311 protein-coding genes, 1 other RNA gene, 6 pseudogenes and 2 riboswitches are annotated in these 327,324 nt (G+C 32.4%); of the genes and pseudogenes, 48 read left to right on the forward strand and 270 right to left on the reverse strand.

All coding sequences use genetic code 11. From position 1 onward, the window contains the following. The 4 genes from N4T77_RS05150 to glyA form a co-directional block, all read right to left on the reverse strand. Window positions 1–828, reverse strand: an 828-nt coding sequence (locus tag N4T77_RS05150) for a hypothetical protein (RefSeq protein WP_261670681.1), incomplete at its 3' end; no start/stop codon positions are given. A gap of 263 nt (window positions 829–1,091) precedes the next feature. Beyond that, complete coding sequence (locus tag N4T77_RS05155) at window positions 1,092–4,934, reverse strand: phosphoribosylformylglycinamidine synthase (protein WP_261670682.1); 3,843 nt, start codon at window positions 4,932–4,934, stop codon at window positions 1,092–1,094. A gap of 222 nt (window positions 4,935–5,156) precedes the next feature. Continuing rightward, window positions 5,157–5,396 carry a hypothetical protein gene (locus N4T77_RS05160; protein ID WP_261670683.1) on the reverse strand — a complete coding sequence of 80 codons (240 nt, stop codon included), beginning with the start codon at window positions 5,394–5,396 and terminating at the stop codon, window positions 5,157–5,159. Window positions 5,397–5,554: 158 nt separating this feature from the next. Next, complete coding sequence (gene glyA, locus N4T77_RS05165) at window positions 5,555–6,790, reverse strand: serine hydroxymethyltransferase (RefSeq protein ID WP_261670684.1); 1,236 nt, start codon at window positions 6,788–6,790, stop codon at window positions 5,555–5,557. A gap of 268 nt (window positions 6,791–7,058) precedes the next feature. Between glyA and N4T77_RS05170 the strand changes: the two genes are divergently transcribed. Next, window positions 7,059–7,823, forward strand: a complete 765-nt coding sequence (locus N4T77_RS05170; protein ID WP_261670685.1) for a threonine/serine exporter family protein — start codon at window positions 7,059–7,061, stop codon at window positions 7,821–7,823. Between the two features lie 3 nt (window positions 7,824–7,826). Continuing rightward, window positions 7,827–8,291: a threonine/serine exporter family protein gene (locus N4T77_RS05175; RefSeq protein WP_261670686.1), complete on the forward strand. Its 465-nt coding sequence runs from the start codon at window positions 7,827–7,829 to the stop codon at window positions 8,289–8,291. Window positions 8,292–8,352: 61 nt separating this feature from the next. Here N4T77_RS05175 and N4T77_RS05180 read toward each other — a convergent pair whose 3' ends face one another. Both N4T77_RS05180 and N4T77_RS05185 read right to left on the reverse strand, forming a co-directional pair. Further along, window positions 8,353–8,628 carry a metal-sensitive transcriptional regulator gene (locus N4T77_RS05180; protein WP_261670687.1) on the reverse strand — a complete coding sequence of 92 codons (276 nt, stop codon included), beginning with the start codon at window positions 8,626–8,628 and terminating at the stop codon, window positions 8,353–8,355. Window positions 8,629–8,649: 21 nt separating this feature from the next. Beyond that, the gene (locus N4T77_RS05185; protein WP_261670688.1) at window positions 8,650–9,486 is read right to left on the reverse strand and encodes a Cof-type HAD-IIB family hydrolase; all 837 of its coding nucleotides are present in this window, start codon (window positions 9,484–9,486) and stop codon (window positions 8,650–8,652) included. 117 nt (window positions 9,487–9,603) lie between these two features. On the opposite strand from N4T77_RS05185, the gene N4T77_RS05190 reads away from it, so the two are divergent. Both N4T77_RS05190 and N4T77_RS05195 read left to right on the forward strand, forming a co-directional pair. Continuing rightward, window positions 9,604–10,077 carry a DUF4883 family protein gene (locus N4T77_RS05190; protein ID WP_261670689.1) on the forward strand — a complete coding sequence of 158 codons (474 nt, stop codon included), beginning with the start codon at window positions 9,604–9,606 and terminating at the stop codon, window positions 10,075–10,077. Between the two features lie 116 nt (window positions 10,078–10,193). Next, window positions 10,194–10,850 carry a DUF4397 domain-containing protein gene (locus tag N4T77_RS05195; protein ID WP_261670690.1) on the forward strand — a complete coding sequence of 219 codons (657 nt, stop codon included), beginning with the start codon at window positions 10,194–10,196 and terminating at the stop codon, window positions 10,848–10,850. A gap of 73 nt (window positions 10,851–10,923) precedes the next feature. Here the strand turns inward: N4T77_RS05195 and N4T77_RS05200 are convergent, their stop codons facing one another. From N4T77_RS05200 to cax, 3 genes are all read right to left on the reverse strand, one after another. Beyond that, on the reverse strand, window positions 10,924–11,565 hold the full coding sequence (locus N4T77_RS05200; protein WP_261670691.1) for a lactate utilization protein: 642 nt from the start codon (window positions 11,563–11,565) through the stop codon (window positions 10,924–10,926). A gap of 192 nt (window positions 11,566–11,757) precedes the next feature. Continuing rightward, window positions 11,758–11,961, reverse strand: a complete 204-nt coding sequence (locus tag N4T77_RS05205) for a cold-shock protein (RefSeq protein ID WP_261670692.1) — start codon at window positions 11,959–11,961, stop codon at window positions 11,758–11,760. Between the two features lie 130 nt (window positions 11,962–12,091). Beyond that, entirely contained in the window at window positions 12,092–13,132 is a 1,041-nt protein-coding gene (gene cax / locus N4T77_RS05210) for a calcium/proton exchanger (RefSeq protein WP_261670693.1), read from the reverse strand. A gap of 206 nt (window positions 13,133–13,338) precedes the next feature. Between cax and N4T77_RS05215 the strand changes: the two genes are divergently transcribed. After that, window positions 13,339–13,722, forward strand: a complete 384-nt coding sequence (locus tag N4T77_RS05215; RefSeq protein WP_261670694.1) for a NusG domain II-containing protein — start codon at window positions 13,339–13,341, stop codon at window positions 13,720–13,722. A gap of 40 nt (window positions 13,723–13,762) precedes the next feature. Beyond that, window positions 13,763–14,281: a Gx transporter family protein gene (locus N4T77_RS05220; protein ID WP_261670695.1), complete on the forward strand. Its 519-nt coding sequence runs from the start codon at window positions 13,763–13,765 to the stop codon at window positions 14,279–14,281. A gap of 245 nt (window positions 14,282–14,526) precedes the next feature. Here N4T77_RS05220 and N4T77_RS05225 read toward each other — a convergent pair whose 3' ends face one another. From N4T77_RS05225 to N4T77_RS05290, 14 genes are all read right to left on the reverse strand, one after another. Further along, the gene (locus tag N4T77_RS05225) at window positions 14,527–15,798 is read right to left on the reverse strand and encodes a sodium:proton antiporter (RefSeq protein WP_261670696.1); all 1,272 of its coding nucleotides are present in this window, start codon (window positions 15,796–15,798) and stop codon (window positions 14,527–14,529) included. A gap of 137 nt (window positions 15,799–15,935) precedes the next feature. Beyond that, window positions 15,936–16,766, reverse strand: a complete 831-nt coding sequence (locus N4T77_RS05230; RefSeq protein ID WP_261670697.1) for an RnfABCDGE type electron transport complex subunit B — start codon at window positions 16,764–16,766, stop codon at window positions 15,936–15,938. Between the two features lie 12 nt (window positions 16,767–16,778). After that, on the reverse strand, window positions 16,779–17,357 hold the full coding sequence (gene rsxA / locus N4T77_RS05235) for an electron transport complex subunit RsxA (RefSeq protein ID WP_261670698.1): 579 nt from the start codon (window positions 17,355–17,357) through the stop codon (window positions 16,779–16,781). A gap of 48 nt (window positions 17,358–17,405) precedes the next feature. Next, window positions 17,406–18,023 carry an RnfABCDGE type electron transport complex subunit E gene (locus tag N4T77_RS05240; RefSeq protein ID WP_261670699.1) on the reverse strand — a complete coding sequence of 206 codons (618 nt, stop codon included), beginning with the start codon at window positions 18,021–18,023 and terminating at the stop codon, window positions 17,406–17,408. Beyond that, complete coding sequence (locus N4T77_RS05245) at window positions 18,023–18,586, reverse strand: RnfABCDGE type electron transport complex subunit G (protein ID WP_261670700.1); 564 nt, start codon at window positions 18,584–18,586, stop codon at window positions 18,023–18,025. The genes N4T77_RS05240 and N4T77_RS05245 overlap by 1 nt, the downstream gene beginning before the upstream one ends. Then, entirely contained in the window at window positions 18,586–19,587 is a 1,002-nt protein-coding gene (locus N4T77_RS05250) for an RnfABCDGE type electron transport complex subunit D (protein ID WP_261670701.1), read from the reverse strand. Before N4T77_RS05250 ends, N4T77_RS05245 begins: the two co-directional genes overlap by 1 nt. A gap of 18 nt (window positions 19,588–19,605) precedes the next feature. Next, window positions 19,606–20,931 carry an electron transport complex subunit RsxC gene (gene rsxC / locus N4T77_RS05255; protein ID WP_261670702.1) on the reverse strand — a complete coding sequence of 442 codons (1,326 nt, stop codon included), beginning with the start codon at window positions 20,929–20,931 and terminating at the stop codon, window positions 19,606–19,608. A 642-nt stretch (window positions 20,932–21,573) separates the two neighbouring features. Then, window positions 21,574–22,434: an RnfABCDGE type electron transport complex subunit B gene (gene rnfB / locus N4T77_RS05260; RefSeq protein WP_261670703.1), complete on the reverse strand. Its 861-nt coding sequence runs from the start codon at window positions 22,432–22,434 to the stop codon at window positions 21,574–21,576. Between the two features lie 15 nt (window positions 22,435–22,449). Then, window positions 22,450–23,031: an electron transport complex protein RnfA gene (locus tag N4T77_RS05265; protein WP_261670704.1), complete on the reverse strand. Its 582-nt coding sequence runs from the start codon at window positions 23,029–23,031 to the stop codon at window positions 22,450–22,452. Next, window positions 23,031–23,654 carry an electron transport complex subunit RsxE gene (gene rsxE / locus N4T77_RS05270; protein WP_261670706.1) on the reverse strand — a complete coding sequence of 208 codons (624 nt, stop codon included), beginning with the start codon at window positions 23,652–23,654 and terminating at the stop codon, window positions 23,031–23,033. The genes N4T77_RS05265 and rsxE overlap by 1 nt, the downstream gene beginning before the upstream one ends. Window position 23,655: 1 nt before the next feature. Continuing rightward, on the reverse strand, window positions 23,656–24,219 hold the full coding sequence (locus N4T77_RS05275) for an RnfABCDGE type electron transport complex subunit G (protein ID WP_261670707.1): 564 nt from the start codon (window positions 24,217–24,219) through the stop codon (window positions 23,656–23,658). A gap of 5 nt (window positions 24,220–24,224) precedes the next feature. Further along, entirely contained in the window at window positions 24,225–25,214 is a 990-nt protein-coding gene (locus N4T77_RS05280) for an RnfABCDGE type electron transport complex subunit D (RefSeq protein WP_261670708.1), read from the reverse strand. A gap of 13 nt (window positions 25,215–25,227) precedes the next feature. Then, complete coding sequence (gene rsxC, locus N4T77_RS05285; RefSeq protein WP_261670709.1) at window positions 25,228–26,550, reverse strand: electron transport complex subunit RsxC; 1,323 nt, start codon at window positions 26,548–26,550, stop codon at window positions 25,228–25,230. 54 nt (window positions 26,551–26,604) lie between these two features. Then, window positions 26,605–27,018 (reverse strand): SoxR reducing system RseC family protein, encoded by a 414-nt coding sequence (locus N4T77_RS05290; protein WP_261670710.1) that lies wholly within the window; start codon window positions 27,016–27,018, stop codon window positions 26,605–26,607. 1,195 nt (window positions 27,019–28,213) lie between these two features. Here N4T77_RS05290 and N4T77_RS05295 point away from each other — a divergent pair. Next, the gene (locus tag N4T77_RS05295) at window positions 28,214–30,331 is read left to right on the forward strand and encodes a sodium-translocating pyrophosphatase (protein ID WP_315903159.1); all 2,118 of its coding nucleotides are present in this window, start codon (window positions 28,214–28,216) and stop codon (window positions 30,329–30,331) included. 99 nt (window positions 30,332–30,430) lie between these two features. On the opposite strand, the gene N4T77_RS05300 is transcribed toward N4T77_RS05295, so the two are convergent. Then, window positions 30,431–31,564, reverse strand: a complete 1,134-nt coding sequence (locus N4T77_RS05300) for a D-alanyl-D-alanine carboxypeptidase family protein (protein WP_261670712.1) — start codon at window positions 31,562–31,564, stop codon at window positions 30,431–30,433. A gap of 245 nt (window positions 31,565–31,809) precedes the next feature. Here N4T77_RS05300 and N4T77_RS05305 point away from each other — a divergent pair, with 245 nt between their 5' ends. Further along, window positions 31,810–32,346, forward strand: coding sequence for a DUF2953 domain-containing protein (locus N4T77_RS05305; RefSeq protein ID WP_261670713.1), 537 nt, complete (start codon window positions 31,810–31,812; stop codon window positions 32,344–32,346). 20 nt (window positions 32,347–32,366) lie between these two features. Next, window positions 32,367–32,852 (forward strand): GerW family sporulation protein, encoded by a 486-nt coding sequence (ytfJ, locus tag N4T77_RS05310; protein WP_261670714.1) that lies wholly within the window; start codon window positions 32,367–32,369, stop codon window positions 32,850–32,852. Between the two features lie 135 nt (window positions 32,853–32,987). On the opposite strand, the gene scpB is transcribed toward ytfJ, so the two are convergent. The 43 genes from scpB to dapF form a co-directional block, all read right to left on the reverse strand. After that, window positions 32,988–33,584 (reverse strand): SMC-Scp complex subunit ScpB, encoded by a 597-nt coding sequence (scpB, locus tag N4T77_RS05315; RefSeq protein WP_261670715.1) that lies wholly within the window; start codon window positions 33,582–33,584, stop codon window positions 32,988–32,990. Further along, window positions 33,574–34,332: a segregation/condensation protein A gene (locus tag N4T77_RS05320; RefSeq protein WP_261670716.1), complete on the reverse strand. Its 759-nt coding sequence runs from the start codon at window positions 34,330–34,332 to the stop codon at window positions 33,574–33,576. The genes scpB and N4T77_RS05320 overlap by 11 nt, the downstream gene beginning before the upstream one ends. A gap of 948 nt (window positions 34,333–35,280) precedes the next feature. Then, on the reverse strand, window positions 35,281–36,471 hold the full coding sequence (locus tag N4T77_RS05325; RefSeq protein WP_261670717.1) for a D-alanyl-D-alanine carboxypeptidase family protein: 1,191 nt from the start codon (window positions 36,469–36,471) through the stop codon (window positions 35,281–35,283). A gap of 195 nt (window positions 36,472–36,666) precedes the next feature. Next, entirely contained in the window at window positions 36,667–37,839 is a 1,173-nt protein-coding gene (locus N4T77_RS05330) for a phosphopentomutase (protein WP_261670718.1), read from the reverse strand. Window positions 37,840–38,005: 166 nt separating this feature from the next. Continuing rightward, window positions 38,006–38,884: a site-specific tyrosine recombinase XerD gene (gene xerD / locus N4T77_RS05335; protein ID WP_261670719.1), complete on the reverse strand. Its 879-nt coding sequence runs from the start codon at window positions 38,882–38,884 to the stop codon at window positions 38,006–38,008. A 257-nt stretch (window positions 38,885–39,141) separates the two neighbouring features. Beyond that, window positions 39,142–39,792 (reverse strand): stage II sporulation protein M, encoded by a 651-nt coding sequence (gene spoIIM, locus N4T77_RS05340; RefSeq protein WP_261670720.1) that lies wholly within the window; start codon window positions 39,790–39,792, stop codon window positions 39,142–39,144. A gap of 67 nt (window positions 39,793–39,859) precedes the next feature. Then, window positions 39,860–40,381, reverse strand: a complete 522-nt coding sequence (locus N4T77_RS05345) for an NUDIX hydrolase (protein ID WP_261670721.1) — start codon at window positions 40,379–40,381, stop codon at window positions 39,860–39,862. Window positions 40,382–40,596: 215 nt separating this feature from the next. After that, entirely contained in the window at window positions 40,597–40,779 is a 183-nt protein-coding gene (locus N4T77_RS05350) for a hypothetical protein (protein WP_261670722.1), read from the reverse strand. 195 nt (window positions 40,780–40,974) lie between these two features. Beyond that, window positions 40,975–41,790 (reverse strand): sporulation transcription factor Spo0A, encoded by an 816-nt coding sequence (gene spo0A, locus N4T77_RS05355; protein ID WP_261670723.1) that lies wholly within the window; start codon window positions 41,788–41,790, stop codon window positions 40,975–40,977. Window positions 41,791–42,025: 235 nt separating this feature from the next. Next, a complete protein-coding gene (gene spoIVB, locus N4T77_RS05360) occupies window positions 42,026–43,240 on the reverse strand; it encodes a SpoIVB peptidase (protein WP_261670724.1) in 1,215 nt (404 codons plus the stop codon). Window positions 43,241–43,454: 214 nt separating this feature from the next. Next, window positions 43,455–45,161: a DNA repair protein RecN gene (gene recN / locus N4T77_RS05365; RefSeq protein ID WP_261670725.1), complete on the reverse strand. Its 1,707-nt coding sequence runs from the start codon at window positions 45,159–45,161 to the stop codon at window positions 43,455–43,457. Window positions 45,162–45,174: 13 nt separating this feature from the next. Further along, complete coding sequence (locus N4T77_RS05370; protein ID WP_261670726.1) at window positions 45,175–45,627, reverse strand: arginine repressor; 453 nt, start codon at window positions 45,625–45,627, stop codon at window positions 45,175–45,177. Next, window positions 45,605–46,477, reverse strand: coding sequence for an NAD(+)/NADH kinase (locus N4T77_RS05375; RefSeq protein ID WP_261670727.1), 873 nt, complete (start codon window positions 46,475–46,477; stop codon window positions 45,605–45,607). The genes N4T77_RS05370 and N4T77_RS05375 overlap by 23 nt, the downstream gene beginning before the upstream one ends. Next, window positions 46,474–47,298 (reverse strand): TlyA family RNA methyltransferase, encoded by an 825-nt coding sequence (locus N4T77_RS05380; protein WP_261670728.1) that lies wholly within the window; start codon window positions 47,296–47,298, stop codon window positions 46,474–46,476. The genes N4T77_RS05375 and N4T77_RS05380 overlap by 4 nt, the downstream gene beginning before the upstream one ends. Window positions 47,299–47,316: 18 nt before the next feature. Further along, window positions 47,317–49,179, reverse strand: coding sequence for a 1-deoxy-D-xylulose-5-phosphate synthase (gene dxs, locus N4T77_RS05385; RefSeq protein WP_261670729.1), 1,863 nt, complete (start codon window positions 49,177–49,179; stop codon window positions 47,317–47,319). A 31-nt stretch (window positions 49,180–49,210) separates the two neighbouring features. Beyond that, window positions 49,211–50,098: a polyprenyl synthetase family protein gene (locus tag N4T77_RS05390; RefSeq protein ID WP_261670731.1), complete on the reverse strand. Its 888-nt coding sequence runs from the start codon at window positions 50,096–50,098 to the stop codon at window positions 49,211–49,213. A gap of 20 nt (window positions 50,099–50,118) precedes the next feature. After that, a complete protein-coding gene (locus tag N4T77_RS05395) occupies window positions 50,119–50,337 on the reverse strand; it encodes an exodeoxyribonuclease VII small subunit (RefSeq protein WP_261670732.1) in 219 nt (72 codons plus the stop codon). A gap of 12 nt (window positions 50,338–50,349) precedes the next feature. Beyond that, on the reverse strand, window positions 50,350–51,558 hold the full coding sequence (gene xseA, locus N4T77_RS05400; protein WP_261670733.1) for an exodeoxyribonuclease VII large subunit: 1,209 nt from the start codon (window positions 51,556–51,558) through the stop codon (window positions 50,350–50,352). A 34-nt stretch (window positions 51,559–51,592) separates the two neighbouring features. Next, the gene (nusB, locus tag N4T77_RS05405) at window positions 51,593–52,063 is read right to left on the reverse strand and encodes a transcription antitermination factor NusB (protein WP_261670734.1); all 471 of its coding nucleotides are present in this window, start codon (window positions 52,061–52,063) and stop codon (window positions 51,593–51,595) included. Between the two features lie 138 nt (window positions 52,064–52,201). Then, window positions 52,202–52,594 carry an Asp23/Gls24 family envelope stress response protein gene (locus N4T77_RS05410; protein WP_261670735.1) on the reverse strand — a complete coding sequence of 131 codons (393 nt, stop codon included), beginning with the start codon at window positions 52,592–52,594 and terminating at the stop codon, window positions 52,202–52,204. A 262-nt stretch (window positions 52,595–52,856) separates the two neighbouring features. After that, the gene (locus N4T77_RS05415; protein WP_261670736.1) at window positions 52,857–53,366 is read right to left on the reverse strand and encodes a SpoIIIAH-like family protein; all 510 of its coding nucleotides are present in this window, start codon (window positions 53,364–53,366) and stop codon (window positions 52,857–52,859) included. Between the two features lie 58 nt (window positions 53,367–53,424). Next, window positions 53,425–54,060 (reverse strand): stage III sporulation protein AG, encoded by a 636-nt coding sequence (gene spoIIIAG, locus N4T77_RS05420; RefSeq protein ID WP_261670737.1) that lies wholly within the window; start codon window positions 54,058–54,060, stop codon window positions 53,425–53,427. A 164-nt stretch (window positions 54,061–54,224) separates the two neighbouring features. Next, window positions 54,225–54,812, reverse strand: coding sequence for a stage III sporulation protein AF (gene spoIIIAF, locus N4T77_RS05425; RefSeq protein WP_261670738.1), 588 nt, complete (start codon window positions 54,810–54,812; stop codon window positions 54,225–54,227). Between the two features lie 39 nt (window positions 54,813–54,851). Next, entirely contained in the window at window positions 54,852–56,015 is a 1,164-nt protein-coding gene (gene spoIIIAE / locus N4T77_RS05430; protein ID WP_261670739.1) for a stage III sporulation protein AE, read from the reverse strand. 8 nt (window positions 56,016–56,023) lie between these two features. Then, a complete protein-coding gene (gene spoIIIAD, locus N4T77_RS05435) occupies window positions 56,024–56,407 on the reverse strand; it encodes a stage III sporulation protein AD (RefSeq protein WP_261670740.1) in 384 nt (127 codons plus the stop codon). Window positions 56,408–56,416: 9 nt separating this feature from the next. Continuing rightward, window positions 56,417–56,614 (reverse strand): stage III sporulation protein AC, encoded by a 198-nt coding sequence (gene spoIIIAC / locus N4T77_RS05440; RefSeq protein WP_261670741.1) that lies wholly within the window; start codon window positions 56,612–56,614, stop codon window positions 56,417–56,419. A 64-nt stretch (window positions 56,615–56,678) separates the two neighbouring features. Continuing rightward, a complete protein-coding gene (spoIIIAB, locus tag N4T77_RS05445; protein ID WP_261670742.1) occupies window positions 56,679–57,197 on the reverse strand; it encodes a stage III sporulation protein SpoIIIAB in 519 nt (172 codons plus the stop codon). 1 nt (window position 57,198) lies between these two features. Further along, entirely contained in the window at window positions 57,199–58,116 is a 918-nt protein-coding gene (gene spoIIIAA / locus N4T77_RS05450) for a stage III sporulation protein AA (protein WP_261670983.1), read from the reverse strand. Between the two features lie 157 nt (window positions 58,117–58,273). Then, entirely contained in the window at window positions 58,274–58,672 is a 399-nt protein-coding gene (locus N4T77_RS05455) for a CD1247 N-terminal domain-containing protein (protein WP_261670743.1), read from the reverse strand. A 39-nt stretch (window positions 58,673–58,711) separates the two neighbouring features. Then, the gene (gene efp / locus N4T77_RS05460; RefSeq protein WP_261670744.1) at window positions 58,712–59,269 is read right to left on the reverse strand and encodes an elongation factor P; all 558 of its coding nucleotides are present in this window, start codon (window positions 59,267–59,269) and stop codon (window positions 58,712–58,714) included. Window positions 59,270–59,397: 128 nt separating this feature from the next. Then, on the reverse strand, window positions 59,398–60,474 hold the full coding sequence (locus N4T77_RS05465) for a Xaa-Pro peptidase family protein (protein WP_261670745.1): 1,077 nt from the start codon (window positions 60,472–60,474) through the stop codon (window positions 59,398–59,400). Window positions 60,475–60,653: 179 nt separating this feature from the next. Continuing rightward, window positions 60,654–61,058 carry a hypothetical protein gene (locus N4T77_RS05470; protein WP_261670746.1) on the reverse strand — a complete coding sequence of 135 codons (405 nt, stop codon included), beginning with the start codon at window positions 61,056–61,058 and terminating at the stop codon, window positions 60,654–60,656. Window positions 61,059–61,070: 12 nt separating this feature from the next. Continuing rightward, window positions 61,071–61,532: a hypothetical protein gene (locus N4T77_RS05475; protein WP_261670747.1), complete on the reverse strand. Its 462-nt coding sequence runs from the start codon at window positions 61,530–61,532 to the stop codon at window positions 61,071–61,073. Window positions 61,533–61,618: 86 nt separating this feature from the next. Further along, on the reverse strand, window positions 61,619–62,386 hold the full coding sequence (locus tag N4T77_RS05480) for a hypothetical protein (RefSeq protein WP_261670748.1): 768 nt from the start codon (window positions 62,384–62,386) through the stop codon (window positions 61,619–61,621). Beyond that, window positions 62,383–62,736, reverse strand: coding sequence for a hypothetical protein (locus N4T77_RS05485; protein WP_261670749.1), 354 nt, complete (start codon window positions 62,734–62,736; stop codon window positions 62,383–62,385). The genes N4T77_RS05480 and N4T77_RS05485 overlap by 4 nt, the downstream gene beginning before the upstream one ends. Window positions 62,737–62,792: 56 nt before the next feature. Continuing rightward, window positions 62,793–63,281 carry a type II secretion system protein gene (locus tag N4T77_RS05490; RefSeq protein ID WP_261670750.1) on the reverse strand — a complete coding sequence of 163 codons (489 nt, stop codon included), beginning with the start codon at window positions 63,279–63,281 and terminating at the stop codon, window positions 62,793–62,795. Beyond that, entirely contained in the window at window positions 63,250–63,696 is a 447-nt protein-coding gene (locus N4T77_RS05495) for a type II secretion system protein (RefSeq protein ID WP_261670751.1), read from the reverse strand. Before N4T77_RS05495 ends, N4T77_RS05490 begins: the two co-directional genes overlap by 32 nt. Next, window positions 63,677–64,141, reverse strand: a complete 465-nt coding sequence (locus N4T77_RS05500) for a type II secretion system protein (protein ID WP_261670752.1) — start codon at window positions 64,139–64,141, stop codon at window positions 63,677–63,679. The genes N4T77_RS05495 and N4T77_RS05500 overlap by 20 nt, the downstream gene beginning before the upstream one ends. Window positions 64,142–64,150: 9 nt before the next feature. Further along, window positions 64,151–64,546 carry a type II secretion system protein gene (locus N4T77_RS05505; protein WP_261670753.1) on the reverse strand — a complete coding sequence of 132 codons (396 nt, stop codon included), beginning with the start codon at window positions 64,544–64,546 and terminating at the stop codon, window positions 64,151–64,153. Window positions 64,547–64,588: 42 nt separating this feature from the next. Further along, window positions 64,589–65,788 carry a type II secretion system F family protein gene (locus tag N4T77_RS05510; protein ID WP_261670754.1) on the reverse strand — a complete coding sequence of 400 codons (1,200 nt, stop codon included), beginning with the start codon at window positions 65,786–65,788 and terminating at the stop codon, window positions 64,589–64,591. An 11-nt stretch (window positions 65,789–65,799) separates the two neighbouring features. Then, entirely contained in the window at window positions 65,800–67,308 is a 1,509-nt protein-coding gene (locus N4T77_RS05515) for a GspE/PulE family protein (RefSeq protein ID WP_261670755.1), read from the reverse strand. A gap of 199 nt (window positions 67,309–67,507) precedes the next feature. Continuing rightward, complete coding sequence (locus N4T77_RS05520; RefSeq protein WP_261670757.1) at window positions 67,508–68,587, reverse strand: hypothetical protein; 1,080 nt, start codon at window positions 68,585–68,587, stop codon at window positions 67,508–67,510. A gap of 19 nt (window positions 68,588–68,606) precedes the next feature. After that, entirely contained in the window at window positions 68,607–69,428 is an 822-nt protein-coding gene (gene dapF / locus N4T77_RS05525; protein ID WP_261670758.1) for a diaminopimelate epimerase, read from the reverse strand. A gap of 215 nt (window positions 69,429–69,643) precedes the next feature. Here dapF and N4T77_RS05530 point away from each other — a divergent pair, with 215 nt between their 5' ends. Both N4T77_RS05530 and brnQ read left to right on the forward strand, forming a co-directional pair. Next, the gene (locus tag N4T77_RS05530) at window positions 69,644–71,374 is read left to right on the forward strand and encodes an NFACT family protein (protein ID WP_261670759.1); all 1,731 of its coding nucleotides are present in this window, start codon (window positions 69,644–69,646) and stop codon (window positions 71,372–71,374) included. Between the two features lie 543 nt (window positions 71,375–71,917). Next, entirely contained in the window at window positions 71,918–73,228 is a 1,311-nt protein-coding gene (gene brnQ / locus N4T77_RS05535; protein WP_261670760.1) for a branched-chain amino acid transport system II carrier protein, read from the forward strand. 54 nt (window positions 73,229–73,282) lie between these two features. Here the strand turns inward: brnQ and N4T77_RS05540 are convergent, their stop codons facing one another. The 25 genes from N4T77_RS05540 to mraZ all read right to left on the reverse strand — a co-directional run bounded on the left by N4T77_RS05540 (window position 73,283) and on the right by mraZ (window position 96,168). After that, window positions 73,283–74,422: a class I SAM-dependent RNA methyltransferase gene (locus tag N4T77_RS05540; RefSeq protein WP_261670761.1), complete on the reverse strand. Its 1,140-nt coding sequence runs from the start codon at window positions 74,420–74,422 to the stop codon at window positions 73,283–73,285. A 228-nt stretch (window positions 74,423–74,650) separates the two neighbouring features. Next, window positions 74,651–75,985, reverse strand: coding sequence for a uracil permease (gene uraA / locus N4T77_RS05545; protein WP_261670762.1), 1,335 nt, complete (start codon window positions 75,983–75,985; stop codon window positions 74,651–74,653). Window positions 75,986–76,060: 75 nt separating this feature from the next. Then, window positions 76,061–76,597 carry a bifunctional pyr operon transcriptional regulator/uracil phosphoribosyltransferase PyrR gene (pyrR, locus tag N4T77_RS05550; RefSeq protein ID WP_261670763.1) on the reverse strand — a complete coding sequence of 179 codons (537 nt, stop codon included), beginning with the start codon at window positions 76,595–76,597 and terminating at the stop codon, window positions 76,061–76,063. 231 nt (window positions 76,598–76,828) lie between these two features. Then, window positions 76,829–77,746 carry an RluA family pseudouridine synthase gene (locus tag N4T77_RS05555; protein WP_261670764.1) on the reverse strand — a complete coding sequence of 306 codons (918 nt, stop codon included), beginning with the start codon at window positions 77,744–77,746 and terminating at the stop codon, window positions 76,829–76,831. Beyond that, the gene (lspA, locus tag N4T77_RS05560) at window positions 77,736–78,191 is read right to left on the reverse strand and encodes a signal peptidase II (RefSeq protein ID WP_261670765.1); all 456 of its coding nucleotides are present in this window, start codon (window positions 78,189–78,191) and stop codon (window positions 77,736–77,738) included. Before lspA ends, N4T77_RS05555 begins: the two co-directional genes overlap by 11 nt. An 88-nt stretch (window positions 78,192–78,279) precedes the next feature. Beyond that, window positions 78,280–78,894 carry a TraR/DksA C4-type zinc finger protein gene (locus N4T77_RS05565; RefSeq protein WP_261670766.1) on the reverse strand — a complete coding sequence of 205 codons (615 nt, stop codon included), beginning with the start codon at window positions 78,892–78,894 and terminating at the stop codon, window positions 78,280–78,282. 176 nt (window positions 78,895–79,070) lie between these two features. Continuing rightward, window positions 79,071–79,871 carry a 3-deoxy-7-phosphoheptulonate synthase gene (gene aroF / locus N4T77_RS05570; RefSeq protein WP_261670767.1) on the reverse strand — a complete coding sequence of 267 codons (801 nt, stop codon included), beginning with the start codon at window positions 79,869–79,871 and terminating at the stop codon, window positions 79,071–79,073. Window positions 79,872–79,916: 45 nt separating this feature from the next. Further along, window positions 79,917–80,609 (reverse strand): 5'-methylthioadenosine/adenosylhomocysteine nucleosidase, encoded by a 693-nt coding sequence (locus N4T77_RS05575; RefSeq protein WP_261670768.1) that lies wholly within the window; start codon window positions 80,607–80,609, stop codon window positions 79,917–79,919. A 226-nt stretch (window positions 80,610–80,835) separates the two neighbouring features. Beyond that, the gene (locus N4T77_RS05580; RefSeq protein WP_261670769.1) at window positions 80,836–81,495 is read right to left on the reverse strand and encodes a DivIVA domain-containing protein; all 660 of its coding nucleotides are present in this window, start codon (window positions 81,493–81,495) and stop codon (window positions 80,836–80,838) included. Window positions 81,496–81,510: 15 nt separating this feature from the next. Further along, window positions 81,511–82,281 carry an RNA-binding protein gene (locus N4T77_RS05585; RefSeq protein WP_261670770.1) on the reverse strand — a complete coding sequence of 257 codons (771 nt, stop codon included), beginning with the start codon at window positions 82,279–82,281 and terminating at the stop codon, window positions 81,511–81,513. A gap of 9 nt (window positions 82,282–82,290) precedes the next feature. Next, the gene (locus N4T77_RS05590; RefSeq protein ID WP_261670771.1) at window positions 82,291–82,557 is read right to left on the reverse strand and encodes a YggT family protein; all 267 of its coding nucleotides are present in this window, start codon (window positions 82,555–82,557) and stop codon (window positions 82,291–82,293) included. A gap of 15 nt (window positions 82,558–82,572) precedes the next feature. Beyond that, window positions 82,573–83,034 carry a cell division protein SepF gene (locus N4T77_RS05595; RefSeq protein WP_261670772.1) on the reverse strand — a complete coding sequence of 154 codons (462 nt, stop codon included), beginning with the start codon at window positions 83,032–83,034 and terminating at the stop codon, window positions 82,573–82,575. 12 nt (window positions 83,035–83,046) lie between these two features. After that, window positions 83,047–83,712 (reverse strand): YggS family pyridoxal phosphate-dependent enzyme, encoded by a 666-nt coding sequence (locus N4T77_RS05600; RefSeq protein ID WP_261670773.1) that lies wholly within the window; start codon window positions 83,710–83,712, stop codon window positions 83,047–83,049. Between the two features lie 140 nt (window positions 83,713–83,852). Then, a complete protein-coding gene (locus N4T77_RS05605; RefSeq protein ID WP_261670774.1) occupies window positions 83,853–84,569 on the reverse strand; it encodes a DUF881 domain-containing protein in 717 nt (238 codons plus the stop codon). Between the two features lie 10 nt (window positions 84,570–84,579). After that, window positions 84,580–84,921: a small basic family protein gene (locus tag N4T77_RS05610; RefSeq protein ID WP_261670775.1), complete on the reverse strand. Its 342-nt coding sequence runs from the start codon at window positions 84,919–84,921 to the stop codon at window positions 84,580–84,582. A 26-nt stretch (window positions 84,922–84,947) separates the two neighbouring features. After that, a complete protein-coding gene (locus tag N4T77_RS05615) occupies window positions 84,948–85,658 on the reverse strand; it encodes a DUF881 domain-containing protein (RefSeq protein ID WP_261670776.1) in 711 nt (236 codons plus the stop codon). A 12-nt stretch (window positions 85,659–85,670) separates the two neighbouring features. Next, window positions 85,671–86,438, reverse strand: coding sequence for a cell division protein FtsQ/DivIB (locus N4T77_RS05620; RefSeq protein WP_261670777.1), 768 nt, complete (start codon window positions 86,436–86,438; stop codon window positions 85,671–85,673). A gap of 249 nt (window positions 86,439–86,687) precedes the next feature. Continuing rightward, the gene (spoVE, locus tag N4T77_RS05625) at window positions 86,688–87,797 is read right to left on the reverse strand and encodes a stage V sporulation protein E (RefSeq protein WP_261670778.1); all 1,110 of its coding nucleotides are present in this window, start codon (window positions 87,795–87,797) and stop codon (window positions 86,688–86,690) included. A gap of 54 nt (window positions 87,798–87,851) precedes the next feature. Continuing rightward, window positions 87,852–88,805 (reverse strand): phospho-N-acetylmuramoyl-pentapeptide-transferase, encoded by a 954-nt coding sequence (mraY, locus tag N4T77_RS05630; RefSeq protein WP_261670779.1) that lies wholly within the window; start codon window positions 88,803–88,805, stop codon window positions 87,852–87,854. 42 nt (window positions 88,806–88,847) lie between these two features. Then, window positions 88,848–90,242 carry a UDP-N-acetylmuramoyl-tripeptide--D-alanyl-D-alanine ligase gene (gene murF, locus N4T77_RS05635; RefSeq protein WP_261670780.1) on the reverse strand — a complete coding sequence of 465 codons (1,395 nt, stop codon included), beginning with the start codon at window positions 90,240–90,242 and terminating at the stop codon, window positions 88,848–88,850. A gap of 6 nt (window positions 90,243–90,248) precedes the next feature. Continuing rightward, window positions 90,249–91,706, reverse strand: coding sequence for a UDP-N-acetylmuramoyl-L-alanyl-D-glutamate--2,6-diaminopimelate ligase (locus tag N4T77_RS05640; protein WP_261670781.1), 1,458 nt, complete (start codon window positions 91,704–91,706; stop codon window positions 90,249–90,251). Between the two features lie 128 nt (window positions 91,707–91,834). Further along, window positions 91,835–93,979 (reverse strand): stage V sporulation protein D, encoded by a 2,145-nt coding sequence (locus N4T77_RS05645; RefSeq protein ID WP_396125094.1) that lies wholly within the window; start codon window positions 93,977–93,979, stop codon window positions 91,835–91,837. A gap of 230 nt (window positions 93,980–94,209) precedes the next feature. Further along, window positions 94,210–94,707 carry a septum formation initiator family protein gene (locus N4T77_RS05650; protein ID WP_261670783.1) on the reverse strand — a complete coding sequence of 166 codons (498 nt, stop codon included), beginning with the start codon at window positions 94,705–94,707 and terminating at the stop codon, window positions 94,210–94,212. A gap of 18 nt (window positions 94,708–94,725) precedes the next feature. Continuing rightward, the gene (gene rsmH / locus N4T77_RS05655) at window positions 94,726–95,655 is read right to left on the reverse strand and encodes a 16S rRNA (cytosine(1402)-N(4))-methyltransferase RsmH (protein WP_261670784.1); all 930 of its coding nucleotides are present in this window, start codon (window positions 95,653–95,655) and stop codon (window positions 94,726–94,728) included. 84 nt (window positions 95,656–95,739) lie between these two features. Next, window positions 95,740–96,168, reverse strand: coding sequence for a division/cell wall cluster transcriptional repressor MraZ (gene mraZ, locus N4T77_RS05660; protein WP_261670785.1), 429 nt, complete (start codon window positions 96,166–96,168; stop codon window positions 95,740–95,742). 439 nt (window positions 96,169–96,607) lie between these two features. Here mraZ and N4T77_RS05665 point away from each other — a divergent pair, with 439 nt between their 5' ends. Continuing rightward, window positions 96,608–97,033, forward strand: a complete 426-nt coding sequence (locus N4T77_RS05665) for a DUF2892 domain-containing protein (protein WP_261670786.1) — start codon at window positions 96,608–96,610, stop codon at window positions 97,031–97,033. A gap of 96 nt (window positions 97,034–97,129) precedes the next feature. Further along, window positions 97,130–98,227 carry a redox-regulated ATPase YchF gene (gene ychF, locus N4T77_RS05670; protein ID WP_261670787.1) on the forward strand — a complete coding sequence of 366 codons (1,098 nt, stop codon included), beginning with the start codon at window positions 97,130–97,132 and terminating at the stop codon, window positions 98,225–98,227. A 59-nt stretch (window positions 98,228–98,286) separates the two neighbouring features. On the opposite strand, the gene N4T77_RS05675 is transcribed toward ychF, so the two are convergent. Further along, window positions 98,287–100,629: an AAA family ATPase gene (locus N4T77_RS05675; protein WP_261670788.1), complete on the reverse strand. Its 2,343-nt coding sequence runs from the start codon at window positions 100,627–100,629 to the stop codon at window positions 98,287–98,289. 549 nt (window positions 100,630–101,178) lie between these two features. Here N4T77_RS05675 and N4T77_RS05680 point away from each other — a divergent pair. Then, entirely contained in the window at window positions 101,179–101,583 is a 405-nt protein-coding gene (locus N4T77_RS05680; RefSeq protein WP_261670789.1) for a hypothetical protein, read from the forward strand. 42 nt (window positions 101,584–101,625) lie between these two features. Here the strand turns inward: N4T77_RS05680 and N4T77_RS05685 are convergent, their stop codons facing one another. Further along, entirely contained in the window at window positions 101,626–104,172 is a 2,547-nt protein-coding gene (locus N4T77_RS05685) for a calcium-translocating P-type ATPase, PMCA-type (RefSeq protein WP_396125089.1), read from the reverse strand. Window positions 104,173–104,567: 395 nt separating this feature from the next. Between N4T77_RS05685 and N4T77_RS05690 the strand changes: the two genes are divergently transcribed. Further along, window positions 104,568–106,208: a putative manganese-dependent inorganic diphosphatase gene (locus N4T77_RS05690; RefSeq protein WP_261670790.1), complete on the forward strand. Its 1,641-nt coding sequence runs from the start codon at window positions 104,568–104,570 to the stop codon at window positions 106,206–106,208. A 38-nt stretch (window positions 106,209–106,246) separates the two neighbouring features. Here the strand turns inward: N4T77_RS05690 and N4T77_RS05695 are convergent, their stop codons facing one another. From N4T77_RS05695 to N4T77_RS05870, 36 genes are all read right to left on the reverse strand, one after another. Beyond that, a complete protein-coding gene (locus N4T77_RS05695) occupies window positions 106,247–106,960 on the reverse strand; it encodes a hypothetical protein (protein WP_261670791.1) in 714 nt (237 codons plus the stop codon). A gap of 202 nt (window positions 106,961–107,162) precedes the next feature. Beyond that, window positions 107,163–107,966 (reverse strand): flagellar hook-basal body complex protein, encoded by an 804-nt coding sequence (locus N4T77_RS05700; protein WP_261670792.1) that lies wholly within the window; start codon window positions 107,964–107,966, stop codon window positions 107,163–107,165. An 88-nt stretch (window positions 107,967–108,054) separates the two neighbouring features. Continuing rightward, window positions 108,055–108,834, reverse strand: coding sequence for a flagellar hook-basal body complex protein (locus tag N4T77_RS05705; RefSeq protein ID WP_261670793.1), 780 nt, complete (start codon window positions 108,832–108,834; stop codon window positions 108,055–108,057). Next, window positions 108,831–108,992, reverse strand: a complete 162-nt coding sequence (locus tag N4T77_RS05710) for a hypothetical protein (protein WP_261670794.1) — start codon at window positions 108,990–108,992, stop codon at window positions 108,831–108,833. The genes N4T77_RS05705 and N4T77_RS05710 overlap by 4 nt, the downstream gene beginning before the upstream one ends. Window positions 108,993–109,030: 38 nt before the next feature. After that, complete coding sequence (locus tag N4T77_RS05715) at window positions 109,031–109,639, reverse strand: hypothetical protein (RefSeq protein WP_261670795.1); 609 nt, start codon at window positions 109,637–109,639, stop codon at window positions 109,031–109,033. 44 nt (window positions 109,640–109,683) lie between these two features. Further along, window positions 109,684–110,415, reverse strand: coding sequence for a FliA/WhiG family RNA polymerase sigma factor (locus tag N4T77_RS05720; protein ID WP_261670796.1), 732 nt, complete (start codon window positions 110,413–110,415; stop codon window positions 109,684–109,686). A gap of 3 nt (window positions 110,416–110,418) precedes the next feature. Continuing rightward, window positions 110,419–111,093 (reverse strand): flagellar brake protein, encoded by a 675-nt coding sequence (locus tag N4T77_RS05725; protein WP_261670797.1) that lies wholly within the window; start codon window positions 111,091–111,093, stop codon window positions 110,419–110,421. A gap of 13 nt (window positions 111,094–111,106) precedes the next feature. Then, on the reverse strand, window positions 111,107–111,985 hold the full coding sequence (locus tag N4T77_RS05730) for a MinD/ParA family protein (protein ID WP_261670798.1): 879 nt from the start codon (window positions 111,983–111,985) through the stop codon (window positions 111,107–111,109). Further along, window positions 111,979–113,178: a flagellar biosynthesis protein FlhF gene (gene flhF / locus N4T77_RS05735; protein ID WP_261670799.1), complete on the reverse strand. Its 1,200-nt coding sequence runs from the start codon at window positions 113,176–113,178 to the stop codon at window positions 111,979–111,981. The genes N4T77_RS05730 and flhF overlap by 7 nt, the downstream gene beginning before the upstream one ends. Continuing rightward, window positions 113,178–115,244, reverse strand: a complete 2,067-nt coding sequence (gene flhA / locus N4T77_RS05740) for a flagellar biosynthesis protein FlhA (protein WP_261670800.1) — start codon at window positions 115,242–115,244, stop codon at window positions 113,178–113,180. Before flhA ends, flhF begins: the two co-directional genes overlap by 1 nt. 27 nt (window positions 115,245–115,271) lie before the next feature. Next, a complete protein-coding gene (locus tag N4T77_RS05745; RefSeq protein ID WP_261670801.1) occupies window positions 115,272–117,098 on the reverse strand; it encodes a fused FliR family export protein/FlhB family type III secretion system protein in 1,827 nt (608 codons plus the stop codon). A gap of 37 nt (window positions 117,099–117,135) precedes the next feature. Next, window positions 117,136–117,405, reverse strand: coding sequence for a flagellar biosynthesis protein FliQ (gene fliQ, locus N4T77_RS05750; protein ID WP_261670802.1), 270 nt, complete (start codon window positions 117,403–117,405; stop codon window positions 117,136–117,138). Between the two features lie 10 nt (window positions 117,406–117,415). Further along, window positions 117,416–118,192 carry a flagellar type III secretion system pore protein FliP gene (gene fliP, locus N4T77_RS05755; RefSeq protein WP_261670803.1) on the reverse strand — a complete coding sequence of 259 codons (777 nt, stop codon included), beginning with the start codon at window positions 118,190–118,192 and terminating at the stop codon, window positions 117,416–117,418. After that, the gene (fliO, locus tag N4T77_RS05760; protein WP_261670804.1) at window positions 118,185–118,595 is read right to left on the reverse strand and encodes a flagellar biosynthetic protein FliO; all 411 of its coding nucleotides are present in this window, start codon (window positions 118,593–118,595) and stop codon (window positions 118,185–118,187) included. The genes fliP and fliO overlap by 8 nt, the downstream gene beginning before the upstream one ends. A 23-nt stretch (window positions 118,596–118,618) precedes the next feature. After that, a complete protein-coding gene (gene fliL, locus N4T77_RS05765; RefSeq protein ID WP_261670805.1) occupies window positions 118,619–119,143 on the reverse strand; it encodes a flagellar basal body-associated protein FliL in 525 nt (174 codons plus the stop codon). A 115-nt stretch (window positions 119,144–119,258) separates the two neighbouring features. Continuing rightward, window positions 119,259–119,447, reverse strand: a complete 189-nt coding sequence (locus N4T77_RS05770) for a flagellar FlbD family protein (protein WP_261670806.1) — start codon at window positions 119,445–119,447, stop codon at window positions 119,259–119,261. A gap of 128 nt (window positions 119,448–119,575) precedes the next feature. Continuing rightward, the gene (locus N4T77_RS05775; RefSeq protein ID WP_261670807.1) at window positions 119,576–120,592 is read right to left on the reverse strand and encodes a flagellar hook-basal body complex protein; all 1,017 of its coding nucleotides are present in this window, start codon (window positions 120,590–120,592) and stop codon (window positions 119,576–119,578) included. Between the two features lie 94 nt (window positions 120,593–120,686). Next, window positions 120,687–121,076 carry a TIGR02530 family flagellar biosynthesis protein gene (locus N4T77_RS05780; protein ID WP_261670808.1) on the reverse strand — a complete coding sequence of 130 codons (390 nt, stop codon included), beginning with the start codon at window positions 121,074–121,076 and terminating at the stop codon, window positions 120,687–120,689. A gap of 20 nt (window positions 121,077–121,096) precedes the next feature. Beyond that, window positions 121,097–121,798: a flagellar hook assembly protein FlgD gene (locus N4T77_RS05785; protein ID WP_261670809.1), complete on the reverse strand. Its 702-nt coding sequence runs from the start codon at window positions 121,796–121,798 to the stop codon at window positions 121,097–121,099. A 17-nt stretch (window positions 121,799–121,815) separates the two neighbouring features. Further along, a complete protein-coding gene (locus N4T77_RS05790; protein ID WP_261670810.1) occupies window positions 121,816–123,171 on the reverse strand; it encodes a flagellar hook-length control protein FliK in 1,356 nt (451 codons plus the stop codon). Between the two features lie 77 nt (window positions 123,172–123,248). After that, the gene (gene fliJ, locus N4T77_RS05795; protein ID WP_261670811.1) at window positions 123,249–123,686 is read right to left on the reverse strand and encodes a flagellar export protein FliJ; all 438 of its coding nucleotides are present in this window, start codon (window positions 123,684–123,686) and stop codon (window positions 123,249–123,251) included. 22 nt (window positions 123,687–123,708) lie between these two features. Then, a complete protein-coding gene (gene fliI, locus N4T77_RS05800) occupies window positions 123,709–125,016 on the reverse strand; it encodes a flagellar protein export ATPase FliI (RefSeq protein ID WP_261670812.1) in 1,308 nt (435 codons plus the stop codon). A 26-nt stretch (window positions 125,017–125,042) separates the two neighbouring features. Further along, window positions 125,043–125,822: a flagellar assembly protein FliH gene (locus N4T77_RS05805; RefSeq protein WP_261670813.1), complete on the reverse strand. Its 780-nt coding sequence runs from the start codon at window positions 125,820–125,822 to the stop codon at window positions 125,043–125,045. Continuing rightward, the gene (gene fliG / locus N4T77_RS05810; RefSeq protein WP_261670814.1) at window positions 125,806–126,822 is read right to left on the reverse strand and encodes a flagellar motor switch protein FliG; all 1,017 of its coding nucleotides are present in this window, start codon (window positions 126,820–126,822) and stop codon (window positions 125,806–125,808) included. The genes N4T77_RS05805 and fliG overlap by 17 nt, the downstream gene beginning before the upstream one ends. A gap of 6 nt (window positions 126,823–126,828) precedes the next feature. Beyond that, on the reverse strand, window positions 126,829–128,421 hold the full coding sequence (gene fliF / locus N4T77_RS05815) for a flagellar basal-body MS-ring/collar protein FliF (RefSeq protein ID WP_261670815.1): 1,593 nt from the start codon (window positions 128,419–128,421) through the stop codon (window positions 126,829–126,831). A gap of 18 nt (window positions 128,422–128,439) precedes the next feature. Next, complete coding sequence (gene fliE / locus N4T77_RS05820; RefSeq protein WP_261670985.1) at window positions 128,440–128,706, reverse strand: flagellar hook-basal body complex protein FliE; 267 nt, start codon at window positions 128,704–128,706, stop codon at window positions 128,440–128,442. Window positions 128,707–128,751: 45 nt separating this feature from the next. After that, window positions 128,752–129,186, reverse strand: a complete 435-nt coding sequence (gene flgC, locus N4T77_RS05825) for a flagellar basal body rod protein FlgC (RefSeq protein WP_261670816.1) — start codon at window positions 129,184–129,186, stop codon at window positions 128,752–128,754. A 23-nt stretch (window positions 129,187–129,209) separates the two neighbouring features. Beyond that, window positions 129,210–129,611 (reverse strand): flagellar basal body rod protein FlgB, encoded by a 402-nt coding sequence (gene flgB, locus N4T77_RS05830; RefSeq protein WP_315903157.1) that lies wholly within the window; start codon window positions 129,609–129,611, stop codon window positions 129,210–129,212. A gap of 729 nt (window positions 129,612–130,340) precedes the next feature. Continuing rightward, window positions 130,341–131,231 carry a flagellin gene (locus N4T77_RS05835; protein ID WP_261670817.1) on the reverse strand — a complete coding sequence of 297 codons (891 nt, stop codon included), beginning with the start codon at window positions 131,229–131,231 and terminating at the stop codon, window positions 130,341–130,343. A gap of 126 nt (window positions 131,232–131,357) precedes the next feature. After that, a complete protein-coding gene (locus N4T77_RS05840; RefSeq protein WP_261670818.1) occupies window positions 131,358–132,065 on the reverse strand; it encodes an Ig-like domain-containing protein in 708 nt (235 codons plus the stop codon). A gap of 20 nt (window positions 132,066–132,085) precedes the next feature. Further along, window positions 132,086–135,043, reverse strand: a complete 2,958-nt coding sequence (locus N4T77_RS05845; RefSeq protein WP_261670819.1) for a DUF5050 domain-containing protein — start codon at window positions 135,041–135,043, stop codon at window positions 132,086–132,088. Between the two features lie 22 nt (window positions 135,044–135,065). After that, complete coding sequence (locus tag N4T77_RS05850) at window positions 135,066–136,964, reverse strand: cell wall-binding repeat-containing protein (protein WP_261670820.1); 1,899 nt, start codon at window positions 136,962–136,964, stop codon at window positions 135,066–135,068. A 359-nt stretch (window positions 136,965–137,323) separates the two neighbouring features. Further along, entirely contained in the window at window positions 137,324–137,659 is a 336-nt protein-coding gene (locus N4T77_RS05855; protein WP_261670821.1) for a hypothetical protein, read from the reverse strand. A gap of 246 nt (window positions 137,660–137,905) precedes the next feature. Beyond that, a complete protein-coding gene (locus N4T77_RS05860) occupies window positions 137,906–138,241 on the reverse strand; it encodes a single-stranded DNA-binding protein (RefSeq protein WP_261670822.1) in 336 nt (111 codons plus the stop codon). Window positions 138,242–138,297: 56 nt separating this feature from the next. Beyond that, window positions 138,298–138,672 (reverse strand): hypothetical protein, encoded by a 375-nt coding sequence (locus N4T77_RS05865; RefSeq protein WP_261670823.1) that lies wholly within the window; start codon window positions 138,670–138,672, stop codon window positions 138,298–138,300. 172 nt (window positions 138,673–138,844) lie between these two features. Beyond that, window positions 138,845–139,222, reverse strand: coding sequence for a VOC family protein (locus N4T77_RS05870; RefSeq protein ID WP_261670824.1), 378 nt, complete (start codon window positions 139,220–139,222; stop codon window positions 138,845–138,847). 261 nt (window positions 139,223–139,483) lie between these two features. Here N4T77_RS05870 and N4T77_RS05875 point away from each other — a divergent pair, with 261 nt between their 5' ends. Further along, complete coding sequence (locus N4T77_RS05875; protein WP_261670825.1) at window positions 139,484–140,272, forward strand: MBL fold metallo-hydrolase; 789 nt, start codon at window positions 139,484–139,486, stop codon at window positions 140,270–140,272. 335 nt (window positions 140,273–140,607) lie between these two features. Here N4T77_RS05875 and N4T77_RS05880 read toward each other — a convergent pair whose 3' ends face one another. From N4T77_RS05880 to N4T77_RS05890, 3 genes and pseudogenes are all read right to left on the reverse strand, one after another. Next, the gene (locus tag N4T77_RS05880; RefSeq protein ID WP_261670826.1) at window positions 140,608–140,895 is read right to left on the reverse strand and encodes an HD-GYP domain-containing protein; all 288 of its coding nucleotides are present in this window, start codon (window positions 140,893–140,895) and stop codon (window positions 140,608–140,610) included. A 52-nt stretch (window positions 140,896–140,947) separates the two neighbouring features. After that, window positions 140,948–141,373, reverse strand: a complete 426-nt coding sequence (locus tag N4T77_RS05885) for a hypothetical protein (protein WP_261670827.1) — start codon at window positions 141,371–141,373, stop codon at window positions 140,948–140,950. A gap of 403 nt (window positions 141,374–141,776) precedes the next feature. Continuing rightward, a pseudogene (locus tag N4T77_RS05890) lies at window positions 141,777–142,893 on the reverse strand (IS3 family transposase). 368 nt (window positions 142,894–143,261) lie between these two features. Here N4T77_RS05890 and tnpC point away from each other — a divergent pair. Next, a pseudogene (gene tnpC / locus N4T77_RS05895) lies at window positions 143,262–144,082 on the forward strand (IS66 family transposase); the annotation flags it as partial. 291 nt (window positions 144,083–144,373) lie between these two features. Here tnpC and wecB read toward each other — a convergent pair. From wecB to N4T77_RS06075, 36 genes are all read right to left on the reverse strand, one after another. After that, window positions 144,374–145,429 carry a non-hydrolyzing UDP-N-acetylglucosamine 2-epimerase gene (gene wecB, locus N4T77_RS05900; protein WP_261670828.1) on the reverse strand — a complete coding sequence of 352 codons (1,056 nt, stop codon included), beginning with the start codon at window positions 145,427–145,429 and terminating at the stop codon, window positions 144,374–144,376. A 307-nt stretch (window positions 145,430–145,736) separates the two neighbouring features. Then, complete coding sequence (locus tag N4T77_RS05905) at window positions 145,737–147,245, reverse strand: B12-binding domain-containing radical SAM protein (protein ID WP_261670829.1); 1,509 nt, start codon at window positions 147,243–147,245, stop codon at window positions 145,737–145,739. Between the two features lie 48 nt (window positions 147,246–147,293). Continuing rightward, window positions 147,294–148,184, reverse strand: coding sequence for an NAD(P)-dependent oxidoreductase (locus N4T77_RS05910; RefSeq protein WP_261670830.1), 891 nt, complete (start codon window positions 148,182–148,184; stop codon window positions 147,294–147,296). Between the two features lie 2 nt (window positions 148,185–148,186). After that, window positions 148,187–150,565: a glycosyltransferase gene (locus N4T77_RS05915; RefSeq protein ID WP_261670831.1), complete on the reverse strand. Its 2,379-nt coding sequence runs from the start codon at window positions 150,563–150,565 to the stop codon at window positions 148,187–148,189. 226 nt (window positions 150,566–150,791) lie between these two features. Then, window positions 150,792–152,858, reverse strand: a complete 2,067-nt coding sequence (locus N4T77_RS05920) for a glycosyltransferase family 2 protein (RefSeq protein WP_261670832.1) — start codon at window positions 152,856–152,858, stop codon at window positions 150,792–150,794. 153 nt (window positions 152,859–153,011) lie between these two features. Next, complete coding sequence (locus tag N4T77_RS05925; protein ID WP_261670833.1) at window positions 153,012–153,830, reverse strand: flagellin; 819 nt, start codon at window positions 153,828–153,830, stop codon at window positions 153,012–153,014. Window positions 153,831–153,921: 91 nt separating this feature from the next. Continuing rightward, window positions 153,922–154,734, reverse strand: a complete 813-nt coding sequence (hag, locus tag N4T77_RS05930; RefSeq protein WP_261670834.1) for a flagellin Hag — start codon at window positions 154,732–154,734, stop codon at window positions 153,922–153,924. Window positions 154,735–154,833: 99 nt separating this feature from the next. Beyond that, the gene (locus N4T77_RS05935; protein WP_261670835.1) at window positions 154,834–155,172 is read right to left on the reverse strand and encodes a flagellar protein FliT; all 339 of its coding nucleotides are present in this window, start codon (window positions 155,170–155,172) and stop codon (window positions 154,834–154,836) included. Window positions 155,173–155,200: 28 nt separating this feature from the next. Beyond that, window positions 155,201–157,747, reverse strand: coding sequence for a flagellar filament capping protein FliD (fliD, locus tag N4T77_RS05940; protein ID WP_261670836.1), 2,547 nt, complete (start codon window positions 157,745–157,747; stop codon window positions 155,201–155,203). 34 nt (window positions 157,748–157,781) lie between these two features. Further along, complete coding sequence (gene fliS / locus N4T77_RS05945) at window positions 157,782–158,168, reverse strand: flagellar export chaperone FliS (protein ID WP_261670837.1); 387 nt, start codon at window positions 158,166–158,168, stop codon at window positions 157,782–157,784. A 36-nt stretch (window positions 158,169–158,204) separates the two neighbouring features. Then, a complete protein-coding gene (locus N4T77_RS05950; RefSeq protein ID WP_261670838.1) occupies window positions 158,205–158,507 on the reverse strand; it encodes a hypothetical protein in 303 nt (100 codons plus the stop codon). A 72-nt stretch (window positions 158,508–158,579) separates the two neighbouring features. Beyond that, the gene (locus N4T77_RS05955) at window positions 158,580–158,975 is read right to left on the reverse strand and encodes a flagellar protein FlaG (protein WP_261670839.1); all 396 of its coding nucleotides are present in this window, start codon (window positions 158,973–158,975) and stop codon (window positions 158,580–158,582) included. A 46-nt stretch (window positions 158,976–159,021) separates the two neighbouring features. After that, the gene (gene csrA, locus N4T77_RS05960; protein ID WP_261670840.1) at window positions 159,022–159,237 is read right to left on the reverse strand and encodes a carbon storage regulator CsrA; all 216 of its coding nucleotides are present in this window, start codon (window positions 159,235–159,237) and stop codon (window positions 159,022–159,024) included. A gap of 103 nt (window positions 159,238–159,340) precedes the next feature. Then, window positions 159,341–159,766, reverse strand: coding sequence for a flagellar assembly protein FliW (gene fliW / locus N4T77_RS05965; protein ID WP_261670841.1), 426 nt, complete (start codon window positions 159,764–159,766; stop codon window positions 159,341–159,343). A 66-nt stretch (window positions 159,767–159,832) separates the two neighbouring features. Next, the gene (gene flgL / locus N4T77_RS05970; protein ID WP_261670842.1) at window positions 159,833–161,155 is read right to left on the reverse strand and encodes a flagellar hook-associated protein FlgL; all 1,323 of its coding nucleotides are present in this window, start codon (window positions 161,153–161,155) and stop codon (window positions 159,833–159,835) included. Between the two features lie 91 nt (window positions 161,156–161,246). Then, window positions 161,247–163,175, reverse strand: a complete 1,929-nt coding sequence (gene flgK / locus N4T77_RS05975; protein WP_261670843.1) for a flagellar hook-associated protein FlgK — start codon at window positions 163,173–163,175, stop codon at window positions 161,247–161,249. Between the two features lie 14 nt (window positions 163,176–163,189). Continuing rightward, the gene (locus N4T77_RS05980) at window positions 163,190–163,597 is read right to left on the reverse strand and encodes a flagellar protein FlgN (RefSeq protein ID WP_261670844.1); all 408 of its coding nucleotides are present in this window, start codon (window positions 163,595–163,597) and stop codon (window positions 163,190–163,192) included. 53 nt (window positions 163,598–163,650) lie between these two features. Then, window positions 163,651–163,920 (reverse strand): flagellar biosynthesis anti-sigma factor FlgM, encoded by a 270-nt coding sequence (locus N4T77_RS05985; RefSeq protein WP_261670845.1) that lies wholly within the window; start codon window positions 163,918–163,920, stop codon window positions 163,651–163,653. Between the two features lie 209 nt (window positions 163,921–164,129). After that, on the reverse strand, window positions 164,130–165,347 hold the full coding sequence (gene fliY, locus N4T77_RS05990) for a flagellar motor switch phosphatase FliY (protein ID WP_261670846.1): 1,218 nt from the start codon (window positions 165,345–165,347) through the stop codon (window positions 164,130–164,132). Next, window positions 165,340–166,335 carry a flagellar motor switch protein FliM gene (gene fliM / locus N4T77_RS05995; protein WP_261670847.1) on the reverse strand — a complete coding sequence of 332 codons (996 nt, stop codon included), beginning with the start codon at window positions 166,333–166,335 and terminating at the stop codon, window positions 165,340–165,342. The genes fliY and fliM overlap by 8 nt, the downstream gene beginning before the upstream one ends. Before the next feature lie 34 nt (window positions 166,336–166,369). Continuing rightward, window positions 166,370–166,771 (reverse strand): chemotaxis protein CheW, encoded by a 402-nt coding sequence (locus tag N4T77_RS06000; protein ID WP_261670848.1) that lies wholly within the window; start codon window positions 166,769–166,771, stop codon window positions 166,370–166,372. Between the two features lie 508 nt (window positions 166,772–167,279). Beyond that, entirely contained in the window at window positions 167,280–167,639 is a 360-nt protein-coding gene (locus tag N4T77_RS06005; protein ID WP_261670849.1) for a response regulator, read from the reverse strand. A 35-nt stretch (window positions 167,640–167,674) separates the two neighbouring features. Further along, window positions 167,675–168,274, reverse strand: coding sequence for a chemotaxis protein CheC (locus tag N4T77_RS06010; protein ID WP_261670850.1), 600 nt, complete (start codon window positions 168,272–168,274; stop codon window positions 167,675–167,677). Between the two features lie 17 nt (window positions 168,275–168,291). After that, entirely contained in the window at window positions 168,292–170,313 is a 2,022-nt protein-coding gene (locus N4T77_RS06015; RefSeq protein ID WP_261670851.1) for a chemotaxis protein CheA, read from the reverse strand. A gap of 12 nt (window positions 170,314–170,325) precedes the next feature. Continuing rightward, a complete protein-coding gene (locus tag N4T77_RS06020) occupies window positions 170,326–171,093 on the reverse strand; it encodes a protein-glutamate O-methyltransferase CheR (protein WP_261670852.1) in 768 nt (255 codons plus the stop codon). A gap of 5 nt (window positions 171,094–171,098) precedes the next feature. Continuing rightward, window positions 171,099–172,151, reverse strand: coding sequence for a chemotaxis response regulator protein-glutamate methylesterase (locus N4T77_RS06025; RefSeq protein WP_261670853.1), 1,053 nt, complete (start codon window positions 172,149–172,151; stop codon window positions 171,099–171,101). Window positions 172,152–172,189: 38 nt separating this feature from the next. Then, the gene (locus tag N4T77_RS06030) at window positions 172,190–172,678 is read right to left on the reverse strand and encodes a chemotaxis protein CheD (RefSeq protein WP_261670854.1); all 489 of its coding nucleotides are present in this window, start codon (window positions 172,676–172,678) and stop codon (window positions 172,190–172,192) included. A gap of 23 nt (window positions 172,679–172,701) precedes the next feature. Next, on the reverse strand, window positions 172,702–173,148 hold the full coding sequence (locus N4T77_RS06035) for a chemotaxis protein CheW (protein WP_261670855.1): 447 nt from the start codon (window positions 173,146–173,148) through the stop codon (window positions 172,702–172,704). 125 nt (window positions 173,149–173,273) lie between these two features. Then, window positions 173,274–175,247, reverse strand: a complete 1,974-nt coding sequence (locus tag N4T77_RS06040; protein WP_261670856.1) for a flagellar assembly protein A — start codon at window positions 175,245–175,247, stop codon at window positions 173,274–173,276. A gap of 248 nt (window positions 175,248–175,495) precedes the next feature. Continuing rightward, window positions 175,496–177,415, reverse strand: coding sequence for a glucose PTS transporter subunit IIA (locus N4T77_RS06045; RefSeq protein ID WP_261670857.1), 1,920 nt, complete (start codon window positions 177,413–177,415; stop codon window positions 175,496–175,498). Between the two features lie 13 nt (window positions 177,416–177,428). Continuing rightward, entirely contained in the window at window positions 177,429–178,253 is an 825-nt protein-coding gene (locus tag N4T77_RS06050; protein ID WP_261670858.1) for a PRD domain-containing protein, read from the reverse strand. An 18-nt stretch (window positions 178,254–178,271) separates the two neighbouring features. Further along, window positions 178,272–179,090 (reverse strand): aminotransferase class IV, encoded by an 819-nt coding sequence (locus tag N4T77_RS06055; protein WP_261670859.1) that lies wholly within the window; start codon window positions 179,088–179,090, stop codon window positions 178,272–178,274. A 20-nt stretch (window positions 179,091–179,110) separates the two neighbouring features. After that, window positions 179,111–179,752, reverse strand: coding sequence for an HAD-IB family hydrolase (locus N4T77_RS06060; RefSeq protein ID WP_261670860.1), 642 nt, complete (start codon window positions 179,750–179,752; stop codon window positions 179,111–179,113). 104 nt (window positions 179,753–179,856) lie between these two features. Continuing rightward, on the reverse strand, window positions 179,857–180,222 hold the full coding sequence (locus N4T77_RS06065; protein WP_261670861.1) for a DUF1292 domain-containing protein: 366 nt from the start codon (window positions 180,220–180,222) through the stop codon (window positions 179,857–179,859). A gap of 411 nt (window positions 180,223–180,633) precedes the next feature. Next, window positions 180,634–184,137 carry a pyruvate:ferredoxin (flavodoxin) oxidoreductase gene (gene nifJ, locus N4T77_RS06070; RefSeq protein WP_261670862.1) on the reverse strand — a complete coding sequence of 1,168 codons (3,504 nt, stop codon included), beginning with the start codon at window positions 184,135–184,137 and terminating at the stop codon, window positions 180,634–180,636. Between the two features lie 705 nt (window positions 184,138–184,842). Further along, window positions 184,843–185,907 carry an undecaprenyldiphospho-muramoylpentapeptide beta-N-acetylglucosaminyltransferase gene (locus N4T77_RS06075; protein WP_261670863.1) on the reverse strand — a complete coding sequence of 355 codons (1,065 nt, stop codon included), beginning with the start codon at window positions 185,905–185,907 and terminating at the stop codon, window positions 184,843–184,845. Between the two features lie 214 nt (window positions 185,908–186,121). On the opposite strand from N4T77_RS06075, the gene N4T77_RS06080 reads away from it, so the two are divergent. Continuing rightward, window positions 186,122–186,292 (forward strand): hypothetical protein, encoded by a 171-nt coding sequence (locus N4T77_RS06080; RefSeq protein ID WP_261670864.1) that lies wholly within the window; start codon window positions 186,122–186,124, stop codon window positions 186,290–186,292. A 56-nt stretch (window positions 186,293–186,348) separates the two neighbouring features. Here N4T77_RS06080 and N4T77_RS06085 read toward each other — a convergent pair whose 3' ends face one another. Further along, the gene (locus tag N4T77_RS06085; protein WP_261670865.1) at window positions 186,349–188,409 is read right to left on the reverse strand and encodes an ATP-binding protein; all 2,061 of its coding nucleotides are present in this window, start codon (window positions 188,407–188,409) and stop codon (window positions 186,349–186,351) included. Between the two features lie 291 nt (window positions 188,410–188,700). Here N4T77_RS06085 and N4T77_RS06090 point away from each other — a divergent pair, with 291 nt between their 5' ends. Next, the gene (locus N4T77_RS06090; protein ID WP_261670866.1) at window positions 188,701–189,324 is read left to right on the forward strand and encodes a TrkA C-terminal domain-containing protein; all 624 of its coding nucleotides are present in this window, start codon (window positions 188,701–188,703) and stop codon (window positions 189,322–189,324) included. A gap of 68 nt (window positions 189,325–189,392) precedes the next feature. Here N4T77_RS06090 and recJ read toward each other — a convergent pair whose 3' ends face one another. Next, window positions 189,393–191,171, reverse strand: coding sequence for a single-stranded-DNA-specific exonuclease RecJ (recJ, locus tag N4T77_RS06095; RefSeq protein ID WP_261670867.1), 1,779 nt, complete (start codon window positions 191,169–191,171; stop codon window positions 189,393–189,395). Between the two features lie 168 nt (window positions 191,172–191,339). Here recJ and N4T77_RS06100 point away from each other — a divergent pair, with 168 nt between their 5' ends. Continuing rightward, window positions 191,340–192,089, forward strand: a complete 750-nt coding sequence (locus N4T77_RS06100; RefSeq protein ID WP_261670868.1) for a SagB/ThcOx family dehydrogenase — start codon at window positions 191,340–191,342, stop codon at window positions 192,087–192,089. Between the two features lie 73 nt (window positions 192,090–192,162). Here the strand turns inward: N4T77_RS06100 and N4T77_RS06105 are convergent, their stop codons facing one another. From N4T77_RS06105 to N4T77_RS06215, 23 genes and pseudogenes are all read right to left on the reverse strand, one after another. After that, window positions 192,163–192,378: a heavy-metal-associated domain-containing protein gene (locus N4T77_RS06105; protein ID WP_261670869.1), complete on the reverse strand. Its 216-nt coding sequence runs from the start codon at window positions 192,376–192,378 to the stop codon at window positions 192,163–192,165. Between the two features lie 141 nt (window positions 192,379–192,519). After that, entirely contained in the window at window positions 192,520–193,767 is a 1,248-nt protein-coding gene (locus N4T77_RS06110) for a pitrilysin family protein (RefSeq protein WP_261670870.1), read from the reverse strand. A 197-nt stretch (window positions 193,768–193,964) separates the two neighbouring features. Further along, complete coding sequence (locus N4T77_RS06115) at window positions 193,965–195,803, reverse strand: APC family permease (protein ID WP_261670871.1); 1,839 nt, start codon at window positions 195,801–195,803, stop codon at window positions 193,965–193,967. 224 nt (window positions 195,804–196,027) lie between these two features. Beyond that, window positions 196,028–196,603 (reverse strand): DJ-1 family glyoxalase III, encoded by a 576-nt coding sequence (locus N4T77_RS06120; RefSeq protein ID WP_261670872.1) that lies wholly within the window; start codon window positions 196,601–196,603, stop codon window positions 196,028–196,030. 20 nt (window positions 196,604–196,623) lie between these two features. Next, window positions 196,624–196,800 carry a DUF4083 family protein gene (locus tag N4T77_RS06125; RefSeq protein ID WP_261670873.1) on the reverse strand — a complete coding sequence of 59 codons (177 nt, stop codon included), beginning with the start codon at window positions 196,798–196,800 and terminating at the stop codon, window positions 196,624–196,626. Window positions 196,801–196,945: 145 nt separating this feature from the next. Then, window positions 196,946–198,436, reverse strand: a complete 1,491-nt coding sequence (glpK, locus tag N4T77_RS06130) for a glycerol kinase GlpK (protein WP_261670874.1) — start codon at window positions 198,434–198,436, stop codon at window positions 196,946–196,948. 152 nt (window positions 198,437–198,588) lie between these two features. Further along, the gene (locus N4T77_RS06135; protein WP_261670875.1) at window positions 198,589–199,152 is read right to left on the reverse strand and encodes a glycerol-3-phosphate responsive antiterminator; all 564 of its coding nucleotides are present in this window, start codon (window positions 199,150–199,152) and stop codon (window positions 198,589–198,591) included. Window positions 199,153–199,267: 115 nt separating this feature from the next. Next, window positions 199,268–199,972 carry an MIP/aquaporin family protein gene (locus N4T77_RS06140; RefSeq protein WP_261670876.1) on the reverse strand — a complete coding sequence of 235 codons (705 nt, stop codon included), beginning with the start codon at window positions 199,970–199,972 and terminating at the stop codon, window positions 199,268–199,270. A gap of 258 nt (window positions 199,973–200,230) precedes the next feature. Next, entirely contained in the window at window positions 200,231–203,110 is a 2,880-nt protein-coding gene (locus N4T77_RS06145) for a DNA topoisomerase IV subunit A (RefSeq protein ID WP_261670877.1), read from the reverse strand. Between the two features lie 17 nt (window positions 203,111–203,127). Further along, window positions 203,128–203,523: pseudogene (locus N4T77_RS06150) on the reverse strand (DNA topoisomerase IV subunit B); the annotation flags it as partial. Between the two features lie 11 nt (window positions 203,524–203,534). Next, entirely contained in the window at window positions 203,535–204,368 is an 834-nt protein-coding gene (locus tag N4T77_RS06155) for an LAGLIDADG family homing endonuclease (RefSeq protein ID WP_261670878.1), read from the reverse strand. Between the two features lie 342 nt (window positions 204,369–204,710). Continuing rightward, window positions 204,711–206,270: pseudogene (locus N4T77_RS06160) on the reverse strand (type IIA DNA topoisomerase subunit B); the annotation flags it as partial. Between the two features lie 355 nt (window positions 206,271–206,625). Then, window positions 206,626–207,000 carry a hypothetical protein gene (locus N4T77_RS06165; protein ID WP_261670879.1) on the reverse strand — a complete coding sequence of 125 codons (375 nt, stop codon included), beginning with the start codon at window positions 206,998–207,000 and terminating at the stop codon, window positions 206,626–206,628. A gap of 134 nt (window positions 207,001–207,134) precedes the next feature. Continuing rightward, window positions 207,135–208,196 carry a tRNA 2-selenouridine(34) synthase MnmH gene (gene mnmH / locus N4T77_RS06170; protein WP_261670880.1) on the reverse strand — a complete coding sequence of 354 codons (1,062 nt, stop codon included), beginning with the start codon at window positions 208,194–208,196 and terminating at the stop codon, window positions 207,135–207,137. Between the two features lie 355 nt (window positions 208,197–208,551). After that, a complete protein-coding gene (locus N4T77_RS06175; RefSeq protein ID WP_261670881.1) occupies window positions 208,552–209,904 on the reverse strand; it encodes an APC family permease in 1,353 nt (450 codons plus the stop codon). Between the two features lie 229 nt (window positions 209,905–210,133). Further along, a complete protein-coding gene (locus N4T77_RS06180; protein WP_261670882.1) occupies window positions 210,134–211,495 on the reverse strand; it encodes a sigma-54 dependent transcriptional regulator in 1,362 nt (453 codons plus the stop codon). Between the two features lie 245 nt (window positions 211,496–211,740). Beyond that, window positions 211,741–213,612 (reverse strand): molecular chaperone HtpG, encoded by a 1,872-nt coding sequence (gene htpG / locus N4T77_RS06185; RefSeq protein WP_261670883.1) that lies wholly within the window; start codon window positions 213,610–213,612, stop codon window positions 211,741–211,743. A 215-nt stretch (window positions 213,613–213,827) separates the two neighbouring features. Continuing rightward, window positions 213,828–215,843 (reverse strand): methyl-accepting chemotaxis protein, encoded by a 2,016-nt coding sequence (locus tag N4T77_RS06190; RefSeq protein ID WP_261670884.1) that lies wholly within the window; start codon window positions 215,841–215,843, stop codon window positions 213,828–213,830. Between the two features lie 213 nt (window positions 215,844–216,056). After that, the gene (locus N4T77_RS06195) at window positions 216,057–216,731 is read right to left on the reverse strand and encodes a Crp/Fnr family transcriptional regulator (RefSeq protein WP_261670885.1); all 675 of its coding nucleotides are present in this window, start codon (window positions 216,729–216,731) and stop codon (window positions 216,057–216,059) included. Between the two features lie 136 nt (window positions 216,732–216,867). After that, on the reverse strand, window positions 216,868–217,806 hold the full coding sequence (gene hpdA / locus N4T77_RS06200) for a 4-hydroxyphenylacetate decarboxylase activase (RefSeq protein ID WP_396125090.1): 939 nt from the start codon (window positions 217,804–217,806) through the stop codon (window positions 216,868–216,870). Between the two features lie 4 nt (window positions 217,807–217,810). After that, window positions 217,811–218,077: a 4-hydroxyphenylacetate decarboxylase small subunit gene (gene hpdC / locus N4T77_RS06205; protein ID WP_261670887.1), complete on the reverse strand. Its 267-nt coding sequence runs from the start codon at window positions 218,075–218,077 to the stop codon at window positions 217,811–217,813. A 4-nt stretch (window positions 218,078–218,081) separates the two neighbouring features. After that, window positions 218,082–220,793, reverse strand: a complete 2,712-nt coding sequence (gene hpdB, locus N4T77_RS06210) for a 4-hydroxyphenylacetate decarboxylase large subunit (RefSeq protein ID WP_261670888.1) — start codon at window positions 220,791–220,793, stop codon at window positions 218,082–218,084. 229 nt (window positions 220,794–221,022) lie between these two features. Continuing rightward, complete coding sequence (locus N4T77_RS06215; RefSeq protein WP_261670889.1) at window positions 221,023–222,384, reverse strand: peptide MFS transporter; 1,362 nt, start codon at window positions 222,382–222,384, stop codon at window positions 221,023–221,025. A 294-nt stretch (window positions 222,385–222,678) separates the two neighbouring features. Here N4T77_RS06215 and N4T77_RS06220 point away from each other — a divergent pair, with 294 nt between their 5' ends. The 4 genes from N4T77_RS06220 (at window position 222,679) to N4T77_RS06235 (ending at window position 226,067) form a co-directional block, all read left to right on the forward strand. After that, window positions 222,679–223,767 (forward strand): Xaa-Pro peptidase family protein, encoded by a 1,089-nt coding sequence (locus N4T77_RS06220; protein ID WP_261670890.1) that lies wholly within the window; start codon window positions 222,679–222,681, stop codon window positions 223,765–223,767. A gap of 18 nt (window positions 223,768–223,785) precedes the next feature. Continuing rightward, window positions 223,786–224,667 carry a proline iminopeptidase gene (gene pepI / locus N4T77_RS06225; RefSeq protein WP_261670891.1) on the forward strand — a complete coding sequence of 294 codons (882 nt, stop codon included), beginning with the start codon at window positions 223,786–223,788 and terminating at the stop codon, window positions 224,665–224,667. 298 nt (window positions 224,668–224,965) lie between these two features. Next, window positions 224,966–225,298, forward strand: coding sequence for a PadR family transcriptional regulator (locus tag N4T77_RS06230; RefSeq protein WP_261670892.1), 333 nt, complete (start codon window positions 224,966–224,968; stop codon window positions 225,296–225,298). 1 nt (window position 225,299) lies between these two features. Beyond that, on the forward strand, window positions 225,300–226,067 hold the full coding sequence (locus N4T77_RS06235) for an NfeD family protein (RefSeq protein ID WP_261670893.1): 768 nt from the start codon (window positions 225,300–225,302) through the stop codon (window positions 226,065–226,067). Between the two features lie 162 nt (window positions 226,068–226,229). On the opposite strand, the gene rlmD is transcribed toward N4T77_RS06235, so the two are convergent. Both rlmD and N4T77_RS06245 read right to left on the reverse strand, forming a co-directional pair. Next, entirely contained in the window at window positions 226,230–227,582 is a 1,353-nt protein-coding gene (gene rlmD / locus N4T77_RS06240; protein WP_261670894.1) for a 23S rRNA (uracil(1939)-C(5))-methyltransferase RlmD, read from the reverse strand. A gap of 18 nt (window positions 227,583–227,600) precedes the next feature. Then, window positions 227,601–228,089, reverse strand: a complete 489-nt coding sequence (locus tag N4T77_RS06245; protein ID WP_261670895.1) for a hypothetical protein — start codon at window positions 228,087–228,089, stop codon at window positions 227,601–227,603. A 278-nt stretch (window positions 228,090–228,367) separates the two neighbouring features. On the opposite strand from N4T77_RS06245, the gene N4T77_RS06250 reads away from it, so the two are divergent. The 6 genes from N4T77_RS06250 to N4T77_RS06275 all read left to right on the forward strand — a co-directional run bounded on the left by N4T77_RS06250 (window position 228,368) and on the right by N4T77_RS06275 (window position 233,563). Continuing rightward, window positions 228,368–230,230, forward strand: coding sequence for an LTA synthase family protein (locus N4T77_RS06250; protein WP_261670896.1), 1,863 nt, complete (start codon window positions 228,368–228,370; stop codon window positions 230,228–230,230). A 151-nt stretch (window positions 230,231–230,381) separates the two neighbouring features. Next, window positions 230,382–231,137 (forward strand): TSUP family transporter, encoded by a 756-nt coding sequence (locus N4T77_RS06255; protein ID WP_261670897.1) that lies wholly within the window; start codon window positions 230,382–230,384, stop codon window positions 231,135–231,137. A gap of 181 nt (window positions 231,138–231,318) precedes the next feature. Next, a complete protein-coding gene (locus N4T77_RS06260) occupies window positions 231,319–231,852 on the forward strand; it encodes a hypothetical protein (RefSeq protein WP_261670898.1) in 534 nt (177 codons plus the stop codon). 187 nt (window positions 231,853–232,039) lie between these two features. Continuing rightward, on the forward strand, window positions 232,040–232,675 hold the full coding sequence (locus N4T77_RS06265; protein ID WP_261670899.1) for a 5-methyltetrahydrofolate--homocysteine methyltransferase: 636 nt from the start codon (window positions 232,040–232,042) through the stop codon (window positions 232,673–232,675). A gap of 14 nt (window positions 232,676–232,689) precedes the next feature. Beyond that, the gene (locus N4T77_RS06270; protein WP_261670900.1) at window positions 232,690–232,974 is read left to right on the forward strand and encodes a LysO family transporter; all 285 of its coding nucleotides are present in this window, start codon (window positions 232,690–232,692) and stop codon (window positions 232,972–232,974) included. Next, window positions 232,967–233,563, forward strand: coding sequence for a lysine exporter LysO family protein (locus N4T77_RS06275; protein ID WP_261670901.1), 597 nt, complete (start codon window positions 232,967–232,969; stop codon window positions 233,561–233,563). The genes N4T77_RS06270 and N4T77_RS06275 overlap by 8 nt, the downstream gene beginning before the upstream one ends. Before the next feature lie 46 nt (window positions 233,564–233,609). Here the strand turns inward: N4T77_RS06275 and yjeM are convergent, their stop codons facing one another. Together yjeM and N4T77_RS06285 are read right to left on the reverse strand one after the other, a co-directional pair. After that, window positions 233,610–235,127 carry a glutamate/gamma-aminobutyrate family transporter YjeM gene (gene yjeM, locus N4T77_RS06280; RefSeq protein WP_261670902.1) on the reverse strand — a complete coding sequence of 506 codons (1,518 nt, stop codon included), beginning with the start codon at window positions 235,125–235,127 and terminating at the stop codon, window positions 233,610–233,612. Window positions 235,128–235,442: 315 nt separating this feature from the next. Continuing rightward, entirely contained in the window at window positions 235,443–235,757 is a 315-nt protein-coding gene (locus N4T77_RS06285; protein ID WP_261670903.1) for a hypothetical protein, read from the reverse strand. A 216-nt stretch (window positions 235,758–235,973) separates the two neighbouring features. Here N4T77_RS06285 and N4T77_RS06290 point away from each other — a divergent pair, with 216 nt between their 5' ends. Further along, window positions 235,974–236,870, forward strand: coding sequence for an MBL fold metallo-hydrolase (locus N4T77_RS06290; RefSeq protein ID WP_261670904.1), 897 nt, complete (start codon window positions 235,974–235,976; stop codon window positions 236,868–236,870). A gap of 107 nt (window positions 236,871–236,977) precedes the next feature. Here the strand turns inward: N4T77_RS06290 and N4T77_RS06295 are convergent, their stop codons facing one another. The 10 genes from N4T77_RS06295 to purE form a co-directional block, all read right to left on the reverse strand. Beyond that, window positions 236,978–238,402, reverse strand: a complete 1,425-nt coding sequence (locus N4T77_RS06295; RefSeq protein ID WP_261670905.1) for an amino acid permease — start codon at window positions 238,400–238,402, stop codon at window positions 236,978–236,980. A gap of 452 nt (window positions 238,403–238,854) precedes the next feature. Next, window positions 238,855–239,904 carry a hypothetical protein gene (locus N4T77_RS06300; protein ID WP_261670906.1) on the reverse strand — a complete coding sequence of 350 codons (1,050 nt, stop codon included), beginning with the start codon at window positions 239,902–239,904 and terminating at the stop codon, window positions 238,855–238,857. 14 nt (window positions 239,905–239,918) lie between these two features. Further along, window positions 239,919–240,938, reverse strand: a complete 1,020-nt coding sequence (locus tag N4T77_RS06305) for a phosphodiester glycosidase family protein (RefSeq protein ID WP_261670907.1) — start codon at window positions 240,936–240,938, stop codon at window positions 239,919–239,921. Window positions 240,939–241,138: 200 nt separating this feature from the next. Further along, entirely contained in the window at window positions 241,139–242,386 is a 1,248-nt protein-coding gene (gene purD, locus N4T77_RS06310; RefSeq protein WP_261670908.1) for a phosphoribosylamine--glycine ligase, read from the reverse strand. A 63-nt stretch (window positions 242,387–242,449) separates the two neighbouring features. Further along, the gene (gene purH / locus N4T77_RS06315) at window positions 242,450–243,949 is read right to left on the reverse strand and encodes a bifunctional phosphoribosylaminoimidazolecarboxamide formyltransferase/IMP cyclohydrolase (RefSeq protein ID WP_261670909.1); all 1,500 of its coding nucleotides are present in this window, start codon (window positions 243,947–243,949) and stop codon (window positions 242,450–242,452) included. Between the two features lie 60 nt (window positions 243,950–244,009). Continuing rightward, a complete protein-coding gene (purN, locus tag N4T77_RS06320; protein WP_261670910.1) occupies window positions 244,010–244,624 on the reverse strand; it encodes a phosphoribosylglycinamide formyltransferase in 615 nt (204 codons plus the stop codon). 80 nt (window positions 244,625–244,704) lie between these two features. Then, a complete protein-coding gene (purM, locus tag N4T77_RS06325) occupies window positions 244,705–245,700 on the reverse strand; it encodes a phosphoribosylformylglycinamidine cyclo-ligase (RefSeq protein WP_261670911.1) in 996 nt (331 codons plus the stop codon). 32 nt (window positions 245,701–245,732) lie between these two features. Then, window positions 245,733–247,160 carry an amidophosphoribosyltransferase gene (gene purF, locus N4T77_RS06330; RefSeq protein WP_396125091.1) on the reverse strand — a complete coding sequence of 476 codons (1,428 nt, stop codon included), beginning with the start codon at window positions 247,158–247,160 and terminating at the stop codon, window positions 245,733–245,735. Window positions 247,161–247,270: 110 nt separating this feature from the next. Then, window positions 247,271–247,972, reverse strand: a complete 702-nt coding sequence (gene purC / locus N4T77_RS06335; RefSeq protein WP_261670987.1) for a phosphoribosylaminoimidazolesuccinocarboxamide synthase — start codon at window positions 247,970–247,972, stop codon at window positions 247,271–247,273. A 1-nt stretch (window position 247,973) separates the two neighbouring features. After that, window positions 247,974–248,453 carry a 5-(carboxyamino)imidazole ribonucleotide mutase gene (gene purE / locus N4T77_RS06340; RefSeq protein WP_261670913.1) on the reverse strand — a complete coding sequence of 160 codons (480 nt, stop codon included), beginning with the start codon at window positions 248,451–248,453 and terminating at the stop codon, window positions 247,974–247,976. 142 nt (window positions 248,454–248,595) lie between these two features. After that, a riboswitch (purine riboswitch) is annotated at window positions 248,596–248,697 on the reverse strand. A gap of 338 nt (window positions 248,698–249,035) precedes the next feature. Between purE and N4T77_RS06345 the strand changes: the two genes are divergently transcribed. Together N4T77_RS06345 and N4T77_RS06350 are read left to right on the forward strand one after the other, a co-directional pair. Further along, window positions 249,036–249,353: a hypothetical protein gene (locus N4T77_RS06345; RefSeq protein ID WP_261670914.1), complete on the forward strand. Its 318-nt coding sequence runs from the start codon at window positions 249,036–249,038 to the stop codon at window positions 249,351–249,353. Further along, entirely contained in the window at window positions 249,350–249,940 is a 591-nt protein-coding gene (locus tag N4T77_RS06350) for a GDSL-type esterase/lipase family protein (protein WP_261670915.1), read from the forward strand. The genes N4T77_RS06345 and N4T77_RS06350 overlap by 4 nt, the downstream gene beginning before the upstream one ends. Here the strand turns inward: N4T77_RS06350 and N4T77_RS06355 are convergent. Next, window positions 249,906–250,736 (reverse strand): S9 family peptidase, encoded by an 831-nt coding sequence (locus tag N4T77_RS06355; RefSeq protein WP_261670916.1) that lies wholly within the window; start codon window positions 250,734–250,736, stop codon window positions 249,906–249,908. The two genes, N4T77_RS06350 and N4T77_RS06355, sit on opposite strands and share 35 nt — an antisense overlap. Window positions 250,737–250,923: 187 nt before the next feature. Here N4T77_RS06355 and N4T77_RS06360 point away from each other — a divergent pair, with 187 nt between their 5' ends. After that, entirely contained in the window at window positions 250,924–251,118 is a 195-nt protein-coding gene (locus N4T77_RS06360) for a hydrolase (RefSeq protein WP_261670917.1), read from the forward strand. A 65-nt stretch (window positions 251,119–251,183) separates the two neighbouring features. Here the strand turns inward: N4T77_RS06360 and N4T77_RS06365 are convergent, their stop codons facing one another. From N4T77_RS06365 to N4T77_RS06385, 5 genes are all read right to left on the reverse strand, one after another. Next, window positions 251,184–251,429 (reverse strand): hypothetical protein, encoded by a 246-nt coding sequence (locus tag N4T77_RS06365; protein WP_261670918.1) that lies wholly within the window; start codon window positions 251,427–251,429, stop codon window positions 251,184–251,186. Between the two features lie 103 nt (window positions 251,430–251,532). Next, window positions 251,533–252,105 (reverse strand): YdcF family protein, encoded by a 573-nt coding sequence (locus N4T77_RS06370; protein ID WP_261670988.1) that lies wholly within the window; start codon window positions 252,103–252,105, stop codon window positions 251,533–251,535. Window positions 252,106–252,238: 133 nt separating this feature from the next. Continuing rightward, entirely contained in the window at window positions 252,239–253,675 is a 1,437-nt protein-coding gene (locus N4T77_RS06375) for an NCS2 family permease (RefSeq protein WP_261670919.1), read from the reverse strand. A gap of 82 nt (window positions 253,676–253,757) precedes the next feature. Beyond that, window positions 253,758–253,858: riboswitch (purine riboswitch) on the reverse strand. Between the two features lie 701 nt (window positions 253,859–254,559). Continuing rightward, window positions 254,560–256,365, reverse strand: a complete 1,806-nt coding sequence (locus tag N4T77_RS06380; protein WP_261670920.1) for a TaqI-like C-terminal specificity domain-containing protein — start codon at window positions 256,363–256,365, stop codon at window positions 254,560–254,562. A 36-nt stretch (window positions 256,366–256,401) separates the two neighbouring features. Beyond that, window positions 256,402–257,553 (reverse strand): metallophosphoesterase, encoded by a 1,152-nt coding sequence (locus N4T77_RS06385; protein WP_261670921.1) that lies wholly within the window; start codon window positions 257,551–257,553, stop codon window positions 256,402–256,404. A 178-nt stretch (window positions 257,554–257,731) separates the two neighbouring features. On the opposite strand from N4T77_RS06385, the gene N4T77_RS06390 reads away from it, so the two are divergent. Continuing rightward, entirely contained in the window at window positions 257,732–257,872 is a 141-nt protein-coding gene (locus N4T77_RS06390; protein ID WP_261670922.1) for a hypothetical protein, read from the forward strand. A gap of 86 nt (window positions 257,873–257,958) precedes the next feature. On the opposite strand, the gene ltrA is transcribed toward N4T77_RS06390, so the two are convergent. The 3 genes from ltrA to N4T77_RS06405 all read right to left on the reverse strand — a co-directional run bounded on the left by ltrA (window position 257,959) and on the right by N4T77_RS06405 (window position 261,802). Further along, window positions 257,959–259,380, reverse strand: a complete 1,422-nt coding sequence (gene ltrA, locus N4T77_RS06395) for a group II intron reverse transcriptase/maturase (RefSeq protein ID WP_261670989.1) — start codon at window positions 259,378–259,380, stop codon at window positions 257,959–257,961. A gap of 457 nt (window positions 259,381–259,837) precedes the next feature. Further along, the gene (locus N4T77_RS06400) at window positions 259,838–261,223 is read right to left on the reverse strand and encodes an MATE family efflux transporter (RefSeq protein WP_261670923.1); all 1,386 of its coding nucleotides are present in this window, start codon (window positions 261,221–261,223) and stop codon (window positions 259,838–259,840) included. Between the two features lie 135 nt (window positions 261,224–261,358). Beyond that, window positions 261,359–261,802 (reverse strand): MarR family winged helix-turn-helix transcriptional regulator, encoded by a 444-nt coding sequence (locus N4T77_RS06405; protein WP_261670924.1) that lies wholly within the window; start codon window positions 261,800–261,802, stop codon window positions 261,359–261,361. Between the two features lie 201 nt (window positions 261,803–262,003). On the opposite strand from N4T77_RS06405, the gene N4T77_RS06410 reads away from it, so the two are divergent. Further along, complete coding sequence (locus N4T77_RS06410; protein WP_396125092.1) at window positions 262,004–263,239, forward strand: S1C family serine protease; 1,236 nt, start codon at window positions 262,004–262,006, stop codon at window positions 263,237–263,239. Between the two features lie 157 nt (window positions 263,240–263,396). On the opposite strand, the gene N4T77_RS06415 is transcribed toward N4T77_RS06410, so the two are convergent. From N4T77_RS06415 to N4T77_RS06425, 3 genes are all read right to left on the reverse strand, one after another. Continuing rightward, window positions 263,397–265,700, reverse strand: a complete 2,304-nt coding sequence (locus N4T77_RS06415; protein ID WP_261670925.1) for an Eco57I restriction-modification methylase domain-containing protein — start codon at window positions 265,698–265,700, stop codon at window positions 263,397–263,399. Window positions 265,701–265,787: 87 nt separating this feature from the next. Beyond that, window positions 265,788–266,573 (reverse strand): prolipoprotein diacylglyceryl transferase, encoded by a 786-nt coding sequence (lgt, locus tag N4T77_RS06420; protein ID WP_261670926.1) that lies wholly within the window; start codon window positions 266,571–266,573, stop codon window positions 265,788–265,790. 179 nt (window positions 266,574–266,752) lie between these two features. Beyond that, window positions 266,753–267,646, reverse strand: coding sequence for a sulfite exporter TauE/SafE family protein (locus N4T77_RS06425; RefSeq protein ID WP_261670927.1), 894 nt, complete (start codon window positions 267,644–267,646; stop codon window positions 266,753–266,755). Window positions 267,647–268,157: 511 nt separating this feature from the next. Here N4T77_RS06425 and N4T77_RS06430 point away from each other — a divergent pair. Next, the gene (locus tag N4T77_RS06430; protein ID WP_261670928.1) at window positions 268,158–268,739 is read left to right on the forward strand and encodes a GNAT family N-acetyltransferase; all 582 of its coding nucleotides are present in this window, start codon (window positions 268,158–268,160) and stop codon (window positions 268,737–268,739) included. Between the two features lie 62 nt (window positions 268,740–268,801). On the opposite strand, the gene rnpB is transcribed toward N4T77_RS06430, so the two are convergent. The 7 genes from rnpB to N4T77_RS06465 all read right to left on the reverse strand — a co-directional run bounded on the left by rnpB (window position 268,802) and on the right by N4T77_RS06465 (window position 275,985). Continuing rightward, window positions 268,802–269,146: RNase P RNA component class A (gene rnpB, locus N4T77_RS06435), an RNA gene on the reverse strand. Between the two features lie 152 nt (window positions 269,147–269,298). Beyond that, on the reverse strand, window positions 269,299–270,114 hold the full coding sequence (locus N4T77_RS06440; RefSeq protein ID WP_261670929.1) for a Nif3-like dinuclear metal center hexameric protein: 816 nt from the start codon (window positions 270,112–270,114) through the stop codon (window positions 269,299–269,301). Continuing rightward, window positions 270,114–270,794: a class I SAM-dependent methyltransferase gene (locus N4T77_RS06445; protein ID WP_261670930.1), complete on the reverse strand. Its 681-nt coding sequence runs from the start codon at window positions 270,792–270,794 to the stop codon at window positions 270,114–270,116. Before N4T77_RS06445 ends, N4T77_RS06440 begins: the two co-directional genes overlap by 1 nt. A gap of 17 nt (window positions 270,795–270,811) precedes the next feature. Further along, the gene (locus N4T77_RS06450; RefSeq protein ID WP_261670931.1) at window positions 270,812–271,699 is read right to left on the reverse strand and encodes a PH domain-containing protein; all 888 of its coding nucleotides are present in this window, start codon (window positions 271,697–271,699) and stop codon (window positions 270,812–270,814) included. A gap of 111 nt (window positions 271,700–271,810) precedes the next feature. Next, entirely contained in the window at window positions 271,811–272,896 is a 1,086-nt protein-coding gene (gene rpoD / locus N4T77_RS06455; protein WP_261670932.1) for an RNA polymerase sigma factor RpoD, read from the reverse strand. After that, complete coding sequence (gene dnaG, locus N4T77_RS06460; RefSeq protein WP_261670933.1) at window positions 272,896–274,665, reverse strand: DNA primase; 1,770 nt, start codon at window positions 274,663–274,665, stop codon at window positions 272,896–272,898. Before dnaG ends, rpoD begins: the two co-directional genes overlap by 1 nt. Window positions 274,666–274,956: 291 nt before the next feature. Beyond that, window positions 274,957–275,985 carry a deoxyguanosinetriphosphate triphosphohydrolase gene (locus tag N4T77_RS06465; RefSeq protein WP_261670934.1) on the reverse strand — a complete coding sequence of 343 codons (1,029 nt, stop codon included), beginning with the start codon at window positions 275,983–275,985 and terminating at the stop codon, window positions 274,957–274,959. A gap of 123 nt (window positions 275,986–276,108) precedes the next feature. Here N4T77_RS06465 and N4T77_RS06470 point away from each other — a divergent pair, with 123 nt between their 5' ends. Next, window positions 276,109–277,176, forward strand: a complete 1,068-nt coding sequence (locus N4T77_RS06470; RefSeq protein WP_261670935.1) for a CotS family spore coat protein — start codon at window positions 276,109–276,111, stop codon at window positions 277,174–277,176. 96 nt (window positions 277,177–277,272) lie between these two features. On the opposite strand, the gene ppdK is transcribed toward N4T77_RS06470, so the two are convergent. The 25 genes and pseudogenes from ppdK to gpr form a co-directional block, all read right to left on the reverse strand. After that, on the reverse strand, window positions 277,273–279,903 hold the full coding sequence (gene ppdK, locus N4T77_RS06475; protein ID WP_261670936.1) for a pyruvate, phosphate dikinase: 2,631 nt from the start codon (window positions 279,901–279,903) through the stop codon (window positions 277,273–277,275). A 70-nt stretch (window positions 279,904–279,973) separates the two neighbouring features. Continuing rightward, window positions 279,974–280,615 (reverse strand): helix-turn-helix transcriptional regulator, encoded by a 642-nt coding sequence (locus N4T77_RS06480; RefSeq protein ID WP_261670937.1) that lies wholly within the window; start codon window positions 280,613–280,615, stop codon window positions 279,974–279,976. A 412-nt stretch (window positions 280,616–281,027) separates the two neighbouring features. Beyond that, window positions 281,028–281,651: a DUF4342 domain-containing protein gene (locus tag N4T77_RS06485; protein ID WP_261670938.1), complete on the reverse strand. Its 624-nt coding sequence runs from the start codon at window positions 281,649–281,651 to the stop codon at window positions 281,028–281,030. A gap of 111 nt (window positions 281,652–281,762) precedes the next feature. Then, a complete protein-coding gene (gene recO / locus N4T77_RS06490) occupies window positions 281,763–282,542 on the reverse strand; it encodes a DNA repair protein RecO (RefSeq protein ID WP_261670991.1) in 780 nt (259 codons plus the stop codon). Between the two features lie 103 nt (window positions 282,543–282,645). Further along, window positions 282,646–283,527, reverse strand: coding sequence for a GTPase Era (gene era / locus N4T77_RS06495; RefSeq protein ID WP_261670939.1), 882 nt, complete (start codon window positions 283,525–283,527; stop codon window positions 282,646–282,648). A gap of 135 nt (window positions 283,528–283,662) precedes the next feature. Next, on the reverse strand, window positions 283,663–284,361 hold the full coding sequence (locus N4T77_RS06500) for a diacylglycerol kinase (RefSeq protein ID WP_261670940.1): 699 nt from the start codon (window positions 284,359–284,361) through the stop codon (window positions 283,663–283,665). Window positions 284,362–284,469: 108 nt separating this feature from the next. Next, window positions 284,470–284,970: an rRNA maturation RNase YbeY gene (gene ybeY / locus N4T77_RS06505; protein WP_261670941.1), complete on the reverse strand. Its 501-nt coding sequence runs from the start codon at window positions 284,968–284,970 to the stop codon at window positions 284,470–284,472. A 16-nt stretch (window positions 284,971–284,986) separates the two neighbouring features. Further along, on the reverse strand, window positions 284,987–287,068 hold the full coding sequence (locus N4T77_RS06510) for an HD family phosphohydrolase (RefSeq protein ID WP_261670942.1): 2,082 nt from the start codon (window positions 287,066–287,068) through the stop codon (window positions 284,987–284,989). A gap of 52 nt (window positions 287,069–287,120) precedes the next feature. Further along, window positions 287,121–288,311: a sporulation protein YqfD gene (gene yqfD / locus N4T77_RS06515; RefSeq protein WP_261670943.1), complete on the reverse strand. Its 1,191-nt coding sequence runs from the start codon at window positions 288,309–288,311 to the stop codon at window positions 287,121–287,123. Continuing rightward, window positions 288,304–288,594: a sporulation protein YqfC gene (yqfC, locus tag N4T77_RS06520; protein WP_261670944.1), complete on the reverse strand. Its 291-nt coding sequence runs from the start codon at window positions 288,592–288,594 to the stop codon at window positions 288,304–288,306. The genes yqfD and yqfC overlap by 8 nt, the downstream gene beginning before the upstream one ends. Window positions 288,595–288,685: 91 nt before the next feature. Continuing rightward, a pseudogene (locus N4T77_RS06525) lies at window positions 288,686–289,108 on the reverse strand (GatB/YqeY domain-containing protein); the annotation flags it as partial. A gap of 50 nt (window positions 289,109–289,158) precedes the next feature. Further along, window positions 289,159–289,335 carry a 30S ribosomal protein S21 gene (gene rpsU, locus N4T77_RS06530; protein WP_066618478.1) on the reverse strand — a complete coding sequence of 59 codons (177 nt, stop codon included), beginning with the start codon at window positions 289,333–289,335 and terminating at the stop codon, window positions 289,159–289,161. Window positions 289,336–289,459: 124 nt separating this feature from the next. Continuing rightward, the gene (locus N4T77_RS06535) at window positions 289,460–289,804 is read right to left on the reverse strand and encodes a histidine triad nucleotide-binding protein (RefSeq protein ID WP_261670945.1); all 345 of its coding nucleotides are present in this window, start codon (window positions 289,802–289,804) and stop codon (window positions 289,460–289,462) included. Between the two features lie 167 nt (window positions 289,805–289,971). Then, window positions 289,972–291,273 carry a tRNA (N(6)-L-threonylcarbamoyladenosine(37)-C(2))-methylthiotransferase MtaB gene (gene mtaB, locus N4T77_RS06540; protein WP_261670946.1) on the reverse strand — a complete coding sequence of 434 codons (1,302 nt, stop codon included), beginning with the start codon at window positions 291,271–291,273 and terminating at the stop codon, window positions 289,972–289,974. Further along, window positions 291,273–292,025, reverse strand: coding sequence for a 16S rRNA (uracil(1498)-N(3))-methyltransferase (locus N4T77_RS06545; protein ID WP_261670947.1), 753 nt, complete (start codon window positions 292,023–292,025; stop codon window positions 291,273–291,275). The genes mtaB and N4T77_RS06545 overlap by 1 nt, the downstream gene beginning before the upstream one ends. Before the next feature lie 31 nt (window positions 292,026–292,056). Beyond that, entirely contained in the window at window positions 292,057–292,992 is a 936-nt protein-coding gene (gene prmA, locus N4T77_RS06550) for a 50S ribosomal protein L11 methyltransferase (RefSeq protein ID WP_261670948.1), read from the reverse strand. Between the two features lie 137 nt (window positions 292,993–293,129). Next, complete coding sequence (gene dnaJ, locus N4T77_RS06555) at window positions 293,130–294,272, reverse strand: molecular chaperone DnaJ (RefSeq protein ID WP_261670949.1); 1,143 nt, start codon at window positions 294,270–294,272, stop codon at window positions 293,130–293,132. 231 nt (window positions 294,273–294,503) lie between these two features. After that, a complete protein-coding gene (gene dnaK, locus N4T77_RS06560) occupies window positions 294,504–296,357 on the reverse strand; it encodes a molecular chaperone DnaK (RefSeq protein WP_261670950.1) in 1,854 nt (617 codons plus the stop codon). A 109-nt stretch (window positions 296,358–296,466) separates the two neighbouring features. Beyond that, a complete protein-coding gene (gene grpE / locus N4T77_RS06565) occupies window positions 296,467–297,108 on the reverse strand; it encodes a nucleotide exchange factor GrpE (RefSeq protein WP_261670951.1) in 642 nt (213 codons plus the stop codon). A 44-nt stretch (window positions 297,109–297,152) separates the two neighbouring features. Then, window positions 297,153–298,190 (reverse strand): heat-inducible transcriptional repressor HrcA, encoded by a 1,038-nt coding sequence (gene hrcA / locus N4T77_RS06570; protein ID WP_261670952.1) that lies wholly within the window; start codon window positions 298,188–298,190, stop codon window positions 297,153–297,155. Between the two features lie 189 nt (window positions 298,191–298,379). Continuing rightward, window positions 298,380–299,537: a radical SAM family heme chaperone HemW gene (hemW, locus tag N4T77_RS06575; protein WP_261670953.1), complete on the reverse strand. Its 1,158-nt coding sequence runs from the start codon at window positions 299,535–299,537 to the stop codon at window positions 298,380–298,382. Between the two features lie 28 nt (window positions 299,538–299,565). Continuing rightward, a complete protein-coding gene (gene lepA, locus N4T77_RS06580) occupies window positions 299,566–301,374 on the reverse strand; it encodes a translation elongation factor 4 (protein ID WP_261670954.1) in 1,809 nt (602 codons plus the stop codon). Window positions 301,375–301,545: 171 nt separating this feature from the next. Further along, the gene (locus N4T77_RS06585) at window positions 301,546–301,890 is read right to left on the reverse strand and encodes a hypothetical protein (protein ID WP_261670955.1); all 345 of its coding nucleotides are present in this window, start codon (window positions 301,888–301,890) and stop codon (window positions 301,546–301,548) included. Window positions 301,891–301,953: 63 nt separating this feature from the next. Further along, the gene (locus tag N4T77_RS06590) at window positions 301,954–303,033 is read right to left on the reverse strand and encodes a stage II sporulation protein P (protein WP_396125093.1); all 1,080 of its coding nucleotides are present in this window, start codon (window positions 303,031–303,033) and stop codon (window positions 301,954–301,956) included. A gap of 119 nt (window positions 303,034–303,152) precedes the next feature. Next, entirely contained in the window at window positions 303,153–304,124 is a 972-nt protein-coding gene (gpr, locus tag N4T77_RS06595) for a GPR endopeptidase (RefSeq protein ID WP_261670956.1), read from the reverse strand. 215 nt (window positions 304,125–304,339) lie between these two features. On the opposite strand from gpr, the gene rpsT reads away from it, so the two are divergent. Next, a complete protein-coding gene (gene rpsT / locus N4T77_RS06600; RefSeq protein ID WP_261670957.1) occupies window positions 304,340–304,606 on the forward strand; it encodes a 30S ribosomal protein S20 in 267 nt (88 codons plus the stop codon). 38 nt (window positions 304,607–304,644) lie between these two features. Here rpsT and holA read toward each other — a convergent pair whose 3' ends face one another. From holA to N4T77_RS06620, 4 genes are read right to left on the reverse strand one after another with little or no spacing between them, the layout of a single operon-like run. Further along, a complete protein-coding gene (holA, locus tag N4T77_RS06605; RefSeq protein ID WP_261670958.1) occupies window positions 304,645–305,688 on the reverse strand; it encodes a DNA polymerase III subunit delta in 1,044 nt (347 codons plus the stop codon). 41 nt (window positions 305,689–305,729) lie between these two features. Continuing rightward, window positions 305,730–307,505: a ComEC/Rec2 family competence protein gene (locus tag N4T77_RS06610; protein ID WP_261670959.1), complete on the reverse strand. Its 1,776-nt coding sequence runs from the start codon at window positions 307,503–307,505 to the stop codon at window positions 305,730–305,732. Further along, window positions 307,502–307,762, reverse strand: coding sequence for a hypothetical protein (locus N4T77_RS06615; protein WP_261670960.1), 261 nt, complete (start codon window positions 307,760–307,762; stop codon window positions 307,502–307,504). The genes N4T77_RS06610 and N4T77_RS06615 overlap by 4 nt, the downstream gene beginning before the upstream one ends. A gap of 45 nt (window positions 307,763–307,807) precedes the next feature. Next, entirely contained in the window at window positions 307,808–310,402 is a 2,595-nt protein-coding gene (locus tag N4T77_RS06620; RefSeq protein WP_261670961.1) for an HAD-IC family P-type ATPase, read from the reverse strand. Between the two features lie 321 nt (window positions 310,403–310,723). Between N4T77_RS06620 and N4T77_RS06625 the strand changes: the two genes are divergently transcribed. The 5 genes from N4T77_RS06625 (at window position 310,724) to N4T77_RS06645 (ending at window position 316,415) form a co-directional block, all read left to right on the forward strand. Continuing rightward, the gene (locus N4T77_RS06625; RefSeq protein ID WP_261670962.1) at window positions 310,724–311,647 is read left to right on the forward strand and encodes an ABC transporter permease; all 924 of its coding nucleotides are present in this window, start codon (window positions 310,724–310,726) and stop codon (window positions 311,645–311,647) included. A 102-nt stretch (window positions 311,648–311,749) separates the two neighbouring features. Continuing rightward, window positions 311,750–312,646, forward strand: a complete 897-nt coding sequence (locus N4T77_RS06630) for an ABC transporter permease (protein ID WP_261670993.1) — start codon at window positions 311,750–311,752, stop codon at window positions 312,644–312,646. A gap of 15 nt (window positions 312,647–312,661) precedes the next feature. Continuing rightward, the gene (locus tag N4T77_RS06635; protein WP_261670963.1) at window positions 312,662–313,681 is read left to right on the forward strand and encodes an ABC transporter ATP-binding protein; all 1,020 of its coding nucleotides are present in this window, start codon (window positions 312,662–312,664) and stop codon (window positions 313,679–313,681) included. After that, window positions 313,671–314,648 (forward strand): ABC transporter ATP-binding protein, encoded by a 978-nt coding sequence (locus N4T77_RS06640; protein WP_261670964.1) that lies wholly within the window; start codon window positions 313,671–313,673, stop codon window positions 314,646–314,648. Before N4T77_RS06635 ends, N4T77_RS06640 begins: the two co-directional genes overlap by 11 nt. A 90-nt stretch (window positions 314,649–314,738) precedes the next feature. Then, window positions 314,739–316,415 carry a peptide ABC transporter substrate-binding protein gene (locus N4T77_RS06645; protein ID WP_261670965.1) on the forward strand — a complete coding sequence of 559 codons (1,677 nt, stop codon included), beginning with the start codon at window positions 314,739–314,741 and terminating at the stop codon, window positions 316,413–316,415. Between the two features lie 70 nt (window positions 316,416–316,485). Here N4T77_RS06645 and N4T77_RS06650 read toward each other — a convergent pair whose 3' ends face one another. The 10 genes from N4T77_RS06650 to N4T77_RS06695 all read right to left on the reverse strand — a co-directional run bounded on the left by N4T77_RS06650 (window position 316,486) and on the right by N4T77_RS06695 (window position 322,693). Further along, window positions 316,486–316,794: a hypothetical protein gene (locus N4T77_RS06650; RefSeq protein WP_261670966.1), complete on the reverse strand. Its 309-nt coding sequence runs from the start codon at window positions 316,792–316,794 to the stop codon at window positions 316,486–316,488. A 38-nt stretch (window positions 316,795–316,832) separates the two neighbouring features. After that, on the reverse strand, window positions 316,833–317,027 hold the full coding sequence (locus N4T77_RS06655; protein WP_261670967.1) for an asparagine synthase: 195 nt from the start codon (window positions 317,025–317,027) through the stop codon (window positions 316,833–316,835). Window positions 317,028–317,174: 147 nt separating this feature from the next. Beyond that, window positions 317,175–318,521, reverse strand: a complete 1,347-nt coding sequence (locus N4T77_RS06660; RefSeq protein WP_261670968.1) for an MFS transporter — start codon at window positions 318,519–318,521, stop codon at window positions 317,175–317,177. Between the two features lie 722 nt (window positions 318,522–319,243). Further along, entirely contained in the window at window positions 319,244–319,762 is a 519-nt protein-coding gene (locus N4T77_RS06665; protein ID WP_261670969.1) for a hypothetical protein, read from the reverse strand. A gap of 74 nt (window positions 319,763–319,836) precedes the next feature. After that, entirely contained in the window at window positions 319,837–321,099 is a 1,263-nt protein-coding gene (locus N4T77_RS06670) for an FtsK/SpoIIIE domain-containing protein (RefSeq protein ID WP_261670970.1), read from the reverse strand. Beyond that, complete coding sequence (locus N4T77_RS06675) at window positions 321,099–321,305, reverse strand: hypothetical protein (protein ID WP_261670971.1); 207 nt, start codon at window positions 321,303–321,305, stop codon at window positions 321,099–321,101. Before N4T77_RS06675 ends, N4T77_RS06670 begins: the two co-directional genes overlap by 1 nt. Window positions 321,306–321,457: 152 nt before the next feature. Beyond that, on the reverse strand, window positions 321,458–321,841 hold the full coding sequence (locus N4T77_RS06680) for a hypothetical protein (RefSeq protein WP_261670972.1): 384 nt from the start codon (window positions 321,839–321,841) through the stop codon (window positions 321,458–321,460). A gap of 16 nt (window positions 321,842–321,857) precedes the next feature. Further along, complete coding sequence (locus N4T77_RS06685; protein ID WP_261670973.1) at window positions 321,858–322,052, reverse strand: DUF2624 domain-containing protein; 195 nt, start codon at window positions 322,050–322,052, stop codon at window positions 321,858–321,860. Between the two features lie 67 nt (window positions 322,053–322,119). Next, window positions 322,120–322,335 (reverse strand): hypothetical protein, encoded by a 216-nt coding sequence (locus N4T77_RS06690; RefSeq protein WP_261670974.1) that lies wholly within the window; start codon window positions 322,333–322,335, stop codon window positions 322,120–322,122. Window positions 322,336–322,483: 148 nt separating this feature from the next. Continuing rightward, complete coding sequence (locus N4T77_RS06695) at window positions 322,484–322,693, reverse strand: helix-turn-helix transcriptional regulator (RefSeq protein WP_261670975.1); 210 nt, start codon at window positions 322,691–322,693, stop codon at window positions 322,484–322,486. Window positions 322,694–322,808: 115 nt separating this feature from the next. Here N4T77_RS06695 and N4T77_RS06700 point away from each other — a divergent pair, with 115 nt between their 5' ends. Genes N4T77_RS06700 through N4T77_RS06710 form a run of 3 tightly spaced genes read left to right on the forward strand, consistent with a single transcriptional unit; the run spans window position 322,809 to window position 324,261 of the window. Beyond that, window positions 322,809–323,372, forward strand: a complete 564-nt coding sequence (locus N4T77_RS06700) for a restriction endonuclease (protein WP_261670976.1) — start codon at window positions 322,809–322,811, stop codon at window positions 323,370–323,372. Between the two features lie 15 nt (window positions 323,373–323,387). Continuing rightward, window positions 323,388–323,942, forward strand: coding sequence for a restriction endonuclease (locus N4T77_RS06705; RefSeq protein ID WP_261670977.1), 555 nt, complete (start codon window positions 323,388–323,390; stop codon window positions 323,940–323,942). Window positions 323,943–323,964: 22 nt separating this feature from the next. Beyond that, complete coding sequence (locus N4T77_RS06710; protein ID WP_261670978.1) at window positions 323,965–324,261, forward strand: hypothetical protein; 297 nt, start codon at window positions 323,965–323,967, stop codon at window positions 324,259–324,261. A 25-nt stretch (window positions 324,262–324,286) separates the two neighbouring features. Here the strand turns inward: N4T77_RS06710 and N4T77_RS06715 are convergent, their stop codons facing one another. The 4 genes and pseudogenes from N4T77_RS06715 to N4T77_RS06730 all read right to left on the reverse strand — a co-directional run bounded on the left by N4T77_RS06715 (window position 324,287) and on the right by N4T77_RS06730 (window position 326,278). Continuing rightward, window positions 324,287–324,463, reverse strand: coding sequence for a hypothetical protein (locus N4T77_RS06715; protein WP_261670979.1), 177 nt, complete (start codon window positions 324,461–324,463; stop codon window positions 324,287–324,289). A 279-nt stretch (window positions 324,464–324,742) separates the two neighbouring features. Further along, window positions 324,743–325,201 (reverse strand): annotated as a pseudogene (locus N4T77_RS06720) (lysozyme); the annotation flags it as partial. 7 nt (window positions 325,202–325,208) lie between these two features. Further along, the gene (locus N4T77_RS06725) at window positions 325,209–325,631 is read right to left on the reverse strand and encodes a holin family protein (protein WP_261670980.1); all 423 of its coding nucleotides are present in this window, start codon (window positions 325,629–325,631) and stop codon (window positions 325,209–325,211) included. Window positions 325,632–326,122: 491 nt separating this feature from the next. Beyond that, window positions 326,123–326,278: a hypothetical protein gene (locus N4T77_RS06730; RefSeq protein WP_261670981.1), complete on the reverse strand. Its 156-nt coding sequence runs from the start codon at window positions 326,276–326,278 to the stop codon at window positions 326,123–326,125. A gap of 99 nt (window positions 326,279–326,377) precedes the next feature. Here N4T77_RS06730 and N4T77_RS06735 point away from each other — a divergent pair, with 99 nt between their 5' ends. Beyond that, window positions 326,378–327,196, forward strand: coding sequence for a DUF4393 domain-containing protein (locus N4T77_RS06735; protein ID WP_261670982.1), 819 nt, complete (start codon window positions 326,378–326,380; stop codon window positions 327,194–327,196). Window positions 327,197–327,324 lie beyond the last annotated feature (128 nt).

Genomic DNA, 327,324 nt, shown 5'->3' on the forward strand with positions numbered 1-327,324 from the left:
CTTAATATCCTCACTTGTTTCTCCAGTTCCATCATACATAAAGGGTGGATCAATTTTAAATACAACTATTGATGTGTCTTTGTCATCATAAAATATTATTGAATAATCCTGTTGAAGTTTTGGCACCAAATTTTTTACATTCAAATTGAAAGTAAATACAGGGTTATCTACTTTACTTTTAATAATTATACTTTCTTTCAAATTACTTGAAATTATTGTGTATTGTAAATCTATATTGGGATACACATTTTGGAATTCTACTGTAGATGAGATGTTTTTTAGAGTTTGTTTATTTAGATTTTCAGCTTCAATGATTTTGCCTTCATCTTGCTGTTGTCTATATTTGACTTTTTTATCTCTACTTCTATTTCTAGATTGATGCTCGTTTTTAGATCTCAACTTTTCTTTACCTTTTACTTTACCATTAGAATTTGAAGCTTTATCAATACCCCAAGATATTTCATATTTATCTTTTCTAATAGTCACTAATTTCTTATTCTTAACCTTTTTAGCAATCTTGATTTTAATGTCATTTTCTTTATTTTCAAATACATCATTATTTTCTTCATCTTTACCATCTATTATTGAGTTATCTATGTCTTTCCACTGACCATCACTATAGTAATGAACATCCTCATTATAGATAGCTGCTTCAAAAGTTAAGTCTTCTTTCAAAAAGTGTTTAACATTCTTTTGTCTTTTTTCTTTAACTTCTCCTATAATCCTTTTCTTTTTCCTTTTAGGATTGGTTACTTCAGGCTTTACAGTTGATTGTGATAGATTAGAATTATTCTGTCTAACTAGATTAGTCTTTTTATGTTTTCCCATAAAATCCTCCTAAATCAGCAATATTATATTATCCTATGCTTCTTTTAGAGAAGTGGTTACCGATATTAGTTAAAACTTTCTCCATGAATAAAAACACTAATAATCCTCAAACAAATAAGACTATTAGTGCTTTTATCACAATAACTACAAAGTAACTCATATAACTATTTAAATGTTCTTCTTTACAGTACTTTATAGGAAATGTTAAGTGTTATGTTTTCGTACCTTAGCGGTTTACTTTAAAAATTATTTTTATAAAAACTCTACTTAAAGTATTCCACTCCAGCTTCAAATATCCTTTGTTCCTTACTACCTGTAATATTCTTAAACACATTTTCCCCTATTCTTTCCGAATGTGCCATCTTCCCAAGAACTCTTCCATCCGGACTTGTTATTCCTTCAATTGCTAAAACAGATCCATTAGGATTAAATCTAACCTCATTAGTAGGATTACCATTAAAATCCACGTATTGAGTAGCTATTTGTCCCTTCTTTATAAGATTATCTAAAACCTCCTTATTAGCTACAAATCTTCCTTCTCCATGAGATACAGCCACAGTATGAATATCTCCAACCCTTACCTTATTAAACCAAGGTGAAATAGTAGATACTATTTTAGTATTTACCATAGTTGAAACGTGTCTTCCTATCTTATTATAGGTAAGAGTTGGGCAGTCTTCCTCTATATCTCTTATTTCCCCAAAAGGAACTAGGCCTAGTTTAATAAGTGCTTGGAAGCCATTACATATGCCAAGCATTAATCCATCTCTATTTTTCAAAAGCTCCATAACCGCTTCCTTTACTTTCGGATTTCTAAACACAGTAGCTATAAACTTACCAGAGCCATCTGGTTCATCTCCAGCACTAAAGCCTCCTGGCAACATTACTATTTGAGAGGAATTTATAATACTTACCATTCTATCTATAGATTCTTCTATATCCTTTGCCCTTAAGTTTTTAAATATCATAATCTCTACCTCTGCTCCAGCTTTTAGAAAGGCTCTTTCTGAATCATATTCACAATTTGTACCTGGAAAAACTGGTATAAATACTTTCGGTTTAGCTAATTTAATTGCTGGAGAGTTTACCTTTTCTCTATTACTGCTGTTTACCGATTGTGCTTTTTCAAGGTCATAAAATTCCATATTTGTATCTATAAAAGTACTTTTCTCTCCTTGAGACTTAACTTTTGTCCCAAAAACATTTTCTAAAGTATCTTGCCAAGCTTCAATGTTCTCATCTATATCTATTGTCAGTTCCATTATATCTATAGAAGACTTTTCTTGAGTTTCTCCTAAAACCTTAAATTCTATATTATTTAATCTTTCTTTCAAATCTAAATCACTAGCTATCTCTAGTATAAGGGAGCCATATTTAGGGGCAAATAATTCTCTCTCTTCTATATAATCTGCAAACTTCATTCCTATCTTATTTCCGAAGCTCATTTTACTTATAGCTTCGCAGATACCGCCTCTTCTAACAGTGGAAGCTGATAAAACTTCTCCTCTGCCAATCATTGAAGTTATCTTAGATAAATTCTTCTTTAAAACTTCAAAGTTTGGTAGCTGATATTCATCTACAGGAACTGGAAGGATTACAACTCTGCTACCTGCTTTTTTAAATTCTGGAGAAACTACTTTATCTACGTTAACTGGATTAACAGCAAAGGAAACTAATGTAGGTGGTACATCTAAATCTTTAAAAGTTCCACTCATACTGTCCTTTCCTCCAATTGCTGCAATACCTAACTCTCTCTGAGCATACAAAGCACCTAATAGTGCTGAGAAAGGTTTTCCCCATTTAACAGGGTCTTTTCCTAATTTCTCAAAATACTCTTGGAAGGTAAGTCGTACTGCCCCCGCATCTCCACCACAAGCGACAATCTTTGCTACAGACTCTACTACTGCATATACTGCTCCATGAAATGGACTCCATTTTGCTATGTCCGGATTATAACCATAAGTCATAATAGTTCCTGTTTTAGTTTCTCCATTTAGAACAGGAAGCTTAGCTACCATTCCTTCCGCTGGTGTTAACTGATATTTTCCACCAAAGGGCATTAATACAGTTCCAGCTCCAATTGTACTATCAAATCTTTCTACTAACCCTTTTTGACTGCATATATTTAATTGACTCAAAGTATTAAGCCACTTTTCCTTTAAATTTTTCGATTCCCTACCTTCAACATCAGAACCTAATCTGCCTTTTAAGATCTCGAAGAAGTTATTACTCTCTTCTGGTGCTTTAACCAACACATCAGCCTTTCCTCTTACGCCATTAGTATCTAGAAAGTCTCTGCTCAAATTTACAACATCGCTTCCTCTCCAATTCATTCTTAACCTTCTGTCATTGGTTATTACTGCTACAGTTGTAGCCTCAAGATTTTCTTCTTTAGCGTACTCTATAAACTTCTCTTCATCTTCCTTTGCTACCACCACTGCCATACGCTCCTGTGATTCTGATATGGCAAGCTCTGTACCATCTAGTCCTTCATACTTCTTAGGTATTAGATCTAAATTTATGTTTAAACTCTCTGCAAGCTCTCCTATTGCTACAGACACTCCACCAGCTCCAAAATCATTGCATCTTTTAATTAATCTACTTACCTTTTCTTTTCTAAAAAGTCTCTGTATTTTTCTTTCTATAACTGGATTTCCCTTTTGAACTTCCGCACCACAGCTCAGTATTGAATTTTCTGTATGCTTTTTAGATGAGCCTGTTGCTCCACCACAACCGTCTCTTCCAGTCCTTCCTCCTACCAGTAACACTGTATCTCCTGCTATAGGTCTTTTCCTTATAACGTTCTTCATAGGAGCAGCTGCAATAACTGCACCTACTTCCATTCTTTTAGCCACATATCCTTCATCATATATTTCTGCAACCTGTCCAGTAGCTAATCCTATTTGATTTCCATAAGAACTGTATCCATGAGCTGCCTCTGTAGTTATTTTCTTTTGTGGTAATTTGCCTTGAAGCGTATTTTCAACATTTGTCCTAGGATCACCGCTTCCTGTAACCCTCATAGCTTGATATACGTATGCTCTTCCTGAAAGAGGGTCCCTTATTGCACCTCCCAGGCAAGTAGCAGCACCTCCAAAGGGTTCAATTTCTGTTGGGTGATTATGAGTTTCATTTTTAAACATTACAAGCCACTTTTCTATGCTGCCATCAATTTCCGCATCTACAACAATACTACAAGCATTTATTTCTTCAGACTGATCTAAATCCTCAAGTAATCCTTTTCCCCTTAACTCTTTCATAGCTATGGTAGCCATATCCATAAGTGTCTTTGGTTTTTCTTTCTCTTTATATAAGCTTCTTCTGATACTTAGATATTCCTCATAGGCCTTTTTTATTGGAATGGCTAACTTTCCTTGTTCTATATCTATATTATCTAATTCTGTCATAAAGGTTGTATGCCTGCAGTGATCGGACCAATAGGTATCAATTACCTTAATTTCCGTAATAGTTGGGTTTCTTTTTTCTATGTCTTTAAAATACTTCTGACATAATTTAATATCTTCAAAGCTCATAGCTAACTGTCTATTTTCCATGAAATCTTCAAGTTGTTCATCACTAAATATTATAAAATCCTTTAAAACCTCTACTGAATCTGGTGTTTGTAATTGTAGTTCTAAGTCTTCTATTTTTTCTAAAAGAGCTTCTCTGGAATCTACTGTGTTTATACAATAGTCTTTTATCCTGATAAAGTCTTCTTCAGATATATTGCCTTTTATTATGTATAATTTTGATGTTAGAACTTGGGGTTTGTCCCCTTGGGCAAGAATTTGGATACACTGAGATGCAGAGTCTGCCCTTTGATCATATTGGCCTGGAAGGTATTCCACTGCAAAGACTCTCTCATTTTTTTCTATACTAATTTCTTCTTCATGTATGTTATCTACTGTCTTTTCAGAAAAAATTATATGTTTTGCACTTTCATACTCCTCATCCTCTATACCTGATATATCGTATCTGTTAATTATCCTTATGGATTCTAGTTCTTTAATAGATAAACTTTCTTTAAGGTCCCTAAGAATGTTTTCAGCTTCTGCATTCATTCCTTCCTTTTTTTCTACTAGTAGTCTCCTTACAGCTTTTTTCATTAAAACTTCCCCCCATACTAGAATTTACGAACATTTTTAAATAAACCCTTTGTTTCATTCGTATATATTATAACATAGAAGGATATTTTTAAAAATAGCAAATATATATATTTAAAAAAATATACACACAAACCATAAACTCCGAACATTAATTTCAGAACCAAAATAATATTAGCCCAAAATTTCCACATGACAGAAATTTTGAGCTAATATTATTTTCTTCTAAGTACTTATCATTAGAACTTCCCTTGTGTCCTTACCTAATTTAGAAATAGAGTTATAAAGAGGCCTATCTTTGGAAACGTTTCCCTTGGCCACATGACCTGTAATAATTTTCACCTCTACCATCTCTCCAATATCACAATCACTTAGACAACATCCTCTAGTAAAAATTTTAACGGTCAAACCTTTAGAAAGATGCACTAGGTCTTCAACTTCAATCCAGCTACCCCTTTTTATCATTTACTAATCCCCGCCTTTTTCTAATCTTTAGAAAATAACTTTTGTAAATTATATGTGATATATTTAAAAACTATTACAAAGGCAAATAATATTCAGGTACGCTTTTTTATTTAGTAACTTACATAGTCTTTTGAAGTAAAGATTTATTAAGCTGAATTTTATTTGTAAATTGGGAATTTACTGCAAAGTTCCTTCACCTCTTTTTTCACATCTGATAAGTTCCCATTTTTATTTTCTATTACATAATTTATAAAATGGGCTATTTTTTTCATTTCCTCTTCCCTAAATCCTCTAGTAGTGACAGCAGCAGTACCAACTCTTATTCCGCTAGTGACATTTGCTCCAAGTTTATCAAAAGGAACTGCATTTTTATTCACAGTAATTCCTACTGAATCTAGCAATTCTTCAGCATCCTTACCAGTTATATTTTTATTAGTTAAATCTAATAATATTAGGTGGTTATCTGTGCCACCTGTAACTAACCTAAATCCATAGTTTAATAATTCCTCTGCTAAAATCTTGCAATTCTTAACTACTTGGTTTATATATTCTTTGTAATCATCAGTTAAAGCCTCTCCAAAACATACAGCTTTAGCAGCAACTATATGCATTAGAGGTCCCCCCTGAGTTCCTGGAAAAATAGTTTTATCTAAATCTTTTCCATACTTTTCTTTGCAAAGAATTGCTCCTCCTCTTGGACCACGAAGAGTTTTGTGCGTTGTTGTAGTAACAAAATCTGCATAAGGTACAGGAGACATATGTTTTCCTGCAGCAACTAATCCTGCTATATGTGCCATATCAACCATCATATAAGCTCCTACCTCATCACATATGTCCTTTATTCTCTTAAAATCTATTTCTCTAGGATAAGCACTAGCGCCAGATACTATCATTTTAGGTTTATTCTCTAAAGCTAATCTTCTCATTTCATCGTAATCTATTCTCTCTGTCTCTTCACTAACTCCGTAAGAGATAAAATTGTACAGCTTTCCAGAAAAACTTACGCTACTTCCATGGGTTAAGTGACCACCGTGAGCTAAATTCATACCTAAAACTGTATCTCCTGGCTTTAGTACAGTCATATATACCGCCATGTTAGCACCAGAACCTGAATGAGGTTGAACATTTGCATACTCTGCATTAAATAGTTTTTTCATCCTATCCCTTGCTAGATCTTCTGCAATATCTACTATATGGCATCCACCATAATATCGTTTTGCAGGATACCCTTCTGCATACTTATTTGTTAAATAGGAGCCCATAGCCTCCATTACAGCCTTACTAGTAAAGTTTTCTGAAGCAATTAATTCTATACCTTCTTCCTGTCTTAACCTTTCCTTCTCAATTACTTCAAAAATATCCTTATCAATAATTTCTAAATTCTCAAAATTCACTATCTACACCCCTTTTTACTAAATGTATTTTCAGCTATTTATTAAGCTTAAAAATATTTTATTCCATATTAAATTATAGAGTTTTTCCTGCAATTTATGCAGGTAATGCCTAAATATTTTCTTTATAAATAATAACAAATATTATAGTTTAAAAAGTTAAGTTTAAAAGTAATCAATTCATATTTTATTATGAATTTTTTATGTTATAATACTTGATGAGTAATTTGATGAAAGTAAGTTTTAGACTAAATATAAAGGAGAATATAGTATGGATATTAGTAGAGTTTTAAATATAGCTACTTATGCTGGTAAGATTATATTAGAAAACGGTGGAGAGATTTATAGAGTTGAAGAAACCATTATAAGAATATGTAATGCTTATAATATTAAAATTGTAGAGCCCTTTGCCACTCCTACAGCTATAATCGTATCTGCTTCTAGCGAGTATGGTCAAAATATATCTATCATTAAAAGAATAAAAAAACGAAGCCTAAATTTAGAGAAAATCTCTCAAGTTAACGATATATCTAGAAATATAAAAAATAAAGGCTTTACCTTAGAATATATTGAGAGTGAGCTTCATAAAGTCGAAAACTCCAAATCCTATAGTATAAAGGTAAATATACTGTTCTCAGGGATAACTGCCGCTTTCTTTGCCTTAGTTTTTGGAGGAAATTTAAGAGATTTTTTTGTATCCTTTATTATAGGTTGTTTAATTAAATCAACATCTACATTATTAGGTTTTTTACAAACCAACGATTTTTTCGTCAACACCTTATGTGGTGCATTGGCAGCCTTAGTTGCTTTATTAAGTGTTCATCTTGGTATTGGTGCTCATGCAGATAAGATTATTATTGGATCAATTATGCTTCTTGTTCCTGGACTTGCTATAACAAACGCTATCAGAGATACAATAGCCGGTGATTTAATTGCTGGCATTTCTAGAGGTGTTGAAGCCTTTTTGATAGCTATTGCCATTGCCGTAGGAACAGGAGCTACAATGAAGATTTGGTTTCTTTTATTGGAGGGTTAAAATATGATATTAAGTTCTATATACACATTCATTGCTACGCTATCTTTTAGCATTTTAGCTAATATAAGAGGTAAAAACTTGATCTTTGCATCTTTAGGCGGCGGTATTACCTGGTTTCTCTATTTATTTACTTCTTCTTATTTGCATATTCCCAATACTTTTTGTTTTTTTATTGCTTCCATTTTTGCCTCAGCCTATTCCGAAATTATGGCTAGGGTTCTTAAAGCTCCTGTAACTACCTTTATTATATCCTCAATTATCCCTTTAGTTCCAGGAGGTGGCATGTATTATACCATGTATGAAACAGTACAAGGTAATATAAATTCATCCTTAGCCTTAGGTATTCAAACTATTGCCATTGCAGGTACTGTAGCAGTAACAGTTTTCTTGGTATCTTCAATATCTAAAACTATGGTTTTATTTAGGGTTAAATTAAAATCAAAATTTAATAAATCAAGAAGTAACTAGTCAATAAAGACGACGTAAGTTAAGAAATGTTATACTAACTTGCGTCGTCTCTTGTCTTCATTTACTTTAAGAACATAGTAAGAGTTGATACTAATTCTTCTATTTTTTCCTCTGGTGTCTTCTCACCATCTCCACAAATTAAACAGGTCTTTGCATAGTTCTCTAGAACTAATGCTCCTACCTTATTAATGGCTGCTCTTACTGCTGCAACCTGAATTAGGACATCTTTACAACAAACATCCCCCTCAACCATCTTCTCAATACCTTTAATCTGTCCCTCTATTCTTCTTAGCCTAGTTTGAATATCTTTTTTTGATACTACTTTTACTTCTTCCATAAGTTATCACTCCTAATCTTGCTATTCTTCACCACTTAATATAAACCTCTCTATAACCTCTGCTATCGCTCCATTATTGTTATCTCTTTCAGTAATAAAATCTGCTGTTTCTTTCACATATTCTGTAGCATTTTGTACCGCAATCCCTAAGCCAGCACATTTAATCATGCTGATATCATTTTCATCGTTACCAATTGCTATGCATTCTTCTATAGAAACTCCATAATGGTCTGCTAAAAGCTTAAGAGCAGTACCTTTGGTTACTCCTTTACTATTTATTTCTATATTATCTATACCTGACTTTGTAGTTTCTATTCCTTCAATGTTATCTAATCTCTCTCTTAACTTAGACAGATACTCCAAATCATTATCCATAACTACAATTTTATTAATCTCTAATTCCTTTTCATTAACATATTCTTTTGCATCACCTATTATCCTAATCTCAATTCTATGCTCTCTATCTACAGTCCTATTAAACTTATAGAATTTTTCTATTGCATGACCAAACTGTTCACTGTATATAATATCCTCACTATAAAAGTGATAGTAGGTATCCTTACTTTCTCTTAAAACATCTATAATCTTTAAAAGCTCTTCTTTATTCAGTTTATTTGAATAAATAGCAGCCTTATGTTCATCTAGTATAATAGCTCCATTACAGCAAATCATCGGCTGATTCTTTGCTACTGTAGCTTCATAAAACTTTAGTCCACCAGGTATTCTTCCTGATGCTATTACAAACTTTACTCCCTTTTCAACAGCTTTACTAATCATATCTAAGTTATATTCAGATATATGTTTATTGTCATTTAAAAGTGTCCCATCCATATCTACTGCTATAATTTTATATTTCAAACCTATACCTCCTGAGCATCAAATACTTTATATACTAAGTTACCTTCATTTTAGTAATAAAATTCAGCCTAACTTCATAATGTTATTTATGAATAATTTATATTAGGGTGATATGTATTGAAAAAAATATTGCTTTTTCTAGGTACTTTAACTATTATAACTACCCTATTTATTGGGTGTAATTATAATTTAAACAGTATTAGTTTTAACAAAACTAAACCAAATAATTTCTACTACACAAATATTTTAGCTAAAAATCTAACTTTAGAATCAACCTGCAAAGCAATAATCTTAAACACAAACTTTTATAGAGAAAAAGAACTTGAAAAGGAAAGCATAGACAGTATTAGAAATTTACTAAAATCCTTTAATAAGAATAATTTTATACCTAAGCCAAAGGATCTTCCAGATAAACCTTCTTACAAAATCTATCTTACCTTTAGTAAAGAGAAACTTATAATTAATGTATACAGCGAAAAATACATATCAATCTATCCTTGGGATGGTAGTTATCCAATGGACTACATTGATATGAGCAGCACACCAGTTTCTTTAAACCTATTTAGTCTGTGCAAATATATTTTCAACTAAAACAAATGTATATCTACTTAACAAATATTTTTTTATTTTAATATTAAATTGTGTCATAGGTTAAATAGTAACATATATTAATATTATTAGAATTATTTTTAAAGGGTGATATATTAATGTTTAATTGTCCATACTTACCAAGACTTAAGAAGCAATACAGAAATCCAGACCCGGATACCTATGTAAGAGTACTTCATGCAAGTCCAAATGCTCCAGCAGTGGACGTATATGTAAATAATTCTCCAGTATTCCGAAATCTAAGCTATAGAGGATTTTCTCAGTATATACCATTACCTGGCGGTGGATTATATAACATAAAAGTCTTTCCTGCAGGAACTACAGTAAACCCTGTTATTAATACTAATATATTTATACCTAACGGAAGAATTTATACTGTTGCTGTTATAGGAGAACTTTCGGATATCAGTTTACTGCCAATAGAGGATCCACGTATACCAATAACCCCTGGAAAAGCTTCTATAAGATTCGTTCATTTATCACCAGATGCCCCAAATGTAGATATAACTCTTCCAAATGGTACAAAACTATTTAGCGACGTAGCTTATAAAGAAATTGAGCGATATATAAATGTTAATGCAAGCACATATACTCTACAAATGAGAATAGCTGGCACTAATAACATAGTATTGACGGTACCTAATATTAGGCTAGTTCCAAATAGATTTTACACTATATATGCCGTTGGTTTTGCATCTAAATCACCTGGTTTACAATTTTTAATTCCTCTTGACGGAAACAGTTACCTGCATTAACCTGCAGTATTAAAGGGAACTATCCACTACTTTGCTCGGTAGTTCCCTTTAATACAACACTACAATTTTAAAATTAATATCCTAATTCTTTTCCTACTATTATAACTTTTACTCTTCCCTTTTGAGTTTGTCTTCTCATTAATACGTAATCATTACAAATTCTTTCATCACTACTGCACTCTACGCAATAACCAACTTTTGTACAAGGTGTATTCCTATTTAGACGCTTAGTATTAGCTGGTGCGGCACAGCCTTTTGTTCTTTTAATAGCTTCATCCACATCTTTAACTATTTTATTCACACCTACAATTACTATTACCTTATCAGGACCATACAGCATAGCTGCAACTCTATTCCCATTTCCATCTACATTATATAATTCACCTTTTTCTGTTACAGCATTGCTGCTTACAAAATAGGCATCTGCTAAAAAACTTTTTCTGAAAATATCTTTAGTATCTGCAGCAGTTAACCCTTCCTTATACCTATCTAAGAAATTAAATTTCCCTTTTCTTAAAAATTCAATAACTCCTGTTTCAAAAAGAGTCATTGAACCTCCTACGGATACTGTATCTCCATCTGTAACAAATTCAGATATTTTTTCTACTAGTGCTTTTTCATCTTGAACAAAGTAGGCGTCCATGTTGTTTTTCTCTAAATTTTCTATAGTTCTTTTGACTTTTTGCTCCATTACCCATTCAGTATTTTTGTCCATACTAATTCCCCCTTAGTTTTTATACCTATATATAGTATAAAAAATTAAATGGATATTTTCAATCATTGAAAAAATAAAGGTGTTTTTAGAAGTGAAACTTCTAAAAACACCTTTATTCAATGAATTGTCTCTTAATTTAGTTAACTAATCTATAGAATAAGCATAGAATTAGTACTCATTTACTAATTCCCCTTATATTTTCTGAACGTTTGAGGCTTGAAGGCCCTTATCTCCCTGAACTACATCATACTTAACAGATTCTCCTTCATTTAAGTTCTTTCTTTTTCCCTCTTCTTTTATAGCAGAGTAATGAACAAATACATCATTACCATCCTCTCCAGATATAAATCCATATCCTTTTTCATCATTAAACCATTTTACTACACCTGTTAACATTAAAACAAACCTCCAAATATGTTATTTATGTCATTGTCTAAAAATCAATCTTGAAATAGCAGTCATTTAATAAACTTTTAAATAATGACAGTAGTATTATTTACAAAACCTTTTAAATAATACATATTAATTATATCAAGAAGGAAATGGCTATTATAATATATACTGCTATAAGCTGAATTCCTTCAAGCCAATTAGATTCTCCATCGCTAGCTACCCTATTTGCTATTAGAACAGAAACTATTAGGGCCACTAGCTCAAACTCATTAAATACTATACTCATAGGTTTGAATAAAAGACTTAAAAATACTAGTATTGGTGCAACAAATAGAATTATTTGCAGACTTGATCCAATAGCTATTTCAATAGCTACATCCATCTTATTCTTCATCGCCATAATAATTGCGGTACTATGCTCTGCAGCATTACCTATAATAGGTATAAGTATTATCCCTACAAAAAATTCACTTAACCCTATAGCCTCAGTCATAGGTTCTACAGAACTAACTAAAATTTCACTTTCAAAGGCAATTGCAACTGTTGCTAATATAAGAACTATAACTGATTTTTTTAAACTCCATTTAGCCTCACCTTCTTCTGTATGCTCTGAGCCATATAAATCTTTATGTGTATAAAAAGAAAAGAAAAGACCTAATATATAAATTATAAACATAGCAATAGCTACTCCAACACTTAACCATTCGTACTTCTGAGTGAGCAGATCATTTTTTATTGTATGTGTGAAAATTGCTGGAATACTGAGACCTATAACTGCAAAAAGCAGCATACTAGAGGATGTCTCTACTACATTTTTATTAAACTTTTGAATTTTGTATTTACAACCTCCTAAAAACATACTAGCCCCAAGTACAAGAAGTATATTTCCTATTACAGAACCAGCTATGGAAGCCTTAACCACATCAAAAAGTCCAGCCTTCAGTGCAAAAAAGGCTATTATTAGTTCTGTGGCATTACCAAAGGTAGCATTTAAAAAGCCTCCTATTCTAGGACCGGAGTAGGCAGAAATCTCCTCTGTAGCCTCGCCCATAACTCCAGCAAGAGGTATTATTGCCAGAGATGAAATAACAAAAAGCATTATAGGGCTGAGATGAATTAACTCAGCAATTATACTAATTGGAATAAAAATTAAAAAGTACCTTAAAAATTTCATTTTGTAACTCCTTTCAATTACAGTAAGCCTTATTGTTATATTTTATCACTACTTCCATTAAAAAATAAATAATTTATCGCAAATTCGGTAAACTTCTTTAATATAAACCTTTTCTAAAGTAATTATTAAATGGTATAATTAATAATGTCGATTTTTATCTTAATATAATAAAAACCTTTTATTATTTATTTAGAGGGAGTAAAAATATGAAAAAAGGAGATAAAATAGCAGCAGTATTAATCGCAGCTTTAATCATGATAAGTATTGTGGGGGTCTTTAGTTATAAACAATATGTGAAAAGTTCTCATCCTGTAGCAGTAATAAAACAAGATGGTAAAGTTATTAAAACTATAGATTTAAGTTCTTCAAAAGGAAAGCAACAATTCAAAATTCCTTATGACGAAAACAATTATAATATTGTGGAAGTTGAATCAGGAAAAATCCGATTTATTGATGCAGATTGTCCTGATAAGGTTTGCATTAAAACCGGATGGATTTCAAAACCTGGTGAAAGTGCAGTTTGTCTTCCACATAAAACTATTATTACTATCGAAGGAAATAATGAAAATTATGACCAAATATCTAGTTAAAAATTCACCTTAGTTTTTAACTCTTTGTGAGGTGCCTTTTATGAATAAGACAAAGAAAATGGTTTTTTTAAGCTTTCTAGTTAGTATTGCTTTAGTTATCTATGTGATAGAAGCACAAATTCCTGTTTTGTTTCCTGGAATTAAATTAGGCCTTGCAAATATAATTTCTCTTGCAACACTAATATTAATTGGTTGGAAAGAAGCTCTCCTAATTATGTTTCTGAGGACTATATTAGGCTCAATCTTTGGTGGAAGTATGTCAGCCTTTATGTTTAGTATAGCTGGAGGACTTTTAAGCAATATAATTATGATTGTTCTCTATAAATCCTTTAAAGAATCTATGAGCTTATGGACAGTAAGCATCTGTGGTGCAATATTTCATAACATAGGACAACTACTTGTAGCTTCCTTTGTAGTTCAAGACTTTAGAATTTACGTATATCTTCCTATACTACTAGTATCTGCAGTAATTACAGGATATTTTATAGGTCTTTGTACTAAATTTTTGAACGTCCATCTAAATAAACTTTCAATGTTTAAAGATGTTATTTCTAAGTAATACTACTTTAAAATAGGAATTAGTTTTAGATTTGATTCAGCAAATTTTTTTGATCGGAGGTAGTCTATGCCATCTTATATAACAGATGCCATGCTTGTAGTTGGTATCATATTAATAGTTTATACATTTCTTCCAAAAAGAAAAAGAAAGTAGATTTCAACATAGCAAATTTATGCGACACAAAAACTTACGTGTACTGAACACTGGTGCTCAATACACGTAAGTTTTTGTGTCGCATCTATTTATTAAGCAGCTATCTTATCAGACTGCTCTTTATTTTCACCAGAGTCAATGTCGAGCTTTAATATCTTTGCAAAATATTTAGCTGTACTTGCCTGGAAAGTTAACGTAATAATTATAGCCATAGAAGTTACTGCGGATATTATATCTGCATTTTGTATCTTCATAGATATAAGCATACCAGCTAAGGCAGCAGGTATAACACCTGTTTCCCTTGTCCACATAAGATATGCTATTTCCCTTATATTCCACTTTGCCTTTCTATCAAATATTACTGAAAACAACACTGATACTGGTCTTGCTATAAACACAAATCCAAGAACTATAATTAAAGCCTTTCCCCAGTATTTCGATAGTATCGCAAAGTTCATTTGAACACCTAAAAGAACAAATATCATTATTCTAAGCATAGAAATTGTTACTTCTTTAAACTTAGAATGAAGTTCATATGATTCTTCATCTACAGAAGCTAATCCAAACATCTTTTTGTTACCACAAACCATTCCAACTATAAATACTGCCATGAACCCGCTAAAACCAAAATGCACTGCAGTAACATAGGATGCAAGCACTAAAGCTACCGCTACTTCTCCAGCATAGCCTCTTAATACTCCCACTTTAGCTTCGGATACAAGTGCTGTACCTAAAAAGCCGAATATAGCTCCTACTACAGTTCCTCCACCTGCTTCTTTTAGTAATTCAATAATGCTATGACCTAAAGAAAAAGATCCTCCTGAAATAATACCTATAATTGCAAAAGTCATTATTGCACCTACTGCATCATTAAAAGCTGACTCTGAGATTATAGTTTGCTTAAGCTTTGGACTTATATTCATATTCTTAAATAATGGAACAAGCACTGACGGATCTGTAGATGCTATTACTGATCCTAAAAGCAACGCATAGATAAAATCAATGTGAAGCACTTTATAAGCAAAAAATCCTGTTATAAAGGCAGATATTATTACACCTGCTGTAGCAAGCACTGCTACAGAACCTTTTACTTCGTTTAATACCTTTAACTGTATTTCCCTACCACCATCGTATAAAATATAAGCTGCTCCAAAGGTAAGTATAAGCTGATTTTCTATTGGATAGCTACTAAAATCTACAAGATTCAGAACTGATGGACCTACGATTATACCAGCTATTATGAATAATACTACATCTGGCATTTTAATCCTTTTACCTATTTTGGCGAATACCACTCCTGAAATTATAATAATAAATAAAAGTTTCATCAAATTTTCCGCTAATAATACTGTATTGCCTTCCATTCTAATACATCTCCTAAAATATTGATTTTTAACTATATTGATTAGTAGTAGTAACACAGCAATAATGCAAGACTACTTTATTGCAGTCTTGCATTATTACCTAGATTTCTATACAAATTAAACTTTAATAGAATAAATTACTGAGCTTTTTCGTATTTTACTTCCTTGCCATAAGCTATTAGAGCCTTTGTAGGACATTTCAACACACAAGCAAAGCACTGATCACATTTTGATTTGTCAACTACCGGTAAATTGTTCTCAAAAGTAATAGCACCATGTGGACAAGCTTTTTCGCATAGTCTACAAGTTATACAGCCAGTCTGACAGACATCTTTAACTTCTTTTAACTTATTTTTTGAATTACATGCTACACGAACAACTGCTGATAGAGGCTTCAATTCAATTAATGCTTTTGGACACGCCTTAACACAAGCTCCACAAGCAACACAATTGTCTTTATTTACTACTGCTATTCCATCTACTATATCAATAGCATCAAACTGACAAGCCTTAATACAGCTTCCGTACCCCATGCATCCAAACTCACAGGACTTAGCTCCTGTACCTGGTACCACCATAGCATCTCTACAATCTATAGTACCATAGTAGTTCCCTTTTTGTTTTGCCTGACTGTTACAGCCTCCGCACTTGATAAAGGCTTTTAGTGGTTCTGAATCACTACTAACTTCAACACCCATTATTTGAGCTATTTGTTCAGTAACTTTAGCGCCTCCAACTGTACAAGCATTTGCAGGTGCACCTTCTTCAACAACCGCTGAAGCGTAAGCGTCACAACCTGCATATCCGCAGCCTCCACAGTTTGCACTTGGAAGACACTCTCTTATTAATGGAACTCTTTCATCAACTTCTACCGCAAATTTCTTGGATGCATATCCTAAAACCACACCGAATGTAACTCCAAGTCCTCCTATACTAGCTAAAGGAAGAACTAATTGACTTATTTCCATTTATTGTACCTCCTACTTTATTAATCCTGAGAAGCCTAAGAATGCTATTGACATTATTCCCGCAGTAATTAATGTTATTGGCAATCCCTCCATTGATTTTGGCATACTCTCGTTTGCATCTAATCTCTCTCTTATGCCTGCAAGTAAAACTATAGCAAGCATATATCCAAGGCCTGCACTTATTCCGAAAACTAAAGATTCAATTAAAGTATATTTTTCCTGCATGTTTAGTATAACTGCACCTAAAACTGCACAGTTCGTCGTTATTAGTGGAAGGAAAATTCCTAATGATTTATAAAGTGCTGGACTTTTCTTTTTTATAACCATTTCAACAAATTGTACTAAAGATGCAATAACTAATATAAAGGCTATATTATATAAATAAGTAATGTGCAAAGGTACAAGTATAGCATTATATACCACATATGATATTAAAGAGGATAGCGCCATAACGAACGTAACCGCAAATCCCATACCTGTTGCAGTCTCAACTTTTTTAGAAACTCCTAAAAATGAACATATTCCTAAGAATCTAGATAGTAGAAAGTTGTTAACTAGGAGTCCCGAAAGTACTAACATGAATAATTTCATCGCTTTTCCACCCTTCTTTCTGAGTTGTAATCAAAATAATTTAATATTCTAAGCAGTTACTCCTTTATTTGCTTTTTTCTTAAGCTTACGATTATTTAAAAGAGCCATTAATATTCCTAGTGTGAAGAAGGCACCTGGAGCTAGTATCATTATAAGCGCTGGCTGGAATGATGCTGGCATCACATGAGCACCAAATAATTTTCCTGTACCAAATAATTCTCTAATCATACCTATTATAACTAGTGAAGCTGTAAAGCCTAATCCTTGTCCAAGACCATCAAATAATGATGGAACTGGGCTGTTTTTACTTGCATAGGCTTCTGCTCTTCCTAATATAACACAGTTAACAACTATTAGAGGAATAAAAATTCCAAGTGATTTGTATAGTGCTGGAACAAATCCCTGCATTAAGAAATCAATTAAAGTAACGAATCCTGCAATAACAACTATAAAAGCTGGTAGTCTAACTTCATCTGGAATAAACTTTCTAAGTAGTGATATAGCTAAGTTTGAACCCATTAAAACAACAGTACTTGCAAGTCCCATACCTATACCATTTATAGCACTTGTTGTTACTGCTAGAGTAGGACACATAGCAAGAACCTGAACGAATATTACATTCTCGGTTATTATTCCATTTTTCAATCTTTCCCATAAAACGCCCATTATTTTTGTCCTCCCTTCAACTCGCTCTTATAATACTCAACAGCTTCATTAACTCCCTTTGTTACAGCCTTTGAAGTGATTGTTGAACCAGTAATTGCTTGAATTTCATTTTCACTAGCTACCGGTCTCTTTACAACTTCGAGAGCTTTGTCTGTAGCTTTGTCCTTATACTGGTCTGAAAATGCTGGTTCAGTAGCATTAGCTCCAAGGCCTGGAGTTTCTGAGTGAGATAAAATCTTTATTCCCTGAACCTTTCCATCTGTAGATACACCAACCATCATCGTAATGGCTCCAGCATATCCCTTTGGAGTTACTTTTATAGCATATCCTTCTGTTTTTTCAGAACTTTTTCCTTCATTTACTTCTATAACATCACCTTTTGGTGAAATTTCTAATTTATTAAACTGCTCTGCCTTTGGCAAAATTAACTTCATAGCTTCAGAGTTAGCTTTTTTTTGCTGTTCAGCGATTGGTTTTTCTGTTACCGCGTGAGCTGCACCAAGTATAGCTCCTGCCATTCCAGCTACTATAAATAATCTTAATGCTAATTTAAATATTTTCATTATTTCACCCCCTGAGTACCAAACACACGTGGAGCTGTATATTTATCAATTAGTGGTACTGCTAAGTTCATTATTAATATTGAGTAAGATACTCCCTCTGGATATCCTCCAAATATACGAATTACAGTTGATAAAAGTCCACATCCAAATCCAAATATAATTTGTCCCTTTGTAGTCATAGGTGAGGTAGTATAATCTGTAGCCATAAAGAAGGCTCCAAGCATTAGTCCACCAGTAAATATTTCATATAATCCATTACCTGTCATAAATCCTTGTCTTCCTATTACTGTAGTTAAAACTAAAACTGTACCTATATAAGTTACTGGTATATGCCATGTAATTATGCGTTTATAGAGCAAATATGCCGCTCCTATAATTAGTGCAATTGCTGACGTTTCTCCTATAGAACCACCTATATGTCCTAAAAATACTGATGAAAGGCTTGGTAGTGCTCCTGGTTCATTTTTAAGTATTCCAAGTGGAGTAGCTCCAGTTATTCCATCTATAGTCCATGTAGTCATCGCTACAGGCCAAGATGCAAGTAGAAAAGCTCTTGCAGCAAGTGCTGGGTTTACGATATTTTGCCCAAGTCCACCAAATAGCTGTTTAACTACTATAACTGCAAATACTCCACCTATAGCAACCATCCATAATGGAAGTGATGGCGGTACGTTAAAAGCCAATAATAAACCAGTTACTACTGCACTGTAATCTCCTACAGTTACCTTTCTGCCTGTATACTTTTGCCACACAAATTCTGATGCCACACAGGATAAAACTGAAACCAATATTACTAAAAATGCTTGAATTTTAAAGAAGTATATTCCTGCTAATGTAGCCGGAACTAATGCTATTGTTACATCTCTCATAATAGATTGTATCGTTGAATTCGAACGAATATGAGGCGATGATGATAGTGTAAATATGCTATTCTTTTTTACAGAAGTATCCGCTTCTTTATTTTTAATTTCCGCAGCTTCTACCTTTGTTACTTGAGTCATTAAAGTCACACTCCTTATTTATTTTCTCTTACTGGCTAAGACTGTTCTTTTTGTATTACGTATAGTCTGAATTAAATGACGTTTTGCTGGACAAGAGAATGTACAACATCCACATTCTATACAGTCTAATCCATGATCTGCTTCAAAAGCATCTAAATTATTTCTTCTAGAGGATGAGTCAAGGAAAGATGGAATTAGATTCATCGGGCACGCTTGTACACATTTTCCACATCTTATACATGGTGATTCCTCTGGAAGTACTGCTTGCTTATCTGTAAGACATAATATTCCTGATGTCCCCTTAACTACTGGTAAATCAAGCATTGAAACGGTCATTCCCATCATTGGTCCACCAGCTATAACCTTAGTAGGTTCTTCTTTAAAACCACCACAGGCTTCTATAAGTTCCATCCAGTTAGTTCCAAGTTTAACTCTTAGATTTTTAGGTTCCTTTACAGCTTCTCCAGTTACTGTAACAACTCTTGTCATAAGAGGTCTTCCAAGAACTACAGCATTATAAATTTCTCTAACTGTATCTACGTTTTGTACAATACATCCAGCATCTGCCGGTAACTTTCCTGAAGGCACCTCCCTGCTAGTAACAGCATAAATTAACTGTTTTTCAGCACCTTGAGGGTATTTAGTCTTTAATACCTTTACTTCTATATTAGATGCATCCTTTGCATTCTTTACAGCTTTTTCCATAACTTCTACTGCATCCATCTTATTATTTTCAATGGCAATATAACCTTTTGCTTCAGGGAAAAGCTTTAGGATTATCTTTAATCCTTCAACTATATACTCACTTTCCTCCAGCATCATTCTATGGTCACAAGTTAGATAAGGCTCACATTCTGCTCCATTTACAATTATACTGTCAATTTTCTTATCTGGCGGAGGTGATAACTTAACATGAGTAGGAAAACCTGCTCCACCCATACCAACTATTCCTGCTTCTTGTATCAATTTTATTATTTCTTCCTTAGAAAGGTCCTTGTAACTCCCTGGCTTAGCAAATTCAACTTCTTCATAGTTACCATCATTTTCAACTATAATTGCATTTACTTTTGTTCCAGCAGATGTAAATACAGGAGAAACATTTTTAACAGTTCCTGAGATACTGCTGAAAATTGGTGATGAAACAAAGCCCTTAGCCTCTCCTATTTTTTGGCCTACTAGAACTTTATCCCCTTTTTTTACCAAAGGATCACAAGGGGCACCTATATGCTGAGACATTGGAAATACTAAGTCTCCCTTTGGTAATAGCTCTTCAATCTGTTTGTTTTCTGTAAAATGCTTACCATGAGGTGGATGTACACCCTTTTTAAAAGTCAGTAAATTCATTTTAATCCTCCTATCTTTATTGTTGACACTTTTTTAACAATTGCAAGATTTTTCAACAATTTTTTTAAAATTTATGCAGTATTTTCTTATTATTTTTATTTTTTTATGAAACTTTTGTCTCAATTTAGTCTTTTTTTACTGCATTTGGTGTTGTCTATCAAGTAAAATATAAAAATATAGACTTGCTTTGCATGCGCTGTAACTAACTGTAGTACTAATTAAATACATATTCAGAATTGATAAAAGGTTGAGCATTAAAGAAACTTAGAGCTTATAATATGACTATAGCATATGTGTTTTTAAGCTGTACTATCTAGGATACTTGCTGCTGTATCAATCATATTAGCATAAATTTCATTAATGCATTATAAAAAGCTTTTTGTCGATATACTGTTCTCACTTGTAATTATACTTGTTAAAAATTTAATTACAATAGCTTTTCGCAAACGTTTTCTATGCAATAATCCAAAATCATTCAAATTTTATTACCAATGAAGTAAAATATATGAACAAAAGCCAACTTTCTTTAATTGTACTTAAATTTATTAAACTTCATTAGTACTAATAGAAAACAAACATAATAAAAAACCTTCAGAAGGTTAACAGATTAAAATCTGTTGAACTCCTGAAGGTTTTTTAAATTTAATTGGAATTATTAGAAGCAATCTCTTGTTGACTCTCTACTATGGTTTTAACTCCTTCTGCTGCTTTAATAGCTCCCGTTGGACACTTAAGTATACAGGTAGGGTTATCGCATTTTTCAATACATATATGAGAGTCTACCACTGCTAGGTTATTTTCCACCTTTACAGCACCATGAGGACAATTTTTTGCACAAATTCCACAGCCAAGGCAAGAAATATCACAAAGTTTTCTCGCTACAGCTCCTTTGTCTTTTGAATTACAGTTAATACTCACTGGTGATCCTATAGGCACCATATGCATAACTTTTTTAGGACAAACTGTTTCGCATTTTCCACAGCCAGTACATTTTTTTTCGTTAACTATAGGCAATCCTTCTTCGCTCATTGTCATTGCACCAAAAGGACAGTTTTTAACACAAGTTCCAAAACCTAAGCAACCATACTGACAGCCTTTAGGACCCCCTTGAAGTAAGCCTGCTGCAACACAATCTTCTATTCCTTGGTACTTATAATTTCTAACTGCTTTGCTATGACTGCCACCACATCTTACTTGAGCAACCCTTGGCTCAACCTCCGGAGCAACTTTTCCTGTAAGTTCAGCAACCATATTGGCTACTGGCTTTTTACCAGGTATACAAAGATTAGGAGGTACATCAGCGTCTAAGACTACTGCCTCAGCATAGCCTGCACAACCAGCATAACCACAGGCACCACACTGCCCCTTTGGCAGTATGTCTTCTACCATGTGAATAAGTGGGTTTACTTCCACAGCAAACTTTTTGTTAACATAGGCTAGAACAAAACCAAATATTAGACCTACAATAGTCATTACAATTAAAACTAAAATTGGAGTACTCATTTCCTCAGCTCCTTTCTAAATTGCGATCATGCCGGAAAAACCAAGGAAGGCTAATGCCAGCATTCCAGCTAAGATAAACGCAATTCCTAATCCTTCTAGAGGTTTAGGCACATCTGCCAGTCTTAACTTTTCTCTTAAACTTGCCATAAGAATTATTGCTAGTGCAAATCCTAGTCCTGAGCCTATAGCATGAACTACGCTCTTTAAAAAGGAATAGTTAGACTCTGCATTTAATAGTGGTACTCCAAGAACAACACAGTTTGTAGCTATTAATAGCAAATAGATTCCCCACATATTATATAAGGCTGGTGCTTGCTTTTTTATAATCGTTTCCAAAAGCTGAACAAAGCTTGCAATTAATAGAACAAATACCACAGTGGTTAAAAAAGTTAGATTATATGGCAGCAGTACAAAATGGTATACAACCCAAGCAAGCATTGAACTCAAGGTCATTACTGAGGTAACTGCCATACCCATACCAATAGAAGCATTTAAGTTTTTAGAAACTCCAAAGAAAATACATAGTCCTAAAAATCTCGTTAAAACAAAGTTATTTACAACTACAGCACTTATAAAAATAGTCAAATATTCACCCATTAAGCTTCACCCCTCTCAGCTTGAAGTCTTGCAGAACGTTCTAGCATCATCTTATAGCCAGCTACCAAATATCCAATTAGTATGAAACCTCCAGGAGGAAGTATCATAATTAGAGCTGGATTATACCATGAACCTAATATGTGAATTCCGAATATAGTACCTGCTCCAAAAAGCTCTCGAATTATCCCTACTGAAACCATAGCTAATGCAAAGCCACATCCCATTCCTAAACCATCGAAGAAGGAAGGTATTACAGAATTCTTTGAAGCGAAAACTTCCGCACGAGCTAGAATAATAGCAAAAACAACTATAAGTGATAAATAAATACCTAATGCTTTATAAAGATGTGGGAAGTAAGCCTGTAGTACTAATTGAACTACAGTAACTATAGTTGCTATTGATGTAATGTAAACCGGCACTCTAACTTTAGGATTTACTAACTTTCTAGTAAAGGATACCACAGTATTGTTTGCAGTTATAACAAATAACACTGATAGACCCATGGTTAGAGCATTTGTTGCCGTTGAAGTTACCGCTAATGCCGGACATAAACTAAGTGCAAGAACGAAAATAGGATTTTCTGCAATTATGCCTTTTTTAAATATATTCCATAATTCTTTCATACTACTTACCTCCTGCAAATTCTACAACTTGCTCTACAGCTTCTTTGACAGCCTTAGTTACTGCTCTTGATGAAATAGTAGCTCCTGTCATAGCTTGTATATTATCAGTATTAGATTTATCCTTTGTAACTTCTAATGCTTTAGCTTCTTTATCTTTAAACTGATTCTTAAAAGGATCTTTACTTGCATTGTCACCTAAACCCGGTGTCTCGTTATGAGATATAATCTCATAACCTATAACTTTTCCTTGTGGTGTAACAGCCACAAGCATTTTTATTGCTCCACCATAACCTTTACTTTCTGATGGAACTACGTAGGCAATGGTTTTTCCACCCTGCTGTGCTTCAAACCACTCCTTTTTACCATCTATAGCCTTAAAGTTTTCTGCATCCTTAACTAAGGATTTCATTGATTGATTTTTCATCACAACCGCTTTTTCTTTGGCAATAGGATTAGTTACAAAGTAAACTGCTGCAATTATTGCCCCAGATATAAAACAGGCCGCAGCTAAATTCATTGTAATTTGGAAAATACTATACTTCTTTTCTATATGTTCAGCTGACATTTCAATTACCTCCTTATCCCAAATTTAACTGGAGGACATAGACGATCAATTAAAGGTGTAACACTGTTCATTAATAGTATTGAGTAACATACTCCTTCAGGATAACCACCCTTTAGTCTAATTAACACAGTAAGAGCTCCAGCACCTACAGCAAAAATAATTTGTCCCTTTTTTGTAATTGGAATAGTAACCATATCTGTAGCCATAAAGAAAGCTCCTATTATCAATCCTCCAGCCATTACATGGAATATAGGGTCTCCTGTAAATAGCCCTGCTGGTCCGAATATCCATGTCAAAATAGCCACTGTACCAATCATAAAAACTGGCACTTGCCAATTGATGTATTTCTTATATATTAGATAAAGTCCACCAATAATTAATAATATTGTAGAAGTTTCCCCAATACTTCCATTACGAGTTCCAATGAATAATGCCTTGTATAATTCTGAAGTTCCCCCAAAGGTCTCTAATAATTTTCCATACCCCTGCTGTTTCAATATATTTAATGGCGTAGCAGAAGTTACTACATCGACACTAGTAGTAATTTTACTCCAGGTAGTCATAGCAATAGGCCATGAAACCATTAAAGCTGCTCTTCCTATATGAGCTGGGTTAAAAATGTTATATCCTAGTCCTCCCATTGAATGTTTACAAATAACAATGGCTATGAAAGAACCAATGGCCATCATATAAGGTGGTAATGTAGGTGGTACACACATTGCCAATAACAAGCCAGTTAAAAAAGCACTTCCATCATTAATAGTTATTTCCTTACCCCTAACCTTTTGTACAAAATATTCACAGGCTACAGCAGCTAAAATACCTACTACCATTATAGTTAGAGCTGGTATTCCAAAATTATACACACCAAAAATAGCTGCAGGCGCTAGTGACGCACTGACACTCCACATTATCTTAGAAATAGATTCCTCTGCACGAATATGCGGTGATGTGGACACTGTTAATAGATTATCGTTAACTTTAATTTCAGCCATTTTAAATCACCTCCTACTTTTTAGCAGCCTGTGCTGCTGCGTTTTGAGCCTTACAGTACTTAATGTATTGAACAATGTTTCGCTTAGCTGGACATCCGTAAACACAACTTCCACATTCTACGCAATCTAATAAGTTGAAATCTTCTTTAGCTTCTTGGTAAAGATTACGTTCTCCTAATATACTAAGCATACTTGGATTCAACCCCATAGGACAGGCATCTACGCATCGTCCACATCTTATACATGGTTTTTCCTTTCCAGAGTTAACATCTTCTTTGCTCAAAGCTAAAATTCCTGATACTCCTTTAATTACAGGAAGGTCTAAATTTGATTGTGCAAATCCCATCATTGGCCCACCCATAATAATTTTTTCTGGCGATTTTACAAGCCCTCCACAAAATTCTATAGCTTGGGCAAAAGTGGTGCCAATTCTTAGTACAAGATTCTTTGGTTCCTTTAAAGCTCCTCCACTAACTGTTGTAACTCTTTGAATTAGTGGAATTCCTTTTGTTACTGCATCACTTATAGCTATTACTGTACCAACATTTTGAACTACTACTCCTACCTCCATAGGCAGTCCTCCAGATGGAACTTCCCTATCAGTCAATATCTTTATAAGCATTTTTTCAGCACCTTGAGGATATTTAGTAGGAAGAGCAACTACCTTAACACTAGTCCCTTGAAAAGCTTTTTCCATAGTGCTAATTGCATCGGGCTTGTTATCTTCAATTCCAACAAAGCCCCTGTCAACCCCAAGAATTTTCATTACTATCAAAACTCCAGTTACTATCCGATCTGTATATTCAAGCATTGCTCTGTGGTCAGAGGTTAAATATGGCTCACATTCTGCTGCATTTAATATGAAGGTATCGATTTTTTTATCTTTTGGCGGAGCAAGTTTTACATGAGTAGGAAAGGTAGCTCCTCCCATACCAACTATACCTGCTTCCCTAATAATGCTGCGTAATTCATCTTCATTTAAGCCTTTCCACTCCCGTTCTATTGGTATTCCCTCTACCCATTGATCCATTCCATCGTTTTCAATGACAATAGAAAGGCACTTCCCAAACACTGGATGCGGATACTCTGATACATCAGTAACTTTACCGGAAATAGATGCATGTACATTACTTGACACAAAGGCATCATTTTTGGCAATAACCTGTCCCTTTTTAACTTCATCTCCTTTATTAACTATTGGTGTACAGGGTGCTCCAATATGTTGTCTTACCGGAATGATAACTTTGCTTGGCAGAGGAGCTATTTCAATGCTTTTCCCAGCTGTGTAATTTTTACGACCATTTGGGTGCACTCCACCACGAAAACTTCTTACCATTTACAAATCCCCCTCTTGAAATGTTTTATGAAAATAATTTTAAACTTTGTTTTGTTATAGAATTCGAGTAATGACTGGCTTCATTTTCTCATTATTATGAGCTAATTTATCAAAAACCTTTATATATATAAATGCTAAAATAAAGGCTATTATACCTCCTCCGATTTGAAACAACCTTAAGGATCCTCCTGTTTCTTCTGATATCCATCCTCCAAGCAAAACACCTAAAAAAATTGCAATTAGTGGCAGTATATAAACAACAAATGCTGCCTTAAGCATATTCTCCTCTTTTATTTCAAATAAGACCCGTTGTCCAGGTTTAGCTCCAAGAGAATTTTCTACATCTAATACTGCAGCATTATCACCTGGACAAGCACCACAGTTTTTACAATCACCATGTCTACTAGACTTTACCTTTGCTATTTTACCACTAACCTCAATGACTATTCCTTCAGATTCCTTTTTCATATTTTCTCACATCCTTGATATCTTAATTATTATGTATAAAATATTTATATTCCGTAACTTGCATTTCAAGTTTGGAAAGTCATTACTTTTAAGTTTGTGTTTTCTAGAAATTGTTCTCTTTGTTCTGTGTTATTAATACGAAATGATCTGTATTAATTTTTTACTATAAGAAATTATTTGCTGTTATAGTATTTTAATTTTTATATTCATTATTTTTTATAAATCTATAGTTCTTAATTTTTGCAAATGTAAAATACCATTCCTTCATTTTATTTGCATAAAGCCTAATTAATGAATACCTTATAAATATTTTCCTTATTAACTGTAATTATACATGTTAAAAATTTAATTACAATACATTCCAAAAAACCATTACTATAAAAATATATATTATAACTTTTTTATTTTATTCAAAAACTTAACAGTTGGAAAAAATTACAGTTTAATACTTTTATTGATTATCTGCCCATTTACCCATGAAAATTTATTTTTTTGAAATTCAAACTATTCATTTATTCATTTCTAAAAACACCTTTTCTTACCAAATGCTTATTCGTCCATATATTTTGCAAATAACAAAGGAACAAATATGAATCTTAACGAGAATAACATTTCATATTTGTTCCTTTATAATTATTTATCAAGTTCTAACTTGTTAATAATAAGTCAATTTCTACTTATTTTTGTTAATTATTTGTTAAGTATCATAAAGTTTTTTCTACAATCTGCATTAAGATAAAAATTATGTATATATTTTAACAATAAGTAATAAAATGAATTTTCTCAATTTAAAAATTTCATTTTATTGTTAGTATGTACATAGAAATTTAGTTATAAATATATTCTATATAGTTATTTGTAAATTTGTTATATAAGAATTATGCAAATTCTTGCAATTACAATAGCTATTTTTTTTACTTATTATACTAATCACTGTGCTGTTGTTATAGTATATTTTCTACCTTTTGAACTTTTTTACTAATATGATTTATAATATGTGTTAATTTAAATCAACTTGTTAGTTATTTTTTTGTTTATAGTATATTACATTACCCATTTAGCATATTATTAGAATTTTATGCATATTTATATATAGCACTATTTTATACTTTTAGAGCATAATTTCTATTTTCTCAAATCCAAAACTATTTTCCTATTAAGAAAGGGGTTGTTGGTCTTGAGTTTTTATCTCACTATTATCTTCTCATCAATTGCTACTGCTTTATTAGTAATTCTGTTTCTCATCAAATTCATATTCTCTCAGGAAAAGGGTTCTAGCCAAATGCAAAACATTTCAAATGCCATCAAGGAAGGTGCTATGGCTTTTATGAAAAGGCAGTATAAAACTATAGTATGCCTTGCCCTAATAACTGCAATATTGATCATAGCTGCCAACTATTTTGGCAATCTTTCAAAGGGATCCGATATAGCTGTTAAATATGCATGGCATATAGGAATTGCCTTTATAACCGGTGCTCTATGCTCTGGAATATCTGGCTATATAGGAATGTATATGGCTGTTAACTCCAACATAAGAGCAGCTGCCGGTGCAAAAAAAGGGCTTAATTCAGCCTTGACTATTGCTCTTAGAGGCGGCGCTGTTACTGGTCTTGCCGTTACCTCTCTATCCCTTCTAGGCGTAACCTTGTTGTTCTTGTTTTTTGGTGGAATATCTAACAACGATGCTGTGGTAAAAGAAGCTCCTTCTTTACTGGTAGGTTTCGGCTTTGGTGCATCCTTTGTAGCCCTTTTTGCTCAACTAGGTGGTGGAATTTACACAAAAGCAGCTGATGTAGGGGCTGACTTAGTTGGAAAGGTGGAAGCTGGAATACCTGAAGATGATCCTAGAAATCCTGCAGTTATAGCCGATCTCGTTGGTGATAATGTAGGCGATTGTGCCGGAAGAGGTGCTGATCTTTTTGAGTCCACTGCTGCAGAAAATATTGCAGCAATGATTTTAGGAGTAGCATTATATCCAATATTCGGTTGGAAAGGAATCCTATTCCCATTAGTTACAGGTGCTCTCGGTATACTTTCTTCGATAGTAGGTATATTTTTTGTGAAAGCTGATGATAAAACAGATAATCCTATGTCTGCATTATATCGAGGTTATTTTGTTACAACTGTATTAAATTTAATATTTTTATTTTTTGTAACTAAATCAATGTTTTCAGGACAATTACCAAAAGGGGGAAATATAAATTATATTAGTTTATATCTATGTGCAGTTGTGGGCATAGCATTAAGTTATGTCTTCGTGGTAGTAACAGACTATTATACCTCCTATAAATATAGGCCGGTAAAGTCTATTGCTGAATCATCTAAAACTGGTGCTGCAACTAATATAATTACTGGTATATCTGTTGGAATGGAATCAACAGCTCTTCCTGTATTATTTGTCTCAGCAGCTATATTTACATCTTTCAAATTAGGTCAAATTGCTCTTCCAGGAGTATCTAACGGAGGTCTTTATGGTATTGCTATAGCTACAATAGGAATGCTTTCTACTTGTGCTTATATATTAGCTATGGATACCTTTGGTCCTATTACTGACAATGCTGGCGGTATAGTAGAAATGTCTGGAGCTCCAGAAGAAATAAGGTTAATAACAGATAAATTAGACGCATGTGGCAATACCACTAAGGCTTTAACTAAGGGATATGCCATTGGTTCTGCAGCACTAGCTACTTTTCTTTTATTCTTCGCCTACCTAGAACAAGTGAAAAAATTATTGGGAAGGCCTTTAGACTCATGGTTTGCTGTTGATATTGGAAAAATAGAAGTATTTATAGGTGCTTTTCTTGGTGCAATGGTAGTATATCTTTTCGCCTCCACTGCTATACGTTCAGTAGGAAAAGCTGCTCAGTATGTTATATTAGAAGTTAGAAGACAACTAAAGGAAATACCTGGTATATTAGAAGGTACTTCTAAACCTGATTATGCAAATTGCGTTGATATTGTTACAAAAGGGGCCCTAAAGGAAATGATTCTTCCTGGAATTATACCTATTGCAGCTCCAATTATAGTAGGCGTATTATTAGGAAAGGAAGCTGCTGCAGGCTTCTTAATGATATGTACCATAGCTGGTGTAGTAGTAGCTCTTTTCTTAAACAACGGCGGTGGTGCTTGGGATAATGCGAAAAAATATATTGAACTTGGAAATCTAGGCGGCAAGAAATCAGATACACATAAAGGTGCCGTTGTAGGTGATACTGTAGGTGATCCATTTAAAGACACCGCAGGTCCATCACTGCACGTTTTAATTAAGCTTATTAGCACACTTACTCTAGTATTGGTAGCATTATTTAGATAATAAATCACATATAATTGATAGTTGACAGCTTCTACTGACTGCCAACTATCAGTTACTATTATATAAGGAAGCAGAAATAATACAAATGCATATAAGCTTTTATCTCATAAAAAACAACTTAGGAAACCTTCTAACTTTATAATTATTTCCTGCCTCTAGTGAATTACTATATATCTTCTGCCCATCAGCATATATAGATATTGTTCCTACTTTATCTCCTTTATAAATAGATGAAGTTACTTTCTCAGGTTTTATCACCTTAACATTATACCCTACTTCATTTTTAGTAGGTATTGTTATATCATCCGGACACTGAAGTTTTATTGTCCCCTTATCTAGAGCTACTTCCCCAACAGTATCACCTTTTGAAAACATTTTTTTAAATTGATAATTTTTATTTACATATTCATATATTCTCTTTGTTTCCTTCCATCTTGGAGTACAATTCAACACAACAACAATAACATCATTATTTTGAACTTTAGCAGAAGTAACTAAGCACTTTCCAGCCTTTCCTGTAAAACCAGTCTTTACCCCAGTAGCTTCTGGCATTTCCCATAATATTTTATTTATATTGTGGAAACTTCTTGTAAAACCATAAGCTTTACCATCTACATCTCTTGAACTTACAATTTCATTAAATAACTTATTTTCCTGAGCTTTAGCAGTAACTATTGCTAAATCATAAGCAGTTGTATAATGCTCATCTTTATCAAGTCCATGAGGTGTTTGGAAATGGGTATTTATAACTCCTATTTCTCCGGCATATTCATTCATAAGTTTTGCAAATTCTTCTACGCTTCCGCTTATTCCTTCAGCTATAGCAATAGCTGCATCGTTTCCTGATCTTAACATAAGACCAAATAACAATTCCTTTAAGGATATTTTTTCTCCTTTTTTATATCCCACGATGGAGCCTCGTATGCCGGCAGCCTTCTCAGAAATCTCTATTTTTTTATCTAAATCTCCATATTTTAGGGCTACTAAAGCAGTCATTATTTTAGTTGTACTAGCCATAGGAACCAACTCATAAGAATTTTTTTCATAAAGCACAATTTTAGATTTACTATCAAGAGCTATAGCACATCTCGCATCTACTACTAAGCTTTTACTTGTATTTTCATTACTAGGCTTATTATATATGTTTAAAGCATTTACCCTATGTGGTATACAGCATACTACTGACAATATAAATAATATAGTTGTACATAACCATTTGCTGCTTTTTTTCATCTGTACTGCCTCCTTCAAAGAATATTATAAAGTCAGTTAAATATAAGAACTGATTTTTAACTTTACTCTTGGCAAATTCTTTCATTAATTTTTAATCACTGTAATTATTTTGGCTAACTTTCTATAATCCTATAATATATTTTTTCTATAAATGATTAAATTACTCTTTAAACTTATTCCATTAAGTTATATAAATTCCTTATATGGTTATAATTATTAATGTATATAAATTGGGAGGATGTATCATGATCTTTATTTTAGTTTTGTGCTTTTTTATTATAGTGCTTTTTATTCCAATTCCCATAAAAACTACTATTAACTATACTGATAACCATATAAGATTTTATCTATATAAGATAAATGTAACTGATAAAATGAACTTTATTAAAAGAAAAGCAGAAAAGGATATTGAAAAAAAACCAGACCGAATTCCTAGATTTAAAAGTATTTTCAGAACTACTCTACGTATTATAAAAGATATTAAATATAAACCTTCATTAAAAATAAAGACAGCAATTATTCTAGGACTTGACGATGCTGCCTATACAGCTTTACTCTGTGGGTTAGTTAAATCTTTTTACCCCATGATAACTCAGTATATAAGCTTATTATTTAATGTAAAGAAAAATACTTTGAAAACTATACCGGAATTTAACAAAACTATATTAACCTTACAGATTAATAGTATAATTTTTATCAGTTTAGCTAAAGTTATCTATATAACCTTTATAGTACTTAAAAATCTTCGTAAAAATAAAAAATTAAATTTTTGCAATACATAATTATAAGGAGGAATTTTCTCATGGATAACCATCCTATAGACAATTTATTAAAAAATACTATGGAAAATCTTAAAGATATGATAGATGTTAACACCATAGTTGGCGATGCAGTAGAATCGAAAGATGGATCTTTAATTATTCCTATATCAAAGGTTTCCTTTGGATTTGTTTCTGGTGGAAGTGAATTTAGTACCTGTGATGTAGATAATCCCGATTCAAAATTTCCCTTTGGTGGAGGATCCGGTGCTGGAATAACTGTGAGACCAGTAGCCTTTTTGGTTACAAAAGGCGATTCTGTTCGACTTTTATCTTTAGATCATCAAAATACTTATGATAAAATAGTAGATTCTATCCCTCAAATGATGGATTATGTTAAAGGAATGGTGACAGCTAAGGATAAAAAAGAAAATAAAGATACTGCAGATAATCAAGTGAATAAAGAAAATTCTACTGACTGCGGCTGTAATGAAGAAGGAGATCAAAACATATCAACAGATGCACAATAAAATATCTTATTCTACTTATAGCCATAGGCTTAATACATTCCATTTAAAGAAATTGTTAACTATAAAAGGATGTGTATTATATTGTAAATTATTACACTATAATACACATCCTTTTCAGCTAATAGTTCTTTAAACTTAATCGCTAAACTCCTCTTCCTCATCTAAATTAAATTCTCCTATAAGCTCCTCAATTCCTGGCATTTGACCTATACTTTGCAAGCCAAAATATTTTAAAAATTCATCTGTAGTTCCATATAATATAGGTCTTCCTGGCACTTCCAACCTACCGCTTTCTTTGACTAATCCTTTCTCTACAAGAGTTGCAATTGCTCTCTCGCTTTTTACTCCCCTAATTTCATCTATTTCTACTCTAGTAATAGGCTGTTTATAAGCTATAATTGCTAATGTTTCTAAAGCCGCTTGAGATAGAGATTGTCTTGAATTAGTTCCTAGAAGCTTCTCTATGTAGCTGCTATTCTCAGGATTAGTAACAAGACTATAACTATCATTTGTATTTATCAACTTGATTCCTCTTCCTTCCGAGTTATAGGAATTTATCATTTCATCTAGCAAGTCTTTTGCGAAACTCACACTGCACTCTATAATTGAAGCAATATGATTAATATGAATTGGTTCTCCTGATACAAATAATAGGGATTCTATTATTGAAAAATAAATATTCTTAGAAGAGGTCTCCTCTATTTCAATTTGGTTAATATCTCTATCCTTCAACTTCGCTCATCCTTTCAATATAAATTTCTTTAAAATTCCGTTCTTGAACCACTGTTACAGCCTTTATTTTTATAAGTTCTAATAAGGCAAGAAAGGTCACAACTACTTCTATCTTTGAAGAACACTTATATATAATACTAGAAAATGGAACCTTCTTTTCAAATTGAATACTCTCCCTCAAGTAATTCATCTTATCTTCAATTTTAAATTTTTCAATGGGGATTTCTCTATTAATTATATTACTAGTATTCATCTTGCTTTTGTATTTAGATATAAGACTATTATATAGTTCGTATAAATGCAGCATTGTAACTGCTTTAAGAAACTCACTAGGTTCTACACTTTTTTTCTTGTCTTCTATTATTTCAGGCTTCTTACCAAACATTCGTCCAGTTCCCTGTTCTCTTTCCTTTAAAAACATTGCTGCCGCCTTGAACCTTCTATATTGTATAAGCTTGTCTATTAATTCCTTTCTAGGATCTTGTTCCTCTGCATCCGCGGCACTTTCATCATTGTTAGTTTTAGGCAGCAATAGCTTGGACTTTATTTCAATCAAAGTTGCTGCAATGACTATAAATTCTGAAGTTATCTCAAGATCTAGTTCTTCCATAGCATGTATATACTCTAAATATTGATTTGTAATTTCATATATTCGTATATCATATATGTCCATCTTATTTTTCTTTATAAGATGAAGAAGTAAATCGAAAGGTCCTTCAAAGTTTTCTATTTTTATATTTAAAGACATTTATGGTACTCTCCTAAAAATTTCGTTTTTAAAATCTAATTCATCTAATAATTATCCATGGTATTAATAATAAAGTCAACTATTAAGTATGATGGTATACAAAAGAAAAGCTTAGAAATTAGACTTGGTGGCCTGTGTATGTAGGCAGATATGTAGTGCTCTGTTAGCCCTCACATCGACAACAGCCTCTAATGCTGGCTCGATTTTTAAAAAGATCAAATTTTTCAATGCATCTCTTCGAGAGCTGAAAAATTTGAATCCTTTTTAAACTCGCCAACATAAGAGGCTGTAGTCTTGTTCGAAGCTAACTGTCACACTACATATCTACCAACACACAGGCTACAAAGTTTTAATTCTTATTCTAAGTTTTCTTATTTTGTTGTAATAATATAAAAATAAGCTTATAATATAGGGCGACAAGCCCTTACGGTATAACACTTACAAAGAGTTCTGATGATATTTTTAACTAATATAAACAGTCAAATTATAATGTCCGTAAGGACTCTTTAGAATTTGATAAAGTATTTAGTTTAGAAAATTTCATAATTACATAAATATCATTCACTCATGCTCCGCATTCTTATCTAGAATTTTTAATAATTAATGTATAACATACCTTATATACATTTCGCTCTGCTAATTACGCTGCCGCATATTTTTATTGGCTGTATTATTCACATAACAAAAATTTTGAAAGTACTAAAAACAGGTGTGTAGGTAGAGGTGTACTGCGTAGAAAGCTTCGAATGAGGCTTAGAAGGTCTTATGCTGGTGATTTTGAAAATGTTAACAGAAACTCAGCTTTCGAAGAAAGCATTGAGTTGTAGTTCATTTTCAAAGATGAGCCAGCATTAGACCTTCTTGCCGAAATGAGGGCTTTCAAGCAGTATACCTCAACTTAACACACCGATGTTTAGTGCTCCAAACTTTTGTTACGCAATAAGATGCTTATACTCCTCTATCAAGGATTTTTACAAAATTACCTTTAAGATTGCCAAAGATACCTGGTTTTTTAACATCTCTATCGCTGTATAGCTTAACTTTACCAACTAGTTCTCCGTTTACATATACTTCACAGTATCCAACGGTTTCGTTAGCTTTGTATTCCTTTTTATTTTTATCTATAATTGACTTCTTACTTATTTTAACATCCTGACCTTTTTCCATTACTACATTTAAATCTTCCTGTGCCTTAGCTATAAAGAATCTATCTCCTTGTTTATTTAAAGCTATTTTTTCTACTTCCGCTCCCTTAGTAAATACCTTCTTAGCTTCAAACTTTGAGAACCCATAATTCATTAACATACTTGCATCTTTATTTCTTACTTTATAACTAGGTGAACCCATTATTACTGCAAGCATTCTGACTCCATCTCTTGTTGCAGTTGCAGATATACAGTATTTTGCTTCATCAGTAAATCCTGTCTTTAAACCATCACAGCCCTTAAAAAATCTTACTAATTTATTATGATTTACTAATCCAATGGGACTTTTTCTTCCTTCAGATATAGTTTCCATATATGTTCCCGTATATTTTAATATCGCAGGATGTTTTAACAATTCCCTTGACATTAATGCTATGTCATAAGCTGTGGTTAAATGATCTGGTTCACTTAATCCAGTGCAGTTCTTAAAGGTTGTGTCTTTCATTCCAAGTTTTGCTGCTCTTTCATTCATTAATTTTACAAAAGCTTCTTGACTTCCAGATAAATACTCAGCCATAGCCACTGCTGCATCATTTCCTGAAGCTATTCCTATACCTTTAATTAATTCTTCTACAGTCCTTACTTCTCCTGTGTCTAGAAGCATAGAGCTACCACCCATTTTTTTTGCATTTTCACTAACAGTAACCTTGTCATTCATTTTTATTTTACCAGAATCAACTGCTTCCATAGTTAATAACATAGTCATAATTTTGGTTACAGATGCTGGGGGTAGTTTTTCATGTGAGCCCTTATCAACTATTATTTTTCCACTAACAGGCTCCATAAGTAATGCAGACCTGGCATCAACAGTTAAATTATCTTCCTGAACCTTAGTTTCCTGAGTGGGTGCTCCTTTAACTGGTCTTACAAAAACCCCCATAACAAAAATTAAAGTTAATAACAAGCTTATTAGAGCCTTGCTTTCCTTTTTCATTTATTCTTCCTCCTTCCTTCGATTGTATTTTCTCCCGAATTCAATAATATTATCAAAAAATATTTAAAAGGGCAAAAGCCCTTTTAAACATTTACACTAATTTTGAAAGATAGTCTTTTATAGGGATGCCTGCTATACTATAGCTTTTCCCAGTATTCTCTCGATTAGCTTACTAATTTAATTATTTATAAAGTTCTACTTAATTATTTCCTTTGCAAAACTCTCACCGTATAACTCATTTTTAATTTCTAATAAATCTAATACAGTTTTTCCAATGTCAGAAAAGGACTTTCTTATACCTATATTTGCACCACTTTTTACCTGCATTCCATAGATAAGCACTGGAACATATTCTCTTGAGTGATCTGTACTTTCTGTAGTAGGATCGCAGCCATGATCTGCAGTTAAAATTAAAATATCTTCCTCCCTCATACTAGAAATAATTTCAGGAACTCTGTTATCAAAATCTATTAATGCTTTAGCATACCCCTTAAAATCATTTCTATGTCCATAAAGCATATCAAAATCAACTAAATTAGTAAATATGATGCCTTTAGCAGTTCCCTTCATATACTCTATGGTTTTGTCTACACCATCCATGTTGCCCTTTATATGAACAGCATCTGTTATTCCCCTTTTATTATATATATCTTCTATCTTTCCTACGGCCATTACATTAAGACCCTTTTCTTTTATATAATCTAGCATAGTTTTATCAAAAGGGTCTAGAGCAAAGTCTCTTCTATTTGCTGTTCTTGTAAAATCACCATCTTTACCAACAAATGGCCTTGCAATTATTCTTCCTACTGCCTTTTCTCCTACGAACATTTCTCTAGCTATTTTACACATTTTGTATAATTCATCTAGGGAAATGACTTCTTCATGAGCAGCTATTTGAAATACGCTATCCGCAGAAGTATAAACTATAGGAAAGCCTGTTCTTACGTGTTCTTCCCCTAACTCTTTTATAATTTCTGTTCCCGATGCTACTTTGTTTCCAATAATTTTTCTTCCAATTTTTTCTTCAAATTCTTGTATAATTTCCTTAGGAAATCCATTTGGATAGGTGTTAAGAGGTTCTTTAAGAACTACTCCTGCAATTTCCCAGTGACCTGTTACTGTGTCCTTACCTCGAGAGAGCTCAGCGCATTTACCAAAAGAACCGGTAGGACTATCAACTTTATTTACACCTTTTATGCCTGTTATATGTCCTAGCCCTATTTTCTCCATATTAGGAAGGCTGATACCACCAACAGCTTTGGAGATATTACCTAATGTGTCGCTTCCTATATCTCCATAATCTCCTGCATCAACCATTTCTCCTATACCCACACTATCAAGAACAATTAATATTACTCTTCTAGTCATATCTATCTTCCTTTCCTGTATTATTAAGATATTTTTATTGTTAGTATTAGCCTATACTTCAATCTTTATTTCATAATTGCCATAGTACTAAAATAAGGCTCAGCTAGGCTGAACCCTTTATTAACATTACATATTTGAAAAAATCTATTCAACTGTTTCTATTCAATTAAGCCCTAGGATGGGTATTTTTATATACCTCTGCTATCTTGTTTTTTCTAGAAATAGTCGAGTATATTTGTGTTGCTGATAAATCCTTATGACCTAAAAGCTCCTGAACAGATTTTATATCTGCTCCATTTTGAAGAAGATGAACAGCGAAGGAATGTCTAAGGGTAAATGAATTTATAGTCTTATCTATTCCCGCTTCTTCAGCATAATATTTAATTATTTTCCAAAAACCCTGTCTTGTCATTTGCACACCTTTTAAATTTAAAAACAGTAAGTCTAAATTATAAATATTTAACTCAGTCCTTATTCTTAAATATTCTTGAAGGCAATTTACTGCAAAAGAACCTATAGGTATTATTCTCTCTTGTCTTTTACCATCCTTACATTTAATATAACATAATTTTAAGTTTATATCATAAGTAGTTAAATTTAAAAGCTCTGATACCTTCATTCCTGTAGCATACATTACTTCAAGCATAGCCTTATCCCTTATTCCTTTATTTACGCTAAGGTCTGGAAATGAAAGTAACTTGTCTACTTCTTCTATACTTAATATCTTAGGTATATTATGCTTAATTTTAGGTATTTCATAATCCATTACTGGATTTTCACTTATGATTCCCTTTTTCATTAGATACTTATAAAAGTTTCTTAAGGAAACAATATTTCTTACTATAGAAGAAACTGCCTTTCTTTCTTTTTGCAAATACTGTATATATGCCATTATAGTTACCGTTTCAATTTCCCTTATGTCTTCTTCTCTATTCTTTACAAAATCAATAAATCTACTTACATCTCTTACATAGGCATCTAAAGTATTTTTACTAAACTGTTTTTTCTCTAAATCTTCTATGTATTTTAACAAAAGATTATTCATAGTATTCTCCTACTCTTTGAAGCTTTTATTTTAATATCTTAAAAAATCTTTAAAAACAGTAACATAGTTGTTGATCAAATCTATATTTTTATTAACAATATTATGAACAAGTATGCTGTTATCATAAATGTTAGGTTTACATATATAATAATATAAAATAAAATCTAAAAACTTAGGTAAAAAGAAACCAAAAAAGATTAAAATTAAAAAGCATTTCAGAAATATTATTATAAAATCTGTAATGTTGCTTTTTATAGTCATAGTATAACACTTCCTATACTTGCTATAATAAATTTAATCATGTTAGGGGTAATATATGTCTCCATAAAGAAACCTAAAAACATAACAATACTTACTAGTACAAAGGAAAGAGAATAAGATGTAACTTTAACCCAAATACTAGAAGTCCACTGTCTATTATTCCTATCTTTAAATATCATCAACGAAAACTCCATTGCAAGTACAGAAGTGAATATTATACAGGGCACATATATAATATTTTGAGGTAACACCCCTAATAAGGAAAACCACATACCTTTTATACCCATGCCACTTATTACAAAACTCATCGTAAAGCCTATAGTAAACCCTTTTATAATATCAATAATTAGTATAACAGGTATCCCAATCATTGTTAGTCCCAGAAACCATACAGCTGCTAAAATAGGTATATTACTTTTTACTGTTTCTATAAATACACTCTGATAATTTACTCCCTGTGAATTAATAGTAGTACTAAAGTTGTTTAGGTAGCTCAAAAGATCATTTTTTTCAAAGCCCCCCATATACCTGACACTATATATACCCAGTACTATTCCTGTACATACACATAGGAGACTTACAACGTAAAGCCAAAAATTATTTTGCACATGTTTATTTACAACACCTAATATTTTGTTTTCTGACATTTTTTATCCCCCTTTTGTTTAATCATCTTTTTTATATTTATGACTAACAAGGGAGTTATATGACAAGCTATAAAAACATAAGTGCACTTATTGTTTTAGCATCTGTTATTTCACCGCTCTTTATCATTTCTTTTACCTTATCTATCTTTAATTCCTTTACACTAATAAACTCATCCTCATCTCCTAGGCCATCTTTACCTTTATAGAGATTTTCAGCTTTATATATGTAGATATACTCATCGCAAAAACCTGGACTTGTAACTACTTTCCCTAAGTATTTGAAGTCTTTAGCCTTATATCCTGTTTCTTCTTCAAGTTCTCTTATACCGCAAACTTCAATATCTTCACCCTTTTCGATTTTTCCTGCAGGAAGTTCTAAAAGAGTTCCCTCTATTGGTTTTCTAAATTGTTCTACTAGGAGTACTGTATCTTTATCTTTAAAAGCAATTATTGCTACACCACCACTGTGATTTACAATTTCCCTCTTTGATATTTTTCCATTTGGAAGCTCTACTGTATGGACATTTACATCTATTATTTTACCTTTATATATATTTTTACTTTCTATAGTGTTTTCAAAAAAATCCACTTTTACACCTCCCACATGATATAGTCCTATAACTAAATCTTAATTTATATTAATTCTATACTTTCAAAGTATAATTGTCAATTAAAGGAACATTAATATAACTCTGTTTTAAACTAAACCCAACTATAATACCCTTAGGCTTTTTACCTAAGGGTATGCTAAAAATTCATCCTATAACACCTAATTTCTCATGAATATAACAATTGATATTTCTATCAATGCTTTAGATCTCTTTGATCATTTATTTTCTCTATCAACTTTTTATAATATCTTATAATTTCCCTTAATTCCTCTTCTTTATCAGCATCGTCTACAATTTTATCTCTAAGTTCATTAATTCTGCTTACAATTAAATTTTCTATATTCTTAATTTCCTCCATATCTAATTCTACTTTCATTTTATCACCTTCCTTGTTAAATACTATGTGAATATAAATAATTTTAGAATTTTATATTTTAAAAATTTAAATTCATAATAATACTACTATTATTAATCTAATACCTTTTACTAATACAACTATATGATAGTATGTAACAAAAAATCTTCTTATTATGTTTTTACCTTTTCACATCAATAAGAAGATTTTTTTATGTTAACTAACTTTATTTTTTAATCTTAATTTATCTGCAACCATGGCAATAAACTCTGAGTTTGTTGGCTTGCCTTTGTCGTTATGTATTGTATATCCAAATATCTTATTTATTGTTTCCACTTGACCTCTTGACCATGCTACTTCAATTGCATGTCTTATAGCTCTTTCTACCCTACTTGCTGTAGTGTTGTACTTTTTAGCTATATTAGGATATAACTCCTTTGTAACTGCTGATAAAAGTTCCATATTATTCACTACCATAGTTATTGCTTCTCTTAGGTACATATATCCTTTAATATGGGCTGGCACTCCTATTTCATGTATAATATTGGTTATTTCCTGTTCTAAGTTAGTAGGTTCATTCTTAGCAAATTTTATTTCTGTAGTATCTATTATTGAAATACTCTTTTTTGCTTCTCCTCCACTACTTATAGTATTATTAAACATCTCTCTAATTCTTTTAGTAAATACATCCATGTCAAAAGGTTTAACTACATAATAATCTGCCCCAAGTGTAATAGCTCTTTGTGTAATTTTGTCTTGTCCAACAGCTGAAAGCACTATTATTCTCGGAATAGGATTTATATCCATACTATTCAATCTTTCTAAAACACCAAGTCCGTCTAGGTGAGGCATAATAATATCTAATACCACTAAATCCGGCTTCTTTTCTTCGATAAGTTTTAGAGCTTCTACTCCATCTTTAGCTATTCCTGTAACAACAATATCTCGCTGATTTAAAAGATAATCATTGAGAATATTACAAAACTCTTTGTTATCATCTGCAATAATTACACTTATTTTTGATTCTTCCATATTTATTACTCCCCTTTATTTTATTAATTCCCATATCTTTACAATAATACATTCGACAAAAGAATTTCAAATCCTTTTTTCAAACAAAAATTTTTAATAAAATCTCAAATAGAAGACAGCATATCTTTATGCTATCTTCTATTATACAATGATTTACCTGTATTTTACCATAGTTTTTACTTATATTTTAACTTTTTATAATTTTTTGTTTTTTTATTCCTATTTTTTTGTTATCTTATTTTGCTAAAATATTAGCATCTTTAAGCATCCATTCTATATAAATACCATATCCCACATCCGGTTTGTTAATTAAAACGTGGGTTACAGCTCCTACTATTTTGTTATCCTGTATTATAGGACTTCCACTCATTCCTTGAACAATTCCACCTGTTTTTTCAATAAGCTTTGAATCTGTAACTCTTATCACCATACTCTTTGGACCTGGCGTATCTTGGGACAGTAACTTCTCTATTTGTATATCGTAATATTTTGGCTCTTCACCATCTACAGTTGTTAATATCTTAGCAGGCCCTTCCTTTATTTCATCTCTAAGTGCTACTTTCATAGGCTTATAATGTTTATTTGATAATTTACTATTACTTTTACCAAAAACACCACACTCTGTATTTTTATATATTTTACCTAAAACTGAGTCTTCATCAATAAATATTCCTTTTAATTCTCCTGGATTTCCTCTTAGTCCTTTTTTAACTGATATTATTGAAGACGGTACTATTTCTCCAGAATCAATATTAAGAATAGTTCCTGTGTCTACATCAGTAATAGGATGGCCTAGAGCAGCAAACATCCCACTTTTTTCATCATAAAAAGTTAAGGTTCCAACTCCAGCAGTGGAATCTCTTACCCATAATCCTACTTTGTAGTTTTTATCTTCCTCATTCTTAACAGGCTTAACAATTTTTTCTGACTGCTGTCCTTTTCTTTCAACTGTAATTTTCAATTCTTTTCCTTCTGAATTATTAATCTCACTTTGGGTTTGTTCTGCATTTTTGATATTTACCCCATTTATTTTTACTATATTATCACCTATTTGTATTCCAGCTAATGCTGCCGGACTTGTTATTTTTCCTTTATCAGTTTTAATATCTGATAGGGCTACTACCAAAACTCCTTTTGTAGTTAACTTTACTCCTACTGGCTGCCCTCCTGGATATAAAACAATATCATTGCTAACAGCTTTAATTGATACAGATTTTACTGGAAAGACGCCAAGTACGTTAACACTTGCTTTTGTATCTTTTTCTATTATGTTTCTAAATCCCTTATTATTTTTTTCACATACCTTTACTAATGTATCAGACTTTAAATTTTGACCTTCTCGAATAAAAATAGTGGTAGGTATATTTTGAATTTTATAATAGGCAACTAATGTTATTAACAGGATAGGAATAGTTATCCAGCATAGAATGTTTCTGATTTTTTTGCCCATACTTTTACCTCCTGTTCTTATAGCATTTTTATGTTTTTAAGTTGCCCCTTTAGATATTTTATTATGCTATCATAAAGTTTCATTTAAAGTTAATACTTTGTTTTTAGCACCAAAATTTTGTTAAACTTTAATTATTAACATAAATATAGTTTTCTTTTAAATTATAAAAATTATTTATTATAAAACAAAAAAAGACTGCAAATAATTACAGTCTTTAGGAAATATCCTGTTTTAATTGAATTTTTTTTGTATCAGCCATTTTTATAAGTTCTTTAGCATGTTCAAGGGTAAGCTTTGTAACTTGAGAACCTCCAATCATTCTAGCTATCTCATATTCCTTTTCCTCTTCATTCATTTTTCTTACTCTAGTGTAGGTTTTTTCATCCTTTATCTCTTTTGAAACCCAATAATGCATGTCAGATATACATGCAATTTGTGGAAGATGTGTAACACAAAATACCTGATGCTTTTTCGATATAGAGTACATTTTCTCTGCCACACATTGTGCAATTCTTCCGCTTATTCCAGTATCTATTTCGTCAAATATGACAGAAGGAATCTGATCCTTGTCTACGAAGACAGTTTTTAGTGCCAGCATTATTCTAGATAGCTCTCCACCAGATACAACCTTTTCAAGAGACTTTAATGGTTCACCAGGGTTTGTAGATATTGTAAACTGTACCTTATCCATACCATTAGTGTTAAACTTATCCTCCATATCTACAAGAATTTTAAATATACTTTTTTCTAACCCTACAAAATCCAATTCGTGCTTTATTTTTACTTCTAAGTTTTCTGCTATGCAGCTTCTCTCTTTATGGAGCTCATAACCTATAACCTTTAAATCGTCTTTCAGCCTATTCTGCTCTCTTTTTAGTTCTTCGATAATTTCACTGCTATTTATTAATTCTTCATATTGATTCTTAATATTATCTCTATATTGAAGAATTTCCCGTACATTCTTTCCATATTTCTTTTTAAACCCATTTATTTGATATATTCTACTATTTATATATTCTAACTCATTCTCATCATAGTATATATTTTCTTTTATACTTCTGATCTGCTCTATACTTCCCTCTATATTATAATAAGCATCTTGAAGAGAATTGCATATATCTTTAACCTTTGGAAAACTACTTTCTAATGAAGAAAGTTCCTTAATAACAGTTCCCAAACTGTCATATATAGATTGAGAATTATCAGTACCATTATATAAAGCTGAATAGCACACATTTAGTGTTTTATTTATCCTTTCTGCATTAGAAAGGACTTTATATTTTTCTTCTAACTCTTCCTCTTCATTTGCTTTTAAGTTGGCAGCATTTATTTCATCTATTTGATATTTGAGAAAGTCTATAAGTTTTTCTCTTTCTCCATCTTTACCATTCAGTTCAAAAATCTTATTTTTTACTGTATTCAGCTTATTATATATTTCTCTATAATTTTCTAATATGCTTTTAATTCTGTTTTCTCCATAATTATCAATGTAGGAAATATGATTTTCAGGAGCTAATAAGTTCTGATTTTCATGCTGACCATGGATGTCTAATAAAGTACCACTTATTGTCTTAAGAGCTGATAACAAAATAGATTTTCCGTTAACCTTTGTTATACTCTTACCAGTTTGAAAGGTTTCTCTGCTTATTATAACCAAATCCTCTGCCTCTATATCTAATTCCTTAAGCATTTCATAAGTTTTAGAGTTTTCTAGTGAAAAAATAGCTTCAACGAAAGTTTTATTCTCTCCCGTTCTAATTAAATCTTTATTGAACTTGCTGCCAAGCACATAATTTACAGCATCTATTAATATCGACTTACCAGAGCCGGTTTCACCAGAAAGCACATTAAAGCCATCTTCAAAAGATATAGTTAAATTCTCTATCAACGCAAAGTTTTTTATGTTTAATTGAAGAAGCATGAATAAAAGCCTCCTACTGTGCAATCATTTTTTTCATCTTTTGACTTATTGTTTGAGCCTTTTCGTTGTCCCTTGCAAGTACAAAAATAGTATTATCTCCTGCTATAGTACCTGCTATTCCTTCAAAGTTTAAAGAATCAATAGCCTCTGCTGCTGCAGAAGCGGAACCAGATATAGTTTTTAAAATGACGAACTTATCAACACTCTCAACAGCAATAACTGTTTGAGAGAAAATGTTTACTAGCTTGTTTGACAAAAAGTTTTCAGTATGCATAATAGTTGCATATTTATATTTACCGCTATCCGACAAAACCTTTATAAGTTTTAATTCTTTTATGTCCCTAGATACAGTGGCTTGAGTAACATTCATACCGCTGCTTCTCAATTCTTCTGCAAGTTCCTCCTGAGTTTCTATATCCTTGGAATTTATTAATTCAAGTATTTTAGCGTGTCTTGTTACTTTCATATATTTCACCTTCACATTCCTTTGCTCTATAGGTAATTTTCTTTCTTAAAGTAGTAAAGTAATCATTACTTTCAAACTTTACTAATTTACATGTATAATTGGATCTACATATATCAATTGTTTTTGTGCTATCAGTTTCTATCCACTCTTGACCATCTACAGATAAAAAAACACTTTCGTTATCTCTTCTAACTCTAACAGATATCTTGCTGTTACCGCCAAGTACTATAGTTCTTGATGCCAGAGATTGGGAGTACATTGGTGTTAAAGCAATTGTATCCAATTCTGGATGTATTATTGGCCCTCCAGCAGCTAAATTATATGCAGTAGATCCTGTAGATGTACATACAATAATTCCATCTGCATTAAAAGTATTATAATACTTGTCATTAACAAAGACTTCATATTTTTGTATTCTAGAAGAAAGGGCTTTATATAGCACTACATCATTTAGTCCGCTATAAGTTTTTAATTTTCCATCTTCCTTATAGCTACATTCTAACATTGTTCTCTCTTCAATTACATAATCATTTTCAAAGAGACTTTTAATAGCAGAACCAATATCTAAACCATCAACCTGAGCTAAAAAACCTAAATGACCTATATTTATTCCTAAAATCGGAATACCTATCTTGTAGATATGTTTTAAAGTACTTAAAATAGTTCCATCCCCACCAAGTACAATGATTACGTCTAAACTTTTTTCTTCTAACTCTTCTAATCCATTACCATCCTCATAAACCCTGATACTAATATTCTTATTTTGATTTATAATAGCTTCTTTTATTAAATGCAACATTTCCCTATTAGGGTCTTTTGTTGTATTTACATTAATACCTATATTTCTCATAGTGCCTCCCCATTAAGCTCCTTATGCGCTAAGTTAACTATATCATCAATATATTTATCATCTACTGTTTCCTTATAGTCTCTTTCCTTAGTAAAGTAAATTAGGTATTCCATGTTTCCTTCTGGTCCTTTTATAGGTGAATAGTCTAAATCAATTATTCTTAAACCACTTTCTCTAATAAAATCTACAATTCCGCATATTACCTCTTTGTGAGTAGATTTTTCTCTCACAACACCCTTTTTCCCCACTTTTTCTCTTCCTGCTTCAAATTGAGGTTTAATTAAAGCCATTATTCTTCCCTCTTCATTAAGCAAGTTAATAACAGCAGGAACCACTTTTTTTAAGGATATAAAAGATACATCTATACTTGCAAAATCCGCCGCTTCTCCTATATCCTCTGGTGTCACATATCTTATATTTGTTCTTTCCATACATACTACTCGAGGATCTATTCTAAGCTTCCATGCAAACTGACCATATCCAACATCTATAGAAAAAACCTTTTTGGCACCATTTTGCAACATGCAGTCTGTAAATCCTCCTGTAGATGCGCCTATATCCATACAAGTTTTATTCTGCAAATCTATATCAAAATTTTTTACAGCTTTTTCAAGCTTTAATCCTCCCCTGCTTACGAAGGGCAGTTCCTCACCTCTGAATTCAATATTAGCACTTTCTTTTACCTTTTCCCCACATTTATCAAATCTTTGCCCATCAATGAATATCTCACCGGCCATAATACTTGCTCGAGCTCTTTCTCGGGAAGTAAATATGCCCTTTTTAACTAATAAAATATCCAGTCTTTCTTTTATTTCTGACATAGTAAACTCCTTCACACCCTAAACTATTTTCAATATACTTTTTACAATTCCTTCAGTATCCAATCCATGTAACTTATACAAGATATCCGGTTTTCCATGAGGTATAAATTCATCTCTAAATCCAAGATTTAAAACTTTAACCTTGCTATTTAAAGTATTTACAAACTCAAGTACGTAAGAACCTAACCCACCTCTAATTACGTTATCCTCTATAGTTACTATGTTAACGCCTTCTTCTACCAAATCTTCTAGTAATCTTTTATCCAAAGGTTTTACAAAACAAGCGTTTATAACTCTAACACTTATTCCTTCCTTCTCAAGCCTTTCTTTAACTAAAACTGCATGTTGAACCATCTTCCCCTGTGCAACTAAAGCTATCTGTCCCTTATTATACAACGTTTCCCAGGTACCTAATTTAAAGTTCTCTAATGGTTCTAAAGAAGCCCCTAAGTTATCTCCACCTCTTGGATATCTTATAGCTATAGGATAGTTTTGTTCAATTGACCATCTTAGCATAGTTTTAAGCTCTGGAATACACTTTGGAGACATAACAGTCATATTAGGCATATGTGTTAAATATGACAGGTCAAAGACTCCTTGATGTGTTTCACCATCATCTCCAACAATACCAGCTCTATCAATAGCAAATATAACCGGTAACTTTTGTATACAAATATCATGTAAAATTTGATCATAAGCCCTTTGAAGAAAAGTAGAGTATACTGCAAATACAGGTTTTAGTCCTTCTCGCGACATACCTGCTGCTAAAGTTACAGCATGCTGTTCTGCAATTCCAACATCGAAAAATCTATCAGGATATTTTTGTGAAAAGTTCTTAAGACCAGTACCATCTCTCATAGCTGCTGTTATAGCTACTACATTTTTTTTATTCTCCGAAATACTAACCAGTTCGTCTCCAAATGCCTTTGAATAAGTATCACTGGAGGTAACACATAATTCTCCACTATTACAATGAAAAGGTCCTATGCCGTGAAACTTTCCTGGATTTTTTTCTGCAAATTCATAACCTTTTCCTTTTCTCGTTATTACATGTATAATAACAGGCTCATTAATATTTTTAGCCTTAGATAGTACTTCTGTTACCTCTTTTATATTATGTCCGTCGATTGGTCCAAGATATTTTAGTCCCATATCTTCAAAAAACATGCCTGGTACTACCATCTGCTTTATACCATTCTTTATTCTTTCAAGATATTTCGCTACACCTTTACCAATGTTAGGAATTTTTTTCAAAGCATACTCTATCTCTTCTTTTAACCTATTGTATTTAGGATCTACCCTTAACTTGCTTAAGTAACTAGATACTCCTCCAACATTTTTACCAATAGACATCTGGTTATCATTTAATATTATTATCAGTTTTGTCTTTCTATATCCTACATCATTTAATGCCTCTAAAGCCATGCCTCCTGTTAGAGCTCCATCTCCTATTACTGCTACTACATCGTAGTTTTCATTCTTTAAGTCTCTAGCTCTTGCCATACCAAGGGCTGCAGAAATAGAAGTACTGCTGTGACCGGTTTCAAAAAAATCGTAAACACTTTCACATCTTTTAGGAAATCCACTAATACCGCCAAATTGTCTTAAGCCTTCAAACTTATCCTTTCTCCCTGTAAGTATTTTATGAATATAAGCTTGATGACCTACATCCCATATAAGTTTATCCTTGTTTAAATCAAAAACATTAAATAAGCTTAAGGTAAGTTCCACTACCCCAAGGTTAGAAGCTAGGTGTCCTCCTGTTCTAGAAACCTTGTCTATTAAAAATGATCTTATTTCGTCCGCTAACTGCTTCTGCTCATCTAATGACATGCTCTTTATATCATTAATATCCTTATAATTATCTAGTAAATTAGACATTTTCATCTATCCTTTTTTAAATAAAATTCAACTACTTTTCTCTATTTAATAAAAAAAGTGTTAAGTCTTTTAGTTTGACAGTATCACCACTTAATTTATCTAACACCTCTAAGCATTCTCCTGTAAGGGAATTACACATTTCTATACACTTATTTAAGCCGTAAACAGTTATAAATGTAGTTTTGTTGTTATCTATGTCACTTTTAGCCTTTTTGCCTAGAATCTCTGTTTCCCCGACAATATCTAAAATATCATCTTTTATCTGAAAAGCCAAACCAAGTTTTTGGCCAAAATAGTCTAAATCCTTTAATTCTCTTTTACTTGCTCCACCTAATATTGCGCCAGCTAATATGGAAGCCTTTATCAAAGCCCCTGTCTTTTTACTATGCATGTAGTAAAGCTGATCTACTGGTATTTTTGTATTCTCACTTAGGATATCAACTACTTGACCTCCTATCATTCCCTCTACTCCAGCACTTTCTGAAATTATTCTACACATATCAATTTCTCTCCTGCCTTTATCTAGACAGTACGTAAACATAATATTCATTGCCTCATTTAGAAGACCATCTCCTGCAAGAACCGCTATAGCATCACCAAAAACCTTATGATTAGTAGGCCTTCCTCTTCTTAAATCATCATTATCCATACAAGGTAAATCATCATGTATCAGCGAATAGGTATGAATCATCTCAATTGCCCCTGCTATCGGTAGAACTTCTCTATAATCTTCTTTATATAACATGTATGTTAACATAAAAAGTAACGGTCTTATTCTTTTTCCACCAGCATTTATACTGTACGCCATAGATTCATAGAGTTTTTTATTATAAGAGCCCTTCTCTTCGAAGTATTTTCCAAGCCAGTTATCAATTTCACTTCTTAAGGTTTCAACTGTGATTTGATTTTCTATACCCATATTATATTTCTCCATTCTTACTAGCTTTCTAACTGAAAATCCTTTTGTCCTTCTTCAGTGAGCAATTTTATCTTTCCTTCAGCCTCATTTAAAGTCTTGTAAAGCTTATTGCATAGCTTTATACCTTCTTCATATTTCTTCATACTCTCCTCTAAAGAAAGTTCCTTACTATCCATAACAGCTACAATTTCCTCAAGCTTTTCCATCATACTTTCGTAAGACTCGCTTTTTCTGGCCAAAATATCACTCCTTTATATCACTTCATTAATCTCTTCTAACCTTAATTCTGCCTTTCCGTCCTTTAATATTATTTTAATACTATCAGCTTCTTTTAGGGCATGAATTTCACTTATAATATTTTTATGCTTATCCTCAATTATTGCATATCCTTTATTTAAAATATTTAAGGGATTATGTGCTGAAAGTAATGCGTTAACTTTGATAAGTCTTTCTTTCTCTTTTTCCAACTTGCCTCTTGTTTTTAAATTTATTAACTCTCTAAGTCTATCAATACTGCTATACTGATTTGCAATATATGCAGTAGGATTGTTTATCTCTAGGTTATGTCTTAACATGTCAATTTCAGCTTTTTTTTCTGCTAGCTTTCTACTTACATAACCACTCATGTTGTTTTTACAAAATAGGATTTTATCCTTTAACTGACTGAGGCTGAACACTGCAATTTCTGCAGCCTGAGAAGGAGTCGCTGCTCTTCTGTCACTTACAAAATCTACTATTGTATAATCAATTTCATGTCCGACTCCTGTTATTATTGGCTTTTTAGAATTATAAACAGCATATGCCAACTCTTCATCATTGAAACACCAAAGTTCCTCAATTGAACCTCCGCCTCTTGCCAATATAATAAGATCTACGTCTTCTATCTTATTTAATACTTCTATACCCTTTATTATATCTTTACTAGCGTTAATTCCTTGAACTAATGCTGGATACACCACCATCTCCACACTTTTGTTTCTTGTTTTTGTAACATTAATTATATCTTTGATTGCTGCACCAGTTGGTGATGTTATAACTCCTATTTTTTGTACATATTTAGGTATAGCCTTCTTATGTTCATCTTTGAATAAACCTTCCAATTCAAGTCGATTTTTCAGTTTTTCAAAGGCTATATAAAGCTCTCCTATACCTTCTAATTCCATTTTGTCGCAATAGAATTGATAGGCTCCTTCTTTCTCATAAAGAGAAATTCGTCCTTTAACTATAACCTTCATTCCATTCTCTGGAAGGAAGGTTAAGTTTCTAGAATTTCCTTTAAACATTATGCAATTTATCTTGCTATTTTCATCTTTTAATGAAAAATACATATGTCCACTACTATGAAGTTTAAAATTTGATATTTCGCCTTTTATACTAGAATTAGATAATATGAAATCATTATCTAATACTTTTTTTATGTACTTATTTATTTCAGATACGGTTAAAGTTTTAATATACATATCATTTCTACCTTCTTAAGATTTATGTATAACTTTACTTATTCTTTATCATACTTCCTAAAACTCCGTTTATAAAAGAAGCTGACTTATCTGCAGAATACTTCTTTGCTAACTCAATAGCCTCATTTATAGATACATTTTCCGGAATAGTTTCTTCATATATAAATTCATATGTACATACTCTTAATATAGTAAGATCAACCTTAGATATTCTATTTAATTTCCAATTTTTAAGATGGTTTTCTATTTGCTTATCTATGGCTTCTCTATTTTCCTGAACTCCCTTAAGAACTCTTACGACGTATTCCATATCTACCTCTGCCAAATCAATATCTTCAGGGTTAGATTCTTTCTTTAAAGGTAGTCCAGTCTCTTCATCGAACTCTTCTCTATCTGCTTCGATATTTTCCTTTAAGTTAGATATAGCATCCTTAAAGTCTTCCTTATTTATTGTCATTTGAAATAACAGTTTCATAGCTAATTCTCTTGATTTTCTTCTGTTCATTTTTTCCTCCTACTTGGCTAAGTATTCTTCTATAATTAATTATTGTCATTTTAGATATAATTATACTTTAAACTATTACACTAGTTCAAGTTTAACTGTGGACAAGGAAACACCCTCTGAATACAGAGGGTGTAAATATTACTCTTCAATATCTTCCATAGTACCATCCGCTTTAGGAATCATAACATTTTGCACATGTATGTTTACTGCTGAAACGTTAAGTCCTGTCATTGATTCAACAGCTTTCTTTACGTTTTCCTGCACCTCTACGGCTACTTCAGGAATCCTTACTCCATAATCTACAACAACATATAAATCAATAGCAGCACTATTTTCTCCTACGCTTACCTTAACTCCTTTTGATAAGTTTTTCTTGCCAGTGAGTATCTGAGTTATGCCGCCAACTAAGCTAGCACTCATTCCAACTATACCTTTAACTTCTGTAGTAGCAAGACCTGCAATCACTCCCACTACTTCGTCGGATATCTTTACAATACCCATGTCAATTTCATTCCTAATATTTTCTTCCATTTTTATACCCCCTAGGTTTTGACATTATTCAAAAGGTAATCTTGTCTATATTATACCAAATAGATATTTCTTTTACAAACAAAATGTCCTTATTATTAATCTTATTATAGAATATTGCCCTGTTTTTATTGTAATATACATTTTCTAAACTTTTCAATATTTAAATTCTCCTATACAAAATAACAAGTTGTCCCTATCCTAATTCATTAATATGCTTTAAGATAGGGAGAACTTGTACATATGTTCAATCTAATTATTTATTTTACTGTTTTGTTTCAATCTCAACTTCCTGTGTCTTAGCTATTCCCATAACTACATTTTTTATTTCTCTTGTTTCTTTGTCTGTAAGCTTGTCTTTACCTTTAACTATCACTCTTACTTTATTATCTTCTATAGAACAAATAGCATCTTCATATCCTTTACTCTTTAAAGTTGCTTCTATCTTTGATTCATAGTTAGTATTCATTGCCAATTCAGTATACTTTTTAGCAGCTTCATCTCTGTTTTCTTTAGAAACATTTTTATCATCAATCAAAGTTTTTAGAGTTTGTAATGTTTGTGCACTTTTCTGGTCACGTGTTAACTTAGCTTCATCAAAGAACTGAGACTTACTGCTTTTCTTATCGTTGTTGTTAAAAGATACAGTACTATTTCCTGTTCCTGTTTCTCCTCCATTTACATACAATGGACTATTTAATTTTGTTGCAAGCACCCCCGCACAAACAATAAGAGCTAATAGTGTACAAATAATCACAGCTTGTTTCTTATTCATTTTAATTCCCCCTATCTACCTTTCTAAAAAATTATATGCTTAAAAATTTATTTATATACTACTTTTTCATAGGATAAACATTAACTTTATTTTCAGGAATATTAAATAAATTTATTACAGCTCTTGAAATTCTAATTTCTGTAACCTTGTTTTCAGCTCCTTCTGCTACAACGCAAACCCCTGAAACCTTTGGCTTATATGTTTTTACTATAAGAGGCTGAGATTTATCTCCTTCATTAGTGATAACTACAGTACTTCCATTATTTTTTTGGGTTGTATTTCTAGTACCACCCTCAGTATCCTTCTCTTCTGTTGTGCTAGTAGAATCATTTATATTAACAGCGGGCACCTGTTCCTCTCCAGTCTCAAAGCTAACCATTACTTCTACTTTTCCAACTCCGTCAATTTGCTCTAAAGTATCTTTCAATTTTTCTTGAACTTCATTCTCGTAATCACTAGGATTCTTTTCTGTTGAACTAGTTTTATCTGTTTTATTTTCCTTGCCGTCCCCAGAAGCGTTTAAGGTTTGCATATTAGGTACTGATGCTGTTTTAAAGGTACTATAGGTCAAAACTACTAAGACACCTAATAAAACAACTATAGCTAAGTTGGCCATAATCTTCTTGTCAGAAGAATTTTTAGCAGTATCACTATCTTTTTTAGTGAGCTTTTCCAGTAACTTTTTCAAATCCATACATTTCCTCTCCTTTTTATCTTTTTTATCCTACTTTATATGTTTTGTTTTATATTAGGTCCAAAATTTTGCACAGGTTAACTGTTTGTCTATAATTATCTATGTTTTATAATGCTTTCAATTTTAAAACGTTATATGCCTACTGCAACATTAACTACTGCTATTTAAAGCTTTGATACCTGGATGATGTCCTTAGATACCTTTAACTCATCACTTAAATATTTCTTTATTTCTGTACTTTTTTCAGCATCTATGTTCTCCGTACTGTTTACAGACTTACTATCTCCTCCTATCTGGATTCTTTTAACTTTTTCAACAGCTCCATCTTTAACTCCCACCTTAACATCTTTTATTGTAAGCTTATCATTTTCGCTATCATAAGCAGCTTCTACATCTACTTTATAATTTCCCTCAGGATACTTTTCTTTCAACTTTTTTTCACAGTTAGATTGCAAATTTAGCTTAAACACCTCTAAGGTTGTGCTTATGTTTTTTTCCTTATATTGCTTAAAGTCATTTTCAGTTTTCTTTTCATCAAAATTTTCTATTACATTAGCTGTATAAGTATTGATATCAAAGTTTCTATCAAAAATTTTAATTATTGGATTTATAAAAACTGTAATTAAGATTAATCCTAGTACAAATTTTGCATACTTTTTCATACTGTTATCCGGTAGTATCATTTCTACAGCTGTAATAAAGAATACAGCTGTACAAATACCTATAAGCCATTCTCTAAGTGTTTGTATCAATGTTCACCACACTCCTTCATATGTTTGCTTATTTCCTTTTTATGTTCCTATCATTACCTTACCAGCAGTGGATATTATAGCTATCATTATGAAAAACATAACTGATACACATATAAGGCAGGATGTCACTAAAACAATTGAACTACCTGCAGAATTTATGCAATTTACTAACCTACTGTCACTAATTGGTTCTATGAGAGCTGCTGTTAATTTAAATAAAAAGGACATAATAAATAATTTGATTATAGGAAAAAGCATAATGACTATAAGTACTACTAATCCAAAACTACTCAAAGCATTTTTAAGTAAAATTGAATACCCTGCCACTGTAGATATAGCATCTGAAAGACTCTTTCCCACTATTGGTATAAAGTTATCTACCGCGAACTTAGCAGTCTTAGCAGTAACTTCGTCTATAGTCTTGGCGCTGATGCCTCTTATAGTGATTATCCCAATAAAGATAGTCATTATAATTCCTTGCATCCACATAGCTACTTGATTTAATAACTTTGTAAGCTTGTCAATTTTATACTCTGAAGATAAATTGTTTACAAATTGGAGCACGAAGGTCATACATATTATAGGGATTATAACATCTATAAATATTTTTGCACTTATAGTTATTGCTCCTATGATGATAGGATCCATTATAGCAGCCTCCACAAATCCGCCTACACTGGCAACAAGCATTATTAGGATTGGTACTAAAGCTGTCATAAATTCTGACATCTCTTTTATAGTTGTTCTTGCAGTATCTACACCTATATAGAAACTTTTAGCCATTATTATTATCAAAAGAGAGTAACAGGCGAAGTATGCTATATTCGATAGACTCTCACTGGTGAAAGCCTTTTGTAAGTTAGTTAAAAGTGCACAAATAAGTGCAATGACAACTAAAAGAGCTAATAATTTCAATGAAGCTGCTAGCTCTCTAAATGCATATACACTTAAATCTCTAGCTAACTTTTTAGTTGATATTTTGCCATCCCCAGTTTTTATAAAGTCCTTTACATATGTCTTGGCATCAATTCCATCTAGAAGTTCGTACTTAGTTTTCATGTTTGTAATATAATCGTAAAAGCGTTCCACCTGCTCGTTTTCAGTACTCTGTTGAGTACTTACTGCACTATTATTAATTTCCGAAGCTTGGACATTAAAGCATGTCATAAGAATCATAAGTAAAACCAATATTATTCTCTTCATGTTAACACCTACATAATCTTTAGAATTGACTGCAGTACAGCCATAAGTATAGGAATTGCCAGTACTAAGATAAGAATTTTTCCAGCAAACTCAACCTTAGCACCTATGTTTCCCTGTCCAGCATCCCTACATATTTCACTGCAGAAAGATGCCAAATAGGCTATTGCAAGTATTTTAAAAACAGTTGTTAAGTATATAAAATCAATGTTAGCCTTGGTAGCTAACTGTTGAATAAACTGAAGTATTGCCGTAATCTTAGTTATCATAAATATAAAAATAACTACTCCTACTGCTATACTTACATGGGCCGCCAAATCATCCCTTCGACCTTTAAAAAGCAAGACTATAAATAATGCCATAAAGCCAAAAGCAACAATTTTTATTATTTCCATAATTTCCTCCTAAAGTTGAAACATTGTTCTTACTGTAGTAAATAACTTATTCACTAAATTTATCACCATCATGAGCACTATCAAAATACCAGCCAAATTTGTTACCACGGCATAGTCTCCTTTTCCACTGGCCTCTAAGACTTTGTTTATGAGTATTACTATGATACCTACCCCTGCAATTTTAAATATTAAACTTATATCCAACATTATACGTGCCCCCTTTTTTTATAATATTCAAAGTTATTTTCAGAAAATATTTATTTCTGTGAGTTTAAATTAAAATTATAACCAGCATGGCACCAAAGGAAAATCCAAGATACCTATACATTTTTAAATTCTTACTCATCAACTCTTCTGAAATTTTAAGCTGTTTCTTTATATTCTCAAGAGTCAGTGCAAACATCTTCTGTTGCCCTTCTATATCTGATTCTCCAAGGGTCTTGGACAAATCTAATATTACATTTATATCCTCTCTTTTTAAATTGAGATCTTCTCTTTTTTTTATAAATACATTTCTAAAAGCTTCATATACATCATCTACTTCTCCATCAAATAGCAAATTAGATATATCTTCAAAAATATCTTTTATAGGATAGTTGCTTTTTTTTGATATATCCATAATAGCCTCTGGAAGGGGAGTATGAGTATACACTATTTCATTTTGAAGCTGATGTATGCATCTACGAAGTTCATTCAACTGGTTTGTTCTTTTCTTAAATCTTTCACCATATATAAATCCAATTCCAGTGGAAGCAAGTAAAATCATCATGCAACCAATAACTTTTAGCATTCTACCCCCTCCATATTACTGACTTATTGTCAAAATCATACACATATTCTACCGTACCTACACCTTTTTTATTACTAAGCACAATAGCTCTTTTAAAAACGTTATTTTCTATAATTTCCTTAAACACTGGCCTATTGTATAAATCCTCTATGTCATATCCATGTATCGTAGTGATTAGGTTTACTCCGGAATTTAAAGCTGTTAAAACACTATCCATATCCTTGTATGTGCCGATTTCATCACAGACTATTACATCCGGCGACATACTTCTTATTGCCATTATTATTCCTTCACTTTTAGGGCATCCATCTAAAATGTCTGTTCTAATGCCAATATTAAGCTGTGGTGAGCCGCTGTAACAGGCACCAAGCTCACTTCTTTCATCAATTACACAAACTTTTCTCCCAATGAGACCTATCTTATCTATACCGTCAGATATATTACGAACTATATCTCTAAGTAATGTAGTTTTTCCACACTTAGGTGGCGAAATAATTATTGTGTTAATTACCTGATTGTTACTTAAAATGAATTTCATAATTGAGTCTGAACAAAATAAAATTTCCCTGCAAATTCTTATATTTACTGATGCAATATTCCTTATGGTTTTTACCTGGTTTCCTTCCACTACACACCTTCCACATATTCCCACTCTATGTCCACCTTTAATAGTTATATATCCTTGTTTTATCTCTTCTTCAAAGGCATAAATGGAATAGCTACTCATTCTCTGAATAATACTTTTCAAATCCTCTGCCCTAGGAATATATTTATGAATAATTTCCCTATTGCCAGCCTGTAGTACCAATGGCTTGTCTGCTCTTATTCTTATCTCTTCTAAATCCTTTAAATTAATATAATCATCTAGAGCAGTTTTTATGTTTTGTGGTAAAATATTTAATATCTCTTTTGTATCTATCTTTCTCATCTCCTTTCTTTATATTAATTTCTATTTTCATTTCTCTAAAATTATTCCAATTAAAATAAAAAAAGTTAAAGTATTAAAATAAAAAATACCACACCAATGAATTTCTCCATTAGTGTGGTATTTCTATTTTATATAGATTTATTAGGTGTTACTTGTCGCCTTGGCATTGACAATTGGTAATAGGCGTCTTATTATGGCAATTTGGACATGTTATCTCTTCCCTCTGACTTAGTAGTTCCTTATCAACATATATATCATCTTTACAAACAGGACAACTTAATTGGATGAAGTTATTTCCTTCGTCTTCATAGGCCTCATATTCGTTGTCATAAATGCCATCTTGCAATTCTGCTAAATCTTCATCAATAGCATCGATATACTGTTCCATATCTATTTGTGCTTCAGATATATCTGACATTTCTTCTGCCATATCCTTAAGTACGTTGACAATCTCAACTAAGACTCTTCCTTCCTTAGTGTTTTTGTCAATATCTAATCCATCCACTAACCCGCTAAGGTAGGAAACCTTTGAGATAATAGAATTCATCAAATCACATCCTTAAACTTATTTTGCCATTAGTATACCTTAAACTCTCTCCATATATTCTCCAGTTCTTGTATCTATTCTTATAACTTCACCTTCATTTACGAATATTGGAACTGGAACAACTGCACCAGTTTCAACAGTAGCTGGTTTTAGTACATTTGTAGCAGTGTTTCCCTTAACTCCTGGATCTGTCTGAGTTACCATTAATTCAACAAAGTTTGGAGCTTCAACTGAGAAAGCTTCTCCTTTGTAGAATTTAATTACAGCAAACATATTTTCTTTTAAGAACTTTATAGCTCCTTCAACCTTTTCATAGTTTAATGGAATTTGCTCAAAAGTTTCTTGATCCATGAAATAGTATAACTCACCATCTGAATACAAGTATTGCATTTCTTTTCTTTCTATAACTGCTTCTTGAAGTTTTGCAGTTGGGTTAAAAGTTGTATCAGTAACTCCTCCTGTTATAACATTTCTAAGCTTTGTTCTAACAAAAGCAGCTCCTTTACCAGGTTTAACATGAAGGAAGTCTATTACAACATACACTTGTCCATTATCTTCAAAAGTAGTTCCTTTTCTTAATTCTCCTGCTGATATCATTAATGTATCCCTCCAAAATATATTTCATTTTTATATTTTAACCTTTACAGGTAATTATATACAATTATTTAATTTAAATTTCAAAAAACTGATATATCAGTATAATTCATTAAAAATGTACTAATGTATTATTTTATACATATAAGTTCTTTAGGTGATTTAGACAAAATCTCTATTCCATCTTCTTTAATAATTAATAAATCTTCTATTCTAACTCCGCCAAAACCTGGTATATAAATTCCTGGTTCGTCAGTAACTACCATACCAGCTTGTAACTCCTTAGCATTTCTATATCCCACCATTGGAGCTTCGTGAATTTGTCTTCCAACACCGTGACCTAGGCCATGTCCAAAGTAGTCTCCATATCCTTTTTCCTTGATATAGTCCCTTGCAACCTTATCTACATCTATTGCTGGCGTTCCTGGCTTAAAAGCTTTTAATGCTCTTTCCTGAGCTTCTAGAACTACATTATAGATTTCAACCATTTTTTCTGAAGGTTCTCCTATAACAAGAGTTCTTGTCATATCTGAACAGTATCCCTCGTAAACACATCCGTAGTCAAGGGTTAAAAATTCTCCTTTATTTACTACTTTATCGGTAGCTACTCCATGAGGTAAACTGGATCTAACGCCTGACGCAACAATGGAAGGGAAGGATAATGCAGTGGCTCCTAGCTTTTTCATGAAGAATTCTAGCTCTAACCCTATTTCCCTTTCTGTCATTCCTGGTTTAATAAATTTAACGATATAGTCAAAAGCCTTATCAGCAATTTCTGCAGCTTTTCTTATAATGTCTAATTCACTTTCGTCCTTTATTATTCTTATTTCTTCAACTATTCCTTCCATAGGAATTAGTTCACAGCTTACTTTACTTTTATAGACACTGTAAGTACTGAAGGAAACTACATCTTCTTCAAAGCCTAATTTCTTTATATCATTTTTTTCAACTAACTCTGCCAAAAATTCTGCAAAAGTACTATTTTTGCTATACTCTAGAACTTCATAATCCTTAACCTGTTGTCTAGCTTGCTCTGTAAATCTAGAGTCCGTAATAAAAAACGCCTTATCTAATGTTATTACTGAAAAACTCTCATCTCCAGTAAATCCACTTAAGTAATTTCTATTGGCATCTCCAACTAAAAGTACTCCTTGGAGATCTTTGCCTTTCATTTTCTCTCTCAATTTTTCTATTCTTTTTTTAAACATATTTAATTCCCCCAATGTAATATAGGTATAATTTTGATATTAATTTTTCCTATTTCTATAAGGATTATTCCTAGTTTATTTATTCTTTAATTTCTAACTTAGAAGTATACTATATTACTACATTTCTAGATTAACAATGTTATTTTATCAAAACTTGTGATTATTTGCAAATATTAATATTACCTATTCTTAATAAAAGTCACATTTACTACAGTACTCACTTCACTGTCATGTTTTTCTATTCTAATATCTTCAATGCTATGAAAATATTCTAAGTTCTTAAGTTCCTTTAATGTTTTCTCTTCATCATATATGTTACCTAAAAGTTCAATTTCTACTGATACTGTGTTATCCTTAGGCTCGTTGAAATTTTTAATTTTTATATTGGAATACTGTCCTAGCCCCTGCAATATATCACTATATCCATACTTTTTTGACACTAGATGCTGATTATTTTGTTGTTCTATAATACGCTCTTTCCCTTCACTTTCCAATAATTGCTGATGAACTTTGTAATTTCCAAGAACCATCACTATACTAAAAATTATACACAAGAACAGCATTATTCTATAATTCTTATACATTTATATTTTCCTTCACTTTAATTCTATAGAAATTCTAATCTCCTTATCATTTTGTTCTTCCGGAAGAACTAAGTTTTTTATAATAAATTCATTCTCTTCTTCTATGTTTTTTATTAAGGATATATAATTAAAGTCTTCGCTGCTTATTTGAATATCCGCTTTTTTGTTTTTTATGTAGATGTTTTTAAAAGGAATACCTGTCTCTATTATTTTATTTACCTGAGATAAAGTATCTAATGTTTTGTATTCCTTCATATCACCTTTATTTTTATCTGAATAGTTACCCTTGTTATAAATTTTTGTTTCATTGATTCTGTTATCTAAATTTTTTACTTTGTTTAGTTTAATAATTAAAAAATCTGCAAGAACTATGTTTACAATAATAATACCCATAATAGATAATCTCATGACTTTTCTTTTCCTGTTTGTTTTACCTTCTAAATACCATTGTGGTAGAAAAAAATCATTCTTCATTTAACATGGCTCCCATTGTCTTATATGATTATTAGCTTAATACTAAATTAGTATATAGCTTAAATATTTTTTATTAAATAAATCTTTTATTTTAAAATTTGATTAATGCTATATTCTTTATCAAGTTCCCCCAAATCCTCACAGATATAATCTTTACTCAAGGATTGGATTAGCTCTTTATTAAAAAAGTTTAAGAAGAATATAGCAGGCATCTCTTTAGCTTTACTTAAAATATTACATTTCACTATAAAAATATCTAATTCCTCTTTAAGACCTTCTAAATTGAAGTTTTTTAGAACAGTATTACCTACTATTCTATCCTTGTAATATCCTACTAGGTAAACATTACCTTCTAGTGAGAAAACTAGTACATAATTTTCTGATTTAATCTGATTCCTATAGCTGTTCAATATACAAAACTGTATAGGATATATTCCTTTTACTTCTCCGCCGGCCTCTATACACTTTTCTACTAAATTTACCCCATTCCAATTTAAGCAAAATATAATAATATCTAAACTATTTCCATTATCTTTTAGAATTTCATAAGTAAACATTATACTATCTAAATTTTCAAACCTAACCCTTAGTTCCTGTTTAATAATAAAATACAGCTTTTCTTTTGACACCTTTGGCAACGTTATAAGTTTTACATATACTTCTTCACCATGAACAACTATGAATAAGTTTTTGTTTCTCACATGAATTTTAATGTCTTGTATGCTATCTGCCTCTATTTTTAGACTTTCCTTTTTTCTTCTTTTATTTATTCTATGCAAAAGGCTTATGCTAAATAAATCTCTATAACTCATATGATTTTCGAATATCTCTAATATACCTTTTTTAGCAATCATTTTAATTCTCCTTTCAGAAAAGAATAATCTATACACCCATAAACAACAGATGATCCATCAACTCTGTATTCATAAAGTTCTTCCTTATAAAATTTACCTTTCAAATAATATTGGACTAAGAAACAATCCTTGTCTTTATTATACTGCACAGTGGATTCTTCATAACTTAATGAAAAGTTGTCTAAAGAATTAAAAAACCTTTTTATTTCTTCTTCACTTATGTTTTTAATATTTTCATATATATGCTGATCTAGTGCTGTAAGAATATATTCTCTGTGCTTTTGTTCCTTATCCACCTTAAGTATATTTTTCTCCGTTCTTTCAACATTTTGTTTTATCAATATCTCCATTTTATAGCACCCTAATGCTATAAAAAGACATAAGCTGCAAATAGTTAAAGTGTATATTAAGATGTAGCCCTTACTTTTAATCTCTCTAACCCTAAACATCTCCTGTAAATCCTACCTTTATCCATCTCAATAGATATATATATGACCCCGCCAGCTTTCTCTACTTTAAAATCCTTAGTTTTTTTAAGTATATTATTAGTAGTTGAAGAGTAAGCAGAGCCATAAGAAATAATAATATCTGACTGTCTATCTTTCCTAATGTAGTCATATCCTGACCCATTAAATCTTTTCAGTTTGATTTTATTTTCATCGACCTCTACGTACTCAGCACTGTTAACGTGATATTCAATTAGCATTAGTGCCTCATTTACATAAAAGCTTTCTCTACTCTTTTCTATTTCCTGCCTATGAACTCTCATATATTTAGATATAACAATAATCTCCATAGAAATAAGGATTCCAATTAGAGAAAAAACCAACATTATTTCTACTAATATAAAACCTTTAGTTGTATTACCTCTTATATTTTCCTTTATAAAATTCACACTCCATAATCCTTAAACGGTTAAATTGCTTGATGTAAAGCTTTAGGTTTACTTTTAATACATTACCCTCTTCTATTCTAAGGACTAGATAGGGTTCCTTTAACGGACGACTGTTAGTAAACATATTCTTAATTGAAGTTTCTTTAATATTTCCTTTATCTATTTTCTCTTCAGTTACGTAATATTTTCCCTCTCCATTAAGACTTTGCAAATCTTTATAAGAAGTATTATAGATCATATTATTTTTAAGTTCCTCCATAAACATAGAATACTGTTCTGTCTTAGAGCTGTACTTTTTTAGTTTTAATGAATCTAATACAATTGTAAGGGATGTCATGAATAAAATTGAGAATATTGTTATACTACATAGTACCTCTACAATGGTGAATCCTTTCTTAGTTTTTAATGTCCACATATTCCGTTCCTACACACATGCTTATTTCATGTATTTTTCCTTCTCTATCGCTAAATTTTATAGTACAAGAGCTAGCTGTTATACCTCTGCTGTCAATCAGTATTTCTTCTGGCATTCTTTCTTTTTCAAGCACAAAACCTTCCGGAAACAACAGTTTGTTTACCTGTTCAGAACCACAATTTAGAGTCATAGAATTATTTAGTGAATTATTATCAGAATTGAAATAGATATGCCCTCTAATCTCGTTATCTCTGCAATACTCTTTAGAATTATTAATAAAATTTAATATACTGTTGCTTAGTATTTCTGAATCTATTTTACTTGTTATTTTTCTATATCCTCCTAGGTTAACTAGACTGAAAGTAAATAATAAAGATATTATCCCTGTTACTAAAACTAATTCGATTAAGGTAAACCCTTTATTTTTCTGTTTAAGAATATACATAGCATCCTCCTACTCTGAAAATACTGTGTTACCTCCACGTTTCACTATACAAGTATTTTGTGCAGCATCAATTGTTAAAGTATATTCAGTTTCATCACTGACATAGTTAACATTTACGCTCTGCCCATCTTCATTCACTTGCACGTCATCCACACCAACTTCCTTCAGAGAAGTTAGTGTGGTTATATTGCCTGTTATATCTGTTTTTATAAATTTGCCATCATTATATCCATAGCTTGCCATAGCAGCTGTTTGAATTTGTTTTGCAATATTAACTGCCTTTGTTTCTTTTACCTTATTGTGATAAGCTGAAAACTTAGGAATCATAAACCCCATTAGCACTAGCATAATTGAGACTACCAGCATAAGCTCTATTAGTGTAAATCCCTTTTTCTTATTCTTCATCTTAGTTCCTCCTCTTATAATTTTTATCACTAAAAGATTCCTTTAACCCATTCCATCCATAATACTAAATACCGGCGATAGTGCTGTAATAATGAAGGTTCCTATAACCATAGTTAAAATTAGAATTGCCACCGGTTCTATAAAAATTATTATTTTTTTCATGCTTTGTTCAACATCCTGCGCCAGCAACTCTCCTATCTTCAAAAACATATAGTCTAAATTGCCAATCTCCTCTCCCGTATAGACTAAAGATAAGAACAAATTATTGCCTACTTTTGCCTTTACAAAGGAACTATGAATACCATCTCCTTTATTTATTTGTTCAATGGTATTCTGTATTCTCTGCTCTATAATTCTATTTTCCAAGATGCTAGTAGTTATCTCTAAAGATTTAACTACATTAATACCAGATCTTAAGAGCATACCCATTGCCATAGAAAATCTCGCTAACATGGCTTTATTATAAATTCTATCCACCAAAGGAGTTGTAAGTTTAACTTTAGCAATAAAGCCTTTCCCTGTAGATGTTTTGCTAAACCTCAATATTAAAATAATAATTATAAGATTGGTAAAACTTATAACTAAAAAATTCCTCTTAAAAAAACTACAAACAGACAGAACTACCTTAGTTATGAAAGGAACTTCTCCACCAGTTAAATTTAATATATCTATAAATTGAGGTACTATTTTAACCATTAAAAATACAGAAACAAAGATAGAAAGGATTAAAACAATTAAAGGATAAGTAAGTGCCGTTTTAATTTTAGTAAATATTTTATGTTCATTTTCGTAATATTCCGATAATTGTTTTAATATTAAATCTAATCTGCCGCTTTCCTCACCTATCCTAATCATTTCTAATAAAAATATCGGATATATATTTCCAAAAGTTTTCATACTTTCATAGATAGACTGACCTTTACTTACATATCTCCCAATTTCCTTTAAGCTTCTTTTTAATAAGACATTACCGCTTAACTCCTCCGTTATGCTTAATACTTTAGGAATAGGGATTCCAACCGTTATCATAGAACCCAAAATTCTACATAAATTACTAAAATCACGGGAACTAGGCTTTTTTAGCCCTATTTCTTTTAAATCTTTTTTTCTTTTTTCCACGCTGCAAAGGAAATATCCCCTTTTCTTTAATAGCAAATTTAGTTCTTCGATACTATAATCATAATGTCCCTTTATTTTTTCTCCCCGAAGGTTTACTGCTTCGTACCTAAAGATTTTTTTCATCTCCTTAATATTTATAAGTTTATCCTAAGAAGTTCATCGAAGGTGGTTATCCCTTCTTTTACAAGCATTTCACAATTTTCTCTTATGGAGCCTATACCTTCTTTGAAACTAAACTTTCTTAACTCTTCTGCTGAATCCTTAAGCTTAAAGCCTTTTTTTCTCAATTCTCTAAAATCTATTAATTCATAAATTATAGTTCTCCCATTATATCCTGTACCGCTGCAATTATTACAGCCTTCCCCCTTAAATAACTTATTTTCAGTATCTAGGTTTAGATATTCTTTTTCATTCTCTGTGGGAGAGTATTCTTTTTTGCAAAATGTACATATTTTTCTTACTAGCCTCTGGGCTATAATTCCTATTACAGCATCCTCGATAAAATATGATGGCACTCCCATATCTTTAAGCCTAAGCACCGCTGCAGCTGCATCATTTGTATGGATTGTACTAATAACAAGATGCCCTGTTACTGCTGCCCTAATGGCTATCTGTGCTGTTTCCTCATCCCTAATTTCTCCTATCATTATTATGTCCGGGTCCTGTCTCAAAATGCTCCTTAACCCCTCTGGAAAGCTAAAGCCTATTTTATTGTTAACATTTACTTGATTTACATTGTCTACAGTATATTCCACTGGATCTTCTATACTTGTAATGTTCTTTTCCTTCTTATTAAAAGTTTGAAGCATTGAATATAAAGTAGTAGTTTTCCCACTACCTGTAGGACCACTAACAAGCAATATTCCATGAGGATTTGTTAGCATAAATTTGATATCTTTTTCATCCCTATCAGAAAACCCAAGAGAACTTAAGGAATTTAGCCCTTCAGATTTATATAGGATTCTCACAACTATCTTTTCCCCATATACAGTTGGAAGAGTTGAAATTCTTAAATCATAATTTGCATTATCATAAACAAACTCTATCTTTCCATCCTGAGGAACTCTTTTTTCTGCGATATTTAGGGAAGCCATAATTTTTAGTCTAGTGCAAATATGTGGATATATGTCCAATGGAATTGACAAAAACTCCATCATAATGCCATCAACTCTAAACCTTACTAAAAGCTGATCCTGAAAAGGTTCTAAATGTATGTCGCTGGCATTCTTACATATAGCGCTATTAACTAAATGATTAGTAAGTTTTACTATAGGAAACTGCTGTAAACTTTCTTCTTCCTTGAAGGAGAATTTTTTTTCCTTTGTATTAGCGTCCTTTTCTTCTTCAATTGCTCTTACAACACTTTGTACACTGTTTTTGCAGTAATAGGAATTTACCGCATTTACTATACAGTGCTTTGGTGAGTAAAAAAATTCAATGCTTTTCCCAGTAATAAACTTTAATTCTTCATATAAAAATATATCTAGATTTCTATTAACAGCAATGAACAAGTTGTCTTTGTTTTGTTTAAAAGCTATTAAACAATTACTTACAGCTATATCCTCTGGTATAAGTTTTACTGCTTCAACATCAATAGCTGTTTCCTCTAAATTTATTGTCTGCAAATTCCGAACCTTTAACATACTCACCTAATCTCCTATCTATATTTATCCTGAATTATATCCATTATTTTCTCTTATAAACAAAATACATAGGAATTTCAAAAATATCCTGTTAATAACACAATATTAATTTTATAAACTAGTAAAGCAATCAAAGGTTAGTATAAATATCAAAGAAAAAAGCTTATAAAGTTACTAAATGTAACCTCATAAGCTATCGTTACCATCTATCGCTGCTATAAACATTATATTTACCTTCATGGGTTGATATTAGATTTATAGCCCTTTCCTTCTTATCATACATAAAAACGTCTTTTTTATCCTGCACTTCTTCATTTTCTATACCAGAGAAATAGATATTTCCCTGGTCATCTAAGGCCAGCTCTGATTGTAAGTCTAACCTTTTAGGAAAATCGTAGGTTAGCCTATCTATTTTAAGGCTTTTAGATGAGAATCTATATAATGCCAGCTGTCTATCCTCTTCAGCTCCCAGGAAAAATATATCACCACTTTCTAAATCTGCTGTTGCCTTATATATCTCTTCTACATTGCTATCTATACTCCTTGTTTCTTTACTTTGAATATTATAATAGTATATCCTAGATTCATCTCCTTCTCTCCCGAGAAAAAACACACTATTGTTTATAGATGTTAAAAACATACAATATCCTTTAGTATCTTCTAAGTAAATTTCTTCTTTGTTTTTTGTAAAATCATATACATAAATATTATCTGAATTTTTCTTTCCTTCAACAGCACCATAGTACATAATCCTATCTGAATCTAACCACCAATATAAATTTCCTGATACCATTACCTTGGAGTTTAAGACCATTTGCTTTTTGTCTTTTATATTATATATTTTTAATCCCTCTGCACTATCTAAAGAGTCTTTTTTAAATGTTCTATAGGCTAACTTATCCCCAGAAGGGCTTAATCTTAAATCTAATGCAGAATAAAAACCCTTCAATTCCTTCTTTTTTCCATCCTTGATAATTATAATGCTGTTATTATTAAAATTTTCCCCTTTAGACTTATTAACTGAATAAGCATAGACTGAATTTTTAATGCTGTATACCATCTCATTTAAGTCTTCTACAACTCCTATTTTATATAAGCCTCTATTTTCTATTTTAAAAACATTAGCACTACTATCTAAATTTTCTATAGCAGTAACCTTAGAGTACCGTGGAATATCAACCACCATGGAGGTCTCACTCTCTTTTTCACTGCAAGCAGTGAGAACTAAGGACATTAAAAAAAAGGTTATAAAAAATGTGGTTTTTATAAAAGTCTTCATTTAACCTTAATATTCCCCTTTATAGATTATATTCACCCTTAAAAGAAACTACTGCTGGTCCCGTCATATACACTCCCTCTTCTTCTATTTCTATTACAAGCCTTCCTCCAGGAACCTCAACTTCTACTTTTTCATCTGTAAATCCTAATCTATTGGAAGCTACTGCAGCAGCACAACTTCCAGTGCCACAAGCTAATGTAGGTCCTGCTCCTCTTTCCCATGTTTTAACTTTGACTTTACTTTTGCTTACAACTTCACAAAAGTTAACATTTGTTCCTTCAGGGAAGATATCATATTTTTCAATACTTTTACCTTCATTTACATCATAGTTATCAAGGCTTCCAAATATAACTGTATGAGGCACACCCATAAGCATACTTGTTATATTATATTCTCTACCATTTATTTTTATTTGTTTATTTATTAGCTCTTCCTCAAATTTTGCAGGTATATCCTCTATTTTAAGAGAAGCCTTACCCATATATATTTTAACTTCTTTCACTTTATCATCTTCTACCTTTAAAAAGGCTTCTTTTATTCCATCGCCAGTTTGAATTTTTATACGATTATTCCTTACTATATTCTCATCCCATACATATTTTGCAAAACATCTTATTCCGTTTCCACACATGGCAGCATAAGATCCATCAGCGTTAATTATGATCATTTGAATTTCAGCAGTGTCACTTTCTCTAACTATTAGTATTCCATCTCCACCAATTGCAAAATTCCTATTACATAGTTCCTTAGCCAACTCTCTTTCTTTTCCTAGGAATTCCTTTTTTCTATCATCTATAACAATAAAATCATTTCCATTGCCATGCATTTTAGTAAATTTCATTAAAATTCTCCACCCTTCCCATGATAAGTTTTACAATTTTATAAACTTCAAAATAAGTGTACTACTATGATAAAGTTTAATCAATAAATTATTTAACTTTATTTTAAAAATTTAAAATGATATAATTTTTACTAGATTTATATATTTTATTTTTTAGTTTAAACTATATAAATAAACTAGATTAAACTGAACAGACGTAAGAAAGGATGATATCCATGGCCTTAGATGGAATTTTTATACATAGCATTATAGAAGAGTTGAAAAGATGCCTGATAAATGGTAGAGTTGATAAAATAAATCAGCCAGAAAAAGATGAAATAATTTTATCTATTAAGAATGAAAGAAAAACCTATAAGTTGTTAATTAGCTCAAGTTCTGTTTATCCTAAAATACATCTTACAAAAATAGCCAAACAAAATCCTATGCAGCCTCCTATGTTTTGCATGGTTTTAAGAAAGCATCTTAACACCGGTAGAATTGTAAACATAAGGCAATTAGGTACAGATAGAGTGGTTTTTATAGACTTTGAAAGTTCTGATGAGTTAGGTTTTAATAGCATATATACATTAATAATAGAAATTATGGGGAAACATAGTAATATTTCTCTGGTTCGTGAAAGAGATAATGTTACCATGGACAGTATAAAACATATAACACCAGAAATAAATACTGTAAGAAGCCTTTATCCCGGGATAAAATATACCTTTCCCCCTAGTTCACCAAAATTAAACCCTTTTAATTATACAAAAGAAGATTTTATATCTTATATTAAGGAAAATAATCTTAGACTGGATAACAACTTTTTTTCCAAAATATTCACAGGAGTAAGTTCCCAGTTTTCCAAGGAAATTTTATATAGATTAAATACTGTAGACGCTTTTACAGAAGAAAATCTTGATTTTATATTTGAGTTTTCCAAGGAAATCTTCAACAAAATTGAAAGTAACCAGTTTTTCTTTGGATCTTATTCTATAGAGGGTATTATAAAGGATTTCTACTGCGAGAAACTTAATTACCTAAAGGATTATACTGTGAAGGTTTTTAGTTCTCCTTCAGAGCTTCTAGAAGATTTTTATTATGAAAAAGATAAGGCAGATCGACTTAATAATAAAAGTGCCGACTTACAAAAGCTGGTAAATATTAATTTAGATAGATGCTATAAAAAAGTACATATTTTAGAGGATACTTTGAAAGACTGTCAAAATAAAGATAAGTATAAGCTATATGGAGAACTTTTAACAGCTAATATATACAGCTTAAAAAAAGGTGATACTTCTGCCTCTGTCCAAAACTACTATAGTGAAGATTTAGAGTGCATAACTATTAAACTTGATAAAGATAAAACGCCAACAGATAACATTCAGCACTACTTTAAAAAGTACAATAAATTTAAAAAGGCGGAAGAATCTGCAAAAGTTCAGTTAGAGTTAACAGAGCAAGAGATAGACTATTTAAGTTCCGTATTAACGAATATAAAAAACGCAGAGGATTATGAAAGCATAGAAGAGATTAAAAGAGAATTAATGGAAACTAGCTACATCAAGTTTAAAAAAACCTCTAATAAAAAACCTAAACCATCAAAGCCTATGAAATTCATATCTAGTGATGGTATAGAGATCTATGTAGGAAAAAATAATTTTCAAAATGACTATTTAACCCTAAAGTTTGCCGATAAAAGAGATCTATGGATGCATACTAAAAACATACCTGGTTCCCATGTTATAGTAAAGAACTTTGGCAATATACCAGATAAAACTTTAGAAGAAGCGGCGTTATTAGCTGCCTTCTATAGTAAAGCTAAGGATTCTACTAAAGTTCCTGTAGACTACACTGAGATTAAAAATGTACATAAGCCAAGTGGCTCAAAGCCAGGAATGGTAATCTACTATACAAATAAAACTATCTACGTAAATCCAGAAAAACCACAATTAGAACAAATAAACTAAAATAGGAGGAGACTCTACAGGAAAAGAGTCCCCTCCTATTTTTTTCATTTTAATATTACTAACATAACAATTTCATATCCATATACGGTTAACATTGTATCTTAATTTTCCTGCTCTCCATCATTTGCCTTTATTAATATTATTTATACATTGCAATTTTCTCTCATTCTAGATACAATTAATTCAAATATTTATAAATGACTGAATATTCAACACCATAATTTATGAAATTTGTCATTGTGTTAAATTTTTAACGACACTCAATTCTTAATAATCTATTAATTTTGAATGTTTTTAATTTAGATTTCCACAAAAAATTACAAATTATTTAAAATTACCACTAAATATTATTAATCTATTTACGAATACTATAAATATATATTTTTTTTAAAATTTTTATTAATTTAGAAGGATTTTATTCATATTTACAGAATATTATATAAAGACAATAAATTAAATAATTCATAATCCTTAATTTCTTATTCACTCTTTATTAGTTAAATTTTTTACTAAATAATTTTATTTAATTGGAGGTAACCAAACATGAAAAATTCAACAAAAAATGCACTAGTCATTGGTTTCGCACTCTTCGCAATGTTCTTTGGAGCAGGAAACCTCATTTTCCCACCATATCTAGGTAAAGCCGTTGGCGCTAGCTATGGTACAGCTATTATAGGTTTTTTAATAACAGGGGTTGGTTTACCACTTAGTGGTGTAATTGCCTGTGCAATGATCAACGGTTCTTTTGAAGACATGGCAAATAGAGTTGGTAAGACCTTTTCAGTACTTGCTACTATAGGTTTAATACTAGCAATAGGTCCAATGCTAGCAATACCTAGAACTGCTGCAACAACTTTTGAATTAGGGGTACATCCTATATTCCCTTCAGTGTCACCAGTTGTATCCGTTATAGTTTATTTTGGTATTACATTAGTTTTCGTTCTTAGACCTTCATCACTTATTGATAATATAGGTAAAATTCTTACACCAGCACTTTTAGTTATGCTAGCTATTATAATAGTTAAGGGAATTATAAATCCTATTGGACCAGTTGTAGCTACAGATTATAAAAACGTTTTCTCGAGCTCACTATTAGAAGGTTATCAAACAATGGATGCCATGGCATCAGTTATATTTGCATCTATGATTCTTACATCAGTAAGATCAAAGGGATACAGCACTCCTAAAGATGTCATGATGATGACAATAAAGTCAGCTGGTGTTGCTGTAGCTGGTCTTGCATTTGTATATGGTGGACTTACTTACCTTGGAAGCCAAACAACTACTCTATTCCCAGCAGATATAGCTAGAACTACACTAGTTACTGAAATAGTTAGACTAGACTTAGGTAGCATAGGAAGTGTAATACTTGGTCTTGCAGTTGGACTTGCCTGCTTAACTACAGCAATAGGTTTAGTTTCAACAGGTGCAGAGTTCTTCTCAAAGCTTACTAAAGGCAAGGTTTCTTACAATGTTTTTGCAATAGTTATAGCTTTAGTCAGTGGTGTAATAGCTACACAAAACGTTGATAAAATAGTTGCTCTTGCAGTACCTGTTTTACAAATACTATATCCTATAGTAATCGTTCTAATAATCATGACATTATTAGGAAAGAAAGTTAAAAGTGATAAAGTTGTTGCAATTACAACTTATATAACTTTAGTAGTAAGTGTTCTTGACACTATCAATCTTTTAACTGCCAATAAGATAGGATTTATAAGCGGTATAGTCAACGCTATTCCTTTAGCAAAGGCAGGTTTCTCTTGGCTTATACCAGCTGTAGCTGCATTTATTATAGCTTCAGTAGTAGTAAAATCTGATTCTGGTAAAAATATAAAAGAAAATATTGCTTAAAAAAATAGACTGTATGGATTATCCATACAGTCTATCTATTTTATATAAACTATATTATTCATAAAACTTTTTCTCCGGCTTTGGTCCTAGATATTGATAATAGTAGCACTTTAACCTTCCATTATAAAGCTTTCTATTTTTATCAGCATCCTTTCCAAAATGTTTCTGAAATTCTGGATGGGCGGTAATTACAAAGTAAGACCAATCCTTTAATCTACCAAAAACTTCTCCCATATCCTTATACAAAGCTTCTACCTGCTTAACCTCTCCAAGTCTCTCACCGTAAGGAGGATTAGTTATTATAAAACCATATCTTTTTTTAGAGCTAAAGTCTTGCATAGGCATCTTTTGAAAGCTTATATATTCATCTACACCTGCTTTTTTAGCATTTTCCATAGCGGTTCTTATAACTCTTCCATCCATATCTGATGCCATTATTTTAAATTCCTTATTGTTTACAGCATTCTTAGCAAATCTTCTACTTTCCTCCCATATACTTTTGGGAATAATGTCCCATTGTTCTGATATAAAGCTTCTATTTAACCCCGGTGCAATATTTTTGCCTATGAGAGCAGCCTCAATAGGTATAGTTCCTGAACCGCACATAGGGTCTGCAAGTAACCTGGATGGCTCCCACTTGCTTAAAAGCACTAATGCAGCGGCTAAGGTTTCCTTTATAGGTGCTCCGCCGGCATTCTCTCTATATCCTCTTTTGTGAAGTCCTGTGCCAGAAGTATCTAAAGTTAAAGTTACTATATCCTTTAACAGTGCTACTTCTACCCTATATCTAGGTCCCTCTTCGCTAAACCAATCTCTTTTATATCTTCTTTTCATTCCTTCTATAATGGCCTTTTTAACTATAGATTGGCAATCTGGCACACTGAATAAAGTAGACTTTACTGATTTACCTTCTACATGCATAAAAGCATCTACTGGCATTATACTTCCCCAATCTACAGCTAAAGTTCCCTGAAATAATTCTTCAAAGGTTACAGCTTTAAATTCCGCCATTTTTATTAGTATTCTATCTGCAGTTCTAAGCCACATATTACAGGTTACTATGTCCCTTTCATCTCCTTGAAAGGTTACCTTCCCATTTTCTATTTTCAAATCATCATAACCAAGTTCTTTCAACTCACTTGCTACTATAGATTCTAATCCAAAAGTTGCTGTTGCAATTAGTGTGTATTCCATTTATTTATCTCCCTTTTTCATTTAATTAAGAGTTGCTTTATATACCTTTACTCTCATGTTTTTTCCATTTTAATATATACTAAACTTATTATACCCATAACTTTGTTTTTTTCAAATATAAAATTCTCATTTTTTTGCTAGAGCTAAAACCTTATCTAACTAAAATTAGTGATAAATATAAAAGTCCCTAAAACTCCCAAATGAAGTTTTAGAGACTTTTTAGCAAAATTATGCTACTTTTTCTTCTGAATCGCTAATAGATGTATCTTCTTCACCAGCAAACTGATCTTCTGTAGTACTCTTCTCTGGAAGAATTAAATTCAGTACAATTCCAACTATAGTAGCTAGTGCAACTCCAGCAATTTCTACTTCTGAACCATTAACAGTGAACTTTATTGCAGCACCGCCAATTCCCACTACTATTATTACTGAGGCTAATATCAGACTTTTTTTCTTTCCAAAATCAATTTTATCCTCTACAAATATTCTAAATCCAGATGAAGCTATTATGCCGAAAAGCAGTATACTAACCCCACCCATGACAGGCATTGGCATATTTTCAATTATAGCTGCTATAGGACCTATGAAGGAAAGTAAAATTGCTATAATTCCTGCTCCACCTATTACCCATACACTATATACCCTGGTTATTGCCATAACTCCTATGTTTTCTCCATAAGTTGTATTGGGAGGTCCTCCAACCAGTCCTGCAAATATAGTAGCTACACCATCTCCTAATATAGATCTGTGAAGTCCTGGTTCTTTAGTAAAGTCTCTTCCTACTATATTATTTGTAACATAAACATGTCCAATATGTTCTGCTAACGTTACAAAGGATATTGGTGCCATAAGCATTACAGCGTTTAGATTAAACTCAGGCGCTGTAAAGGCTGGAAGTCTTAGTAACTCTGCATTTATAATAGAATGTATAGCGCTTTCAGGTATAACTCCAAGAACTAGCGCAGTCATATATCCAGTTAGCATTGATATTAATATTGGTATTACTCCTAAAAAACCCTTAAAATACATAGTTCCTAGTATACCTACACCTAGGGTAACCATAGATACTGTTATCCAAGCCCACCTTGGTACACTATCCATTGCCGTTGTTGTATATGAGGAATTTAGGCCTGACCAATTTACTGCAACAGCTGCTAGTCCTAGTCCAATAACTATAACAATGGAACCGACTACTACCGGTGGTAATGCCTTTCTTAGCCAACTAATACCACAAAACTTAATAATAATAGCCACTAATATATATACCATACCGGCAGCGATGACTCCTGAAAACATAGCTCCTGAACCATAATTTTTAGAAGCTACTAGCATTGGTCCTATAAATGCAAAGGATGATCCTATAAATGCTGGAAGCTTGGCCTTAGTACACAATATATAGAGCAGAGTTCCTACACCACTGCAGAAAAGTGCAATAGACGGACTCATACCAGTAATGATAGGCACAAGGATAGTTGCCCCCACCATGGCAAAGAGATGCTGTAAGCTCAAGGGAATAGTAACTCCTATAGGTAATCTTTCTTCGACGTTTACAAAATTTTTCACTTTTTCTTCCTCCTTTTATAGTCTCTCAGGACTATTTTAAAAGTTTGCTATTTAATACTTATAGCAGCCTTAAAACTATAATTCATAGATTTTTACTGAATCACAATCATCAAATTCCTTAATTTCTACTGATACAATCTCCCCTTTTGATGTAGGAATGTTTTTCCCTACATAGTCTGATCTTATAGGAAGCTCTCTATGTCCTCTATCAACTAAAACTGCTAATTGTATCATTTTAGGTCGTCCTGAATGTATAACTGCATCAATTGCTGCTCTAACTGTTCTTCCAGTATAAATCACATCATCCACTAATATAACCTTCTTGTCTTTTACATTAATTAGGTTTCCATCCTTAACTATAGGATGCTCTCCTAACTTGCTCAAGTCATCTCTGTAAAGAGTTATATCTACACTTTCTACTGGAACCTTAGTACCCTCAATTTGCTCTATTATTTTAGCAATTCTCTGAGCTAGAGGATACCCTCTTCTCTTTATTCCTACTAGTATTACATCCTCAATACCCTTGTTTTTCTCAATTATTTCGTGAGAAATTCTAGTGAGGGTTCTTTGAATGCCTTTTTCATCTAGTATAGTGGCTTTAAGATTCTGCATATATACTTCCTCCCTTTTCCTGTAAATTATTTTTAAAGCCTATATTTTGCTATAAAATTTACCTTTATTGCAAAATTAAACCCATGCTCAGTGAGCATGGGCGTAATAAGCCTATTTAGCCTTAATCAACCGCCTTATGACCTCACTGGATCATTTAAAGGATTTTTCCATTAAAAACTAATTCATATTTTAACACAACAATATTTCTATAATTGTATCACAGACTTTTAGCTATTTCAATTCTTTTCTCAATATATCTAATACTCTTTTAAAATGTTCTGGTATATCACAGTGGAACTCTATGTATTTTCCCGTAGTTGGGTGTATAAAGCCTAGCTTTTTAGCATGGAGCATTTGTCCTTCAAGATTAAATCTCTGCTTTTTATGTCCATATACCGGATCACCTACTAAAGGATGACTAATATAGGCCATATGAACTCTTATTTGGTGAGTTCTTCCAGTCTCTAACCTACATTCTATAAGTGTATTATTTTTTAGTGTTTCTAATACCCTATAGTGGGTAACAGCTCTCCTGCCGTCCTTTACTACGGCAATTTTTATCCTATCTACAGGATGTCTTCCTAAGGGAGCATCTACAGTGCCCTCCTCCTTCTTTATTATACCTTCTACTAAAGCTACATACGTTCTTGTCATAGAATGATCCTTTAACTGCTCTGCAAGTTTATTATGAGAATTGTCGTTTTTAGCTACTACCAGTATTCCTGAAGTATCCTTGTCTATTCTATGAACTATTCCTGGCCTAGCCACACCATTTATTCCCGACAAGTCTTTGCAATGATATAAAAGAGCATTTACCAATGTACCACTATACACTCCAGGAGCAGGGTGAACAACCATCCCCTGAGGCTTATTCACCACAATTACATCACTATCTTCATAAACTATGTCTAAGGGTATATCTTCCGGTTCTACGTTAAGGCCAATCGGTTCTGGTATATTAACATCTACCATATCACCTGTCCTTAGTTTATAGTTGCTCTTCTTTGAACTACCATTTATTCTTACACTACCTTCTTCAATTAAGTTTTGAAGATAGGATCTAGATTTATCCTCAAAGAACTTAGATAAAAACACATCCAATCTTACATTCTTATAACTATCGTCTACTATAAACTGCTTACTTTCCATCATTCTCTTCCTTTATTAAATAAATTGCAAGTAGTGCTGTACCAGTTACTACTAAAATATCAGCTATATTAAAGGTAGGAAAATAATATACATCCTTGTAATGAAGCATAATAAAATCAACTACATATCTATAGACTAATCTATCCACTAGGTTTCCTATAGCACCACTTACTATAAGTGATAAACTTATTCTCATCAATCTAGATAGAGGTTTGTACCTAAATAAATAATAAATAATAGCTAGCATTATAATCAAAGTAACTAGGGATAAAAAGCTAACTTTATTTTGTAAAATTCCAAAAGCCGCCCCTCTATTCTCTAAATAAGAAAAGCTAAAAAAATCTCTTATTACTACTATCTCTGAAATCCTAGATAGATTATTAAGTGCCCATATTTTTGTAAATCTATCCAAGATTACGCCCAGGATTATTATTAATATTTCCAATTCCATCCCCCCAGTTTTAATTTGGAACGGGGAATTAGGAGTGCAAAGAATTAACTGATATTCCTAACTCCCAACTCCCCATTTCTTTTTAGTCTGGTAATTGACTCTTATACTGCTGGTTACTTATTCTTTCTATAGGGTCAACAAAAGCATCGTCGGTATCTGTATACCATTCTAACTGATTTTCTAATCTTTCAAATCTCCAAACAGCTTGATAACTATCTTCTGCATCAAAAATGACCTTCTCATCCTTGTCATAGTCATTAAACCCATACCCAAAAGGGTAATCAATAACATATTCTTCTATAGGTCTATTATGCTTCTCCAAAGGTCTTGAATCATTGGTTTCATTTTGACACCCTACACAAAACTGAGCATAGGGTATAAATTCCAATCTTTCCTCATTAATATCCTTACCGCACATTTTACATCTTCCATAATTACCTTTGTCAATGCTAGCCAAAGCATCATCTATCTTCTTTATTATAGATATTTCATTTTCTTTGAAGGCCAAACCTCTCTCCTTATCAAACATTTCAGTCGCAGTATCTGATGGATGATTATCGTAGGCTGATAACTCTCTAGACATGGCAGAATTAGAGTTTATAGTTTCATTTTCTTCCATTTGATCTAATAATTCATAGACCCTATCTTTCTCTTTTTTAAGCACTCCTCTAAAATATTCCATTCTTTCCTTATCCATAACTACAGAAGCTCCTTTCGCAACCTTTTAACAAATCATTGGATGTTTAAAAGATTTTAAAGATAATTTAAACTATAGTTCTCCATTATAGTTTTACTTTTTACTTCATGGTTATACTTATTTTAACTAGAATTTTTATATTTATTCTGTAATTATGGAATCGCATTCTCAGTTACTTATAGTACAGTTTCTAACTTTCTTACAGTATCCATTATTCTTCCTAAGGTTTCCATAGACACCGTTTGCCTTGCATCTGATACTGAATTGTCAGGACTTATATGACTTTCTATCATAAGTCCATCAGCACCAGCTGCAATTGAAGCAACACTCATTGTAGAAACAAGCTCTCTAAGTCCAGTTCCATGACTTGGATCTACTATAACAGGTATCCTGTATTTTTGTTTTGCTACTGCAACACTATTTAAATCTAAAGTATTTCTTGTATAGCTTTCAAAGGTTCTTATTCCTCTTTCGCAAAGTACTACGTTCTCATTTCCCGCTGCCATAATATACTCTGCCGCATATAGCCACTCACTTATAGTTGCACTAAGACCTCTTTTTAGAAGTATCGGTGCCTTTGTTTTTCCTACTTCTTTTAACAAGGTATAATTATACATATTTCTTGAACCTATCTGAAGCATATCTGCATATTTAAGAACATCCTCTATATCCCTAGCATCCATAACCTCTGTAACTATTGGTAAATTCATTTCCTTTCCAACAGTACTTAAAATTCTTAATCCATCATCTCTAAGTCCTTGAAAATCATAGGGTGAGGTTCTAGGTTTAAAGGCTCCTCCTCTTAATATATGAACTCCTAATGCTTTAAGCTCCCTTCCTATCTTCATCATAGTATCCAAGCTTTCCACAGAACATGGTCCAGATATTATAGTCTTTTCTTGGGCTCCAATGATAACATCTCTAACCTTTACTTGTATATTATCCCCACTATTTTTGTCTACCAATAAATTTTTCATTTAATACCCACCTATATAAATTAACTTTTAGAATATTACTAGTTATTATATACTCATAAGCATGTTTTTAAGTATTTCAGTAGAATTTTTTATTGCTATCGGTGCGAACTTTTCATAATCCATATGTGCGCCATTGTTTGCATTATCTGAAATAGATCTTATAACAACAAAAGGTATCTTATTTAGGTAACATACTTGTGCAATACTTCCGCCTTCCATTTCACAGGCAAGTGCCTCAAACTCTTCACTTAACCACTTTATTTTCTCAGTATTTGAAATAAATTGATCCCCTGTTACTATTCTCCCTATAAAGCTTTTATGCTCTTTAATATTGTCACAAGCTGCTTTAGCCTTATCTACTAGCTCTTTATCACACTTAAAATCGTAGGTATCTAATCTTGGAATTTGACCAATTTTATCACCAAAGGCAGATGTATCCACATCATGTTGCACAAGATTGTTAGCTATAACCACGTCTCCAGGATAAACCTCTTTGCCTATTCCTCCAGCAATCCCTACATTAATTACCTTATCTACTTTAAAATCATCAATTAAGATTTGAGTACAAATAGAAGAATTTACTTTTCCTATTCCACTTCTTACTACTACCAATTCTTTATCATATAACTTTCCAAAATTAAAGTTCATATTGGCCTTTACTTCTGTTCTTTCAAGGCTCATTTCCTTTAATAATATTTCTAATTCTTCATCCATAGCTCCTATAATTCCAGTTATCATTTTATATTACCCCCTAGCAATACTTTTTCAGTGTATTTAAAATTTTTTCCTTAGAAACTTCTACTTTCGCTCTTCATTGAGTAAAACTTTCTAATAACACAAATCTCGGTTTATCACTATTTTTTTATCATGATTAATAGCATACATAAATGCTGAATAATTGTCAACTTTATCATAGACTGGTTTTAATTCAAATAAAAAATCTCACTCTATTGAGTGGGATTTTTTAGTCATTTACAAAAAAATTCTTAATTTCTTCCAATTCGTTGCTATTGGTGAAAATTTCTTCCTTTATATCGTATTCACCCTTCTTTTCCTCCTGTAAACTTACAGTGTCAGGAGCATCTGAGGTAATTACTTCAATCTCTTTCCCTTTAAGTCTTGTGTCTTTGTTAATAATTTCATTGACTTCAAAGCCTATATTATAATGCTTAACAAAGTCTTTCTCCATATCATCAAACATTTCTAGTTGAGACTCCATAAAGCTTCTAAACTTAGTTCTAAATTTACAGAACTCCTGCTTCATTCTTTCAAATTCATCATTAATTTGAATAACATCTCCATGAGCCTTATCAATTATTTTTTGAGCTGTTTCATTGGCATTTTTAATAATTAACTCACTTTCCTTTTTAGCATTTTCTCTTGCCTGATCAGAAGCATTCTGTGCTAGCAGAAGTGTGTTTTGTATAGTATTTTCCATCTTATTATAGTGGTTTATTTTTTCTTCAATATTTAAAAGCTTTTCCTTTACAGAGGAATTCTCTTTATAAAGAGCCTCGTAACTTTCAGCTATTCTATCTAAAAATTCATCAACTTCCTCAGGGCTGTAACCTCTAATAACCTTTTTAAATTCCTTATTTGTTATTTCCATAGCCGTAATTCTCACTAAGAACACCTCAAATCAAATAAATTTTTTTACAAGAATTTTTATTCTTCCACTTCCTGTCCATCCAGCTTCTTCTATAACTTTGAACTTTCCGTATCCTCTTATGGTTATAATGCAGTCATTCTTTAACAATTTGTCTTTTCTTGAAACTTCAGAATAATCTACAAGTACTTTGCCCTGTTTAATTAATTCTTCTGCCTTCCCCCTTGCTATGTTGCACAAAGATGCAACAACACCGTCAATTCTAAGAGAAGCAACATTTACTACCATAGTTTGAAAATCATATGCAGGAACCTCTGTGATACTTGTATCTGCAACCTCTACAGTACAAGCACACCTACCTACGCTGGTTAAATTGATCTTTATATAATCACTTATTTCTTCGTTAGCAGCCACATAGCATTGGTCATCCTTCAAAATCAAATCCCCAAATTTTTCTCTCTTAATCCCAAGTGCCATTAAAGCCCCTAAATAATCCTTATGTTCCACCTTATTAAACTTAGAGTTACAAGTAATTTTAATTAGGCTAACGGGATAATGCCAAGGCTCCTCATTGGAAAATGCTATCATTTTTCTTTCAGCATCCTCAAAGATACCATAGGTATAAACCCCTATAGAAAAGCCCGTTTCAACTTTCTCTATGGTTTTCCATACATTTGGTGTATAAAATTCTCCTGTGTATATAGTTCCGTTAATTTTTTCCGCCAGCATTATTTTTTCATATAGTTTAGAAGAAATACTTGCCTCTACTAAACCCATACTATTTAAAAAAGTCTTTTTATCCATAACTTCCTACTATAGAATGCTGTAAATAATTCTCTGCAAAATATCTAGTATGAATAAAGCAATTATAGGCGAAAAATCAATCATAAAACCAGGCATAAGCTTTTCTTGAATTTTTCTTCCAGGTATCATAAAAGGACCTGTAAATATACTCAAGATATCTGTAAGTTTATTACTTCTCCCTGGCATAATCCAAGATAAAATAACTTCTAATAATATAGCTCCTTCAAGAAACCTAAATAACAAAGATACTGCAACTGCTAAAGTATTACCTATCATTACTACCCTCCGTTGTTACTTATTCCAGCTAAAAATCCCTTTACCTGACAACTCATTCTTTAAGTCGTTGCTTACCTCTACTGAAGCTGGTGACAATATGTACACGTTTTTCTCCACCTCTTCTAAATCACCGCCTAGAGCATAGCTTGCGCCGCCCATAAAGTCTAGAAGTTTCTGAGCAGTTCTTGGGTCTAAACCAGTAGTATTAATAACTACAATTTTTCTATTTTTTAATTCATCACAAATATCTACTGCGTCATCATATGTAGTAGGTTTAACTATTTTTATTTTCGCTGAAATATTATTATGTATACTTACAATCTTATTTTGTCTCTTTGTGTTTGATATAACAGGCTCCATTTCTACAGAATCATTAACTGCTTTCTTATCTTCTCTCTCTTCACTTTCTTCTAATTCTTCTAAATCATCTTCTAATCCAAGAAACCCCATCATTCTATTCATAACTTTACCAGCCATTGAATCTACCTCCTATTTATTATTATAATTTCTTTTTCCAAATATACCTTCTCCTACTCTAACCATATTAGAGCCTTCCTGTATTGCAATTTCATAATCTCCAGTCATACCCATAGACAATATATCCATATGAATGTTGTTAAATTTCCTCAACTTTAACTGTTCAAATATGGCTTTTGTCTCTTTAAAGTAATTCCTGCAACTTTCTTCATCACCCTGTGGAATTATAGTCATAAGTCCTTTTATCTTCACATTATTACACCGCTCACAAGCCTCTAGAAATTCCTCAATATCTTCTTGATAAATACCGGTTTTACTTTCTTCTTTACCTATATTTATCTGAATCAAAGCCTGTGCCATCATTTCCCCAGCTTTATAATGCTTCTCTAATTCTTCAAGAAGCCTTATGCTATCTAGTGAGTGTATAAGATGTACCTTACCAACTATATATTTAACCTTATTCCTTTGAAGATGACCAATTAAATGCCATTTTATATCTTTAGGAAGCTTATCATATTTATCAAGAAACTCCTGAACCTTGTTTTCTCCAAAGTCTCGAATCCCCTGGTTATAAGCTGCCGTCAAATCCTCTACTGGCTTTGTTTTTGAAACTGCTATTAAAGTAACCTCTTCTGGAATACTGTTTTTTATTTTTCTTATATTCTCTTCAATTGACAAGATTATCGTCTCCTTCAATTTACCATTCACTAATATTACTATTCTTCATAAAAATAAAAATTCCTTCAAAAATTAATTATTTTTTTAATTTATTTAAATATAACCACCGATTATAATGGAGTAAAATGTAAAAACAGTTACTAATTCACTTTTATGAATTCTTTTTTATATTCTCCTACATAAGCAGGTATTTTTATACTGTCAGCTTTTTCCACATCTACTCTAACCTTTCTAATCATTAAGGTTTTTAAGTAGTTTTCATTTGACATCATATAATTATACAATACCTCCTTATTTCCAATGGCTTGAATATTAAAAACGGCAGCTATTTTTACACCATTTACCCTTATGAAAGGGCCACTGCAATATATTTCCGTTGTATCAACTATCCTCTGACCATTTATAGAAATTGCTTCTGCACCGGCATTTATCAAATCATTTATTACTTGTATGATATCAGTATTATGAACAAGCCTTAATTGATAGTCAAAAGAGTTCTCTATATCTTCAATACTAGCATCATTAAGATTAATTATAATTCCTTGCCCACTTACCGGGACTTTTCCAAGTATAATATTATTTGCATTTAACTCTTCTTCAATTTCTTCAGTAACATGTTCATCGTTTAATTCGTTATTTCTAAAGTTCTCTACCTTTAGGTTGTATTTATCATATTGCTCCATAAGGGTAGCTATATCACTATACAGCTTATTTTTGTAATTGTACGCATCTTGATACTGCTTTGCACTTAGAAAAACTGTTCCATTTTCTTTTTTAAAACTGATATTCATAGATATTAGTATTCCTATTATTATAGAAGCTATGAATACGAAAATATTAGCCTCATTATTTTTCATTTAATTCACCTCATTGACGAGATCTTGCTTTTTCTATTAATATTCTTCTTATAGTTGCAAAGTTATCAAATATTCTGCCACCAAATACTATTACTGCTGCTAAATAAATAGGAACTCCTAATTTATCTCCTAAATAGGCAAGACCTGCTGCAAGAACAGCATTTCCGAAAAAACCTGATATAAATATGTCTGGCTGAAACTTATTGCTAAGGCTTCCTTTGATAGCTCCGAATACTGAGTCTAAACAAGCCAATATAGCTACAGACATATAGGGAGAAAACTTATCTGGGATATTTATATTCCAAACGATTCCTATTATAATACCTATTATGAGTCCAAAAAAACCTATCATTTGACCTAACACTCCTTAATTATAAATTATTCTTTTATCGGTTTAGCATACTCAAATTTATAAGCCTTGTTATATTTTTTTATAACAATATCATCAACTTTATCAAACTTTACATCACATAACCCTTTAAAATCAGTAAAAACTTCCGGAAAGCTCATGGCACTATACAATAGATTTTTATCACCTATAGCCTGTATTACTATTCTCCTTGAAGGAGATATCTTTTCGTCATTTATTAATATATAACTCCCTGCATTCCTTATCCCTGTTTTAGAAACTACTCTTATATCATTTATAGCTATAGCCTCAGCCCCTGCAAACCTTAGTTCATTGACCAAATATACCAAATGTTTATCTGTAATTTGTTCTCCTGTTGTACCAAATATTTTACTATCAGGAGTGAGATATATAGTAATGCCTTGTCCTTTTACATCAGTAATTCCCGTTAACAATCTAGTATCATCTAGCTCTTTAAGCAAATTCTTTGTAGCATCACTTTTCCCTGCTGCCGCCTTCTCATAACTTTTAATTTGGTCTTGAAGTTCTTGAACCTTTTTTTCTAATTCGCTCTTTTGTTTCTTATACTGCTCTATTTCTACAGTAACATCTGTACTGCTCTTATTAGTAAAGTTCAAGGTTTTATCCTGCTTCATAAGTACTTTGAACTGATAAGCCAACATAAATCCCAATATAGCACATACTATTGCAACACTAACCTGCGCTTTAATTTTCCCCATTTTTACATCCTCCTATTTTTCGATAAAAAACACAGGATTACCATCAAAACTTACATCGATGTATCCCTTAGCTCCTTGTAGTTCTTTCCTTGCTAATATATTTACAGCCTTATTTAGTTTCTTGTCAATATTGTCTGGACTTCCAATTTTGATTAGAATATTTCCACTGTATAACTTAATGTCAACAGAATTGCTTACATCTACCGATGTTATACTTGTAATTTTATTATTCTGTATCACATTTCCCATATTTCTTATTACATCAATCTTTCTCTTATCCTTATCCTCTGACACCTTACCAATATCCGTCTTTTCATAATCTATTCCATCTAGCTTAATAAGCTTCATTTCCTTGACATCTGCTCTCTGCTGAAGCAATACACCATCTTTATCTATTACAAAGTATTTATTATTCTTATTGTTGTAAAATACCGCTTCTCTTTCCTTAACAATAATCTGTATGGTAGAAGGCAGCTTCCTCTCTATTTTAATACTAGCTATATACGGATTACTTAGAATATTGCTTTCAATATATTTTAAATTAATATAAAATATATTGTTATCTAAAGTAACCTTTGAAAGTGAAATAATTTCCTTTTGAGGAATATTTTTATTGCCACTTACCTTGATTGTCTTTATATTAAAATAAGGTAGCTTTAGGCAAAGAGTAACAAATAGTGATGTCATAAGCATGAACAGTAAAATTGCTCTTTTGATTCTTATTTTTTTTCTTCTTTGTAAAATTAGCTCGTTGTCTGTTTTTTTTATAACTTGACCCATATTTCACCAACCCGCCTTAGTAAAACTCTATAAGATATATATATAATAACACTTCACGTAATTAATTTCATTAAATTATAGATTAAATTTTCATAAATTCTTTCTACATCAAATTTAGTTATCTAAACCTATTGACTGAAATAAAAATTGAGAGTTAAGATCTAAAGTATGATTTTAGTTCCTCTAAAATACAAGAAGAAAATCTTCATAAACTTTCAAATCTCAACTCTCAACTAATAGTTTTTAATATTAGGTGTGCTCCCTTTGCCTTGATATATTCAGGAGCACGCCCATGGCCATCAGATTAAATACCAAGGATGACCCTCCATAGCTTATAAATGGCAGCGGTACCCCTGTTACCGGCATTGAACCTGTTACAACTGCAATATTAATTATTGCCTGTATTGCAACAACAGATGTAATACCTGTAGCTAATAGAGTTCCGTAAGTATCTTTGGCCCTTATAGCGGTAACAATTCCTCTCCATATAAATATAACAAATAATAAGATGATTAAAGTACACCCTATAAGACCTAATTCTTCTCCAATTATTGAAAAGATAAAATCATTATGAGGTTCTGGTATGTAGTAACACTTTTGTCGTGACTTTCCTAAACCCATACCCCATATTCCACCAGAGCCTAAGGCTAATAAGGATTGAATTAACTGATATCCGTCTCCCTTTGGGTCTGCCCAAGGATTTAAGAAACTGGTAAATCTAGCCATTCTATATGGTTCTAATATTATACCTGCTACTCCTGCCAAACCTACTAATCCAATTAGTCCAGCCATATGAGATATCTTCGCACCAGCTACAAAAAGAACAATTAGAGTAACCATCATTATTACAGTGGCAATACTTAAGTTTTTCTCTGCTAGTACCAGCCCTGCATAAAAACCAGAAACTAATAAATATGGTATGACTCCATAAATTAAACTCTTAATTTTTTCGCCCTTCACATCTATACTTTTTGCCATATATAATACTACCATATACTTAGCCATGTCTGAAGGCTGAAATGAAGCAGGCCCTAGCCTTATCCATCTTCTCGCACCATTTACTGCTGGAAATGCAAATACTGCTAATAAAAGTATTATAGCAATTATCATAAGTATCTTTGTATACTTTTTTATCTTGTGGTAATCAACTTTTATTGCGAAAAACATAAAAATTGTTCCTATAAGTGCCCAAAGTCCCTGTTTCTTTAAGAAGTACATACTATCCTTTATATCCGGATTAAAGAATGCACTATAGGAACTGGCACTATAAACCATAACTACTCCGATGGCTACTAAAAGCATTATAGTTGAAAACAGCAAAAAATCTATAGGCCCAATTTTATTACCAGGTTTATTCATTACTATATCCTCCTACCTGATTACTCCTATCAAACTAACAACTCCAACTAAATACTACAGTGATAAAAAGGCAACTAAACATAATACTACTGTAACAATACAAAATATAGATACAACCTTTGTTTCATGCCAGCCTGATAGCTCAAAATGATGATGTAACGGACTCATCTTAAATATCCTCTTTCCTGTAGTTTTAAAGGATATTACCTGAAGTATCACAGATAATGTTTCCGCTACATAAATTCCACCTACTATTATAACCAATAATGGTAATTTTAGTATCATAGCTACAGCTGCAACTGCTCCGCCTAAGGCCAATGAACCTGTGTCTCCCATAAATATTCTTGCTGGAAAAGCATTATATCTTAAGAATCCTAAAAGAGCTCCTGCTACAACTCCACAAAAGATTGATAGAGTATAATGTCCTGTAGCTAAACTCACCAGTGCAAAGAAAGTCATAACTAATAAGGTAACGGAAGTCGCTAGTCCATCAAGGCCATCTGTTAAGTTAACTGCATTAGTTGTAGCTGCAAAATAAATTATAATAAAAGGAATATAAAAGCTGCCTAGATTCCATGTCTTATGTCCAAAAGGTAATATAATAGATGTACCTATATTAGGATTGTATGCTGCATAATAAGCAAAACTTCCTGATACAACTAGCAATAATATCATCTTCTGATATGCTCTAAGACCTAGGTTCTTCTTACGTATAATTTTCAATCCGTCATCTAATGCTCCAATTATCCCAAAAGCTATAAAGGCATACAGTGCAACCATAGCTTCGTCCCCAGGCTTCCTTATTAAAAGGGCCATTGTTATAAAAGAAGAAACTATAAATATTATTCCTCCCATTGTAGGGGTACCGGCCTTCTTTTGGTGACTTTTAGGTCCTTCTTCCCTTATACTTTGACCAAATTTCAACTTATGTAGTATAGGAATTATTATAGGTCCTGCTAATATTGATATAAAAAATGCAACTAGTACTGAGTAAATTAATCTATCCATTTGCTATTGTCGCTCTAAAATTTAGAGCGTCTTCACCTCCTTCTATGAGTTACTCTTCTTTAGTTTTTCTACAATTGTTTCAAATTTTGCAGCTCTTGAAGCCTTTACTAATACTGTATCTCCTGTTTTTAAATACTGATCTATAAGATACTCCACCACTTTATCATAATCCTGAAAAGCAATATGTCTTCTAGTGTCATTATCTATTGCCTTAACTCCTTCTTCATAAGCATCGCTGAACTCTCCAAGGGTTATTAGTAAGTCAACTCCATTTTTTGCTGCATATTCCCCTATTATCCTGTGACTGTCATAGGCTCTTTCCCCTAGTTCTCCCATAGTGCCTAGTATTGCTATCCTTCTATTAGAATTAAAATTCTTAAGTACATCTATGGCCACTTTCATAGCCTCAGAATTAGCATTATAGCAGTCATTTATTATATTAAATTTAGTCCCCTTAGTTATCTCCATTCTATTTGCAGTAGTCTGAAGGTTTTTTAACCCTTGTCTTATTTCATCGTAACTCATTTTAAACAGCCTGCCACAAGCTACTGCTAATAATGTATTGGATATAGTATGCCTTCCTGGAACATCTACATGGAGCTTTTCTTCTTTGCTTTCGGAAGATTCTTTCACAGCAAATTCCACATAGTCTTCCCCAAGTATTACATTCTCTGCTTTAAAATCAGCGTTAGTATCTATACCAGTGTTAACTATTCTAAATTTGTCTTCTTTAACCTTTGCTAGTAAATCATTGTCTCTATTTATGATTAAAGTATTATTCTTATCGAAAAAATCAGTTATTTCAAGCTTAGCCTTTAGTATGTTCTCTCTGCTTCCAAGCATTCCTATGTGGGCCGTTCCTACATTAGTAATCAAGGCTATGTCCGGTCTTGCAGCCTTTGCCATAGAACTTATTTCTCCTAAGCTATTCATTCCCATCTCTAGAACTGCAATATCATAGCTATTATCTAATTTGAATATCATTAGCGGAAGTCCTATTTGGTTATTAAAATTACCTTCTGTTTTAAAAACCTTATACTTAGAGCTTAATGTTGCTGCCACTAAGTCCTTAGTGGAGGTTTTTCCTGCAGAACCAGTGATTCCAACTACCTTTAAAGTTAATTTACTTCTATAGAATTCAGCCAAATCTAAAAGGGCCTTTCCCGTATCCTTAACTTTAATAATTGTTGTGTAGTTTTGTATATCTTCCTTTTTGTACTTAATCTCATCAATTATGCAGATGACTGCTCCCTTTTCACTAGCTTCTTTTATATATTCGTTAGCATTAAAATTGCCTCCCTTTAATGCAATGAATATATTTCCTTTTTCTATTTTTCTTGTATCGGTATTTATGGAGTTAAATCCACTATAGTTTCCTTGTAAAACAATTTCCCCCTGCACTGCAGTAACTATTTCTTCAAAAGTCATCTGTTCCACCCTTAATCAACTCCTTTCTTTTAACGCTTCCACAATTTCTCCAATAATTTCTCTTTCATCAAAATGTATTGTCTTATCTTTTAATATCTGATAGTCCTCATGTCCTTTTCCAGCTACTACTATAACATCGTCTTTTTCAGCCATTTCCATAGCCTTCTTAATAGCTTCTCTTCTATTTTCTACAATAATATAGTTATCCTTCTTTATTCCTTCAGTTATTTCCTTTATTATAGCCATAGGCTCCTCTGTTCTAGGGTTATCTGATGTAATAACTGCTAAATCACTTAACTCTGAACCTATTCTTCCCATAATAGGTCTCTTCTTGTTATCCCTATCTCCTCCACAGCCAAATACGCTGATAAGTCTACCTTTGGTGAACTCTCTAGCAGTTTTCAATATATTCTCTAAACCGTCTGGTGTATGTGCATAATCAACTATAACTTCGTAGCCTAAATTATAATCCTTAGTTACTATTTCGCATCTTCCTGGAACAGCAATCATAGCCTCCAAGCCTTTTTTTACAAGGCTTAATGATATTCCCTCTTTTAAACAAGCTCCTGCACTTCCAAGAGCGTTCATCACATTATATTTACCTGGTATATTTAAATTTATATGCTCTTTTTCACTACCATATGTTATATTAAAATCTACACCTCTAGAATGCATATGTATCTCACTTGCTTTGACATCAGAATTTTTATCTATAGCATAAGTAATTTTATTTTCTGTTGTATCATTATAAACTCTTTCTCCGTACTCATCATCTAAATTTATAACTGAGTTAACTGCATTTTTAAATAATATAAGCTTTGCATTGTAGTAATTTTCAAAAGTCTTATGAAAATCTAAATGATCCTGGGTAAGGTTTGTAAATATTGCCTGGGAAAACTTCACGCCATAGACTCTATCTAAATATAAAGAATGAGAAGATACTTCCATAACACAATACTGAACTCCGTCATCTACCATATCCTTAAACAGCTTTTGAAGCTCCAAGGATTCTGGAGTAGTTCTCTCTGTATGAAGCTTTTTGCTTCCAATATAATTAGCGATAGTTCCTACAATACCTACTTTATATCCTGCTGCTTCTAATATAGATTTCATCATAAAAGTAGAAGTAGTTTTTCCATTGGTGCCAGTAACGCCTATTATCTTTAATTTATCTGCAGGATGGTCATAAAAATTAGCCCCTGCTAGAGCTAATGCCTTTCTGCTATCTTTAACTCTTATAACTGTACAATCTGGTATGTCTTCCACATCTTTTCCTATGATTATTGCAGCAGCTCCACTTTTATAAGCATTATCTATATACTTATGCCCATCTGTAGCATATCCCTCAATACAGACAAATAAATCTCCATCTTTAACTGCTCTTGAATCATACTGAATTTTTCCAATCTCTAAATCCTCAGAACCTCTAACTACCTTATAATCTATACCTTGTAAAATCTCTTTTAGTTTCATAATAACAACCCCTTATAATTACATTCTCTTTCAATTCTTTACATAAAGTATCCAACTTAAACATAGCATTAGCATGCAGTCATGTAGATAATTCTCTTCTATACACGTACTGCATGCTTAATATTAATTTAATCTCCCAACGGCTCTGTATGAAGATTTACAAGAGTTCCCTTTTGTACTTCCTGTCCCGGTTCAATACTTTGTTCGGACACCATGCCAACTTCATTAAAGTCTGCCCTTAGTCCAACACTATTAAATACAGCCACAGCTTTTTCGGTACTTAATCCCTTAACATCTGGAACTGACACTACTTTATTATAGTTTGGCGTTGCTCCAGTGTAAAGTATAACTTTTGTTCCTTCTTTAACTGTATAGCCTGGCTTTGGGTTCATATCTACAATATACTCCCCATTTGAGTCTGGCTCACCATCTAGATGAAGATCCTGTAGAGCTTTTTCTGCCTCAGCTTTTTTCATACCCCTTACATCTGGTACAACTATATCCTTTAACATACTCTTAGCTATGTCTTCACTGCTTGCATCACTCTTCATAGCTAGGTAATTGAATATATCATTGAATATCTGCTGAGCTACCGGTGCTGCTATTTGTCCCGCATAGTAGTTAGATGGATCTGGCTCATCTATAGATACAAATACTGTTACTCTTGGATCATTTGCTGGTGCCATTCCCGCAAAAGAGGCTATATACTTACCTGGTTGATACCCTCCTGGTCCAGCTTTTTGAGCTGTTCCTGTTTTTCCAGCTATATGGTATCCTTCTATAAAGGCTTTCTTTCCACCGCCCTCAGAAATAACTTTTTCAAGATATCCTCTAAGCTCAGCCATCTTATTAGCATCTAAAATTTGCTTGCTGTTAGTTCCTGAGACTTCAAATTTTTTATCTGTTATTTCCACATTTTTCTCTTCGTCGTAATGGGCTATCTCTCTCATCACATGTGGCTTCACTAACATTCCACCATTAGCTATTGCATTAAAAGCTGTAAGATATTGAATTGAGGACACTGTATTAGTTTGACCAAAGGATATAGTAGCTAAATCTATTTCACTAATATTTTCCGGCTTTTTAATAATTCCATTAGCTTCTCCTGGTAAATCTATTCCTGTTTTTTGTCCTAGACCAAACTTTTGCTCATATTTATAAAGGTTTTCTTTACCTACCTTTTTTCCTACTGCCGCAAATCCAGGATTACAAGAATTCTTAAGTATTTCTACAAAAGTCTGTTCTCCATGTCCTGAAGTTTTCCAACAATGTATTACTTTTTTACCTACTGTAAAGCTTCCTGTACAGGTATACTTATCACTTGTACTTACTGCATTTTCTTCAAGAGCTGCTGAAGCTGTTATTACCTTGAATATGGATCCAGGTTCAAAGGTATCACTAACTGCTCTATTTCTCCACATTTTTTGCAGTTCATCAAAGGACTTATCCTTAACCCATGGATCATTTGGGTTATAGTCAGGTTTGTTTGCCATTGCAAGAATTTCTCCAGTCTTGGGGTCCATAACTATAATGCTAACAGCGTTTGCTTTATTGTCCTTCATGGCTTGATCTGCTGCTTTCTCTGCAAAATGCTGTATCATCTCATCTATTGTCAGTATAACATCCTTTCCATCTACCGGCTTTGAATATTCCGATATAGTATAAGGAAGCTCCTTACTCTTTCTATCCGTTTCTGCAATTCTAACTCCTGGAGTACCAGACAATTCCTTATTATAATATAGTTCCACCCCAGTAAGTCCATTTCCATCTGAATTAGTATGTCCAAGTACATGAGCTAAAAAGTTATTGTTAGGGTAATATCTTTTGGTATCCGCCGATACTAAGACCCCTCTTAAATTTAAGTTTCTAACATTATCTGCCTCTGCTTTTTCAATTCTTCTCTTTAAAGTAGCAGATGCTAAAGGTAGTCCCCCTGGCAATTTCTTTCCCAGTATCTTAGAAACCTCTGTCCTTTCCATTCCCAAAGCCTCTGATAGTTTTCCTGCTACCTGATCTTCAGTTAAACTCTTCTCCTTCATTGTATCCCTTAAGGTGTTCATGTCTAAATCTACTCTGTATACATTTGCACTTACTGCCAACTCATGACCGTTTCTATCAAGAACTCTTCCTCTTTTTGCAGCAATCTTAACTTCGCTTGTCCATTGATCAACTGCTAAAGATTTGAGCTTGTTTGATTGATACACCATTATGTACATCATTCTGACAACTAATAATGTAAACAACAGGAAAAGAAAACTAAAAATAACTACCATTCTTTTTCTAATGATAACTTTATCTCTATATTCTTTTTTTGCCAACCTATTTCCCTCCGTTAAACATTGCTATAGATAATTTAATAAAAGCTAGTTCATTATATATCTTATCTTTATATGTGTATAATTGGCAACAAAGATTAGTTTCTCTTTTTAAAAACTTCTTTGCTGCCAATGTAGGCTATAATAATTTATGGATTATAGGATTAATATTAGTTTTTAGTATTATTTTAAAACAATACTCTCTTAATCCTGCTCCAAATACTTTTCTCCTCTTCAACCTGCTTTTTCTTCTCTGATGATTGTACGATCTCTTTACTTATATTGGTATATACAGCCATGCTTTTGTCTGGTTTTACCATATGAAGCTTGCTTACTGCTGTTTCCTCTATTTGCTGTATATTGTTGAATTTAACTAACTCTACTCTTAAGTTCTCATTTTCCTTATTAATAGTATTTATATTTGATTTTATAGAATTTAATTCCATTTGCATGTCATAAATAATGCAGTATCTTCCTACAAGTGTTAGTCCTACTATAAATATTAAAGCGATATTTCTTATAATTTTCATCTTATTTTTTACTCGTCTATTTACTTGTTTGCGCCTTCTTTTCCTATCTGCTTTTTCTTTATCAACCTCATTGCCTCTAGTTGGACTATATTTAGGCTTAAGAACCGTATTCCCCTGTATAATGTTATCTTCATTTACCACTATCACTTTATTCACCCCACACAAATTTTAGAACTAAATTCTCTCAGCTACCCTAAGCTTTGCACTTTTGCTTCTGGAGTTTACCTCCATCTCTTCTTTACTTGGTTCGATAGGTTTTCTACTGATAACTTTTAATATAGATTGTTTGCCGCATGCACAAATAGGAAAATCCGGTGGACAAGTACATGGATTCTCTAATTGTCTAAATTTGCTTTTAATCTTTCTATCTTCTAATGAATGGAAAGTTATGATCGCTATCCTTCCACCATTTTCCAAACGATTGATACTATCTTCCACAGCTTTATCTAATATTTCAAGCTCTTTGTTAACCTCTATTCTTATAGCTTGAAAAGTTCTTTTGGCAGGATGGCCATCCTTTTGAAATTTTGCTGGGATGGCAGCTCTTATTATATCCACTAACTTAGATGTAGTTTTTATGCTTTCCTTTTCTCTTCTATCTACTATAAACTTAGCTATTCTCTTAGCAAAGTTATCTTCTCCATATTCCTTGATTATTCTAAAGAGTTGCTCCTCACTATAACCATTTACTATATCATAAGCAGTGAGGTCATCTTCTCTATTCATTCTCATATCAAGCGGTGCGTCCTTCATGTAGCTAAAACCTCTTTCGGCAGTATCCAGTTGGTAGGAAGATACTCCTAAGTCCATCAGTATTCCATCTACTTTTTCAATATCCAATTCTGTTAAAATAGAATCTATATTATAAAAATTATTATGAACATAGGTAACATTGTTAAATTCCTTTAACCTTTCCTTTGCAGCACTTAGTGCAGATGTATCTTGGTCTATTCCAATTAATCTTCCTTTTTCCGATAGCCTCTTAGCTATTTCATAGGAATGACCTCCTCCACCAAGGGTACAATCTACATATATTCCATCTTCTTTTATATTTAAGGCTTCTATACATTCATTTAATAGAACTGATACATGTTTAAACTCCATCTTTTGCTTCCTCCAAACCTTTTTCCATTATTAATTAAATTTTTAACGTAATATTCATCTGTGTTTAAGTTCTTCATTTTCCTATTATATTCCTAACTCACTCATCTGCTCTGCTATATCGTCATAGTCTATATTGGAATTATTATATTCTTCCCAACTTTCCTTACTCCATATCTCTACCCTATTAGATACACCTATGCTTACTATTTCCTTTTTTATCTTTCCATATTCTAAAAGACTCTGGGGAATCAAAGCTCTGCTCTGTTTGTCCAATTCCATTTCATTTGCACCGGAAAAAAAGAATCTAGCAAAGGCTCTGGCATTTTTGTTAGTTAGTGGAAGTCTCTTTAGCTTTTCCTCTAATATCGACCACTCGCTTAAGGGGTAGGCATACAAACAACCGTCTAGTCCTTTAGTAAGGATGAATTTAGTGCCTAGTTCTTCTCTAAATTTAGAAGGAACTATCATTCTATTTTTGCTATCCAAGGCATGTTCATATTCCCCTATAAACATATTTACACCCCAATTTTGTTATTTCACTCCACTTTACCCCACTTTTTCCCACTGACCTTACATATTCTATATTAACATAAAAATTCCTCTTTTAAAAAACTTTTTTAATATTTTTTTAAAGTATATTAAAAAAGTTTTTTCTACTTATATCGACTTTATACTTTTTAACTTTACTGACATGCTCTTTAAAGATTATCGCATAATGTAAAACTCACTCTAAAATTTTAGCTAGTACTTTAAATTAACTAATGATATGGTAGGAACTTCGCAGTAGATAATATAGCTCATTCAAGGTTTTATAGGTGTAAATTTTATTTTAAAAGGGAATACTTAACTCATATAATTCCATGACTAGGAAATGATACTTGTGCGAATCTTAAATCAATGTGAATTTGAACAATTAATAGTAGCTTTCACAATAGGAGGGGATTAGTCTAATATGCTTAATAACTTACTACCACCAACAACACATAAAGTAAAAATGCATACGAGCAAAAGGGTTAATAATATAATTAAAGAGAAAACCTTAAATAATATGAATTTATACGGTGAAAAAAATCCAGAAGGTGTGTCTGCTAGGATTAACAGTCTTAATAGAGAATGGGACACAGAAAGAGTATTAGAAGCTAATGCAGGAGCTCTAATGCTTGTAGGTTCCGCTTTAGCTTTAATCACTGAAAAAAAACGCTGGTCTGTACTTACTGCTGCTGTAGGAGGTTTCTTACTTCAACATGCATTACAGGGTTGGTGTCCTCCCCTTCCAATTATAAGAAGATTAGGAGTTAGAACTTCTAGTGAAATTCATGGTGAAAAATACTATCTTAAATATGTAAGAGGTGATTTTGATAAGTGGAGACATAAGTAGTTGTCAACTGTCAATTATCTTGAAATGCCTTTCTTTGTAGAGTATAATTTAATAGATTTAAATAGTTAATACAAAGATGAGAAAGGATGTACATAAATGAAACTTGGAATTGTCGGTTTACCTAATGTTGGTAAAAGCACTTTATTTAATGCTATAACTCAGGCAGGAGCAGAATCTGCTAATTATCCCTTCTGTACAATTGAACCAAACGTAGGTGTAGTTAGTGTTCCAGATAAAAGATTAGATGTGCTTGCAGAAATGTATGGCTCTAAAAAGAAAATACACACAGCTATAGAATTTTATGATATAGCTGGATTAGTTAGAGGTGCAAGTAAGGGAGAAGGTCTTGGAAACAAATTCTTATCACATATAAGAGAGGTTGAGTCTATAGTTCATGTAGTAAGATGCTTTGATGACCCTAACATAGTTCACGTAGACGCATCTATTGACCCAATTCGTGATATAGAAACTATAGGACTTGAGCTTATCTTCTCCGACATAGAGGTTATGGATAGAAGAATAGAAAAAGTAGTTAAGCTTGCTAGAAGTGGAAATAAAGAAGCAAAGGCTGAATATGATTTAATGATAAGAATTAAGGAGCATCTTGAGGCAGGAAAACCGGTTAGAACTTTAGATTTAACTGAAGATGAATCAGAAGTGGTAAACGGCTTCTTCTTACTTACAACAAAACCGGTATTATATGCAGCAAATATTTCTGAAGATGATTTAGTATCTGGCAGATTAGAAAATGACTATGTAAAGAGAGTTAAAGAATTTGCCGCTGGTGAAAATTCAGGAGTTGTAGTTATTTCTGCTAAAATCGAAGAAGAGCTGTCTACTTTAGATGAAGAAGAAAAGAAAGAAATGCTTGAAGAATACGGCTTAGAAGAATCCGGTCTTGATAAACTAATACATGCTAGCTATAAACTTCTTGGCCTTATGAGCTTTTTAACTGTAGGTCCTCAAGAAGCAAGAGCTTGGACTATAAAAATAGGCACAAAGGCTCCTCAAGCTGCAGGTAAAATCCACTCTGATATTGAAAAAGGCTTTATTAGAGCTGAAGTAATTTCCTATGATAAACTAGTGGAATCCGGCTCAGAAGCTGCCGCTAAAGAAAAAGGATATTTTAGACTTGAAGGTAAAGAATATGTTATGCAAGACGGAGATGTTGTACATTTTAGATTCAATGTTTAAATAGCAGGCTTTATAAATGGACAGTGTAAGTAGAGATTTCTTCACTGTCCACTAATAACTTACTCTTCCTTCTTCTTTCTTCTAGTAGTAGAGCTTTTTCTGGTACTTCTCTTACCAAAATACTTTTTACTTTCTTTCTCTAATTCCTCCATAACTTCTCTATAACCTATATTTTTATCTCCTATTAGCACTTCCACTGCATCTTTGATATGAGACATGGAGTATATATGAAAGTTTCCCTTCTTAATTTCTTCTTCAACTTCCCTATTCAGAACTAGGCTGTTTACATTTGATTCTGGTATTAGTACTCCTTTTCCCTTTATTGTATCTACTAACTTGCATATCTTGAAGAAGCCTTCTATTTTTTCATTTACACCGCCAATTGGCTGCACTTCCCCAAATTGGTTTATAGAACCTGTGACTGCTACATTTTGTTTTACTGGTATTTTGCTAAAGGCGGATATCATAGATATTATTTCAGCCACAGAAGCACTATCTCCATCTATCTTTCCGTATAGCTGCTCAAAGCTTAGATGAAAGTCTACAGGAAGCTTTTCATATCCACCCATTAATGTATTCATAAATCCCTTTAAGGTATTTATAGCTTTATTATGAATTTTTCCACTTAAATCACTCTCTTTTTGTACATCTACTATATTTCCTGTTCCTTTATAACAGGAACAGGTTATTCTTATTGGTTTGCCAAAACTAAAATATCCTGTATCTATAACAGATAGTCCATTTACTTGACCTATTAACTTTCCTTTTACATTGATAAATATTTTATTATCTTTATAACTTTCATCTATTTCCCTCTCAATTAGCTCTTCTTCATAAACTGTATCAATTATATCATAGTCCTCTATAAATGCTCTTTGCTCCCTTTCCACCTTGTTATTTGCAAGCATTAGTACCCTTCCTAATTCATATTCATCAATATATAATTTATTTTTATTTTCCGCTTTTCTTGATGAGAATTTTGCTAACTCCTTCACCGCTTCATCTGTAAGCCCATGAAGGTTATTGCTTTGGCATATATCTGATAGTTTCTCAAAAAAAGCTTGCTTTGTATCATTATTAATATCCAAGGTAGAATTGTGCTCTGCTCGTATCTTAAATATTTTTTTAAAATCTTCATCATAGGAATAAAGTAAATCATAAGTGTTATAGTCTCCTATAAGTATTATTTTCACATTAAAGTTTACAGGTTCTGGTTTTAATCCACTAAGAGATAAAAGTTCTAAATATCCCCTGTTATAATCTAAATCTACCTTTCCACTTATTAATGACTTTTTAAAATAGTAGTAAGCTGAGGAATTAGTTAAAAGACTACTTAACCTTAATATTAGACAGCCACCGTTAGCTTTCAAAAATGAGCCTGCCTTAATTAAACTTACATCTGTAATATAAGTTCCATTTTTATTTTCATATTCTATACTTCCAAGTAGGTTGTTAATGTTAGGATCTTCTTCAAAAATTACTGGCGGAGTATCATTTTCACTATTATCTACTAAAACATTAACCACATATCTGTAGATTACCCCATTTATCTCCTCTTCATCATCTTCATAGCTTATAGAATATATCTCTACTATCTCTTTTTCTATATCGTCACAGATATCATTTAAAAGTTCTACAATATGTTGATTTTCTGAAAACTCCTCTAAAAACTCTTTTCTTTGTTCTTTTGCCTTTGTTTTATAATACTCTTCCATTATCTTTTTTATTTTTTCAACTTCCAGTAATTCAATATCTCTTAACTCATCTAATACTTCCTGAGCATTACTTTTCAAGCTGTTTACCTTAGTTAGTATGTCTTCCTTTTCTTCAGATTTTAAGGTGTCATAATCTTCTTCCCCCATTAACTCCCCTTCTTCCTTAAGGGGAATAAATGTAAATCCGTTTTGAGTAGCTTTCATAGTAAAACCATCATCTTCTGCCATTTTAACAAGCTTACTTATCAAGTTTCCTCTTGTTTTTTGAAGATTGTCAACTATAGTTTCCTTTTCCTTGTTTGAAGAGCTATTATAAAAGTCGTAGGTTGTTTCCAAATAAAACTTCTGTATATTCTCAACAGTTTCCTTTAATTTCATGCCTTTTCCACCGGGTAAAAATATGGCTTCTGGAACCTTTTCATCATTATGAACAACATAGCATATATCCTGAGGTTTATCCTTTGTTTTAAGATTTTTCTTTACAAATTCTATTATTTTTTCTAATTTGTCCTTTGAAAAATCATCTATAAGATAAATATTATATCCTTCCTTATCTATTTCCAAAGCAGTTTTTATTTTTTCATATACTTGATCATACTCAGGCATACTATTAAAATCCCCTCTTAAGCCTATAGTATCAACCTTAAAGTCGTAGATGACCTCCTGAGGTATTAATTCTCTGTTCATATCTCATCCCCCTTTTTACCGCTTACTATAATAATATTCTTTAAAATAATATTTAGGTACAAAAAATATAAAAAAATAGAGTTTAACTTTAAATTTCTTTTTAAACTTAAAGTTAAACCCTATTATCCCACTGTTCTCCCATAATTACTTTCCTCTATCCTAAACTAATATGGTTATTATCTTTTTATTAATATTACATAAAGCTCTAGGATAGACATCTATATACTATATAAACATTCAACATTATTTTAAAAATTCCTTTTTCAATTTACATGGTAAATAAAATATTTATATTCTATACATCTATCAATAAGTTAATGGTAAAACTATAACAAAAGTAATCCATTATATTTTAAAAAGGTCAATACTGTGTTATAATATACATAAAATTCTACTGGGACTTTCAAAGTATAGCAAATAAGGTATAATTTAATCATGGAAAATGCCTTTAGCTTAAATGGTTATCAAGTTCTCGGTAACAAAGACAAAGGCGTAATTATTGGAGGCGCTTAGCTATCAGATAAATTTTAACGTAAAGGAGTCAAAAACATGAGTTTAAAAGAAAAAATTGCTCAATATTACACAAAATCTTATTTAAAAAAGTATGGTGATAGACTTACTCAAGTGCAAGGTACTGTTGTGTCTGTTAAAGTTACTGAAAAAACAATATTATGGGTATTCAATAAGCTTACTGTCACACTTCTAGTAAGACCTGAGAGAAGTAAGAACATAACCAAATGTATATATATGAGAAATAGATGGTTTAAAAAACCTGAATTTATACCAGTAAATCAAGGAAATCTTGTGTTAGTTCAGGGTCTAAAAGGCAAAAAAGGCAAACAAAATAGTGAGCAGATAGAAATGATTAATATTAGAAATATGACAACTAAGAAAGACTTGGTTCCTATGGAAGGAAAAATGCAAAAGGTTCAGAGAGTACAGAGAATAAAATAAAAAAGATTAGAATTGCCTAGCAATTCTAATCTTTTTTATTCTTTATTTAAAGTATAAATACAAACTATTAACCAGTGCTATTATTCCAGAGAAGAATAGTACTATTCCCCACTGTCCAATATGAAGCGCTGATGTGTGGAATACCGCTTGCATAAATGGAATATAAAGCACGCAAAGTATCATGGTTATAGATATAGCTACCGCTCCTACCAGGTATGGGTTAGTAAATAATTTTATTTCAAATATAGAATGTCGCTCTGACCTGCACTCGAAAACATGTATAAGCTGAGACATTACTAGAGTGGTAAGTGCAAGGGTTCTACAGGTCCTTAAGTCATATCCATAGTATTTTCCAGCCAAGAATGCAAGGACGGTACAAACACCAATTAGAGAACCTCTTACTATTATTTTTTCACTTAATCCTCTAGCAAATATACTCTCATTTTTAGGCCTAGGCTTCCCACTCATTATATCTCCATCCGGTGGGTCTACTCCTAATGCCATAGCTGGAAGTCCATCAGTGGCAAGGTTTACCAATAAGATTTGTATTGGTAAAAGCGGTGTATCTAAATAAAAGAGTGATGCTAAGAACATAGTTAACACTTCGCCTAGGTTACAGGAAAGAAGATATCTTATAAATTTCCTTATGTTATCGTAGATTACTCTTCCCTCTTCCACTGCTGATACTATTGTAGCAAAGTTGTCATCCAGTAGTATCATTGAGGAGGCTTCCTTAGTTACGTCTGTACCAGATATACCCATTGAAATCCCTATGTCAGCTTCCTTAACTGCTGGTGCATCATTTACACCATCTCCAGTCATTGCCACTATTTTATTTTTAGACTTAAAAGCCTTCACAATTCTTAATTTGTGATTTGGACTTACTCTAGCAAAGATAGATATGTTGTCAACCTTCGCTGCCAATTGTTTGTCGCTTAGACTGTCTAACTCCTCTCCTGTAATAACCTGTGATTGGTCTTTACATATATCCAGCTGTTTACCTATAGCAAAAGCTGTATTCCTATGGTCTCCTGTTATCATTACAGCCCTAATACCTGCCATTTTACACTTTAAAACTGCTTCCTTTGCTTCTCTTCTTGGCGGATCAATAATTCCTGCGATACCTACAAAAACTAAATTTTCCTCTAAACCTTTACCTTTTATAATACCTTCATCCTTGTAGGCTCCTGCTATACATCTTAAAGCGTCGAAAGACATACTTTCCACTGCCTTTAGTACTCTTTGTCTTTGATCTGATGTAAATAGCTTTACTTCTCCTCTATCCAATATATATTTACATCTATTTATTATTCTTTCTGGTGCTCCTTTTACGTAGCAAGTTTCCTTATTTCCTTCTTTCATTATTACAGACATCATTTTCCTATCAGAGTCAAAGGGAATATCGTATACTCTCTTAGCCCTATCTAAGAAAACCTTCAAATCCTTGGTGGCTGCAAAAAAACCCTTAATTAAAGCAGTTTCTGTAGGATCACCAAATAAGCTTTTCGTAATGCTGCTTTCTTTAAAATCAAAGTTACAATCATTACAGTATGTAAAAGCTTTTTTTAACAATAAATTTTCTGGAACTGACTCTTTGTCCACTTTGTAAACTTTCCCATCAAAATAAAGAGCTTTTACCGTCATTTTATTTTCTGTTAAAGTACCAGTTTTATCGCTACATATTATAGATGTACAGCCTAAGGTTTCTACTGCTGGTAGTTTTCTAACTAAAGCATTTCTTTTTAACATCCTAGAAACACCAAGTGCTAAGGCTACAGTAACTATAGCTGCAAGTCCTTCTGGAATAGCAGCAACTGCCAAGCTAACACCTAGAAGGAACATTTCATACATATCCTGCCCTCTCCATATGCCGGTTAGTGTCACAATAGCACATATAACTAAACAAAGCACTACAAGTATTTTTCCTAAAGAATCAAGTCTCTTTTTAAGAGGGGATTTTTCTCCTTCAATACTATTTAACATTCCAGCTATTTTACCCATTTCTGTCTTCATGCCTGTTTGTATGATTCTAGCTTTGCCTTTTCCAGTAAGAACTATAGTACCCATGTATATTGAACTGTTATTACCTCTTGAACTTTTTTCAACACCTATTGATTCACCGGTTAAAAGAGATTCATCTGTCATAAAGTTACTGTCTTCTACCATCATACAGTCTGCTGGTATTCTGTCACCACTTTCTAATACAACTAAGTCCCCTACAACTAAATCCTCTGCATTTATTACTTTTATATTTCCATCCCTTATTACCTTAGCTGTAGGTGCAGCTAATTCTTTCAAGGCCTCTAAAGACTTTTCTGTTTTATACTCTTGTATGAAGCCTAATACTGCATTCATTATAATTATTATTAATATGGTAACAGCATCAGCCTTCTCTCCCATTATTCCAGATATAACAGTAGCTACAATAAGTACCCATACTATAAAATCATTAAATTGAGAGAAAAATATCTTAGCAGGAGATATTTTTTTCTTTTTTTCTAATCTGTTTGGTCCATACTTTTTAAGCCTTCTTGCGGCTTCAGCTTGTGTTAGCCCGCTTTGTAAGTCCCTTTCATTTATCAATTTCATCCCTCCAAGCAATGTATTTTTTAGCTCTGTTTAATTAGGTTAACACTTCCTTCATTTACTCACAGAACTATAGTGTTAAAGCTTTCCTCCTTATCCTTCATTAATTAAATATATGAGACTCTATGTTAAAATATTATGCTTTATAATTAGGAAATTGCACTTTCCTAAAAGCAAAAACTAAGAGATATCATTAATTCATATATATAAGAAATTTAAAAATAGCAACTGTAAATTCAAATTTTTTGTTAAAATATGTTTGATAAAATTTTGTGATTGTATATAATATATATGTACTTTATTTATGATAATGATTATTGTCTGTTGCTAATATTATTATAAATATGCAAAGAGGTTTTTTATGATGAATTACATATATGATTAGGAGGAACTGATAAATGAACGATGTAGTATACATAACAGGACATAGAAATCCAGATACAGATTCTATTTGTTCTGCTGTATCTTATGCTGAATTTAAAAACAAGATGGGAGTAAATGCTATTCCTATAAGATTAGGAGAGGTTAGCAGAGAAACTCAATTTGTACTTGATTACTTTGGAGTTAAAGCGCCTAAACTAGTTGAAACAGTTAAGACACAAATAGCTGACCTAGATATTGATGGTGTTACACCTATTGCACCTGAAACTTCACTAAAAACAGCTTGGTCAATGATAAGAAAAAACAATGTTAAAACTGTTCCTGTGGTAGATGATGAAGATAAACTTGTTGGTCTTGCTTCTCAATCAAACTTAACTTCATCTTACATGGATATATGGGATACTAATGTAATAGAAAAAAGCGGTACAAAACTTGAAAACATAGTAGATACGCTTTCTGCTAAGTGTCTATATGCTTCAGAGAAGAATCCTAAATTTACGGGAAAAGTAGTAGTTGCTGCAATGGATGCAGAAAGTGCTGGAGAATTTATAGATAAAGGTGATATGGTAATCTGTGGCAATAGAGAAGATGCTCAAAATGTTGCTCTTAAATGTGGTGCTTCTTTAATAGTAGTAACAGGTAACCATCTGGTAAATGATGAGATACTTCAAAAGGCTAAAGATTGCCACTGCTCAGTGATAATTACACCTTATGATACTTTTACTTCTGCAAGATTAATTCCTCAAAGTATACCTGTAAGCCACGTAATGACTAAGGATAATCTTGTATCTTTTAAAACTGATGATTTAATCGATGATGTAAGAGAGGTTATGCTTCAAACTAGATACAGAAGTTATCCAGTAGTAAATTCTGAAAATAAAATAGTAGGAAGCATTTCAAGATATCATTTAATATCTGAAAGCAAAAAGAAGGTTATTCTTGTAGATCACAATGAAAAGGCTCAATCTGTTCACGGCCTTGAGGACGCTGAAATACTAGAAATAATAGATCACCATAAAATAGGTGGAGTTCAAACCGGTTCCCCTATATACTTTAGAAACGAACCAGTAGGATGTACTGCAACAATAGTTGCTTCTAGATTCTTTGAAAATGGCATAAGACCATCTAAAAAAATTGCTGGACTTTTATGCGCTGCTATTATTTCAGATACATTACTGTTTAAATCACCTACTGCAACTAACACAGATAAGCTTATTCTAGAAAGACTTGCTAGTATAGCTGATATAAATCCTGAAAAGTTTGCTACTGAAATGTTTATAGCTGGTTCATCTCTAGAAGGAAAAACACCAGCACAAATACTTAACCAAGACTTCAAGCCATTTACTATGGGTGATGTTAAGGTTGGTGTAGGACAAATTTCAACTATGGATACAGAGGGTTTTGAAAAAGTAAGAAAAGATGTTATTGAGTTAATGGAGAAAACAGCCTCAAGTGATGGATATGGATTAGTTCTATTACTTGTAACAGACATATTAAAGGGCGGTTCAGAATTAATAGCTGTTGGAGATCATAAGGATGCAGTTTCAAGAGCCTTTAACGTCACTCTTGAAGGCACTAGTGCTTATGCACCAGGAGTTCTTTCAAGAAAGAAACAGGTTATACCACCATTAACTGCAGCAATGACTGCACAAAAATAAAAGCTCAGGTGCCTCTAATGGGGCACCTTTCTTTCTATTTAATCTTCTATTTCACTAACATCTATTTCTTGCATCTTTATGTCTCCCATTCCTAGCTTAGGTAAGTCTTCTAGCATATTTGTTTCCTCTATTCCCTCTAACTCTTCATATAATGGGTTTAACTTTTCCATTTGAACATCTGGATATATAGGTTGCTGCTGCGTCCCCATTCCTATCGGTGGACATGGCATCTCCATAGATGTATGTTCTGTTTCCATCATTGGCTGATGCATTCCCATAGGCGAATATTCTGTTCCCATCATCGGCTGCTGCATTCCCATAGGTGAGTATTCTGTTCCCATCATTGGCTGCTGTATTTCCATAGGTGAATATTCTGTTCCCATCGTTGGCTGCTGCATTCCCATAGGTGGATACTGGGCTCCCATGGTTTGATATGGCATTCCCATCATTGGGCACTGCATCTCCATTGGTGAATAGGACATTCCCATCATCGGACACTGAACCCCCATAGATGGGCAGAACATTGCCATCATTGGGCACTGCATTTCCATTGGTGAGTAGGACATTCCCATCGCCGGGCACTGTCCTCCCCATTCTAATGGTGGATATGGCATTCTCATCATTGACGGATCTACTCCCATATCATCCATATACTGCATACCACAATTACAATTATAACCCATATGTTCATCCATCATTGGACAGCCATCCACAGCCATACTGTAATCACTTTCATAATATTTATTTCTCATTAAATAATCCTCCTAAAACTTAACATCATTATATTATATGTACCACGTTGTCATATATTTACAAAAATAAAAAACAGTATAATGATAATATAGGACTATTTAAAAAGCCTATACTTCATTTAAAGTACAGGCTTCGCTATATTTTCAATTTTATCTAATTTTTAAGTAACTTTAAATATGGAATATTATAAATAATTTTTTGCTATCTTCCCTTCATGCTGTTAATAAGTCCCCACATTTCATCTGCAGTCTTAAGTCCCCTTGAACCAAGCTCAAAGGATCTTTGGGCTACTATCATATCCGTTAACTCTTTAGCAACATCTACATTGGACTCCTCTAAAAATCCCTGCCTTATATCTGAATCCAGAGCTCCGTTCATCTGAGTGCCTGCATTAGGTACATATAGGTTTTCCCCTATGGAACTTAAAGAATTTTGTCCAATTGGGCTGTATATATTTATTTTTCCGTAAAGAACGCTTCTTTCCTCTGTGTTATTTTGTATATTTACAAAAACATCTCCATTCTTTTCAACTATGAGATTGTTTTCTGAGAAAGTTGCTCCGGAATTAAATAGCTCTGCTCCCTCCTCAGTAAAATCTATATCTAACCTATTTCCATTTTTATCTACAATATCACCATTTGAATCTACATTAAAGCTTCCTGATCTTTCATAGGCTTTATTACCATTTGGTAAAGTAACTCTAAAAAGTCCCTCTCCATCAATAGCAAGGTCTGTTTTAACGCCTGTCTCTCTTAGAACCCCCTGACTATTGTCTCTAATCCACTCAGTTGCTCTTACACCACTGCCATTTAATGGCTCATTAGGATTATTCCCATTATTAGGATAGCCCTTTCTGTTTAAAGTCTCATAAACTAAATCCTGAAAACTTACATCTTCTCTCTTATATCCTACTGTATTAACATTAGCAAGATTATTAGAAATGCTGTCCAACTTTTCCTGTTGTGCACTCATAGCACTTCTGCTGTTCCATAAAGCCCTTATCATATTGTTCACCTCTTTTTTAGTCATATAAGCACAGAGTTAAAAGCTAGTAAGTGCATAATAATCACTTATGAGCTAACTATTCACTGTTCTATCTAACACTTCCTACCTCGTTTACTAACTTTGATAAAGTTTCATCTAATGATTGAATAATTTTTTGATTAGTTTCAAAGGATCTCATAGTAGTTATCATATTAGTCATTTCATTTATGACATTTACATTAGATCTTTCTAAGGAGTTTTGTTTAACTAATGCATTATTTTCTGTTGGATTATTTCCTTGATAAAGATTGTCCCCTGCCTTTGTCAACTGACCATAATTTGCAAAGTCTACAGTATACAACTTATATAGTCTAGTTCCATCGATGCTCATATTGCCATAGACATCCGTTGCCATTTTTCCATTACCTACATTAATTGATCCAAGCTCTCCTGTCTGCAAATTTCTAGCCATCACAGTGTCTCCCGAATCATTTACAAGGATACCCTGAGAATTCACATGAAAGTGTCCATCCCTTGTATAATACTGACCATTACCAGTTCCATCATTCCTCTGTACCACAAAGAAACCGTTTCCCTCTATTGCAAAATCCGTAGGTTTTTCAGTGGTTTGAATCATTCCCTGGGTGAAATTTGTGTTAACAGAATCTATTTTACTGCCTTGACTTAAGGAGCCTATTACATTTTTCACATTTTTATCTCCTACTTTTTTATCATAATTTTCTATTAACACATCATTAAATCTTCTTATTGATAAATTATCACTTTTAAAGCCTACAGTATTTGCATTTGCTAAATTATTTGTTATTACATCCTGTTTTGCTTCTTGAGTTATCATTCCTGATATGGAAGTATAAAGACTTCTTATCATTTGCTCACACCCTTATCATTTATTACTTTAACCTCTTCTGGATAGACCATGCCCATACCCCTGGCTTTATCCTCAATTTGACTTTTGCTCATCTGATAATTAACTTTTACACCGGTCATAATAAGGGTAGATAATACCATTCCTATTCCTATTCCCACTAGTATCTTCCTATCACTTAAAAAATCAAATAAGGTTTTTATTTTATATATAACTCTTTTATTAATAGTACTTCCCCCTTACCTACACCGATCTTTTCAGCGATTTCTTCAACATTATAACCGGCCCCTAGCAATTCTCTAATTTCATTAACCCTAACTGTATTATGTTTTTCACTATTATTTTCGTCTATTATACCTGATTTATTTAGTTCATTATGTAAATTTTTATCTTCTGATTTTTCCTCATATTGCGAAGAACTTTCTTTAATTCTATTATTAACCTTAATAGTATACAGGTCGTCCGTTTCCTCTGTTTGTGTTATATTGGCACTCTTATGTATAAGCTCTACCAGTTCTTCGTTACCCCAAGTATCATTTTTACTGCTTTTTTCTATTCCTATACTTACCTTTTCACTATTATCATTAACACTTTCATTTTTATCTTTTAAATTCTGAATTTCCTTCTGAAGCTCTAATACAGTTTCGGAAAACTCTCTTCTAATTTTACCTATCTCAATTTCATATTCTCTTATGTCATCTTCTTCATTATTTAGCACGGCCTTAAAGGATTTCTTATCTTTTCTAATTGCATTAATATTTAACACTATTAATAATGTTCCGATAATAATAAGGACAATTACTGTCATACTATTTCTCCTCTTTTAATTATTATACTGAGAGCAGTAGGTAATCACTGCTCTATATACTTCAGCTTTATCATAGCCTTTCTCAAATTCACAATAGCTCTACTGTGAAGCTGACATACTCTAGATTCAGATACAGTTAACACCTTTCCTATTTCCTTTAAAGTTAAACCCTCATAATAGTATAAAGATAGAACAGTCTTATCCTTCTCATTTAGCAAGTCTAAAGCCTTAGCTAGATACTCTAGTTCTTCCTTTTCCTCTAAGGTTTTTTCAGGGCTTGGACTTTTATCATCCTCTATGGTTCCCATTAAAGGAATATCATCATCATCGGAGAATATTAAATCCTCTAAAGAAACTATAGATATATAATTTATATAGTTCTCTATCTCCATTATTTCCTTCAAGGATATCTGAAGTAACTGTGATATTTCTTCATCCTCAGGTTCTCTTCCAAGCTTCTTTTGCAGCTTATCTACTGCATCATTATATCTATTAAGCTTATCCATAGCACCTTTGGAAATAGGACTATTTTTTCTTAATTCATCAATCATGGAACCTTTTATTCTTATGGAAGCATAAGTTGAAAACTTCATTCCTCTAGTATCATCAAACTTATTAATAGCATCCATAAGTCCAACCATTCCATAGCTTACTAAGTCCTCATATTCAATATATTTCGTTTTGCCTATTATAACTCTAGAGGCTATATACTTCACTAATGGTATATATTTTTTTACCAACTCCTCTTTTATATTAAGCCCATCTGCTAATGCCATAAGCTAGTCCCCCTTTGCACCCTTTCTCATTTGTTTTCTCATAATTTCAAATACTAATTTCACTATAGTCTCTCTTGTTTTTCTATCTAAATCTAGGAATATTAAACCACAAATGATTTTAGGGTTCTTTCTATCATTTTCAACTCTTATGATTTTAGCTTCTAAAGTTAAGTTTTCGTTATCTATAGGGATTGTTAACATTAGAATATTTCCCTTTTGTATTTTGTGTTCTAGTTTTCTATCAACTGCGATTCTTAATCCTCCGCCACTTATATCCAATGTATATGCATCAAAAAAGTCAATTTGGTTATCGTTAATAGTATTTATACTCTTTTCAGTACGTATTAGTGCACAATAAACATTTAACATAAAAGGTACTCTTGCAAAATTTCTTCTTTGTATAATTGTTACAGTATCTGGTTTTTTAAGCATTATCAATAATATTCTATCTATCTTTCTCCCTATTACTACTGTGTTAAATTTGTAGATATCTTTCCCATAATAATATAAGCCTGTAACCTTTTCCCCTTTAGCCAAAGGCAGATACTTTCCGTCATGTACTGGTATACTTATTGCAATATATTCATCGGTTACATCTTGAATGTTACTCTTATAGGCCTCATCATTATAGTCTATTTCTATTTTATTATTAACTAAAAACTGTATCTTAACATCCATATGCCATTACTCCTTACGAAAAAATATTAAAAATTTTTTTAAATAAGTCCTGTACAGAACTTCCCTTTTTATTTGATTGTAGACCTAAAATAGTATCTGCTATAGAAATTATGTCTCTAGCTGCCTCTGAATTTGGATATCCTACTATAAAGGGCTGCTGCTTTCTCACAGCTTGAACCAATTTTTTATCCTCTGCAATATTGCCCAAATACTCCAACTTAATGTTTAAAAACTTCTTTACCGCGTTATCAAACTTATTAAAGGTTTGTCTTCCTTCATCATTATCTATGGTTCTATTAACTACTACTTTTGCTGCATCTTTTATCTTAAAGTAGTTTACAGCTTTAAGAAGACTATATGCATCTGTAAGTGATGTAGGCTCTGGAGTGGTGATAACCACTAATTCCTCACAACAAGCAATGAATCCTAATACAGTTTTACTTATACCTGCCCCAGTGTCCATGATTATATAGTCTAAATTATCTAAAGAGGATAGTTTATCTAAAAATTCATCTCTTTGTCTCTGTGTAATTTCCTCCAATCTTGTTATTCCAGTTCCCCCTGGAAGAAGTTTCACTCCCTGTGGACCTTCTATCACTACATCCTCTATTTTTTTATCTCCAAAAATTACGTCGTAGACATTATACTTAGGCAAAAACCCCATTAATACATCATCATTTCCCATTCCCATATCTGCATCAAATATGAACACCCTTTTATTCATTTTTTGAAGAGCTATAGCTAAATTTACTACAAAGTTGCTTTTCCCTACGCCACCTTTTCCGGAAGTAACGGTAATGATTCTGGGCTTTGACTTCTCCCCACTAGGACTTTTTTTCTTTATATTTTCTTTTTCTGCCAATTGTCTTAATCTTTGTGCTTGATCTAGCATATAACATCCTCTCCTAGTATAAGATTGGTTATCTCCTTTGAAGTCATAACCTTTATATCATCTGGAACATTCTGACCTGTAGTAACAAAGCTTATAGGTTTTTCTGCACATTCTAGTATATTTAATATAGAACCATAGGTTGAAGTTTCATCAAGTTTTGTAATAATTATACCATTATAATTTAATGCTTTATAACCATTAACTATTACTTCAATATCCTTATTTTTTGTAGTAGAGCTTATAACTAGATTAATGTTATCTGTATTAACTTTATCTATAAAGGCCCTAAGCTCAGAAATTTGCATTGTATTTTTACTGCTTCTTCCTGTGGTATCTATTAGAATTACATCACAGTCATCCATTGCTTCCACTGCAGCTTCCATGTCTTTCATAGTGAATACTACCCTAAAAGGTATATTCATAATATCAGCATAAGTTCTTAACTGTTCTACTGCCCCTATTCTATAGGTATCAATTGTAATAAGACCTACTTTCTTTTTTTCAATAAGAGCAAATCTTCCAGCTAGTTTTGCAATAGTAGTAGTTTTCCCAACGCCAGTAGGCCCTACAAGAACTACTACATTATCTAACTTATTTGGTGATACTTCTATCATGTTTTCTACAATATCTCTAAGTTTTTCCTCTTCTGTCCTATCATCTTCCATATTTTTTATCTTTGCCGTTATCTTTTTTATAACTCTATGATCTAAGTCGCAATTTTCTAATCTTAACTCCATTTTACTTTTACTAATACTTCCTGATGCAGACATATTAATCATTTCGCTTAACATAGTTCTCATTTCCTGCATTTCTTTCATTACTGCCTCACTGTTACTATTATCTGCAGCCTTGTATTCTTTAATTTCCTCTTCCTTCTTTTCTTCAATCTGTATCTTAGACTTATACTTGCTTTCTATTTCATTGAAGGTTTTGCTTCCTTTTAATTCTTCATCTAGTTTATCTGTCATCAATCTTTTTATTGCTTCAATACTTTCCTGCATATCTTCTGAATTGTCATCTTTACTGTTATCTACTGCCGCTGTGACCTCTAACATCTTCTTTGAAAAAATTCCTAAAAAGCCGCCTTTTTTTATTTTTCTCTGACTTACTATAACTGCATCTTTTCCAAGTTCATATCTAATCCGGGTCATAGCTTCATTCATGTTATTGACTACATACTTTTTTATAATCATTATATGGAAATCACCCCTTCCGTTCTTATCTCTATATCATTTGGGATTTCATTTAGCGATAATACATTTATTGCTGGGAATACCATTTCTATAAGCTTTCTAAAAGCCGGTCTTACCTTAGGCGATACCAAAACTACTGGCTGATTTTCATAAAAGTATACAGAATCAAGAGTATTCTTTATAGAGTTTAATATCCTTCCTGTAGTGTCAGGGTCTATTGCTGGGAATGACCCCTGCATAGATTTCTGTATATTATTAGCAATCAAATCCTCTATTTGTGGATCTAAGGTAACTACAGTTACACTTCTATTTTCATCTACAAGAGGATTGCATATGCTTCTTCCCAAGGCGAATCTAACATATTCTGTAAGAACTTCAATATCCTTTGTGGTTCTTGAGTTATCTGCTAAAGACTCCATTATAGTTACCATATCCTTGACAGGCACTCTTTCCTTCAGAAGATTTTGAAGTACCTTTTGAAGTTCTCCTATAGTTAAAAGGTCTGGTATCAGCTCCTCAACTACAGCACTGTATTTTTCCTTAACAGAGTCTACGATAAGCTTAACTTCCTGTCTTCCAAGCAATTCGTAAGAGTGATTCTTAATTGTTTCTGTTAAATGAGTAACCATAACAGTGGTAGGATCAACTACTGTTAACCCTTTAATTTCAGCCTCTTCCCTTTGATCTTTATTTATCCACAATGCTGGAAGATTAAAGGATGGTTCTATTGTTCTGATTCCTTGAATTTCCGCTTCACTATTTGTAGGATCCATACACAGCAGCATATTTGGCATTAATTCTGACCTTGCCATCACTGTTCCCCTTATCTTTAAAACATACTCATTAGTCTTTAACTGCAAGTTATCTCTTATTCTAATAGGTTGTACTACTATTCCCATCTCAATAGCACATTGACGTCTAACAGAGGTTATTCTCTGTAACAAGTCTCCACCAGAGCTTTCATCTGCTAGCGGAATAAGTCCATAACCAATCTCAACCTCCATAGGCTCTACAGATATAAGACTCATTACATTTTCCGGCTCTTTACTCTCTATTTCTGTTATCTCCTGCTGTTCTATTTCTATCTGTTCAATAATCTTTTCTTTTTCTTCTTTATATAGAAGGTATGCTGCAACTCCACAAGCCAATGAAAGGATAAAAAAAGCTAAATGTGGTAATCCTGGTATCATAGCCATGAATAAAAGTACCACTGAAGCCATTGCTATAACCTTAGGAAAACCAGTAAGCTGTCTAATTGTAAGACTTCCAAAGCTTTCATCATTACCAGAACGGGTAACCAATATACCAGATGCTGTAGATATTAAAAGAGCAGGCACCTGGGTTACAAGACCGTCTCCTATTGTAAGTCTTGTGTAGGTTTGAGCAGCAGTAGCTGCATCCATATTCAGCATTACTACACCTAATATAATACCTGCTAATATATTTATTGCTGTGATTATAAGCCCTGCTATGGCATCACCTTTTATAAACTTAGAAGCACCATCCATAGCTCCATAGAAGTCTGCTTCCTGTTGAAGCTTCTTTCTTCTCTCTCTTGCCCCAGCTTCATCAATCATACCTGCATTTAAATCTGCATCTATACTCATCTGCTTTCCAGGCATAGCGTCTAGCGTAAATCTTGCTGATACCTCTGATACTCTACCAGCACCGTTTGTGATAACTATAAATTGTATTATTACTATTATTAAGAAAATAATTATTCCAACTATATAGTTTCCACCAACAACGAAGCTACCAAAAGCCTCGATTACTTCCCCTGCAAAACCATCCTTAAGTATAAGCCTTGAAGATGATATATTAAGTGCTAGTCTAAATAGAGTTGTAATTAAGAGTAAGGTTGGAAATACTGAAAATTGTAGTACTTCTGTAGTAAATAAGGTTAAAAGTATAATAACTACAGATATTGTTATATTAAAGGCTAGTAATACGTCTAATAATGCTGAAGGTAGTGGTATTATAATCATAAGAACTATAGCTATAACCACAAAAGCCATTACTATATCCACATTATTTTTTATGCTAAACTTGTTTCTGCTGCCTTCCAAAATATCACCCCTTAGTTCGATTAGCCATTACTTTTTCTTAAGTTTATAAACAAGTGCTAGTATCTCGGCCACCGCCTGATACATTTCCATTGGAATTTCTTCATTTATATCAACCTCTGCATAGATAAGTCTTGCTAAAGGTTTATTCTCCATAATTGGAATGTCATTTTCCTTAGCTAATTCCTTTATTTTAATAGCTATGCTATCTGCTCCTTTAGCTACTACCACTGGCGCTTCCTGTCCTTCCTCATACTTAAGTGCTACAGAAATATGAGTCGGGTTTGTAACAACTACCGTTGCCTTAGGAACCTCCTGCATCATTCTTTTCATAGCCATTTCCCTCTGTCTTTGTTTTATCTTCCCTTTAATTTGAGGATCTCCTTCCTGTTGTTTAAACTCCTCTTTTACTTCCTGTTTGGACATCTTTAAATCCTTATTGTGTTGATATCTTTGATAAATATAATCTGTTAATGCAATAATAATCATTACTATAGTTATCTTGAAGAAAATGTCTACTGTAAGCTTACCTACTGCAGATATTACCGCTACAGGTTTTAAGTTTCCTAAGGTAAGTATATATAAATAATTATCCCTTACAAACTTATAACCTACAAACCCTACTACAGATACTATAGCTATATCCTTTAAGAGTTCCACCACTGTTCTTACGGAAAACATCCTCTTCAAACCGTTTATAGGGTTTAATTTTGATAAATCCGGTTTTAATGGTTCTGATGTAAGGAGTGCTCCCGTTTGTAGGAAGTTAGCTAATATACCCATAACCATTATCGGAATCACTATAGGTAAAAATATTATCATTAACCTCCATACAACTATAAAGGATATTTTCTCCACGCTGCTGTAGTCTAAAGAGGTAGTTAAATAGTTGTTTAGAAAGGTAATTAGTGTTCCCTTTAATGCATTTCCTGCATAACCTCCTAAAGTTAACAAAACAACAGTCGATGATAATAGTGTTAAGGCTAAACCTACTTCCTTACTCTTAGCTATCTGACCCTTTTTTCTAGCATCACTCTTTTTCTTCGGTGTAGCTTCTTCCGTTTTATCATCAGAAGCAAATATTATTAGTAAGGGTATGGTTTTGTAAAAACCTTTTATAGCATCTGGTATCTCCTGAAAGGAATTTTCTATAACCTTCAGGAATATAGGGAGTGCAAAGGCAATGGCAGTCAATCCTACAAGTAGTTTTACAGGAAGTCCAAGTATCATTACATTTAACTGTGGCACTGTTCTTGCAATAAGCCCCATTGTTAAGTCTGTTATAAAGATTATCAATACTATAGGTATTGCTATTTTCAATGCTATGCCAAAATATTCCACAAAAACTTTTAATATAAGGTCTATAGAACTCTGGCTTAAAAAAAAGTTTCCTAGTTTTATAACATTAAAGCTTTCCATCAGTGCTTTAATAAGCATATGATGTCCATCTACGATAAAGAAAACTATAATGCTGAACCAATAAAGTAAATGCTCAATTAATGTAGAGTTACTATTTGAAGTTGGATCAAACATTGTCATCATGGCAAATCCAACCTGCATATCTATAAGGTTACCTGCTATTTTTACTGCAGTAAAGCACAGATTAACTATAAAGCCTAAAGTCAATCCTGCTACTACCTCATTCATAACATTTATGAAAAAAGGCAGATTATTATTTATGGTATTTATCGTTGAATAATCTATCCCCGGTATTAGCATATAGCCCATGATAAGAGTCAAGCCTAACTTCACTACATTGGGAGTGCCATTAGGGAAAAATACTGGAACCACTACAAAGAAGGCAAATATTCTTATAGTTATTAGTATTAATGCTGTAAAAAATAGTGTATCTATCAATACTTAATTACCTCCTCTGTGATTATATCAAATTCTTCTACTGAGTTATATGTGATATATAGGTGAAAATTCTCTCTGTAAAACTTACTAGCTGGTGAAGCATCCAGCTTCCTGTTATAAGTCCTACTACAGCTATTGCTATAAGCTTAGGTACAAAGGTTAAAGTCTGTTCCTGTATTTGAGTAGTAGCCTGAAATATACTTATAGCAAGTCCAATAATTATTGAAACCAAAAGTATAGGTGCTGATACTATTATTCCTGTCTGTATTGCGTCCTTTATAATGCCAATTACTAAATTTTCGCTCATTTAATTCACCTCACGAAAAACTCATAATTAATGACTTCACCATTAAGTACCAGCCATCTACCATTACAAATAATAATAATTTAAAAGGCAATGATACCATAACTGGAGGAAGCATAAACATACCCATTGACATAAGTACACTTCCAACTACTAAGTCTATTATTAAAAATGGTATATATATTAAAAATCCTATTTGAAAGGCTGTTTTTAATTCACTAATCATATAGGATGGTACTACTACGTAAAGAGGTGCATTGTCTTTTGTCACCTTATAGTCCAATTTTGCAGCATCTATAAATAGCTTAAAGTCCTTCTGCCTTGTTTGCTTTAGCATAAATTCCCTAAGCGGCTTTGCCCCTTCTTCAATAGCTTGTTCCTGAGTTATGCTGTTTTGAATATAAGGCTGTATAGCATTGGTATTTATCCTACTATAAACAGGCTGCATAATAAATACTGTTAAAAACAGTGCCAGTCCAATTAAAACCTGATTAGGAGGTGACTGGTTTGTACCCATAGCGGTCCTTAGAAAACCAAAGACTACTACAATTCTCACAAAGCTAGTCATCATCATAATAAAGGATGGAAGCAATGATAAAATTGTAAGCATTATAAGCAGCTTTATATTTCCTACATATTGCTGTGGTGTTTCAGCATTATCTACTGAAATATTAATTTTAGGAATAGGAAAGGCTTCTGGCGCTGCGTGAACTTTTACAGTGGTAAAAATTATGGATATAAATAATAAAGCAAAAACACTTATTATGATTGTACTGTTTTTTCTACTCATCTCTACCTTCCTTTTTAAATTTAAGTTTTGTATAAAGGTTCCTAAGGTGAGGACTGTCAGAAACTTTTTTTAATCCTGACTTTTCATAAAAATCCTTTAAACTATTATACTGAGGTATAGTTCTCAAAGCCTCGATTTTTACTATTTCTTCCCTGTCCAATTCAGAAATTATTTCAAGCTTACCATTAGTAGAAGCCATTACGTATCCCTTATCCCCTATTTTAACTACTACAAGACTGTTTTCCTTTGAAATTGCTGCTCTTTCTAGTATTTTTATATATCTTCCATTCTGTATATCCTGAAGTTTATTCCCGCCAAATTTCATAGATGCATATATTAGAAGAAGTATAAAAGGCAAAAATATTAATATTTTTAAAAGCATCCACCAAAATTGTAAGTCCATCTACACTCTCCTTTTTTAAATGATTATTGAACTAAAATATCATTGAAGTATATATTGTTTAACTGGTCTTCTTTAAGCATTGTATTTATCCTTTGAATAATTTCCATTTTGATATTGTTTATATTCTTAGGACCTATATCAGCTGCCTTCTTAGTTCTTAATATAGATATAATTGCATCCCTAAGTACTGGTTTCTTTTCTTCTAATTCTTTATCTAATTTCTTATTGTTATAACCAAGAGATACCTTTGCTTTTAAATATCTCTTTCCATCTTCATCTGCAAGGTTAACCAAGAATTCATCAAGTTCAAAGGTTTTTTCTGAAACTACCTGATCTAAATAACTTGTAGCTGCCGACCCAGTCTGCTGCTGAACTTGTTGAACTGGAATTTGATGAGCCGCTGTTATCTTTTCCTCTTTTTCTGACTTATCCTTTAAAAACATATTATACCCAAAAAAACTTCCAACTCCAACTACAAGCAAAACAACTACTACAATTATAATAACTTTGACTTTGCTGCCGCCTTTTTTTTCTTTTTTGTTCTCCATATTGCCGCTCTCCTTTTACTACTAGAATTAAATAACTTCACCTCTGTCATACTGTTTTCTCTATACAATATGAGATCAATTATCATAAGGTTAAAACTTTATTTTTAAAATTTAACTAAGGTCCAGTGTAGATTTTTCTTTTATACTCTATTACTCTTCTGATTATTTCTTCATTAGATTCTTTTACAAGATACTTTTTTCCATTAGTCAATGTAATTACACTTTCCGGAATTTGCTCCAGCTTTTCTATGTGATCTGCATTAAGGATATACTCTTTACTATCTAAACCTGTTAGTTTAATCATAATACCACCCTTTTTATTTCATGGACAATTATATATTTATAATGGACAATGAAGGTTGGTTTTTCTTAGCTTCAGCTAGAAAACACCTTCATTGTCTATTTTCAATTGTCCATTATTAGTTATTTAAACTATCTCTTCAAGTTAACTAAATCCTGTAGTATTTCATCTCCAGTTGTTATTATCTTACCATTTGCCTGGAAAGCTCTGCTTGCTACTATCATGTCTGTAAACTGCTCCGCTAAATCTACATTTGACATTTCAAGCATACCCTGAAGCATATCCCCGTAGCCCTTAGCATTATATCCTTCATCCTCTGGTTTGATATCTGAACTGGATCTTACAACTGCCTCACCTGAGTTTGCTGAATTTTGGTATAAATTCTTACCTAGTTTCGTAAGTCCCGCATCATTTTTAAAAGATGCCATAGCAATTTGACCTAGAACAGATACTTTTCCATTATCCAGAACTGCCTTAACCATTCCGTCCTTTTCTATTGAAAAAGATTGAATTCTTCTAACACCATCATCGGTAGTTATTGTATCTGGAATTACCAATGTTTGAAGTGGTCCTGCCTCTGGAAGAGCAGCATTAGCATCTACAAAGGTTACTGCCCCTTTAGTCACTGCTGATTCAGCATCATCTTCTGCTGGAGCTATGGCTCCAAACCCATAACCTAGAACTCTGTAACCATCTGAAGTTAATAGATTGCCATCACTATCTAAAGTGAAAGATCCATCTCTAGTGTAAAATAAGCTTAAACCTTTAGTATCATCAGGAAGTGTATTTCCCTCCTCTAGTTCTATACCTTCTTCAAAGACAGATGGTCCTTTAGCAACCATAAAATATCCTGGTCCATCAATAGCTGCATCTAGATTTCTGCTAGTAGGCTGCATATTTCCTGTAGCTGTGTTAGTATCTATTCCTGCTATTTGAACTCCCAATCCTATTTGTCTTCCATTAACACCACCATTATTAGTTCCTGGTCCTAACGCTTGTGAAATATTTTGGCTTACCATGTCTTGAAACCTTATTCTTTGAGATTTATAAGCTGTAGTACTTGAGTTTGCTATATTATTTCCGATTACATCCAATTTCTTTTGATTTGCCTTTAGTCCACTAATTCCTGAGTACATTGATGGTAACATATTTTTACCTCCAAAATTTATTTTTAAATCCCCTTATTACGCTTTACTTCGATCAGTCCGTAAAGCACAGCATCCATTCTTTTGGTCCTGCTGTTTATAACATTACTACACTATCTATATTGGTAAATATATTTCCTTTGCTGTCATTCTTATCCATAGCAGTAATTATAGTTCTGTTTCTCACTGATGCCACTAGTGCAGTATCTTTATACAGTATTAAGGATTCCTTGCAACCTTTTTCCTCTGCCCTATTTATACCGTCATTTATATTTTTCATGTCTTCTTCGTTAAAGGTTATATCCCTTTGCTTAAGTCTTTCTGCAGCATGATTGGATATAATAAAACTTTCTTTTTTATCAATCTTACTGCTTAAAACATCTTTAAAAGATGTTTCAGGTTTTTGCGGTTCATTTTTGCCTCTTTTTATATAAGGTTGAAAGTCCTCGATGAGATGGAGCTTTCCATTGATAACTCTATATCCCATATTATCACTTCTTTCTAAGGCTAGCTTTCCTTAATTTTAATAACCTTATCAAAAGGGAATTCCTTAACTTCATTTTCTCCAGTTTGGATACTTATCTTTAGCACCCCACTAGAATCCCTTGAAATTTCCTTTACAATGCCCTTGTAATTATTGCCACTGCTATCTTTTTCATCAATCTCTACTGACTTTCCTATTAAAGCTGCTCCATTTAATAAATTCATCCCGTTGTCTGCAGGCGAATTATAGAACTCTTCTATGCTAACAACATCATCCATACTGAATTGTCTTATGTCCTCTAGAAGGTTTCCATCGCTATCTTTGCCATACCCAACTAATACACTAAGCTTCACATCATCTCCGCTTTTAATTACGTTTCTTACCTGACCTGCATATAAGTTACCATATTCATCATACTTTCTAAGCACTACTCCCTTTCCTATTAGGGAATTTGCCCCTGAAAGCTTCATGCTGCCATTCAAATTAGCCATCTGTTCAAGTCCTGCAAACTGTGCCATCTGAGCTACATATTCAGTACCATCCTTAGCATTTGTAGGGTCTTGATTTGAAAGTTCTGCAGAAAGTATTTTTAAAAAGGCATTTTTGTCCATATCCTGTCCTGGCTTTACTATTCTAGTTCCTCTTGAGGTCTTAGTTGAATTAAGTTCATTAATTAAGTCAGTCATTGATTTGTTATTTGAATCATTACTAACAGTCCCTGCCAATTATCTCATCTCCTTTGTTAAGCTAGCATATCTACATTACTATCAACTTCACTTAGGTTATCATTTTCACTTATATCCTCGCCTATGGCTCCTATAGCATTAGTTCTTCTTCCTTTTTGCTCATTACTGCCATTTTCATTGCTTCCATTACCATCTTTAAAGAAAGTAGTATCTTCATTATAGATATTTAGTGCAAGGTTTTGGATTTTGATATCATTATTTTGAAGCTTATTGGTTATATCCATTAAATTTGAATTCAATAGGTTGTATGCTTCTTTATTTGCGGCAGTTATTGTAGCCTTCATGACTCCTGCTTCCACGGTAAGACTTATTACCACTTCCCCTAATTCTTTAGGCATTATCTTAACGGTTAAATCTTTCATACTATTGGTCTGCATAAATTTAAGGGTTTTAATTATATCTGTATTAATAGTATTTTTATTGATGACTAATTTCTCAGCTTCTGTTCCATTAAGGTTGTCCACTTTAATGTTGTTAAACTGAGACATAAAGTTTGTAACCTTTGTTATTTTGTCACTGTTATCAGATAAAAGATTCTTCAGGAAAGTATCATCTCCTTTAGAACTGCTGTTGAATGGTGATTCCTCTGAAGCTTTATCTCCCTGTTGAATAGTATTAGTCACTTCATTTTCACTGTATAAATTAAAGTTTTTAGATATAAGCTTTAAATCTGCAGCTCCATCCTTTACATCTTTCTCATTTGCCTTCAGCTCATCTAAGCTATTCTTAAGCGCCGCTGATAGCTCTTGTTGTATTTTCATCATTAAATCATCGTTTTTGCTGCTACTTGATAAAGAAGTTAACGCTTCTTCCCCTGTTACCTTTGAAAACAATCCATCAATAACTTTGTTTTTTAATTGTAACTCATCTATACTAGCTCCATACTGATCGATGTTTGAGTTCACTACTCCTTTTATCTGTTCCTCTATTTTCCCCTTTAAACCAGTCATATCTAAGCTGTCAAGGTTAAGATTCATAAAGGATAGCAGCATACCTATAAGCTTATCTGGTTCTACCATTTTCTTCAAATCTTCTAAGGAGTTTATTTTATCAACTTCTTCTTCAGACATTCCAGATTCTCTTAACTTTTCCTTTATTTCCTTTGGTACTGGCTTTGAATCAATGTCATCAATTTTCTTGCTGTCAGCAATATTTTTGTCTTTGTAATCCAATCTTTTACTAGAAGAACTTTCCCATTGTTTAGAATTACTACTTAAATTTTTAACGTTATTTCCATAGGTCATTCTGGTAAATATTCTGTCAAAGGAGTTATCCTCCTTTTGGGTCTGAGATTTTACTCTTTCACTGCTACTTACTATACTGTTAATATTAATGCTATTATCTATTTTCACTATTTCACCTCCTTTCAAGTGTAACTATTTAAAAATATTTAAATCCAAGTTTATCACTCATTTCTTTATTAAATACTTTACTTTTCCTCATGATTTCTTATAAAAGCATATAGTGCAAATTCATCATTCATTCTCTGTTCTATTAACTCTTGTTCCTTCATAAACTCTGCTTTTTGTTTTTCCTTTAGAGATTCTACTGTTTTTCTATCAATTTGTTTTTCACTGAGTTCCTGTCTCCTAGCTTCTAAAGCTTTTTCTTTTCTTTTAAGCTCCTCTGAAGTTTCAGAAATGCTATAGTTTACAGCATTTAGGTAAATGTGTTTTATTTTTCGCTGTACAGGAGACTCTGAACCAGTAATTTCTCTATATTTATTGTAATTCTCTTTAAGAGCATTAAGCTTTTCTTCTACTTTTAATTTTTCGCTCTGAGCTTCTTTAAAGTTTCTCTTACTTTCTTCTTCTTTATCTATTCTTATATCGAGAAGCTTTTGAAGTCTAAACTGATATTGTTCCATCTTTTAACCTCCAGTTTTTCAACTACATAAATATAGCCTGCAGCTTCTGAATACTGTCATCAAACTTAGAATGCTCCTTCATGCCCTGTTTCAAATAACTTATTATCTGTTCATTGTACTCTATGGAAAGATCAATCTTCTTATTACTACCTCTTACATAAGCACCTATATTTATTAAATCTTCTGAGTTTTTATAGGTAGCCATTAAATCTCTTGCAAAGGATGCTGCACTTTTATGATTATCATCGGCTATTTCTGACATAAGTCTACTTATACTATTAAGGACATCTATTGCTGGATAATGATTTTTAGCTGCTAAAGCACGGGATAATACTATGTGACCATCTAGTATACCTCTTACAGCATCTGCAATAGGTTCATTAAAATCATCACCATCAACTAAAACAGTGTAAAAAGCTGTAATAGAACCTTTATCAGACATACCCGCTCTCTCCATCAGTCTTGGTAGCTTTGCAAAAACGGAAGGGGTATATCCTTTAGTTGCTGGTGGCTCTCCTATAGCTAGTCCAATTTCCCTTTGGGCCATAGCAAATCTAGTAACTGAGTCCATCATTAAAATTACTTTCTTACCCTTATCTCTAAAATATTCTGCAATAGCGGTAGCGGTAAAGGCTCCTTTAAGTCTTACTAATGCTGGTTTATCTGAGGTAGCACAAACGATTATAGACTTTTTCATTCCATCGATGCCTAAATCCTTTTCTAGAAAGTCTCTAACCTCTCTTCCTCTTTCTCCAATAAGAGCAATTACGTTAACATCAGCCTCAGCATATCTTGCAATCATACCTAAAGTTGTACTTTTACCAACACCACTGCCTGCAAAAATTCCTATTCTTTGCCCTTCTCCACAGGTAATAAAACCATCTATAGCCCGAATGCCTGTAGGTATAATATCTTTTATTCTCCTTCTCTTCATTGGATCTGGTGGTTCTGTATCTAAAGGATATAATACTCCTGTCAATAATTCCTCTCCATCTAAAGGATTTCCAAGACCATCAAGTACCTTGCCAAATAAATCTTCAGAACACCTTACACTCATAGGCTTTCCTTCGGGAACTACTCTGCACCCCGGAGCAATACCAATAAGTTCTCCAAGGGGCATAAGTATAACATTGTCTTCCCTAAATCCAACTACTTCACAGGTTATAGGATCATTCTTTTCATTATATATAGTACATACTTCTCCAACAAAGGATTTTATTCCTTCTACCTCCACGGTAAGTCCTATAACTTTTTTTACAATTCCCTCAGAGTAGATAAAGTTGGCTTCTTCTACTTTTTTATTTAATATATCAAAGTTTAAATTGATCATAAAACACCTCTCAATGGTTAGTTATACTACTCCACAGTATTGAATATCTCTCTGATCTTTTCTAGTGCAATATCTACACTAATAACAGCCTTACCATTATCTCTCTCTACAATTGCACTTCCCTCTTCTATAGATTCATCCGGTATTATAAATATATCTCCTCTAAAAGGAAGTTGTTCCTTCCACAGATCTATTTGTTTTTTAAATTCCTCACAATAAATGGATTTACTTTTTACTATAATAGTCTTAGTGTTTTTTATCTTTGACAAAGCATCAAACACAATGCTGTTAAGTCCGTCATTATCCTTTATTTCTCTTTTTAAAATGCTTTCTACACAATTAATTATTAGTTCCTTTATTTCCTTTTCCTTATCAGTTATATATTTTTCTTTTTCTGCTATACAGGCTCTTAGTACGTTATCCGCATTGAATTTAATACTGTCACCTTCCTGTATAGCTTTATCTATATTAGCCTGGTAGCCTTCCTGATAAGCCTTATTGAATCCGTCATTATAGCCCTTTTCACTACCTTCACTGTAGCCTCTTTCATAGGCACTTGCATAGGCTTCCTCTTCAATCTTTTCCGCCTCAGCATAAGCGGCAGAGAGTATAGCATCTCTTTGTTTTCGAGCGTCTTCCACCATAGTTCTTGCTAAGTTTTCATAACTATCTATAAAGGTTCTCGCATTAACTTCTCCAAGTTCTTTTTGCTGAACTTCTGTTTTAGTTTCAAAATCTGTAATTATAGATTTCTTACCTTCTTTTACTACGCTGGAATTTTTAATAACTCTATACGATGATTGCATCTTCTCCACCTCTTGATAGTACAATTTCTCCAGCCTCGTCCAATCTTCTTATGACACTGACAATTCTCTGCTGAGATTTCTCCACATCCATAAGTCTTACTGGACCTAAGAACTCTATATCTTCCTTTAGTGCTGCAGCAGCTCTCTTTGATTGATTTCTGAAAATGCAGTTTGCAACATCCTCTGAACAACCTTTAAGAGCAAGGGCAAGTTCCTTAGTTTCAACTTCTCTAAGCACTCTTTGAATAGAAACATCATCAAGAGTAACAATGTCTTCGAATACAAACATAGACTCTTTTACTTTTTCTGCTAACTCTGCATCTTCCTTCTCTAAGCCCTCTGTAATATTCTTCTCGGTAGTTCTGTCTACTTGGTTTAAGATATCAACAATGGTTTGAACTCCACCAATTACCTTCATGTCAGACTTAACTACTGATGATAGCTTTTCATCTAATACCTTTTCTATTTCTTTAACCACCAACGGTGAAGTATTACTCATATTAGCAATTCTGTAGGCAACTTCTGTTTGAGTATCCTCTGGAAGAGCTGATAATATTTGACCAGCTTTGTCCGTTTGAAGATAACATAGTATTAAAGCTATAGTTTGAGGATGCTCATTAGATATGATATTTAAAAGCTGATGAGCATCCGCTTTTCTAGCTATAGCAAAAGGTCTGAACTGCTGTGTAGCCTCAGTAACCTTATCTAGTATCTCCATTGCCCTTTGGTTTCCTAAAGCTTTTCCTAGAAGATTTCTAGCATAGTCTAATCCACCTTCAGTCAAATAGTCCTTAGCCTTATTCATCTCCATAAATTCTGCTAATATCTCTTGTTTTTGTTCTGGCTTTACAGCGGATATATTTGCTATCTCATAGGTTATTTTCTGTATTTCAGAATCCGGTAATTTTTTTATTATCCCTGCAGAAGCTTCCGGTCCTAGCGTTATAAACAATATGGCTGCCTTTTGCACTCCTGTTAACTTTTGATTTTCCTTACTCAAACTTTATCACCTCTCATCCTCGGCAAGCCATGATTTGATAATGTCTGCCACCTGATCTGGTTTTTCCTTGGCATATTTCTTTATTTCATTCTCAACATGAGTTCTTTCATTTTCCTCATCAAGTTCTATTGGCTTAAACTTAGACGGCCCTTTCGCTCCTTGAACTCCATCGTCACCAATAATCACATCAATACCCTGAGGAGTTATTTGCTCTTGCATTAATTCTTCTTCCTCTGCCTTCTTCTTTCTTCTCCACAATATAAGAGCTACTACTAATCCTAGAAGAACAGCAACTCCCGCTCCAATGGCTGCATAAGTTTTAACCTTTTTGGCTTGCTCAGCTGCCTTATTCATTGAATCTAAATCCTTCTTAACATCATCAGTTATTGAAGTATCAAAAGGTATGCCCTCTACACTTATAGTATCTCCTCTTTTATCATCATAACCTATAGCTGATACCGCAAGATTTCTTATAGAAACTTTAGTAGCATCATCCACATTTCCATCTAAAGCTACTGATGCTGTCATTCTCTTAACAGCTCCTGGGGCTTTTATTGTTTTCTGTTCAACCTTTGAAACATCATAATTTTTTGTAGTTTCTTCATGAGTTGAAGCACCATTATTAGTATTAGTTCCTGCAGCATTTGTCATATTATTATCTACAGGACTGCTTGATGAATTAGTACCTGGAACTGTAGAACTATCCTTAACCCCATGTTCACTGACCACAACACTCTTAGGATCGTAAGTTACAGAATCCTGTTGTACCGCATCGAAATCTAAATCTGCATTAACCTTTACTTTAACTTTATTTTTCCCATAAATTGCCTCCAGCATGCTTAAAAGCCTTTTTTCCATGTCTTTTTCATACTGCTGTTTTAATTGCTGCTGTTTTTCCGCTGGAGTAGTAGAATCAGATATATCCTTGTTTTCATTAAACAGATCCTTAGATAATAAAGTCATCTTATCATCTATAACCTGTACATTTTCTTTAGGTATATTCTTAACAGACCCTGTTACTAGCGCAACTATAGCTTTTACCTGATCACTACTTATTTTTTCACCTTGTTTTAGCTTAAGGGTTACGGAAGCACTTCCTGGCTCAGTATCTTTAACAAAAGCTGTATCTTCTGGAAGTACAAGATGCACTCTAGCATTCTCCACTTCTGGAAAACTCTTAATTGTTCTTTCTAACTCTCCCTGAAGAGCTCTTTGGTAATTTATTTTCATTTCCGTATCTGTTGATCCGAATTTGCTTTTATCCAAAATTTCAAAGCCTTGGCTCCCATTAGTCATAGGAACTTCAGCAAGCATTTGCATTCTAAGTGTATCTACCTGATCCTTAGGAACCAGTATAGAATTTCCCTCTACCTTTGCAGCTATTTTTTGGTCTTGGAGTTTCTTATAGACTGCAGCTGAGTCAGCAGGATCCATGTTAGAAAAAAGCACATCATACTTTGTTGAACCTAAAGATACGCCTAAAAATACTAAAGATGCTATAATTCCCGCAAAAATCACACCAAAAGCTATCTTTCTGGTTTTACTTAAACCCTTTAATTTCTCTATTAGCTTCTTAAAGCATTCTGATAGCTTACCCATTTAATCTAGCACTCCTCACTATAACTGCGTTCTACTTAATTCCTGATACGCTTCAATAAACTTGTTTCTAATTTGAACTGCAAGCTCCAGCGACATTTTAGCTTCTTCCGAATCCAGCATAACCTTGTGTATATCAACTTCATCACCTTTGATAAATTTCTCCGTTATGTTTTCAGCATTAATCTGCTTTTCATTAACATTAGCTAGCTTTTCTTTCAAAAAATCACCAAAGCCTGCGGAAGCTTTTTCGCCTTTAACTTCCTTTTCTTCCACTTTTTCAAACATTCTACTATCTGGAACAAATTCGTTTACTCTCATCTTCTAGTCTACCTACCTTCCTAGTTCTAAAGCTTTTAAAAACATGCTTTTTTCTGAATTTACTGCATTAATATTTGCTTCATAGGCTCTTGTGGCAACTATCATGTCAGCCATCTCATTTAATATATTTACATTAGGCATAGAAACGTACCCTTCTTCGTCTGCATCTGGATTAGATGGGTCGTAGACTCTTCTAAGTGGAGAGTTATCTTCTTCAATTCCTACTGCTTTAACCCCCATAAACTTATTCTCATATTGTCCTGTTTCTTTATTTAATTCTTTATTTAGATTTTCTTGAAAAACTGCAACCTTTCTTCTGTAAGGCTGTCCATCTGCTCCTCTTGTAGTATTGACATTTGCAATGTTCGATGCTATAGTATCCATTCGAAGCCTTTCTGCTGAAAGACCACTGGCACTTATTCTTAACGTGTTAAAGGTCTTGATCATAAACTTTCCTCCCCGTTCAAATTTTATCTACCGTTAATTACGTATCTTTCCATAGCTATTCTATTGTTAACCTGACTAATTAGTGCATTATACATCATAGTATTTGCCGCTTGATTTACCATTTCATTGTCTATATCTACATTGTTTCCATCTTCCCTCATGCTAGAAGAAGTGTCAGTTTCCATCTTTGCTTCCTCAAGGTTATTACTAATTGTAATATGCTTTTCTTCCGTAGTCTTTAAAGGGAATTTGTCCATACTTTCCTTTAAGTTTTCTTCAAAGGTCACATACTGTCTTTTATAGCCTTTAGTATTTATATTTGCAATATTATTTGCTGTAGCTTTACCTCTAAGGGAAGACGCGTCTAATCCTTTCTTTAACAAATCATAAACCGCTTGGTCTTTCGACATACTTTTTATACTCAAAGTTATTCACCTCCGTATTTTATGTATTTTTAGACATTCAGCACATCTAAATAAATCGTTAATATTCATTTTAATATAACTATAATTACAATTAAAAAATATTCCATTAACTATTTTACCATAAAAAAGTATATATTTACTACACTTTTATACATTTTCTTATCTATAATACTATTTTATGTTATACTAAATTTCTTGTTTTTTTCTAATTTTATGTAAATTTTTCTATTTTTTTACGTAGTAGCATTTTGTCCTTATTATTATACAATAGAGAGGTATATTTTGCTACTTTTTTAGGTATATTTTGCTAATTAAAATTGAATATGATTTTTATTTTAATTTAAAGAAATAAAAAACAGGCGTATCATTATAATTTAATTTTATATTCTCATATAAATAACATATCATCAATGCAAACCCCTTGTAAATAAGAAACTACTGCCACTTCACCGCATTATTATTTCGGTTTTAATAGAAGCCTTGAATTTCAATACTCCTAACCCTTTTACTAACTTTAGGGAAAATTAAGGGAGACTTTATTTAATAATGTCTATTTTTGAATAATCTCTAGTATCTGTTAAAATACTAGTAAATCTTTTCTAATTCGACAATGCACTGTATTTTTTAATGTACAAAAATTAAAAGCGATACTTACACTTTATGTAAATATCGCTTTTAACGCTTAAAAAGTTAACTACACCTAAGTATTAAAACCTTAAACTTTTAATACTACCTACTTCTTACATTTTCTAGTATTCTCAATACATCCTGAGGGAACTTATTTGTCTGAACCATCATTGCATTACCTGCTTCTGCAAGTAAGTTATTTTTTGTTAATGCTATCATTTCTTGTGCAATATCTGCATCTCTTATATTACTGTCTGCTCCTTCTAATCTGTCTGAAATCTCGCCTATATTACCAAGACTATCTTCAAAGCGATTTTCTAAAGCACCATACTTGCTTCGTATTGTAGTAACAGTATTTAAAGCAGCATCTACAATAGTCAAGGCTCTATCTATTGAATTATCTTTAGTTATACTATAATCATTTTTTAACTTTTCTAAAGTTAACTCTTCAGATGTATTTTTATCAATAGTAGAAAGGCTTTCCGGCATAAGTGATATGCGTGGTATTTTCACACTCTCATCAGCATTTGCTCCTATTGCCATGGTCAATTGAACTACATTACCGTCCTTATCCTTTTCTGGGTTCAACATTTTTACACCATTAAGCTCAGTATTATTAGCTATGTCTTTTATACCATCTACCATCTGAATTATTTCATTTTGAATAGTCTGCTTGTCCTCACTATTATTTATTCCACTTCCAGACTGAACTACAAGTTCTCTAATTCTCTGGAGCATCGAAGTTATACTATCTAATCCTCCTTCGGCAGTTTGAAGCATACTTACACCATCCTGTGCGTTTCTTCCTGCCATTTGAAGACCTCTTATCTGCATTCTCATTCTTTCGCTTTGTGCTATAACATTAGGATCATCCTTTGCAGTATTTACTTTATACCCTGATGAAATTTTTCCTAGTGCATCACTCTGTTTATCCAATACTTTAGAATAGGTTCTATATACATTTAGCGATGCTATGTTGTGACTTAACCTCATAAATCTTCACTCCATTTTATATCATATAAATTCTCTATATATTATTATCGTCTAAACCAAAGTATAATTTATAGAATTTATAATGTTTACGCTAAAGATTTGTAAATTAATTTCTTTGTTTCATACTTATTGTATTTGAAGTATCTTGTCACTTATCTGTCTACCTACATCTAATGAAGTTTTTCCTAATAACGTAGTTCCATCATTTCCGTAAAGATAAACTTGTACACTGCTTTTATTTTCTATTATATTTATAGAAGCTTCTCCTATATTAAATAGGTTATCATTGCCTTCTATTTTATATTTTTTTATATCCGGTCTTGTAGTTGCATTTATAGTTACGACTTTAAACATTGATAGCACCGGTGATATTTCAACTTTGCCTATTGCCGTATTTTCTCCGTTAACTGAAAATTTCATAACATTGTTTTTTATCATAGTTTTGCCTTTTTTAGACTTAACACCCTTTTTTACAGTTATCTGATAAAACTGCCCTTTTTTATATCCTCCAGATGGTGGAATTATCTTCATTGAAGAATTAGTTAACGGAAGAATGGTTACAGGAACAACGCTTCCTAATTGGCCATTATTTACTTCGTTAACCTGAAGTACATTTTTTATTTCGTTATAGTCTACCTCTGAATTAAAGGTTACGGTCCAAGCTTTATTTGTATTTGTAGTTGCCTTTTGTACAATTACTTTTTCATCGGTATTTGTCTGTATTGCTGCTATACTGTCTGTTGCTGCATGAACTTTAGTAAAGCTTATCGGACTTATGTTCACCGCTGCCATTATAGCTAAGACTACACTAACTTTTTTATATTTTAGCTTCAAAGTTTCTTCCTCCTTCCTATTTATTGAACATCATAACTTCCATATTTCACCGCTCTTACTACATTGCTAGTGTCTTTATAAGCTTCAACGATGTGCACTTTATTACCTTGCACAGCATTAATTTCCGCATGTCCAGATACAAGGTTATCTATTTTCACCCAGCCGCTTGATGTATCTATTACGTCTCCTAGCTTTGGTATTTCTAAAGTATTTGCTACCTTATAGTAAACCTCATATTCTAGTTCGTTGTCTAAGAATAATTGATTAATAGTAGATTTACCATCTCCATTGTCAAAAATAGTAATAGTCGTTCCTAATGGCAATGCAATTCCTTTAGTAATATCCTTAGTTACTGTATCAGTACTTTCTGCATATGGTGTCTGTCTTTTAATATATACTTTGTTATTATCAGCCACACTTTCATCAAAAGCAAGAGCTTTAGGCTCCAATTGAACAACCGCTCTGCACTTACTTTCTTCAAAAGGATTAGAGTTTGGTACAACTTCCACAGCTTTAGTACCTAATAATATTTCTTCACCATTTATCCTCCTGTAGACCTTCACCATATCTCCAGGTTTTAGTTGATCTGTTGGTTCTATTTCTACTACATCTCTCGGTGGTATTAGGTAACTTAGTTCATTCTTAGGAACGCCATAGTTAGTTAACTTAACCTTGCTTGAATCTATATTGAAGGAAGGTACTTGTCCTACTTTCTCATCAAAGGTTACCTCTGTAACTTCACTTTCTGCCAATCCCTGAGAAATTCTTGATACATAAAGTCTATAAGCATTATCAGGAAGTACATTTTTTCCTGTTAAAGTTATTACAACGCTAAGACCATTGCTAGTTACAGATGGCAGAACTACTCCTTGTCCAATAAATTCACTCTTTAATGCATCTCTATATATCTTAATAGTATCACCAACCTGTAAGTTAGCCTTTTGGGCTAAAGGAGCTCCCTTTGCATCTATATTTATATATACTTTATCTTCCATTGTACCTGCATTGTTTACAACCTTTACTGCTGCAGCTGGTATTTGTTCACTTCCAAGAGTTAACTTTAGTGAAACCTTTGCTCCATATCCCACTATAACACCAGTATAATTAATGGCATCACCTTTTCCTTGTTTCGGATTTAAGTCCCAGTTAACTAAAAGTTCACGAACACTATTATCACTCATTACTGCTGTAACCTTTTCTGGTAAGTAATTTTCTAATTTATTGATATCTGAACCCAATCCACTTTTTGTTGGAGAGACCTCTTTATCGTAAGATACAATTTTTAAATTTTGTTTTGGTTTTATTATAGCTGTAGAGCTGTATGAATACATCGGCTTTGTAGAATTACCACTATTAGGCAAAGGCTTAGGTTCATTGCCCATAAAGAGGCTAGTTCCTTTAGTATAGTATACCTCGCCATTTACTATATTAATAAAGTTAGCAGTATCATCGACATATTTTTCCCCTGTTACCCTCAAATAATCTACTAAAGGAGCTCTGTAAATTTTATTTCCATCAGATACCTCTGTATAGTATATAGTATAATTTGAGTTAGAATCCTGTTTAATGTTCATAGTACTTAGGGTAGCTCTCTTTCCAGATGTTCCACTAGTAATAATGATTTCTCCTTTAGAGCCGCCTCCCTTAGGAGTATACTTTAACTCACCTGAATCTGTTATGTAATATATTCTATCCTGTAAAAGCGTAATAAATTTAGCACTATCATCTACAAGCTTACTTCTATAAGTTCCATCTGTATGAACAGAATATATAGAGTTTCTTTCATTTTTATTTACAAAGTATATAACGTCTTTATCTACAATTAAATATTCAGCCTCGTCATTTGTTATATTTGTTCCTATGGACTTATTTGCATCTCTATTTACTTTTCTTATATTGCCAACACCTTTTCCAGAGTGGTAACTATAGTAAATATATTCCCCATAAACAGTAACATAGGAAGCTTGGTCTGTAGACACTATTCTTCTTCCTGTGCCATCTTTTCTTATTCTATATATTTTTTGACCATCAGAATAATTGCTGTAGTATATATAATCTCCAACTACATTTATAAATTTAGCATTATCCTCGGAAATTTTATAGTTTTCTACTCCATTTGTTTTGTAGATTCCGCCGCCGTCTGCAGCGTTGCTGTAGTAGTTCCAATCTCCACTCCTTGCAAATAACCCATTGTTATTTATATTTCCTAAACCATTATAATCACTTGAATAGATTGGCTGACTAACTCCACTATTTATTAACTTAAGTCTATATACCACAGTACCATCATCCTTTGTGGTATATTTATAACTATCTAAATTATCTAACGATATCTCTTCTGTTTTAGCTATAGCAACTTTATCATTAGATAAAACACCTATGCTTATATATTTATCTGTAGTCACCATATTTAATATATAATCATCGCTATTTTCTCCCATTAGAGAATTATAAGTACCTATCTTTTTTACTAAATCACTATTATTATCATTATAAACCTTAAAATACTCTGGTGTTAAAGTAAATGGTTTCATGTTTATTTTTGATTTATCTGGGATTTTAATACTAATAAATCTAGTATTACTAGCATCAAACTTAGTCATCTTTATTTCCAATTCCACCGTTGAACTTGATTGATCTACAGAGAAATCACTGCCATTTCGTGTATAGATAGTTTTATTTCCATATTTATCATAGTAAGTTAACTCACTTTGCAAGTCTGAAGGACTTACAATGTTACCAGTAAACAATGATTTAATAGTATCTTTGTTATCTTGTTTGTATGTATAGTATATATCTGTATACTGTTTAGCATTATTTAGTATATCATTTAATTGGCTAACATTTGCAGTGATATAATCTAAACTATATGCCTTATCCCCAACTATAATAGTTCCACTTGGAATAGCTGCAAATGCAGTGGTAGAAAGCATAATAGTCATGATGGCTGAAGCCACTAATATTTTTATTTTTTTCATAAAAGTTCACCTCATTTTAAATTTAGTTAGATACAACCTTAAGCACTAATGTTACTGGATCTTTATAATGTTTTATAGTACCCTTTATATAATAAGTTTGAGGAGTTCCTAAGTCTATATATGGAGCATTCCAAGTAACATCAACATAAATTGTTCTATCATCTGATGTCTTTACAGCAATCTCTGATGGCAGTGTATAATAGGTACCTTGGACTACCGTTTCTGTAATTTGTGGTACTTCTACAATCTTTGGAGTTACTATTAAAGTTAGATACGCCTTATAAGCTGATCCTGTTACTGTTCCTTCCAGTCTTACAATACCAGTTTTATCTGTATCAATACTTTTTGTATTCCAAACTACTGGTAGCTTTTTATTTGTAACTTTATCTAATACTGTTTTAGGTAAGGTATATGCTTCCCCCTGTACTATCTCTATAGTGTTTTCCTCGAATTGATTACTAGGGTTACTTCCCGTTCCCTCATCCCTTACTACTAATGTAAGCTTCACCTTTTTACTATACTTTTCTACGTTTCCATAAAAGGTGTACACTCCTGGGGTATTGGTCTGTTGGTTTCCATATTCCCAGCTGACATCTAGATCATCTACAGTTCCATCTGACATTTTCCCCTTTACAGTATCAGGTAATGAATACTCTCTCCCACTTCTTGTTTCCTCTGTTATGTCTGCAATACTAACTGGCAGTGGTCTTACTATGAGCGTTGTTTCTACCTCTCTACCTGTACCATTAATTTTTCCGTATAATTCATACATACCTGGCTTTGATGTTGTAACTGAGGATAAATTCCAGGTTACAGGCATTTCTTTTATAGTGCCATCAGTAGCAGTGACTAATACTGTAGGTCTTGGAGTATACTTTTGATTCTGCCATATGATATCTGTAAAGTTATCTACATAAGCAATATCTAGAGGAATATATCCTATAGTATATTCAATATCATAACCTACTGCACCATAGCCTCCTAAGATCTTAATATCATTAACAATATGAGATCTTAACAAGTCTATAGTACTTTCTGAAAGCTGATCACTGACATACAAAATTGGCGATCCAGTCTTTGGTGCTATGGAGGCAGCTACCAGTGAATCAGGAAAATCCTTTGAAGAGGCTACATATATCGTTCCTGTACTTATTTCATTTTGGAAGGCATTTATTATTCCTACGTTTCTTTCATAGAGATCTCCCTCAGCTATTCTTTTAGCCTTTGGAATAAGCGCTGTAACCCCATCGCTTATCTGTGCCTTGCCACCTATCACATAAATCTGATCTGCGTTTTTGTTAGATTGAAGATATTTCTTTACAGACTCTGGCATATAATCTCTTCCTGTTAAAATAATAGGCATTCCCTTATAAGCTGCTATAGACGCTATAGACATTCCATCATGAAAGTTGTCCCCATTTACTACTGCAATTTCAGAGGTTTTTCCAAGCTTCTTAGCTACTTCTATACCGGTCTCATACCTATCTGCTCCACCAAATCTTGTGATTTTCATGCCTCTAGCCTTAAGTGCATCTTCTATACTTTGAGATATAACTCCTTTTCCCCCTATTATAAAAACATTTTTTACATTTAGCCTGTTAAGCTCTACAGAAGTATAAGGATTTAATATATCTTTATTAGTAAGTAGAATTGGCGCATTATATTTTTTTGCCAAAGGCGCTGCTGTCATTGCATCAGGGAAGTTATCCCCATTAACTATCACTGCATAGTCCGTATCCTCTTTCCAACCATCCTGACAAACCTTTGCCGCTGTTTCATATCTGTCAATACCATTATACCTATTTGATATATTTGCAGCATGTACCTTGGTAAAGCTAAAGGTAGCTGTGAGAACTACAGATGCTACTAAAGCTGCTATCTTTTTACTTTTTAGTACATGTCCAAAATTACTGCTTATCATCTAAAACTAACAACTCCTTTCCTACATCCTCTAACCACTTCAATACCTGTAAATATATTGTTCCTTCTCTATATATGTCCATACTTTCATTATCGGGTATATATCTACAATATTTAACCTGTTATGTAGATTCTATTAAATTTAATAACTAAAAGACTTACAGTATAAATTCATTAAATATGGAATAGTTCTAAAATATACTTACAATTTCACATTACAGTAATATTATACAATAAATAACTAAAAAATAAAAATAAACCTTCAAGTTAGAACCCATGTAATGTTTTCCAACCTAAAGGTTGTTCTTATGCTTATAAATACTTTTTTAAATTGTTATAGAACCCCTTGGCATAATTGCTTTAAAATAATCCATTAAAGCGATCTGTTTTAACATACATTTCGAATAACTCCAATGCTTGCTGTTCTCCTATCTGTCCATTAACAAGCTTACGATGTAGTATATAAAGGTTGGCATTCATTTCAGGATCTACACTTTTTGTTTCCTTCATCTTTTTAAGTATCCTTTCTTCTAGGGATAAGTTGTCTAAATTAATTTCATCCTCTAAAAGCTTTATAAGAGCTTCTACTTCCTTTTTAATGCTCTTTTCCTTAGTAGTTAATCTTATAGTATGCATTCCTGCTTTAATTTTATCTATACACTCTTTATTAATTAGTATCTTTTCATTACTACTCAAAACCTATTCCCACCTTTTGTGATTAAATATATTTAACAACTATTTAAGTTTAACTTAATAACATACTTACTATTACTATATAGGTCTATTCTACCAATGAAGTTATTAGTGTGTCAATTAAGTATGAATAATTTTCTAAAGAGAAAGATTATCCTAACAATACATAATAAAAAGAACCTAAAAGATAAATGCTACATCATCTATCTCCTAAGCTCTTTTTACCAATACCAATTTAGTTTCCCTGCGCTATATAATATCTTCTTTCTTCTTTTCTAAGAACTGAATATTATCTGCTTCAATTTCAGTAATATATCTTTTAGCACCCTCGTCTGTGGTGTAGCTCCTTGTGCTTACCTTCCCACTTACACCTATAAGTTTACCTTTTAGCAAATAAGGCTGAATTTTATGTCCAAAATCACTCCAATATCTTACCGGAATAAAATCTGCCTCTCTTTCACCACCATTGGTTGAAAATCTCCTGTTCACTGCAAGGGTAAGTCTTAATACCCCTCTTTCTCTACCTTCTAATTGCATAAGTTCTGCATCTTTTGTAAGCCGCCCAATTAAAACTACTTTGTTCAATGCCTTGTCCTCCTAATTACATTTTCTGTAATTATGTCCAAGTTAACAAAGTTTAATCACTGCTTGCACCCACACCTATCACAGAATTGAGCCTTTTTTTCTATAAGCCTGCCGCAGCTTCTGCATTCCTTCTTATTCTTCAGCTTCAACATTTTCCTCTTCAGCTTTTTCAATTCTCTGTCTAAATCATTTATCTCAGTACAGTATTCTAATATTTCCTTGATATTTGAAATATTTAAGTCTCCTTCTCTAAAATCTCTATATATTCTTTCGCCTATTTTTAAATATATTTCATCTATTTTTTTCTTACAGGATGCCATGGAAAGCGATAATTCTGAGTATTCAACAAGATTTTGCGATTTTTTAGCTGCAGCTTCTGCACCATCTTCCAAGGAAATTTTTAAAGTCTTTAATTTATCTCCTATTGACATATCCCTCTCTCCTATTTTTGCTTATATTAAAATATATTCTATTAGTCAGTAAAATGTTATAAAAAACTTAAAGAGATCTATTTTAACTTATGAACAGGACTACTCAAATTGAAATAAGCTATTTCATAATGCAGATTTATACATTACAAAACAGCTCATTTCAAAATTAATATTAAACTACATTCTTATTAGGTAAAATTTCAGTCCAGTATCCATCTGGATCTGCTATAAAATAAAGTCCCATTCCTTTGTTTTCATAGCAGATGCAGCCCATTTTTTTATGATGTTCATAGGCACCTTCAAAATCATCAGTATTTACTGCCATATGTATTTCGTTGTCGCCTAAATTATAAGGTTCTTTTCTATCACAAAGCCATGTTAGTTCTAACTGATAATCTTTAACCCCATCTCCCATAAATACAAGAGTAAAGCTTTTATCTTCCGGTTGATATCTTCTAATTTCTTGAAAACCTAAGGCTTCCTTATAGAATGCCACGCTTTTTTCAAGATCTAATACGTTTATATTGTTATGTCCAAATGTAAATTTCATAATTTATTTCCCCTTTCATCCAATTTCGTCCTTTTATTATATACTAAATTTTAATATTTTAAAACTATTATGTATAAGTATAGCTCGCTAATAATCTTATTATTTAATATAAAACTACTGGTTTTCAATCCTCAGTTAATATTTTTACAAACATTTATATAGAAAGCTCTGTGTGTTGTCGGTAGTAAAATAGTATATAATAATTATAAGTAAAATCAATAGTGTGTAGAAACATACACCAAGTGCAGAAGGAGAATTACTATGAATAAATCAAAAATAAAAATATATTATATATTCCACAGTGGATTTGCTGTAGAAACTGAAAATCATTTTTTAGTACTTGATTACTATATGAGCCCCAAAGAATTAGGTAATAATGGCCCAAGTAAATTTTCACTACAGGACAGTATAAAAAATAAAAATAATGTTTTGGTTTTTTCTTCTCATAGCCACGAGGATCATTTTAATACTGAAATCTTAGATTGGGAAAAAATTAATCCTAGTATTAAATATCTACTGGGTAGTGATATACCTGTGGACTTTAAAAAAAGTAACTACTATAAGCTTTCAAAATACGAAGAAATAATTTTCAAGTTTAAAGATGATTTACCACATGATCATAAGAATAATGGTAAAATTCATAACTCCTCAGAAGTTTATGTAAAAGCCTACGGTTCTACAGATATAGGTATATCTTTTTTGATTAGGGTAGATGGTTTAACACTTTTTCATGCTGGCGATTTAAACTGGTGGCATTGGAAGGATGATTCTCTTGAGGAAAGGAGCTTAGCAGAGAAAAACTTTAAATTAGAAATAGAAAAAATTAAGGATGAAAATATAGATATAGCTTTTTTCCCTGTAGACCCTAGACTTGAAGAGCACTACAGTTCAGGTGGCGAGTATTTTATTAAAGAGTTAAAACCTAAATTTTTCATTCCTATGCATTTTGGTGATAACTGCAATATTACAAAGACATTTGCAGAAAAGGTTAAAGAACTTCCTACAAAGGTAGTAATAATTAATAGCAGTGGAGAGGAACTGTCACTCTAGACTAATAATCCTTATTTGTAATTTAAATAACAATGTTGAAAAAACTCCATAATTATAGTCTTAGGATAATCCTATCCTAAGACTATAATTGTATACTACTATTTAAAGTATATCATACGTTTATCTTACTTTTATTTAAGTCTTAGGAGACACCCTGTACCTTTGTCAGAGCATTCATACTATCTAATCTTATAAATAGCCAGCCTACAGCATTAATTTTTCTATAGATACTTCTTTTTCATTTTTAAAATTTATAAATCCTGAATCTGAAAGTAGTAAATGCTTTGAAAGATTTTTGAAATCTACCTGAACTATTTTGCAGACCTTATTGTTGCTTAGTAAAACTTTTCACCAATGTAGTAATTTGCAACACGCTCTATGAACATTTTACAGCATTTATAATCTAACCTTCCTAAGCTTTCTCTACGAATTGATTCTAGCGCACTAAAAAGATCCATCTTTTTTCTATAAGGTCTGTCTGAATTTATAGTATCAAAAACATCACTAATTGCTATTATTCTTGCAAAAAGGTGAATTTCATTTCCTTTCAATCTTAAAGGATATCCCGAACCATCTAACCGTTCATGATACATAACTATACCATAGCCCACTGTTTGATACAAATAAGATATGCTTTTAGCAAATTCATATCCAATAATAGGGTGTTTTTTTAGTTCATACTCCCCTCTTGTCCAGTATATCTAATTTTCTAAGTATTCTCTTGTCTGCTTTTGTTTTTCCAAAGTCGTAAAGGATAGCTGCATAAGTTAATAAATTCACCTCTTTTTCGTCAAGGCCCATCCAATTACCTATCATTGAACTTAATGCTGCAACATTTACAGAATGTCTGTAAATGCAATCATCACCACTTCCATGAAGTGCTATATTTTTAACGACCAAACTAGGTGGATCTAATCCATCTTGAATCTTCTTTCCAAAAAGTTTAACTTCATCCACATTTGCTTTATTCGTGTTTTCAATAGTAGAAAACATATCGTCCACTATATCTGAAAACTCCTGAAAACTTTTCTCTATCTCGTCTACAGTTTTTTGTTTTGGTAAGTCAGATTCCTCTACCTCTTGGTCACCATAGATAAGCACTTTATCAAATAGATACTTTCCCTTGAGTTTTCCGATTATTGATTCGGTAAATACTGATCCTGGACTAATTAATATTAGATTATTAAACATTAGTTTTTATGCAGAAATCATTCCAGCTTTAAGTTCTTGTACTGATACATATATTTTAGTTTTTCCCATAGTGTTTCCATTCCCCTTATCTATTATCTTTAATATTTACACTAAAATTTATTTATAAATTACAATTTTCTCTATTCTTTCAATAAAAATTTTATTATATAATATGATACTATTTTATGCTACTTTCTTCCACAAAAGCACCAAACCTTAGAAATTTCTCTCCTTGCTATTGCTGTATACGAATGGGTTTACTAGTAAAAACTTGGATCTATGTCAATATCTTAGACACAAAAAGTTGAACCTTTTATGCAATTCTTCTAACTAAATCTTCACATTTTTGTGGTGAGATATAACCAATGCTGCTATGTATTCTTTTTCTGTTATATCAAGCTTCTATATATTCAAATATTGCTAAACTAGCAGTATTAAAATCAAAATACCTAACAAGATGGACTTCCTCCTTTTTTAAAGAAGCATGAAAAGATTCAATACAAGCATTATCGTAGGGGCAACCTTTTGAACTGAAAGAATGGGTAATTAATTTAGTGCTGTCTATGTACTCCTTAAAAGCGGAGCTTGTGTATTGACATCCCAAATCACTATGCAAAATTAAAGCCTTAGTTGGTTTTTGAAGCCTTACGGCGTTTTTTACAGCCTTTAGAGCTAATGAAGTGTCAGTAAACTTAGACATAGAATATCCAATTATCTTTCTACTATATAAATCCATAACTGAAGCTAAATAACACCAACCGTCTTTGACTGTATGGATATAAGTGATGTCTGTTACCCACTTTTCATTGATAGTAGTTGCTTCAAAGTTTCTTTTTAAAACGTTTTCTTGATCTGCTATTTTCCTTTTGGATGGTGATGGTTTAAATTTTTTTATTATTATAGATTTTATCCCAAGTTTCTTCATTAAGCGTTGAGTTCTCTTTAAACTAATAGTTATCCCTAATGCTTTTAGTGATTTATTTATTTTTGGTGCTCCATAACGATTCTTACTCACTTTGTAGATATTTATGATTTCTTTTTCTATCTTTTTATTTTCTAATTCTCGATTGCTTGGCCTCTTATTTAAATACCTATAATAAGAGCTCCTAGACACCTTTAAAACTTTACAAATTAGCTTAATATCATGATATTTCTTGTTGTTAGTAATAAAATCAAATACAGTAGTTATTTCCTTGCGAATATGCCCATAGCTTTTTTTAATATTTCGATTTTTTCTTCAAGCTTTGCATTTTTCTTTAATAGGTTCTTATATTCTGCTGCTGTTATGGTTGTATCTTTATCCAGCCAATTATTGTTGATTTTGATACGGCATATTCACTACTTAACTCTGCTAGGCTTTTTCCAGAGTTATAAAGCTCTACTATTGTACTTTTGAATTCTTCTGTATATTGTTTTTGACCTCTTGCCATTATAAACACTCCTTCTTTTTCTTATATTTTAAAGTGTTCGGTTTTCTGTATCTACAATATTATACTAGCACCACATTTGCTCGAAAATAATGTTAACCCAATATATATTCGTGACTTCTTGGGGCATTCATCGGTAACCACAACAGAAATTTACGCTAGATGTAATCCCGAATTGAAACGAAAGTATATAGAAGAAGCCAGCAGTTTTATAACAGAAACCATTCCAGATTATTCAAAAACAGAAAAGAATGATTTACTGGCATGGCTTCGTAAAAATATTTAAATATTATGTAAAGTGGTTATAGTTAAATAGACCAATATTTCAAGCTTAACCACTTTTACTCTACATAATAAACAACTTTGCATAAGATGAGACACCTGTCCAAGTTTTGATGGAGCCTGGTAGGAAAAACTCATCGGATTCCTATATGTGGGTTTACAGCACCTATGCAGGGAGCAAGAAGCCTACACGGCTCTTTGACTACCAACCTTCACGAAGTGGTGACTGTTCTCAAAAGTTCTTAAAAGGTTTCAAGGGATTTCTACATACGGATGCATACAGTGGCTACAATAAGGTCCCGGAAATAACCAGATACTTCTGCCAGGCGCATCTAAGACGTTACTTCGTAGAAGCCATTCCAAAGGACATCAGCAGCCCTGAAGCTACTCTCCCCGCAAAGAGACTTGAGTTCTGCAATAAACTCTTTGAGATAGAGAAATTACTCACAAACCTCTCGCCGGAAAAAAGAAAGTCCAAGCGTCTTGAAACAGAAAAGCCGATTCTTGATGCCTTTTGGTCATGGGTTGATTCAGTAAGATCTAACTGTTTACCTAAAGCTAAGATTGGCAAAGCAATGGAATATGCACTTAATCATAAGGATGGTTTATGAAGTATCTCCTTGATGGCAATTGTGTAATCTCCAATAGTATCTCGGAAAATAACATACGCCCTTTTACCATTGATCGTAAGAACTGGCTCTTCAATGGAAGTCCAAAAGGAGCTAGCGCAAGTGCAACAGTCTGCAGTATAATTTAGACTTCAAAGGCCATCGGCTTGAACCCGTATAGTTACCTTCAGTTTTTGTTTAAACAACTTCCAGCGGTTCAGTTCGAAGCAAATCCAGAATTCTTAGAGGAATTCCTGCCTTGGGATTCATGGGTACAGGGTTCCTGTAAAAAGAATAATTAAATCGAAAAGTACGGCCACCTTATCGGATTGCCGTTTCTATTTAGCCCTACACTAGGTAATTTATCGCTTACCAAAAATATATTTTATCTATACAAAATCAAGATAAAATGAGTAAAAGCCCAGATTATTTAAAATATAAAGTAATTAAGCCTATAAATGCAAATTATTTCAATTGCAAGTTGATGACATTGCCCCCGAGGGTCTTTTCAAAAGACTTGCCTTGAACTTGCTAATTCCCTAATCTATTTATATTAATAAATTTAATTTTCTTGTAAAGTAGAGAAATGTCTATTAAAAACTATTTAATATTTCTAATATTTTTTCACATGATCTTCCATCACCAAATATGTTTTTCTGTTTTATTTTTGGTTCGAACTTTATAATACAATTTAATATTTTATCCTTATTAGTGCCAACAACTTCATTCCATCCATTTTCTACAGTTTCAACCCACTCAGTTTCATCTCTCATAGTTATACATGGTTTCTTCATAAAAAAGGCTTCTTTTTGAACTCCACCACTATCAGTAACAATCTTTTCAGAATTCATTTCAAGATTTATCATATCTAAATAACCTACAGCATCTATTACTTTTATATTTTTATTAAAAGTTAAATCATAGTCACTTATATATTTTTTTGTTCTAGGATGCAATGGCAATATTACATTTTTTCCACATTCATTTAACGCTTGAATTATATTCTTCAATCTATCTATGCTATTAGTATTTTCAGCTCTATGTATAGTTGTCAGTATATACTTATCTGGTTCTACATCTAAATCTTGTATAATATTGTATTTTTCTTCTGCTAACTTTTTAAAATTAAGTATAGCATCAAACATCACATCTCCTACATTAAATACTCCTGCTGTAATTCTCTCATTACTTAGATTATTCAAAGCTGAAGCTGTAGGAACAAATAATAATTTTGATAAATGATCTGTCAAAACTCTATTTTGCTCTTCAGGCATATTCTTATTAAAACTTCTGAGTCCTGCTTCTATATGTGCTACTGGAATTAAAAGTTTACTTGCACATAGAGCCCCTGCTAAAGTAGAGTTAGTATCGCCGTAAACTAATACTAAATCTGGCTTCTCTTTTAAATATATATCTTCAAGTTTAATAAGCATAGAACCAGTTTGATGACCATGATTGCCTGATCCAACTTCTATATTGTAATCTGGTTTTGGTATCTTAAGTTCATCAAAAAATACCCTACACATATTCTTATCATAATGTTGTCCTGTATGTACAAGTACTTCGTGATGGTCTTTTCTTATTATATTTGAAACTGCAGCAGCTTTTATAAACTGCGGTCTTGTCCCAATAACAGTTAATATTTTCATCGAAGTTTCAACTCCATTCCGATTTCTTCAACATCCAAACTATGTTTTTAGCTTTCTTTACTAGCTGCCTCACTTTCAGTAGTTTTTTCTCAATTATGTCTAGCATCTTCTGTCTGTACTGCACCCGTGTAGCCTCTTTTCCAATTTAACTTTAGTTCTTCTTCATTCATGTCTATGCCCTTGCCTCTAAATGCTATTTAACTTATTATTCTATCGCAACACGAAAGAGTGATTGGGCTTATTACTTCCATCTGTATTTTTGACCGTTCAATTACATTATTTAGATCTAAAATCACTCACTTTACAACTAGTCCAATTCATAATTTGGCCAATTTGATCTTAATTTCCAAGATAAATCTACTAACTTTTTAAATTTAATTTCATCAAAGTTCTTCTCACACTCTTCTATTTCAGCAAAATATTTTCTAGGTAAATTCACATATAAACTATATACCCTTCTAAAGTTTGAAATTTCCATTGGTGTCATCTTCTGATTTCTAAGTATAGATTGTTCTGTAAATGTTCTAGCCATCTCATTTCCAGTTATAAATCCATTTTTAATACAATATTCTCTTAATGGAACACCAACAAAAGGGAAGAATATAGACATTATAGACAAATACGGATTTATCTTTCTTACCAAATTAATTGTTTCGAAGACTTCTTCTCTAGTTTCTGTTGGAAAACCAATCATAACATATGCTCTAGAATAAATTTTATACCTATGCATCAGTTTAAAAGCATTTATAGTCTGTTCATGTGTGGTGAATCTATTACATATCTCATTTAGTATTCTTTTTGAACCAGTCTCTACTCCACAAGACATCTCAATATGTACACCCATGCTTGATAAAAGTCTTATTTTACTTTCACATACACTTTCCGGTCTTGCTTGAATAATTATCGGAAGATTTATGTGTTCTTTATACCAACCACAAAAATCCTCTAATTTTTCCTCAGAAATGTTTAAAAAATTTTCATCCAAGAATTGAATCAAATTAAAACCTTGTTCTTTTTTATTTAATATATCTTGTTTTAATTTATCTATTTCTTTAAATCTTACAAATTTACCCTTATCCTTATATAGATTTTTTAAAGCTGTATTTACACAATAATTACAATTATAAGGGCATCCTCTAGACAATTCAATGATAGCCTTTTTATACATCTTACCTTCAAATGGTTTCAAAAAATAATCTTCAGAATTGTAAAATTCATAATCTGTTTCATATTCCCATAGTCTATCTTCAGAAATTAGATCTCTAATTGGATTTTTGAATATTTTTCCATTTTCCTTGACCCAAATATTTTTAATATCTGTAACGGCACAATTTTCTTTGTATTTTTCAATAAATTCTTCAAATGCCTCCTCACCTTCTCCAATACAAATTGCATCTACATACTTATTTTCTATAACTTGTTGTGGAGAAAAAGTAGCATGAACTCCGCCTACAAATGTAAATGGCTTGTTATCGAATTCTACATTTTGTATTAGTTGTAAAAACAAATCATATTCTAACGAATTAGCACTAACTGCTAATATATCTGGTTCAAATTCTTTTATTTTATAGTTAAACTCTTTAAACATGCTTTCATATGGTTTCATCTCTTTTTTAGGAATTTGATCCTTAACGGGTTTAAATTCACCGGAAAATGTTCTATCCTCAGCTGCAGTTGGTTTTTTATGGTAAAAAGATGTTTCAAAGTATTCTACTTCACATCCTAATCTTTTTGCAATAGGTGCTAATATCGTTATTGCATTGGATACCACACCCTCATTACTTGAATTTGGAAATAAAAACAATACTTTCAACATGCTGTCCCCCCTTACATTTAATAGCTTTGCTTATGAATTTGTGTATAATTAAATTCTTTTCATTATATTCTCGCATACTCTATCTACTCCTTCCTCTAAGGAAACAAGGTTTTCAAATCCTAGTAATTCCTTTTGTCGTTGCAAATTAGGCTGTTTAACTAAAGTCATTCTATTAGGAAGATTAATAACATTTATTAAATCTTCACTTGCTCCTAATTTTATTCTAATCATATCTGCTAATTCATATATTGATCTAACATCAGGATTACCAATATTAATTGCTAAGTAGTTTTCTACTCTTGTTGCAGCTTCTATAGCTCTTACAGCATCAGATATATGCATCCATCCTCTAGCTGAACCATCATGAACTTCTATACTTCTACCTGTAGCCAAATTATATGCAAATCTAATCATTGCAGAACGATGATCACCTAGATCTTCATTCTCATCATATATCATAAATGGCCTTAATGTAACTGCTCTCAGTCCATGTTGTTTTACTTCATATTCAACTAGTTGTTCAGCAAGTAGTTTAGATAATCCATATCTATTATTAGGCTTAGGAAGACAACTTTCATCCATTATACTATTATTGGGTCCGTATACTTCAGATGTTGAAAAATTAATAAGCTTAGCATCACAGTACTTGGCCAGTTCTATGATATTTTGGGTTCCAACTATATTAGTATGAATTGCCATACTTGCTGATTGTTCGCAAGTTACTCTACTTACCATAGCAGCTAGATGAAAAATATAATCCGGTTTGAAATCAAAAGCCTTAATTAAATCAATTGGTTTTGTTATATCTGCCATATAATAATTTTGTCTATATCCTGGTTTTATATCATAAGCGACTACATCATAATCATTCTCTTTTAAATATTGCACAAGTGGTTTTCCAACATTTCCTTCTGATCCAATAACTAATGCCTTTTTCACTATTATATCTCCTCACATATTTCTAATAAATTTTTTCTTATGTATGATATACTTTCTTCAAATTTAGTATATCTATTAATTTTATAATTCTCTAAAAGATTTTTGCATCTATTAATAGATTCTTGTAAAACATCCAATTTTTCTTTTTTAGATAGTTTTAATTCCCATGTTCCATATACTTTATAATCATTTATATAATATTTAATTAAATTGTAGTAGTATCCTGCGAAGAATACTATATCTAACTGTTTTTGTTCTTCTTCATTTTCACCAATAAACTTTAAATCCATATAATATTTTCTATCAAAATTACATATAATATAATCAATTATAGCAAGAACTTCTTTTAATCTACTTCTTAAGTTAAAAGTCATATTGTTTGTATGATATCTATACTTAAACATAGGATAATTTATTTTTTTATACTTGACCCCTCTTTTAATTGCAATCAAAGCATTTAAAGTATCATTTGAACCCTCTCCAAATTTTTCCCACGAATAATTATTTTTTCTATAAAAATTTGTTTTATGCATAGCAAATAAGTAAGGAAAAGGTCCTGATCCAAAAGAATTAAATGTGTGATTAACTACTTTTCTATCATCTAAATTATCTATATTAACATAGCTTAAAAAATCAGATTTTTCATTAATTATTACTTCATCACCATATATAATATCAAATTTCTCTTGATAATTGATATGCTCTTTAAGAAACTTTTCAACAGTATCTTTTTCAGCAATCATGTCATCTGCACTTAATATTATAAAATAATCCCCCTTACATAAACTGTCAATAAATTTTCTTATTCCATATAAATATCCTTTATTGTGTTTATTATATATACACTTAATAAAATCGTACTTTTCTTTATATTTGTTCATTATTTCTCTGCTATTATCAGTAGAACAATCATCAATTATAATCACTTCTATATTTTTATAAGTTTGTTTAATTACCGATAAGATACATTCTTCTATATATTGAGAATAATTATAGTTAGTAATACAAATTGAGACCAATGGTAGTTGGTTATTTTCTTCAACGGGTTCTTTACAAATTTTTAACTCTTTTACACAGGATTTTATACTCTTTATTTGATTTTCATATGAATAGTTTTTAGCTATAAATTCTTTATATTCATTAGATGAATATTTTCCATTATAAATCATACTAATTGCTTCTGTAATTGTATTCCACACATAATCCTCTGAATAGATGTTTTTAGCTCCTACAAAGTTATGAACAATAGGTTTTATTCCTTTAGCCATTGCCTGCATAACACTCACATTTTGAGATTCGAGTACACTAGTACATAGTATATAATTTTTATCTTCAAGCCATCTGTCTAAATCATCCTGCCACCCTTCATATATTACACTATTCTCCAAACCAAATTCTCTAAGCATTTGATTATAGTATAATACATCTCTGTCATCTTGAAACTGACCTGCAATATACAGTTTATACCTATGATCTTTATCGTAAATTGCTTTAAATGCATGTAGTAACAATAAGGGACCTTTTTTATAATTTATATATCCAACATAAGCAATATTAAATCCTGATTTTCTTTCTTTAAATGTGTACTTTGATAAATCTATACCATTTTGAATTATTAAAGTTTTATCTTTGCTAATCTTAAACTTTTCAATTACAAAATCTCTAATATGCTTAGCTACAAAAATAATTTTATCTACATTGTTCCAGTAAACATTACTAGGATAACCAGCAAAAGCCTCATAACTATGCAATCTACATAATATCTTTTTCTCACCTGCTAATCTGTGCTTACTCCCATAGGCCACAAGTTCATCGCACCACTCAAACCAACAAATATCTGCCCATTTCATTCCTTCATCGATTTGATTATATTCATTTACAATTATTTTTTTGGTTTCATATTCATAAGATAGTCCTTTAATAATATCACCTAAAAAACTATCCATTCCTTGCTTAACAAAAAAAACTACTTTACTTTTAGGCTTAGTTAACCCTGTATCACTTTCTTTTTTAAATTTATTAATAGTTCCTTCTAATTCTTTTCTTATGTCATGATTACTACAATTTTCTAATGCCTTGCAATAATAACTATAAGCCTCATAAATTTCTCCGTTTTGTTCGCATACATATGCCAAATTATAATTCAAGTCAAAGTTATCATAATCATACTTTAATCCAACTTTTATAATTTCCTTTGCTTCATCAAATTTACCTTCTATTATAAAAATAACTGCCTTCATAGAATAAGCATTGGGATCATCCTGCACCATCGCAAGATATTGATTTAGTAAACTATCCGCCTCTTCTAGTCTATTGTTATTTATAAGGAGTTCTATGTTGCCTTTTATTTCTTCTTTAATAGAATCAATACTATTATTCATATTTTCCCTTCTTCCCCTTAGAAACATATTTAGTTCTCTATAATTTATTGCTAAACTTTGATTAAATAGTAACATTATTCTGAATAGTTTTCTGTAATTTATTTCCTGTTATATTCATTCTAATATATTATATATCGCCTAAATTCATCAAATATTGATAGCATTTTTTCAATTAATAAAAGAGATGCACTTGATAAATACACCTCTTTAACCATATTAAACCATCCTACTTTTTAAGTGCTATTTTAGATTTAAATAATATTATTTCCAAATCATTTGGTACAATTTGTTCATACTGATTTATTATAGACTTAGCATCATCTAATTTGTTACTTTCTATTAACGATTTAATAGTATTTTTTACTTGCATTCTATACTGTTCAAATTCATCTTCTTTTTTATCAAGTTCTCGTTCCAAGTCTTTATTTAAAATTTCTATATAATCACTAAAATCATTATAGAAAAACAAGGCTTCTCTTAGATATCTGATATATTCCTTATGGTTATCTTTCTTAACATTGTGTGCTTTGTTTACAAGTACAAGAAAAGCATCTTCCTGCTTTAAATCATATACCATTTCTTTTTCTATAATCTCATCTTTATAAATACTTTTTATATACTTTCCACCTATATTTACATACTGGTAAAAAAGCTCTTTGTATTCTTCTTTGTTTTTGCTTTGTAACAGAATATTTTTCATTAATACCTTGCTAATTCTTAGGTGATTTATATTATTTTCATCAAATAATTCCTTAGAACTTATATATTCTTCCGATAACCTTAACATATTTTTAAATTTATTAAAACAATGTCTTAAGAACCTTTCAAGATTAGTTTCCGAAACGTTATATAATACTTGGTATAAATCTCCTCTATTTTTAACTATGTAATAAATAAGTGTACTAAAATAGTCAGGCAAATTGTTGAAATTCATTTCATTGGCAAAACTTAAAATTTCTTTATTTGCCTTTACAGTATCCTTTAAATTTTCCATAAGGATTATTTTATTATATATAGCATATCCATCATTTCCCTTAGCAAATATACTTCTTATACTATTTTGTTTTCTTTCATTAATTATCGTAATTTTATCTTCAATAATTTCACTAAGCTGAGTTTTGTAGTTAGAATCAACTTCATTGTAAAAATCAAACAAGTCACCCTCTAAACCTATATATGCTAATAAATTGCTATAACAATACATCTTCTTCTCTAGATTTTTTAGTTTATAAATATTCTCTTTAGCTTTTATATAATTACCTGTATCAAAATAATTTAAAAACAAGTTAAAATAAGCGCTCTCTATAGATACTTCATCAATATTATAAAAGCTTACAGTTAAATCCTTGGATATCTCAAGATTCTCAAAATTATTAATCAAATGTAAGTAAGTATTGAAACTCATTATAGAATCTTCATAGCAGCCTACTACCCTCTCTGTTACTGCTAAAATGTAATGTAAATCAACAAAGTCTTCTCTTAATTTCAACCCTTCCTTACAAATATCTATAACTTCCTCATACATTTTGTTTAAAGATGCACTTCTTGCAAAGGATCCGTAAATGTAAATTCTGTCCCTTCTATACTCATAAGGTTTGTCTATTATCATATTATAAGCCTTCTTAAATTCTTTATAGGCTTCTTTTCTATCGCCATGCATGTCATAAGCTACTCCAAGCTGAAATTGATAATAGTCATTATTAGGATTTTTAGATAATTCCTTTTCTAAAATTGATTTTGTTCTAATAAACTTTTTTTCCATAAGTTCTTTATCATCTAATATGTAACCATAATGATTTAACATTATATTGGTAATTTTTATAGGTGTTTTAAAAAGAGGTTGATTATGAACAGAACCTACGTATTTAAATTCACCGTCATTTTTAAACAACCTAGGTGATGGGTTAACTGCAGCTATATCCTTATTATTTAGATCATTGAAACTTCTAACTTGAAATATCATAGTATTGTATGAACTTATCTTTTTCAAGTTAATTATTTTAATAAGTTCATCCACATTGACAAGTTCTTCATCTGCATCGATTATAAGTATCCATTCACCTTTAGCATAGGATATTGTTTTGTTTCGCATATCTGAAAAGTCATTATTCCATGGATGAAAATATATTTTCTCCGTGTATTCCCTTGCTATATCAACAGTAGCGTCAGATGATCCTGTATCTACAACTATAAGTTCTGCCAACTTAAGATCTAATAAGGACTTAAAACTTTCAATACATCTTCTTAGATTCTTTTGTTCATCTTTTACCATCATACATATACTTACTTTCATTTTATTCAATCCCTTCAAGTACATTCTAAATAAAATTAATACTACACAAAATCATATATATTTTTATAGTACATATATGATTTTCTGGACTATTAACTTAAAAAAGAGTCAGAAAGTATCTTATCTGACTCTTTAAGTTATAGCAAATTAAAATTATCTTAATAATTGAAGAACACCTTGTGGCTGTTGATTAGCTTGTGCAAGCATAGCTTGAGCTGCTTGTGAAAGAATATTGTTCTTCTGGAAGCTCATCATTTCTTTAGCCATATCTACATCTCTAACTCTTGATTCTGCTGCTGATAAGTTTTCTGATGCTGTTCCTAAGTTATTTATTGTATGCTCTAATCTATTCTGTAAAGCACCAAGACTTGATCTTTGTCTTGAAACCTTAGCAATTGCCTTATCGATATTTGATATAGCACTATTAGCATTTGTAACATTATCAACTGCTATGCCTGTTGTATTTAAGTCTGCTGCTACAGATGACATTGAACTTATACTTACTGTAATTGTTTGTCCTTTATTAGCTCCTATTTGGAATTGCTTAGCATTAAAGTTACCATTTAATAATTTCTGTGTATTAAACTCTGTTTGACCTGAAATTCTATCTATTTCCTTATTTAACTGATCTATTTCTGATTTTATAGCTGTTCTATCTTCTGCTACGTTTGTATCATTAGCTGCTTGTACTGATAACTCTCTCATCCTTTGTAGAATGCTGTGAGTTTCATTTAAAGCACCTTCTGCTGTTTGAAGTAATGATATTGAGTCTTGAGAGTTTCTTGATGCTTGGTCAAGACCTCTAATTTGTCCTCTCATCTTTTCTGATATAGCTAGTCCAGCTGCGTCATCTCCAGCTCTGTTTATTCTAAGACCAGATGAAAGCTTTTCCATTGATTTTCCTGAAGCTGATGTGTTTCCTGTCATTTGTCTATGTGCATTCATTGCATTAAGATTGTGATTAATTATCATAGTAAATTCCTCCTTGAACTTTTAGTATACTTCCATGTATACTTGTTTTATATATACGTAATTTTTACTTTCTAAACTTTTATATAATGCATTATCTTAATAATTGAAGAACGCCTTGTGGCTGTTGATTAGCTTGTGCAAGCATAGCTTGAGCTGCTTGTGAAAGAATATTGTTCTTCTGGAAGCTCATCATTTCTTTAGCCATATCTACATCTCTAACTCTTGATTCTGCTGCTGATAAGTTTTCTGATGCTGTTCCTAAGTTATTTATTGTATGCTCCAATCTATTTTGTAGAGCACCAAGACTTGATCTTTGTCTTGAAACCTTAGCAATTGCAGCATCAACGCTTGATATAGAAGTATTAGAATTTGCAGTATCAGTAACATTTAACGCATTTACTCCTAAGTTTGTTGCTGACATTCCGCTTATACTTACTGTAATTGTTTGTCCTTTATTAGCTCCTATTTGGAACTGTTTGTTTTTAAAGTTATCATCTAATAATTTTTGTGTATTGAATTCTGTTTGAGCTGAAATTCTTGTTATTTCGCTGCTTAATTGGTCTATTTCTGATTTTATAGCTGATCTATCTTCTGTTACGTTTGTATCATTAGCTGCTTGTACTGATAATTCTCTCATTCTTTGTAGAATGCTGTGAGTTTCATTTAAAGCACCTTCTGCTGTTTGAAGTAATGATATTGAGTCTTGAGCATTTCTTGATGATTGATCAAGACCTCTGATTTGTCCTCTCATCTTTTCTGATATAGCTAGTCCAGCTGCGTCATCTCCAGCTCTGTTTATTCTAAGACCAGATGAAAGCTTTTCCATTGATTTTCCTGAAGCTGATGTGTTTCCTGTCATTTGTCTGTGTGCATTCATTGCATTAAGATTGTGATTAATTATCATAATAAATTCCTCCTTGAATTTTAAATTGTGGAATTCCATTTCCACCTTTTTTATTTACATTAAATATATCGTTAACTTTTTTTAATGCTTAATAGTTTTTTAAATTTTTTTATTAAAATATACTGAATCTACTGCAAATCTTTTATTATAACTTTTATTAGCAGTTTTTGAGACTTTTATCCCATCTATATTCTTAAGAGTATTAGACTTTTTTTCCTTTGTTACCTTTATCAGCTTCTGGTTTAGTACTAAAATATCCAGTTCTTTGCATAGGACTAAAAATTCCTCTTTAGAATAGGTTATGCTATCTATTTCATTCATTATATTTTGTCTGTTAGTCAACAGCTTCTCTAAACTATCATAATCCTCACCTTCAACATTAGCTATAAGTTGTATAGTTATATTCTTGTATTCAATTAGTTTTTCTTTTAAATTCATAATAAACTCTCCATATTAAGTTTATTTACTAGCCCTTACTCACTCCCAGCTGACTAGCCAGCCAACTACTTTGTGAATTCATATTATTCATTGCAGTTTCTAATTGAGCAAATTGTTTATAATATCTATTTTCTCTATCACTTATTTTTTCTAGTAATTCCTTTATTGCAGTTTGCTTATCTAAAATTTGGCTGGTAATAGTGTTTTTTAATTCTGTAAAATCTCCTTTAATTCCTGCTATTTCAAGAAGAGTTCCCTTCTTTCCATTGCTGTCTCTAAAGGTTGATATATTATTTTCTAAGATATCACTTATTCTATTAAATATTCCCTCTTCATTATATCTTTCTTTTCTATCATCACTTCCCAAGGTTCGTGAATAATAAGTGTGACTTGTAGACTTTTGGGTAAATAAATTCATTACTTTATCTGGTTCATTTTTTAAAGCTTCTTTTAACTTATTTTCATCAATAATTATCTTTCCCCTTTGGGATACATCAGATGAAGTGCTTAATCCTATTTCAGATAGATTAGTACCTGCACCCTGAACTCCATCAAAAAATGCCCTTCTCATTTCAAATAGCATATTTTCTAAAGTACTATCCTTAGAAAGTATACCTTGTTTAGCTTTTGTTTCCCACTTCTCTATTTGATTCTCACTCATGGACTCTTTTTGGTCATCAGTAAGTGGTAAATAGGTATACTGCTTTTTTTCTTCTACTGCACCGGAAATTTTACCTATAAGTTCATTATAGCTATCTATAAATCCTTTAATAGACTCAAATCCTTTATTCACATTAGAGTTTACAGAAAAGCTTACAGGACTAGTAGTAGTTCCGTTTAATACATAGTTTACCCCATCAATAGTAAAGTTGTTTGAAGACTGCTTAATAGTAGTAGAAGCACCATTACTAGTTAACGTAACTGTGGCATCCTTTCCAGTTTCATTTATGCTAGAAGATCCAAAAATTGAATCTAAGAAGGTTCCTGTAGTATCTGATGCAGTTAGAGTTTGACTAACTCCAGTTTGCGTTGAAGTCATTACAAACTGTCTTGTAAGCTGAGTATAGGAAATATCGACTCCTGCCTTACTTTCAATATCTCTAATTATATCATCTATTGATTTGTTTTTTGCACCTACTATAATATCATCTGGGTTAGTTTTGTTATCAGCATCACTATTAAAGTTATAGTGAAAAGTCTTACCATTTACAGTAAACTTAACTTCCCCACTCATTATATTTGACATTTTATCACTAGTACTCTGATCTACAGCAAATGAACTAGGCAGCCCTACAGTGCTAGCCCCATTTCCTGTTATTGTGATTTGGTTTTTTGAAGTAGATTTGAATATTAACTTACCATCCACAGACTTATCTGCTGTTATATCTGTTCCTGATAACTGAGTAGTAATTTGTGATGCTATAGTGCTTATGGCATTATTATTTGAAGCATCTTTAAACTCTGATGTTGCTGAATCCCAATGGAATGCTTGTGGAGATAATGTCACAGTTTTAGTTGTAGTACTAGTTCCATCAAAAATATTTACAGTTAATTTATCATTTACTCCAGTTATTATTTTTTGATCATAGGATAGTATATCTCCCGAAATAGTAGGATTAGATAAAGTAGTGCTGTTTGCTCCTACACCTGTGCTACTTAACGAAACCGCTGTAGCTGATACTACTGCACCACCATTTGAATAATTTACACTTCCAGCTATAGAATTATTACTACCGTCTACAAATGATATATTTAAGCCATCTGTTGATTGTGCTTTCACTCCTGTTGGAAACTTAGTAACTCCATCTGTGGCAGTAGCCCCTGACAGCTTACTATTGATTTGTGCTGATAAGCTTTCCATTGTATAGTTTCCATTTGAAACAGTAACATTATAATCTTTGCCCTGTACAGTTACCTTCAAGCTGTTATTTGTATCATCTATTTTTACTTTGTGATAAAACTTTATAGCGTTATCTTTTACAACAGCTTGTATACTATCACTTAGCTTGCCACTTCCATTATCAGTTGCTGCTAATTTTGTATTTATAGTTGAAGCAATATTACTTAAACTACTATAATTACCTGTATCAAGAATTATGCTTTTGCCATCTACTGTTATCTGATTATTTGAACTGTCTAATACTACTGGAAAAGTTAAATTATTTGTTGCCTCTTTTAAATTGATATAAGGTGTTGATCCTGACAATGAAGATGCTTTAGTTGCCATATTACCGACACTAACAGAATAATTTCCTTCTGTTGCTCCTGTACCTGCTGTCATCTTAACTGTATTACTAGTATCTGTGGTATTCACATCAAAAGTAGATATGTTTTTACCTGAAAGTATATAACTACTTGATAAAGTATCAAAATATTTACTTTTAAAGGAATTAATTTGTCCGATAAAATCTCGATACGAGTCCTGTTTCCATTGAAGTATTTGCTGCTGTTGTTTTACTTTATCTACTCTGCTGTAGTAAGTAGACATCATTTGTTTTATTGTAGCATCAGTATCGATACCTGTTGCCATTCCTGTCAATCTCAGTTTGCTACTAGTACTAGTTATGCTACTCATAACTTACTCCCCTTCCTACAAATAGTTTTTCACTTTATTTTGCTCCTCTGGCTAACTTACTAGCCTCGTGCCAAGTATCTCTAATATCCTCTATTAAAGGAATGACCTCTTCCATTATTGCTACATCTTTCTTGATGTTGGCATACACAAGCCTTCTTACTATAAAATCGTAAATACTCATTAATCCCTGAGCCCACTGTCCTCCTTTATTTACGTCAAGAGTTACCATAAGCTCATAGAATATATCTTGAGTTCTCAATATATCTTCATGGGCCTTCTTTATATCTTTATCAATAATTGCTTGTCTACCCATCTTGGCAAATTTAACTGCTCCGTCTACTAGCATTAATAGTAATTGATCCTTTGAAGCATAATTTACACTATTGGTTTTATACGCATTATATGCATTTGAAGCATACATAATTACAACACCCCTTTTTCCACTAAAAAGTCAAACCTATTTTCTAACATCTAAAATATTTCCTCTCATCTCATCCTTTGAAGATTCCGGTTCCTTAAAAGCTGGAATATTAACTTCCTCTAATTTCACCGCTTCTATAGTAATTTTCTTCTTATTCTCTTCCTTTTCCTTCTTCTGTTTTTCTAATTCCGAACTAAATTCTGTTCCATCTTTTTTATTCTTATTTTTACTATCAGTATTTACAGCTATTTCAGCCTTATTGTGAATCTTTCCCGGTTTTGTAGTTTCTTTTATTCTTTGACGTAATTCCGGATCAACTTTGTTTAACCTATATTCCATAAATCCACCACCCCTATTTCAAATAGAGAATTGACATAATTTCTTATGCAATAGCAGTCAACGTTTGAAACTTTAAGCCTTTTGATCTACAAACACTCCTGCTAATTCACATAGTTTGTCTACCATGTCTATAAGTTTTTTCGGTGGCATTTCTCTTACTACTTCTTTCGTTTTATCATTTACTATTCTTATAGTCAATTCCTTTGACTTTCCATACAACTCGTACTCTACATGGGTAGCCTTACCCTCTAATAGCTTATTCAATTTATCCGCTGCCTTTTTTACATCCTTTTCTGATACACCTTGTTTATTATTTGATGGAAAATTCCATTCAGAATTTTTGCTTTCTGAAGCAGCTGCATTACTCCCTGAATAGGTTGTTTCTGCACATTGACTGCTGTTATCTGCAGGGTTTGTGTTTAAACTAAAAGATGTTTGTCTTCCTTGACCTAGGTTTTTAACTTCCATGCATAACACCTCCCATTTAAAATAAAAATTTAATCTACTAACAAATTTACTTTCCTATCTTTTTCAACATACTAATATCATAAGCTGCTGCATTTTTATTTTCTTCTTCTACTTCTTTATACAACTCTTTCCTTAGAATTGTTACACTCTTAGGAGCAGATATAGAAAGTTTTACAGAGTTATCATCCAATTTTACTACTGTTATTTCTATATCATCCCCTATTAGAAGTGACTCGCCTTTCTTTCTACTTATGACTAACATATAACCATCTCCTCGGAAGCCCTAATCACTCCTGCTATTAGAAGTGTAGAGTTTTCTGTTGCCATAGAAAACTATTGATCTCTTTTATATATTCCTAATAGTACTATTTTCCATATAATGGATGCTTTATAACATAATTAGGGTTATCTAGTATTATTTGTTCCCCTAAATTACTTTTTATATTTATAATTATTGGTGCTTTTAAGTTTACGGTGATATTTTCTACTTTGGAGTTTAATGTCACCGTATTTAAAACCAAAACCTCTTCCGCTCTTTCTATCTTAAGTTCACTAGTTTTTTCTTCATCTAATTTAAGTTCATAATCCTTTATCAAATTAAAAGGAGATATTACTATCAGTCCTATATTCATATCCTCTGTTGATTGGAGAATACTAAAGACTTCATTATCTTCTACGGTGAAAAGAATAAATTTCTTTAACTGTTCAAAACCAGGAAGTCCTTTTTTAAATGTTATAATATCCTTTTCTTCAAATTCTCTTACTCCATGATATTTTGTATTTAATTTCATCCCTTAACACCTCTTTTGCCAATATGACAATTAAAAATTTCTCAACCTTCATTGCCTATTGAGGCTCTATCTCATATAATCCATTAGTGTTGGCTGTAATACTTTTGCACTAGTTTGCAGTGATGCTAAATAAACTGTTTGCATCATTGCATATTCCATAGTTTTCTCCGTTATATCTATATCTTCGGTCTTAGACAATATGTCTGTCATATCTAAATTGGATTGTTCATTCTGATCCTTTGCACTTTCCATTCTATTTTGCTTAGCACCAACTTCTGAACGAACCTTTAGTATTTGTGACATAGCAGCATCTAAATCCTTTAAGTCTTGGCCTGTTAACGCTTTCGTTGCATTTGCCTCGTCTAAATTCCCATTTTCATCTTTACCATCTAGGTGATTCATTATTCTATTTAGTAAGCTTCTTATATCATCTTTATCATCTTTTCCATACTTTATAACATCTACTGCTGAAACATTATATTTTACCAGTACCCCTTGTGAAAGTTCCGTTTGGCGGCTTCCTGAAAGCATATTTACCTGTATGCTTGGTAGCTCTGTAGAAGGACTATTCAATTGATTATTATCAACATTATTTGATTTAATACTTACTCCATTACTGCCTCCATCGAAAAATAATATTTTCTTTCCATCGGCACTTCTTTCTGCCAAAATCTTTCCTGCTAAGAGCTTCACAGGAGGGGTATCTGAAGTTTGAAATTCATTAACTTTTTTATTGATACTATTTATAACATCGTCTATAGAAGAATCTGCAGTAAAGGTATCTAAAGCTATCTTAGCTTCAGTACCATTTATACTAAAGGTTATTTCCTTTTCTGACCAGCTTTCCGGATTAACTATTTCAGATGTAACCTCTGGCAAAATCTTTAACTCTTTCCCATCATTACTCGTGTATATTAGTCTATTATTTCCTGTAACACTGTCTGCTTTTACATCTACAGGCTTAGATGCTCCTTTAGTACCGCCAAAAATATATTCACCATCAAAGCTTGTGTTTAAAATCTGAGCTATTTGCCCTACTCTTTGATTTAGTTCATCCTTTATCTTTGCCCTTTCATCTGAACCATAGGCTGCATTTCCTGCAGATACTAATTTTTCTCTTATTGACTGAAAAACATTTCCTACTTGACCTAATGCTGTATCTGTAGTATCTAGCCAGTTTATAACATTAGTTATATTTTTATTATACTGAGTATTTGCATTTATCTGTGAATGCATCTGCATAGATCTCGAAACATTAAAGGGATCATCGGATGCTCTTCTAAAGTTTTTTCCTGATGCCAGTTGCTGCTGAAGAGTTCTCATTTTATTTAAATTTGTACTCATATCGCTTAGATAGTTGTTTGAAAGCATTTTATTAGTTATACGCAATTTATATTCACCTCATCTTTATAAACTCAAAATTCATAGTAAAGATTGGCCTTTCTATAGTTCTCTTATTTCCAGTCCTTCATCAATGTATTTACCTCTTTAATCCATTTACTACTACATCTAACAATTCGTCTACTGTCGAAATAATCTTTGCATTTGCTTGATAGCAATGTTGAAATTGAACTAAGTTTGCCATTTCCTCATCAAGGGACACCCCTGAAACGGAAGCTCTTGATTCCTCAAATCCTGCTAAAAGTTTTGCTTGGTTTTCTACCATTCTTCTTGCTTCCTGCTCTTGTATTCCAAGCCTGTTTACTGTATCTTTAAAATAGCTATCTAGTGTCATACCACCGATATCATTGGTTATTACATTCAAATTTCCTAGACTAGGATCTTGACTAAATATTTTATCTAAGAAACCTGCTTTTGTAGTGTCACTGTTTACATTTTGAATAGACATTAATCTATCTCTAAGCATTTCCACTGCTAAAGCTCTTGTCCCATCACTTTCTCCGCTTAATGGATTTCCATTCTCATCATACTTAGCTGCTGTTTTAATTCTCATAGGATTATCTATTATTGCTTGATTAATAGTAATATTAGCTGCAGTTATATTTTGTTCCGCTATGGATATAGCACTTTCATCTCCTGTGTAAACCCCATTTTTTGCTGCATCTCTATTTACAAAGAAGTTATTTATATCCTCTCCATTATCTTTAACAGAACCTTTACTTTGGCTCATAATTCCATTTACTGCAAAAGCTAATGCCTTAGCAAACTTATTTAACTGACCTTGATAGGTCTCTATATCTTGCTGTACAGACATATATCCCTTTAGCTCACCAGTTGGAGGTTTAAATAAAGCTAATTCTTCAAAGCTACAGCTTTGATCATTAACTAAATTACTTTCATCCGCTAAACCAGATATTTTTCTTGTGCCATCAACCTTTAATGCTACACCGTTATTATTAGCCCAAATCACTCTAGATTCATCTAATTGTTTAAACTTATCTGCTGCACTTACATAACCGGCTTCTCCTGGTTCCCCTGTATCCTCAAGCTTAACTTTTATAGTTACCTTGTTTTTTTCTGAAGTTGTATCACCATTTTTATAGTAGGTAACTGTATATTCTCCTTCTCCATCAAACTTTTCCTCTGTGGAGCCTTCCTTTACGATGCTTTTTATATAAGAAAACTTAACTGAATTATTTGGATCCAGTGCTTGAACTATATTTAACGGCTTACCATCTGTTCCAAGGGGCGCATTGCCGTTATCTCCTGTGCCTGCGTATTTTCCATCATTTGATGTGGTAACATCAATTCCATCAAACTGTTTTTTGTCTATTTTTATTCCAAATTTAACACTTAGCTTGTCTAGTAATAAATCACGTTTATCCATTAAGTCATTAGGAATATTGCCGGATACCCTTACCTGTTTTATCTGCTGGTTGATCTGATTTAGCTGGGACAGCATACTGTTTATATCAAAAACTGTATCTTTTATCATTATTTGAGTATTTCCCTTAAGACTTTCAAGATTGGTATAGGTATGATTTAACTCATTAGTGAGTGCTAAGGATTGCTGTGCAACTATTGATCTAGCATTGGATTCTTTTGCAGAAGTGGCAAGAGTATTCCAAGCATCAAAAAATTTACCAATTAACGTAGATATACCGGTGTCTGTAGGTTCATTCATGATATTTTCTATCTCGCCTAAAAACTTATCCCTTCCCTTAAACTGACCATCAATTCCCATCTCGGTTCTTACCTGATAGTCTAGAAAGGAGTCCCTTATTCTATTAATGGCTGAAACCGTTACCCCTGTACCAATCTGCCCTGGTTCGGCAGCATTATTCATAGCTGGCATTGGGTAAGGTCTTGAAGTTTCAAGTTCAACCCTCTGTCTTGAATATCCCTCTGTATTAGCATTTGCAATGTTATGCGATGTTACATCTATGGCTCTTTGCTGTGCAAAGAGTCCTCTTGTGGCTATATGAAAGGTCCCAAATAAACCGGACATTTAATTCACTCCTTCTATCTTTTCTTCCCATAAGGGTTATAAGTCTTTGGTCCTTTATCAGGATTTAGTACATTAAGCATCTGAGTAGTAAACCCAAGACCCTGTCTTATTAGAAGTTCATTTGTATCCTTTTGAAGTTGTATTTCTTCTAAAAGGTTCTTTATATTTTTATAATTGTTATCTAATTCCTCATTTTTTAACTGGCTAACTAGTTCACTCATTCCTTGACCGTTAGTTAGCTGTCTTCTCTGAACCTCAAATTTAGCAACCTCTCTTGCACATCCTTCGATTGTAGCTGCAATTTTATCTAGTGCAAAGACTTCTCTTTTAGTTAAATGTTCAAATTGCTCATCTAAAGCAGAAAGAAGAGCTTTTAGGGCTTTATGCTCTTCTAGTATAATTTTATTTAACTCACCGACCATAGCCTACCTCCACCTTTATTTAATGAAAAGCTAGCATTAACTTCTCTATTGCATTATTTTTGTTTAATTTCTTCAAGTATCTTCGCTGCTACTAGTTTTGAGTCTTTATTATAAGTACCGTTAGAGATTTCACTCTTTAATCTCTCAATCTTTTCCTTTGAATTTATAAACTTATCATCTATTGAATATGAACTTAAGCTTTTTGCAACAGATGAAATCTGAATAGAGTCCTTTTGCTGCACTTGCTCTTTCTTTTCTATAGTTTTTTTATTATTTGCATAAAGATTTACTATTTTACTTGGATTGACTCCATTAATCTTCATATAAATTACACTCCTAACCTACAATCAAAATCATTGTTACCCTATTATTAATATTATCGGGTATCTACCTGCAATGTTTATACCTTTAAAATGTTATTTTCAGCTTAAAACCCTTTATTTTACTACTTTAGCAAAAGTATAAGTTCAATTAAATTATTAGTTAAAAAGGTATATTATTTAATTATTTTAGCGAAAAAGAAAACAGCCCTTTAAAAAGGCTGTCCTTGTCTTCCTAGAGACTTAATTCTATCTTCATTACTAACAATACTTGTAATTCTTACGCCAAAGTTTTCATCAACTACTACAACTTCACCATAGGCTACTTTTTTTCCATTTACTAGTATCTCCACCGGTTCTTCTGCTAATTTGTCTAGCTCTATGAGCGAGCCAGTTCCTAAACTTAATATATCTTTAATATTTTTCTTTGTACGACCAAGGACTACAGATATCTCCAAAGGTACATCTAAAATTAAATCTATATTCTTAGGCACAGTTTGAGTCGTACCTGGCGAGTTTAATGGCTGGAAGGTAGCTTGATTTATCTCTACTTGAGGTTGTCTATGTGTCTCTATCGGTTTTTCATATACTGGCTGAGAATAGTTATTGTATTGTTGTGTATTTTCATATGCAACCTGTTGAGCCGCTGGCTGTGAATATTGCTGTGACACTACCTTAGTCTCCGGTATATTCTGTGGTTGTGCCTGTTGTGTATTCGATTCTTCTTGTCCCATCATTATTGAAACTATCTTTTTAGCAGTTTTTATTGGAAGTAACTGCATCATATAGCTATCTACTAAAGTTCCTATAGTTAAGGAAAAGGATACCTTTACTATCGCTTCATCATCTGATATACCTTCTGCAAGAGGCTCCGTTAAGTCATTCCATATCTTAGACATAGGCGGAGATATATTAACCTCTCTCATAAACATAGTGGCCATTGATGTAGCTGCTGAGCCTATCATCTGATTCATTGCCTCTGATACGGCACTTAATTCTATTTCCGTTAACTCTGTAATTACATCTGAGACAATACCTTCTCCACCCATCATTAGGTTTGCAATTACAGCAGCATCTGTTATTCTCATTACAAGAAGGTTTTCCCCAACTATACCGCTTGTATACTTAACCTCTAAAGCAATATTGGGAACTTCAAATTCACCTTTTAAATCTCCTAGTGTAGTTAAACTTACTACTGGTGTAGTAATATTTACAGGCTGATTTATAATCTGAGAAAGTGCTGTGGAAGCAGATCCCATCGATATATTACCTATTTCCCCCAATAGATCTTTCTCTAAATCTGATAGCTCCGTTAAATCTGATTCTGCTGCAACCGCAGCTGTAGTTGCTGGTGAAGGGTCCGGTTGAATGTCTCCTCCTCCATTTAAAAGTGCATCTATTTCTTCTTGTGAAAGAAACCCATTACCCATAATTCTCCACATCCTTATCTATAATATCAAGTATCTGTATCCCCATATTTTTACCTAGTGTACCAGGTTTACCGTAATAATATGGTTTACCGTCTACCATTAGTTTAACAGGGCTGCTGGTTTTTTCATTTAAAGTTATTACATCACCTATATTTAAATTCAAAAACTCGTCTACAGTAATAGCCGCAGTACCAAGTACAGCGGAAAGCTCCATACTTACTATCTTTAATCTTTCTCTTAACTTTTCTCTTGATTCTTTTACTATATCTTCATCATTTTCCTGGAACCAATATTGAACAACTAGCTTGTCTAAAACCTTTTCTATACTTAGGTATGGTATACATATATTAAGAAAGGTACTTCCCCTGCCTAATTCTACTGAAAATGTTATTAAGGCTACCGGTTCATTCGGCGCAAGGGTTTGGTTTAGTGCTGGATTAGTTTCCAGACCTTCTATTTCCGTCTGAACTTCTAGTACATCCTCCCAAGCAAGTCTTAAGTTTGATATCAGTCCTGAATTTACAACCTTAATGATATTTTTATCTATATCAGTAAACTCTCTTAGCTTATGCTTTCCTCCACCTTTTCCACCGAGAAGCACATCTATTATTTCAAAAACAAACTGAGGGTTTGTCTCGAATAATACAGAACCGCTTAAAGGAGGCATTCTAAACACAGTTAAAATAGTTGGATTAGGCACAGAATGAATAAATTCTTCATAGGTTATCTGCTGAACGGATTCTATTTTAACTTTTACGTTAGCTCTCATCTGTGCAGTCAAATAGTTTGAAATTATTCTGGCATAATTATCATGGATAAGCTCAAGGGTCCTTATATGATCCTTAGAGAACTTCTGAGGACTTCTAAAGTCATAAGGTTTTACTTTTTGCCTTTCCTCTTCCTTCGGCACTTCGTCCGGTGTCAGTTCTCCAGTGGATAACGCAGCTAAAAGGGCGTCTATTTCGCTCTGCGATAATACGTCTGCCATATTTTTCCCTCATTTCTAATTACAATTTCTTATATTATGCTGAAAGCAACTTGTCAATATCTATAAGCGTTACAATTCTATCCTTAAAATTTATAACCCCTTCTATATAAGCTTTCTTTCTTTCATCACTTATTTTTTCGATTATATCTTCTTCTACATCTAAAACTTCATCTACCTGATCTACAGTTATTCCTACAAGTTCATCTTCCATCTCTAGTATAATTATATTATTTTGTTTTTCTTCTTCCTTTGGTACGTCAAGTAGTAGGTTTATATCTAAAAGTGATATTACATTTCCTCTTAAATTAATAAGACCTTTTATGTGTGCTGGAGCCTTTGGCACCTTTGTTATTTCCATAGCATCATTTATACTTTGAACTTTAGCAGTTTCTACAGCAAACTGCTCATTATTTAACTTAAATATAACAACCTGCATGGCTGCACCTCCATATAATAAATATTTATCATAACTTTTATATACACTATAAGCTTTAAATCCTAAATAGTTCAATTGAGAACTGAGAATTAAGAACGAATATTCTTCATAAAGCTGAGCAGTAAACTCTTTTAATACTTATAATATGGAGCAATTTTAATTAAGTTTATAATTGTAATAAAATATTTACTATTACTTGATAATTTTCGACCAGAATTTAATTTTCTTTATAGATTATATGCAATAATCTATATAAAGTTCAAATGAAATTCATCCCACATATAAGTATTAATTGGCCTATTGTTAGGTTTTGCTTTTTAGTTAAATCATTCTCAATTCTCAATTCTCAAGGTAACTCTTTGCTACTAAAAGTTTAACTAGTTTTAATTTATGTACCTCTATCTGATATATTTAATTGTTTCTGTAGGTTATCAAGACACCTAGAACAATTAATGCTACAAAAGATAGAGGTACATCCAATACTTTGATTTAGTTTAATATTCTATTCCTAACCTATAACCTTTTTTATAGCTTCTAGTACTCTGTCTGGCTGGAATGGTTTTACTATAAAGTCCCTTGCTCCTGCTTTTATAGCATCCATAACCATTGTTTGCTGTCCCATTGCTGAGCACATTATTATTTTTGCTGCTGGATCAAAAGCCTTTATTGCTTTTACTGCTTCTATACCGTCCATGTCTGGCATAGTTATGTCCATTGTAACTACATCTGGCTTTTCTTTTTTATATAATTCTACAGCTTTTATTCCATTATTTGCTTCTCCAACAACTTCGTATCCATTTTTCTCTAATATGTCCTTTATCATCATTCTCATAAAAGCAGCATCATCAACAATTAATATTTTTGACATTTTATTCCCTCCAAAATCCTTCACATCTAGTGTTATTAACTAATTCCTAAAGTACTTAATATTTTCTCAAGTGAGCCGGGCATTGGTACATAGTAGAAATGCCCGCTTATTTCTGCGTTATTTTCTATAAATACAGTTTCGATGTCAAGTACATAATCATCAAACTGTCCTGACTCTATAAAAGTTGTAGATAGTATTGCTCCAAGCATATCGTAAGTTACAGCTGGAACAGAAGGCATTATAGTAAGTCCAGTGAATTTAGATATGGCATTCATATAGGAACTTGATATAATGTTCCCTATTTCACATATTACAGAATTGCCCATTTCACTTAGATATTCTTCCTTTTCTCCTGTCAAAATTTGAACTAAACTTAAAGCGGTATTCTTTTCAAATACAAATAATATATTACCTGGAGTCTCTCCTAGTACTCTAACTATAACTCCTACAACTATTTCATCTCCACCTATGCTTGAAAATATATCATCAAAAGGAACTATATTTATATTTGGCACCGTCATATCTACCTTTTTATTTATAAGCTGTGATAGAGCCGTTGCAGCATTTCCCGTACCTATATTTCCTACTTCCCTAAGAGCGTCAAGCTGTAGCGGACTAAGGTTTTGATAGCTCATATATGATTCTTACCTCCTTACACCAAAGCAGCAACATCAAGTATTAGAGTTACCAATCCATCCCCTAGTATCGTTGCTCCTATATATTCTCTAAGTCCTTGAAGTGTTTTTCCTAGTGGTTTTATAACAATTTCCTTCTGTCCTAGCAATCCATCTACCATAAGTCCCACTGTTTTCTCTCCGACTTTCACTATTACTATATAGTTCTTAATGCTGTCAGACTTTTCAACTCCTAATCTATTATGAAGTCTTATAAGAGGCGTAACATTACCGTTATATATTATCACTTCTCTGTTATTAGTCATTTTTACTAAATCATCACTGTAGTCTATAACTCTATCGATATAACCTAGAGATATAGCCATAGTTTCGCTGCCAACATTTACAAGGAGAGCTTGGATTATCTGTAGTGTTAGTGGAAGTCTTATTATAAAGGTTGAACCCTTATCTTTTTCACTTATTACATCTACAGTTCCTCCTAGAGCTGATATCTTTGTTTTAACTACATCCATACCAACTCCTCTTCCTGAGATATCTGTAACCTGCTCGTTTGTACTGAAACCCTGCATAAAGATTAAGTTTCTAATATCATTATCAGTCATTCCGTCTGTATTTATGCCAAGTCTTTCTGCCTTTGCCTTAACTTTATCTACAGGTATTCCTGATCCATCATCTTCAACCTTTATTACAGCTTTAGTTCCTTCTTGGTAAGCTATAAGCTTTATTTTTCCTATTGGATCTTTTCCTTTTGCAACTCTTTCTTCCTTTGACTCTATGCCGTGGTCTGCTGCGTTTCTTATCAAATGGATAAGAGGTTCTCCTATTTCATCTATTACTGTTCTATCAAGTTCAGTATCTGCTCCCTGAATTAATAGTTCCATTTCTTTCTCAAGTTCAACAGAAAGATCTCTTATCATTCTTGGAAATCTATTGAATACGGTATCTAGTGGAAGCATTCTAATCTTCATAACCAAATCCTGAAGGTCCGATGTAGTTCTTGCAACCTGCTCTAGAGTTTCATTTAAATCTGTTAATCTATGATTGCTGCTTATCTGTTCAAGTCTTGTTCTATGAATAACAAGTTCCGATACCATATTCATAAACTTATCAAGTCTTTCTAAGTCTACCCTTACAGATTGATGAGTCTTCTTATGAACTTCCTTCTGCACCGGCTTAGCAATATTATTCTTGACTTGTGGAGTTGTAACCACAGGTTTTGGCTCTATTTTAGTTTTAATTTCTTCAACCTTAGTTTGTTCTTGTTCAATCTTTTTAGCTTTTTCTGCCTTTACATCTACACTGCCTACTAAAACCTTGTCTACTTCTGAAATATTCATCAGTGTTTCGTATATTTCATTTTTATCCTTAGTAGATAGGAATATCAAATCTATTTCAAAGTCAAAGTTTTCATTTTCTATATCCTCTGCACTTGGTATAGATTTTATTATTTCACCAAACTCTTCTAAACTCTTAAATATTAAAAATGCTCTAGCAGATTTTAACAAGGTATTTTCACTTAGCTTTATTTTTATCTGATAAGAATGAAAACCTCTATCTTCCGCCTGTTTTACCACATTTATATCATACTCGTTTAACTCAACTGGTGTTCCATCAACTTTTTCTTCTTGAATCTCTTCCTTAGTTTGTGCTTCCTCTGCCTTCCCCTCAGTAATAGACCCTAGTTCCTTTATTATTTCCTCAATAGGTGTTTCATCTTCTACCCCATCAGAAATATTATTAACCATCTGCTCTAAAGTATCTAGGCACTTAAATAATACTGTAACAACCTTCTCTGTAACCTTAAGCTGTCCATCTCTAAATTCAGAAAGCACATCTTCCATTTTATGAGTAAGCTCTGCCATCTGGTTGAATCCCATTGTCGCCGCCATTCCCTTTATTGTATGAGCTACCCTAAATATTTCATTTAACTTATCTATATCATCTGGCTCTTGCTCAAGTTGGAGTAGAGAATCATTTAATGTCTGTAGGTTGTCCATTGATTCTTCTAAAAACATCGACATGTACTGTGATGTATCCATTATATTCCCTCCTTACAGCTTCCTATATATGAAGGTGGAAGCTTTTTCAAACCCATAATCTCTATAATTATATATACTTTCAGTGGCGCCTACAAACAGCAGCCCACCTCTTTTTAAGGATTGACTAAATTTTTTATAAATTTGATCTTTCACATCCTGATTAAAATATATTACCACATTTCTGCATACAATTAAATCAAAATCTCGTTCATAATTTTCAAGTATAAGGTCATGTTTTTTAAAGGTTACCATACTCTTTATTTTCGGGCTTATATTATATTTATCGTCCTTTATTGCAAAATACTTACTTAAGTATTCTTTTTTCACGTTTTTAATTTCTGAGGAAACATATTCCCCTTTTTTAGCCTTTTCAAGTATAGTATTATCTAAGTCTGTAGCTAATATTTTATGCCGCCCTGATGGTGATAGTTCTTCTAAGTACATAGCTATAGAATAAGGTTCTGCTCCAATGGAACAGGCAGCACTCCATATTTTAAGTGAGTTACTATTTTTCAATAGTTCACTCTTTAACTTTTCTTTTAAATCTTCAAATATCTCTGGGTTTCTAAAAAACTCTGAAACATTTATTGTTATGAAATCGAGAAATTTTTGTTTTTGAGCAGGATCCTTTTTTAACAGTGTTATATACTCATCTATGGTTTTGGCACCTACTCTTGACATTAAACTCCCTATTCTTCTATGCAGTTGATTTGACTTATAAGCGGATAAGTTTATATTAAACTCTTTCATCACCCACTGCTCAAAATAGGCCATATCCATAAAGCTTACCTCCAATTCCCAGCTACTACTTTTATAAGTTCCTGTGCTATACTATCTATCGGAAGTACCATATCAACCATACCTGTTTCAAAAGCTGCCTTTGGCATACCATATATGGTACAAGTAGATTTGTCTTCTGATATAGTAGTTCCACCGTGTTTTTTAATTTCTATTGTCCCTTGAGCTCCGTCTTTCCCCATACCTGTAAGCACTGCACTTATAATATGAGCTCCATAGGTCTTTGCCGCTGATATAAATAGCTTATCCACTGCTGGCCTCACTCCCCATAGAGTAGGTTCCGTATTTAAGTGTATTTTTTGGTCACAACCTACTTCCATATGAAATCCTCCTGGAGCGATATAAACAGTATTCTTTTCTATACTCATTCCATCTGATGCTTCTACTACTTTTATTTTACTATTTAGATTAAGCCTCTCAGCGAAAGCCTTTGTGAAGCCAACAGGCATATGCTGAACTACGAAAACAGGAACTCCTAAATGCTCTGGAAGAGAGGTTATTACCGCATATAGTGCCTTTGGCCCTCCTGTAGAAGCGCCTATAACTATTGCATCTATTTTTCCAACCTTGCCTTTTCTATGGTTTTTGCTGCTATTACATTCTGTAACCTTTACAGTATCTTTAGGCTGAACAGCAAGTTTTCCGTATGCCAATCTTATCTTTTCAACTAAATCAGTTTTTACTTTGTTTATGTCCAATGATATGGCTCCAGAGGGCTTAGGTAGAAAATCAAAAGCGCCTGCTTCTAGGCATTCCATAGTCATATGAGGACCTTTTTTAGAAACACTGCTTAAGACAATTACCGGGATATTCATATTTCTTTTTTTCAGTTCCTTAAGAGCAGTGATACCATCCATTTTAGGCATCTCTACATCTAAAGTTATTATATCTGGTAAATTAGTATCAAGTCTAGTTAATAGGTCCTCTCCATTTCTTGCTGTACCTATTACTTCCATGTCCATCTCTTCATTTATCATATCGGAGATTATTTTTCTCATTAAAGCGGAATCATCTACTACTAAAACTTTTATTTTTTTCAAGTTAGTATCACTCCATTTTTATTAAAATTACCTCTTAACTAAAGCTCTTTAACTCCCATTCCAACAGTTTTTATTTGAACTAATCCATCAGAACTGCTAAGTATCATTGTCCTTCCTTTGTTTCCACCTACATCTTCTGCAATTATTGGAATAGAGTGCTGTTTAAGTGAATTCCTTACTGCAATGCTATTTCTATTTCCTATATCCATAATCATACTCTTATCTGAAAAATTAAACATAGAAGCACCTCCAGCTATTTTTGCCTTCATAGTTCTTCTTGATGCTCCCAATTTTTCTAATTTATCTATAAGCATAGGAATGGCTAAGTCTGCAAATTTTAGAGGGTTAGTAACATTATTAAATTGTGTGCTGTCTGGCAGCATTATATGTGCTAGTCCCCCTAAACCCTTTGTTTTATCATATATAGCTATTCCAATACATGAACCCAGTCCTACTGTTATTATTCTATCAGGGGCGGAGGCAGTATTCATGTCTGCAATCCCTACTTTTATTTCTTTTACTTCCATAAATATGCACCTTTCAATTTATACTAAATAAACATTTTTTCTTCCTCTGTTAGTATTGTACCTAGGTTTAGGAATATAATTATTTTACCATCTATTTTAATTAGTCCTTTTATATATCGTTTTGAAATACCTGAAACTATTTCTGGTGGTGCCTCTATATTTTTTTCGTTTACATCTCTTACTTCTGACACCACATCAACTATAATTCCAATCTTACTGCCTGACTGCTTGGCTACTATTATCTTTGATTCATCCTTTTTGTCGCTGTTTACAAGGCCGAATCTCTGAGTAAGAGATATAACTGGTAGAATACTACCTTCATAATTGATAACCCCTTCGACGAACATTGGTGAATCTGGAAGTTTTGTTGGTTCCTCGTAACCTAAAATTCTCTCCACTTCCATTATATCTGTAGCATAATGCTCTCCATTTATACTAAATATTAAAACTTTTATTTCTTTGTTTTCCATAATGACTCCTCCCCGTTAACTCTGTGGTAACATGAGTTATAATTTCATTATATAATAAAGTATCGTCTGTAGTAAGAATTTATTAACTATCCCTTTATAATTAATGATTATCTATGGTAGTTTTTCTACAACTTTAGCCTATCTACAACTATGTCATCACTGCTATCTAAATAGCCGTGTACATTTTTACTTGGAGCATCTAGAACTAACTCCCTTGGCCCTACTACAATTATAGTATTTTGGTAAGCTACATCTACCCATATATGGCCTTCTTTTTCTACCTGAAGCTTTGTAGCTACCCCCGCTGTGCTCCCAACAGTTCTGCATTTGATTTCCTTTTTAGCTTTTAACACACCACCTCTTGCAACACTTTTTTCTTCAGTAAAGTATATGCTTCCATTAGCAGTAATGTCAGATATATACTCCCCTCTTCCTGTTATAAATATATCTCCAGAACTATTTATGCTGCAATCCTGGCAATAGGCTACTTTTACGTTTACAGGAAGGGCTAAGGTGGCACTAAGGATTGTAATTATTTCATCTATATAATTTAGTATCAAGTCTAACTCTGAATAATGCTTAATAGTAATTGGAGATATACCAAGAAGCTTCCCTTTTATTAAATCAATTAAATTATTACTGTCTGAATTGCTTATGCTATCATCCAATAATCTTATGTCACTAATAACACTAATACATAATTTAGGCAGCATCTTAAACTTATTTTCTATAAGAATTTTTACTATCTCTCCATCTTTTCTATCAACACCTAATAGATTGAATTTTTTTATTTCTTCTACAGCTTGCATTAAGGCATTAAGTCCATCTTTTAAAGCTCGCAAATCATTAAGAGATTTAATTTTTTTTACATCTTCCCCTCCTGCAAATACTTTAGAAGCAATAACATTACCCTTAATTTCTATATTTCCGTTGGCTTTTATTTTAGCCCTTTCAACATCCTTTTCTATATTTAGAGCATTGCCACACTGGATTTCCATGCCTTCTTGAACACTGCCATATACTATTACATCACCAATAAATTTAATATTTCCTGTTTTCAAATCCACATCACTTCTTACTTCATGGAGCTGATATACATAAAAAGTATTATTTTTTACACAAGGCTTTCCATCTATAGCGGCGGCTATTGTATTTTCATCAACAAGTATGCATCCTTCTCCCACCTTCAGCTTAAGCTTTTTTCCCACTTTGTGTTTTTTAACCTTTCCCGTAATATCATACCCGTCCTGTCCTTCTTCACCGATGTGTCTTACTGCAATTACATCACCTTTATGAACTGCTTCTACTGATCCTATACTTTTAAAATCTATATTGCCTACCTTATCTTCTTCTAATTTTTTAAGGTCTGTTTCCATTTTAAATTTTATCTCTATGGCATCATCTTGTCCATTTTTTACCTGTTGCCCTTGAGCTACTAAAAACTCTTTACAACTGTTTTCTACACATTGTTTCAAGTTTTCTTCTATTATACCATAAACTACATTATTATTTGATAATTCTTCTTTAACTTCTCTTATATTATATTTAGGTGGATTGATTTGTGATACTGTTTCTGGCTCTAAAGTTACTAATTTATTTTCCCTTTTATCCTTAAGCTTGTATATATTTTGAGGTTCATAAATAATTGTAGCATAGGCTTCAGTATAGTTTTCTGATAAAGATATCTTAAGCTCTCTTGAAGCTTTGTTTTCTTGAAAAAACACTTCTATATTATCATTTTCATATACTTCTCTTCTACCTTTAACCCCTTCTCCATTAATAACAACCTTTAGGTTATCAGCCACTAAAACCTCTGCTGCTTTTCCATCTTCTTCAGGGTTTTTAACTATTATCTTTCCGTCAGCTATTGTTACAGTTCCATCTTCTTTTTTAAAGTTTCCATCCTCTTCAAGAACACTATCTGCCTCTAATCCTATATTCTCCTCTGGAACTTCTACTTCTATTAAAGCCTTTTTTCTAAATAGAGATTTTTTTTCCTCTATCACTTTATAGTCTAAATTTTCTCTTGATATTCCTAAATCCTCACATGCCTTTTCTATACACATTTCTACAGTAGCCGCCCCATATACCTTTTTCATCATTAAATCCCCCATTTTTGTAAATTTTCATAGATTATCTTTTCCCAACTTAATCTTCAGATATCGTTTTCCTGTAAAGCATCTCGAAAATCAAATAAAATGTTATTTTAGTAAATTATTGGCTTTATAAAATCATTATACCATGTAAATAGCCACTTAGAAACAGGTATTAAAATCCTTCCGCTTCTCCTTTATCTATTATCTTCTAACTATTGATTAAATAAAAAACTACCGCATAGGCAGTAGTTTTAGTCCTGGTTTTTTAATATTATTTCAGCTGCAATTTTTCCCTTTTCCATCTTGCCATACGTAACATTTAATCTGTCCACCTTCTCCATATTAGTTACTATTACTGGTGTAAGATTACTTTTTGCCTTTTCTTCTATTAGTTTTCTGTTAAAAGTTATTAGCAAATCTCCTTTTTCAACTCTATCTCCCTGTTTAACATAGGCAGTAAAACCTTCTCCTTTTAAAGCAACAGTATCTATTCCTACATGAATCAGTACTTCAATACCCTCTTCAGTTCTTACCGCTACTGCATGATTAGTAGGAAATAAAACCTTTACTATTCCTTTAACCGGCGAATACACTTTGTTATCCTTTGGCTTTATAGCAAATCCATCTCCAAGCATCCTGTCAGAAAACACTTCGTCCGGTATTTTCTCCAGGTGAATTACCTCTCCTTTTATTGGGTTTTCCAACTGAATTGATAAGTTTAGCCCTTCAGCAGTTTCTTGTAGTTCACCTATATTCTGCTTATAATGCCTACTCTTTATAATTTCTGCTTTTACATCATCCTTTATGCTTTCCGCTTCTGTTCCATATATTATCTGTATACTATTTCCTAATTCCAGTGTACCAGATGATCCTGTTTTTCTTAGCAAGACTTTATTAACAGCTTTTCGATTTTTTAGAGTCAGTCTAAGCCTTGTAATACAGGCGTCAATCATTTCCACATTATCTGCTCCTCCAACCGCCTCTAAAATCATAGACGCTCTTTCTGAGCTAGCAGCTTTTATGTTATCCAATGAAGTCTCTATATCTTCCCTACCTGGAGTTTTTATATCCATTCCTATAATTGTGAAATAAAATACTATAAAATAGGTAATAAAATAAAGCATTCCAATGGCCCATATTAGCAATGGATGTTCTGCAAACTTATACCCTAAAACATAATCAATGGCCGATGCAGAAAAGGTATATCCTAACCTTATATTTAAAAGACTTGTAACTATTCCTGCGGAAAAAGCTGCTCCTACATGAAATAGAAAAAGTATTGGTGCAACAAATATAAAAGAAAACTCTATTGGTTCCGTTATGCCTGTTAGGAAAGACACAAGTGCTGCGGAAATCATAATTCCTGATATTTTCTTCCTGTTTTCCTCTCTAGCTGTTGCTATGATAGCTAATGCTGCTGCAGGAAGCCCAAACATAAGTATAGGATATTCTGACGCCATGAACATTCCTGCTGTCTTATCTCCATGAAAATACCTAGCAGTATCTCCAAAATAAGTTATTCCATCTGCTGCTGTAAAGGAACCAAACTGATATAGAAATACAGGATAGTACACGTGATGAAGGCCTATAGGTATCAAAAGCCTTTTTCCTGCTGCATAAAAAGCGGGACCTAATATAGAAGTTGATGCCCAACCTGCAAATGTATCTATTATCTGCTGCATAACAGGCCACAAACTTACACCTACAGAGGCAAATATTAAGGCTGCCACTGAAGTTATTATTGGTATAAACCTTTTACCTGAGAAAAAACCAAGAACCTGTGGGAGCTTTATACTATAATACCTATTGTAAAGAGTCGCTGAAATCAATCCAATTGATATTCCTCCGAAGACTCCCATATCTATAGCCGTCCCTATATTTTTACTTCCAGCAGCCATAATAGCCTGCAAAATTATTTGACCTACTACCGCTGCTAAAGCTGCAACTGCCTCTCCTCCTGAAAAACCTATTGCCACTCCTACTGCAAAAATCATTGGCAGGTTAGTAAAAATAGCATCTCCTGCAGTGGCTAAATATTTAAAGGCTGCGCCATATCTGCCAAGCAAGTCCTCCTGTCCAAGTCTAAATAAAAGTCCTGCTGCAGGCAATACTGAAACAGGAAGCATTAGTGACCTTCCTATCTTCTGAAATACTGCAAATAATTTTTTCATATATATCACCTAGTTATTCTACCAGCCTTTTGATATGTAGAGCTATGTATCCAATTTCGTCTTCAGGAATTGTTATAGAAAATAAATCCTCAATTTTCATAGCTATTTTAATACCTACACTATATTGAGCTGCTAACCCTGTTTTTATACTTTCTAATAAATCATTTTTAATTGGCTTACCTTTTTCAACTCTTTCTATCATAAAGTTTATATGGTTCATTGTTCTTATATAGGCTAGAGAGCTTTTCTCCAATTTTTTACCTGTAAGTCTTTGAATTAGTTCCATTACCTGACCTATCTTTTTTGTATAGGCTAAAGATTCTGACACCTCTTTTTTTGTTAGTGCTGCTCTTATATGCAGACATATAAAACCTGCTTCATCTTCTGGAAAATTGATGTTAAATCGTTTATTTATAGCCTCCACAGCCTCTACAGATATTCTATATTCTACAGGATATAATGCATTCAGCTCACTTTTAAAAGGATTTTCTATATTTACACCTTTGTTTATTCTATTTAACGCAAAACTTATATGATCCGGCAAAGATATATGTATTGCTTCATTTAACTTTACTTTCAATTCTTTCTCTGCGTAGTTTATAATTTCTTCTGATATACCAACTATGCTGCTTTCTATATTCTTTAATACCTTTTGATAGTTCTCCCCTATCTTTGAAGTCTTCTTTATAAATACATTTTCAACTCTGTCTTTAGGTATTATACCGCTTTTTCCAAAATCAAAACCTATACCTTTACCTACTAATATCAATTCCTCAGCATCTTCTTCTGCTATTACAACGTTGTTATTCAAAACTTTCCTTATCTTATAACCTTCCATCCTACTCCACTCTACTCCTTACGAATTGGTAATATCCTCATCTACTAGTGTATTATATCCCTTCATAATTTTTAGAATCACTTCATTTTTTGCAGAGTCAAACTTCATATTGTCTACTTCTCTTATAGGTAAAACCTTAGGTGATGTTCCAGATATAAATAATCCATCCAAATCCTTTAGAACTTCATAGTGTATTTTCTCTTCTGCAACTTCAAACCCTATATCCTTACACTTCTCTATTATAACATTTCTCGTTATTCCAGGTAATACATCCTCTAGAGGTGATGTTATTACTTTATCACCTTTTATCATAAATATATTAGATTTACTTCCCTCTGTTATATAGCCCTTACTATCAACTAGTATAGCTTCGTAAGCTTCCTTCTCTCTTATTTCTTTATCTACTGCTTCTCTAAATCTCATATTTATAACCTTAGCATTAGGATTTTTTCTTTCTCCATGGTAGAGAATAGTCCTTACTCCCTTTTCATAATCCTCTGTAGATGGGTAGTGGTGTTTTACAAAGTAAGCAGCGAAAGTATTGTCCTTATTAAAGTTAAATATAAATTTCACATTACCAATTGCTGTGTCATTCACTCTTATGAGCTCAGTTATCTTCTCCTTTAACTCATCAATTGTAATCCACAACTCCATATTAGTTACTGCAGCGGAATTTTCAAGACGCTTAAGGTGCTTTTGCAAGAATAATGGTTTTCCATCTATTATTCTTATTACTTCATATAAGGATTTTCCTTCACTAAGGATTTTTTCATCAAATTCATTAGAATTTTTTATTTCATTATTATATATAAAATACTTATTAATACACTCACCCATTATATGCCCCTCCCTTTGCTTTATTTCCAGTTTAATATTTTTATTTTGTCATGTCCTTTCTTGTAATTAATAAGGTAAGGATTTCCCACAAGGTTAAAAAGCGGTAAGTCTGCCAGTGAATCTGAGAACATATAGGAATTGTTAAAGTCCACTTCTATATTTTCTTCTTTCAGAACTTCCATAAGTCTTCTTACCTTTTCCTCACCTTTGCAGTTTTTACCTGCAATCTTTCTACTGTATTTTCCTCCAACCTGTGTGAACCTAGTTCCTATTACTTTATCTACTTCTTTTATCTTATACAATTCATTCAAGTAAAATTCAGCAGAAGCAGATATTAAATATACCTTATACCCCTCTGACTTCAGCTTTTTCATGGTATCCATAGCATCCTTATAAAATATTCTGCTTAATCTCTTTTCATAAAATTCTTCTACTATTTTCTGCATATCCTTTTCATGAACTCCATCTATAAAAGCTATAAAATTCTCCTTTGCTCTCTGAGAATCTAACACCTTTATTGCATACAAAAATGCAGAAAAAACTCCTCTCGGTGCATGGACTATAAGCTTTGGATATTTCTTTATCATAAACAGATAAAATTCTGCCAAAGTTTCTCTCTTTGTTAGCGTATAGTCTACATCAAATATAGCTAGTTTATCCATTTAAAGCACTCCTTTCCAATTAGTCACTAATATTGTCTTTATCACAAAGAAAGCCGGTGCTACTTAGCATCGACTTTCTTATAATTTTCTCTTAATTTAATTTTTTATTCTTGTTCATCCATTAATTGCTCATAGTAAGCTGAAACTTCTTCGAACTCTGAATCATCAGGAATTACAAGTTCTCCTTCGTCGCCTTCGCCTACTACCTTAAATAAGTATACAGCTCCATTTTCTGGATTTTGCACTATAGCATATTCACTATTTTTATATTCAAATCCATCTACTACTTCACATGGAACAACGTTTCCGTTTTCATCTTCTAAATCAACTATTAAAGATTCGTGATCTCCTTCTCCGCATCCGCATCCACACTCATGCTCATGCTCATGGTCGTGTCCACCGCATCCGCAGCCACCGTTATTTTCTTCTCCGCAGCCACAGCCGCATTCATTTAATTTATCCTTATCCATAATATATCCCTGGAATTAATCTAGTATAAGTATACAGGCTTTATAAACATCCTGAACCATTAGATAGTAAAATTGATACTATCATCTAGTCTATCCAGGACTTACACCTCCTTTTAGTATTATGTTCTAATTTTACCCTTAATTTCGAAATAAAGAAAGAGTTTTTTTTAAATTTATTATTTAAATTTAATTATTACATAAAATTCAATATTAAGCATACGTAGTACCTAAGTATATTTTATCAAATTTCACTTTTTATATTCTAAACAAATATTATATTTATAAACATTAATTTTAAAATTATTAGTAATAATTCTATATAAGCACTAGCCCCTGCCTTATAATTTTGCTACATCACTTTCTTTAACACAAAAAGATGAGGTTCAAAGCACCTCATCTTTTTATTATATACTATTGATTTGCAAGCTTCTTATAGCCTTCAAGTCTTTCCATAGCATCTCTTTGAGTTTTCTCAAATAATGCTTCAGCAGCTTCTGGGAATTGCTTAGCAAGTGAAGCATATCTTACTTCGCCCATTAAGAACTCTCTGAAGTCTCCTTTTGGCTCTTTTGAATCTAGGATGAATGGATTCTTTCCTTCTTCTTTTAATGCTGGATTGAATCTGTACATAGCCCAGTATCCGCACTCAACAGCTTTCTTACCCTCTTGTTGGCTCTTGCCCATTCCACCTTTTAATCCGTGGTTGATACATGGTGAGTAACCAATGATTAATGATGGTCCTGGATAAGCTTCAGCCTCAGCTATAGCTTTTAATGTTTGAGCCTTATCTGCTCCCATTGATACTTGTGCTACGTAAACATATCCGTAAGTCATAGCCATCATACCAAGGTCTTTCTTCTTAGTTTGCTTACCGCTAGCTGCGAATTTAGCTATAGCAGCTGTTGGAGTAGCTTTTGAAGATTGTCCACCAGTGTTTGAGTAAACTTCTGTATCAAATACAAATACATTTACGTCTTCTCCTGATGCAAGAACGTGGTCTAATCCGCCGTATCCGATGTCATAAGCCCATCCGTCTCCACCGAAGATCCAGTTTGATCTCTTCACTAAGAAGTCTTTGTTTTCATATATTTCTTTTAATGTAGGACAGTCACAGTTAGCAGCTTCTATTGCAGCTATTACTCTGTCAGCTCTTTCTCTTGAACCTTCTCCTACAGTCATGTTATCTAACCAATCTTGAAGAGCTACTTTTACTTCTCCTTCTGGAGCGTTAGTTAAAGCTTCTTTTACAGTCATAGCTAATTTTTCTCTTACTTGTTGAACTCCTAAGTACATTCCAAGACCGAACTCAGCATTGTCTTCAAATAATGAGTTAGCCCAAGCTGGACCATGTCCTTTTTGATTTTTAGTGTATGGAGTTGCTGGTGCTGATGCTCCCCAGATTGATGAACATCCAGTAGCATTAGCTATCATCATTCTGTCACCAAATAATTGAGTTACAAGTTTAGCGTATGAAGTTTCCATACATCCAGCACAAGCTCCTGAGAACTCAAGTAATGGCTGCTCGAATTGGCTTCCTTTTACGCTGAATTTGTTCATTGGGTTTTCCTTAGTCTTAACTGTCATAGCAAAATCCCAAGCTTCAGCTTTATCTAATTGAGTATCAAGTGGCTTCATAACAAGAGCCTTTTCTTTAGCAGGACAGATGTCAGCACAGTTTCCACAACCTGAACAATCAAGTGGTGATACAGCCATGTGGAACTTAAGTCCTTTTGCTCCTGTAGCATCTTTAGCTACAAATGTAGCTGGTGCTTTTGCCATCTCTTCTTCATCTGCAAGTATTGGTCTTATTGCAGCATGTGGACATACGAATGAACATTGGTTACATTGTATACATTTGTCCATTTGCCATTCTGGAACGCTTATAGCTATTCCTCTCTTTTCAAAAGCAGCAGTTCCGTGTGGGAATGTACCATCTTCCATTCCAACGAATGCACTTACAGGAAGTTTGTCTCCTTCTTGTCTGTTCATTGGGTAAACAATCTTGCTTATGAACTCAGGAACTTCAGTAGTTGCAGCAGCCTCTTCTACAGCATCTGCCCATGAAGCTGGAACTTCTATCTTAACTATTGACTCAACACCTTTGTCGATAGCAGCGTTGTTCATGTCAACAACTTTTTGTCCCTTCTTACCATATGAAGCTACAACTGCATCTTTTAGGTATTTTATAGCATCTTCAACTGGAATAACGTTAGCAAGCTTGAAGAATGCTGATTGCATTATCATGTTAATTCTTCCGCCTAGTCCAATTTCTTGAGCTATCTTAACAGCATTTAATGTATAGAACTTAATGTTGTTTTCAGCTATAAATTTCTTATAAGCTGCTGGTAAATTCGCTTCTACTTCTTCTGCAGTCCAGATAGTGTTTAATAAGAATGTACCGCCTTTTTTCAATCCTTCTAATACGTTATATTTATAAACATAGGATTGGTTGTGACAAGCTACGAAATCAGCTTTGTTTATTAAGTATGGGGACTTGATTGGAGTCTTACCAAATCTTAAGTGTGAAACTGTTATTCCACCTGATTTCTTAGAGTCATATGCAAAGTATCCTTGTGCATACATGTCTGTATGGTCTCCGATGATCTTTATAGCACTCTTGTTTGCTCCAACAGTACCATCTGATCCAAGACCCCAGAACTTACAAGCAGTAGTTCCTGCTGGTGTTGTATCTATATCTTCTCCAACTGGTAATGAAGTGTTAGTTACATCATCAACTATACCAACTGTGAATCTGTCTTTTGGATTCTCTAATTTTAAGTTTTCGAATACTGGAAGTATTTGTCCTGGAACTGGGTCTTTTGAACCTAATCCATATCTTCCTCCAACTATTACTGGCTCAAACTCTTTTCCGTAGAATGCATTCTTAACATCTAGGTATAATGGCTCACCGATTGAACCTGGCTCTTTAGTTCTGTCAAGAACAGCTATGCTCTTAACTGTTTCTGGTATAGCTTTGAAGAAGTGTTCTAATGAGAATGGTCTATATAAGTGAACATTTAATAAACCAACTTTTTCTCCTTTAGCCATTAAGTAATCTATTGTTTCTTCTATAGTGTCACATACTGAACCCATAGCTATTATCATTCTTTCAGCATCTGGTGCTCCATAGTAGTTAAATAGATGATATTCTCTTCCTGTAAGCTTTGTCATTTCTTGCATGTAGCCTTCAACTATTTCTGGAAGTGCATCATAGTATCTGTTTGAAACTTCTCTTTCTTGGAAGTATATATCTGGGTTTTGAGCAGTACCACGAGTTACTGGGTGGTCTGGGTTTAATGCGTTTCTTCTAAATGCGCTAACAGCATCCATGTCAACTAAGCCTTTTAACTCATCATATTCTAAAACTTCAATCTTTTGTACTTCGTGTGAAGTTCTAAATCCATCAAAGAAGTTTACGAAAGGAACTCTTCCTTTTATTGCTGATAAGTGTGCTACAGCTGATAAGTCCATAACCTGTTGTACTGAACTTTCTGCAAGTAATGCAAATCCAGTTTGTCTTGCAGCCATAACGTCTTGGTGGTCACCAAAGATATTAAGTGAGTTTGCAGCAAGAGCTCTTGCTGATACATGTAGAACTCCTGGTAAAAGTTCTCCAGCTATCTTATACATATTTGGAATCATAAGTAAAAGACCTTGTGATGCAGTATATGTAGTAGTTAATGCACCTGCCTGTAATGAACCGTGGACAGCACCAGCTGCTCCTCCTTCAGACTGCATTTCCATAACTTTTACAGTTTGTCCAAAAATATTCTTTCTTCCTTGTGCCACCCACTCATCAACGTGTTCAGCCATTGGTGAGGATGGAGTTATAGGAAATATAGCAGCTACATCTGTAAATGCGTAAGAAATATGAGCTGCAGCGGTATTTCCATCCATAGTCTTCATTTTTCTCATTAAAAATTCCCTTCTTTCTTCAATCTTATATTTTTCTATAAATTAAGAATATGCAACAAAACAACAGCTGCATATTCATTATAGGCAATTAACCGGAGCCAAAATCTATAATTTAGTTTAATTAAATAGATTTAAAACATTCAATCTGATTATCTAAGAATTACTCATCTTATCATCATACCACTATAAAGTTACAAAATTAACTTTAATACAACAAAAAACTTAAGTAATTTTGCAATAAAAGTTACATTTTTACTATACAACAAATTTTCCACTATGTAAAACTTCATTTAAGCAATTTTTATGCCTAAAAAGTAATCTAGTATAATTTAAACTTGTCTTACTTTAAAAGACGCTTTAATTTAATAAATTATAACAGTGTTTAGTTTATTAAATTGAACTGTTCATCTTTTTTAATAAGATATTTACTAGCCTTAAATAACTGTATTACTTATGCTTCATTGCTGTTTCTCACAGCATGACGCTAACTAGAAGGTTTTTTATTCAAAAATAAAAATTTAACATTTGGCAATGAATGCTTTTTATTCAAATCCTTAAGTATAATTATACCTTTTCTGCTTAATAATTCAATAGGTCTTTGTTGATTTTTCGAAAGATTTAATTTTTTATTAACAATCATGAAATATATTTCATCATTTAGTATAAAAAAACCTTCTACTTAATTTGTTAGAAGGTTTCTTTTTTCTATAAACTATGCTTTTCTATAAGTCTAATTATTTCATCAACTCCATTTTTAAGAGGACTTGAAGACATTTTGCTTATATATCTATCTTTATCCCTATAAAGTTCCTCTAATTTATCCGCAAGAATTTCTTCGTTAAGTTCTTCTTCTTGAATAACCATACTGTATCCACTTTTCTCAAAGGAAGCAGCATTCAGAATTTGATCTCCTCTACTTGATTTTTTTGAAAGAGGAATTAATAAATTAGGTTTCTTCAACGTCAAAAGTTCAAATATCACATTAGCTCCAGCTCTAGATATAACTATATCAGCAGAACTCATTATATGAGGAAGCTCTTCACTTACATACTCAAATTGTTTATATCCACTTTTTCCATTAAGTTTTTCATCTAAGTTATCTTTTCCACATATATGAACTACATTGTACCTTACAAGTATTTTATCCAGTATGCCTCTAACAGTGTCATTTATATACTTTGAACCTAAGCTCCCACCAATTATTAGTAACACTGGTTTTTTATCTACAAAATGGCATATTTCTCTTCCTTGTGCTGCATCCCCCTTTAGAAGCTCCTCTCTTATGGGAGTTCCTGTAAGCACTGCTTTATCACCTTTGATATTTTTTATAGACTCAGGAAATGTAACACATACCTTTGTACAATATGGTGCTGCCAGTTTATTTGCTAGTCCTGGAGTTATATCTGATTCATGTGCAATAACAGGAATTTTGCTTAAATGAGCAGCTATTACTACCGGTACAGATACAAAGCCTCCCTTTGAAAATACTATGTTAGGTTTCACTTTCTTCATTATAAAAATAGCCTGCAGTATCCCCTTTACTACTTTAAAAGGATCTGTAAAGTTCTTTATATCAAAGTACCTTCTAAGCTTTCCGCTGGATATAATATGATACCTGATTTTTTCTCCTTCAATAATTTTTCTTTCTATACCATCCCTAGTTCCTATATATTCTATCTCATATCCCATTTTTCTAAGCTTTGGTACAAGCGCAAGATTTGGTGTAACATGTCCTGCTGAACCTCCACCAGTCATTATAATCTTTTTCAAGGTGTATCCTCCCAACTTCTTAGAAATTAGAACCAAAAATTGAGATTTGAAAATTAGAACGAAAATCATTCCTTATATCTCATCTGCAACCTTAATTCCCAACTTATATCATACTATATTTTTTTTAGGTAAACAATTATACATTGTGAATTATATTAAATACATGATTGGTTACAATAGTAAGAAATAATTTAAGAATAAAAGGAGGAGTTGTATGTTAAAAAACCAATCTAGAACAGGATTAAATAAAATTAGAATTGATACTTTAATGGAGCTAGGTGAAGATATGAATACTGAATATAAGGATAACTTAACTTACAACACAAATAGTTCTACAATTATAAAGATGATAGCAGAATATGAAAGAAACTTAATTGGAAAATAAAAACAACTGCAAAACAAACATCTGCCGCTTTATTATAAATACGACAGATGTTTGTCCTAGTTTATATCTGAAAACTCTATATTTATCCTATCAATATTTTCAGATAGAATAGCATAACTGTTTATATTACTGCTATCTGCACCTACCTTTTTAATTTTAACTGTAAACTCTGTTCCTTTTCCAACTTCACTTATTACTTTTATTTCTCCATCCATTAGTTCTACAATCTTTTTTACTAGTGCTAAGCCTATACCAGTTCCCTCTGCCCTTCTTGATAGAGAGCTATCAACTTGAGCAAATCTATCAAATATTGCCTCTGTTTTATCTTCTGGTATTCCAACACCATAGTCCTTTACATTGAGGTAGAAATATTCCTCTTCTATTACTAAAGATACTATAATTTGCTTTCCTTCTGGAGTAAATTTGATTGCATTTGATAATAGATTTAAAAGCACTTTTTCATACTTATCTCTATCAAGCTTTACATTACACTCCTCTTCATTTGTGTCAAATATCAGTTCTATTCCCTTACTAGTTGCATAGGAGTTAGCTGAATTTACTATTGCTTCACTTACGTATACTATGTCAAATTCCGTGGTACTTAAACTCAAGAATCCAGCTTCTGCTTTAGATATGTCTAATATGTTATTAATAAGCTTAAGTAATCTGCTGCAATTTTGGTTAATCCTTGATAAAGTTTTATCCATGTTAGGAGTTATCTCTTTACCATATATATCATAAGCCAATTGAAGAGAAGAATATATTATAGTTAGCGGAGTTCTTAACTCATGAGAAATTATAGTGAAAAATTCATCTTTTAATCTGGTTATTTTTTCAAGTTCTATATTGTGATTCACTTCTTCTGTGATATCTGATCCATGAATATGTATTCTTGTAGTGTTGTCCTTGTTCTTACATGGTATAAATTTTATTTTATAAAACCTTTCCTCTCCTTTATGATTTTTCACTCTATAAGGGCTTACAGTATAAGATTTGTAACTTTCCCCCACATTATTAATTATTTTATATAGCCCCTCATTTATGTATTTAATTTGTTTGCCGTATTCATTTTCTTCTTCTAATACTTGATTTTTTCCAATTACTTCTTCATATTTTTTATTTGTAAGCCTATAGGTTGTATTTGGATAATCCACTACGGCTATGGGAACACTTACTGTATTGACTACATCACTAATAAACTCTGCCTGCACTTCTGCATTTATTTGATGAAGCTTAATTTCCGTTACATCCTTAATAGTTAATATAGTATGCAAAAGCTCATCATTTTTGTTAATTATAGGAGCGCTATTTATTTCTATATATTTAGTTTCCAAAGTAGTTTTTTCTATTAACTTAAATATGGCATTCTTCATAGGATTTTTGCTTTTAATATAGTGTTTTAGTATTTTAGCACAGTCTGTCTCTTCCTGTTCTATAGGGATTACTTCATATTTTTCAAAAATTTTATTCTTATTAACGATGTCTATAGCTCTTAAATTTAATATATCAAATACTGATTTATTACAAAGACTCATTCTTCTATTTTTATCAAAAACCATTATTCCTTCTGAAATATTGTTTATAACATCTTTTAAATGCATAAGATGCTCTTTTTCTCTGCTTCTTAGTATTTCTATTATGTCACACTTAGCTTTTAATTCTGTAGACAGCTCAAGAAACTTTTGTCTTTCATTTTTTATTTTTATTTTGTACAGGTAATCTTCCGTTACATCTCTTAAGGTTACAACGGCTCCTATAACCCTCTCTCCTTCAAGCAAAGGAAAGCTAGATATGGAAAAATACAGGTCCTCATTACTTATATTAAACTTTACTATTAAGTTTTTAACTTCCTCTTTATTTTTTAAGGATTTATACAGAGGGAAGTCCTGCTCATTAATCTTAACATCATCCTCCAAACAGCCATTGTAATTATATAAAAAATCATATCCATTTTTTATAACTGGAATCTTTAATTGCTCTAGTGTCATATTACCTTTATTATTAATATAAATTATATTTCCTTCTTCATCTGTTATGTATACAAAGTATGGCAAAGACTCTACTATCTTTATTGTTAAATCACTACTCTTCAATACATCAATTGTACATTTTTGCATTAATAACCTTCCCCCAAAAATTTAATAGTTTATTAATTCTATACTTAATAAATAAATTCCTTCTATTATGTATTTTATCATAAATATATCCTTTTACACCAAAAAACCTCATCATTTTTGAATCTTCCAAACTTTACATAGTCATAAATGTTGTTATCAGTTCCAATGTGATAAGGCGATAACTTTTTAAGTAAAACTTGATTTTTTTTAGTTAACAACTTAAAATGATTTTAGAATTACTGGCTAATACTTGCATAAATATAGATTACAATTTAGTTAGGAGCATTTTAAATGACACATGAACCTATAGTAAAACCTGTTTATCAGCAAATAGCGATTGATATAGCGAACAAAATAATCTCTGGAGATTTTCAAATAGGTACAAAACTTCATGGCAGGTCTTCCCTTGCTGGATACTATAATGTTTCTCCTGAAACCATTAGACGTGCAGTAATTTTGCTTTCAGATATGAATATAGTGGAAGTTGCTAAAGGTAGCGGAATTATAGTAAAATCTATTGATAATTCTTTAAAATTTATAGATAAATTTAGGGATATAGAATCTATAAGCTCCTTAAAAAAGGAGATATCAGATTTAATTGCAGAAAAACAGGAAAAGGAAAATAAATTAGAAATTTTGATTAACAATCTTATAGATTATTCAAATCGTTTTAAAAATAGCAATCCCTTTATTCCCTTTGAGTTTGAAATAAATAAGAATTCAAGATTACTAGGAAAAACTATATCAGAAATTAAATTTTGGCAGAATACCGGTGGCACAATAATTGGAATCAGACGTAATAACAACTTAATATTATCCCCTGGGCCCTATGCTACCTTTAATGCCGGTGATATTTTTATAGTAATAGGTGACGAAAATACCTATGAGAGAATTAAAAAGTTTTTAAAGGAATAAGCAGACACTAATAAAAGCACTATAGATATCATTAAATCAGCTGATATTTATAGTGCTTTCATTAATCATTAACTGCTTGATAACCTAAAATCTTTTACTATTAACTGCAGGCTAACATTACCATTATACTCATTGATAGATGGTGAGAATATTAAGTCCATTTTTAGATTTGTAAAAGCTCCATTTATAATTTCTATAAGCTTTTCTTCTCCATAGACCTCTTCTATGAGCTGCTTAAACTTATCTGCTCCATCAAAGGATATTGCATCTATTTTTTCCATGCTGCCCTTTGGTCTTACAAAAAGTTTTAACACACTTTTTTCCTTGCCCATTAAGTATACTCTAAATACAGTTACCTCTTTTTCGGCAAAAATTGGTGATGAATTTCCTTTTCCAAAGGGCTCTAATCTTTCTATATCTTCTATAAGCTTGAAAGAAAGCTGCTCTAATGGAATTCGTTTATCTATTCTTATCTTAGGTATTACATCTTCCTCTGTAAGAGTACAATTATCGTTTAAAGTTTTCCTAAGCTTATCGATATTCTCCTCTTTTATAGATAATCCTGCTGCTAAAGGGTGTCCCCCGAACTTCTCCATTAGATCTTTACACTTTATAAGCTCTTCAAACATATTATATTCCTCTATAGATCTTCCTGAACCTTTAGGCGTTTTTTCCCCTTGTGTAAGAACTATGGCTGGTACACTATATCTTTCTTTTAGCCTTCCTGCAACTATACCTGCTATACTTTCATGAACATCAGGCTTATATACAACTAAAACTTTATCATCTTTCATATTAGAATTTTCTATCATATCAATGATTTGATTTACGCTATCTACTGTCATATTTTGTCTTTCTATATTTAACTGACGAAGCTTCTTTGCAAGATCCTGCGCCTCTTTTTCATCTTCTGATAATAATAATTTCAAGGCTAAGGCTGCACTATCCAGTCTTCCTGTAGCATTTATACAAGGTCCTATAACAAAACCTATATGATAGGATACTATCTTTTTATTTTCTAAAGAATTTTCTTTTATAAGTGCTTTTATTCCTATATTACTAGTAGAATTTAATAGTCCAAGTCCACTTTTAGCAATAATTCTATTTTCTCCAATTAGATCAACTACATCACAAATAGTTCCTATAGCTGCATACTCTATAAATTTATAAGCTTCCCTTTTATCTATTCCTATTTTGCCATATAAAACTTGTACAAACTTAAAAGCTACACCAGCTCCGCAAAGTATTTTAAAGGGATATTTACAATCCTGTTGTTTAGGATTTACTATTGCATCTGCTTCTGGTATGGTAAATTCTCTTTCACCATTATCCTTAACTATAAAAGGAATATCATGATGATCGGTAATTACTATTGTCATTCCAAGTTCTTTAGCAAACTTAACCTGTTCTATGGCAGATATACCATTATCACAGGTAATAATTACTTCATATCCTTCTTCCTTTAAAGTTTTTATACTATCACTATTTATTCCATAGCCCTCTATAATTCTATCCGGTATATGATATTTTACCTCTGCCCCACAACGTAAAAGTGCTGAGTATAAAATATATGTACTAATTATGCCATCTGCATCATAATCTCCATAAACAACTATCTTTTTTCCCTCTTCTAAGGCATCCTTTATTATACTAGTTCCTTTATCCATATCCTTCATGAGAAGGGGATTTTGTAGATTTTCTATACTGGGATTCATAAATTTGATTATTTCTTCTTCAGTTTTTATATCTCTATTCGCTAATATAGTTACTAATGTTTCACTTATTCCAGTAGCTTCAGAAAGCTTTTTTATGTTAATAGCTCTTTGTTTTAACATCCATTTAGCCATTTAATGCATCACCTCTTTCCGTAAATATTATACCATGTTAACAATAATATTGATTAATAAATAAATCATCTTTTTATTTATAATATGGAAATTTATTACTATAGTGGTATAATACAAATATAATATGTATTACTAGTAAATAATAAAATAGAAAGGTGGATGGTACCTATGAATAAAGAAACTTTAAAAAATTTTTTAAAAGCAGATGCCTTTGAAGAATTAAAACAGATTGAAACAGACCAAGATAAGGAATTACCTCAACCAGCTGTTCAAAAGAGCTGTCCAGCTTCACCTAAATTAATAGACTTAGTTTCTGCTGATGCCTTTGAGTGTGGTTCTATGAGCGTCTTGGATTCTCTAAAATTCAGAAAAAGTAGAAGAGTTTTTTCAGAAGATACTTTAACTATAGAAGAATTATCCTATCTTCTATGGAGCGCTCAAGGAGTTAAGAAAATAGTGAATAAAGGTTATGCAACTTTAAGAACAGTACCTTCTGCTGGTGCTAGACATTCCTTTGAGACTTATCTGGCAGTATTAAATGTAGAAGGCTTGGAAAAAGGAATTTATAGATACTTACCCTTAGAACATAAATTACTATTTTTATACTCTGACAATAACCTTGCAGATAAGCTTAATTCTGCTGTTTTAAACCAAAAGTTTGTATCAAACAGTGCAGTAACTTTTATATGGTCTACTATTCCTTACAGAATGGAGTGGAGATATAGTATAGCTTCCGCTAAACTTATTGCTATAGATGCTGGTCATGTGTGCGAAAATATTTACCTTGCAGCAGAATCCATAAATGCTGGTACCTGTGCTATAGCTGCTTATGATCAAGATCAAATGGATAGACTGATTGGTGTAGATGGAAACAATGAATTCACTATCTATTTAGCTGCAGTAGGAAAAGTAAAGTAAGTCTGTGTAGATTATAGGCTGCTGAAATGCAGAATTAATTGGGGCAAATGCCCCATTTGCTAAAGATTGCTAGTTATATCTTCTCTATATCTGTTACTTCATAACCAGTGTCATCTACTGCCTCTTTAATTTTATTATCATCTATACTGGTTCTGCTTTCTACAAATGCAGTTTCTGTTCTTAAATCTATGTTTACTGAGGTTACCCCAGGGAGCTCTACCAATGCATCATGAACCTGTCTTACGCACTTCATACAGCTCATTCCCTCAATAGTTAATATCTTTTTCATTTTTATTCGCCCCTTTTTATTGTATTTTTAAATAATAGTTTTATCCAATTTTACAGGTTTTATAACAATTTACAATGTATTACTATAATATTATTTTTGTTATAACTCTGTTCCAAGGAACTATTATAATCACCTAGCCCTTTAACCTTTTGTTATAATTTGTATAGTTGGATTTATTAATACCTTCCTTATAACCTCTAGTATATTTTCCTCACTAATACTTTGTAATCCATCAACCTCCTCATAAATCCTTTCTGCTCTATCATACATAAGCTCATAGGTAGTAAGCTCCTTGCATAGCTGAATGGACTTTTCCAGTTTAAGCTGTCTTTTAAGCTTGATATTTTTGCTTAATTCTTTTATTCTCTCTTCATTAAAATATCCCTTTAATTTTTTTAATTCTTCAATCTTATTACCTATAATATCCAAGGCCTTTTGCACTTTATCCTCTGAAGTTCCTAGATTAATGGTGAAAATTTTAATTCCTCTTTCGTTTTTTATGTAGCTCCCTACATCGTAGGCAAGAGCATTTTTGGTTCTTATCTCCTCGAAAAGTACACTGCTTGTTCCCTCTCCGAAGGCAGCATTAAACAAAGTTAAAGCCTTTAATTCATTTTCTTCTAGTTCTTCAATATTAAATAAGTACTGAATTTTAGCTCCTCCTATAGATCCTGATTTTTCTTCAAATATCCCTGCCATATTCCTTTCCATCTTTATGTTACTTTTACTCTTATCTATATTTGTAGAGATTACCTCATTTTTTCCTAACCACTGTCCAAAATATTCTTTTACCACTGACAATATCTGCTCACAGCTTAAAGAAGAACATACACTTATAACGCAATTTTCTGGAACATAATACTTTTGATAAAAATCTTTTATATGCTTTAAGGTAATAGACTTCACACTTTCTTCAGTTCCTATTATCAAATTTTTTATTCTCTTATTATTGAAGGCATTATAAAGAAGGCTGTCTTCACAATGCTGATATATGTCATCCTTCCACTCCTTAAGTTCTTCTAATATAATGTTCATCTCTTCTTTAAAACCATCTTTTCTAAAAGCAGGATTTAAAACTATATCTGAATAAAGTTCAAAACCTGCTTTAAAATCCTCTGATAGAGAAGTTCCATAATATATAACATAGGGAAAGTTGGTCATAGCATTCTCAAAGCCAAATATTTTGTCGCATAGGTTATTTATTTCTTTTTCACTTCTTGTTTTTGTTCCTTTTGATACCATATGCTCTACAGCATGAGCAGTTCCTAATGGAAATTCATCAGTCTCCTCTATAGCTCCACCGTTAAAGCCTATACAAAAGGATGTTATGCCTGCTGGGCGATGTTCATAAATTAATTTCACTCCATTATCTAATATGTATTTATTCAAATTCATTTCCACCTCTCTAAATCAAAAATAAAATAAGCACCAGTATCTATACCAGTGCTTATCTTCTCTATATAACAAGGGGACTCATTATATTGTTTTTCCTAAGCTGCTTACCTAGGTCACTTATTATTATAAATGATAATTGTTACATATTTGTGTCGTCACTGTTACATATTTGTTTACTTTTTAGCAAAACCTTATTCTTCTATTATATAAGGTATAGTAACCATGGCAATATTTCTCCTTCTAAGCAGCATGGTTTTAACCAGTAGTGCTGTTTGATTATGAAGTATATTTCCCCACCACTTTGTAACTACAAACTGCGGCATTACAACGGTTATTGTATCCATCGGTCCTGCTGCATATTCTTCAGACTCTATAAACTTAACTAAAGGTCCAACTATATTCCTATATGGAGACTTTTTAACAACTATAGGTATACCTACTCCATATTCCTCCCACTTCTTAAGAAGTTTTTCTGTACACTCTTCATCTACAGATACGTGGAAGACAATTATATTTTCTGACATAGTTCTGGCATAGTTTAATGCCTTTAAAAAAGACTTATTTAAAGTATCTATAGGAACTATAACGTATCTTTTTTGCTCCGCTAAATCTACTGCCTTTGGTCTTTCATAAACAGTAAGCCTTAACTGTTCAGCAACATGGATGTAGTGAGCCCTAATCTTTAACATTGTAGTCACAAATATAGGTATTAATATACACACAATCCATGCTCCATGAAAGAACTTTGTTACTCCAATTATTATTACAGTGATAAAAGTCACCAATGCCCCTAGCCCATTTACAAAGGCCTTATGTCTCCAGCCCTTTTTCTTTTCTGTAACCCACTTAGTAAACATTCCAGTTTGAGATAAGGTAAAGGATACAAATACACCTACAGCATATAGAGGCATAAGAAGGTGTGTATCTCCTCTAAATAGTATTACTAGGATAGATGCTAAAACTGCTAAAACTATAATACCATTAGAAAATCCTAGTCTCTTACCTCTTTTTGTAAACTGTCTTGGTACAAAGCCATCTTTAGCCATAAGAGCTAAAAGTAATGGAAGTCCTGCAAAGGCAGTGTTTGCTGCCATTATTAATATTATTGCAGTAGTTGCCTGGATTACATAGAACATAAAACCTGTACCAAATACCTGAGCAGCTATTTGAGCAATAACTGTAACCTCTGAATTTGGAACTGCGTGATATAAGGTAGCTAAATAAGATAATCCGCCAAATATCATTAAAACAATAGATGCAAGTAAGCCTAAAACTATTTTTGCATTTTTCTGTGCTGGCTCTTTAAAGCTTGGTATACCGTTACTTACAGCTTCTATACCTGTTAAAGCAGTACACCCGGAAGCAAATGCTTTAAGAAATAGTATAATTGTTATATCCCCTGTCACCTTAGGAACTTCATATAAGGTTTGAGGAGTATAGCCAAATACAAATACTTTAACAACCCCTGTAACTATCATAGCTAGTACCGAAATCATAAAGAAGTAAGTAGGAATACCAAAAATTTTTGAGGATTCTCTTATTCCTCTAAGGTTTCCTATGGTCATAAGCAATATAAGCCCTAAGGTTATAGAGATCTTATGGGTTAATAATGATGGAAAAGCAGATGTTATTGCCGCCGTTCCTGCACTGGTACTTACTGCAACGGTTAATATATAGTCAATAGTAAGTGCTCCGCCAGCAACCAGCCCTGGCACTGTTCCCAGATTTTCTTTAGCAACTATATAAGCCCCTCCACCATTTGGATAACTGTCTATAGTTTGTCTATAAGAAAATACTAACATAAACATAAGAAATACTATACATAGAGCAGCATAGAACATATATCTATATGACATTAGCCCTATAATAGGTACAAGTACCCACAAGATTTCCTCTCCTGCATAAGCTACTGAAGATATAGCATCACTAGATAAAATAGGCAGCCCCCAAAACTTATTGAACTTTTCATCCTTCAATTCCTCCGTTTTTAAGGTTCTGCCTATGAGTAGTCTTCCTAATTTAAATTCCATTTTCCACACCTCTAAATATTAATTTTTTATAAACTTTTAAGGTATGGAATGATTATATACCATCCTAAATTTATTTCATAATCCTATTTTTTATGTTTTTAGCTTGTTTTAAGTCAGTTATCTCCAATTAAAGGTATAGGTTTGTTCTTTATAAATCTTAATCAAAGTTTCTAGCTATAGGTCTATTATCAGCATTTTCAAAACTTTACAATTAATGTTTTCTATTATTCATTTATTAGCTTATTCTGCACAAAAGTTATGAGCATAGCCTCTTTAAGCTGTTCTACAGTTTCTTTATCTGTTAAGTTCTCTAATATTTTAAAGGAAAAATCCATAGCAGTTGCAGGTCCTCTACTAGTTATAATGTTGCCATCTTGAACTACAATCTCTTCACAATATCTTATATCTCCTAGTTCTCCTTCGTAGCCAGGATAAGATGTAACTTTCTTGCCAGTTAATACTCCTGCTCTACCTAGAACTATTGGTCCTGCACATATTGCAGCTATGATTTTATTATCACTATTAAACTTCTTAACAAGCTCAATTACCTTTTCACTATCTCTAAGATTAGCAGCTCCAGGCATACCTCCTGGAATAACTAATACATCATATTTGTGGAAATCAACCTTTTCTAATAGGCTATTAGCTTTTACATGTATGCTGTGGGAACCTAGAACTTCAGCATCCTCATTTATTGAACAAGTAATGCAGTGTACTCCTCCTCTTCTTAAAACATCTACTACCGTAAGAGCTTCCACTTCCTCAAAACCCTTTGCTAGTAAAACTATTGCCTTTTTCATGTAGATCTCTCCTTTTTAAATTATATTTTTTCCTTTTCTAGCAATTGTAATATGCTATTTAGCTTTTTTTCTATATTAGCTACAGAATTAGAAATATTTATTATAGATTTAACTACTTTTACTATAATAAATATTATACCAATTAGTATAGCAAAGTTAATAATTGTGACGATAAACTGACTAAAATTAATCTCCATGCTGAAACCTCCATTCACTATGTTATTTAATATATACTAAGCATATCATAAAATAGTTAATTAATTACAAAACTCTTGTTAAACCTAAAAACAAAAAGGACGTAACTTAAGGTATCCCTCTAAGTTACGTCCACATCATAGACTATTATTTAGCCCATCCCATAGATCTCTTAACAGCTTCATGCCATCCTTTTAATAATTCTTCTCTTCTTTCATCAGCCATATTTGACTCAAAATTCTTAGATATAGCCCAATTCTTAGCTACCTCATCTCTATCCTTCCAGTATCCTACAGCAATACCAGCAAGATAAGCTGCACCTAATGCAGTAGTTTCAATAACCTCTGGTCTATCTACCTGTACTCCTAATACATCAGATTGGAACTGCATTAAGAAGTTGTTTGCTGATGCTCCTCCATCTACCTTTAATGCCTTAAGTTCTATTCCCGAATCCTCCTGCATAGCCTTTAATACATCATAAGTTTGATATGCTAATGATTCTACCGTAGCCCTTATAAAATGCTCCTTTTTAGTTCCTCTAGTTAAACCAACAATAGTTCCTCTAGCATACTGATCCCAGTATGGTGCACCTATTCCAACGAAGGCTGGAACCATATAAACTCCATTTGTATCTTCTACAGCTGTACAGTATTTTTCTGTCTCAGATGCTGATTTTATCATTCTAAGCTCATCTCTTAACCATTGAATAGAAGCTCCTCCAATAAATATACTTCCTTCAAGGGCATATTCAACTTTTCCATCTATACCAACAGCTATGGTTGTTAAAAGTCCATTCTTAGACTCAACTGCTTTTTCTCCTGTGTTCATAAGAAGGAAACATCCTGTACCATAAGTATTTTTGGCTGTTCCTGGTTTAAAGCAAGTTTGTCCGAATAATGCAGCTTGTTGATCTCCTGCATCTCCTGCTATTGGAATTGATGTGTTAAATAATGCATGATCAGTCTCTCCATAAACACAGCTTGAAGGTTTTACTTCTGGAAGCATTGATTCTGGTATATCAAAAATCTCTAATAGTTCCTTATCCCACTTTAATTCATGTATATTGAATAGCATTGTTCTTGATGCATTTGTATAGTCTGTCACATGAACTTTTCCTTTTGTTAGGTTCCAAATAAGCCATGTATCTACGTTACCAAATACAAGATTTCCTTTTTCAGCTTCTCTTCTTGCTCCTGGTACATTATCAAGTATCCATTTTACTTTAGTAGCTGAAAAATATGCATCCAAAATCAAACCAGTTTTATCTTTAATAACTTTATCTATACCTTTTTCCCTTAACTCATCACAAATGCCTGCTGTTCTTCTACACTGCCATACTATTGCATTATAAACTGGTAGGCCTGTTCTTCTGTCCCAAACTACTGTAGTTTCCCTTTGGTTTGTAATACCTATGGCTGAAATATCCTCAGCACTTATATTAGCTTTAAATAATGCTTCTGTTGCCACGCTGAACTGAGTTGCCCATATTTCCATTGGATCATGTTCTACCCATCCAGCTTCTGGATATATTTGCTTAAACTCTTTTTGTGCTGAACTAACAACTAAACCTCTTTCATTAAATAAGATACATCTTGAACTAGTTGTTCCTTGGTCTAATGCCATAATATATTTTGCCATTTTACACCCTCCAATATTAATAACGTTTTCACTTATTTTATCAGTGTTGATTTCTAATAATCCCTATACAAAACTTAATAAAGAAGAAATCAACACCTAAACCTTTTATAGCAATAATACTCAGTTATTATTTTTAAAACAATTTAAAATACTTATAATTCCCATAACTCCTGTTCAGTAGTAGATATAGCAATAGCTCCTGCTGCAAGGGAATCCATAACATCCTTCTTATTTTTAATAAGGCCGCCTGCTATAATATCAGTCCTAACTTCCTTATTTAAAAAGCTTATTATTTTACTTGCAACCCCAGGCATTACTTCTACTGCATTAGGCTTTATATCTAGAATGTTTTTTATCCCTGTTTTTAAAGAAAGTGAATCTATAACAAAAATTCTTTGTATAGTGTACATTCCTAGTGCATTACCATATTTAATATTTGAAGTTTTAGTACTTATTATTCCATCCGGCTTGACATATTCCTTCACATATTTGATTCCTGCAGAATCTCCTCTTAGCCCCTCGATAAGATCCACATGAATAAATACAGTTTTTTTATTTTCCTTAAGACGTTGACATATCTTTGGAATAGTTAAAATGTCACCGTATAGTACAAAAACTATACTTGCTTTACTTTTAAAAACCTTTTCTAACTCTTTGTTATCTCTTATAGCTGCTATGATGGGATTTTCCATCAACATTTCTCTTAACATATTCATATTCAGCACCCCTTTTAATTATATTCTATTCTTTAGTATATCCTATAATTTTATCACTTTTGAATCTTCTTGCAAGGGTATGATGCTGATGTAATAATTTTAGGTAATTTGTTTATTAAAACACTGCTACAAATGCTAGTGCTGCTAAAACGCCTCCTACAACTGGTCCTAAAATTGGAACCCAAGAGTATGCCCAATCAGAATCTCCTTTTCCTGCTATTGGTAATATAGCATGAGCTATTCTTGGACCTAAATCTCTAGCTGGGTTTAATGCATATCCTGTTGGTCCTCCTAGGGATAAACCTAATGCCCAAATTAATCCACCTACAACAAAAGTTGATAGTCCCTCAGCTGGTTTTTGTGTACCTATTCCTAATATAGCGAATACTAATAACGCTGTTGCAATTACTTCTGTTAAAAAGTTAGCTCCATAGCTTCTAATAGCAGGACCTGTGCAGAATATTCCAAGCTTTGCACCCTTGTCCTCTGTTTCCTTCCAATGAGGAAGATAAGTTAACCATACTAAAGCTGCTCCAACAATTGCTCCTAACATTTGTGCTATTATATAGCCAGGAACTTGAGCCCATGAGAATTTACCTATAGCTGCTAAAGCTATTGTAAGTGCTGGGTTAAAGTGTGCACCACTTACACTTCCAAATATGAACGCTGGTATCATTACCGCTAAAGCCCAGCCAGTTGTTATAACTATCCATCCGCTATTTTCTCCCTTACTTTTCTTAAGTAAGACGTTTGCTACAACTCCATCTCCTAAAAGTATCAGGATCATTGTTCCAATGAACTCCGCCATTAAACTTGACATAACATTCCCTCCCAAAATATATATTTAATTTTTAATGTAAATATTGGTAATCGATTACATTAAGACCAATTTTTAAGGCTTGTACTAGCACAAAAGGCCACACTTAAAAAAGTACACTAACATACCCTTTTAAATGCGGCTCTCTAATTCTCTGCCTCAATATTAACATTATAGTTTAATTATAATTACCTGTTCTACAATTTGCAACAGTTTTTTATCTGAAAATTTGGTTAACTTTTTAACAATTTCATATTAATATTATAACTTTATTTCAGTTATTACATCATCCATAACTACAAGCATTAAGCTTTTCCCTCTTCCTGCTCTATTCTGAATCTTAAGTTCCCTAATATTTATCTTTCCTTCACTACCCTTTTCTGACTTTAGCATAAATACCCTATCTTTATCCTTTTCACTCTGAAGTATATCAGCGTAAATTACTTCATCGTCATCCTTAAGGCTTATACCAGTTACTCCTGATGCAATTTTACCCATATAACTTACGCTCTCTCCTGAAAATCTTATAGCCATAGCCTTTTTAGTTATTAAAACAACCTCTTCCTCGCCATTCTTAACATACTTAATACCTATTAATGTATCTTTATCACTTTTAAATTTATAGCATAAAGTTTTTAAGTAGTCTCCGTCAAATTCACTTAAGGCTGTTTTCTTTACCATACCCTTACTTGTAAAAAAGTAAATACTTGAGGCTTCATTAAAGTTATCTACTGAAAGCATACTTATTATGTTCTTTCTGTCCATATCCTCCCAAAGCTCATTTATACTTACACCCTTTTTATCTAAATTTTGAAGCATCACTGCTGGTATGGAGTATACCATACCGTCCTTAGAAAAAATTAAAATTCTACTTGCTGTGTTGGTTAAAGTGCTAATTGCTCTGCCAGATTGCTGTCTTTCAGAAACCTTAATTACACCTAACTTATCTATAGATATACTAAAGCTTCTATGAAGAGCTTCATTAACAAATTCTATCTTAACTACTCTATCTTTTGAAGGTAAGGTAAATAGCTGAGTACCTATTATATTTCTGTCTACAGACTCAATTTTTGGCTCTTCTACAGTAAAATACAATCCCTTTTCAGTGATTACATTTATAAATCTTTCATCCCTATTTTTATCAAATAACCTAACATCTATTAAGTTTTCCTCTGCTTTAAGCTTAAGGGCCATAATTTTTGTATAGTTTGTTATAAATTTATCTATGCTCGTCTTTTTCATAACTCCAGTGCTGGTAAAGAACATAAAATCTTTCTCATCTGAAAAGCTAGAAATAGGATGAACTGCTATAATTCTCTCCTGAGCTAAATCCAAACCTCTTATTAAGGAGTCTAACCTTTCTCCCTTTTCCTTCCACTTAAATTCAGGAATATTTACCCCTTTAAGCTGATACATATTTCCTTTATCGGTAAAGAACATTAAAATATCCTTAGTATTTGAATTTATAAGGAGTTTATTATAATCTCCTTCTCTATATTCTATGTCCTCCACTTCCACATTAGAACGGTTATATGTCTTCAGCGGAATTCTTTTAATAAAACCTTCATTAGACATAGTTACTACTATATCCTCTTCTACTATAAGCTCTTCTATATCAATCTTCGCTTCCTCATCATTTTCAACTATAGCTGTTTTTCTACTGTCACCATATTTTCCTTTTACTTCCAGAAGCTCTTTTTTTATAACCTTTAAAAGTTCTTTTTCACTTCCTAGTATTTTGTTAAGTCTTCTTATTTCCTTCTCTAATTCTTTATATTCCTTTTCAAAGGCTACAATTTCAAGTCCCGTAAGCCTATAAAGCATAAGCTCTAATATTGCCTCTGCTTGAACTTCAGTAAAGCTGAATTTTTCCATCAAGTTATTGGCTGCATCTTTTTTAGATTTTGAAGCCCTTATAGTTTCTATAATCTGATCCATTATTCCTATGGCTTTTATGAATCCTTCAATTACATGAAATCTTTTTTCAGCTATCTGTAATTCTCTTTCGGATCTTTTTGTAACAACTATCTTTTGGTGATTTATGTAGTGCTGTAGTATTGACTTTAACCCCAAGGTCTGAGGTTTTCCTTCCGCTATGGCAACCATATTAAAGGAAATATTACACTGTAAATCCGTTCTCTTAAATAGGTATTTAAGAACCTTATCAGCAGTTTCCTCATCAGCAGATTTCTTAAACTCTATTACTGCTCTAATTCCAGTTCTATCCGATTCGTCTCTAATATCAGAAATAGCTTCCAATGCTTTTGAGTGTTTTTTATCTGCAGTCATTTCTGAAATAATTTGAAGAAGCTTTGCCTTGCTTCTTCTAAAAGGAAACTCTGTTATAACTATTCCAACTCTTCCGTTTTCTAGTTTCTCTATTAAAGTTTTTGCTCTTAAAGTAACCCTTCCTTCTCCTGTTTCGTAGGCAGAAATTAAAGAATTCTTTCCTATTAAAATCCCCCCTGTAGGAAGATCTGGTCCCTTTACATACTCCATTAGTTCCTTGGTGTTTAGCTCTGGGTTATCGATTGCTGCAATAGTTGCATCTATTACTTCACCTAAATTATGGGGTGGTATATTGGTGGCAAGTCCTACCGCTATACCAAAGGCTCCATTTACAAGAAGATTAGGATACCTTGCTGGCAAAACCTCAGGTTCTTTTTCTGAGTTAGAGTAGTTATCTACCATATTAACTACTCCCTTTTCTATGTCTCTTATCATTTCCATTGCAATAGGCGTAAGTCTCGCTTCAGTGTAACGCATCGCCGCAGCACTATCTCCATCCATACTTCCAAAGTTTCCTTGTCCATCTATCAATGGTTTTCTTGTATTGAAATCTTGAGCTAATATAACCATGGCATCATATACTGATGTATCTCCATGTGGATGATATTTACCTAATATGTCCCCTACTATTCTTGCTGACTTGTAGTAAGGTTTATCTGGAAAAGCCTTAAGCATATAGGAACCATATACTATTCTCCTATGTACTGGCTTTAATCCATCCCTTACATCCGGAAGTGCTCTGTCTTTAGCTACTTCTACTGCATAAGGAAGATAGTTCTCTGGCATAGCTTCTTCAATAGAAACTTTTACTATATTATTATCACGTGGAATTACTGTCTGCTTTTTCGCCATTATACTAATTCCTCCCTTTAAAACTCTGCGTATTTATACATATAACTTTTTCTTGGTGCTACTACGTCTCCCATAAGCAATGACACCATTTTTTCTGCCTTTGCTGCATCTTCTATGGTTATTTGATGTAGAGTTCTTGTCTCAGGATTTAATGTAGTTTCCCAAAGCTGCTCTGCATTCATTTCCCCAAGGCCTTTGTATCTTTGAAGTAATGCACCTTTTCCTACTTCTTTCATTGCCTTTTCTAACTCATCATTACTGTAAGCATATTTTAGTATTTCTTTACCTTTTGCCTGTTTATACACTTTGTATAGTGGTGGTTGAGCTAAATAAAGATGCCCATTTGCAATCAATGGTCTCATATACCTGTATATATATGTCATCCATAATGTTCTAATGTGGTACCCGTCTACCTGTTACTACCCTATCTTTCGATATATTTGCATAAGTCTAGATATTTATTATATTTTCTTTCTAAATACACTGAGGAATCTGCATATAAAATGCTTAATACATCTTTAACTTGATGATTTCCTCCTATATTCATATAAAAAGCATTATGTCTAGTTTTAATGACAACCCTTTTATTAAAAAACTTTCTAATACCATCTATTATTTCTTTTGTTCCTGTAAAACTTAATTGATAACTAAAATGATCATATTTTTTATCTTGTGAACAATAAATAGTACCATCTCCATCAAAATATCCTCTTATAAAATGTCTAATTAAATTATTTGGTACTATAAGCTCATTTGGAAAACTTAAATTCTTAGTTTTATTTTCTATAACACCTAATTTTTTCAAATCCACTACTGTTTTCTGACTTGTCAAAAGTATCTTAGTAAATCTCCCATTAGAATTATATCCACTACCAATATATGTCTTGATAGGATTTGTAGCTTCTATATGGGTTTTAAATTTATACAGATGACTTTCATCAATAGCACTTAATGTTATTCCTAACTTTTGGCTATTCGAGTCTCGTTTTGACTCTATAAACCCATCTGCATATATAAAGCCAAGCCAGTAGGCCTTAATCTCATTGTCTATCTGCTCAAAAAAGTTTTCATTATGTGTATATTTTCTACTATTTAAGGTGTTATCCCTAATACTTATTCCACTTTTTCTCAAAACTTTAGATAAGTATGCCTTACAGTGTGTAGATTCTTTTTCCATCTGCCTGAGTGTTTTTCCAGATAAATAATCATTAATTATCTTATTAAGTTCTTCACTAGATAGTTGATACTTTCCTCCCATTCGCACACCTCCATATCGGTGGTAGCTTTCATTTAATCACTAATATATAAATATTTTCTAGACTTATAGGGCATAGATCATATCATCATCTTCAATAGAAACTGAAGAGCCTTGCGCTTCGGATTTCTCCTACTCCCATGCCTGGGATGATCGTTGAACGTTCTCCTTTTTAAGAAGCTTCGCTGCGTGGTTACCCAATCTTTAATCTTTTTACTATACCTCGGTAATTACTCCTCGCCATCCATATGTCACTATATGAACTTAGTAATTAAAGCTCTAAGGGATTTCCCGCAATTCACAAGGTTATCACTATGCAATTACTTGCATAGGGGACAATAGTTTATCCGCATCTGACATTATAATTATCTTATCATACTTCAAATCACTTTCATCATAGTTATCCAATACTCCTGTACCTATAGCTGTATTGAATATCTTAAGTTCTTCACTGCCAAGTACGTTCTCCAGCTTTTGCTTTTCTGTATTCATAATCTTACCTTTAGAAGGCATAATTGTCTGGAACCTTCTATCTCTAGCCTGTTTTGCAGACCCCCCTGCTGAATCTCCCTCAACTACAATAAATTCACATACAGAAGGATCTTTCAAGGTACATACTGCTATTTTTCCTGCAAGTGGTGCAGCACCTTTTCCTATTTTCTTTTTCTCTGCTTCATTTATCTTTTTTATCTTCTCCCGTCTTGCTGCCGCTTCTACTGCGTTATTTATTATACTTGCTGCAGTATCCTTACTATCCTCTATCCACTCTGAAAATTTAGTATAAGCCAAATCATTCATCATGGTATAGGCTTCTGTATTTCCAAGCTTTGTTTTCGTTTGACCTTCAAATATAGGATTGCTTATCTTAATTCTGACTATGGCTGTCATACCTTCTCTTAAGTCATCGCCTTCAAATTCCTTATCTTTTTCCTTAACTAGATTGAGTTTTTTAGCCCATTCCTTAAAAGCTCTAGTCATACCAGTTTTAAATCCGCTTTCGTGAGTCCCTGATTCTGTGGTAGGAATATTATTTACATAACTAGCTATATATTCTGTAGTAGAGTCGGTAAACTGGATACAGACCTCTCCATACATATTTAAACCATTTACTTCTCTTTCACCTTCAAAGAGTATCGGTGGAGTGTGAAGAACAGTTTTGCTTTCGTTTAAATAGTCTATAAAATCTAAAAGCCCTCTTTCTGAATGATACTCCTTCTCCACTATTTCATCTTTTCTAGTATCAATAAGCTTTAGCCTTATACCTTTATTTTGGAAAGCCAGCTCTTGAAGTCTTTCATCTATTACTTCAAACTTAAATTCTGAAGCTCCGAAAACCTCTTTATCTGGCATAAAGGTTATCTTTGTGCCAGTTTCTTCTGTTTCCCCTACTACTTTAAGGGTAGTTACCGGTGTTCCCGGCATTTCTCTTTTAACAGTTTTATCATAAGCATACTCAAATCTCTGTCTATGAATTTTGCCATTTTGCTTTACCTCAACCTCCAGCCACTTTGAAAGAGCATTAACTACTGCTGCTCCAACTCCGTGAAGTCCTCCAGAGGTTTTATAAATATCATTATTAAATTTTCCTCCAGTGTGAAGCTCTGTAAAAACCATTTCTACACCAGACTTTTTCTTTGTAGGGTGTATTCCAGTGGGTATTCCTCTGCCATTATCTATAACAGTTACACTTTTATCCTTATTTAATATAATTGTGGCCTTATCTCCAAAGCCATTGGATATTTCATCAATAGCGTTATCCAATATCTCCCATATGCAGTGATGAAGACCTTTGCTTCCTGTAGAACCTATGTACATCCCCGGTCTTATTCGGACAGGCTCTAATTTTTCTAAGGAAGTTAAGGCTGTGACATCATAAACCTGCACTTGTTCTTCTCTTTGTTCCATAACCGTCCTCCAAACTTTTTAGATTAGTCATTTAAATAATTATATAAACATTATTAAGTTTTTATATGAAAGATTCTAAACTTAATTTCAGTTTGTTAAATAATATTTAATTTATCCATTTTGTCACTATTATAACAGAAAAAAAAATCAAAAACAAATGTTCTCATAAATTAAAATTGTTACTTTCCAGACTTTCATTGATTATACAGTAGAATCCACTAGTTTTCAAATTTATAAGCTAAATAATTATTAAAACAAAATAAAGCTAAACTCCTTATAAATATGAGTTTAGCTTGTTTTTTTAGGTGATAAACTTTTTTCCTAGATATATCTTGTTAGCATTTCTGTGGCCATCCTATTCCTTTTTTGTTAACAATGCTGCAGCTATCCTTATAACACATCTTATATTGTCGTCATCAATGACTCTTCTAAAATTCAACTCTGTCAGTGCTTCCTTTGCAAGCTGTAGAGCCTTATCTTCTTTTGTGGCGTTATCCTCATTTTTATAGTTATCTTCCACATAGGTTACAGCCTTTGAAACCAATCTTAATATGCTTTTTACGTTATCTGGTGTTCTTTCTTCCTGTCCCAGGGAGTTCAATATGCTGTGGGTTATGCCGAAATAATCTTCATTAAACTTATGCCCCTTTTCCTTTAAAAGGTATAAAAGATATCCAACTCCAACAACTAAAAGAACAACAAAAACATATTGAATAACTATATAAGTCATAATTCTCCCTCCTTATATATTACTGCAAATACCTTGTTACTATCTTTATATGCAGAGTTTATATAAGAGGGACTACCTTTATGTCTTGTCTTTGTAAAATTTTAATATATCATTGAAAAGTAGACAGGTATCAATTATTCCACAGTAAGTGCAGCTTCCTTAACACTTAAGTCAATAAGCTCTCTGCTCCACTGGATTATCTTACTGCAAGCTTCCTCTATACTTTGAACCTCTAAAGTTAAATCCCAATCATATTTATTATTTTCATACATTGGATCATAATATTTCACCATTAACTCCTTAATTACCCAATCATAGTTAAAAGCTTCTACTTCACTTATATACTTATCAATATTTTTGTCACTAATGTATCTTCTGAGTTTATTTAAAGCTTCTATAAGCTCAGAATTGCCACTTTCAACGTAATCCTCTGTAATGTTTTTTACTCTAAAATCTATATCACCGGTTACTCTTATGTGCTTTCCCTCTACCATCTTTGAAAAAATGAAATCAGCCATAATTATTTTGCCTATTCTTTTACTTTCACCTTCCACAAAGACTAAGTTACCTTTTCTTTTCTTTAGGCTTTCATAAACAAGACTTTCAAACTGTTTTTGGCTATACTGTTCTCCAAGTCCTACACTACCTAAGAGAGAGCCTCTGTGATTTGCACAACCTTCTAAATCTAAGGTATCATATCCTTGTTCTGATAAGGTTTTTAACATCTTAGTTTTTCCCATACCTGTATTACCATGAATTACTACAAACCTTATCTCTTCCATTACCTCTGGCAATTTCTTATTTATATAGGATCTATATCCCTTATATCCACCCTCTAACTTATAAACCCTTAACCCTAATGCAGTTAGAAGCGAAACTATAGATCCACTTCTCATACCACCTCTTGCACAAAAGAATACTAATGATTTATATTTCTTGTGAAGTTCATTTATTTTTTCATATATTGCAGGCAGCTTCTTTGCAACTGCCTCTACTCCCATTTTTTTAGCCTTTTCAACACTTTCCTGTACATAAGTAGTGCCTATACTCTTTCTCTCTTCATCATCAAAAAGAGGTATATTAATTGCTCCAGGTATAGTGGAATTCGTAAATTCTTCTGGACTTCTTACATCAATTAAAACATAATTACCATCATTCTTATCTTCATCAATTTGAGAATACTCTATAGTTTTCATTAAAAGCATACTATTTACCTACCATTCTATTTTTTATATATAAACATTTACTTATAACTAATACATAATCCAACTATTCATTATTTAAAACTTATTCACCCTACAGCAACTATAACACATCAAAAAACACCCTCCTCTGCTGAAAGGTGTTTATGAAGGTAAATTAAAGTCTATAACTATTATATTAGTAATATATTTATTATGCAAATTTTATTTATTGTAAAAAAATCTAAATCTATGAACAAAATTGTGGTGAATAAAATCACGGTTTTTTACTTGGCCAGTTAGTAAGATAATTGCAAAAAAATACCTTCTATTTCTAGAAAGTATTTTTTGACTAGTAACAAATCTATATTTAGGCATCTAATGAAATTTTTTCGTTAACTTGAGATTTCTTAATATGTGCATAAATAGGTAGTCCTATTAAAGTAAGTCCTATTCCAAACAATGCATTCATTGTTCCTGTTAATAAAGTACTTACAACAACATATAACGCTCCAACTAAACCTATTAAAGGAACTATTGGATATAATGGAACCTTATATGAATTTTCTGTTATTAAATGTTTGAATTTTTTTCTTAATACAAATACTCCAGCTATACCAAGAATAAAGAATAACCACATAGCAAAAGTAGCCAAGTTAGTTAAAGCTTCAAAAGAACCAGATAAAGCATATGCAGCCGCAAGTACACTTTGGAATATAACTGCATTTGCAGGTGTAGCTGACTTTTCACTTAACTTTCCAAAGAAACCTTTAAATACAAATAAATTATCTGCAGCCATAGCATAAGGCATTCTTCCACCAGTCATTATAAATGCACTTAAGCATCCAGTAATAGATATTAAAATTCCAGCTGCAATAAGTTTTGCACCTATTGGTCCAAATAATATAACAGAAGCATCTGTAGCTGCTTTTTGTGATGCAGCAACTTGTTCTACTGGCATTGTGTTTATTATAGCTAGGTTAACACCTAGATATGCTATAGTAATAATCGTTAATCCAAGTATTATTGCTTTAGGTAAGTCTTTAGCAGGGTTTTTCATTTCTCCTGCCATATTCGCTACAGCAATCCATCCCTCGTAAGCGAATAAAACTCCAAGTAACGCAGCTCCAAATCCTGCTCCAGTACTAGCTGATGTTGTAAGTGGAGTAAAGTCATGAACCTTTCCCATTGCAAGACCAGCAATAATAATGACACCTATTGGTACTAGTTTTCCTATTGTAAATAAAGATGCAAATTTAGCACTAAATTTTGCTGAAATAAGGTTTACAGCAGTTAAAAAGGCAATTATCCCTACTGCAACAATTTTTTGTCCTGTTGGTGATATATCAATAAAACTTGTGCATTGTGTTGCAAAAACTACTGCTAATGCAGCACTCATTCCTGGATAATAAATAACAGTTTGCATCCATCCAAGTAAAAACGCCCATTTTTCTCCATATAGGTCCTTTAAATAAGCAAATAGTCCACCGGCCTTTGGTATAGCTGAGCCTATTTCTGCGATAGTAAGTGCTCCTGTTACAGTTATTATACATCCAACTACCCAAGCAAGTATTCCAAGACCTGGCGCTCCTGCATTCTTAAAAACTGCTGATGGCTTGAAAAAAACTCCACTACCTATAACTATACCAACTACAAGCAATGTAGCTTGCATCATATTGATATCCCTTTTTAGAGCAGTTGTGTTTTCTTTTGATTTTTCCATTGTAGTCTCCCCCTTGTTTATATTTTTTTATTTGTTTTATTTGTGTTTTCACTATATTATAATAGCAATTTCCGTGCCACTACTCTTTCACTATAAATAAAACTTTAGAATATAGATTTTACCTATTGTTTTCATGGATATGTATTTTTTTGCATAAATAAAAGTGAATTTTTTTTCACTTTTACCGTGAAAAAAAATTCACTTTATAATAATCTTAAATAATGAAACTTTACTTTATGTCGTACTCAGCAATCTTATTAAATAATTGTCTTTTGCTTATTTGAAGGCATTCTGCTGCTTTTGATATATTTCCCTCACATTTATCTAAAATCTTAACAATATAATCTTTCTCAATATCTTTTCTAAAGTCTCTTAAGGACACTACATCCTCCACTTTGCTAACATCACTTATAGTAGTTTTCTTCCTTTGGGGCAAGTCCTCAAATCTTATAACACCGTTTTCAGACAAAACAACTAACCTCTCAATTATATTTCTCAATTCTCTTATATTCCCTGGATAGTTGTATGACAGTAAGAATTCTATAACATCCTTTTCTACCTTAACTATTTTTTTCTTTTGTTCTTTTTCACATTTCCTTAAGAAAAATTCTATAAGCATATTTAAATCTTCTTTTCTCTCTCTTAGAGGAGGTACTTCTAATATTATAGTGTTAATTCTATAAAATAAATCCTCCCTAAAAACGCCTTCTATAATTGCATTTTCTAGGTCTTTATTGGTAGCAGAGATAAGCCTTATATCTACATTTATGCTTTTATTACTTCCAAGCATCTCAATGGTTCTAGACTCCAAAACCCTTAAAAGTTTTATTTGTACATTTACAGGCATTTCTCCAATCTCATCTAAGAATAATGTTCCTCCGTTAGCCTGCTGGAATCTTCCTATTCTTCTTTCAAGTGCACCAGTAAAGGACCCCTTCTCGTGTCCAAAAAGTTCTGACTCTAGCAAATTTTCAGATAAAGCTTGGCAGTTTACAGCAACAAAATGTTGTTGTCTTCTTTCACTTATTTCATGAACATATCTAGCTAAAACCTCTTTTCCTACACCTGATTCACCGGTAATAAGTATATTTACATTGCTTTGTGCTGCCTTTCTTACTATATTTAGTATATCTTTATATTTTTCATTGTAAGTTTGCAAAATATAACTTGTACTATTTTGCTGGTTTCTTAAAAATTCATTCTCATATTTTAACTTCCAGAACTTCCTGATTTTTTCAATCTCCATTAACAATTCTTCTGCACCATTATCTCTAACAAAGTAGCTGAAAGCTCCTTTTTTCATTGCTTGTACCGCTGTCTCAATGGAGCCATAGCTTGTTAAGATTATTACTTCTATATTAGAAAAATCCTTTTTTATCTTTTCAGTAAGTTCAATTCCATTCATTTCTGGCATTCTTAGTCCTGTAATTACCAAATTGTAACTTTCTTGCTTAAGCTTTCTCACAGCTTCTGTTCCTGATAGGACTATTTCTGAATTATAATCTTTTTCATCTAATAACTTTTTCATTGAATTTAGATAATCCACTTCATCATCTACAATTAATATCTTAAAATTGTCCTTAAAGTTCAAAGTATCTCCTCCTGTTTATGTAGCTAATCAATTAGTTTTTATACTTAATTATGACATATTTATTAGAATATTTCATTTATTTTTTCAAATAAAGCCCAATTTATTTTAAAATTATAGTTACATAAGATTACATTACAATTTTTCAACGATATACCATATAGTACAATTTAAACTGGATAACTTAACTCAATAAATAAATATAAAAAAGCCACTTTCATTGAGTATCTTTGAAAGTGGCTTTTTCTCTATTTCATTATCTTACATATATTGTTTGTAAACTCTAATGGATCATTTATTGGCAATCCTTCAATAAGTAACGCTTGATTATACAATAAATCTGTATATAAATTTAACTTATTCTTATCATTTTCATAAGCTTCCTTTAAGGATTCAAATACATCATGATTTACGTTTATTTCTAAAACTTTATCTGCCTTTATATTTTGGTTATTAGGCATGGAGTTTAGTACCTTTTCCATTTCAATTGTAAGTTCACCATCGTTTGATAAACATACTGGATGATTTTTCAATCTTTTTGATGCTCTAACATCTTTTACTTTACCTGATAAAATACTTTTCATACTTTCAAAGAGCTCTTTGCTCTCTTCGTTATCTGCATTTTCCTTTTCTTCTACTTCAATACCTAAATCAGAACTGGATACAGATTTGAATTCCTTATCTTTATACTTCATTATCATTCGTACAGCAAATTCGTCTACATCATCAGTAAAGTATAAAATTTCATATCCTTTGTCTAATACAAGTTCTGTCTGAGGCATTTTCTCTATTCTTTCATTTGACTCTCCTGAAGCATAATAAATATACTTTTGTTCTTCTGGCATTCTAGAAACATATTCTTCTAAGGTAACCATCTTTTTCTCCTTTGACGAATAGAACATCAATAGATCTTGTAAGATATCCTTGTTACTGCCAAAGTCACTATATATACCATACTTTAATTGTCTTCCAAAGGATTTATAGAACTCCTCATACTTATCTCTTTCATTTTTCAATAGATTTTCTAATTCATTTTTTATCTTAGTTTTTATGTTTTTAGCAATAAGTTTTAACTGCCTATCATGCTGCAGCATCTCTCTAGATATGTTAAGAGATAAGTCTTCTGAGTCTACTATTCCTTTTACAAACCCGAAGTAGTCAGGTAGCAAGTCAGAGCACTTATTCATTATTAAAACACCATTTGAATATAACTCCAATCCTTTTTCATACTCTTTAGTATAGAAATCGTATGGCATTTTTTCTGGAATAAATAGGATCGCGTTATAACTTACTGCTCCATCTACACTAATATGAATATGCTTTACTGGATTATCAAAGCCGTAGTGCTTTTCTGAGTAGAAATTGTTATAATCCTCCTCTGTAAGCTCATTCTTATTCTTTCTCCATATAGGAACCATACTGTTTACAGTCTGTTCCTCTGTGTATTCCTCATACTCTTTTTCACTGCCTTCTTTAAGCCTACTTCTAGTAACATCCATTTTTATAGGATATCTAATAAAGTCAGAGTATTTCTTTATAATTGATTTTAGTCTATATTCTTCTAGATATTCATCAAAATTTTCATCCTCTGTATTTTCTTTTATCTTAAGTATAATATCTGTGCCAAAGGAGTTTCTTTCACAAGGTTCTATGGTATAGCCTTCTACTCCTTTAGATTCCCATTTATAGGCTTCATCACTTCCGAAGGCTCTACTTATAACAGTAACAGTGTCAGCTACCATAAAGGCAGAATAGAATCCTACACCGAACTGTCCAATTATATCATATCCATCTTTTAAATCATTTTCTTTTTTAAATTTTAAAGACCCACTTTTTGCTATAACCCCTAGGTGGTCGTCTAGTTCCTCTTTTGTCATGCCAATACCGGTGTCTGAAATCTTTAATATTCTATTTTCCTTATCACAGCTCACCCTAATATAATAGTTATCTTTATCAAAGCTCAAGGAGTCATCTGTTAATGCTTTATAGTAAATCTTGTCAATTGCATCACTGGCATTAGAAATGAGCTCTCTTAGAAAAATTTCCCTATGGGTATAGATTGAATTAATCATAAGATCCAGCAGTCTTTTAGATTCTGCTTTAAACTGTTTTGTTTCCAAGTAAATCTCCCCTCTCATGATAATTATTAGCACTGTCTTCTCTTGAGTGCTAAGTCCTATTTTTTTATATAACATATTTTCAATTTTATGTCAACAGGTTTTACTATTTGTCTCTACCCTTAATATATATCAAAAAGACCTAGAAATGTTACATTTCTAGGTCCCAATAAACTTTAATGATTATAATAATTTTTCTTGATTAATTTGCTATTGAATTATTTTATCCTAAACTGGCCTAACTCCTCTTCCAAGCCTTGAGATAAGCTTTGAAGTTCCGTAGCATTTTTGGTAAATTCACACATCATAGCGGTGATCTCTTCTATAGAAGCATTCACTTCCTCTGTAGAAGAAGCAGTTTCTTCAGAAACAGCAGATATACTCTCTACTTGACTTACAATAACACCCTTTTGATCATTAATAGTTAAAATACTACTTCTTATCTGACCTGCCATGGAGATTAAACTATTTATTGAGCGGTAGATTTTATTAAATATTTCTGTAGTCTCTTCAACAGTCTTACCTTGATCTGTTATCATAGTACTTGCTTCTTCCATTGCCTTTACTGCTGTTGAAGACTTCGATTTAATAGCTTCTACTATAACCTTTATCTCGTCAGTAGATTTTCTTGACTGTTCCGCTAATTTTCTAATTTCATCTGCTACAACAGCGAATCCCTTACCAGCCTCTCCTGCACGTGCAGCCTCTATGCTTGCATTTAAAGATAAGAGGTTTGTCTGGTCAGTAATTTGTGTAATAGTATCAGAAATCTTGTTAATTTCCTGTGTACTTACATTCATATCTTCTATTATTTCTGTAACAGTTACTGCTGAAACCTTAGTTTCATCTGATTTATCAGCAAGAACTTGAACCATTTGTAATCCTTTATTGCTAAGCTCCTGTGCACTACTAGATAGTTCGTTCATTTCCTCTGTAGCTTCAGCAATGTTATCTAAGCCTTGTGCTAACTGTTCCATTCCAAAAGCTACTTCCTGGGTACTTGAAGCCTGCTGTGTTGCACCTTGAGAAATTTCTTCAATAGCCCTTGATATTTCCTCAACAGAAGCAGTAGTTTCCTCTGACATAGCACTTAGATTAGATGATGTGTCAAGTACAACTTTTGATGAATTCTCCACTCCTACCATCATTTCTCTTATGTTCTTTGTCATCAAATTAAAGTCCTTTGATAGTTTTCCTAGTTCATCCTTAGATTTTACGTCAGCTAGAGTGACTAAATCTCCTCCTGAAGCTACATTCATAGAATGACTTAATTTATTTATATTGTTAGATATTGCTCTGCTTATAAGAATAGACAGAAGTACACTTAATGCTGATGTTACAAGTACCAATATAAAAGTTAAAAGTCTTATTTCTGCTGTATCCTTGGTCAGTTCACTTTCATTTAATGCAGCAAATATCTTCCAGTTTGTAGTTTCATTTGTAGTATATACTCCAAATTTTCTATTTCCTTCATATTTATAGTTTGTAAATCCCTCTTTATTCTTTGAAGCCTGATCCCATAAACTCAACTTTTTAATAGTATCAGTTCCAATTAATTTTTTATCTGGATGAACTACAGCAATACCACTTTCATTAGTTACCATTATGTATCCGTCGTCTCCGACCTTTACATTTGATAGGTTTTCCGTAAACTTAGAGAGTGTAATATCCATAGAAACAACTCCAATTGCTTTACCTTCTTTAACAATAGCCTTTGCAACAGATATAACAAATTCTCCACTGCTAACATCCTTATAAGGCTCTGTGTATATTACTCTATCTGGAGTGTCTATAGCTTCTTTATACCAAGGTCTTTCTTTATAATTATATCCTTCTGCCAATTTAACTTCAGGATAGGTTGTAAAGTGTCCACCCTCAGTTCCAAAGTAAACACTTATTATATCATTATCACTTTCTTGAACATCTTTAATACTATATTTAGCATACTTAAAAGAATCTTCATTTTCCGTATTATCAACGTTTACTAGGTTTGCATTAACAGATAATACCTTTACTTGATTCCCCATAGCATCAAAGTAATTATCTATGCCTCTATTAATCTCCTTTAGAGTCTGCATACTTGTAACTTCAAGTTTCTTTTCTAATACATTTTTAGATTTGAAGTAAGATGTAACTCCTAACAAAATCACGGGAATTAAGCAAATCGCTACCATGGTTACAATTAATTTACTTTTTATTGTGTTTAGCATTAAATTTACCTTTAACCTTTTCATAGTTAACTCAACTCTCCATCTACAATTTATAGTTTACAATTTTACTCTATAATTATATAACATTTTTTTACAACCTTCAACACAAATTGACATTTTTCTCGAACGATAATATGAAAAAGAGCCTTTCCCTAAATTAGGAAAGACTCTTCACCAATATCACAATGTATTTACTTGTTAACTAGTTATATATCTAAACTTAACTTATATATGCGGCTATATATCAAATTTCAAATCACTGCCATTAGTTTCGTTAAACTCTCTTACATGCGTGGAAATTTTGTTCAAATATTGCCTATCTAAAATAACAATTGAATTTTCATCCTTTCTTATACAGTTTTCCTTTATAAATCTATTTATAGTATTATATAAACCTTTTCTGCTCACTGATAAAACTTTGCAAAGACTGTACATACTTTTAAATTTAAATATATTATTTTCAGAATTTTTCAGTATGTGAAAAGCAAATAACTCCTCAAATTTAAACAAATCCTTCATCATTAATTTCTTGTACATATAATATATTCTATTACTAGTCTTCAACAAAAATATTTTCATGAAATCCGAGCTTTGCTGCAATTTTTTAAAGGTATTTTTATCTATTTTTAATAAGGATGCATTACTTGTAGCCTTAATGTCACAAAATAAATTCTGATCATGCATGTAACTGATTTTCCCTACGAACTCATTTTCCGACAGTTCATCTACTAAAAAGCTCTTGCCATACTTGGTTATACACTCTACCTTAACCTTTCCATCTAATATAAAAAAAATCTCTTCAAGGTTTTCACTAGAACGAGTTATATATTGTCCTTTTTTATAACTTACAATAGATATTTCATCTAAGTAATCCTTTATGTGATCATATATACATATGTCCTTTAACTCCATGCTCACTCATCCTTTGAATAAAATATATACTTATATTATAAATGAAAAACTAGCAATTCCAATAGTAGAATTACTAGTTTTAATAAACTTGATGGATTTTTAATATTATGCTGTATAAATAACTATAATAATATAGTTAAAACAAAGTATCGTGGCCGATGTAACAAACTATGCTGTTCTGTAAAAACATATTCTGTATTTCTTTTAGCCTAGAATCAGAAACGTCTCCCTCTAATGAGTAATCATAACTTTGGCCAAGTTGTGTCCATTTTGATTCTCCAAGTCTATGAAATGGGAGTATATTTATTTCCACTAGACCGTTAAAATTCATAAATTTAACTAATTGTAGTATATTGTCGTCATTATCATTAAAGCCATGTATTACAGGCATTCTCAGCACAAGTCGGCCCTTCCAGCTAGATTTTGCAAGTGATGTTATGTTACTATGAATTAAGTCATTGTATACTCCAGCCTTCTCCTTATGCTTTTCTCTATCCATATGCTTAATATCAATAAAGGCAAAATCTATATGCTTCATTACATCCAGGAATATTTCCTCCTTACTATATGCAGTTGTTTCTATCGCTGTATGAATACCTTTTTCCTTGCACTTTTTAAGTATCTCAAGTAGAAAATTACTTTGTGAAAGCGGATCTCCTCCACTAAATGTAACGCCTCCACCGCTTCTCCAATTATTAGAGTCCCTTGTTAATATGTTCATTAATTCCTCAGTGCTATATTCTTTAGAACATACTTTAAGAGCATTTTGATAGCAGGCTTTTGCACATTCAAAAGTAGTACATGATTTACATATATGAAAGTTTAGTACCGGCTTATTTTCCTTATCAAAGCTTAGCCCCTTTTTAGTACACTTATCTTTACATATTCTACAGCCTTTTTCATATTTGCAGGACAATTCACTAAACATTATATGAGGCTTCTTAATCCAGCTTTCCGGATTTGCACACCATCTACAGCTAAGTGGACACCCGCTCATAAATACAGTAGTCCTACAACCTGGTCCATCATGAACAGAAAAACTCTGTATATCAAATATCAATCCTTTAGTATTCACAATATTAACCTTTCCTATTGAACTTATGACCATTACAAGTTACTGCATTTAAACTGCCATAAACCCAATCTTCTTTAGATAAACCTTTGCATATTCCTATACCATTTTCATCTGCATTATGAAAGTTCTCACAGTTATTGCATTTAGGTGCTAAATCAAATTTACTACAGGTATCAGTATCTATATAAATTAGATTTTTAGTCACTCTACATATTCCCTTATTCGCATCTATACTACAAAAATTTAAACAATCATTATGTTTTAATGCCATATTACTACACCCCTTCATGTTGAGTTCTTGATATTACTTCATCTTGAATAGGCTTACCTAATTCACACCAATACTGAGTAAATCCTGCTACACGAACTAATAAATCCCTGTACTGATCTGGAGATTTTTGTGCTGTTTTTAATATAGTAGAATCTATAATGTTGTATTGTACGTGGGTGCCGCCTCTTCTCATATATGCTCTAGTTAAATCTAATAATTTTTTCGTGCCCTGAATGCCCTTTAGTGCAGCTGGATGAACTTTTAGATTCATTTGAGAATTTTGTGATGTAGTGTGATCCCAAATGTTAGCTGATTCAAATAATGCATATAAACCATTTCTATCTGTTCCTGGATATGCAGATACTGAACCATCAGAATAAGTAGTTCCACCTAACCTTCCATCTGTAGTTGCTAAAGTAGCTGCTCCCTGTGGTCCATGAGTAGACACAGATATTTGACAAGGATACATTTTCTTACCATATAAGGATTCAACTTTGCTGCATGCCTCTGCTAACCATTCTTCATACTCTTTTAAAATACTATCAACATAGAAGTCGTTATTTCCGTACTTAGGTGCTTTTAGGCAATCACCATATATCCTGTCATACTTATCAACGCCATCAACTTTTACCTGTTCTGCTAATGAGTAGTTTCCAGTTTCAGATGCTTGTTTATAACCAAAATTATTTAAAATTCCATCTATCATCTCATTGAGAGTATATTCCTTACTATCATACACTAAGCTTTTTAAAGCTGCTAAAGAGTTTATCATGGTGATAGTTCCACAGGTTTCTACATTAAAGGTTCCGTTATATCTATAACCCATATTTCCTATATGATGACCCTTATCTAATGAATCTGGCTTAAGAAAAGAATTTATAACAGCCATATTTTGTTTTCTCCAGATATCATGTTCGATATTGTTAGTTTTAGCAAGAATCTTTATTGTATCTTCATAATATTGTTCAAAGGTTTCAATTAATTCTTCAAAAGTTTCAAGTTTTCTATTATGAGGTGGATAAACCTGCATTCCAGTTCTATAATCTTTTCCATTAGTTAAAACTAGTTCAAGAACTTTTGGATTTGCTATAAAGTGAACGCCAACACTGGTAGGCTGACCAGCACCACCTGGAATTTCATAGCTTTTGCCATTTAAGGTTAGTACTTTCCAACAACAAGGAGATATCTCTAAACAGCCTCCAATTGCAACTGATCTAGCTTCTTCAATAGTCATTCCCTCTTCAGCATATTGATTTATCATGAAATCCATTGCATTTCTATTATTAACCCATGCAGGATATCCCGTTCCAGTTTTACAACATTCAGCAGCCTTTATTAAAAATTCCTCTGGAAGCTTTTCATCATACATTACCGTTAAAGTTGGCTGTGGAGTTCTACAAGTTATTCCCGCTTCTAATATTATCATTTCTAATTCATTAGCTGCACTTTGGTTTTGTCTTGTTAATCCTCCTAAAGATAGGTTGTTAAAAGTGTTACCAGATAATACTCCACCATTAACCCCTGCTGAAGCAAAAACATCAATGCAAGTTATTTTAATTCTGTAAAGTTCCATAAGTTCAAGAACTTCCTCTTTTGTTATCTTACCGCTGGCTATGTCCTGCTCATACCAAGGGTACAGTATTTGTCCAAGTTTGCCTATAGATAGTCCGGATATAACATCTTCATTTAATACGGCTATATGAAGAATGTAGGACAACTGAAGTGCTTCTCTAAAATTCTGTGGTTGATTATGAGCTATAGATTCAAGACACTCAGCTATATCCCTATACTCCTTTTTCTCTTGATCACTAGAGGACCTTCCCTCTAATAGCCTTGCATGATTAGCATAATTAAGAATCCACTGTTGAAGTCCTTCTATAACAATTATAACTGCTTCATAAAAGTAAAGTCTGTCCATACCTATTAGTCCATCACCATCTGCATTTCCAGCAACTTTATCTATGCATTCCTTTGCTATTTCCTTAAGCTTATCAAAACCATACTGCAGTGGGTAGTAATAGTTAACTACTTCTCTTCCCTGTGGTATCGTATATCCAGAATCAAACATGCATACTAAGCTTCTCATTATTTTTTCCTTAATTTCATATTCTGGTACCATTTTTTCATATCTAAGACTTACGTCCTCAACAGATTTGCCAACCCATTCCCTTGCAACCTTTAAAAGTGCAGGAATTTCTTCCTTTCTCATTCCAAACTTGCCGGCAATAGACACTACCTCTCCAAAGCTTTTGGTTACGTTTCCACCGCCTTGTCCAACATGACTTAATTCGTCTGCTGCACTTCCAACTGATTTAGAAGCCTCCCTTGAGATCTCATCCCCCTGTGCAACGAAGAAACTTTCGCTAAGCCATGGCATTGGGAAGGACCCTCTATAGTTTCGAGTTTTTTGCATAACTAGCTTTTCGCCTGGTATTATATTTGGTGTTACGCGGGAAAAAGCTTCTTTCAAGGCTTTGGCCCTTCTAACTATGGTAATTTCACCATCTAATTCCTTCCACTTTCTATTGTACCAGTATGGAAATTCCATATCTGCTGTAGCTAAAGTATTATAGAAAATATCTCTTAAGGCATTAGCTCTAGGAGTTGGTTCTTTTGGTATATTGTCTTGTTCTCCATTATCACTGGAGCAATTGCTAATATCTATTCCCTTTGACAATAATATTTCTTTCATTTTATCTTCCACTGACTTATTCATCTATTTTCCCCCTCTTACTACAATCTATAGATAATATACTATTAATTTAAAATAAGAAGATAGTGTAAAGTATACTAAAATTTAAAATTTTAAATAAATTCACACAAAAACTCTTCAATTAGTTTAAGCAATATAATTTCTCTATATCTTAAAAGTTTCAATTCTCAACCAAAACTCAAAAACCCGGGTGATTTTTTGAATCACCCGGGTTAGTTAACAAATTGATTTATTATACATAATGACCTACTTCATCAGCATTTTGTTCTTCTTCATCTTTTACAACTAAACTGTTCAACTTATTATCTAATAACCAAAGAATAATACCAGCTGCAATAGCAATACCTGCGATTACAAAGTATACAGGTGCAAATTTGAATTTTAATGTAAACTCATACAACCATCCGTAGGACTTTCCTGCAAAGAAGACAGCAAGTACCCAAACACTCATCATTCTTGATAATAATCTAGGTGGAGCAAACTTACTGATGAATGAGTTTCCAAGTGGTGAGAACACCATTTCACCAAGGGATAATACTATACCGAATGCAATGATCCAGCCAAGTGATGCAAGATTACCGCCTCTTGTAACATCTGCCATTGCAAAAATTACATAAGATAAACCTAATAATAACATTCCTAAAGCAGTCTTCTTAAACATACTTAAGTCACCTTGAGGTCTCTTAGCTAATTTTACCCATAATCCACCAAGAATTGGTCCTAATGAAATACACATTAATGCATTTAATGAATCAAACCAAGCTGTTGGCACTGTAAAGTTACCTATAGTCCAGTTAGCAAGTGCATTGTCGCCGCCCCAATAGTAATACACAGGCATGTAGGCTAAGTACCAGAACACCCAGAATATTACAGAGAAGAAGGAGATTAAAACGATTGCAGCAACTCTTTTCTTTTCCATTGATGTAAGAGGCTTCTTTTCTTCTACTAACTGCTTCTCTTTTACCTCTTCGTGTTCATCAACCTTGAATGGTTTTTTACCTGTTTCGCCTAAGAATCTCCATCCAAAAATGAACCAAGCGGCATCAATAAACATCATAATTGCACAGATTAAGAAACAGAAAGCGTACCCCTTAGTTCCTACAAGTACCCCTATAATGGTTGTACCAATAAAAGAACCAATGTTAACGAAAGAATACTGAATAGAAAATGCACTATCTAATTGTCTTGGGTCATCGAAAAGTCTGCCTGTTATAGCGTTTGTCTGACATTTGAATAAACCTGTACCGATAGAAACTAGAATAATCATTAAGTTAACCATAGCAGCACTTGAGGCTTGCCACCCCACTAAGTAACCTGCTCCCATCAAAATCATTCCTATTGGAACAAGGTATCTAGCACCTACGATACGGTCAGAGATATACCCACCGATCAGTGGAGCAAGATAAGTAAATGCTACTAAGTTTGCAGACATTTTTGCTCCTTCTGCAGCGGAAAGACCAAGTCCTCCCTTTGCTACGGTAGCAACTACGAATACTGCGATTAACCATTTTGCTGAGTAGAATGCAAATCTTTCTAATGTGAAAGCAAATGAGCACACATAGAACCCAAATGGTCTTCTGCTTGTACTTTCCATCTTTTCATTCCTCCCATAAAAAAATTTTAATATTGAGTTTGTATTTCAAAAGTCATGTGCATATCTCTTAGTTAAGTGGTTTGCACTGACTTAAATACCACATGTTGTAAAATTGTTACCTTCACATAACCTATAATAGCACAAACTTTTCACCAATACAAAGAAAAAATGTAAATAATTTCATTTCCAAAAATTCAAAAGCTTCAATGTAAACATTGACATCTGAAGACAAGCGTATTATATTAGTAATCGTATTATACTAGTATTTAATAACCAAATTGGGAGGCAATAACTATGAACATAAACAAATTAAACAGGGTTTTAAAATCAATGGAAGAACATGAGATTCCTCAAATGATTATTTCTGATCCTACAGCTATTTTTTATTTAACAGGCAAATGGATTATGCCAGGAGAAAGATTACTAGCATTATACCTAAATGTTAACGGAGGCCACAAGATCGTTATTAATGAACTGTTCCCACAAGAAGAGGATCTTGGTGTAGAAATCGTATGGTATAACGATATCCAGGACGGAGTTGAGATTTTATCCAAATTTGTAGAAAAAGATAAAGTTATTGGTATCGATAAAGTATGGCCATCTAGATTCTTATTAAGATTACAAGAACTTGGTGGAGGAAGCAAATTTGTAAACGGTTCCTTTATCGTTGACTACGTAAGAATGATTAAGGATGAAGAAGAAATTGCTATCTTAAGAGAATCCTCAAGATTAAATGATCTTACAATGGATGAATTGATTCCATGGGTAGGGAGAGGTTTATCTGAAAAAGAATTAAATGCTAAAGTTCGAGAAATTTACAAGAAACATGGTATTAACGAAGTATCTTTCGACCCAATCACAGCATATGCTAAGGGAGCAGCAGATCCACATCACGTAACAGATGATTCAAAAGGAAAATATGGAGATTGCGTTGTTCTTGATATAGGTGGATTCTACAAGAACTATGCATCTGATATGACAAGAACTGTATTTATCGGCGAAATTTCCGAAAGACAAAAAGAAATCTATGACATCGTTGTAGAAGCAAACTTAAGAGGTATTGCTGCTGCAAAACCTGGAAATAGAATGTGTGACGTAGACTTAGCTGCAAGAAACTACATCGAATCAAAAGGATATGGAAAATACTTCACACACAGAACTGGACATTCTTGTGGTTTAGAAGATCATGAATTCGGTGATGTTTCTTCCGTAAATGAAGACATCATCAAACCAGGACAATGCTTCTCTGTTGAGCCAGGAATTTATTTACCAGAAGAAGGAATAGGTGTTCGTATCGAAGACCTTGTTATCATAACTGAAGATGGCTGCGAAGTATTGAATAAATATACAAAAGATGTAATTATTGTTCCTGAACAGAAATAGAGATAAGGAGATTATTTTATGAAGATTACCGAAGGTTACATGCCCTATCTAGAATATAAAACTTACTATCGTATAGTGGGTGAATGTACTGGAAATAAGAAACCATTGCTCTTATTACACGGCGGACCAGGTTCTACACATAATTACTTTGAAGTACTTGACAAGATTGCAGAAGATGGTCGTGCAGTCATTATGTATGACCAATTAGGATGCGGATTGTCCGCAACACCTTCCCGTCCTGACTTATGGTGCGCAGAGACATGGATTGAAGAATTAATTCAGTTACGTAAACACCTAGGCTTAGATGAAATTCACTTACTAGGACAATCCTGGGGAGGTATGCAGGCAATTCAATATGCTTGTGAATACAAACCTGAAGGAATTAAAAGTTATATTTTATCTAGTACTTTACCATCCTCTGAATTATGGGAAAAAGAACAACGTCGAAGAATTAAATTCCTTCCACAAAAAATGCAGGATGCTATTGCAAAAGCAGAAGAGACCGGGGATTATTCCACAAAAGAATATCAAGAAGCAGAGGCAGAATTCATGCTTCGTCACTGTGCATATCCATTAGGGCCGGATTCACCAGAATGCTTAAGACGTCCAAAGGTTGCTGGAACAGAGTCCTATATAACTGCATGGGGTCAAAACGAATTCACTCCAACTGGAACATTAAAAAACTTTGATTTTATGAAAGAGATTGAGGATATTCAAGAACCTTGTTTAATCACCAGCGGCTCCCATGATCTTTGCTCACCATTTATTGCAAAGACAATGTATGACAAGATTCCAAATTCAGAATGGGAATTGTTTGAATCTAGTCTTCACATGCCATTTGTAGATGAAAATGAGAAGTATATAGAAGTACTTAATAAGTGGTTGAATAAAAACGATTAATTTTAAAAACGAAAATGCTTTCGGTTCGTTATTAATCATAGAGGAGGTGTTTCAAGACTAATTGCTTAGTTTTGAAACACCTCTTTTATTGATTTTAATAATAGTAAACAAACAGCAGTAACAGAGACCTTTACAAATGGAACAACCAAGTTAACTACTAAAGCAGACAATATTTTAAGATGAATTGAATAAAAATTAAGAAAATTAGAATTAATCTATTAACATATATAGATTATCGATATATAATAATATTAATAATAGATATATAGATTACCTATATATGAAAGGGGTGGTTAAGTTGTCAGTTAACAACAGTTTATATTCTGGGGATATCACTATGCTTATTTTAAAATTACTCCAGAAAAAAGATATGTATGGTTACGAAATGATTGAAACTTTAAAAAATAGTTCAAACAATATGTTTGAACTTAAGGCAGGCACATTATACCCTTTACTACACACTTTAGTAAAACAACAATATTTAAATTACCATGAAAAAGAAGTTAACGGAAAAGTTCGCAAGTATTATAGCCTAACATTACAGGGGAAAAAATTATTGCAAGATAACACTTCTATATGGCAAAAATATGTTAAAACTATGGCATCCTTACTAGAATTAGAGGTGTATTAATATGAAGGCAGATGAATATTTACGTATTTTAACTAAAAATATCTCTAACAGAAAAATAAGAAAGGAGATTTGCGTGGAAATGAAAAATCACATTACTGACCAAAAAGAAGCATATATTAAAATGGGGTATTGTGATGAAGATGCAGAAAATGCAGCTATTAAAGACATGGGAGATCCTAAAGCTACAGGTGAGATGTTAGATTCTATACACCCTGTAACTATTGATTGGCCTCAGGTTATTGCTCTAATTATAATAACTCTAGCCTTGCAATTAGTAAAAAAACTATTAGAACTAAATGGCTCGGATTTTTTATCTATAGCACCCATTGATATTTTAAGAATCCTAGGTATATTCTTATCAGTATATGCCCTAGTATGGATAGGCGTTGAAAAATATTCAGATCTTCCACTCTTTTACGGTAAAAGTCAACGTGGAGGTTCAAACGCCAATGGTGTATTTATCTGCTCATTAGGAATAGTAATGATATCTCACTCTCTTTTACAGACTATAATCCTAATATGTATTTTTGCTTCAATAATAAGTATTGAACGATTCATTATTGAATCCAAAAGAATAAAAAAAGAGCAAAAATTTCTTTGGCAACAAGGAATAGCTTGTGAGGACTTTAATCATAAGGGTAAGGGACTATTTGACAATGCTACAAAGACAGTTTATTCTCAACGCCAGTTAATAAAAAAGGGAGACCCGCTTATTATAGTTAATATGGATGGGTTCAATCTAATTGTAAAAAAGGCAGAACCTTCATAATAAAAAACGGTCAGTGTACAAGAGTCTATAATTTAACTATTTAAAAATAGAGCCTTCTATGATCAAAAATAACAACTCATAGAAAGCTTTTGTTATCATCAGAAAATCAAAGGTGTGGTAAATAAGTAATTTCTATTACTTATTTACCACCTATCCTTGATATTACTTACTTAACTTAACCACAGTTTCGATATGGGGCGTATGTGGAAACATATCCATTAGCTTAACCTGCTCCACAGTATATCCTGCTTCCTTAAGCACTTTCAAATCAGTAACTAAAGTTTTCGGATTACAAGATACATACACTATATCTGGTGCGTTAAACTTAATAACATAGTCTAAAGCCACAGGATGTACCCCTGGTCTTGGTGGATCTAGAATTATTACATCAGGTTTGTCTTTAATAGTCTTAATAACCTGAGCTACATCTCCAGCTATAAAATGACAATTTGTCAACCCATTAAGCTTAGCATTCTCATTAGCAGCCTTAACCGCTTCTTCTATGAGCTCCACTCCTAGAACCTTTTTAGCCTTAGATGCTACAATTTGACCAATAGTTCCTGTACCACAGTACAAATCAAAAACTACCTTAGATGAGGCATCTCCTAAAAAGTCCTTTACCATACTATACAGCTTTTCTGCTCCTCTAGAATTGGTTTGGAAGAAGGATTCAGGAGATATTTTAAACTTAAGCCCTAAAAGTTCTTCTATAATGTAATCCCTTCCATAAAGAACTTCTACACTATCAGCTTGAACCACATCAGAGAAGCTGTCATTTATAGTATGTAATATTCCTTTTAATTCACCTTCATAATTTAAGGCTTTAAGGATTTCTGTAATCTCTTCAAAGTTAAAGTCTAACTGAGAAGTAGTAACTATATTTATTAATAATTCTCCAGTGTTTCTAGCCTTTCTCACAACAAGATTTCGTAAAAAACCTTCTCGTTTCATTACTCTGTAGTAAGGAAGTTCCTTTTCTCTAAAGTAATTTACCACTGTATCTAAAATAACTCTAAAGTCTGCATCTACTATCTGACATCCGTGAACATTTACAATACCAAAACTTTTACCTTTGATGTGCATGCCTAAAGTAAGCTCTCCGCCCTTTTCTTCATCCCCAAAGGTAAACTCCATCTTATTTCTGTATTCAAGTTCATCTGGACTCTTTTCTATACCTAAATACTCAAAGCCATCAATCTCTGCTTCACGAAATAATTCCAAAACCTGTTCAGTTTTTAACTCTAATTGTTTATCATATGGTAAAAACTGAGAAGTGCATCCTCCACATAGATTAAAATGAGGACATGTCGGCTCTACTGCATAATCTACATTATCTATTACTTCTACTATCTTTGCTTCTGCATACTCTTTTCTCTTTTTAGTAACTCTTGCTTTAACCTTCTGACCTGGTACTGCATTTTTAATATAAACTTTAAGGTCATCCATTTTTGCTATTCCTGTACCAGGAAACTGAGTCTTTTCTATGTTAAATTCATATTCATTGCCTTTTCTCAACTTTTACTCTTCTCCTTCTTACGCTTCTCTTTTGCCAAATTTTTCGCCTATAGTTTTGCCGTGCTTTGATCTATACATTATAGGTGGATATATAACTAGTATTATTAAGAATATTATAATATATACTCCTTTTAAATCTGCAACATAATATCCGAATATTAATCTTAAAATAAGATCAAACAAAAATAGAGCTGCAGTAGATAAAAGAGCTGTTACAGCTGTATCTATAAATGATGCTTTAAAATTTTTCATCCAGAACTCTGGCTTTTTCTTTTCATCTTTTTTATCTTCAACTACACTTATATTTTTATCTTCAACGCTATCTAAAGCCGATTCTTCTATAGTATTTTCACTGGTATTCTCACTTTCTTTAAGGGCCGCTAAAATTTTAGCTCTTTCTATTTCCTGAGTTTCTTCTAAATTTTTAGTTCTTAACTCCTCTAAGAATTCTTTTTTAGCTTCTTCATCTATAATAAGACCTTCTTGAATTTCATCCTTATCTTCCATGACTTTCCCTCCTATTTTTTCTTATAATAACAAATATATTATGCTATACTATTTCCCGTATGTAAATACCAATCTAAAAATACTTCATATACTACTAGATGTTGTTGCATAGCTTTTATCTATTTGTTAAAATATATAAGCCTTTATTAATTATAGTATTTAAAGCCCCATATCTGCAACAGCTTAATAATTTATTCACAAATTATTTTATGATTATACATATATCTATTCTATAATTTAGAAGGATTAATTTTACATACTTATTGGAGGATTTATTAATGAAAAAAGCAAGTTTCTTTATGAATGCCTATATAGATTTATTTTTATTTGTACTTTTTATAACAATTAAAATTCTAGTTTACGGTAGTCAAATGCAGCCAGACTATTTCTCCTATGCTGCACTATTGCCTCCAGTACTTGCTTCAGTTTTAATTCTATCTGCTATATCTCTTTTATTTAAAAATAAATTTCGAATAAAATTCTTATATATCTGTAACCTTCTCATAACCCTTTTTATAATAGGCGACTTAACTTATTTTAGGTACTTTAAGGACGTTATATCTATACCGGTTTTAGTAAACGGTGTTGCCTTGGGAGCAGTTAAATCCAGTGTAGCTAGTCTCATAAAATTAACTGATTTCCTTTACGCTGCTGACCTTTTGCTTATGGTGCCTTTCATCAGGGGTTATAGAGCTAAAGACAACTTAGAGTTGCCAAAAAAACTTAGGTTTTCACTTCTTATGATTTGTTTAATTATAGGGTTAACTGCCAACATTAAAAGCTTTTACAGCTTATCAAAGGAGCAGCCTAGACTTTTAAGTACAATGTATAACAAGGTATATATAACTAGAAAACTTGGTGCTGTAAACTACCACAGTTTGGACCTTTATAATTCTGTATCTGCCGGTATAAGCAGGTTAACTCCTCTTTCCAATGTAGAGGAAAAAGAAATAAAAACCTTTCTGCAAACAAATTCCCAAGAAGAATCTAACTTAAAAGGAGCTGCGAAAGGCAAAAACCTGATTATGATTCAGGTAGAGGCTCTTCAAGGCTTTGTTATAGATAGTAAGGTTAACGGTGAAGAAATAACTCCTAATTTAAATAAGCTAGCTAAAAATAGTGTTTACTTTAATAATATATTTTATCAAACTGCAGCTGGAGGCACTTCTGATGCAGAGTTTATGACAAATAACTCCTTATACCCTGCTTCTTCTGGTGCCGCTTACTTTTTATATGCTAGCAACGAATTTAATGGAATGCCTGAAAACTTTAAAGAAGCTGGATACGATACTGCTGCCCTACATGGTTTCACAGAGACATTCTGGAATAGAAACGTAATGTATAAAAAGCTTGGATTTAATAATTTTTACGGAGAAAAAAGTTATACAGTTGATGAAACTGTTGGCCTTGGTCTAAGTGACAAGTCCTTTTTAAATCAAGCAGTAGAAAAGATAAAGACCTTGAATAAGCCCTACTATAGCTTTTTAATAACCTTAAGTAGTCACTTTCCTTATGATGATCCTAGCAAGTACGGCCCCTTTAATGTAGCTTCCTATGAAGGCACTCTTCTTGGAAATTACATGAAGTCCATACATTACACTGATGAACAGCTTGGAATTTTCTTTGATAAACTAGATAAAGAAGGAATATTAAAAGATTCTGTAGTGGTTCTATATGGAGATCACTATGCTATTCCTAAGGAACAGATAAATCAGTTATCTACATTTTTAAATAAATCTTCCCTATCAGATATAGAGTGGGCTCAGCTTCAGAAGGTACCATTAATTATCCACTTCCCTAACGAATCTCCTAAGGGCGTAAATGACATCTATGCTGGCCAAATAGATATCTATCCGACACTATGTAATTTATTTAGTCTTCCAAATAAGGGCTTAATGGGTAGGGATTTATTTAACTCTAAAGAGGAAAAAGTAGTTTTTAGGGACGGTTCCTTTACTGATGGGAAGTATTATTATATGGCCCAAACTAACACCTACTACAACCTAACTACCTATGAAAAAGTAACAGAAACAGAGGTCTTAAAAAAGAAAAAAGATGATGTAATAAATCAGCTAGAGTATTCTGATGATATTTTAAAGCACAACCTGCTAAAAAAGTTTAAATCAGAAGGTAAACAATAGCATAACAATAATATATAAACTTTTTTGAAGCTTTCCTTCTATGGATAAGCTTCTTTTTATTTATATCACTTTATAAGCTAGTAGTGCATATCTATTTTTTATGATAATATCTTATTTGAATAAATAACTTAATGTAATGGCGGTGTATTTTATGACAATGAACTTAGTATTTTTATGTACAGCTGGATTTTTTGCAGCTCTTATTGATTCGATAGCAGGTGGTGGCGGCATTATAAGCGTTCCTGCCTTCTTATTAGCAGGTGTTTCCCCTCATATAGCTTTAGGTACAAATAAATTTTCCTCTTCCTGTGCATCCTTTACCAGCTCAATTAAGTTTGCCCAATCAGGAAAAGTTGATTTTAAAATTTTAAAGTACTTAATTCCCTTTACTCTAGTTGGTGCTGTTCTTGGGGTAAATACGGTTTTGGCTATAGATACAAAATACTTAAATACTATAGTACTTGTGCTTTTATTGTGCGTTGGAGCCTACAGTCTATTTTCAAAAACTATAGGTATGGAAGATAAATTTGAATCTCTTAATAAAAAGAATATACTTCTAGGCATGATCCTTGCACTATCTATGGGATTTTATGATGGTTTCTTCGGTCCTGGTACAGGCTCCTTTTTAATTTTTGGACTTATATCTATTTACAGCTTTGACTTTGTACGAGCTGGCGGAAACGGAAAGGTCTTGAACTTTGTAAGTAATATTACTTCTTTAGTTGTTTTCGCAATTAATGGTTCTATTGATTATAAAATAGGTATACCTGTTGCAATATTTATGATACTTGGTGCAAGAGTTGGAACCAAAGTTGCTCTTTCCAAAGGTGCAAAACTTATGAAACCAATCTTTGTAACTATGTCTCTAGCTGTAGCTGTAAAAATGTTATATGGAATGATTAACTAATGGTAAAAATATTATTAAAAAGTAAGGCAAATTGATATATTTCCCTTACTTTTTATTATAGTCATATATTTTCCCTTTGAAATTTAAATAAAAAAAGGATTTGCTAAATAAATGTAGAATACATTTCATGGCATGAGAAATATTAAATTATGTTAATTAAGACTTGAAGGGAGTTTTTACTATGCTAAAAAGAGTTAAACTAAATATGGATCTTATCGAAGCTATGCTTTATTACTGGCAGGCTACTAATGACAGAGAGAAGGTTTCTGAAAAATACCTTAACGATGTAGCAGACATGGCTGGTCTTACACTTATTTATGATGAGGAATTCAATGAGGAATCTGTTCGTAAGGTACTAAGTGCTATAACAAATAGAGAACCTTTCTCGGCAGCTAATAAGAAAGAGGGAAGATTCTGGAACAACAATATGTGGATGATGGAGGACCTAGGATACACTGATTTAATGGTTCAACCTCTAAAAAAGCTTAATATTGATACTGTTTTAGAAAAACTACAAAGTACACCTCTTGGTGAAAAATATGAAGAGCTAGAAGTTATAATATCTCCAATGCATCTAGACGAATATAAAATAGTAGATAATAAGTTAATTATAAACTTCTTTAGAGTGAAACCAAGTGATATAGATGATAATATTTTCGTAGATGGAAAGGAAATAAAAGAATATATCGAAGAAAAATTAAAGGAGCTGCTTTAGTTTTTTAACCTTTATCCAAAACCTTATTCTATGAATATAAAATCAACATTAAACAAAATCCCCTGAAGAATCCTTCAGGGGATTTTGTTTAGAAAATTCCTACTTCATTGAATAATCCCTGTGTGAAAAAGCCTTTTTGTTGTATAATTGTTGTTGGGGAATATAAATATATTGGGGGGGGAAAGTTATGGATGTAATACTAGATTTTCAATTTAAATTGGACAAAGGTATTGTAATAAACACCTTAAAATCCTATTGCGAGTTTATAACTAATGAAGAAATAGACTCTATGTATAATAACTTATTGCCTGTACTCTATGATTCAGTGCAACCTGCTGCTATTTTTACAATAGAACAAAAGGGAGAAGACTTTAAATTTGATGTAATTCAAGATTGTAAGCATATAGTTTATTGTGTTATTACTATGGGCGATAAAGTTACAGAGCAGGTTAACCAATTATTTTCCTATGGGAGAATGAAGGATGGTATGGTACTAGACGCTATGGCTACTTCATATTTGTTTGAACTTAGCTCTCAACTTTTTAAAGAAATTTATGAAAAATGTAATAAACTAGGACTAGGTCTCAGCTGCAGAATTGCACCAGGTGATGGAGAAATACCTTTATGGTATCAAAAAAATATATTAGATAAACTAGATGCAGAAAACTTTCTAGGTATCACTATGGTAGATGACTGTATGCTATCATCTGTAAGGAGTATGGCTTATATATATGGGGCAGACGAAAAAAGAGAGTCCAATAAGAAGGATCATGATTGCAGTAAATGCAATAATAGGGATTATTGCAGTATGAAAAAGATATAAGGAGGACTATATTTATGTGGGCAATTATTATTTCCCTATGCATTGGTGCAGCTATTGGATATTTTATAAATTTATCAGATAAACAAAAAAACTATAATAGCAAGCTTCAACAAATAGGAGTTGTCTTTCTCTTATTCTGTATGGGTGCATCTGCTGGTGCTAATAAATCCATTGTAAATAACCTAAAAAATATAGGTCAAATATCAGTAACTTTTGCAGTTTTGACCTCTATATTCAGCATTATATTGGTGTTTTTTATCACTTCACGTTTTATGAAAGTGAGGGAGAATAATGACTAAAATCATACTAGTTGCAGTTACCTTAGGAATGCTCTGTGGATACTTATTGCTGCCTGAAAGCTTTATTGGTAACTTGAATACTTTATCTACTATAGCACTAAACTTTTTGATACTTTCTGTGGGAATAGACGTTGGTTCAAATAAAAACCTTCTCAGTGACTTAAAAAAGAATGGTATTGGAATTATACTAATACCAATATGTATAGTGCTAGGAAGTCTTGTAGGTGGACTTATGACAGCATTTATTTATGGTCTTCCTCTAAAATCCAGTTTATCTATAGCTTCAGGCTTTGGATGGTATAGCCTTTCTGGAATACTACTTACAAACCTTGAAAATGCACAGGTAGGCACTATAGCTTTTCTTACAAATGTTTTTAGGGAGCTTATAGCTGTGATATTGATTCCTATCTTGGCTACTAAACTTAATCACTATACTGCCATAGCTCCTGCTGGAGCTACCTCTATGGATACTACGCTGCCTCTAATAGCAAAAGCAACTACGCCTCAAATCGCAGTGGTCTCCTTTCTAAATGGAGCAATATTGACTTCTTTAGTTCCTATTTTAATAACATTTTTTTACACATTATAAATAAAAAACAGAGAGAAGTCATATAGGTACTTCTCTCTGTTCTTCTTTATGCTACTTTATCTTTTCTCTGTCCAGCAGTTTTCTTTTCATATCTTGAATACATTATTAACGCAACAATTGTAAAGAATAGTGGTCCAGCAATCATCCATATTGTAGAGCTCATGTCACCTCTTGTTGCTGGTTCTATTATTGTAAAGAAGTTAGCAAAAGCTACTGTAAAAGTAACTATTATTGATGCAGTTAAAGCACTACCATAACTTTTGTAAACTTCAAAAGGCTTTATAATTTCTTTTTTCTTCTTAAATGACGCAAAGGCTCCAGATAAGAAAAGATACGGTATTGTCATTGCTACGTTAGTCATTAAAACTAGCTTTGAGAAGAATTGAGCTGCTCCTTCTCCTCCAAAGGATACCAATAGTATAAAAACTATAACAGTTATACATTGAATCCACATAGCATTTTTAGGCATTCCATTTTCAACTATTCCCATTTTTCCAGGCCATAACTCAGCTGGGGTACCTTCTATTAACTGTTTTAATGGAGCATAAGATAGTGTAAAGAATGCTCCCGTTAATGCTAAGAACATTGATACTCCTACAAATCTAGCTACCCAAGCACCTAAAGTAAGAGCAGCAGCTTCTCCTAATCCAAATCCTAAGCCTAACTGATATCCTAAGTTCTGCATTACTACATATGCAACGTTACCCATGTGTACTCCCTTTACAGATAGTACTTGGCTCCAGTTAGTGAATATACCACATAGGAATATACCTACTGAATAACCTATAGAAATAACTATTGCAGCAAAGGTAACTCCCTTAGGGAATGTAACTTCTGCATTTTCAGTTTGGTCTACTAATCCACCAACAACTTCTATACCGCCATAAGCAAATATAGCAAAAACTAGGAATGACAATACTCCAAAGCCAGTTTGATAGGATGGATTAGGTGATTGTATAAAAGATGTCGCAGAAACAACAGGTTCTGCTAATTTACCACCACTTGTTATCAATACTATTATTGCTCCTATTATTAACACTACATTTAATAATGTAACAGCAGTTCCTCCTACAGAAGTAACTTTAGTTATCTTCTCTAATCCTCTAGATGCAGTAAATGTAACTAATATAATCCATAGTACACCTAGTAAACCTAAAGTTTGTGTTGAGTTTAATCCAGGTATAGCCCAAGCTGCAGTTGTGTCTCTTCCGAATATACCATTTGATAGCGGAATCCAAATAGACGAACATATGTTAACCATCCAAATTATGTAGGATGCAAACCACATGAATGTACCTATAAAGGCATATTTAGGTCCTACAGACTTTTCCATCCATGAGTAAATTCCACCCTTTTCATTTTTAAATGCTGCACCATATTCAGCCATCATAAAGGCATATGGAATAAAGAAGGCTATTCCAGATATGATATACCAAGGAATAGCAGCATAGCCCATTAAATAAAAGGATCTAGGCATATTTGCAAATCCAAATACTGAAGTAAAAATCATTAAAACCAATGATACCATAGTCAATTTTTTATTATTATTTGTATTTGATGACATTCAGCTTCCTCCTCATCAAAAATATTTTGTTTAAATTTGTCAATTGACAAACCTTATTATAAACCATTGTTAAAGATTTTACAACATTTTAGGTTAAAGTTTTATCTTTTACGACACTTTTACCTATCTGCGCTTTGTATTTTTCAAACAAACACTTCTTTTTGTTTAAATAGTATCATTCAATCATTATATTTTTTAACAATTATATATTAAAATGCCCTAAATTATATAAATTCATGTATTTGTTTTGCTAGTTAAATATGTCAATAGAATAAATTTAATAAGCTCTGGAGAGTTTCTCCAGAGCTTACTGAATTATCTTTTTCGTATAAATTTTTTATATACAAGATCTGCTGTTATCGCTAAAAGCAAGAAAGCAGAAAGTAATATTTGCAGCTTATCTCCTAATGCTGGACTAAAATAGGCTGCTGTCTGAATTATTAACAAAACACTTCCTGTTATAATAAGAAAATTTATTTTAAAACTAATATATTTTTTATCTACTCCTTTTGCATCTAGCATAAGCTTCTTTCTAACAGATTTACTATATTTCATTCCTATTCCTTGAATAACACCTGTAAGTCCTAAAAGGGTCATTAAACTATTCATTAAACTAGCATTTGCATCCATCCCCAAACCTCCACTTCTAGAAATTAATAAAAATAATTGATAATAACTTACTAAAAATTATAACATGTATAGAGGAAAATTTCAAAATCTTTTGTATAATTCAACTGTCCACTAATTATTCTACCAGTAATAACTATACTTATATTTGAATTTAACTATTTACAATGTTATTATTTATTTATAAATTTACCACAAAGTTGAAAAGGAAGTGATTTTATGAACTTGAGCAAAATTAAAGGAAACACTTACTATATAGATGCTGCTACAAATTCTGGTATCTTTGTATTTAAAAATAAAAACTGCCTTATAATTGACACTGGTTCAAATAATACAGATGCAAAAAAAATAGAGCAGGCTATTCAGGAAAATAATCTTCATCCTAAATACATTATAAATACTCATAACCATTTAGATCACTGTGGTGGAAACCACTATTTTCAAAAAAATTACCCTGGCTGTCTAGTATATACTTCCTTAAGGGAAAAACTCTTCATGGAAAATCAAGAACTTCAACCTTCTATTCTATCTTCTTCTTCCCCTATGAAGCCTATTACCAGCAGCAATAAACCTATTAATGTAGATTTTATTCTTGATTATGGTATAAATAAAATTAACGATGAAAAGTTTGAAATAATCTCTTTAAAAGGTCACTCAATAGAACAAGTAGGAATAATCACACCTGAAAAAGTTTGTTTTCTCGGTGATTCAATATTTAGTGAAGAAATATTAGAAAAATACTCCTTTCCGTATCTTTACGATATAGCCGAGAGTATTAACACCTTAAATAGAATTAAAGAACTTGATGCGGACTACTTTGTCATTAGTCATTCCAGCTCTATTTTAAGTAAGGATCAAATTATATCTCTTTCAGATAAAAACTTGGAGAATATAAAAAGATATGAAAAACAAATCTTAGATCTTTTAGACCAACCCTTAACTCGTGAAGATATATTAGAAAACATAACTATATTAAATGATTTATCTCTTAACTTTTACCAGTATCATTTAAACTTTGCTGGTGTTTCTGCTTTTATAGCTTACCTCTACTCAAAAGATTTAGTCAATTACTCAATAGAGGATGGAAAACTGTATTACTATAAAAAATCAGAGTAGTTAGGGTAATCATTAATGTGTTAACATAGGATAAAAGAGCACTTCTGCATTATTTTGCAGAAGTGCTCAAAACTTTACTATTACAAATTTACAGTTACTTTATAAGATTATTTAGTTCCTGTTTCTTCTTCAAAATTCATTAAGCTATGGCTCTTACCATAAGCAAAGTATACAATAAATCCAAGTGCTATCCAAATTACAAATACCATCTTTGTGAAGTTAGGTAAGTTGTATATTAAGTATAGACAGAAGATTATTGCAATTATCGGAGTAACAGGTGCTCCTGGACATTTAAATGGTCTGTTGAAGTCTGGCATCTTCTTTCTAAGAACTATAACTGATGCTGAAACTACACAGAAGGCTGCAAGTGTTCCGATGTTTGTCATTTCTGCAAGTTTTCCGATTTGAACAAAGCCTGAAAGTACCATTGTCATAACACCAACAAGTAAAGTACTCTTTACAGGTGTTCCAAACTTTTGATGAACTTCTGCAAAAACAGTTGGTAATAATCCATCTCTTGATAGTGAGAAAAGTAAACGAGTTGAACCGAATGTCATAACAAGTAAAACTGAAGTTATACCACATACTGCACCAACAGATACTAGTGCTGATCCCCAGTTAATTCCTACTTGTGCTAATGCATAAGCAACTGGAGCTGCATTGTTATGATATTGTGCATATGGAACCATACCAGTTAATATAGCTGAAACTATGATATATAAAACTGTACATACTAAAAGTGATCCAACTATACCTATAGGTAAATCTCTTTGAGGATTTTTAACTTCCTCTGCTGCTGTTGAAACTGCGTCAAATCCGATATAAGCGAAGAATATGATTGCTGCACCCTTAAATACACCACTAACTCCATATGGGAAGAATGGATTCCAGTTAGCTGGGTTAACATGTCCTACACCAAGTGCTATAAATATAATAACTACTGCTAATTTAATTACAACTAGTATATTATTTAACTTAGCACTTTCACTAACACCTCTTAAAAGGAATAATGTAATAATAAATAGAATTATAACTGCTGGTAAGTTTACGATACCTCCATTTTGTCCTGGCGGATTACATAATGCTGCAGGAACAGTTATCCCTCCTGCTTTAAGTAATGACACAATATAACCTGACCAACCAACTGCAACTGCCGCAACGGCAACTACATATTCTAGTACAAGGTCCCATCCTATGATCCATGCCCAAATTTCCCCAAGTCCAACATACCCGAAGGTATAAGCACTACCGGCTACTGGGATCATAGCTGCAAGCTCAGCATAACATAGCGCTGCAAAAGAACAAGCAATACCTGAAAATACAAATGATAATACCAATGCTGGTCCAGCATAGTCTGCTGCAGCAACCCCTGTAAGAACGAAGATACCTGTACCAATTATAGCTCCTATACCGAGCATGGTAAGCTCGAATGCTCCAAGAACCTTTTTAAGCCCTTTTCCTTTACTTGCTGTCTGAGCCAACAGACCTTCAATCGACTTGGTCCTGAAGATAGATTTGTTGTTACTAGCCATTTGCTACACTCCTCTCAAAATTTAAAATTTTAGGAACTGTTTAAAATTTATTGAATTTTTTAACTATTGTAATTATAGCACACAATTCGGACAAACTTCTACTTGTCGGAATATTTTGAATATTTTGTAAATATTTTTTGAAATTTTAACCAAACCCACTAAAATCAATGGATACAAATATTGGTATGAATTATATAACCTAAAACTGTCAAAAAAAAAATTTTTATTTTTTATTTTTATCTTCAATTTGTGTTTTTTTTGCAAAACTAGAATATATATTTTTCTTATTTTAAAATTATATTTATTTTCTAACAATTATTTATTAGAATATTCAATTTCTTAAGCATATTAATACCTTTTTAGTCTTTTATTGCGTTAAAATAATAATGAAGGTATGCAATTATACCTTCATTATCACTATATCAATATATATTTATATTAAACTAACATTTTTAAAATAACTTTCCGCTGATCTTTCCTCCATCTTTGACTATAATTCCAAAGTCATGTATTTCTACTACTTCCCCTTCATATTGAACTTCTTGCCCTGACTCCAAATCTTTAACCAAACTCTTTGAAGGTTCATTAATGTAAATCTTCCCTTTATTTGTTATATATATATTACCCTTGTTAACCCTTTCCTCAAGGGTTAAAATTTTCCACTGCTCTCTCGGCTTCTTTAGACTAGCAACAAATATTTTTTTAACCTTCTCATCTTCTCCATTTCCAATATATACACTATCTTCACTGTCTGAAGCCAAAAGATAATGTATGGCATTTTCTCCTGTAGCTATAGGATTTTTCAAGCCAACTACTCGTATTCTATTATAGGTTACATCCTGATAAACTAACCTATCTTCTTTATTTAATGCAGTTATCTCACCTAGCTTACCATTATAGTATTTTGTTTCCTCTAGCTGTGCCATTACATTTATACGATAAAGTTTACTCCTTACCCCTTCTCTGCCAACCTTAACGTAGGTTACATTTGTGGCAGTGGAAAGAGCTATGTCTAAAACCTCGTATTTTCCATCTAACAATGGTATCTTTAATTCCTTATTATTTTCATCACTTAAAGGGAGCTTTTCATCTTTTTTAGCATTGTAGGATTTAAACTTTAAATAGTTTCCAAGATTGCCATTGCTGTATTTTTCAGCTACAAGCATTATATCTCTGTCTGGCAACCACTTATATGAAGAGAGTTTTCCACCATCCTCAAAGGTTATTTCTTTTTTCTTGTTATTTGATGTATCTACAACTTTAATACTTTCATCTTCATAGTAAGAAATGTATTTCCCATTATAGGAAGCTTTAATATTTTTAGCCTCATCACCAACTTTAACATTAATTTTACTTGGTCCTTTTTTTGTAGCTACATCTATTTTTTTAGTATTAAAGCTGGTTTCATCATTTAAGTAAAATTGATCTATATAAAATATTCCTAATAATTCTAAGGTTATCGGTATTAAAGTCCATAAGATTATTTTCTTAAATCCTTTCATTATTACACTCTCCTCTAAGGTTTTACATATAAAGCGGTGGCTATAGTTCTTTCTCCATTCCAGTCACAAGGATCATTTATAACCTCTCCATTAAAGTACATTGTTGAAGAAGATCCTCCATCAAGATTACTTGCATTTACAGCTCCCTGCTGCAGGAGTATATTCTGAAGTTCTTTTAGAGTTGCGCCAGGTTTTAATCCTTTTCTTCCATCTATAACTACCATTATGATAGTTCCATCTTCCTTCTGCCCTATAGCAGTTCTAGGGTTTAACCCCTCATCCTCTACAGCGACAGTCTTTCCATTTATTATCAGTGTATTTCTAAAGGATACCGCTTCAACAACCCCCTGTTTTTTCAAATCTTCTAAGGTGTGATCTCCAACAATTAATTTTCCGTCAGCAGTGAATGCTGTAACATTTACTCTTTCGTTAGCATTGATGTCACTATACACTGTTTTTCCGTCAGATATAACAATTCCTTCTGGATATGCTCCTGTTCCAGCCCATAGCTTTCCATTAGATGATCTATCTGTGAAGCCTCCTCCATTGATTGCTGCAATAGCTCCATTTTCTTCAGCTATCTCACTAGTTCTCTGACCTACTTCTCCTAATTTTTTCGTATATCCAATCTTTATTCTTGTAGGATCTTTAATTTCTAGGATATAGCCGTCAAACTTTTTAGTATGTATATCATATCTATCTATTCCTTTGTCTGCTACATGGGCTACCTTAATTCCCCCTAAATTTTCTGATTCACTACTAGTAGTTTCACCACTTTTAGAGCTCTTTAAAATTTCATCTATTTCATCCTTTGATAAAAAGGTAGTAGCTATATACTGGTGGGTAAAAGTTGCCATTGCAGTTCCTACCATAGTTCTTTTAACATTTTCAAATGGTCCGTAAAAAACAATAAGGGGAGTTGTTACCGCCGCCACTATAAATTCATAGATTAGAAATACTATTATCATTTTCCCTAAAGATTTTTTTCTTTTTTTCTTCGTCCTTCTTTCTGGCTTTTTTTCTATATCCTTCATTTTTACCTCCAAACTTAGTTATAGGTCTCATATATTTATTAAGCATTCATAACATATTTTACTATTATCTTAACATTATTTCTAGGCTTCCCCTTTATTCTAATTCTTAACTTTTTATTAAGTGTTATTCTCCACTTAAAACAATACTAATAAAAAGGTGAGATACATTCCACTAATGCATCTCACCTTTCCTACCTTACTTATTCAATTATTCCTATATCTTTTCTAAAATAAATTCCTTGAAAATCAATATCTCTTAAGTTATCATAGGCTGATTTTCTTGCTTCTTCCATACTCTTGCCTAAGGACTGAACAGAAAGAACCCTTCCCCCGCTAGTTGTAAAAATATCATTTTCATATTTTATTCCAGCGCCAAAAACTTTAGATACATGATTTAAGCCCTCAATCACGAATCCAGTGTCATATTTACCAGGATATCCTCCTGAAGCAGCCACAACGCAGCAGGAAGCTCCATTATTCCATTCTACTTTGTATTGTGATAACTTCTTGTCTAAGGCTGCTTGTATCAAATCTACAAAGTCAGTTGCCATTAATGGTAGTACTGCTTGAGTTTCTGGATCTCCCATTCGGACATTGTATTCTAGAAGGTATACTCCTTTTTTAGTAATCATAATACCGAAAAAAATTATTCCTATATAGTTTAATCCTTCTGATTTTATACCTCTTAAGGTTCCTTCCATAATATTTTTCTTGAAAGAGCTTAGAATTTCCTCTGTACAATAGGGATTCGGGCATATAGCACCCATTCCTCCTGTATTTGGACCATTCCCTCCGTCATATATCTGTTTATGATCCTTAGCAGATATAAATGGTATTATTGTTTCTCCATCTGTTATAGAAAGTATAGAAGCTTCAACTCCCTCTAAAAACTCTTCAATTACTAATCTTTTTCCTGATCCTTTGAAAATATCCTTTACCATAAAGTCAATTATGGTACTTTCAGCTTCACTGTAGGTTTCACATATAACAACACCTTTTCCCGCAGCTAATCCATCCGCCTTAACTACAACTGGATATTCACAACTTTTAATATAATCTAGAGCTTTATCCTTATCTTCAAAAACTTCATAAGCTGCAGTTTTAATTCCATACTTCTTCATAAAATCTTTTGAATATGCCTTACTGCCCTCTAGCATTGCTCCATCCTTTGATGGACCAAATATTTTTAAGTTTCTCTCCTTAAACTTGTCTACTATTCCCTTGATAAGAAAATCTTCTGGTCCTACTACTGTTAAATCTATTTTGTTTTTTTCAGCAAAATCAGCAAGTTCTTCTATGTCTTTTATATGAACATTTTCACACTTTTCTTCAACAGCAGTACCGCCATTGCCAGGTGCACAATATATTTTTTCTACTAAAGGGTTCTGAGCTACCTTCCATGCAATAGCATGTTCTCTTCCTCCAGAGCCAACGATTAGAACTTTCACATATATTTCCTCCAATCATAATTATGTTTGAACCTAATATATATTTAAAAATTTTCTATTATTCTAATGCTTAAAGTGTCTCATCCCGGTAAATACCATAGCTATTCCCTCTTTATTGCATTCCTCAATAGACTGCTCATCTCTTATTGAACCACCAGGTTGAATTATAGCTTTTATTCCGTACTTAGCTGCTTCCTGAACTACATCTTCAAAGGGGAAAAATGCATCAGAAGCAAGTACAACTCCATCCCCAGCTCTTTGGAGAGCCTCACTGGCTGCCCAGATTCTGTTAACCTGTCCACCACCAATTCCTTTTGCCATTCCATCCTTTACCACTACAATAGCATTGGATTTTACATACTTGCAAACTTTCATTCCAAACAATAAATCCTGCAATTCCTTTTCTGTAGGCTTAACAGTTGTTACAACCTTTAATTCAGTTGTTAACTTATCATCTGCTGACTGTATTAGTATTCCTCCATCTACCTTTGATAGTTCTGTTTTACCTTCTGGTTTTACAGCACATCTTATTACTCTCAAATTTTTCTTTGCTGTTAAAACTTCTAACGCATCTTTGTCAAAATTCGGTGCAATTACAATTTCTAAAAATATCTTAACTAATTCCTCTGCAGTCTTCTTATCAACCCTTCTATTTAAAGCTACAATACCTCCAAAAATTGAAGTAGTATCGCATTCATATGTCTTTAGGTAGGCGTCATATATGTCTTCTCCTAGTGCTACACCACAAGGGGTGTTATGCTTTACTGCACAACAAGCTGGTTCATCAAATTCATTAGCTACCTTCCAAGCTATATCCATATCTTTTATATTATTATAGGAAAGTTCTTTTCCATTTAATTGTTCAAAATCCCTCATTGCTCCCTTTTCTACAGTAGAAGTATAGTAAGCAGCACTTTGGTGAGGATTTTCACCATATCTTAAGCTCTGACATTTTCTATATGAAAGTGTTAAGTACTCAGGATACTCATCCTCTAGTAAAAAGTTACTTATTGCTGCATCATAGGCTGACATAAGATTGAAAACCTTGCCTGCAAGTTTTTTTCTTGTGTTAAAATCTACTTCCCCATTGTCTTCTATTTGTCTTGTTATATCACTATAGTCTGATGTATCTGTAAGAACTATAACGTCCCTAAAATTTTTAGCTGCCGCCCTAATCATAGTAGGTCCACCAATATCAATAAACTCCACCTTTTCTTCAAAGCTTAAATCCTCTTTTACCTTATCGAAAAAAGGATAAAGATTAACAACCACCATGTCTATTGGCTTTATATCTTTTCTTTCTATAGTGTCCATATGTTCTTTTTTATCTCTTATCGCTAAAATTCCACCATGTATAACTGGATGCAGCGTTTTAACTCTTCCATCTAGTATCTCTTCAAAACCTGTTACTTCTGAAATCTCAGTTACATTTATATTATTATCTTTCAAATACTTATATGTGCCTCCAGTAGATAATATTTCTACCTTCATACTTACTAAAAATCTTGCCAAATCTAATACTCCATCTTTATTGAAAACACTTATTAATGCTCTTTTTAACATTTTTGTCCCTCCTTATATTTCCCTGTAGTCAAGAGTATCCTCTTAGACATTTATGTATCATTAATCTTCTATAATGACTTTTCTCCCCTTTACCTTAACTTTTTCCTGGGAAATAAGCTTTATCGCCTCTGGCAAAGCTCTATGTTCTTCACCTAATACTCTTTTCTGCAGGTTTTCGGCAGTATCATCAGCATACACTGGCACAGTTTTTTGAACTATAATAGGTCCTGTATCTGTGCCTTCATCTATAAAATGCACTGTGCAACCGGATAGCTTTACACCATACTCTATAGCCTTTTGATGTACTTTAATACCATACATACCTTCTCCGCAAAAGGATGGTATTAAAGACGGGTGTACGTTAATTATTTTATTTTTAAATTTTGAAATTAATTTTCCTTCTAATATAGAAAGCCATCCCGCGCATACAATTAAATCTATCTTTCCTTCTAGTAATTCTAAAACTTTATCTGAAACCTTATCTTTATAAAGACTTCTGTCTATAATATAAGTATTTATATTATGTTTTCTACACCTCTCTAGTGCATACACATTGTCTCTATCGCTTATTACAACTTTAATACTACAGTTTGATAAATAACCAGTGTTGACAGAATCTATTATGGATTGAAGGTTTGTCCCTCCTCCAGACACCAATACGGCTATATTAAACATATCTTTCTCCTCCAAAAGTAATTTAAATTACTACCTTTGATGCAACTCAACCAGTTTAAATGCTTGTCGCTGGAACTAACTTAGACTAAAATAACTTCTTTTTTCCCCTTTTCAATGTATCCAATCTTATAAGCCTTCTCTCCAAGTTCCTTTAATTCTTTTATTATTTCTTCTGCATCCTGCTGTTTAACACAGAGGACAAAACCAATACCCATATTAAAGGTATTAAACATATGTCCTTCATCAGCACCTAGCTCTATTATATGCTTAAATATCGGATGAATTTCTAAACTTTCCTTCATTATAACTGCGGTATACTCATTCTTAAACATTCTTGGTATGTTCTCATAAAATCCACCGCCAGTGATATGTGCCATTCCCCTAATCTCAAAATTTTCTAATAGTTTCAATATTGGTTTAACATATATTTTAGTTGGAGTCAATAGCACTTCTCCTATTTTGCTTCCGTTAAAATCCTTATCCAAGTCAGTTACAAGTTTTCTTATAAGGGAATATCCATTACTATGGGGACCACTGGAGGCAATACCAATTAATACATCGCCTTCTTCAATTTTGCTTCCATCTATTATATCTTCTTTTTCAACTACACCTACGGCAAAACCTGCTATATCGTATTCTCCTTCGCTATAAAAGCCAGGCATTTCCGCTGTTTCTCCACCTATTAAAGCACATCCAGCTTGAATGCAGCCTTCTGTAACGCCTTTAACTAAGTCTGCTGCAGTTTCCGCTTCTAATTTACCACAGGCTAGGTAGTCTAGAAAAAAGATAGGTTTCGCTCCATGACATAGGATATCATTAACACACATAGCTACACAATCAATACCTACAGTATCATATTTATTTGCTTTAAAAGCTATTTGCAGCTTTGTACCTACTCCATCAGTGCCAGAAACAAGAACTGGATTTCTATATTTACCTAACTCAAACATTCCTGCAAAGCTTCCCAGTGTGTTCAAAACTCCAGGAATAAAGGTTTTCTTAACCTGCTCCTTCATGAGCTCTACAGATTTATATCCTTCTTCTATATTAACTCCGGAATCCTTATATGTTACCACTTTATCACCTCAACTTAAAAAATTTAAATTACTTAACCTAAATGTTCCTTTGGTAGTTCCATTGGTGCTGAAACTGGATAAATACCATTGAAACATCCTAGACAAAAACCTTTGTCTTCGCCTAAGGATTTCAAAAGTCCTTCCATACTTATATATCCCAAGCTGTCTGCACCTATTTTTTCTTTTATATCATCTACCGAATTGCCACTACCTATAAGCTCACTTCTGTATGGAGTATCTATTCCAAAGTAACAAGGATATCTTACCATTGGAGATGAAACCCTAAAATGCACCTCACTGGCTCCGGCTCTTCTAAGTATTTCTACAAGTCTTCTGCTGGTGGTTCCTCTTACGATAGAGTCATCTACAATAACAACTCTCTTTCCATATACGTTAACCTTTAATGGGTTTAGCTTAACAGCTACAGCTCTCTCCCTCATCTCTTGTGATGGAGTTATAAAGGTTCTTCCTACGTACTTATTCTTTATAAATCCTATGCCATAGGGAATTCCTGATGCTTCTGCATATCCAACTGCAGCTGCAATACCTGAATCTGGAACTCCTATAACTATATCTGCCTCTGCAGGACTTTCTTCAAATAGCTTTCTCCCTGCTCTAACTCTAGAATCATATACATTTATATCATCTATACAGCTATCTGGTCTTGCAAAATATATATATTCAAAGGCGCAGGTTTCACATTTAGTCTTTTCCGATAACTTTAAAGATTTAATTCCTTCTTTATCTATTACAACAATTTCTCCTGGTTCCACATCTCGTATAAAATCAGCACCTATGGAGTCTAAAGCACAACTTTCGGAGGATAATATATAGCTTTCATTTACTTTTCCAATACATAATGGTCTTATTCCATTTGGGTCTCTTACACCTATTAGCTTATCTTCTGTAAGAAGCACGATAGCAAAGGAACCTTTTATGGCCTGTACTGTATCTACAACCGCTTTTTCTATTCCTTTTTTAGCTCCTCTGGCAATGAGATTTAAAATAACTTCTGAATCTATTGATGTTTGAAATATACATCCACCTTCTTCTAAAAGCTCTCTAACTACATCTGCATTTACAAGATTACCATTATGTGCAATAGCAATAGATCCCAACTTATACTGTCCAACTATAGGTTGGGCATTGCTAGCACTGCTAGAACCTGTTGTAGAATACCTAACATGTCCTATAGCTGATGTACCCTTTAGTTTTTTCAGTACATCTTTATTAAAAACATCACATACTAATCCCATTTCTTTATAGCTTTTTAATTCCTGTCCGTCAGATACAACTATACCGGAACTTTCTTCCCCTCTGTGCTGAAGCGCATATAATCCATAATAAGTTACGGATGCAACATCTAAATCTTCTGTTGAAAATATCCCGAAGACTCCGCACTCATCTTTAAATTTATCCTCTTCCAGATCAAATATATTATCCTGATTTAAATTAATCATCTTACTCATTCCCCCTATTTCCAATTGATGGTGGAAGCGGGCCAGTTACAATTAACAATACTCACCTTGTTTATTGCTTTATCTTAGTGTTAAAAACTGACCTATTATCACTAACTTATTCTTCTTAATATCTCTTCATAGGCTTCTCTAACATTGCCCATATCTCTTCTAAATCTATCCTTATCAAGCTTTTCTTTTGTTTTTGCATCCCAAAATCTACAAGTATCCGGTGATATTTCATCTGCAAGAATTATTTCACCATGGAATTTTCCAAACTCTAACTTGAAATCTATGAGATTTATACCCTGTTGTAGGAAGAATTCCTTTAACACATCATTAATCTTTGCTGCCATGTTAAATATAACTTCCAGTTCCTTAAAGGTAGTAAGTCCAATCCCAACTGCATGGTATTCATTTATAAGAGGGTCTCCTAATAGATCATTTTTATAGCTTAATTCAAACACTGTAGTTTTCAGTTCCATTCCCTCTTCTAGTCCAAGCCTCTTTGCCATACTTCCAGCGGCTGTGTTTCTTACTATAACTTCAAGAGGTATTATTTCAACTTTTTTACAAAGCTGTTCTCTATCATTTAACTTTTTAACAAAATGAGTTTTTATTCCCTTATTTTCAAGAAGCTCAAATAGCATTGAAGCTATGATGTTGTTCATAACGCCCTTATCTTCTATCTGACCTTTCTTTTCACCATTAAAGGCTGTGGCATCGTCCTTATAATAAACTACCACTTTATCCGCTTCCTCTGTTGAATACACCTTTTTTGCTTTTCCCTCATATAACATTTCTCTTTTTTCCATATTATAATTCAACTCCTTCTTCATTTTCCTTTATAAACTTTTCCTTCATTGTTGCCCTAAAGTCTTTTAACTTTTCTTTGATTTCTGGGTATTTTAAGGATAGTATCTGAACTGCTAACATGCCTGCATTATAACTATTATTAATACCTACAGTAGCTACTGGAATTGACTTAGGCATCTGAACTATTGAGAGCAGTGAGTCTATCCCCGAAATAGCTGCATTAATTGGAACACCTATTACAGGAAGAACTGTATGAGATGCAATGACCCCTGGAAGATGTGCTGCCAGTCCTGCTGCGGCAATTATACATTCACAACCTTTATCTTCTAGATTCTTAATAGTTTCTACTAACTTCTCTGGTACTCTGTGGGCTGAAAGTACGTAGGCACTATGTTCAATATTAAATTGTCTTAAAATCTCAGCAGCACCTTTCATCATCTCAATATCAGATTTACTGCCAAATATAATTGCAACTTTCATGTAAATTCCCCCTCACTTTTAATTACAATTGGACCTATAATAAAATAAAAATTTGCTGCAGAATCCATGGAGAATCCCGCAGCAAACTTTTCACACTTCATATGTAATAAACAAATATTACCCTACATTATAGTTTAGGTTATGCTAACATAGATTCACCCATAGACAGAAAATTTACGGTTTTCTCGTAGAGACTTCTGAGCCCTATTCTCAGAATTATATGGATGTTTCAAATATTTACTTTTATGTATTTATGGTATCATATAACAAAGTATAAATCAATACAATAATTAATTTTTAAATAAAATAGTTCACCTATATACGTACTTTATATTATTTAGTCATTACTAATATTCGTAATATTATCAGTTTTCCTTTTAAAGTTAATATGTATTAGATTCAAAATCTAATTATCTAAGAAACCTATACTTTTACCTAAAAAAATAATGTTATAATCGATATATGAAGTGAAACTAAAAATCTAGAGACGTAGCTTTCCTAGTACTCTCTCTTTTCCAAGAGGGAGTATTAGGAAAGCTACGCATCGGATAAAAATACTTGATAGGAAAGGAAGGAAAAGACATGGATATATTAATTCTTTTATTGATTATTATTTTAGTTATATTTATTAGTAGAAACAATCTAAAGAAAAGAACTGAGGAGTTAACAAATAACCTGGAGAACTTTAATAAAGAAATTAGAAAGAGCTTTACTGATATGTGTGAACTTAAGCAGGAAGAATTATTAAATTCATTAACTCCAAAACATAGAAACATTTTAAATAGCATATTAGAAAACAACTTTAATTACGCTGGTAACCATTGGGCAATACAACAACAAATTTTCCAACAACAGGAACTTTTTATGGAATTAAATAAACTAAGGGAGGCAAGAAAATGAAATTAGTTTGTATCGGTGATAGTTTAACTACTGGATATGGTGTTTTCAGAAATGAATGTTGGGTTCAACTAGTTAGTAATAACCTAAATATTGAAATTATCAATAAAGGTTCTAACGGGGATACAACTGCTGGAATGCTTTCAAGGTCCTATACCGATGTTATTGAAAATAATCCTAGTCATGTTATCATTATGGGAGGATGTAACGACTTTATGGGAGGGCGTTCTTTAAACATGGTGACAGAAAACCTAAGTGAGTTAGTAAAGGAAGCTATTCATCATAATGTTATTCCTATTATTGGTATAGAACCTTTTATCGATAAGGCCCTAGCTGAAAGAAAATGGAGTAGGGCTGTGGATTACGATGAAATAAATAATGTTATATCTAGCTATAGGAGTTGGATTATTAAATTTACTAAAGATAATTGCATAAATCACTTAGATTTTTACCATTGCTTTGATGAGAATTTAAAAACAAAGAATCCAAGGGAGCTGTATATAGACGGACTACATCCAACTGCTCTTGGACACAAGCTTATGGCTGATTGTGTTACTAACCTTCTTCAAGCCATGAAACTATCGCCTTAGCAACACCAGTTCTACTGTTTGAAAAGGCATGATCTGAGTTAAATACTACTTCTTTTATACAATTGTTATTTTTTTCTCTCAATGCATTTATAAGAGGTGTGTGGTGTATCCTCATAGGTGCCTCCTTATCCCTAACTCCTGCTATTAAAAGAAGTGAATGCTTAGAAAGTTCTTCTACATAATTTGTTATATTAAACTCCTTTTTATTGTCTAAGCATTCCTTAACCAAAGCCTGAGAAGAAGTTCCTTTGAGTGGTTGTACATTTTCCTGCCATTCATCTATATAATTTAGCACCTCTTCACTGTTACCATAAATACTTTCTGCAAAAGCTCCTGCATTAAAACCAGCAATAGATACAACTTTCTTTATTTCTTCCTTCTTAGCAGCAGTGATAAGTGCAGCAAAGCCTCCCATACTATGGCCTATCAGTATTATATTATTTCTATCTACCCGAAGTTTGAAAGCCTGCTCTGATTTTAAAAATTCTATAGAAGCTTCTACATCTTCCAGCACATTACTAAAAGAATACTCCCCTTCACATCCCCAAGAACCTCTGTAATGAAAGGTAAGCACATTATATCCAATTCTTCTTAGTATTTGGGCTAAATCCATGTTTTGCTCATAACCAGGAAATCCATGAAGTAAGTTTACTGTTGGATGTGGTCCTTTCCCCTTAGCCAAATACATAGTGCCTATTAACTGCTTTCCTTTACTTTTAAAAAATATAGCCTTTAAATCTTCGCTATACTCTTTATCAAATTGCTGGGAATCCATAAATAATGATTCCAGATTCATTTACGTTACCTCCTAACTCTATTAATATAATTGTTAATAAATTTATTCAAGAAATGTGTTACACTTATTGAATTATTTCATAGGATATAGTATACTATATTTGTATTAAGAAAAGGTTTACAAGTGACTTTTTTGCTAAAATCGGTTTAAATCGTTTAATTTATATAAATTTAAGGGGGAGTACTATATGAATACTACATGTTGCCTTTCGGGGATTAATGAATTAAAGGACCAAATTGAGGAACTGATATCTAAATCAGGATTTCCAGTTAAAGACATACTAAAAGATTTTTCTAACGACTATAGATTAAAAGATTTTGAGGAAAGTCTAACTCCAGGATCAATAGACTATACAAACTATTGGGACAGCTTTGTAGATTAACGCATATAATAACCTCATTAACAACCTATAAAGTTGTCAATGAGGTTATTACTATTTTGATTTTATTATAATACCTTCCTTAACTGTTCTGGACTATATTCTTTTATCATCTTGCTGTTTGATTCGTCTCTCACTATAAGATCTACTTTTCCATTTTTCATTTTCAGTATATTGCCTTTAATTTTAGTTCCGATAACATTTACAGGAGTTTTAACGACAAGTTCTCTTATGTCATCACTTTCACAGTAATTACATACCATCTCATTAGTTACTACTCTTTTACACTCTCCGCAGTAATAAAGTCTGTCCATAATATTACCTCCCAACATGTTGTTTTATCTTAGTTTTCAATTAAAATTTATTAATTGACTACATATAGTATATATTCTATCTTTTCTGAAAATTTCCTCTTTTTTAAAAGAACTTACTATATCCTTTTATAATATAGTATTTCACTAAGGCTGGAACTTCTCTTACATATCCTATAAATTCATGGCGCTTATAAGGTTTAACAAATACACCTGAAAAACTGCTCTTTATTCCCTGCTGTTTTGCCATCAATGACGCTCTCTTAAGATGATATTTATTAGATACTATAATGGCTGTCTCTAATTTTTTCTCCCTCATGACAGCCTGGCTATTTATTAAATTTGCCATTGTTGAACCAGACATGTCCTCCACAAGTATTTTCCCGTCATCCACCCCTTTGGACAACAAATATCTCCTCATTGCTTCTGCCTCAGATATTTCTTCTCCTGGTCCCTTACCCCCTGAAACTATAATGTATTTCCCATATCCATCTCTATATAACTTAAGAGCATGTTCTGTTCTCCAGACTAAAAAAGGGCTAGGGGTTTTCCCATAAACCTGACAACCAAGTACAATTATGCAGTCAGACTTCTCTGGTTTAGAACTCTCTCCAAAGTAAATTATATTAAAAGTTGTAATCACTAGTAATATTAAAACTGCTACTAAAGCTATTTTCATTATCTTCAATATAACCTCCTCCTTTATTTCTTATGCTTTTATTTTATGTTATCATTTCCAGTAATGCAACAACATAAAAATAAAAGACGACGCAACTTAGGAAACAATTCCCAAGCTACGCCGTCTTTTGCTACTACTGTGGAAGTAGTGTGAATCTTAATATAAACAATGCCGCAAGTACATATACTATTGGATGCACCTCTTTAGCTTTTCCTGTTGCAAGCTTTACTATAGGATAGAATATTATTCCCGCTGCTATCCCGTTTGCTATACTATAGCTAAAAGGCATAATAGCTATTGTAAAGAATGCTGGTAATGCTTCTGTAAAATCATCAAAATTAATCTTAGTTACTGCACCCATCATAAGTACTCCAACTATAACAAGTGCTGGTGCTGTTGCCTCCGCTGGAACTACTCCAACTAGTCCACCAAAGAACATTGCTAGTATAAATAAAACTCCTGTTGTAAATGCTGTAAGTCCTGTTCTTCCACCTTCTGATATACCAGATGTAGATTCTACATAAGTTACTACGGTACTAGTTCCAAGCATTGAGCCAAAAGTAGTTGCTAAAGCATCTGATAAAAGAGCTTTATTCATATTTTTAACTCTTCCATTTTCATCAATCATTTTCGCCTTTTGTGCTGTTCCAACTAAAGTTCCTATTGTATCAAACAAGTCTACTAAACTGAAGGTTATAACAACCATTATTAAACTTGTGAAAGCTCCTACCATACCAGCCTTACCAAGTCCTAAAAGACCTTGGAAGTCAAAGGCAAAGAAAGTTGGTGCTAGTGATGGAGGTGCACTTATAACTTTTATTCCTTCAAGATGAGTAATTCCAAAGGGAATTCCAACTACCGTTGTAATTATTATTCCTAAAAGCATTGATCCTTTAACTCCTCTTGACATTAAGATCCCTGTAATAACTATTCCTATAAGTGTAACTAGAGCATGAGGATTAGTAAAACTTCCAAAGCTAACTAAAGTTGCTGGGCTTGCTACGATGATACCACCACTTTTAAGTCCTATAAGAGCTATGAAAAGTCCTATACCACCAGATATTGCAAGCTTAAGATTATGCGGAAGTGCATCTACTATCTTTTCTCTAATTGATGTTACTGTAATTACTATAAAAAGAAGTCCTGACACAAATACTGCAGCTAATGCCTGCTGCCAAGTATATCCCAATGTTAAACATACACTATAAGTAAAGAAAGCATTTAATCCCATTCCTGGAGCCTGAGCAAATGGTAAGTTAGCATAAAGAGCCATTACAAAAGTACCAATTGCTGCTGCAATACAGGTAGCACCAAATACTGAAGCTACTACAGGGTCATTTATTGCTGATATGCCGGCTTTAACTGCTGCTTCTCCAACAAGTCCCTGAGAATTCATTCCTGCCTGCATTAAAATGCTTGGATTTACGAATATTATGTATGCCATAGTTATAAAAGTAGTAATTCCGGCAATTATTTCTGTTTTTACTGTTGTATTATTCTCTGTTAGTTTAAAAAATGAGTCCAAAAAGGATTTTTTTTCTTCTTCAGGTTTAACCTTTTCCATATACATATTTATTTTCCCCCTTTAAATAAAAAAGTTTCTACTTCGGATTATGAGTAAACCCGAAGCAGAAACCTAAATACAAAGGAGCTGCTTTGACGGATTCACCCATAGTCAGATATTTACGGTAATCTGGTAGATACTCTTGAACCATATTTTCAAGATTATACGGATGATTCATTAAATTATTAATTTTTATTCACCTTACATTTAATATATTATCACCTCTAATTACAAAAGTCAATATGTTTAATGTTATTTTCATTGAAACGTTCTGGTGTTGACAGAGAAAACTCAATTTAATAACATTGATTATTCGCCTCAGTACGAACTTTGCTTTTAAATCCTTTTGTACGCTCCAAATAATATTTAGAACTTTAAATGAAACTCCTTCTCCTTTTAGTCGAATGAGTAAGCGATTCACTGCAAATCAGAGATTTGAGTTCTCTGCTTAATTGTTAAAGAGATAAAAATTATACTTTATGTTAAATAGTTGTCTTAGATGACGTACTACGGTATTCGGGCATTTTACAGACATTTTAAAATATTATTAAAATTCCAACTTATTTCATTGACTTATTTTCTTTGATTTGCTATTATTATAAATAAGAAATAACCTTTATAGTAATTTTAGGTTAAATATTGTCTAAATAAGCCTTGTTAAGAAACTATATTATAATTGTAATCTTCTTAAATTTAGATATATAAATACAAAAGGGAGTAAAATTAATTTAACCGCCTCCTCTAAACAAATCCCTTTCACTTCCCCTCCACATGTTGCTACATGTGGACTTCTTTTTTTAATAAATCTTATATAAAAATAAGCACCTGTTACAGATGCTTCAATTCATTTTATATATACTAACAGTAGTTACTTAAATTTCATAAATAAATTAGTGGTCTATTGAAATTTTATTTATATCTTCGTACTCTAGTTCATACAGACTAAATATTTCATAGTTTAATTTTCTTTGAAGTTCCTTAAGTTGTTTCTTGTCTTCCATATTACTATCATTTTTATTAGCAGCCTTTTCATTTATTAGCTTCTTTGCTTTGGCACTAATTTTATCTACCAGTCCCTCTATTGTAGTTTGCTTCTCTTTACTGCAGCATTTAATAGGAAGTCTATCCAACCCATACTTCTTTATCTGAGGAGTAGAATTTATGTTTGTTATAAGAAAATTAGAGTAATACCACTCTGTTAGCCTTGAGTTTAGCACTGCTAAAACATATTTATAGGAAAATCCTTCTCTTAAATTTATTATTCCATAGAGGGATTGTTCAATAATATAGCCCTCTGTATCCAATGCAGCTATTATTTTGTTTCCCGTTTTTCTTACAACAATCTTCAAAGGACATGCTAACTTTTTTATATTCTTAGTACCACCCTTTAGATTTTCAGGAATAAATTCGTAATAATATCTACTTATAATATTAAATCTATTAATATTTTCTCCCTTTAATATTTCTACCTGTTTGCTGGTAACTTTCTCTGTTGATATCTTTTTAGAGTCACCAATAAACCCTGTAAAAGTTGTGCTTATATCGCCTAAAGTTACACTTTTATTTTCTACTTTTTCCTTTATCAATTTATAGTCACTATTGCTTTCATAAATAAATTCGTAATCTTCGGTACTAAGGTATTCTTTTTGATAAATATCATATTGCCTTTTATTAAATATGTTTATACTTATTTTGCTATTCTCTTCATAATCTTTTTCTAATATAAGTATCATAGTATCCGTATTTATTTCTGGAAAGTTTACTTGAAATGCTAAATGTACTATTTTATAGCTGGCTAACAATTCTTTCCTCAATAACTTGTACTGAAGATTTTTTGCAAATCTATCTGGTATAATAAATCCAACTCTTCCAGTATTTTTTATCAAACCAATTGCTCTTTTTAAAAAAAATTCATATAAATTAGGAAGGTACTTGTTTCCATCATATTTAGTAATATAGTAGTTTAATAAATTATCATCAATATTCTTTTTATATTTTCTATTTAAAGAAACCCAAGGTGGATTACCAATGATATAGTCATATTTTTTTGCCCAAAAGTTACGTATATTTCGTAATTCTAATAGTTCATCCCTATTCAAATACTTCTCTGTACTTTTAAAATTTATATCTCTATATTTGCACAAAAATTTCCCTGAGGTAAATATCTCCTCATTCTCAAAGCAGTAATCCTCTTCCCATCTTATTAAACTATCACAGCAAACAATATTATCACTTAAATCTAAATCATATACTCCTTTAGATAATAAATTTGCTTTAGTGATTTGTACAGCTTCATCATCAATATCTGCACCATAAATACAATACTTTAAGATATGATAGTGTAGATTTTTCTTTTTCCAATAGTCTTCTCCAGTTAGTTTTTTCAACTTACCATTTACGCTGATGCTATATTCTTCTTTTAAGTATTTTTTTCTTATAAGTTCAATGTTATCACTAAACTTACTCTTTAATACATCATAAGCCTTAATTAAAAAATATCCCACACCGCAGGAAGGGTCTAAAATTTTCACAAAAGGATTATCTACTAAATTTAAATTACTTAGTGTATTTTCTATTATGTAATCTACTATATAGTCTGGAGTGTAAAAACTTCCATAGGTCTTTCTTTTTACCTTATCCATAGCTTTTTCATATTCTTTTCCTAATATCCTGATACTTTTATGTTTGTCATACATATTATTATCCTTTCCAAGCTACTACTTTGAGGCCTTCTATTTTGAAAACTTCACTATTGTCCTCACAATTTCAGAATTACTTCCTACTCTTATTGGAGGACCCCAGGTACCATATCCAGAGGATACTATAACATTAAAATTATCTTCCTTTAGATACCCCCAGTCAATTTTAAATACTCTCTCAGTTACCAACCCTGCAGGAAAAAACTGTCCCTTGTGTGTATGTCCCGAAAACTGTAAGTCTACTTCGGCTTTTTTTGTTTCTTCTAGTTTTACAGGTTGATGATCTAGTAAAATTAATGGTAGTGATTTATCAGCATCCTTAGTAATAACGGATACCTCTTTTCTTTTTCCACCTATCACTCTTCCCGCAGAAGCATCTTCTCTTCCTACTACATAAAAGGAATCACTTACTTTAACCATTTTATCTCTTAAAATATTTATGTTTGCCTCTTTATAGGCCTTTTCAACTTTTTCTATACTACCACCGAAGTAATCATGATTTCCTAATACTCCGTAAACACCATACTTTGATTTAATACGCCTAAAGGATTCTCCCATATTATTATTTATAAAAGGCTCTATATCATCATCTATTATGTCTCCCGCTAAAAATACTATATCTGGGTTAAGTTTGTTAATTTCACTTACCATCTTATCTAATCTGCCTTTTCCTATTAAGCTTCCTAGATGTATATCAGAAACAGTTACTATATTTAGTTCCTTTAAAGCTCCCGCTTTCTTGTCTATGTTAATCTCGTAATTGATCACCTTACTATGACCTGCATTATAGGTTCCATATGCTAGTAATAGTATTATTATAAAGATAGCAGCCAAATTTAAAATCAAGTGAATATCCGTATTGCCTCTGTAGTAAGACTTAATCTTAAATAATCTTATTACTATATTCACAACACCAAAAAGCATAGCTCCAATTAAAAAATATACTAGAGCAGCAAGCCAGTAACCACCTATTATATTAAAAACTCTATCTAGAGCTGCTGGTAAATAGCCTCTTCCTGCTCTTCCAATAAACATGGATAGAGCTATTGAAGCAAATAATGCCCAGTAAATATATATACTTATAGTTGGCATAAAGTGTCTTAAAATATCTAAACCTCTAAGTCCTATGAATATATTTGCTGCTGCAAAAATTGATAAAAAGAGTATTACTACTAAATAAATCATTTTAACCCACCTTTAATAGATGTTCTTATATTTTAAATTCTTTCCTTAATTATTATATTTTAGCATATATAATTGAAAAGTATAAAAACTTTTTTAATAGACATCCTATAAAATGAAACCATTACACAGAACTTTTTAATCTTTAAGTATTCATAATATACAAAAGGAAGTGAACTGAATGACGCACAGAGAAAGTAAAAAGGCAACAAAGCCGCAGAATAAGAAGTTTTCTAGACCAGATGTTATTTATGAAGAAGAAATGATGAAAAGGCCATCTCACAGTGCTTTAGATATTGATAGGGTTAGTACTAAAGGTTAGTAATTTAATCGAGTAGGAGCTGAATAATTATTTTATTCAGCGACCTCTCACACCACTGTGCGTACCGTTCGGTACACAGCGGTTCATTAAGAATTATGAATTAGTTGATACCTCTTGGAAATACTTTTATATTTAAGACTTTCAAGATATCTATTATTTAGAGTTGTATTAAGAATTGGGCTGTTGGATATTCTCCAGTAGCCTTTCCTTGTGTTAGCGTATTCCCAAGCTTTGTACTCGGGTACTCCAAATTTCATGAGATTACGACCTCTGGTCTTAACCTTCTTCCATTGCTTCCAGATACATGCTCGCAACCTTCTTCTTAGCCATTCCTCCAGTTCCTTTATTCTGGCGGCAGCCTTCGCTACTCCATAATAGTTAATCCAACCTACGGTATATTCGTTGAGTTTCTTTATCCTTAACTCCATACTTATACCCATATTTCGATTAGTTATCTCTCTAATTCTTAACTTGAATCTTCTGTACGATTTCTCATGAATTCTTATATTTACTCCACCTTTAACAAAGTAGAACGAGAAACCTAGATATTTTCTTTTAGATACAAGGTCTACTGCACTTTTATTCTCATTAACCTTGAGTTTTAGGCGTCCTTCAAGTATATTTCTCATACTTTCCATTACCCTCAAGCCTGCTTTTCTACTTCTTACATACACATTTGCATCGTCAGCAAATCTGCAAAATCTATGCCCTCTCTTCTCAAGTTCCTTATCTACCTCATCAAGCATTATATTAGCTAGTAGTGGACTTAACGGTCCCCCTTGCGGAGTACCTTCATCAGAATTTACTTTGATTCCATTTATCATGATTCCTGATTGAAGATATGCCCTTATCAACTTTAGAACTCTTTCGTCCCTAATCTTCTTTGATAACCTATCCATTAATATATCATGATTAACTTTATCAAAGAACTTTTCCAAATCCATGTCCACTACCCATCTATACCCTTCATTAATATATTCTTTTGCCCTGAGTATAGCTTGCTTAGCACTTTTATTAGGTCTAAATCCATAACTACTTTCTGAGAATGTATGGTCATAAATTTTATTAAGTTCTTGAGCTATCGCTTGCTGTATTAGCCTATCAAGTATAGTAGGTATCCCAAGCAATCTTATTCCGCCGTCAGGCTTTCGTATTTCTACCCTCCTGACTGGAGATGGTTTATATCTACCTTCCAGTAACTTTTCTTTAATTTTCAGCCAGTTGTCAATGATAAACGTCCGAAGTTCATCGACTCTCATACCATCAACACCATGACTTCCTTTGTTTGAAATTACTCGTTTCATAGCAATAAGCATATTTTCACGCTCTAATACTCTATCGAGTAAGTTACTGGTATCATCTAACTCATCGTTTTCTCTTTCTCTCTTTGTAAACGCCAAATTTTCATTAAGCGCCCCTTGCTTACCTTGAAGTTCCACTTCTACTTCCACAAGGCGACCTCTATGCTGAGTTGTCTGCTTTTTATTTTGATTCTTTGAGTTTATCAAAGTTGAAAACCTCCTAACGTTCAGTCCTTCCCACGCTAACGCGTTTTCACGTGGTACTATGACCTCTGCTGACTTCTTACAATTCAGCCATATATCACTACATGGGTTATTACCTAGAAATATATCTTTGGGTAATTTATTTGTAAGACCTCCCCAGGTAAGAACGCTTACTTTCACCCCATATATCTGCTACATTTACACCGCCTGTTTCGGATAGTTTAGGGTTTCGTTTTGTCATGCAAACTCACCCACAAGCATATGCCTCATATGTAGTTTCTGTTCGTCAGACCAGAGCTTTGCCGCCGACTTCCTTCAGATTCCACCTCACGATGGACACCCTTGTCTTAAGCTAACGGTTGGCACTATCAACCCCCGTATCGGACTTTCACCGACAAGTAAGCGCCCATGCTGGGCGCACATGTACAAAAAGAGACTGCTAAAAATGCAGTCTCTTCTTTTATTTAGAATATCCCATTGATACTTTAGAATTAGCTCCTATTTCTCTTTCCTCACTTAGTTTCTTCATTTCTATAAACAAGAACACTGCGGTTAAAATAGAGGCTATGAAATCTGATATTGGTGCTGCCATCCATATTCCATTTAAATTATATATATTTGGAAGTATTAACAGCATAGGTATAAGAATTATAACTTGTCTTAAAAGAGCTAAAAGCATAGATATTTTAGCCTTACCAATTGCTTGGAAGAAGTTTGAGCTAACAATTTGAAAACCAACTACAGGGAACATTATCATAAATATTTTTATTCCATGAACAGTTATAGCTGTTAACTCTGCATCGGATTTATTAAACATACTTACTAAAACTGTAGGAAAAACATGAACAGCAATTGTTCCTGTCGTTGATACTATAACAGCCGCTATTCCTGCTAATTTTAATGCACTTTTTACACGATCGTATAGTTTTGCACCATAATTGAATCCTATTATAGGTTGTGACCCCTGATTTATACCAAAGATAGGCATTAGAAAAATAGTAGCTATACTATTTATTATACCAAAGGCACCTATAGCCAAATCTCCACCATAGGTAGCAAGACTATTATTTAAAATAATATTAACTGCACTGGACGCTATCTGCATAGCAAAAGGTGACATACCTATAGCAAATATACCTGCAACTATGTTCTTGTCAATCTTGAAGTTTTCCTTTTTAAGCTTCAACATACTGTTTTTACCTCTAAAGTATGACACTACCCAAATACTGTTAACAGCTTGTGAAATAACTGTAGCCATTGCTGCTCCTTTAATTCCCCAGCCGAAACCAAATATAAAAATAAAATCTAAAATTATATTTAATATACAGCCAATTAGCATAGTCATCATTGCTTTTTTAGGATTTCCCTCAGAACGAATAATATTATTTAAACCAAAACCTATATTTTGTAGTACGGCACCAAATAATATTATTGTAATAAATTCTTTGGCATAAACTATAGTGTTATCACTAGCTCCAAAAGATCTTAACATCGGATCTAAGAATGTTAACCCTAAAACTGAAACAATTAAAGAAACAATTATAAGTAAAATAAATGCATTTCCCAATATTTTTTCCGCTTCATCTTTCTTATGCTGCCCCAATTTTATAGATATTTGAGCTGCTGCCCCTATACCTACCAGCATTCCAAAGGCCATAATTACTATTCCTATAGGAAATGTAAGACTTACCCCTGAAATTGCCATTGCACCTACAACTCTTCCTATGAATATTCTATCTATTACTATATATAAAGAGTTAACTAACATTCCAACTATAGCTGGAACAGAAAATTCTAATAGTAATTTTCCTATACTTTGCTCTGCTAATTTTTTTGAACGATCCATAAAATCCCTCCTAAATTTATATTTGAAAATTATTAATAAACTCAACCCCATTTATCATAATATTAAGACCCTAAATATTAGGTTCCTAAATAATTTTACAGAATAGTATCTCTTGTATTTTCTGCTGAAGTCTTATTAATGTTGTTCTAGATTGTTATTAAGTTTCTTTAACCATGAAAGCATCAACAATTTTTCCTCTGGTGAAAATCCTTCACAAATCAACTTTTCCATTTCATCTACCACTTCTAAGCTTTTAAGTTTAAGTTCCTGTCCTTCTTCTGTAAGATAAATCCTGTTAATTCTTGCATCTACCTTATCTTCTCTTCTCACTACCCAACCTTTAGTTACTAATGTATCTATTAACCCTGTCAGAGATGGCGGCTTTATCTTCAATTTTTCTGCAATTTCCTTCTGAGTTAAACCATCCTGTCTCCAAAGTCGTGACAGCACACTTAGTTGAGATACGGTAAATCCATACTTCTCCAACTTCTGATTGTGTATATTTATCATATTTCTATTAATTATCTTAATCCAATGCCCTACCCATTTTTCTACTTCGTGTTCAAACTTTTCATTCATTTATTTAGCCTCCTAAATAACCACTCGTACTATTTTATATTAATGCTTCTATATTGTCAATAACAATAAAAATTTTATATAATTAATTGTAACAATAGATAAACAAAAAAGTTTCACATCATTAACACTTTTGTCACTAAACTGTAACAAATTCAAATTATTATATAGCTATAAAATAAATTTACCTTGGAGGAAGATATTATGGACAATTTTAATAATTCTAGTATAAATAATGATTTTAATAGAGATGATAGAGAAATTTTCAATAAAAATAATATTATTACTACAGATTATGTAGAAGTTAACCAATCAAATAGAAAGAAAGGACCTAGAAGAAAAAAAGCTCTATCTTATGTAGTAGTAGGATTAATTTGCAGCATGGTAGGAGGAGCTGCTTCTACTGCAGCTTCATTATATCTACTACCTAAATCGGATTTGTTTAAAAGTACACCACTATACCAGAGTATGGTAGAAAACAAAACAGAAAGTACTTATCTAAAGCCTTCACCTATGTCTACAAATTCTGGTGCTCTTTCTGTTTCTGAGATAGCTAAAAAGGTAGGCCCTGCTGTAGTAGGTGTATCTACTAAAAGTCAAAGCGATCCAGACTACTTTGGATTTTCTCAATCGCAAGAAGGCTTAGGCTCTGGAATTATAATTAATGAAGAAGGTTATATACTTACCAATTATCATGTTATAGAGGGAGCGAATAAGGTAAGTATTATCTTTAATAACAAGAAGGAAGTTCAAGCCAAGATAATAAACTACGATGCAGATTTAGATTTAGCTATAGTTAAAGTAACAGAGAATGTCAAAATGCCTGCAGTAGCAGAGCTGGGCAATTCTAAAGATATGCAGGTAGGAGATCCTGTAGTTGCCATAGGAAACCCTTTAGGAAAGGAACTGTTAGGTTCTGTTACTACTGGTGTAATAAGTGCTGCAAATAGAGAAATTAAAGTAGGTAATGTTACCCAAACTCTTATACAAACAGATGCTGCTATAAATCCTGGGAATAGTGGTGGTGCTTTAGTTAACTCTTACGGTCAGGTTATAGGTGTCAACAGTGCTAAAATGGGTGGTGACGGTGTTGAAGGTCTTGGTTTCTCTATTCCTATAGACATTGTAAAACCAAAAATAAGTACTTTGCTGAAACCTATTTTAAAAATTGGTATAGCTGGTAGAGATATTACCTCAGATATGGCAAAACGTTACAATATGCCTGAAGGAGTTTATGTGGCTCAAGTAGAAGAGTTCAGTCCGGCAGAAAAATCTAGTCTTAAAACTGGAGATATAATTTTAAAGTTTGATGGTAAATCTGTTAAATCCATTAATGATATTAATAAAATAAAAGGTGAGCATAAATCTGGAGATCAGATACAGATAGATGTTTATCGAGATGGTAAAAACAAGCTCCTAACTTTAACACTGTCCGAATAATTTAAATATAGTTTTTCTCTATTGACCTTTTAAGGGACTGATTTATGCAAGTTAAATCAGTCCCTTGTTTATAGTTCTCATTATTCCTAAAATATTTTTAGAATACTTTTAAATTAACATTTATATATTATACTTATATAAATGTTAATTTAAATTTTTACTTTCCTTTATCTTTAAACCAGATGTTATGGACTTCTTCCGTCCAAAGAGTTAATCCATACTCATTTTTACTGTATCTTACTAGCTCTTTTCCCTTCTTATTTGAAACCTTTTCTTTTACATACTTGCTCCAACTGTCTGAACATAAATTTAAAACTTCTCTTATTATACATACCTCTTTTTTATCAAATCTATGTTCTTTAAGTATTTCTATTAGCACATCAATATTGGGAATAGCCTTAGCCAACTCTCTTTCTAAATCTTTAACAGCTAAATACTTTCCAACATGACTTAAAATATTTACACTCTTTGTCTTTATTTCTCTATATATTTCATTAATAAGCCCTTCATAATACTTAATATGCTCTGTATTGTACTCATCAATTTCCCTTAACTCACAGTTAGTATTACAGTTTTCTATTAACTCTATTTCTTCTTCCGACAACTGATAAGCTGCATATAGTATTTGATTACTACTTTTTACACAGATATTTAGCTCTTCCCTCAATCTTTTTTCCTCATTCTTTAGAATTCTATACTCCCCTAGAATATCCTCGTAACTATTTTTCATGATTAAAGGGCTAAATTTGATGCTCTTTATATCCTCTTTAAGATTTACTATTTTTTTTATTATTTCTGAATAAATATTACTGCTTAAAACCTCTCTGTGTATAGGTATTCTTTCTAAATCATAATGTTGTATGTAGGGATAAGCTTCAGGATTTGTTATAAGAGCTTTTATAAAATAGAAGTTAGATAACTTTGATTGTATTTGTCCTAGTAAATTATATACATCATCTTCCTCAAAGGGAATAATCATATATACAGATTGTTCTGCAAAAGTACCTTCTTTGTCTAGACTGGCTACTATACTACTGCCAGTTTTCCTTAGTAAGATTTTAGGATTCTTTCGGTGTTTTTCTATTTTCTTAGTTCCACCAAATACACTCATTCCTTGTAAATAGCAATATCTATCATTATTCTCTATAGTATATTTACCAAGGTCTCTTCCTAAAGCTATTCTATCTCTATTTGTCATTCCATAAGCATCTTTAAAATTCTTTTCTTTATTTTTGATCATCATTCCTACATGAATATTACAGAATTCCTTAAGTTCTAAGGAATTAATTTTTATTTTTTCTATTATACTCTTGTGGTTCAGCTTTGTGAGAATATTTATGATACACTTCTCATCTTTTGCTATTTCTTTTTGGCTAACTTGAGAACCACAAAAGTTTTCTTCGTCTATATAATCTAATTTTAAAGATATTTCATGGTTATCTTCATATTTACTTTTTTCTAAAATATACACTGCTGTCCCAACAATGGCATCTTTAAATATTTTACTAGAAAACTGAGTAACACTTAATAGCTTGGCATTTCTAACTAAACTACATCTTGAGCTAATATAACTACTTGCAAAAAAGTACCTATCTGGTATTATAAATCCGTGCATTCCGCCAGGTTTAAGTTTTTCTAGACTTCTTTCCATAAGTAGATAGAATATATTCTTTTTATATCCTACGGTATTATACTTATTTAAAATGTATTTCCAGTAAGTTTCACTAGTTTCTGATTTAAGCATCATTACATAGGGAGGATTTCCTATTATATAATCAAATTCATTGCTCCAAAAATTACTTAACTTCTCTATTACCTGATAACTATCTATTTCCTCTGATCTGTTACTGTATTTATTCTGCAGTCTAAATATATCATTTAAAACTTTATGTTCCTTATGTAAAATTGACTGTTCCCATTTTAATAGACTATCACACTGTACTATATTGAAACTTATTTCTAATTTTTCATTGCCTTTTTTTATAAGATTGTTTTTAGTAATAGCTACAGCTACAGGATCTAAGTCTGCACCATAAAGGCAATTTTTTAATATATGATAGTGTATAATTTCTTCTGTCCAGTAATCATTACCCTTAACCTTTTTTAAACTTTTACCTCTGTCTCCAGTAGTGTAGTTACTGTTAAATTGGCTGTATTCTTCAATATAATAGGTTTCATCAGCATATAGTTCTCTAATAAGTTTTAAATTTGTAATAAACTTATTTTTTAATATATCATAAGCCTTCACTAAAAAATAACCTGCCCCGCAAGCAGGATCAAGTATCTTAACAAATGGATTTTTAACTACATCTGCTTTAGAAACTGTATTCTTAAGTATATAATCTATTATAAAATCAGGAGTATAAAACATTCCCATTGATTTACGTATATCCCTGTCTGTTAACTTTTCATATATCGCGCCAAAAACACCTTCATTCTTTATTATTTCTTCCCCAAGCATAAATTCTCTTCCTCCAAAAGTAATAATTAGCCTCACTTATTCTAGAACTAATTAATCTAATTCGCCTATTTCTTTAGCTAAGGGCTATCATGCTTTATTATTTTCTTTATTTTTTTCGCCTGACCCCTTATGCACCAATATAAAAAATACAATAGATAATAATACTCCAGATAAACTTACTAATTGTGCTACCCTTATACTGCCCAGCATTAAACTATCTGTCCTTAATCCTTCAATAAAAAATCTTCCTAAAGAATATAACCCTATATAGGAAAATATTACATAACCCTTTTTTAAAGTTTTTGACAACAGGTAAATAAGTACTAGACAAACACAAATATTCCATAGAGATTCGTATAAAAAAGTGGGATGATAATAACTTCCATCTATATACATACCCTTTTGTATAAACAAAGGAAACTTCTGAATGAATTCATAGGATACCGGTCCTCCATGAGCCTCGCCATTAAAAAAGTTTCCCCATCTACCTATTGCCTGCCCTAATATTAGAGAAGGAGCTGCAATGTCTGCCATAAATAAGAAATCATATTTCTTTTTTCTTGTATAAATATAAGCTGCTGTTAGACCAAGTAAAACGCCTCCATGAATAGCAAGACCACCCTGTCTTATATTAAACACATCAATAAGGTTATATCTATAATCATCAAATTGAAATATTACATAGTAAAGCCTTGCTCCTATAATAGAAAAAGGAAAGGCTATTAAAAAAGTATCTAAGAGTTTTTCGAAATCAAACCTTTTCATTTTACAATTAAAATTTGCTAATATAAGGGCAGAAGTAACTCCAAGTGCAATAATTATTCCATACCATCTAATTTCAAATCCATTAATGGAAAAAGCTATTGGATTCATACCTTTCACGTCCTCTCTTTGTTTTTATATAGTAATCATTATATCACTAAATTTGTATTTATATAAATAGAATTCTAGGCTTTTCATATAATGGGAGATGAGGTAGTTATCAAAAAACATAAAAGACCTTCAGCTTTAATTAATTAACTGAAAGTCTTTTATGTTAACATAGAATATTATTATGCTGCATTCTCCAGGATTTCCCCTCTATTTGCAATCTTTTTCACAGATTTAAACATCAACACAGATGTGTATAATATTACAAGAACAACTACCCATTTTAATGTATCAAGAGGTAATGATTTAACAAGGTAGGCTGCAATTAAAACTCCTGCAGAACCTAGTATAGTAATAGCCACTGCTGCCTTTGATGAATAAGCTCCATTTTTTATAAACTTGTAAGAAGAGAAAGGTAATAGTACCGCGCAGGAACCCATCATTATAGGAAATGCTGCTTTTGGGCCCATTCCTAGTGCAAAAATAAGTGCCATACAAGGTGCGTATAAGCCTATTCCAACTGTCATAAGTGCTGCAAAAACAAAATTCCCTACTATTCCAGCTACTAGTTTTATTCCTGTAAGACCTATAGCATCTCCGCCTACTGGGAAAAGCTTTAACTGTCCCGCTATCATAATTGCAGCTACAATAAGAAGTGCTGTGCCCATTACAAGTTGTATAGTCTTTTCATTAAATTTAGAAACAATCTCTGCTCCAACTAGCGCTCCTAGCACTGCTGACGCAAGCATACTAAACAAAGTTACTGGGTCAACCTCAATAACAGTCATAAATATCAACGCCTCAAGTATAGTAGGTATTGTGCACCCAACATTTAGGGTTCCTGGAATTTTCTTATCTTCAACTACCTTTAAACTTTTGAAAAGCGAAGTCTCAATTGCAAAGCTTCCTATACCTAATGTATCAAAAAAGTTAGCTATCATTCCTATGATGCCTAACTTTGTAAAACTATCTTTCTCAAGAGTCCTAGCTTTCTTTTTGTTCATATAGTCTTTTATAAGCAAAAATGAAAACCAGACACCACTAAAAATCATAAATGCTAATAATACTTTTAACATGTTTTCCCTCCAAACTCCATTAGATACTATATTTTTTTGTTATCCTTTACATCGCTATATCATTTTATAATAGGGTTTGTACTTTTTCAATGAAAATCTAAATATTATCAAACTTTATTATTGCTTTATCATAGTGAATGTATATACGTGAATAGAATATAAATTATATGAATTATTAGTAAAAATCACTTCTTATTTTTCTCAAATCTTATGATAAAATTAACTGCTCTGAGAAAAAAAGAAAACAAGAAGTATATAAAAATGTATACTTCTCGTTTTCTCTCTGAGATATTGTAAAAGCACTATTAGAGTCTACACTCCTGATAATATTATATTCTTATATACCTCAAATATACCTGATATTATATTTCTGTTTAACAATTTTGGTGGCTATTGGAATAATTTAGCCATCTTATGGTATATACTATAATTTGTGATGAACTATAAAGCTTAACTATAGCTTTTTATATCATTTTATATGCTGGATAGATACCATAAAGGAGGGCTTATTATGTACATAGGAAAAAAAGTCAGATTAAGAGAATATAGAAAAGAAGATATACCTTTGAGAGTAACCTATATAAATGACCCAGAAATAATTAAGAGCCTAACGCCGGATATACCTTATCCTATGACTCTCCATGAAGAGGAGAAATGGTTCCAATCAGTCACAGCACTTAATGATACGTATAAATTTGCAATTGAAACACTTAATGACAGTAAGTTTATTGGTGGCTGCAGCATAAATAGCGTAGACTGGAAAAATAGTGTTGCTACTGTTGGTATATTTATTGGCAATAGACAATATCGAGGTAAAGGTTATGGCACTGATGCTATGAGGGTTCTTACAGATTTCGTATTTATGCAAATGAATATAAATAAGATTCGACTTATCGTATACTCTTATAATGAATCTGCAATAAGATGCTATGAGAAATGTGGTTACAAAGTTGAAGGAGTTTTAAAACAGGAAATATATAAAGATGGTAAATACTATGATAAGATATCAATGGGACTTTTAAAAGCTGAGTACCTATCACTTAAAACAACAGCTTATATTCATCGAAGTTTGAATAAAGATGCAATAGTTTAAGTAACATAGTAATTAATTATATAACAAAAACACTAGGCATCAACCTAGTGTTTTTCACGGTATAAAGGAGTAAGTCTATAAGCCGAGTTCTGTATTTGACAATCATCTATCTAGGCCTATTGTTACCAATAGGCTCCAGCGATACACCCGGAAGCGGGACGGGCCGCCCCATAATGCTTCCCTATTCGATCTTGCTCCAGATGGGGTTTACATAGCCGCAAAGTCGCCAATGCGCTGGTGAGCTCTTACCTCGCCTTTCCACCCTTACCGAAACTGAGTTTCGGCGGTATATCTCTGTTGCACTTTCCTTCAGGTCACCCTGACTGGGTATTACCCAGCACCCTGCCCTATGGAGCTCGGACTTTCCTCTCCTATGTTTCCACAGCAGCGATTGTCTGGCTTACTCACAGGTACTATAATATCATAGTGACTACATAAATGCAAATAAAATTTACTTCCTAATATTCCTAGTTATCACAATAACCTCTTTTGCTACATACCTAATAAATATTTTATACTATCTATTTTGGTAAATAGGAAATGAATTATGCTATTGCTCCTATTTATACTTGTAAGGATTTCGAGAAGTTTCCGATAAAATAATAGTGTTATTAAAGCCCATATCTTCTATTTGTTTTTTTAAATACCCTGCAACTAATGTCATAGCAGGCCACTCTGTTCCAAAATGTCCAGCATCAATTATAGCTATTCCCTCTTCTTGAAAATCGCTAACATAATGGTATGTAGTGTCTCCTGTAATTACACAGTCTGCACCCATCTTTTTAGCAGCACTAAAATAATCCTGCCCACTTCCATTTATAACTGCTACCTTTGTTATTTTTTTAGATTCAGGTCCTGCATATCTTAGTACTGAAATATTTAAGGCCTTTTTTATTCTATCACAAAGTTGATCTAAGGTAATAACTTCCTTAAGCTCTGCAATTCTACCTATACCAGAACCTTCTTCATTACCACTTGTTCCTTCTATAGGCTCAATAATCTTGCACTTATCCATACCTAGGAGGTTCATAATTATATCATTTATTCCACCCTTTACAGCATCCAGATTGGTGTGGCTAGAATATAAACTAATATCATTTCTTATAAGCTCTATTATCTTCCTTCCAAGTAGTGTATCTGTAGTTATATTAGAAGGCTTTTTAAAAAGCAGGGGATGGTGGGTAAAGATTAGATTACATCCTTTTTTCTTTGCCTCTTCTACTACATCCATAGTACAATCTAAGGCTATAAGTATAGATGATACTTCACTATTCATATCGCCTACCATAAGACCAACATTATCATAGCTTTGTTTAAGCCTCGCTGGAGCATGTTTCTCCATTATACTATGTATATTCTTTACTTTTAAAGACATTATAATAGTTCCTCCAATCTATCTATTTTAACCCTAAGCTCTTTCTTTCTTTTATCTGCTAGTTCTGTATTTTCTTTAATATTTAATAATATTTTATTATATTTTTTTATCTTTTCTTCAATAAATTTAGGAAGAAGAGAATGCTTTTTATCTACTAAACTCTTACCAACTTCATAAAATATTTCATCCACTTTTTTAGGGCTATTATCATACTTTATCTTAATTATTTCGTAAAATCTATTTTCATCAATACATAACTCTTCATCAATTATTTTATACCCCTTTTGGTAGATGTATTCTCTTAAAACCTCAGGATTTTGAACAGGCTGAAGTACTGCAAATTCTACTTCCTTAAATATTTCTTTTCTTTCTTCTATTATATCTCTTATTAGGTTTCCTCCCATACCTGCAATAACTATACCCTGAACCTCACCTTTATTTATAGTGGTTAACCCTCCACCTAATCTACAATTTATTTTATCTTCTAAACCTTCAATTCTTACATTAAACCTTGCCTTTTCAACAGGACCTTTATTAATATCAGAAGCAATAGCTGTGTTACATATGTTGTTTCTTACTAAATAAATAGGTATGTATCCATGATCAGTGCCTACATCTACTACACATTCACATTTATCTACCATTGATGCAATAGTTTCAAGTCTTGTACTTAACTCCATGTTTCATTCTCCATTCTTTATCTAAATGTAAGTAAAATTCTAATCTGCATAATAAAAAAAGTTATGGATATAATTAGAGATATATAAATAAACTTATAGGATGACTTTCTATCGTATTTTGCACAAAAATAAGCTGCATAATACATACAGAAAAGAATAGCCATATTAAGAAGTCCATAAACCATTTGTTTAAATGCAAATTGCTTACCTGTTCCCAACTTTATGGCTAAAAATTGAGAATCAAAATTTAAAGGCATCATAGCCGGAAGCATATTATACAAGTATAATAATATAGGATTTAATGCAATCGTAAGCGACAGTACCGCCACTATTATAAATGGAACAAAAAATTTCTTATCCTTATAAAGATTAATGTTTCTATTCGCCTTATGTTCCCAACTTATTTCATTAATATCATTCTCTCTTAATTCCTTTTCAAACTTATTAAAGTCTTCAGGGGACAAGCCGTAATTCATATCCTCTGTTTTTAGATAAATTATATTTTCTGTTGAAGTAACAAACATATAGGTACTTCCTATTTTTTCAATTATTGCTCTCCCAATAGCAAAATGATTTTTGCCATAGCCGGATAACTTCACTCCTTTTATATACCCCTTAGCTTTTTTATAACCTTGTATTGATGAGAAAGGAATTTTTATATTTTTTATGCCTAAACTGCTGGTAATATATAAGTTTTCCTTGTCCATAGAATAATTTAGTGAAGTACAAATAATTATGTAATAAAGCTGATATATATTAAAAACAATAATAGTTATTTTAAGTATGATAGAGATTTCATAGGAATTTACTACAAACAGTAGTAACACTAAAAAGATATTGTATAATACACTTATTCCTACTATAGGGTATATCCCCTTCCCTTTAATTGACTTATAAGTTTCCACATCATCACCTTCCTATTATAATATTATAGCATATTTTGTTATCAGTATTACTATAAAGATGTTCTTCACAGAAAATTAAAGATATAACAAAAGCACCATATGATAGGTGCTTTAGTCTAAATAGTCTTTTAATTTTTTACTTCTACTTGGGTGTCTAAGCTTTCTTAAGGCCTTTGCTTCTATTTGTCTTATTCTTTCTCTTGTAACATTAAATTCTTTACCTACTTCTTCAAGAGTTCTAGCTCTTCCGTCATCTAATCCAAATCTTAGTCTTAAGACCTTCTCCTCACGAGGAGTTAGGGTGTCTAAAACATTTATAAGCTGTTCTTTTAACATAGTAAAGGCTGCTGCTTCTGCTGGTGCTGGTGCTTCATCATCTGGTATAAAATCTCCTAGATGGCTATCCTCTTCTTCACCTATTGGTGTCTCTAGTGATACAGGTTCTTGAGCTATTTTCATTATTTCTCTTACCTTATCTACCGGCATTTCCATAATTTTAGCTACTTCTTCTGGTTGAGGCTCTCTTCCTAATTCTTGTAATAACTGTCTTGAAACCCTTATTAACTTATTAATAGTTTCAACCATATGTACAGGTATTCTTATTGTTCTTGCCTGGTCTGCAATAGCTCTTGTTATCGCCTGTCTTATCCACCATGTAGCATAAGTACTAAACTTAAAGCCTTTTCTATAATCAAACTTTTCTACTGCCTTTATCAGTCCAAGGTTTCCTTCTTGAATAAGGTCAAGGAATAACATTCCCCTTCCTACATATCTTTTTGCTATGCTTACTACAAGTCTTAAGTTAGCTTCTGCAAGCTTCTTTTTTGCAGCTTGATCTCCTTCTTCTATTCTATTAGCTAACTTAATTTCGTCTTCCGGTGAAAGAAGTGGTACTTTACCAATCTCCTTTAAATACATTCTTACAGGGTCATCTATAGCAATACCTTCTGGAATACTTAAATCTAAGTCTTTTTCATCTACCTCTACATCCTGCATATCTCCAATGACTTCAATTCCCATAGATTCAAGTACTTCGTATATTTTTTCAATTTGCTCAGGACCTAAATCTATTTCTTCTAATTCATCCATTATTTCTTTATAAGTTAAAGTGCTATTTTTTTTGCCTTTTTCAATAAGCTTTTTAACGATTTGCATCTTTGCACTTTTATCTTTCATTGTTTTTCCTCCTTCAGCCATTACTGTATCCCACCAATCTTTTTTTGTATTTGAATGAGCTCTTGAGCAAGTTTTAAAGATTCCTCTAACTTTCCATCAGCCTCATATTGTTTTATTTTATTCATAATCTCTTTCTTAGACTCCTCTAGTTTATACTTTTTTATACTTTTTATATAATCAGTTATTATATCTTTAAAGTCATATTCATCATATACTAATTCAGTATCTAAAACATTTACCCATTCTCTAGAAGTATCTATGTTGTCACATTTTATCTCAATACGTTTTTTTCTTTCCTCTTCCCCATACTGGGCACTTTCAATAATATAGTCATATATTTTTCTATGACTTTCCAAAATCAATTCATCTTTTAATATATTGTCTGCAGCATATTCAAGAGCTTTTATATCTCTTGCCATAATGTTTAAAAGACCTCTTTCGGCCTTTAGGTATGCAGGCTCTAAATATAATTTTTGTCCAAAATCCCTATCTATATTCACATTTTCAGCTTTTTTTACATTTTTTTGAATTTTGTTGTTTATCATATCAAATAATGCCTGTTCTCTAATTCTTGTTTCATCTGATAACTTTTTTATGTAAATTTCTTTTTCTATAGGATCTAATTCCGTTATTATTTCTAAAGCTCTTTCTGCATATTTTATTACGTCTCCAGTACTATTAAGATCAATTTCTTCCCTAAGTATACTTATTCTATAGTCTATAAGTGGAAGAGCATCCTCTACCAGCTTTAAAAAAGCTTCTTTGCCATTGTTTCTTATAAACTCGTCAGGGTCCTTACCTTGTGGAACTGTTAACACTCTAACCTCCATGCCTACTTCTCTAAGTATATCTAGCCCTCTGAGCGTTGCCATTTGACCAGCGCTATCTGCATCATAGGAAATAATAACCCTATCTGCATATCTTTTCATAAGCTTTGCTTGATTTATTGTTAAAGCAGTTCCTAGTGAAGCTACAGTATTGGTAATTCCATGTTGATGAAGGGATATACAATCCATATAACCTTCTACTATGATTAGCATTCTAGAGTTATTACTTTTTATTGCAAAATTTAACCCATATAAATTTGTTCCTTTTTTAAATACAGGAGTTTCTGGAGAATTTAGATACTTAGGCTTGGAATCATCTAGCACTCTTCCCCCAAAGCCAATAACCTTTCCTTTATAGTCGAAAACAGGAAATATAACCCTATTCCTAAATCTATCATAGTAAGAACCTTTTTGACTTTTTATTATTAGCCCATTTGAAAGCATATCTAGTTCAGAGTAACCCTTAGCTTTCAGATGTTTTAACAGTTCATTCCAACTGTCAACTGAGAATCCAAGTCCAAATCTTCTTATAGTACTTTCCGTTATACCTCTGTTTAATAAATATTTTTTTGCATCAATATTATTTTGCAAACAACTAAAAAAATATCTAGCAGCCTCTACATTCAAATTATATAGCTTTTCAAAACTATTTTTATTACTAGTATTACGTTCATCTAGTTCTAAATCTATATTAGCCCTATCTGCTAAAAGCTTTAATGCATCAGGAAAAGTCAAATTTTTAGTTTTCATGACAAAGGTTATGACATTTCCCGCTTCTCCGCAGCCAAAACATTTATATATTTGTTTATCTGCAGACACGCTAAAAGACGGTGTTTTTTCATGATGGAATGGGCATAAACCTGAATAGTTTCTGCCAGATCTTTTTAGCTTTACACTTTCAGATATAATGTCCACTATATCATTTTCTTCCTTTATCTTTTGAATGACATCTTCTGATATCAATAGCTGCTCCCACCTATCTATAATTTAAATATAGTGTTAGTTCCCCTTACTATTATTCTACAATAACATATATAAAAATATCTTAATTAGGATAATAAAGATAAACTATCACCAGATTGAAGGTACCTGCTTAGAAATAAATATATTCGACACAAATTACTATATTCCTTCTTTAAAGCTAAACATTTTTCTTTTTTGCTACAGGAACTACTATATATATTCTTTATAAATATTAAATATCCTTCAAAATATACAATGTTTATTTTACCCATTTAATGATATAAATTATTCCTAGTAAACTACTATTTTAGGAACATATATACTATTAAACAGCAACAAACAGTAGTCATCACTCATGCCGGATATATAATCTGCAACCCCTCTATACAATCCCTCTTCTTCTACAATATTAATATAGAGTTCTGGCATTTTATTAGGATTTTTAATAAAATAATTGAAAACCTGCTCTAATACAAACTTTGCCTTTTCTCTTTCTGTTTTCAACACATTTCCCATGTAAATCTTTTTAAACATAAACCCTCTAAGCTCCATTAACGCACTACCTATTTCTTCACTTAGAGAAACCTTTATTATTCCCTTGTTTATATTATTTATAGTATTATAAATACAATCTTTTACTAATGTATCTATTCTTTCACTATGACTTTTTCCAAGTATTTTAACAGAACTTATAGGCAGCTCTTCCTCTCTTAATAACTCTGCTCTAATAGAGTCATCAATATCATGGTTTACATAGGCAATTTTATCACTATACCTAACTACCTGCCCCTCTAGCGTAAAGGATTCTGAATTTGCATTGGAAAATCCACTGTGATGTAATATGCCATCTAAAACTTCTTTAGTAAGATTTAACCCTAAACCCTGTCTCTCTATTTTAGTTAAAACTCTTATACTATTTTCATTATGTCTAAATCCTCCTGGTACAAGTTCATCTAAAACTTCTTCACCATTGTGAGCAAATGCCACATGTCCTATATCATGCCCCATAGCTATAGCTTCCACCAAATCTTCGTTAATGCCTATTCCCCTTGCTATGGTCTTTCCTATTTGAGCCACCTCAAGAGTATGAGTGAGCCTTGTTCTATAATGGTCTCCCCAGGTTTTTATATACACCTGTGTTTTATGTTTAAGCCTTCTAAAAGACTTGCTATGTATTATTCTATCTCTGTCTACCATAAATGCAGTTCTTATTTCATCATCTTCCTCTTTAATTCCCCTTCCTCTTGAAGCTGAAGAAAAGGCTGCTTCATTTATTAGTATTAGTCTTTCTCTTTCTTCTATTGTTTTTCTTAAAATCATAAACATCACCTTTTAAAATTATTCTATATATATATTTAAAACTCCTTTTTTTATCCTAAATGTATATTATAAAAAGTTGAATAATATTATTATAAGGAAATAGCTTTTTAAGGAGTGTTAGAAGTGCCTTATCCCGCTAAGCAATCTAATTTAGATTTATTATCTGAAGAAAATGTAAAAAAATACGTACTTCCCAAATACAACCTACAGCAGGCACAAGTGGAAAGAGTTAAATTTAAAGATACAGATAAACAAAGAGCTGTATATAAAGTAGACTCACTTAATTCAACCTATTGTTTAAAAAAAGTATACTTTTCTAGAGAAGAATTGCTTTTTGTTTATTCTGCTGTAGAGTGGTTATTTCGGAACGGAATAAACGTTCCTAAAATACTTCCAACAGACGATAAAGGACGTTTTGCAAAGTACAGTGGTATGCTGTTTATATTAACTCCATGGATACAGGGTACTAAATGCAACTTTGACAATAAAGAGCATGTGTTAAAATCTATAAATCACCTTGCACTTATGCATAACGTTGGAGAAAGTTTTGTTCCCATAGAAGGAAGTGCTGTAAGAACAAATTTTCAAGATCTCTCTGGTTCTATTAATAAACACTTTGAACAACTTCTTTCTTGTTCAAACTTAGCCTTTAAACATGGAGATAAATTTTCTAAAACCTTTTTACAACACTTTGAAACCAACTCATTGCTTGCTCAAATATCTACACAAGTATGTTCAACTATAAACAATGATAATCTAATGGCCTCACTATGTCATTTAGATTATGTAAATAAAAACATAATTTTTGATGAAAATAATCAGCTATGGGTAATAGATTTTGATAAATGCAGCATGGATTACTGTACCCACGACATATCTTATTTTCTTAGAAGACTTTTAAAGAGAGACAAGACTAATTGGAATGTGGAATTTGCAATAGATTGTTTCGATTCCTACGAAAAGGTTCGTCCTCTGAACTTAGATGAATATAAGTATATATTAGCATATCTATCCTTTCCTCAAAAATTCTGGAAAATTACAAGAGATTATTATAATAATATTAGAAAATGTAATCATAATTCATTTTTATATTTACTAAAGAAAGCAGCGGCCAATGATGAAGCACATTTAGATTTTACTATACAACTAGGTAAGTTTATTGAAAATAAATTTTCTACTAAAATAACATAAACTTAATTTTTAAGCACTCAATGAATTTCTACTTTTACTTAAAAACACTAAAAGTTAAAAAGCAGTTGGTATCGCCAGCTGCTTTTTAACCTTTTATTATCTTTTATTTTTAACCTGTGCTTGTGCTGCAGCTAATCTTGCTACAGGAACCCTAAATGGCGAACAGGATACGTAATCTAATCCGATATTATGACAAAACTCAACAGAGGATGGATCTCCGCCATGCTCACCACAAATTCCAAGGTGAATATCTGGCCTTGTCATTTTTCCTAGTTCCACTGCCATTGTAACTAGTTTACCTACTCCTACCTGATCTAACTTCTGGAATGGGTCAAACTCATATATCTTTTTATCATAATAATCCTTTAAGAACTTTCCAGCATCATCTCTTGAGAACCCAAAGGTCATTTGAGTAAGATCATTGGTTCCAAAAGAGAAAAATTCAGCCTCTTTAGCTATTTGATCTGCTGTAAGTGCTGCTCTTGGTATTTCTATCATAGTACCAACCATATATTTCAGTTCAATTCCCTCTTCAGCTATCACTTCATCAGCAATTCTTACAATAATATCCTTAACAAACTTTAGTTCTTTTAACTCGCCAACAAGTGGTATCATTATTTCTGGGACTATATCATATCCTTTTTCCCTTTTTACATGTATAGCAGCTTCTATTATAGCTCTAGTCTGCATCTCTGCTATTTCTGGATAGGATACTGGCAGACGACAACCTCTGTGTCCCATCATAGGGTTAAACTCGTGCAGTGACTCAACTGTTGTCTTTAATTCCCCAAAACTCAGTCCCATCTCCTTAGCTAAATCCCTTACATCCTTATCTTCCTGTGGTAAGAATTCATGAAGTGGAGGATCTAACAATCTAATAGTCACCGGCCTATTCTCCATAGCCTCATAAATTCCTATGAAATCCTCTTTTTGCATTGGAAGTAACTTATCTAAAGCTTTTCTTCTTTGTTCTTCTGTTTTTGATAATATCATCTCTCTAACTGCTGGTATTCTATCCTCATCAAAGAACATGTGCTCAGTTCTGCAAAGTCCTATACCTTCAGCGCCGTATCTAATTGCCTGCTCAGCGTCTCTAGGTGTATCTGCATTAGTCCTAACCTTCAATGCTCTAATTTCATCTGCCCAGTTCATAAACTTTCCGAAATATCCACTCATCTCAGGTTCCACAGTCTTAATTGCTTCACCATAAACATTTCCAGTACTTCCGTCAAGAGATATATAATCTCCTTCTTGATATACTTTATCTCCTACTTCAAAAATTTTAGCATCTTCATTTATTCTTATGTCACTGCATCCAGCTATACAGCAAGTTCCCATTCCTCTAGAAACAACTGCTGCATGGGAGGTCATTCCCCCTCTAGCAGTAAGTATACCCTCTGCTGCTACCATTCCTTCTATATCCTCTGGGGATGTTTCTCGTCTTACTAATATTACCTTTTCACCTTGCTCATGATGCATTTTAGCTTCCTCTGCAGTAAAGTAAACTTTACCACAAGCTGCCCCTGGTGAGGCTGGAAGTCCTTTAGCTATTACTTGAGCACTCTTCAATTCTTTTTCACTAAATTTGGGATGTAAAAGAGAATCTAATTGCTTAGGATCAACCTTTAGCATAGCTTCTTTCTTAGATATGAGACCTTCTTCTACCATTTCAACGGCTATCTTTAGTGCAGCTTGTGCTGTTCTTTTACCATTTCTTGTTTGCAGAAAGTACAACTTACCTTGTTCAATAGTAAACTCCATATCCTGCATATCTTTGTAATGCTTTTCCAGATTCTCAGCCATTTCTACAAATTGCTTATAACAATCCGGTAAATCCTGCTGCATCCTTGAAATTGGATGAGGGGTTCTTATTCCTGCAACAACATCTTCTCCCTGTGCATTTATTAGATACTCACCAAATATAACTTTTTCTCCTGTTGCTGGGTTTCTAGTAAATGCAACTCCTGTTCCGGATGTATCTCCCATATTACCAAATACCATTGACTGGACATTTACTGCTGTGCCCCAATCTCCTGGTATATCATTTAATCTTCTATATACTACAGCTCTTGGGTTATCCCATGAACTAAATACAGCTGTTATGGCTTCTAAAAGCTGTTCCTTTGGCTCCTGTGGAAATTCTTTTCCCATTTCCTTTTCATATAGAACCTTGTAATTTTTGACAATATCTTTTAAATCAGAAGCAGTTAATTCTGTATCAAATTTAACTCTCTTCAGCTCTTTAACCTCATCTAGTATATCTTCAAACTTTCTCTTTTCAATTCCCATAACAACATCAGAGAACATCTGAATGAATCTTCTGTAAGAATCGTAGGCAAATCTTTCGTTATTGGTAAGGTTTTTTAATCCTTCTACTGTTTTATCATTAAGACCTAAGTTTAATATAGTGTCCATCATGCCAGGCATAGAAGCTCTTGCCCCAGATCTTACTGATACAAGTAGAGGATTCTGTATACTACCTAGTTTTTTACCAGTTATTTGTTCTATATAAGCTAAAGCTTCATAAATTTGAACTATAACTTCCTTCGCTAACTCTTTTCCATCTTCATAGTATTTAGTGCAAGCTTCTGTACTTACTGTAAACCCTTGCGGAACAGGCATGCCTAAGTTAGTCATTTCAGCTAAATTAGCACCCTTCCCCCCAAGTAAGTTTTTCATAGCAGCATTACCTTCATTAAAGAGATATACATACTTTCTACTTACCATAAAGAAACATCCCCTTTTTAATTCTCCTTGATTTTATTTATGTTAACGGATATTTATCCGCTCACCTAAACTAACTATTTTCCCCCATCTTTACAAATAATCTTGTAATATTAGTCTTTGATACTTTACCTATAATTTTTAAGGACTCTTTGCTACCATCATATACTTTTTCTACTACTGGAAGACTATCAACTTCGTGTTCCATAATTCTTTGTGCAGCCAGGTATGCAGCGTCTTCTTTTTCTACAAATATTATATTAGGCATTCTAGTCATTATTATGCCTACTGGTACTTTATGCATATCAGTTCCACCCATAGCCATCTTTAAAAAGTCTTTTCTTGAAACAGCTCCAGTAAGTACACCATTGTTTTCTATAAAAAGTGTTCCTACATCATTTAGAAATAAATGCACTATTGCATCATATACTGTAGTGTTTTCATCTACCATTATCGGCTTAGACATTATATCTTTTACTTTAATGTTTCTAATATAGTCATGTATTAAGCTGTAAGAGGGTCTTTGAGAATACACATACCCAACCTTTGGTTTCGCCTCTAAAATTGCCGTCATAGTAAGTATTGCTAAATCCGGCCTCAATGCAGCTCTTGTAACATTTAATTTTGCAGCCAATTGCTCACTTGTTATTGGCTCAAATTCCTTTACTAATTTAATGATTTGCTCTTGTCTTGGTGATAGTTTAATGATGTTCACCCTCCCTCTTTATCTATAGTTAAGGATATATTAAAATCCAATTTAACAATTAGTATAACATTTATTATATCAGTTTATCTTTGCAATAACACTATATATTTATCAATAGTATAGCATTTTTCTACTATGTTGCTGAAACCTTAAATCTAGTAAACACATTGCGGAATGTAATAGAGCATATATAAACTTTTGAATTTTATCGTTATCTTATTATTATTATTCATACCAACTGCTTAACTATATCTCTAATTATTCTCTATTAATATATTTTATTTTAAATATTTATAATTATGTTACTTGCTTAAATTTTTAAATGCATCATATAAATCCTTAATATATAGTTATATCTACATAAGGAGAAAAGCCAGCAATTTAAATAACATATGCTGACTTTAAAAATAATTTTTCAATTTTATTTCTTATCATCAAAATTCTTATCTTCATAAGTTTCATTTTCACTATCTATGTCCTCAAATTTCACGGTATATTGGTAAGTATTTTGCTCTTCCTTATTATCTGATTTACCTGCAAATTTATCTTTAACAGTAGATGCTGCATCAAATACTTTATCTTTTACATCCTTTACCGTTTCTTTAACATCTTCCATAGTATCTTTTACTCCACTTTTGATAACTTTGTTCACTATCTCTACTGTTCCATCATCCTTAGTAATCTCAATTGTTACTTTAGTAACTACAGCAGTTAAAATTCCTATGGCAATTAGAGGAGGCCATACTAAAAGTGTAAGTGTTGCAGCTATTCCAGCGTTTACAGGGATATCCACCACAACTTTATCATCTTTTTTTATTCTTATTCTATTAATGTTTCCCTTTTTAACCAAGTCTTTTAACCAGTTTAAAAAATCATCCTTAGAAGTATAAATGTTATCCATAGTTGACTGTTGATTCTTCTCAATGTATATTAACGCATCAACTACATTGCCCTCGCAAGCTTCTAACGCTTCTTTTGCTTCAGTATAACTGACACCAGTTCTTTCCCTGACAACATCAATTTTTTCTAATGTAATTTCACCCATTACTTTCACTCCTTCTTAATAGTGTTAAGCTTTTTTATAATCAATATCCTGCAATTTTAATAAACTATACTTAAATCATTAAAATATAGGCATTAATACCTCATACACAGTTTACCTTTTGTCTTCACTAAATTTTGTTAAGTAGCTGAGTGTGTCTAAACTTCTAGGCTTTCTAAAGTAACTTTGCTCAATAAATAAAGATAAAACTTTGTAAAGTTCTTTTTTTGTTTCTTCTGACAAGTTAACTCTATATACATTTTCTAAAGAAATTTTGGATAGATATTTAAGTGTATTATATGTCGCATAGTTTATGTATATACCATTAACTCTTTCACACTGATCACAAATTCCTCCTATATACTGCAGACTTATATAGTTGGAAGAATTCATCTTTTTTCTGCAACTACTGCAGTAATCTAAATTAAACCCATAACCTGTAGATTGCAATACCTTTATTTCAAAAGCACGAGCTAAGGTTTCTATGTCTACTACATTATCTTTCATTAAATAAAAAGCAGTAACTAAATATCTAAAAAGCTCTCTATTGCTTTCTTCATCCTGCATAGATATATCCACTAGTTCACAGAAATAAGATGCATAGGTTAACAAATCTAAGTCACTCATTAAATCTTGAAAAGAGTGGATTACTGAACTTTCATTTATGGTATAAAGGCTTTTTCCTCTATATACTACATAGTCTGCATAACAAAATTGTAATGTGGCAGAAAATAGATTGCTTCTATTTTTTTTAGCACCTCTAGCAATGGTAGATATCTTTCCTAACTTTTCGCTAAAAAGCCAAAGAAGTTTGTCTGATTCCTTTATATCCTGAGTTTTGATTACTACAGCTCTTGTTTTGAATGTAGACAGAAAAACACCTCCAGTAAAAATTAGGAATAGGTAAAAAGCTCATCGTTGTACATTCCTAATTATATATAGTATGCCCCAATCCTAGTATATGTTTCTACCAATTTTCTTATAAAACTCACAAAGCTTACTTATATCCAAGTTCCTTTAAAAGACTAGGACTATCTCTCCACTCTTTCTTAACTTTAACCCAAAGTTCTAGATATACCTTAGAGTTTAAGAATTTTTCAATATCTTGTCGTGCATAGGTAGATATTTTCTTAAGCATAGTTCCATTTTTGCCTATTATTATTCCTTTATGTGAGTCTTTTTCGCATAAAAGAGTAGCGTCAATATGATAAATATTTTTTTCATCTTTTTTCATTGATATAATTTCTACAGCAATACCATGAGGAACTTCTTGTGATAACAATCTAAGCGCTTTCTCTCTTATGGTTTCCGATATGATAAATCTTTCCTGTTGGTCTGTAATCATATCTTCAGGATAGTATTTTGGGCCTTCTGGCATATACTTGACCATAAGTTTCTTCAGTTCTTCAACATTTTTTCCATTAAGAGCAGATATAGGTATAATTTCAGCAAAGTTAAATACCTCTGAATAGTTCTTAAGAGTTTCCGCTACTTTATCTGCGGAATTTTCATCAATTTTATTTAGAACTAAAACAACTGGAACGTCGCTTTCCTTAAGCTGTTCTAGAATATACATATCTCCTTTTCCTACTTCTACTTCTGGAGTAGTTAGAAACAGTACTAAGTCCACTTCTTTAATTGATTCTTGGGCAACTTTCACCATATATTCACCAAGTCTGTGTTTTGGCTTATGAATTCCTGGAGTGTCCACAAATACTAACTGATAATCTTCTTCTGTTAATATGGTCTGTATATTATTTCTTGTAGTCTGTGGCTTACAAGATACAATAGATAACTTTTCTCCCATTATTCCATTTAATAATGTTGACTTTCCAACGTTTGGTCTTCCTATAATTGTCACAAATCCTGATTTAAACATAAATTCTCTCCTTACTTTTGTAAATCTTTTTGGTAAAATTCTTCTATAAGTATTTTTACCTATTACACAATAATTATATCTTCAGCTATGTAAATAAATTATAGCACTATTTACATGTATTTCAATGATTTTATTTTAACCAAATATTCTGAACAAAAGTGCTGTAATCAACGTTCCAAATACTCCGCCCACAATAACTTCCAGTATTGAGTGCACTTCTGAATCGACCCTGCTCTGCGCTACAATAAATGCAAGCAAATAGCTCAACATAACTACAGTAAGCTGACCAGTACTTAAGGCTATAGTAGTGGCTATAGAAAAGGCTATTGCACTATGGCCACTGGGCATTCCTCCTTTAAGAGGTGTTCCTTCTCCAAAGATTGCTTTAACTACTATAGTGGTTATAGTTACAATAGCTAATATAATAAATATTGTATACGGATCTGTAGTCTTTACTTTTTTTATAAGTATAAAGTTTATATACTTTAACTTATCCCAAAATATTATATAACCAACAACTACTGCATTCACAGCAGTTACCAGTACTCCGCCTGCTGCTACGTTTTTTGCTAATTTTACAAGTGGATGATAATAATTAGTAGTTGCATCTACAGCAAATTCTATAGCTGTATTCATAAGTTCTGCCATAATAACCATACTTATAGTTATCGTTATTGATAGGATTTCTCCCTTATTTAAATCGTAAAAAAAACACCCAGTTAAAACAAGCAGAGCTGCAATCATATGTATTCTCATATTCCTCTGAGTTCTAACTGCGTATATAATTCCTTCTATAGCATGATTGAAGCTATCAAGTAGCTTTTTTACCTTCAATATAATCACCACTCTTTTTTCTAATTGACAATGGACAATTAACAATTGTAATTGTCCATTTCTAGTAGTCCTATTGTGCTAGAACTAACAACCAAACCATACGCCAGCCTATCTGATCAAACTAAATTTCTCCAATATTTCTTCTTCTCTTTTTCTCATAATAACCTTCTCTTCTTCTTCCATGTGATCATATCCTAAAAGATGAAGAACAGAATGCACTGTTAGGTATGCTGCTTCTCTTAAAAAGGAGTGACCAAATTCTATACTTTGCTCCTCTGCTTTTTCCAGGGATAGCACAATATCTCCCAATACTAAACTACCTTCATCTAAGTCTATTTCGGTAAATTTGTAACCTAAATAGGCTTCCTTAAATACTTTTCCCTTAGGATAATCAAGCATTGGGAAAGAAAGTACATCAGTAACCCTATCCATATTTCTATTTTCTTTATTTATATCCTTAATATCATTGTTGTCAACAAAAATAACACTAACCTCATAGTCTATAGTTACTTCTTCTTCTCTTAACGCATGTTCTATTACGTTTCTTATAGTATTTTCCAACTCATCAGTTACTTCTATTTTATTTTGTCTATTGTCTATAAAAATCATTCCTATGTCCTCCAAACTAACCTTTAAGCTTACTTACACTCTTATCTTCAGGATACTCTATTCTTTGATGATAAATTCCAGTTAAAACCTTCAAGAAGGACTCTCTTATTTTGTTTAAATCCTTTAAAGTTAAGTCACAGTTATCAAGTTGTCCCTCATTAAGTCTATCCTTTATTATATTATTTACCATTTCCTCAATTTTACCCTTTGTAGGTTCATTTATTGACCTAACTGCAGCTTCAACGCTATCAGCTAACATTATTATACCAGCTTCTTTTGTCTCTGGTATAGGTCCTGGATATCTAAAATCCTCTTCCTTTACGTCTTCAGGTCTTTCGCTAGAGTTCTTCATTGTTATATAAAAATACTTCACAAGAGAAGTACCATGATGCTGCTGTATTATATCTTGTATAGCCTTTGGAATCTTATATTCCTTTGCCAGTTCAACACCATCTTTAACATGTGATGTTATTATTAAAGTACTTAAATTTGCAGTTATTTTATTATGTGGATTTTCTTTTCCTAACTGGTTTTCTTTAAAAAAGTATGGTCGTTTTATTTTTCCTACATCGTGATAATATGCTGAAACTCTAGCTAGTACTGGATTCCCTCCTACTGTTTCTGCCGCTACCTCTGCTAAATTTCCAACTAGAATACTATGATGATAACTTCCAGGAGCCTCCATTAATAATCTTTTTAGCAGCGGGTGATTAGGATTAGATAACTCAAGAAGCTTTATAGTTGTTACTATATCAAAGGTGCTCTCGAAAAATGGCAGCAATCCTATAGTAACTACTCCTGATATTATACTAGCAATACCCATAAATAAGGTTTTCCTAGCCACATCAGCTATGTTGCTGCTTAATAAAAATCCTAAAGAAAAAGTTAGCAATATATTGATAGCCAGTATATACAGTGAAGAGTATAAAATATCATTTCTTTGCTGCATCTTTTTTAAAATAATGGAACCAACTACTGCATTGGCTATAGCTAGTATAGTTATTTCAATGTTAAATTCCACTGCAGCACTTATTAAAATACAATTTAATACACTTGTAGTTAAAGATACCTTATGATTTACTAAAAGCGTAAAAGTCATTGGTACGCAGGCTAAAGGAATTAAGAATGGCGAAACCATTGAAAGAGATCTTGCTATAAGTATAGCTATACAGTTCAGTATATTAATCATTATCATTTTATTTGTATCATCATATATGTCTTTGTGATATTTAGAAATATAAAACCACTGTAGAAACATCACTAAAATTATTAAGATACTTAAACAAATATATATATACCATTGGAAATGAGAATTATTGTTTAGTAATCCTATATCCTTTAAAAGCTCTACCTGATATTTGGTGACTGGTTCCCCTTCCTTTATAATTATTTGGTCTTTTTTAATCATTACATTAGGAACCTTACGCATGGCTTCTTTCTTTAACTCCTCTGTTTTTTCCTTATCATAGAAAAAATTTGGTGTTATAAGTGCATAGGCCATGGTAGAAGATATTTCCTTGAGGTTTTTTGCAAGTTTTGAACCGTTGACTTTTAGCAATATACTCTCCTGCACACGTTTAATATCTTCTTGGTTATCCTTTTGACTATTGTCACTTATATTATTGTTATCATAAATATCGGACATGGTTTTAGTTAAAAAATCTTGAACTGTTCTTTGTTCGTCTTTACTTAACTTTATAAGTGTTGAATAATCATCATCAGATATATTAATTTCACTATTAGATTTTAAACTTGAAATTTTAGTTTTCTCTTCTGCTATGTCATCTACTTCAGATAGCTTTGAAAAGAAAGAATTTATTTTATTCACTGTTTCTGTTTTAATCTCAGGTTTTTTATTGTATTGAATAGGTACAGAATCAATTGCCTGTTGAATTCTAGCCTCTGTAGATAACTCATCCTTCACTTCTCTAGGTGCCTTTATGTCAACCCTTGCAATGTCTCCTTCTTTCAGGCTATACTTCTTTGTTACCAGTGAAGTTACAAGTACAGAGTATATAAAAATAAAAGTAAATATAAAAATCAATACTCTATTAGTTTTTTCTCCCATAAATAGTTTCCTTAGAGATAGTTTCTTCATCATAACCACCTTTTATCTATTCTTGTATGTTTTGTCTATAGTAGACTTTCCTTTATTGTTGTTTTTCTTCCTGTTTCTGTCCATCCTGCTGCTGTTGAATTTGTTCTGGTGAGATAGGTTCCGCTAAAACTACATTTTCTTCTGCTACAACCAATACTCTAACTTTATATGTGTCACCAGCTTCATAATTTACTATTTTATCTATAATTTTAACAGACTTATCTAGGTTTGAACATATTTTTAAATAAAGCTCTTCTGCTACAGCATCAACTACCTCCTTTGGATTTCTATTAGTAGTAGTTTCTTTTATTTCATAGTAGCTTTCTTTTTTTATAAAAAGCTTATTGTCTTCTATTTTATCATATTTATCAAACTTATTATCAGATTTTTTTAAATATAATTTTTTACCGTTAATATCTATATAGATATTATCTACTTTCTTCCCTGTTTTCTCTCTTTTGACCTCATTAATTTTTACGCTTTTAATTTCCTCATAAAAGGTTCTGCAGAATACATCCCCCACGGCATGAACAGCATAAGTCTCACCTTCGCGGCCCTGTTCTCCCTTTACGAGAATTTGTCCTTTTTTGATTATGTCACCCTTTTTTACTACTGAGGTTCCTGACTGGGTGTATACTCTTACAACCTCCCCATCTCGTTTAGCAACTAGGTTGCATGGACTATTCTCTGATACAACATTAGGAGGCGATTGTCTTTCTGCCACTGATATCTTAAGTTTAGCCCCTTCAACTCTTGCCTTAACCCACATTATATTTTCATTATTTTTTATTAGCTTTTCTTCTATATCATAAACATTTATGTTACTCCTGTTAATTCCTGGTTTTATTCCATAAGAATTTAGCTGCTGCCTTATTTCATATGGAGGTAAATTTTGATCGGAAACTATCTCAATGGTCCAAATAAAAGTTGATAAATAATATATTATTCCTATAAATAGTATTATTCCAACTACAAAGGCCCATCTTCTTTTTAGCTTTATCAAAAAGAAGGCCAATCCTTTCCTATCTAATATTACAACCTTTGTTTTTGTTCTATGGGCTATTTCTTCTATCTTTTCATAATCCTTTAGGCTTATTTCCATAGTCATAGTAGTAATACTCTTCTTTTTAATATTTTTTATTTGAACACCATTTTTCCACATTAGATTAACAAATTTCTCAGGTATAAGGGATTGAATTTCTATAGTAATTACTCCATTTTTATATTTATGAAAATTAAACATAACTATTTCCCTCGTAAACTATAGATTTAAATTTCCCTCCTATTGCTATGGTACTGCCACCCATAAACAATATTTCAAATTTCCCTCCATATATTGAAATCAATCCAATCCCTGAGTTTATCTTAACCTGATTCTCACCAAAGAGAACAACCCCTCTATGATTTTCTATTATTATTTCATTATCACCGGTCACTGTGATCTGGGGCATATTCAAAATTATATCTCTAGGTAAATCTAACTTGTTTACAATTTTCTGTTTTGTCCTATATAATCTACCCTTCACTCTACCACCTCTAAAAATACTTTCATACTAATTTATGAAGAATAAATGTAATAAATGACAAAATAAAAAAGGTTGAGATAATCTCAACCTTTTATTTATTTAAATATTGTTTTACAATTTGATTAACAAGTCTGCCATCAGTTCTTCCCTTTGCTTTAGGAATAACTGCTGCTATAACTTTACCCATTTGTTTCATGCTACTTGCACCCAATTCTTTAACTGCCTGACGAACAATTTCGGAAATTTCCTCTTTGCTTAACTGCTGAGGAAGGTAACCTAACAAGATCTTGATTTCAGCATTCGCCTCATCTATTAAATCCTGCCTATTTCCTTTTTCGAATTCTAATATAGCCTCACGTCTTTGCTTGACTTCCCTAGCTAGAACTTCATAAACTTGTTCATCGTCAAGTTGCTTTCCGTCAGTTTTCTCAACCAACAAAACAGCCGCTTTAGCCATGCTTATTGTGTTAGCTTTAAACTTACTTTTAGCCTCTAAGGCCTGTTTCCAGTCTTCTTAAAGTAGTTCTTAAGAGACATTATATAGTATCTTTTTTCAAAAATATCCTATTTAAACTTTCTCTTTCTTGCAGCTTCAGATTTCTTTTTTCTCTTTACGCTTGGTTTTTCATAGTGTTCTCTTTTTCTAACTTCTGAAAGAACACCAGCTCTAGCACATTTTCTCTTAAATCTTCTTAATGCACTTTCTATTGTTTCATTTTCTCCAACTCTTATTTCTGACATATTTATCCCTCCCTCCGCTAGCTCAATTTAATTTTAAAAAATTAAACGCAGCATATCTGGGTCGCATAGCACATTGTTTATTATACAACATATACTGAGAGACTGTCAACAATTTCATTTCATATTAGCCTGGAGGCCACTGAAGTGTTCTACCACCTAATATATGAAAGTGAATGTGATGAACTGTCTGTCCTCCATCCTCTCCACAATTTGAAACTATTCTGTAACCACTTTTATCTATACCTAATTTTTTAGCAAGCTCCTTAGCCACTATGTATATATGGGCTATTATCTTGGAATCTTCTTCTGTAAGTTCATTAAGGTTACTAATATGCTTTTTAGGTATTATCAAAACGTGCTGTGGAGCAGCAGGACTTATATCTCTAAAACTTAATACCATCTCATCTTCATAAACTTTATCAGATGGTATATCCCCTTTTATTATCTTGCAAAATATACAATCTTCCATGAATTTCACCTGCCTTTCTTTTTAAAATTTTTTTTATAATATATAGTTTTTTATAACTATCAAAATAATACCTTATTTGAATCTAATTATTCAACAAAAACTTAAAATATCCTTCTATAAACAATCAACTATGTAATGAACTTTTTTTTACTTATTGTTATATTTAATTATAATATAATACCTTCAATAAGTTCTCCTTTAATTTCCTTAAGCTTTGTCTTTACAATACGTTCTTCTACATTCTCATTACACTTAGAAATTACTTTGATATAGTTAGGTGTATATCCCTCATAAACGTCTTCTAAATTATTATGTCTTTGTTCATACAGTACATCCATAGTTTCCCCTATAAACTTATTCATAAACTCTCTTTCTAAGTTTTTATCAAGTTCGATAAGCTTGCTACTTCTTTCATCTTTAACCTTGCCATCTACTACATTTTTCATTTCAGCTGCTTTTGTACCCTTTCTAGGGCTATACTTAAATACATGCATCTTAGATAACTTTACTTCCTTTAAGAACTCATAGGTACAATTAAATTCCTCTTCTGTTTCTCCTGGAAAGCCTGTGATGATATCTGTAGTTATTGATACATCTTTTATATTTACTCTTAAATCCTCTACTATTTTTTTATACTCCCCAGTGGTATATCTTCTATTCATTCTCTTTAGCGTTTCGTCGCAGCCACTTTGAAGAGAAAGGTGAAAATGAGGACATAATTTTTTAAGTGAGCTAATTCTTTCGATTACCCCTTCAGTAAAAAATGTAGGGTCTATAGAACCTATTCTTACTCTTTCTATACCATCAATTTTATCAATTTCCTCTAGTATACTTACTAGGCTAACATCCGCGCTTAAATCAACTCCATAGGATGCTATATGTATTCCTGATAGTATTATTTCCTTGAAATTATGAGATGCTAGTTCCTTAACTTCACTTATAATCTTTTCTGGTGCTTTGCTGCACACAGCTCCTCTAGCAAAAGGAATCGCACAATAGGAACAAAATCTATTGCATCCATCTTGAATTTTAATAAATGCCCTTGTTCTTTCTTGATATTCATCTATTATTAAATCTTCAAATACGTTATCTCTAAGTACATCATTAACTTCAACTACCTGTTCTCTTTCTTCTCTTACTCTATTAACCCAGTATACTATGTCACCTTTGTTTTTAGTCCCTAGTACTACGTCAACGCCTTCAATCTTAGCTACTTCCTCTGGAGCAATTTGCGAATAACATCCTACTGCTGCAATTACAGCATCTTCATTTAATCTTCTTGCTCTATTTATCATCTGTCTAGATTTTTTATCACTCATATTGGTTACAGTACAGGTATTTATAACATAAACATCTGCATACTCTTCAAAAGGCACTAATTTGTAGCCTTCTTTTATAAACTTTTCGGTCATAGCTTCAGTTTCATACTGATTAACTCTACAGCCTAAAGTAGTAAAAGCAACTTTCATTAAACTATTCCTCCTAAATCTCCTAGTTCATACAGAATTAATGACACGCAAGTAAATCCAGCAGTTTCCGTTCTAAGTATTCTCGGTCCAAGAGTTACTATGTGTGAGCCTAATTCCTTCAACAAATTTATTTCTGTTTCTTCAAATCCACCTTCTGGTCCAATTATTACAGCAACTTTTTTAACATTATTCTTATCTATAGATTTAGCTAAATTTTTAATTCCATAGCCTTCTTGATTTTCATAAGGAACTACTACCAAATCCATCTCCTTTAAAAACTCTAGTAGTTTTTCAAATTCTAAGGGAGTATTTACTTTAGGTATTAGACTCCTTTTTGATTGTTTGCAAGCCTCTAATACTATTCTGTTCCATCTATCTAATTTTTTAAACTCTCCAAGTTCGCTTTTAACTACAACTCTTTCAGTAATTATAGGCGTTACTTCCTTTACTCCAAGCTCCGTGGCCTTTTGAACAATTAAATCCATTTTACTTGACTTAGGAAGCCCCTGAAAGAGATAAATCTCTATTGGGCTTTCATTGTTTAACTCTAGCCTTTCTAGACATCTTACAATAACTTGCTTCTTATTTATCTCTTCTATTTCTCCTAAAAACTCTTCACCGCTGCAATTATTTATACTAACCTTATCACCAGTTTCAAGTCTTAAAACTTTGTATATATGTTTTACATCATCACCTTCTATAACAGCAACGTCACCATCTATACTGCTTTTAGGTACAAAAAATTTATGCATACAAACCACCCTTTGAGAATTAAATTACCAATTACAATCTAGCAACTACACAAACCCATTCTCCATCAACATTTACTTCTTCTATTGTAAATCCTGATTCTTCAAGTTTTCTTACCACATCATCTTTTCTATCTTTTATTATTCCTGATGATATAAAACGGCCTCCAGGAACTATAAAATCTTTAACTCCATCAACTAAAAATATTATTACATCTGCAATGATATTTGCAACAACAATATCTGCCTTTCCTTCCACTACTTCCATAAGGTTACCCTCAAGTACTTTTATGTTATCTATATTATTATATTTAACATTTTCTCCAGCAGATTTTACCGCTACAGGGTCTAAATCAACTCCTATTACTTCCTTTGCTTTAAGCTTTGCAGCAGTTATAGCTAAAATACCTGAACCTGTTCCTATATCGAAGACAGTAGAATCTTCTTTAACATACTTTTCCAAAGCCTTAATACACATTCTAGTAGTTTCATGTGTTCCTGTTCCAAAGGCCATTCCTGGATCAAGCTCTACAATTACTTCCTCTTCTTTAGGCTGATAGTTTTCCCAAATAGGCTTTACTACTACCTTTTCTCCTATTCTAGTTGGTTTATAATACTTTTTCCAATTATTCTCCCAATCCTGTTCATTTACCTTAGTTACAGTAATTAATCCCTTACCTTTATCTATACCAAACTTCTCTAATTCATTAATACTATCTTTTATGTATGCTAAATATTCATTAAGATGCTCATCTTGTTTATAATATCCTTTAATAATAGCTCCATCTTTAACTAATAATAAAGTTTCATCAAAATAATCCCAATCTCCAGGATTCTTCTTTTTAAACTCTATATCTTCAGGGTCCTCTATAGAAACACCTTTTACATTTGTATTATAAAATATTCCTGAAACTGCCTCTACAGCCTCACTGCTAGTTATTACAGCGACCTCAATCCATTCTTTATCCATGCTATACCTCCACTTATATAATTAACAATTATTCATTTTTACTAATAACTCTACTTTATAATTATAGCCTAATACTGTCAATACATATCATTACAAAAAAACTTTGTTTCCCCTAGAAAGAGAAACAAAGTTTTTTCTTATTTTAACTTATCTTTTATCTTATCTATAACAGACTTCTTAGAACCTTCTCCATTTGAATTTTCTCTCTCTAGAGTTTCTCCGCTAGCTTCCATGTACATCATAATAGCTTCTTTTTGCTTAGCATTTAAATTTTTAGGTATATCAACTATTACATTGACATATTGATCTCCTCGTCCATGGCTGTTAACTCTTGGAACACCTTTTCCTTTTAGTCTAAACACAGTTCCTGGTTGAGTTCCTGCTGCAACTTCATACTTAACGTCACCATCTACTGTAGGTACTTTAAGCTCTGTACCTAAGGCAGCCTTTGCAAAGCTTATATGAGCATCTATATATATATCGAAGCCTCTTCTCTTAAAGGTAGGATGAGGTGCTACTCTTATAGACACATATAGGTCTCCTGGAGGGCCTCCCTTTACTCCATGCTCTCCTTGTCCTCTTATAGGAATTACATTTCCAGTATCAACGCCTGCTGGTACATTAATTTTGATTTTTCTCTGTTTTCTAAGCTTTCCTTTTCCTTTACACTCTGGGCAATGATCTGTGATTATAGTTCCCTTACCACCACACTTATCACAAGCACTCATGCTCACGAAGCTTCCAAGTGGAGTATTTCTCTGCACTCTTATTTGACCTGAACCTCCGCATTTATCACAAGTTTTTGGATGGGTACCCTCTTTTGCACCAGTTCCAGAACATTTTTCACAGTTTTCACTTCTAGTTATTGTTATCTGCTTTTCAGTTCCAAATACTGCCTCTTCAAAGGTTAAATTTAAATTATATTCAAGATCATCACCTTTCTGAGGACCGTTTCTTCTGCTGCCTCCTGAGAATCCACCTCCAAAAAAGGAGTCAAATATATCTCCAAAGCCTCCAAATCCTGAAAAATCAAATCCACCGTCAAAACCACCTCCATTAAAATCAGCAGTTCCAAACTGATCATATTGAGCTTTCTTTTGAGGGTCTGAAAGTACCTGATAAGCTTCATTTAATTCTTTAAATTTCTCTTCTGCTTCCTTATCACCAGGGTTTCTATCTGGATGGTATTTTAACGCTGACTTTCTAAAGGCTTTCTTTATTTCTTCATCACTTGCACCCTTTTCAAGTCCAAGTATTTCATAATAATCTTTTTTTGCCATCCTTTTTCACCACCTATTTATATTAATCCTAAATGGACAATTGACTTGGAATTTCCTATCTAGAAAGCACCTATTTCTAAATGCTTTTTTAACATTCACAATTTAATGTCCTTACCACTATTATTTGTTACTTAAATTAAGGGAAGAGTAAAACTCCTCCCTTAATTATTCACAAGTATATATTATACACTGTAATACTAAATTAGTTAATGGTTATTTTTGTAATATAGTTTATTTATCATCTTCAACTTTGTAATCAGCATCAACTACATTGTCATCATTTTTTGTTCCAGCATTTGCTCCACCCATGTTGTTAGGATCAAAGCCTGCTCCAGCTGCTCCTTCTGGGTTCGCTGCTTGATACATCTTTGATGAAACTGCATAGAATGCTTGAGTTAAATCTTCTGTAGCTTTCTTTATAGCTTCTAAATCTTCTCCGTCTTTAACAGCGTTAACAGCTTTTACTTTTTCCTCTATAGTAGCCTTATCTTCAGCTGATACTTTGTCTCCAAGGTCTTTTAAGGTCTTTTCGCTTTGGTATACTATTTGATCAGCATTATTTTTAACTTCTATAGATTCTTTTCTCTTCTTATCTTCTTCAGCAAACTTTTCTGCTTCTTTAACAGCCTTATCTATTTCGTCATCACTTAAGTTAGTAGATGCTGTTATAGTGATATTAGCTTCTTTTCCAGTTCCCTTATCCTTAGCTGAAACGTTAACTATACCATTTGCATCTATATCAAAAGTAACTTCTATTTGAGGAATTCCTCTTGGAGCTGGTGCTATACCTGAAAGAGTAAATCTTCCAAGAGTCTTGTTGTCAGCAGCCATTTGTCTTTCACCTTGAACAACATGTATTTCAACAGATGTTTGACCGTCTGCTGCAGTTGAGAATACCTGACTCTTCTTTGTTGGTATTGTTGTATTTCTTTCAATTAATGGAGTAGCAACTCCCCCTAAAGTTTCTATACCAAGGCTTAATGGAGTAACATCTAGAAGTAATACATCTTTAACATCTCCTGTTAAAACTCCTGCTTGAATAGCTGCTCCTACAGCAACGCATTCATCTGGGTTAACTCCCTTTGAAGGTTCTTTTCCTGTAAATTCTTTAACAGCCTCTTGAACTGCTGGTATTCTTGTAGAACCACCAACAAGTATAATCTTATCTATTTCTTGAATTGAAAGTCCAGCATCCTTTAATGCTTTTCTCATTGGCTCTATTGTTCTCATAACTAAATCATGAGTTAATTCATTAAACTTAGCTCTAGTTAAATTCATGTCTATATGTTTTGGTCCTGTTGCATCAGCTGTTATAAATGGAAGATTTATATTTGTTTGAGTTGATGATGATAACTCAATTTTTGCTTTCTCTGCAGCTTCTTTTAATCTTTGTAGAGCCATCTTATCATTTCTTAAATCTATTCCATATTCAGCTTTAAAAGTATCTGCTATGTGGTTCATTACCTTTTCATCAAAGTCATCTCCACCTAGCTTTGTATCACCATTAGTAGCCTTTACTTCAAATACGCCATCACCTAACTCTAATATTGATACGTCAAAAGTACCACCACCAAGGTCATAAACAAATATTTTTTGGTTAGTATCCATCTTATCAAGTCCATAAGCAAGGGATGCTGCTGTTGGTTCATTTATTATTCTTAGAACTTCAAGTCCTGCAATCTTTCCTGCATCTTTTGTCGCCTGTCTTTGGCTGTCATTGAAGTATGCTGGAACTGTTATTACTGCTTGAGTAACTGTTTCTCCAAGATACGCTTCTGCATCTGCTTTGATTTTTTGAAGTACCATAGCTGATATTTCTTGTGGAGTATAATCTTTTCCATCTATATTTGTTTTATGGTTTGTTCCCATATGTCTTTTTATTGAGATTATTGTTTTATCTGGATTTGTAATCGCCTGTCTTTTAGCAACCTGACCTACTAATCTTTCACCATTTGCTTGGAAAGATACTACTGATGGAGTAGTTCTCGCTCCTTCTGCATTTGGAATTACTACTGGATCTCCACCTTCCATAACTGCTACACAAGAGTTCGTTGTTCCTAAGTCAATACCTATTACTTTTGCCATTATAATTACCTCCTATATTTAAATCACTATATATTTCACTTAAATTTATCTAAAATATAGTTATAAAATTTATCTAACTAAGCTATTCATGTTACTCAAGAATATTAATTTAGTTAGCTACTTTAACCACACTATATCTTAAAACTTTATCTCCTCTTTTATATCCCTTTTGGAATACTTCAACTACTTGATTTTTTCCGTATTGCTCGTCATCTATATGCATAACTGCGTTATGGACATGAGGATCAAACTCACCTTCAGTAGAAATTTCTTCTACGTTTAGGCCCTCTAAAGCATTGTTAAATTGCTTTATTGTCATCTCTATGCCCTTTTTTAAATCTTCAATACTTCCCTCTACAGAGATAGCTCTCTCAAGGTTATCAAGCACAGGAAGGATTCCCTTTAATACATCCTCGCAGGCATCAGTATAAATCCCTTCCTTTTCCTTAGCTGTTCTTTTTCTGAAGTTATCATATTCTGCCGTCATTCTTGATAGTCTATCCTTTAAAGCTTCAACTTCTCCTTTGATTTTAGTGTTTTCATCGGATAGTTTTTTATTTTCTTCTTTTAGCACTTCCAACGTATTTTCTGCTAAATTTTCGTCTTCAGTAACTTCTGCATTCTCTGTTTCTTCAATGGTGTTTTCTTCTAAATTCTCTTCAGTGCTGTTTTCTTCAGTAATATTTTCTTCAGCTACCCCTTTCACAGTTTCCTTCTGATCTTCTACTTTTTTATCGCGGTTGTTAAACATTTAGACACTTCCTCCAATCTAGTATTTTCCATCTTAAACAAGACCTATCTATCATCAAAATAAATGTGAGTCAAAATATAATTTAGTTCTCTAACAACACTAGTTAGCAAGGATATAACTTTTGAATAAGGTATTCTTGTAGGGCCAATTACTCCAATCTCTCCAAGGGGCCTGTTATTTAAACTATACACAGCAGAAACAACACTGCAATCCTGCGCTCCTTGAACGTAATTCTCACTGCCAATTCTTATAGAAAAGTTATCATTATTGCTTAATAAATCCACTATTTTATCCTTATTGTCTAACAAAGATAAGAAGTCCCGTGCTTTATCAATATCCTTATATTCAGGATAATTAAATATATTTGTTGTTCCCTCTGTATATATTTCATTACTATCACTTTTGCTTAAACTTTCATACAACACAGGAATTATCGCACTGAATATATCTTCATATCCCTCTAAATCCATTCTCAGGTTATTTATAACCTCAAGATTGATTTGTTCACAATTTAAGCTTCTCACTCTAGCGTTTAATATATTATTTAATTTTACTAGTGCATCTCCAGTTACATTTTTACCCACTCTAATAACATTATTCTTAATTATTCCGCTATCAGTTATTATTACTAATAGAATATTATTGGTATCTATATTTATAAGCTGTATATGTTTTATGCTGCTTTTACCAACAGAAGGAGTTTTAACAATGCAAGTTAACTTTGTAAGTTCTGATAACAGTGATGTAGCTTGCTTTATCACCCTATCTACTTCATATAATGCTGTATCTAAAATTTGAGTTTTTATTCTATACTGTTCTTCTGGAGTAAGACTAGGTATTTGCATCAACTTATCAACATACAATCTATAGCCCTTATTTGAAGGTTTTCTTCCTGAAGAACTGTGAAGTTGCTCTAAATACCCCATTTCTTCAAGATCAGCCATTTCATTTCTTATGGTCGCAGAACTTATTCCTAGTTCATATTTTTTAGCTATGGTTCTGGATCCTACAGGCTCAGCTGTATTTATATAATCATTTATTATAGCCTGAAGTATTTTTATTTTTCTTTCATCCATTTCCATAATATCACCTCTTTATTAGCACTCACCAACGTCGAGTGCTAATTACTATGATTAAAAAATATCACTCATGATTTTATTTGTCAATATGCTCTAGATAACCATATTTGTCTATTAAAAATAATTTTACGAATTTAAAGTGGCTAATGTTGCTTTTTCTCTAATTTCCTCTAGATATCTATAACTATTAATTTATTCACTTAGGATGAAGTCGGACATTATACTGTTAGATACTTCTATTGCCCTATTACTCAAAAATAATCTTTCTCCAGATTTAATTAACATTCCTTCCGATAAATATTTTTCAATAATGTCTCCATATACTAAATATATATCTTTCTTAAATCTAATGTTAAACTTATCCACAGAAATACCATCTATTTTTCTAAGTCCCATGAACATAAATTCTTCCATATCATCCTTTAGAGAATTTTCATGAATATCCAGCCTTAAATCATTTCCTAAGGCCATTTCTTCAATATATTCTTCTATATTTTCTGTTTTTCTATACCTTATACCGTCTACATAAGAATGAGAGCCTACTCCACAGCCTATATACTCATCTAAATCCCAATAAACTAAGTTATGTTTACACTCCTTACCAGCCTTTGAAAAGTTAGATATCTCATATCTTTCATAACCTTCCTTTTTAAGCATCTCTACTGCCAAATTATACATTTTTCTTTCTATTTCTTCCTCAGGAAGCTGCAACTTTTCATCCTCGTACATTTTGTAGAAAGGTGTATTTTCCTCTACTATTAGGCTGTAGCAGGAAATGTGCTCTGGATTTAATTTAGTAATATTTATTAGAGTTTCTTCCCAATCCTCTAAACTCTGGTTTGGTAATCCAAACATTAAATCTGCATTTATATTGTTAAAGCCAACTTTTCTCGCTAAATGGTAACTTTCTATAAATTCACCTACAGAATGAATCCTGCCCAGTTTGTTAAGTATAGAGTCCTGCCAAGCCTGGAGACCTATACTCAATCTGTTAACTCCCATTCTTTTTAAGAACAGCAATTTTTCTTCTGTAAAAGTACCTGGATTTCCTTCTACTGTAAACTCTAAATCCTCTCTTTTGTTCAACTTATCAATGGCACTCTTTATAATATTCCATCCTTCTAAAGATAAATAGGTGGGAGTTCCCCCACCTATAAATATAGTCTTTATTTTTCTATTACCAATACCTTCTATATCTTTAGCCAATGCTCTAGAGTACTCTAACATATGGCTCTCTTTTCCACAGAAGGATGGAAAATCACAATATAAGCACTTTTGTTTACAGAAAGGAATGTGAATATATAATGCAACTTCATTAGAGGTGGTGTTACTTTCATTGTTAGAGTTCATAAATACACACTCCTTATTAAGCTTATTTTTATTCCTCTGTTTTTAATACTGCCATAAATGCTTCTTGTGGAACTTCTACACTTCCAACCTGTCTCATTCTCTTCTTTCCTTCTTTTTGTTTTTCAAGAAGTTTTCTCTTTCTTGATATATCTCCACCATAGCACTTCGCTAATACGTCTTTTCTCATAGCCTTTACTGTTTCCCTTGCTATAACCTTTCCACCAACTGATGCCTGGATAGGTATTTCAAACAATTGTCTTGGGATAATTTCCTTTAACTTTTCTGCTATGCCTCTACCTCTAGCATAAGCTCTTTCCTCTGGAACTATCATAGATAAGGCATCCACTATATCTCCATTTAGAAGTATATCTAGCTTTACTAGTTTAGCTTCTTTATAACCTGCTAATTCATAGTCTAATGAAGCATATCCTCTTGATCTTGATTTTAATGCATCAAAGAAGTCATATATTATTTCATTTAAAGGAATTTCATAGTTTAGACTTACTCTTGAAGTATCTATATACTGCATATCCTTAAAGGTTCCACGTCTATTTTGTGCTAAATCCATAACCGCTCCAACATAATCAGAAGGAGTTATTATAGCTGCCTTTACTATAGGCTCTTGCATATATTTTATTTCAGTAGTTTCAGGAAGATTAGTAGGATTTGTAAGTTCTATTTCAGTACCATCATGTTTTCCTATCTTGTATATAACAGATGGTGCAGTAGTTATGATATCTAAATTAAATTCCCTTTCAATTCTCTCCTGAATTACATCCATATGTAAGAGACCAAGGAAACCACATCTAAATCCAAAGCCTAAAGCTATGGAAGTTTCTGGTTCAAAGGATAAAGCAGCATCATTAACCTGAAGCTTTTCTAAAGCATCCTTTAATTCACCGTATTTTGCTCCATCAACAGGATAAATACCACTATATACCATAGGTATTGCTGGTCTATATCCTGCTAAAGCTTCCTCTGCTGGTCTCTTAGCTTCCGTTACAGTATCTCCTACACGGGCATCTCTAACATTTTTTATGGAAGCAGTAAAGTATCCAACATCCCCTGCTTTTAATTCTGGTACAGGCATATATCTAGGAACAAATATTCCTGTTTCCGTAACTTCATAGACTTTGCCTGAAGCCATTAACTTTATTTCCGTTCCTGGTTTTATAGTTCCTTCTTTAACTCTTATATGACACACAACACCTTTGTAACTGTCATAGTAGGAGTCGAAAATAAGTGATCTAAGTGGTGCATTTTCATCACCTTCCGGTGCTGGAACTTTTTCTACAACTGCTTCTAGTACATCTTCTATATTAATTCCTGTCTTAGCCGAAACTAAAGGAGCGTCTCCTGCCTCTATTCCTATTATGTCTTCTATTTCCTGCTTTACCTCCTCTGATCTTGCACTAGGTAAGTCAATCTTGTTAACTACAGGAACAATCTCCAAATCATGATCTAATGCCAAATAACAGTTAGCTAAGGTTTGAGCCTGTATTCCCTGTGTAGCGTCTACTACTAGAATCGCACCTTCACAAGCAGCCAAGCTTCTAGAAACCTCATAGTTAAAGTCTACATGTCCTGGAGTATCAATTAGGTTTAGAATATACTCCTCTCCATTAGGTCTCTTATATACAAGTCTTACAGCCTGAGACTTAATGGTTATTCCTCTCTCCTTTTCAAGATCCATGTTATCAAGTACCTGTTCATCCATTTCTCTTTCGGTAAGGGTACCTGTTTTCTGAATTAATCTATCTGCAAGTGTTGATTTGCCGTGATCTATGTGAGCAACTATAGAAAAATTTCTTATATACTTTTGTCTTTCGCTCTGCATACTATTTTACCCTCCATTACTAGTTAACAATTTAAAAGATTTGCAGAAACTTGCAAATCTTTCCTTTATCCTTAAGATTATAAATAGTCATAGTAAATTATAACACAACAAAACTATAGTGAAAAGTAGATTATGTTTACACTATTGCTATAACTTGTTTGCTATAAAACCTTACTTCCCCCTATTTTGAATAACTTCAGTTATTTTATCTTCAGCATTTTTGAATACTGTTGAGGTTTTATCTACAAAGTTAGAAACATTTTCATTCATGCTTTTTTCAATATTATTAAGCAGCTTTGCAGAGCTGTTTTTTATATTTAAACCTACTTTTTTATTTATGTATAAAGAATAATCTCCCATCTCAACTCTAAAGTCAAAGGGAACAAAGTTATAGTTTATTTTAAATGAGGATCTGTCCTTTATAAATTTAGGCATACCTGCATTTACTACAACGAACCCATATACTACTATTATAAGACTTATTACCATAACTATTATCATATTCTTTTTCTTCATAACAAAAACACCCCCAAATGCAATTGGAAATTGAGAATACTATTAAGTATTCCCAATTACTAACTACTTATTCAGGGCTTCTGCAATTAACCTAGCCAAATATTTAGCTGATGCCTTGGATTCGTCAATAGTATTTATGTCTGCTCCTACTTCAACTAAAATGGCATTATTACTTTTATTCTGATTAAAATATCTGGTGCCATAATTATAATATATAACACCTCTGCAAAATCCCGGAAATAATTTATTGGAGGTATCTATAATTTTATTTGCAAGGGCCATATTTTTACTGAAATGAGGGTTCTTCTTTGCCATTACTAAAGAGATTTTAGCTACGTTTTCACCATTCATCTTCGTTGTGATAGCTTTTTTATCTTCTACAGAATCTCTATGCAAATCTATTATAAGCTTAAAGTCTCCATACTTCTTTAAGTTTTTATCAACAGTAACAGCAGATCTAGCGTAACTCTGAGTATAGGCCTCCGCATCATGTACTGTTTTATCATCTATAGCTGAAATACCATAGTTTGTTTGAAGTTCTTTTACCAGTTCATCGCCTACCGCAACTACATTTTGGGTATTATCAGTACTTATTGGTTTGCCTGGTTTATAGCCTTCAGTGGTATGTGTGTGATATATTAGAACCTCCGGCTTGTTAGTATTCAAGGTCTTTTTGAGCCTGGAGTCATATACAGTAACCTCTTTATTTGGCAAGTTAACATTTTCACTACTATCGGCAACTGTTTTGCCTGTATCCTTTGAAACTTGTTTATCATCAAGCTTAAAATGATTAAAGTCTACATTTGCAGTTTCCTCAGCATTAACACTCTCTAGTCCTATAAATGCCATCTCCTTGCCTAAAACTGATTTCGGATTATTTAAATCCAAGCCAATGGCAGCTAGTGCAGTCTGACTAATAGAGAATCTGTTTTCTGCCATATCATCCTCATTAAAAGAAGTAGCCTTTACCGCTGGCATAGCATAGTTAAGTACCTGAACATAAAACATATTCCTTTTAACATTGCTGCTATAGTTATTAGCTCTTACCACACAGGGCAAAATAATTATTAAAAGCATACTTACCATTAAGACGAATATTCTTACCTTAACATCATTTTTTGAATTTATCCTTTTGTAATTCAATTAAAACACCGCTATGAAAAAACTCAAAGCAGTTCCCCCCCTTCTTCAAGATGTTATTATTAACATATCCCACTGATATATTAATTTATATGAAGGGGGGAGGTAATATATTACCAGTGCTATCCTAAAAATCTATTAATATCTTCTAAATCTAAAGCTGGCTGCAATGCTATATTTATTCCATTAGCTATTACTTTTGATACGGATTCAACAACAACGTCCACTTCCTTAGGAGTTACCATAAGATTTCCTACATAAGGTTCTAGGAGGCTTTGGATCATTCTTTGCTTTTCATTCTTATCTATTGACTTTAGCATATCGTAAAATTCTGACCCTTTTGTAGATTGGGCTACCATTTCATCTAATACCATATCTATAGTATCATTAGCCATAGTTGCAGCATCAACTACTGTTGGCACTCCTATAGCTATAACCGGTATGCCTAAGGTCTTTTCACTTATTTCCATTCTTTTGTTTCTAACTCCTGACCCTGGGGAAATACCTGTGTCGCCTATTTGAATAGTAGTATTTACCCTCTCCATTTTTCTAGAAGCTAAAGCATCTATGCATACTATTAAATTAGGCTTTATTTTATCCACTATACCTCTTATAATCTCACCAGTTTCCATACCTGTAAGCCCTAAAACTCCTGGAGCTATAGCACAAACTGGCCTTATACCTTCATCTATTTGATCAGGTATTAACTGCTTTAAATGTCTTGTTACCATTAATTTCGAAACAACTTTAGGCCCTAATGCATCTGGAGTTATGTTCCAGTTTCCTAATCCTACTACAAGAGCTGTCATACTATCATCTAAATTTATCATTTCAGATAAAGTTTTTCCAAGAACAGTACTTACTTCATCCATGGTATCCCCATCATAATGAGTAAACTTTGGCATATCTATAGTTACATATGTACCTTCTGGTTTTCCCATAGCTCTAGCGCCAACATCATTTAAAATCTTCACTATAGTTACCTTTACATCTCCTTCTTCCTTCTCTTCAGATTCAACTCCCGGTATATTACTGTTTTGTCTTTGATATATTTCCTTAGCCTCAACAGCTAAATCTGTTCTTATACTAAACATAGTTATATTCCCTCCATTTTATAATGATTTTTCAACATAATTTTTAATATTAGGTTTTCCTACTTTACAGTTCATATTCTGACTTTTTAACGCAAAAAAACACTTGAAGATTATAACCTTTAGTGTTATAATATCATTTGTTGAATAAACGAGACTCACTAGCAAAAATTCCCCAAAGCTGATGAGACCCTATAAAACTATAAGGGGGTGAAACTATGGCAAATATAAAATCAGCACAAAAGAGAATAAAAGTTACTGAAACTAAAACTCTTAGAAACAGAATGATTAAATCAGCATTAAAAACTACTGTAAAGAAGTTTTTAGCTGCTGTTCAAGCTGGTAATGCTGAAGAAGCTAAAACTACTTTTGTAGCTGCTGTTAAGGCATTAGACATGGCTGCATCAAAAGGAGTACTACATAAAAATAAGGCAGCAAGAAACAAGTCAAGATTAGCTGCAAAGTTAAACAGCTTAACTGCTTAATAAATAAACCGGTTTGTATAAACCGGTTATTTATTTTGCTATCCAGCAATAGTATTTATTATTAATAGTTCCATTTCAGTCTTCTCATCTACAGAAGAACTTTTCATCTTTCTCTCTGCAATTAAACAAAGTTCTATAGCACGCTTAAGCTGCTTCAATGTAAACTTCTTACTCTGACCCATAAGCATGTCACAGGCATATTCTGATCTAATATTTAAGGCTTTCATTATTTCCTGCTTACTTTTCTTATTCTCAATACTTAGTTTTACTTTAAACAATAAATTAAACTGCCTTTCAATCATATTCAAAATGTAAGGTATTTTTTCTCCCTTATAAATAAGTTCATTTAAAACCTCTAAGGCATCCTTCACTCTCTTTTGAGATATTGGATTTACTAAGTCAAATATATCATCATCATTAGCTTTTAAAAATAGAGTTTTAATATCATCCTTAGTTATCTCTCTATCCTCAACATAACAGCAAAGTTTCTCAACTTCATTTTCTATTATGCTTAGGTTGTTATCCTCCATTAAACTAGCAAAGGCTCTTAACTCCACTTTTCCAATTTTTTTATTTCTCACTTCAAAAAAGCCTTTTATTTTCCCTTCTAATTGCTGTCCCCTTATTTTATCAGCTTTAACTACAGTAGCCTTCTTATCTAACTTATATAGCCTTTTACCTGGCTTATCCCTTTTACCTTTAAAAACATCGTATAGAATAAGTATGCAATGTGCTGGAACATTATCTACATATTCTAATACAGTATTAAAAGCCTTATCCCCTGAAAATTTATTACTCTCTCCTCCATCATCTTCTATAAAAGAAGCTCTATATACTAAAACTACCTTTTTATCACTCATAAAAGGCACCGTTTCACAGGCATTGACTACAGTATCAAAGCTTTCAAGAGAGTTTCCATCAAATTTTAAGTAGTTTAGTTCTAAAAAAGACTTATCTATAGTCTTATTTACTATGGATTCAATGCCCTCCTTTATAAGTTGCTCATCATTTCCACAGAAGACATAACAATTTGATATTTTATTTTTCTTAATATTTTCATTAAAAGTACCTATATCTAACATCTATGCACACCTCAAAATTATCTAAATTACCTGACCCTTTCTCAATAAAGTTTAACTACTCTATTAAACATTATAACATATAGGTGGCAGTTTTCCTTATAATCATCATATCCATTTCTTAGAGAATTACTTAATCTGCTGCCCTGTGAAAAATTCACTGTGTCATAAGAATTAAATACCGCCAAATCTTTCCCATTCGTACTATTGTTTATAAACATAAATCTTTCTTTCCCACTATAGATGCAAAGGTTTATTTTTTCATGATAAGGAATCACCTTTAAATACAAATCATTGTTTAACTTTATATTGACCTTTTCTTTTGGGTTAGAAATAACCTTGCTTATATTCATATACTCCTTTAAATTTATGACTTCCTTGGCACTTGCCTGATCATAATTGCATATTAATATTTTATCCGCCTTATACTTTATAACAACAGCCTCTCCCTTAAAGAAATCCATGTGATAAACCTTCGGAATAAAGCTATAAGTTCCACAAAGCATAATAAACAATACAAAAATCGGTAGATATTTATATTGTTTATACCCTCTTTCATATAGCAAATATGATATGTAAATTATAATTAAAGCTATTCCCTCCATATATCCTAAATAACTTACAGGAGGACATAGCCTTAAAATCAAATAGTTTGCACCTTCAATTGCAGTAAACATTAAATTTAGTATTGCACTAAAAAAACTGAATATAGGCTTTATAGAACCTACTAGTAAAGCTAAATTACCTACAATAACTATCACTGAATACATAGGAAGCAGAAATAAGTTTCCTAGTATAAAACCTCCACTAAAATTTTGAATAGTAAAAGCAGTATACGGTACTGAAAATATTTGAGAGCTTAAGGTTACACTTAAACTTTTATTTATCATTTCAGGCATTCTGTGCATCATCCTTAAGAATTTTTTATAATATATCAATATTCCTAACGTAGCTAAAACTGATAAAGTAAAACCTATATCCAGTATGTAGTATGGTTTAATAAAAAGGATAAGTAATGCTGCAAAACTTAAGGAAGATATACCGTCATAGTTTTTACATACTGTTTTTGACAGCTTAAATATCAGTATCATTATAAAAGCCCTTACAGTTGATGCCTGAAGGCCAGTGAAAAGTATATAAATAAAAGAAACTACAATTGAGCATCTTAATCCTATTACACTTTCTAATACCTTATAAATAATAGCCATGTGAAACCCAGAAACACTGACAGCATGAAATACTCCCATCTCCTGGAAATCACTTTTTTGACTTTTTGTTAGATACTCCGTATCACCGTAGCAAAGAGACATTACCAGAGCTGCTTTTTCTTCCCCAATACTCTCCTTATAACTATAGTATATATTTTTCTTTATATCATATAGGGTATGTATAAAGTCCTTTTTATAGGGAGTATATTTTTCAACCTTATATGTTCCAATTATTCCTCTTGAATAATTGATTTCCTTTTTAAACTTACCACTGATTAATAGTTTTTGCCCCTCTTTTAACTTTGTTGTCTTTCCATTTAATATTAATTTTCTTCCCTTATAATTTGCTATATAATAATACCCTTTATTCTCTATAACTCTGACCTCTGCAGAGTTTGGAACCTTTAAATCAAAGTACATCATATAACTTAATGCTCCTATTAAAAAGAAAAGAATATTTATAATAAAAAATTTCTTATCTAAGGTAAAAAAGAATATAGCAAAAAGAGATGCAGTAATAACTGCACCTGCTATAATACTCTGAAAAAGCATCAAGGTGGAAATACAGCCTATAAACAGAGAAATAGCGTAATATACGATAGGTCTCTTCATTGTACAATACCTTCCTTAGATAACATAGTATTATCTAATTCCAGCATTAAATTAACATTATGAGTCTGCGGGTCTATTTCCATTTCTCTTAGACGAAGCATTTCTTCTTTACCTCTCATTGTAAAATACCTCTGTACTATATCTTCCGCAAACTCCTTAGTTAGACTGTCATACATTGAAAAATAATCAACCTCAGGAATGTTTAAAAATACTATATTGCTTCCCTTTATTGCAGTATAAAAAACATTTTGGAGCATTTCACTTCCCACCTCCTATTGATATTCTATCCAACAATAGAAGACTTAGTCATAATACTCATCTTTATTAAACTTACGAAATAGTGCTATTAGTAGCCAAACAACTATTGCTATTCCTATGTTTATCCAATAGCCCCCATTTAGAAAGATTTTCATATCTACAGCAAATATTAAAATAGATAATTGGATAATTAAATTACATAATATAAGCACATTAGACAATCTGCTTTTGAAAAATAACTTTTTAGAAAAGCTGTAAGTAAAAATTACTGCATTTAAATTTAAAACAGTAAAGGCAGCAGTTTTGGCAAATTCCACTCCCTGAGAATAGGTAGATACAACAATTGCAAAAGCAGTGGCTCCCATTAGTAAACCATTAGATACAATAAAAGTCATCTTTTCTTTTATTACATTTTTATCTATAACTTGATTTACACAAGGCACTTCATGTTTATACTCCCACAACAGTACTATAGAGGATATAAATACTATTATGATATTAAACCAAAAGACTTCCTGCATAACAAAAGGTATTTCGTATTCCCATAGAGAAGATAGCATTGTAAATGCTAATATAGAGACACTGCAGGTAAGGACATAGACTATTACTTTCCTAATCATAGCCATTACTTTTCTAGCATCCTCTAGAAGATCAAGAAGTTTCATAAAATCTGTATCTACTAGAAATATATCTGTCAACTTTTTAAGTATATTACTGTTAGAGGTTGTTATACCTACATCTGCGCTTCTTAGAGCAGGTAGGTCTATCAACTTAGCCCCAATCATAGCTGTAGTATATCCATAACTGTTCAATGTTTTTATTATTTTTACCTTATGCTTAGAATTTATTTTTGAAAAAACGCTTATTTTTGACCCAATACGATCAAATTCTTCTTCTGCCATATTATCAATTTCTATACCAGATAAAATTTCACGGAGCTTTGATATCAATCCCATTTTTCTTCCCACTGCAAGGGCTGTAATCTTGTTATCCTCAGTTATTATCACAGGTTTTACAGATAAAACCTTGCTTTTTTTAATGGAATTCTCAGCCTCTTCTTTCAACAAGTTTTCAAACCCCATTAATCCCACAAATACTAGATTACTTTCAATATTCTCCTTAAGACTTGGTTCGTAATTAAAGTTTCTATAGGCAAAACCTATAACAGATAAACATTCGCCTGACATAACTATATCTGCTTTTTTTATAGCATTTATATCATCCTCTGTTATTTCTATCTCTATACCGTTCTTCATTATATGAGTGCACCTAGCTAATAAGGAATCTACAGCACCTTTGACATTTGCCCTAAAATTTTCGTCTAATGCATTTATTGTAGTCATTATTCTTCTTTCACTATCAAAAGGTATGTGAAGAACTCTTCTATGCTCTCTATCCAACTTCCTTTTGTCCAGACCACTTTGCATCCCAAATTTAACGAGAGCTACTTCCATTAAATCATTCTTTGGGTTTGACAATTTTCCCACGTTCGTTTTTGTATCATTGCATAGTAAGCCTATGCTAGCTATTCTATATAGGTTTTGATTCTTCTCTTCATCTATATTTTCGAATACATTTTCCTCATCCGCATCAACAATTACTCCACTTGTGTATATCTTTACAGCCCTTACCTTGTCCTTTGAGAAGGAGCCTACTTTATCTGTACAAATGGCAGATACAGATGAAAACTTTTCTAAGGTGGATAGGTCTTTAAAAATTATAGAACTTTTTTCCATTTGCTTAAAGAGAATAGTAGAAATAACAGTTATTATTAAGATTATACCTTGTGGAATTCCCCCTAACAAAAATATAGCAGAGGTTTTTAGTATAGTTTCTACTGCAGCTCCCGAATAGGCAAGAACTCCATCGATACAAACTAAGCATATGGATATAAGCAAGGTAAAATGATTTATTAATTTGTGTAATCTGTAATTAAAAGATGGCATCTCTGCTTTTTTATCAAAAAGTAATTTAACTACACTAGCTATCTGAGTACTCATTCCAACGGCTATAACGATTCCTGTTCCATTGCCATTTACAACTACGGAAGACTTGAAAAGAATGTTTTTCATATCGGATAATGTTAATCCTTTATCCTCTACTTTTGTCTCATATTTTTCTGCTATAAAATTCTCTCCTGTAATAGAAGTTTCATTTACCCGTAGTTCATCTCCCTCTATCACCCTTAAGTCTGCAGGAACACTTTCACCTCTTCCAACAATTACGATGTCGCCTACTACTAACTCTACAGCAGGTATTTTTAAGGTTCTTCCTTCCCTAACTACTCTAGCATATCCACTATTAAGCCTTTCAAGTTCCTTTATTCGTTTTTCTTCGTTATATTCACCAATAACTATACATGAAATATTTATTATCAATATGGTTAGTGCCGCTGCTGCCAATAAAAAGTTTCCCATATATAGAATTAAAAGAACAGAAACAATTGTTAGTAAAACCCATAATTCCTTTATTTGTTTTAAAGTAAGCTTATATATGCTTTTTGTTTTTGGTATAACTATTTTATTTTCACCATACTGAGCTCTATGGGGATTTATCTGTTCTTCGTCAAGTCCTGAGTAGATGTTGCTTTGTAATCTTTTAACAACTTCACTCCACGGATTACCATACCATTCAATCATAAACTTCACCTTTCTGCATTTAAATGGATAAACATTTGAATATTGGATTTATATCCCTTTTAATATTCGTGATTATACAACAAGACTTTAGTAAACTTCAAAGCCACTGAGACCATTTATATTATTATAATATATGTCATTCTAAACTATCTAGTGTCCACATTGACATGGATATCATTATATGTTAATATCATTAAAAATATCTAATATATCCCATGTCAGTATTTTTAAACAAATGCATTTCTGTGAAGCTTAAAAATCATTTCTTTAGCATAAGATATATAAATTTAATTATAAAATTTCTTGAAAGTGGGGGTAAAAATGTTTAAGTATATTCTAAAGAGATTATTTTCTAGTGTCATAACCATATGGGTTGTAATTACTTTGACCTTCTTTTTGATGCACAAAATACCCGGCGGACCATTTGATTCAGAAAAAAAGTTGCCAGATCAGATTAAAGCAAATTTAGAGCTTAAATTCGGACTTAACAAACCTCTCGGTGAGCAATATACAACTTATTTAAAAAATGTTGTCTTTCACGGAGATTTAGGACCTTCAATGAGATATGAAGGTAAATCTGTAAATGACGTAATTACTTACTCCTTTCCAGCTTCAGCAAAGCTTGGTTTGTGTGCTATAGGATTTGCCCTTATAGTAGGTACCTATATGGGAACAACAGCAGCACTTCATCAAGGAAAGTGGCAGGACAACCTTTGTATGATTATTGCTACCCTGGGGGTAACAGTACCAAGCTTCGTTATGGCCACCTTTTTCATCTACTTTTTTGCCGTTAAACTTGGTTGGTTTCCAGCGGTAGGCTTTGATGAGCCTAAAAATTTAGTTCTTCCTTCTGTAGCCCTAGGCGGCTATGCCATGGCCTTTATCGCAAGACTTTCTAGGTCAAGCCTTTTAGAAGTTATTAGACAGGACTATATAAAGGTAGCTAAAGCTAAAGGCCTATCCAAAGCAAAAGTTATTTACAAGCATGCATTGAAGAATTCACTAATACCTATAGTAACATATTTAGGACCTCTTTTGGCAGGAATTCTTACAGGAAGTTTTGTTATAGAAACATTATTCGGTATTCCAGGCCTTGGAAGAGAGTTCGTTCAAAGTATAGGAAACAGAGACTATACTACTACTCTAGGTGTAACAATCTTCTTCAGCACCTTCTTAGTATTATGCAACTTAATAGTAGACCTATTATACGTAATTATAGACCCAAGAATAAAACTTGAAAGTTAAGGAGGTTATTAAATGGAAGTAACTAAAATTTTTTCAGAAGATACAAAAATCTCTGACAACACTGTTAAAGAAACAAGCATCTCTGGAGATATATCCATAGAGATGTTTGAAAAAGTTTCTCCTGAAGAAAAAAATACTGAAGCTATAGTCAGACCTAGTCTTACATACTGGCAGGATGCTTGGAGAAGGCTAAGGGAAAATAAGCTTGCTATGGTTGGTCTAGCCTTTGTTATATTTATTACAGCAGTAGCTATTATAGGTCCAATGCTTTCTAAATACAACTATTTCTCCCAAAACCTAGAGATGGCAAATCAACCGCCTAGTGCAGAACACTGGTTTGGAACAGATAAATTTGGAAGAGATATCTTTGTAAGAATACTCTATGGTGCAAGGATATCGCTAACTGTCGGCTATGTTGCTAGTATGCTCAATATTGTCATAGGTATTTTGTATGGTGGTATAGCAGGATACTTTGGCGGAAAAGTAGACAATATTATGATGAGAATAGTAGACATACTATATTCAGTACCTATGATGATATATGTAATATTATTAATGGTTATTTTAGGTGCTGGATTAAAGAGTATTATAGTGGCACTATCTATAGCCTTCTGGCTCACTATGGCAAGAATAGTTAGAGGACAAATTATGTCATTAAAAAATCAAGAATTCGTATTGGCAGCAAAAACTTTAGGTGCTTCACCTATACGAATACTTTTAAGACATCTTATTCCTAACTGTATGGGCCCAATAATTATAACACTTACATTATCAGTACCAGAAGCCATATTTACAGAATCATTCCTAAGCTTCATTGGTCTTGGAGTTTCCGCACCACAAGCATCTTGGGGTACCCTTGCATCAGAGGCTCTTGACGGATTTCAGCTATACCCAACACAATTATTCTTTCCTGCTCTTGCTATATGTTTAACGATGCTTGCATTTAACTTACTTGGTGATGGCTTAAGAGACGCTCTAGACCCTAAGATGAGAAAGTAATAGGAGGCTTTTACTATGGAAAATTTACTAGAAATTAAGGATTTGCATACATCATTTTATACTCATGTTGGAGAAGTAAAGTCAGTAAGAGGAATTTCTCTTAACGTGAATAAAGGAGAAGCTATTGGAATTGTAGGAGAATCTGGCAGCGGCAAAAGCATTACTATGATGTCTACTATGAGACTTTTAGCAGATAACGGAAAAATAAAAGAAGGTCAAGTACTCTTTAATGGAAAGGATCTATCAAAGGCGCCAGAAAAGGAAATGGAAAAGATAAGAGGTAACGAAATAGGAATGATATTTCAAGACCCTATGACATCCTTAAATCCTGTGTTCACTATAGGTGAACAATTGATGGAGCCACTTTTAAAACACAAAAAAATGAATAGAGCTAATGCCTTTAGCAAAGCAGTAGAAATGCTTAAACTAGTTGGTATACCTAGTCCTGAAAAGAGAATGAAACAATATCCACATGAATTTTCTGGCGGTATGAGACAAAGGGCCATGATTGCTATGTCTCTTGTATGTGAACCAAAACTTTTGATAGCAGATGAGCCAACAACTGCATTAGATGTTACCATCCAGGCCCAAATTCTAGAACTTATGAAAGATCTAAAAACAAAAATAGATATGTCTATAATTTTAATAACCCATGACTTAGGGGTAGTAGCTGATTTGTGTAACAGAATATATGTCATGTACGGTGGTACTATTGTAGAAAGCGGTAGTTCCAGAGATATCTTCTATAATCCGAAACATCCTTATACCTGGGGGCTTCTAAGAAGTATACCAAATCCTAAGGAGGAAATAAAAGAAAGATTAACACCTATTGAAGGTACACCTCCAGACCTTTTAAAACCTCCGAGCGGTTGTCCCTTTGCACCAAGATGTGATTACACAATGAAAATATGTTTAACAGAAAAACCAAGTGAATTTGAAATAAGTGCAGATCACTGTTCTGCCTGTTGGTTAAATCACCCTAATGCACCAGAAACTAAAGTTATACAGAAAGGGGAAATTTATAATGGCAGATAAAAAGAAATTAATAGAGGTTAAGAATTTAAAAAAGTATTTTGAAATAAAAAGAGGTATTTTAGGTAATAAAAAGAGTTATGTAAAGGCCGTAGATGATATCTCTTTTGCTATAAATAAAGGAGAAACCTTGGGACTAGTTGGTGAATCTGGCTGCGGTAAAACTACCATTGGTAGAACTATAATAAAGCTATATGAACCTACCGACGGCCAAATAATTTATGATGACAAAGACATCGCAAAGTTATCTCCGAAACATGTACTGCCTTACAGAAGAAAAATGCAAATGATTTTTCAGGATCCCTATGCCTCTCTAGATGCAAGAATGACTGTTGGGGACATTATAGGGGAATCAATAGATATCCATAAACTTATGTCAGGAAAAGAAAGAACTGAAAGAATACATTTTCTCCTAAGTAAAGTTGGCTTAAACAAAGATCATGCTAGTAGATATCCTCATGAATTTTCTGGTGGTCAAAGGCAAAGAATTGGTATAGCTAGATCACTAGCTGTAGAACCGGAATTTATAGTCTGTGATGAGCCAATATCTGCTTTAGATGTATCTATTCAAGCACAAGTAGTAAATATGCTTGAGGATTTACAAGAGGATTTAGGTCTTACCTACCTCTTTATAGCCCACGACCTTTCAATGGTTAAACATATATCCACAAGAATTGGAGTTATGTACCTTGGGAAAATGGTTGAGTTAGGTTATAGCAATGAGTTATATAAAAAGCCGCTTCACCCATACACTCAAGCTCTTTTATCAGCTATACCTGTTCCAGATCCAGATATAAGCTCTGCCAACCAGCGAATTATGCTTGATGGTGAGATACCATCTCCAATAGATCCACCACCTGGATGCAGATTCAAGGGAAGATGTAAATACTCTAAGTCTATCTGCTCAGAAGTTGAGCCACCATTGAAGGATTTAGGTGATAACCACTGTGTTGCATGCCACCTGTATTAATAACACTTTATCTATGAGTATTTGGTAAGAGTTTTTTATTTTAAAACTCTTGCTATATATTATAAAAATATTATAAAAGGGGGATTAGTAATGTTAAAAAACAAAAAGTCTAAGCTTTTAGCTGTAGTTATGACCGTTGCTTTGGCTGGCTCAATACTTGCTGGCTGCGGCGGCAGTACTGCAACCAATAGTGAAGCATCTGGAAACAAAGTAATAAAAGTTAACCTTGGTGCTGACCCTAAGACAATAGACCCAGGCTTAAACAACTCTGTAGAAGGCTCTAAAGTAATAGTTAATGCCTTCGAAGGCTTAACTAACCTTGACAAGAATGAAAAAGTTATTCCTGGAGTAGCTGAAAAATGGGAAGTATCACCAGATGGCTTACATTATACCTTCCATCTGAGAAAAGACGCTAAGTGGTCAGATGGTCAACCTGTGAAAGCTCAAGACTTTGAATATTCATGGAAGAGAGCTCTAAATCCTGACACCGCTTCTGAATATGCTTTCCAACTTTTTTATTTAAAAAATGGTGAAGCATATAACCAAAGCAAAGATCCAAAGGCAACTAAAAAAGCAACTGCTGACGAGGTTGGAGTTAAGGCTAAAGACGATTCTACCCTAGAAGTTACATTGGAAGGAGCTACAGAATACTTCCTATCCCTAATGTCTTTCCCAACTTATATGCCTATAAGAAAAGATATAGTTGAAAAAAATCCAACAGATTGGACATCAAAACCAGAAACTTATGTTTCCAACGGACCTTTCATGATGAAGGAACATAAAATGAAGGACAGCATAAACTTTGTAAAAAACCCTAACTACTGGGGCACTAAAAGCGTTAAATTAGATAAAATAGAATTTAAAGTTTTAGAGAATGAAAGTAGTTATTTTGCAGCTTTTAAAACCGGCGAGCTTGACATGATTGATAAACCACCTACACAGGAAATCCCTAACTTATTAAAGGATGGTACAGCTAAAGATTATCCTTATATAGGAACATATTACTATGACTTTAATGTATCAGAAAATGCTGCAAATGTTAATCCAGACGCAGCTAAGGCATTAAAGGATGTTAGAGTTAGAAAAGCTTTATCTCTTGCTATAGATAGAGAAGCTATAACGAAAAATGTTTCAAAAGGCGGCGAAAAGCCAGCTACTTCTTTTGTTCCAAGTTCTGTAACTGATAAAAATGGTGCTAAATTTAAAAATAAAGAGTATTACAAAACAACTGCTGATGTAGAACAGGCTAAAAAACTTTTAGCTGAAGCTGGTTACCCAGATGGTAAAGGCTTCCCTAAGCTAGAACTAATATACAATACATTACAAGCTCACCAAAGTGTAGCTGCAGCAGTTCAAGATATGTGGAAGAAAAACTTAGGAATTGATATTACATTAAGAAACCTTGAAAGAAAAGTTCAATTAACTGAAGCTAATAAACATAATTATATTCTTAACAGGGATGGATGGATAGCTGACTACAACGATCCAATGACTTTCCTTGATATTCCTACTACTACTAACGGAAATAACTACTCTGGATATAATAATCCTAAATATGACCAGTTAATTTCTGCAGCAAAGGTTGAAGTAAATGCTGAAAAGAGAGCTCAAATGCTTCATGAAGCTGAAGATATGTTAATGGCTGATATGCCACTTATGCCTATATATGAATATACAGAAGTGGTTTGTATGAACAAAAAACTTAAGGATGTTCATGTTTCAAATCTTGGCTTCTTCTTCTTCAGAGATGCAGATTTAGAAAAATAACCTTGTTAATATTAATGAAGCAGTTAGTGTATTTTTTCACTAGCTGCTTTTTAACACCTCTTATTTACTATTAATCTTGTTTCATTACCATAAAGTAAAAGGCTGTGCCAAACTCCTCATTAAATTGTCTTTCAAGCTGTCTTAGTCTCTCCTCTTGGTTAGATCCTAAATTTGCATAGCCTAAGTTCTTAAAAGCTTTTAAAACTTCTCCATTGGAATTAAGAAATTCAGTGCTTAATTCCATATCATAATCTCCTCTATTAGCTTTTCCATAACTTGCTGCATCAGTTTTTATAGTATATTCATCAGTAAGACCCCAAGTTCCTAATTCATCAGCTTTTCTTACACCTTTATATTCATTTACAAATTCCTCATTCATAGTAAAAACCTCCAGTATATCTGCTTTTAATTAACCTTCTATCTTCTATGCTCAATCAAGTCTATTGTACCTAATACCACATGTGCTAATCCAAAACCTAATACAGCAGTTTCAATCATAGGAACCATGTCTTTTTTTCTCATTCCTCTTTTCTTCATGTCCATTGCTCTTAGAGCTACTGCTCCTGCGGTTACAACTGTTCCTAATGCTGTAGGTATTGTTCCTTCTCTCATAATATTCCCTCCTTATACATGTACTACACTATTATTGTCCCTTATAAGAGGTGTGTTTATTCTTAATTTAATTTTTCAAATTATATAATATAAATTAAATATTATTTTTATAAAGAAAGGCAAGGTAGTATATACCCTATTAGCTTTTTATGTTCTAGGTGTATTGATTTCATCTAAAGCTTTTCCTTTAGTTTCAACAGCTGCCAATGCAATTACCACTGCCACCACTGCAAATACTATAGTAAGCATAACAAAAACATAGTTGAAACCAGCCTCTTTACCTTTAGTCTCATAAACCACTCCAACTATATAAGGAGCGGCAATGGCACCAATGCGTCCAACGGCAGCTGCCCATCCAACTCCACTGCCTCTAACTCTAGTAGGGTAAACCTCTGGGGTATAGGCATATACTGCACCCCAAGCTCCTAAACTGAAAAGGTAAAGTAGACAGCCAAAAACCAGTACAGCAGTTACAGATTCCGCCTGGCCAAATAGATATGCTGATATAGCAGTGCCTACTAAGTAGAGTACTAGAACCGCTTTCCGGCCAATTCTTTCTATTAGGTAGGCAGCACTATAGTATCCTGGTAACTGAGCAATACTCATGATTAGAGTAAACTCAAACCCTCTTACTAAACTGAAGCCTTTGCCTACAAGTAGAGTAGGAGTCCATAAAACAAATCCATAATATCCAAAATTAATACCTAACCACAGAACCCATAGTACGAAAGTACGTCTAAGATACTCTTTAGACCATAAATCTAAAAGGGTGATCTTATTAGTGTTTTTCTCTTCTATTTGGTTAGCAAAGGTTTCTCCGTTATTCTTTATTCCAGCCTGCTGTTCCATTTTACTTACAATTTCATCAGCTTCTTGAAAACGTCCCTTTTGCTCTAAATATCGCGGAGACTCTGAAATACTTTTTCTCAAGTAAGCTGCATATAGTGCTGGAACTCCCCCTAAAAAGAATCCAATGCGCCAACCATAGATAGGAATCAATAGGTAGGCAATTAGAGAAGCAATAATCCAGCCCCAAGCCCAGAAGCTCTCTAGTAGGACAACCATACGACCACGGGCTTTAGCAGGTGAAAATTCACTAACCAAAGTAGATGCTGCTGGTAATTCCCCACCTAAGCCTAATCCTGTTAAAAACCGAAACAGCAACAGTAGTCCAAAGTTAGGTACTAAACCAGATACTGCACTAGCTACTCCATATAATACAAGGGTAAAAGTAACCACTGTTCTTCTTCCCCATCTGTCGGAAGCCATCCCGGCAACGGCAGCACCGACAGCCATCCCTACCGCTGAAGCACTGCCTAGCAATCCTAAATCTACAGCAGTAAGCCTCCACTCCTTTCCAATGGCAGCCATTACACCGGCTACCATTCCCTGATCCATAGCATCAAATAACCAGCCAATACCTGTTAAAAATAGCACTTTCCAAAGCATGGGCGTAACGGGCAATCTTTCAAGCCTTTGTGAAATACTACTCATTTGTTTCATCCCACCTTTTATTTAATCTGTTTCTTTTCTAAACTTTCCCCACCTAGTAAGTTTTTATGCCCTTTGTTCACATAGCTTTCTAAAAGATCATATTTTCGTTTCACTTCCTGAAAATGATAACATCCTTGTATTTTAGAAAAGTGCCAAGATTCATGAGTTTTCGGATTTTAGACAATAAAAAAAGACGTTAGAGATTTTATAAAATCACTAAACGTCTTTTTTACTCATTTGGCGGGAATATGTGAGAATCGAACTCACCCGTCGTGGTCTTAGCACGGCAACTCGGTTTTGAAGCACTATTTTAAAAAGTGTCCAAGTTGTTTTTAAGTGAATATATTTTATGAACACTAGCATTTTCAATAACTATAACATTAAAAAATAAGACAAGCATTGCGTAAAGTTGAATTTGTGGACATACCTTCTGCGGTCAACTGGCGGTCATTTGATTTATTTAAACGTTTGATTAATATATGCACACTTTACTAAAAATTTTCTGAAACCTTTCCACAAATAAATAACACGAAGTTAACAAATATCTGGTCTAGATTGCAGTTATTTTTCTACCTATACGTTATACCTAAAAATTATACTAATCATATACCTATCTTTAGTATAAAAATATCATTTAAGGCATTGATTTTAAAGCATTCTTGCAAGGCAATAAAATAAAGAATTGAAAAGAATTAGTTGAGCGAAGCGAAACTTACAATCGGCTACTGCAGAGCCGTCACCAAATTGCCCAATCTAAAATCCACGTAAAGCATTGGTAACTCACATTCCTCCATGTTTTCACTTAAAACTGGCCTTACAATTACGATTAACGGGAAAATATCATTATCAATATCTTTGTATTTCTCTTGGAAGTGCCCACTCTGATATATCTCTTGTAATTTAATCATAGAAGTGTTATGAGAATAGTCTATTTCAACTATTAGCGGTATGAAGTAACCATCATAGTATAGTTCCATTAAAGCATCTATTTCTCTATATTTATCATTAGATGTATATATCCTGTATTTCTTATGAAATGTCTTTATATCTGCTCCTAAGCCAAGCAATTCAGCATAAACATCTATTAATTTTAAAGCATGAATTCCTAACGGGCTATCTATATAATATAGCTTTTCTGATGCCTTTGGCGGTTTATAACAAGATATTGCTTTCTCTTTATATAACTGCCTTAGCTGTTTTCTGGCTTGATCATAAGCATATTTGTTACCTTTAAAAATCACTTTAGCACATTGTTGAATACTTATGCTCCCATGCTCATATATAAAATTGAGGATTAATTTATCTTTTTTACTTATCATTTAATTTTCACCTTAACTTTCGTCTTAAGTTTAGGTGATTTTTTTTCTTTGGTAATAGTAGCATATGGGAGGTTTTGTTTTTCTTTCACAACCTTTACCTCTTTTTTAGGTAAGAATTTATTATAATCATCCAGCTCTTCTCTGCTACCATTTACTATACTCAGTTTTATATATTCTGTTATTAAGTCATCATTAATATATAGTGACTTAAACCATGCTCTTTTGTTGCCATACATTAAAAGAGCTTTTCTATTTTCAATATTTGCAAGTTCTGTAGTATCACATATTACTAAAGATGAAGCATCATTGTTTTGTGAAAATCCTATTTTAGTACAAAGATTAGCTTTTAAGTTAGGATCTAATATAGATGTATCCGGCCTTTGAATTCCTACTATTAAATAAATACCAACTTTTCTAAACTTACGTGTCATGTGTTTTATTAAGTTGTAGCACTTAACTTTTACTTGATAGTTATCCTCAAGTTTATTTACTGGAAAGTAGTCTCCAAACTCATCCAATACTAAATAATCATAAGCCATTCTTTTACCATAGAATTTATCATTGTATTCTTGAATATTTTTGCAGCCGTTCTTTGCAAAAATCTCTAGCCTTTTTGTATATACATGGATTAAATAATTAAATAATTTTTCAGTTTCTTCTAAGGTTCTAGCATACCCTTTCACTTGCTTACACTTCTGGAACACATCATAATCAGCAACATCTGCAAGGTCCGCAAAATATATATTTACATCTCTTTCAGTAAAATTATTTATAAGATTACAAAGTAGAATTCTTATAATCTCTGTTTTACCAGCACCAACTTGACCGGACACTAAGATATTTGGAAATCTCCTCATATTAACAACTAGTTCTTGCATTGTATAGCTAAGCCCACCATATATCTCATAAGGCTTTGTTTTATATGGTCTAAACTCTGTATTTTCAGTAAGTGGTAATACTATTATTTTTATAGTTGCAGTTTTTAAGTTTCTATTCTGTTCTATATAGGTTTCATACCCTAATTTAGTTTCAATGCTGTCCTTTGCTCCTGATAGCTTCTCAAAGCCTTTCCCATTTAAATTAATTATAATTGAATAACCCCAAGGTAAGCATCTCTTAACATCTATAATAGTGTAGTAATCTAGTTTATTATCTTCAAAAATCTTCTTCATTTCCTTTTTCATATAATATGCATCTCTACTATTCCATCTTCTGTAACCATAAGCTATAGCTCCTACAGCTCCTAGTTCTACAAACATTATTTTGCTCCTTTCTTATTATTTTTCATAGCAATGTAGCAGTGTACAAAAAGGTAAGCTGCAGTTCCACCAATGAATAGATTATAAGGCGTACATAACGACATAGCCTTTGATGCAACCAACTTATCTAAATACATTAATTCATCTATAATAAATATTTTGCCAAGACATGTTGCCTCCTGAAACATATATAGTATTTGTACCATGAATAATCCTCCCTAAAATTAGTCATACTACTTAATTAAATAAGCAGTTATGTAGAGGTAGAGAAAGAGAATTTTAAATAAAGCTATGATGGGCAATATTATATTAAATTCTCAATCTCATAAGGTTTATAAGCTATGATAGGCTTATAGTGTTACTTAATTACTTTTAGATGCTGAACAGTTTGAATAGGTTCTGGAATGTCTACTGCAAACTGATTTACAAAATCTAAGAGTTTTTTCATTTGTTTTTCTGATATGTTATGGGATTTTAGTTTCTTATAAATCTCATGCACATCATTCTTGAATTTGATATCCTTGTAGTAGTTTTTATTTTTGATAAAACCATTTAGCATTTCTTTCATATACAAGATATCTTCTCGTTTCATTAGCCTGTTTTTAATGCAGTAATTAAAAGTCTGTTGCACGCAAAGATATAATGGATATACTTGAGTAGGATATAAAACATCTTCTGCAGTTGTTCTCTTTTGAGGCTTACAAGTTTTTCTTATTAGTTTTTTCAATAGCATTCTTAACATTTTGATTCCTCCTTAGTTACTCAAAATAATAAGCATATTTAGAATTGCTACCTTTTAAAATATAATCTGCTACTTCCTGGATATCTACACTTGCAAATATCTCATAGTAACTATCAAGTAGCTCTAAAATACTTCTTGCTTGTTCAGTAGTGACTTCATAGTCATAATCTCTTAAGTATTTTTCTAATGCCTTTGGTGTAAGTGTGATCATAATTATTCCTCCTAAGTTTTATTCATATAACATTTATCTTTAGTTATATGTATCTGTAGGGTTTCCCCTACTTCTTTAGTAACTTAAAATCAGTTGTTTTAGGCTGATTTATATACTTTTTATCAAAATCAACTAATCGTCTAAGTTCCGACCCCTCCTTAGTTATCATTCTCCAACGTTCATAACCACCTATTTTCCCTACAAACTCTATTAATGTAGCAGTAGTCCATCCTATTAACTCACCGTCATATACACTTATAATTTCACCAGTATAATGTTTCATTTTTTATACCTCTCACTTATACCTTTTTTCTGTACCTCTAATAACAATATATGCATCAATTGTTTAAAAGTTGCTTAATTAAAAAAATATTTTTCATATATTATATATTTTTTTCAATTAAGCAATTGGAATATAAAAAAAATAAGGCTTATTCAGCCTCATAAAACCATATATCCTCTATTCTTCTATTAAGAGCTTTTGATATCTTAAATATTGTTTCTATATTACCTTGCTTTTTATTTGATTCTATTGGATTATACGTAAATACACTAATTTTAAGAATCTCTTCAGCAAATTCCTTTTGGTTCAACATATATTCTCTCATTCTAATTTCTTTAAGCCTATTTTTAATAGCCATTTACAGCACCTCACTATTATTATATAGACATATTCTACATATAATTTAAATTTTCCTTTCTACTTAAGTATATATAATTCCAAAACATGGAATAATGCTAATGGAGGTGTTTTATTTGAATAAATTTTATTCACTTATTTTATTTTTAATAGCTCTAAAATGTTATAGTAAGATACTGCTATTTCTAAAGGATAGGCTTAATAGCTACCATAAAAAAGAATGGTATAAGTATGCTTTTCTCTCAAGAAAACACTTAGTACAGCTATCTATAGGTGACTTTGAAGATTGGTGCTGCTACTTCTTAGAAAGACAGGACTATAGTGATGTGAGCATTGTATCTACATGGAATGATAATAAATACAAAACAATTACATGTAAAAAAGATAATACTGAAGTCTATGTTTGGTGCAAGTTAACAAGTGAAGTAGAAGAAATATCCGATAGCTATGGAACTGTTGGTAGACCAGATCTTCAAAAGTTCATTGGAACTATAGAACATGATAACATTACCCAAGGCATAGTTATTACAACCGGTGACTTTACTTCAGAAGCATTGGATTACGTGAAAAACTTACCTGAAAGATTTTCAATTACTTTATATGATGGAATAGCTTTAAGTAAATATCATAGAAAAATACGTGAAAAAGAAGTTGCTATGCTATTGCAACAAAATATTTAAGGATGTGATATCTATATGAATTTTATAAAAGAACTAGAATTAGTTTTCATTGTGTTTTTAATTGGTTACACAGCATTTTTAATAAAAGAAACCATTAGCTATTTAAAGCTAAGAATATTATTTACTTCAGATATAAAAAGGCTAAAAAATGGTATTATCCTCGTTAGTGACTTACATGATAACCTTACACCTAACGAGTTTGAACATTGGTGTGGAGATTTTTTAGATAAGAAGGGTTACCTAGATGTGTATGTAACGCCAAAAGGACCAGATGGCGGCAAAGATATCATTTGTAAAAAGGAATTTGAAAAAATCTATGTAGAATGTAAAAGATTTGTTTATAGTTTAAATGCTAAGTTTAAGGTTGATGATGATATAGCAAGAAAGCTTGTTGGTGCAATGATTGGTGACAATATAACTGGTGGAGTTATAATTACTAGTGGTATATTTACAGATGAAGCTATAAGGTATATTGAAACATTACCTTCTAAGTACAACTTTCAACTGTATGATGGAAAAGATTTGGCCACTCAATATAGCGTATTAAAAACGCTAAAGTTAACCAATTAATATTATAGATGAGGGTTTATAAATGTTAAAAGGCATATTAACTTTTTTGCAAATATTAGATTTGATTGGAAAGTGGATTTCAAAGGCTATTAAAAATTATCACATTACTTTAGGTATAATTCTATTTGTCAATATAGTAAGTAAAATTTCAGAACATGAAGGATCTTTATTATCAGTTTTTAATGTTATTTTAATTATGATATTAGCTATTCGGGCATATAGAAAATATTACTGTAAAAGAATATTGCAGGCTCCAATTATAAATATAAAAAATGAGAATAACATTACTAATGTAAGTGGAAACAAGAATGAACAATAACCCCGAGCCTAAGCCCGGGGTGCAATTATTTACTCTCTTTAACTGCCTGTCTAGCAGTAGATTGTCCAAAATAAAAAGCAATTACTAAACTGAAAACAGTTAAGTACTGCTCTGCAGTAACCTTTCCTACAATGGCTAAATAACAAAATACTATAGTAAGTAGTAGAGCTATAATCTTTTTAATCTGTAGAAGTTCTTTCATATGTTCATCCTCCAATTACCATAGCTTGTCGCAGAAATGCAGCACTTCTTTCATAGTTTCATACTGATCTGTGCCGCTAATAACTTGTTTTACATAAGACGAGTACTGTTCCTTTTTCCCACCAACAGCATATACATTTTTAACACAACTAAAGTCAAATTTTCTACTGTTAGTTATTACAGGACAATTTAAATAATTAGCTAAGTACTCTGCTGCTCCCTGATCTGGTCCATAATTATAAACAACTATATTTTCCACTTTCCTTTCCTCCTTCTGAACTGTATTGCCATTGCTAAAGAACATTGCTGCTTCTCGCTGCCTCCGTCTTAATAATCCTGGCAATGTTTTTCCTCCAGCTTTGCTCCATGCAGTAAAATTAGCTGTAATAGTATCCACATCTCTTACATCTTTGCATACATTTTTATATAGAGTAGAGCCTAGTACTCCACTAACACCAATATTATAGGCCATACTTACCAGTGCATCGAACTGGTTTTGATTTAGCCTTACACCTTTAGAGTCTAAGTCTGATTTTAAAGGTGTCGCATATTTATTATTAAGCAAGTCCTCTAACATATTTGAAGCTTGTTCTTCTGTTACATAATTTAAACCTTCAATCTCTTTACCGGTCATTCCATAACCCAAGGTTTTAACTCCAACACAATCATAATAAGGAGTTGCTGAAAACCCCTCAAAAGATTTTACAAAATCTATGCACTGTTTTGATACTAATTTACTCATAGGCTTATATCTCCTCTTTCTTAATTTCTTTTTTATTACCTTCTTTAAGTTGCTCTAACGCTTCCTTTATCTTTGGAGGCAATGGCAATCCTAAAGATCCGCAATTCTCTAGTAGACTTAAGCCTTCATTAGCAATATAAAAGTAACATACTAAAGTTCTGAATACCCAGGTGCCGTTGTTAAGTAGTCTATCTAATGCTACAGCTACAATTAAAACAACAAATATAACAGCCTTTCTTGCGATCCCTTTAAGTCCTACATCACTTGATAACACCTTATTTATGTATCCTCGAATTACCCCTGTAAGATAGTCTAGGAACATGAACAACACTAATATTGCAATTGCTATATCCCAAACTCCAAATAGCCATGTAAATAATGTTCCCAGCGTTGCTATTACACTGTTAAATGTATCTTTTTTATCCATTCCAAACCTCCACTTTCGCAAAAAATAAAAAAGAACCTGATTTCCCAAGTTCTTAAAATTGATCAAGATTACTTAACTATTAAATTCTACATAAGCTTCGGAGATGATTGTGTTTCCATCCTAATGGTATTACCTAGATAACACTATTAATAAAACAACTACTAAAAGTTGAGTTAAAGAGTTTAGAAATCCCTTCATGAGGCATCCCTCCTTGCACTTTCAAAATTCAAAAGCCCAAGGTGCTCTGGGTTTTGTTTCGCACCAGTAAACGGCGACCGCACCATCTCCTACATTTATGAGCCCGACCCCCTATTCCACCTAATTTAGATTATAATGTAATATTTTGTTAATGTAAAGGATTAATTTTTAAGATATTATGTCGTTTAAGGTTTCCTTTATGTTTTGATGTTTTTCATTACATAACTTTTCATCATAAGCCATGCTGCACCTCCGTAATACAAAATTAAAAAAGACTTAATTTTGATAAACCTTTACTTTTTTATAGTAACGTCTGTTATGGTGTCAAATTTTTGTGTAAATGGATTTTTGATTTCTACCTTTATACCTCCTCCCCAAATACCAATCATCACAACTAGAGCACACCATCCAACGCCTATCATTTCAAGAATAAATTTTAAGATACTCAATTTATCACCTTCTTTTTCTATTTTAATTTTTTCACCATTAGAGGATTTTTTACATTTATGTCTAATTATTAACATAAATATATTTAAATAGGTGTTTTCATGGAAAATAGTGTTAAAGAAACTGCATCTATGGTGAAAGATGTAGCTGAAGCTGTAAAAGGTGTTGTAGAGGCTGTTCCTGTATACCAAGATCTAGCTCAACCAGCGCTCAAAGAAGTTGGTACTGCCTTAGGAACAGTAGGAAAAACTATCAACGTAGCTCTTGCTCCATTATCTGCTTTAGTTTGGGGTTATGACAAAATCAAAACATATATTACGAATTCTTTAGAACAAAAACTTAAAAATGTTCCCCCTGAAAGAATTATAAGCCCTGCCCCCGAAGTTGCTGGACCAGCTTTAGAAGCTTTAAGATTTGCTGGCCATAACGAAAATTTAAGAGAGCTATATGCAAATCTACTTGCTACATCTATGGATTCTATAACTGCTGAAACAGCTCATCCATCTTTTGTAGAAATTTTAAAGCAACTTTCTCCTGATGAAGCAAAGATAATGAATTTATTTAGCAACGACACCAATTTCCCGATAATATCAATAAAGGCAATTAACAAAGAAACTAATCATTTCGGCTATATGCTAAAGAAACTTTCGACCATACCAGAACAAGCAGCATGTACAACTCCCAAGCTTGGTGTAAGTTACTTAGAAAACTTGGATAGATTAGGTCTTATTAAAATAGATCTTGAAACATTCAGTACTACAGACAATTTCTATACAGCACTTGAAAATCATCCTACTACAAAAAGCATATTTAATATAATAAACTCAATGAACAATAGACCAGAAATACAAAAAGGTCTGGTGTATCGTACGTCACTTGGCAGTCAGTTTTATAACGCTTGTATATCTCAAAAGCGATAAATAATTATAAATGCCAACTAACTATACAAAAAGAAGCGTAATTAGATTTGATTTTACACAAATCTAATTACGCTCCCACTATTTCTAGTCTTTTTTCATCCTATATTCAGTTTTTACGATATTTACGC

The organism is Clostridium sp. CX1 (assembly GCF_025398335.1).
Classification (GTDB): domain Bacteria; phylum Bacillota; class Clostridia; order Clostridiales; family Clostridiaceae; genus Clostridium_AM; species Clostridium_AM tanneri.

Excerpts from the sequence above, each read along its gene's own strand:
- N4T77_RS05410 (WP_261670735.1), bottom strand. The coding sequence starts at position 52,594 with ATGGAAGAAAATATTAGGAATGAAATTGACATGGGTATTGTAAAGATA.
- N4T77_RS06440 (WP_261670929.1), bottom strand. The coding sequence starts at position 270,114 with ATGTCTTTAAAAGTAAAGAATATACATAGTATAATGGAGAAACATGCT.
- N4T77_RS06670 (WP_261670970.1), bottom strand. The coding sequence starts at position 321,099 with ATGTTTGTAGAACTAGGAGCTGTAGGAGCTATAGCTTATGGTTACAGA.
- N4T77_RS05320 (WP_261670716.1), bottom strand. The coding sequence starts at position 34,332 with ATGTCTTTAAATATAAAAATAGAAAACTTTGAAGGACCTTTCGATTTA.
- N4T77_RS06725 (WP_261670980.1), bottom strand. The coding sequence starts at position 325,631 with ATGGATAAAAAAGATACATTTAACAGTGTAATAGCAACGCTGGGAACA.
- N4T77_RS05370 (WP_261670726.1), bottom strand. The coding sequence starts at position 45,627 with ATGAAAGTAACAAGACACGCTAAAATACTTGAATTAATAAATTCCAAG.
- xseA (WP_261670733.1), bottom strand. The coding sequence starts at position 51,558 with ATGTATATTAAAACTTTAACCGTATCTGAAATAAATAAGTACATAAAA.
- N4T77_RS06155 (WP_261670878.1), bottom strand. The coding sequence starts at position 204,368 with ATGGGAGGAAAGTATCAACTATCTAGTGAAGAACTTAATAAGATAATT.
- N4T77_RS05680 (WP_261670789.1), top strand. The coding sequence starts at position 101,179 with ATGAGTTTAAAAGAAAAAATTGCTCAATATTACACAAAATCTTATTTA.
- N4T77_RS06295 (WP_261670905.1), bottom strand. The coding sequence starts at position 238,402 with ATGGCTAGTAACAACAAATCTATCTTCAGGACCAAGTCGATTGAAGGT.
- rpsU (WP_066618478.1), bottom strand. The coding sequence starts at position 289,335 with ATGTCAGAAATAAGAGTTGGAGAAAATGAAACAATAGAAAGTGCATTA.
- rpoD (WP_261670932.1), bottom strand. The coding sequence starts at position 272,896 with ATGGCTGAAGGAGGAAAAACAATGAAAGATAAAAGTGCAAAGATGCAA.
- rpsT (WP_261670957.1), top strand. The coding sequence starts at position 304,340 with ATGGCAAATATAAAATCAGCACAAAAGAGAATAAAAGTTACTGAAACT.
- N4T77_RS05240 (WP_261670699.1), bottom strand. The coding sequence starts at position 18,023 with ATGGGCGTTTTATGGGAAAGATTGAAAAATGGAATAATAACCGAGAAT.
- N4T77_RS06190 (WP_261670884.1), bottom strand. The coding sequence starts at position 215,843 with ATGAAAAGGTTAAAGGTAAATTTAATGCTAAACACAATAAAAAGTAAA.
- rsxC (WP_261670709.1), bottom strand. The coding sequence starts at position 26,550 with ATGGTAAGAAGTTTTCGTGGTGGAGTGCACCCAAATGGTCGTAAAAAT.
- N4T77_RS05555 (WP_261670764.1), bottom strand. The coding sequence starts at position 77,746 with ATGGAAAGTAAGCAGTTTATAGTAGACGATAGTTATAAGAATGTAAGA.
- N4T77_RS05980 (WP_261670844.1), bottom strand. The coding sequence starts at position 163,597 with ATGGTCGGTGAGTTAAATAAAATTATACTAGAAGAGCATAAAGCCCTA.
- N4T77_RS05640 (WP_261670781.1), bottom strand. The coding sequence starts at position 91,706 with ATGAAACTAAAAGAGATTTTACAAGGTATAGATTATAAGGTAGTTAGA.
- N4T77_RS05280 (WP_261670708.1), bottom strand. The coding sequence starts at position 25,214 with ATGGCTGAAATTAAAGTTAACGATAATCTATTAACAGTGTCCACATCA.
- fliD (WP_261670836.1), bottom strand. The coding sequence starts at position 157,747 with ATGAGTAGCATAACTAGTACTAGTAGCAAACTGAGATTGACAGGAATG.
- dapF (WP_261670758.1), bottom strand. The coding sequence starts at position 69,428 with ATGAAATTTACTAAAATGCATGGCAATGGAAATGATTTTATTGTTATA.
- N4T77_RS05160 (WP_261670683.1), bottom strand. The coding sequence starts at position 5,396 with ATGATAAAAAGGGGTAGCTGGATTGAAGTTGAAGACCTAGTGCATCTT.
- N4T77_RS06145 (WP_261670877.1), bottom strand. The coding sequence starts at position 203,110 with ATGGCGAAAAAGCAGACAGTAATTCCACGTGATAATAATATAGTAAAA.
- N4T77_RS05835 (WP_261670817.1), bottom strand. The coding sequence starts at position 131,231 with ATGAGGTTAAGTCACAACATAGCATCGCTAAATGTATATAGAACCTAT.
- N4T77_RS05590 (WP_261670771.1), bottom strand. The coding sequence starts at position 82,557 with ATGATAGGTAATACTTTAGCAGTTGCAGTATCTTTGTTATTTAGGTTT.
- N4T77_RS05375 (WP_261670727.1), bottom strand. The coding sequence starts at position 46,477 with ATGAGAAATATAGGTATTAATGTAAATACAACAAAAGACCCTAATAGG.
- N4T77_RS05715 (WP_261670795.1), bottom strand. The coding sequence starts at position 109,639 with ATGACAGTAATTGTCCTTATTATTATCGGAACATTATTAATAGTGTTA.
- N4T77_RS06105 (WP_261670869.1), bottom strand. The coding sequence starts at position 192,378 with ATGAAAAAGATATTAACTATTGAGGGAATGAGCTGTATGAAGTGCGTA.
- N4T77_RS05495 (WP_261670751.1), bottom strand. The coding sequence starts at position 63,696 with ATGTGGACATTAAAAACTAAGAAAGGATTCACCATTGTAGAGGTACTA.
- N4T77_RS06585 (WP_261670955.1), bottom strand. The coding sequence starts at position 301,890 with ATGAAGAAAAAGAATATGATAATAGTTATGGTAATAAGTCTTATAATA.
- N4T77_RS05215 (WP_261670694.1), top strand. The coding sequence starts at position 13,339 with ATGAAAAAAGGAGATAAAATAGCAGCAGTATTAATCGCAGCTTTAATC.
- hrcA (WP_261670952.1), bottom strand. The coding sequence starts at position 298,190 with ATGGAAATGGATGAAAGAAAAATAAAAATACTTCAGGCTATAATAAAT.
- N4T77_RS06165 (WP_261670879.1), bottom strand. The coding sequence starts at position 207,000 with ATGACTTATATAGTTATTCAATATGTTTTTGTTGTTCTTTTAGTTGTT.
- mraY (WP_261670779.1), bottom strand. The coding sequence starts at position 88,805 with ATGGATAGATTAATTTACTCAGTACTAGTTGCATTTTTTATATCAATA.
- N4T77_RS05665 (WP_261670786.1), top strand. The coding sequence starts at position 96,608 with ATGCTTAATAACTTACTACCACCAACAACACATAAAGTAAAAATGCAT.
- rsxA (WP_261670698.1), bottom strand. The coding sequence starts at position 17,357 with ATGAAATTATTCATGTTAGTACTTTCGGGACTCCTAGTTAACAACTTT.
- fliJ (WP_261670811.1), bottom strand. The coding sequence starts at position 123,686 with ATGGAACAATATCAGTTTAGACTTCAAAAGCTTCTCGATATAAGAATA.
- N4T77_RS06675 (WP_261670971.1), bottom strand. The coding sequence starts at position 321,305 with ATGGTACAAATACTATATATGTTTCAGGAGGCAACATGTCTTGGCAAA.
- N4T77_RS06065 (WP_261670861.1), bottom strand. The coding sequence starts at position 180,222 with ATGGATAAGGATAAATTAAATGAATGCGGCTGTGGCTGCGGAGAAGAA.
- dnaJ (WP_261670949.1), bottom strand. The coding sequence starts at position 294,272 with ATGGCAAAAAAAGATTATTATGAAATACTTGGACTTGAAAAGGGTGCA.
- N4T77_RS06365 (WP_261670918.1), bottom strand. The coding sequence starts at position 251,429 with ATGGACAGACTTTATTACTGCGGAGAGTGTAAAAGAGTAGTAACTAAT.
- N4T77_RS06345 (WP_261670914.1), top strand. The coding sequence starts at position 249,036 with ATGGATATATTAATTCTTTTATTGATTATTATTTTAGTTATATTTATT.
- N4T77_RS05290 (WP_261670710.1), bottom strand. The coding sequence starts at position 27,018 with ATGAAAAAGGAATCTGAAGGAATAGTCATTGAGGTTAGTGGTAAAATA.
- N4T77_RS06690 (WP_261670974.1), bottom strand. The coding sequence starts at position 322,335 with ATGAAACATTATACTGGTGAAATTATAAGTGTATATGACGGTGAGTTA.
- N4T77_RS06050 (WP_261670858.1), bottom strand. The coding sequence starts at position 178,253 with ATGGAAGGTTATAAGATAAGGAAAGTTTTGAATAACAACGTTGTAATA.
- ychF (WP_261670787.1), top strand. The coding sequence starts at position 97,130 with ATGAAACTTGGAATTGTCGGTTTACCTAATGTTGGTAAAAGCACTTTA.
- N4T77_RS06465 (WP_261670934.1), bottom strand. The coding sequence starts at position 275,985 with ATGATTTTAAGAAAAACAATAGAAGAAAGAGAAAGACTAATACTAATA.
- N4T77_RS05645 (WP_396125094.1), bottom strand. The coding sequence starts at position 93,979 with ATGGTAGTTATTTTTAGTTTTCTTTTCCTGTTGTTTACATTATTAGTT.
- N4T77_RS06620 (WP_261670961.1), bottom strand. The coding sequence starts at position 310,402 with ATGATTGAATGGTATGGTAATCCGTGGAGTGAAGTTGTTAAAAGATTA.
- N4T77_RS05875 (WP_261670825.1), top strand. The coding sequence starts at position 139,484 with ATGAATAAATCAAAAATAAAAATATATTATATATTCCACAGTGGATTT.
- N4T77_RS05675 (WP_261670788.1), bottom strand. The coding sequence starts at position 100,629 with ATGAACAGAGAATTAATACCTCAGGAGGTCATCTACGACTTTAAGGTT.
- N4T77_RS05605 (WP_261670774.1), bottom strand. The coding sequence starts at position 84,569 with ATGAAAAATAATGAGGCTAATATTTTCGTATTCATAGCTTCTATAATA.
- N4T77_RS05950 (WP_261670838.1), bottom strand. The coding sequence starts at position 158,507 with ATGGAATATAGGTTAAACAAAGTTGATCCGGAATTACGTCAAAGAATA.
- ppdK (WP_261670936.1), bottom strand. The coding sequence starts at position 279,903 with ATGGTAAGTAGAAAGTATGTATATCTCTTTAATGAAGGTAATGCTGCT.
- N4T77_RS06655 (WP_261670967.1), bottom strand. The coding sequence starts at position 317,027 with ATGAGAGAAGGAACAATACCTACAGCATTAGGAACAGTTGTAACCGCA.
- N4T77_RS06140 (WP_261670876.1), bottom strand. The coding sequence starts at position 199,972 with ATGTCAAGTTTAATGGCGGAGTTCATTGGAACAATGATCCTGATACTT.
- flgC (WP_261670816.1), bottom strand. The coding sequence starts at position 129,186 with ATGATCAAGACCTTTAACACGTTAAGAATAAGTGCCAGTGGTCTTTCA.
- nusB (WP_261670734.1), bottom strand. The coding sequence starts at position 52,063 with ATGAACAGAAGAAAATCAAGAGAATTAGCTATGAAACTGTTATTTCAA.
- hpdC (WP_261670887.1), bottom strand. The coding sequence starts at position 218,077 with ATGGCATTAAAACATAATGATTGTTTAAATTTTTGTAGTATAGATGCG.
- N4T77_RS06000 (WP_261670848.1), bottom strand. The coding sequence starts at position 166,771 with ATGCAGGTTGTTATATTTAAGTTAAATAATGAGCAGTTTGCTGTAGAA.
- N4T77_RS06660 (WP_261670968.1), bottom strand. The coding sequence starts at position 318,521 with ATGAGTAGTATTTCACAAAGGCTTGAAAGATTGCCCGTTACGCCCATG.
- N4T77_RS06425 (WP_261670927.1), bottom strand. The coding sequence starts at position 267,646 with ATGTTAAAAGTATTATTAGCATTTATGATTTTTAGTGGTGTCTGGTTT.
- N4T77_RS05770 (WP_261670806.1), bottom strand. The coding sequence starts at position 119,447 with ATGATTAAACTAACAGGTTTAGATAGTAAAGAGTATATCCTTAATGCA.
- N4T77_RS05575 (WP_261670768.1), bottom strand. The coding sequence starts at position 80,609 with ATGATAACTGGAATTATAGGAGCTATGGATGAAGAATTAGAAATATTA.
- spoIIIAD (WP_261670740.1), bottom strand. The coding sequence starts at position 56,407 with ATGGAAATAATAAAAATTGTTGCTTTTGGCTTTATGGCATTATTTATA.
- ybeY (WP_261670941.1), bottom strand. The coding sequence starts at position 284,970 with ATGATTTTTATAGACAATAGACAAAATAAAATAGAAGTAACTGATGAG.
- N4T77_RS05620 (WP_261670777.1), bottom strand. The coding sequence starts at position 86,438 with ATGGGTCAAGTTATAAAAAAAACAGACAACGAGCTAATTTTACAAAGA.
- rsmH (WP_261670784.1), bottom strand. The coding sequence starts at position 95,655 with ATGGAGTTTAAACATGTATCAGTTCTATTAAATGAATGTATAGAAGCC.
- N4T77_RS06010 (WP_261670850.1), bottom strand. The coding sequence starts at position 168,274 with ATGAGCTATCAAAACCTTAGTCCGCTACAGCTTGACGCTCTTAGGGAA.
- N4T77_RS05505 (WP_261670753.1), bottom strand. The coding sequence starts at position 64,546 with ATGAAGAATAAGAAAAAGGGATTTACACTAATAGAGCTTATGCTGGTA.
- N4T77_RS05170 (WP_261670685.1), top strand. The coding sequence starts at position 7,059 with ATGGATATTAGTAGAGTTTTAAATATAGCTACTTATGCTGGTAAGATT.
- N4T77_RS05195 (WP_261670690.1), top strand. The coding sequence starts at position 10,194 with ATGTTTAATTGTCCATACTTACCAAGACTTAAGAAGCAATACAGAAAT.
- N4T77_RS06705 (WP_261670977.1), top strand. The coding sequence starts at position 323,388 with ATGAATTTTATAAAAGAACTAGAATTAGTTTTCATTGTGTTTTTAATT.
- yqfD (WP_261670943.1), bottom strand. The coding sequence starts at position 288,311 with ATGTTTAATTTTCATAAATATAAAAATGGAGTAATTACTATAGAAATT.
- spoIIIAG (WP_261670737.1), bottom strand. The coding sequence starts at position 54,060 with ATGGATTTGAAAAAGTTACTGGAAAAGCTCACTAAAAAAGATAGTGAT.
- fliY (WP_261670846.1), bottom strand. The coding sequence starts at position 165,347 with ATGGGTAATGGGTTTCTTTCACAAGAAGAAATAGATGCACTTTTAAAT.
- N4T77_RS06085 (WP_261670865.1), bottom strand. The coding sequence starts at position 188,409 with ATGCAAAAATGTACAATTGATGTATTGAAGAGTAGTGATTTAACAATA.
- N4T77_RS06360 (WP_261670917.1), top strand. The coding sequence starts at position 250,924 with ATGAATACTACATGTTGCCTTTCGGGGATTAATGAATTAAAGGACCAA.
- N4T77_RS05595 (WP_261670772.1), bottom strand. The coding sequence starts at position 83,034 with ATGGCTGGTAAAGTTATGAATAGAATGATGGGGTTTCTTGGATTAGAA.
- N4T77_RS06080 (WP_261670864.1), top strand. The coding sequence starts at position 186,122 with ATGTTAAAAAACCAATCTAGAACAGGATTAAATAAAATTAGAATTGAT.
- N4T77_RS05470 (WP_261670746.1), bottom strand. The coding sequence starts at position 61,058 with ATGTATAAGAATTATAGAATAATGCTGTTCTTGTGTATAATTTTTAGT.
- N4T77_RS06695 (WP_261670975.1), bottom strand. The coding sequence starts at position 322,693 with ATGGCTATTAAAAATAGGCTTAAAGAAATTAGAATGAGAGAATATATG.
- rsxC (WP_261670702.1), bottom strand. The coding sequence starts at position 20,931 with ATGAATTTACTGACTTTTAAAAAGGGTGTACATCCACCTCATGGTAAG.
- fliF (WP_261670815.1), bottom strand. The coding sequence starts at position 128,421 with ATGGGTAAGCTATCAGAATGCTTTAAGAAGCTAATAGAGAAATTAAAG.
- N4T77_RS05380 (WP_261670728.1), bottom strand. The coding sequence starts at position 47,298 with ATGTCAGAAATAAAAGAAAGACTGGATATTTTATTAGTTAAAAAGGGC.
- N4T77_RS05955 (WP_261670839.1), bottom strand. The coding sequence starts at position 158,975 with ATGGAAGTTAAAAACCTAGGTCAAGGAAGACAAACATCTTTTAGTTTA.
- recN (WP_261670725.1), bottom strand. The coding sequence starts at position 45,161 with ATGCTTCTTCAATTAAACATAAAAAACTTTGCGTTGATAGAGAATTTA.
- xerD (WP_261670719.1), bottom strand. The coding sequence starts at position 38,884 with ATGAATAATCTTTTGTTAAAATACATAGAAGATTTAGAGAAAAAACAG.
- N4T77_RS05265 (WP_261670704.1), bottom strand. The coding sequence starts at position 23,031 with ATGGGTGAATATTTGACTATTTTTATAAGTGCTGTAGTTGTAAATAAC.
- N4T77_RS05245 (WP_261670700.1), bottom strand. The coding sequence starts at position 18,586 with ATGAAAATATTTAAATTAGCATTAAGATTATTTATAGTAGCTGGAATG.
- N4T77_RS06120 (WP_261670872.1), bottom strand. The coding sequence starts at position 196,603 with ATGAAAAAGGCAATAGTTTTACTAGCAAAGGGTTTTGAGGAAGTGGAA.
- fliP (WP_261670803.1), bottom strand. The coding sequence starts at position 118,192 with ATGAGTAGAAAAAACAGTACAATCATAATAAGTGTTTTTGCTTTATTA.
- fliS (WP_261670837.1), bottom strand. The coding sequence starts at position 158,168 with ATGTATGCTTCAAATGCATATAATGCGTATAAAACCAATAGTGTAAAT.
- N4T77_RS06400 (WP_261670923.1), bottom strand. The coding sequence starts at position 261,223 with ATGGATCGTTCAAAAAAATTAGCAGAGCAAAGTATAGGAAAATTACTA.
- N4T77_RS05920 (WP_261670832.1), bottom strand. The coding sequence starts at position 152,858 with ATGAAAGTAAGTATATGTATGATGGTAAAAGATGAACAAAAGAATCTA.
- N4T77_RS05610 (WP_261670775.1), bottom strand. The coding sequence starts at position 84,921 with ATGATAGGTTTTTTTGGACTCATAATAGGTATTATAATAGGAATCGTT.
- gpr (WP_261670956.1), bottom strand. The coding sequence starts at position 304,124 with ATGTTTAGTATAAGAACAGATTTAGCTGTTGAGGCTAAGGAAATATAT.
- N4T77_RS05585 (WP_261670770.1), bottom strand. The coding sequence starts at position 82,281 with ATGGATAAAAAGACTTTTTTAAATAGTATGGGTTTAGTAGAGGCAAGT.
- N4T77_RS06020 (WP_261670852.1), bottom strand. The coding sequence starts at position 171,093 with ATGGATATGGCCTATTTTGAGCAGTGGGTGATGAAAGAGTTTAATATA.
- N4T77_RS05720 (WP_261670796.1), bottom strand. The coding sequence starts at position 110,415 with ATGGCATTAGCAGATGGGCTTAATATAAAAGAGGAGTTGGTAAAAAAA.
- N4T77_RS06265 (WP_261670899.1), top strand. The coding sequence starts at position 232,040 with ATGGATGTAATACTAGATTTTCAATTTAAATTGGACAAAGGTATTGTA.
- N4T77_RS05200 (WP_261670691.1), bottom strand. The coding sequence starts at position 11,565 with ATGGACAAAAATACTGAATGGGTAATGGAGCAAAAAGTCAAAAGAACT.
- N4T77_RS06485 (WP_261670938.1), bottom strand. The coding sequence starts at position 281,651 with ATGGGTGAAATTACATTAGAAAAAATTGATGTTGTCAGGGAAAGAACT.
- rsxE (WP_261670706.1), bottom strand. The coding sequence starts at position 23,654 with ATGAAAGAATTATGGAATATATTTAAAAAAGGCATAATTGCAGAAAAT.
- N4T77_RS06030 (WP_261670854.1), bottom strand. The coding sequence starts at position 172,678 with ATGGAAGTAAAAGAAATAAAAGTAGGGATTGCAGACATGAATACTGCC.
- N4T77_RS05275 (WP_261670707.1), bottom strand. The coding sequence starts at position 24,219 with ATGTCAGCTGAACATATAGAAAAGAAGTATAGTATTTTCCAAATTACA.
- N4T77_RS06135 (WP_261670875.1), bottom strand. The coding sequence starts at position 199,152 with ATGAATATGTTAAGAGAAATGTTGATGGAAAATCCCATCATAGCAGCT.
- N4T77_RS06290 (WP_261670904.1), top strand. The coding sequence starts at position 235,974 with ATGAACTTGAGCAAAATTAAAGGAAACACTTACTATATAGATGCTGCT.
- N4T77_RS06535 (WP_261670945.1), bottom strand. The coding sequence starts at position 289,804 with ATGGAAGATTGTATATTTTGCAAGATAATAAAAGGGGATATACCATCT.
- N4T77_RS06015 (WP_261670851.1), bottom strand. The coding sequence starts at position 170,313 with ATGGATACATCACAGTACATGTCGATGTTTTTAGAAGAATCAATGGAC.
- N4T77_RS06710 (WP_261670978.1), top strand. The coding sequence starts at position 323,965 with ATGTTAAAAGGCATATTAACTTTTTTGCAAATATTAGATTTGATTGGA.
- lgt (WP_261670926.1), bottom strand. The coding sequence starts at position 266,573 with ATGAATCCAATAGCTTTTTCCATTAATGGATTTGAAATTAGATGGTAT.
- N4T77_RS06270 (WP_261670900.1), top strand. The coding sequence starts at position 232,690 with ATGTGGGCAATTATTATTTCCCTATGCATTGGTGCAGCTATTGGATAT.
- purN (WP_261670910.1), bottom strand. The coding sequence starts at position 244,624 with ATGTTTAATATAGCCGTATTGGTGTCTGGAGGAGGGACAAACCTTCAA.
- N4T77_RS06410 (WP_396125092.1), top strand. The coding sequence starts at position 262,004 with ATGGACAATTTTAATAATTCTAGTATAAATAATGATTTTAATAGAGAT.
- N4T77_RS06355 (WP_261670916.1), bottom strand. The coding sequence starts at position 250,736 with ATGAATCTGGAATCATTATTTATGGATTCCCAGCAATTTGATAAAGAG.
- aroF (WP_261670767.1), bottom strand. The coding sequence starts at position 79,871 with ATGAAAAATTTATTGGTAGACAAAAATAGTGGGGATAATATACAAGTA.
- N4T77_RS06300 (WP_261670906.1), bottom strand. The coding sequence starts at position 239,904 with ATGAAAGGATTTAAGAAAATAATCTTATGGACTTTAATACCGATAACC.
- N4T77_RS06115 (WP_261670871.1), bottom strand. The coding sequence starts at position 195,803 with ATGGAATTTAAATTAGGAAGACTACTCATAGGCAGAACCTTAAAAACG.
- N4T77_RS05305 (WP_261670713.1), top strand. The coding sequence starts at position 31,810 with ATGATCTTTATTTTAGTTTTGTGCTTTTTTATTATAGTGCTTTTTATT.
- N4T77_RS05530 (WP_261670759.1), top strand. The coding sequence starts at position 69,644 with ATGGCCTTAGATGGAATTTTTATACATAGCATTATAGAAGAGTTGAAA.
- N4T77_RS06040 (WP_261670856.1), bottom strand. The coding sequence starts at position 175,247 with ATGAAAAAGGTATATGGGGCGGCTACTGTAGAAATGTGTATAGAAAAG.
- csrA (WP_261670840.1), bottom strand. The coding sequence starts at position 159,237 with ATGTTAGTCATAAGTAGAAAGAAAGGCGAGTCACTTCTAATAGGGGAT.
- N4T77_RS05705 (WP_261670793.1), bottom strand. The coding sequence starts at position 108,834 with ATGATAAGAAGTCTTTATACTTCCATATCAGGAATGATAACTCAAGAA.
- N4T77_RS06445 (WP_261670930.1), bottom strand. The coding sequence starts at position 270,794 with ATGGAGTTAAGTACAAGACTTGAAACTATTGCATCAATGGTAGATAAA.
- N4T77_RS06625 (WP_261670962.1), top strand. The coding sequence starts at position 310,724 with ATGTTTAAGTATATTCTAAAGAGATTATTTTCTAGTGTCATAACCATA.
- fliW (WP_261670841.1), bottom strand. The coding sequence starts at position 159,766 with ATGAAATTAAATACAAAATATCATGGAGTAAGAGAATTTGAAGAAAAG.
- N4T77_RS05520 (WP_261670757.1), bottom strand. The coding sequence starts at position 68,587 with ATGAAGACTTTTATAAAAACCACATTTTTTATAACCTTTTTTTTAATG.
- flhF (WP_261670799.1), bottom strand. The coding sequence starts at position 113,178 with ATGATTATAAAAAAGTATGTAGTCAATAACATGAATGAAGCTATGACC.
- N4T77_RS06245 (WP_261670895.1), bottom strand. The coding sequence starts at position 228,089 with ATGGAAGATAAGGATGAAATTCAAGAAGGTCTTATTATAGATGAAGAA.
- N4T77_RS06055 (WP_261670859.1), bottom strand. The coding sequence starts at position 179,090 with ATGGGTGAGTGTATTAATAAGTATTTTATATATAATAATGAAATAAAA.
- N4T77_RS05475 (WP_261670747.1), bottom strand. The coding sequence starts at position 61,532 with ATGAAGAATGATTTTTTTCTACCACAATGGTATTTAGAAGGTAAAACA.
- N4T77_RS06060 (WP_261670860.1), bottom strand. The coding sequence starts at position 179,752 with ATGGATAAACTAGCTATATTTGATGTAGACTATACGCTAACAAAGAGA.
- hpdB (WP_261670888.1), bottom strand. The coding sequence starts at position 220,793 with ATGAATAAGTCAGTGGAAGATAAAATGAAAGAAATATTATTGTCAAAG.
- fliE (WP_261670985.1), bottom strand. The coding sequence starts at position 128,706 with ATGTTTGAAAAAGTGGAAGAAAAGGAAGTTAAAGGCGAAAAAGCTTCC.
- N4T77_RS05700 (WP_261670792.1), bottom strand. The coding sequence starts at position 107,966 with ATGATAAGGGCTTTATGGAACAGCAGAAGTGCTATGAGTGCACAACAG.
- holA (WP_261670958.1), bottom strand. The coding sequence starts at position 305,688 with ATGTTAGATATAGGTACTTTTAATGAAAATATTAAGAAAAATAAAATA.
- N4T77_RS05565 (WP_261670766.1), bottom strand. The coding sequence starts at position 78,894 with ATGGATAAGGAAAGAATGGAATATTTTAGAGGAGTGCTTAAAAAAGAG.
- N4T77_RS06275 (WP_261670901.1), top strand. The coding sequence starts at position 232,967 with ATGACTAAAATCATACTAGTTGCAGTTACCTTAGGAATGCTCTGTGGA.
- N4T77_RS05230 (WP_261670697.1), bottom strand. The coding sequence starts at position 16,766 with ATGGAAATAAGTCAATTAGTTCTTCCTTTAGCTAGTATAGGAGGACTT.
- N4T77_RS06125 (WP_261670873.1), bottom strand. The coding sequence starts at position 196,800 with ATGGAGATTAATTTTAGTCAGTTTATCGTCACAATTATTAACTTTGCT.
- N4T77_RS05725 (WP_261670797.1), bottom strand. The coding sequence starts at position 111,093 with ATGGATGTTAAGATACAGTTTTTAGTTAATAATAAAATAGAAATAGAC.
- N4T77_RS05175 (WP_261670686.1), top strand. The coding sequence starts at position 7,827 with ATGATATTAAGTTCTATATACACATTCATTGCTACGCTATCTTTTAGC.
- N4T77_RS05985 (WP_261670845.1), bottom strand. The coding sequence starts at position 163,920 with ATGAAGATTAATGGAGTCAATCCAAGTAAAATAGTAAATCTTTATGCA.
- N4T77_RS05300 (WP_261670712.1), bottom strand. The coding sequence starts at position 31,564 with ATGAAAAAAAGCAGCAAATGGTTATGTACAACTATATTATTTATATTG.
- N4T77_RS05935 (WP_261670835.1), bottom strand. The coding sequence starts at position 155,172 with ATGAATTTAAAAGAAAAACTAATTGAATACAAGAATATAACTATACAA.
- N4T77_RS05415 (WP_261670736.1), bottom strand. The coding sequence starts at position 53,366 with ATGAATAAGAAACAAGCTGTGATTATTTGTACACTATTAGCTCTTATT.
- ytfJ (WP_261670714.1), top strand. The coding sequence starts at position 32,367 with ATGGATAACCATCCTATAGACAATTTATTAAAAAATACTATGGAAAAT.
- hag (WP_261670834.1), bottom strand. The coding sequence starts at position 154,734 with ATGATAATTAATCACAATCTTAATGCAATGAATGCACACAGACAAATG.
- N4T77_RS06305 (WP_261670907.1), bottom strand. The coding sequence starts at position 240,938 with ATGAAGGATATAGAAAAAAAGCCAGAAAGAAGGACGAAGAAAAAAAGA.
- N4T77_RS06615 (WP_261670960.1), bottom strand. The coding sequence starts at position 307,762 with ATGCTCCAAAATGTTTTTTATACTGCAATAAAGGGAAGCAATATAGTA.
- N4T77_RS06385 (WP_261670921.1), bottom strand. The coding sequence starts at position 257,553 with ATGATTTATTTAGTAGTAATACTCTTTTTATCAATTTTTGCAGCAGCA.
- N4T77_RS05480 (WP_261670748.1), bottom strand. The coding sequence starts at position 62,386 with ATGATTGCTAAAAAAGGTATATTAGAGATATTCGAAAATCATATGAGT.
- purH (WP_261670909.1), bottom strand. The coding sequence starts at position 243,949 with ATGTTAAAAAGAGCATTAATAAGTGTTTTCAATAAAGATGGAGTATTA.
- hemW (WP_261670953.1), bottom strand. The coding sequence starts at position 299,537 with ATGAACTCTAACAATGAAAGTAACACCACCTCTAATGAAGTTGCATTA.
- N4T77_RS06220 (WP_261670890.1), top strand. The coding sequence starts at position 222,679 with ATGAACATAAACAAATTAAACAGGGTTTTAAAATCAATGGAAGAACAT.
- prmA (WP_261670948.1), bottom strand. The coding sequence starts at position 292,992 with ATGGATAAAGAATGGATTGAGGTCGCTGTAATAACTAGCAGTGAGGCT.
- N4T77_RS05325 (WP_261670717.1), bottom strand. The coding sequence starts at position 36,471 with ATGAAAAAGGAAAGCAAGGCTCTAATAAGCTTGTTATTAACTTTAATT.
- N4T77_RS06380 (WP_261670920.1), bottom strand. The coding sequence starts at position 256,365 with ATGTATGACAAACATAAAAGTATCAGGATATTAGGAAAAGAATATGAA.
- N4T77_RS05455 (WP_261670743.1), bottom strand. The coding sequence starts at position 58,672 with ATGAATTCTATTATCTCAAAGGTTTCCTACCTTAGCGGGTTAGTGGAT.
- efp (WP_261670744.1), bottom strand. The coding sequence starts at position 59,269 with ATGATATCAGCAGGAGAATTAAGAAAAGGAACTACTTTTGAAGATAAT.
- N4T77_RS06255 (WP_261670897.1), top strand. The coding sequence starts at position 230,382 with ATGACAATGAACTTAGTATTTTTATGTACAGCTGGATTTTTTGCAGCT.
- N4T77_RS05205 (WP_261670692.1), bottom strand. The coding sequence starts at position 11,961 with ATGTTAACAGGTGTAGTAAAATGGTTTAATGATGAAAAAGGATATGGA.
- N4T77_RS05250 (WP_261670701.1), bottom strand. The coding sequence starts at position 19,587 with ATGACTCAAGTAACAAAGGTAGAAGCTGCGGAAATTAAAAATAAAGAA.
- N4T77_RS06635 (WP_261670963.1), top strand. The coding sequence starts at position 312,662 with ATGGAAAATTTACTAGAAATTAAGGATTTGCATACATCATTTTATACT.
- N4T77_RS06175 (WP_261670881.1), bottom strand. The coding sequence starts at position 209,904 with ATGGAAAAATCAAAAGAAAACACAACTGCTCTAAAAAGGGATATCAAT.
- N4T77_RS05775 (WP_261670807.1), bottom strand. The coding sequence starts at position 120,592 with ATGTTACCATCAATGTACTCAGGAATTAGTGGACTAAAGGCAAATCAA.
- nifJ (WP_261670862.1), bottom strand. The coding sequence starts at position 184,137 with ATGAGAAAAATGAAGACTATGGATGGAAATACCGCTGCAGCTCATATT.
- N4T77_RS06250 (WP_261670896.1), top strand. The coding sequence starts at position 228,368 with ATGAAAAAAGCAAGTTTCTTTATGAATGCCTATATAGATTTATTTTTA.
- N4T77_RS05500 (WP_261670752.1), bottom strand. The coding sequence starts at position 64,141 with ATGTATATTCTTAAACAGAAAAATAAAGGGTTTACCTTAATCGAATTA.
- N4T77_RS05865 (WP_261670823.1), bottom strand. The coding sequence starts at position 138,672 with ATGTCAATAGGAGATAAATTAAAGACTTTAAAAATTTCCTTGGAAGAT.
- N4T77_RS06370 (WP_261670988.1), bottom strand. The coding sequence starts at position 252,105 with ATGAAAATAGCTTTAGTAGCAGTTTTAATATTACTAGTGATTACAACT.
- purE (WP_261670913.1), bottom strand. The coding sequence starts at position 248,453 with ATGAAAGTTGCAATTATATTTGGCAGTAAATCTGATATTGAGATGATG.
- N4T77_RS06035 (WP_261670855.1), bottom strand. The coding sequence starts at position 173,148 with ATGGAAAACAAAGAAATAAAAGTTTTAATATTTAGTATAAATGGAGAG.
- N4T77_RS05155 (WP_261670682.1), bottom strand. The coding sequence starts at position 4,934 with ATGAAAAAAGCTGTAAGGAGACTACTAGTAGAAAAAAAGGAAGGAATG.
- N4T77_RS06260 (WP_261670898.1), top strand. The coding sequence starts at position 231,319 with ATGCTAAAAAGAGTTAAACTAAATATGGATCTTATCGAAGCTATGCTT.
- N4T77_RS05330 (WP_261670718.1), bottom strand. The coding sequence starts at position 37,839 with ATGACTAGAAGAGTAATATTAATTGTTCTTGATAGTGTGGGTATAGGA.
- N4T77_RS06350 (WP_261670915.1), top strand. The coding sequence starts at position 249,350 with ATGAAATTAGTTTGTATCGGTGATAGTTTAACTACTGGATATGGTGTT.
- spoIIIAB (WP_261670742.1), bottom strand. The coding sequence starts at position 57,197 with ATGCTAAAAGTTATTGGTTGCATGATGATTTTACTTGCTTCCACTGGA.
- N4T77_RS05485 (WP_261670749.1), bottom strand. The coding sequence starts at position 62,736 with ATGGAGATATTGATAAAACAAAATGTTGAAAGAACGGAGAAAAATATA.
- N4T77_RS06005 (WP_261670849.1), bottom strand. The coding sequence starts at position 167,639 with ATGTCAAAAATATTAATTGTTGATGATGCTGCTTTTATGAGAATGATG.
- N4T77_RS05850 (WP_261670820.1), bottom strand. The coding sequence starts at position 136,964 with ATGATAAGCAGTAATTTTGGACATGTACTAAAAAGTAAAAAGATAGCA.
- N4T77_RS05870 (WP_261670824.1), bottom strand. The coding sequence starts at position 139,222 with ATGAAATTTACATTTGGACATAACAATATAAACGTATTAGATCTTGAA.
- fliQ (WP_261670802.1), bottom strand. The coding sequence starts at position 117,405 with ATGAGCGAAAATTTAGTAATTGGCATTATAAAGGACGCAATACAGACA.
- N4T77_RS06630 (WP_261670993.1), top strand. The coding sequence starts at position 311,750 with ATGTTTGAAAAAGTTTCTCCTGAAGAAAAAAATACTGAAGCTATAGTC.
- wecB (WP_261670828.1), bottom strand. The coding sequence starts at position 145,429 with ATGAAAATATTAACTGTTATTGGGACAAGACCGCAGTTTATAAAAGCT.
- N4T77_RS05510 (WP_261670754.1), bottom strand. The coding sequence starts at position 65,788 with ATGAAAAAAATCTTTAGGTACGAAGCAGTAAACCTTCGGGGAGAAAAA.
- N4T77_RS06430 (WP_261670928.1), top strand. The coding sequence starts at position 268,158 with ATGTACATAGGAAAAAAAGTCAGATTAAGAGAATATAGAAAAGAAGAT.
- mtaB (WP_261670946.1), bottom strand. The coding sequence starts at position 291,273 with ATGAAAGTTGCTTTTACTACTTTAGGCTGTAGAGTTAATCAGTATGAA.
- mnmH (WP_261670880.1), bottom strand. The coding sequence starts at position 208,196 with ATGAAAACTATAGAGTATTCTCAAATTGATGAAGATAAGAATGATGGT.
- N4T77_RS05690 (WP_261670790.1), top strand. The coding sequence starts at position 104,568 with ATGAACGATGTAGTATACATAACAGGACATAGAAATCCAGATACAGAT.
- fliO (WP_261670804.1), bottom strand. The coding sequence starts at position 118,595 with ATGGACTTACAATTTTGGTGGATGCTTTTAAAAATATTAATATTTTTG.
- recJ (WP_261670867.1), bottom strand. The coding sequence starts at position 191,171 with ATGGCTAAATGGATGTTAAAACAAAGAGCTATTAACATAAAAAAGCTT.
- spoIVB (WP_261670724.1), bottom strand. The coding sequence starts at position 43,240 with ATGGGCAAAAAAATCAGAAACATTCTATGCTGGATAACTATTCCTATC.
- N4T77_RS06650 (WP_261670966.1), bottom strand. The coding sequence starts at position 316,794 with ATGAATGAGGAATTTGTAAATGAATATAAAGGTGTAAGAAAAGCTGAT.
- pepI (WP_261670891.1), top strand. The coding sequence starts at position 223,786 with ATGAAGATTACCGAAGGTTACATGCCCTATCTAGAATATAAAACTTAC.
- N4T77_RS05180 (WP_261670687.1), bottom strand. The coding sequence starts at position 8,628 with ATGGAAGAAGTAAAAGTAGTATCAAAAAAAGATATTCAAACTAGGCTA.
- N4T77_RS06640 (WP_261670964.1), top strand. The coding sequence starts at position 313,671 with ATGGCAGATAAAAAGAAATTAATAGAGGTTAAGAATTTAAAAAAGTAT.
- era (WP_261670939.1), bottom strand. The coding sequence starts at position 283,527 with ATGTTTAAATCAGGATTTGTGACAATTATAGGAAGACCAAACGTTGGA.
- N4T77_RS06645 (WP_261670965.1), top strand. The coding sequence starts at position 314,739 with ATGTTAAAAAACAAAAAGTCTAAGCTTTTAGCTGTAGTTATGACCGTT.
- N4T77_RS06100 (WP_261670868.1), top strand. The coding sequence starts at position 191,340 with ATGAATAAAGAAACTTTAAAAAATTTTTTAAAAGCAGATGCCTTTGAA.
- fliI (WP_261670812.1), bottom strand. The coding sequence starts at position 125,016 with ATGATCAATTTAAACTTTGATATATTAAATAAAAAAGTAGAAGAAGCC.
- fliL (WP_261670805.1), bottom strand. The coding sequence starts at position 119,143 with ATGGAGAACAAAAAAGAAAAAAAAGGCGGCAGCAAAGTCAAAGTTATT.
- N4T77_RS06510 (WP_261670942.1), bottom strand. The coding sequence starts at position 287,068 with ATGAAGAAACTATCTCTAAGGAAACTATTTATGGGAGAAAAAACTAAT.
- N4T77_RS06545 (WP_261670947.1), bottom strand. The coding sequence starts at position 292,025 with ATGCATAAATTTTTTGTACCTAAAAGCAGTATAGATGGTGACGTTGCT.
- N4T77_RS06715 (WP_261670979.1), bottom strand. The coding sequence starts at position 324,463 with ATGAAAGAACTTCTACAGATTAAAAAGATTATAGCTCTACTACTTACT.
- N4T77_RS05465 (WP_261670745.1), bottom strand. The coding sequence starts at position 60,474 with ATGTTTAAAAAAAGAATAGAAAAATTGAGAGAGAAAATGAAAGGCAAA.
- N4T77_RS05805 (WP_261670813.1), bottom strand. The coding sequence starts at position 125,822 with ATGCAATCATCGTATAGAGTTATTAAAAATTCCAGCGTAGTAAAAGAA.
- spoVE (WP_261670778.1), bottom strand. The coding sequence starts at position 87,797 with ATGAATAAACCTGGTAATAAAATTGGGCCTATAGATTTTTTGCTGTTT.
- lepA (WP_261670954.1), bottom strand. The coding sequence starts at position 301,374 with ATGCAGAGCGAAAGACAAAAGTATATAAGAAATTTTTCTATAGTTGCT.
- dxs (WP_261670729.1), bottom strand. The coding sequence starts at position 49,179 with ATGTCTAATTTACTAGATAATTATAAGGATATTAATGATATAAAGAGC.
- yjeM (WP_261670902.1), bottom strand. The coding sequence starts at position 235,127 with ATGTCATCAAATACAAATAATAATAAAAAATTGACTATGGTATCATTG.
- purC (WP_261670987.1), bottom strand. The coding sequence starts at position 247,972 with ATGGAAAAAAGAGAAATGTTATATGAGGGAAAAGCAAAAAAGGTGTAT.
- N4T77_RS06215 (WP_261670889.1), bottom strand. The coding sequence starts at position 222,384 with ATGGAAAGTACAAGCAGAAGACCATTTGGGTTCTATGTGTGCTCATTT.
- N4T77_RS05685 (WP_396125089.1), bottom strand. The coding sequence starts at position 104,172 with ATGAAATTGATAAATGAAAGGGACTTACAAAGCGGGCTAACACAAGCT.
- N4T77_RS06685 (WP_261670973.1), bottom strand. The coding sequence starts at position 322,052 with ATGATCACACTTACACCAAAGGCATTAGAAAAATACTTAAGAGATTAT.
- N4T77_RS06045 (WP_261670857.1), bottom strand. The coding sequence starts at position 177,415 with ATGAAAAAATTATTTGCAGTATTTCAGAAGATAGGAAGGTCACTAATG.
- fliM (WP_261670847.1), bottom strand. The coding sequence starts at position 166,335 with ATGGCAGACGTATTATCGCAGAGCGAAATAGACGCCCTTTTAGCTGCG.
- N4T77_RS05225 (WP_261670696.1), bottom strand. The coding sequence starts at position 15,798 with ATGGAAGGCAATACAGTATTATTAGCGGAAAATTTGATGAAACTTTTA.
- N4T77_RS05350 (WP_261670722.1), bottom strand. The coding sequence starts at position 40,779 with ATGAAAGTAGAATTAGATATGGAGGAAATTAAGAATATAGAAAATTTA.
- cax (WP_261670693.1), bottom strand. The coding sequence starts at position 13,132 with ATGAAATTTTTAAGGTACTTTTTAATTTTTATTCCAATTAGTATAATT.
- N4T77_RS06735 (WP_261670982.1), top strand. The coding sequence starts at position 326,378 with ATGGAAAATAGTGTTAAAGAAACTGCATCTATGGTGAAAGATGTAGCT.
- dnaK (WP_261670950.1), bottom strand. The coding sequence starts at position 296,357 with ATGGCAAAAGTAATAGGTATTGACTTAGGAACAACGAACTCTTGTGTA.
- N4T77_RS06090 (WP_261670866.1), top strand. The coding sequence starts at position 188,701 with ATGACACATGAACCTATAGTAAAACCTGTTTATCAGCAAATAGCGATT.
- N4T77_RS06195 (WP_261670885.1), bottom strand. The coding sequence starts at position 216,731 with ATGGAGTTAAAGGACATATGTATATATGATCACATAAAGGATTACTTA.
- spo0A (WP_261670723.1), bottom strand. The coding sequence starts at position 41,790 with ATGGAAGAATCAAAAATAAGTGTAATTATTGCAGATGATAACAAAGAG.
- rnfB (WP_261670703.1), bottom strand. The coding sequence starts at position 22,434 with ATGAGTACTCCAATTTTAGTTTTAATTGTAATGACTATTGTAGGTCTA.
- N4T77_RS05540 (WP_261670761.1), bottom strand. The coding sequence starts at position 74,422 with ATGGAATACACACTAATTGCAACAGCAACTTTTGGATTAGAATCTATA.
- brnQ (WP_261670760.1), top strand. The coding sequence starts at position 71,918 with ATGAAAAATTCAACAAAAAATGCACTAGTCATTGGTTTCGCACTCTTC.
- N4T77_RS06680 (WP_261670972.1), bottom strand. The coding sequence starts at position 321,841 with ATGTTAAGAATGCTATTGAAAAAACTAATAAGAAAAACTTGTAAGCCT.
- N4T77_RS06610 (WP_261670959.1), bottom strand. The coding sequence starts at position 307,505 with ATGAAGAGACCTATCGTATATTACGCTATTTCTCTGTTTATAGGCTGT.
- N4T77_RS05515 (WP_261670755.1), bottom strand. The coding sequence starts at position 67,308 with ATGTTAAAGGTTCGGAATTTGCAGACAATAAATTTAGAGGAAACAGCT.
- N4T77_RS05915 (WP_261670831.1), bottom strand. The coding sequence starts at position 150,565 with ATGAATAATAGTATTGATTCTATTAAAGAAGAAATAAAAGGCAACATA.
- flgK (WP_261670843.1), bottom strand. The coding sequence starts at position 163,175 with ATGTCCGGTTTATTTGGGACCTTTCATATAGCCACAAGAGGACTCTTT.
- N4T77_RS05695 (WP_261670791.1), bottom strand. The coding sequence starts at position 106,960 with ATGAGAAATAAATATTATGAAAGTGATTACAGTATGGCTGTGGATGGC.
- purF (WP_396125091.1), bottom strand. The coding sequence starts at position 247,160 with ATGATTAATTTAAATCAGGATAATATATTTGATCTGGAAGAGGATAAA.
- N4T77_RS06390 (WP_261670922.1), top strand. The coding sequence starts at position 257,732 with ATGACGCACAGAGAAAGTAAAAAGGCAACAAAGCCGCAGAATAAGAAG.
- mraZ (WP_261670785.1), bottom strand. The coding sequence starts at position 96,168 with ATGTTTATAGGGGAATATGAACATGCCTTGGATAGCAAAAATAGAATG.
- N4T77_RS06285 (WP_261670903.1), bottom strand. The coding sequence starts at position 235,757 with ATGGATGCAAATGCTAGTTTAATGAATAGTTTAATGACCCTTTTAGGA.
- N4T77_RS05615 (WP_261670776.1), bottom strand. The coding sequence starts at position 85,658 with ATGGGGAAAATTAAAGCGCAGGTTAGTGTTGCAATAGTATGTGCTATA.
- N4T77_RS05905 (WP_261670829.1), bottom strand. The coding sequence starts at position 147,245 with ATGTTGAAAGTATTGTTTTTATTTCCAAATTCAAGTAATGAGGGTGTG.
- N4T77_RS06415 (WP_261670925.1), bottom strand. The coding sequence starts at position 265,700 with ATGCTTGGGGAAGAAATAATAAAGAATGAAGGTGTTTTTGGCGCGATA.
- N4T77_RS05780 (WP_261670808.1), bottom strand. The coding sequence starts at position 121,076 with ATGGGATATAGAGTTATCAATGGAAAGCTCCATCTCATCGAGGACTTT.
- N4T77_RS05730 (WP_261670798.1), bottom strand. The coding sequence starts at position 111,985 with ATGCTAGATCAAGCACAAAGATTAAGACAATTGGCAGAAAAAGAAAAT.
- N4T77_RS05845 (WP_261670819.1), bottom strand. The coding sequence starts at position 135,043 with ATGAAAAAAATAAAAATATTAGTGGCTTCAGCCATCATGACTATTATG.
- spoIIM (WP_261670720.1), bottom strand. The coding sequence starts at position 39,792 with ATGTCAGAAAACAAAATATTAGGTGTTGTAAATAAACATGTGCAAAAT.
- spoIIIAE (WP_261670739.1), bottom strand. The coding sequence starts at position 56,015 with ATGAAGAGAATAATATTGGTTTTACTTATGATTCTTATGACATGCTTT.
- N4T77_RS06235 (WP_261670893.1), top strand. The coding sequence starts at position 225,300 with ATGAAGGCAGATGAATATTTACGTATTTTAACTAAAAATATCTCTAAC.
- pyrR (WP_261670763.1), bottom strand. The coding sequence starts at position 76,597 with ATGCAGAATCTTAAAGCCACTATACTAGATGAAAAAGGCATTCAAAGA.
- N4T77_RS05925 (WP_261670833.1), bottom strand. The coding sequence starts at position 153,830 with ATGATAATTAATCACAATCTTAATGCAATGAATGCACATAGACAAATG.
- N4T77_RS06405 (WP_261670924.1), bottom strand. The coding sequence starts at position 261,802 with ATGAATGAAAAGTTTGAACACGAAGTAGAAAAATGGGTAGGGCATTGG.
- N4T77_RS05220 (WP_261670695.1), top strand. The coding sequence starts at position 13,763 with ATGAATAAGACAAAGAAAATGGTTTTTTTAAGCTTTCTAGTTAGTATT.
- spoIIIAC (WP_261670741.1), bottom strand. The coding sequence starts at position 56,614 with ATGTTGGATATAAGTTTAATATTTAAAATTGCAGGGGTAGGTATCATA.
- glpK (WP_261670874.1), bottom strand. The coding sequence starts at position 198,436 with ATGGCAAAATATATTATGGCATTAGACCAAGGAACAACTAGTTCAAGA.
- grpE (WP_261670951.1), bottom strand. The coding sequence starts at position 297,108 with ATGTTTAACAACCGCGATAAAAAAGTAGAAGATCAGAAGGAAACTGTG.
- N4T77_RS05390 (WP_261670731.1), bottom strand. The coding sequence starts at position 50,098 with ATGGGTATAGAAAATCAAATCACAGTTGAAACCTTAAGAAGTGAAATT.
- N4T77_RS06375 (WP_261670919.1), bottom strand. The coding sequence starts at position 253,675 with ATGTATATGGAAAAGGTTAAACCTGAAGAAGAAAAAAAATCCTTTTTG.